Consider the following 461373-nt stretch of genomic DNA (forward strand, 5'->3'; position numbering starts at 1 on the left):
CCGCTCGGGGAGGAAGACGCGGAACGCGGCGGCGAGATCGGGACGCTGGGCGCCCCACGTGTCGTTGGCGCACAGGCCGCCGTGCAGCAGGACCAGCGGTTCGCCGGTGCCCTCGGTCTCGTACCAGGTGCTGACCCCACGAAGGTCCGCGTAGTCACCCATCGCCCAGGCCCTCTCCGGCCGCCGCCACTCCCGGCCAGTCTCCGCCGCGGCCGGGGCCCCCGCAACGCGAGGGGCCGTGGCCTGCGCCCCGCGGGGCCGGCGAGGCATCCTCGCAGGGCCCACGACGGTGCGCGGGCACCAGGTTCACGGCCACCCGGGGCGACTTCGACCGGGGCGCTCTCGCACGGGGCGACCCCGCACCGGGGCGACTCCGGACGCGGTGAGTGCCTACGGGCACCCGGTCCGGCTCCGAGCGCCGCTGCTCACGGCCGCTCGGCACGGGTGAGCCGGCGCAGCGCCCGCACCAGGGCCTCGACGCCCGCCTCGGCCTTCGAGCGGGGGCAGCCGACGTTGAGCCGTACCCGACCCGGGGAGCCGTAGGCCGCGCCGGGCATGACCGCCACCCGCTCCACCTCCACCAGCTCGCGCTGCAACTCCTCGTCGTCGACGCCCAGGGGCCGCACGTCGATCCACGCCAGGTAGCCGGCGTCCGGTGGCTGCCAGCCGAGCCGCGGGAACGCCTCGCGGAGCCGGTCGGCGACCATCGCCAGGTTCCCCGCCAGATAGGTCCGCAGCGCGTCCAGCCAGGGTGCGCCTTCGCGGTACGCCGCGATGTGACCGACCAGCGACAGCACCGCGGGGGAGGAGAGCCCGTCCGCCTCCTTGAGCTCCCGCAGATAGGCGTCGCGCGAGGCCGGGTCGCCGATGATGCCGTAACTGCCGGTCAGCGCCGGGATGTTGAAGGACTTGGACGCCGACGTCACCACGGCCCAGCGGCCGTCTCCCGCGTGCCGGACCCAGGGACGGTGCACCTGCGGGGCGTACGCCAGGTCGGAGTGGATCTCGTCGCTGATCACCGCGACGCCGTGCCGTGCGCAGAGCCGGGCCATCCGGTCCAGGTCGGCGGCCGTCCACACCCGCCCCGTCGGATTGTGCGGCGAACACAGCAGCAGCACGGCCGTGTCGGGCAGTGCCAGCAGCCGCTCCAGCTCCGCCCAGTCGTCCAGCGGACACGCCAGCAGCCGCCGCCCGCTCGCCGACACGGTCTTGGGGAACGCGTCGTACATCGGGGTGTGGGCGACCACCCCGTCGCCCGGCCGTGACCACAGACGCAGCAACCGGGAGACCTGGTAGACGACGGAGGGCGCGTAGACCACCGAACCGGGGTCCACCTCCGTTCCGTGCCGCGAGGCGTACCAGTGCACGATCGCGGAGAGAAAGTCGTCCTGGCGCCAGCGCGAGTAGCCGAGCACCCCGTGGTCCAGACGGCCGCGCAGCGCCGTCAGGACCTCGGGAGCGGTCTCGAAGTCCATGTCGGAGATCGTGAACGGCAGCAGGTCCGGCACGCCGAACCGGTCCTGGACGTAGTCCCACTGCGTGCACCAGGTGCCGCGCCGGTCCACCGGCGTGTCGAAGTCGTACACCGGGGACGGGGGAGGGGACGACGGCGTCGGCCCGGGCCGGGGGGAGTGCGGCGCCACGGTCAGCCCACCGGGATCATCGTGGCGAGGGCGTCCTTCAGGGACTGGACCTGGGGGCCGATGACGACCTGCACGTTGTGCCCGTCGAGCTTGACGACGCCGACGGCTCCCAGCTTCTTCAGCCGTGCCTCGTCGACTTGTTCGGCGTCGGCCACGGTCATGCGCAGGCGGGTGATGCAGTTGTCCAGGGACCGTATGTTGCCGGCGCCGCCGATCGCCTCGAGCACGGCGACCGCGTCGTACTTCCCCGCGACCAGCTCCCTCGGGGCCTGCGTGACCGCGCCGGAGCCGGCGGCCTCGCCGGTGCGGTCCTCGTCCCCGCGCTCGGCCTCCCCGTGCTCCCGGCCGGCCTCCTCCTCGTCCGCCGGCGGGTCTTCGCGCCCGGGTGTCTTCAGGTCGAAGCGGGTGATGGCCCAGCGGAAGAGGAAGTAGTACGCGGCGAACCACACCGCCGCGATCACCGGCACCAGGTACCACTTGGTCGTCGAGCCCTGGAGGACACCGAAGACGAGCCAGTCGATGACGTTGCCGTCCGTGTTGCCGATGAAGACGCCGAGCACGGCCGCCGTGAGGAAGCCCAGGCCCACCAGGACCGCGTGGACGACGTACAGCCAGGGGGCGACGAAGAGGAAGAGGAACTCCAGCGGCTCGGTGATGCCACCGACCACACACGCCACCACGCCCGACACCAGCAGGGCCTTGATCTCCGGGCGCATACGGCGCTTCGCGCAGTGGTACATCGCGAGCGCGGCACCCGGCAGGCCGCCGAGATAGGCCGCCATCTTGCCCTGGGAGAGGAAGTGCGTCGCGTCGGTGACCGCGCCGTTGGGAGCGGCCGAGCAGTCCAGCTGGGCGTAGAACAGGTTGAGGGCGCCGGAGACGTGGTCGCCGCACACGGTTCCCGAACCGCCGACGTCGGTGAAGCGGAACATGGCGACGAGGATGTGGTGCAGGCCGATCGGGCGCAGCAGCACTTCGCCCATGCCGAAGAAGAACGGCCCGAAGACGCCCGTGTGCCCGATGCCGCGTCCCACGGCGTTGATCCAGCCGTTGAAGGTCGGCCAGAGAAGCGGGATGAGCAGACCCAGCACGCTCAGGACCAGGGCCGAGACGATCGGGACGAAGCGCAGTCCGCCGAAGAAGGCGAGCGCGTCGGGCATCCGCTGGGTGCGGAAGCGCCGGTGCAGCAGGCTGACGACGATGCCGACGGCCACGGCGCCGAGCAGTCCCGTGTCGATGGACTGCACGCCCAGCACGTCGGCGATGCCGTAGTGCTCGATCGCCTTCTCGTCCTGGAAGTCGACGCCCTTGGCGGTGAGGTAGAAGTTCACCGCGAGGTTCATGGCCACGAAGCCGACGAAACCGGAGAAGGCGGCCACCCCCTTGTCCTCCCGGGCGAGACCGAGCGGAATGGCCATCGCGAACAGGACGGGCAGGAAGGTGAAGGCGACCAGACCCGTGTTGGCCATCCAGGTGAAGACGAGGTGGAAGCCCTCACCCTTCAGGAAGGCAACGTTGTCAGTGACCGCGTCGCTGGACAGGGAGGAGCCGATGCCCAGCATGATGCCGCAGAACGCGAGCAGGGCCACCGGGAGCATGAACGTCTTGCCGAGCCCCTGGAGGAATTCCCAGAGGGCGGCCTTGGTCTTCTGCATGTGTACGGAACTTTCGTGCCTGGGGGGACGGGCCCGTCCGCTCGCCGTGGCGCAGCGCGACGGGCCGGCGGGCAGTACCGGCGTCGGAGGCAGGCCGAGGGGGCAGCCCCGCCTCGCAGGGGGCGGCCCGCCTCGCGCGCCGCCCGGGACTCGCCCGGTGGCCGCGCCAAGCAGGATCGTTCCGCCGCAGGGATCACATCACAGCAGGTCGGTCGCTGTCCACGGCTTGTCCCGGCCCTCGTCCACGAGCAGTGCGCCGGCGCGTTGCGGAGTGTGCAACGGGTACGAGAGGCGGCGAGGTTGGGGGCCGCTTGGCAGGTGGCCGCGTGGCAGGGGGCCGTGTGGCTGGAGGCCGCGTGGTGCGGGGGATGCCGGGGACGCGAGTGGCGTGAGGCGGGGGACCGCCGGGGAGGATCCCCGCCTGCGCCCGTCCGGCCCCCGTGGAAAGGCAGGTGCCGCGATGCACCGTCTCCTCGCCCGAACACTCGCCTCCACCCGGTACCCGCCGCAGCTCGGCGCCGTACGCGGCCGCTCCGCGGACGCGTGACCGGGTGACGGCGGATCGGGGGTGACGGCGGATTGGGGTTGACGGCGGATCAGGGATGACGGCGGGCCGGGGTCACAAGGTGCGCAGGCCACGGTCGGCGAAGGCGATCAGCCACTCGAAGCTCTCGTCAACGTCGGTGCTCCACTGGAAGCCGGCCCCCGCCTGCAACGTGGCGAAGCCGTGGAAGAGGCTGCGGAGCAGGCGCAGGGCGTGATTCACGTCGCGGTCGTCGATGTCGTAGCCGCGCAGGACCGCGTCGAACGCTGTGAGCAGCCGCTGCCCCGCGAGGACCAGCGGGTCGTCCGGGTCCGACGGCTCCTGGCCGATCGTCGCGGCGTACCGGCCGGGGTGTTCCAGGACGAAACCGCGGAAGGCGCGTGCCGCCGCCGCGAGGGCGTCACGGCCGGCACGGCCCCGGACCGCGTCACCGACGGCGTCGGCGGCCTGGCCGAGAGCGAGGGCCGCGATCCGCCGGTTGAGGTCCTCCTGGCCGCCGACGTGTTTGTACAGGGACGGGGTGCGCACGCCGAGCCGCTCGGCCAGCAGACCCATCGTCAGGCCCTCGAGGCCCACTTCGTCGGCCAGCGCCGCACCGGCCGCGACCACGGCCGCCGGGTCCAGGCCCGCCCTAGGCACGGGTGGCGTCCGAGCGGAGGAAGGCGAGCACGAGCGCGGTCACCTCGTCGGGGAACTGGTCGTGCGGGTAGTGGCCGGCGCCCTCGATCATCTCCAGGCGGCCGAGCCCGGACGGCAGCGCGTCGACCACCGCCGCACCCTCCGCGTGCGGGTCCGCCCAGTCCGGGTCGAGCGTCCCCATCACGACCAGCACGGGGCAGCGCACGTTGCCGAGTTGCGCACCGGCGTCGGTCGGCGCGCTGCGGCCCATGGCCTGCATGGCCTTCATCCGGCCCGGCTCGCGCAGCCGGGACTCGATGAGTCCGATCCGCTCCGCCCAGTCGTCCGGCCGCACGCCCGGGTACGCCACCTCGAGGTACGAACGCCACAGCCGCAGGCTGCCGAACAGGCCCGCGCCGAGCAGCCGCGGCATGCCCCGGCGGAACCGCCGCACCCGCAGGTCTCCCAGCCCCATCGACTGCTTCCGTGTGAACGGCGCCAGCTCGACGACCGCGGAGACCAGCGCGGGCTCCCGGGCCGCGGCGATGGTGGCGGCGCCGCCCGAGACCGAGTGGCCGACCAGTACGGCGGGGCCGCCCAGGTGGCGGATCAGGGCGAGCAGGTCACCGGCGATGGCGGTGCGGCTCCACTCCGGCCAGTCGACGCCGGACTCGCCGCAGCCGCGCAGGTCCACCGAGGCGACCCGGTGGCCCGCCTCGACCAACTGCGGGACCACGGCGCGGTACGCGGCACGGCTGTCCCCCACTCCGTGCGCCAGGACGATCAACGGTCCCGCCCCCGTCACCTCGTACGCGATCGTGCCACCGTCGACGGCAAGGTACTCGGTCATGCCCACTCCCCTGTTCGGCTAACGCCATTAACTAAAAGCTACTGCCATTAGCCAAACCTGTCAACGGGCCCCGAGAGGCCCTCGATCCGCAGGGGCGTGCCGCTGCGCCGCGCGCAGTACGGCCGACTCCACCTCGCGGTGCGGGAGGCCGGTCTCGTCGGCGTAGGCGGCGATGCCGCGGGCGAGGGCGGCGGTGGCGTCGGACCAGACCGCCAGGGCGACCGTCGCGTTCTCGCCCCTGTTGTTGCGATAGCGGTCGTCCGCGGTCTCGACGGCATGCCTGAGCTCGATGAGGCGTCTCGGGATTTCCATGGTCGAAAAGCCTAGGGCGGCCTGATGCGCGGCCCACTGTCTCGCCGAGCGGGAGTGTTCCCGGCGAGGGCACTCGTCTCTGCCCCGGCCGGTGCCCGTGCGGTCCGCCGCGCCGTCGCCGTCGCCGCGCGTCGCTCCGGTCCGGGCCGAGGAGGGGGGTTGACCGTGCGAGCGCGTGCCGGTTACAACGTGGATCATCCGGACGGTAAGCGGTTGCTACAGGAAGAGGACGACGCATGACGCTCTCGCTCACCCATGTCCACGGTGACCGCATCACCGTGGCCCACGGGGCGGCCGGAACCGAGCTGTTCTCCTACGTGTACCGCCCCGAGGCCGAGTGGGAGGCGCCCAAACCGTACCTCCACCCGGTCCGGACCCTGTCCGGCGCCGTCGTCACCGGCTACCGGCCCAACGACCACCGCTGGCACAAGGGGCTCCAGCTGACCGCCTCGCACCTCTCCGGGCAGAACCTGTGGGGCGGCAACACCTATGTGCACGGCGAGGGTTACCTCGCGCTGCCGGAGCGGGTCGGCTCGATGGCCCACGTCTCCTTCGAGGAGGTCGGCGTCGGCGCCGGCCGCGCCGTCATCGCCGAGAGACTGACCTGGCACCCGCACGGCGGCGAACTGTGGGCGGAGGAGGAGCGCCGCGTCGAGGCCGGCGACATCGATCCGGACTCCGGCAGCTGGACGCTCACCTGGACGTCGGCGGTGACCAACCGGCGTGCCGAACCACTGCGGTTCGGCAGCCCGACCACCCACGGACGCCCCGCCGCCGGATACACCGGCCTGTTCTGGCGCGGCCCGCGCGCCTTCCGCGGCGGCCGCGTCCTCACCGCGACGTCGGCCGGGTCCGGCCGGTCCGGCGAGTCCGCCGCGTCGCCGGAGAACGGTCCCATGGGCTCCCAGGCCCCCTGGCTCGCCTACGTCGGCGAACACGACGGACGCGACGGACACGCCACGCTCGTCTTCGAACACGCCCCCTCCAACGACCACGCGGGCGAGAAGGGCGCCCACCCGGCGCACTGGTTCGTGCGCAGCGACCCCTTCGCCGCGGTCGCGCCCTCCTGGGCCTTCCACGAGGAACTGGTCCTGGCGCCCGGCGAGACCCTCGCCCGCACCTACCGGGTGGTGGTCGCCGACGGCGCCTGGGACCGCGCGCGGGTCGCCGCGCACCTGGCGGCCCTCGGATGGTGAGCGCGACGTACGACGGCTTCCCGGCAGCGGTCGGCCTGTCCCGGCTGACCGTGTACGACTGGCCGACGGTCGACGGGCTGCCCGGCGGCGGCACACCCCACCTGCACCTGACATGCAGCGAGGGGTACGTCGTCACGGCGGGCCGGGGCACCGTGCAGACCCTCACCGCCGCGGGCTTCCGGGAGACGCCCCTGGAGCCGGGCACGGTCGCCTGGTTCACACCCGGCACGATCCACCGCCTCGTCAACCACGGCGGCCTGGAGATCACCGTGGTGATGCAGAACAGCGGCCTGCCCGAGGCGGGTGACGCCGTCCTCACCCTGCCCCGGGCCCTGCTCGCCGACCCCGTCGCGTACGCCGACGCGATCCGCATCCCCGCCGACGCGCCCGAGGCCGAGCAGGCGAAGGCCGCGCGCACCCGCCGTGACCTGGCCACCCGGCACTTCCTCGAACTCCGCGAGACCGCGGAGCACGGCGACCCCGAGCCGCTGGAGGAGTTCCGGCAGGCCGCCGCCGCACTGGTGCGGCCCCGGGTGGAGGCGTGGGAGCGGCGCTGGCGCGAGGGGGCGCACGCCGCCGCCGAGGCGACCCGGGCCCAACTCGACGCACTCGGCCGCGGGGACGGCACCCACCTGACCGCCGCCCGGGTGAGCGCGAGCGGACCGGCGGCGCGGGGACGCTTCGGGATGTGCGGCCGGCTGGCCGTCTATCCGGGCATCTGACCTGTGGTCCGGCGCGACGCCGGACACACCGGGGTGGTGTGAGAGGATCCCGGATCCATGGGCGAAACGACGGAAGCGACCTCGACCGGTGTGGTCCTCGCCGGGTACGGCCCGGTCGGGCAGGCGTTCGCCGACCGGCTGGCCCGGGACGGTGCGGCCCTCGCCCGCCGCCACGGCGTACGGCCGCGGGTGGTCGCCGTACGCGCGAGCGCGGCCCAGTGCCTGCCGGGTGCCGACGGGGCGGTGCCGCCCCGCCCGCAGTGGGGTCCCCCGAGACCTCTGGAGGAGACCTTCGACCGCACCGGGGCGCGGGTGTTCGTCCAGGCCGTCCCCTCCTCGGCGGAGCTGCGGGAGCGCGCCGCGGCGGAGGCCGTGACCGCGCTGCGCCGGGGGATCCACGTGGTGACGGCCACCAAGAGCCACCTGCTCACGCACTGGCGGCGACTGGACGAGGCCGCCCGGACCGGCGGCAGCATGATCAGGATCTCCGGCGCCACCGGGGCGGCGCTCCCGGCGGGCGACCTCTCGCGCACGTCCCTGCGCGGTATGGACTGCCGGACGATCCGGGCCTGCCCCAACGGCACCGTCACCTTCGTCCTCGACCGCCTCGCCGAAGGCGACGCGTTGAGCGACGCGATCCGTGCCGCGCGGCGCAGGGGCATCGCGGAGGCGGACCCCTCGGCGGACCTGTCGGGCGAGGACGCCGCCACGAAGGTGCGGCTGCTGGCCGCGCTGGCCTGGGGCTGGGACCCCTCGGAGGTACGGGTGCGAGCGCAGCCGGTCGACGAGAGCACCGGACGGCGGGCCCTTGACGCGGCGTCCCGGTCCCGGCGGCTGCGGGCGGTCGCCGTCGCTTCGGCGGCCGAACCCCGCGTCGTGCACGTCCGGCTGGAGGAGACGGAACCGGGTGATCCGCTGCACGCGCTGACCGGGCCCGAGAAGGCCGTGGTCTTCGGCTGTCCGGACGCGGGTGACGTGACCGTGAGCGGCGGGCGGTCGAGTCCGCTGGGCGCGGCGCTGGCCCTGGTGAAGGACACCGTGGAGGTCACGGCCCCGCGCACCGGCTTCCACTGAGACGCGGGAACGACGGCCACGGGTGCCGGACGCTCACCGCACCGTGATCACGGTCTTGCCGCGGGCGTGTCCCTCCTCGACGTGCCGTACCGCCCGCGCCGTGTCGGCCAGGGCGAAGGTCCGGCCGATGACGGGCGCGACCTGCCCGGCCCCGACGAGCGCGGTGACGGCGAGCAGGTCCTCGTGGACCGGCCCGGCCGGGGCCGCCGGGAGGATCGGACGCAGCCGCCGCCGGGTGACCGCGTCGGCCGCCGCCAGACGCAGCATGGCGCCGATCGCCCCGAACACGCGGCCGGGGGAGCCGCCGCCGTTGGCCACCAGGACGCCCGACGGGGTGAGCACCCGCCGCAGCCGCCCCGGCGGATGGTTGCCCACGTTGTCCAGGACGACGTCGTAGCGCTCGTCCTCGCCGGTGAAGTCCACCCGGGCGTAGTCGAGGACCCGGGTGGCGCCCAGGGAACGCACCAGGTCGGTGTTGCGGGCGCTGCACACCCCGGTGACCTCCGCGTCCAGAGCCGCCGCGATCTGCACGGCGAAGCTGCCCACTCCGCCGCCCGCCCCGTTGACCAGCACCCGCTGCCCGGCCCCGACCCGCCCGACGGTCCGGATGCCGCGCAGGGCGGTGACCGCCCCCATCGGCAGGGCCGCGGCCTGCTCGAAGGTCAGGTCCGCGGGCGCCGGCACCAGCAGGGAGGCGGAGGTGGACGCGTACTCGGCGAAGGCCCCCGGGCAGAAGCCCAGGACCGGATCGCCGGGGCCGAACCCCCGCACACCCGCGCCGACGTCCTCCACCACCCCGGCCGCGTCGATCCCGGCCACCCGGTGCTTCGGGCGCGTGACCCCCATGCCGCCCAGCAGCCGCGCCGCGTACGGGTCGCCGCGCAGCATGTGCCAGTCGTAGGGGTTCACGGCGGCGGCGTGCACGCGCACCAGCACCTGGCCGGCGCCGGGACGAGGCCGGTCGACCTCGCGCAGTCGCAGGCTGTCCGGCGGGCCGAACCGCTCCTGGACCACTGCCTTCATCGCCCAGCCACCATCCCCCCGGGGGACCCTCGGCACCCACCGCGCCACGCGCGGTGAGGGCACCGTAGAGGCGCCGCCCCGCCCCGTCAACGGCCGTGACCCGAGCCCGCCTTGCGCGTCGGCAGGCCCGGGAAGGCGGTCGTGCCCAAGCGCCTCAGGTGACCTCGTACAGCAGATGTGTGGCGTTCGGCGTCGGGTGCGCGCCGCGCTGGACGAGCGCGCGCGGCACCCCGGCGGTGAACAGCGGTGTTCCGGAGCCCAGCACCACGGGAGCCAGGTGCAGTGACAGCACGTCGACCAGCCCGGCGTCGAGCGCCGAGCCGATCAGGGCGCCGCCGCCCATGAGGACGACGTCGGGATCCGCGCCGGCGTGCGCCGAGGCCGTCGCGGCACGCTCGCGCGCGACGGCGACCGCGTCCGGCAGACCGGTCGTGACGAACGTCCAGTCGAGGCCGGTCAGACGGACCGACTCCGGTGGTGCACTCGTCACGACGACGAACGGGGGCCTGCCGACCTCCGCGGCGCCGTATCCGACGGTGTCGTCCCAGCCGCCCGGACCGTCGACCAGGTCGAAGAGCCGGCGCCCGAGGACGACGGCGCCCGTGCGGGCGGTCGTCTCACGCACCATCCGGCGCTCTTCGGGGTCGTCGGAGAACGCCCAGGTGTGCAGGGCCTCGCCGCCGGTGCCCAGACCGTTGCCCGGGCCGGGGTCGGGTCCGGTGACGTAGCCGTCCAGGGAGATGGAGATGTCCGCGATGATGTGGCTCATACGGGGTTGACTCGATCCGCCGCCTCGATTCATCGCTCCGGCCCGAGACGGCCGCCGGCACCGGACCGCCCGGAACGCTCGCCACACCGTTACAACGTTTCACGAGCGTCGTGAGTCTTCCTGTTCAGCCACGCTCAACCCCCGCTTCACATGGAGTTTCCCGCATGCCTCGGTTCAGCATTGTCATTCCCGTGTTCAAGGTGCAGGGGTACCTTCGCGACTGCCTGGACTCCGTCCTGGGACAGTCGTACCGGGACATCGAGGTCATCGCCGTGGACGACCACTCCCCGGACTCCTGCGGCGCGATCATCGACGAGTACGCCGCCCGCGACGACCGGCTCAAGGCCGTTCACCTGCCGGAGAACGTCGGTCTGGGGCGGGCGCGCAACACCGGCCTCCAGCACGCGCGGGGCGACTACGTGCTCTTCCTCGACAGCGACGACTCCTACACCCCCGGCCTGCTCCAGGCGCTGGCCACGCGGCTCGACGCCGTCGGGGAGCTGGACATCCTCGTCTTCGACCACGTGCGTACCTACTGGTGGGGCAGAGGCGGCCGCAGCCAGGCCGCGGACCTCATCGAACGGGCCGGCACGGACGTCTTCCGCCTCCAGGACCGGCCCGAGTACGTCCAGCTGTTCCTGGTGGCCTGGAACAAGGCGTTCCGCCGCGCGTTCTTCCTCGAGCAGGGGTTCCGCTACGCACCCGGCCTGTACGAGGACGCGCCGGTCACCCACATGGCGATGGTCACGGCCGAGCGCATCGGCTGCCTGAACAGGGTCGGTGTCGAGTACCACCAGCGCCGCCAGGGCGCGATCACGAAGACGCCGGGACGCAGGCACTTCGACATCTTCGAGCAGTACGAGGGACTGTTCGCGTTCCTCGCCGCGCGCCCGGAGCTGGCCTGGGCCACACCCATGCTGTTCGAGCGGGCCGTGTTCCACATGCTCTTCACGCTCAAGCGCCCCGAGCGGGTGAGGGCCGCCGACCGCAAGGAGTTCTTCGAGCGGACCGCGGACTTCTACGCGGCGCACGTCCCGGCGGGATTCACGGTGCCCGCGGGGCCCACCGGGGTGTACATGCGGACGCTGGCCGGCCGGCTCTACCCCGCCTACCAGGCCGCTCAACTCGCCGCCCGGGTCAAGGCGGCCGGGCCGAACAAGGTCCTCAAGGCCAAGACCAAAGCCGGCAAACACGCGTACGCGGGCCTGTACGCCCTGCGGCGCAGGCGCTCCCCGGACCCCCGCCTGGCCGTCTACTCCTCGTACGAGGACCGGCTGCCGTCCTGCAACCCCCTCGCCGTCTACGACAAGGCCAAGGAACTCGCCCCCGAGGTGCACGGCGTCTGGGTGGTGCGCAAGGAACTGGCGGGCCGGGTACCCGACGGCATCGACTACGTGGTGCGCGACTCGCGGCGCTACTGGGAGGTGATGGCCCGTGCCCGGTACTTCGTGAACAACGTCGACTTCCCGGACCACATAGTCAAGCGTCCGGGGCAGCTGCACCTCCAGACCCACCACGGAACCCCGCTCAAGCGCATGGGCATGGAGCAGCAGGCCTTTCCCGCGGCCGCCAGGGGGGTGGACTTCCAGCGCCTCCTCGACCGCGTGGACCGCTGGGACCTCAGCGTCTCCTCCAATGAGCACTCCACCAAGCAGTGGGAGCGCGCCTATCCCGGCTCCTACGCGTCCCTCGACGCGGGCTACCCGCGCAACGACCGCTACTACCGGGCCGGCGCCGAGGACGTCGCCGCCGTCCGCGCCCGGCTCGGGATAGCCCCGGGCAGGACCGCCCTGCTGTACGCACCGACCCACCGCGACTACCGGACGAGCTGGACGCCCCCCTTCGACCTGGCCCGTCTGGCCGAGGCCCTGGGCGACGACTTCGTCCTGCTGGTCCGCACCCACCACTCGTACGGCCCGAGCCCGGAGCTGACCGACCTCGCCGAACGGGGCGCCGTCATCGACGTGTCCCGTCACCCGGCCGTCGAGGACCTGTGCCTGGCGGCGGACGCGCTCGTCACCGACTACTCGTCCCTCGCCTTCGACTACGCCAACCTCGACCGGCCCATCGTCGTCTACGCCGACGACTGGGACATCTACTCCCAGGTCCGCGGCGTCACCTTCGACCTCCTCTCCGGCCGCCCGGGCGACACCCCCGGCGCGGTCGCCACCACCGAGGACGAACTCATCGACACCTTCCGCAGCGGCCGTTGGTGCGGTACCGAGGCCGCCACCCTGCGTGCGGCCTTCCGCGAGCGCTTCTGCCCGTACGACGACGGACACGCCGCGGAGCGCGTGGTACGCCGCTTCTTCCTCGGCCAGGACGCGGGACCGGCGACCGTCCCGCTCGCGCACCGAACCCCGGCGCCGGCGCCGGCACCGGCCGCCGGCTGACCGGGACCGTCCGAGCCCCGGAACGGACGCTTCCGGCCGTTTCCGGGGCGGGGCGCGCCGATTGCCGCCCGGCGAGGGCAACCGTCGCGCAGAGTACCTCCCATGACGACACCCGCGGAGTCGCTCCGCTCCCTCGCCCGCACCCGGGCCTCGCTCGACGGTGCGGAAGTCACGTACTGGTGGTCCGGGAGCGTGTACTCCTGGGCGCCCGACGAGCCCTATGAACGCCTCTTCGGCTTCGAGGGGGTCAACGTGGCCCGTCTGGTCCACGACGCCGAGGACGGTCCGGACAGCCACCGGCTGCTCAGCCGCGAGGCCGCCTTCTACCTCGACCCCTCCACCGGCGACATCCTGGAGAGCTGGCGGGACCTGCCGGTGGTGCACATCTGGAACGATCCGGCGAACCAGAAGTGGCGCCCCTTCCCGGTCCCGGCGACCGACCTCGGCGCCCAGGTCTGCTTCAGTCTGGAGATCCCCCTTTCCTACCCCTCGCCCCTGCCGGTGGCCCGGTACCCCCTCCACTCGGCAGGCGACACGTACAAGGCCCTGGAACTCTTCCAGTTCTTCGCCCACCGCGAGGACCTGGCGGGCCCGGCGCCCGGCGTCCCGGCCACCATGTCGTGGACCAGGACGTCCCCCTGGGTCCCGTGGATGGCCCGCGGGCAACGACCGGGCGGGCTCACCTACCACTGCCGGGGCCGCAGGCTCGGCGCGTACACCGAGGTCCCCGAGCGCACCCGCGCGTACATCGCCGACCACCACCCGGAGTTCGCCCGGGCGCCGGAGACGTGGAGCGAGCCGAACGAGACCAGCTGGACGTACTTCCGCAGGCTCCACCCGCCTGCCTGAGCCGCCTGCCGCACGGGTGCGGGCGACGGTCCGCCCGGCGCCGGGCGTCCGCCGCCGGGCTGACACCGGCCGGCCAGCGGCGCGACGGCGGCCCCGCGCGCCACGTGCACACGGGCGGGCGTCTTATGGTGGTCCGATGCGACATGTCCCCAGATGGGTCCTGCTCTCCTCGGGGTGCGCACCCGTGCTGCTGATCGCGGGCTGGGCGGGCGCGGCCCGTTTCGAGGGGGCGTCCTACGACCCCGTCACACAGACGATCAGCGTTCTGGGGTCCTACGGAGCCGCCGGATTCTGGGTGATGACGGCGGCGTTCCTGGCCCTGGGCGTCTGCCACCTGCTGACCGCCTGGGGACTGCGGGCCGCCGCCACCGCCGGACGCATCGCGCTCGGCGGCGGCGGGCTCGCCGCTCTGGTCCTGGTGATGCTTCCCGCGCCCAGCAGCGGAGGCTCGCTGCGCCACGGAGCCGTGGTGGTCGTCGGGTTCACGCTGCTGGCGGTGTGGCCGGTGCTGGCCGTCAACGGCGGGCCGGCCGCGCCCTGGGCACTGCGGCTGACGCCCTCGATCGTCGTGACGGCCCTGATGGCCGCCGGCGGCGTGTGGTTCCTCGTCGAGATGCAACGGCACGGTGACGCCGGCGTCGCGGAACGCGTCGTGACCTCGCTCCAGTCGGTGTGGCCCTTCGTGGTGGCCGCCTCCTGTCTCCGTCACACCCGGCAGCGGGGGTGATGCCGGGCCGTCCGTACGCTCAGCGCCGTGCCAGCGCCAGCAGGCTCAGCCCGAACATCAGGACGCCGAGCGGAAGATGGACCGACGGGACGTGCGCGATGCCGAGCACGACCTGGACCGAGGCGAGGACGAGGAAGCCGGTGGCGTGCCAGACGGGACGCAGCGGGCCGCCGCCCGGCTTCCAGGCCAGTACCGCCGCGAGCACGTACAGCATCGACGCCCCGTACATCACCCGGGCCCCGACGCTGTGCAGGGTCTCTCCGTAGGACGCGGTCAGCAGCAGTCCGGCGGAGACCGCCTGGAGGAAGATGGTCAGTGTCTGCAGGGCGATCGCGGTCTGCAGGAACGAGATGCGGCGCTGAGCGGTCGCCTGTACGGCCATGTGACGGTCCCCTTTTCCGCCCCGTGGGGCAGTTGATCGATAAGCTCTCACCAGCTCGACGACACGGGCGGGGGAAAGGTAAGGCGAGGGGGCGCTCGGGCATGGGCACGGCTGGGACGAGCACCGACGCGACGGTCGGTGAGCGGCGTCAACTGATCAACGTCGCCTACCGGTTGCTCGGTTCGCTGGCCGAGGCCGAGGACGCCGTGCAGGAGGCCTACGCACGCTGGTACGCGCTGCCCCCGAGCCGGCGGCAGGAGGTCGTGTCCCCGGGGGCCTGGCTGACGACCGTGACCGGCCGTATCTGCCTGGACGTGCTCGGCTCGGCGCGCGCCCGGCGGGAACGCTACGTCGGCGCATGGCTGCCCGAGCCGCTCCCCGACCGCGCCGAGCGGGGCCCCGGCTCCGGTGCCGACCCCGCCGACCCCGCCGACCAGATGGTCCTGGACGAATCGGTGGGCATGGCGTTCCTCGTCGTCCTGGAGTCGATGACACCCGCCGAGCGGGTGGCCTTCGTGCTGCACGACGTCTTCCGCTACCCCTTCGCCGAGATCGCCGGCGTTCTCCGGCGCACCCCCGCGGCCTGCAAGCAGCTCGCGGCCTCGGCCCGGCGCCGGGTGCGTGCCGCCCGGGCCCCCGCCCCGGCGCCTGCCGCCCAGGCCGGCCTGGTCCGGCAGGTCAAGGAGGCGTGGGAGGCCAAGGACATCGCGGCCCTGGTCGACCTCCTGGATCCGGCCGCCGTGATGACCGCCGACGGCGGCGGCCTGGCCGGTGCCGCCCTGCGCCCGGTCGAGGGCGGTGAGCGCATCGCCCAGTACATGGCCGGCATCGCCGAGAAGGCCCCCGGCCTCGAACTCCTGGAGCGGTCGGTCAACGGCGCGCCGGGCCTGGTGGCCGAGCGCGCCGGCGCCGTCCTGACCGTGGCCGCCTTCGATCTGGCCGAGGGCCGCGTCGCCCGCATCTGGGTGGTCCGCAACCCGGAGAAGCTGCGGTGGTGGAGCCGCCGGGGGTGACGGCCGCGCCGGGTCAGATGCGCCAGGAACGGAGCGCTTCGGCGATGTCGTAGATGCTCAGCCCGGTCTCGCGGACCTTCCTGATCAGGTCCGACAGGGCTCCGTAGGGCGGGTCGATCCCTTCCCCGGACTGGTCCATGTACTGACCGGTCACGAAGGCCGCGAAGAGGCTGTTGCGGTGGGGGAGCGGTTCCAGGCGCACCACCGTGTGCAGGAGGGCCGCCGCACGCCAGGCGCTGTCGGGGTTGGACGCGGCCAGGGTCGGCATGCGGGTCTTGTGGCGTGCCACCGCCGCGACCAGGGCCGAGTAGTCCGTGACGGACACGTCCTCGTTGTCCAGGGCGGCGTCCTGGACGTCCAGGAGCCAGGGGACATCGATGTACAGGGGCTCGCTCATCAGGCGGCGGTGACTCCCTCGCCGCGCTGCGACGGGGGGATCTCGTCCGGGAACGCCTCGTCGAACTCGGCGCGCAGCCGGTCCGCCCACGAGGCGGCGCCGGCGACGAACCGCTTGCGCTGCATCTCTCGGACACCGAGGTCGTGCATGTACTGCTTGAGGCTCTTGCCCTCCGCCGCTGCGGCAGCGCGCACGCCTTCCATTTCTTCCTCGGTGAAGGTCACGTTGAGTGATGGCATACGGACATGGTACCTACCCGGTACCTGAAGTGCGACCGGCAGGGGCAACCACTCCTGGAACCGGAAAGTCGCGTACCGCTCACTCTGTGTGTCCCACGGCTTGCGGCCGGCCCGTGACGATCTTCTTCGCGAACAGCCGTAAAAGGTCCGGCAATGGCGTACAACCCCTGAAGGGGTGCAAAGGTCTCAACAGGTGGCTTCAGCAAAACCAGGGGGAGGCCAGTCGATTCACGGATCGAGGTGCCATGAAGCGTTCCATGCAAGCCGTGGGGGCGACGTTGACCGCCGTCGGGGCCATCGGGGCCGGGCTGTTGGTGACGGCCCCGGCCGCCGGCGCGGCGACCGCCGTCGCGGCCGCGTCGTACAACGGCGTCTGCGGCTCCGGCTACAAGGTGGTGAACTCCATGCCGATCGGCACGGTCGGCACGGTGTACCTCACCTACAGCTCCACCACGGGCAAGAACTGCACCGTGACCATTCGCAACAAGACGGGCACACCGACGTACATGGTGGCCTACGTGCGCAACGTCGACAGCAGCGAGGACCAGGTCGACGCGGGGGAGTACCGGTCGTACGCCGGGCCGGTGTACGCGTTCGCCCGCGGCGCCTGCGTGGAGTGGGGCGGCGTCGTCGACAACCTGCAGGCCTGGAACTACGGCTCCAACTGCGGTGCGCTCGCGGCCAGGACGCCGCCGCGGGACTGGTTCGCCGGCGACCGCTGAGGCGGCCGCGCCGACCGGCCGGGGGACTCCACCGTAAGGCGGGGTCCCCACCTCTCTCAGACGGGCTTGCGCCACACGGAGACGTGCTTCGCGGAGTCCTGGGTGAACGGGGAACCGTCCCAGTCCCCGACGCGACGCTCCAGCTCCAGGCCGGCGATCCGTGCCATCAGGTCCAGCTCCGCCGGCCAGGCGTACCGGTGCCGGGAGTCGTCGCGGCGGTAGGCGCCGTCGGCGCCGTCCCGGGTGAAGTGGTGCGAGACGAGGACCTGCTGCACCAGGTCGAAGGTGTCGAAGCCGAGATGGCGCTCCGAGACGTCGAACGGCACCGCGACCTGGCCCGGCGGCAGGAACCGCAGCGGTGGCACGCCCAGTTCGACGACGAACCGGCCCCCGGGGCGCAGATGGCGTGCCGCGTTGCGGAAGCACTCGACCTGCTCGTCCTGTGTGAGCAGGTTGGAGATGGTGTTGTAGACGAGGTAGACCAGGGCGAACTCCCCGGGGACGACGGTCGTGGCCATGTCCCCGAGCGTCACCGGCAGGGTCGCCTCGTCGACCTTGCGGCGCAGTACCGCCGCCATGTGCTCGGACAGCTCGATGCCCACGACCGGCACACCGCGTTCCCGCAGCGGGACGCCCACCCGCCCGGTGCCGATGGCGAACTCCAGTGCCCGGCCGTCTCCGGCGAGTTCGGTCAGGAAACCCAGAGTCGGGTCGAGGACGGCGGGCGAGGAGTGCTCGGTCTCCTCGGCGTCGTAGCGGTCGGCGGTCTCACGGGTCCACAGCTCGCTGCTCGTCACGGACCGGCATTCTGCCGGGCGGGCGGTGGCACTGTCGAAGCCTTTTCCACCCGGGCCGCGCACCGCCTCCGGGCGGGGAGTCGTCACCTGTCGCCGCGCAGCCCGAGAAGATACCCGGCGGTCAGCGCGACCGCCCGGTCCGCGTCCGCGGCCAGCCGCACCAGGGCGCCGGTGGCCGTCGTGCCCGGGATGCCGGCCAGCGCCTGGGTCAGCCGGCCGCGGGCGGGCGGCCGCGTGCTCTCGTCGTCGAGACGGCCGACGAGGTCCCTCGCGATCCGGTCCGCCGTCGCGGCCTCACCCGCCAGCACGCTCAGCGCGTCCGCCGCGTCGGTGTCGTTCCTGCCCGCCACGACCATGTCGACGAGCGTCGGGATCGCGTCGTCCACCCCACGGGTCCCCAGTGCCAGTGCCGCATACCCGCGGACCACGGGGTCCGGGGCGTCGAGCGCCGGCCGCAGCTGCGCCGCGGCCTCCTCGCCGGGAAGCTCCGCCAGAGCCTGGACCGCACGCTTCCGCACCGCGGCCACCGGTGAGCCGAGGCCCTGGGCCAGCAGGGCCGTGCCGTCGTCGCCCGACCGTGCCAGCGCCCAGCGCAGGGCCCCGGCGACGTTGGGGTCCGTCTCGTTCAACGCGGCCTCGACCAGGGCCTCCACCGGCACCGCGGCCTCGTGGACCGACGAGAGGGCCGCGCGCTGACGGGCGTCCGCGCTCTTCGAACCGAGTGCCTGCAGGAGCGCGACGACCTGGAGGACGTCCTGCCAGCCTGCCGGGTCCGCCGCGTCGATCCGGCGCAGCCGGGTGAGCAACTCCGTCTCGGCCTCGATGCGTTCACGGGTGCGCCGGACGAGGTCGTCGACGAGGGCCGCGGGCGCGAAACCGGGCTCGTCGAGCGCCCGGCCGATCTCCCGCAGCGACAGCCCCAGCGACCGCAGACTCTCGACGTGGAAGATCCGCCGGATGTCCTCCTGGGAGTACTCCCGGTAGCCGGCACCCGTACGGCCCGAGGGCCGCAGCAGGCCGAGCGACTCGTAGTGCCTGAGCATGCGGGCACTCACCCCGGACCGTCGCGCCACCTCACCGATCAACACCGTCCTATGGTCCCTCGGGATCCGGCCCGCCGAGTGCCACGACGCGTCTGGCCTCCTCGATCGCCGGCTCGAACCCGGCGTCGGGGTCGCGCAGCAGCCGGAGGGTGGCGAGTGCGTGCGCCCGCACGGGCTCGGCCGGCGCCTTCGCCGCGGTCTCCAGAACCGCCACGACCGCCTCACCCAGCGCCACCAGCGCCCGGCTGAGACTCAACCGCGTGGGGCGGTCGCCGCGGCCCAACTGCGTCGCCAGCACCACGGCCAGCGCGGTCTCCTCGCCCCCGGGGACGAGCAGGACCGCGGCCCGCCAGGCGCTGCGCGCCACTTCGTCGTCGGCGTCGGTCAGCACCGCCGCAGTGATCACCGGCCACGCCCGCCGATCCCCGATCTTGGACAGCGTGTGCAGCGCCTGGCTCCGTGCCTGCGGACGGGTCGAGCCCACTTCACGGACCAGCCGCGGGAGCGTCAGGGACACCGGGTGCCGGGTGAGCGCCCAGGTCAGCATGTCGCGAACGAAGAACTCCGGTTCGACCGCCGACCGTTCGACGAGCGCGTCGACGAAGCGCGGGTCCGGTGCCGTGCCGACGGCCAGGGCCGCCCGCAACCGCACGGTCGCCGATCCGTTCTCCAGACCCCGGAGCGCTCGCACCGGGTCCGTGTCCTGCCCCGTCATGGTCATGGGGACCACCTCCTCGGCGAGCAGTGAAGACCTTCTCACCGTGTCAAGGTCAAGGAAGCGGTGGCCGGGGCGCCTCGGCGGGGGAGAAGATGAGCGCCATGACGGGAGAGAGTTCCTCCATCGACAGCACCAGACCCAGCATCGCCCGGGTCTACGACTACCTGCTCGGTGGCAAGGACAACTACGCGGTGGACCGGGAGATCGGTGACGTGTTCAAGCGTGACCTCCCCGGTTCGGTGGCGATCGCGTTCGCCAACCGCGCGGCGCTGACCCGGGCGGTCGGGGAACTCGTCACGACGGCCGGAGTGCGGCAGTTCATCGACCTCGGCAGCGGCCTGCCCACCGCCGACAACGTGCACCAGGTCGCCCAACGGCGCGCGCCGGGAACGAGGGTGGTGTACGTCGACACCGACCCCCAGGTCCTGGTCCACGGGCGTGCGCTGCTGGAGGAGAACGACCGCACCCGGGTCGTGCCCGTCGACGTTCGCGACCCGGAGGCGATCCGGAACCACCCGGACACCCGGGAACTGATCGACTTCGACCGCCCCGTCGCCGTCGTGTTCAGCGCCGTCCTCCACCACGTCAACGACGAGGAGGACCCCGCCGGGATCGTCCGGTACTGGCGTGACCAGGTGCCGTCCGGCAGTCACTTCTTCGTCAGCCACTTCCGCTGCGGCAACAACCCGGAGACGGTGGAGGCCGAGAAGGTCCTCCAGGGCACGTTCGGCCGGGGCAGATGGCGGACCGACGCGGAGATCGAGGCCCTGCTGGACGGCCTGGAGATCCTGGAGCCCGGGATAGTGCCGGCGCCCCGGTGGCGTCCCGAGCCCGCCCGAGGCCCGGCGGGCGGCGGCGGCGAGCGGGAGTTGACCGTCTGGGAACACCTCATCGCCGCCGGGATGGCCCGCAAGGCGTAGCGCGGTGCCGGGCCGCGGTGCGGGGCGGCTCGGACGTCGGTCGCGCGGGCGAAGGGGAGTTCCGGGACATCGCCGAACGATTCACGGCACCCTCTGCGCAATGGCCCGAATCGGCTGTCGTCCGGCCCGCGAGAGCGACTACCGTTGCCTCGGCCCGAGGTTGATCGGCGGTACCGCCCGTGAGCCGGGCGACGCGGGGGAGTGGACGAGGACGTGGGAGAGTACCGCAGGCCCCCCGGGGAGGGCGGACGGGTGACCGCCCGGCCGGCGTCGGCGGTGCTGGCGCCGCCGCTGCGCGTGTGGCTGGGTGTGATCGCGTCCCTGGCCGCGTCGGTGGTCGTCGCCCTCGGTGCGGCGTACGCCCGCGACAGCGAGCCCGGCGCCACGGACCTGCGGATCTGGACGGCGGTGGACGGAGCGGGGGCGCCGTGGCGGCACGTCGCCCTGGCCACGGACTTCGTGGGGGAGCCGGTGGGGGCCGTGCTGCTGGTCGCGGTGCTGGTGACGGGCTGCCTGCTGCTGCGGGACCCGCGCGCGGCGGTGTTCCTCGTGACCGGCACCGGCCTGACCGTGGGGGCGACGACCCTGCTCAAGCCCGTGGTGGGACGTACGATCCACGGCGACAACCTGTCCTACCCGAGCGGACACACCGCCTTTCTCACCGCGATCGCCCTCATGGTGTCGCTGCTCGCGACCGGCCGGCTCGGCCTCGGCCGGGTGGCCGGTGTGACGTGCGTGTTCGCCGCGGGGCTGGTGGCCGGCGCGGTCATGGGCTGGGCGCAGGTCCTCCTGGGCTCGCACTACCCGACCGACACCCTGGGCGGCTGGTGCACCGCGCTCGCGGTGGTGCCGGCGACCGCCTGCCTGGTCGACGCGACGGCCGACCGGCTGGCCGGGCGGAGGGCCTGCCGGCAGTCCGGTCGGCAGGCCGACGGGCAGACCGAGGAGCGAGCCCGGCCGGCCGGTCCGCCGCCGGCCCGGGCCACCGACCGCAGGGCCGACGCCGGCCGTCAGTGATGCCGTCGACGGCATCACTGACGGCCTGTCGCGTCATCGGCCTTCCGCCGCGGCCTCCGCGGCTCACACCGTGCGGCGGAACACCGGTTTCACCGCCCGCCCGCCCATCCACGGTGTGGGGTCGGCGGCGTCCAGGGCCTTGCGGTACACCGCACAGGCCTGTGCCACCACGTCGACGGTCTGATCGATGTCGGCGTCGCTGAGCGCGGCGCTCACCACGAACGACGGGGCCAGCACGCCGCCCGCGAGAAGCCGGCGCAGGAAGAGGGTGCGGTACTCCTGCGACGGCCGCCCGTTCTCGTCGAGGGTGGCGAAGACCAGGTTGCTGGCCCGGCCCCGGACGACGACGTGGTCGCCGACCCCCATGCCGGCCGCCGCCTCGCGGACACCCGCCGCCAGCCGTTCCCCGAGGGCGTGCAGCCGCGCGGTGACGCCCTCCTCGACGTAGGTGGCCTGCACCGCCATGGCCGCCGCCAGAGCGTGCGTCTCCGCGCCGTGGGTGGTGGACAGCAGGAACACCCGCTCACCGGAGTGGCGCAGCCCGCCTCGCTCCATCAGGTCCCGGCGTCCGGCCAGCGCGGAGACCGCGAACCCGTTGCCCAGTGCCTTGCCGAACGTGGAGAGGTCGGGGACGACGCCGTACAGGCTCTGGGCGCCCGCCTCCGACCAGCGGAAGCCGGTGATCATCTCGTCGAAGACGAGTACGCAGCCGTGGCGGTGGGCCAGGTCGCGCAGCCCGGCGAGGTAGCCGGGCGGCGGCTCCGTGTGCGTGGCGGGTTCCAGGACCAGGCAGGCCACCTCGTCCCGGTGCCGGGTGAGCATCTCCTCCGTGGCGGCCAGGTCCCCGTAGGGGAACGCCACGGTGAGTGCGTCCGTCGCGGCCGGCACACCGGCGGACATCGGCGTGGTGCCGATGAACCAGTCGTCGACGGAGAAGAACGGATGGTCGGCGCAGACGGCCACCCGCGGGCGTCCGGTGGCCGCGCGGGCCAGGCGCACGGCGGCGGTGGTGGCGTCGGAGCCGTTCTTGGCGAACTTCACCATCTCGGCCGTCGGCACCGTCGCGAGGAAGTGTTCCGCCGCCTCGACCTCCACCACGGACGGCCGGACGAAGTTGCCACCCCGGTCGAGCTCCCGCCGCACGGCTTCCGTCACGCGGGGGTGCGCGTGGCCGAGGCTGACCGAGCGCAGGCCGGAGCCGTACTCGATGTACCGGTTGCCGTCGACGTCCCACACGTGGGCGCCGCTGCCGTGGCTGATCACCGGCGCCAGGTTCTCCGGGTACTGGTCGTCGCCCTTGGCGTAGGTGTGCGCGCCCCCGGGGACCATGGCGTGCAACCGCTCGTTCGCCTGCCGCGACCGGGGCAGGGTCGGTTCTTCCGCGTTCACCCGGGCCGTCACCCTTCCCTGCGCTCGAGGACCTCGGCGAGGCTCGGAGCCCGCCGGTCCCGCTCGGACACCGAGGTCACCGGCAGCGGCCATTCGATGGCGAGGTCCGGGTCGTCGAAGGCGATCGTCACGTCCTCGGCGGGATCGTGCGGGCGGTCGATCCGGTACGAGACGTCCGAGGGGTCCGTCAGCGACTGGAAGCCGTGCGCGCATCCCGCCGGTACGTAGAGGGTCGTCTGCGTCTCGCCGGACAGCTCGAAGGAGGCCCGGCCCAGGTACGTCGGCGAGTCGGGCCTCAGGTCGACGACCACGTCGAAGACGGCCCCGTGCGAGCACCGCACCAGCTTGGCCTCCCCCGCGCCGGAGCGCAGGTGCATGCCGCGCAGCACGCCGCGGACCGAGCGGGACACGCTGTCCTGGACGAAGGCCGCCGGGTCCAGACCCACCGAGCGGACCACGTCGGCGTCGAAGGTGCGGCAGAAGAAGCCGCGTTCGTCGGCGTGCGGCGTCGGCTCGAACAGGTACGCGCCGGCGATCTCGGGAACTTCTCTCGCCTTCATGGTGTCTCCCGCGGGGCGTGGGTGGTGCGGTGGGCCGGGAACAGCGCCGCGGCCAGGGCGGTGTACTGCTGGTGCACGCGCCGGGCGACGGCCCGGTTCCGCTCGGACAGGGTGCGCCGCACGGGCGCCGAGTTCCGCTCCAGCTCCCGGAACTGTTCGAGCAGCCGGTCGGCGTCGGTCTCGCGGGCCGGGTGGCAGTAGGCGCCCATGCCCATCTCGGCCATGAGGGCGTCGCTCTTGGCCGAGTAGCTGAGCGCGAGGGTCGGGGCGCCGACCTTCAGCGCGCACACGATGTTGTGGTACCGGGTCGCCACCACGGCGTCGGCACACGCCGTCTCCTTCATCAGGTCGGCCAGCGAGGCCGCCTCGGCGACGGTGACCAGCGGGGAGCCCACCGCGTCGACGATGGCGGCGGCCACCGGCCGGTCGAGTTCGTCGCCGGTGAGCAGCCGGACCGGCCGGTCCTCGGCGACGAGTGCGCGCACGAACCGCGTCGTCCCGTCCAGGTAGCGCCGGTGGATCTCCTCGGCCCGGTCGCGTTCGTCGTTGTTGCCGTGGAAGTCCATGACGCCGACGCAGACCGGGCCCGGTGCGCCCGCGGGCTCGTTCGCCGCCGGTGCCGGCAGGGCGAACACCAGGTCCGCGTAGACCTCGTCCCGCGCCGTGTCCACGCCCATCGCCCGCATCGTGTCGCGGGATTGGGTGTCGCGGTAGGACCGGTACGCGGCCAGCCGCGTCGACCAGCGGGTCAGGACACGCGTCGGCCGGTTGCCGATCGGGCCGGCACCGACGCTGACCAGCCCGACCCGGGTGCCGGACAGCCGTCCCGTCGCACAGAGCAGGAAGAGCGAGTACGGAAAGCCCCACGGCCTGAGCGGCAGCGTGGTCTCCAGCACGCCCGTGCCCGGCACGATCACGGCGTCGTGCCGGCGCACCCAGGCGGCGGTGCGCACGACGTCGACGAGTTTGCCCAGCCCCTTCGCCGCGACGGCGCTCACCCGTGACGCGGTCCGGTACTCCCCGCGGTACCAGTTCAGCCGTGTCGCGGGGATTCCGTACCGCGTCGCGACTATCTCGGGACCGCCGCACATGGCGTCCACGACCGCCCCGGGATACGCGGTGCGCAGATGGTCCAGCACGGCCTCGAGCGACCCGTCGTTACCGCTGTTGCCCGATCCGAGCAGACCGAACAGGCCGATGCGCAGCGGCTTCTCGTGGGACGTCATGCCTGCCCCTTCTCGCGGCCGGCGACGAGCGAGTCGACGGAGACGGTGAGCCTGCCCGGGCCGACCGGAGCGCGGTCCTCGACCCGCTCGCCGGCGCCGGGACGGACCCGGCTGGTCAGCCACGCGGCCAGGTGCCGGTGGCACGCGCGCCGGTCGGCCGAGGACAGCGGCGCCCGCCCGATGGCGGAGACGAAACCCCAGACGTACTCCGCGAGCAGGCGGGGTGTCGGGTGCAGCGGCCCGGCCCGGCGCGGGTCGAGGTTGACGCACCGGGACCGCTTGGACGGGTTCGCCCGTTCGGCACGGGTGGGGTGGTCGCGGCGGAAGTACAGCAGCTCCGGCACCTGGTGGAAGGGCCCGTGCAGGGTGATCTCGGCGACGAACGTGCGGTCCGCGTGGTGGTAGCTGTCGTGCGGTTTCACGCGGCGCAGGGTGTCGGCCCGCATCACCCCGTAGAAGTCGTCGCCCCCGGGCTCGAACAGCAGGCTGCGGAAGCGCTCCGGGGCACGCGGCGAGTCGGTGGCGAGACCGTACGCGTAGGGGACCTTCACCTTGCCGTCCCCGTCGATGACCGCCTGGCCGCTGTGCGCGAGGACCACCTCCGGCCGCTCGTCCAGCGCCTCGACGCAGCTGCGCAGCAGGTCCCGGGCGTAGAGGTCGTCGTGCGAGGCCCACTTGAACAGCTCACCGCGGCACTGGGTGAACACGTAGTTGTGGTTCGGGGCGGCGCCGATGTTCCGGGGCAGCCGGATGTACCGGATGCGGGAGTCCCGCGCCGCGTACCGGCGGCAGATGTCCCGGGTGCCGTCGGTCGACGCGTTGTCGGAGATCACCAGTTCGAAGTCCTCGTAGGTCTGCCCGAGGAGGGCGTCCAGCGACTCGGCCAGATACTCCTCGCCGTTGTAGACGGGAAGGCCGATGCTCAGCCGGGGGTGGGGGGTCATGTGGTCCTCACTTCGGGAAGGGAAGGGTCGTGGCGCTCGCGCAGGGCGGCCCGCAGTTGCAGCCACCACACGGCCGAACCGCAGACGGACGCGGCGGCGGCGCCCCAGGCCGAACCGACCGTGCCGCCCGCGACCGCGCCGCCGAGCCCGCCGGCGACGTAACAGGCGGAGGCGAACAACTGACAGCGCAGACTGCGCCGGGCCGCGGCGAGCGCCCGCAGACCCGCCGCCGCGCCGGTGCCGAGCCCGGCGCCCGCGACGCTGAGCGTGACCGGCACGATGAGCTCCGAGGAGGCGCTCCAGACGTCACCGAGCACGAGCCCGCCGAGCCGGTCTGGCACCAGCAGCAGTGCCGCGCCCCAGAGCACGGCGGCGACGGACTGACCGGCGCCGAGCAGGAAGCAGAACCTCCCGAGCCGCTCCGGGGCCTGGCGGAGCACCCGGGCCGACTCCGCCACGGTGACCAGCGACAGGCCCATCAGCACCGCGAGGAACGGGCCGAGCAGGAGCTCCGCGCCGCGGATCACGCCCACCGCGCCGACCCCGACGATCGCGCCGAGCCCGTACGCCCGTATCTGGCTCGCGCCGCTGACACCGACGTTCTCGGCCAGGTACCGGTATCCGAGGTCGCGGTGGTCGCGGTGCCACTCGCGGGCTCCGGCCACCCGGGGCCGGATGCCGGACTGGAGACAGCCGTAGCCGGCGGCCGCCGCGGCGGAGCCGCCCCAGGCGAGGAGGAAGGCCGTCACACTGCCCACGTGGGCCGCCACCACCATCGCCGGAACGAGGGCGACCCCCCACACGACGTCGTTGACGAACGCCTTGCGGCCGGCTCCGGCGGCGAAGAACGAGTACCGCCAGGCGTCCTGCAGCAGCAGCCCCGGCAGCACGACGCCCAGGGCGGCGAACGCGGCCCCCACCTGGCCGCCGATGACGAGCCCGGTGACCAGACTCACCGTGCCGATACCGCTGCCGACGAGGAGCGCGGTACCCGAGGACCGTGCTACCGCCCCGCGCCAGGACGGTTCCGGTACACCGCTGAAGCGGACCACGAGGGGATCGGTGGCCAGCCCGCGGGAGACGTTGAGCACCACGCCGTAGGTCACCCAGGCCAGGCTGAACACGCCGAAGGCGGTCAGACCCAGCGAGCGCGCCACGTAGACGCCCACCACGAAGTTGGACAGGCTGGAGGCCGCCTGGTCGGCCAGCCCCCAGGACAGCCTGCCGACGACGCCCCGCCGGGCGGGCTGCGGCGGTGTGGTGGCCTTCTCCCCCTCGACGGTCATCGGCGTCATGCCTTGATCAGTCCGGCGCCGTGCAGGGCGTCGGCCGCGACGGCTACGGTGTCGAACGGCAGCCCGGAGCGCTGGGCGACGTCCAGCAGGCTGTGCTCGCCGTCGGAGAGGCTGAGCACCCACAGCATGGCCATCTGGGCCTGCTGCGCGTCGCTGCGGCCGCCGAGCGACTCGTACAGCCCCCGCCTGCCCAACTGCGGCTCCCCGTACGGGCTGAGGTTGACGTACCGCCGGTTGCGGTCCAGGAGCCCGAACGCCTCGCGGCACACGGCGAGGGTGTCCGCCATCGCCGCCGGGGAGACGAAGTCCAGGTTGTCCGCCGAGGTGTGGTACTCGGGGTAGCCCGCGTAAGGGGTCCGGGTGAGCGAGCCCACGCCGAGGTCGAACCCGGGCGAGCAGTACTGCCGCTCGTCGTAGCCGTACGGCGTGAACTCGGCCACGCGGTGCGGGCGTTCGGAGGCGGTGAGCACGTGCCGCAGCACCCGGTCGATCTCCGCGTCACCGCGCCGGCTCTGCTTGTACGTCAGCTGCCCCGGGTCGCCCGCGCAGGCCAGCACCAGACCGTGCTTGACCCGCTCCACCCGCTCCCGGTTGCGGGCCAGCCAGGTGATCGCCCCGATGGTGCCGGGCGCGAAGACGAACCGGTAGGTGTAGTACGGCTGCCGCTCCGCGAGCGCCCTGGCCAGGAACACCGCCACCGCGACACCGGCCATGTTGTCGTTGGCCAGCGACGGGTGGCAGACGTGGCAGGAGACGAGCACCTCGTCGGTGACCTGCCCGGGGACCACGTGCTCGGCGTAGGTGAGGTGCCCGTCGGCCAGCGTGGAGTCGACGCGGACCTCGTAGTCGCCCTCGGGAAGCGCGTCCAGGGTCTCCTGAGCCAGGCAGAAACCCCACCGGGGCTGGTAGTAGCTGGTGCGGTACGGCACCAGGGACGGCTGGTCCGGCAGGGTGTGCAGGTGCGGGCGCAGCTCCGCCAGCGGCATGGTCGCCGAAACCGGCACGCTGTACCCGAGCACGTGCAGGTTCGACGCGGCGAAGTCGACGACCCGGCGGCCGGACGCGTCGGCGACGTACGCGTCCCGGATGTTCCACTCCTGCGGCACCGTCCAGTCCAGCACCTGCGTCCCGGTCGGCACCTCGTGCACGTGCAGAGGGATGTACTCGTCGACGATCCGCAGGGTCGCGCGCACACCGTCGCCCGTGATGCTCCGGCACAGCGGGTACAGCCGCTCCACCAGCGCGTACATCTCCTCCCCCGACTCGGTCATCGGCGCCACCGCAGGGTGTCGTCGACGGCACCGGCGCCGGAGGCCTCGCGCAGCACGGCGAGCCGGGTGAAGCGGCGCTCGAAGTCCTCCCGGGTCAGCCCGTGCTTCCGGTAGGCGTCGGCGAGTTCCAGGGCGCCCTGCTTCACCGTCCACTCGCAGTCGAAGCCGGGGACCGCCGCGCGGAACCGGGAGAAGTCCACCCGGTAGGAGCGCGGATCGGCGCCGGTCTCCCCGGTGATCACCACCTTGGAGCCGGACACCGCCGCGGCGACCTCCTCGGCGATCTCGGCGACCGTGACGTTGTTGACCTCGCTGCCGATGTTGAACGCCCGGTCGTGCACCGCCTCGCGCGGCGCCTGAAGGACGGCCGTGAAGGCCCGGGCGATGTCGGCGGCGTGCACCAGCGGCCGCCAGGGGGTGCCGTCGGAGAGCACCAGGACCTCGCCGGACAGCAGCGCGTGACCGACCAGGTTGTTCAGCACGATGTCGGCGCGCAGCCTGGGCGAGTACCCGAACGCGGTGGCGTTGCGCATGTACACCGGGCTGAAGTCGCCGTCGGACAGCGCGTGCAGGTCGTCCTCCACCCGCACCTTGGACTCCGCGTACGGCGTCACCGGCCGCAGCGGCGCGTCCTCGGTCACCAGCTCGCCGCCGCCCGCGGCGCCGTAGACCGAGCACGTGGACGCGTACAGGAAGCGCTGCACCCCCGCGTCGCGGGCCAGCCGGGCGAGCCGTACGGAGGCGTGGTGGTTGATGTCGTACGTCAGCTCCGGCGCCAGCGAGCCCAGCGGGTCGTTGGAGAGCGCGGCCAGGTGGATCACCGCGTCCACCCCCGCCACGTGCTCGGCCGTCACGTCGCGCAGGTCCACCCGCTGCCCCGGCGGGTCGTCGGGCGCCGGTCCCAGGACGCAGTCGGCGAACAGGCCGGCGTCGAGGCCGACGACCTCGTGTCCGGCGGCCTTGAGGACCGGGACCATCACGGTGCCCAGGTAGCCCTGATGACCGGTGAGCAGTACGCGCAAGGTTCAACCCCCCAGGTTGAGAGTGAGTTTGGCGACGTCGAAGGCCTCGGCGTAGCGCGCGTGGCATTCGATGCCGCGGATCCGGGCGAGGCCGAGGAAGGCCTCCCGGTCGTACCAGGGCCGGTGCCGCTGCGAGGGGTAGTGCTCCTGCAGCAGCCGCACCTTCTCCTCGGCGACCTCCGGCGTCAACGGCTGGTACGCCGACGGGCGGCCGAGGTCGCCGTCCCACTTGACGATCTCGTAGCGGAGCACGAGGTGGTCGCGGAACGCCGTGGTCATGAGCTTCGCCAGGCCGCGGTGGTCCTGGTGGGCGTCGTCGGTGCGCGGGGACAGCACGAGATCCGGCTCCGTCCGCCCCCGCAGCTCCTCGACCGCGGACTTCGCCTCCTCCCAGTGCGCCGGCATGCGGCCGTCCGGCAGCTTGAGCACGGTCACCCGCAGGTCCGCACCCGGACAGAAGGCGGTGAGCGCGTCCCGCTCCTCCTGCTCCCGCTCGCCGCCACCGCCGGAGAGCACCAGCGCGTCGACGCGCACCCCCGGCCGCGCCCGGCACACCGTCAGCAGGGTGCCGCCGGCGCCGATGGCGATGTCGTCGCAGTGCGCGCCCACCGCGACGACCCGGTCCGTGCGCCCGGCACCGAGCCGGATCACGCGGACCCCGCCCCGGCGTACGGCGTCGCGCCGTCCCGCTCCCACACGGCCCACGGGCGCTCGCCCCGGGTGTAGGCGGCGTCGAGCGCGGCCCGCTCCTTCACGGTGTCGGTCGGTTTCCAGAAGCCGCGGTGCTGGTGCGCCACCAGCCGCCCGCGCTTGGCCAGTTCGGTGCAGCCGTCGGCCACCAGGTCACCACCCTCGGGGATGTGGTCGAAGACCTCCTGGCGGAGTACGAAGTAGCCGCCGTTCTCCCACAGCGGCAGGTCGCTCACCGCGGTGATGCCCCCCACCAGGCCGTCCTCGCCGAGGTCCACGCAGTGGAACGAGGACTGGGGCGGCACCACCATCATCGAAGCGCCCGCGTCGCGCCGGGCGAAGGAGTCGATCATCTCGGGCAGCGGAGCGTCGGTGAGCACGTCGGCGTAGTTGGCGAGGAACATCTCGTCGCCGTCCAGGTGGTGCCGCACCCGGCGCAGCCGCTCACCGATCGGCGACTCGATGCCGGTCTGCGCGAACGTGATCGTCCAGTCGGCTATGTCGGTGGACAGCAGCTCGGTCCGGCCGCCCCGCAGCACGAAGTCGTTGGACGTCGTCTCCTCGTAGTTGAGGAAGAACTCCTTGATGTGGTGGGCCCCGTATCCGAGGCAGAGAACGAACTCCTTGTGCCCGTAGTGCGCGTAATAGCGCATCACGTGCCAGATCAGCGGCCGCGGCCCGACCATCGCCATGGGCTTGGGCACGTCGTCGGAGGCGCCCTCGCGCATCCGCATCCCGTAACCGCCGCAGAACAGTACGACCTTCATGCTGTGACCTCTCGGGACGCGGCCTCGACGATGCTCAGTTCCGGGATGGGGAAGACCAGCCGGCCGCCCCACTCGTGCACGAAGGAGAGCTGCTCGACCAGCTCGGCCCGCAGGTTCCACGGGAGGACCAGGACGTAGTCCGGCCGGTCGGCGGCGATCCGCTCGGGGGACAGGATCGGAATGCGGGTGCCCGGGGTGAACCTGCCGTGCTTGTAGGGATTGCGGTCGACGGTGTACGCGAGCAGGTCGGGCCGGATGCCGCAGTGGTTGAGCAGGGTGTTGCCCTTGCCCGGCGCCCCGTAGCCGACCACCGTCTCACCGCGCTCGGCCGCCTCGATCAGGAACCGCAGCAGGTCACGGCGGACCTTCGCCACCCGGGCGGAGAACTCCGTGTACCCGGACAGCTCCTGCAGCCCGGCCGCCTTCTCCCGGTCCAGCACCTCGGCCACCCGCCCGCTCGGCTCACCGGCCACCTCGGCGGGCCGGGCCCACAGCCGGATGGAACCCCCGTGCGTGGGCAGCAGCTCGACGTCCACCAGTGCGAGTCCGCCGCTCGCCAGCGCGCGGATCGCGGACGCGACCGTGTAGTACTGGAAGTGCTCGTGGTAGATCGTGTCGTACTGGTTCTCCTCGATCAGCGTCAGCAGGTGCTGCACCTCGATCGAGACCCAGCCGTCGTCGGCGACCAGGGCCCGCAGCCCCCGGGTGAAGCCGACCACGTCGGGAATGTGCGCGTACACGTTGTTGGCCACGACGAGGTCCGCCGGGCCGTGCTCGGCGCGGACGCCCGCGCCGGTCTCCGGGCTCAGGAACTCCGTGAGCGTGGGCACGCCCGCCTCCCGCGCCGCCGCGCCCACGTTGACCGACGGCTCGATGCCGAGGCAGCGGATCCCGCGGTCCACCATGTGCCTCAGCAGGTACCCGTCGTTGCTCGCCACCTCGACCACGAAGGCGTCCGGGCCCAGGCCCAGCCGCTCCACGGCGCCGGAGACGAAGGTGCGCGCGTGCTCCACCCACGAGGTCGAGTAGGAGGAGAAGTACGCGTACTGCGTGAACGTCTCCTCCGGCGTGATCAGTGCGGGAATCTGCGCCAGCCAGCAGTCGGTGCAGACCCGCAGGTGCAGCGGGTACGTCGGCTCCGGCCGGTCCAGTCGGTCCGCCGCGAGGAAGCTCTCGCACGGCGGTGTCGCTCCCAGGTCGACGACGCTCTCCATCGCCGCCGAACCGCAGAGTCGGCATCGTGTCATCTACTGCCCCCATCCCCCCTGCCCGCGGGGGTGTCCCCGCCGCGAGCCAGTGCTGACCGCCCCGCGATCGCGGTGCGGTACCCCTCCTCCAGACGCTCCAGCCCGACCTCCGGGCTGAAACCCCGTTCGTAACGGCGCCGGGCCGCCAGGCCCATCCGCCGGTTCAGGTCCGGCTCGGCCGTGATCCGGCGCAGGCACGCGGCGAGCGAGGCGGCCTCGCCCGGCCGGTGCAGCAACCCGGTCCCCCCGTCCTCGACCAGCTCGACGAAGGCTCCGTGACCGGCGGCGACGGTCGGCACCCCCGCCGCCATCGCCTCCACGACGACCAGGCCGAAGGCCTCCAGCCACGTCGAGGGAGCCACCACGGCCACCGACCGGGCGATCGCCCGCCGGCACTGCTCCGGGTCGTACAGGCCGACGTGGCGCACGTCGTCCCGGCCCGCGGCCCAGGCGGTGACCTCGTCCTCCAGCGGCCCCGCCCCGGCGATGACGAGCGGCACGCCCACGCCGCCGCCCGCGGCGATCTCGTCCCACGCGGCCATCAGCAGCCGTACGCCCTTGGCCTCGGCGAGCCGGCCCAGGTACAGCAGGTGCTCGCCGGGGCCCGAGCGGCGGGCGTCCGGGTCGGGCACGAAGTTGTGCTTCACCGCGAGGCGCCCGGCCGGCATGCCGGCCCGCACCAGGACCTCGCGCTGCGCCGCCGAGATGCAGAAGAACCGCTCCACTCCGGACCACCAGCGCCGCCGGTTGACCGACAGGCTGAGTGCGAGCGGCACCGTCGCCAGCCGCGAGTTCCGGTAGCAGCCGTGCCGCACGGCGGGCAGCGGCGCCGTCCCGACGCACTCGGTGCACGGCCGGCCCTCGCGCTGCAGCGTGCCGGGCGGACAGATCTGCGTGTAGTTGTGCAGCGTGGCGACGGCCGGCACCCCGGCGTCGGCGCAGGCCGCGAGCACCGCGGGCGACAGCAGCGGGAAGACGTTGTGCACGTGCACCACGTCCGGCCGCTCGGCCCGCAGCCGGGCCGCCAGCTCCGAGCGGACCGCCGGGTTCCACGGCACCAGGAGCGGCACCGCGACCTTGCCCGGCAGCGACCGGCCGGCGATGTCGTCGCTGCGCCGCTCGAACACCCCGACCCGGTGGCCGGCCGCGCGCAGCAGCTCGACCTCCTGGTCGACGACGTTGTTCTCGCCGCTCGGCTGCGCCGAGTTGTAGCGGTTGTGCACCACGAGGACGTGCATGATCAGGTCACCTCCGAGGTGCGGGCCCAACGCGGGACGCGGCGCCGGGGGATGTCGGGAGCCGGCGGGGGAGCGGCCGGGGACGCCGGGGCCGCCAGCAGGGAGGCGGCCACCGCCAGGTGCAGCAGATACGGCGAGGCGTCGCCGAGGCCCGCCTCGGTGTACGACGCCAGCCCGCAGTAGCCGATCAGGAAGATCGCGCAGGCCCTCGCCGGGGACGGCGGCCGCAGCAGCGCGACGCCGCCCAGCACGACGAAGACCGTCGCCACCAGGGCGACGCCGATCAGGCCCTGCTCGTGGTAGACGGCCAGCCAGCTGTTGTCGATCGGCAGCCCGTCGAACGACTTGTCGCCCAGCCCCAGGCCGAACACCTTCTCCCCGGTCGTCCGGGGCGCCGCCAGCAGGGCGTCCCAGACCTTGGCGCGGCCGGTGAGGTTGCTGAAGTTCTCCTCGGTCTGCCCCCGAAGGAACCACGCCCGCAGCGCCGAGGCGAACACCACCGCGGCGACCGCGGCGCACAGCACCGCCCAGGAGAAGAACCGGCGGGCGGCGGCGCTGGTCAGGGTGAGCGAGCCGATCGCGAGCGCCAGACCGACGAGCAGACCGAGCGTGGCCGTACGGGTGTGGGTCAGCAACAGCAGCACCAGCGAGGGCACGATGACGAGCGCGGCGCCGCGCCGGTCGGTGCGGCGGCCCAGCAGGAGCAGCACGGTGAGCCCGATGATCACCGCGGCGTACTGACCGATCTGCGGCGGGGTGAGCGGCCACAGAGCGCCGACCAGCCGCCCGCCGTAGAGGTCGGGCATGGCCGCGCCCGGCGAGACGAGCGCCCCCGCGGCCACCGAGCACAGGACCAGGAAGTACAGCCTGATGTGGTGCCGTACGAAGGTCGTGCCGCCGTCCCACCAGCGGCTGAGCAGCCACAGGGTGGCGACGAAGAGAGCCAGCCGGGCGCAGCGGAACAGCGCCCCGAACCCGGACTCCAGGTCGGCGCTGGAGATCAGGCTCGGCACCAGCAGCAGGGTGAGCAGGAGCAAGTAGGCACTGGGGCGCACCCGCAGCCGGGGATTGAGGGCGAGCGCCAGGGTGAACGCGACGGCCAGCGCGCCCATGGTGACCATCTGGATGAGCGAGCGGGGCAGCGGGACGACGGTCTCCGCCCCCGTGGAGCCGAGCGTGTTGAGGACCAGCAGCCCCCAGGCCGTGCCGACCAGCTTCGGTGAACGGTCCGCGTCCATCTCAACCACCCCTCCCCGCACGGAAGGTGCTGCCCGAGTCCTGCCGGTAGGGCGCGCGCCGCCACCCCCGGGAGTCGAGGACCCGGCCGGGGTCGTGGGCGACGAACCGCCACGGCCCCACGTAGACGTTGTCGTGCCAGCGGTTGTGCTGCCGCAGGGTGACGGCCTCGGCCACCCGCTCGCCCTGGTACGGGGACCAGTCCGGATAGGTGCCGTAGTTGGCGAGCAGCGCCATGCGGTCGCAGTTCGCCGTGCACTCGACGGCGGTCTTGTCCAGGACGAAGCGGTTGTGGTGGATGTCCACCCGCTGGGTCTTCCACCGGCAGTCGGCGTACAGGGGCGCCTTCGCGATCGCCGGGCGCGCGCAGCGGTCGACGTCCTTCACCAGCAGGGTGCAGTCGCCGGAGGAGGTGTTGGCGGGGCTGTTGCAGAACCGGTCGGCGTTCTCCCACAAGGTGATCCCGGACCAGTTGTCCTCCAGCACGTTGCGGTAGATCTCGATCTCGTCCGTGCGGGCCGCGATCCTCGGCTCGCCGCCGGACTCGGAGATGTAGACGGTGGCGAACGGGAAGGTGTCGCCGCCCGCGGTGTTCTCGCGGCCCTCGACCCAGTTGTTGCGCCGGATCGTGTTCTCGCGGACGACCGCGTTGTAGCTGGTCTCGTAGATCAGCGCGGCACCCTCGTTGTCCTCCAGCACGTTGTGCTCGATCAGGAAGTCGTTGTTGTTGGTGTCCGCCCACAATCCGGTCCCGCGGTTGTGATGCACCCAGTTGCCCCGGACGTCGGCGCCCCGGACCGCCCAGAACTTGACGCCTCCCGTGCAGCCGCAGCCCGGCCGCTTGCGCTCCCAGTCGCCGGTGTTGTTGTCCACGATCTCGTTGCCTTCGAGCACCAGGTCGCCGATGACGCCGTCGCCCTTGTAGGCGTTGATGCCGTACTGGCCGTTGCCGCGCAGGCAACTGGCGCGGACCCGCTGCCGGTCGCCGGCCATCAGCCCCGCGCCGGAGTTGTACTGGATCGTGGCGTGCTCGATGACCCATCCGTCGGCCGAGTCGTGGTTGACCACGCCCTCGTCGTGCGGCGCGGCGAAGCCCTGCACGGTGAGATGGCCCAGGGTGACGTCGGGTGCCTTCCCGCCGAAGGCGTACTGGTTGGTCTTCTGCCCGTCGAGCACCGCGCCCGGCGCCCCGACGTACCGGTTGCCCGCCTTGGGGACGACCTGGGAGTAGCGGTCGGAAGCGAGCCGGTGCCTGCCCGGGCGGAGCCAGAACGTGGTGTGCGGTGGGCTGGTGCGGGTCTTGGCGGCCAGGTCACCGACGACGTCCGGATCGACCGTCACCGCTCCCTCGGGCGCCTCGGCCGGCCCCGCCGAGGGCTTCGCGCACACCCGGGCCGCGGCCGGCGCACCGGAGGGGGACGGGGAAGCGGACGGCTTCGGCGCCGGGTCGTCCGGCGTGCCGACACAGCCGGTCGCCAGCAGCACCAGCCCCAGTGCCGACGGCGTCGCGGCCGACAGCACCCGGCCCCGCCACGTGTTCCCCATGAGTCCCCCCTTCCTGTTCCTGGTTCCTGTGCCTAGCCGTGAAACCCGAGAACGGTCGTGAACCCCCGTGCTGCGTCGGTGAATCCGGAGCCGACCAGCGTGGTGGCGGGCTCCTTGCGCCCGAAGCCCGGCGAGTACCAGCCCAGCGGCGGGTCGGTCTCCCCGCGATGCGCGCGCCAGGACAGCTCGCCGGGCAGGTCGAGCACCGCCGTGCGCTCCTCGCCGTCCCGGCTCCAGGTGAGCACGGCGCGGCTGCCCGCCAGGTCGGCGGTGATCGCCGGCCCGAGGTGGAACGCCAGGCGCACGGCCCGGCGCGGGCCGCGCACCTCGTCCACCACCCTCAGCTCACGGCTCTCCGCCGTCAGCTCCACCCGGCGGCGGTGCACGGACGGGCCGTACCCGTCGTGCTCGGCGCACCAGTGCGACACCCCCTCCTCGGCCGCCTCCACGGCCAGGACGCGACTGCGGGCGTGCCGGGTCCACAGGAACGGACCGCCGGAGCCCGACTGGTCGGCGCCGTCCAGCTCCAGGGTGTTGTGGCCGAGCGTCGACCGGAAGTACCGCCGCCACTCGGGCTGCCCGTGGTAGCAGAACGTCCCCGGGTCGGCGAGCACCTCGACGCCGTCGTGCCGCACCTCCACGGACAGCGCGTCGGCGTGGGCGTGCGCGGCGATGGACAGGAAGCCGTGCGGACCGCCGTCGCAGCGGCACCAGATGCCCGAAGGACCGCGCAGGACGGTGAGCCCGGCGTCCGCGAAGTGGGCCGGCCTGCGCGCCGGGCGGGTCACGGCCGGCGCGTCGCCCTGTTTCGCGTACGGCAGGATCAGCGTGGCCAGCAGCCCGGTGCGCACGTCGGTGCCGGACACCTCGGGCCACCAGGGAAGCGACCCGAACACGGCGTCGCCGGTGGCCAGCAGCGAGGCCCAGCGGTCGGTGCCCGCCCCGTCCACGACCAGGCCGTGTCCGTCGTCCGCGTCCCCCTGGCGCGGCGGCCGCAGCCGGTCGTCCACCACGGCGGCGAGCGCGTCGGTCATCCGCAGCAGCACGAGCCGGACCGTCGCGGGCACCGGCACACCGGCCGCATCCGCCTCGGCCAGCGCGGCCAGACCGAGTTCCAGCACCAGCCCGTGGTACTCGGTGGCCAGCTCGCGGTTGAGGCCGGAGGGGAACGTGTTGCCGCGCAGGTGCCGCTCCAGCGAGCGCAGCGCGTCGTCCCGCCAGCGTGTGGAGGAGGGGAACCACCCGAAGGCGCAGGCCGCGGCGAACTGCCCGGCGGCCTCGGCGACGACGTGGTTGTTGGCCGACGACCCCCGGCTGGGGAACGCGGCCAGCCACCGCTGGTGGTGCCAGATCTGCCGCAGCGCCACCGGGTTGTCCTCGAACAGGGCGGGCGCGCCCGGCCAGCCGTCGAGCAGCCGGCGGATCCACACCCAGGACAGCAGCCGGATGCCCAGCTCGATGCCGCTGACCCAGTGCACCCCGCGCAGCGGCGCGTTCGACGCCCACCAGGACCGCAGGTGCTCGGCCACCCGCTCGGCGTACCGCTCGTTCCCGGTCACCGCGTAGGCGGCGGCCAGCACGGTCAGGTACTGGTGCCGCGACGGCTCCCAGATCTGCTTGATGTCCCCGGCCGCGTCCTCGTCGCGGTACGGCACGTCGAAGGCGTAGCCCCCCGGCGCGCGGCGCCCGGTCTTCGGGTCGTACCACCAGTCGGGCTCGGCCAGGTCGTCGCGGAGCACGCCGAAGTACTCGGCGCTCCCGGCCATCAGCCGGTCCGCCTCGGCGACGAGGCGCTCGGCCGCGTCCGGCGGCACCGCGGCGATCGTCCCCGCGGGCAGTACGGCGGTGAACCGGGCGCCGGTCACGCGCGGGGCGGCCGGCTGTGCCGAACGCCACCGCCGCCTGCGCACCGCGTCGCCCACCCGGCCGCCGACCTCCCGCGGGCCCATGCGGGACAGCCGCCGCAGGTACCAGCCCGCGCTCAGCGTCATCGCGCCTCCGCCAGGGTCACCGGAGCGCCCGCGGCCAGCGAGGCCCGCACCGCCAGGGTGGCCGCCGTGGTGGCGACCAGGGAGCGGAGCGGCACCGGCATCGGCCCGCCGGTCCGCACCGCCCTGACGAACGCCGCGAGTTCCGCCGACTGGCCCTTGTCCCTGGCCTTGGGCAGCCGCGAACTGACCCACCGCTTGCGGCCGTCGTAGACCGACGTGCGGACGAAGTCGTCGAGCTGGAGCACCTTGCCGTCCGCGACCAGGTCCAGGGTCTCCTTGGGGAAGCCGGACGCGCCGGTGGTGACGTAGCTGATGGTGGCCGTGGACCCGTCCGGATAGCCCAGCACGACCTGAAGGTCCTCGTTGCCCGGCGCGGCGAGCGCGTACACCGAGACCGGGTCGGCGCCGATCAGGCGGCTCGCCGTGTCGATGAAGTGCCCGCCCTCACCGGCGAACCGCGAACCCTCCGTGTCCTGCCGCAGGTACCAGCTGCCGTGGTCGAGCCGGCCGGCGTTGACCAGGTAGCGCAGGCTCGCCGGCCCGGAGCGGGCGCCGAACCGCTGCCCGGCCTGGTGCAGCAGGGGTGCGAACCGGCGGTTGAAGCCCACCTGCAGCCGGTCGTTGCCCGACTCCTCCACCGCCGCGAGCACCCCGGCCAGCTCGTCCTCGGTGAGCGCCAGCGGCTTCTCCACGAACACGGCCTTGCCGGCCAGCAGCGCTTTGCGGGTCAGTTCGGCGTGCGAGCTGTGCCGGGTGACCACGAACACCGCGTCGACGGACGTGTCGCCGAGCACCGCGTCGAGATCGGTCGTCGCCTGCGCGAACCCGAACTTCCGCTGCGCGTTGGCCGCGGACAGCGCCGTCGTGGTGACGACCGTCGACAGCTCGACCCCGTCGCGCTGTGCGAGATGGGGCAGCAGCATCGAGCTCGCGTAGTTCCCCGCGCCGACGAATGCCAGGCGCACCGGCGTCCGGGCACCCCTCACCGGGCCCCGCTGCCCGGGCACGGGGGCGGGCACGGCGGGCACGGTCAGCACCGGGGCCTCGGCCGGAGCCTCCTCCCCGGCGTCCTGCCCGGGGTACCGGAACAGTACGGCCACGGCCTTCAGCTCGCCGTCCTCCAGACGCCGGTACGTCTCGACGGCGTCGTCGAAGGCGGCCGTGTGCGAGATCAGGGGCTCCACGTCGACGCGGCCGCGGGCGGCGAGATCGAGGAAGCACGCCAGGTTGCGCCGCTCGGTCCAGCGCACGTAGCCGATCGGGTAGTCCCGCCCCTCCAGCTCGTACTCCGGGTCGTAGCGCCCGGGGCCGTAGGAGCGGGAGAACCGGACGTCGAGCTCCTTCTCGTAGTACGCGTTCCACGGCAGGTCCAGGCGGCACTTGCCGATGTCGACGACCCGCCCGCGGTCCCGGCACAGCCGAGCGGCCAGCTCGACGGGCTGGTTGCTGCCCCCGCCGGCTGCCAGGTACACCTGGTCCACGCCGTGGCCGCCGGTGAGTTCGGCGACGGCGCCCGCCACGGCCGGGGAGGCGGGATCGCCGCAGGCAGCCGCGCCCAGCCGCTCGGCCAGTTCGCAGCGCGCCGGGTCGGGATCGGCCCCGACGACCCGGACGCCCGAGGCGGTGAGCAGCTGCACCACCAGCTGCCCGATCAGCCCGAGGCCGACCACCAGCGCCACCTCGCCGAGCCGCGACTCGCCCTGGCGGACGCCCTGGAGCGCGATCGAGCCGACGGTGCCGAAGGCCGCGTGCCGCGGCGCGAGGCCGTCCGGCACCGGGGCGTAGAGGTTCTTCGGCACCCAGTTCAGCTCGGCGTGCAACGCGTGCTCGTTGCCGGCGCAGGCCACGAGGTCGCCGGCCTTCACGTCGTCGATCCCGGCGCCGACCTGCTCGACCACCCCGCACAGCGAGTAACCCAGCGGCGTGTAGGAGTCCAGCTTGCCCATCACCTTGCGGTACGTGGCGGGCACCCCGTTGGTGGCCACGCTCTGCACGACCTTGGCCACCTGGTCCGGCCGGGAACGGGCCTTGCCCAGCATCGACATGCCGGCCTCGGACACCTTCATCAGCTCGGTGCCGGTGGAGATCAGCGAATAGGAGGTCCGCACCAGCACACCGCCCGGCTTGCAGCCCGGCACCGGCACGTCGAGCAGCGCCAGCTCGCCGCTCTTGTAGTTCTGCACGACCTGTTTCACTCGAAGTCCTCTTGTCCGTGTGCCGGTTGTCTGTGTGTCCGTCGTCTCTGCGCCGGTCGGCCCTGTGCCGCTCGTCCGGGTGCGGGGCCTGCGCGCCCGGTGCGTCCTACACCGCCGACGGGGAGCCCTGGCCGGCTCCCGAGGTCGCACCGCGGTACCAGTACTCGAGGGTCAGCACGTGCCACAGGTGCTTGGAGAAGTCCCGCTGCCCGGCGGCGTCCTCGGCGACCAGGCGCCGCAGCGCGTCGCGGCGCAGGAACCCGGAACGGACCAGTTCGCCGTCGTTGACCACCTCGCGCACCAGCGGCGCCAGGTCCCGGCTCATCCAGGCCCGCAGCGGCGCGCTGAACAGCCCCTTGGGCCGGTACACGATCTCCCGCGGCAGCACCGAGGTGGCCGCCTCCTTGAGGGCGGCCTTGCCCTGCCGCCCGACGATCTTGCGGTCGCCGGGCACGGCGAACGCCGCCTTCACCACCTCGACGTCCACGAACGGCACCCGCACCTCGGTCGACGCGGCCATGCTGGAGCGGTCCGTGTAGGCGAGGTTCAGGCCCGGCAGGAACATCCGGGCGTCGCCCAGGCACATGCGGTTCACGAAGTCGTCCAGGTCGTTGTCCTCGTAGACGTCCGCGTGCTCCGTCAGCACGTCCTCGACCGTGCCCGCCAGATCCGGGTCGATCAGGCCGAGCAGCTCCTCCCGGTCGTACATGGTGTAGCTGCGCCGGAACGCGGTCTCCTCCGGCAGGCCGGCGAAGGAGAGGAACCGCTTCGCGAAGCGCACCGAGCGCAGTCCCCGGCGGCTCGTCGCGACCGGCAGCCGGTCCACGGCCGCGGACACGCCGCGCCGCAGCGGCCGTGGGACGCGCTGGTAGCGCAGCGCCAGCAGGTTGGCCAGGTGCTTGCGGTACCCGGCGAACAGCTCGTCCGCGCCCATCCCCGAGAGCATCACCTTGACCCCGGCCTCCCTGGCGGCCGAGCAGATCAGGAACGTGTTGATCGCGGCCGGGTCGCCGATCGGCTCGTCCAGGTGGTAGGTCATCCGGGGCAGCAGGTCCAGCACGTCCGGGGCGATCTCGATCTCGTGCAGGTCGACGCCGAACCGCGCGGCCACCTGCCGGGCGTAGCGCAGGTCGTCCGGCATCGCCTCGAACCTGGCGTCCTCGGCGCGGAACCCGATCGTGTAGGCGGAGATCCCGGGCCGGTGCCGGGCCGCCAGCGCGGTCAGGTAGCTGGAGTCCAGCCCGCCGGAGAGGAAGGTCGCCACGGGCACGTCGGAGAGCAGGTGGTGCCGGGTCGACTCCTCGACGACGGCGCCGAGGTCCGGCAGCTCACCGCTGCGGGCCCGCTCCGCGCCCTCGGCGGCGACGTCCCTCAGGTTCCAGTACCGGCCGCGCTCCACCCGTCCGTCGGGCCGGCACCGCAGCCAGCTCCCCGGCGGCAGCTTCTCCGCCTCGCGGAAGGCGCACCGCGAGTCCGGCACCCAGTAGTACAGCAGCGAGGCGACCAGCGCCGCGTGGTCCACCTCCAGCTTCCCGCCGGTCACCGCGGCGAGCGCCTTGAGCTCGGAAGCGAACACCAGGCCCCCGCCGCGCCGGAGGAGGAACAAGGGCTTGATGCCGAGCTGGTCGCGGGCGAGCACCAGTTCACCGGTGCGCTCGTCGAAGACCGCGAACGCGAACATGCCGCGCAGCCTGGGCAGGCAGTCCGTGCCCCAGCGGCGCCAGGCCTCCAGCACCACCTCCGTGTCGGAGGTACCGCGAAAGCGCACCCCGGTGGACTCCAGCTCGCCGCGCAGTTCGGGCGCGTTGTACAGCTCGCCGTTGTACGTGAGGGCGAGCCCGTCCGACTCCATGGGCTGGGCGCCGGTCCCGGACAGGTCGACGATGGCCAGCCGGCGGTGGCCGAGCTGCACCTCGCCGTCGCCGGCGGCGTGGCTGTAGCGGCCCGCGCCGTCCGGCCCGCGGTGGGCGAGGACATCGGTGAGCCGGTCGGTCACGGCCTTTCCGTCCGGCCAGTGGTACGTGCCTGCGATGCCGCACATGTGCTACCGCGCCTCCTGCTCGCTGTCCGGGACCCGCGCGGTCGGCATCGACGGCCGCTCCGTCCTGGTCCGCACCGTTGCGTTGTGCCGCTTGGGCCGTTCGTCGAGGGCGCGTGGGGCGACGCGCGGGCCGTCCCACAGGGTGCCGTCGGTCCGGTCGCGCGGATCGGGGTCGACCAGCACCACCCCGAGCACCGTGATGCGCTGGTCCGCGAGCTGCCGCGCCACCGTGTGCAGCCACGCGGCGCTGCCGTGCCCGGCCCGCACGACGAGCACCGTCCGGGTGCCGAGGTACTGCAGGTCCGTCCACGCGGTGCCGGGAGCGACCGAGCCGACGCCGAGCCGGCGCCCCGGGTGCGGCTCGGCCGCGGCGCGCTCGCCGCTGAGCACGGCCGGCCCCGGGGAGCCGCGGCGGGCGTCCGCGAGCGGCGTGCCGGGCAGGGCGTCGACGACGGCCACGGGACCGTCCGCCTCCAGCGCCCCGGCGACGTCCAGGGCGATGGCGCCGGTCGCCCGCGCGCAGCCCAGTTCCAGCAGTGACACGGGTTCCGCGGAGCGGCGCACGATGCGGGCCAGGGTGGTGGTGAGCCGTTCACGTGCCGTCCGGGTGCGCCGGCGCTGCCACCGTCCGGCCGAGCGGCGGGGGACGTGGCGCAGCTCCGCGAGGACCGAGGCGCCCAGGTTCGCCGCGATGTCCCGGCGCAGCACGGGGCGGTCCGCGACCACCGCGCCGACCGAGGCCAGTACGAGTCCGAGGACCAGCCCGAGCACGAGTCCGATCGCACCGTCGGTGCCCACGGTCCGGGGCAGCGAGTGCCGGACCGCGTGCGGGGCGTCCACGATCTGGGTGCCGGCGACGACCGCGGGTGTGCCGGTGCGCGCCTCCGCCGCGCGCTGGTCGAACTCGGCGATCCGCGAGTCGAGTTCGGCCCGGCGCGCGTAGAGGGACTCGATGCCCGCCGACGCCTTCGGGTCGTCGCCGGGTGAGCGGTCCCCGATCGCCGCGTTGACGTCGGTGAGTTCCTTGCGCATCCGGTCGCGCTGGTCGAGCAGGGCGTCCGCCTCGGCCTCGGCGGACTTCCGCATGCGCCGTACGTGGTCCGCGACGAACGCGTCGGCCAGTGCCCTGGCCCGGGCCACCGCCTCCGCGTCGCTGTCGCCCGTCACGTCGATCTGCATCAGGTTGTTGGTCAGTCCGGTGCCCCGGTAGTCCTGCATGAAGTCTTCCGGGTTCTCCCGGGAGCCGAGGGTGCGCAGGGCCTGCTCGGCGATCCGGGTGGTGGCCAGCAGCTCCACGTCGGTGCGGATCAGCGTTCCGGTGTCGTTGGGCTGGTCCTCCTTGTGCGCGACCAGCACCTTGGTCACCGCGGCGGGCCGCGGCGGCAGCAGGACCGCCACGGCGGCGCCGGCCAGCAGACCGAGCAGGGCCAGGGCGCCCCACAGACGGCGCCGCCTGCGCACCGCCACCACCAGGGAGTGCAGGTCCAGCAGGGGAGCGGAGGCCGACGACCGGTCGGCCGTACTCGTCGTCACGCCGAGCCTCCCGTCGCGTGGTCGGGCACCGCTGCCGCCGCGACGACGGGTTCCGCGGGCCGGCGGACCGGCTCCGCCGGACGGGCCCGGACGGCTTCGGCGACCACGACGCCGACGACCTCGTGCCCGCCGTCCGCACACGCCTCCGCGACCCCGGCGAGTTCCTCGGCGGTCCGCGCGCCCGCGCTCAGCACCACCAGGACACCGGACTCGGTGCCGCGGTCCGGCACCATGGGCCGGGGCACCGACACCTCCACCAGCCGCAGCAGCGGGTCTCCCGCGGCCTCGTCGGCGAGCTGCCCGGCGGCCCGGCGGGCGACCTCGTCGTCGTCCGGCACGACGACCAGCAGCCGTCGGAGCGACGGCGCACGCTCCCGCAGGCGGGCGCACACCCGCCGGTACCTGAGCCGCCGGCCGGCCTCGTCGCCGGACGCCGGCGGCGTCGGCAGGTCCCACCGGGTGTCGACGCCCAGCAGCCGACGCAACCGCGCCCGCGCACCACGGGCCGCGGGCCGGCCCGCGCGCCGCTCGGCGGGTACGTCGACGGTCCCCAGCAGCGCCGCCCCCAGCGCGGCCGCGATCTCCGGTTCGAGGCGCAGCCGCCGGTTCACCCGCGCGGCGGCGAGATGGCCGACGACCGCCAGCACGAAGAAAAGCAGCGCCCCGCCGCCGACCAGCTGTGTCCGCGTCGGCGGAGCCTCGCCGGTCGGCCGGGGGGACGGCCCCATGACGACCATGCTGCCCCTGCCGTGCGCCTGGTCGGCCTCCTCCAGTTTCTCCATGGCGTCCTGCAGCGCGGTGCGCAGCTTCTCCAGCTCCGTACGGGCCTGCACGCTCTCCACGGTCTGTCCCGGGTCGGCGGCCTCGGCCAGGTCGGTGATGCGCTCGTTGGTGCGCTTCACCTGCCGGCGCAGTGCCTCGGGTCCCGTCGCCCCGTCGGGATCGGTGGTGCCGCTCGCGATGCGCGCGGCGTACGTCACGAACTGCCGGGCCACTTCGTCGGAGAGCCGCTGCGCACGCTCCGGGGTGTCGGCGGTCCCGGAGATCTTGATGATGTTGCCGTCCGCCATCTCCGCGCTCACCCGGTCGCGCAGCTCGCTGTCGCTGACGCCGCTCCAGCGGAGGGTGTCGCCCGCCCGGTCGACCACCGACGAACTGGTCGCGATCTCCACCTGGGTGAGCAGTTCGCGCTGCTCCCACTGCCCCGGCAGCAGGACCGAGGCCGACGCCGTGTAGCGCGGCGGGAACAGCCACGAGACGCCGTAGCCGGCGAGCGCGCCCACCACGACGAGGACGGCGAGCAGCCGCCGCCGTCGACGGAGAATCCGCCCGACCGTGACCAGGCGTATCGTGTCATCACTCAATTGCGCGGCCTTCTCCTTGCCTTGTCCGCCGTGCCCGTCGGCCCCGGTACGCGACCGCGGCAGGCGGCGTCGTACGCGGCGAGCAGCGACGCCTGCGAGTTCCGCCAGGAGAGCTGACCGTTGATCCGTTCCTCGCCGATCTTGCCCATCCGGGCCCGCCGGTCCGGGTCGTCCAGCAACTGCGCGACCAGCCGGGCGAACGCGGTCTCGTCGTTGGCGGGCGCGTAGACGGCGGCGTCACCGGCGGAGACCCGCGCCTCCCGGAGGTCGAAGGAGACGATCGGCCGGCCCATCGCCATGTACTCCAGGACCTTGTTCATGGTCGACACGTCGTTGAGCGGATTGCGCGGGTCGGGGGAGAGGCACACGTCTGCCGTGGAGAGGTAGCGCACCAGGTCGGCGTCCGGGATGCGTCCGGTGAACTGCACCCGGTCGGCCAGTCCGAGCGACCGGGACAGCTCCACCATCGCGTCGAACGCGTCACCCGAGCCGACGAACACCGCGTGCCAGTCGGTCCGTCCGAGCTCGTCCCGCAGCCTGGCGAGGGCCCGCAGCGCGTAGTCGACGCCGTCCTGAGGGCCCATGACGCCGAGGTAGCACAGCAGATGGGGCTTGCCGCGCTTCAGCCCCGGCTCGGGCGGCACCGGCTGGAACCGGTCGGTCGCCGGGGCGCTGCGCACCACGAAGACGTCCTCCGGGCGGCGGCCGCCACGGCGTATCGCGACGTCCTTGTAGCTCTCGTTCGTGGCGAGCACGATGTCCGCCGCCCGGTACGTCATCCGTTCCAGGGCGCACACCGCGCGGTACAGCAGGTCCTTGCCGCGGCCGAACCGGGAGAGGTACAGCTCGGGTATCAGGTCGTGCTGGTCGAAGACGAACCGTGAGCCGCGCCGCTTGAGCCACAGGGCCGGCAGGAACAGCAAATCGGGCGGGTTGCAGGCGTGGACCACGTGCACCGGGCCCACCCTGCGGGCCAGCCGGGCCGTGTGCCAGAGCGCCGCCCCGTACTCGCGCAGGTAGCCGGCCGGACCTCCGGTGGCCGCGCGCAACGGGTAGCGGTGGATGCGGACCCCGTCGATCTCCGTCTCCGCCTCCGTGTCCCGCGTGGTCCCGCGGGGACAGACGACGTGGACCTCCCAGCCCGCGTCGCGCAGGGTCGTGCACTCCTGCCACACCCGCCGGTCGAAGGGCACCGACAGGTTCTCCACCAGGATCAGCGCGCGCCGTCCCGGCCGGTCGCCGGCGCCGCCGAGCGGCGTGCCACCGGACGTCGTGTCACCAGGCAAGGCCCACATACCCCGGTTCGGCCCGGCGCGCGTCGGCGTCGGGGAGGTGGATGAGGTCGATCAGCAGCGGGCCGCCGCCCTGGGGCAGCGCCGCCAGCACGGCCGGGTCCCTGGTCCCCACCAGGCACACCTCGGCGTGGTCCAGGACCTCGTCGACGGAGTCCGCGAGCAGCTGTGCGAGGTGCGGCAGCCGGTTCTCGACGTACTCGCGGTTGGCGCCGAGCAGCCGGGACAGGCTCACGTTGGCGTCGTGGATCTTCAGGTCGTACCCCTTGCCGAAGAGCCGCTCCGCCAGCTCGACGAGCGGGCTCTCGCGCAGGTCGTCGGTGCCGGGTTTGAAGGACAGGCCGAACAGCCCCACCCGGCGCTTGCCCGCGCGCTCCACCAGTTCCACCGCGCGCTCCAGGTGCGCGGTGTTGGAGGGCAGCACATGGGACAGGATGGGCACGGACACGTCGGCCCGCTGCGCCGCGTGGACCAGGCTGCGCAGGTCCTTGGGGAGGCAGGAGCCGCCGAAGGCGAAGCCGGGTCGCAGGTAGGCGGGGCTGATGTTCAGCTTGCGGTCGGCCAGGAACACGTCCATCACCTGGTGCGAGTCCACCCCGAGTGCCTGGCACACCGCGCCCAGTTCGTTGGCGAAGCCGATCTTCAGGCCGTGGAAGGCGTTGTCCGCGTACTTGATCGCCTCGGCGGTGGCGACCGGCACCCGGAACACCTCGCCGGGCAGGCTGTCGTACAGCGCCAGCACCGCGTCGCCGCTCGCCGGGTCGAGTTCGCCGACGACGGTCTTCGGCGGGTCGAAGAAGTCGCGCACGCTCGTGCCCTCGCGCAGGAACTCCGGGTTGACCGCGACCCCGAAGTCCACCCCGGCCGTCCCGCCGACGTACTTCTCCAGGATCGGCACCAGCAGGTCGGTGCAGGTGCCCGGGAGCATGGTGCTGCGGAACACCACGGTGTGCCGCCCGCCGCGCTCCGCCAGTGCGGTGCCGATCTCCTCGGTGACCCGCTCCAAGTAGGTCGTGCACAGGCTGCCGTTGGGCTCCGACGGGGTGCCCACGCAGACCAGGGATATCTCACTCTCCATGATCGCTTCACGGACGTCGGTGGTGGCGCGCAGCGCCCCGGTGCCCACGACCTCGGCGATCAGCTCGCCGATGCGCTCCTCGACCACCGGCGCCCTGCCGTCGTTGACCAGGTCGACCTTCACCTGGTTCACGTCCACCCCGACGACCTCGTGCCCCATGCCGGCCAGGCACGCGGCCGACACGCAGCCCACGTAGCCCAGGCCGAAAACACTGACTCTCATGACCCGTTCCTCCCCCCAGGCAGACCTCGACGGCCTGCGATCCGCGCGCCGGTCCGGCGACCGTCGCGCATCAGTACGCCCCCTGCCCGTGCACCACCGCACGCAGCGTCTTCCACAAGATCACCGTGTCCAGGGCCAGTGACCAGTCCTCCACGTACCGAAGGTCCAGGCGGACCGCTTCCTCCCACGGCAGGTCGCTGCGTCCGCTGATCTGCCACAGACCGGTGAGGCCGGGCTTGACCAGCAGCCGCCTTCGGATGTCCGGGCCGTACGCGGCGGACTCCTCCGGCAGCGGCGGCCGCGGACCGACCAGCGACATCGACCCGGTGAGGACGTTGAGGAGCTGCGGCAGTTCGTCGACCGAGTACCGGCGCAGCACCGCACCCACCCGCGTCACCCGCGGATCCCGGCGGAGCTTGAACAGCAGGCCCGCGCCCTCGTTGCGGTCGGCCAGCGCGGCGCGCGCCCGGTCGGCGCCGGCGACCATGGTGCGGAACTTGAGAATGGTGAACTCGCGGCCGTCCTTGCCGACCCTGCGCTGGCGGTAGAACGCGCCGCCCCGGCTGTCCAGCACGACCAGCAGCGCGACGGACACCATCAGGGGCGCGAACAGCGTCAGCAGGATCGCCGCGCCCAGCCGGTCTACCACCGCCTTGACCGCCCGGCGGCCCCCGGTGAACGTCGGCATGCTGACCCGCAGCAGGGGTATGCCGAGCACCGCGTCGACGTGCAGCCGGGGACCGGCCACCTCCATCAGCACGGGGGCCACGACCATTTCGGCGTCGCTGCCCTCCAGGTTCCAGGCGAGCCGCTGCAACCGGTCCGGTGACCAGTGCGGGTCCGGGGTGACCGCGACGACCCGGTAGCCGTCCCGGCGCACGTGGTCGGCGACGTCCGCCAGCGGGCCGACGACCGGCACGCCCTCCAGCTGGTCGCCGTCGCCGAGCTCGGTGCCGTCCGTCGTGCACACCGCGTCCACGCGCCAGCCGAGGTGCGGGAAGCGGCGGGTCCGGGTTATCAGGTCGCGCACGGTGGCCGGGCTGCCGGCGGCGAGCACCGGTCTCAGGCACCGTCCCTCCTTGCGCTGTCGGTGCAGCCACAGCCGCAGCAGATACCGCGCGACCATGGTGACGACCGCGATCGCGGGGACGGCGACGAAGATCCACAATTTGATGTTGCGTGAGGTGAGAGCGATTCCACCGAGCGCCAGGACAACGGTCGCCATGAACAGCGAGCGCCCGAGCCGGCGGAATTCCTCGGCGCCCTGGCCGAGCACGGCCGGGGACCACGAACGGCTGACCGCGAGCGCGCCCAGCACCAGCAGCTCGGTGCCGAAAGCGAGAATTCCCCATTTCTCGTGCCAGTTGGCCGCGTCACGAACTCCGAAGAAATTGCCTATGCCCGCCACCACGAAGGCAGTGGTCACGGTGTCGCTGGTGATCACGGTACGGCGGTACCGCTGCTCCCAGTCGATCGCGGGCCGGCTGATCGCCCCGTCCGCCACCTGCCCGCGCGCAGACGGAAACGCGCTGACCAATCCCCCTTGCCGCACAGAACCCCCCAGGTTCCCAGTGGTTCGACGTGTTCGCCTAGCACTGTTCCTCCCCCTCGGGAGGCCCCCGCCTCCCGCGCCGCGCTGTTCCTCCCCACGGGCGGCCCCCGCCTGCCCGCGCACGACGTACCTGCTCGATCACGCACATGTGAACAACTCACAGTGACAGCAGCAGACCCCCCTGCCCCCGAACTGAAGATCGTTTCCCCCGGTCGCTTCATCCCTGAACAGCTGAAGCACGGTCAATCTAGACCATCGGGGCCACCGTGTAGAGAGGATGTGTGCAATTCATGGTCAAGCTTTGTGAGTTGATCAACGAGCCGGTGAAACCCCAAGGATGCGTTTGCGCCACTTCGCTTTCCTGGGTCACCGGTTCAGTGCTGCTTTTCCGCGTTCCATGCGCACACGCACCGATGGATCAAGCCATCGACGACTGGAATTTCGGTGCGCGAACTCGCCGGATCCGTACGAATGTGCGGGCGTCAGTCGTCGCCGAGCGTCCCCAGCAGGCGCAGCCCGTCCTCCGTGGGACTTCCGGGTGCGGCGGACAGCACCAGCAGCTCCATGCCCGACTCGTCCGGCAGCGCGAAGTTCTCCTGGTGCAGTTCCAGCAGCCCGACCAGCGGGTGCCGGTACGCCTTGCGCCCATGGGTGCGGGCCCGCACGTCCGCGCGAGCCCACAGGCGGCGGAAGCGCTCGCTGCCCATGGCCAGTTCGCCGATGAGCGAGGCCAGGCGAGGGTCGTCGGGATACTTCCCGGCCGCCAGGCGCAGGTGCCCGACCGCGTCGAGGGTGCAGGTCTCCCAGTCGGCGTACAGGCCGCGCTCGGTCTCCTCCAGGAAGATGTGCCGGGCTGTGTTGAGACCCTTGGGCGGCCGGCCGTAGAGGAGCCCGGCGAGGCGGTTCCCGGCGAGCACGTCCAGGCGGTGGTCCATGATCAGGGCGGGTGCGTCGGGGACCAGGTCCAGCACGCGCAGCAGCTCCGGGCGCAGGCGTCCGCCGGGTGACTTCACCCGGCGGCGGCGCTGGCGCGCGAGCCGCTCCAGGTGCCCGCGTTCGGTCTCGTCGAGGCCGAGGACCCGGGCCAGGGCGTCGAGGACCTGTTCGGAGGGCTGAGTGGCGCGGCCCTGCTCCAGGCGCACGTAGTAGTCGACACTCACACCGGACAGGTGCGCGACCTCCTCGCGGCGCAGTCCCTGGACACGGCGGCGGCTGTCGGTGGGGACACCGACCGAGGAGGGGGCGACCCGGGAGCGCCGGGTGCGCAGAAAGCCCGCGAGATCGTCCATGACTCCCAGTATGGCTCCGGCGGCTCGCACGAGGGTGGTCCTGCCGGTACCAGGAAGTCCCGTCCGACGGAAGCGGCGCCCCTGAACAACGCGGCCGCGAGGGCCGAGCATCAGTGGTGACCGATCTCGTGGAAGTCGAAGGGAACAGCCATGAAGACGCTCATCGTGCACGCGCACCCCGAGCCGCACTCGCTGAACGGCTCGCTGAAGGACATCGCGGTGTCCACCCTCGAGTCCGCCGGTCACGAGGTGCGGGTGAGCGACCTGTACGCGATGGACTGGAAGGCCGTGGTGGACGCGGCGGACTACGGGGAGCACGCCACGCACCCGCTGCGGGTGGTGTCGAGCTCCGGCCGGGCGCACGAGGCCGGGGCCCTCACGCCGGACGTGGCGGCCGAGCAGGAGAAGCTGCTGTGGGCCGACACGGTCGTCCTCCAGTTCCCGCTGTGGTGGTACTCGATGCCGGCGATCCTCAAGGGCTGGGTGGACCGCGTGTTCACCCACCGTTTCGCCTACGGCGTCGGCGTGCACGACGAGACCCGGTACGGCGAGCGCTACGGCGAGGGAACCCTGCGAGGCCGGCGGGCGATCCTGTCGGTGACCGTCGGGGGACCGGAGGTCCACTACACCGACCGCGGAGTCAACGGCCCCGTCGAGGACCTGCTGTTCCCGATCCACCACGGCATCCTCTACTACCCGGGCCTGGAGGTGCTGCCGCCGTTCGTGCTGTACGGCGCCGACAGGATCACCGACAGCGCCTTCGCGGACGCCGCCAAGGCATGGAAGGAGCGGCTGCTGTCGCTGGAGACGACCGAGCCGATCGCCTTCCGGCCTCAGAACGGCGGTGACTACGAGATCCCGTCCCTGCGGCTCAGGGAGGGTCTGGAGGCGCCGGGCAGCAGGGGTTTCGGCCTGCACGTGCGCAGCTAGGAGGTGCCGGCCGGCGCCGGACGGCGCGTACCGGATCAGCCCGCGAGCAGGTGGTCCCGGCCGAACATCGACGCCGCGGCCCGCGCGCTCGGCGTACCGGCGTCCAGGTCGGCGCCTGCCGCGCGCAGCACCGCCACCACGTCGTCGGCACCCTTGAACAGGGCGCCGGCGATGGGGGACTGGTCCCGGTCGTTGCGGAGGTCGGGGTCGGCGCCGTGCCGGATCAGGCTCCGCACGGTGTCGGCGTGACCGTGGTAGGCGGCGAGCATGAGCAGGGTGTTGCCCGCCGGGTCGCGTACGTCCACCGGCAGTCCGTGCGTCACGAACTCCACCAGCTGTCCGGTGTCGCCCTCCCGGGCCAGGTCCATCGCGATGGCCACGACGCGCTCCGTCTGCTCGGGAGTCAGCCCGCCGCTGCTGTGCATGTCCATGAAGTCTCCGCGGCACCGCACCGCGCCGGCGCGGACACCACGGGGGTGTCCGCGCCGGCACGGTGCGGCCTGCCGTACGTCTTTCCGACCGGAAGGTCAGAGGTTGCCGGCGGCCAGGGCCTCGATCGCCTTGCGGACGCCCTCGCCGTAGGCCGGGTCGGCCTTGGTGCAGTTGGCGATGTGCCGCGCGACGGTCTGCTCGGAGGCGCCGTCGATCGCGCGGGCCGTGTTCTCGAAGAGGACCTGCTGCTGCTCCGGGCTCATCTGGCGGAACAGGTTGCCGGGCTGCTCGTAGTAGTTGTCGTCGTCCTCGCGGTAGTTGAACCGGTCGGCGACGGCACCCACGGCCAGGGCCGGCTCGCGGTAGGCGGGCTGCTCCTGCCAGCGGCCGTAGGAGTTGGGCTCGATGCCCGGTGTGGCGCCCTGGTTGCCGTCGACGCGCATGCCGCCGTCGCGGTGGTAGGAGTTCACCGGGTTCTTCGGCGCGTTGACGGGGATCTGGTGGTGGTTGACGCCGAGGCGGTAGCGCTGGGCGTCGCCGTAGGAGAAGAGCCGGCCCTGCAGCATCCGGTCGGGGGAGAAGCTGATGCCGGGGACCACGTTGGCCGGGCTGAAGGCGGCCTGCTCGACGTCCGCGAAGTAGTTGTCGGGGTTGCGGTTGAGCTCCCACTCGCCGACCTCGATCAGCGGGTAGTCCTTCTTCGACCAGACCTTGGTGAGGTCGAAGGGGTGGAAGCGGTAGTTCTCCGCGTCGGCCTCCGGCATGACCTGGATGAACAGCTTCCACTTCGGGAAGTCGCCGTTCTCGATCGAGTCGAAGAGGTCGCGCTGGTGGGACTCGCGGTCCTTGCCGACCAGGGTCTCGGCCTCGGCGTCGGTGAGGTTCTTGATGCCCTGCTGCGTGCGGTGGTGGAACTTCACCCAGAACCGCTCGCCCTCGGCGTTGATCAGGCTGTAGGTGTGCGAGCCGAAGCCGTGCATGTGCCGGTAGGTGGCCGGGATGCCGCGGTCCGACATGACGATCGTGACCTGGTGCAGGGCCTCGGGGAGGTTGGTCCAGAAGTCCCAGTTGTTCTCGGCGTTGCGCAGGTTGGTGCGCGGGTCGCGCTTGACCGCGTGGTTGAGGTCCGGGAACTTCAGCGGGTCGCGGAAGAAGAACACCGGGGTGTTGTTGCCGACCAGGTCCCAGTTGCCCTCCTCCGTGTAGAACTTCACGGCGAAACCGCGGATGTCGCGCTCCGCGTCGGCGGCGCCGCGCTCACCGGCGACCGTGGAGAACCGGGTGAAGAGCGGGGTCTTCTTGCCGATCTCGGAGAAGATCTTCGCGCTGGTGTACCGCGTGATGTCGTGGGTCACCGTGAAGGTGCCGAAGGCGCCGGAGCCCTTGGCGTGCATCCGGCGCTCCGGAATGACCTCGCGGTCGAAGTGGGCGAGCTTCTCCAGGAACCACACGTCCTGCAGCAGCATCGGACCGCGCGGACCGGACGTCAGGCTGTTCTGGTTGTCGGGAACCGGCGCGCCGGCAACCGTGGTCAGCGGCTTCTGGTTGTTCTCAGGCAAGGCTTGCTCCTCGGAATGGTTCTTCGCATGCGTTCGAGGCCCGACGGTCCCCGGCCGTCCGGCAGTCCGGGGCGAGCAGCCCCGCGCGTCGATGGGCACCACCCTACATTGGACGGAATCTAAGGCAAGGTGCCATCCAGAGCGATATCGACTCTTGAATTGGCGACCATCCCTGCTAGGGTGCAGCGCATGAGTGATCTCCTGGTGAGGCTTCGCGAACGCGGCTGGCGCCTGACGGCGCAGCGGCGCGTGGTCGCCGAAGTCCTCGACGGGGACCACGTCCACCTCACCGCCGACGAGGTGCACGCCCGCGCCGCCGAGCGACTGCCCGAGATCTCCCGGGCGACGGTGTACAACACCCTGCGGGAGCTGGTGCAGCGCGGCGAGGTCCTCGAGGTGTCCACGGACGGCCGCGCCAAGCGCTACGACCCGAACGCGCACCGTCCCCACCATCACCTGCTCTGCGCGCGCTGCGGCGCGATGCGCGACGTGCGGCCGACGGGCGACCCGCTCGCCGACCTCCCGCCCTCCCAGGCCTTCGGTTTCACGGTCTCCGAGGTCGAAGTGACGTATCGGGGCATTTGCCCCGACTGCGCCGCCTGACGTCGCGACACCCGCGCCCGCAGCGTGGCGTCGTGCCTCGTGGTGCCCCGCGGGCGAGCATGGGGTGACCTGTTTCTCCCTCCGCACCGAGGCGATGCGATGCCCGAACGTGCCCACCACGTCCCCGCCGAAGGCCCTGCGCCGAAGGGAATCCTGCGGCGCCGGCCGGAGCGATGGCTGTTCACCGGGATCTACGGCCTGGTGCTGGCCAGCGCCCTGGTGGCCGCACTCGACGTTCCGGGAGAGGAGGCCGACCCGGGCCAGGACGCGCTGTGGGTCCTGCTCACGGGGCTGACCTCGGCCGCCGCCCACGGGTACGCGCACGTCATCGCCCAGCGCGCGGCCGGCGACGGGAAGGGCGGACCGGGCAGACTGCGGGCGGTGCTCGCCGAGTGGCCCCTGGTCGCCGCCGTACTGCCGACCGTGGCGATGCTGCTGGCGGCCATGGCCGGATGGTGGTCGGAGGACACGGCCGCCGACACGGCCCTGCTGCTGAACACCGTCTGCCTCTTCGGGCTCGGCGTCCTCGCGGCCCGCGCCGCCGGGCTCAGCCGGCTCTCCGCCTGCCGCGCGGGGGCGATGGACATGCTGATCGGTCTCGTCATCATCGTCGCGGACGCGCTGATCGAGTAACGGCCGGTCCGCGCCGCCGCGGGCGGGGGCCGGCCTCCGCGGCGGGGGCACCCTGGACGGCTACGAGTCGGACCGCCGCGTGTTCTCCCGCACCTGGAACGAGACGGTGCCGCGGGACCTGCTCTGAGCGGAACCCGTCCCGGCGGGTTCCGTCGGGGCGGGGGAGGCGGCGCGGCAGCGAGCGGCCGGCCCGCGTCCGGGCGCCGTCCGGGCGCCGGGACGCGGGCCGGCTCGGTGTACGTGCTCCGATGCCCCTCTCCAGCCGCCCGGGCGGCCTCTTGAAGGACCGGCGTCGGCCCGGAGAGAGCGGTCAGCCCGCGTTCTGCGGCTGCCGCTCGCCGTGTCCGGCCGCGGCGGGCGGCCGGAAGCAGGCCACGATGGCCTTGCCGTAGGGGCACGGGCGGGCTTCCCAGCTGTCCGCCAGGGCGTCGACGAGGAACATGCCCCGCCCACCGAGGTTCTCGGTGCTGGGCTGCCGGGGCGTGGGCAGACGGGAGGAGCTGTCGTGGACGGCGACGTGCAGACAGCGGGTGTCCCACGTCATGACCAGTTGTGCGCTGCTGTGGGCGTGGACGTGGGCGTTGGTCACCAACTCCGAGACGGTCAGCAGGACCGCGTCCACCGTCTGCGGGGCGCTGGCGGTCCAGCCGAGCGTCTGGAGACGCTCCCGGGACCAGTCCCGTGCCGTCTTCACGTCGCTGCTCAACGGCAGCGACCGGGCCCAGCCCACCGCCCTGACCGACGCCTTGTCCACTGTGAAGGTCCTTCCCTGGCCGTGCCTCGTCGAGGCTCGTCTACCCCCTGGGGCCGGGTTGACGCGGTGACGGGGGGGCAGCCGAGGGGCCGAGGCCCGCTCACCGGCCGCCGGGCCCTGCGGGGCGGGCATCGCGCGCTGGTTCACCGCTCCTCTTCACCGGCGCGCCGGGGCACGGTGATGGCCAGGAGCGCGGTGTCGTCGTCCACGCCGGTTCCGAGGGCGTCGAGCAGACCGCTCAGCGCCTCGACGGTCGCGGACGCGGTGGTGGGGGCCAGCGCCCGGGCGAAGTCCAGCAGGGCCTCGTCGCCGTAGCGTCCGCCGGACTGGTCGGTGTGGGCCTCGGTGAGTCCGTCGGTGTAGAGGAGCAGGGTGTCACCGGGGGAGAGGTGGACCGGGACGGTGACGATGTGGGCGTCGGGCAGGACCCCGATGAGCTGTCCGCCCGGGGTGGGCAGGTAGTCGGCGCTTCCGTCGGCGCGCATCACCAGCGCCGGCGGGTGCCCTCCGCCGGCCAGGGTGATGCGGAATCCGCCCCGGCCGTCCGCGGTGAGCAGGCCGAAGACGACCGTGCAGAACTGTGGGTCGTCGCCGTTGTACTCGTGGTTGAGCACCGTGTTGAGGTTGCCGAGGACGGCGGCCGGGTCGGGGTCGTACACGGCGGCCGCGCGCAGCGTGTACCGGGCCAGTGAGGTGACCGCCGCCGCGGAGGCCCCCTTGCCGCACACGTCGCCCAGGAACATCCCCCAGATGCCGTGGGAGAGGGGGAAGAGATCGTAGAAGTCGCCTCCGACGCTGTCGGGGGAGGCGATGTGGTAGTGCGCCGCCACGTCCAGGCCGGGCACGTCGTCCAGGACGGGAGGCAGCAGGGTCCGCTGCAGCGTGGTGGCCAGGCTCTGGATCCGTTCGCGTTCGCGGTCGGCCTCCTGCCGGGCCCGCAGCAGTTCGGTCTCGTAGGCCCGGCGGTCGCGGGCGTCGGAGAGGGTGATGCGGATCAGCAGCGGCTGCCCGTCGTCGCCGGTCTTCACGGTGGAGGTGGCGAGCACGGGCAACCGGCTGCCGTCGGCCGCCCTCAGCTCCAGTGCGACGCCGCTGAGCTCTCCCTGCATGCGCAGCAGCGGCGCGACATGCGTCTCGTAGTAGACCTTGCCCCCGACGGTGAGCAGGTCGGCGAACCGTTTGTGCCCGACCACGTCCTCGCGCCGGTAGCCGAGCCAGTCGAGCAACCGCCGGTTGATCTTGGCGATGTCCCCGTCCAGCAGGGTGGACAGATACCCGCACGGTGCGTTCTCGTACAGGTCCTCGGTGCTCTCCTCCAGCAGGGCCGCAAGCGGCACCCGAGCCCCGCCGGGAGCGCCGGGAGCGCCGGGGGCGTCGGCCGCCTCGGAGGCGCCGGGTCCCGCGGTCGCGGGCGCACCGGGCTCGTGGCCGTCGCCCGGCCGGCACGTCACCGGCTTCTCCGCGAGGCGAGGGAGGCGGCCCGTGCCGGCATGTCCGACCCGTCCGCCGGGCCCGCCACGGTCACGTGGTTCATGCTCCGCACGTCCATACGACCATCCTCGCACTTGAGCGGGGGGCGGCCCTCCGGACGCGGCATCCGTCCGGTGTCAGTCGGTGAGCGCCTCTTCGAGCGTGTCGCGGCAGTCGATGAAGGCGTCGACGCCCACGAGGCCGAGGGTCCGCTTCACGGCGTTGCGGGCGGCGGCCACCCGCAGCCAGCCGCCTGCCTCCGTGAGGGCGGTGTGGGCGGCGATGAGGACGTTTATGCCGCTGGAGTCCATGAAGGTGACCTGGTGCATGTCGGCCACGACACGCAGGCCCGGGACGCCGGTCCCGTCGAGGCTCCGGCGCAGCGTGTCACCGGTGTGGTGGTCGATCTCCCCTGCCAGGGTCACCACGCGGACGCCGTCGCGGTCCGTGGTGACGGCCGACAGCTGCTCGGCGTGTTCGGTGCCTGTTGTCTCTGCGTCAGCCATGACGGTGATCCTGGCACACTCGCTGGCATATGCGCAGGGGAGCCCTCACTCCGGCCGGCGCTTCCGTGTGGCGCACACAACAGAAGGGTCCGGTGTGCCGTGCGGATACGGGGGTACGCGCCGTCCGTGCAAGGGGGAACGAATGGCGGTCGTAATGGAATCAGAGCCGGTGGGGCAGGACGACGCGGCGCCGGGCGGCCGGGTCATACGGGCCGGTGCGGCACTGGACGGTGACGGCGGCTGCATCGCGCGGGCCCGCCACCTGGCCGGTACGTTCCTGACCCGGGCGCAGAGCGAGCACGGCGTGCTCGTGTCGCAGCGTGCCATGGACCTGACCCAGCTCGTGGTCAGCGAACTGGTCACCAACGCGCGCAAGTACGCCCCAGGACCCGCCCTGATGGATCTGAGCCTGGACGAGGGCACGGTGGAGGTCGCGGTGTGGGACTCCGACCCGGTGCTGCCGATCGCCCGAGCCGCGGACGCCGGCCGGGTGGGGCAGCACGGCCTGGAGATCGTGATGGCTGTCGCCCAGGGCTTCGAAGCGCGTCGCGAGCCGGTCGGCAAGCGGATCACCGTGCGTCTCGCCCTGGGCGACGACCCCCGTGACGTCGCCGCGGTACGTCCTGCGGCGTCCCGATGACCGGGCACCCCTGACGCTCACCGCCGCGGACGTGCCGCGCGGCCGTCCCGGTGCCGAAACCGCGGGGCCGGTGCAGGGCAGCCCTTTCGGGCCGGCGTCCGGTCACCGGCCCGAGGGCTACCGGTTCACCGTCCGGGGCGGCTGACCCGGCCGGGGTCCCGCACGGTCAGCGGTCCCGGGACAGCGCGAGGAGTTCGGCGAAGGTCCCGCCGGCGTGGACGAGCTCGTCGTACCGGCCCTGCTCGGTGATCCGGCCGTGCTCCATGACGACGATGTGATCGGCGATCTTCGTGTTCTCCAGACGGTGGGTGACCACGATCGTGATGCGCTCGGCGGCGACGGCCTTGATCCGCTCGAAGATCTGGTGCTCGCCGCGCGGATCCATCTGGGACGTCGGCTCGTCCAGGATCAGCAGCCCCGGGCGCCGGTACAGGGCCCGTGCGCACGCCACCCGCTGCCACTGGCCGCCGGAGAGCTCGGTGCCCCCGAAGACGTCGCGGGACAGCAGGGTGTCCAGGCCCGCGGGAAGCCTGTCGACGGCTTCGCGCAGACCGACCGCGTCCACGGCCTCCCACACCGGGGTGTCGTCGTGGGTGCGGGGCTGGCCGAGGGTGACGTTCTCGCGGACCGGCATCGGCCACTGGGCGAAGATCTGCGGCACCAGGCCGACGTGGGCCCACACGGTGGCCGGGTCCACCTCGGCGAGGTCCGCGCCGTTCCAGGTGACCCGGCCCTTGTCCGGCAGGTAGATACCGGTCAGGAGGCGGGTCAGCGTGGACTTGCCCGAGCCGTTCGCCCCGACGACGGCGAGGATCTGGCCCCGCTCGAGGGCCAGACTGACGCCGCTGACGGCCGGCTCTTCCTTGCCGGGGTACCGGTAGGAGACCTCCTCGAGCCGGATCTGCTCGGTGGGCCCGTCGTGCCTGCGGGGCCCGCGACGCGGTGCACGGGCCGCCGCGTCGTCGAGGAAGGCCTGCATGTCGCTCAGGTAGAGGCTGGTGTGGAAGACCGCGGCGCCGTTGACGACGACCTGGGAGAGTGCGGCGAGCGTGGTCTGCACGGCGATGACGGCCGTGGCCGCGACGGCCGGCGCGACCCGGCCCGAGACGGTGAGCCAGGCGAGGACTCCCCAGGTCGCGACCAGGAAGACGCCACCGGCCGCCGCGGACAGCACCGCGATCCGCAGGGTGCGGGGCGCGGCCGCCAGGGTCCGCCGGTCGCACCGGTCGGACAGGGACCGGTACCAGTGGACGAGGTAGTCGGTCATCGAGTTGGCGCGGACCTCGTCGCCGTACTTCGACGTGGTCGCCCACCAGCGCATCATGCCGCGTACGTTGCGGTCGGCGATGTTGGCGTAGTGGACCTCGTAGTCGACGCGGGCGGTCAGGACCGCGCCGGCGCCGGCCGGCAGGACGGCGAGCAGGAGCAGCGGCAGCATCAACGGGTTGAGCACCGACAGCACGCCGCCGGCCGTGACCATCCGGATCACGGCGGACAGGAACCGCTGGGCGTCGGTGACCATCACCTGGGTGCGGATCACGCCCATCTCGGCGGCCTCGTGCCGGTCCGCGAAGCCCTCCTGCGCGTATGCGGACGCCTCCACCCGGCACACGGCCTCGACCAGAGCGCTGTCCGTCTCCGTCGTCAGCCTCGGAGTGATCCGCCGCTCGGCATAGGTGGCCAGCGCCGCCGCACAGCGGCCGAACGCGGCGGCGAGCGCCACGACCACCAGCGCCGGGAAGGCCCCGCGCAGCCGGTCACCGGCGGAGCCGTCGCCGAGGACGGGCTCCATGGCGCGGGCGGTGGCGGTCAGCAGCACGGCGGCCGACGCGCCGGTGACCAACTGGCAGCCGAGCAGCAGGCGCACGGCCCGCCGGTCGGTCCGCCGGCACAGACGGACGATCCGGCCGAGGACGGCCGGGATCTGTGCGCACATCCGCCGGAAGGAGACCTCGGCGAGGGGATTGACCGAGTACCGCCCGCGGTAGGTGATCTCGGCCGGCTGCGGCGGCGGTGGTGGTGGAGAGGCTGCGGCGGACTGCGGTCCGTTCGCTGCGGTCGAGGTCAACGTGTCCCCCTTGGCGGTCGTCGAGCAGGGTCGTCCTGCTCAACGACCGCACCGGGATATCGAACACATGTGTTTCGGTCGCTGCCGGAACCCCGGGAAACCACGCGCGGCGGTGCGTGCCAGGTGCATGGACCCGGGCCCGGCAACGGGTGTGCGTAGCGCGGAGGTTGGCCGAATCGCCGACGACGCGGCCCCGGCCCGGAGCGGCCGCTCGCCGGCCGGTCCGGGCCTCCCCCTCCGGCGTGCCTGCGGTCCTCAGTCCTCGACCCAGCCGTGGCCTTCGCCCGACTTCACGAGCGCGCCGCGGATGGTCAGGATCTGTTCCGCCGTCAGCTGCGGGCTGGCGGTCAGCAGCAGCTCCGTCACCTCACGCCGGTACTCCTCGGGGCTCAGCACGTCGCACATCGGCTGGCCGTCCTCGTCGGACTCCGCGGGCCGGAGCCCTGCGGACCGGGGGCGGCGCTGAGGCTGCCGCTCACCCTCGGCCAGCCGGATGCCCGACGCCTTGAGCCCCCGGTCACCGCTCTCCACCTCGAACTCGACGACCAGGCCCGAGCGCACGCTCTCCTCGGGAATGAGCAGGTCGTTCACGTGCAGGAAGATGTCCTCGCCGCCGTCGTCCGGCGCGATGAACCCATAGCCCCGCGTACTGTCGAAACGAACCACACGACCCGCGACCATACGGACCCCCAACCTCTGCGAACACACGGCCCGAGGCCCTTCCCCGGAACCACGGGCCATGCTAACCACCGGCCCGCACAGCAGCCGGAAGCCGCCCCTGCCCGGCGGCACCGGCCTCACCCAGCCCGCCTGGGGACCACGTGACGGCTTCCGCTCCTGCGGCCAGGACGGCCGACGTCCCGAGCAGCCGGCCGGCCGGGACTCTCTTCCGCGATTCTCGTTCCATGAGGCCCGAACGTAGAAGCGCGGACAGCCGAAGACTCGGGCCGAACGGCAGCACCGGACCCGGACGATCGTCGGGGTTGAGAGCGCCGTGAGGGGCGTCAGACCCGATCGAGGGGACGGTGCGGCTCGCTGGGCAGCTCCGCCGTGATCGTGTCACCGGGGCGCACCGTGCCCCCGTGCTTCACGACGCTCATGACGCCGGCCTTGCGCACGATGTTCCCGGCCTCGTCCCGGCCCACCACCCGCTTCAGGAGCCCGTCCTGGAAGTTGTCGATCTGCAGACAGGGATTGCGCAGGCCGGTCACCTCCAGCACGGCCTCGTCACCGACGCGCAGCAGCGTGCCGGCCGGCAGGCCCAGCAGGTCGATGCCGCGGGTGGTGATGTTCTCGCCCAGGTCACCGGGCGCCACCTCGAACCCCTCCGCGCCGACCTCGGCGAAGAGCTCTTCGTGGATGAGGTGGACCTGGCGCAGGTTCGGCTGGGTGGGGTCCTGTGCGATCCGCGAGCGGTGCTTGACCGTCACACCGGCATGCACGTCCCCCTCGACACCGAGCCCGGCGAGCAGCCTGATGCTGTCCCGGTTCGGCTTGGTGAACGAGTACGTGCCGTTGCTGCTGACCGCCGTAACCATGCTGCTCATCCTGCAACCCCTCCCCGAAGACACTGACCGGCAACGACCCTAACCCGTGCGCCCCGGGCCGGGACGAGGGTGCCGGGCAAGCCGCAGGGCTTCCGCCCTGACCTCGGCGTCCACCTCCGTCGACGTCCCGCCGTCGCAGGCGAGCAGGCGGTACTCGTCGGCCAGCCGATACCGGCACGGCGCCGTTCGCCGTCCTCTCGCGCGGGGCGGTCTGCGGCGGCCGGAGCCGGGCGGGTCGGGTGCGGCCGGTCGGCGCCTCGTCCGTACGCGCGGCGGGCCGGTTGTCCCGGAGCGCTCCGTCCGCGCACCCGGCGCCGCGCGCCGGACCCGTGCCTCGGTCCGACGCCCGTGCAACGGCCGTCACCGACCGGGTGGTTTCGACCGGGTCGGCCCCTTCCCCCGGCGTGTCGCTCGGACACTGGCGGAGTGGCACCGTCCGCCGGTGAGGCGGGGCCGCGGGGCAGGGGGAGGGGGAGCACATGACCGACAGCACCATTTTGATCGCGGTGCCGGAGCAGGCACGCGGCGAGGGCGTGGGCGCGGGCCAGCTGCGCAGGATCCGGGACGGGATCGAGGCGGGCGGGTGCGGTGTCCGCTGGGTGTCCGACGCCGGTGACGCGGACGCCGTGCTGCGCACCGAGGCGGGGCTGGCGGCCGCGCTGGTGGCCTGGGACCTGCCGGCCGGCGGCCGCGGTGACGCCGAGTCCGGTGGCGCCGCCGTCCTGCGTCACATCGGCCGCCGCTTCCACCGTCTGCCGGTGTTCCTCGTCATGGCGGACGAGGGCGTGCGGGACCTGCCGCTGTGGGTGTCGGAGTCGGTCGTGGGATACGTCTGGCCCCTGGAGGACACCCCGTCCTTCATCGCCGGGCGGGTCACCGCCGCCGCACGCGCCTACCAGGAGGCCGTCCTGCCGCCGTTCTTCCGCGCCTTGCGACGCTTCGACGACGCGCACGCCTACTCCTGGCACACACCCGCGCACGCCGGGGGAGTCGCCTTCCTGAAATCGCCCGTGGGGCGGGCCTTCCACGACTACTTCGGTGAGCGGCTGCTGCGCAGCGACCTCTCCATCTCGGTCGAGGCGCTCGGCTCCCTCTTCGAGCACACGGGCCCCATCGGCGAGGCCGAGCGCAACGCCGCCCGGGTCTTCGGCGCGGACCTCACCTACTTCGTCCTCCAGGGCGACTCCACGTGCAATCGCGTGGTGGGGCACTTCAGCGTCGCCCGGGACGAGATCGCCCTGGTGGACCGCAACTGCCACAAGTCCGTGCTGCACGGCCTGGTCCTCTCCGGGGCCCGCCCCGTCTACCTGGTGCCCACCCGCAACGGCTACGGCCTCGCCGGGCCGCTGCCGCCGGCGGAGATCGACGCCGCCTCGGTCACCGCCAGGATCACCGCCAACCCACTGGCCCGCGAGGCGTCGTCCGCGGGCGCGGAGTACGCGGTCTTCACCAACTCGACCTACGACGGCCTGTGTTACGACGCCTTGGCAACGGCACGGGCCTTCGCCGCCAGCACGCCGCGGCTGCACTTCGACGAGGCGTGGTTCGCCTACGCGCGCTTCCACCCGCTGTACGCCGGCCGGTACGGCATGTCCGTCGGCCCGGCCGGCTTCCCCGGACCCGAGCGTCCCACCGTCTTCGCCACGCAGTCCACCCACAAGCTGCTGGCCGCGCTGTCCCAGAGCGCCATGGTGCACGTGCGGCCCGCACCGCGGGCGCCGGTGGAGCATCACCGGTTCAACGAGGCGCTGATGATGCACGGCACCACCTCCCCGCTGTATCCGATGATCGCGTCGCTGGACGTGGCGGCCGCCATGATGGACGGCCCGCAGGGCGAGTGCCTGGTGGACGAGGCGGTGACCGAGGCCGTCCGGTTCCGGCAGGAGACGGTGCGGGTGCGGCGGCGTATCGAAGCCGCGGGGGACCGGCCGCCGTGGTTCTTCGGCGTGTGGCAGCCGGAAACGGTGACGGACCCGGCGAGCGGCGAGCGGCTGCCCTTCGAGGAGGCCCCGGCGGACCTGCTGCGCACCGAGCCGTCCTGCTGGCACCTGGAACCCGGGGCGGCCTGGCACGGGTTTCCGGGGCTGACGCGGGGCTACTGCATGCTCGATCCGGTCAAGGTCACCCTGACCTGCCCGGGAGTCGACGCCACGGGCGACATGGCCGACTGGGGCGTTCCGGCCCGAGTGCTCACCGCATATCTCGCGACCCGGGACATCGTGGTGGAGAAGACGGACAGCTACACCACGCTGGTCCTGTTCTCCATGGGCATCACCAAGGGCAAGTGGGGCACGCTGCTGGACGCCCTGATGGACTTCAAGGCCCTGTACGACGGTGACGCGCCGCTCGACCGGGTGCTGCCCGGCCTGACCGCCGGGCACCCGGGTCGCTACGCGGGCCGCAGTCTGCGCGAGCTGTGCCAGGAGATGCACGGGCAGCTGCGCTCCGTACGCCTGGTCGAGCTGCTCGACCGGGCCTTCCGGCAACTGCCGGTGCCCGTGGTCCCGCCGCAGCCCTGCTACCAGCGCCTGCTGCGCGGCGGCACCGAGCGGGTGCCGCTGGGGCAGGCTTCCGGCCGGGTGGCGGCGGCCATGGTGACCGTCACCCCGCCGGGCATCCCGGTGCTGATGCCCGGCGAGGCGGTGGGCGATCCCGACGGTCCCCTGCTGCGCTACCTGAGTGCACTGGAGTCCTTCGACCGCCGCTTCCCCGGCTTCCACAGCGAGACCCATGGAGTGGAGCGCGACCCGGACAGCGGCGACTACCGGATCGAGTGCCTGCGCCTTGCCTGACCTATCGAAAAGCGATAGATTCCCATCGTGGTTCGATCGAAGGAGTGGCGATGGGAAAACTGACCGTGCTCGCCCTGCGCGCCGTGCTCGCGGCACTGCTCGCCGGCTCGGTGTTCGTGCAGACGGTGATGGCCGTCCTGCTGGCCGCCGACATCGAGGGCAGTGCCCTCTCCGGCCGGCTCGTCCCGATCCTCGTGGTCGTGGTCCTCGGCGTGGTGGCGGCCCAGGTCGTCCTGGTCTGCGTGTGGCGGTTGGTGACGATGGTGCGACGCGGCACCGTCTTCTCCCTCGCCGCCTTCCGCTACGTGCACTGGGTGATCGGAGCCTTCCTGGCAGCCGCCCTGCTGGTGTTCGCGCTCGGGGTCGTCCTGGCGCCGGGCGAGGCCGTCGCCCCCGGTGTCGTACTCCTGTTGTGCGGAGCGGCGCTGGCCGTCTTCGGCGTCGCGCTCGTCGTCCTGGTGATGCGCATGCTGCTCGCCCAGGCCGTCGCGCGGGACATCGAGGCGTCGCGGATGCGGGCCGAGCTGGCCGAGGTGATCTGATGCCGATCGTCGTGGACATCGACGTCATGCTGGCCAGGCGCAAGATGTCCGTGGGCGAGCTGGCGGACCGGGTCGGCATCACCCCCGCCAACCTGGCCGTGCTCAAGAACGGCCGCGCCAAGGCGGTGCGGTTCACCACGCTCGCGGCCCTGTGCGAGGTGCTGGACTGCCAGCCGGGCGACCTGCTGCGCTGGGAGTCCGCCGCGCCGACCGAGGGCGCCCCGTCGGGGGCGGCGTCCGCCACCGGCCCGGGCTCCTAGCCCCCGCGCCGCCCGACTCGCGCCCCGGCCAGGCCGCCGTTCCCGGATCCGTACCGCCGAGGTCGCTTGACCACATCCGGCCTGGCCCGCCTGCGCGGTGTGACCCACCAGTCGGCCGCCAAGCCGGTCAAGGACCTCGCCGCCGACGGCCCGGTCCACGGCGAGCAGTCCCCGGACGACGGCCGCAAGCTCCTGCCGCACCTCACCGGCTCAGCGAGCGGTCGCCCTCCTGACCCGGCTGACGGCGCGCTGCACCGGACACTGACCGCTTCGACGTCGTCCAAACAGGCGCTCGGTGCATTCGCCCGGCACCCGGAGGCGTCGCCGGGCCTCCTCGCGCTCCCACAAGCCGTTGGGCGGCCTGCGCGCGCGGACATCATCCCCTCAGCACCGCAAAGGAAGGGGCTTGTGATGGCCAGTGAGTTTCAGCGGACCAAGCTGCAGGACATGTTCGACGCCTTCGACGTGAACGGCGACGGCTGCCTGGAGGAGGAGGACTTCGAGGCCCTCGCCGCGCGATGGGGCCGTCTGCCGCGCGTGAGGACGGACACGGAGCTGGCGACGCGGGTGGAGAGCGTGCTCCTGGGGTGGTGGCAGCAGCTCGCGGAGGCCGTCGATTCGGACAACGACGGCAGGATCGACTTGGACGACCTCCTCGCCATGGTCGACCGGCTGCCCTCCATGCGGGGTGCGGTCGCCGCCACCGCCGACACGGTCTTCGACGCGGTGGACGAGAATGGCGACGGCCGCATCTCCCGGAGCGAGCACCAGCAGCTGATCGACCTGTGGCACGGACGGGAGACCACGACGGAGGACGTGTTCGACCGGCTCGACCAGGACGCCGACGGGCATCTCGGCCGGTCCGAATTCGCCGAACTGTGGGTCCAGTTCTGGATCAGCGACGACCCGGCCGAGCCCGGCAACTACATGTGCGGACCCGTGGCGGGCCGCTCTCCCCGCTGAGAGCCGAGGACGCGCAGCCCTCCCCACCCGTCGCGGCGCCGTACCGCATGCCTCTGTTCGGGTGGGATCGACTCGGCACGGCGCGTTGTCGCCTCTCCGGGTGAATCCGTGCCGGAGCATGCCACGCATGCTGTCCGGTCTCCTGGCCAGATTGGTCGACCTCCTGCTCGGACGCCAGGGCAGGTCGCTGCACTTGAAGGCTTCGTGTGCCGCCGCGGCCCTCCTGGTGGTCGTGGTCCTCGTGGGTTCGTACTTCGCCGTCCTCGCCGAGCGCGGCGCACCGGGGGCGCAGCTGACCACCTATCCGCGGGCCCTGTGGTGGTCCGTGGAGACCGCGACGACCGTCGGCTACGGCGACCTCTATCCCGTGACCCTGTGGGGACGCATCGTGGCCGTGGTGGTGATGGTCGCCGGGATCACGTCCTTCGGTCTGGTCACCGCAGCACTGGCCACCTGGTTCGTCGGGAGGGAACAGGAACGCCGGGGTCACTTCGTGCGCCACACCGAGAAGGCGGCCGAAGAGGTGTACACGGAGGCGACCCGAGCGCTGCACGAGCGTTTCGACCGGCTGGAGCGGCGGCTCGACGACCACCGCGGCGGCCCGCCCCGGTGAACGGCGCGCGCGGGAGGAGGGCGGGCACGCGGCCGTGAACACGGGACTGTCCTCATCGGCCGTCACAGGGCGCCGCCGCCTCGGACCGGCGGCCCACTGGAGGGAGTGGGCCGCCGACGGCGGTGACCGCGAGGCGTTCAGACCTGGTAGCGGTCGGCGGCGAAGAGGTCGAGGTGGTCGGCGATCCAGTCGGAGGTGCGCCGCAGTCCCTCGTCGAGGGAGACGTGCGGTTCCCAGCCCGCCCAGTTCCGGGCGCGCGTGCGGTCGGAGACGAGGCGCTGCACCTCACTGCCGGCCGGGCGCAGCCGGCTCCGGTCGACGAGGATCTCCGCCTCGCGGCCGGAGGCGCGGACGAGCGCCTTGGCGAGGTCACCGATGGAGATCTCCTGCCCCGTGCCGAGATTGACGCTCCGGCCGAGCGCGCGGTCACAGGCGGCCAGGGCCAGGAAGCCGCGGGCCGTGTCGGTGACGTAGGTGAAGTCACGGGTGGGGGTGAGCGAACCGAGCTTGATCTGCCGCGCCCCGGAGTGCAGTTGGGCGAGGATGGTGGGGATCACGGCGCGGGCGGACTGCCGGGGGCCGTAGGTGTTGAAGGGGCGCACCACCGTCACCGGCAGCTCGAAGGCGTGCCAGTGGGACAGCGCCATCATGTCCGCACCGATCTTCGACGCCGAGTACGGGGACTGCGGCTGGAGCGGGTGCTCCTCACTGATCGGGGCGGTGCGCGCGGTGCCGTACACCTCGCTGGTCGAGGTGTGCACCAGGCGGCGCACCTGGTGCCGACGGCACGCCTCGGCCACGTTCTCGGTGCCGACGACGTTGGTCTGCACGTAGGCGCCGGGGGAGTCGTAGCTGTAGGGGATGCCGATGAGCGCGGCGAGGTGGAACACGGTGTCGCAGCCGGCGACTGCGTCCATGACCCGTCCCGCGTCCCGTACGTCACCGGTGACCGTCTCGACGGGGCTGTGGGGGTCGGCGAGATGACGGGCGAGGTTGCCCTTGTCGCCGTAGGGCTTGTAGTGGGTGAAGGCACGCACACGGGCACCTCGGGAGACGAGCAGATCGACGAGGGTGGAGCCGATGAAGCCCTCCGCGCCGGTGACCAGCACGGTGCGGCCGGTCCAGTCGAAGGCGGACTCGACGGGGGCGGGGGCCGGGGTGTCGGCGTTCATATGGCGATCTCCGTACGGGTTGCGGGAAGGACGGGGCGGGAGGAAGGACGGCCGGCCAGCCGCAGGACGTGGGCGGCCAGCAGGTCGGCGGCTTGCGCGTGCCGGCCGGAGGGTGCGGCCGCGGACATCGCGGCGAGCCGGGAGGGTTCGGCCAGCAGCGGTTCGGCGAGGGCGGCCAGGCGGTCGGCGTCCGTATCGGCGTCGGCCAGCAGCAGTCCGGCACCCACATCGGTGAGAACCCTCGCGTTGTGGGTCTGGTGGTCGCCCGGCGCGTACGGGTACGGCACCAGGATCGCGGGCGTGCGCGTGCTGGCGAGCTCGGCCACGGTGGCGGACCCGGCGCGGCTGACGGCCAGGTCGGCCGCCGCGTACGCGAGGTCCATCCGGTCCAGGTAGGGCACGGCGGTGGCCACCCGGTCCCCGCCCGACTCGGCCAGTTGACGGCGGGTCTCCTCCAGGGCGGCGGGTCCGGTCTTGACCAGCAAGTGGACGTCGGGCCTGTGCCGCCAGCGCCGGGCCAGACCGGCCGCCGCCGCGGTGAGCCTGGCGGCGCCCAGGCTGCCGCCGTTGACGATCAGCAGCCGCCCTTCGACCGGCACCCCGAGCGCCTGCCGAGCCCGGGCGCGCAGCCCCGCCCGGTCCAGCGCCGCCAGTTCCGCGGCGATGGGCATGCCCACGACGTCGGCGTGCCGACTGCCGGTCAGGTGCCGCCGGCTCTCCTCGAAGGCCAGAGTGACCTGGTCGGTGAGCAGCGCGGCGAAGCGGTTGGCACGCCCGGGGACCGCGTTCGACTCGTGAATGACACTGGGCAGCCCGGCCATCCGCGCCCCGACGATCACCGGTGCGCTCGGGTAACCACCCATGCCCACCGCGACCTGCGCCCCCTGTGCGCGCAGAACCGCCCTGGCCTGGCCGCCGGACTTGATCAGCGCGGCGGGCAGCAGGAAGCGCCGGGCGCCGAGCGACGGATCGAACGGGATCATGTCGACGGTGTGCAGCCGGTACCCCGCTTCGGGGATGAGCCGGGTCTCCAGCCCGCGCTCGGTGCCCACGAACGAGATCACGACGTCCGGTACCGCCCGCCGCAGCGCGTCCGCCAGCGCCAGGCCGGGATAGATGTGCCCACCCGTGCCGCCCGCGCCGATCACCACCGACAGCCGGGCCTGAGATGTTCGAGGTGTCCTCATGGCGATCACCCTGCCGACGCGCCTTAAGAACTTTCTAAGACGGGCTTTTGGCAGGCTGTCCCCATGAGCGGTGCTGACCGGTGCGCGAACGCACGCAAGATCCTGGTGGTGGACGACGAGCCGGAGGTGCGGTTCGCCGTCGAGGACGGACTCGCCGTGGAGGGCTACGAGGTGCGCGGGACGGACGACGGTACGTCGGCGCTCGCCGCCGTCGCCGAGTGGGAGCCCGACGCCGTGGTCCTGGACGTGATGATGCCGGGCCTGGACGGACTCGCCGTCTGCCGGCGCCTGCGCGCCCTCGGCGACCGCACGCCGGTGCTGGTGCTCACCGCGCTCGACTCGGTGAGCGAACGGGTGGACGGCCTGGAGGCCGGCGCCGACGACTACCTGGTGAAACCCTTCGCGCTGGACGAGCTGGTGGCACGCGTGCGCGCACTGCTGCGCCGCACCGCCCCGCTCGCCGAACCCGAGTCGCCGCCCGGCTTCGCCGACCTCGTGGTCGACCCGGCCACCCGCAGCGGACGACGCGGGGGACGCGTCATCGAGTTCAGCCGTACCGAGTTCTCCCTGCTGGACCTGCTGCTGCGCCACCCCGGACAGATCCTGCCCCGGGAGACGATCCTGGAACGGGTCTGGGGCCACGACTTCGGCCCCGCCTCCAACTCCCTCGCCGTCTACGTCGGCTACCTGCGCCGCAAACTGGAGGCCGGTGGGGAGCCCCGGCTCGTCCACACGGTGCACGGGGTCGGCTACCGGCTGGACCTGCCGTGAACACGCGACGACGACCTCGCCCGAGGCCGAAACCGAGGCCGAGGCGGACGGGCGGACGCCGGCACGCCCGGTGGCTGCGTCGCCGCCCCCTGCGCACCCGGCTGACCCTCGCCGCCTCGCTGGCCGTGGCCGCCGTCGCCGTCGGACTCTGCGCCGGCAGCTTCCTGGTGATCCGCCACCAGCTCCTCGACCAGCTGGACCTGCACCTGACCCAGTCCGCCAGGCTGGCCACCCAGCAATCACGCCACGAACCGCCCGGCGTGCTGCAAGGAGAGTGCCGCTACCTCGCCGCCCCGGCCTGCGCCCAGACGGTCCCCGCCCGGCCCGCCGACGACCCCGCGAAGCCGTACCTGCTGCCGGTCACCGCCACCACGCGTGACGTCGCCGCCGGCGATCACGGCCCGTACTACAGCGAGTTGCAGCTCGCGGGCCACCGGAGCCGGATGCTGACGACACCACTGGGCGAAGACCGCGCCCTCCAGGTGGCGGTGCGCGCCGACACCGTCGATCGGGGAGTGCGGCAGGCCGCCGTCCTTCTCGGCGGCCTGGGAGCGGCCGGCGTGGCCCTGGCCGGAATCCTCGGTGCCTGGGTCTCCCGCACGGGGCTCGCCCCCGTCAGCCGGCTCACCGCCACGGCCGAGCGCATCGCCACCACCCGCGACGCACGGCACCGCATCGAGCTGCCGCCGGAACGCGCCGGCCGGGACGACGAGATCACCCGTCTCGCGGCATCCTTCAACACCATGCTCGACGCACTGGAGAAGTCCGTCACGGCACAGCGCCGCCTGGTCGCCGACGCCTCGCACGAACTGCGCACCCCGCTGACCGCGCTGCGCACCAACGCCGAGCTGCTCAGTCGCGCCTCCCGGCTCACCGACGCCCAGCGCGAGCGCGCGGCCACCGCACTCGGCCGCCAGATGCGCGAGGTCACCCTCCTGGTCAACGACCTGATCGAGCTGGCCAGGGACGAGGAACCGGACCCGCTGATCGAGGACGTACGGCTCGCGGACATCGTCGCGCACACCGTCGACGCCGCACGCGGCCACTGGCCGGACGTCCCCCTGGTGCTCTCGGTCGACCCCGGGGCGCGCACCGCCGGGGTGCTCGGCGTCCCGGCCCGTCTCTCCCGCCTGCTGTCGAGCCTGCTGGACAACGCCGCCAAGTTCAGCCCACCGGGCCGCCCCGTCGAGGTCACCCTCGTCTCGGGCGCGGCGGAACTGGAGCTGACCGTCCGCGACCACGGCCCGGGCATCTCGGACGAGGACCTCCCCTACGTCTTCGACCGCTTCTACCGCGCCCGCGCCGCCCGGGCCCTGCCCGGATCCGGCCTGGGCCTCGCCATGGCCCGCCAGATCGCCCGCGCCCACGACGCCGACCTCACCGCCGGGCACGCCCCCGGCCCGGGCGCCGTCTTCCGCCTGAGGATCCCGTCCCGCACCACCCCCTCGTGACGCCCGTCCCGTCGAGGGCGAGTTGACCCTCCCCTTACGTCAGGCTTGAGACTCGTGCCGACGAAAGGGCAGGTGGATGAGCTACTCCGTGGGGCAGGTCGCGGCCTTCGCCGGGGTGACCGTGCGGACACTGCATCACTACGACAAGGCGGGACTGCTGTCGCCCGGCGACCGCAGCCGAGCCGGATACCGGCTCTACAGCGAGGCCGACCTGGTCCGTCTCCAGCAGATCCTCTTCTACCGTGAGCTCGGCTTCCCCCTCGACGAGATCGCCGCGATCTTCAAGGATCCACAGGCGGACCACCTGGAGCGGCTCCGGGCCCGGCAGCGGCAGCTGCATGAGGAGATCGCCAGACTCCAGCGGCTGGCCGAAGTCGCGGAACGGGCGATCGAGGTCCAGCGGACCGGGGTGTCCCTGACCCCGCAGGAACGCTTCGAGGTCTTCGGCGAGGTCACCTTCGACCTGAGCTACGCCACCGAGGCGGAGCTGAAGTGGGCGCGATCGGAGGGGCAGCGCGCGTCCATGGCACGCGCGGCCGCGCACACCAAGGAGGACTGGCGCCGGCTCATGGGTGAAGCCGGCGCCTGGCGCGCGGAACTGCTGGAGGCCTTCGACGCGGGGGAGCCGAGCGACGGCGAACGGGCCATGGACCTCGCCGAGGAACACCGCCTGCACGTCGCGCGCTGGTTCACCGCCTGCCCGCCCGACATGCATCGGCGGATCGCCGACGACTTCGTCACCGACCCACGCGCATTCGCACTGGTCGTACCGCCGTCGCAGCAGCGTCCGGGCCTGGCCGCGTACACGCGCGAGGCGGTCCACGCCAACGCGGCCCGCCACCCGGGCAGCACCCCCGTCTTCGAGGAGGACCGATGAGGATCATGATCGCCGCGGCCGGTTCGCGCGGTGACGTCGCCCCCTACACGGGCCTGGGCGCCGAACTGAGCAGAGCCGGACACGACGTCGTCCTCGCCGCCACCGACACCTTCGCCCCGCTCGTTCGCGACGCGGGACTGGAGTTCCGCAGCCTGCCCGCCGACACGGGGACCCGGGGCGGCGGCGCGGGCAGACGCGAACTGATGCGGACGGCCGCCGCGTTCGTCACCGAGCTGGGCCGGGGCTTCGCCGACGCGGTGGACAAGGGCACGGACCTGCTCCTGCTGTCGGCCACCACGGCGCCGCTCGGCTGGCACCTCACCGAGGCCACGGGCACACCGAGCATCGGCGTCTACCTCCAGCCCACCGCGCCGACCGGAGACTTCCCACCCGTCGTCACGGGTTCCCGCTCGCTGGGCCGCCTCGCCAACCGGGCGACGGGACACTTCGCCCTGCGCATGGCCGACCGCGTCTACGAACCGGCGGTCGCACAACTGCGCCGGCACCTGTCGCTTCCCCCGGTCTCCGCTTCCGAGATGCGGCGACGGCAGGAGCGGGCGAACTGGCCCGTCCTGCACGGCTTCAGCACGGCCCTGGTGCCGCGCCCCTCCGACTGGCGCCCAGGACTGCGGGTCACCGGCAACTGGTGGCCCCGTCACGCCGCGACCGAACGACTTCCCACCGAGATCGAGGACTTCCTGAGCGCAGGCCCGAGGCCCGTCCTCGTCGGCTTCGGGAGCATGGCGTCCGGCGACGGTGCACGGCTGAGCGAGATCGCCGTGCGCGCCCTGCGCCGCGCCGGGCTGCGGGGCATCCTCCAGGCCGGCAGCGCCGGGCTCGCCGCCGACGGGGACGACGTACTCACCGTCGGGGACGTGCCGCACGCACTGCTCTTTCCCCGGCTGGCCGCGGTGGTCCACCACGGCGGGGCCGGCACCTCGGCCGCCGCGCTGCGCGCCGCGGTACCCGCGGTCACCGTGCCGGTGACCGCGGACCAGCCGTTCTGGGCGGCGCGACTCGCCGCCGTCGGCGCCGCCACCGACCCCATCCCCTTCCGGTCACTCACCGCGGAACGGCTCGCCGACTCACTCGGCCGGGCCGTGAAGCAGCAGGCGTACAGCCGGGCCGCAGCGCGGGCGGCGCAGCACATGGCGGCCGAGGACGGAGCAGGCCGGGCACTCGGGACGATCCGGCAACTGACCGACGGATGACGCCGATTCCGCACGGTGTCCGCGACCGGGTCCGCCGTGCGGGCCGGTGCGAGGGCGGCCCGTCCCGGACTCAGCTGTAGGGCCCCCACCGGCGTGCCAGGGTGTCGTACACGTACCTGGGCAGGCCCGTGATGGCGCTGGTGCGGAACGGGCGGCCGCCGTCGTCGATGCGCACGGTGCCGGTGCGGCCCTGGGAGGACCAGTCCAGCTCCAGGTACCAACGGCAGTCGCACGCGCTGGTCCCGGCCGTGACCAGGAGCACCTCGGGGTCCTTCGCCGAGACGCGGTAGGGCATGCGCACGGCCGGGATCGGAGTGCCGGCGTCGTTCCCGGCGACCGCGCGGGCGATGGGGCGGTCCCTGTCCAGGTCCACGGCGAAGGACCGGGGAGTGATCGAGCCGCCGCAGCCCTGGTCCATGGCGTAGGCATTGCCCTCGGCGGGCGCCGTACGGCCGACCACGCGCACCCGCAGCGCCTCCAGCACGACGGCCGTGTCGCTGCGCCCCTGCACCGACAGCTGCACCAGGGTCTCGCCGCCGTGCACCGCGCTCTGCGTCGCCGCCCACGGCGCCGCGTCCTGCGGGGCGGGGGGAGGGGGAACCTGGCCGGGCGGCTTGGCGATGACGTAGTCGTGCCCGCAACCGAGCTTCCAGGCGTGGGAACTGACGGACCAGGCGAGCGGAAGTCCGGCGGGCTGTTCGCCGTGGGGCGGGGCGGATGTCGCGCCGGGGGAGGAGGAGGGGGAGGGGTCCGGCTTCGTCCCCGGGGCGGTGGCGGACCCCGAAGGCCGCTCGGAGCTGCCGGGGGCGGGGGTGCCGCTCGGGCTGGGCGAGGCGCTCCGCCGCTCGGCTGCTCCGGACCCCGTGGCACGGGACGCCGTGGGGCGGACGAGCCGCGCGGGGCCGTCGGCGGACGCCGGCCCCTCGTCCGGCAGCACGGACAGGGCCACGAGCGTGGCGAGCGCCGCGCCGACGGAGGCCAGGGCGACCACGAGTCGTCCCCGGCCGCGCCGCAGGCGGCTCGATGGCCCGGGAGCGGGCGCCGGGGACGGTCCGGGCGCCGGGGCCGCTCCGGGCTCCCGTTCCGCATCGTCCCCCGTGCTGCCGGTGACCTTCGGCGCGGTGCCAGGGGCGGCGCCCGGGCCGCCGTCGGCCGCTCGCGCCGTGCCCGGTCCGGGGACCTCCGCCACCGCAGTGCCCGGCTCGTCCGCCGCACCGTCCACGTCGTGCGCGGCTGCGGTGCCGGACGCCCCCGCCCCCGCGGTACGAGGCCGGTGACGGGCCGCCACCGCCCGGAGCCAACGGTGGTGGAGTTCCAGGCGCTGGTCCGGCGTCGCCCCGCACAGGGCCGCGAAGCGTTCCGCGGGCGCGAAGTCGAGCGGCACCGCGTCGCCCGCGCAGTAGCGGTGCAGCGTCGAGGTGTTCATGCCCAGACGGCGGGCCAACGAGCCGTAACTGCGGTCCGTGCGCTCCTTCAGCGCCCGCAGCAGCGCCGCGAACTCGGCCACGTCGTCGATGCCGTCGCCGTCCTCCTGTGCCGACACAGGTCCCACCCGTCCTCGTACGACCTCGTCCGGCCCGGGACGGTATCCCAGGCACCCCATGTACCTGCACGTCAGACGGGCTGGGATGGTTCCATGGCGGCCGACCGGCCGTCCGCTGTTGCGTCGGGCCGCCGTGACCACTGATGCTTTCGGTGCCGCACCGGCCAGGACCGGGCCGACCGGCCGGCCTGCCACGGCCTCCACGTCCACGCGTCATCCACGGGGGAACATCCATGTCCATGCGCATTCCGGTGAGCGCGCTCACCGCGCTCACCGCCGCCGCTCTCGCGGCCGGTACCGTCCTCACGGCTCCGGCCGCCGGCGCCGCACCGAAGGCCGCCGCGCCCAGGTTCCTGTCCGCGTCCCAACTGCCGCCGCACCCGACGTCCTCCTGGACCGCCGGGCCGGTCACCGACGGGTTCCCGGAGGAACTCGGCCTCTGCGTGAGCACGGAGGGCGTGCCCTCCTACGACTACCGCTACCGGCAGTTCCGCACCGACCTGGACACCGGCGCCGTGCAGCTGACCGTCGTGGCGGGTACGGCCGCCCAGGCGAAGGCCCTGGCGAAGCACTACGACGACCTGGTCCGCACCTGCGCCGACCGCATCGAGGAGTCCACGCCCGACGTCGAGGCCGAGGGCCGCGACTACGGCACGCTCGCGGTCGAGGAGGGGGCCCGGGTCCGGGGCCTGCACACCGAGACGTCCTGGGGCGCCACCGACATCTCCCTGTTCTCGGTCGGGAGGGACGGCAGGACCGTCACCGTCGTCGAGTGGGGGCAGATGGGCGACTTCACCGACGCGCCCGTGGCCGCCTTCAAGAAGACCACCACCACAGCCGTCAACAAGCTCTACTGACCGGTCGGCCACCTCGAAGACCGGGGCCGTCCTCCCCCCACGGGGGTGGGGAGGACGGCCCCTCTCGGTCGTCCGCCGTACACGAGGTGCGAACGGAGTGCGCGGACCGGCTTCCGGCCAGGACTACTTCCCGTCGCGCGGCTCCGAGCGGTAGTCGAAGTACGCCCACGCGAAGATGCCGAGCAGTGCCACGACGCCCACGGTCGGGATCAGCACCGCCGGGTGGGCGTGCCGGGTGAGGAACCCGGCCAGTCCCGTTGCGAGTCCGCCGCACAGCATCACCATGCGGCTGGCGAAACGTTGCCCCGGGTCGACGCCGTCACGTTCGCTGAACAGCCCTTCTGCCGCCGCTTTCGCCGGGCGCGTGGCGCCCCTGCGCCTCTTGGACCGGTACTCCAGCCCGTAGCCGATCAGCAGGTAGAGCGCGAAGATCGCGGCGCCCCACGCCCAGCCCGACGGATCGTCCGTCCCGCCCCGCGCCAGGGAGACCTCCAGCCCTGCGTTCATCCCACGACCCCCTCCTGTCGTTCAGGGGCCGCATGCCCTGAGCGCGGGATCTTATGGGTGGTGACTGCGCGCGCGCCGACTTCCGCGGTGCGGGGCAGGCCGGTGCGCGTTTCGCGTGTCGCGGCCCGTGCCGCCGCCCCGGTCGGCGAGGATTCCGTCCGGGTCCGGTCGAGGCGAGGAGAGGACCACGGAGGGTATGCGGCGCAGGAGTCTCCCGCCGGGGTCGCGGCAGTACGCGCAGACCTGGGCGGCGCGGTTGCTGACCTTCTCCGCCGGAGCCGTCAACGCCTGGGGCTTCCTCTCCCTGGGCGGGGTCTTCACCAGTGTGGTCACCGCCAACTCGGCGCTGATCGGGGTCGGTCTGGTCGGCGGGGACCGGGCACTCGGCGGCCTGGCCGCAGTCGCGGTGGTCTGCTACGTGCTCGGCGCGGCGGGAGCCGCCTGGACGGCAGGCCGCGCCCGACCCGGCGGACGCTCGCGGCCGGCCGACTTCATGCTTCTCGAACTCCTCCTGCTGTGGGCGGCCGTGGGGTGGTGGCTCGCCGTGGACGGCGACCCCCCGGGCGGCGGGCGCACGGTGATGCTGGGAACGGTGGCGGCCGCGATGGGCTGCCAGAACGCCGGCGTGCGTGTGTCGATGGGCGCGCACGCGCCGACCGCGTACCTGACGGGGCTGTTGACCGGGGCCGTGAGCGACGCGGTGACGGCCCGGCGCATCCGGTGGAGCGTCCTCGTCACGATGGGGCTCCTGATCCTCGGCGCGGCCGCCGCCACCCTGGTCGAGCGCCTGCTGCCCGCCGCCGCTCCGCTGCTCCCCGCGCTGCTGGTGACGGCGGCATGGCTGGTCGTGCCCGCCCGTACGAGGGCCCGGCAGGAGGCCTGACGCGCCGCGTCTCGCCTGCGTCCCGGTGCGGAGCGGGGAGCCCGGTCGTCAGTCCGGGCGGTCACCCGGAACGCCGTCGGGTACCGGGGCGTCGTGTGCGGCAGCTCCTGACACGCGGGGCGTACCGGCCCGACGCGGAGCGCGGCACCGGACGGCCCGGGCGTGCACGGGCGTCACGCGCGCGCCGCCCACACGAGCCCGCGGCGGACGATCGCCGCCGTCTGCGGTACCCGGAGGTCCGCGACGCGGTGGCCGAGGGTGCAGACGAAAACCCGCCCCGCTCCCCAGCGGCGCGTCCACAGCACGGGGAACTCGACGGGGCCGTCCCACGGGTCCGTGGCCTCCGGGGTCAGCACGGACGTGGCGAGGACCGTGTTGAGGGAGTCCGTCAGCACCCAGTAGTGCTCGGTCTCCACGTCGTAGTCCGCGATACCCTCCGTGATCGCCGCGTCCCGGCCCGGCGCGGCGGCGATCCGTACGGTGAACTCCTGGAAGCCCTCCGGGTGCCACAGGAAGCGGCCCCCGACCATCCGGAGGTAGCGGGGGCTGGCGAGGTTCGTGGCGACCACGCCGCCGTGCCAGCCGGCGAAACCGGTGCCCGCCTCGACGGCGTCGACCAGGTTCGCTTCCTGTTCCGCCGTCAGCCCGCCCTCCGACCAGGAGTGCACGACGAGGTCCGTGGCGGCGAGCACATCCGCGTCCTCGTACACCGCCAGGTCCTCGGCGACCTCGATCTCGAACCCCGCGTGTTCCAGCGCGGGCATCACCTCCTCGGTGCAGCCGACCGGGTCGTGGCCCTCCCATCCGCCGCGGACCACCAGGGCCTTGCGGGTCCTCATGTCCTGCTCCCTCCTCGAAGCATCCTCGACGTGCCCCGCGCGCGCCGCCGTTACGCCCGACACGTTCTCGTCGAGTGACGATCGCCGCGGGGGCGGCGTCGTGCACGGTGCTAGGGAAGGGCGGCAGCCGCCCTGGGAGTGGTGGCCAGCCGCAGGCCGACGCCCACGAGGGCCCAGCCGAGCCGGGTACGGAGGTGCGGGGAGTGCCGGGCCGCCGCGAGGAGACCGTACGTGTCGGCTTCGGCACGCAGTTCGGCGGCGCGGGCGTGGTGCAGGGCGAGGTGGGTCTCGGGGTGCATCGGGCTGTCCCTTTCATTCCGTGGTGAGGGGGAAGGCATGGGTGTGGATGCGTACCTGAGCGGTGTCGGTGTCGTCCTCGTCGGCGGCCCGGTCGCGGTAGGCGTCGACGAGCGCATGCATCTTCTCGACGAGTTCCTGGGTCAGTTCGGGCGTCAGCCGCAGCGTCGCGCTGCTCATGTCCCAGGCACGGTTCCATTCCGCCGGCCACGCCGGGCGGTTGCCGAGCCAGGTCGACAGGTCCCGGGCCTGGGTGGTGGCGACCTCGTGGACGTACAGGTCGGCAGCACCACGCACGTCCGGGCTGGCGTCCGTGAGCAGGGCGTCGTCGAAGCGCAGGCCCGTGTGGACCGCCTTCCACCACCGCTCCCGGCCCTTGCCGCGCTCGGGGGCGTCCTCGATGAAACCGTGGAGGGCGAGCTGCCGCAGGTGGTAACTGGTCGCGCCGCTCGACTCGCTTAGTTTTGCAGCGAGTTGGGACGCGGTGGCGGGGCCGCCGAAGCGCAGGGCGTCCAGCAGCCGCATGCGCAGGGGGTGTGCGAGCCCACGCAGGGACCGGGCATCGAGATTGCGGACGGGTGAGTCCTGGGGCTCGTTCATACCTACAAAGATAGCGTTGCAAAGAAGTCCTTGCAACGGAGTCTTTGCATCAAGTTTTCCGGAGGGGCCGGCGATCCCGGCGAGTGCGCCCTGCGGCCCTCACCGGACGGGGCGGCCGCGCAGGTCGTTGACGGGGTACCGCGCGGGTTCTCCCGTCAGGACCCGTACGGCCTCTTCGGCCACGATGGTGCGAACCGTCCGGATGGCTTCCTCGGAGTAGTAGGCGGCGTGCGGGGTGACGACGACGTCGGGAAGGCCGAAGAGGGGATTGTCCGGCTGCCAGTCGCGTTGCTTGGCCGGTTCCTCCTCGATGTCGTCGAGTGCCGCGCCGGCGATCCATCCCTCGGTCAGTGCCTGGTACAGCGCCGCGTCCTCCACGATGGGCCCGCGCGCGGTGTTCACGAGGACGGCGTTCGGCTTCATCCGGCGGAGTGTCGCGCGGTCGAAGGTGTGGTGGGTCTCCGGGGTGAGCGGCGCCTGCACCACGAGGTGGTCGGCGCCCTCCAGCAGTTCGTCGAAGGAGACCGGCCGGACCCGGCAGGCGCGGATCTCGGAGTCGTCGACGAACGGGTCGTGGGCCCACACGTCGACGCCGAAGGCGTGCGCCCGCTCGGCGACGAGCCGTGCGATGGCACCGAAGGAGAGCAGGCCCAGCACCTGTCCCCGCAGCCTCCGCACGGGCCTGCCCGTCTTCCAGTGCCACTCGCCCTCTCGCGTCGCCCGGTCGTACCGGCAGATCTTGCGGGCCGCCGCGAGCCAGAGAGCCACGGCGTGGTCGGCGACCTCCTCGGCGCACCACTCGTTGGGGGCGTTCGTGACCTGGACGCCGTGCCGGGTCGCGGCCTCGACGTCGACGATGTCCACGCCGGTGCCGTAACGGGCGATCACCCGGCAGTGCGTCAACGCCTCGACGGCGCGGCTGCCGACGCGCGCGTACTGGGTCAGCACGCCACCGGCCTCCCTGCCCGCCTCGATCACCTCGTCCTCGCTCTTGCACTGCGCGGCGACCAGCCGGAGTCCGGCGCCTTCGACGACGGCCCGTTCGATGTCCACGTCGCCGAAGTCGGAGTCGGCGATCAGAATCGTCCGGCCCGGGTCAGTGCGAGTCACGCGGAATCCCCTTGCTGTGGACGAGATCCTGGTAGGCCACGGCCAGTTCGAGGCAGCCGCCGCTGTCCAGCTGCCCGACCGTGGCCCGGTAGATCTCCTGCCACGGTGTCTGGTGCTCCAGTGCCGGAGGCTCGTGCCGGGCCAGCCGCTCGGCGATCTCCTCGTCCGGCAGGAGGACGTCGACGCGTGCCCGGTCCAGGTCGACGCGGATCCGGTCGCCGGTGCGCAGGACGGCGAGGGTGCCGCCGACCGCCGCCTCGGGACTGGCGTTCAGGATGGACGGTGCGTCCGACGTACCGCTCTGGCGGCCGTCACCGAGCGCGGGCAGCGAGGTGAGGCCCCGCCGGCTCAGCGAGGCCGGGAGCTCCATGTTCACGACCTCGGCCGAGCCCGGATACCCGACCGGCCCGGTGTAGCGGACGACGAGGATGCAGTCCTGGTCGATGTCCAGCGCCGGGTCCTCGATGCGGGCGTGGTAGTCCTCGGGACCGTCGAAGACGATCGCGCGGAACTCGAACACCGACGACCCGTCGGGGCCCGGCAGGCGACGGGCCCGGAAGCTGTCGGTGACGACAGACGTCTTCATGATCGCGGAGTCGAAGAGGTTACCGCTCATCACGAGCAGTCCGCCCTGGGCGGTCACGGGATCGGCGAGGGGACGGATGACCGCGGGGTCCGCGGACGGGACCGACTCCAGATTCCCGGCCACGGTGCGGCCCGAGACCGTCATCGCGTCACCGTGCAGGTGTCCCGCCTCCAGCAACGACCGCATGACCGCCGGGACCCCGCCGGCCCGGTGGAAGTCCTCCCCGAGGTACTCGCCCGCGGGGGCGAGGTTCACCAGCACCGGGATGTCGCGTCCCACGCGCTGCCAGTCCTCGTTGGACAGATCCACCCCCGTGTGGCGCGCGATGGCGTTGATGTGGATGGGCGCGTTGGTCGACGCGGCGACGGCCGACGCGACGACGATCGCGTTCTCGAACGCCTGCCGGGTCATGACCTTGCGCGGGGTCAGGTCCTCACGCACCACGTCCACCGCCCGGCGGCCGGTGTCGTAGGCCATCTGGGCCCGCTCCGCCATGGGGGCCGGGATGGCCGCGCAGCCGGGCAGGGACATGCCCAGGGCCTCGGCCAGGCTGTTCATCGACAGCGCCGTGCCCATCGTGTTGCAGTGCCCGATACTGGGCGCCGACGCCGCCACGCGCGTCATGTACTCGTCGTAGTCGATCTCCCCGGCGGCGAGCAGCCGCTTGGACTGCCAGATCACCAGGCCCGAGCCCGTCCGCATCCCGTTGTGGTAGCCGTTGAGCATCGGGCCGCCGGACAGGACGATCGCCGGGAGGTTCACCGTGGCCGCCGCCATCAGGCACGCGGGCGTGGTCTTGTCGCAGCCCGTGGTGAGCACCACGCCGTCCAGCGGATAGCCGTAGAGGACCTCGACCAGTCCGAGGTAGGCGAGGTTGCGGTCCAGCGCGGCGGTGGGGCGTTTGCCCGTCTCCTGCAACGGATGGACCGGGAACTCGAACGGGATCCCGCCACCGTCCCGCACCCCGTCCCTGATCCGGTCGGCCAGCGCGAGGTGGTGCCGGTTGCAGGGGACCAGGTCGTTGCCCGTCTGGGCGATGCCGATGATCGGGCGCTCCGACTGGAGCTCCGCCGCGGTCAAACCGTAGTTCAGGAACCGCTCGAGATACAGCGCCGTCATCTCCGGGTTGTCCGCGTTGTCCCACCAGGCCCGGCTGCGCAGCCGGGCCGGCGGTCCGGCCGTCTGTGACATGCGGGCTCCTCAGCCGTCCTCGCCGCGCACCACGAGGACCGGGCACGGTGCGTGCTGAACGCAGTGCTGCGCCACCGACCCCAGCAGCAGTCCGGCGAAGCCCCCGCGCCCCCGGCTCCCGACCACGAGCAGGGAGGCACCCTGGGCCGCCTTCAGCAGCACCCCGGCCGGCGTGCCGTAACGGGCCTCGGCTCGCACCTCCACCGGGGGCTGCGGTCCCACCGCTTCCTCGACGGTGCGGATCAGTTCCTGCCGGGCCCGGGCCTCCAGAGCGGCCTCGTCGCCGCTCGACGGGGGCAGCCAGCCGAGCGCGCCGTGGAACTGCGGGACCTCCCACGCGGTCACGGCCTCCACCGCGCCCCCCGTGGCCTCCGCCTGACGCACGGCCCAGCGGACGGCCCGTTTCGACGAGTCCGATCCGTCCACTCCGACCACGACGGTGCCGGTTCCCTCACGCTGGTCAACCATGGACGCCTCTCCGCTCGACGGTGGCGTACGGCCTGCGGGCACCGGTGGTCCCGCGGCCGGAGGATCACCCCCAGTAAAACCCGGCCGCGCCGCAGGCGCAGTTCGGCGACGGGCCGGCCGCCGACGCGGGCCCGACGCCGACCGGGCTACCTGGTTTGCGGGGCGCGCGGGCTTGGCCGACGCTGGGTCACAGCACCAGCGCAGGCGGGCTTCCGAGGAGCGAACGGTATGTACGATCCCGACCCGCCGTTCCGGCCGGTTCGCCGCCCGGACGGCTACCTGCCCCTGGAGGACCTCGGCCTGATCGGGGACGGCACCACCGCGGCGCTCGTCGGCCTCGACGGCACCATCCCGTGGATGTGCCTGCCCCGGTTCGACTCCGACCCCGTGTTCTGCGCGCTGCTGGACCACTCCCGGGGCGGCCGTTTCACCGTGGCGCCCGAGAACCTGCGCGAAGCCCGGCAACGCTACGAACCCGACACCGGCGTGCTGCACACGGAACTGCGCAGCGACACGGGCCTGGTACGCGTCACGGACGCGCTCGCCTTGCGCTCCGGAGCCGACCTGAGCGACGACGCGCCGTCCGGCCGCGGGGAACTCGTCCGCTCCGTGCTGGTCCTGGAGGGACGCGTACGCCTCGGGGTGGAGATGGAACCGCGCGGCGGGGCGCAGGCCCACCACCTGTACAGCGGCCTCGAAGTCCGTCCCGCCCGCAACGAGGGCCTGCGCCTCCACCTGCGCTCCAACCGCCCCCTGAGCGGCCTGCGCACCGTGCACGACCTGGAGCGGGGTGACCGGCTCGACCTGGTGCTGTCCTGGGGGCGCTTCCACCGCCACCACCGCTTCGACCCCGACGCCATGCTGCGGCAGACCGCCGAAGCCTGGCGGCGCTGGATGCGCTCCTGCGAGTACGCCGGGCCGCAGGAAGCACTCGTCAGGCGCGCCGCGATCACCCTGAAGCTGTGCGACGACTGGGCCAACGGGTCGCTCGTCGCCGCCCCCACCTCCTCCCTGCCCGCGCCCATCGGAGGCGTCCGCAACTGGGACTACCGCTACGCCTGGATCCGGGACGCCGCCTTCGCGGTCTTCGCGCTACGGCGCATCGGCTTCGGCGGCGAGGCCGACGCCTTCCTCGGCTGGGTCCTCGACGCGTTCGAGCGCAGCCGCCGACCGCTCATCATGTACACCCTGGACGGCGGGCAGGTACCCGAAGAGTTCGAGGACGCCGGGCTGGAGGGTTACCGCGGCTCCGCACCCGTCCGCTGGGGCAACGGCGCCGCCGACCAGCGCCAGCACGACGTGTACGGCGAGATTCTCGACTGCGCCGACCAGTGGCTGCGCCGGGGCGGCGAGATACAGCCCGCGATGTGGGGCAGTCTGGCCGGACTCGCCGACACGGCCGCCCACGCCTGGCGCCGGCCGGACCAGGGCCTGTGGGAGATCCGCAGCGAGGGCCGCCCGTTCACCTACTCCGTCGGCCTGTGCCAGGTGGCCCTGGACCGGGCGGCCCGGATCGCCGAACGCTACGGCCTGCCCGGCAACGTCGGCCAGTGGCACCGGGAGGCCGGCCGGCTGCGCGAACTCATCCTGGAACAGTCCTGGGACGAGGACGCACAGACACTCAGCGTGTACATGGACGGGGGAGGCGTCCTCGACGCCAGCCTGCTGAACCTGCCGCTGCGCCAGGTCGTGCCGGTCGACCACCCGCGGATGGTGGCGACCGCCCGCGCCGTCGCCGAACGCCTCTCGGCCGGTAACGGACTGCTCTACCGGTACCTGCACGACGAACACCCCGACGGTCTCCCCGGCGAGGAGGGTGCCTTCGTCCTGTGCAGCTTCTGGCTGGTGGACAACCTGACCGGCCAGGGCCGTCTCGACGAGGCCGAGGAACTGTACGCGTCGCTGTGCTCGCGGGCGAGCCCCCTGGGGCTGCTGTCGGAGCAGATCGACCCCACCACGGGAGCCTTCATGGGCAACGCGCCCCAGGCCTTCAGCCACATCGGGACCATCGCCAGCGGAGTCAATCTCGCCCGGGCGAGGGGTGCGTCCCGATGACCGTCCGACGACTCGTCGTCTTCGGGGGGACGGGCGACCTCACGGGCCGCTACCTCCTGCCGGCACTGGCCGCCCTGTACGCGGCGGGGCACCTCGACGACCGGTTCGGCCTGCGGGCCGCCAGCCGGGAGGACTGGGACGACGCACGCTACCGCGAGTGGGCCGAGGAGCAACTCGTCCGTCACGGCTCCGAGTTCCCCGACGAGGCGCGGCGTGCCGTCACCGCGTCGGCGGACTACCGAAGGGCCGACGTCACCGATCCGGCGGACGTGGCCGCAGCCGTCGCCGGTGACGACCCGGTGGCCGTCTACCTCGCCCTCCCGCCGGCCCTCTTCCCGGCGACGGTGACCGCGCTGCACCGCGCGGGACTGCCCCCGGGCAGCCGCATCGTCCTGGAGAAGCCCTTCGGCGAGAACCTCGCCGGCGCCGAGGAACTGAACCGGCTGCTCGCCGAACTCGTGCCCGAGAGCGCCGTCTTCCGGGTCGACCACTTCCTGGCCATGACGACCGTCCAGAACGTCCTCGGCAGCCGGCTCGCCAACAGGATGCTCGAACCGATCTGGAACAGCACCCACATCGCCGAGATCGAGATCGTCTGGGACGAGACCCTCGCCCTTGAGGGAAGGGCCGGCTACTACGACCACGTGGGCGCACTCAAGGACATGGTGCAGAACCACCTGCTGCAACTGCTGTGCCTGGTCGCCATGGAACCCCCGCTCACCCTGGGCGAGCGGGACCTGCGCGACCGCAAGGTCGACGTGCTGCGATCGGTGCGGCCGCTGACCGACTACGACGTCGTACAGCGCACCCGCCGGGCCCGCTACGCGGGCGGCCGGCATGCTGACCACGACGTGCCCGCCTACGTCGACGAGGCCGGTGTCGACGCCGGGCGCCGCACCGAGACCTTCGCCGAGATCGTGCTGGAGCTCGACAGCTGGCGCTGGGCGGGCACCCGGTTCCGGTTGCGCAGCGGCAAGGCCCTCGGCCGGGACCGCAAGGAGGTCGCGGTCCGCTTCCGCTCGGTGCCCCACCTGCCCTTCGGCCAGGACCAGGACGTCCGTCCCAACGTGCTGCGCTTCGGACTGGAGCCGGAGAGCCTGAGCATGGACCTGACCGCGACCGGCTCACGTCCCGAAACCCTCACACAGCTCTCGTTGACCGCCCGCATGGACGCCCCCGACCTGCCCGCCTACGGCCGCCTGCTCCTGGACGTCCTCCGGGGTGACCCGGCCCTGTCCCTCCGCGGTGACGAGGCCGAGGAGGCGTGGCGCGTCGTCGAACCGGTCCTGTCCGCCTGGGAGCGGGGCCTGGTGCCGCTGGAGGAGTACCCGGCGGGCTCGGACGGGCCGCCACCCCGCCACGCCACCCCCGAGCGACGGGACGACCTGCTGCACGAGGAGTCCATCCCGCCGGCCGGCTGAGGCGGCGAAGCGGGGACCTACACGTCGACGTCGGCGCGTGCGCTGAAGCTGCGGCGGTAGTGGGCGGGTGAGACGCCGAAGGTGGATCTCATGTGCGCCCGCAGGGAGTTGGCCGAGCCGAAACCGGACCGGTGGGCGACCAGGTCGACGGACAGATCGGTCGTCTCCAGCAGTTGCCTCGCCAGCTCCAGGCGCTGGGCGGTGAGCCACTGCACCGGCGTCATGCCGACCTCGTCGCGGAACCGGCGGCTGAAGGAACGCAGGCTCATCTTGGCGTGCCCGGCGAGCCGCGCCACGGACAACGGTTCCCCGAGGTGTTCCAGAGCCCAGGCGCGCGTGTCGGTGGTGCCGGCCACGGTGGGGTCCGGAATGGGACGGTCGATGTACTGCGCCTGCCCCCCGTCCCGCCAGGGCGGCACGACGCACATCCGGGCGGCCCGGTTCGCGGCGGCGGCTCCGTGGTCCTTGCGGATCATGTGCAGACACAGGTCGACCCCGGCGGCCACACCCGCGGAGGTCAGCACGTCACCGTCGTCGACGAACAGGACCTCCTCGTCGACCTTCACCCGGGGATAGGCGCGACGGAACTCGGGCGTCAGGTTCCAGTGCGTGGTGGCGGGCCGCCCGTCGAGCAGTCCGGCCGCCGCGAGCACGTACGAGCCGGAACAGATGGACACCAGCCGCGCGCCGGGCCGGATGCCCGCGATCGCGGCCGTCACCTCGGGCGGCAGCGGGCCCCCGCGGCCCAGCTCGGGCATGGCGTGCGTGGGCGGGACGATCACGGTGTCCGCCTCCGCGAGAGCCGCGGCACCGGCGGCCGGCTGTACGGCGAAACCCGCGTCGCTCAGGACGGGACCGCCGTCGGCGGTGCAGACGGTGACCTCGTACAGCGCACGGCCCTCGTCGTCCAGCGCGCTGCCGAAGACGCGGGACGGGATGCCCAGCTCGAAGGGCGGGACCCCGGGCAGGGCCAGCACCGCGATCCGGTGCGGCCCGTCCCCGCCGTCCCGCGCTGTCCGGACCGCCGTCCGCCGTGCGTCGCTCACCATGGCCGAATCCTGTCACATAGTGGCCGTACGGCCAACACTGCTCGATGCCCGGACCGGCGATCGTGAACTGCGGCGCCGGGAAGCACCCGGCGCCACTCCGATCGATACGAAGGACGAAGAGACATGCGTGCGGTGGTCGTGGAGCGGTGGGGCGGACCCGAGGAACTCGTCGAGCGTGAGGTCGAGCGCCCGGAACCCGGGCTGAACGAGGTCCTGGTGCGCGTGCACGCGGCCGGCGTGAACCCCGTCGACTGGAAGACCCGCGCCTCCGGCGCCCTCATCGGCTGGGACGCCGTACCGGCGGTCGGCTGGGACGTGTCCGGCACGGTGGAGGCGGTCGGTCCCGGTGTCGGCCTGTTCCGCCCCGGCGACGAGGTCTTCGGGATGCCGAGGTTCCCCCGCCAGGCAGGGGCGTACGCCGAGTACGTCGTGGCGCCGGCCCGGCACCTGGCGCGCAAACCGGCCGCTCTGACGCATACGGAGGCGGCGGCGCTGCCGCTCGCCGGACTGACCGCCTGGCAGGCCCTCGTCGACACCGCGGACGTCCGGCCCGGCGAGCGGGTGCTCGTGCACGCGGCGGCCGGAGGCGTCGGACACCTGGCGGTGCAGATCGCGAAGGCGCGGGGCGCGTACGTCATCGGCACGGCCGGTGCCGCCAAGCACGCCCTGGTGCGGGAGCTGGGCGCGGACGAGACGATCGACTACCGCTCGGTGCGGTTCGAGGACGCCGTGTCCGACGTCGACGTGGTGCTGGACGGGATCGGCGGCGGGACGGCGGAGCGGTCGATCAGCGTCCTGCGCGACGGCGGCCGCCTCATCACGCTGCCCGGTCCCGACGACGTCCCCGCCGCTCCCGACGGAGTGCGGGCGACGTGGATGCTGGTCGAGCCGGACCACCACGGTCTGCGGGAGATCGCCGCGCTCGTCGAACGGGGCGCGGTGCGGCCGGTCGTCGAGACGGTCCTCCCGCTGGCCGAGGCCGCCAAGGCGCACGAGATCGGCGAGCAGGGCCGGACCACCGGCAAGATCGTGCTCACGGTGGCCTGAGGGCCGGGGTGCCGGTCGTCCGTCGGCGGCGGGCGCGATCCGTCACTGATCTGCCGGTGGTGAGCCGATCCGTCGGTGGTGCATGCGATCTGTTGTCGATCTGTCGGTGGCAGGGGCGAGCTGTCGTCGACCTGTCGGCGGCCTGTCGCCGGCCGGTGCGACCTTGGGCGAGTCGGTGCTCCGCCCGGGCACCCCGTCCGTCAGCGCAAGGAGTCTGCCATCGTGACCTCCGCATCCCGGAACCGACCGTGGGACGTTCACCGGCTGCCGTCCGCCGAGGGGAGGAATTTCCTCGTCACCGGGGGCAGTGCGGGCATCGGCTACTTCGTCGCGGAGCAGCTCGCCACCACCGGCGCCCTCGTCGTCATCGGCAGCCGTGACCGTGCCGGAGCCGACAGGGCCATGGCGTCGATCCGCTCGCGCGTTCCGGGCGCGCGGGTGCGGCACCTGCGACTGGACCTCGCCGATCTGTCATCTCTGAAGGGCGCCGTGAGCGCGCTGGACGTCGGCGCTCTCGACGCGGTGGTCCACAACGCGGGCGTCGCGCTCGACGACCCGCCCCGCCGGCGGACCGCCGACGGCCACGAGCTGATGTTCGCCACCAACCATCTCGGCCATTACGCGTTGACCCAGTGGCTGGCACCTCTCCTGGCCGCGGCGCCGGCGGGCCGGATCGTGACGGTGGGGAGCTTCGCGGCGCGGTCCGAACGGCTGGACCTCGACGACCTCCAGTCGGCCCGCGACTACCGGCCCAAGCGCACCTACGGCCGGTCGAAGCTGGCGCAGATGAGCTTCGGCTTCGAACTCGACCGCCGGCTGCGTGCCGTCGGCAGCACGGTGCTCAGTGTGGTGGCCCATCCCGGCGGTGCGCTGGACTCCCTCACCCCGTCCCGTCCGACGGTCAGCGAGACCACCCCCGGCGAGCGGCTGCGCGGCCTGCCCTCCGCGCTCGTGGTGCAGGGCAAGTACGCCGGGGCGTGGCCGCTCGTCCGTGCCGTCCTCGACCCCGCCGTGCGAGGCGGGCAGCTGTGGGGCCCCAGGGTTTTCGGACTGCGCGGCAAACCGCGGCGTGAGCCCGTTCCCGCGCACATGGCCGCCCCGGTCGTCGCGGCGCGCCTGTGGGCCGCCAGCGGGGAACTGGTCGGCGCGGATCCGCACCTCGGCTTCCGGTAGGCGCGGACGGGTCCCGGACGGGCTCGCGGGGGAGGGGCGGCAGGTGTTGCTCCGGGTCTCTGGGAACCCCGGACACCGTGCCGGTCCGGTGCCGTGAGCCGGTGCGTCGATGTGGCTAGGGTGAGCGGCATGAGCGAACACTCGGAACGTTCCGTCGTCGTCGAACGCACCGGCAGCGGCCGCTTCGTGGCCACCAACGCACGCGGCGGATCGATCAGTTTCGGTACGGCCTCGGACGACGACCAGGGGACCGCGTTCACCCCCGTCGAGCTGTTCCTGGCCGCGATCGGCGGCTGCACGGCCGTCGACGTCGACGTCGCCACCGGCCGCCACGCGGAGCCCACCGGGTTCTCCGTGACGGTGAGGGGGGACAAGGTCAGCGACGACCAGGGCAACCGCATGACGAACCTCGAGGTCGTCTTCACCGTGGCCTTCCCGGAGGGTGAGGGAGCGGAGCGCGCGCGGGCGATCCTGCCCCGCGCGGTCAAGGCCTCGCACGACAGCCTCTGCACCGTGAGCAGGACCGTCGAGATCGGCACGCCGGTGACCACCACCGTCACCGACGCCTGACCCTGCGACGCCCGCGAACTCGATCTCACCGCCCCCTTTCGCCCCATACTGGAGTAAATGGGACGAGAGTAAGACGGGACGAGTTCGCGGAGGCGCAGCGATGCAGCACCATGCCGAGGACGACGAGGACCGCACGACGGACAGGGGCCCCACGCGGGAGCCGGAGCCCTACGACGACGTGGTCCACGACGACGGGATCTACGACGGGGACGACGACTGGGCCGAGCCGGTCGAAGAAGACGGAGCGGCGGACGAGGCCGCGTCGGTCGCCGAGGAGCACGGCCCCGACGTCTTCCTGGACGTCCCCCAGCTCAAGGTCGACGAGCTCCACCTCGACGTGGAGGACCTGCGGGCCCGGGTGTCCCTCCAGGCCGAGGTGCTCGACCTGCTCAAGCTGAACGTGGGCGCCGACGTGGCGCTCGGCCAGGTCCACCTCGACATCGCCGGAGTCGAGGCACAGGCCCGGCTCAAGGTGCGGCTGGACAACGTCGCGCAGATCATCAACCGGGTGCTCACCACGCTCGACCGCAATCCGCAGATCCTGGAGGACCTGGCCCGCGGCGTCGGGTCGGCCGTACACGCTGTGGGCCGCGGCGCCGGGACGGCCGTGCGGGACGTCGGAGAGGGGGCGGGTTCGGCGGTCGAGGACGTCGGAGAGGGGGCCGGTTCGGCGGTCGAGGGCATCGGCGGCAGGGCTGGAGACGCCGTGGGAGAGGTCGCGCGGGGAGCGGGCGAGGCCGCTGAGGGGGTCGGGGAGCACGCGGGGAGAGCCGTCGGTGACGTCGGCGGTGCGGCAGGCCGGATCGGCGACGGCGAGGGCGAGGGCGAGGGCGAGGGCGACGCGGCTGCGGAGACGGGGCGGGCTGCCGTGCGCAGCGTACGACGCACGCCCAGGGATGCCGGAGCGAGGGAGGCGAAGCAGGAGACCGGCCGGCGTTCCGCCACCCGGAGACGCCGTGTACCGGACGACGAGTCGGGAGCGACCCGGCCCGTCCGGCGCCGTGCGGACGGGGGGCGCGGAGAGCCGCCGTGAACGGGCGCGTCACCGCCTCGAACCGTGGACGGCCCCGGTGGCGACTCCGCGGGCACCGGCCCGGCCATCAGCTTCGACGCGGTGGTGAGCGGCGACCGTCTGAAGTTCGAGCAGGCACCACGGACCAGGGTGTCCTTCCCCGGCACCGGAGGTCGCGCGTCGGAGTCCCGCTCCGAGCGGACCAACCTTCCGCACCGTGTGACACCGGGGCGGGACTACCGCGACGTGACCGTGAGGTACCGCCTTGCCACGGACGTGCCCGACCACCGGCCGTAGTGCCCGCGGGCGGACGCCCACCCACGGGCTACGGTCCGACGGGAGTGCCGTCGGGGCGGAGGCAGGTGCCGATGGCCTGAGCGTGCAGGTGTTCCAGGGCGTCGAGGACGACGGTGCGCCAGTGCCAGGAGAGCCAGCGGCCCACGTCGGTTCCCGTCTGCTGCAGCGCGGCGAGTTGGGCACGGGTGAAGCCGCTGATGGGGCGTTCGTGGTGGGACGAGATCATGCCCAGCACCTGGCCGTTGCCGTTGGCCAGGGGGACGCTGTGGGCGGCCCGGCTGCCTGTCTGGAGAATGGCGTGCCGGGAGGCCTCGTCGAAGACGGCCGCGGTTCCCACGTCCCGCACCGTGACCTGGCGGCGGGCGGAAGCCGCCTGTGCGCACGAGGTGGTGGGGGCCTCGACGAAGGCGAAGAAGTCGGTGAAGTACTTGTTCAGCCCGGTGTGCCGGGCCAGGTGCAGCCGACCGCTCTCCGCGAGCTGAACATTGCCCATGGGCGTCTGCGTGATCGTCAGCACGCGGTGGAGTGCCGCCTTGAGCACGGCGCCCTGGTTGTCCCGCGCGCTTCCTTCCGGACGGAGCCAGGGCAGGCGGGGAGGGAGGGAACGGGCCCGACCGGGAAACCAGGCCGTCGCTTCCGGGTCCGGAGCCGGGGTGCGGACGACCGCGTCGGCGAGTGTGTGGAGCTTGATGTTGGACTGCTGCGACGCGGTCTTCAGCAGCGCGAACGCCTCGTCGGCGCCCTGCAGACGGTACCGCCCGGCAAGGATGCCCTGGGCGCGGGCGACACCGGCGTGCCCCAACTGCCGGTTGCGTCGGTCGAGCTGCTCCTGCGCCCAGTGCGGACCCCCTCCGGTGCCGGACGGCGGCGTCGGGGTGGCTTCTCCACTCGGGTACTGGGACAGCGGGGCCATGGAAAGAGCTCCAATGCGGTACGGCAGGCGTCACGAGCAACCGCGACCGCCGTCCTCCGGGCCGGCCGCGGGCAGCACCTGCTTCCCAAGCACTGCAACCGACCCTAACCAGAACCGGCTCGTCCGGCGCAACCCAACCGGTTCCCAAATGCGGGTCATCGCGCAGTCATCACCGTCTCGCGATGCGACAAGCCGCCGATGCGACGAGCCGGCCATCGACGAGCCGACCGACGAGCCGACGATGCGTCACGTCGGCGGTCCGCCCGGGGCGACCGTCCTCGGCGCGGCCATCGGCGAGCGGTTGTGCCCCGTGCGGTCGACGCACGTGCTAGCCGGGGGGTGGCTCGTCGGCGAGCCGGTTGTTGCGGTCGATCTCCGACATGTGTGTCTCGGCCCACTCCCGCAGGACGGAGAGCGGTCCTTCGAGGGACAGGCCGAGGCCGGTGAGCCGGTAGTGGACGGCGGGCGGCACGGTGGGCTCCACACGGCGCGCGACCAGGCCGTCACGCGCCAGGCTCTGCAAGGTGACGGACAGCATCTTCTGCGAGATGCCCGGGACACGGCGCCGCAGTTCCGCGAAACGGAGCTCGCCCGGAGCCTCCTCGGCCAGCACCTTGACCGTCATCGACGTCCACTTGGTGCCGATGCGGTCGAGCAGCCGGCGGGTCGGGCAGCGCGGGTCCAGCAGGTCTCCGCGCTCACCGGGACGCCGGTTGCGTCCGCCCCGCCCGGACGTGGTCACCTCGGGCTCACCACCTGAAGGGAAAGTGCCGTCTTGGTAGGAGCACTCTAGTTCCCTACCGTGACCTGGTCACCATTCCTCACCTCCCCTTCCTCACCACACCCCTTGGAGCACTCCATGCCCGAGCTGCGGCGCATTCCCGTCAACGGTGTCGAGCTCAACGTCGCCCTCGCCGGATCGGGCCCGGCCGTTCTGCTGCTGCACGGCTTCCCCCACACCTGGGAGCTGTGGACGGACGTCATGGCCGACCTGTCCGCACGTCACCTCGTCATCGCGCCGGACCTGCGCGGGTTCGGCGCGAGCAGCCCGGCCGCCTCCGGGTACGACGCGGGCACCCTCGCCGAGGACGCCCAGGCGCTGCTGAGCACGCTCGGGGTGTCCTCGGCCGCGGTGGTCGGCATCGACGCGGGCACCGCGCCCGCCTTCCTCCTCGCCCTGCGTCGTCCCGGTCTCGTCCGTCGCCTGGTGGTCATGGAGTCCCTGCTGGGCGGGCTGCCCGGCGCCGAGGACTTCCTCGCCGACGGGCCGCCGTGGTGGTTCGGCTTCCACTCCGCCGGGTCCGGCCTCGCCGAGACCGTGCTGGAGGGCCACGAGGCCGCCTACGTCGACTGGTTTCTGCGCGCGGGCACCCTCGGCGACGGGGTGCGCCCCGCCTTGCGCGACGCCTTCGTCCGCGCGTACACCGGCCGTCAGGCGTTGAGCCGCGCGTTCTCGTACTACCGGGCCCTGCCCGAGAGCGCGGTGCAGATCGAGCGCGCGGTTGCCGCCGCCCGCCTGACGGTGCCGACGATGGCGCTGGGCGCCCGGCCCGTCGGTGCCGCGCTGGAACACCAGCTCCGTCCGGTCACCGACGATCTCACCGGACACGTCATCGAGGACTGCGGCCACATCATCCCCCTGCACCGGCCGCGCGCCCTGCTCACGCTGCTGCGCCCGTTCCTGGCCGCAGAGGCCGACGAGGCCGCGGGGGCCGCAGAGGCCGCGAAGGCGGCATGACCAGGTCCCGGTGGTACCTGCTCCCAGACCCACAGAGTGACTACGCGGGCCCCGGGTCCGCCGCGAAGAAGTCGGCGAGCGCGGAGGCCAGGGGGCCGGGAGCCTCTTCCGCAACGTGGTGACCGGAGTCGATGCCGTGTCCGCGGACGTCCTTTGCCCATCGGCTCCAGATCGCACGAGGATCTCCGTACAGGTCCTCCAAGTCGTCCCGCAGGGACCAGAGCACCAGCGTCGGGCAGGTGATGCGGGCTCCGGCGGCGCGATCGGCTTCCTCGTGACGCCGGTCGATGGTGAGACCCGCGCGGTAGTCCTCGAGCATCGCCCGTACGACCTCTGGTCTGCGGGTGGCTCGGCGCCACTCCTCGTAGTTCTCCTCACCCATGGTTTCGGGGTCGCCGCGGTACCAGCTGTCGGGATCGGCGGTGATGACCCGCTCGGGGATGTCCGGCTGGGCGAAGAAGAACCAGTGCCACCACTGCGTGGCGAACTCGGCGGTGATACGTGACAGATGTTCCGTCAGGGGCAAGCAGTCCGCGAAGGCGACCCGGGAGACGACGTCGGGGCGGTCGAGGGTGAGACGCAGGGCGACGCTGCCTCCACGGTCATGGCCGACGAGGGCGAACCGGCGATGTCCGAGGTGCCGCATCACGGCAACCACGTCGTCGGCGACCGCACGCTTGGAATAGCCGGCGTGGTCCTCCGTGAAGCGTGGCCCCGTGGAGTGTCCGTATCCCCTCAGGTCCGGGCAGACCACGGTGTGACCCGCTCGCACGAGCAGGGGAGCCACCCGGTGCCAGGTGGCCGACGTGCGAGGGTGCCCGTGCAGCAGCACCACCGGCGGTCCCTCCCCGCCGTAGCGGACGAAGACGGTGGCATCGCCGACAGCGATCCGCGCGGTTTCGAACCCTTCGAACATCCGGCCCCCTCAGGACGGCTCGAGATCGCGTCCGACCACTGACGCGGTGCTCTCCCCCTGCCCCGCCCCCGACGGGCCATGTGCGCGCGTCCGTGGCAACCCCGTCGTCGAGTGCGTCCCGCATCGGCATGTCGACGTATCGACCCTTGATGTGTCGGTCGGCCGCTGAAAAAAGAGGAGGGATGGGAACGGCCCGGGCGGGTAGTCACCGGGCGGGCCGGGGGAGGACGCCGAACCTGGGGAGGTCGACGCGTCCTCTCCCGTCGCACGCTGCCGGGAGAAGAACGCTCAGTCGATACAGAACTCGTTGCCCTCGATGTCCAGCATGGGGATGCACGACTCGTTCTCCTCGTCGGCGTACAGCGTCTGCACGTGGGTGGCGCCGAGCGCGACCAGCCGGGCGCACTCGGCTTCGAGTGCGGCGAGGCGCTCGTCCCCCACGAGTCCGGTGCCGACCCGGACGTCGAGATGTACGCGGTTCTTGACGGTCTTGCCTTCGGGCACGCGCTGGAAGTACAGGCGCGGGCCCTCGCCAGAGGGATCACCGCAGGCGAACGACGACCCCTGCTTCTCCGGAGGCTGGGAGCGGTTGAACTCGTCCCAGGTGGCGAATCCCTCCGGTGGCGGCGGTATGACATACCCCAGCACCTCGCACCAGAAGCGAGCGACGCGCTCGGGGTCCGCGCAGTCGAAGGTGACTTGGAACTTCTTGATCGCTGACATCGGCGCACCGTACCGCGTACCGGAGGGATCCTGCCGTTCAATTCCCGGCAGAACACCGGGGCAGCGGGAGGAGTACGGCCGCCCGCCGCCGCCGGGCCCGCCCGGACGGGCGGACCGCGAAGTGATGGGGGGGACGACCATGTCGCGACGCCGCTGTCGCGCGGGAGCAGGGGGGTCAGACGCCGCGCTCGTCGACGATCTTCTTCAGCTGGGTGATGGTGTTCATCGCGTTGGGCCACCCGGCGTAGAACGCGAGGTGGGTGATCGCCTCGGACAGCTCCTCCACACTCAGGCCGTTGTCCAGAGCCACACCCAGGTGGAACTCCACCTGCTCGCTGCGGTACAGGGCGGCCAGCACGCTGACGGTGACCAGACTGCGGTCCCGCGGCGACAGCCCAGGCCGCTTCCACACGTCGGCGAACAGCACTTCGTCGGTGATCTCGACCAGTCTCGGCGCGATGCCGGCCAGTTCCCGGGGCGCGGACTGCTTCGCCATGGTGTGACTCCCTGCGACGGTTGGGCGGACGGATGCGGCGTTGCACACTGTCGGTCACGCGGAACCGCGCGGCACCCGCAGGCGCGCGTTCGGCGTACGCACTCGGTCCCGATCCGATGGTGATACCGCTCCGTCGAGCGGAGGGCCCTTCGACCACGGCCGCCGTCCGGTCGCGGGCACGGCTCGACACTCAGCCGGCGGGGCGGTCCGTGGCCAGGGTGCCGTCCCCGGTGGCGGCGAGGGAGGAGAGCAGGCGCAGCCCCTCTTCGGAAGGGCTTCCGGGTTCGGCCGCGTAGACGGTCATGTGGAGACCGGGGTCGGCGGCGAGGTCGAGCGATTCGTAGGCGAGGACGAGTTCGCCGACGGACGGGTGGTGGAACCGCTTCGTGCCGGTGCCGTGCTGGCGGACGTTGTGAGCACCCCAGCGGGTGCGGAACTCCTCGGACCGGGTGGACAGCTCACCGACGAGGTCGTGCAGGTCCTTGTCGTACGGATTGCGGCCGGCCTGTGCGTGCAGCATCGCGACGGCCATGTCGGCGAACAGTTCCCAGTCCGGATAGAAGCGGCGTGAGGCCGGGGCGAGGAACTGGAAGCGGGCCAGGTTCCGCCGGCTGGCCGCGTCGGCGAGCAGCTCCGCGTAGAAGACGCGGGCGAGGGCGTTCGAGGCAAGGATGTCCAGCCGGCCGTTGCACACGACCGCGGGCCCGGCGGTGATCGCGTCCAGCGTCCACTGCAGGCTGCGGTGGACCTGCTGCCGGCCCTTCGGGTGCCGGCGCCGGGGACGGGTGAGGACATCGGTGCCGTCGGCGGCCTGCGCCAGGTTCAGCAGATGGGCGCGTTCGGCGTCGTCAAGCTGCAGCACGCGGGCGACGGCCTCGAGGACGGCGGGGGAGACACCGGCGAGATGGCCGCGCTCCAGTTTGGCGTAGTACTCCACGCTCATGTCGGCCAGGGCCGCGACCTCGCTCCGGCGCAACCCGGGCACGCGCCGGCGGGAGCCCGAGGGCAGGCCGGCGCGCTCCGGGGTGATCTTCGCGCGCCGCGAGGTGAGGAACTCGCGGACCTCCTCACGGTTGTCCATGTCTTCGACGGTACGACGCGCCCGGCGGGAAAGGCATGCACTGCCAGTACACCCCTCACTGGTAACTCGCTGCGCACGCGAAAGAGCGGTTTCCTGGAAACCGGGCAACCCAGGGGCGTCCGACACGCCACCGGGGAACGGCGCCGCCCGTCCCGGCGGCCGGCCGCGCCGGCCCGCGGCGCCCGGACGGCACGCCCTGAGCGCCCCCGTCAGTGAGTACGACATGCAAGGAGTCACCCCCATGCGCGGTGCAGTGATCCACGCCCCCGGCGACATCCGCTTCGAGACCGTGGACGACGCGAAGATCCTCGAGCCCACCGACGCGGTCATCCGCACCGCGGTCACCTGTGTCTGCGGTTCGGATCTGTGGCCCTACCGGGGTGCGGAGCCGACCGAGCAGCCTCACCCCATGGGGCACGAGTACGTCGGCTTCGTCGAGGAGGTCGGGGCCGAGGTGACCTCGGTGAAGCCCGGGCAGTTCGTCGTCGGTTCGTTCGCCACGTCGGACAACACCTGCGCGAACTGCCGCAACGGCTTCCAGTCCAACTGCCTCGATCGCGAGTTCATGTCGACCTGCCAGGCCGAATACGTCCGCATCCCCAACGCCCAGGGCACCCTGGTCGCCACCGACGACGTGCCGGACGAGGAGTTCTGGCCCGGTCTGCTGGCCGTGTCCGACGTCATGGGCACGGGCTGGTGGGCCGCCGACGCCGCCGAGGTGAAGCCCGGCTCCACGGCCGTGGTCGTCGGCGACGGCGCGGTCGGCCTGTGCGCGGTCGTCGCCGCCAGGGAGCTGGGCGCCGAGCGGATCATCGCCATGTCCCGCCACGAGACCCGCCAGCGGCTCGCGCGGGAGTTCGGTGCCACCGACATCGTCACCGAACGTGGCGAGGCGGGCGTGACCCGGGTCAAGGAGCTGACCGGCGGGATCGGCGCGGACTCCGTTCTGGAGTGTGTCGGCACGGCACAGGCCATGAGCCAGGCGCTGCACTCGGCCCGGCCCGGCGGCAGCGTCGGTTTCGTCGGCGTCCCGCACGAGGTCGCCGTCGACGGTCAGGAGCTGTTCTTCTCGCATGTCGGGCTGCGCGGCGGTCCCGCACCCGTGCGCCGCTACCTCCCCGACCTCATCGACCGCGTCCTGTCCGGCGCGATCGATCCCGGCAAGGTCTTCGACCTCACCCTCCCGCTGGACCAGGTCGCCGAGGGCTACAAGGCCATGGACGAGCGCCGCGCCGTCAAGACCCTGCTCAAGCCCTGACGCACACCCACACCCACACCCACACCCAGACCCCGACCGCAGCGGCGAGCCACCAGCCCCGCCGGGTGGCGGCCACCCGCCCCGGGACCCGGAACACAGCACCCGGAACCCCCGGATTCACGCAAGCGGAGAAACACACCGTGCAGATCACCCGAAGCTCGATCAACACCGTCAAGGGCCCCGCCGACTGGTTCACCGGCGACGTCTACATCGACGCCGTCGCCGCGGCCCCGGAGCCCTCCCGCGTCAGCGCCAACCTCGTGCACTTCATGCCCGGTGCCCGGACGCACTGGCACCGCCACCCCCTGAGCCAGACCGTCTTCGTCACCGAAGGCGTCGGTCTGTGCCAGCGCCGCGGCGGACCGATCGAGGTCATCCGGCCCGGCGACCGTGTCCTGTTCGAAGCCGACGAGGAGCACTGGCACGGCGCCGCACCCCACCGCCTCATGGTCCACGTGGCCATCAACGAGGCGGACGCCGACCACGACGTATGCACTGGCTGATCCCCGTCACCGACGAGGAGTACGCAGCCGCTCCCGCCACCGACTGAGACCCGACGCCGCCCGTCTCAGCAGGGACAGCACTGATCACCGCGTCAACGCCGACACCGTCGACGCACCGGCCCGGCCCGGGCACTCGCCCGGCCCGCGCCGCCAAGAAGGGACTTCATGCAGTACGCACATCTCGGCCGCAGCGGTCTGAAGGTCAGCCGCCTCGCGCTCGGCACCATGAACTTCGGGGACGCCACCGACGAGGCCGCCGCTTTCGCGATCATGGACGCCGCGGTGGACGCGGGCATCAACCTGTTCGACACCGCGGACGTCTACGGCGGCCCGCAGAGCCCTGACATGAAGCAGGGCTACGGTCTGTCCGAGGAGATCATCGGACGCTGGCTCAGCCGGGGCGGCGGACGCCGCGACAAGATCGTGCTCGCCACGAAGCTGTACCAGCCGATGGGCCTCGGCCCGAACGACAAGTACCTGTCCGCCTACAAGATCCGCCGGGCCGCCGAGGCCAGCCTGCGCCGCCTGCGGACCGACCACATCGACCTGTACCAGATGCACCACGTCGACCGGTCGACTCCGTGGGAGGAGATCTGGCAGGCGATGGAACAGCTGGTCCGCGAGGGCAAGGTCACCTACGTGGGCAGCAGCAACTTCGCCGGCTGGCAGATCGCGACCGCCCAGAGCGAGGCCCGCGCCCGCAACTTCCTGGGTCTGGTCTCCGAGCAGAGCCTGTACAACCTCACCGCCCGCACCATCGAACTCGAAGTCGTCCCCGCCCTGCGCCACTACGGGATCGGGCTGATCCCGTGGAGCCCGCTGGGCGGCGGCCTGCTCGGCGGTGTCCTGAAGAAGAGCGACAACGGGCGCCGGGCCTCGGCACGGATGCGGCAGACCGTCGAACGCCACCGGCCCCGACTGGAGGCGTACGAGAAGCTGTGTGCCGACCTCGGCGCGGAGCCCGCGGACGTGGCCCTGGCCTGGCTGCTGCACAACCCGGTCCTCACCTCCGTGCTCACCGGCCCGCGCACCCCCGAGCAACTGACGGCGGGCCTGGGGGCGTTCGACGTGCATCTCCCGGACGACGCCCTGAAGCGGCTCGACGCGATCTGGCCCGGCCCCGGCGGTGAGGCACCCGAGGCCTACGCCTGGTAGTCCGCACCGGTAGCAGTGGCGAGGTCCGCGGCAAGGGCGTGCAACCACACCTCCAGGTCGACCAGGAGGGACAGCGCCGCCGTCGACGTCGCGGACGGAACGGCCGAAGGCAGCGGCGCGATGCGGACCCTGACCCCCCGCGCGGGCAGATCGGCGGCCTCCAGCGAGGCGGTCGCCACCTGCCGCGCTGCCGTCTGCGCCCACTGCCGCGCGCCGGGCGGGAGGCCGGGCGCGCCCTGCGTGGGGGGCAGCCAGTAGGCGGCGGTCAGGACCCGGGAGCCGTAGTTCAGCGCGGCGAGCCAGTCCGGGCCGTCGTCGTCCGCCCGGCGGGCGGGCTCCGTACGGAACTGCGCATAGGCCGCCTCCGCGATGCGCAGGCGGTGCAGGGCGGGCGCCAGGGAGCCGATCGTGGGCCGCTCGGCGGTGCCGGGGAGCACGCCGGCGCCGCGGTCGGCCACCGCCTCGGCGGTGTCCCGCACCACGGGCGCGGTCGCCCGCAGCAGCGCCGCCCCACTGCGCCGCATCTCGCTGCGCGCACCGGCCGGCCACGCCAGGAGCCCGCACACCAGCCCGATCGCGCTGCCGGTCAGCACGTCCACCAGCCGTGCCTCCTCCAGCCGCCAGGTCACCGGAGCGATCTGGGCGAACGCCGTCGACACCACCAGGGTGAACAACCCCTGCGCCCACGCGGGCCCGCCGGCGGGCCCCACCGCGAAGGCGATCACCATCATCGGCACCAGCAGGGCGGCGTAGACCGCGGTCGCGTCACCCGCCCCGATGATGAGCGCGCCCGCGAGCGCCGCGCCGAACAGGGTTCCCGCGGCCGCCGACCGCACGGCCGCCCAGGTGCCGACCGCCGTCGTCCGCGCCAGGGTGAGCACGCTCAGCAGCACCCAGAATCCGTGCGCCAGGTCGAGCGACCCGGCCACCAGACGGGCGAGGGCGAGCCCCAGGGCCGTACGCACAGCGTTCTGGAACAGGACGGAACGAGCAGTCAGGTTGCCGTGGATCCGCGTGAACCACAGGCGCGCCGCCGGCACCCTCGCATACCAGAACTGCTCGTGCGGAAGCCCGGGCACCGCATGGTCGCCGCCCGCCGCGAGGTCCGCCGCGGTGCGCACCGTCACCGCTGACACCGCCACCGTCAGCAGCGTCGACCGGCGCCGCAGGAGCGGGTACGGACGGTCGTCACGGCCCGGCGACCGGCCGTCCCGCTCCTCCAGGAACCGCGCCGTCATCTCCTCGATCAGCTCGGCGCCGCGCCCCGACCTGCCGTCACGCAGCACGCCCGCGGCATCGGAGCAGGCCGCCGCGATGCCGCGTAGCAGGCTCTGCGAGGCCGTGTCGGCGGGAGCCGGCGCCAGTTCACCGAGGGCGGCCAGCTGGTCCAGGAGCCGGCGCGTGGCCGAACCCGCGTGAGCGAGGGCCCGGTCGCTCCGTCCGGCGCCGGTCGGCCGCCCGCCGTGGGGCTGCCGGGAGAAGCGCAGCTCCCGGCCGGTCGTCCGCAGGCGACGGGCCGTGCCGGCGTCCATGGTGTCGGTCCGCAACAGCAGCCTGGCCGCGTGTGCCGCCAGGTCCAGGGCGTCCGCGACCCGCGCGGCGTACGCCGGTCGCGCCGGCGGCGGGAACAGCAGCAGCTCGCCCAGCAGCAGCGCCGTCGCGCCCAGGGCCAGGCCGCCCAGCCGTTCGGGCAGGGTGGCGGGGGAGTACGGCGGGAAGCAGGCCAGGATGTAGCACAGCTGCAACCCGGGGACGACGGCCGCGAGCCGCGGGGCGCACGCCGCACCGAACGTCAGGGCGAGGGTGACGAGGAGCATGCCGACGGCCGCCGCCCACGTGGCCACCGCCAGGGCGGTACCGAGGGCGACCAGAGCGGCGGCCGCCGGCGCGGCGCGCAGCACACTGCCCGCGCAGCGGCGCCCCGAGCCCGGCAGCGGGGACAGGACACCGAATGCGATGGGTGTGAAGAGGGCGTACAGCGCGACGACCGGCCGTTCCATGACGTACGCCGCCGGATAGAACCCGGCGGCCGACGCGAGGGAGACCCGTACCGCGCGCCCGCTCCCGCCGAACGACGCGGCGGGCGACGGCAGCTTCGGCATCGGCGCCCCTCCCTTGCGGTCCACCGGCACCGCTCCTCGACCACGCACTCCGTGGACGCCACATCCTGCCGAGCCTCCCCGCCCGGCGTCCGCCGCCGCACCCTCGGGGCCCCGCACACTCGCCCGACCGGCGCAGCACAGACGAACCCGGCCGCCCGGTCAGGTCACCAGTCGACGTGCGTCTCGATCCAGCGCTCCAGCGCCGCGGTGTCGTCCGCGGGCGGCAGCTCGGGGGCCAGGCCGAGGGGCGAGGCGGCGAGTTGCAGATGGGTGAGGTAACCGTACGGGCCGTTGTCGGCGTGTGGGCCCACGATCACGGCCTGGGTGGCGGTCCGCCAGATCCGGTGAGGCATGGCCGGGCCCGTCACCACGGCCGCGTCGCTGGTGACCGTCCGTTCGGCAACGGCTCCGAGATGGGCGGTGACGGCGTCCGCGGCACGGTCGAGCACCTCGACGCACGCCTCCACCGTGCTCGGACGCTGGACGGTCCAGCCCGGAGCGCGACCCCAGTCGTCCACGAGTTCGCCCAGCCAGGACATGTTGGCGAGGTCCTCGTCGTCGGGGTCGAGGGGATAGAGCTCCCCGAACACGAGGAAGCGTCGCGCTGCCGGATCCCCGAACGGGGTGTTGCCCTCGGTGCACAGTGGGTGTCCGAAGCCCGTGCGGTAGGCGTCGGTGAGGCAATCGTGCTCCCAACTCCAACCCCGTGCGCGCACGGCGGCGTCGAGCGCGTCGAACTCCTCACCTGGCGAGGGTTGTCGAGGCAGGGCGAGGAACTCCGCCACGGCGGCCGGAGACAGGGAGCAGTGGGCCAGAGCGTGCACAGGGGTAGGCATGGGGCCAGGCTAGGAGGTGCCTCCAAGGACTTGACGACGCGGCCGGGCCGGGACAGTGGGCTCGCACGGGCGGCCGACCGGCGTGGCGCCGGTGGCGGCGAGCGACAGCTCCCAGAGCCGGGCGGCCGCCTCGGGGTCGGCGGCGTACGCGCGCACGCCGCCGTCGTCCATGGGGGTACCGGGGGCGGAGACGCGAGCGACGTCGCAGTCCTCCAGGTAGAGCCCGCCGCGGCCGTCGAGGAGCGGTGACGTGGCTGCCCACAGGCCGGTGGCCGCTCCCTGAGCGGGGGTCTTGAAGTCCGCGCCGATCACCTGGCCGTGCTCGTCCACCCACCCGCGCTCGATCTGCTCCTCGAGCGGCATCTCGCGCTGGAGACCAGTGATGATCTTGCCGGGGTGGAGGCTGAACGCCCGGACTCCGTCGCCTTGCCCGAGGGCGTCGAGATGCACGGCGAACAGGGCGTTGGCGGTCTTGGCCTGGCCGTAGGCCAGCCACCGGTCGTAGCCGGTGCGGAAGTGCGGGTCGTGCCAGCGGATGCCGGTCAGGGTGTGTCCGGCGGAGCTGTTCACCACGACACGCGCACCGTCTGCCGCGGCCAGGAGCGGATAGAGCTCGCAGGCGAGGACGAAGTGCCCGAAGTGGTTGGCGGTGAGCTGGCCTTCCCAGCCCGGTCCGACACGCCGCTCCGGGGTGGCCATGACGCCGGCGACGGCCATGAGGAGGTCGAGCCGGTCGATCCGGTCGTGCATGTACGCGGCGGCCGAGCGGACGCTGTCGAGGTCGGCCAGGTCCATGGGGACGACCTCGCTGCCCGCCACCTCCTTTAGAGCGGCGCGGGCGACGTGGGGGCGGCGAGCCGGAACGACGACCCGGGCTCCGGCGGCGGTGAGAGCGCGGGTGGTTTCCAGGCCGAGCCCGGAGTAGCCCCCGGTCACCACGGCGGTCGTGCCGGAAAGGTCATGGCCGGCCATGACGTCCTCGGCGGTGGTGGCAGCGGAGTAGGGCGAGCCGAGGGGCTTCTGATCGGTAGCGGTCATACCGAGGACGCTACGATCTAGAGCGAGGTCCAGATCAAGTTCAGGGGTGAGCGGCGTGGCGACCACCGGAGCTGCCGCGCAGTCGCTGAGCATCGGCGCGGTCGCCGAGCGGACCGGACTGAGCGTGCACGCCCTGCGCTTCTACGAGCGTGAGGGCCTGCTCGTCGGCCCGGTCCGGCGCACGTCGGGCGGCCGACGGCGCTACACCTCCGTCGATGTCGACTGGCTGCTGATCTGCGTCAAGCTCCGCGAATCCGGTATGCCGCTCGCCGACCTCAAGCGCTTCGCCGAGCTGGTACGCCGCGGCCCGGGCAACGAGGCGGAACGCCTGCGCCTGCTCGACGCCCATCGGCAGCGTGTCGACGCACAGATCCGGGCTCTGGAGGAGTGCCGGTCCGTCATCGCCTGGAAGGTCGGCGTCTACGCCGAGCACCTCGCCGACGGCGAAGCCGGCGGCCTCTGGGACCCCACAGCCTGAGGCACCCGCGGACGGCCGCGCCGTGGTGGCGGCTGCCGTCCGCGGTACAACGATGTCCGTCAACCGCCAGCAGGGCCCTGCCGTGCCGGCCACGCTGGCGGTATGACGATGTCACTCACCACGGAGTCAGCGAGAGTCCTCACCGGCATGTACGCCGCCGAGGCGGAGTACCTGGCGGCGGGAGGCCCCGGCGAGGCCTCGTTCGACCTGCTCGCCTCCTTCTTCTCGCCGGATGTCGAGCTGCATCAGGCAGACGCTCTGCCCTACGGAGGTACGTGGCGGGGACACGAAGGCATCAGGCGGTTCTTCCTCGTGATGGGGGAGGTGTGGGAGTCGTTCGACATGGTGGAGCAGAAGTTCCTCGCCACCGGTGAGACCGCTGTCGTGCTCACCCGGATCCGAGCCCGCGCCCGCGCGACCGGCCGCGAACTCGGCTTCCCGCTCCTGCAAGCGATCACGGTCAGGGACGGGAGAATCACCGAAGTCCGTCCGTTCTACTGGGACACCCAGGCCATCGCGGACGCCTGCACCCCGTCGACGCCGCCCGTCTGACGTCGACGGTTGAAATCGCCCGACGTCAGCGGCTCGTTGAGCGGCGACACTTCAGTGTCTCCGGGCGATCCTCCGACAGGGTGGTCCGCACTGCGGTCGCCCACGGTCCTCACCCACGTCCTCGGCCCCGCCCGTGTGGGATCATCCCGTCCATGAGCAGCGACCTGGAAGTGAGTGCTCTGGCCGTCAACGTCACGATTCCGCAGGCGCTCCGCTGGACGGACACCCGGCGGGGTCAGGAGTTCCAACTGACCACACTCAACATCCGGCTCCTCCCGGACGGCCGTCTCGCCGCGAAGGCCTATGGCCGACCAGTCGGCGGTGGCCGGGGCGCATACGTCTCGTTCCCGGTGCCCGACCAGCCGGAGTTGGCGGCATTGATCTCCGAGGCGGCCGGCCGCGCGGGGACGCTGTGGGCCGCCCATCGCGGTCTCGGCTGAGCCGGGTCCGGCGTCGGAAGGCAGTCGCGCCACCGGCCCCGTTTCGAGGCCCGTACGCGCTTCGTACGCGATACGTACGCTTCGCGCTAGGGTTGCGGCAGGAGGTGCTGCATGTCCGAGCTGTTCGACGCCGTCGACGCGCTCATCGCGTCCCGCTCCCCGTTGCCGCCCCCGGCGGAACGCAAGCGGCTGCGCCAGGCGCACGGACTGACGCTGGACGAGGTGGCCACCGCACTGCAGGTGCGGCGGGCGACGGTCAGCGGCTGGGAGGCGGGCAAGACCGAGCCGCGGCCGCCGGAGCGCGACGCATACGCCCGCATGCTCGAGCAGCTCGCCCGGCTGTACCCGGCCGGCGCCCCACTGCCGGCCGAGGACACGGCGGCCCCCGGGACACGCGCCGTTGCGGCCGCTCCCGCGGCTGCGGCGGCCTCGGCGCCTGAACCGGCCCAAGCCCGTACCGGACCCACACATTCACCCGCGCAGCCCGCGCACACCGCATCCGGCCCCGACGGCCCTGCCGCTGCACCGACTCCGGCAGTCCCGGCCAGGCCGCCGACGGCGCGCCGTCCGGCCGAGCGCAGGGCCGCTCCCGCACGCACCCCTGCCGAAGACGCCGATCCGCGTTTCGAGAACGGCCCGCTCGCGGTCGTCGACGTCGACGCGGACGGTCAGGTGCTGGCGCACTGCGTCGCAGGACTGATCCTGGACGTCACCGCGAAGTCGCTTCCGGCGCTGGTGGAGTGGATCCTGCGCGAAGGACGGCTCGGTCAGCCGAAGTTGTCGGGACCGGGCAAGGACGCCGACCCGTTGATCGTGCTGACCGAGGCCGCTTGCGAGCACTACGGCCTGCCCGTCACACTCACCCAGCAGGAGCGTCTGGCCGGGCGGCTGCCGGAGGGCCACAAGGTCATCAAGCAGCTGGCGCGGGCCCACTGGCGGCTGACGAAACGCGGGTTCGGGCCGTGGGTGCGGATCTACCGCCCCGCACCGGGCGCGGAGCGCTCCTGCGTGCAGTTGTGCATCCCCTCGTGGGACGCGCTCGATGCCCGGCACTGGGGACATGCGGGACAACTGCCGCCGGCGGAGCTCGCCCGGCTTCTCGGCACCTATGCCGACCGCGTGATGACGCCACGCGGATCGACCGCCGTGACCGGCCTGGAACTGATGACCGCCCTGCACCCGCCGACCCGCGCGTCCCAGCCGGACGCGACGGGCACGCGGCACTCCGAGCACAACCCCGGCTCGCTGGGCACGGAACCGGTGGACTGCGCGCCGTGCGAAGCCCCCGACGGGCACCCGGTCCTGGCGGACCTGCCGCGCTTCCACCGCCGCACGCCGGCCGAGGTTCTGGTGGAGGAGGCGTACGACTGGGCGCGCCCGCTCACCGACGCCGAATGTCTGCGCCCCCACCTGGTGGGCATCGACGTGAACATGGCCTTCGCCGCCGGTGCGAACGGCCTCACGGTCGGCCTGGGCGCGCCGACGCACGTCAAGAACCCCGTCTTCGATCCGAACCTGCCCGGCTCCTGGCTGGTCGACCTCGGCCACGTCGACCTGTCCCGCGTGAAGCTGGCGAAGCAGTGGACGGACCTGGACGGCGATCTGCTGCCGAGCCCGTTCACCCCGAAGGGCGAGCGCCCGACCGGCCCGGCCTGGTACGCGACACCGACCGTGGCGTACGCGGTGGAGCTGGGCTACGACGTACGCCCCGTCGAGGCGTACCTGCGCTACGACAACGGCCGCTACCTGGACGCCTGGTACAACCGGCTGCGCGATGCCTATCTCGCCACCATGGCCGACCTGGGAGTGGGCGCTGACCTGCCGCCGCACGAGTTTCTCGCGGCGATGGACGGCTACCGGCAGCGTGACCCCGAGCTGGCGGTCGTGGTCTCCGCGATCAAGGCGACGGTGAAGGGCGGCATCGGCAAGCTGCGCGAACGCCCGCGCGGGGAGGGCTGGAAGCCCGGGCAGCCGTGGCGGGCGCTCGCCCGGCCGACGTGGCGCCCCGACATCAGGGCGGCCGTCATCTCCCGTACCCGGATCAACATGCACCGCAAGATCGTCAAGCACGCCGCCTTCACCGGTGAGTACCCGGTGGCCGTCCTCTCGGACTGCGCCGTCTACGCCTCCGACGGGCCCTCCCCGCTGGACTTCCTGCCCTACCGGGACGGCAAGCCGCTGCCCGGCGGCTTCAAACTCGGAGTGAACCCGGGCCTGGTGAAGTGGGAGGGCACGCAGACGGTGCTGTGGGGCGAAGGCGTGCGCGAGCAGTTCGGCGCCCCGGAGCTCAACCTCGCCCGGTACATCAAGGACGGCACGGTCACCGACCAGGACACCGGGGAGTAGGCGGACCGCGATGAGCCTGTTCCACGACGGCCTGGACGCCGCGGTGCAGAAGGCGTTCACCCGCCCGGCACCCAAGACGGCGGGCGCGCAGATGCGCTACCTGGTCAAACAGCTGAAGGGCACCAGGGCGGTCGCCCAGATGCTGCGCATCTCCCAGCGCACCGTCGAGCGCTACGTGAAGGACCAGATCAGGAAGCCCCGGCCGGAGCTCGCCGCGCGCCTGGAGCGTGAGGTGAAGAAGCGGTGGCAGCCGCAGATCCGTGCCAGGGCGCGCCAGAAGGCGGCGAGTACGGAGGGCATCGTCATCGACACCCGTGCCCGGATCGGCTACACCGCGCCCATCGGGACGACGGACGAGGACCGGCTGCGGCACCTGACCGTGGCGCTGCCGCCGCAGTACGCCGCCCGTCTTTTCGACGCGCAGGATCGGGGCGCCGACGACCGGCAGCTCCAGCAGATCGCCGCCGAAGCGCTCAAGGAGGTGTACTTCCAGGACGACGGTCGCCGTGCAGGCCAACTGGAAGAAGTTCGCTTCACGGACATCGAGCACCTGGAGTTCGATCTCTGACCCGGCCCGGCACGACGGGCTCGACAGGCCGGCCTGCCGATCCGAAGCGCGACGGACGTCACCGAAGCAGGGCTGCTGCCACCACCGCCGGCAGGAGCCGGTTCGGCCGTTGGTGAAACGGCGCTTCCGCGGCGCGGGCGTCCCGGTATTTTCCCGGCATGGTTGATCATCACGCGATTCACGTGGAGGGCGTCCGGCTGGCCTATCAGGCCTCGGGACCGTCGGACGCTCCGCCGCTCGTCATGTTGCACGCGCTGGGTGAGGATGCCACGGACTGGGACGTCGTGGCGCCCGTCTTCGCCCGCAGCCGGCGTGTCTACGCTCTCGACCTCCGCGGTCACGGCCGGAGTGACTGGCCGGGGGAGTACTCGCTGCAACGCATGCGGGACGACGTGCTCGGATTCCTGGACGCACTGGCACTTGACCGGGTGGACCTGCTGGGGCACTCGATGGGAGGGGTCGTTGCCTACCTGCTCGCCGAGGACTGTCCGCAGCGTGTGGACCGGCTCGTCCTGGAGGACGTTCCGATCCCGCGGCCGCGGGAACAGACCACTCCGACCAGGCCGGACGGGAAGCTGACGTTCGACTGGGACATGGTGCTGGCTATCAAGCGGCAAATCGACACGCCGGACGAAAAATGGCTGCAGCGCCTCAGCAGGATCACCGCCAAGACCCTTGTCGTGGCCGGCGGGCCACGCAGTCACGTGCCCCAGGACGGCATCGCCGAGCTGGCCCGTCGTGTTCCTGACGGGCGAGTCGTCACCATCGCGGCCGGCCATTTGATCCACTCGTCCCGACCGAAGGAGTTCGCGCAGACCATCATGGAGTTCCTGCTGTCGGAGGAGGAACCCTGCCCCGTACCGGAAGGATGAGACGCGGCAGCCACCGGCTTGCTGCCACCGGACACCGGAGCACTCTCCCATTGCAGGAACGCTGCGCACGTTGGCTCCAGCAGGTCAGGCAGGTCAGGCAGGTCAGGCAGGTCAGGCAGGTCAGGCAGTAATGCCCTCGCGCCGTGTCCGAAGGGGCACCGCGGGTGGCCGATCACACCCAGCCGAAGAGGATGCGGAAAACGCCAGGTTCGGACAGGTGAGCTTGTGCCAAGATCGCGGGATGTTGCGACTCACCGACTTCATCATCGACTGTCCGGACACGATGGAGCTGGCGGCCTTCTACTCCGCGGTGACGGGCCGTCCGGTCAAGGAAGACAGCTCGCCGGACTGGGCAGGCATCCGGTTCGGCGAGATCGAGCTGGCGTTCATCCGGGTGGATGACTACCGCGCTCCCCAGTGGCCCGATACGGAGCACCCCAAGCAGTTCCACATCGACTTCGAAGTGGACGACATCGAGTCCGAAAGCAGGCGCGTCGTCGCCCTCGGCGCGACGCTGAAGCAGGACTTCATCGGCCCCAACGGTTATGGCTGGCAGGTCTTCACGGACCCGATCGGGCACCCCTTCTGCCTGTGCCGCAACAAGGGCGTCATCTGGGGTGATCAGGGACCGGTCTGGCCCGAGCGCGGCTAGCCCGCCTCCTTCGGCGCTCGACTGGGTCGGGCTGGTCGACTCCGACGCTGTTCGTGCTCACCAGCACGCCGCCGGGGCCCGCCAGGCAGAGCCCCGGTGGGCGAGCCGGAAGATCCTGCCCCGGGACGGTCCCGCGGTGGGCCGGCCCGCCGGACTCCAGGACGAGCGCCTACCCGAGGTCGTGAACAGGGCGGACGCTGCCTGAGGCGGCCGAGTCCCGACGGAACAACGCGGTCCACAGGAAGGTCACGCCGAACAGTGGTGATTCGCGCGGCTCGTGCCGCATGCGGCGCAGTTCGACCTCCGTCAGACCGGAGAAGATCCGCCGCAGTGCTTCGGGCGTGTAGGCGAGGCCACCCTGCAGATCGCGCTCGCGGTAGAGGTCCACGTCGGGAAGCTCCGACCCCATGCCCTGCTCGCCGGCGGCGAAGCTGGTGAGCGCGAGGTGCCCGCCCGGGGCCAGAACACGGTCGAGAAGGGCCAGGTAGCTGATGCGGCGGTGCGGCGGCAGGTGGTGGAAGCATCCCGAGTCGACGACCAGGTCGTACGGCTCGGTCAACTCGGTGGTGGACAAGGCGAAGGCGTCACCGCAGAAGAAGCGGACGCCGACTCCCGCCTGTCGAGCCCGGTCCTCGGCCCAGGCTACGGCCGCCGGGGAGAGGTCGACGGCGTCCACCTCGAAGCCGTGCGACGCGAGGTGCAGGGCGTTGCGCCCCGCCCCGCACCCCAGGTCCAGCGCACGACCCGGAGCGATCAGCCCCCGGTCGAGGTACGCGACCAGATTCTCGTCCGGCTTCGCCTCGAAGAACGGGACCGGCCTCGACCGGTCGGCGTAGAAGCGGTCCCAGAAGTCCTTGCCGTCGCCGGTCCCCAAGCGGCCGGCCTCGGATGCGGATGTGAAGAGCCCGTCCAAAAGCGCGAGAAGGTCCTCGACGGTGCGCACGGTCCGGTCCACCCGGCCCCCTTTCGACAAGGTCGATCATAGGAACGAGGAGGGTAAAAGACCAGGTCAAGTGGCCGATCGCGGTAGCTGGAACGGGCTGCTGCGAGCCCCCCGAGGTACCCGACAGGCTCCCCCTTCCGGGCCCCCGCCCCGAGGCCGCCCAGCCGTCCGTCAGGAGTCGGAACGGGTCCGTCCAGGGCTGCGGCAGGGACAGCATTTCGACGAGTTTCCGGCAGCGCGCCCCAGGACGAACGTCGCGCGGTACGGCAAGGAGCAACGCCACGACCGACAAGGTGTTTTGCGTCAGAGCGCGGCCAGAGCGCGGTCGAGGAGCGGGAGCAGGCGGTCCCAGTGAAGCTGCAACGCGGCGGGGTTGAAGGCATCGGTGTCGGCCATGGTGAAACCGTGGACGGTGCCGGGGTAGATCTCCGAGGTGTAGTCGACACCCGCGGCGTCCAGGACCTGGTTGAGTTCGGCGAGAGCCTCGGGTGTCAGGTCGGTTGCGGCGTGGCCGAAATGGACCTGAGCCGTGAGTCGGCGCAGGCTGTCGGGCCCGGCGGCGCCCACGGGGGCATGGAATCCGGCGACGGCGGCCACTCGGCCGGGGTGGGCGACGGCGGTGCGCACCGCCAGGAGACCGCCTATGCAGTAGCCGGTCACCGCGACGGGTCCGGCGCTGACCTCGGGCTGAGCGGTCAGGCAGCCGAGGTAGGCGTCGGCGTCGCGCAGGGTCCGCTCGACGGTATGTCCCTCGATCAGCGGCATCAGCCGGCTCATCAACTCGTTCCGCGTCTCTTCTCCGATGTGCTCGGGAAGTTCGACCACAGGCGCCGGGCCGTGCCGGTAGAAGAAGTTGGGGACGAGTACGTAGTACCCATGGCCGGCCAGTTCGCGGGCCATCTCCCGCACCACGGGCCGGATGCCGAAGCCGTCCGCGTACATCAGCACCCCCGGGTGCTGCTTGCCGTCGTCGGGAAAGGCGGCGAAGGTATCGGCCTGGCCGTCCGGGGTGGGAATCTGCAGCATCTTGGTGGGCATGAACTCTCCTGTCGTGGTTGATGTCTCCTGCGATCAACACGACGGAGGCGGAGCCCGCGCAGCAGCGCAGGGACCTCGGTCGAACGTCGGGCCCGCACCGGCCCGTACGGCACTCAGAGGAGCACCGGGTCACCGATCCGTGTGTGGCGCGAGGCCGTCCCGGTAGTCATCCCCACAACCTAGTCCACCGAACGAAGGCGACGCCACCACCTCAGTGCACCGTGCGACTCGCGAACCCGTATGCCTTGGCCCTCGTCCCGTCTCCCTGTCTCACTTTCCGGCCTGGCGGGCGCAGTGGTGGGCGACGGTGTCGGCGAAGGCGCGGGCCAGTGGGGAGAGCGCGTCCCAGCGTCGGACGGCCCAGCCCGCGGTGAGCGCGGGGAGGGCCGGGATCGGGATCAGTCGCAGGTCGGGGTGGCCGGACCCGGTCCACTCTGGCAGGGTGGGAACGACCGCGTGACCGAGCCCGAGCTCGGCCAGCAGGATCGCGGTGTCCCAGTCGGTGACACTGGTGTCGAAGACGGGCCTGATCCCCGATTCGGCGAGCCGCGAGCCCAGTTGGACACGCGCGGTCGAGTTCTCGGGCAGGCCGATGAGCCGGGCATCCTGCAGGTCGGCGGGCTCGATGAACGACTTGGCGGCGAGCGGGTCGTCGGCCGCGACGGCGAGTGACCAGGGCAGGTGGACGACGGGACGCTGCTCCACGGCGCTGCCTGCCGACCGCAGGGTGATCCAGGCGAGGTCCACCGCACCGGCGGCAAGCGCGTCGAAGCAGCCACGGCTGGACGTCTCGGTCTGGAATTCGAGGCTGGCTCGCGGAAAGCGTCGGCGGAAGTCGACCACGGCAGCGGCCATGAAGTGCCGGACGGTCGTGGCCCCGGTGGTGACGCGTACCGATCCGCCTTCCGCGCGGGCGAGTTCCTCGATCCGGCGCACGGCCTCGTCGATGCGCCCCAGTCCCTCGGTCACCGCCGTATGGAGCAGACGCCCCGCCGAGGTCGGCGCGATCCCGCGCGGGTGGCGTTCGAGCAGACTGAGCCCCATCTTCCGCTCGAGTCGCTTCACATGCTGGCTGACGGCCGACTGCGTGCAGCCCAGGTCACGGGCGGCGGCGCTGAGGGAACCGGTTCGGCAGACCACGGCGAAGACACGGAGATCGTCAAGTGTCACGAGACCTAAGCTTAGGCTGGGGTGTCTGCCAGCAAGGTCGTGGATTGACTTGGATCACGCCAGGTTCGATCATCGTGTTGGGCCCAGGGCGGCAACCCGCTCACTGTCTCTTCCGCAATCCGGATGCGGACGTGACGTGCGCGGGTGCCGACCCGCCACGGCCCCGACCGGCCACCCCGTCCCGGCTGCCCGGTCCCCGGACTCGTCGGTTCCCGGACAGGAGCACACATGAGCACAACCAGGACGACCGTGGCGATTCTCGGCCCGGGCGGCGTCGGCGGTCTGGTGGGCGCGCTGCTCGCCCGTGCCGGACACCGCGTCGTCTGCCTGGCGGGGGAGCAGACCGCCGCCGTGCTGCGCCGGGACGGTCTGCGCGTCGAGAGCAACCGGTACGGGAAGTTCACCGCGGCGGTGGAGTCCGACACCGAGTTGCGCGAGCCGGTGGACGCGGTCTTCGTGACGGTCAAGCAGACCGCGCTCGCCGATGCCCTCGACCGCATCCCGGTCGACGTGCTCGGCACGGCGGTCGTGGTCCCGCTGCTCAACGGCATCGACCATCTCCCCATGCTCCGCGAGCGCTTCCCGGCCGCCCGGGTCGTCGCGGGCACCATCCGGGTGGAGGCCACCCGCACGGCGCCCGGCCGCGTCGCCCACACCAGCCCGTTCGCCGACATCGAACTCGCCGCTCCCGCGGACGACTTCACGGAACTGCTGCGCCAGGCCGGCCTGGGCGTGACGGCCCGGGCGAACGAGAGCGCCATGCTCTGGGACAAGCTGGCCTTCCTCGCCCCGTTCGCGCTGCTGACCACCCGCCACCAGACCGACGTCGGTACCGTGCGCGATCAGCACCGGCCCGAACTGCTCACCGTTCTGGACGAGATCGCGGCCGTGGCCCATGCCGCCGGAGCACCGGTCACCGCGGAGAAGCTGCTCTCCTTCTTCGACCGGGTCCCCGGGACGATGAGGTCCTCGATGCAGCGCGACGCGGAGGCCGGCCGCCCGCTCGAACTCGACGCCATCGGCGGCGCCGTCCTGCGTGCCGGAGCCGTCCACGGCATCGCCCTGCCGGCTGTCACCCGACTGGTCGCCGAGGTGGCACAGTCCGCCGCAAAGCCGGTGGCGTGACCGGGCGGCTTTCCCGCGCGCCGCGCCGACGGGTGCGGGGCGCTGTGTCCACGTGCTGGATCCCGGGTTGTACCACGCTCACCCCTGGCCGTGGCTCAGCCAATGAGCGATGTCGGCGACAGCGGCGGGATCGACATGCTGCGGAGCTCCGTACTCGGCGGGGGTCGACGGTCCGGCGCCGGGGAAGAACAGATGGTTGTCGGCTTCGTAGATCCGGATATCGACATCCGGGCGGTCAGCCAGGCTTGTCCGCCATCGCACCAGGTCGTCCGCGACCGTGACCTGGTAGTCGCGTCCTCCTTGGAGGATGAGCATCGGCTTGCCGAGTGTGGCCGCGATCGCGACCGGGTCGTAGTCACGCAGTTCGAGCCAGTACGGCGCGGACAGGCCGAACGGCAGATCCGCCGAGGGGGTCGAGGGTGTGAGGTCCGCGCTGTCGACAAGAGCGGCTTGCCGTTGGAAGGTCTCGACGACCGCGGGTGGGACCTGGTCGGGAAGCACGGTGGCGAGATGGCTGACGACGCGGACAGCGGCGTGGTGCATCGGCTGCGTGTCGCCGGCCATGATCACCAGACCCGCCACCGCGGGTGCGGCGACGGCGACGGCGGGGGCGACCTTGCCGCCCATGCTGTGGCCGAGGACGAAGACCCGCTCGGGGTCCACCGAGGGATGGCTACCGAGCAGACCGACCGCATCGACGGCGTGCGGTACGTACTCCTGCGTCATCGTCAGGTCCGGTGCCGCGGCCGCGTCGCGGTGGGCGTAGGTCGCCTTGTCGAAGCGCAGCACCGTCGTCCCGCGACTGGCGAGCCCCCAGGCCAGGTCCTTGAGCGGCTTGTTCGGTCCACTGGTCTCATCGCGGTCGAACGGCCCACCACCGGCGAGCAGCACCACGCCGGGGCCGGGGGCCTGTCCGCGCGGAACGCTCACCGTGCCCGACACCGCGCGCGGGCCGGTGCCGACGGTGACCTCGTGCTCGCTGAAGCGGCGGGGCTCGGCGTAGGGCGGTGGCATCCAAGCGGGTTCTGAGCCGGTTATGGACTCGGGTGCAGCGCCGTCAGGCATCCCATCACAACCTTTCTCAAGGGATGCGAACGGTAACATGACGTGAGATCGTTGTGGGATGGATGCATTCGAACTCTTGGCCCACCCGGTGCGGTTGCGAGTGGTTCATGCGATGCGCGGCGGCAGGGAACTGACCACCGCGGAACTGTGCGATCGCATTCGGGACGTCTCGAAGGCCACGGTGTACCGGCACGTCGACCTGCTCGCAGCCGCCGGGGTCCTGGAAGTCGCCCAGGAACGACGTGTGCGTGGCGCGGTCGAGCGCCACTACCGGCTGCGCGGCGACCGCGCCGGGATCAATACGGACACGGTCCATTCGCTCTCGCCCGACGACCATCGCCACGCGTTCGCTGCCGCTCTGGCAGTCCTGACTGCCGAATTCACCGCGTACCTCGACCGCGACACGGCCGACCCGGTAGCCGACTTGGTCGGATACCGGCAGCACGCCGTCTGGCTCAGCTCGGCCGAACTGCGCGAGATGATCGACGGGATGCGGGAGGCGATCGCCCCCCACCTGGCCAACGAGCCGTCACCCGACCGCACGCAGTACCTCATCAGCCCGATCCTCTTCCCCGTCGAAGCGCCACCGACCGGGACCGACGCCGAGGACACCGCGACGGGCCGACCAGAGTCAGGAACCCGGTAGCTGAGCACACCACTTACCCGTCGCCCCATGCAGTCATCCCGCTCTCCATGCGTCACATCCGCGGCTCGGCGTCGACTCCGCGACCACCTGTGAGACGGGCCTGACGCACGGCCGATCAGTGCGCTCGGGCCGCCGGTCGGGGGCGTCGCCGTCAGTGGTTGGCGAAGACTTTGCGCTTGGCTGATTCCGTGTGCCGGAGACCCTTCCTGAGAAGGGCAGAAAGGTATCGCGAACGCAAAGTGTGGCCGAAAGTCAGAGATGTCATGCGACCTCTCCGTCACGGCCGCATTGACCTCGCCTACTCGCGTGACGCACGCTCAAAATGTAGATGGCAACTACAACTGGTTCGCCTTCGGTCTGCTCGCAGTCGCAAAACAGCTGTGCGTGCGGGGCTGCCTGGCGGACCGGACGCAGGAGGTAGCGTATGTGCGGCATCACCGGCTGGGTCTCCTTCGACCGCGATCTCGGCTCCGAGAAGGCGGCGCTGGACGCGATGACCGAGACGATGGCCTGTCGCGGACCCGACGACCGTGGCGTCTGGGCGCAAGGACCCGCCGCGCTCGGCCACCGCAGGCTCGCCATCATCGACCTGCCCGGCGGCCGGCAGCCGATGAGCGTCGACACCCCCCACGGCACGGTGGCGCTCGTCTACTCGGGAGAGACGTACAACTTCACCGAGCTCCGACGGGAACTCACGGACCGCGGACACCGGTTCACCACCGACTCCGACACCGAGGTCGTGCTGCGCGGCTACCTCGAATGGGGTGACACCCTTCCCGAGCGTCTGAACGGCATGTACGCCTTCGCCCTCTGGGACGGTCGCGAGAACAAGCTGGTCATGGTCCGCGACCGCATGGGCATCAAGCCGTTCTACTACCACCCGACGGCTGACGGCGTCCTGTTCGGCTCCGAGCCCAAGGCGATCCTCGCCCATCCACTGGCCCGCCGACGGGTCCGGCTCGACGGGCTGCGGGAACTCTTCACCATGATCAAGACACCCGGTCACGCCGTTTGGGATGGCATGCGCGAGGTCGAACCGGGCACCGTCGTCACGGTCGACCACGCGGGCGTGCACCAGCGTCGCTACTGGGAGTTGGAGACCCGCCCGCACACGGACGGCAGGGACGCCACCGTCGCGTACGTCCGCTCGCTCCTCGACGACATCGTGCGCCGTCAGCTCGTCGCCGACGTGCCCCGTTGCACCCTGCTCTCCGGCGGACTGGACTCCTCCGCGATGACCGCGCTCGCAGCCCGGCAGCTGGGTGAACACGGCGAAAAAGTACGTAGTTTCGCCGTGGACTTCGCGGGTCAGACCGAGAACTTCATCGCCGACGAACTCCGAGGCACCCCCGACACCCCCTTCGTCCACGACGTCGCTCGCGCCTCGGGCACCGACCACCAGGACATAGTGCTGGACGCCCAGGCCCTCGCCGACCCGGAGATCCGCGCCAGGGTCATCCGCGCCCGGGACCTGCCGGCCGGCCTCGGCGACATGGACGCCTCCTTGTACCTGCTCTTCCGGTCGATCCGCGACCACTCCACCGTGGCCCTGTCCGGCGAGTCCGCCGACGAGGTCTTCGGCGGCTACCTGCAGTTCTTCGACGAGGAAGCACGCCGTGCCGACACCTTCCCCTGGCTGGTGTCGATGAGCCGCCACATGGGGGAGGACACAGACGTACTGCGTCCCGGCCTGGCGGCGAAACTGGATCTGCCCGCGTACGTGGCCGACGGCTACCGCGACGCCGTGGCCGGCATCCGGCGCCTGGAAGGCGAGAGCGACTTCGAGTACCGGATGCGCCGGATCTGCCACCTCCACCTGACCCGCTTCGTACGCATCCTGCTCGACCGCAAGGACCGTGCCAGCATGGCCGTCGGCCTGGAGGTCCGCGTACCCTTCTGCGACCACCGGCTCGTCGAATACGTGTACAACACTCCCTGGGCGCTGAAGTCCTTCGACGGCCGGGAGAAGACCCTGCTGCGCGAGGCCACCGCGGACGTGTTGCCGAAGTCCGTGTACGACCGGGTCAAGAGCCCCTACCCGTCCACTCAGGACCCCAAGTACGCGGCAGCCCTCCAGGACCAGGCCAAGGACCTGCTCACCCGTACCGGCCACCCCGTCTTCGACCTCGTCGACCCCGACAGCCTACGGCGAGCCGCCGAGCGGGAGACGCCGATGAGCGGCCAGGCGGACCGGCGCGGCCTGGAACGTGCCCTCGACCTCGCCCTGTGGCTGGACCTCTACCGGCCGGAACTCGTCCTCAGCTGAACGACTCGGCCCCCGGGGGAGCGCCTGCCGACGCGCCTCCCCGGGAGCCATGCCCCGGCAGACCGGCGTATCCGACGGCTCACGTGTTACCTGGATCGCGTTGAGGTTCGCCCGCAACTTCCACGCCGCACATCCGAGCCCGCAACGACGCCTCAGGGGCCTGAGAAGCCGGCTCGGCCTCCTCGGAAATCGGCTTGTGGGCAAGAAGGCTGGCGATCTTCCATGTCAGCTTCTCGTCGGGCTCCTGCACCAGCTGAGCGTCGACCGCGAACCCGGCCAGGTTCAGCACCCGCGCAAGCCGGCCTGGAGGCAGGCGATAGGACTCGAAGGACACGGGCAGACCGCCGTAGGCCTGCGCAGGACGACGGCGCTCACCAGAACCGACATGGCTCACGAGGAGAAGATGGCCACCGGGTGCCAGGGTGCGGTGAAACTCGGCGCACACGAGCGGCAGCAGCTCGGGAGGCGTGTGATGGATGGAGTAGAAGGCCAGGATGCCGCCGAGCACGTCGTCTGCGAACGGCAGGGCGGTGATGGATCCCACGGAGAAGGGCAAGTGCGGGAAAGCGGTGCGCGCCAGCTCGATCATCCTGGGGGACACGTCGATGCCGATCGGGGACACCCCGAGCCCGGCGAGGTGCGCCGTCACTTTGCCCGGGCCGCAGCCCAGGTCCGCGACCGGTCCTCGCTCAGATGCCTGTACGAGTTCGGCGAACGCGGTCAGCACCGAGCGTGACAACGGGTCCAGCTCTGTTGGGGACTTGACGAGGGCGGCGTAGGCGTCGGCCACGGTGTCGTACGACTCCCGGACCTCAGCCAGGTAAGAGGGCTCAGTCACGTGGCGAATCTAGAGGCCTGCACTGACAACGCCACTGGTCGGGCGGGCGCGGGCACCGGCCTACCGGTGCCCGCACCTCAGAGGTGTCAACTGGCCCAGACCTCGGCCTCTTCGGCCGGAACGGTGGTGGCCAGGCCCAGCTCCTTGCGGGCGGCGACCGACTTGTTCGGGTCGATGCCGGTGAACGCCGGGTCGTAGGCGGCGTAGAACGTGTCGGCGTCGGCGGCGTCCGCGGCCTTCTTCCAGTCGCCGGCCGCCTTCGTCAGCGTCGTCCGGAGCGCGCCGACCTCGGCGCCGTCGATGCCGTTCAGCCCCTCGACGTGGGTCTGGAGAGCGTCCGCGACCGCCTTGGCCTGCGCCTTGTAACCGGGCAGGTCGGCCTCGACGGTGTCCTTCTCGGGCTGGTTCGCCCACAGGGCCTCGTACACCGCGTTGGTTCCCTTGAGGTACGTGAGCTGCTCGGGCTTCAGGGACTTCGCGGTGTTCAGCGTGCCGCTCAGCGTGCCCTTGCCGGCGGTGTAGGTACAGCTCACCGAGCGGTCGCCCGTCGCCCAGCTCTGCGCGGTCGGGGTGTAGTAGAAGAGCTCGGCGCCCTTGGGGAGCGCCCAGGTGTCCGGGGCGTACTTCTGCGCCTCGACCGGGCAGCGGGTGTCCGCGACTGCCGAGACCTCGTCGTCGCCGGGGTACTTCTTACCCTCGTCCATCGAGAACTCGCCCACGACCTGACCTTCGTGCGCCTCGTCGCAGGGCACGATCTCGACGGTGTACGCCGTCCCCTCAGCCTTGCCGAACGGGTTGTAGCAGTCACCGGTGTCCAACGAGAACACCGAGCGCTGGCGGGCCACCTTCTTCGCCCCGTCCTTGGCGCTGTCGACGGCGTCGTTGACGTCCGAGCACCCCACCGCGCCAAGCGCAAGCAGGGCGGCAACGGCGGATATGCCGTGAAGGGAACGATAGGGGGCACGGGCAGTCATGACGTGTACATCCTCTTACTGGATCTTTACGACGGGCATGCGGATCGTATGCCATCTCGGTGCCCGATCGTGGCCCGGCGGCTCGGGGGCAGGCCCTCACCTCATCGAGTATCAGACTCGGGACCGGCCGCGAAGGTTGTACGGCACGGAGTCGACTGCATCGGTCCCGCCGACCGGGCACGGGTCCGCGTTGCGCCGGCTGCGACAACGGCTCCGACCGGCTCACCGAGTCCGCCTCGCCCAGGGCCTGGGGCTTCCCGGGCGGCGTCAGGGGCTCCAAGCGACGGCGTCCACCGGCTGTGCCGACGGTGGCGGTAGCCCCGACGTGAGCCGAGCCGCGCAGGCATCCGCCCCGGCCGCGCGCGGACTCGCCGGTCATCCGCGCGCTCCGGCACCCGGGGGCAGGACCTCGGAGGACATCTCACTCAACACGCTACTTGGAAAAACCAAGTGCCCATGGCTACGCTGGCACGCCATGATCGTCAACAGCGGGAACAACGGGTACGAGCTCTCCATAGACCCCGATCGCCTCGACGTGGATCTGGTGCACCGATGGCTGTCGACCGATGCGTTCTGGGCTCTTGGGCGCACCCGGGAAACAGTCGAGGAGCCGATGCGCGGCTCACTCGACTTCGCCGTCTACGAGGTCACCGGTGACCAGGTCGCCTATGCCCGTGTGGTCACCGACCGCGCCACGTTCGCCTGGCTGTGCGATGTCTACGTCGCTCCTGCCCACCGCGGCAAGGGACTGGGGACATGGCTTGCCACGGCAATTCGTGACCACCTCGCCCCCTGTCGACTCAAGCGCGTGCTCCTCTCGACGCGCGACGCGCACGAGGCCTACGCGAGGGCCGGCTTCGTGCCCGTTCCGCAGCCCGAGAGCCTCATGATCTTGAATGAGCCAGAGTGAGGGGTGCAGTCAGTCTGCGGTACCAGATGAAGGCGCAGGCAGCAGGCTGTCGAACACAACCAGATGAGATGGCCTCTAGCCGTCGACCTCGTACCGCCCGATCTCAAGGAAGTGGCGCAGTGCTTCCGGAGTGCCGTCGTCCAGGGCCGCGCTCGCCGCCGCGCGCAGGGCGTCGCCGCTGTCGGGGTTGCCGAGTATGCGGAAGATGGCGACGCGGTCGTCCTCGGCCTGTGCGAGGCGGTAGCCGGTTTCGAGCCAGGCCCGCATCTCTTCGGGGTTGTCGTTGTCGAGGAGTTGGTTGATCTCCTGGGTCACGCGTCGGCCGCTGTCGGGGTTGCCGAGTATGCGGAAGATGGCGACGCGGTCGTCCTCCGCCTGTGCGAGGCGGTAGCCGGTCTCCAACCAGGCCCGCATCTCCTCCACAGTGCCATTGTCGAGGAGTTCGTTGGCCTCACGTGTCACGCGTCGGCCGCTGTCGGGGTCGGCGAGAATCCTGGCGATGGCCACGCGCAGGTCATCGGTGTCCGCCTCGTCGTAGGCGAAGCCCGCGTCCGCCACCACCGCGGCGGTCGACGGCGCCGCGTCGGCGGCGAGGGAGGATGAGGAGAGCAACAGGGCCGGTGCGAGGGCACCGGCGGCCAGAGCGAGCGTCGCGTGAGCCAGCCTCATGAAGTCAACCACCTTGTGTCGTAGCCGCGTCGTGCTGTCGTCGCATCGTCTCAAGACGCGGCGGAACGAATCACTGCAGAAACCATGCAGTCTCAACGGGTTCTTCCTTGCCGACTGTCCGCGCAGCACGGCGCGTGCCGACGCTGCCCGCCTGCGCCTGTCTGGACTGCCTCTCGGTCCGATCCGAAGGAACTACGGCCTCATGACCCCGCTCGCGGGCACCCTGCTGCAGATACCAACGGAACCCTGCACGCTGTCAGTGTGACCGGCGGCACCGGTCACCACATCAGCCAACTCCTGTCGTAACGAGTCGAGTTCCATGCCCAGGTGCTGCAGCGAAGGCCCCGAGTCCCTGGCCAGAACACGAACCAGCCGAGGACATCGTGACCCCGTCCGCCCGCCCCGTCGCCTACTCGTCCGCTGCCCAGGGATCGGAGCGCAATTCCGCGACGCTACGCCGGTTGCGGATCCGCGGCGGCCCATCCGCCGCCGTGCCCACCGCGACCATGGAGACGATTGCCCAGCCCGGGTTGGGGTCAAGCTCTTTGGTGAGCCCTTCCAGGTCGAAGGCCCGGAACTGGTGCGCGGCGAGTCCCATGGCCTGGGCCTGAACAGTCATGTGGGCGATGGCCTGGCCGAGGTCGTAGTCAGCGAACTCGGAGTAGCTCAACTGTGTGCCATCGACGTATCGGCGCGTCAGCGCGACGACGAGCAGGCCCGCATCCGTCGCCCAGGAGGCCGAGCTCGGCGCAAGGTAGGGCAGTACCCGGTCATGCTCCGGATCACCGGGCCTAGCTGTGAAGAAGCCCCACGGCTGGGAGTTCCCTGCCGACGGCGCCCACCGCGCGGCTTCCAGCAGCAGTCCGAGGGCATGGTCGTCGACCAACCCCGACCGGTCGAACCGGTAAGGGCTGAAGCGCTTGGCAAGCAGCGGGTGTATGTCGTCGTACGACGCCTGAGGATGATGCACGTTCCGCTGCAACCGGCGACCGTGGGCGCGTATTCCGGTCAGTGCGAGCACGGACACCGTGCTCCAGGATGCGCTCAATGCGCCGCTGTCATGTTCGATGATGGTGGCGGGGCGTCTGGTCGTTCTGCCCACGTCGTCTCGGGTGGCTGGGCGCCGATTCTTCGAGCCGGACGGGCGCCCGGCGCCGGGGCCGGGCCGGTTGGCTTCGGCCCATGGGGCCGGACAGGGCAGGTTGGGGCGGAGGTTTCTGAACTCCCGGCGGACCTTGACCGGGGTGAGCCGGCCCGCCTGGCTCGGCCGGCTTCTCCCACGGACGGCGGCAGCGTACTTCCCCCACGCCCTTCGTAGTGGTCAGCTCCTTCTTGGCCAGAGCGCAGGATCAGACAGAGGCCGTGTCCACATCCGCCCGAGAACAGCAAGGTCCGCTACCGCGGGCTCACTGCGCTGTACGACCCGGTCAGGGGGCAGCTTCTGCACGCTGCACTTGGCCGACAAAGAGCATTCCAGTGACCCGACCTCAGACTAAAGGTTGTCCCGTAACCACGGCCCATCCCCGCGGGGCGGGGCACTCCGCGCTCCCGGGGCTACCCGAAGATGAGCTCGGCGTCCTTGTCCACGCAGAACCGCAGGACGGTGATCAACTGCCTGACGTCTTCGATGCGCCGTCGGATGACAGGGTCGCTGTCGTCAGACTGCTGCTGGTAGAGAATCGTTTCCAGACGGGGCAGCAAGGCCGCGCATTGAGCTGACGTCAGGTCGGGGCCGTCGTCGTCTGGATGGTTGAGCAGTGGCGCCAGCGTGGTGGAGACACTGCGCCACTGGCGCTCTCCGCCGAACCCGTTCATTTCGGTGAGGGTGAACCCCTCGGCCTGAGCCAACCACTTCCTGAACATGCTGAAGCCGGTGTATGACCAGGAGACGTCCGGACTCGCCACGTCGTCGTCGCCCGGGAAGAGCATCAGTCCCACCTTGTCCCCCTTGGTTGTTCGTAGCTCAGGATCGCCATGAGGAAGGGTGCCGGCAACTGAAATGATCTCCGGATGGCCGGTGTGATCACGGCGTCGGAGCCGTCCTGGATAGCCCCGTTCACCGGGCTGAGACCACGCTGTTTCGGCAAGCTGGTGACGGCTGTGCGCCGCGAGACTGCGGCCAAAGAGCACCGCGGACGCCCCTGGGGGCTGCCGCTGGAGGACCGCATCCTGCTGGTCGTCGCGTATTGGCGCACGAACTTGACGATGCGCCAGCTCGCTCCGCTGTTCGGCATCTCGAAGTCGGCGGCCGACCGGATCATCGTCCACCTCGGGCCCCAGCTCGCGCTCCAGCCGCGCAAGCGTTTCGCGAAGGACACGGTGCTCATCGTGGACGGCACCCTGGTCCCCACCCGGGATCGCACGATCGCCGAGCAGTCGAAGAACTACCGCTACTCCACAGCCCACCAGGTCGTCATCGACGCCGACACCCGGCTGGTCGTCGTGGTCGGCCGTCCTTTGCCCGGCAACCGGCACGACTCCCGCGGCTGGGAGGAATCCGGTGCCAAGGACGCCGTCGGCAAGACCGTGACCATCGCCGACGGCGGCTACCAGGGCACCGGCCTGGTCATCCCGCACCGCAGGTCCAAGAGCGAGGGTCTGCCTGCTTGGAAGGAAGAACACAACCGCTCGCACAAGCGCGTCCGGGCCCGCGTCGAGCACGCCTTCGCCCGCATGAAGAGCTGGAAGATCCTGCGCGACTGCCGCCTCAAGGGCGACGGCATCCACTACGCCACGCTCGGCATCGCTCGCCTGCACAACCTCAACCTCGCTGGATGACAGGTGAGTTCATGCAGCGGTCGACCATGTCAAAACCGACCTCGAGATCAGTTACGGGACAGCCTTTAAAAGGATAACCTGACACATGATCAAGCCACGCCGCTGGCGTCGGGGGCTCTTGGCTGTCAGCCTCCTGCCTGTAACCGCCATGACCGCCTCACAAGCTGCCCTAGTACTCGCGCCAGAGGCTCCTGGTGCAGGGTGTACGTTCGAGTGGGTTGACGCCGCCACGGTGCCCCCGGCGCTGTTGGAACACCTCAGTTCGCCACAGCCGTTCGCCGACTACTTGCGCGAGCACGCCACGGACCCACAACCCACCGCCCGTCCGGGCGAGTCCTCACTCACCAGCGAGCCGGACGACCTCAGCATCGAATGCTCCTCGTCCACCAACACGGATGACGCCAACGCGACCACCGGCCGGGACACGAGCCATGGACGGTGATCCCCGGCACCAGGTGCTCGCCTTCGACCTGCCTCGGTTGCCCTGGACACAGGTGCCGCGCCAGTGTCGGGTGGATTCGCTGGCGAGTCGTGGTGGAAACGCAGCGGCGCCAACGAAGAAGAAGCACGGGGACGTCGGGGGGCCGTCACCGTTCATGCGGTCATCGACGCCCACCGCAGAGAGAGGCCAGGCCAAGTGAACTCCAAGAACACCAGCTAGGTGCCGATCTCAGCGATCAAATCGACGCGATCGCACAGGCCCTGCGCCACCGCCCTCGTCTCATCGACAGCATCCGCCAGCGGGTGACCAGCACAGAGAGAGCGATACGGATGTCTCCTAGCACCAGTCGGCCCACAGCCGTCATCATCGGAGCCAGCGCGACTGGCTTGTTTGCTGCCGCCGCTCTCACCGAGTTCGCCGATGTTGTCATCGTCGAGCGTGACCTTCTGCCAGAGGGCCCGGCGGCACGCCGTGGCACGCCGCAGGCCAGGCATGCACACCTCGTCTGGAGTGGAGGGGTACACGCCATCAACGACCTCCTACCCGGCAGTGTCGAGGAGGTCGTCGCCCGCGGCGGACGTCTGGCTCACATCATGGCCGACATGGTCTCTCGTGCGCCCAACGAGGTCTGGTTCAGGCGCTTCCTTGCAACTCACCACCGCAACCTCGTATGCTCCCGCAACCTGCTGGACAGCGTCCTTCATGGACACGTTCTCGCAGACAAGCGCGTCACCTTACGACAGAACACCATCGCGTTAGGCCTGGAAGGCGATGCCGCTCACATCACCGCAGTCCGGGTCCGCAACGGCGACGAATACTCGACGCTGTCGGCCGACCTGATCATCGACGCTTCGGGGCGCGGATCCCGCACGCCCCCAATGGCTTGACACGATGGGCCTTCGCCGAGCTACTGAACGGCAGGTCGACGCCGGCGTCACCTACGCAACTCGAGTCTTCCGTGCCCCGCATGCAGCCGAGGACATCGCCTTCCCACTCATAAACGTCCAAGCCAACCCAGCCAAGGCACCAGGCCAGGGCGGCATCATCTTGCCCGTCGAGAACGGCCAATGGATCGTCACCCTCGCCGGCACTCGCGGCGGCGAGCCCAGCAGTGATCCCGAAGCCTTCATCGACTTCGCGCTCGGCCTGGGCCACCCCATCATCGGTGAACTTCTCAAGAACGCCGAACCCCTTGGTGACGTCGCCACCACCCACTCCACTGCCAACCATCGTCGCTACTACGAAAAGATCAAGTCGTGGCCTGACGGATTCGTCGTCCTCGGTGATGCCATCGCTAGCTATAACCCCGTGTACGGCCACGGTCTCACTGTTGCGGCACAATGTGCTCTCGCCATGCGCGCCATCCTACGAACCACAGACTTGACGGCTATCGGTACCGCACAACGTATCCAGCGTGCCGCTGCCCGCCCCGTCAGCGCCGCTTGGGACCTCGCAGTGGGGCAGGACGCTCTTTATCCTGGTGCCACTGATATCCCACTTACCAGGGTGGAAAGACTGCTCGCCCGGTACGTTGACCGTGCTGTCGAGACTGGTGCCACCAACCCTCGCGCCATGGGCGCCTTGCTGGACGCAATGAGCCTGGAGAGGCCACCGACCCGACTGTTCTCGCCCGCCATGATCATCCCAATGCTCTTCGGCCCGAAGAAGCCCCAACTGCAAGGGCCACCCCTGAGCGAGGCAGAGCGAAAGGCCGCCGCTTCCTGACCCACTCCCTATGGGAAACGGTGGAGTAGCTCGCGCCCGGTCATGTGCGCAGCCGAATCGAGGTGCTGATCGAGTCACAGCCCCACCCGTGGCTTCGTTGATCGCCAAGACAGCGTTTGTCGACGGTGTTCGGCTTGGCTGGTGATCACCCGGTTGTTCCCAGGCGGGACCAGGTCGGCACCGCCTCAGCGATCACACGTGATGGCCGACGGGAGCGGCGTCCGCTCCGTCCACCGTGTCCCGATTGCGGACAGCTGCTTCACCCTCTCCGGAGGCAACGTCTTCACCCAGCCGCGCTGGTTGCCGATCCACGACCCGAGCCTGTGCACGTTCCCTGCTGGGCACGGCGGGACCTTTGCTTGTCGAAGCGTGAGGAGCCCGTACCCAGGCGCTCGGTAAATGCGTTTGCGCCGCCGGCCGGCTGACCTATCGTGTGGGAGGTCGTGTGCGGCGGGTCCCCTGCCGTACCAGTCGGCGCGTTCGGCGTCGATGTGTACCGCGTGCCCGGCCGGGAGGAGGTGGGAAACATGGACTGGAACTGGACAACGAGTGTTGCGGCCATAGTTGCCCCCGGCCGTGTGCCCCCGTTCGGCGCGCGGTAGGACTCTCCCTCTGCGGCACCTCATGTGGTGTCCGCTGCTCTCGCGATCCCTTGTGTCGCGTCCCGGGTGTAGGACCGCGCGTCTGCTCCTACACCTCCGACACAGAATGTGATCGCCTTGACCAAGCAGTCCTCTTCCGGGGACACCGTGCCCACGCCGGTGCCCCACACCACAGCGAACGCGGCCGAGTTGCCCGATCCGAAGCGGTGGTGGGCCCTAGCCGTCATCGCAGGCGCCCAGCTCATGGTGATTCTCGACGGCACGATCGTGAACATCGCCTTGCCCTCCGTCCAGAACGGACTGGGCATGTCGGACGCGAACCGGCAGTGGGTGATCACCGCGTACTCCTTGGCCTTCGGCGGCCTGCTCCTCCTCGGCGGCCGGATCGCCGACCTGGTCGGCCGCAAACGCACCTTCATGATCGGTCTGGTCGGATTCGCCGCCGCCTCGGCCATCGGCGGTGCGGCCGACGGCCCCGGAACGCTGTTGGCGGCACGGGCCCTTCAAGGGGCCTGCGCGGCCGTCCTGGCCCCCTCTGCGCTGGCGCTGCTGACGACGACGTTCACCGACCCCGCCGAGCGCGGCAGAGCGTTCGGGATCTACGGCGCGCTCGCCGGGGGCGGCAGCGCCGTCGGCCTGCTGGTCGGCGGCCTGCTCACCGAGTACGCGACCTGGCGCTGGTGCCTGTACGTCAACGTCCCCATCGCGCTGGCCGCCCTGGGGGGCGCGCTGGCCCTCTTCAAGGACAGCCCCGGTCAGCGCGGGGTGCGCCTCGACGTCCCCGGCGCGCTGCTCGCCTCCGGCGGGCTCGTGGCGATCGTGTACGGCTCCAGTGACGCCGCATCCGTCGGGTGGGCCGATCCGTTGGTCCTGACCCTGTTCGCAGCCGGCGTGGTCCTGCTCTCCGTCTTCGTCCGGTGGCAGTCCCACGCCGAGCATCCGATGCTGCCGCTGCACATCGTCAGGGACAGAACCCGTGCGGCGGCGCTCGCGACGATGGGCCTGGCCACCGTCGCCATGTTCGGTGCCTTCCTGTTCCTGACCTACTACCTCCAGGACATCCTCGACTACTCACCCGTACGGACCGGCCTGGCGTTCCTTCCGATGTCCGTCACGATCGTCATCGGTGCCACGCAGATCGCCGCCCGGCTCCTGCCCCACACCGCCCCCCGAAACCTGATGGCCCCCGGCATGCTCCTCGCGGCCGTCGGCATGCTGCTCCTGACCCGCCTGAGTGTGAACTCTGCCTACACCACCGGCGTACTGCCCGCGCTGGTGCTGCTCGGCCTGGGCATGGGGCTGACGTTCATGCCGGTCTACGCGACGGCGACCGCCGGGGTCGCTCCGAAGGACGCCGGAGTGACGTCCGCGACCGTCTCCACCTTCCAGCAGATCGGCGGCTCCCTGGGCACCGTCCTGCTGAACACGATCGTGTCGTCCGCCGCGACCCGCTACATCGACGCCGACCCGTCCCGGAGCCGGGATCTGGGGGCGGGAATGGTGCACGGTTTCACCGTCGCGGCCTGGTGGTCGGCGGCCGTCCTGCTCCTTGCGGCGCTGGCCGCGGCCATGGCCAAGATCCCTGAGAAGCCCTGACCAAGAGGTCTCCGAGGTCGATGGACCACTCGATCTGCGCAACCTCACTGCGAAAATCCGCGCCGACGTCGGAGACCGCTACGACAGTGCGGACCAGCTGGCGCAGCTCGGTGCGCGCCGCCGGTAACCGAGGGGGGCGGTCGTCCAGCAGGGGTGCCACCACAGCCGTACGGGCAGGCGCAGCCGGGGCCGTGGGCCGTGCAGGGCTGTGGTGTCGCCGGGGGAGGGGAGTGAGTGCTTGGTAGGGGGCGGTTCCAGGCGGTATGCGCCTGCATCAGGCATTGGGTCATGGGTTCGAAGTTTGTGTGGCGTGGGGGACACCGGCGGGAGCTGGGGCGGGGGCGCCGGTGTCATGCCTGGGGTAGCAGGGGGAAGGAGAATGCGTGACTGAGGGAGGCTGTTGTGGAGCGTGATCGGATCGGACTGGCTGAGGTGCTGGCCGCGGCGGAGGATGCCGCACCGGTGCGCTCCCTCGATGTGGTGGCGCACAATCTGCGCGAACGCTTCGGGGCACGCTATGCGTCGTTCCTGTTCCTCGACGTCGTCGGCCGGCGCCTGCTGAGGGTCCACGAGGAGAAGGCGACACCACAGGAACGCGGCGCCGATCAGGTTCCCCTGGACGGCAGTGCCTACGACGAGGTCCTGCGCACCCAGAAACCGGTGGTGGCACCTGAGGACGGACGTGGCCAGCGGGTGCTTGCCCCGGTCACCAATCGCGGCGACGCCATCGGGGTGCTGGAGCTCTACCTCCCCCTCGTCACCGAGGACCTACTGGAACAGGTGACTGAGGCCGCGCACGCACTGGCATACGTCATCGTCACCGACCGCCGCTTCACCGACCTCTACCACTGGGGCAACCGCACTGCCACGGTCACCCTGGCCGCGGAGATCCAGCGCCAGCTCCTGCCCTCGGCACCCTCCTGCGAGGCTGCCGAGTTCACTCTCGCCGGCGCCCTGGTCCCAGCGTCCGACATCGCCGGCGACACCTACGACTACAGCCTCGACGAGAACACCCTGCACCTGTCCATCACCGACGCCATGGGCCACGACGTCGACGCCTCCCTCATCGCCACTCTCGCGGTCAACGCCTCCCGTGGCGCCCGCCGCGCCGGCACCGATCTTGCCGAACAGGCCCGCCAGGCCCATCAGGCCCTTCTCGACCACGGCCGCAGCACATTCGCCACCGGCCAGCTGCTGCGCATCGCCCTGGACGGTACCGGCGCCCAGCTCGTCAATGCGGGCCACCCCTGGCCCCTGCGGCTGCGCGACGGCGCCGTCGAGGCAGTCGAACTGCATGTGAACCTTCCCTTCGGCGTCGCCGCCCAGGGCGCCTACCGGGTGCAAGACCTCGACCTGCGCCCCGGTGACCGCCTCCTGCTCTACACCGACGGTGTGCAAGAAAGACAGGCGCAGGCTGTCGACCTGCCCGCTCTCCTGCGCGACACCGCTGCCGAGCACCCCCGGGAGACAGTGCGCGCCATGGTCAACGCGGTCACCGAAGCATGCGAAGGCCACGTGAGAGACGACGCCACCGTCCTGTGCCTGGACTGGCACGGCCCCCGCCCTCACGGCCGCAGCGCCGACATCGGCACCTGATCTGTCCGCGTGCCTGAGCCATCGCATCGACGGCACACACGCCAAACCCAGTCTCCCGGGCTTCCTGCTGTGCGGCGCTGTCGCTGCCCGCGAGAGTCCCGGTTGTCCTGGGTGTTGCGGCGGAGACCGATCACGTATCTGCTCAGCGGCCGCAACGGCTTCGACCGGTCTACCAGGGTCGGATCGGGCGGACCCCCGTGCGCCGCCCCGCATTGTTCAGCAGGTGTCCCATTCGTTTCACCGTACGGATGCCGACGACGCGCTCGGTGATGCTCAGGGCGGGCAGTTGGGCGCAGGCCGCTGTCTCGCGCTGCTGGACCGCGCCCATGTCGCGCAGCCAGAAGGTGGCGAGCACGTTGTCGCTTCCGGTGACCGCTGCGAGCAACCGGCATTCGGTCAGCGTCGCGAGGGTGCGGTGCAGACGGTTGACGTCATGGGCCGGGGCGCGGCCGCGGAAGGTGACGGACACGGGCAGGCCGGACACGACGGGAGCCACGTCACAGCGGAACCCCACGATGCCACTGGCGGTGAGGCGGTGCAGGCGCCTGCGCACGGTGGCGGCACTGGTCCCGGTGAGATCGGCCAAGTCCGTGAACCGTGTCCGCCCATCCCGCACCAGCGCGTACAGCAGGGCACGGTCAAGCGTGTTCAGGTCGCCGAGGGACCCGCCCGCCAGGTCGGCCGTCCCGGGCCGGCCGAGTACGGAGAGCTGGGCGGCGTCCAGCGAGCCGAGCCTCCATCGGGAGCCCTCGGTGTACAGGGACGTGGCGAAGACGCACTCGAGGCCGAGGACGTCGGGCAGGGCGGCCAGCTGCTCGTGCACGAAGCGGTGCACGCTTGCGAGGTCGGATGCCAGCACGTCCAGCATGAGGTCGGCGCGGCCAGGGGCAAGCAGTTCGACCGTCGCCGCCTCCGGCAGCTCCGCGATCCGCGCGGCCAGTCGCTCCCGCGCCGCCGGCGCACAACGAAGGAACACGAAGGCAGTGCAGCCGCCGTGCGAGAAGGCCGGTCCGGGCACCGCCGACACCCAAGCCAGCCCCTCCTCGGCGAGGCGCTCCCAGCGGCGGGCGAGGGTCACCGACGTCACGCCCAGCAGGGGCGCCAGATCCGTCCAGGCAGCCCGCGGGCGGACCTGGAGGGCGTGCACGAGAGCGAGATCCAACTCGCTCACCGCGACCGAATCCAACACGCTGACCCCTCTGGCTGCCGGTTCTCTTCCCTTTTCGCGCCTCGTTGGCCCTGCGGTCGCACTCTAGCCACCTCGTCGTATTCCAGCCAGGGACAAGAAGGTGGGGCCATGACGAACGTCATCAGCCGGGGCCGGGGGCTGATCACAGCGATGATCGTGATCGTGGTGTGCAGCGGTGTCGTCCAGGGGTATCTCACTCCACTGCTGCCGGTCGTCGGTGCGCACGTCGGGATCGGCGGCGTGGGGCAGAACAATCTGTACCTGCTGTCGCAGATCGCCTTCACCGTGCTGACGCCGTTGCTGTCCCGCTGGGGCGACATGTGGGGTCACCGGCTGCTGCTGCTGGTGGCCGTGACGGCGGTTGCCGTCGGGTCACTGCTGATCGCGGCGCGACCCACCACGGTCACGCTCGCGGTCGGCATGGTGCTGCAGAGCGCCGTGGTCGGCTTCTTCCCACTGCTCGCGGGCATCCTCCGCTCGCGTTCACCCGAACACGGCCGGGTCGGCATGTCGGTGCTGGTCGGCGCGCTGCTCTTGTCCATCGGCGCCGGAGGCTTCGCGGCCGGCACCCTCAGCGACGAACACGCCCTCGCCGGGCTGTGGACCGCGGTCCCATTCGGCGCCCTCGCGCTGGGCGCCGCGCTTGCCCTGCCGACGAGTACGGCTCCCCGCGCGGGCCGCTTCAACGTGCCCGCCGCGCTGCTGCTCACCGGCGGGCTCGGCGCGCTGATGCTCGTGCTCACCGAAGGCCAGTCCTGGGGCTGGACATCAGGCTCGTCACTGCTGGCGGTCGCAGCGGCGCTGATACTGATCGTCGCCTGGGTGCTGGTCGAACAGCGTTCGGCGCATCCGCTGGTGAACCTCGGGATGCTGCGCGATCCCCGGCTCGCGGCGGTCAGCGCGCACACGTTCTGCATCGCCTTCGGTGCCATCGGGTTCCTCGGCGCCAACGCGGTCTACCTGGGCACCGAACCGGACGGCGACGGATTCGGGCTCGGGCTCGGCGCCCAGGCCATCTCCCTGGTGTCCCTCGCCATGGTCGCCGTCGGCTTCCTGGGCTCCACGCTCACGCCGAGGCTGTCCCGGCTGATCGGTGACCGCGCCGTGCTCGTGGCCGGTGGCTGCGCCGGTGCGGTCGGCTTCCTGAGCCTCGTCCTCTTCCATTCGTCCGTGCCGCAGTACGTGGCGGGTGCGCTGGTGGTCGGGCTCGCCACCGGCATGTTCGAGGCCGCCACCCGGGCCCTGTCGGTCGAGGTGGTCGACGAGGCGGAGACCGCACTGTCCGTCGGCGTCAACGAGATGGCACTCTCGCTCGGCGCGGCGCTCGGCGCGGCCGTGATCGGCGCCCTGTGGTCCTCCCACACCACCGCCCAGGGTACGGTCACCGGCGCGGGTTACCAGTGGGCGTGGACCGCGTGCGCGGTGACCGCGCTCGGTGGGGCGGCGGTCGGCCTGGTTTTCCGGACACCCGCCGACGCCCCGGTGTCCGGAGCCGCCGTCCCGCACACCGGGAGGACGGCATGACCGGCCACGTCCGGCAGTTCCGGGACCGCGCGCTCACCGAGGCCGCCGACGCGGTACGGGCCCACGAACGCGACCTGGTCGCGCTGAGCCACAGCCTGCACGCGGAGCCCGAGACGGCCATGCGCGAGCACAAGTCGGCCGCCAAGATCACCTCCCTCGCCGCGGCCACCGGCTTCACGGTCACCCGCGGGGTAGCCGACCTGCCGACGGCCTTCGTCGCCACCCATGGCAGTGGCGAGCTGGTCGTGGCCCTGTGCGCCGAGTACGACGCGTTGCCCGGCATCGGACACGCCTGCGGGCACAACGTCAACGGCGCCGCCTCCGTCGGCGCCGCCCTCGGTCTCGCCGCCGTCGCCGACGCGCTCGGGATCACCGTGAAGCTCATCGGGACCCCCGCCGAGGAGGACATCGGCGGCAAGGCGCTCCTGCTGGACGCCGGTGTCTTCGACGACGTGGCCGCCGCCTTCATGGTCCACGCCGCACCCGAGGATTCCGTGGGCGCCTCCTCTCTCGCCGTCGGCGCCTGGGACGTCACCTACACGGGCAAGCCTTCCCATGCCGCGCTCGCGCCCTGGGAAGGCGTCAACGCCCTGGACGCGATCACCCTCGCCCACACCGCCGTGGGCCTGCTGCGCCAGCAGCTGCCCCCGGGCGTCCTGGTCCACGACGTCGTCTTCGAGGCCGGCCGCGCGGTCAACGTCATTCCCGAAACGGCGCGCGCCCGCTACGAACTGCGCGCTCGCACCATGGAAGACCTCGTCCACGCCCGCCGCCGGGTCCGGGCATGCCTGGAGGCCGCAGCCCTGGCCACCGGCGCCGAGCTGGAACTCGCCGAGCACGGCGCCGACTTCGCCGACCTGAGGCAGGACGCGTTCCTCACCGCCGCCTACACCCGCGCTGCCCGATCCCTCGGCCGCGACCCCGTAAGCCGCCAGGGCGAGGTCATTGCTTCCACAGACATGGGCAACGTCTCCCACGTCCTGCCCGCACTCCACCCGACCATCGGCTACGACACCGAGGGCGCCCTCCACCACACCGCACCCTTCGCCCGCTACGGCAACTCTCCGGGAGCCGACCGCGCCGTGCTCGATGCCGCGATCGCCCTCGCCCACGTCGGTGTCGACCTGGCAACGGACCCGGCTCAGCGCAGACGCTGCCTCGACCTGCTCGCCGACCGGCGAACAGCGACTGCTTCCCTGGAGTCGGCGCCTGTGCGCACAGGACGAGTTCCGTAACACGGCCGTAGCGGCCGGCGGACAGATGAGCCGGAGGTTACCCGTCCAGGAGCGGCGGCACAGCTCGCTCGGGAGTTCTGCCACGGCGAGCGCGGACAGACGACGCAGCGCTGACAGATCACGCAGGCGTACTGGCTGGGGCGTTAAGAACAAGCGGTCGGCTCGGCCCGGCCTTCATCGCCGCCTTGCTCTGCACGTCCCGCCAGGCTCAATGTCTAATCGCGCATCTGCGGGTAAAGGGCCCAGTCGCGGCGGTCACCTGAGCCCGCACGAGGCCTCCCGCCTACTGGGCCTGCGTCGCGATCTGGATCAGGTTCCCGCAGGTGTCGTCGAAGACGGCGGTGGTGACAGGGCCTGCTTCCAAGGGCTCCTGGGTGAAGCGAACCCCGGCGTCCCGCAGGCGCTCGTACTCCGCCACCACATCGTCGACGGCGAACTGGGCGAGCGGAATACCGTCCCTGACGAGCGCGTCGCGGTAGGGCTTGACGGCCGGGTGGCCTGCGGGCTCCAGGAGGAGCTCGGTACCGCTGGGCGCGTCGGGCGCGACGACGGTCAGCCACCGGTCCTCGCCGCCCAGCGGGACGTCGTGCTTCTTCACGAAGCCGAGGATCTTGGTGTAGAAGTCCAGGGCCTTGGTCTGGTCGTCGACGAAGATGCTGGTCATACGGATCTGCATGGGGCTCTTCTCCTGTCCGGAGGTGTCGGGCACGGGCCATCGTTCGGCTATCTGCCGCAACGGAGCCGTGTTCAGGTCGTGGAACTTGTAGCGGCCCTCCCGCCTGGTCTCGACGAGGCCGGCCGTCTCCAGCACGGCGAGATGCTGGGAGACCGCCTGGCGTGAGATGCCGAGCCGGTGCTTCATGCTCAGCCGCGCGCAGATCTCGAACAGCGTCTGCCCGGACTTTTCCGCGATCACGTCGAGGATGGTGCGGCGGGTGGGGTCGGCCAAGGCTTTGAAAAGGTCGTCGGCCACCGCCACAGAATAGGCAAGTGGTGACTTGCCTATCAAGTCGAGGGCGGCACGCTGCGCAAAAAGTCGTCCGTCAGGACTCGACCGCGAGATACGTCAGGACGACCAGAGCACGCAGGAGGCCGGCGGCGCGGGTGGGACCGGTACGCGGTTTAGCCAGGACCCGCCAGTTCCTGGAGCGAGCCGGCTCGGGTTTCGAAGAGGAGGGAACGCGCCCCGCCCTGCGCTCGCGGGCGTTCTCCGGTCGCCGGATAATTGATACGGGCGGCATGCCTGCGCGCCGCGCCCGGGCGAGCAGGGGCGCCCCCCTTCTGACCCGACCGATTTGGAGACCGCGTCATGCGTTCCCGACGGGACCCGCTGACTCCTCTCGCAGCAGTGACGGCCGGCCTGCTGGCCGGGGCAGTGGGAACGGTGTGTCTGGATGCCGTCCATTACCTCAAGTACCGCCGCTCAGGCGGAACGGACAGCCCGCTCGCCTGGGAATTCGCGTCGGTCGACAGCTGGGAGAAGGCCCCCGATCCGGGACAGGTGGCGAAGCGGGTCATCGAAGGGTTCACCCAGCGTCGGCTCCCAGACAGTTCCGCTTGGCTCACCAGCACCGTCACTCACTGGGCATACGGCTCCATGGTGGGCGCCGCCTACGGCATCGTGGCCGGGTCACTGCCCAGAACTTCTCCCGTCTCCGGCGTGTTGCTGGGGGCCGCAGTGTTCGCCGGTGACTACGTCACCCTGCCGATCGCAGGGCTCTACCAGCCGATCTGGCGGTACGACACAAAGGTCCTGGCCTGGGATCTCGGCGCACACGTCGCCTACGGCACCGGCACCGCCATCACCTTCTGGCTACTGACCCGACTCGGCACCGGATGCTCGACGCAGTCGTCGCTCCGGATGAGGCCGTCCGGCTCGTGCAGATGAGGCCGTCGGAGTCACCGGTATCGATCAGCTCCAGCACCTCAACCCTGTGCCCGATGCCGGTCTCGGCCCGGGGCCAGGAAGCTGCCGGTGCACAGTGCTGGAGGAAGGTGCATCCTGGAACACAACTGTTCTGGCCATTGCGGACCGGTGGTGGCGAAGCGAGCCGGCCACGGAGCCGACCAACGCCGAAGCGTCGGCAGGCAGTGGGCCTCTCGAACCAGGGAGCAGATCATGCCGTCCCTACACTTCCACGTGAACTCCTCGATGAGCCCGGACGAGGTGATGGGCGTCCTGACGAACTTCAGCCCGTCCCGTCTCCAGGAATGGTCGTCCATCGATGCCGAGCACTTCCAGGTGCACGAGCGTGGTGACACCTGGGCGGAGGTGACCGAGGGGAACGAGAAGTCCTGGGAGCGCGCACGCTACGAGTGGGACCCCTCGGCGAAGAGGGTCACGGTCACCACTCGCGACTCGGTGCCCTTCGGCTCGGGAGGCTGGCAGTTCCAGATGACCCCCTCGGAGAACGGCACCCGCGTCGACGTGAGACTCGAACGGCACCCCACCTCCTTGAAGTCGAAGGTGATGTCCTCGGTCATTCCCTTCGCCGGGCCGGTGTTCCGTAAGGCCTTCAGGGAACCTCTGCACACCACGTAGTCTCACGTTCGCTGAAGACGTACCCTTGTCCGATGTCTGCGACGGGAGCCGGCCCATGACCACGGCGAAAGACCTGTTCATGATCGCCATGGGCCCGGACAACTCCGTGGGACAGGGCGATCTGTCCCTCGCACTCGCGGGAGCCGAGCTGATCGATCTCATCGGTGCGGGAGCCGTCGCTCTCGACAGTGACCGCATCGTGCCGAACAGTCCGCCGCCGCTCGACGACCGGTTTCTGGGCGAGGCCGCGGCAGGGCTCACTCGGCAGCTGCCCTACGAGCGGGTCGAGGACTGGCTGTGGCGTCGAGGGCGGGACCTTTCAGCCGCCTACCAGGCTGCCCTGGAGCAGAGCGGTGAGCTGACACCGCAGCGAAACAGCCGACTGCCCATCGGCTCGAAAAGCCTGAAAGCGGCTGACACACCCGCCCGCCGCCGCGCGGCCGACCGCTGGAAAGACAGGGAACCCACCCTGACCGCCCTCGCCGCGGCTGTGGGCATCGGCGACGAGCGGTCCGGTGAGGGAACCGTCCTCGACGACGAAGCCGTGACGAGTGTGGTGGCCGCCGTGCACGACGCGGTGATGGAACTGGAGGCCGTGCGCCAGAGGCGGACCATCGAGAACCAGGCCTTCGCCAACCTCTGGCGCGGGCCATAGAGCGGATCCCGGTGCCGGGAACTCACCGAGGCCGGGAACCCTGGGCCAGGTGGCGCAGGCCCGAGCGGGGCGTCGACGACGTGTTCCCACGCGGTGATCCGGCGTCCGAACACGCGTTGAGCCACGCGACGCGGCATGAAGCGCTCCATGAACCTCACTGTCCGGCCGCGCCCTTCCCCTGGTGACTGCCGCTTGCGCCGCAACCGCCGTCAGCGCAGTGACTGCACGGCGTAGAGGGCACCGAGGGCGGTGGCCAGGGCGCCGAGCAGGAGACGCAGTGCCGTTTCGGGCAGCCGAGGTTGCAGGCGTGCCCCGAGGTAGCCGCCGATCAGTCCGCCGAGGCCGCAGACCAGACCGAGATACCAGTCAGGGGCGATGTCACCGGAGCCCGTCAGGGACAGCAGCGCGAAGGCCGCGGCCCCGGTCACGGAGGTGACGAACGTGGCGGCGAGGGCGGCTGGCGCCACGCGGGCCACGGGCATACCCCGGCCGACCAGTAGGGGGCCGAGGACGGATCCGCCGCCGATCCCGTAGATCCCGCCGACGACCCCGACGACGAGGGCCAGTCCGGTGATGGTCCGGGGCGAGGGTTCCGCAGCGGCGGCCGGCCGGGCGCGTCCTAGGGTGCGCCCGATGAGCCACAGGCCCAGTGGCATCAGCAGAGCGGCGACCAGCAGGCGGAAGACGGTGGCCCCGGGGACGGCGAAGACCCGTATCACGGCGCCGATGACCACCCCGGGCAGAGTACCGATCACCAGGCGTCGCGTCAGCCGGCCGTACAGCAGGCCCTCGCGGTGGTGGCGCAGCAGGGCGCCGGGCCCGGCCACCACGTTGAACAGCAGATTGGTAGGTGTGACCGCCGGGCTGGGTACACCGAGGACGCTCAACTGCACCGGCAGCAGGAACATCGCACCCGACACCCCCACCGGCGCGGTCACCACTGCTATGAGCAGGCCGACCGCCAGCCCGGCCGGCCCGGTCGACCATGTCACGGCAGACCTCCGATTCACATGTCCCATCTGTGTCGCCGCCGTGGTCGCCCTGCCGACCCGCAGGGCTGCTGAGCACTCCGGCGCGAGGGACCATCCTGGCAGCGGGTCGATCGGCTCAGGCATCGGCCGGAGCGCGGAATCGATGGCCGGAATCGGCCTCCCGGAACGTCCTCGCCTCCCGATCAGGCGGGCCATCCTGCGCACCCCCGTCCGACGCAGTCAAGGCTTCCCTGGCAACTCCATAGGCCAAGCAGGGAAGACCTCACACTCTGAGAGGTCGGCCGTCCACCGGAGGCGTTGCCGTCTCAGCCTCGGTGGCGCTCAGGGCACGCAGGAGGGCGCGGGCGACCGCGTCGTTCTGACGGAAGGCCGGCGCGTTGGTGCGGGGGCGGGCGAAGGCGGCGACGGCCCGGCTGTTGGTGGGGGCGCCGAGGGCGATGCGGCGGGGGTGAGGGCTGTCGAGGGACGGGTCGATGAGGTGGCCGTCCGTGGGGGAGACGGCGAGCAGGCCGGAGCGGTGGGTGTGGGTGGGGTCGGCGATGACCTCCTCGGCGAGTGCGCCTTCCCGGTACAGGCGCCGCAGGAGTGGATCCTCGGTGTGGGCCAGGGAGGGGCCCGGCAGGTACGCCTCGATCAGGGCCGTGGCGTGGGTGGTGTGGCCGGGGACGGTGGCGCTGGTCGCGGTGAAGGCGCCGCTGGTCTCGTCGGTGGCGACGCGGATGTCCGCCCCCAGGAAGTGGACGATGCCGGCCCGGGACAGCGCGAGGAGCTGGCGCAGGCGGAAGCCGGGCGGGCCGGAGGCGAGGAAGCTGAAGAAGCCGTGCCACCAGCCGTCGAGGCCGTCGGCGACCGAGCGGGCGGTGAGACGACCGGAGGCGACGAGGCGGGGCAGTTGGCCGTAGGTGGAGAGCAGGGCCAGGAACGCGCCGAGGTCGGCGCTGAACTCCGGGTTCTCGCGGCGGGTGACGTCCTGGGCGATGTGGTCGCGCAGGTGCTCCTGGAAGGCGTCCGGTGCGGGGAAGGCGAGGCCGTCCAGCGGGTGGTCCAGGGCTTCGAAGTCGAGCCTGTCCGCCGGGTCGGGTACGGCCGTGGCGACGAGGGCGGCCATCTCGTCGCCGTACCAGTCCAGGCGGTCGTAGGCGGCGACGAAGTCGGGCCAGGGGAGGGCGGTGCGCTCCGGGTGGGCGTGGAACAGCTCGTGGTAGTGGCCGAAGCCGATCTCCTTGGCCATCAGCGGCCACACGTCGCGCCGCAGGTCCAGCGGGCGGTCCTCGGCGAGCAGGGCGTCGACCGCCTCGGGGCCGAAGTGGCGCGGCAGCGCAGGGCGGGGGCCCCGGAGGCGGTAGCGGGTCTTGGAGTGGTACGGCACTCCGCGCCGCGATCCGACGTGCAGGACGGGCTCGCGGCCGGACGCGAGGTAGGTGAGGGTGCCGTCGGCCTCGGTGCGGTAACTGCCGCCGCGGCCCTCGGTGAGCAGGGTCATCAGGTCGATGAACGCCAGGCCGAAGCCGCGCAGGATGACGTGTTCGCCGGGCCGCAGTGCGGACAGGTCCGCGTCGGCGGAGAACTCGGGCGGGAGGTGGAAGCGGCCGTGCCGGCGGGCGAAGGCGGCGTGGTCACGGTACTCGGCGGCGGGAGTGGAGCCGAGGTGTCCCTGGGCGAGGACGACCAGGTCGGCGGTGAGCGGAGTGGCACGGTCGGCGAGGTGCACCTGCTGCGGGCCGACCGGGGGGCCGGTGACGGCGGTCGCGGTGGCGGGGTGCCACTCGACCGTGACGGCGGGCGGCAGCTGGGCCAGCGCCCTGCGGAACGCCCAGTCCAGGTAGGCGCTCTGGGCGCGGCGGGTGGGGAAGTCGGACCCGTCGAGGTCGCGCAGTTCGGCGAGCACCTCCGGGTCGGAGGGCTCGGCGTACGGGGCGTGTTGCGGGCCCCTGCCGGAGAACTGGGCGGCCCACTCGGCGAGCGAGGGGCCCGGCTGTACCGGGCCGTCGATGGTGGACGACTCGTCGGTGAACATGGTGACGTCCTCGGCCATGGAGTTCATCCGCAGCAGCGCGGGCTGCTCGTGGCGCCAGACGCGGCCCGGGCCAGGCGGGTGCGGATCCACCAGGTGAACGTGCAACTTCCGTGAACCGTCCCACAGTTCGGGTGCGTTGGCGGCGATGCGGTCCAGCAGGCCCGTGGCGCGCGGCCCCGCGCCGACAACGACCAGGACGGCCGGCGAAGGGGTGCTGCTCACCGGTCACCGCCGATCACCGGCCGGGCGTCGGCGGCGGTCGCCGCGCTCAGCCGGTGGCGCACGGCGGTCAGCTGGCCGCGCAGCCGTTGCAGCGGGGTCGGCGGCAGGGCTCGGGAGTTCCCGCGCGCGTAGTACCGCTCGACGTAGAACTGGCCCGCGCTCAGCACCGTGGTGACCGCGATGTACCACAGGGTGGCGACCATCAGCAGCGGGATGACCTGGTAGGTCTGGTTGTAAATCAGCTGCACCGAGTACAGCAGGTCGTGCACGGCCAGCACGCTGACGATACTGGTGCCCTTCAGTGTGCCGATCAGCATGTTCCCGGCCGTGGGCACGATCGAGCGCATCGCCTGCGGCACCACGATCCGGCGCAGGGTGCGGCGTCTGCTCAGCCCCAGTGCCTGGGCGGCCTCCGTCTGCCCGGAGTCCACGGAGAGGATGCCGCCGCGCACCACCTCGGCGGCATAGGCGGTCTCGTGCAGGGTCAGGCCGATGACGGCGGTGAGGGTGGGTCCGAGCAGATTGACCGTCTTGACGGTGACGAACTGCGGGCCGAACGGGATGCCGAGGCCCAGCGTCGGATACAGGGCGCCGATGTTGAACCAGAACAGCAGCTGCACCAGCAGTGGCGTGGACCGGAAGATCCACACGTAGCCCCAACCCAGGGTCCGCAGAACCGGGTTGGCGGAAAGCCGCATCACCGCCAGCACCGTGCCGAGCAGGAAGCCGAGCACCATCACCACGGCCGTCAGCCACAGGGAGAGCAGCAGTCCGTCGAGCACGGCGGCGGTGGTGAAGTACCGGCCCACCACGCTCCATTGGAAGGCGTCGTTGCGGACGACGGAGTTGAGCACCATCGCGAACAGCAGAACCGCGACGGCGGCGGTCAGCCACCGGCCGCCGTGCCGGCGCGGCACGATGCGCGGCATGTCGGGGCCAGGAGTACTCGCCTGTTTCGGGGGTTTCGTCACAGGGGCCGGCGTGACTTCGGAAGGCGTGACCATCGGGAGACTCTCCGGGGGAGGGGATCGCAGGCGTGGGTGGCAGCCCGGTGGCACGCGCAGGGAGCGCAACGGCACAGGGGCGTTGCGTGCGTACGGTGCGGCCGGGGCACGGCGTCGTCACACTCGGCGCGTCCCTCAACGCGGCCGGGGAAGCCACCGCGCGGGGCGGGGCCGATCCGCCGTCGATCGTATGCGCCCGTGGCGTCGCTGTGTCAATAGCGTCCTGGGAGGCGTCGGTCCAGGCGGCCCGGCATCCGGGCGCCGCTTGACGAGCGCTGCGATGTACTGCTCAATTAGTCGCATGAATGCCCAGCAGCGCTTGGTCTCGCGCGATCACATCGACTTCGGTCGGGTGTGGTCCGCAGCGTGTTGCGCCTGACTCGGCAGCGGGCCGTCTGACCGGCCCTTCCCTCCCTCGGTGACCCCGTCGCGGGCCGAGTTCTCTCCTGACGCGCGCTGCCGCAGCTCCGCTTCTCCCGACGCTCGACGTCGTCACGCCTGCACCGGCCCGTCTGCCTGACGGTCTGTGTGCTCATCCCCGCACGCAAGGCGATTTCCTCATGCCTGCGTGTCGCCGCGCCCTGAAAGGCCATCTCCATGCCAGTGGAGTTCCTCGGCATCGCCGCCGCCTACGACGGCTCCGATACCCCCCGGCGCTCCTGCGCCGCGTTCGACAAGGAGTACACGCTCCGGCTCGCCCGGGCGCCGGAGGACCACGGCTGGGACCGGGTGTTGTTCGCCTACGGCTCCGGAGGCGCGGGCAACTCCAACGCCCCGTTCGGCACGCAAGACGTACACCTTGCGGCGGTGGGCGAATGACCTCGGTAGCTCAACCACCGTCATCACCAGTAAATGTGACGGTGCTTCATGTTCCCGTCTCCGATCCGCGAGTGAGACCCCTGCTGCGCGAACTGGGCCACGAGTACTCCGCGCGCTACGGCAAGGACGCCCATGCCGAGATCTCCCGCTACCCCGACGAGGAGTTCACCGAACCGTACGGCGGCCTGCTGCTCCTGCTGCTTGAGCGCGGCGAGCCCGTCGCAGGCGGCGCCTTCCGGCGGTACGACGCGACCACCGCCGAACTGAAGCGGATCTGGACCCACTCCGCCCACCGACGGCGTGGCCTCGCCCGCCGCGTCCTCGCCGAGCTGGAACGCGAGGCGGGCACACGTGGCTACCGGCGGATCCACCTGACCACCGGGCCACGCCAGCCCGAGGCCCGCGGCCTGTACCTGGCCACCGGCTACACCCCGCTGTTCGACACCCGGGCCGACCCGGAAACCATCGGCCCGCTGCCCTTCGAGAAGCATCTGCCGGCCGCAGCAGGCACAGCACGCTCAGCACGTACGGGAAAGGCAGCCGACCTGTGAACCCTCGCCCGATCAGAACCCGCCTGCGCATCGCCGCGACCGTCGCGCTGCTGCCCGTACTGGCGCTGACCGCGTGTGGCTCCGGCGACACCTCCGGCACCACACCGGCGGGCGCTCAGGCATCTTCCGCGCCGACCGACGACCCGGTCGCCGCCGTGCACAAGGTGGACTCCGTCGCCGCCCTGCTGCCCGCCGACGTGCGTGAAGCGGGCACGCTGCGGGTCGGCAGCTCGGTCGGATTCCCGCCTGGGGCGTACTACCCGAACGGGCAGGACAAGCCACCCGCCGGCCAGGACATCGACATCGCCGACGCGGTGGCCAAGGTCCTCGGCGCGAAGCTGGAGCGGCAGGACGCCTCCTTCGAGACGATCCTGCCCGCCCTGGGCAGCGGCAAGTACGACGTCGGGACTGGCAACTTCGGCGTCACCACCGAACGCCTCAAGACCATCGACTTCGTCACCTACATCAACGACGGCCAGGGCTTCGCGGTGAAGACGGGCAACACCTCCGTCGGCGAGAAGGTCACCGACCTCACCCAGCTGTGCGGGCTGACCATCGGCACCGGCGCCGGCACCACCTTCGAAGCGACCCTCACCGCGCAGAAGGGCGTGTGCGCGAAGGCGGGCAAGAAGCCGTACGACGTGAAGGTCTACGCCGAGAACGGCGCGACCCTCACCGCACTCCAGCAGGGCCGTACCGACGTGATCATGTCGACCATCAACGGCCTGCGCTACCAGGCGGCCCAGCCCGCCTCCCGGACCACCTTCCTCGGTGAGTTCCACCGCCTCGACGTCGGCTTCGCCTTCAAGAAGGGCTCCCCGCTCACCAAGGCCTTCCAGGCCGCCGTCAACGAACTGATCAAGGACGGCACGTATGCCCGGATCCTCAAGAAGTGGGGCACCTCCGCCTCCGCGATCGACACGTCGCGGATCAACCCGCCCGAGCACGCCTGAGAGTGGAGCAGGAACGTTCACCATGCCCACGCTGCCATCCACCACCGACACCGCGCCGCCCGGCGCGGCCACCCCGGGCGCCGGCCCCGGGGCCCCGCCGGCCCCGGAAGATCCGGCCTCCCTCAAGGTCGTACCCGCCCGCCACCACGCCCGCTGGGCGGCGGCCGTCGCCGTGATCGTGCTGGTCGCCCAGTTCGTGCACGGTCTGGCCACCAACCCGGTCTGGGAGTGGGGCGTCTTCAGCGACTACGTGCTGTCCGAGACGATCGTGCAGGCGGTGTGGGTGACCCTTCAGCTCACCGCGTACGCCACCGTCCTGGGCTTCCTCCTGGGCACCGTCCTGGCCTTCATGCGGCTGTCACGCAGCCCGGTGCTCCAGACCGTCGCCTGGACCTACATCTGGATCTTCCGGTCCATCCCGATGATCGTCCAGCTGGTGTTCTGGTTCAACCTGAGCGCGCTGTACGAGGAACTGGGCCTCGGTATCCCCTTCGGCCCGGTGTTCTGGTCCGTCGACAGCAACAGCATCATCGGCACCATGGGCGCGGCCGTCATCGGGCTGACCCTTCACCAGGCCGCCTATGCCGCCGAGATCGTGCGCGGCGGTGTCATCGCCGTCGACCACGGGCAGCTGGAGGCGGCCGCCGCGCTGGGCGTTCCCCGGCTGCGGCAGATCCGCCGGATCGTGCTGCCGCAGGCCATGCGCGCCATCCTGCCCACGGCCGGCAACGAGATCATCGGCCTGCTCAAGGGCACCTCGGTGGTCTACGTGATGTCCATCGGCGAGCTGTTCTACCAGGTGCAGGTGATCTACGGCCGCAACGGCCGGGTGATCCCGCTGCTGCTGGTCGCCACCGCCTGGTACGTCGTCCTCACTTCCCTGCTGTCGGTCGCCCAGTACTACGCGGAGCGCCACTACGCCCGGGGCGCCAACCGCACCCCGCCGCCCACCCCGCTCCAGCGTGCACGCCGCTTCGTCCGCACCGTGCGCGGGGCCGCCGCCCAGCGCAACCAGCCCGTCATACCCCTGAAGACCCCTGGAGTTCTGGGAGACAGCCGATGAGCGACGTGACGGTGGCCGTCAAGGACGCGACGCCGACGGTCGACACCGTGATGGTGGACGTCCGCGGCGTCCACAAGAGCTTCGGCCCGCTGGAAGTGCTGCGTGGCGTCGACCTCCAGGTCCGGGCCGGCGAGGTCACCGTGATCCTCGGCCCGTCCGGCTCGGGCAAGTCCACGCTGCTGCGGACCATCAACCACCTGGAGAAGGTCGACCGCGGCTGGATCAGCATCGACGGCGAACTCATCGGGTACCGCCGCTCCGGCGACAGGCTGCACGAGCTGAAGGAGAAGGACGTTCTGAAGCAGCGCACCCACATCGGGTTCGTCTTCCAGAACTTCAACCTCTTCCCGCATCTGACCGTGCTGGAGAACCTGATCGAGGCCCCGGTCTCCGCCCTGCGCCGCCCGCGCAAGGCAGCGCGGGAGACAGCCCGCAGGCTCCTCGACCGGGTGGGCCTCGCCGACAGAGCCGACGCATATCCCCGGCAGCTCTCCGGCGGCCAGCAGCAGCGCGTTGCCATCGCCCGCGCACTCGCCCTCGAACCCAAGGTGCTGCTCTTCGACGAACCCACCTCGGCGCTCGACCCGGAACTGGTCGGCGAAGTCCTCGACGTCATCAAGGACCTGGCCCGCACCGGAACCACCATGATCGTCGTGACCCACGAGATCGGCTTCGCCCGCGAGGTCGCCGACACCGTGGTGTTCATGGACGGCGGAGTCGTCGTGGAGCAGGGCCCGCCCGCGAGCGTCCTGGACACCCCGCAGCACGAGCGCACCCGCGCTTTCCTCTCCAAGGTCCTCTGACCGGCCCTCACCCCGTCTCCGCACGTAAGGAGCACGACCATGTCCACCTCGATCACCCGCCGCACCGCCTCAGCCGCGCTCGGACTCGCCACCGCTCTCGTCCTCGCCGCGTGCAGCAACCCCGACGGCGGCGGCACGACCGAGGTCGCGGCCACGTCGGGCAGCAAGACGAAGATCAACATCAGCCCCGACCAGGACCGCGTCACCACCGACAAGGTCGACTCCATAGCCGCCGAGGTGCCGGAGAACATCCGCGAGAGAGGCACCCTGGAGATCGTCGACTCGTCCGGCTCCGCCGCGCCACTGACCTTCTTCGCCACGGACAACAAGACCGTCATCGGCGTCGAGCCCGACATCGCCTCCCTGGTGGCCGATGTGCTCGGCCTCAAGCTGCACATCAACACGGTCTCCTGGGAGAACATCTTCGTCGGCCTCGACAGTGCCAAGTACGACGTCGGGTTCAGCAACATCACCGTCACCGAGGAGCGCAAGGAGAAGTACGACTTCGCCACCTACCGCGAGGACAACCTGGGCTTCGAGGCGAAGAAGGGCAGCGCCCTGAAGGCCGGCGGGCCGAAGGACGTGGCCGGCAAGACGGTCGCCGTGGGCAGCGGCACCAACCAGGAGAAGCTGCTCATCGAGTGGAGCAGGGAGAACGAGAAGGCCGGCCGCAAGCCGGTGAACATCAAGTACTACCAGAACGAAAGCGACACCTACCTCGCCCTCCGGTCCGGCCGCATCGACCTCTACCTCGGCCCCAACCCCACCGCCGCCTACCACGCGGCCACCACCGGCAAGACCGAGGTCGTCGGCACCTACTCCGGCGCCGGCTCCACCCTCCAAGGCCTCATCGCGGCCACCACCAAGAAGGACAGCGGTCTGGTCAAGCCGCTCGCCGACGCCCTCGACCACGTCATCGACAACGGCACCTACGCGAAGGTACTCGGGCGCTGGGGCCTGTCCGAGGAGGCCGTGACCAAGTCCGAGATCAACCCGCCCGGCCTGCCCAGGACCGACAAGTAGCCGACCCGGGGTGTGCGGGCCGTACGACGCCCGCCCAACCCGATCGTCATGCCCCGCGAACCCCGCCTCTCCCTCGCACTCACCGGGACCTGCAACCGCCCCACCGAGGGGCGCGCTCTGTCCACGGACTTCCAGGAAGGCACCCACTCGTGTCCTCAACACCTCCCTCTTTCCTGCACCTTGCCGTCGCCCTGGACGGCACCGGCTGGCATCCCGCCTCCTGGCGCGAGCCGGTGGCCCGCCCCCGGGACCTGTTCACCGCCGCCTACTGGGCCGACCTGGTCACCGAGGCCGAGCGCGGTCTGCTCGACTTCGTCACCATCGAGGACGGCCTAGGCCCGCAGTCCTCCCACTTCCTGGACCCGGACGAGCGCACCGACCAGGTCCGCGGCCGCCTGGACGCCGTGCTCATCGCCTCCCGTGTGGCACCGCTGACCCGGCACATCGGCCTGGTGCCGACGGCGGTGGCCACCCACACCGAGCCGTTCCACATCTCCAAGGCCATCGCCACCCTCGACTACGTCAGTAACGGCCGCGCCGGCGTGCGCGTGCAGATCACCGCCCGCCCGAACGAGGCCGCGCACTTCGGCCGCCGCACCCTCCCGCACATCAAGGCCTACGACCACCCGGACACCCGGGAGTCGGTCGCCGACCTCTTCGACGAGGCCGCCGACTACGTGGAGGCGGTGCGGCGCCTCTGGGACAGCTGGGAGGACGACGCCGAGATCCGGGACGCCGCCACGGGCCGCTTCATCGACCGCGACAAGCTGCACTACATCGACTTCGAGGGCAGGCACTTCAGTGTCAGGGGGCCCTCCATCACACCCCGCCCACCGCAGGGCCAGCCGATCGTCAGCGCCCTCGCCCACGACACCGTCCCCTACCGGCTCGTGGCCCGCGCCGCCGACATCGGCTACGTCACCCCGCACGGCGCCGACGAGGCCCGCGCGATCGTCGCACGGATCCGTGCCGAACAGGACGCGGCGGGGCGAGCCGCCGAACCCCTCCATGTCTTCGGCGACCTGGTGGTCTTCCTCGACGAAGACCCGGCCGCCGCGCGGGCACGCCGAGAACGGCTCGACGCGCTCGCGGGACAGCCGTACCCGAGCGACGCCCATATCTTCACCGGCACCCCCTCCGAACTCGCCGACCTGCTGGAGGACTTGCACAGCGCCGGGTTGACCGGCTTCCGGCTTCGCCCCGCCGTCGCAGGCCACGACATCCCGGCCATCACCCGTGGCCTGGTCCCCGAACTCCAGCGCCGGGGCGCCTTCCGCCGCGCCTACGAGGCCGACACCCTGCGCGGCCTGCTGGGCCTGGCCCGCCCCGCCAGCCGCTACTCCCCCCGACTCTCGACTTCGCTCGAGGCCGTGGGGACCCCCATCGCAACCGCCTGAGCCGGAGGGACGACCACGACCATGAGCAAGCCGCTGAAGCAGATCCACCTGGCCGCCCACTTCCCCGGCGTCAACAACACGACCGTGTGGAGCGATCCCAGCGCCGGGAGCCACATCGAGTTCAGTTCCTTCGTCCACTTCGCGCAGACCGCCGAACGCGCCAAATTCGACTTCCTGTTCCTCGCCGAGGGGCTCAGGCTCCGCGAACAGGGCGGAAAGATCTACGACCTGGACGTCGTCGGCCGCCCCGACACCTTCACCGTGCTCGCCGCGCTCGCCGCCGTCACCGAGCACCTGGGCCTGACCGGCACCATCAACTCCACCTTCAACGAGCCCTACGAGGTCGCCCGCCAGTTCGCCAGCCTCGACCACCTCTCCGGCGGCCGCTCCGCCTGGAACGTCGTCACCTCCTGGGACGCCTTCACCGGCGAGAACTTCCGCCGCGGCGGCTTCCTGCCGCAGGAGGAGCGCTACTCCCGCGCCAAGGAGTTCCTCGCCACGGCGAACGAACTCTTCGACTCCTGGCACGGCGACGAGATCCTCGCCGACCAGGCCACCGGCACCTTCCTGCGGGACGCCAAGGCCGGAGCCTTCGTGCACACCGGGCAACACTTCGACATTCACGGGCAGTTCAACGTCCCGCGCTCCCCGCAGGGCCGCCCGGTCATCTTTCAAGCCGGCGACTCCGAAGAGGGCCGCGAATTCGCCGCCTCCGAAGCCGACGCGATCTTCAGCCGGCACGCCACCCTCGAAGCGGACCAGGCCTTCTACGCCGACGTCAAGAAGCGCCTCGCCGCATACGGCCGCCGCCCCGATCAGCTGCTGATCCTGCCCGCGGCCACCTTCACCCTCGCCGACACCGACGCCGAGGCGGAGGAGCTGGCCAAGCTGGTGCGCAGGCAGCAGGTCAGCGGCGCCACCGCCCTCAAGCACCTGGAGTTCGTCTGGAACCGGGACCTGTCCTCCTACGACCCGGACGGGCCGCTGCCCGACATCGACCCCGACGTAGGTGACGACCACATCTCCAAGGGCCGCGCCCAGGTCCGCATGTACCGCGACCCGCTGGCGACCGCCCGCGAATGGCGCGAGCTGGCCGCCGCGAACAACTGGTCGATCCGGGACCTGGTCATCGAGACGGGCAACCGGCAGAACTTCATCGGTTCGGCCGAGACGATCGCCCGTACCATCAACGAGTTCGTCCAGGCCGACGCGAGCGACGGCTTCATCCTCGTCCCGCACATCACGCCGACCGGCCTCGACGCGTTCGCCGACAAGGTCGTCCCGCTCCTGCAGGAACAGGGCGTATTCCGCACGGAGTACACGGGCCCGACCCTGCGCGACCACCTCGGCCTGGCCCTCCCGCACTCCGGGCTTCGCTCGAACGCGGACAATCCCGTCGACGACGTCAGCGACGTACGGGCAGCGTCGTGAAGTTCCTCGCCATCACCCTGATCGTGCACCGGCCGGATCCCCTCACCGGCGTGCAGAAGACGACCCATGACCGCTTTCGCGAGGTTGTCGGCAACGCCCTGCTCGCCGAGGAGCTCGGCTTCGACGGCTTCGGCGTGGGGGAGCGGCACGAGCGGCCCTTCCTCTCCTCCTCGCCGACCGTCGTCCTCAGCCACATCGCGGCACTGACCCGACGCATCCGGCTGTTCACCGCCGTGACCACACTCAGCCTCCTGGACCCGGTGCGCGCCTACGAGGACTATGCCACCATCGACCACCTCTCAGCGGGCCGACTGGAGCTGATCATCGGCAAGGGCAACGGCGCCGCCCAGCGCGAGCTGTTCCACGTCACACCCGAGGACCAGTGGGACCGCAACGCCGAGAGCTACGAGGTCTTCCGGCAGATCTGGCGGCAGGACAAGGTGACCGCGGCGACCCGCTTCCGCCCTCCGCTGACGGACGCCGAGGTGTGGCCGAGGCCCTACCAGCGGCCCGTCCGGGTCTGGCACGGCAGCGCCACCAGCAAGAAGTCGGTGGACCTCGCCGCCCGCTACGGCGACCCTCTCTTCTCGGCGAACGTCACCAACCCCATCGAGCCGTACGCCGAGTTGATCAGGTACTACCGCGAGCGCTGGGAATTCCACGGCCACGACCCGGCGAAGCTCGCGGTCGGCGCCGGCACGGCCGGCCTCCTCGTGACCCGCACCTCCCAGGAAGCGATCAACGTGTACCGGCCGATCTTCGAGTCGACGCTGGCGTTCCAGAAGCAGCACGGTCTGCCGGTGGTCTTCGAAACCGTGGAGGACTTCGTCGAGCGCAGCTCCGCCCTGATCGGCAGCCCGCAGCAGATCATCGACAAGGTGCACCGCTACCACGAGCAGTTCGGGCACACGGTGCTGCATCTGCACGCGGACGCGAACGGGTTGACGGATGCCCGGCACCGTACCTCGCTCCAGCTCTTCCAGTCCGATGTCGCCCCGGTACTGCGCCGCGACATCCCGGACCCGCCCTTCGCCTGGGGACCGGTCCCGCCCGTCACCGAGGAGGAACCCGCCCATGCCTGACATCCCCCTCGGCGTCCTCGACCTGGTGCCGATACCGTCCGGCTCGACGGCCGCCGACGCCCTGCACAACTCCATCGACCTGGCACGGCACGCCGAACGCTTCGGGTACGCCCGGTACTGGTTCGCCGAGCACCACCTCAACCCGGGCGTCGCGGGCACGTCCCCCGCGGTCGTCCTGGCGCTGACCGCCTCCGCCACCTCCACGATCCGGCTCGGCGCCGGCGCCGTACAGCTCGGCCACCGCACCGCGCTCAGCACGGTCGAGGAGTTCGGCCTGATCGACGCCCTGCATCCCGGCCGCCTCGACCTCGGCCTTGGCCGCTCGGGCGGTCGCCCGCCGGGACAGCCCGCCCATGCCCCTGCGAGCGCTACGCCCGTCGTGGACGGCCGGGCCCCGAACGGACTCCTGATCCCGCCCCGCTTCTCCTTCGAACGCCTCCTCGGCTCACCCCGCATCGCCTTGCAGCGCAAGCTGCTCCTGCTGCCCGGCGCCGAGTCGCAGGACTACGCCGAGCAGATCGACGACATCCTCGCCCTGCTGACCGGCACCTACCGGTCCCCGGAGGGCGTCGAGGCGCACGTCGTGCCGGGCGAGGGTGCCGACGTCGAGGTATGGATCCTGGGCAGCAGCGGCGGCCAGAGCGCCGAGGCCGCGGGCGCGCGGGGGCTGCGGTTCGCAGCGAACTACCACGTCAGTCCCGCCACCGTGCTGGAGGCCGTGGACGGCTACCGGGCCTTCTTCCAGCCCTCCGACTTCCTCGACACGCCGTACGTCAGCGTCTCGGCCGACGTGGTCGTGGCGGAGGACGAGGAGACAGCCCGCGAGCTCGCCACCGGCTACGCGGCCTGGGTCCGCAGCATCCGCACCGCCGAGGGCGCCATCGCGTACCCGACGCCGGAGCAGGCCCGGGCCTTCGAGTGGCGTGACGAGGACCGGGAACTGGTGCGGGACCGCGTGGACACGCAGTTCGTCGGCTCACCCAGGTGGCCGACCGCCTGGTACAGCTCCAAGAGGCCACGGGAGCAGACGAGTTGCTCATCACGACGATCACTCATGACCACGCTGCCCGGGTGAGGTCGTACGAGCTGCTCGCGCAGGAGTGGAGCCGCAGGTGAGCGGGAGCCCCGGTACGCGGAAGAGCGCCGCCGGGCTCGTGCCCCTCAGCCCCGCATGAGCGGGGACGGCGCACTCCTTGCCACTCCCGATGGGGAAGGACCATGTGCGGGACGCCGAGTCCTGGTCGGGCGCCGGTTCTGTCACACGGGGCGACGGCAGCACGGACAGAGGCGCGACATGGCACGGGCCCGCGCCATGGACTCGGACGGCCGCAGCCAGCCGCAGGTCGGCATGTCACGCATCCGGGGCCATCCGGCTGACGCGGCGGCGCGGCACCTGGTGACCGAAGTCTGATCGGGCCCCTTCACGAAAGGGCTGTGCAGCCGCGTGCGTTGCGCACGAACAGCCGGTGCAGATCGCGGACGGCCCGGGGGACCCGGCCGGAAGGGCGGCTCTGCAGGACCAGCAGCACATCGGTCGCGTCGTGCGCGAGCGGCCGCACCGTGATCGTGCCCCGCCGCTCCAGCGGGTCGCCGATGACGCTGAAGTCGGGCAGCACCGTCGCCCCCAGACCCTCGGCGACCATCAGCTTGCCCATCTCGGCGCCGTCCGTGGAGTACGAGAAGGACGGCGTACGGCCGTCGAGCAGCCGGTGCAGGAAACGGTGCATGACGTAGCCGGACCGCATCACGATCAGCGGCTCGGCCAGGAGGCTGTCCGCGTCCACCGTCTTCAGGGCGGCCAACGCACTGTCCGGGCGCACGCACACCACCGGCCGGCCGCGCAGCAACTCGGTGGTCTCGAAGCCGGGCGGCAGGTCGTCGCCCTCGAGGTAGTTCACCAGCCCCAGATCGAAAGCACCCTCCAGGAGCCCGCGATGGATCTCGGACTGCTGCGCGCCCACCAGCTCGACCTGGGTGCGCGGGTGCGCGGCCCGGAACTCCCGCACGGTCGGGATCACCAGGGGAACGGTGGCCGTGTTGACCGTGCCGAGCCGGACCATGCGGCTGATGCGATGCTGGTCACCGGCCGCGCTGCGCAGCCGGTCGACCGCGTCCAGTACGCCCATGATGTGCGGCAGCAGCTCCCGGCCCTCGTCGCTGACCTTCGCCCCGGACCGCTTGCGCTTCAGCAGGTCCACGCCCAGCTCGCGCTCCAGGTTGCGTACGGTCTCGCTGAGCGCCGGCTGGGACAGGTGCAGTTCCTCCGCGGCCCGCCGCAGTGAACCCGACCGGGTGACGGCCGCGAGGTATTCGAGCTGTTCTATACGCACGACAGCGAGGCTGCCCATCGCCGCCGACCGGGTTCAAGGGAACCCCTGTCACAACCTCGTGAATTCCTGCTCTCAGGATCTGGAATCAGCCCCGGGCATTCTTGACCGGCCGGACTCCCCGCTGCTTTGATCGATGACATGAAGCGACAGGACCTCACGCGGCGACGCCATGTCGACCTTGCGCGTGTCTCCAGCTCTCGCTGTCGGGCCTGAGCGCACCCGGGGGAAACCCTCACACTCGCGCTGATCCTTCTTCGTGAATTCCACTGCAAGCCCTTGTCGCAGTGATTTCTGCCTTGCCCGGGAACGTCGTCCCCGCACCTCCGGCTCCCGGTCACTGAACACCTTTCCCTGTCACGCATGCGCCCCTTTTCGCGTGCGTACTCATGCCAGGAGTTCCCCCATGCCCGCAACCCCCGGCCCCGACCCCGCCCGTTTCGCCTACTGGGTGCCGAACGTCAGCGGCGGCCTGGTCACCAGCACCATCGAGCAGCGCACCGACTGGAGCTACGACTACAACCGCGAACTGGCCGTCCTCGCCGAGAACAACGGCTTCGACTACGCCCTCAGCCAGGTCCGCTACATGGCCAGTTACGGCGCCGAGTACCAGCACGAGTCGACCAGCATCAGCCTCGCCCTGCTGCTTGCCACCGAGCGGCTGAAGGTCATCGCCGCCGTCCACCCCGGCCTCTGGCACCCGGGCGTCCTCGCCAAGCTCGGCGCCACCGCCGACCACCTGTCGGGCGGCCGCTTCGCCGTCAACGTCGTCAGCGGCTGGTTCAAGGGCGAGTTCACCGCCCTCGGCGAGCCTTGGCTGGAGCACGACGAACGCTACCGGCGCGCGGAGGAGTTCATCACCGCCCTGCGGACGATCTGGACCGAGGACCACGCCGAACTCGCCGGTGACTTCTACCGGGTGCGCGACTTCTCCCTCAAGCCCAAGCCGCTGAACACCCCCGAGCGTCCGCACCCGGAGATCTTCCAGGGCGGCAACTCCACCGCCGCCCGCGCCATGGCGGGCCGCGTCTCCGACTGGTACTTCAGCAACGGCAAGGACTTCGACGGCGTCACCGAGCAGATCGCCGACGTCCGCGCCTCCGCCGCCCGAGCGGGCCGTACGCCACCGAAATTCGGACTCAACGGCTTCCTCATCGCCCGCGACACCGAGGCCGAGGCCCGCGACACGCTCCGCGAGATCATCGCCAAGGCCGACGCCCCTGCCGTGCACGGCTTCCAAGACGCCGTCCAGCAGGCCGGGCGGTCCACCGCCGACGGCAAGGGCATGTGGCAGGACTCGGACTTCGAGGACCTCGTCCAGTACAACGACGGCTTCCGTACGGGTCTGATCGGCACCCCTGAGCAGATCGCCGAGCGGATCGTCGCCTACAAGCGCCTCGGCGTCGACCTCTTCCTCCTCGGCTTCCTGCACTACCTGGAGGAGGTCGAGTACTTCGGCAAGCGGGTGCTGCCCCTCGTACGCGAACTGGAAGCCCGGCAGCCCGAGTCCGATCCCGTCACCGTCCGCGCCTGACCACCCGTGACCGGCACCGACAGCAAGAGAGGTACCCCCATGAGCACCGCGTCACCGGCCGACTGGAAGACCGCCCCCGCCCCGACCGACGCCGCCGGCTGGATCGCCCGCGCCGCCGACGTCGCCGCCGTCCTCGCCTCCGACGCCGCCGCCCGGGACAAGACGGCCGCCACCCCGTACGCCGAGGTCCGGCTGCTGAAGGAGTCCGGCCTGGTGACCCTGCTCGGCCCCGTCGAGCACGGCGGCGGTGGCCAGGAGTGGCCCACCGCCTACCGTGTCGTCCGCGAGGTCGCCAAGGCGGACGGTTCCATCGGCCAGCTGCTCGGCTACCACTACCTGTGGAACTGGGCCGCCCGGCTGGTCGGCACCCGCGAGCAGTGGGAGCACGTAGAGGCCGAGGCCGCCCGCAACCAGTGGTTCTTCGGCGGCGCGGTCAACCCGCGCGACGACGACGTGGTGGTGAGGGACGAGGGCGACACGCTCACCTTCACCGGCCGAAAGTCCTTCTCCACCGGCAGCAAGGTCTCCGACGTCACCGTGCTGGAAGGCGTCCTGGCCGGCACCGACGACCACGTCTTCGCCATCGTCCCGTCCGACAGCCAGGGCCTGACCTTCCACGACGACTGGGACAACATCGGCCAGCGCCTCACCGAGAGCGGCGGCGTCACCCTCGACGCCGTACGGGTCCCCTGGTCGGCCGCGGCGGGCTACGTCGACAAGCGGTTCCAGCCACGCGTCTACAACACCCTCAACGTGCCCACCATCCAGCTCGTCTTCGTCAACTTCTACCTCGGCATCGCCGCCGGCGCACTGGAGACCGCCGCCGCCTACACCCGGACCAAGTCACGGCCCTGGCTGCACGGAGGCCACGAACACGCCGTCGACGAGCCGTACGTCATCGACATCTACGGCGACCTCACCGCCAAGCTGTGGGCCGTCGAGGCCCTGGCCGACGCCGTGGCCACCGAGGGCCAGAGGCTGCACGACGACCCGGACGCTGTCACCGAGCAGGACCGGGGCGAGTTCGAGGTCCGGGTCGCCGCGGTGAAGGCCCGCGCCACCGACGTGGCCCTGGACATCACCCATCGCATCTTCGAGGTGACCGGCGCGCGTGCCACCGCCTCCGCCGAGGGCCTCGACCGCTTCTGGCGCAACGTCCGCACCCATTCGCTCCACGACCCGGTCGCCTACAAACGCCGCGAGATCGGCCGCCACGTCCTCACCGGCGAACTGCCGCAGCCCACCTGGTACTCCTGAAAGGTCCTCTTCCTCATGGCCATCATCCTCTCCGTCTCCGGCAGTCCGTCCGCCACCTCCCGCACCGCCCGGCTGCTGCGCCACCTGGACGACCGGCTCACAGCGCAGGGGCACGAGGTGATCCCGCTCGACGTCCGGACCCTGCCCGCCGACGCCCTGCTCGGCGCGGACTTCCGGCACCCGGAGATCATCCAGGCCGCCGCCCTGGTCGAGCGGGCCGACGGCGTCGTGGTCGGTACCCCCGTCTACAAGGTCGCCTACTCCGGGCTGCTGAAGTCACTGCTGGACCTGCTCCCGCAGTACGCGCTGGCCGGCAAGACGGTACTGCCGCTGGCCACGGGCGGCTCCACCGCCCACGTCCTGGCCATCGACTACGCCCTGCGCCCCGTGCTGAGTTCCATGGGCGCCGCGCACATCGTCCCGGGCTGGTTCACCCTCGACAAGGATCTCACCGTGGGCGTCGACGGCTCGCTGAACGTCGCGCCGGCCTCCGCCGAGGCGCTGGCCCAGGTCACGGACCAGTTCTCGCTCGCCCTGGGCGGCCGTACAACAGTGCTGGCGGCCACCGGATGAGCGCCCCGGCCGTGATCGGCGGCGACGGCGAAGCCCTCGCCGTCGCCGCTGATCTGGCCGCGGACTTCCGCCGGGCCGTCGCGGAGCGGGACGCGGTACGCCGGCTGCCGCACGCGGAGCTGGAACGGCTCTCCGCCTCCGGGCTGCTCGGGGTGAACGTGCCGGCCGAGTTCGGCGGCGCGGACGTCCGCGCGGAGACGCTCGCCGAGGTCTTCCGGCTGCTGGCCGCCGCCGACGCCAGCATCGCGCAGATCCCGCAGAGCCACTTCGTCTACGTCAACGTGCTGCGCCGGCAGGGGACGCACGAGCAGCAGAAGTTCTTCTTCGGCGAGGTGCTGCGCGGCAAGCGATTCGGCAACGCCCAGTCCGAGGCGGGCACGAAGCACGTACAGGACATCCGTACCAGGCTCGCGCCACGCCCGGACGGGTCGTACGTCCTCGACGGCGTGAAGCACTACTCCACGGGCGCGCTGTTCGCCCACTGGATCCCCGTCCTCGCCCGCGCCGTCGACGACACCCTGCACGTGGCGTACGTACCGCGCGACGCGCCCGGTCTCACGGTCCTGGACGACTGGGACGGCATGGGACAGCGCACCACCGCCAGCGGAACCGTCCGCCTGGAGTCGGTGCCTGTCCCCGCCGACCGCGTCGTGCCGCACCACCTCACCTTCCAGGGCCCCCAACTTCACGGGACAGTCGCCCAGTTGCTGCATGCTGCCATCGACGCGGGCATCGCCTCCGGCGCGCTCGCGGAGGCCGCGGACTTCGTCCGCACGAAGAGCCGGCCGTGGTTCGAGAGCGGGTTCGAGACGGCCGCGGAGGACCCGCTGCTCGTCCAGCGGTTCGGCGAGCTCGACCTCCGGGTCAGGGCGGCACAGGCACTGCTGCGCGAGGCCGCCCGGACGGTCGACGCCGCCCGGGACGACCTGACCGACCACTCCGCCGCCGAGGCGTCGATCGCGGTCGCCGCGGCCAAGGTGACTGCGGCGGAGGCCGCCGTGGAGGTCGGCAGCGCTCTCTTCGAGGTCGCCGGTACCCGCGCCGCCCTCGACTCCCTGGGCCTGCACCGCCACTGGCGCGACGCCCGCACTCACACCCTTCACGATCCGCCCCGCTGGAAGGTCCAGCACATCGGCCGCTACCTCCTCAACGGCACCCGGCCGCCCCGGCACGGACTGCTGTAGACCGACGCCCCCTCGAACGGAGACCCCCACGTGTCCCTCACCTTCCACTGGTTCCTGCCCACCAACGGTGACAGCCGCCACGTCGTCGGCGGCGGCCACGGCACCCCCGCCGGCGAGTCCGGCCGCGACCGGCCGCCGTCCGTCGCCTACCTGAGCCAGATCGCCCGCGCCGCCGAGGGCCTCGGTTTCGTCGGCGCGCTCACCCCCACCGGTGCCTGGTGCGAGGACGCGTGGCTCACCACCGCGATGGTCAGCCAGAACACGGAGCGGCTGAAGTTCCTGGTCGCCTTCCGGCCCGGCTTCGTCTCACCCACGCTCGCCGCGCAGATGGCCTCCACCTTCCAGCGGCAGACCGGCGGACGGCTGCTGCTCAACGTCGTCACCGGCGGCGAGAGTCACGAACAGCGCGCCTACGGCGACTTCCTCGACAAGGACGACCGGTACCGGCGCACCGGCGAGTTCCTCCAGATCGTGCGGGAGCTGTGGGAGGGCAAGACCGTCGATCTGGTCGGCGAGCACCTCCGGGTCGAGGACGCCACGCTCGCCCGGGTACCCGACCCGGTCCCGGAGGTGTACTTCGGCGGCTCCTCACCGATCGCCGGTGAGATCGCCGCCCGCCACGCGGACGTCTACCTCACCTGGGGCGAGCCGCCGGCCGCCGTCGCCGAGAAGATCGAGTGGATCCGGAGGCTGGCAGCCGAGCAGGGACGCACCGTCCGGTTCGGCATCCGGCTGCATGTCATCACACGCGACACGTCCGAGCAGGCCTGGGCGGAGGCGAACCGGCTCGTCGACGGCTTCGATCCCGAGGCCGTCAAGGCCGTCCAGGCGGGCCTGGCCCGCAGTGAGTCCGAGGGGCAGCAGCGCATGCTTGCCCTGCACGGCGGCAGGCGGGACGCCCTGGAGATCCACCCGAACCTCTGGGCCGGCATCGGGCTGGTACGGGGCGGCGCGGGCACCGCGCTGGTCGGCAGTCACGAGGAGGTCGCCGAGCGGATCAAGGAGTACGCGGCCCTGGGCATCGAGGAGTTCGTGCTCTCCGGCTACCCGCACCTGGAGGAGGCCTACTGGTTCGGGGAGGGCGTCCTGCCGAAGCTCACGGCACAGGGACTGTGGACCCACCCCTTCCGCACCGCGGCGGATGCGGGGCCCACCGCCCACGTCCCCTTCGTCGGCGCCGGAAACCCACGACGCCCCGCGTGACCGCTCACGGCTCCGAGACGGTGACCGGTCCCCTGGGACGGGGGACCGGCGGCCCGGCGACGGCCGCCGACGCACCCGGTGGCCCGGCCGCCGACTGCCGCAGCGCGACGCCCACGCGCTTCTCTACGCAGCAGCGGCCGCTGGCCCTCAGTCGCCCACCAGGTGGAGTTCGAAGCACGCGGCTGCAGCACAGCGCTCGGCCAGCCCGCGAATCTTCTGCAAGATGTCTCGCTCTGCCTTTTCCGCCGTCAGGTCGCAGGTGGCGTCGATCTCGGAGATGAACTGCGGCATGTCTGCCGACGTAAGGATTCGGGTGCGGTACGGATCCACGCGGTTGAGCATGGGCAATCTGCTGTTCACGCACAGATCGGAGAACAGGTCCGCCCCGTCCTGGGCAAAGTCCACCGTGGTCAGCCGACGACTCTTGGGGCTCGAACCGCCCTGTGCCACCTGCATCAGCATCACATCGACACCCACTCCGCAGGCCCTTCCCTCATCCTGGACACGCACCAAAGGCTGCGGAGGGTGCTCCAGGGTTCCGTCCACCGCCGTGATCACATCCAGGCTGTCACACCAGATCGTCTGACTCACGGTCGGGGTTTACGGAACAGCCTTCAAGGGTGTTGCACAGGGCCGTGATCACACAGGCTGAAGCGGGCTGCTGACCTGCTGGGTTCGCGCGGCGCGGGCGAGGTTGTGCATGCGGGAGGTGGCCTGGACGGCGTGGGGGAGACCATCACCGCGTTGCCGGCAGTCGCGGAGCATCTCTCACGGACCACCTTCGCGTCCGCCGGGCGGTGCTCCGCTACCTCGCGGCTTCGACCAGGGCACACTCGTGTCCTCCCGGGCAGCGTGAAAGGACTCTGCTCATGACGAAGCTCCGCCCTCGCCAGCATGACACTGTCGATGCCGTGCAGGCCGTCCTTGACTTTGCCTGGGGCCGGCACCGTCCCGGAGCACGGGCAGCGCTCCAGGTCGGTGACGCGGTAAGAGGCGAAGGTCGGTGACGCGGTACGAGACGAAGAGCGTCCTCACGCCGCCCTTTTGTCCCGGCGCACTCGGTAGCGGAGGTGCGTGACGTCCCGGTCCTCGAGCCGCCGGACGAGTTCGAGCTCGGTGTGCTCACCCCCGAGGTGCTCGAACAGCCGCCGACCGTCTCCGAGGAGGACCGGCACCAGGTGGATCTCCATCTCGTCCAGCTGCCCGACTCCCAGCAGCGCCTGCGCCGCCCCCGCACCGTGCACCATGACGGGCCGGTCCCCGGCGGCGGCGCGCGCCAGCCGGGCGCACTCGTCGACGTCGGTGACGAACCGCGCGTGGCCGGGTGGCTCGTCCCCGTCGTCCACGTGGTGGGTGAGGACGAAGATGGGCACACCGTCGTGATGGTCGCCCTGCCAGCGCCGGGCGAGCTCGAAGGTCCGCCGGCCGGAGATCAGCGCGCCGGTCGCCAGCGCCTCGCGGTAGACCTGGCCGCTCGGCCCGTCGGACTCCCGGTCGTCGAGCCAGTCGAAGAGCCGTCCGCCGTCCCGCCCCAGCTCCAGACCTGGCCGGTCGTCCGGCCCGGCGATGAACCCGTCGAGCGACATCGACATGTACAGCCGAATCGGGTGGGGCATCGTGGACTCCCTCGCTCCGCCACGCCTCCGGCCCCGCGGCCCCTGCTCGGCCGACGGAGGTGCGTGTACAGGGGAGACTGCCGACGACCGGCGAACTCATCGCACCGGCACGCCGGGGAGGGTGGCACCAAAGGGCGAGGACTCGCTCAGCGCCCCGAGAGCGCCGTCGCCACGGGCACCGCGAGCAGCAGACTTAGCCCGACCAGCGGGAGCCGGTCCAGCCACAGGACGGCGGCGAACTCGCGCAGGGTCGCGGAGAGCCAGTACGTCGGCGAGGTCGGCGCGCCGATGACGTCGACGGGGACGCCGGCGCGGCGGGCCAGCAGGGTGGTGCGGTAGACGTGGAAGCCGCTGGTGACCACCGTGGCCCGGTGGCCGGGACCGGCGTGTTCCATGAGGGCCCCGCTGAAGCGCAGGTTCTGGCTGGTGTCGACGGAGCGGTCCTCCCGCACGATTCGATCTCGGGACACTCCGCGGGCGTGCAGGTAGTCGGCCATGGCGTCCGCCTCGGAGACGACCTCGTCGTCGCCCTGCCCGCCCGAGACGACGAACGTCACAGGATCCGTGTCCGGTGCGTCGGGCGCGTCCACCGCGAGGGCGCGCTCCAGCCTGCGCCGCAGCAACGGACCGGGCCGGTCGCCGTCGAGCCCGGCGCCCAGGACGACGACATGAGTGGTCCCCGGAGGCGGCGTGCTGCGCCCTCGGACGATCACGTACCCGGTGAAGACGAGGAAGAGCAGCGAGAGGTACCCCGCGGCCGCGTTCACCGCGACCATGAGTCCACCCGCCACCTCGCCGCCGACCGCGTACAGGACGGCGTCGAGGCCGAGCACCGCCAGCACCGCGCAGCCGGCGGCACCGGTGGCGAGCAACGGCGTCTGCGGTCCGTAGCGCCGGACCAGGAGGACGGCGTCGACCAGCAGGAGCAGGCCCAGCGCGAGCGCCCCGAGCAGGGCGAGGACGGCGAGCACGGTGGCGACGGCGTGGTGGCTCTGCGCGCTGCGGGCGGACACACCCAGTCCGGCAGACGTCACCGCGAGGCAGAACAGGACCGCGGTGGAGAACCGGTGCGGTGCCAGTACGGCATGCACGAGGCCGCCCGCGGCGAACACCGCCGCGGCAAGGTACTCCGGGTACTCCAGCACGTCCCGCACACTCCGCTCTGCCACCAGCGGGGCCCTGGGCCGGTCCCCGCCCGCCTGTCGCCGCCTGCGCGTTCCCGGGCGCGCGCAGCGCGGCGGACCTGGTGCGGACGGCCGCCCGACATCCTCGCAGACCGGCCGCGACGCGCCGTAGGCGGGCGCACGGTGCCGCCATCTACGGAGACCAGCTTGACTTCATCGCCCCCTGCCGTGTCTTCGAGGGCCTGCTCGCGCGAGCCGATGAGCAGGGGTGGGGTGGTCCCTGGACGTCGCCAAGGCCGAGCGACGGTGCACAGAACTAGGCCGACAGGCGGGCCAGGGGTTCATCGCCGGACGGTCCGCTCTCGCGGCAGGTTCTCCGCGGACGGAGTCGACCGACGCCGCGCCTGCGGCGGGCGGCGTGCGGTGCCTGCGTGAGTCAGTCCGCCAGCCGGGCGCGGGCCAGAGTGTGCGCGCGTTCCAGCGCGTCCTCAGCAGGGCAGGGGATGTCCGGCAGTACGCCGGTGCCCTCCCAGTTCGTTCCGGAGACGGGGTTGATGGCCCGGCCGACGGGGATGGAGGCTTCGAGATGCGGGTGCACCGTCCAGCCGTCTCGAGGGTGAGCGCCGCCCCGGGTGCGCTCGCCGACGACGACCGCGCGGCCGAGCTGCTGCAGGTCGTACGCCAGTTCCTCGGCAGCGGAGAAAGTGTGGCTGCTGGTCAGCACGTACACGGGCTTGCTCCCGCCGAAGCGTGAACCGGGGACGTGCGGCTGACTCCAGGACTGCTCAGTGCGTTCGCCGTCGCGCCAGAACATGGAGTTGAGGTGAGTGCGCTTGTCCAGCAGGTGGCTGCAGACAAAGGCCACCGTGTCCGGGTCGCCGCCGCGGTTGGTCCGAAGATCCAGGATCATCGCCCTGGCCCGGGAGGCCAACGAGAGTGCCGCGCTCACCGGTTCCGCGGCCCACTCCAGGGGGAAAAGCATCGGTGCCAGCACCAGGACGGCTACCCCTCCGTCGAGCAGTTCCACCCGGGGTACACCGCCCAGCGAGGTGTCGAAGTCCCGGCGGATGGACTCCAGGACCGCCGCCCCGCGCTTCTCGGGTATCTCGTCGGCGTGGTACTGAAGGCTCAGATGCCGGTCGCCGTTGACGGACTGCAGGTCCGCGGTGACCAGGCTGGCGAGCTCCTCGGCGCCGTCGACGGCGTAGGCGCCTTCGGCGTAGCGCCGCCGCAGTAGATCGGCGATTTGTCCGGCCGTCTCGGGAAAGACGTAGTGCTCGGTGAGGAGCCGGGCGGTTTCGTCAATGACGGGGCCGGGCTGAAGCGTCGTCACAGTCGTCATGGCCCGCAGTAGACCACCACGTTCGAGACACAGTCCATATGACCACTTCTCCAGGGTCTCCGGTAACGCTCGCGGAGTTTGTCGTGGATCTTCCATGGCCCGCCTCGGCTCGCGAGGACAGACGTCCGGCCGCGGTACGGGGCGCAAGCGGGGTGAGAGGTCCTCCGCCCATGGTCACAGAGAACCGTCCGGACGATCGCGATACGTCCCAGCCACAGGCCGCTGCCCCTGAAACATGATCAAGACAAGACGATCTTTGCGTCCCTGGTCTGATCACGGCGCCGGGCCGCTCGGCACCGAGCTGAGCCGGTGAGCCCGCCCGTCGCGAGGCATGGCAGGGCGTGCCAATGGTGTGAAGATTGCGTGCCGTATCCTCAGATCTTACATTCACTCAAGTGCACAGTGGGGCGACGTGACACCGGAAGACAAGACGAACTTGCTGGTCGAGAGCCTGACCTCGCATCGGGACGAGTTCCTCGGGCAGTGGGGCACCGTAGTCGGCGAGGCGCTTCAGGGCAGGCTGAGCGTTGCCGAGATGCGTCGCGAACTGGGCGAGCTGTACGAAACCATCGTGCGAGGCGTCGCGGCCGGCGGTCTGGACTTCCGGAACGAGGCCTTCGCGGAGACCCGCAGCCTGCTGATCGAACTGTCCCGCAACCGAGCCCGGCAGGGGTTCACCCCGACCGAGACCGCGATGAGCGTCTTCGCTCTCAAGCAGGTACTGGAGCCGGCCCTCACCCACGACGAGCACGGGAGTCAGGTCTATCTGCAGTTCGCCAAGCTCCTGGACGGTCTCGGTCTCCTGACGACCGAGGCTTACGTGCGAACCCGCGAGGAGATCATTTCCTCGCAGGCGGAGCAGCTCCTCGAGTTGTCGACGCCGGTGGTACAGCTCTGGCACGGCGTGGTGGGCGTGCCGCTGGTGGGCACGCTCGACTCGGCGCGCACCCAGGTGGTCATGGAGAAGCTCCTGCAGACCCTGGTCGACACCGACTCCACTCACGCGATCATCGACATCACCGGTGTCCCCACCGTTGACACGCAGGTCGCCCAGCACCTCCTGAAGACGGTGGTCGCCGCCCGCATGATGGGCGCGCAGTGCATCATCTCGGGGATCCGGCCGCAGATCGCCCAGACCATCGTGGCCCTGGGCATCGAGTTCGGTGACATCCCGACCAATGCCTCCCTGGCGGAGGCCCTGCGTCAGGCCGTGAAGGAAGTGGCGCAGGACGCCGAGGACAACGTGCGGGGTCTGCTGTGACCGACCGGGTACCGATCCTCAAGATCGGCGAAATCCTTCTGGTGTCCATCCAGGTCGATCTTGAGGATCAGATGGTGATGGACCTCCAGGAGGATCTGTCGCAGCGCATCGTCTCCACCGGCGCCAAGGGCGTCGTCATCGACATCTCCGCCCTGGAGATCGTCGACTCGTTCGTCGGGCGCATGCTCGCCACGAACGCGTCCATCTCGCGGATGCTCGGTGCCGAGACCGTCGTCGTGGGTATGCGCCCCGCCGTGGCGATGACGCTCGTGGAACTCGGACTGTCCTTGCAGGGTGTCCGTACCGCGCTCAACCTGGAGCGCGGACTGAAGCTGCTGCGGCGTATCAGCGCCCCGGCTCCCGGCCGCGGATGAAGGACTACGTGAGCGGGAACGCGTCGGTCGAGAGCGTTCCTGTGGCGACCAGCAAGGATGTCGTCCAAGCCCGACAGGCGGTGCGCATTCTCGCCCAGAGCCGTGGCCTCTCCCTGGTCCATCAGACGAAGCTCGTCACCGCCACGAGCGAGCTGGCGCGGAACATGGTGGTGTACGGCGGAGGAGGCGTCGTCCGAACGGCTGCCGTGAGTGACGACAATGGCCGCAGCGGAGTCTTCGTCGAGTTCAAGGACGAGGGGCCGGGCATCCCGGACGTCGAGCAGGCACTGACCGACGGCTGGTCCTCCGGCACGGGTATGGGGCTCGGCCTCAGCGGAGCCCAGCGGCTCGTGGACGAGTTCGACATACACACCGGGCCTCAGGGCACCGCCGTCAGCATTGTGAAGTGGAACCGGTGACCTTCACTGTCGTCGCCGAGGCCGGTGAGGTCCACTGGCTCCGCGCGGACGTCGCCCTGGCGCCCGCCGCGCGTCGCCACGCGGGGAATCTCGCCCGTGATCTGGGTATGCCCCAGGCACAGGTCGCCCGCGTGGAACTGTGCGTGACGGAAATGGCGACGAACATGCTGAAGTACGCGCACGACGGCTCTCTGGTCCTACGGGTCGTCCGCGCTCGGGACCGCGCCGCGGTCGAGTGCCTCTCTCTCGACAGCGGCCCCGGCATCCGCAACGTGCAGGAGGCGTTGCGGGACGGAATCTCCGCTTCCGGCAGTCTCGGTATCGGGCTGGGAACCATCGCCCGTATGGCGGACGTCTCCGGTGTCCACTCCCTGCCGGGCCGGGGAACCGTCGTCCACGCGAGGTTCTGGGCCGAGGGCGAGAACGGGGCGCCCGCGGCCGGACCGCTGGACACGGGCGGGCTGACGCGCCCGCTGGGCGGGGAGCAGGCATGCGGCGACACCTGGGCGGTGCGCACCGCGGAAGGTCCTGACGCGCTGCTGCTGATGATGTGCGACGGACTCGGCCACGGGCCGCTCGCGGCCCAGGCCAGTGACCGTGCCAGAGGCGCGTTCCGCGCCAGCAGCCACACGGATCCCGCCCGCGTCCTGGAGGACATCCATCAGGCGCTGCGGAACTCGCGCGGCGCGGCGGTGGCGGTCGCGCTGGTCGAACCTGCGGCCCAGCGGGTACGCGTCAGCGGAGCCGGCAACATCACGGCTCTGGCCGCGACGTCCAGCGGGCGTACCGGGCTGCCGTCGCTTCCGGGCATCGCCGGGGTGCAGCTGCCGAGACCACGTACGTTCGAAGCGGCCCTGCCGCCCGGGGCCGCCCTCATCATGCACTCCGACGGTCTCAGCGACCGCTGGAAGCCGGCCGACTTCCCCGGTCTGCTGGCGCACGACTCCTCCGTCGTTGCCGCGCAGATCTTCAGCCAGGCCGCGGTACGCAGGGACGATGCCGGGATCGTCGTGGCCGTGCACAGACAGCCATGACCGTGGATCCGTCGGCCCGTGAGGTCTTCTCGCTCCCCCTGCACGAGGGGAGCGACGTGGTCACCCTGCGTCGCCGTACGCAGTCGGCGTGCCGTGCCCTGGAACTGACCGGCAGTCCCCTGGTGCGCATGTCGACCGTCGTCAGCGAGGTGGGGGAGCACCTCTTGGGCGTGTCCGCCCTGACCGCCCGGCTCTACGTCAGCGAGCGGGCCGGCGCGGCGGTCTTGTCCCTCCGGTTCAGCTGGCGGGGCGAGCGTCGGCCTCCCGCCTCCCTGCTCGCCGCCGCGGCCCGCCTGCTGGACGACTGCCGCACCTCACGTACCGACGACGGCGGCGCACTCGTACTGGAACAGCATGGTGCCGCGCTGACACAACCCCTCGGCGCGCTGGCAGACGGCATCCGCGACAAGCTCATCGCCACCGACGGCGGCACGGACCTCATCGAGGCGCTCCGCTCGCAGAACCGCCAACTGCTGGCAGCACTGGAGGAGTCGCAGCACCAGCAGGACGAGCTGCAGAGACTGAACACCGAACTGGAGGAGACCAACAGCGGCGTACTGGCGCTCTACTCCGAACTGGCGGGTGAGCTGGAGGAGACCAACAGCGGAGTCGTCGCGCTCTACGCGGAACTCGAGGACAAGACTCGGCAGCTCGAACAGGCCAACGAGTCCAAGACCCGGTTCTGGGCCAACGTCAGCCACGAGTTGCGCTCACCCGTCAACGCGGTCATTGCGCTGACCCGGCTGCTGCTCGCCCCCGAGGCCGAGCCGCTCTCCAGCGAGCAGCGGCAGCAGGTGACACTGGTGCACGCCTCCGGCAACACCCTCCTGGCACTCGTGGACGAACTGCTCGACGTCGCCAAGGCGGAAGCGGGCCGTCTGGAGCCCCACCCGGTCGACACGAACCTGCGCGCTCTCCTCCACCAGTTGCGCGGCACGCTGCAGAGCGTGACGCAGCCCGGGGTTGTCTTGCGCATACCCGACCGTGCGCAGCGCGGGACGCTGGTCACCGACGAGGTCATGCTCACCAGGGTGCTGCGCAACGTGTTGTCCAACGCCCTGAAGTTCACCACGGCGGGGTCGGTGACCCTCGACGTCGACGAGGAGAGCACGAACGCCGGACGCCGGTTCGTCTTCCGTGTCCAGGACACCGGCGTGGGTATCCCTGCCGAGGAACGCGAGCGCGTGTTCGAGGAGTTTTACCAGGTCAAAGGCCTGCACCAGAGGGGAAGGACCGGCACGGGACTCGGGCTGCCCTACGCCCGCAGGCTCACCGAGGCACTGGGCGGGACACTGACCCTCGACAGCGAGGTGGGACAGGGCACCGTCGTCGTCGTCGATGTTCCCGCCGTCCTCCCGCCGTCGGTGAACGCCGGGGACGCCCCGCGGACGGTTCCGGCCGGGCAGCGGTCGCCCGGGGAGGCGGGCTCGGGGGCGGACGGCGAGGCCGCTGCCGAAGTGGCGCAGCTGTCCGTGGTGGTCGTCGACGACGACGAGGCGTTCCTCGCCGGATTCCGGACACTCCTCGGCCGACTCGTGGCCTCCGCCACCTGCGTCACCGACAGCGCCACGGCGGTCGACACCGTCCGGCGCGCACAACCTGACGCTGTCTTCCTCGACCTGGACATGCCCGTACTCGACGGCTACGAGGTACGGCGCCTGCTGGCGGCCGACGCGTCCACGGCCCACATCCCCGTGATCGTACTGACCGCCGCCGACCCCGAGGACGTGCGCGCCTCTCGACTCGAACCAGTCCGGGCCGTCCTCAGCAAGAGCCGCGTGACACCGGCGAACGTCACCGCGGTCCTGGTCAGGCACAGCGATCCGGCTGAGACCCAGCCGTCGGTCCCCTACCTCACCACCCTTGCCATGCCCGAGGAAAACAGATGACCCAGCACCTCGACGACCAGGTCCCCGCCCACATCCTCGTGGTGGACGACGACCCGACCAACCGGTACGTGCTGGCCACCACGCTGGGCCGGGCCGGTCACCGGGTCACCACGGCGGAGGACGGAACCCGCGCGCTCGAACTGCTCCGGCAGCCCGGGCAGCTGCCGGAGATCGCCATCGTCGACGTACGACTGCCCGACATGACCGGATTCGAGGTCTGCGAGGACATCAAGCAGACCCCGGCCACCGCGGGAATCCCGGTGATCAACATCTCGGCGTCGGCCATCACCGTCGACGACCGGACCCGGGGTCTGTACCGCGGAGCCGACGCCTACCTCGTCGAGCCCATCGCGCCGGGCGAACTGCTGGCCACCGTGACGGCGACCTTGCGCTACGCCCGCGCACGGCGCCGCGCGGAGAATCTCGCCCACCGACTGCACCGCCTCAACCGCGTGACCCTTGCCCTCTACGGCGCCACGAGCGCACGCGAGCTGATCAAGGCGACGGTGGAGGGGGCCGCGTCGATCCTGCATTGCCACGTGGCCGCGTTCCTCACCACGCCGCAGGGCGGCGTGATGGGCGCACACGCCGAGGACCGGCAGGACGACGAGTCGCCCCTCGAGGCACAGGTGTACTCCCTCACCACCTCCGGCGACCAGCCGGAGACGTGGACGGGTCTCGTCGACGGTGTCCCCGACTCGGTTCGTCTGCCGGCGCCGTTGGCGGAGCCCGAGCTGCGTCACACCGTCGTGGGCCGGGCCAAGGCGGATCGTCCACCCGTCCTGATCGTCGTCCCCGCGGACGCCGTCGAATTCTCCGACGACGACCAGCTGCTCCAGCAACTGGCCCACGCCAGCGCCCTGGCCCTGGAGGCCATGCGCAGCTACAGCGAGGAGCACGCGCTGGCCCTGACACTGCAGCGCAGCTTCCTGCCCGAGAACCTGCCGGAGACGGCACGGGCGGATCTGGCCGTGCGCTATCTCCCCGCCAGCGAACGCGCGGAGATCGGCGGAGACTTCTACGAGGCGATCAGTACCACCATGGGCCTGGTCGTGGCGGTCGGGGACGTGGCGGGGCACTCCCTCGACGCCGCCATGGTGATGGGCCAGGTGCGGCACGCCCTGCGCGCCTACGCGATCGAGGGACACCCGCCGCACGTCATCGTCTCGCGCCTCGACCATCTGCTGACGTCCGTGCAGCCCGGCACCTCCGTCACCCTCTGCGTCGTTCTGATCGAGTACGACTCGGACGTGATCCACGTGGCCAACGCGGGCCACCTCCCGCCCCTCCTGCGTTCCCCCGACGGCTCCAGCGTGTTCCTGGAGGAGCACGGCCCCTTGCTCGGCCTCGGTTTGAAGCATCCCCCGGCGCATCGGGTCGCCGCCGAGCCCGGCAGTCTCGTGCTGCTGGTCACCGACGGATTGATCGAACGCCGCCACGTACATCTCCAACAGTCCCTCGACTCCCTGGCGCGCGTGCTGGCCGAAGCCCCGCAGCACCCCGAGGACGTGTGCGCCGACCTCCTGGACCGTCTCCCGCCGGACGGCAGCGACGACATCGCCATCCTGGCGGTACGCCTCAACGCCCCGCAGACCTCACCGCAGCCCGCCCCGCGGGGAAAGTGAGCCCTGTCGGAGGAGCGTGCCGGTGGGCCGTAGCGACGGCAGACGGGAAGCTCCCTGCCTCCGCGGTCAGGCAGCCGCGGGCCTGGGCGGGGGCTCATGAGTCGGCCGAACCCCCCGACCCGTCCCCGGTGACATCGGCCGCGGGCAGTCGGCACAAATCCCTTCTGCCTCCCGCGAACTCGCGCTCCGTTGACACCGCCGGGGAGCTTTCCCTACCGTGTCAGCTCAGACTTACATCGATGTAAGTGCCCGCATCCCGGGTACCGGCCCCAGCCACTGGAACGAGCCCTTCTGACCCGAGGAGCTGTCCATGCGTGCCACCCCCACACCCGGCACATCCGGCCGGAGCCCGGCCCGGCGCCGTACGGTCTCCGTGCTGACCGCTCTCCTCGCCGTCCTGGCCGGCCTGCTGTCCGTGTCGGCGACCGCCGCAGCGGACACCGACGGGGCGCCCGGGCGAGCCCTCGCCGCGGGCAGCTTCCGCAATCCGCTCAACAGCGGACCCGACCCGTTCATGACCCACTGGAAAGGCGCCTACTACCTCACCACCACCCAGGGCGGGAGCATCAGAATGTGGCGCTCCTCCTCCTTGGGCACGCTGCTGACCGCCGACCCGGTCACGGTCTGGACCGACACCGACCCGTCCCGCAACCGGAACATCTGGGCACCGGAGTTCTACCGCTTCGGCGAGCGCTGGTACCTCTACTACACGGCCGACGACGGCGTCGACGACCATCACCGGCTGTACGTCCTGGAGTCCGAACGGGACGATCCCACCGGTCCCTACCACTTCAAGGCCAAGCTCTCCCCGCCCAACCACGCGAACGACTTCGCGATCGACGCGGGCATCCTCCAACTAGGAGACCGGCTCTACCTCGCCTACAGCGGCATCAACCCGTACCAGCACAACGGGCTCAACATCGCCCCGATGTCCAACCCCTACACCGTCTCCGGCGATGCGGTCGCCCTCAACGCCGCGGGCGGCTGCCCCGAGGTACGGGAGGGACCCGAGTTCCTGTACCGCAACGGCCGGGTCTGGATGACGTACTCCACCTGCGACACGGGCAAGCCGGACTACCAGGTCTGGATGATGTCGATGCCGCTGAGCGCCGATCCGCTGGTGCCGGGGAACTGGCGGCAGCACCAGGGCGCGGTGTTCTCCCGCGCCGACGACCGGGGCGTCTTCGGGCCGGGCCACCACGCCTTCTTCACGTCCCCCGACGGGACCGAGGACTGGATCGTCTACCACGCCAAGACGACGTCGGTGAACACCTACGGCGATCGCACCACGCGGGCACAGAAGTTCACGTGGAAGCCCGACGGCAGCCCCGACTTCGGTCGTCCCCTGGCGATCGGCGCCACCCAGGACCTGCCCTCCGGCGACCCGGGCTCCGGCAACTACTGGATCAACGACGACGGCCGTTCCAGCGGCCCCGGCGGCGTCACCTACACCGGTGCCTGGAACTCCGGCACCGGCTGTGCCACCCAGTGCTTCTGGGGTGACGACCACTGGAGCGACCGGGCCGGGAACACGGCCACGTTCTCCTTCACGGGCACCCGGATCGCCCTGCTCTCGGTCAAGGACACGGGCAACGGCTACGCAGCCGTCAGCGTGGACGGAGGGCCCGAGCAACGGGTGGACTTCCACCAGTCGACTCGTGTCGGCGAAGCGGTGCAGTACGTCAGCCCACGGCTCGCGAACGGCAACCATTCCCTGCGGATCCGGGTCACGGGCGAACACAACTCCCAGTCCGGCGCGTCCTTCGTGAGCATCGACCGCGCGGAGGTCTACACGAACTGACCGACCGCCGCGTCGAGCCCAGGGGGACGCGGCCAGTGCGTCGCGCCGACGGCCCGCCGGATCCCGGTGGCCACAAGCCCGCCGGGAGCGGGGACCGGCTAGGGCCTGTCTGTCCCGCAAAAGAACCCCGGGAGACGGCGGTGCGCTACCCCATGACCGCGCGAGCCGCGTCCAAAAACGCCAGCCTCGACCTCAACCGGACGGTATGGGAAGGCTTGCCCGACGGTGAAAGCGTGCGGGACTACCTGGAGGACACCTGGCCATGCGCCGGCTCGCTCCGTTGCTTGGAGTGTCGAAGTCGGCGGCGGACCGGATCACGGACCGCTTCGGGCCGCTGCTTGCTCTTCAGCCCCGCCAGCGGTTCACCAAGGGCGCCGTGCTCATCGTGGACGGCACCCAGGTCCCCACATGCGCCGAGTAGATCCGAAAGCCCACTCGCCGTCCTCGTACCCGACACAAGCGGTGCGGAGATTGTCGGGTGGGCGGGGCCGGTGGCGCCGCACGATGGGAGCATGCATGACACGACCTTGGCATCCCGTTTCCTCCGCGACGGCTTTGTGAAGCTGGAAGGCGCCGTCGCGCCGCGCGTGGCGGCAGACTGCGCGCGTCTGCTGTGGCGCGAGACGGGCTGCGACCCGGACGACCCGTCGACGTGGACGCAGCCCGTGCACTGGGTGGGCGGCATGGCGCAGGGGCCGTTCGCCGCCGCACCCAACTCCCCGTCCCTGCAGCACGCGTACGACCTGCTCGTCGGTGCTGGACGCTGGGAGCCGCGCTACTCGCTGGGCACCTTTCCGCTGCGCTTCCCGCATGAGGAGGAGCCGGACGACGCGGGCTGGCACATCGAGGGGAGCTACCTTCCAGAGGGCGAGAGCTGGTACTTCACGAATCTGCGCTCCCGCGGCCGAGCCCTGTTGATGCTGTTCCTGTTCAGCGAGGTCGGTGAGGAGGACGCCCCGACCCGGATCCGGGTCGGCTCACACCTCGACGTGCCGAAGGTGCTGGAGAAGTACGGGGAGGAAGGGGCGAGCGGGCTGACCCTCGCGCCCGACCTGGTGGCGGCGTCCGACCATCGGCCACTCGCCCTCGCCACCGGGTCCCCGGGCGATGTCTTCCTCTGCCATCCGTTCCTGGTCCACGCAGCGCAACCGCACCACGGGGTGCGGCCGCGCTTCATGGCCCAGCCGCCGCTGATGCCGGCTGCGCCCTACGAACTGGAGCGGACCGACGGCGCCTACTCGCTCGTGGAGATTGCGATCCGCCGAGGTCTGGGGCTGGATACCCCTGGTCCGGACGGGGACGGCACCGGCCACCACAGCGCCGGGTGAAGGTGCTTCACGACGATCCTCAGTCTGTTCAGCGGGAACTCACGGGTCGGTCCGCGCAAAGTCCGCGCAACGCAGCGCGGCCTTCTCGTCGAGTGCGAAGCGCTCGGCGCGATGCAGTGCGGGCAAGCCCGTGGACCGCCGCGTCGGCAGCGCCTTGAATCTCGGTCTGCTCCGGTACGGGTTTCGGCTGGGGCCGGTGCCTGAGCGGACGTGAAGCTGCGCATGCAGCCCTGCGGCACAGCCCGCCGGGCATCCGTCGCAGACAGGGCGCAGTCTTCGGATCCAGACGCCTCACGACTGGCACACCCACACGCCGTCCTTGCCGCGTTCGAGGACGCGCAGCTTGCACTTTCCGGGGTGGTTGCAGCAGACGCCGCCGGGGCAGCACTCGTCGCAGCAGTCATCGCCGCAGGCCGCCTTGTTCTCCGGGCAGCAGCGCGTCCGGGACGACGTGGCTTTGCTGGTCTTGCAGCAGCCCTGTCCTGTACATACTTCGTCAGGCGCCTTGCAGCGCCGGTTCGACGGTCCGCACACCTGATCGCGGGGGACACATCCCTCGTCGTGGGTGCATTCCTCGTGTGCCTTGCAGCGCCGGTTCGACCGGTAGCAGATCTGGTCCTTAGGAACGCATCCCTCGTCGGTGCACACTTCGTTCATCTTGCAGCACCCGAACGGCGAGCAGGTCGGCCTGGGCCAGCAGCGTTCGACGGTTCCGTTGGAGCACACCTCGATGTCCGGCCAGTACGAGATGCCGTCGCAACACCTCATCCCGGGCTGCAGGCAGCTGACGTTCCGACCTCCGTCCGTACGCACGGGTCCGATGCACCGCTCGGTGCCCTCGAAGCAGCAGTACTCCTTTCCGTCCACGAAGAAGGAATCGCATCTAGGCAGGGGCGGTGAGTTGCACGACTGCCGGCACATCGGCTCGCATTCGTATCGCAGCCCGCCTCCCTCGCCGCTCATGCAGTCGGCCATGCATTCGGATTCACAGTCCGCGAGCCGGACCCCGATTTCCATGCTGGTACCGCCCGCCCCAGCTCGGTAGTGTTTCGTGGTTCGGTACAGCGCACTCTCCGCCGTAGTCACCGGTACGAACATCGCGCACCTCGCTCTCCCGGCCGCGCTACCGGTCGTAATAGGGAGACAATTTGGTGATCAGGTGGGGGAACATCTCATCGATGTTCACCCGGACGAAGAACTTCTCCGTGACGTCGGTTCTCCGGTCGGTGAACGAGAAGATGACGTCCAGCACTCTGCTCACCCCGCTGAGACGGGACGGGCGGGTTTCGATGGCGGTCAGCGTGGCACCGGCGGCGTGAGCCTCGGCGCACTTCGCGTAGATGCTGGGATAGCGCACCGCCAGGTAGTTGACTGCGCGGTGCTCGTCGGAGGAGCCCGCGTTGTCGGCAATCTGGATCACCCGCTCGAAGAGTTCGACGGCCGTCTCCCGGAACTGTTCCTCGCCGATGTTTTCCGGTTTCGGCAAGGACTCGATGAACGTGGTGGGGCTGATGGTGTAGATCTGTTCGAAGGCCACCAAGGGCAGCATCAGACCATTGCAGTAGTCGGGCGAAGCCAGCGGGCCTCGGAGCCCGATGATGACATGGAGGTCCGTCGACCGAGGAGCCTCGTGGAGTGCTTCGACGAGCTGTGGCAAGTCCCCCGGATCGCGTGGGCGCAGCAAGTACGTGTCGAGCCCTTGGATCGTCACCACATAACACAACTGCCGGGTGAGATAACGGTTTTGCGGTTGGGCCAGTACGGTATGCAGCGCTTGCCGGTCGGTCAGGTCGGCGGTTTCGGCGCGGCCCGTTGCCTGGGCGAACTCCTTCTCCACTCCCAGGCTCGGCATGCGCGGTTCGATCCGGCCCACCGCGTACACGAATGACGGGTACATCGTCTCGCCGCGGCTCGCCGCCTCGGACATGACGGCGCCGTGGCCGCACGTGGTGCATGGGCGGGGAACTTCGTCTTCCGCCACTGCCGGAGGGTCGGGGATCGTGTCGAGCGACGGTGAGTCCTCGTTCTGCGGGGGCAGCTTGTTCTCCTCCATGAGGTCTCTGCTCCTTTCTGGCCGTGTACTGGCGTACGCGACGTCGTGTTGTTATCGCCGCCGGTTGCTCCTGCCGGAGAACACCATCCAGCGGTTGAGCGCCGCGGCCCGCCGCTCGCACCTCCGGCAGGGCCGGATGCCCGCGGCGCCGGTGATCCGCTTGGCCACGTCGCCCAGTCCGATGTCCTCGTCGGTGACGAACCCTGGGAGGCGGACACGCGACGGCTGCGGCGGAGTGTTCGTCTGTGGGGTCGGCTCTCCGTCCGGGTCGGCGTCCGGCCCGCGGGACCTGCGCTCCTGGGGCATGGAATGTGCCTCTCTGATCGTGCATAGAGTTCATCCGTAGTGCGCCGCACGCACCGTCTCGTACGCCCTCCAGGCGTCCAGCAGGGGCGGCACCACAGAGGTGCGGCGTGCTGAGGACCGGGTCACGGCGGACACGAGGTCGGCAGGTGTCGCCTGGGGGAACTCCGACCACAGCAGAGCAATGGCTCCCGTCACCAAGGCCGTCGCGGCGCTGGTTCCGCCGAAAGGACGCAAGCCCCCGCCGGCCTTGAGGCTGTTGATGCCCGTACCCGTGGCGCCGACGCCGCTTCGGCCGAACGTGAGCCCGAGATTCGAAGCCCCAGAGGGATGGCCCTCGAGGTCGTATGCGACGACGGGAATGACCGACCGGTGGCGGGTGAGGGCCGAGCCGCCGACCGCCCCGTGGTTGCCCGCAGCAGCTACCACGATCACGCCGCGATGCGCCGCGTAGTCCAGCGCCCGTTGGAGTGCGTTGTCGGCGTCGTCGCTGTGTGGGGTCAGCGTCAGGCTCAAATTCAGGACGCGGACGCCGGCATCGGCCACTTCCATGATCGCGGAGGCGAGGTCCCCGGGGAGGGCGGTGTCGCCGTAGGGCGGCGGCCGGGAAGGGAAGATGGGGCGCACCACCAGTGTGGCGTCAGGGCAGATGGCTGGTGCGCCCGAACCGCGGCGCGCCACCAGGACGCCGGCCACGGACGTCGCGTGACGCGACCCAGGGTCGAACGACGGCGGCGCGGATCCCCTGTGCCGGACGAGAACCTCCAAGTTCGCGTCCGCTAGATCTGGGTGATCGGAAGTCACGTGGCCGTCGATCAGCCCGATCCGCGGGGAGTGCAGGCCGGAGGTCCGCGCCATAAGAGCGGGAAGCGCGACCAGTCCCAGTGGATCCACGTCGATGCCGCGGCCCTCTCGGCCGATGCCGCTCACCATCGCGGTCTGGCTCACGGATCGAAGTCGCCGACGTTCGTCCTCCCGAGCCCGCTGTCCGAGCCGGCAGGCCCGGTACTCGCGAGGTTCCCGGAGGACCGCAGCCAGACCTCCCCGTAGATCTCTTCGTGGCCGGCGTCGTGGATTCCGCCCTCGGTGTCCGCCACTTCCCTCGGGAGGTCGACGGTGATGGCTCTGTCGAGCAGTGTCATCCCCTGGTGGCCCGGCCGGTTGTCGGGGCGGCGGCCCGGGACGTTGTTCGGAATGAAGGTGGGCCCAGAAGTGGGGTTCGAGGCTGTGATGTCATCGTCCCCCAGGGTGGTTATGTCGTCTTCCTCTCGAAGACGCATGAACTCCGTGAAGGTGTCACCCATCTCCGCAGAGTCGAATGATGCCGTGTACGCGATGGTGAAGTGGTAGTCCGGGTCATTTTCGTTGGACCCGCCATGTATCTTGAGGGAGTCTTTTACGAGCTCCACCATATTGATCATCTGCTTCTTTTCTGGCCCGCACGTCAGAATCCGGCAATGACAGAGAAGATCCCCCGGGATGCCGTGCCGGGCAGAAGGCAGCGGGCGACTGTCAGACACGCTTCGGAAAGTCCGTCTGCGCGCTCGTACGTAACCAGCGAAACACCCCTGCCTATGGGTTGCAACCGGGTGCTCGCCGCCTCAACAGACCACGCCTCCGAGCACGGCACACCTTTAGGAGAATCCTCAACTTCCGGACAGACGGCGCCTGGACGGACCGCCCGACCTTCCGCCGCGTCCGAGGCCTACCGCAGCATTCTTCCTGGAACTCCGTGCTCCGAAGCAAGCCGGCAACAGCGACCAGCCCCAGCGCGATCGGTGCGATCCGTCGATCTGACGTCCGCGGAGGACGCTTCTGCGATGTCGTCCCCACGCGCCGGCGAATGCCACATACGCCGCCCGCCTGGCTGCAGTCGGCTGGCACGGCCCCTCAGCCAACCACCCGGTGGGGAGGGGCAGGTGAGCTACGGCGGTCCATCCGAGGGGCAGGCGCGCCCGACATCGCCTCCCGTACGTCGCGGAGGGGACCCGAGAGGCCGGGTCGTTTGCAACGTACCGAGAGATGCGACCGACACGAAGAGCTGCGGGCAACGGGGTCGGGCTGCACGCGGCGAGTTCGTCGGTCACTTGCTGGTTGGGACAGTGGGCTGTCGCATGCAACAGGGCGGCGCCTCCGTCTCGTCGGCCATCGGATTCCCATGCAACCTCGGCTCTGCATCCGCCGACCCGTGCTTCCCGGCCTGGCGTCGACGGGAAGCGGTATTCCGGGCACAACCCCAGCAGTCTGGGCCGGAACCCGGTCGACTGCGCGCCCCGCGAGGCCCCCGACGGGCATCCGCTTCGGGCCCATCTGCCGCGTTTCCACCGTCGATCTGTCGCGGGTGACGGTGGGCAAGGTGTGGGTGGAGTTGGATGCCTCGCTGTTGCCCGGCCCGTTCACGCCGAAGGGCGGCCGTCCTGAGGGGCCTGCATGGTACGCGGCGCCGACTGTTGCGTACGCGGTCGAGCTCGACTACGAGGTACGCCCGGCCGAGGCGTGGGTCCTCTACGAGACCGGCCGTTACCTGGACGGCTGGTACCAGCGGCTGCGGGATGCCTACCTCGCCGCGATGGCCGACCTCGGCGTCGGCGCCGGCCTGGCGTCGGCCGATTTCCTGACCGCGATGAACTCCTGCAGGGAGCGCGACCCGGAGCCGGCGATCGTCGTCTCGGCGATCAAGGCGACGGTCAAGGGCGGCCTGGGGCTACCTCCGTGAGCGTCCCTCGCGGCGAGGGTTGGAGGCTCGGACGGCCGTGGCGCGCCCTGTCCCGCCCACGTGGCGTCCGGACATCCGCGCGGCGGTCATCTCCCGTACCCGGATCAACCTGCACCGGAAGATCGTCAAGCACGCGGTCTTCACCGGCCAGTACCCCCTCGCGATCCAGTCCGACTGCGTCGTCGCCGCAGGTCTGGGCCAGGGCCCGGCAGCAGGCAGTAACCACCGGCGGCATTGTCATCGACACCCGCGCCCGCCTGGGCTGCACCGCACCGGTCGGGTCGGCGGACCAGGACCGCGTGCGTCATCTGGCCGTCGCCCTGCCCCCGCAGCACGCCGCCCGCCTCTTTGACGCCCGTCAGGCTGGTGCCACCGACCAGCAACTGCAGGTCGTCGCGGCCGAAGTGCTCAAGGAGGTGTACGTCCAGGACGGGGGCCGCCGCGCCGGCTCCCTGGGGGAGGTCCGGTTCACGGACATCGGGCACCTGGAGTTCGACCTGTAGCGGCGGCACCCTGAACGAGCGCGAGCGTGTTGCTGTGACTGGGCGCTTGAGGTGGCCGGTGAGCGTTCCAGTGGGCCCGGGTGCGTGCTTCAGGTGGCCCGCGGAGCTGCGTTCGGCCGTTCGGGACAAGCGTGAGTTCCTTCTCGGCGGGGGGCCTGGGGGGAGACCGGCCGCTCGAAGAAGGTCTCCAGTGCAACGGTCGCCTGGGTTCCGCTGACTCCGTCGATGGCGTAGATCCGGCGCAGTACGTCCTGCAGCTGTTCTGTGGTCGTGGTTCTGACTTTCACCAGCACCGAGGCGCTGCCGGCGATGATGTGCGCCTCCAGGATTTCGGGAAGTGCGGCGAAGTCCTTCGCCGAATCACCCATCCAGGTGGTCGAGTCGACCATCACGTAGGCCAGTACGCCGCCGCCCACCGCTGCGGGGTCCACCTCGGCCGCGGTGCGCCGGATGACGCCGCGCTCCCGCAGCTTGCGCACGCGCTCATGCGCCGCGCCGGCGGACAGGCCCACGGCCTGGCCCAGTGCGGCGTAGGGCTGGGTGGCGTCCTGCTGTAGCTGTACGAGCAGGGCACGATCGATGTGATCCACAACTCTCCATTCGGGGAAGGCTCGCACGGACTATAACTGATCTTGCAATCTCGCTGGGGAGCCGAAGCCCATTCGGTAGCGGCTCGGTGCATCTGTGCGCACATCTATGGGGAGGGGATCCATGACCAGCGAGCGCCCTGCGCTGTACGAGATGCTTGACGACCGGTTCCGTACCGGGCGGTGCATGAACGGTGATGACGGCTTGGAGGTGCTGTACACCGGCTGCCGCTGGGCCGAGGGGCCGGTCTATCTTCCTGCTTGGCGGCAGGTGATCTGGAGCGACATCCCCAATGACCGGATGCTGCGCTGGGACGAGGAGACCGGTGCCGTCAGTGTCTTCCGCCGTTCCGCAGGGCACAGCAACGGCAACACCCTTGACCGCCAGGGCCGGCTGATCACCTGTGAGCAGGGCAACCGCCGGGTGACGCGGACCGAGCACGATGGCAGCGTCACGGTGTTGGCTGATCGCTGGCAGGGCAAGCGGCTGAACAGCCCGAACGACGCAGCGGTGAAGTCGGACGGCTCCGTCTGGTTCTCGGATCCGGACTTCGGCATCACCAGCGACTACGAGGGATACCGCGCCGAGAGCGAGATCGGCGCCAACAACGTCTACCGGATCGACCCGGACAGCGGTGAAGTACGTTTGGTCGCCGACTGCTTCGCGGCGCCGAACGGCCTGGTTTTCTCGGCCGACGAGCAACAGCTCTTCGTCTCCGACACCCGGGCCGGCTGCATCCGGGTCTTCGACGTACGGGACAACGGCACACTCTCCGACGGCAAGGTCTTCGCCGACGCCGCATCCCGCCACAACGCCCGTTTCGACAACCTCCGCTTCGATGACGGCGGACGGCTCTGGGCAGCCGCGATGGACGACGGGGTGCACTGCTACGACCCCGACGGCACGCTGATCGGGCGGCTCAACTTCCCCGAGACGGTGGCCAACATCTCCTGGGGCGGAGCCAAGCGCAACCGTCTCTTCATCGCCGCGCAGACCAGCCTCTACTCGGTGGTCACGGGTGTCACGGGCACGCATCCGGCCGGCCCGGGACACCAGCCCTGGCCGGTCCCGAGGTCCCGGTGACCTCCGTCCGGGCGGTGAGTACCGTTCGGATGCCTAGGTAGATGAGGTAGGCGGCGCTCAGGAGCTTGTTGGTGTCGTACACCACGGGGAAGCGGACTGCGATCGCCGACAGGCCGATGGCCGCGGTGAGCAGGTGCACGCACAGCCCGGTCTGAGCTCCCAGCGCCGCCGCCCGCCCCTTGGCCGGATGCTCGGTGGTCGAGCGGGCCACCATCAGGAAGTCCGGCTTGGGGACGGCGCCCGGGCGGTTCAGCGGCAGTCCCCCGGGCCAGCCCCCGCCCGCCGGGGGGAGGGGCGGCCGGCCCGTGGGGCGGGCGGTACGGGTGAGGGAGGTGTGGACGCGTTCGCCCAGTACGGTGGTCCTGGGTCCGGCGGGTGTCGTCACACCAGTGGACCTCCAGCGCGCGGGTGGCGGTGACGAAGGCGGAGTTATAGCCCTGGAAGGTGCCGTCGTGCTCGCCGGGGCGCCACACGCCGTACTCGGGGCGCCTCAGCGTCAGAGTCATGGGCATCCCGTACCCGTTGAGGGACTTGGACAGGCAGATGATGTCGGGGACGATTCCGGCCGTCTCGAAGGAGAAGAACGAGCCGGTGCGCCCCGTAGCCCGTCTGGATGCCGTCGACCACCAGCAGGGTGCCGTGCGCCCGTGCCTCGGACGTGCTGCCTAGGCAAGGCCGCCGTTGCTCATCAGCAGCTGGCCGTTGATCCATTCGCCTTCCTTGGAACACAGGAAGTCCACGAGGTGCGCGGTGTCCTGCGGAGTGCCCAGACGGCCGAGAGGGGTGGCGCGGACGCAGTGCTCCCGGATGTCCTCAGACATCCAGCCGGTGTCGACCGGTCCGGGGTTGATCGCGTTGGCGGTCACGCCGAGGTGGGCGAGTTCGCGGGCAGCGGCCAGGGTGATGCGGTCCAGGGCTCCCTTGCTTGCTCCGTAGGGCAGGTTGCCGACGGTGTGATCGCTGGTGAGGCTGACGATCCGCCCGGTTCCCGGAGCCGCGCCGAAGCGTCGTCCGAACTCGCGGATCAGGAGCCAGGTGGCGCGCGCGTTGACGGCGAAATGCCGGTCAAAACTGTCGACGGTGGTGTCGAGCAGACCGGAGTCGACGGACTCGCAGTGGCACATCACCAGCGCGGTGACCGTGCCCAGCCGTTGCTCGGCTTCGTCGAAGATGCGTTCAGGGGCGTCCGGGTCGGCGAGATCCGCCTCGATCGCCGCGGTGGCTGCACCGTGTTCCGCCAGGGCCAGGGTGATCGCCTCCCTCGCGCCGGGCTCCTTGCCCCACGTCATGCGATCGTCGTACGGGGCCCAGTAGGTGAAGGCGATGTTCCAGCCTGATGCGGCCAACCGACGTGCGATTCCGGCGCCGATCCCCACCGTGCGGCCCACGCCGGTGACCAGGGCCAGCGGACGGCCGGCTGGAGGAGCCTGTTCGCGGGTGGGCTGGTCATGATTCGAGCTCGTCGTCACGGTCTGGCATCGTTCACCAGCAGCGCCAGAGCGTCAATCGCTTTTGGCGCGAGGCCGAAGCGGATGGCAGCGCGTGCACGTTCGAGACTTTCTAGGCGTTGGTGATCTGGGCGGTCGTCGCGTCGCCGGGGTCCGGCCGGGGCTTTCCTCGGCAGACGGGAACTGCGCGTGCTGGTCGGCAACCCGTGCCTTCAGGTCTGCGACGGCCCCCATGGGATTCCGAGCCTGCGGCTGCGGGGCGTTGACCGTGATGTGCGACCCCGACCGCGACCGGGCGGGTGACGGTGCCCCTCACACTCTCCTGTCACGTGGTCGGTGGTGCGCGGTGCGGCTCTTACGGCGTGGTGGACGGCAGTAGTGGCTGTCCCCCGACCAGGGCGCGGGCGGCGGCGAGTTCCTCGCGTGCGGCTTGCTCGGCGGTCTCCAGGTAGGTGTAGGCGTCGTCGCCCACCGGGACGCGCAACGGGGTGGGCACGTCGGCGGCGACGATGGAGAGGATCCGGGCGGCGAAGTCCTGGGGCCGTCCGGTGGCGGGGTCGTCTGCCATGCCGCGCACGGCGTCCAGGGTTTCGGCGGTGACCGTGGTGTACTCAGGCAGCCGGCGGCCCGACTCGGCGAGTGAGGTCCCGTAACGGGTGGCGAAACCGCCGGGCTCCACCACGGTGACGCGCACGCCCTGGCCGCTCACTTCCGCGGCCAGCGCCTGACTCATACCCTCCAGGGCGTGCTTCCCGGCGACGTACGCGCCCAGCCCGGGGAACGCCATCCGGCCCGCCAGGGAGGAGACGTTGACGATGTGTCCGCGGCCCTGGGCGCGCATGAGCGGCAGGACCAGGCGGACCAGCCGCCAGGGACCCACGACCAGGGTCTCCAGCTGGTCGCGCAGCTCGGCGTCGGAGACTTCCTCGACCGCGCCGAACAGGCCGGCGCCCGCGTTGTTCACGAGGACGTCGACTCCGCCCAGACGGTCGGCGGCGGTGCGGACGGCATCCTTGCACTGGGCGGCGTTGCGTAGTTCTAGGGGGAGGGGGACGATCCGTCCGGGCCAGGCAGCGGCCAGGTCGTCGAGGGCGGGGGTGTCGCGTGCGGTGACCGCCACTTGGTGCCCTGCCCGCGCTGCTGCCTCGGCCAGCGCCCGGCCGAGTCCCGAGGAGCATCCCGTTACCAGCCAACGTCGTCCCATCGCTGCCTCCTGCACGCCCTGGCTTTCATGGCGCCGGTCCCGGCCCGGCCCGCTCCCATGGTTGGCGCAGGAGTGCCGACGGTCATCTCCTCATGCGGGGGCGCTCCGGTGCATGCCGGGGGCGTTCGACGGCGGGCGGAGGCCAACACCCCGGGGCTGCCGCGCTTTCTGGCGGCTCTCAGTATGGCGTGGCTGAGGCGGTGGAGTGGCGGCTCGTCAAGGGCGGCAGGGGGTGTGGTCAAAGGACTGAACCCTGTTGTTGAGCGGGACTTTCCAGTTGGGGAAGTCCCGCGATCTTTGGCGGCAGCTCCATGGGCACAAGGCCGCGGGTACCTCGCCTTCCGACGCAAGCCCTACCGGGTGCGACGCTTAACCGAGGGATGCACCAGCGTCCCCTATTTGCACCCCGAGCTGTTTTCGAGCACGCCCCGGTTACCTACGGCACGGTCCGCGCCTACAACGCCACCATGCGAGGGGCTCCGGCCGAGGCGCCGCCCCGGCCGCCGACGGTGAGGCAGGTGACAGGCTGGCTCACCCGTCACCCCGCTACCTTGACCGAGGAAGAGCGGGATGGCCTGAAGGAGGTCCTGGGCTTCCCCGAACTGGACAAGGCGGCGGAACATGTCCGCGACTTCGGCGAGATGCTCGCCGACCGGCTCGGCTCCACACTCCCCACCTGGATCGGCGCAGTGGATGCCAGCCAGCTCCCCGGTCTCACAGGCTTTGCACTCCACCTGCTTCGAGATCTCGACGCCGTAACGGCCGGGCTCACTCTCGACTGGAGCTCCGGCAGCATCGATGGCGCGGTCAACCGCATCAAGAAGATCAAGCGGCAGCTCTACGGGCGAGCCGGATGGGAATACTCCGCAAGATGGTCCTGCTCCAGGAACACTTCGAGACGCTCCCGAGGCCTGCGCGAAGCAGGAGCCTTGGCTGTTACAGGGGTCCATGCGGGTGCCCAGCCGTGGCAGTATGACCGCATGGTGATCCGAAAGGGCGATGCCGCGTAGGTGTTCCAAGGCCGTCCGTGCAGAGCGGTGGCGGCCACGATGGCAGTGTCGGGTCCTGAAGGTCCGCGGTGTCTCCGCGCAGACTCGTGCAGCGATCCGCCGGGTCGAAGACCAGCACATGTGGCCCAACACGGTCGCCAATGCACTCGCCCGCTTCGAGTGGGCCTTCAAGCAGCCGGGACGCCATCTGAACGCCTCCGAGGCCGTTTCGCCCGGGACAGAGGTGGAAGATGCCCGGGACAACCTGGAGTGGGCGATGCGGCTCCTTCCTCCCGGAGCCAGAAGAGACTTGGGGCGACTAATCACGCGCATCGATGAGGAGTTCGAGCGCCGCACCTTGCCCGAGCCCAACAACATCAAGTGGGCAATGGAGGGCTGGTGGTGGACCAGGATGCGTGAACGCTGACGAACCCCGGATCCGCGCGCCCGTTAATCGAACGACATCGTCACCCTCCGCGACCGCTCCCCAAGATCTGTGCCAGAACCCAAAACTCATCGACAAGCGACGTCACTACTGCGGTTCTGGCTCACTTTCCGTGGAGGGCTGACTGAACGTAATGTCGACCTTCTATGACCAGCGGTGAGAGGCTGACGTGAGCAAGTACTACGACTTGGGCGACCGAACCTTGTGGAACCCGTCCAACGGGGCGTCGCGGCTGTTCATGAGCCAGGTCACTGCCCATCAAGCCGAAGTGGGGCTGCCGTCCGGCATCGGCCCCATGGAAGCTGACGAGTGTCAGATTGACCCCGTCGCATTCGCAGCGTTCGTCGATGCCCTGCTCGCCTGGCATAGCGAAACCAGGCACGCCGTCACGGCGACCATGTCCGAAGGGTTCGTTGCCACGGTGCTGGCCCTGGCTGAGATAGCGAACATCGAGGTGAGCTGGCAGGGGGCCAAGCGCGTCGAGATTCTCTATCTCAAGACGGCTTCCGATCTCCATGCAAAGGAGTGGACAGGCGCACTGGAGCAGAAGTCACGGGAGCTTGTCCGACACATGGCGCCCTGAGCGCCCCATCGCCCGACGGCAGGTTCAGGCCGACCGCACCCCCCGCCCCCGGGCGGCCCGCCAGTCGCTCCGCTCCACCAGAGTAGGAAGCCGATCCGCCGCGTAGTCATCCCGGATCTGCTCAACCCGACGATGCACCACTCCCACCGACACGCTCGTCCGGCGCTTCTGCAGCATCTCGACGACTTGGTCGTACCACCACGCCCACAACTGCTCCATGAACGTCTCCTGTGCGCGACAGGTTCGTAGGTAACTTGTTGGTCCGGGCAGCCGCCCGCTGCCTCCCGCAGCGCTGCCACCTCCCTCTCGTCGGTGGTCAGGTTCCAGCGCAGTTTTGTGGCGACCCACTCGGCGATTCACCGGCAAAGCGCCTCGGCGCCGGCGGCATCCACTGCGCCGGGTCCTGGTCCGCCCTGGACCGGTTCGACCGGGCCGTGGCAGTCATCAGCGACGCCTGTGCGCCCTGGCCGTTGGCGCCGTGGATGCTGAGCGTCAGCGGTGGATTCTCTGTCCTGCTTCGGTGAGGGCAAGCGTGAGGCACCCCAGCCACTCGCCGGATCGCGGGTACTCCCAGTTCTCGGCGTCCGCCAGGATTGCGGGAAGGTCCTGCCACGGGATGGCGGGGCCGGGCTACTGACCGAGGGACCCGTCCGGTGCTGTCCAGGGCACGAGCCGGCACACTTCGATCCATCCTTTGTCGACGAGGCGAAGGACGATCGGGACAAGAGCCAAGGCGGGACCCGAGGCCAGCGGCTCGTCGAGGTCGCCCCGGACACCGGGGAGAATGTCGATCTCGGTGGCGTTGATCATGAAGACGCGTTCGGCGGAGGAGAGCTGGTCTGGCGCGGGATGGATCACGCGCAGAGTGTCGCAGCCCTCCTCGGGAAGCCGCCCTGACGTAGCGGGCTCTGCACAGGTCCGTCTCCCGGTGATCGGCTGATCGATCACTTGGCCGACATCGAAAGAGAGATCATCATGTGGGGATGTCTGACAACCAGCCCTCTGTAGCACCGGTGGTGGTGCGGCTTCCTCAGTACACGAAGACGGACCAGGACGAGATCCTCGGTGACCGCGATGACCCCTTCGGTGTTGCCGCGGCCGGTTTGACCTGGCTGCCCAAAAAAGAGCACTTCGTTATCAGACACGGCGACCGGCTTGTGGCACACGCCGGTCTCCTCCGGCTGCCTGTTGCGATCGGCGATGCCGAGACAGAGGTGGTAGGCGTCGGTGGAGTGGCCGTCGCACCCGACATGCAGGGCCAGGGATTGGCCCGGCGCGTGGTCACAGCGGCACTTGAGTACGCTCGCACGATGGGTCCCCAGCACGCGCTCCCGTTCTGCAGGCATCCCCTTGTACCGCTGTACCAGCGCCTCGGATGGCACCCCCTCGACAAGGAGGTGCTTGTCGAACAACCCGAAGCCCGCTTGGTGCCCATGCCACTGCGGACCATGGTGACGCCCCTTCGCGACAACGCACGCTGGCCTTCAGGGCCAGTGCGTCTGTTCTCCCTCCCGATGTGACCGGACCTGCCCACTGGAGGTTCTGTACGGCCGATCTTGGTCTGTGGGAGGATGCCGTCCGTGACTTACATCCGAAGGGATCGTGCCTCGTAGAACACCAGCTTCGCTTCGGCCGCGGGAACGCGGCTGCGGTAGGCCGTGGGTGCGGTATCGCGATGTCCCAGGTCTGTCGGGAGCGGCGAATGCTGCTGTCCGTGTGCTCGAACGGGAGCGATTGTCTCCGGGCGTCGTGTCGGTGGCGCTGAGCGTGTGGTCCGTGCGCGTCCACGGCACGAGGCGCCGGTGGAGGCAATGGGAGGCGGAGTTTACCTGCCCCTGCTGTGGCGAGGGTTGGGCCCGGGACAAGCTGCAAGACGCTCTGTGCATGCTTCCGCCAAGGGCCGCCGGCGAACTCCGGGTGCAGGTCGAGCGCCTGGACGCGGTGCTCCTTGGGCGAACGCATCACGAGCCGACAGAAGACCCCGGGCTCGCGTGGTGGCATCGCAGATGCTGACCGTGCCCGTGTCACTCACTGGTTCGCTGGCTGTCGCGTGACTGGCCGGGGGGAACTGACAGAACAGTGCTTTACCGTCTGACTCCAGATTCGGCCATGGCTGGTAGACGCGATCCTCAACGCCTCCGCCTGAGCGGCAACAGCGACATCACCTACGAAGGCTGACCCGCCCACCCGCCCACCTGCGCCCGTGGACCGGCCCGCCGGGCGTCTGCCCGGCGGCCGGCCCTGTGTGCCCGCACCCTTACCCGCCCGCGACGGGGAGGGGTTACGCGGCGAGTTCCCAGGTCATTCGCTGGTCCGGCAGCCGTCCACTGCGTCCCGCAGCGCCGCCACCTCGGTCTCGTCGGCCCTCAGGCTCCAGCGGAGCTTCGGGGCGATCCGTTCGGCGATGTACCGGCAGTGCGCCGCGGCGGCCGGCGGCATCCATTGGGCCGGCTCCCGGTCTTGTTGCGCGTCGGCCAAAACCCCCGCGCTCATGCTGGGAGCGGACGCTCGACGAGCCAGCGGCCGCAAAGCTCCGACCATGTCCCGGCGACGTGGCTGCCGTCGGCCGCTGAGGTGCACTGCCGCTACACCCCCGGGTGGGCGGGCACCAAGCTGGCTGGAACCTGTCGGCCGACGAAGCCGAGGCAGCGGCCGTTCGCGAGGTCGCGACCAGCTGCCCGGAGACGACTGTCACGTACGAGCCGGTGTCTTAGGAGGCGAGGCCACTGCCCTTGCGGTCTGCAGATGCGGTTCGCTGGTGTCAGTGCCACAGCCCTGCGGTCAGTCTGGTGCCGACGTGGGGAGGTGGGCCCCAGGCCTGTCGTGTGTGAGGATCAGGCGGCTTGCCCGTACTCCTTCGTCTGGAGGTCGTCATGGTCCTCTGGCTGCCGGTGCGCTGCCTTTTCGCGCAGGCGCAGGAGACTCCAAGTCAGGATGCCGGCGAGGGTGAGGTACCAGGGCAGGGGCCACAGGAGCGGCCACCGGATGGCTGAGGAGTGCAGCAGAGTCTCGGTCGTGGCGCCGCCCATGCCGGCGGCAAGGCTCCAGCACAGCAGCCAGCCGGCCCGCCGCACGGATCGGCCCGCGCGGTCGGCGGCGGCGTGCTGGCGACTGAGGGACGGGCAGGCTCTGCGTCTTGCAGGGGTGCTCATGGGAAGGGGGGCCTTTGAGGCGGAGGCGGTTGCCACGGGCTGGGGGACCACGCATGCAGGGCGCGGCAAGTGTGCACGGTCCGATCCCGGCCTTGCAGCACGGCCAGACGCTCAACCATGGCTCTAAGACAACTTCCCGGCCCCGGTGGTGAGCCGTGACGGACGCGGAGTCTCTGGTAGCCGGGTCCGGTGGGAAGAGTAGGCCAGGTCTGAACCTGTCCAAAAAGCGATCTCCGTCGGCCACTTGCTTCCACCAAGTGACGGTTTCGCTCGATTCACGCCAGGTTTCCCAGCTAGATCGATAACAGGACCGCCTCCTCCCTGCGTCTGGCGTCGGTTTCACCCCTCTTTAGGCATGAATGATGCACAGAAGCGGTGGGGCTTATTCCGGCCGGAATGCATATGCGATTCGGGGGGATGACGGGCTGTTTTGTGTGGTTCCTGTGACAGGTTGTGAGTCCTCGGTGACCGTCGGGGTTGCCGTGTCTGTCTTCCTGTGGGGGGAAGTTGATGCACTCGCGTGCCACGAGCGCGCCGTTTCGGCGTGCCCGCAGAACGCACAGAACCGCTCTCGTCACGGCGATCACCACGGCAGCCGTGGTGATCGCCGCGGCACCCGGCCTGGCGGCGACGCCGAAGCCAGAGCTGCCGGAGCCGGAGAGCCCGTGGACGAAGCCGACGAAGGTGGAGGCTCCCGCGACGCCCGCCGGCAAGACGAAGGCGCCGGCGTCGCAGGCGGAGGCCAAGCCGTCCGCCGAGGTGGCCGCCTGGCGGGCGGCGCAGAAGGCCCGTGCCGCGGGCGAGGAGCCCGCCAAGACCTCGGCCTCCCGCCCGTCGGCTGCCGCGGACGCCACCGCGACCACCGACTACCTGCCCGAGGGGCAGGGCGAGGTGCCCTGGCACCGGATCCTCGACACCCGGCTGGACGACGCGCTGGTGGCGCGGGTGAACGTCTCCAACGGCAACCTGATGCTCGCCGCGACCGACTTCGACATCGCCGGCGTCGGCCAGAAACTCCAGCTGACCCGCACCTACAACTCCCTCGAGGCTCCGTGGGGGAAGGTCTCACAACGCTGGTGGCAGGCCTACGAGCGCTACCTGCAGGTCAACGACGGCGAGGTGGACGTCTTCGACGCCACCGGCAACCTGCTGCGCTTCGCCGCCAAGGCCGACGGCATCTACACCACGCCGGCCGGCTACTCCAAGGACCTGAAGAAGAACGCGGACGGCACCTACACCCTCACCGACCGCAAGTCCGGCACCAAGGACACCTACAGCGAGTACGGCACCCTGCTCAAGGTCACGGACAAGAACAAGGGCACGATCACCGTCGACCAGCACGACGAGGGCAGTGAGCACAAGGGCTTCAAGCTCACCGAGACCCGCTCCGGCCGCTGGATCGACCTGGTCAAGACCTACCCGAACCAGTGGCAGGCCAAGGACCACACCGGCCGCACCGCTGTCCTCGACCTCGACGAGTCGGGCAACCTCGCCAAGGTCACCGACACTGCCGGCAAGGCCACCACCTACGCCTACGACTCCTCCCGCCGCGTGACGAAGGTGACCACCCCGGAGGGGACGGTCACCCTCTTCACCTACGACGGCCACAACCGCGTCACTTCCATGCAGCGCGCCACCGAGTCGACGTCGAGCGGCCACACGGGCCCGACCTGGCGCTACGACTACAGCGCCGCCACCCCCTCGGAGGCGGGCACCACCACCGTCACCGACCCGGACGGCGACGCCACGAAGTACGTCCACACCGCGGACGGCGAGGTCACCAAGGTCACCGACCCGCTCGGCCACTCCCGCCACTCCACGTACCAGAACCACCTCACCCAGACCGCGATCGACGCGATGGGCACCGGCACTGACGGCACCGGCGGCAACACCACGACCTACGGCTGGGACGGCCGCAACAACGCTGTCTCCCAGAAGCTGCCGCTCGGCGCCACAGCGTCCGTGTCCGCGTACCAGACGGTCGCAGGGACGGACCTGCCCAACGACTTCACCAGCGCCGACGGCCGCAAGGACTCGTTCAAGTACGACACCAACGGCAACACCATGTCGGTGACCACGTCGGGCACCGCCGGCGCGACCCGCGAGTACACGTACAACGAGGCCGATCCGAAGTGCGGCGGGTTCGAAGGCCAGCGCTGCACAGCGAAGGACGGCAACGGCAAGGTCACGTCGTTCGAGTACGACGACGAGGGCAACTTGTGGAAGGTCAAGCCGCCGGCGCCGCTCGGTGAGACGACGTACACGTACGACGCGCTGGGCCGGGTGGAGACGGTCAAGGACGGCCGCAGCATCACCACCGTCTACGTCTACGACACCCGCGACCGCGTCCGCGAGGTCTCCTCCACCAACTTCACCGTCACCTACACCTACGACGGCGATGGCAACGTCACCACCCGCAAGGACGCCTCCGGCAACACCACCTGGAAGTACGACAAGCTCAACCGCGAGCAGCTCCGCACCCTGCAGAACGGCGCCCAGACCGCGCTGGCCTACACCCCGGGCGGTGACGTCGACTTCTACACCGACCCGACCGGGGAGACGGACTACACCTGGGACAAGGGCGGACGTCTCGACTACCTGATCGCGCCGGACGGCAAGAAGACCGACTTCGACTACGACAACAACGACAAGCGTACGAAGACGGTCTACCCCGGCGGCACCACCCAGTCGGTGACGATCGACAAGAACGGCCGTCCCGAGAAGATCAAGACCACGTCGGGCACCCAGACCTTCGTCGACCTGACCTACAGCTACAAGAACACCGCGGGCAAGGACACCACCAAGATCCGCACCCGCACCGACAACGCCACGAAGTACACCGCCACGTACACCTACGACTCCCAGGACCGCCTCTCCTACGCCCTGGAAGCCGACTCCGCGGGCACGCGGAAAGCGTCGTGGCTGTACTGCTGGGACAAGGCCGGCAACCTCACCAGCCAGGACGGCAGCAAGAACGCCTGCCCTGGCGGCACCACGTACACGTACAACGACGCCAGTGAGCTGACCGGCAAGAACGGCTCCACGACCGGCTGGTCCTACGACAAGCTCGGCAACGAGATCGCCGGAGCCGGCGTCACTGTCCGCACGGGCGAGTCCTGGACCGACTACAGCCAGCTGGCCGGCATCACCACGGGCGGCAAGACCTACGACTTGGTCCACGCCGGCACCAGCAACGCGGAGCGCACCAAACTCGGCTCGACATGGTTCCACCACACCGCCCTCGGTCTGGCCTCCACGACTACGAACGGCGTGGACACCGGATTCATCCGCGAGCCGGCGGGCACGCTGAACTCCATGACGACTGGGGGGAAGTCCTACTACTACCTCACCGACGCCACCGGCAACGTCCTCGGTCTCGTCGACGACGCGGGCAAGCGCACCCACACCTACGCCTACGGCCCCACCGGCCTCCTGCGGACCACCCCGAGCGAGACCGTGACCCAGCCCTACCGGTACGCAGGCGCGTACGCCGACCCGACCGGCCTGTACAAGATGGGCCACCGCTACTACGACCCCACTCTCGGCCGCTTCAGCCAGCCCGACCCGTCGGGACAGGAAACCAACCCCTACCTCTACGCCGCGGGTGACCCCATCAACCTCATCGACGTCACCGGGCTGGGCTTCTTGGACGGACTCAAGCGCGTTACGAAAACCTCCATGGAGTACGCCGTAGGCGGCGCTGTAACCGGTTGCATCACCACCGCAGTCGAAGGATGTGTGGCCGGCGGCGTTGTCGGCGGATTCGGAGGTGCCATAGGCGGCCTGGCCGTAGGTGCCTACAAGGAAGCAACCGGGTGAATGTCACCCGCTGCAGTAGAGAAGGTGCAAAATGCGAGCGCTGGTAATCGGGGTTGTACTCCTTGTACTGACTCTCCCCTTCGCGCCAGACGGTGTGAACATCGACAGTCTGTCAGGAGTAGCTCTGCTCGCTGTCTGGGCTGCTGCCTGCGCAATAGTCGCCCTCTTGATCGAGCGCCTTCTGCGTAGCGCTACTAAGCGACGAAACAGGCCAACCACGTAGAGGCCGGTCGCGATCCTGCGGCAGCGCTGTCCCTCCGACCCCGCGCAGCCCAGGTTGACGACGAAAGCGCGCCGCCCCCAATCGGGGCGGCGCGCTTTCGCCGTGTGGCGGACAGATCCCGGCGTCCGGAGCTGTCGGCCGGCGGGTGCTGGCGGTGCGTCCGTGGTCCGGCGGTGCGGGGGAGCGGGACCGCGGTATGCGCTGCCGGCACAGGAGCGGTGTCACGTGCGGTATCGCCCCGAGCCGCGGATGCCTCCGCGGCGGTTCAGTCGCTCCCTCGCTACACGGGAAGGGTTCCTGTCTCCGTTCCCGCCATGCCCGCCTGTGGTTTCCCTGACCGGGGATGGTGCCGGCGCGTGTTCGCGGGTTCTCGTGTTCGAGCAGTTGCGCCACGGCGTGTCCCGCAGGGTCAAAACCGCCAGGCCACCACACCACACTGGTTCCAACTACCGTGTCCCGGCTCAGCAGCATAAGATCGCCCCACGAGCTGCGGGTCCGGGTCGGCGTTCGCACTTCTTGTGTCTCGCGTCGTCACTGGGGCACCTCGGCCACAACTGGATCCGGCACACTGAGGCGTTATGCCGATACATCCCGACGCCGACTACGTGCACCAGGCAGAAAGCGAGTGGCAGCACCTTCGCACACAGGCGAGCGAGCTGCCGTATCCCTGGGCCCCCGCGTGCCGGGAGCTGATTGAGGCCGCGTACGCCGAACCGGAACTACGCAGGTTGTACCCGTTCACCAGCCACTGGGTCCTGCGTTTCTCGACCACCACACGCCCTGAGCTGACCCTGACAGGACCGTGCCTGATGGCCGAAAACGACGGCACCTACGGGGTGGGCACTGGCTTCCTGACTCCGAACCTCGGACTGGTCACCACACCAGGCGAGGCCATGGCGCTGGCCGTACGCCACCTTCTGTCCGGGCCCACTCCCGCAACCGGCTGAGCGCACTACTTGGCGAACGGTGCAGATAGGCCACTCAGTCTCATCTGCTGTGACTGAGCGGGCCTGTTGACCCTGGAAGGGGTCTGCTGGAGCCCGCCTGAGGCTGGGGCGAAGCCGGTCACTAGGCTTCGGCTGACCAGTGATCTCGGGTTCACGTGCGGGTGCTGCGGGACCCGCCGCCCTGAGCTGCCAATGAACTACACGGCCGCGACCCCGGGCGTGTGGGAGTCGTCGCCGTTCTGACAGGACCGACATCATCGATGTTGAGCAGCCCTTCGGGCTCCGGACGGAGAGCTGCTCCACATCGACGTTCTTGACGAGGCCGCACGAGGCCGCCCACGACGAACGGCCGCCGCCCCTGACCTCAGCTGCGATGCGCCGGCGCGGGGCACGAGGGCCCTGCCTGCAACATCTCGTGCGTCATCTCCTGCACGAACTCCTGCAGCTTCTCTTGCGCGACCTTCTGGCCTGCCGCGCATTCCCGCTGGTCACCGCATGGTTTCGGGCGTGGTCGGGGGGCTGACATCCCCCGGAGCCTCCCTCAGTCGCCCGCGATCAGGAAGAAGGGGAGAGGGCGGGCTGGGGCAGAGGTCGGTCGGCGGGGGACCGGGAGGTCTTGAGGGTGTTGCGCGTCGGTCGGCCTCCGCGCTGCCCGGGCGCTGGAGCGTCCGGGACGGGGTGGGCAGCACGATGCGGGCCGCGGGGACGTGGAAGTCGACTGAGCAGTGTGCGGGAAGAGCACAGGCTCCCAGCCCGGTCGGGGCGGAGAGCCTGTACATGTTGCGGTCGGGTCGGTGTTCGACCGTGCTTCCCCTGGTGGGCCTTGCGAAAGTAGCGCGGGCTCAGTAGACGCCGTGATCACACCAGCCATGCGACTCGGATTGTTGTACGTGTTCGACGCCCAGATCGCGGACCCTTCCCCGTGTTCGACTCCCAGATCTGGTGTCCGTCCACGCGGATGAGGACGAAGCTGCCGTCCTCCTGGGAAACGGCGGCTGCTCAACCATCCAGACGACGGCGACCTTGCACCCGCTCAGTGCGCGGCCATGCTGCCGCGGCTAGAAGCGATCGTCGGCGAGCGGCCACAAGTCGCCGACAATCCCGTCTTCCAACGGCGCATCGATGACACCCGCCAGCTGATCCCCTGAAGTACTGCGTGGACAAGGGCGTCCCGCTCGACTTCTGCTGACTACCGGACCCACCAGTTCCCGCCCCGACCGGCCGGTAGTTACGGAACAACCCTTAGGTACGCGTACTCACGCGCGAGCCGACGATGTCAGGGACGCTGAAGCCATGCGCTCGTATAGGACTGCTGCCGCCGTAGGCGTCGCCGTTGCCGCACTCGTTCTCACAGGCTGCGGAGACGACCTCTTCTCGAACATGAACGGGACCCAGGAGGCGAACTCAGCTCACCCCTCTGCCGCAGACACCCACTCGGCGTCGGCCGATTCACCGCCCCACTACGGCGACAACAGTGCGGCTCGACGGCCCGGGACGATGGCACGCGAAGACAGGCAGGTAGCTACCAGCAAAGCCAAGGATGTCAAAGTTGTCTTAAAGACGCAACAGCAACGTGGGCAGATCTCCCCTCAACAGTTGGTGCCCGTCCTTGAGGACATCGCTGCCCCATGGCGAGTTGAAGTCAAAGGACGTACGACGGGCACATCCGGAACCGTCACGGCCGATGGAAGTGTTTTCGGTCTCTACATAGGCGACTCCGCCTGTGTCTCTGGCGCCGTGAGCAGTTCACGTATCTGGGTCGATGTCAACGGACACTATCCAGAGACAGGATGCATCGAGCCCTCCGCTTCGCATTGAAATCCGTGACTCTTACTCAGGTCAAACGGCGGTCTTCACACGCACGTCACTCGGGCAAACGCCGACGGTCAGGCTAACGGGCTCGTGCACGGTAAGCGGCAAAGCTTTAAGACGTCGTTGCATTTGGCGCGGGTAGTGTGCGTGCGTGAAGATCATGGAGCGCCTGGTCCCGGACGGGTTATGGGAGTTGTTCTCGCGGGTGGTGCCGATGGCCCCGGTGCGGCCGCAAGGTGGTGGCCGGCGGCGATATGGGGACCGGGAATACTGGCCGCGATCCTCTTCGTGGCCACGTCTGGCTGCACTTGGCGGCAGACCCCAGAGGTGTTCGGGCCGTCGTAGTCGACGGTGTATCGGCGGTTCGCCGAATGGAGCGAGGGCCGTGTCTGGGCGAAGCTTCACCGCCTGGTGCTGGACGAACTCGGTGCGAGGGGCGATCTGGACTGGTCGCGGTGCGCGATCGACTCGGTGAACGTACGGGCGATGAAAGGGGGACCTCACGGGCCCGAATCCTGTAGATCGGGGCAAGAAAGGCTCGAAGATCCATTTAGTCACAGAGAGGACTGGTCTGCCCCTCTCGATCGGCATCTCGGCCGCGAACACCCACGACAGCTTGGGGCTGCAGCCCTTGGTGCGCGGGATCCCGCCAATCCGATCCCGCCGTGGACCGCGTCGGCGCAGACCTGCCAAGCTCCACGCCGACAAGGGCTACGACTACGACCACCTGCGGAAATGTCTCCGCACCCGCAACATCGTGCCCCGCATCGCCCGCAGGGGCATCGAGTCCTCAGCTCGGCTGGGGCGGCACCGCTGGACCGTCGAACGCACTGTGGAGCTGGCTGGGCGGCTGTGCCGCCGCCTGCACCGCCGCTACGAACGCAAACACGAGCACTTCCTCGCCTTCGCCGGTATCGCCGCAACTCTCATCTGCTACCGCCGAGTCACCGAGTGAAGCGACGGTTGGCCGCCGGTTAGCGCCATTCCGGCGGGATGTTGGCCAGTTGACCCAGCAGATCCCAGTCGGCCGGCTTCAGCTGCGGCTTGTGCCACTGGGCACCGTGACCGACCCAGTGGCCGCGCAGCTCGCGGACTTGCGTCACGGTGTCATCACCGATGCCGGACTCGTTGTAGCAGCACTCGCAGATGACGTATCGAGGGAACCCGTGCTCGTAGAGAGCCTCCCCGTCATCCAGCCCACAGATACGGCAAGCGGTCTCAACCGTGTTCTCCACCCGCACAGACTATCGATCCCACCAAATACAACGACGTCTAAGGCCGGTGTTACTGATGGGCGTGTCCCTTCGTGCGAATGCGCGGCCCGGGGAGTGAGCCAGCCAGCGCACAGCGGGTGTGCTCAGGGGCGGGGATCGGTGGCACTCGGGCCGTGGGGCAGCCCGGCACACGGCCGGGCGGCGAGATCTTGCGCCCGCCCCCGGGGCTTCCGGTCGAAGCCCTCGCCAGGCTGCCCTGGCCGCACTGGCTCGACAGCAGCCTCGACGGAATCGTCTCGCTCACCCCGCACAGTGCGGAGCCCGCCCTCCGAGAGGCCCTCACCTCCGTGGAACGCCGCACCTTCCTCACCCTCTCCGGCGCCGGACTGACCGGCCTCTCCGGCTAGTGGGCCGCCTCCTCCCGCCCAGCCGCCGCGCACGCAGGAACGGTCGGACCGACTGATACGGCCAGAGACCTCGTCGACGCCCTGCGTACCTCCGCCGACCGCCTCACCGCAGCCGGGCCGGCCCACGAACAGCACACCACGAGACTCCTGGACGCCCACCTCGGCACCGTCACCGACCTGCTGGAGACCGGCCGCCACCAGCCGGCCACCCAGCAGCGGCCGCACACCCTGGCCGCTGACCTCGCCCACAATCTCGCCGGCGTTCCGGAAGGGTAAAGGTCCTGGGCCGGCCACCCTTGTACTTCGGGTAGAGGGAGTCGAAGCCGTCCGCGTTGACGTTATGGATCACGTCCCGGACCCGGTCCGCACTGGTGAAGTCCACCTCTGCCGATCTTCACCACGGGCATGCCCTGGGTCGATAGCAGGACCACCTGCGCGCGTCGCCAGGTCACCACCGAGCCGGAACCGCGGCGAATAATCCCACAGCAGCCGTCGGCCTTCGCCGTCATCGATCTCGCGTAAGCGCACCCGTTTTGCCACGCGCAGACGTTTGCGGCTGCCCGCCTTCAAGCCCTCATGCCGGGCGGGTGCCCTGCTCTTGCAGGACCGCTTCCAGCCGGGTGATGTCCTCGGTGTCCTTCCGGCGGCGGGGCCGACCGGGAACCCAGACCGGCATCATCTGCTTGATCTCGATCTGGGCGCGGGGACTGATGATCCGGCATCGCAGAGCGCCGATGCGGCCAACAGCGGCATCGAGCATGCCCTGCGGCCACATCTCTCCGGCCCAGGGACCACCGGCGACCACAACGCGCCCGAACCGGTCCTTGGCCAACAGAGCGAAGCTGCTCTCCACGCCTTGCTTGTAGAAATCGAGCTGCTGGTCGGCAGGCGGCCCGGACAGAGGTTCATAGCCGGAACGCAGCAGACCAGCGGTCAGAACCGAGGCATCCTTCGCCCAGGCGAACCAGTCGATGTCCACATGGTCACGCGTGACCTCGCCGATGAAGAAGTCCACGGCCCAGCCTCCGCGGAGCCACACCTCCACACCGAGGGCGTTGGCGATCTCCACCGTCTCGTCGATCAGATGGAGCTGCCGAGCACCGCGTTTCCTGTCCACAGCCGTCCAGGCTACGCGGCAACCCCAGCCGCAGCAGTTCGATTTCCGGCTGCGAGCGCGGGCGAACGTTGCTTGATGCGGCACTAGTGGTCAGGTTCCCCGTCGGTGCAGCCTCTCATTGGCCGCCCGTCTCCAGTCTTCCTCGGCTAATTCAGGTGGGTGACTTGTTGCGGCTGAGCGTGTACGGATTGCCTCATGGATTGCCCATAGCGGTCGCTGTGCCGGTGGGTCAGGTCGGGCTCGCGCTGCCGCGGCCATACCTGCAGGAGAAAGGCCTCCACCCGGTCTGTGACGTGGGCGTCGTGCGCTCGGTCACGGCCGCGGGCATGAACGCGGGCTCGGTAAGGACCGGGCCCGAACGGCGTCAGCACGGGCAGTTCGGGAAGGGCATCCATCATGGCGGTGACTCTCATGTCACCTGTGAGGGATTCGATGCTGGGGTCCACCACCTCGTCCCACGCCTCGGCATGGCGCTTCGGCCCCTGGCAGACCGTCCACAAATGGCATGTGTTGGCGTACTCCTCGAAGTGCTCACCCCCGTACAAGTGAACGTGCCCAGTCGAGTGCCGTGTCGGGCGGAGCAGATGGCCAGGCAGTGTCGCGCTGTGTGCCCTGACGGGAGATGGGTGCGCCAGAAATTCGCGTGCCGAGGCTACGAGCTTTTGGCATGATCGCCCGGTTGTCCTACTGTGCCTGGTTCTGGAGGAACACCACGGCTGTCAACTACGAACTCGCTCCGGCCTGGCTGCAGTGGTCTGCCGTCGATCCCGACCGCATCGCCTTCGCCTGGGACGAAGCAGAGGCATCCGAGATCACCGCGGTGATCGCCTCGATGGTGCCTCCTGACGATGCTGGGTGGGAAGAGAAACATCGCTTCACCACCGAGGTCACGGTGCTCCTGGCCACCCGATACGGCCGATGGACCTGTGGATGGCATTGGGCGGTCGGCGAGGGCGGCGGCGGTGGCGTCGTCACCCACTGGTGCTGTACCTCCCACTCCATAGGTGGGCCTGCGGCAACGGCTGCCAAGGTGGTCGCGTCGCTGCTGGAGTGGCGCGGCTGGCTGGAGGAGTTGGCGGAGCGGTTCGAGCAGTCGGTTCCACCCAACGGAGCGAATGCCGAGGATCGCAGTTGGCATCTGGAACGGGCGGCCACCCGACTCGTGACCGTGGTCATGGACCGCACGAGTGCCGAATGCGGCTGGTACGGACTCTGTCATACGGTACTGACCTGGTTCCTCTCCTCCACGGGCATGGGGGCGCAAGGCGCGAAAGACGCGGTCGACACCGCGATCGGCGGACGGTTCAAGAGCTGGACCGCGCCGTCGCGGACCCTCATCGACACAGTGGGAGAGGACCTTGCCGCAAATCTGACCGGAGTGCAGTCCTACCGTGAACGCTGACGCCTTGACCGCTTGGGTCCAGATCAGGAACCAGATCGACTGGACTTCCGCGGCCGGTGAGGTGCCGACCTCTGTTGAGCCCATCGTGGACGGCCTCACCACCTGGTGCAGGGAAGGGGGCCGCTCCGCAGACCTCGCTCGAGGCCAGCGATTGCTCACGGCGCTGGCTCAGTCGCGCACAGACGCTTCTCATAGGCTCCCTCTCACCTGCACGCTTCTGGCCGGATGGCAGCAGCTGGTCCTCGGCATGCCTGGGGTGCAGTTCCGACAAGGTGATGCCTTCGCCAAGGGTGGCCGGGAACGCTACGCCCTGACGTCGCACACCAAGCGCGACTTTGAGCACTGTCTGCGCGACAGCGGCGACCCGCGAGTCCCCCCTGGCCTCCCGCGCGGCCAGGGCTTACCTGGACGTGGCCTTCTTTCACCCCTTCCCGGATGGCAACGCCCGCCTCGCCATGCTCACCCTGGCCTACGTCCTGGAGCTGGAGGGAGTCCGATTGGACCAGGTCGGCCCCTTGCAGACCACGCGCTACGCGGACGATGACGCCGGGGCGGCAGACCTGGCCACTCTGGTCTTCGTCCTCACCCGCTCGACCCACCAACGGGCCACCAGATTCCCTCGCTGAGGCAGCAGCCCTCCTCCAGTTCTCCTGATCAGGCCTACCGCAAGGTGAGCACGTGCATCTGTACCCGGCTGAGCAGGTTCATGTGTAGGCCGCCAGCATGTCCTGTGGTCGGCCGACGGAACCTGGGAGCGACTGCTCCGGCACGTCCAGGCCGTCGCCGATGCTGCGGGGAACATCAACAATGTCGACTCCACCTCGATCCGGGTCCACCAGCACGCCGCAGGTGCCCCGACCACTCCGCTGTCAGCACCTCCAGGGCTCTCAAAAGGGTTCCATCAGTGCTCAGTTCACGGCGCGTACCCGTGCGCCTGCGCCTGGTCCTGGCGGTGGCGGCGCGGCAGGTGAAGCCCTTGGACGTTCCCGCGGCGGGCTGACGACGAAGATTCATCTGGCGGCGGACGGCAAATGCCGCCCGCTGTCCCTGGTCCTCACAGCCGGGCAACGGGCGGACTGCACGCAGTTCGAGGCGGTAATGGACAAGATGCGTGTGCCTCGGCTGGGTGCGGGCCGGCCACGGAAGCGGCCGGACAGCGTTGGTGCGGACAAGGCGTACAGCAAAAGCCTGATCCATTCCTATCTGCGCCGCCGCGGCATCCGACACGTGATCCGAGAGAAGAGCGACTCCAGAACCGCCCGCTGGCGCCGAGGCTCCGACGGCGGGCGATGACCCGGCTTCGACAAGGCCCGGTACAAGGCGAGGAACACCGTCGAGCGGGCGATCAACAAGAGCAAGCAGTTTCGAGCCGTTGCCACGCGCTATGACAAGCGCCGTACGTCTTCCTCGGCACCGTGGCGGCCGCACTTTCATCTGGCTTCGCTGATGACCAAATGCTTCACTGAAGCGGGTCGTTGCGAGTCCGCATGATCTTGTTGATCATGCGGCGGGCCGTGTCATCCAGGGCATCGATGCCTACCTCGCCGTGATCGGCGGCATCCCTGCCGGAGGGAAACAGAGGGACCGCCACTACGTACTCGACCACAGCCCGGTACGTAGTGGCGTCCATACTGCCGTCGAGTGCCGCCAGCCGCAGGGCCAGGAGTTCCTCCCCCTCATGGCACCCGGCCCAGCCGGCACACACGCGCCTGACAACTGGGCAAGGTGCGATGGGTCGTCGAGCGCGCCTTCGCCTGGCTGCACCATTTCAAACGGCTCCGCACCCGTTACGAGCGACGCGCCGATCTCCATCAGGGCCTGCTCGAACTGGCCTGCAGCCTCATTTGTCTGCGCCGCCTGCGAACCTCTTACTGAACGATCAGTTGGTGACGCTGAACCATCCTGGCCGCACCTCGGTCAGAAGCGGGTGCAGGGACCGCGCCGCGGTCCGCAGGTCCTGATCTGTGACGTCAAGAGGCTCCGGCAGGCTCAGCCCGTACCAGCGCAGCCGCCAGAGGTCGAAGATTTCGCTCCCGTCGGCTGCGAAGTCCACATCGACCTCGGTGCCGCTGTCGCTGACAGCTGCCGTTCCGGCGCAGGCTGCCGAGTACTCCTCGGCGCTGAAGATTAAGGGCGTGCAGTATGACGCTCCGGGCCGGGACTCCAACAAGTGCTCGGGCGGGAACACGAAGAACGAGTACCTGACGATCAAGAACTACTCGAAGACGGCGACCGTGAACCTGAAGGGCTACAAGGTCAAGGACGCCACCGGGAACACGTTCACTCAAGAACAGCCACACCCTGCAGCCCGGCGACTACGTCAGCCTGCGCGGCGGTCGCGGCACCGACTCGGACGCCAAGAACGTCGTCTACCGGCAAAACTGCAACTTCATCTGGAACAACGACAAGGACACCATCTACTTCTACAAGCCGGGCGGCTCCCGAGCCGACGTCTACGCCTACACCAAGAAGGCCAACGACCGCGACGGCAACGGATACATCACCTACCACGGCTGACCCTCCCACCCACGGGACAGGACCGGCCGTCGGGCGTCTGCCCGGCGGCCGGTCCTGCGTCGTCCTCGCCCGTCTGGGGCTCGGTGCCGGGCGGGCCGCCCTGACGCGCCGGCACTATCAGCCGGTGCGTGCGGGGGAGGGGCGGACTGATGGTTGCTGATGGCCGTAGGTTCAGCGCGCTTCCTTCACGAGCGTCCTCGAGGAAGCTGGCGCCCGCGGGCGAGCGGACCGGTGGGTGGTTCGCGACTGAAGCGTCTCTGGGTCGTTAGTGCTGGCGATGACTGTGGCGAAATAGAGGGGTGGTCTGGCAATGGCTGGGAGCGGTCGTGGCGTGGAGTCGCCCGAGCTGCGTGCTGCGTACGAGGTGTGTGAGGCCGAGGCCCGGCAGTTCGCCGTGGAGTTGTGGGCGGCGGCTGAGACGCTGCCCGTGGAGACGAGGCCGTCCTTGTACGCGATTGCCAGTTGGTCCGCGTACACGGACCGGATCATCGATGAGGGTCCGCTGGAGGGCCGTGAGGAGCGGCTCGCGCAGTGGTCGGCCGACACTCTGGCCGATCTGCGCGCCGGGCACAGCTCGCATCCGCTGCGCCGGGCCCTGGTGGACACGGTGCATAGGTGGGGTCTGGATGAGGCCCTAATCGAGGAGCACCTCGACTCGGCGCGCGCCGATTGTGCGGCTGCTCCGGTGTTCGAGACCTTCAAGGATCAGCGGCGCTATCTGCGGGGGTGTTCGGGGGCCCTGGCGGAGCTGTGGGTGCCCCTGCTGGAGCCGCGTGGGCCGGAGGCGTTCCGGCTGATGTCGGTGCTGGGCGAGGCGTGCCAGGTGGCGGATCTGTTCGAGGATCTGCCGGATGATCTTGCGGCCGGCCGCTGCTACCTGCCCCGGCAGGACCTGCGCGGACTGGGGTTGGACGTCGATGACCTTCGACGTGGTGAGCCGGAGGAGGCATTGAATGCGTTCGTGGACGCGCAGCTTGCGCACTGGCGTGGGCTGCTTGAGGAGACTGTCCTGGCCCCCTCGACCGTGGGAGCCCAGTACCAGATCTTCGTGCATACGTTGCTGCTCGGCGCGCAGATGCACTTTGACGAGGTGACGCTGTTGCGGTCCCGGGTGCTGACGGAGGGGCTGGAGTCGTTGGTGACGGGGGACGGCCGGATGTCCCGCCGTGCGGCTCTGCCGGGCCCGGGGCCGACACCCGGGCACATCGCGGTGATCGCGGACGGCAATCGGCGCTGGGCCGAGGCGCGCGGTCTGTCGGTGGACCAGGGGCACCGCGCGGGTATCCGCGCGGTGTTGAGACTGGTCAATGCGGCGCAGCGGACGGGCATCCGGCATGTGACCGTGTACATGTTCTCCACGGAGAACTGGTATCGCTCGCAGGGCGAAGTGGCGGACCTGTTCGATGCGTTCGCCGACTGGTTCGCCCGGGGGGCGCAGACGGTGCACGAGCTGGGTGTGAAGGTGCGCTGGAGCGGGCGCCGGGACCGGCTCGAGGAGTCGCTCGCGTCCTCGTTCAAGCTGCTGGAGAGCATGACGGCGAACAATGACAAGCTCACCCTCACCATCTGCCTGGACTACGGCGGCCGGGAGGAACTGGCCTCCGCCGCTCGCGCGTTGGCCGCCGAGGCGGTGGCGGGAACGATCCGCCCCGAGCAGATCGGGATGGCCGAGGTGGCCCGGCATCTGTACGTGCCGGAGATGCCCGACGTCGACCTGCTGATCCGCACCTGCGAACAGCGGATCAGCAACTTCCTGCCCTGGCATCTCGCCTACGCGGAGCTCGTGTTCGACCCTGCGCCCTGGCCCGACTTCGACCTGGCCCGGCTTCGGGATGCCGTGGACAGCTACGCGGGCCGCGAGCGCCGTTTCGGAGGGGACGCCGAGCTGCCTGCTCAGGCCGGCAACCTGGAGCCGGCCCGGAATGGATGAACGGTCCGGGCCGGCGCCCCCGTCAGCCCTTGGGCGGGGTGTACAGACCCTCTGCGGTGATGTGCGCCAGCACCGTGTCCAGGGTGAAGGAGGACTTGCCGAAGGTGTGCGTGAACCGGTCCAGCAGTTCCTGCGTGGGCCGCAGCGGCACCTCGGCGACCTTGACCCTCATCGGCTTGCCCGGCGCCACGCTCTGTGTCGTCAGCCGGCCTTCGGCCAGGCCGGGCCGGAACACCGGGGCGTGCCGGATCTCGGCACCGTTGGCCACGTACGTGCCCGACACCTCCCCGTTGTGGAGGAAGCCCTCCAGCTCCTCCACGTGGAAGCTGGCCCTGGGGGTACGGAAGACGACCCCGCCGTCCAGCCGTCCGGCACCGCTGGCCCGCTGCAGGTCGGCCAGGGACGGATAGCCCTCACTGGGCCGCAGCGGGAACCGGATCGCCGTGCCGTGGGCGTCCTTGACCAGCCGGGCCGGAGCCACCGGCTTCACCACCACCTCTTCGCGATCCAGCACCGCCTGGCCTTGCGGGGTCCAGCGGACCTCGACCCAGCCGTCCGAGACCGTGCCCAGCCTCCCGGCTGCGGCCTCATCCGGCGCTCCGGCCTCGGATGCTGCGGCGTCGGGCACCGCACTGGTGAACGAGGCCAGCAGGGGCAGTGCCAGGCCCGCTCCCACCACCGATCGTCGCTTCGCGCTCATTGAACCGTCCTCTCTCGGACCGCAGGGTCACGGCCCACAAAGATCAACGGACGACACGGGGCCCGGCAGACGGGCACGCCCGGGAATCACCCGAAAGTAGGGTGCGACTAGGCGGTTTCGTTTGGATCAGCGAGCGGACCAGGCGGTGGGGGTCCGAGCCCAGACGGCCTGAACATGTATGTAGAGACCACCAGGGCTGGAGATGCCATGGTCACCGAGGCTCGATTCTGCGCGGCGGACTGGCAAGACCATTGACAGAGGTCTGATGGATTGCCTGGACGGGCCCGCCGAGGAGCGTTCGGTCTCGCTTGGAGAAGTCACGAGACAGGGGCACGAGCGTATACGAGGCACGGAGGCCGTGCCCTCGTGCAGGCTCCCTGCCTATAGGTCTCCTAAACCTCGATGGCGCACGCTCAAACTTCGTTGACACAGGACACGTTCCGTACGTTTTTCGGACTGCGACCTCTTTGCGTGTCCTCTCTCTGGACCGGTCGTTCAGCCAGGGTGGATTGATCACGGGCGAGCGCCCCTGATGAAAGGTGGACCCTGATGAAGAAGCTGAAGGCTACGGCTGCGCTGTGCGGCGCCATCGCCGCTGTCAGTATTGGCGCGCCGGCGTTCGCCGACGACGATGCTCCTGCCTCACCGTCAGCCGCCGCGCTGGTGGAGAGCTTCGGGGGGGTGGGCAGGGTAGACGGCACCCTGCTCTCAAGCTCCCCGTCGGCCTTCACCGCGCTGGGCGGCCTGGGCGGGGTGGCCCCCGCCCTGGGTACCGACGCGGAGAAGGGGGCGGAACTGGGGAAGTACGCGTTCCTGAACGACGTCGTAGACAGTGGCGAAGGGCCCGTGGCGAGGCCGGACAACGATCCGGGGCGCGAGAAGGCGGAGAAGGAGGCCCGGGAGAACGCAAATAACCCGGCAATTGGGTCGGCAGACGCGAACCTTGCCGCCTGGTTCAAGAAGCGTGATGGGAAGACGGCGAAGGATCTCACGGACTCGCAGTACCTGGGCCTCAACCCCATCATGCCGGGCTACTAGCCCGGCCCGGTACGCGGCCGGGCCCACAGCGTCTTCACGCAGGGCTCGCGTGTTGGTGAAGGTGTCTACGTGAGGCTGGTTCATTCGGCGGCGTTGAGTGGAAGCACCCGCTACGAAAAGCGACGCTTGGGTGTGCCGCGTCTTGTAGACAGCCGACCTGAGGAGATCCGATGCCTGACCAGATCGTGCATGTGACCGATGCGTCGTTCGAGGGGGAAGTGCTCAAGTCGGACCGGCCCGTGCTGGTGGATTTCTGGGCGGTGTGGTGTGGCCCGTGCAAGGTGATCGCTCCGCTTCTCGAAGAGGTGGCCGGGGACTACGGCGGCAGGCTCAAGGTGGCAAAGATCAACGTGGACGAGAACCAGGCGACGTCGGCGACGTACGGCGTCCGAAGTATCCCCACCCTCATGCTGTTCAAGGACGGTGCCGGGGCGGGGACCAAGGTCGGTGCGATGTCGAAGTCCCAGCTCACCGCGTTTGTCGACGCCCACCTCTAACCGTTGCAGGTCGCGTGTCCGGCTGCTTCCGATCAGACCGCTGAAAACGCCGTAGTGGTCCCATTTCCTTGGCAATCGGTCCCTGTTCAGGCTCAGAGGGCAGCCCCCATTCCGCTGGTCACCGAGTCGAACACCTCCGCACGCACCTGCCCCGGCGATCAGATCGGCCCGTGCACCGCGTGCCGCCGGAGCACACCCACACGTACGGGGTCGGGGCCCGCTCGCCGCTGTGCGAGTACTGCGACGCCAAGGCTGCTACTCCTTGTCTTTCACGTGGGGCTCGACGTTCGGCTCGCCACCTTCTGGAGTCGTTGCAGTGTCCGAGCCCTCGACGGTGGCCGTCGACTCGTCATCCGCAGAGGTGCCCGTGGCGATAGGCGAGGAGGTCGGCACCGGCAGGCCGAAACCGCCGGGACGGAGCGGGCGAGGGAGGGAAGGACCGCCTGTTGGTTTTCGTGCAGGGGCCTCGGTAATCAACGAACTCGTTCGATCACTCCAGGGGTGCATGAGAGCGCCCGCGGTGCCGACGGGGATCGTCTGCGACGGGCCAGCATGGGCATGGGCTGGGGGCCTGGCCTAGGAGGTCGAGGACGGCTTGCGGCCCGTGGGCGGCTCGGGCGGCACGCCGTCCTCGTCGAGGTCCCAGGCCATCTCGCCGGCCACGGTGCGACGGGGGCCGGGGGCTTCGACGGCGCCGCGAACCAGGAGCAGGCCGTGGTGGAAGATCGTGTGCGCGCACCGCTCGTGGGAGTCCTCGAAGAAGGCCAGGTAGACGAGGCCGGAGCCGTCTTCGAGGCGGACGAAGGCGGTGCGTTTCCCGGATGCGATCGGCGGGGTCTGGGTGGACGCTCGGACCCCGGCGACAAGGGACCCGCTGGCCGGGGATGCATCGCGCGCAGGTGCTTGGCGTTGGTGGCGCCGATCTCGCGCAGCAGCCGGTTGTGGTCCTCCGTCAGGTGCCGTGAGCCGACCGGAAGATGGACAATTCGCGCACGAAGGCCTATGTCAAGGCTCTCGTGCGGGGTGCCACGGAGCAGGAAGCGGTCACCGCGGGCGAGCGCGGGCCGCGCGGCACCGGCGGCGCGCCCGACGGTCCCTGCTCTCTTCGTGACCCGGGCGGCGCTCGGCGCCGCCCCTCACCCCTGCCTGTGGGCGGCGCCTCAGCTGGCGGGGCCGAACTGCCGAACAAGGGCCTGCTTGTCGACCTTGCCGACGGGGGTGAGCGGCAGGCAGGCCAGGAAATGGACCCGGTCCGGGACCAGATGGTCCTGGCCGAGCTCGGACCGTACGTGGGCGCGAAGGTGCTGTTCGTCGAGCGGTCCGTCGGCCGCGGTGACGGCGGCGTGGATGCGGTCGCCGTCGACCTGGGGGTCGGGGACGGCGCAGACCGCTGCGGCCCGCACTCCGGGGCAGGTGAGCAGGGCCTCCTCGATGATCCGGGGGTAGACATGGGTGCCGGTCGCGTGATGGGTGATGAGTTCCTTCACGCGACCGTCGAGGGTGAGGTAGCCGTCCGCGCTGATCCGGCCCAGGTCTCCGGTGCGCAGCCATCCCCGCTCGACGGGGTCCCCGCACCGCGCCGGGCTCAGGTAGCCCTCCATCATCGCGGGGCCGGTGACCCAGACCTCGCCGCTCTCACCGGTGGGTACCGCCGCTCCGCTCGGGTCCCGGACGGCGATGCGGGCGCAGCCCGCCGCACGGCCCACGGAGTACCGGATGTCCGGATCGTCGCTGAGGTGGTCCTCGGGTGACAGCAGAGTGATCAGGCCCGCCTCCGTTGCGCCGTAGGCCTGGCGGATGACGGGCCCGAACCGCTCCAGAGCCTGCTCCACCCGCCTGCGGTCGCTGGGCGCCGCCCCGTAGGTGACGGAGCGAAGGGTGGAGAGGTCCGCGTCGGCGCAGCCCGGCGCGTCGAGCAGCTGGGACATCTGTGGCGGGGTGAACACCATATGGGTGATGGCTTCGGCCGGCACCAGGCGCAGGAGGGCGGCGGCATCGAAGCCTTCGTGCAGTACGAGTGTGCCGCCGCTCGTCAGCGTGGGCAGGCAGATGTACCAGCTGAGGTGGGACATGTCGCCGAAGACCAGGGACCGCCGGGGCTCCTCTTGCGGAGCGGGGTCCTCGCCCGCGGCGGTCAGGGAGTCGATGAGGGCGTGGGTGTGCACGACGCCCTTGGGAACTCCGGTCGTTCCGCCCGTGCCCAGCAGGAGACGCACGGCGGACGCCGGCGCCTGGGGCACGGGCGGACCGCCGTCATCAGGGAACCGGAAGGTGTCCGGGGTGGAGTGGTCCATGGCCTCGGCCTGGACACCGGGGACGCTGGAGGCAAGCGCTTTTGCCGCGGCAGCTTCCCGCACGTCGAAGAGGAGCCGCACCGCCCCGGTCTCGCGCAGGAAGGTCTCCTGACCGGCCCTGGCCGCGTCCCTCGGAATGTGGGCGACCGGCCGGCCCGCCATGTGGCACGCGAGGTGGGCAATGAGTGCCTGCGGCTGGTTGCGCGAGAGCACCGCGACCGCGCCCTGCTCCGCGCCCAACTGCGTGGCGAGGTGGGCGGTCCTTCTGGCCAGCGTCCCGAACGAGATCCGCTGTCCGTGGTGGACGAGCGCCTCACGATCCGCCCAGTCAGTGGCGGCGGCCTGCAGCAACTTCACGGCATAGTTCACCAGAGCCCCCTTCCCGCCCACGTCCTCTCTTCTGTCTGGCTCGGGAAATGTCCACCGAAGGGATCACAGTGCCGTCAACGGCTCTGCGGGACCATCACCTCAAAGGGGCGTTGCTGCAGGGTGGTCGGCCAGATGATGAGAAGGCCAACGACCGCGACGGCAACGGCTCCATCACGATCAACCAACGCACCCACGATGTCCGGCCGCTGGGGTCCGAGGAGCGGCCCGTAAAACACCGCGGCTTCATCCATCGGATGGAGCGCTACTACACCGCCCACGCCCGGGCCCTGCTGCACATGAGACCAGTGAGGGCCGCACCACTCGGGTGCGGCCCTCACTGCCTGGCCCGGCGGGTCAGGCGCGATCCGGTGTGCCGAGAGCGCGGCCGAGTTTCGACACCACAGCGGCGAGCGCGATCAGGGCGGGCGGGCGCGGGTGCGGGGCGTCGGGGCCGACTATTTCAAGGGGGGCAGCGTGTGCGACGAGGTGTGGATCAACCGGTGACCCGCCGGCGCACCATGTGCACACGGCCGCGGCGAGATCTTCGACGGCCTGGACTACTGCGGTTGCGTCGAATTGGTCCGGGGCCTCGGCCAACAGTCGTCCGGCAAAGTGGTACAGGCCCGGCAGGTGTCTCCAGGCGGCGGCGGCCCGCTGGGCCGGCGAAGGCAGTCGGTCACTGCCGACGCTGGGCGGGGTGGGGGCGAGTGCGGCCGAGGCGAGGTCGTCGACGAGGGGCCGGGGGCCCGGACGGGTACTGAGCCGGATGGTGGCGGTCATGGTCCGGGTGGCGTCCGGTGCCGGGACGGCGTGCACAGGACGCCGTCGGGCCCGGCCGGTGCCGGGATGGTCACGCGCAGGGTGATGCGAGCGGACTCGATGCTGTAGAGGGGCCATCCGTGGAGGTCGGCCAGGGCGATGTGCCGGGCGCTGCGCATCGTGCCGGCGGCGGCCGCCATCTGAACGACAGGCTGCGGCTGTCCGTCGTCGCCGGCCGTGAGCAGCGTCCGGGCCGCGCTCGCCAGTCCGGCGCCGACCGCGGCGACGTGCCCGTCCAGCACGGTGCGGCAGGCCTGGGCGAGCAGCGCGGCAAGGGGCCCGGCCTGGGCCGGGCCGTCCACTCCTTCCGTGGGGAGCACGGGCGCCCGGCCGGTGCCGACGTCGTCCGCACGTCTCACGAACTGCTCTTCACGTCGGCGACCTCGGTGATCGGCTGCGTTTCGGGGTCGATGAGGTGTGTCCAGAACTGGCGGGCCGCCTTGTTGTAGGCCCGAGCGGCCGGGTTCCACACGGCCGGTTGGATCTGCGACGTGCTGGGTGGGCGGCTCACGCGCCAGTTGGCCTGGTCAATACTCCAGTTGAAGTATGCGAAATCTTGGTTGACGTCCTTCATGGCGTTGTCCGGGATCCGTTCTCCGAGCTGCAAAGCTTCTTTGGCGGCATTCCATGCGTCTTGTGCGCGTTGACGGGCCGTGATCATCTCGTCGAGGGGGTTCTTCGGGAAGTCATAGAGATCCCTGAGCTGATTCGCCGGCTCGTCAAGTGCTGTCAGCGATCGCGTGCACGCCTCGAACTCTTCGCTGCTCATCCTGCTGCCGGCGCGGAAGTCGACCGGCACCGTGCCGCGTACCAGCGCGTCCCACACCTCGTTGGCGGCTTCGGCAACAGCATCCTGTGCGGTCCGGGAGGTGGGGCCTTGCACGGACGGAGACCACATTTTCCGAATGTCCGCAGCGGTCTTGTTGTAGCGGTCGAGAGTTTCGGTGACGGACTCCGGCTGCTCGTAGGTGTGCGCGATGCAGCCTTGGAGAACGGCACCTTCGAGCTGGTGAAGCCGCTCAGGCAGACCTTTCAGACCTGGCGCAGCGCTGGTGAGTGCAGCGCGGGCGGTCTTGAATCGGTCGCGCAGTTGCTCGACGGTGGGCGGTCCGAATTCGGCGACCTGTGCGCCGGGCAGGAGGGCCTGCCACACGTTGCTGGCGGCGGCGATGAAGGCCCGCCGCAGAGCAGCCATCTCCTCCGGCTCGGTGTGCCGGTCGATCCAGGTCAGTTTCTGGCATCGGGTGTTCCAGCTCTGGTGGAGCGGGGGGATCTTCTCCGGCAGCCCGTCGCGGAAGGCGCTCACGGCGTCCGTGACAGCCTCCTTCAACTCCCACAGCTGCTGCAGCCACTCCCGTACCCCCACAGCTTTGCCCTTGGAGCCGTCCTGGGCGACGGTGTCGATCAACTCGGTGGCGGCTGCGCGGAACGGCTCTGCCCGCTCCAGTACCAGGTACCAGACACTGTCGCGGTCGCTGACCGCCGCGTCCAGCAACTGGGACAGGCGGCTGCTTGCCAGCAGGTCGCGCTGCTTGAGGGTGGACTCGATGGTCATGACAGCATTCTTGTCCGACTGATGGACAATGCGCCCCTTCAGCTTGGGCATCCTGGCCGCCGTCGGCGATTCACCGCTCGCGGTGAGAGCCTCGGCAGGCCCGGCTTCGATGTCCTGGCTGATCAGGTGCAGACTCATGCTGATCTTGGCGCTGTCGATGCTGATGGACGGCGGATTGATCAGCGACAGCAGTGGCACGGTGGCGTGCACGGTACGCACCTGCGGGCCGTCTTCCGTGGCCTCGGTGTGCTGGTAGGCGAAACGGAACGGCTTCGCGGTGCCGTTCCTCTCAAATCCCAGGTTCTTGACCAGTTCGACTGCTTCCCGCGCGGCCAGGCCCTGCCCGTGGACCACCGCCTCGTACGCCGCGCCAAGCAGCGCGCTGACCGGGACGTCGTCGTCGCTCATCGCTGGTCCCCCGCAGCTCCTGCGGGGACGATGTGATACCGGCCGTTGACCTCGAGCCGCTCCACCGGCCGGTTGCTCACGGTGAACCTGACCTCGTGCACGTGCGTGGCGTCGGCGAGTGCCTGCCGGTCCACGGCGATACGGATGTCTTCCCTGGCCTGGCCGGAAGAGGGAGCGGACGGAGCGACCTGCTCAGTCACGAAGGAGAGGGTGAAGGAAACATCGTCAATGGCCATCTGCGGCTGGATTCCCACACAGTCGCTGTCCGGCTCCTGGGCCGCGCGCACCGCCTGGTCGGCTTCGGCCACGGCCTGCTGCAGACCCTGCATCAGGCCACGCATCGTCAACTCACTCATATCACTCCCTGGTTGGCAAAGCCCCGGACCGTGCCCTCCTCGGCGATGAACAGCGCCCCCGGCAATCGCGAGCCATCCGAACGCGGGGGTAGGCGAGGAGCGGGACCGGGCATGGCAGACAAAAACCCTCATGCGCGACGCGGGGTCCGGATACTGTCTGCAGCCGGGGACGGCACTGGAACCGGGACGATTCAGTGCCGCACCCGGATGTCCGCAGACGAATCCGTGAGGATCCGGCGTCACAGACCGTCAGATCGTCTATGCGCTCTTCTGCTGGACGGTGACGGCCTTGTCGGTCAGCATCGACAAGATCTTCTCCATGCCGCCCGGCATCGGTCCTTGCTCAGCCTCCACATGGACCGACATCGACGCACTCCGGCTGACCGTGTCCGAACTCGAACTGCTCGAGTCGTAGCTGGCCTTGACCGAGGCCGAGATACCCCAGAAGCCGCCACTCGCCGACGCCTCGCCTCCGATGGTCTGCTCGCTCTTTTTGGTCGAGACCGAATCGATCTTCACATTGAAGTCGAGCGTCACCTTGGACAGCTGCAGATAGGGGATCGGCACGACCGCGAGGAGGGGCACCTCGACCTGCGTCACCATCTTCTTCTGCTTGGAGGTGGTGTCGGCTGCCTCGGGCTCCAACGAGGTGTAGGAGAACGCCACCGTTCTGGCGCGCTTGTTCTCGTCGAAGCCGACGTTGTTGATGAACTGCGCGGTCTCGTTCGCGGCCAGCGCGCTGGACCGGATGACCCCCTGCAGCGGTCCGCCGATGATCTGCTCGAACGGCAGCGACAGCTCCGCCCCCAGATCGACCGGCTTGGAGTCCCCCGGGCCCGGCGCGAGCGGCACATCCTGCATGAGCGGGACGTCCGGTACGGACGGCCTGGAGTCCGCGCGGCCGGACCCGCCGGGAGCCGCCTTCCTGGCCGGCGCCTTCGCCGCCGTCGTCTTCTTCCTCGTCGGGCTCGTCTTCTTCGTCTCCGCCATCGGCCACTCCCTCAACCAGGTTCTGGATCTTGAAGTGATCTTCTGCCGGTCCCATTGCACTCATTCACCGACACGCCAGAGCCCTTCGAAAGTCGTACGGGCGCACATCAGGACAAACAGATGCATCGACATGCAACGGCGGGAACGCGGGCGCGAGTACGCGTCAACGATCGACGGGCGAGAAGGGCTCGGCTACAAAGAAGCCGCTTTCACCGCATGATTCCCGACTTCATGACGCAAGGCGGGGACTTCACCCGCGGCAACGGCAACGGCAACGACAACGGCAACGGCAGCAAGAGCATCTACGGCGCGACGTTCGAGGACGAGAACTTCAAACTGAAACACTTAGGCCCGAAGATTCTGTCGATGGCCAACAACGGATAAAACATGAACGGCTCCCAATTCTTCATCACTATGGTGCCGTGCCCCTGGCTGGACGGGAGGCATGTAGTTTTGGAGAAGTCGTACATGCCGAGAGCCTGGCCGTCGTCAAGGAGGTTGGCAGATTTGGCTCCAAGGGCGGTAGAACTTCGAAGAAGCTCAGGATCGACCAGTGAAGAGTGCTGATCCTGGACCGGTGTTGGTGTGTTCCGCGTCGGCTGTCCATCGCCAAGAGGTGAGAGGGGCCAGTACCCCTCGCCCGCTACCGTCGCGCACATACGCCGAGCATTCGAGCGAGGTGTCAGCAACGTCGGCCCAAGGCCCACCGGCAAGGTCGCGGTCAGGGTACGCCTGCCCGCTGTGTTCGCCAATGCGTCCGACACCGAGTGCGAGAGGTTGCGGAGCCTGTTGCGGGGCCGATGGCGGCCAGCACGGCGAGTGCTGGAACGTCCAAGAACGCAGCCGTTGCACCAGTCGGGCCGGGAGCTGTGGGCTCTCGTCGGTGGCGTCACGGCATGCGGCGCGTGCCGGCCGGATACGGAGCTGAGCTACTTCGACGGGTGATCGTGTATCCGCTCGACGAGCCACGCGGCTGGCGCGTGCGATCCGCAACTCTTGTCAGGGGGCGCGACTCGATCTCCATTCGGGTGCGAGGCCGTCGCTCGTCCGTATGTATCGGCTGCGGCAACGATCATTTGACAGAAGTCTGCTCGTAGCTTGGGACTGGGGCGCAGCCGACCGGCCGCGCCTGTCGTTGAAAGAGTCAGGGGCTTCATGAACGACCACGAAGACGCCGACAAGCATGCTGAGTTCAATGAAGAGGACATCCGTACGGTCAGCGTCCAGGGCGAGGTCAGCAGGGAGGAAGCCGTCAAGGCGCTGGTCGCCGCCCAGGGCGACCCAGTTGCGGCCTTGATCGACCTCGGCCGCTGAGCACTAGTAGGGTCACGCTGGTCAGACGACGAGACACGGCGGCACACCACTAGCCGGCGGGTGCCGCCGTGTCTCGGACTGTGCCAGCAGCCCAGCTCTGGCGGAGCCTGCACGACCGCCGCCGCAGCCGGCCGCCCGCAATTCACCAGGGCTGGCACTTGCACATCCACTGGTGCGAGGGCCCGACCTGAGCACGGTACTTGGTCGCCGGGGCCAACTAGGGCCTGTTGCGAAAGTACTGGTCAGTGCACGAGCAGGTCGATCACGCCCGTCAGGTCCTCTTCGCCGCTGGCCTCGGCTAGGCGGCGGCGCATCAGCTGGAAGTAGGGGTTGAGCAGTTCCGGGCTGACTCCCTGCTGCTCGGCGGTGCTCAGGAAGGTCGGCGTGCCGGCGACCTGCATGGCGAGGTTGGAGACGACGCCCTTGGTGTAGTCGCCGGAGCGTAGCTGGTCGGCGGTCTGGTGAACTGCCGGGGCTATCGCGACGAGCCAGTCGGCGAGCAGCGGGGCGAGCGCCGCGGGGTCGATGTCCTCCTTGCGGATTAGGGCGAAGGCGTGCGCGGCCCCGGCGAACATCCCGTACATGGCACTGAGCAGGGCCACGTCGTGCAGGGCCGCGAAGCCCGCGTCCTCGCCGACGTAGGTGGTGCCGGCCGGGATGGCCAGGGTCTGCTGGTGCCGCTCGAACAGCTCCCGCGAGCCGCTGTAGAAGACGTAGCCGCCGGCTTCCGGGACGCCGATCATCGGAGGGACGGCCATGATCCCGCCGTCCAGGTAACGGGCGCCGCGCTCGCGGGCCCACTCGGCACGGGCGCGGGCCTGGGCTGGTGTGCTGGTGGTCAGGTTGACCAGGTCCCTGTCGGATAGGTCGGTGCCGGCCAGCACCTCGTCGACCGACGTGTCGTCCAACAGACAGACGACGACCAGGGTGTTCGCCGCGACCGCCTCAGCGGCGCTGTCGGCGGCCCGTGCCCCCGCGGCGGTGAGTGCCGCGGCGCGGGCCGGGGTGCGGTTCCAGACGGTGAGTGGGTGTCCGGCGGCAAGCCAGGTATGGGCCAGCGCGGTGCCCATCGCGCCGAGGCCCAGCAGCGTGACGGAAGTCTTCTCAACAGTGTTCTGTGTCATGCCGATTAGGCTGGTCGCAGACTCGGAGGTGATCAAGTACCCACTTGGTAGTGGGTGGTTACCCCGGGGTGAGCGAGCAGGTCAGAGGGGTGGGGCATGACGACGCTGAACCGGCCAGGTGCACCAGACGGACACGTCTGCGGGATCGACGCCGCGATGGAGGTGATCGGCGGCAAGTGGAAGGTCCTGATCCTCTGGGCGCTCCACGAGCACCCCGACCGCCGCTTCGGCGAGCTACGTCGACTGCTTCCCGGCATCACCGAGAAGGTGCTGGCCTCCCACTTGCGTGAGCTGGAAGCGGACGGCGTCGTGCACCGCGTCTCCTACGACGAGGTGCCGCCCCGCGTCGAGTACTCGCTCACCGAGGACGGCATGCGCCTCAACGACGCACTCCAGCCACTGGCCGCCTGGGGCCGCGAGCGGCCGACCACTCGAGGGCTGGAAGAGAGGGCACGCTAGGGTCCGTGGTGCACGTTCTGGTCACAGCCACTCGTTGCTGGCCGCGACCAGCACGGTGGCCTCGTAGCGGACGGCGAGTTCGTCGTATCGAGTGGCCACCGCCCGGTTGCGTTTGAGCCGGTTGATCCCGCGCTCGACCGCATGCCGAGCCTTGTAGTCCTGCGGGTCGAACTGCGGCGGCCGACCGCCTCGGGAGCCGAGCTTCTGCCGGTTACGCGCGTGGTCGGCCTTGTCCGGGATGGTGCCGCGGATCCCACGTCGGCGCAGATAGGCGCGATTCTCGCGGGAGGTGTACGCCTTGTCGGCCCTCACCCGATCAGGGCGGACGCGCGGTTGCCCCGGCCCTCTGCGGGGCACGCGAACCTTCTCCAGCACAAGCTCGAACTGCGGCGAGTCACCCCGCTGCCCGGTCGTAACCACGGTCGCCGTGGGCTTCTGCCCTTGCTCTACGGCCAAGTGAAGCTTGGTCGTGAACCCGCCACGCGACCTCCCCAGTTTGTGATCACGAGGCTCGGTAAAGATGCCGCCCGGCGGCTCCTTCTGAACGTCGCCCTCCTTGCGGGCCCCGGCCGCATGCTGATGGGCCCGGCACACCGTGGAGTCGACGCTCAGGTCCCACGTGATCGCACCCGTCGCGTCGGCCAGGGACTGGAGCGGCGTGAGGATGCAGTGCCAGGTGCCGTCCCGCTGCCACCGACGGAACAGGTCATACACCCGGCCCCACGGCCCGTACTCGACAGGCAAGTCCCGCCATGGAACACCGGTCCGGGCCCGGAACCGTATGCCGTCGGGTGGTCGCCGCCGGGACCAGACGGGCGGCCTCCCCGCCTTCACCCCCTTCGGCAGCAACGGCTCCAGCACTGTCCACTGCGCATCGCTGAGATCACCCCGGCCCATGAAATGTGATCATTCACGGCTCAAGATCCACTTTCGACACACGGCCTAGTAGCTCCACACCGAAGTTGAACGGACGATCAACGCGCACAAGACCGTCCGGGCAGTGCCACCGGATATGAGAAGCGCGCCCACGTCTTCCACGGCACGGTCACCGGTGCCGCGCTACGACTATGGCTTCGCTGAGGCAACGCAGAATTCGTTGCCCTCCGGGTCGGCCATCACAACGTGGTGTCCGTCGAACTCCTCCAGGACCCTTCCGCCCGCCTTCACCAAGCGCCCGGACTCTGCCTTGACCCGCGCCCACCGCTCCTGGGGGCTGCCGTGCCCAGGCACCCGGACGTCGATGTGGAGCCGGTTCTTTGCCGTCTTGGGCTCCGGGACTTTGAGGATGGACAGGCGGGGGCCGATGCCATCGGGATCGCAGAGCCACGCGCCATCGTCCTCGGTGTCGCCTTCCGGGAGGTCGAACTGCGCAAGCCACTCCGCGCGTGTTGTGAAGGGAGCGGGCGGTGGCTCGTCGACGTAGCCCAGCGCCGTCTTCCAGAACGCGGCAAGGAGCTGTGCATTCGCGCAATCAAGCGTCAGATCGATTTCGGCTGCCATGGCAGGACCGTACTGGGCGCCACTGACAGATGCTTCGTGACCGACGGAGCGGCCATCGCCGGTCCTCCGTGCTCAGCGGGACAGGACCCAGGGCTGTCATGGCAGCAGTATCACGGCCATGCCCGGTCTCAGGACGGCTGCTGCCCTTTCGTCGGCGCGTACTGGGCGATCCTCGCTCCACCCAGGGCACCCTTCTTCTCACTTCGCTAGAACTCTCGTCTTCTGCGACGACGAAGTCGCCCTGATCCGCCGTGACCGGGCTGGCTCCGTCCACTACACCCCGCCAGGTGGCAACGTCAGGGACGGGGAGGACCTCCGCCAGGCCCTAGCACGTGAACTCGCCGAGGACCTCGACCCGGACATCGGCCAGGCCGACGGCGGAGACCTCTTGTGGGTCGTCGACCAGCGTGTCACCCGTCCGGGCCCCACTCCGCCGCCGCGCAAGCTTCACCTGATCTACCGCCTCCACATCACGCCCGGCGTCCGCGCGGGCCTCGCCGAGCAGGAATGGGACGAACTGACGGCAGTCACGAGGCCGGCGCGAGCGAGTGGGTCGACTACCGCGCCGTCGCCGGCCTGCCCCTCTTCCCGCCTATCGGCTGCGCCCTGGCGGCCCTGCCCGACCCCCGCGCCACCGTCCGCGACGCCGCTCTGGACGCTGTCACCGACGAGAACTACACCTGGCTGTAGGGCTCCTGCCCGGCGCCCTGCCATCCCGGCGACGAGGTCGGGGTTTCCGGCCCTTGCACGATCCCGGCCACCGGGTGACTGGCGCTGCTCATCGACGGTCGTCAGCGCCGCGAAACGTCACCTGGGCGGGGTGGTCGGCCTACCACTGCTCGCCTCGGCCCCCCCGACCGTCCCTGTGGAATGTGGTCGCCCTCGACCAGCGCTTGCCTCTCAGCACCTGAGCGACCCGGGCTTTTGCGTGAGTCACTTGCAAGCGCCTGGCCGCGGGGATCGGAGGCTTGTGATGCCACGGCGAATCAACCCCTTTGACTACACTGTTCCGTGTTGGGGTCCTGATGGACCTTCCACGCAGGGCGTGAGCACCAGGTTGCGTCGATGGCGGTCCACCCACCGGAGTCGCCGCCGATGTTGTACATCGATGCTGGTGGTGAGTGACGGCGCGCAGGTGGTGGCGCGGCAACCGACGAAACCGGAGATGAGGACGTCGAGTCCCGTAGCCCGACAGCGGCCCCTCGGCAACCGTTTCGGCTCAACGGGGGCCATCTCTGTAGGTCCCGAGCGGGGCCGTCGGGTGCAGCGTGGGGGAGCGTCGTGGGGCGTGGGGGTCGAAGGGCAGCGAAGGGCTTCGGCGACTTCCTGATCGACACGGTGGGAGAAGCCGTCGCTGAGATGATCCTCAGCCTGCTCGCCTGCATCCTGCTGGGCTGCCTGGCCCTGATCGTTTACCTGAGCTGGTCCGCGAGTCCACGCTTGACCATCGCGGGGGCCGGGCTGCTCAGTTGTATCCTCACCCACGGCGTCTGGCAGACCTTCCGCAGGCCTGCGAAGGCCCTCAGTCGGGGCCTTGCCGCCCTGACCGCTGCCGTCTTCACCGGAGCCGCCGCGACAGCTCTGTTCCTGCTGCTCTACGTCCCGGGTTGTGGCTGCCTGCGAGGCCCTCGTCCCCACTGCCGGTGTCACCGCCGTGATCAATCGCCTGCTTCGTGTACCTAGCAGGCCTCGAGCCCGGACCCAACCAAGGTCCGGGGCTCGCTCGCGTACCCGCAGGGGGTCGGAGGCCGAGACGGCTACCCTGCCAGCGAGAGGCACGCAGTGCTCCCGACGTCAGACCTGCGTGGGAACGTGGCATGCGAACAAACACGTGACACAAGGGGGATTGATGGCGGCGGGAAATGACGGCTGGGTCGGCATGGGCCATGACTGGACGGACGTGGCCGATATCCGCCGTCGTCTTGACGGAGGCGCGGATCCGGAGTGGTGGTGCGGGAGACGCCCCCTGCACCGCGCGGCGGTGGCCGGGTCCCCGGAGGTCGTCGCCGAGCTGGCCGGCCGGGTCGAGGACGTGGATGCGACGGAGAACGGCGTGACGGCACTGTGGGAGGCCGTCGTCGATCGGAAACCGGACAACGCCCGGGCACTCGCCGCTGCCGGAGCCGACCCGTGGCGTCCCTCGCTCGGAGGCTGGTCACCGGGAAGGCTGGGCCTGGCCGGCCCGACACCGGACCTGTTCCCCGTTCCGGAAGGCGAGTGCCTGACCGACGCGGAGCGTGCGGTGGTGCAGGAAGCCCGTCGGCTCACTGCAGCACTGGGCACCTTCTACTACTACGGCCTCGGGATGGCCTGCGTCGCCGGCATCGACGCAGTCGAGGCGATGCGCCGTCTGCAGACGGCGCCGGTGGCGGACGATGTCATCGACGTACTGCTGGAAGACCCGTGTGGCTACGACGCCGAGGAGAGCCTGCGGATCGTCGGCGTCACGTCGGTGCCGGGTGGCTGCGTGGTCACCCAGCCCTGGGGGTACGCACCGCAGATGCCGGGCGTGCTGACCCGCTTGTCCACCGGCACCCTCTGCTACGGCCTGTACGCCAATCCCAAGAGCGGCAGTCAGGGCAGCATCGCCCGGCACGGAACGATCGAGGGCGCTGACCTGCACCCCGGCGGGGGACCGATCGAGAGCGACACCACCGCAGAGGTGCTGGCCTCCTACCTCTACCAGTACAACGCCGTCGCCTACGCCTGTGCCTTCGCAGGACTGCGCCCCGCCGACAGGCGCGCCGTGGTCGGACCGCCCGATGCGTGGGTCGAGCTACCCCGCCGCGATTACTGGAGCCGCTGAACCAGAGGAGATCTGTCGTGACTGTGGGAGAGAGCTGAGTCGCGGTCGTCGACCTGTGTATACGGTGTTGGCGGTTGGGGCAGGAGCGGTTGCGCTGGGCGTCGCGGTGGTTCCTGGCAGCTGGTGTTCTGCTGGCAATGGAGGCACAGGGCTGGATCTACTGGCGCAGGACCAGGGGCCTTCGGGCTCAGGCCATCAAGCGTCCTGTGGAACAAGGCGCAAGAACGTTGGGCCGTCAGAACGTGGCGATCGGGTTGACCGGGCTGCCGGACGTGCCGGCCTCCCGGGCTCGACAAGGACCGCTACAGGAAGCGCAACACCGTCGAGCGCGCGATCAACAAGCTGAAGCAGTTCAGAGCTGTTGCAACCCGCCACGACAAGCGGGGATACGTCTTCCTCGGCACCGTCACCGCCGCGGCACTCCTGATCTGGCTACGCTCGTGACCGGAGGCATGTCCGACTGCCACCCGCACCGTCCCATGTGGACCAAGAGTCGACGTAGTAGGGCCAAAACAGGTTGCGACCGGGCACATGATCGGCTTGGGTGCGTGCTCGTGACTGCATTGAACGATCTCGTATGTCCGGACCGCTATCCACGCTCCTCTCGGTATGACCCCGCCTGGTTGCTCGATCTCGACATGGGGCCGAACCCGCTCTGGCTGCTGGAAGACCTCGCCCACGATCTTGACCTGCGCCCGGGCATGCGGATTCTCGACCTCGGCTCCGGCAAGGGCGCCACGTCGGTGTTCCTGGCCCGCGAGTACGGAGCCAAGGTCGTCGCGGCCGACCTATGGATCGCCCCCGAACAGGCGGCAGCGGTCTTCGCCGAGGCGGGTGTCGGTGACCAGGTGGAGGCCGTGCGAGCGGAGGCGCACGCCCTGCCGTTCGAGGAGCAGAGCTTCGACGCGATCGTCAGCGTGGACGCCTTCGAGTACTTCGGTACGGCGGACAACTTCCTGCCCTACCTGCTGCGCTTCCTCCGGCCCGGAGGACAGCTGGGCATGGCGACCCCCGCCATGACACAGGAGGTCCGTGAACTTGGGGTGATCCCGCCCCACATCAAGAAGGTGGTCGGCTGGGAAGCGATCGCCTGGCACACGGCGGAGTGGTGGCGCTTCCAGTGGGACATCACCGAGTTGGTCAAGGTCACATCCGCGCGGCTGCAGCAGAACGCCTGGCAGGACTGGCTGCTGTGGGCCCGGGCCGGCGCTGAACATCATCCTGACGGCCAGAGGGCGAACCAGCACATTATCGACATGCTCACCGCAGACCGCGGGGAATTCCTCTCCTTTGCTCTGGTGACCGCACATAAGAACTGAGCAGACGCCACGTCGACGGTCCGTATCTCCGGTCGTGATCGGAGAGACAGAACCTAGCGCCGGAGTCCCGAGCAGGTGCAGGGAGAGGAACGAACAGCGCCCGTCACGACTACGTGTCTGGTACCAGCTGTACGGGACGTACCCCCAGACGGCGTGTCCCGGTTCGGTGAGTGAGTCGTCGTTGGCCCGGACGGACTTCGACGGGGGATGGGGAGCTGCGCAGCAGGGCGGGGCGGGTCTCGGTATCAGGGGCTGCTGAGGTGGCCGGGTGGGCCGAGGGGCCGTGCGGGTGGAGGTAGCAGCGCAGCCGGACGCCCGGCTGGCCTGGGCGTGTGTCTCCCCACGGAGGTCGTGGCTCTTCTACGGAGGTCGTGGCCCACTGGGCGGCCAGGGCCGGGTGGCAGGTGAAGGCGGTTTCGTTTTCGGCTGCTGCGAGGCCGATTTCTCCAAGCCGGGCGGGTGTCAGGGCCGGCGTCCACGCGTGCACCATGAAGGCCAACGACCGCGACGGCTACCTCACCCACCAGGGCTGACCCGCCCCGCCTTTGCTCGCGTGATCAGCCGCCGAGGGGGCCGGGGCCGGGGCCAGCCGGCCGTCAGGCTCCGGGTTGCGTCAGGGCTTCAGCTTGCCCTTGGACTTCTCCTTGGCGTCCCGGGCCTCACCCCGTGCCTGGAGCGCGGCGCCCTTGGCCGCGGTGGTGTCGTCGCCGACCGCGTGCGCCGTCTTCCTGACCGCCTTGCCGACGATCTTCTCGGTCTTCGCCTTGGCCTTCTGTCCTGCGCTCACGATGTTCCTCCCGTAGGCGGCGTTCGACTGTGCCGTCCGCTTGCCCGGACCCGCGCCGCCGAAACGGCCCGCGCCCTGCCGGGCAGGCCGCCCGCTCAGCACTCCCCGCGCCACTTGGCGCCGGTGATGGTGACTCCGTCCGCGAAGTCGAGCTTGTAGGTGCCGGGACCCGGGTTGTAGTGCAGGCACTGCCCGTAGGTCGCGCCCTGGTAGGTCCAGGTCAGCTGGATGTGGTCGGCGTCGGGGTAGGGGATGCCGTTGTTGAACACCGAGCGCCCGCTGACGCTGCCGGTCCAGCTGTGCTGGGACTTCACCAGGAGCTGGCCGGTCTGGCCCTCCCCGGCGTAGATGCAGAAGAACTCCTTGCCGCAGCCGGGCGGATCGGCCTCGGCGGACGCCGTGGGCGCCAGGGCGACGACACCCGTGAGGGCGGCGGAGGCGAGCAGGGGAAGCAGCAGAGGCTTGCGCACGATGGACTCCGATCAGGGCACGGCAGAAGAAGTGACAGGCGCGCTGTTGCACGCACCCTCGAGTGCGGCAGCCGACGGCCCGCTCACCTCACCTTTTGTACCGGCTGGACTCTTCGGAGGAATCTCTTCCGCGCCCCGGAACCGGCCATGTTCGCCCACCGCCCGACACTGCCGCCGCAGCACGTCCCTGCCGTCCCCCGAGGAAACCCCGCCGTGATCCGCCTGTTCGACGATGGCCGTATAACGGCCCGCATACTCCCTGTGATTCGGGGAACGGACCGCGGCCGCCCGGCGGTCGCATGCCACTTTGAGGGAGCCGGGTGGCTGTCGTGGCCCCCGTGCCTTCACATCCACAGGGGGAAACGATGTCCTTGCCGCGCATCGACGCCAGACGCCGACGCACGCGTATGCGTTCCGGCTGCCCGCGGGCCGCGCGCTCCTTCACCGCAGTGCTCGCCGCCCTCGCCCTCGGTGCCGTCGCGGCGCCCGTGATGGCGGCCCCGGTACCCGCCCCGGGCGGTGGTTCCCACTGGGGCGACCACGGCCGCGCCGCGATGCCCCCGGTCCGCGCCGGCACCACCCGGCCGCCCCGCACGGCCCCCTCCGCTGCTCCGTCGGCCGACGAACGGGCCTGGCGGCAGCGAGAGTCGGACCGGCTGCGCCACGGCGGCCGGCGCTCCGTCGCCCCGCCCTCCCTCACCGCCGCCGCGGGCTTCGTCCCGCGCGGCCAGGGCGAGGTCCCCTGGCACCGCGTCTTCGGCTTCCGGATGACCGACGCCCTGACCGGCCGGATCGACTACTCCACCGGCAACCTGATGCTCGCCGCCACCGACTTCGACGTCGCCGGCGTCGGGCAGAAACTGCAACTCAACCGCACCTTCAACGCGTTCACCGCACCCGAGGGCCAGGTCAGCCGGCCGTGGTGGCTCAACTGGGAGCGCAACCTCGACGTGTCCGGCACGGACTCGGTGATCGCCTACGACGACACCGGCGCGACCCTGGAGTTCACCCGGAACGCCGACGGCACCTTCACCACCCCCACCGGCTGGTCGAAGGACCTGCGCAAGAACGCCGACGGCGCCTATACCCTCACCGACCGGGGCTCCGGCACGGCCGCCGCCTACGACGCCAACGGGCGCCTGACGAAGACCACCGACCGCAACGGCGGCGTCCTCGCCGTCACCGCCCACCTCGACCCGCAGTCCGGCGCCCCGGCGGGCTTCAGGCTCACCGAGACACGCTCGGGGCGCTGGATCGACCTCACGCGCGCCAACAGCACCCGCTGGAGCGCCAAGGACAACACCGGCCGTACAGTCACCTACGACTTGAGCGCCGACCACGGCGACATCCTGCGCACCACAGACACCACCGGCCACACCACGGCCTACGCCTACGACGGCGACGGCCGGGTGACCAAGGTGACCAGCTCCGAAGGACGCTCGACCGCCTTCACCTACGACTCCGCCGACCGCGTCACCTCCATGCGCCGCTACGCCGAGAACGGCGACAGCGGGAGCGGCCCCACCTACACCTACGCCTACAGCGCGGCCGAGCAGGGCACCACCACGGTCACCGACCCGCTCGGCCACAAGACGACCTACGAACACAACGCCGACGGCGAGATGGTCAAGGTCACCGACGCTCTCGGGCACCCCCGCTCCTCGACCTACCAGAACCACCTGCTCCAGACCGCCACCGACGCCATGGGCACCGGCAGCGGCGGTTCCGGCGGCAACGTCACCGCCTACGGCTGGGACACCCGCAACAACCCCACCTCGGCGAAGCTGCCCACCGGAGCGACCAGCACCGGCCAGTGGCAGACCGTGGCCGGCGCCGAACGCCCCAGCAGCAGCACCGGCGCCGACGGAGAAAAGACCTCCTACACCTACGACGCGGCCGGCAACACCGCCTCCGTCGCCACCACCGGCACCGGCGGCGGCACCCGCACCTTCGCCTACAACGAGACCACCCCCCGCTGCGGAGGCTTCCAGGGCCAGATCTGCACGGCCACCGACGCCAACGGCAAGAAAACGGAGTTCCACTACGACGAGGCGGGCAACCTGGACACCGCCACCCCGCCCGCCCCGCTTGGCCGCACCACCTACACCTACGACGCCCTCGGGCGCACGGCGACCGCGACCGACGGACGCGGCGTCAAGGTGAGCTACACCTACGACCGTCGCGACCGCGTCACCGCGGTGACGACCACCGGCTCCGCGGACGTCACCTACACCTACGACGGCGACGGGAACCTCACCACCCGCACCGACGCCACCGGCACCCAGCGCTACCAGTTCGACGCCCTGAGCCGGGAGACGATCCGCACCCTCCAGGACGGCTCGCAGACCGTCCTCGCCTACACCGCCGACGGCAACGTCGACACCTACCGCGACCCGGGCGGCACCACCACCTACCAGTGGGACGCCGCCGACCGGCTCACCCAGCTGACCGGCCCACAGGGCAAGAAGACCACCTACGCCTACGACAACAACGACCGGCGTACCCGGACCACCTACCCCGGCGGCACCGCCCAGACCCAGACGCTGGACGCCTCCGGCCGCCCGTCGGACATCCGGGTCCTCACCCCCTCCGGCATCATCTCCGACCACCTCGCATACACCTACGCCTACGCCGCCGGCGGCCAGACGAAGGACGGCACGAAGGTCCGCACCCGCACCGACACCCTGACCAGGACCCGCACCGACTACACCTACGACGGCACCGGACGGCTCTCGCTGGCCAAGGAGACCGATCCGGAAGGCCGCGAGACCCCCTGGCAGTACTGCTTCGACGCGGCGGGCAACCTCACCTCGCAAGGGGACCGGATCGGCTGCCCGGCACCCACCGCCTACACCTACAACGACGCCTCCCAGCTGACCGCCCGCAACGGCGTCACCACCGGCTGGTCCTACGACAAGGCGGGCAACGAGACCGCCGGCGCCCCCACCGAGCAGGCCGCCCGCAGCGCAGAGCAGTACACCGACTACGGCCAGCTCAAGTCCCTGACCACCGGCGGCACCTCCTACGCCGCCCAGTACGCCAGCACCGACAGCAGCGAGCGCACCCGGCTGGGCGACACCGTCTTCCACAACGGCCCGCTCGGGCTGTCCGGCCAGACCCGCGCGGGCAAGGACACCGAGTTCGTTCGCGAGCCCGGAGGCACCCTCAACTCCGCCTCCACCGGCGGCGCGAGCTACTACTACCTGACCGACGCCCTCGGCTCGGTCATCGGACTGGTCGACGAGTCGGGCAAGCGGGTCAACACCTATGCCTACACGCCCACCGGCCTGCCCCGCGCCGGCACCACCGAGACCGTGCCCCAGCCCTACCGCTTCGCCGGCGGCCAGCAGGACCCCACCGGCCTCTACCACCTCGGCAACCGCTACTACGATCCGCAACTCGCCCGCTTCACCCAGCCCGACCCCTCCGGCCAGGAAAAGAACCCCTACCTCTACGCCGAGGGCGACCCCGCCAACCGCATCGACCCCGGCGGCCTGCTGTCCGGCACCGCCAACGGCGAGGCGTGCTTCTACGTCTGCCTCGGCGTGGGCGGCACCGTCAACAGCGACGGCTCCTTCCACCTCAACCTCTCCACCGGCTTCGGCTCGCCGGGCGTCAGCGGCGGGGTCGAGGTGGGCAGCGGCAGCGCGAGCAAGGGATTCAGCGTGCCTGCCACCTGCTCGGCGGGTCCGGTCAGCGGCACCGTCGACCTCAGGAGCGGGCAGGGGTCCGCGTCGGTGAGCCCGAAGTGGAGCAGCCCCAAGTGTTCGGTCCGCGCCTCGTACACCTTCTGACCCCGGGCGGCCACATCCCCGGAGGTGGCCGCCGCCCGGAATGGATGAGGATGCGGCGGGCCCCGATGGGACCGCCTCCGCCCCCTCGTGTGTGGAGGGTGGTGGGGTGTGGTCTATTCCTGGTGGATTTCGGTGTTGCCGTTGATGGTGTGCAGGGTCAGGCGGTGCCGGGTTTCCTCCGGGCCGGCGGCTGGGGTGTCCGTGCTGGAGTGGCCGTTGGTGGTGCCGGCCCGGGTCGTGTACGGCGGGGCGTCTGCCGGCAGGGTCACCCGTACGGAGCCGTTGCGGGTGTCGCCGTCGAGTGTGTCGGGTGAGGTCGCGCACCGCAGGTCGATGTCGCCGTTGACGGTTTCGGCGCGTACGGCGCGGGCGCTGAGGCCGCTGGCGCGTACGGAGCCGTTGCGCGTTTGCAGGCGCTGGGGTGCTCCGTTCGCGCCGGAGTCCTGCACGGTGACGTCGCCGTTGACGGTGCTCAGGCTCAGTCCGCCCCGGACGTCGCTCACGTCGATCCCTGCGTTGCGGGCCCGCACGGTGAGCACGATCCCGGCGGGCACCCGGACCAGCGGCATGCCGGCGCAGTTGGCCCGTGCCCGGTCGTCACCTTCGTCGCAGGGCAGGTCCAGGGTGTGGGAGGACCCGTCACTGTCCCAGCGGGTGAGAGTCGTGTCGTCCACCGTCACGCTGTCGCCGTCTGTGCCGGCCACCCGTACCCCGCCGGGGGTGGTGATGACCAGCCGGTCGCCGTCCGCGACCTCCGCGGCCCGCAGCCCTGCAGCGAGGTCGCCGGCCCGGGCCTCGGACGGCGGCCGGTCGCCGCCGTGGTGGTCGCACGCGGTCAGCGCGAGCAGCGGGATCAGCGCGTACCCGGCCCGGACCGCGCGGCCGGGCCTGGTCCATGAGGAGGTCATGGCCTGCGTATGCCCCCGGCAAAGGGGTTCACCGGCCCGCCGGCGGGTGTACGGGCCGCGGCGCGGGCCGCAGGCCGGGGCCGCGCCGTGGACGGGGACCGCCGGCGCCAACGGCCTGAGTGCCGGCCAGGGACCGCCCGCCCGCGTCGAGCGACCGGTTCGATGGGAAGCTGCCGGGCTCGTGGCTGGTGGACCTCTCTCGTGTCGACCTGGAGCGGGTGAAGGTGGGCAAGGGGTGGGTGGAGCTGGACGCCTCGCTGTTGCCCAGCCCCCGTTCACGCCGAAGGGCGGGCGTCCTGAGGGTCCGGCCTGGTAGGCGACGCCCACCGTCGCCTGCGCGGCGGAGCTCGGCTGCGAAGTACACCCGATCGAGGCGTGAAGGCGGCGAGGGCGGCCGGGTCGCGGGGCGTGGACAACTTCCACAGGCCCGTGGCGGGGGCAGAGACGCTTCCTGAGCCTTCGCTGCTCCCGCCCGCGCTCGTCCCGCTCTCGTCCTTCCGCGCTCGTCCCGCTCTCGTCCTTGCTGACCGGCTTGCAGCGGCTCGGGGCCTGCTGCTCCGCGAGCGACTCCACGATCCGCGCGTCGTGCGCCCGCAGGGCGGTTATCCAGGGGCAGGGGAGTGTGAGGGATGTTCGTTTGGGCTGTCACCTGCGTGGACGGTTCGAGGTCGAGGACCATGTGTCGCTAGGAGAGCGGTGGTTGTGTTGGGTGTGTGGAACGGATCTTTGTGGGGGAGCGGGCTGTCTCTGCGGTAACGGCTCAGGAGAGACGGGTAGTTGCCGGTTCCCGGTCCTGCGATCTGCACGAGGAAGGTTCGGCGTATCTGGCGTCGTTGCGGGCCCGGGGATGCTCACCGAACACCGAGCGTGCCTATGCCGGTCGTGTTGCGCTGTACCTGAACTGCTGCAGGATGCTCCGTCCTGTATGGGCGGAGCCGGGTTTCCTGGGGCGGGCCGGGTTGCAGCAGTGGCTGGTAGAGGTGCCGCTACCGCCCCGCAGTGCCCGGGCCCGGCCCGGGCCGACCGGGTACCGGTCGCAGGGACGGCGCACGCGGTCATGACGGTCGTGGGAGAGTTCCTGCGGTTCGGCGCCGCGCACGACTGGGTCCCGGCGGCGACCGCCGGGCTGCTGTCGGAGCCGAAGCTGCTGCGCTCCGTCCCGCCCGGCTACGACTGCGGTGAGTCGGGGCAGCTGCGCCAGGTGCGGGCGGCCGCATTCCGCTTCAAGATCACCGAGCCGGACTTCGAGGAGTTCAGCCCGGAGCAGATCCGCCGGATGCTCGCGCTCGCTCCCAGGGCACGGGAGCGGTTTACGGCCGGTCTGCCGGCCTGTACGGGCCTGCGGATCGGGGAAGCGCTGGGTCTGCACCGTGCCGACATGCACTTGCTGGCCTCTTCCTGTGCGGCAGGGTGCGGGATCGAGGGCCCGCACGTCCCCGCACGCCGCCGTGCAGACAATCCGAACCGTGCCCTGGCGTGCCCTGGCGAAGTCGCGCTTCAGCCGCTACGTGCCCGTCACCGCGGACCTGGTCGCGCTCTGTACCGACTACCGGTACGAACGTGACCAGGTGCCGCAGGCCGCGGACTCGCCGATGGTGTTCGTGAACCTGTTCCGCCCGCCGCTGGGTCGGCCCATGTTGTACCCGAGTACCAGGGAGGCTTCCGGCCGGCTCGCTCGCGCGGCCGGCCGCGCGTGTCGCCCCCACATGCTGCGCCATTCGGCGGCGACGCGGTGGCTGCGTGACGGTGTCGACGGGGACGTGGTGCAGCGGCTCTTGGGCCATGCGTCCCCGCTGTCGGTGGAGAACCACCGCCACGTCGACGCCGCTGAGGCGCGTGCCGCGGTGGAACACGTGAACTGGCCGCGGGAGCGCTCAGGACTGCCCTTTCCCTGGCACCGGCCCTGCCCGGCGCGGCCGACGCTTTCCCGGCCCAGGACGACGCGGGATGGGCGGGATGGCTGCAGGAGCGCACCAACCCGGGCTGGCGGCCCACGCAGTGGCAGCAACAGGTGTGGCTGTTCACCGGAGATCGGAAAGAGCCGCGTACGTCGGTGTCGCTGCGCAGGACCGCGGCATCCCAGACGCTGGTGTCACCGGCGAACAGCTTCTGCCCGCTGTGCAAACGCGCGCAGAAGCAGTCGTCTGTGCCCGACGAAGAGTCCGCACGGACTGTCGTGCCGGTCCGCACGAGGGTGTACTTCGGCGCGGAAAAGGAACCGTGCCCGGTGGCACGGGACGGGCAGCGATGCGTGCGCCCCGCCCGCTGCCGGGGCCTGTGCCCCCTTCACCACGCGCAGTTCAACACCCACACCCTGCGGGGCAAAACCGGTGACGGGCGCGCTCTGGCCTCCCCTGCAGCGATGTCCTGCCGTGCCCGGTACCGGCCTGTCCGCTGCCGGCCGTCTACACCCGGGGCCTGTGCCGTCACCGCACTCACAAGTTCCGGGAGCACCGCCGCACCGGCCCCGACACTCCACTCGCTGACTGCGCGCCCCGACGGACCCCCTATCCCGCGCCCCACCAGTTCAGCCTCCTGCCCCTGCCCGAGCCACTGCGCCAGGAGGTGCTGTACGGGCTGCAACAGGCCGATCCATGGCTGCACACCTTCGAGCCGGCCCAGGTGCGCCGGATGATGCGTGACCTGCCCGGCGTCACGACTCTGGCCAGCGAGGTGTCCGACCAGCAGATGTGCCCGCGCTCCACCGTCGCGGTCCGTCGGATGCTGGGCCGTGTGCGCACCGCGGTCCGCGCTGGCTTCACGGAGCACACCGGCACCGCACCGGCCGAGAACGACCTGCTGGACCTGCGGGCCCTTGGGCAGCGTTCCCGCACACCGCCTGGTATCCGCCGCCACAAGACCGTCGACCTGCGCACCATCACACAGCAGTGGCTGCGCGCCCTGCTGCGCACCCGGACCATCCAGCACCGCCCCGACCCTGACCGATTCGCCCGGACCTGTGGGAAGCCGAACCGGCCTCGCAGGCACTGACGCAGCGCCCGGGCACGCAGGACCCCGCACAGCTGCGCTACGACGATGTCACCGCAGTGGTGGAGGCCTTCCGTGCCGCGCTCAAGCACAACGGGGAGCCCGCCGGGTGGGACTACCGGAGGTCCATCGCCAGCCACTTCTCCGCCCTGATCGACTACGGCCGCCACTCCGGGACCGTGAGCGATCTGTCCGCCGCCTTCGTCCGCGACCCCGCCGCCCACCGCATCATCCAGGAAGAAGCAGGCGAGGACGAGATCGCCAAGACCCCAGCCGGTGACCCGTCAGCTCGACGCCCACCTGCACCTGCTCGGACAGGGACGGGCCCGCGAGCAGCGCACCCTCGCCCCTGCCGACCTGCAGCTGATGTACCGAACCCGGTACGTCCTGCTCAGGCACACCGGGCGACGCCCCGACGAGATCGTGCCCCTGCCCCGCGAGTGTCTGGAAACCCGGCAGGACCAGACCTGCCTGGTCTGGGACAACCACAAGGCCCGACGCCGCCGCAGGCGCTTGCCCATCACCGCCCCCACCGCCCAGGCCCTCCGCGCCTCGTGCAAGCGCCGCGACCAGCTTCAGGTGAGCCTGCCGCCCGCCGGCGCCGACTACCTTCTCCCCGCCCTGACACCTCTGGCGACCCGCCGGCACCTGCACACCAGCTACCTCAGCGAGACTCCGCGCCACTGGGCGGACTCCATTCCCGTCCTGCACGCACAGGGCGCCGACTCCGCGGGAGCCCCGCTGCCCTCCGACCGCTCGCTGATCTACGCCTACGCCTTCCGCCACTCCCACGCCCAGCGCCACACCGACGCCGGAACCCCCCTCGACGTGCTGCGCGAACTCATGGACCACAAGTCGGCCCGGACCACCCAGCGCTACTACAACCCTCGGGAATTGCATCAGGCGGGCGAGAACCCGCAGGCCGCCTGGTCACGGCGAGGGGGTGAAGGACTCCGATGGTACTACGAGCTAGCGTCCTGACCAGGCACGTTGCCGAGGTGATCCCTTCTGATGCATGATCTGCCCTCCAGAAGGGATGGTCTGGAGTGGTGCATCAGCGCAAGGTGACCCTGGCCGGGTCGGCTCATCTGGAGCTCCTCTCCGGGGTGGTCCAGATGCGTCCCGAGGACGCGATGTTCGACGCGATGCTGCGGGGCTGGCGTGCTCAGCAGAAGTCGCGGGGACTGAAGGACGAGACGGTTGACGACCGGGAACGGCTCATACGCCGGTTCCTGGAGTTCGCGAACGACTACCCGTGGTAGTGGACGCCGGGCCACGTGGACGAGTGGTCGGTCTCGTTGACGGGCGAGAGGCACCTGGCGCCGTCCACGATCCGCGACTACCAGGGCATTGTGCGGCTGTTCAGCGAGTACCTCACCGACAGTGTCGGTACGGCTGGGGGCCGGCCTGTGAGGAAGCCTTCGGCACCTTCCCGGTGGCGGTCTGCCACGAGTGGAACACCATCACCCACCTCAACGACTACGAGGGCGATCCGGAGACAAGGCCGTTCACCCGTGCATAACTGCAACTCTTCCCCGACTATGCCGACAACCAGGTCGAACGCGCGGTGCGGGCCAAGCCCAAGGGTGCCCTGGCGGCCTACCGCGACGCCACGCTGTTCAAAGTGATCCACGGGTGGGGCCTGCGCCGGACCGAGACCTCCAAGCTCGACCTGGCCGACTTCGGACGCAACCCGCAGGCTCGCCAGTTCGGCCGGTACGGCACGCTCAACGTCCGCTACGGCAAGGCCAAGAAGGGCCAGCAGCCGCGACGGCGGAACGTATTGTCGGTGATGGACTGGGCCGTCGAGGCGGTCGCCGACTACGTCGAAAACGTCCGGCCGCGCTTCGGATTCCCTGATCACCCGGCTTTGTGGATCACCGAGCGCGGGGGCCGCCTGCGGCCCGGCTCGATCAACGACCGGTTCGAGGCATATCGCGATGCCCTCAAGCTGCCGAAAGAGCTGGTTCCGCACTCCTTGAGGCACTCGTATGTCACGCACTTGACGGAGGACGGGGTGGACCGGCGCTTCATCCAGCAGCAGGTCGGCCACGAGTGCGACAGCTCCCTGGCCATCTACACCCACGTCAGCGACGACTTCATGAACACTTCCCGGCACAAGGCACTGGCCCCGGCATTCGCCGGAGCCTGACAGGAGGGAACCGGCGATGGCCGCCAAGCTCGACTACCACTGGCACCTGCGCAAGGTCATGGCGGACCGCGGGATGTTCTCCACCACCGACCTCATCCCGCCGCTCGCCGAGCGCGGCATCACCCTGTCCTCCAGCCAGGTCTACCGGCTCGTCGTCGAGCGGCCCGAGCGACTGAGCCTGAAGATCCTCATGGCCCTGCTCGACATCCTGGACTGCACCATGGACGACCTCATCGAGCCCATCGCGGCGGCCGGGGCCGTGAAGAAGCCGAAGAAGGCCGCCGCCGGCGGCACGGCGCCCGACTCGGAGGGACTCGGCGGACTGCGGCCAAAGCGGGCCCGCATCAAGGGTGTTGACCGGGCATGACCACCGCTGACCATCCCGACCGCGCCGTCGCGGATCCGATCGGCCTGGTCACGGAGCTGATCGCCGGCATCGAGAGGGAACTCGACCCCGACACCATCCGGGCCGTGGTCACCACGGTCGCGGGCGGCCGCGCGAAGTCGCGTCGCCTCGCACAGGCCCTGGCGGGGCGGCCCGCCGTCCTGACCGACGGCAGGTCTCCGGCGCCCCGGGCCATAGGTGACCTGCTCATCAAGCTCCGCAAGGCCGGCGCCTCGGCGATCTCGCCGGCGGTCTGCGCCGAGTGCGGCAAGCTCCTGCGCACTTTCCAGCGTCGCGGACAGGACTGGTACTGCTCGGTCTGCGGCCAGGAGACCACCGAGTGCGCCGCCTGCGGAAACACCCGGCGCATCTCCTCGCGGGACCGCACGGGCCAGCCGCGCTGTTCGATGTGTCCCGACATCGACGACCGTAATCCGGTCACGATCATCTACGAGGTGATCACCACGATCGACCGGGACGCCGACCGCGACGTCATCGCCGAGGCGGTACGCCGGTCTGCACCCCGCCCCTCCTACCAGCAGAAACTGGCCTGGGCCCTGGAGGAGAATCCCAGGCTGCTGACCGGGGAGGGCCACCTCGCGCCCCTTCGCGCCATCCCGCGGTTCATCGACCTGCTGCACGCCGCCGATGTCGCCGGGATCATCCAACCCGCCTGTCCCCGCTGCCACCGCGTCGTCCGCATCGACAAGCCGCTCGACGGACAGCGGGTGTGCCGCAACTGCATCGCCAAGTCCCGCATCGAAGAATGCGTACGCTGCGGCGCCCGGCGCGAGCCCGGCACCCGCGACGCCCAGGGACGCCCGCTGTGTCCGACCTGCCTGATCACGGACCCGGTCAACCGGAAGACCTGCACCACCTGCGGCGAACTGCGCATGGTGAGTACCCGTACTCCCGCCGGTCCGGTCTGCCCCAACTGCCGTCCCCTGCCGACGCTGGTGTGCTCCATCTGTGGCCGTCGGCGCCTTGCACGCTCTCGAAGCTGACGGGCCTGCCCCGCTGCGGTGGATGCGACAAACGCCAAGCTCAGTGCGCCGTCTGCGGACGGCTGCGAGGTATCCACTCCGGCACCGCCGACGCCCCGGTCTGCGGCCCGTGCACCCCGCCCGACGCCGAACTCTGACGCCCGTGTCCCACCTGCGGGGAAGCGGAACGACTGCAAGCCCCTGGCCCCTGCCCTCGGTGCACTCTCACACAGCGGCTCGACGAGCTCCTCACCAACGACTCGGGGACCATAACCCCGAAACTACGGGCTCTCCATGACGCCCTGGCCAGCACCGAACGGGTCGGCACCGCGATGCGCTGGCTCTCCGGCGGCATCGTCTCCACCGTCCTGTCAGACCTCGGCTCCGGACGCCGGCCCCTGACACACGAGGCCCTGGACGAGCTGCCGCAGGGCAAGGTCGTCGAACACATCCGCAGTGTCCTCGTGGCCGCCGACGCCCTGCCGCAACGGGACGAGCAGATGGTCCGCCTCCAACGCTACGTGAAGGATCTCGTCACCTCCCACGCGACCGCCGAGGGACGCAAGATCCTGCATCCATACGCGACTTGGCACCTCCTTCGCCGTCTTCGCCGACGCCGCCGCGGCAAGGACACCACACACACCCAACTCGTCGTCGCCCGCCAGCACCTGCGGGCCGCCATCTATCTCCTCAACTGGCTTGAGGACCAGAACCTGACTCTTGCCGTCTGCCGCCAGAGCGACCTTGAACGCTGGCTGACCAGTGACGACGTCCGCCACCGTCGAGAAGCAGGACACTTCGTGCGCTGGGCCCTCTCCCAGAAGATCGCCCGTGACCTCAGCTTCCCGGCCGTGAAATGGAACGGCCCCTCCCAGGCCATGGACGACGAGGCCCGCTGGGCCACCGCCCGCCGCCTCCTGCACGACGACACCCTCAAGCCCGAAGACCGCCTCGCCGGCCTGCTGTTGCTCCTCTACGCCCAGCGGCCCGCGGCGATCTCGCGACTCACCGCCGCCCACATCCAGGCAGCGGACGAAGCCGTCCGCATCCGCCTCGGTGCCGTCCCGGTCGAGCTCCCCGCACCCGTCGCTGAACTGGCCCTCCAACAGGTCGCGGTTCGCCGCAGCCATGCCGTTCTCGGCCTAACAGACTCTCCATGGCTGTTTCCCGGACGTCAGCCCGGCCGTCCGATCAGTGCCTGGGCCTTGGGCGAACGGATCCGCAAACTCGGCATCCGCCTCGCCGAGACCCGCTCAACCGCGCTACTCCAGCTCGCCACCGAACTGCCCGCCGCGGTCCTCGCCCGCACCCTCGGCATCGACATCACCGTCGCTGTCAAATGGCAGCGAGCCGCCGCCGGAGACTGGAGCGCCTACGCGGCCGACGTCGCCACCCGCAGCATGAAGGAGAACAAGTGAACCGCCACCACCACACTCCGTCCCCTACCGCACGACTGGCCTTCCGGCAGATGACCGAAGACGACCTCGACGACATGGCCGCGCTCCTCGGGGACCCGCACGTAATGCGCTACTACCCTAGTCCCAAATCCCGAGAGGAGGCCCTGGCCTGGATCGACTGGAATCAACGGCTCTACCAACAAGAAGGATTCGGACTCTGGCTGGTCACTCTCCGGACCACCGGAGAGTTCGTCGGCGACTGCGGCCTGACGCCCCAGGAAATCGAGGGAGTCACCGACCTGGAGGTCGGCTATCACGTCCGGGCCGACCTCCAAGGAAACGGCTATGCCACCGAGGCTGCGGCAGCCTGCCGTGACTACGCCCGCGACATCCTCGACGCGCAGCGTCTCATCGCGATCATCCGACCGGACAACCAAGCATCGCAACGCGTCGCCGAAAAGATTGGCCTTCCGTTCGAGCGCGATGCCATCTCCCGCTCAGGACTGCCTGTCCGCATCCACGCCACACCCCTGTGACGGCCACCAACCCGCACTCATTCGGACAGTTCCAATACCCGACTCCACCATTAACCGCCTCCCTGCAGAGAAAACGCGAAGCCTCTCCAAACTCAGCGCCCACTCGTCGACAACCAGGGCCTGCCACGCCCCGCCACGCCTGCCGTCTACGAAGTGCGCTCGGTGGCCGTCCCCTACGGAGGCTGCACCGAGCCGAGCAACGTCAAAGCCGGCGGCTCCTGCCCGATCCGCTTCCAGTGCGCAAGCCGCGGCTTCTACCGCCCCGACCCCTCCCACCTGTCCGCCAGCGAACAGCACACCAACGAACTGCGCCCCGACCGCGAAACGGCCCAAGCCATGGACGCCGCCGACTTCGTCATCACCGCACTGACCACCCAGAACACCGCCTTCGAACAGGTCACCGACCAAATGCGGCGCAGCCTGGCGCCCCTGCCCGCAGCCGAGCGAGCCGAGATCGAGAAAGCCGCCGCCGTCCCGCGCAGAGCCCGCGCCGGATCCAGCCACACCCTCCTGCCACTCACCGCCAACGACAACACCCCCCACGACCCGAGGTGAACCGCTCGGGAATCCCGCCACCCTCGCCCAGGCCCGCCACACCGCCAGCCTCGACAAACGACAACGCACCCTGACCGCCCTGGCTGCTCTTGAACACGACGGGACGAAGATCACCTTCACCGCCGTCGCCCGCGCCGCCAGTGTCTCCACACGGCTGACCTACAGCCCGGGTATCCGGGAACACATCGAGGCCGCCAGGCGACGCCGGCACATCCCCGCCGCCCCCCGCCAGGCCGGCGAACCGTCCACCTCACCAGCAGCACTACGCATGGAACTCGACCTGGCCCGCCAAGAGATCCGGCAGCTACGGGCCGACAGGGATCGGCTCAGCACCGCCGTACGCCACCAGCTCGGCCGGCAACTCGACACCCTCGCCGCAGGGGACCTGACTGCCCGCGTCGACGACCTCACCGAGTCCAGCCAGCAGCTCACCGACCAGCTCCGACAAGTGACCACCGAGAACACCGCTCCGAAAGAACGTCTCACTGCTGCGGAAGCCGATCTCACCGCCGCTCGCACAAGCCTGCGCCGGATGACCCGCACCGAGAACATGACCCGGTAATCGACCACCGCGACGCGCGTCGTGCCGGTTGTTCGTCCGTACGGCTACGCCCAGCGCATCCCGATCGCGGAAAGCTGCCCCATCCGCTCCGGCGTCAGCGTGGCGGCCCTGCTCCGCTGGTTCCCGATCCACGCCCCGAGCCGGAGCTCCCTCTCCTCCTGGTCCTCGCCGCCGCCGAAGGTGATCGTCTCGACGTGCTTGCGCGGCACCTTCAGGTGGCCCTCACGCTCGTAGAACTGGGTCGCGGCGGCGAGGTGCATCGCCCACTTCTCGGCCTGGCTGGTGCGCGGCTTCGGCTTCTCCTTCTCGGTCGCGGGCTCGATCCCGAGGACTTGTGACAAATCCACGAAGGATCACCGCATGAGTGATGCGTTGAGCTGCTGATCTAGTGATCGTCGCAGGATCCCGAGCCGTCGTGGCGGGTTGATATGAGCTGGGGTTTCCGTCCAGGTTCAAGAGCCCAAGAGCCCTCTGAAGTGCGGGTTCAGTGATCGTTTCGGAATCTGGTGATCGTCGCAGGATTCGCTATTGCCGAGTGGATCAGGCGGAGCGAGTCTGTGCTGGTCAGGGGGGTGTGGTGGTGTTGGGGAGTGAGGTGGGCCAAGAGCGCGGCTGCGGCGTGGTCGGTGGTGACAGGCTGGCCTCGTGCAAGGAGGTTGATCTCTGTGTATCCGTGATCAGGAGGAGGACCTGGCAAGGTGCCCGTCGGACCGCTTCCCGGTGGGTGTCACTGCCAGCTCCTGGGCTGTGGACATGACGTCAGCGAGGTCCGAGCGACCGGCCGGTGAACTCCTGGGCGATCTCGCCCGGTTGCATCTGGGCGCCTGGGTGCTTGGGCGGTCGGCGACGCGGCGGGCCTGGACGAGGCATGGACCGACGGCATCCTGCGCGACCTGGGATCCCGGTACGGGGCTACGAGTTCTGTACGAGTGGGGCTGCGCCGCCCGACCGCACGAGCACCCGCCCGCAACACCGTGCTGTCTTTCACCGTTTCCACGGCATGACAGAGGGCCGACCTGGTCACAGGTCGGCCCTCAGGGTTGGGCCGGGTGCTGCCACGCACGCCGGTGCCCGAAGGTTCTGTCCCGATCGGTAGGGAGGAGTCCGCAGCCGCCGGGGGAGTTGGAACCTGTCATTTGGAGCGTCGCATCCCTACCTGTAGGGGTGCAAGCGCGCCGTGCCGAAGCTGGGTCGCAGGCGCATCAACCGTACGGAGCTCCGTACACGTAGCAAGAACATTGCAGGTCAGCGGGGCTGATCCGCGTGGATTGCTTACGGAGCCTGCCAACAGAACTGCCAAGGGGCCCGTAGACGCATCAACTGCTGGGGTCCCTGCAGGCGGTAGGGCACCATGGCACGTAGACCCCCTTGGACGTGCCACCGTCCAGGTGTGGTGAGGAGTCCGCAGCCGCCGGCGGCAACACCCACGAGTGCAGCCGCCTGATCACAACAGGGAGTTCGCATGAGCCGCAAACGCCATGCTGCGGGGGGCTGTACGCCCGCCCCGCACCGTCTCACCGGAACTGAGACTGCCGTCATCATCGTCATCGTCCTGACCAGCGTCGCACTCGTGTGGGGCGGCATGGATCCGGGCGCCGTCCTCCGACTGCTCGCCGGTGCCGGTCTGATCGCGGTGGGGGCGGTGGTGACGTTGCGCTTCGGCCGCCGGGTCCCGCTGTCCCTGCCGATAGTTTGAGGGGGCGTCATGGGACGTCCTGAGAAGCCGATCGCCACGCTCAACCTGGGTCTCCTGGCTCTCGCCGGGTGGCTGCGAGAGATCCGTACCAACGCCCAGCTCACGTATGCCGAGCTTGCGGCGAGGACCGGCAACGCGTACTCGGCCACGACGCTGCAGCGCGCTGCGAGCGGTGAACGCGTTCCGCGCCTGCCGGTGGTGGAGGCCTATGCCGTGGCCTGCGGCCAATCGTTGGAGCAGGCCCGTCGCCGCTGGCGCCACGCGCGTGCCGTGGAGCACAGCGCTATGCACGTGCTCGGCAGTGCTCCCCGACCCCGGCTGGTCGAGAATGCGGCGGAACTACGTGCCGCTCTGCGCGAGATGTACCACCGGGCCGGTGCGATGCCGCTGCGCGAGATGGAACGCCGGGCTGGCCTGGGGCGTCTGCCGCGCAGCACGATGCGCCGCATGCTCGACGGCACCACCATGCTCAGCAAGGACCAGATGCTGGCCTTCCTCACGGTCTGTGACGTGCCCGAGCGTGAGCACCAGGACTGGCTGGACGCTCTGTCCCGGGTGTGGGACAAGAGGCACTCCTGGTACGACAACGAACTCTTCAAGAACCTGAACGAGCCCGCCGAGCAGTTCATCCGGGACGAGCAGAACCGCCGGATCGAACGCAAGCCCCCGTCAGGCCGGGGCCGCTCGACGAGCAACGCGGGCGCGCACCGCTCGCAGTTCGCTCGAGGCCGCCCTGCCAACAAGAACGGACAGCGGCTGAAGCGCGGTGCCACGACTACCGGGTAAGAGCGATTGAGACCGTAGCGGGGCGGCCTCGGCGCAGGTGATCGCCGGGACCGCGCCAGGCCGGCTGGCGAAGGAACGGCCGCTCAGGCCAGAAGCGGTGGCCAGGTGGTTGAGTCTCGCGGGTGGTGAAGGTGCGCTATTTTCGGGCCGCATGGAAGACACCGCCCCACTGCGTCAGGCCGTCCTCGCCTGGCTTGAGCAGGCACGGGACCTGCCCTCGATACCCCAGGCGATCACCGACGTAGCGCTGTCGACGCAGCCGGAGTTCGATGCCGTGGTCAACGCGGTGGTGGGCGCCGCGCCGAAATCCGAACACCGCGACCTGTACGGCAAGGCCGATGGTGACCGGGTGCCCCGATGGTCCACGCTCCTGGGCGGATCAGGGCTCGGGGACGCGACCCGTCTGGTTGCCCAGGGGGCGACGGTGCCGGTGGAAGACGTTGCGGACAGCTTCGTCGCCTTCTGTACGGCGCCCGCGCCGGCAGTGGAGGACTGGCTGTTGCTGAGCGGCGAACTCCCCGAGGGGACACGGGTCCCGCTGGGCCGGTACACCCTGCAGACTTTCACCGCCGACGAGCTGAGGCAGTTAGGTCCGATGCCGGCCCTCCACGGCCTTCAGCCGGGCGGACTCGACCTGGGTCTCCTGGCCGGCGCACCGTTCGTCCACGCCCCCGATCCGGACCGTGCCTCGGACCGCAGCGGCCTACCCTGGTTCGATTTCACCGGCCCGCGGCCGGAAGCCCGGCACTGGAGAGCGCTGCTGCCACTGATCCTGTGGAGCCCCGAACTCCTCCATGTCGACGCGGTGTTCGACGTCGAGCGCGACCGCGAGTTCGGGCTGCACCCAAACCACGTGCCCACCACCCTCCAGATCTACGAGGACCACGACGGCGGGTACGAGGAAGTCGAAGTCCGCGAGACGGGCAGCTTCGACGTCACGTGGCAACAACTTCCGCGCCTGCAAGCCTTCTGCGCCGCCGTGACCGCAAAGATCGACGCCGTCATGGACGGCACCACCAGCAGCCGAAGGCTGCCCAGGAGGCGCGCCCTGCGCTTGGAGCGCGCAGCCCGGCACCTGCTGCAGGCCTACCAGCGCACCCACAGCGACTACGGCGTGTGGGAGCAGGAGGCCGACGAGCTGCACTTGGACTACGTCATCGCGCTGGAAGCCCTGATGGCCAGCCCTAACGACCAGCATGAGGGCATCAGCGAAAAGATCCGGTCCCGTGCAGCTGCCCTGTTCCTCACCCCGTCCCTGCGCGAGCAGGTCGAGACAAGCGTGCAGGAGGCGTACAGCGCGCGTTCCAAGTACGTGCACGGAGACGTCCTCAAGGACCAGGACGAGGGCAAGAAGCTGGCCGCTCTGCGTGACCTCAGGCTGATCGTGCGGCAGGTCATCCTGCGCTGGCTCGTCCTCACCCCCTGCGACACTGAAGACCTCGCACCCCTCCTCGACGCCGCTGCCGCCGGCACCGGCCGCGAAGGCGCCGTCGACGAACCCCTGGACGCCTTCTTCCGCGCAACGCCGCCGCAGGACCGCCTCCGACCCTGAGCCGGACCACGGCGACGGCCGTGAGCAGTGCGACGCGGCCGCCCATTCCTCGGCAGGCGACCGGCAGCAGTGCGAGGGCGGGGAGCCGCGTGGGCGCTCCGCGTGTTGGGCCAGTACCCGGTTCCCCCGTTGGCCCGGGCGAGGCTGGCTGGCACCGGCTCGCAGGAGTCAGGTGGTGTTGAATTCCGCTACCGCCGCCGTGGCTCGCTGGTCTGCCTCTGCTTGCAGGGTCTCCCAGTCGGCGGCCACCTGGCGTGTTCCTGTCGCCAAGACCGCGGCCCGTACGGCGGTGCGGACATCGCCGGGACCCACCCGCAGCCCGGCTCCCCTAAGGCCCTGGATTTCCGACAGCGCCTGCGCGGCGGCCTGGTCGAGGTCGGGGGCTGCCCCGGCAGACGTGCCCGCGGCATCCCGGCACAGCACGATGACGTCGATGCGGTTGGGCTCCGCCGCTGCGGTCTTGGAGAGACTGGTCGCCACTTCGGCGATCACGGCGCGGGTGGTGGTAACGGTGAAGCCGGCGTCGGACAGCGACCGCATCAGAGCGCACCAGCCCGTGGTCTGCGACTGGTGGAAGCTGAACAGGAGGCAGCCGCCGGGCTTGAGAACGCGCCGGCACTCGCGCCAGACACGGGCTGCGGTGGCTTGGAATCCGTCAGGGGCGGCGTTCTGTACTTCCTGGACGGCCCGGGTGCTGGGCATGTCCGGGTAGCCCTGGTAGGGGCGCATGGCGCTGAGCCACGCGTGGAAGAAGTCGGCCAGTTCCGAGTAGTGGACGTTGTCGACGTAGGGGGGGTCGGTGACGATGAGGTCCACGCTGTTGTCGGGGAGATCCGTTCGCGAGGCGTCGCCGGTGGTGGTGTAGGCCGTTGCGGGATTCCGCACGAACTGCTGCCACGTCGTGCTCAGGGGGCGGGCGACGGGCAGCGAGGACTGGTCGACGGCGAGGATCCGGCCGGCCTCGGCCCTGAAGTCCAGCGGGGTGCTCTTGTACTGGGCCGCTTTGTGCAGCCGGGTGAGCACCCCGGAGAACCCGGCCGATCCCCCCTGGGCGCCCCAGGGGTCTCCTTCGACGCTGCACCGCTCCGGTCGCAGTACGTGGTTGTGGAAGACCGAGCGGACCGGGCCGGTACCCTCCCCCTTGTAAGAGCAGAACAGGTTGTGGTGTTCGACGGTTCTGCCGAACGATGCGATGAGCGCCTCGCGTTCCGCGGACGCCCCGGGCAGATCGCGCAGCGCCGCGCCGATCAGTCCCAGGCTGTAGCGCTGGCGCTCGTTGAAGAACCGCTCCCAGGAGTCGTACCCCCAGCGCAGCGCCTGGATGGTGCTGACGCCTTCCTCCAGCGCGCCGAGCGGGCGTACGAGCTCATCGGGAGACGTGTCGGCGAGGGACTTCGCCGCCTTGTCGTACAGGCAGAGGTCGAAGTCGTCGATCGCCCGGTACTCACGCTGGCCGTCGGCGCGCAGCACCAGCTTCGCGTACATGCGCCGCTCCGGTACGGCGCCGTTCAGCGCGGCAATGACAGGGGTGCGGTGACCGTGACGGCACGTCATGAACCGTCCATGGGCGGCCCCTTGGAACGAGAAGGCCATGCCGCAGGCGGGACAGTGCCCCCTCTCGTCCTTGCTCAGGTCGGTGACGCAGACGCCCCGGCAGCCCGGGCATACGGCCTGGGCGCGCGGGAATCGGCGCGGGTATGCATGGCGGGCGAACACTCGGGTGGTGAAGAGCTCCACGTCCTCGCCGCACTCCGGGCAGTACGCGAGGGCGACCCAGAAGTAGTGCAGGACCGGCTCGTTGGAGGCGGTGCGGTGCAATTCCTGGACGGGACGGGCGCATTTCCTGACGATCTGCCCGAAGAGGTCCGCGAGCACCTCTAGATCCCATGGTTGCAGCGCCTGCCGCTGGGTGAGCGTCGCGACGGGGTTGATGTCGCGGCCGACGACGGCGGCCCCGAGTTTGGCCGCCTCGACGAGGGTGGTGCCCGATCCGGCGAAGGGGTCGTAGACGACGAGCCCCCGCAGCCTGGCCGCGGCGTCCGCAACAGAGTCGTCCGGCCCGGACACCGCAGCCAACAGTAAGTGGCGTGCGACGCTGCCCAGGCGCCTCGCCCACCACTTGTGCACGTAGGTCGCGGGCCGGTGCACCTCCTTGCGCCACGACTCGTGCTCGGCGATCCGGCTCCACTCCACTGGCGCCGGCCCGGCCTCGAGAAGTGACACCGGGGGAAGGCCCGCCCCTGGCTTCTCGTTCATGTGTACGCCCCCGGTGGTCCGAACCCGGATCCACCGCCCTCGGATTGGGCAGGAGCAGGTGACGGCCTGTCAACGTGCGTTACTGTAACGGCAGGTAGTGGGGGGATACCAGGTGGGTGATGGCACGCGTGACGTATCTGGACTGTCTCGTCCCTCCCGACGCAGACCCGGCCGACTTCTTCGAGCGCGTGCAGGCCCTTCGCATGACGGACCGCGGCCGCACCGTCGATCTCGGTCCACTGGACCGCGCCACCCTGACCCTGCTGTCCCGCGCCTTATCGAGCGACCAACACAGCGTGTACCTGGGACTCCCGCGCGGGCGGCACGACCTGGCCGTGCTGATCGGGATCTACCTCCAGCTCATACGGCGCGGCGCAGAGCTGACCGGCGGATCGCCCTGTCCGGTCCCTGACGGACCGGTGGTCGTCGTCGGATTGCGCACCAACGTCACCGTACGGCTGGCACAGCTCGCGATCGGCCGACAGAACCTCTCGCAAGCCCTGCGCATGCAGAGAATCCGCGGTGACGGGCGGGTTGTTGACCTCCAAGGAAGGATCACCAGCGCTGTCGACTCGCCCTCGGGACTGTTCTACCTCAACACCGCGCTCGGCAGGCCCTCGCTGGGGACCAGCGTCGGCACCGTCGTCATCGACCGCACCAGCATGGCCAACGACCAGTCCTGGGAGCGCGCGTTGGCCTGGGCGAGCGAGCACGACGCCGCTCGCGTCGTAGGCGTCGCCGACCTGGGCACCCAGCCGGGCAGCAGCAGGGCCTGGACCCAATGGCCGTGGACTCCCGCGCTGCGCACCGACGTGCGGCACACCCTCGGACACCGCTCCGCATACGGCCCCCTGACCAGCAACGCCCTCCTTGCCCATCGCCCGGCAGCCGCACCAAGCGTGGCGGTATACCGCCACGAGCAGCTCGCCGAGCTGTACCGGACCGTCGTGGCGGGTGTGGTTGCAGCACGGCGTATCCACACGTCGGAGCCCTGGCCGCAGCCGATCGCCGACGCCGTGCGCCTGCTCAACCTGCTGTGGTGCAGCTGGGGTTCGATCGGAAAGCAAGACGCCTGGCAGGTGCTGATGGGGCGCGGCAGCGGCGCACGGGCGCTGGCCCGGTCGGTGTCCCGCGGGACATTGGAGGGCCGGGCCGGGCCGTGGGGGCTGTTCCGCGAAACCCAATGGCCCGACCTCCGGCGCAGCGTGCTGGACCTGTATGAACTGCTCTACGACGACAACCCTCGCCGGGACCTGCTGCTTGCGCTGATCGCCTGGGCACGGGCCGACCGGGCAGACGTCCCCGTTCTCGTCCGCACCCGCTCCCGCTCTGCCGCCGCCGCTGTCGCCGAGGAGCTGGCCGACACGCTCGGCGGTGACGCCGACTCCCTGCTGCTCGCTCCCCGGTCCGGGCCCGCCGCCAGCAGGGGAGCCGGAACGCTGCATGTGATGCCCTATACGGAACGCCTGCCCTGGGACGCCTCGCCGAGGCTCGAGCTCCACCTCGGTGTCCCCGCGGCCTCACGCACCGGCGTGCTGTTCTCCGGTGCTGCCGATGAACACCTTGCCGTTGTAGAGCAGAGCGAGTACACCTGGCTGGAGCGTTCAGCCGGCCGCGCGCTGCACGGCTGGCACGAGCAGATACGCCAGACCGCCGCGGTGCTGAGGCTGGGCGAGGTACCAGAGCCAGCGACGCCCGCGCTGCCCGTCGCGTACGGCCCCGTCGACCTCTCCAGACCGTCCACCGCACCAGAAGAGCCGCCCCAGCACGACAGCCGGCTCGCCCTTGACCTCTCGGCGCTCTTCGAGGACTACGACGCCCCGGCCAGGGCCATCGGCACCTCGGCGGACCCCGGCCGCGGTGCCACAGCGGTGGCGGCCGCGGACGACCCGGTGCCGGCCACGGCCGTGCTCACCGAACCCGAAGGGGCAGTGCTCTGGCTGCGCAGCGACGAGCAGGTCGACGTCCTCATCGGCCAGCGCTACGCCAGGGTGCCCGTGACCGCACTCACCCCCGGCAGTCGGCTCCTGCGCGCACGCGGCGACGGGCAGTCCAGACTCCACGACCGGCTCGTCATGGTGATGCACGACAGCGCCGAAGTGACCGCCATGGACACGATGATCGGCTTCTTCCGCCAGGCCATCACCACCGTGCACGAGCAACGAGGGTCGTGGCCAAACGTGCTCACCGCCCTGAAGAACCTCGGGAGCGAGGTCTCGTCATGGCAGGCGGTGAGCAAATGGGCCGACGGCAGCGTCATCGCCCCGGAGGACCCGCAAGACATCCACCGGGTTGCCCTGCTGGCCCGGGACACCCGCCTGACCGCAGGAGGCACCTGGCAGCGCCTGGCCCGCATGGCGGAGGAACTACGCCGCTTACACCGGGCGCTGGGCCACACCGCGGCGGCGGCGATGACCGAGGCCGCACGGGGCACGGAAGGCCCCGCGCTGCGCCAGCTGAAGACACTGTGCTCCGGGATCGACGTCTCAGAGGTCCTCGAGGAGTTCGACCTGGTCGTCGTCCGCAGGGTCGGCGGCCAGAAGAGCGTGTCCACAACCGTCCTGGGCCGCGTGCCAGGCCCCCGCAGCGCAAGCAGCTCACCACAGGAGGCGCCGTGAACGATGCCCGCAACAACCCGCTGGCGCCGCACCCCGACAGCGCTGCGGACAACCAGCGGGAGACGGTGCTGATTGACCACCTGACGCAGGTCCTCGCCGACAGGCTCGCCGACCGCAGCGGCGCCCCGCACAAACCCCCGTGGACACCACGCGACCACGTCGTCGTCGGCGTGCTGCCCGCCGTCGCGGTCCCGCCGCAGCAACCCCCGGCACCAGACGAGGCGACGGCCGACCCGGGCCGCCGGCCCGTTGAATCCCTGCGCAGCACACAGGCGCCCCCGGTCCTGGCACTCGACTTCCGGGTGCGCACCGCCCCCGGCCGCAGGACCGCACAACTCGCCGTCCACTGCCGATTCGCCCTGTACCTGGAGGACATCGCCAGCTACGCCGAGCACATGGAGTACCTGCGCGGCGACGAAGACGCCTCCGGCACACAGGCCCGGCCGGGAGAACTGCTGGGCGTCTGGCGCCGCCACGACGTCCACGTGCCCGACCTGGTCATCGAAGTGCCGCTCGGGGAAGGCGACCTCGATCCGCACCCGCTCAGCGAGGCCCAGCAGGTGCTGGACCGGGCGGTCCGCCGCGCGGTGGACGCGCACTTCGCCCGCCCCGAGGCCCGTCGCCCGCTCACCGCGGGGCCGCAGAGCCGCCAGGGGCGGCGCAGGCGCAACGTGCTCCCCGCGGAGGCCATGGCCGACGAGGAGGCATTCCACCACCACGTCGCGGCACTACTGGACCGCGACGCGGCCCCCTGCGCACCCCAGCTGGTGCTGTCCGCGCACGCACAGGCCCTGGACGGCGGCGACCACCTCATACGCGTCTCCCTGCACAACCAAAGCGACACGGCGCAGAGCGACTGGCAGGACCTCTCCGTTTACGACTGCCGCTTCGCGGTTCTGCCCGGGGACGGCATCAGCATCGTGCCCCAGCGCTTCCACCTCGCCCCCCGCGACTACCGCCTGGAGGAACTGGCGGAGGTGATCGGTCGCGGCACCGGCTGCGCAGCCGTTCCCCACGGCAGCGGCCTGCGGACCGAAACCCTGCCCGTTCACGTCCAACGCACCGTCGTGCCCCGCCAAGCCGGGGTGCGACACCCGCGATGGCGTGAGCTCGCCGACGACCCGACCCCGATCCTGGACTCCGTCGAGGTCGCAATGGCCCGCTACGCCCGGGAGTTCGCCGCCGCCTGCCGTGCCGCCCAGCAGCTGCCGCACCACAAGGCCATCGAAGCCGACTGCGCCCAGTTCGACGACGAGGCCAGGCGGTTCGGCCTCGGCCGCGAGTGCCTGGACCTGGACCCGGACCTCAAGCACGCCTTCCAGCTCGCCAACGAGGTCTTCGCCCGCGTCAACGACGGCCGCCCATACGACAGTTGGCGGCTCTTCCAACTGGTCTACATCGTCTCCCACTTGCCGGCTCTCGCCGTGCGCGAGCATCCGCAGCGGGCGGACCTGCGCGCTGAACTCGACCACACCGACGTGCTGTGGTTCCCCGCGGGCGGAGGGAAGACCGAGGCGTATCTGGGGCTGATCCTCACGGCCCTGTTCTACGACCGGCTGCGAGGCAAGCACGCAGGGGTCACCGCCTGGCTGCGCTTCCCGCTGCGCATGCTCAGCGTGCAACAACTCGACCGCACCCTGCGCATGCTGATCGCCGCCGAGGAACTCCGCGTCGAACGCCGGATCGGATCCCCCCACGACGACCCGTTCGCGCTCGGCTACCTCGCCGGCGGGACGGGCAGCCCCAACGACCTCCACTGGGATGGGGGCTGGTGGCGCGGCTGGGAGACCGAGGCCGCCGCCACCCGGGCGGGGACCTTCGCCGAAGACCACCTGCGCGACCGGCTCGTAATCACCTGCCCCTACTGCGAGCGCGACAGCGTACGGCTGCGCCTGGACACCGACGCGGTCCGCCTGCATCACGAGTGCACCGCCTGCCAGCGGATCCTGCCCCTGCACGTGAGCGACGTCGAGGTCTACCGCACCCTGCCGGCGATCGTCATCTCCACCGTCGACAAGCTCACCGGGCACAGCTGGTTCCCCGAGTTCACCGCCTTCCAGCACGGACCGAGGCACCACTGCGCCGAGCACGGCTACTTCTCCTTCCCGCGTTTCGGAGTCTGCTCGGCCGGGCCGGACCACTGCACCGCGCCGAAGGGCGGCTACCCGGCGGCCCGCCCGATCAAGGACCCGGTACCGGCACTGACGGTGCAGGACGAGATGCACCTGCTCAAGGAGGAGCTCGGCGCGTTCAACGCGCACTACGAAGGCCTGATCGCCGAACTCCAGTCAGGAGCAGGCAGCGGCCTGCCCAGCAAAGTACTGGGCGCCTCCGCCACCATCGAGCAGTACCAGGACCAGCTCCGCCAGCTCTACGGCCGCCGTCCCCGCGCCTTCCCCGCACCGGGATGGACACTCGGCGAGAGCTTCTACACCACGACCCGGCCCGACTTCCGGCGCGTTCACATCGGAGTGCTCCCGCACAAGCGCCGCAAAGCCGACGTCGCCGCGATCGTCCAGGGCGAGCTCCTCACCGAGATCGCCCGGCTCCAGGAGGAGCCCAAGGCCCTGCGCGAGCGCCTCGCCCTGCACGGGCTGCCCGACTCGGACCTCCCACGGCTCCTCTTCCCCTACGAGGTCTCCTTGGCCTACGTGAACAGCAAGCAGCACGGCACCCAGCTCGACGAGGAGCTCGGCCAGCTCTCCGACGACCTGCAGCACGCCGGACTCGACCGCGTCGAGCACGCGGTGCTCACCGGCGAAGTCCCGGTCCCCGACCTCGCCGCGGCCATCGCCCGCGTCCAACGCGAGCACCTGGACACCCCGCGAGGAGAGCGGCTGCGCGCCCTGGTCGGCACCAGCGTGCTCAGCCACGGGGTGGACCTCGAGCGCCTCAACCTGCTGGTCCTGGCCGGCATGCCGCCGACCGCCGCCGACTACATCCAGGTCACCGCCCGGGCCGGGCGAACCCACGCAGGCCTCGTCGTCACCGTCTACGACCCCATCTCGCGCCGCGAACGCTCCATGTTCTCCAACTTCCTGAGCTACCACCGCCTGCTCGACCGCATGGTCACCCCCGTGCCCGTCAACAAGTACGCCTACTTCGCAGCACGACGCACCCTGCCCGGCATCGTGCTGGCGCTGCTCCACGACGCCGCCCGTGACCCCACGCTGAAGCCACCACCGGAAGGAGCCGACTACTCCAAAGACTTCAAGCGCTGGTGGAGCGCCCAACGACCACTCCTCGACCCCTGGCTGGAACGACGCATCCCAGCCTGCTACCGCGAGCGCGTGGAGGGCGTCAACGGGCGCGGACTGGAGAACGACCTCGTTGAACGAATCATGGACACCTGGCGGCAGGAGGAACGGCCCAACCTCAACAAGGGCGCAGAGGAAAGGCGCACCGCCTACCTGTTCCTCCAACAGCCGCTCACCAGCTTCCGCGACATCGACAAGAGCACATCGTTCCAGTCACTGACCAGCAGCCAGGACGCCTTCAAAGCGCTCGCCACCAACACCGCCGACAGCAAGGGGGGCGAGGATGAACCGCAGCCGTAGCCAGGCCATGACCGCCTTCCTGCCCGGCGCCGTCTTCCGCCACGAACAGCGGCTGCGAGGCAGAGTCCAGGCAGTCGACGGGGACGTGGTCAAAAAACTCAACGAAGACGTCATCTACGACGAGATCTCCCGCTACCTGGAGCGCTGGAGCGAAGACGCCAGAGCCGCCCTGCCCGTGCCACAGGGCCGGCTGCGGCAGAACTTCGTCCTGGTCAGCCCCGACCTCGTCCGCTTCGAGGTGTTCCCGCTCGTCCTCGAATGCGTCCGCCGCTCCTGCCGTCGCGTGCGCACCTACGTGAAGGCCCAGCAACTCGCGGCCGACCCCCGGTGCCGCACCTGCAGCGCACCGCTGCGGCAACTCCCGTACTTCAGTGCGCACAACTGCGGACGCATCCGTCCCATGTACGTGCCCAAGTGCCGTGTTCCCGCGCATGGCTACGACCACATCGTGTTTGAGAACACGGGAAGCTTCGTCACTGCCCTCTGGCGCTGCGTCGGCCCAGGCTGCGGCGGCGTGAAGCTCCAGGGCACCTCGCAGTCCCCCTGCGGTTGCGAATGGAAGGACGCCGCCGGCCGAGCCATGATGCGGGCAAGGACGTTCAACGACACCCGCGCTTACCAGGTCCACGCCCTCCAACTCGTCAACATCGACAACTCCGAGTTCCGGCAGTACCAGCGCCACCCCCAGCGCGGCCGGATCGCGGCCGCCCACTATCTCAACCTGATCGACTCCACGGCCCAGGGCCTCGGCGACGCCGCCCAGACCGTCACGGTGCCGCGCCTGTCCCCGCAGGAATGGCAGCAAAAAGAACAACAACTGCGCCAGATCCACATGGGGGAGGAGGCAATCGAGCAGATCAGAAGAATGATGGGCCCCGAGGAGAGCGGCCTGGCTGCTCTGCCCAGTACGGACGCCGACAACGCGCGGTGGGAACTGCTCGGTGCAGACCGCCCCTTCGTGGAACGCGCAGCCGTCTTCGACCCCGCCCAGATCCAGCGCATCACCCTCGACGACCAGTGTGCACGCTTCGCCGAGCTCCAAGACCGGCTGGCCCAGCAGACCACGGAACGCGCCCGCGAGCAGGCCCGCACCCTGGGGATCGCAGAGATCGCCGTCACCTGGGAGTTCCCCGTAGCCCGAGTCGCCTTCGGCTACACCAGAGAAGAGCACGAGCCCGAGCGAGGCGTCCTGACCGGCTTCCACAACAAGTACCACCACGACGGAAAGTACCCGGTCTACGTCGCAGCATCGGACACCGAAGCCCTCCTGGTCACCTTCTCCGCACGTTCCGTCCTGTCGTTCCTGAACGCCAAAGGACTCACCGCCGGGGCGGCCGAAGACGAATCGGCGGCCCGCCAGCGGCTGCTGGAACTGTTCACGGACCAGGACGACCCGGAAGCCGCCCGCGCGGCAGCAACCGTGCACACGGTCATCCACACCCTCGGCCACCTCCTGCTTCGCTCCCTGGACGACGGCCAGGTAGGACTGGCCGAGAACACGCTCGCCGAATGGGTCGTCACGAAGGCACTCACCGTCGCCATCTACGCCGACAACGTCCGCGAGTTCACCCTCGGATCACTGTGGACCCTGCTCAGCAACCGCGTCCTCAGCTGGCTGGAGAGCACCGCCGACTCCGTGCTCAGCTGTGAGAACGACCCGCTGTGCCATCAGTCCTCACCACGATGCTGCGAACGCTGCGTCTACCTCACGTTCGGTTGCCAGCTGTTCAACGACGACCTCGACCGGGGCCTCGCCGCTGAATTCCTCCGCCACACCGCCGCCTCGAGCCACACATGACCGACGACCTGCGACCGCTGGTCCCGCTCGCCCAGCTACTGGAGCGACTCGCGGGCAGCTACGCGGCAGCCGCCGAATGGACTCGGGAGATCGCCAGAGCCGACACCCTTGACGCCCTCCGCGTCCACGGGGTCGCAGACGATCACGCTACCGCCGTACGCCAGCTCGCCGCCGAGTGCGGACTACTGGGCTCAGGCCGGCACGCAGGGCTCGTCCCTGCCCGCCTCTCCCAGCTCCAGGTGCTCCTGGACGTCCTGGACGGCCTTGATCCACCGCCCGCAGCACCACCATCCGAGCGCCCCCTGGTGTTCACCACCCCCCGAGCCGCCGCCCACCTGGTAGCGCCCCCCGTCCGACGCCTGGACCTCCTAGTCCAGGACGTCATCGCCGGAGCCAACAGCGAACTCCACATCGGCGGCCCCTTCTGGAACCGCCGCGGCTGCGACCTACTGCGCGAGGTCCTGCTGCCCGCCGTCGCCGAGCGTCAGGTCGCCGTCCACTTCTACGCCCACGACCCGAGCAGCCGGGCCCAACCCCTGAACGACCTCGTCAAAGACTGCGCCGACTACGGAAGAACGTCCTTGTACTGGTGGACCGGGGCTAACCCCGGCATCATGCACGCCAAGTTCGTGGTCGCCGACCGCGCCACCGGCTACTTCGGCAGCGCGAACCTGTCCTCCCTCGGTCTTCAAGAGCACTTCGAGATCGGCATGGAACTGGGAAGCACCCAGGCATCCTCACTGGTGGACCTGTGCACCCGGCTGCGCCAGGAAGGCTTCTTCGCCCAGGTCACCGAGGGGCCGGGACGCGCCCCGGACCCGCCCGTGTTCATAGAGGCCGCCGACGGGAAACGTCGCTTCGGCCAGTTGCGATCCTGGCACACCACCAGGGACGGCCGCCGTGAAGCGGACGTTCTGTGCCGCCTCTCGGACGACGCCCCGCGGCCGACCAGGGTCCGCGTCGATGAGAGCCGCATCCGGCTCTTTCCCGGGGTCGATTACGCCAATGTGCCGACAGACGGCGCTCGTGCGGGCGACGGCGAAACCGGATCCACTGGGTAGTTCATGCCACGAGGCGAACGGCCCGCTGCCCGCCATGTTTCAGGGGCGAGCGGGGCCGTTGCGGCGTCGATCTCCTCCAGCGCGATCCGCAAGCAGCTGCAGCGCTTTCGGATGGCGGTGACGGTGGCGGCGGTGGAGGCCGGCCCGGCTTCATGGCTGGTTTGAGGCTGGTTGCCAGGGGCCGAGCTGGGCTGTCGCTGCTTTGAGCTCTTTCTCGGTGATGTTCTCGCTGCCGCTGTGGATCGCGATGACGGCGGCGGTGGAGATGACGTAGGTGAGGGCTTTGAAGTAGCCGCTGGTGAGCTGGTGCAGTTGGGCGGCGTGCTTGCTGAGGGCGTTTTCCTCGAGCCGATACAGCCTCAAGTCGGCCTCGAAGCTAGCCAGTACGCGCCGGAACATCTCCTGTTCCTCGGCCTTGGGGCCCAGGGGCAGGGGGTGCAGCCAGGTCACGGGCAGCAGCGCGGTGGGGGAGGGCGAGACGGGATCCGCAGGGCGGCCCGCCTGTTCGAGCCGTACCCGGTTCTCCGCGCTGACCCGGGTCAGGTCCTGGGCCAGGATGCGGGCCTGGTGCAGGAGGTGGCTGGCGCCGGTGCCGCAGAAGATGAGCGAGATGCCCAGCTTGTCGCGCAGGTAGTCGAAGTAGGGCAGCACGTTGGCCAGTTGTTGTGGCGAGGACCGGTCGATGTCGTCGACGAGCAGGCCCGGCGCCAGACCGGTGTCGATCTCCACCATGCGTGCCTGCCACAGCGCGGCCTCCTCCTCCTGCCCCTCCGGCCGGCCCCACCCGCCGAGAGCCGCCCCACCCGCGGCCGGTGCCGCACCGCCACTGAGGACAGCGAAGTCCTCCGCGCCCACCAGCCACCGGAACGACACCGCCCGGGGCGCCTCGGCGCCGTCCCGAGGCACCAGCGTGACCAGCGGTCCCTGCCACTCCGCCACCTCCCATTCGCGCCTGTGCCAGCGCACCAGCGCCCCGATGGACAGCGACCCCGCAGACCGGCCCTCGTCTGCTCCCGGCATGTGCCCCCTCCTGGTCGTTCAGGCCGTCCAGGCCACGGCGTCGGGCAGCAGCGGATACGCGGCATCGAACAGCAGCCGCCGCTGCCAAAGCATCCGGTAGGCGAGGTCCAGCCCGGTCATCTCGTCCAGCCCGCTGGCCGCCACCCCCGCCCGCAGACCGGTCGGCGCCCTGAACGCCTCCAGCAGCGCCCGCCCCAGGCCCTCCTCGTCGCCCACGGCAAACCGGTAACCGGCCAGCCAGCCCAGGTTCCGCGCGCGCAGCCCCGACGGTTCACGCACCTGCCGCACCCGCCACCCGGCCGCCTGCGCCACCTCCTGAAGCACCTCGAGTCTCACCGCGGGCAGGCTCTCCTGTCGGGGCGGCTTCAGCACCAGCACCTCACGCTCGCCCTCGGCCGTGCGCGCCACGAAGTCGGGGCGCCAGCGGCGAAGGCGTTCTCCGGCCCGCCACCGCAGTTCCACCGGGCCGGCGCTGAACGCCGCCCAGGCCGGCTCGAAGTCCAGCTCTATCGCCAGCCGCCACTGCCGCAGGCTGCCGCACACCACGGTCTGCTCCCGGGTCGCCACCGGCCAGTAGGTGATGATGCCCTTGCGGCCCCGGTAGGGCACCGGTTCGCTCACCGGCCCGAACTCCTCCAGTGCCACGCCCCGAAGCCCGGCCGCGCTGCGCAGGCGCACCGGCCCGTAGGGCTCGCGGTACAAAACCACGACACCCTGCCCCGCCTTCGGCACGGCCTCGCCTTCCATCAGGCCGCCGGGACCCTCCGCCGCGTTCACGCTGCCCACCCCTTGCCGTGCCGCCGCAGGGTCCCGCATACCTGTCCGGTCGGCAGCCCCTTTGGGCCCAGTCCCTGACCTGCACCGGCCGCCCCACGAAACCCGCCCGCCGTCGACTGCCCCCGCACCGGCACGGGTTGGCAGGAGCCGGACAGCCAAGCTCCCGTCACCTGTTCACCCGCCCCTGCCTTTTTCGGTGATGACTGCTGCCGTAGCCCGGCATGCCCATGCTGCTCCGCTCCGCGCTGCGAGGACTTTCCCGCCTGCCGGATACACCTGAAAGGGTGAACAAGTCGGCGACAACGAAGGACGCCGGGCGCTGCCCGGTCGCCATCCCGCGCGGCGGCTCGGCTGCTGAACTCGCCTGCCAAGAAGCCGACTTCGGCCCGCTGGACGACTTCTGCCCGATCAGGAGTGCCCGGGCAGCTCCCACCGCACCTCGTCACCGTCGTGATGGAGGCGCCAGGTGGTCACGAGACGGGCGCGGACCAACTGGTCGAGGAGGTCCTCCAACTGCTGAGGCGGCTGCCCGCACTGGCGGGCGAGAGCATCGAGCTCACCCCCGCCCGCCCCAGCGGTGCTGTGGGCGGCCAGTGCCAGTGCGGCCAGCCGTAGAGCGGAGGGCAGGGCGGGCGAGAGGATCAGCGGGGCGGGGCGCAGCGCCCATTGGGCGGCGCGGACGCGCGCGGTGCGTCCGGGATCTTGGTGGAGGACGGGGGCATCGAGCAACTGCGCCTGGATGGGAGAGCATCTGCGTCTGAAGCGGTGCAGCCAGCCGGCGTGTTCCAGCTCCAGCCACAGCTCTGCGCGGCCGTGCAGCCGCATGCCGCGCAGGAAGCCGTGGGGCAGGCGGATCTGCCCCTGGCGGTCAGCGCGCAGTGCGCACTGCAGGGCGAGCAGCCGGGCCGCGGGGGAGGAGAAACGCGGCAGTGCTGTGGCCAGGTAGGTGAGCATTTCGCGTACGCGTTGCTGCTCTGCCGGGCCGAATGGCGGTGCGATGCGCGCAGAGCGCGACGTACTGGAGTGCGTCGGGGTGCGGTCGGCGCGGAGCAGGGTGGGCGGTACGACGGCGGTGCGGCTCATCGCCGCCGCGCAGGCGGCGCAGGCATCGGCCAGTCGCCAGGTACGGCCGCCGCGGTCGCAGGTCAGGGCGAGCAGAACGGGCCCCGCACAGCCGCGGTGGCGGGGGTGCCAGCGGCAGCCCAGCGCCCGGCACTGGCAGGTGCGCAGATACCCGGGCAACGTGTCGGCGCGGGCATGGCGGGCCAGATGAGTGAGGGCGGCCGAGCGGGCGGAGACGGCCTGCAGGACGGGGCTGTGCGTGCAGCGGGGGCAGGCCAGGGCCGGTCCGCCCGTCTGCGGGCGCAGGCGCACTGTCCAGATGCGCTGCACCGTGGCGTGTGTGCTGGCAAGCCGCATCGGCTCGTTGTCCCTCCGCTCTGGTCTGCGCCGGCGTCGCGCGGTGGTCTCCCGGTGCGCACGCGGGAGCCGCCCGCACCGTAGTGCAGATTCCTGCACTCGCGCAGAAGTGGGGGCCCGGTGCGCTCACCTGCACTGATAGTGCAGAAATCCGCACTGACAGGGCAGGTGTCTGCACCGTCGGATGGTGGAGTGACGATCTTGCCCCCCGACCCGGACCGCGACGCCCTGCGTGTGACGCTGGCGCGGTTGAGGAATGAGCGCGGGTGGACCTTCGACGAACTCGCCGGCCGCAGCGGCCTGGCCCGGCGCACGCTGATCGACCTCGAACACGGCCGAGCCGCCGGCACCGTCACCACCTGGCATGCCCTCGCGCACGCCTTTGACGTCCCCATCGAGCAGCTGCTCGGCTCGCTCTGTGAAGGCCACACCCCGCCCGGATCCAAGGGCGCCTGACTCCGGTCCCGCCAGGCCTGCAGCGCGGCATAAATCACCCGAACCGGCGAGCACGCGTAGAACGCACACTCGCAGAACCGCGTCGCCGTTCGATACCGCTGGGCCGGCCGGGGGACTGTCGGCCCGCCTGCCCCGCCTCCGGCAGGGGGCGCCTGGCACGGTCCTCGCCATGCGCCCCAACACCGCCCCCGCCGGCTGCCACTGGGACGGCAGCCCCCGCACCGCACCGGTGCGCCGTCCGCTGCGGGTGGCCACCACCAGCCCCAGCCGCCTGCTGCGCACCGGCCAGAGCCGCCGCTGCCCCCAATGCGGCAACCGCATCGACCTCTACCCACGTACGGACGGGCGGCCCATCGCCCTGCATCCCGCCGAACTCGCCACTGCCCAGGTCCCCGCCCCCTGCCGCTGGCACCTGAGTTCCGGCATCGCCCACCCGCATGACGACGGCCGTACCTGGTGCCGCATTCCGCACGCCGTGCTCTGCCCGCAGCGCACCCCCATCTGCCGGATCAGCCGGCCCCTTGAGTCGGCGCGCCGCCAACTCGCTGTACGGACCCGCCGCCTGATCGACACCGGCGCCTTCACGCCCACGGCTTTTCCCACCACAACAGCGCCCACCGGCACCGGCTCCCCCGACCACCCGGTCGTACGGATGCTGCTGTGCCTCTACCTCGCCGACGGCCCCGTGGAGGCCGTCCGCTGCGTAGCCCAGACGAACCACCGCCGCCGCTGCCCCCGCCCCGTCCTCGACCCGGACGGCCCGGCCGGATCCTGGAGCCTGCTGCCTGTCGGCCCCCGGCGCGGCGAGCTTGCTCTGCCCGAACAGACGATGGCCGTCTACGACCTCAGCCGGCTGCCTCACGCCGAACAACGACGCTGGCGCATCCAGCGCTGCTCCGCGCACGCCGTCCCCCACGGCACCGCCGATCTGGCACTGGCCGGATGGCAGGTCTTTGATCCCCTTCTGCACGCCGAGCACCTGCGTACCGATCTGCCCTGTCCACCGGCACATGACAGCAGAGAGCGGTGACGATGCCGCACCACGCCCTGGAAGTCGTCCTGACCCGCCCTCTGAGCTCAGCCGAACTCCGCGAAGCCGTCCGCGTGCTGCCGTTCGCCATCAACCACGACACAACCCGCCTCATGACCCTCGTACGCGCCAAAACCCCCCACCGCGCCGCGCACCGGCTGCGCCAACGCCTCGCCGCACGGCTTCCCGTGGACGTGATCACCACCCACTACCCGGATGCCGCAGGACAGGTCCTGCTCAACGTCGCCTTCCCACCCGCCGTCCATGCTGCGATCCGCCAGGCTGCCCATGAAGCGGGGCAGAGCCCGGAAATCTTCGTGAAGCTGGCCCTGCACCGCGCGCTGGCCCAGCACGCCAGCGACGAGGCCCACCGGCTCGACCGGGCCGTGCAGCAACTGCTGGCCCACACCACGGCCGCACACCTCCTGGCAGCCGTCGGCCACGCCCTGACCCGCACCCCCGGAGCAGCCCCCGCATGAACCCGACCGACGAACAGACGGCAGCGGCCGACGCCTTCCACGCCGGCCAGCACCTCGCCCTGCAGGCCGGCGCCGGCACGGGCAAGACCACCACCCTGGCCCTGCTCGCCCACGCCACCACACGCCGCGGCCGCTACCTCGCCTACAACCGGGCCATCGCCCAGGACGCCCGCAGTCGTTTCCCCGACACCGTCCAGTGCAAAACCGCCCACGCCCTGGCCTACGCGGCCGTCGGCCACCGCTACACCCACCGCCTGAACGCACCCCGCCGCCCCGCCTGGCAGACCGGACAGATGCTCGGCATCAACAAAGCCGTCCGCATCGGCGACCGCGAGGTGACGCAACGAGCCCTCTCCAACGCCACCCTGCGCACCGTCGCCCGCTTCTGCCACACCGCCGACGAAGCCATCACCCCCCATCACGTGCCCCGGCTGCGCGGCCTGGACGACACCGACCTCCACACCCAACTCGCCGCCCACATCGTGCCGTTCGCCCACAAGGCGTGGGCCGACCTGCAACACCCCGACGACGGCGCCGTCCGCTTCGACCACGACCACTACCTGAAGATCTGGGCCCTCACCCGGCCGCGCATCTACGCCGACTTCCTGCTGCTGGACGAGGCCCAGGACACCAACCCCGTCGTCGAACAGATCTTCCTCGCCCAGCGCGACCACGCCCAGCTGGTCATGGTCGGCGACTCCGCCCAGGCCATCTACCACTGGCGCGGCGCCAAGGACATCATGACCGGCTTCGACGGCACCCAGCTCGCCCTGTCCCAGTCCTTCCGCTTCGGCCCCGACCTCGCCGCCGAAGCAAACCGTTGGCTGCACCTGGCCGACGCGCCGATCCGCCTCACCGGCACCCCCGCCGTGCCCACCGAACTCGGCCTCGTCACACAGCCGGACGCCGTCCTGTGCCGCACCAACGTGGGCGCCATGGCCCAGGTCATGACCCACATGGCAGTCGGACACCGGGTCGCCCTGGCCGGGGGAGGAGACAGCCTGCAGGCCCTGGCCCTCGCGGCCCGCGACCTCAAGGAAGGCCGCCGCACCCACCATCCCGAACTGCTCCTCTTCCCCTGCTGGGGCGATCTGCAGGACTACGCCGCCCACGACCCCGCCGGCCGCGACCTCCAGCCCCTGGTCAACCTCGTCGACACCCACGGCGCCGACGCCATCCTCGCCGCCATCACCCAACTCGCCCCCGAACCGCACGCACACGTCACCGTCTCCACCGCCCACAAGGCCAAGGGACGCGAATGGCCCAGCGTCCTCATCGCCGAGGACTTCGCCCGCTCCCCGAACGACACCGCCGACGACCCGGCAGGAAGCACACCGGCGCCCGTCCCCGACCCCGTCGACGACGCCGAGGCCCGTCTCGCCTACGTCGCCGTCACCCGCACCCGCCGACGCCTTGACCTGGGGGGCCTCTCCTGGATCTACGACCACCCGGACGGCACCCCACCGAGCCAGGACCGCCCTGATGATCACCGGACGGGGTCACGATGAGGTGACCTGCCGCCAGGAACCTGCCCGTAAGCAGCTGAAACCGTGCGAGGAGATACACCCCGCCCCAGCCGGGGCGCTATCGGAGGCTTCTCCTGAGTGCAGTGACGGCTGTTCCCGAGGTCCGCCGCCCCTGCGCGGTGTGGCCTGCGCTCTGGCTGAATTCTCTGCAGGTGAAGGGGTGTTCGGCGGCCACGGTCTGTCGTTCGCCGAGCATTCCCTGGACCAGGCAGTGGCCGATGCGCTGGAGCAGCTGTTCGAGCCACTCTCTGGAGGCGAGGAGGCTATAGGCCGTGCCGCTTGGACGGTCCCACGTCAGGTACTGCACCTGGAGGTGCCCGTCGGCGTCGTACCAGCAGGGACGGTCAGGGTCGCGTCGCAGTCCGCTGTCTCTCAGGAGCGGGTCATTGAGCAGCGTCACGGAGACGGGCGCGTCAAGGGAGCAGTCGGAGCTCTGCGCACTCCAGCTGTAGGTCTGGTCGGTCGGGATGGCGGTGACGGGTTGTCCGGCGGGGTCCGTGGCGCGGTCGATCCGGACCCGCGGCTGTGCGGCGAGGGCGCGTTCGAGCCAGTCGTCCTTGTCGTCGACCGGGCCGTCCGCCCACTGCTCTGCCAGGTCGACGAGCGACTCAGCCTGCCTCTCTTCCCTCTTCTTCCGCCACATGGCGAGAGCGTCGACGGTCTCGACGTCGGCAGCCGGTCCAGGGACTTTCTCCGGCGAGGCCAGGTCGTCGTCATCGGCCGAGACGTCGAGGGCGTCCTGGGCGGTTTCATGTTCTTCATGCTGAAATGTGCTCACGTGCCAGGAGTCCGGTTCGGGGTCGGTCCAAGGACCGGGCACGGTGGGGAAGTCGGCGAGGAGGAGACTGTGGCGGTCGGGGCCATCAGGCATCATCCGATGCGTGAGGGCACGGCCTTCAAGCCAGGTGAGCAGACTGGTGAACTGATCGTCGGACACGATCCAGCTGTGGATGCGGTGCCACTGCTCAGCTTGGCCGTGGGTGGCGCTCCATCCTCGGCCGTCGTGGTCATCGGTGGCCTGCTCGTGGAGCACGACCCATTTCCTGCCCTGGCCGTCGGTTCGTACACCCAGTTCACCGAGGTCAGGCAGGTTGCCAGGATGGCTGATCCACTCTTCGATACCGTCGGCGTCAGGCAGCGCCGGGACGGGCGGTGCCAGAGGATGCGAAGGGTCGGCGGGCGCAAAGGTGGCGTTGTCGGCCTCGTTGCTGCCGCTTTCTTCGTCAGCACCGGCGAACGGGTGCCGGGCCGGGGGAAGGGAGGGATCGATGTCGAGCAACGACAGTCGTGCCGCTCCGGGGTATTCGGCCGGGTCGTGCTCACCGCTCCGATGGGGGTGCCGGTGGTTCGCCAGCCGCTCCACCAACTCGTGGAGAGCCATCCACTGGTACTTCTTGCCGATCCGTTCGCCCTTGTGGGACTGACGGGAGCCGGACATGCGTCCCCGGGAATTGTCGAACTCCGCAAAGAGCGCGGGCGACCAGCCCAAGCTGGCGACACGGGCGAGCACCCACCTGGCGGCCCACTCCGCGTCCACTTGGGCATCGGCGAGGCGTTCGTCCACAGCCGGCGGCACCCGACAGTCCTGCAGCAGCGCGTACTGGTCCTGGTCGAGGACTTGCCTCGCCTTCCACCCGGTGAGGAGCTGCTCGACGGCGGCCGGTGTGCTCAGAGCTGGCCGGACGGACTCCGGGAGACTTTCCGCGAAGGCCGGGATGCGGGCCGGGTCCACCACGACAGGATCATCGCGGCGCTGCCACGAGGGCCTCCGGGGATAGTCGGATGCGAGCGGCAACATGCTGAAGTGGTGGACGGCCGGGCGGACCTCGTAGTCCGCGAAGTCTCCCAGCGATGACAGGGACGAGCGAACCGATCCCCACAGTGACTCGTTCTGCTCCCGCCGGGGGAAGAGGACGTCGAGGTCCTCCTTCGCAGGAGCCCGCCCGACCTCGGGACAGGCGTGCGGATGCCTGACCATGCCTGCTTCTTCGCCGGTGATGGCTCCAGTGCCGTGCGCCATGGTGACGACGCGGGTGGCCGCGTCGCACAGCAGCGCGTTCCGTGAGGCGTGCGCGGGCGAGGCGATGTCACCGTAGAGGTACTCGATGAGTCGCCGCGCGACCTGCCCAAGGAGGCCGTGCTGCTCCTCGCCCTCGCCGCGCCGGGCCACCACCCCGTAGGCCACCCACACCAGGCGCTCGAAGAGGTAGGGATCGTCGACCTTCTCGACATCCTCGTGCAGGAATCTGTCCAGGAGGGTCACCAGAACGTCCCCGTGGCCCAGGAGTAGCTGCACGAGGGCTTTGGTCGCCCGGTCCCGCAGGAACCGGTTGGAGGACGTGAGGGTCCACACCAGCGTCGTCGCCGCCAGCCGGACGACTTCCTCATCCGTGGCGCCAGGCGCTGTCACAGGCCGGCGTGTGCGATCCCCGAGCCGAGGCCGGGCCGGACAGGATGCGGGGAGCAGAGTATGCGGGGTGGGGTACTGCTCGGCCCAGCGCAGCAGCCGGTGCAGCGCCGTGACGTCCCACAGCATCGCGTAGGTCTCGACGCCCCACCACGCGTCGCGTTCGGGCCGCGGCCTTTTCACCAGCACCCGGTGGAGACGGTCGGCGTTCAGCAGATGCCCCGGCTCCGCGGTGACCGCCAAAACGGCCTCCAGTACGTCGGCAGTGCGCCCGTGCCGGGCGGCCGTCTCGTTGAGGAGCGCGATGGTGCGTTCGTTGACGCTTCGTGTGCTGCGCAGGGGAAGCGTTTCCAAGAAGCTCCGGGCCAGCCGGTAGCCCTGCGTGTCCGCGCGGCGGCCGGGCCCGGCGGTGTCCGTGGCCGGAGGGGGAGGGCACGCCAGCAGGTCGATGAGTTCCGTGCCGGCCTGTTCGGGCAGGAGAATCGATGCAGCTTCCTGATAGTTCGGGGCGGCCTGGCGCAGCCAGCTCCGCAAAGGGGAGTCGGCGTCCAGCGGCCGGCCCTCACGCAGCGAGTCGATCTCGTCCTGGTGGGCAGCGAAGACGGACCGCACCACGCGATCGTCGCCCAACGCCTGGTAGGGGAAACCGATGCCGATGCTTTCCGCGGCCTTGTAGGTCCGCTCGTTGGACACGATGCCCTGAGCGAGGAGTTGTCCGAGCATGGTGTCCGGCCACGCCGTGGCCGCTGGAGCGTAGGCGTCGACAAGGGTGCGGGCTTCATCACGCGGAAGCACGGAAAGCCGTGCGGCGGCCATGCGTGAGGCAAGGGCGTCCACCGCGCGATGCACGGGCCGCTCGAGAGGGTCCAGTCCGAGCCGGCTGCAGATGGTCTCTGCCCGGTGATCGACATAGGCGTCGAACACCGCGCTGCGGTCACGCGGATGGCCGCCCGAGCCGGCCGCGCCCCGGTGCTGGCTCTTGCTCAGGCTGTCCGCATACAGCTTCACGAACAGCGGGTTGGTGAAGACCGAGGCAAGCAGGGGGGTGTTGGGAAGAGCAGCTGAATTGCCCCGAAGGTAGCTTTCGAGACCTTCCATCTCCCGTCCGGCGAAGCCGGAATGCACCGAAGCCGGCCCGTCGAAACGGTCAGGAACCACCAAAGACCTGAAGGTCGAGCGGCAGGACACCACCAATGCGATGTGCCGGTACCCGGCCAGATGCCCCTGGAGAGCGAGCAGTTCGCTCTTCCAGTTCCCGGCATCGTCGGAGTCGTTGAGGGCGTCAATGATCAACAGGAAGCGGCAGCCGCTGGCCGCGTCGGCGGCGTCCATCGCCTGGAGGAAGTCCCGCTCGGGAAGGGGGCCCAGTCCGCGCTTCTGCGCGATCTCACTCAACGTGTTGTGCCCGCTGAGCTCCTGCCCGAAGACCACCAGCGCCGGCCGGCCATCGTTCACGGCCCTTCGCGCGGCGTCGACCAGCAGGTGCGTCTTGCCCTGCCCGGCTTCCCCCAGCAGCAGCCACGCTCTCTTCTGCGCTGCCTGCGCAGGGACACTCTGCATCAGGTCCTCCACCCGCGCGCAGGCGCTGCGGGCACGAGCCAGAGCGCCCTCACACAACGCCGCCACACTCTGCGAAGCCGTCACCGGCCCGCCCCTGCCCGGCTGTGCCACAGGTGCCGCGGAAGCCTCAGCGGTTTCGGGCGGTTCCTCCGCGAACCGGTCGGCCAGGCCCCTGAATTCGCCCAGCCGCTCCAGCATGTCCTCAGCCACCGCAGCTGCCTGCTCAGCTGGGAAACCGGACGCCGCGGATACCGTGGACAGGTCGTGGACCAAGGTTTGCGCGCCCTCCCGCAACGGAAGCGTCCACGACTGCACCCACTGCGACAGCGCCTGGTGCGCCGGGCTGCTGTCCGGCGCGGGATAGTGGCTGCGCCACCGCGTCATCTCGGCGAGGAGAGTCTCAACGGCGGCCTGCAGGTCCCGGGCCCGCTGGACGCCCTGCCGCAAGAATTCCTGCGGCAGGGCGCACGCGTCCGCCACCTGAGCGAGCGGCAACGCCACATGATGTTCGGGTGTGTACCGCGACTCGGCCAGACGCTCAGCAAGCGTGACCTGTTCCCGGAACCACTCGCTGCCCAGCGCGCGCCTTTCGAAGAAGAACCACTGACGTCCCTCATTTCCAGGCCGGGTCAGCCGTTCCAGCAGCTCACCTCCGCCGACGTAGCAGATGTCGACGTCGGCGAGACCGGGCAACTGCTCCTTCCACTGGGCGACGTTTTTGTTCCACCGCTCCCTTGCGCCGGTGCGCGGCCTTCCACGCGGGGTGACGGGGGTGGGGTCGGAAAGGTCGAAGGGCGTCAGGAACTCAAGTCGGACGATCTTCCGGTTCGCGATGTTCTCGCCGACCGTCGCGGCGCTCTTCTTCGCCTGGGGGATCAGGTCTTCGATGCTGTGGACGAACTTGACCTGGTATCCGTGCGCGGCACTGCCGTCGGGCGCATGGTCGTACCATTCGACACCGCCGTCCGGGGCGGCCGTCTTGATCGTCTCCCAGCCCGGAGGTGCCGGCTTTCGGAGCTGGAAGCACAGTTCTTCAAAGGCGCGGTGCTGGCTTCCGTCCCACTCCCGGATGCTCTGCCAGTTGTGTGCCCTGCTGTCGTTTCCCGTCACTGCCGTCCTCAGACCGTTCTGCCGCCCCATGGCGCGCACGAAATTCCAGCGTAGATGGCCGAACTGACAGGCGAGGGTGTGCCAGTGCTGGGGGCCAGCGAGGTACGGGCCCGCCGCTGTGGCCGAACTCGCAGATGCCGTCAGTGGTTCGAGGCCGAGTTCGGACTAACGTCGTCGTCCCGTGCGCGGTCTGGTCCTGGCTGTGGTGGGGCGGCGGCCGATGGTGCGACCGCGGCTGAACCCGAGGCGGTCGCTGAATTCGCCGGCCTTTGCGAGTTCGACCTCGTATCGCGGCTCGAAGTGGTCGTCCGTGACGCTCAGATCGCTGATCCGGTGGTGGAAGAGGGACTTGATGCCGGGACGGGAGCGCCCCCCGGTGCGGTCGTAGACGTACAGATACTCCTGTGCGACCCCGTCCTCGCGCCTTTTGAAGCGCAGGGCATAGGGCTCGACCAGGCGCTGCCGCCCCTCGTACGTCAGGAGCATCAGTTTCCGCTCGGCACCAGCCTCCATGATCGGTGTGCGTAGGTGCGCCGGATAGAAGGCGGCTTGAGCGTTGTGGCCGGTGCGGAAGTCGGCGAAGAGCACGTCCAGTTCGCTTTTCCAGCGTGCCACCGTGCTGGTGAACTCAGGCAGACTGTCGCGGGCGCAGGTGATCGTCGTGTCCCACAGGGACTGCATGCCGTCGAAGGGAATGGCAGCGAGCAGGTTCAGGGCCGCGGCGGGGCTGGGGGAGAAGATGGTCTTCCGGAGGAACGTGCGCACCAGGCTGCGCCGGTCGACAGGGATCTCCCTGTTGACGAACGTCGAGTAGGTGAGGTCGAACAGGTCGCGGATGGAGCGGCGCTGCAGAAGACACTTGAGTTTGTCCGCGAGCGCCTCTTCCAAGCTGATCACCGTCAGGTCCGCAGTGCAGGCCGCCTGGTCGCTGTAGGGGTGAATGAGCGTGCGCGATTGCGTGGGCAGCTGAAGGCGGGTGAACTCAGTGACGTCCAGGTGCAGGCTCACCGGCATGCTGCTGGTCGTCCCGTAGAAGTCGGTGAAGAGCAACTGGTACGTGTAGACCGTCTGCTCGCGGTTGATCCTGTCCCTGCTGAGCTGTTCAGTGCGATCGAGATGGAACTGGACTCCCGTCCTGACCTGCGCCATTCGCCCGATCTCGTTGAGCGCTTCACGGAAGTCCTGGGCGTCGATGGGGCCGGGGGAGGCGAAATCGAGATCCTCGGAGAAGCGCGTAGCTCCGAAATACCCCTTCCGTAGAGCGTTTCCGCCCTTGAGGACGAGACGGTCGGCGAGACGGCTCTCTCCATAGAGCCCGGCAAGGAACCAGCCGAAGACGTAGTCCCGCTGAACATGGGACGGGTCGACTCCGAGCTCCGCGCTTTTCGCGTCGATCTCGTCACGGCTGATCATGGAACGTCTCTCTCAGTTACGTGCTAACGGCGCAGATTCCTCAGGCGACGCACAGGCGTGACCACGATACCGGCCCTCGGCCTGGGCGATTGACGGCGAGCGCTTTCGCAGATGCGATGCCTGCCGGCGTCGGTGGGCCGCCCAACTCACACGGCCTTGCAGCCAGAAGGCGGTGTCTCGCTGCCGGGGCCTGTTCAACCTGACCGGATGACGTGCACGCCGCTGTGCCGCATTCGCTCCCGAGCCCTGCTCAACAGGGCGACGAGGGAGGACGATTCCAGGGACGCCGCCGAGTCATTCAGAGGACCGAGTTGAGATACAGCGCGGATCCCTCACGCTGACCGAAATAGTTGACTGGGCCGTCTACAAAGCAAGTCAGCGGCTAGGGAAACGCCCCCCGAATAGGAGACTGAGATAGGTGAACGCGGTGGCCTGATCGTCCTTTTGATGAGCGTCGAGCGCCTTCCTGGCGCGGATCGCTCCCGTCCTGAGCTTGGAGAGCGCCTCTCGGCGAGTCGCATCGCTGGAGCACGCGGCGAAGCGTCCGGCTTTGTTCTTGGGGTCGTTCATCCCGGCGAGTTGATGGCCATCCAGCTTCTCCAGGAGCCCGCATATGTCCCAGACCGCGATGAAGTTCGGCTCATCCGCCATGTACTGGGCGGCACGCATCTCCAGGTAGAAGGAGGAGACCGGCACCCTGTTGTAGTACTTCCAGGCCTTGACCAGCCGAGCGAGCTTCTTGGCGCCGCCAACCGCAACAGGCCGCTGGTTGACCTCGTTCACGTACGCCAGGTGAGCCGTGGGGGCGGTGTCCATCCACCCGCCGGCGGCTCCGGGGATGTCGTAGACCGACGTGTCACCGCCACGGAACGTGAGAAAAGCCGGAAGGACCTCCCAGGTCTCCGCGCCCCCAGTGAATCGGACCTGGACCGTAGGCCGCCGTATGACGACCTCGGTGGAGGGGAAACTCGCCTGCAGAGCCGACTTCACCCAGCCCAAGGCGGTGTCCGAACTGTTCGGGCGACCTGCCTTGATGCTGGCCAGAAGATCGACATCGCAGTATCCCCGGACCCCCGTCCCATGAGTGAACGATCCCGTCTCCCTGAACAGCGACACCCCGAAGGCCGCGGCCTGCAGCGAGGTCTCCACACTGCGCCGATGGCGCGCCTTGGCCTCGCGTTCACCCACGGTGGGCGTCAACTGCTGCAAGAAGAGGTCGAACCCCTGATTCACGGAGAGTGCCATGTCTGCTCGCTAGCGCCCTTCGGACCGGTTGGTGGACGTGTCGACCATGTAGGACTGTCCGCCGTCGTCGATATTCGCTTTGCCCCGCAGGTAGGCGCGCCGACTGGGAGGTTCGGCGGTTTTGTTCTGTTCGTCGCGTCGCGCAGTGATTTCAGCCAGCGCGCTCCTAGCCTCCTCCACGGTCCATGCCGGGAGGTCGATCTCACGGGCCTGGCGAGCGGCGGTCTGGATCTCGAGGTAGGCGTTTGCTGCGGCGGCGGCCTGGTTCATCCGGTGCGATGCGTTGATGGTGGTCAAGATCGCCCCCAGGACAGCAGCAGCGAGGGCAACCAGCCCGGCGATCACGCGCCCGGCGGCCGTCACCAGGGCCGTGGCACCGGCGATGGCTGCCAGACCGCTTGCCGGGACACCCAGCCATAGATTGATGAGGCGCCAGCGTTTGGCTTGCTCGAACTGAGACTGCGCACTGTACTTCGCACTCTCCTCAAGGCGTTCCAGCTCGTCTGAGATGGCCTGGCGACGTTCGGCTTCGGTCGGCTGGGCGGTTTCCGGCATGCAGGAACGCTACCGGTACGCACTGACACCACCGCGCCCACCGCGTGCATTCAGCGCACGGACTCTCAATGAGGTCCCGTGCTGCCATGCGTCGCGGGCCAAAGGCCCGGGCGGAGAACAACTGCGTCGACGAAGACTCGTCTTCCCCAGACCAACCGCTGCCGGTGACGGAGCCAGCAAGACGGCCCCCCGGCCCAGTTGGCCGATTGATCCCGCAACGGTGCCGGGCCGGCGTTGCCGTCACGTAGATGATGGCCGGGCGGGACGATCGGGTCGGCATGGTGCCGGATGCGGGCGGCCGTCAGCAGCCAATGCCTGCTGCTGTGCATCGGGGCCGACCAGCTTGTCCGGATGGAGCGAGGCATTCAGTGCGTCCGGGGCGATGACCAGGACTGAGGCTGCGGTGGCGCGACCGGTCTTTGCCGCACGGCGCCGTCGCGTGGTTGAGGTAGTAGGGCGCATTCTGTCGGATCCCGTAGCTGGACGCCGCGGGAACGCAGTGGGTAAACCGCCGAGGCGGCACATCGCCTGTCGTGGCTGTCTCACGGCTCGGCCGGCCGCGCCGTGGCGCCCAGGGTGCGGCCGGCCGCACGCTCACACGGCCATGGACGCGGCTTGTCGCCCTCGGCGCGGGGTTCGGCGCCCGGCGCGACGGCTTCCGGCCGGACCGGTCCACCTGTTGCGCCGTTTCGACCACTGTGCCGGGGCACCGCATCCGGCCGCGCCGGAGGTCGCCGGGGTGGTTCGCGGAGTGGCGTTCTCACCCGCCTCGGCCCCGGTGTTCCGGGGTGTGCGTGTTTGCCGGGGACGCGCGAGACGGCGGACTCCCACACTCGCTACCGCCTGCCCGCGGGCGCCGCAGGCGGTCCGTGACGACGCGGCGGACTCCCCGGGTGCGGGTAGCTCAGCCGCGTTCGCAGGACGGCGCGCGTCCGTGTGTCGGGCGGCTCGACTTGTTCGACGGCTAAGAGGCGGTGATCACGCAGCCCAGGGCGAACGGGTACGTCCGACCGACCGAGGGCTCTGCTTCGCCCCCGCATGCCTCCGAACGGGGGTAGATCAATGGTCCTCGGCGACCGGGAGGTGGTCGAAGCGGTGCGCGGACCTGGGCCAGCCGGATGCTGCGACCTTGCTCCAAAGTTGGCCAGGAATGTGACGCGTATCTGGCCAAGTTGGGGGTCTGGTTGCGACGTGCTGGCGTCCCGTCGCCGACTCAGGAATCGAGGGGATATTTCCGGTTTCAACGCCGGTCGTATCAAGGGCTGCGTACGGACCGGAAGCGAAGCAACGGGCCCTCCTCCTTCTCCGGGGTGTAGATGCCGACCCCCAAGACGATCTGCGATGGGTCCGCCTTACCGTCCTTGACGGAGCCGTCCTCCCCTTCGTGAATGGGGTACAGGAGCACTGCCCCCAGGAGATGCAACGCCCCGTCGGCCCGACCCACTGCGGCCTCGACCGCCGACTCGTGCGACGGCTTCGTGATCCTGCCGAAGCTGTCCCCCCGGTCGGTCCGACGTGCTTGGCGGAAGAGGGACAGCGATTCAAAGCCGAGAACCGACGCCGTGCATCCGTCACCAGCGGGTTGCGGTACGACCAGCAGCCACTGGCCCCCGGGCTCCCGCCCCAGCTGCTCCAGGTAGGCGAGGTGTGGGCGCAACTGCGTCCCGGTGCCCTCCAGTTCGGAGAAGACATGCATCAGGCGGGCGTGCGGGACCAGGCCGGTGCGGGCGCGGAGGGAGGTGGATCGACCGCTGAGCACGCGGGGCTCCGCCAGAACGTCCAGCAGCGGCCGCCACTGCTGGACGTTGCGGGCTTTCACCGCCGCGTCCACGGGGTGGGCGAGCGGCTCGATCCACCGGCCGGGCGAGCGGATCTCGACCAGTTCGGCGTTGAAGAGACCGTTTCGTCGTTGCTCCGGATCCACCGAGCCCAGGTGCTGCGCGAGCAGCGGAGGCACTTGGGCGGGCGTGAGCTGCGGCCTGCCGTCGACTTCGATGGCGTAGCGCGCCAGATCCTCCTGGAACGAGCGCTGGTCGCGGAAGATTGCTGCGAAGGCGTGGAAAAGGCCTCCATCGGCATCGTTCGGGACCCGCGCGAAGTAGAGCCGCATCAGGTCCCGGTAGCCGATACGGAAGCCAGCCCAGCGTCCCATCCCGGCCAGAACCACCGCGCTATCGGTGCGGGGCCCCTGGTAGATGACGGTCAGACCCTCGACGGTGCCGCCGTGGGAGAGCCGTGAGCCGCAGACGAGGATCTTCCAGATGTGCCGCCGCGTGAAATCCAGCTCGTACCCGCCGTGTTCGTCGTGTGTGGATCCGCTCTCGATCACGACGGCGTTGCCGTCGGAGTCGATCCGCGACCACGCAGCAACGACGTACGGGACGAGCTCGTCGAAAGACTCGGGGACGGGCAGCCCGCCGGCTCGCTCGCAGGAAACGGGCTCGACGTCCCTTTCGTAGAGCTCGCGGAGCCGTCCCAGACCGTCGGCCCGGTCGTAGGAGCCCTCGTACCAGAGGCGGCGCAAGCGCGCTGCCTGTTCCCGCTTCCGGATGACCTGATCCGAAGAGTTAACGATCATGGTGTGGTGGCGATAATCGGTTCTTACTTCGCCCCCGCCACGCGCGGCTCGGTACAGCTTCACCGCGCCGGTCAGCACGAACATGTCCATAGCCTGTCGTTCGCCCTGGTCATCGTCCTTGTCACGGAGCACGAGGTTGCGGACGTGCGCCTTCTCCGGAGAGTTGGCGAAGGTCCGCTGCTCCTCCGGGACGTCCGAGTCGATGTCGTGGAAGTCCTCCACACTCACGTAGCCGGCGGGGCGCGGCAGGGAAACGATGAAGTCCCTCGGGAACAGGTCCTCCGAGGCGGCTGGGTCCATGAGGGTGCCGACGAAGGGTGACGTGGCGTAGGCGACGTACTGCGCCCTGGGCAAGAGGCCCAGCAGTTCCGCCATGGCGGTCTGGACGGACGTGAGGCCCACCTTCCCCGTTCCGGTCGCCTTCCTGTGGGTGTTCACGACGTCCGGATCCCACTCGGTGCCGTCGTCGATGATCAGTGTTGGGGTCTCCGTCAGCGGCGTTTGGATGCTCTGCAGGTCCTTGACCAGTTTGGACAGGATGGTTTTGTTCTTTTTCACGACCATGAGCCGTACGGCCGTGGCGTGCAGGTTCTCAGGATCGTTCAGCGGCAGCTGCGGCATCCGCTTCTCGAACTCGAGCGCGGTGAGGCTCTGGCGCAGGCCTGCGTAGTCGTTGTCGCGCGTCGTCAGACGGACGATGTCGAACGAACCTTCCGAGGCGGGACGTCGACCGTGCCGCAGGAACCCGTCCGCCTTGAACCAGTCGGGATCGTCCCCGTACTCGGAGTCCTCGGACTCGTCTGCGCCGCGCAGGATGTTCTCCCGCCCCACCAGATCGCGGTCGAGGGTCCGCTGCCGCTGGTAGCGCAGCGTGTTGCTCGGTCCCGTCAGCACGATGACCAGGCGGTAGCCCGCGTCGACCGCCTTGGCCACGGTGCCGGTGATGTGGGCGCTCGCGCCGGACCCCACGGGCGTGATCACCAAGCCCTTAGCTTGGTAGGCCTCAGCCGCGCTCGGGTCGGCCAGCTTCTCCACCACCTGGTCCGTCGCCTCGTCCAGGTCTGCCATGCTCGGGTCCGCCCACCCCCGCCGCCTCAGGAGGTCGACGTACGCGGGCCAGTACCGCCTCCGATCGGGCCGTGCCTCCGGGTCGTACCACCGGGCGAACGGCGAGCGGATCACCACGGGCCTGTGGCCGTCCTGGAGTCCGGCCTCGGAGAGTAGCTTCCTGATGCGCCGCGCCAGCTGATCGCGCTCCTGCTCGACCTGGGCCAGCTCTTGCTCGCGCTGGTGCAGCCGGTGGCGCAGGGAGTCCAGCTCGGCCGCGGTACTGTCCGTGTCCGCGAAGGCCCGGCTGTCCTCCAGCTCGCGCAGGCGCTCCTCCAGCTCGCGCCTGCTGCGCTCAAGGAGCCGGATGCGGCTCGCCGGATCCATACGGCTCTCTTCGTCCTTGCGGAACAACGCCCACACCCGGGCGGTCTCCTCCTCGGACAGCGGCGGCCGAGGGGGCTCGCCCGCGTCGTGGAGGAGATTCCTCACGAAGTCCTCCTGCGCGGGCCGCTCGCCACTGAGTGTGCGGCTTACGGAGCTGGCGGCGCGCGCTTCCTTGTCCGCGTACCTCCGCAGGGGCATCTCGAGTCTCTGAAACAACTCACGCAGAACAAGGACGAGTTCCCGGCGCTCAGGGCCCGCATCCGGGTGAAGCGGGCCGAGGGCGCCAGCCCCACTTCGATGTCTACTGGTCGTCACTGACCCAGTGTCGGCCACCACTTGGCCCTGTCAGACTGTTGCGCACGAATTGGCAACGCGTTGCGCATCATTGGCAACCGTTGCCTGCTGCGCATCACCCTCCGCGCACCTCAAGCTCGCAGCATGACCCAGACGGCTCCAGAAGCTCCCCAGCGCAAGACCTCCCGCCTACGCCGCGCCGCCGCGGTCGTGATCCTCGGCTTCATCGGCGGAATCGCCACGGGCCTGGGGAGCACCGCAGGAGCGGAGCTCCCGAACTGGCTCCAACTGCTGCTCAGCGCAGCGCCGTGGTGACGACTGGTCAGAGGCCAGCTGCACGTCAAAGGTGGCCAAGTAGGAGTCAAAGTCACAGATGTCCCGCCTTCCGTCCTGCCGCGCCCGCCAGGTCGCCGCTGTCCACAGGCAGCCTCAGGCAGGCTCCCCACACCATGAACGCCAGCTCGCCGGGCCCCGCCCGCACCAACAGGAAGGCGCCGCGCTGCGAGCGCCATGATGCCTTCCTCCATCCGGAGGAGCAGTTCGAGTTGGCCGCGCGGTTCCCGGCCGGCCACCAGGCGCAGATGGCATTCCTCCTGGCCACCTACACCCGCAACGCGTCCGTGGTCGCCGCGCTCTTGGGCACCCGCGCACGTACGGTGCACCGTCACTGCCGCGGGTGGTCGCTGCCTCCCGGGCCCCGGCTGCGCCGGGCCCTGCGCCGCCGTGTCCTGGACCTCGTGTGCCCGCGGTGTCTGTCCGACCGCGCGGTCGAAGAGGCACGTCAGGCGAGGCGGGACGCCCGGCGCGCGGCCCGCCGGATTCCGCGTGAACAAGACGGTCCGTATCGCTGACCTGCAGGCCTGAGGAGAGACCCGTAGCAAGGGCCCGCGCGAGCAGGGTGATGAAGCTTCTGTGCATCACTGAAAGCAATTCGCTGATATTTATGCGTAATTTGCATCGACTCGGATACAATGAGGGCGTGGGATTGACCTTGGAAGAGTCGTTGCGGCTGACGGTGGCCGCGTTGATGCAGGTGACGGGTGACTCGCAGCGGTCGGTCGCGGCAGTGCTGGGGCTGACGCAGACGCAGGTGTCGCGCCGGCAGTCGGGTGCCGTTTCGTGGAGCCTGCGCGACGTGGATGTCCTGGCCGAGCACTACGGCATCGGCGCCCTGGACCTGCTTGCGGGTCCGACCAGAGCATGCGAGGCGCTGCCCGCCGACTGGCACCGTTCCGTCCGGGCCGAGACGAAGGGGGCGAGCCGGTGAGTGACTTCGACGCGATCGACTCGCTCCTCGACGCCGTCGGCCCGCAGGCCGAACTCCCGCCCTGCCAGGTACGCCGCGAGCTGCTGACTCTCACTTCCAGGTCACAGGCGATTCTCATTCCGATGTCATGTAAGAGATCTCCGTCGCCCACTAGTTGTAGGGGCGTCATGGGACCACTGCAGACACAAGATGAGAACTGTTGATGTAGGAACCTGAGAATCGCCTGTTCAGTTCACTGAGAATCACAATACGAAGACGGCTGTGACCTGCTGTTTCTTCCTCACGGCGTATCGAGATGGTCTTCAAACGCCTCCACGCTGGCGGCGCTGGCGTGTGCTGTACCTGGGGGCAGTAGACGTTGAGTCGCTCCGGCTCGCGCGGGCGCTATAGGTCCAGCGACGGCCCCGGCTGTGAGGTCGCCCCGTTGTTGCGGTGACCGCATGCCGGTGACCTGCTCCAGGCAGACGTGGCATTGCAGGGTGTCCGCGGCCGATCGGCCAGAGAGGCCCAGTTGGTTGCACTGTTCCGTGAGGTGAGGGGTCTTGGGCGCGTCGCGCGCCTGGGGTTTGCACGCTGGTGTATGCAGACCTGAAGGTCGGCGGCTGCAGGCGCCGAGCGGGGAGCATGGGATCGGGGGTGGCTCGTGGCCAGCGGGGCTTTCGAGGAACTGCAGACCGGCGAGTTCGGGCCGGCCACGTTTGATCTGTTGCGGCGGCTGGTTCACCAGGTGCGCCAGGCCTCCGGCTTTCCGCCCCCTGAGGGATACACCGTCTGGAGCGATGACGCGGCCTACGACGTGATCCGTGCGATGCTGTCCCAGGAGGGAGCGGGACAACGGTTCGTGACCGTCTGCTTCGCCCAGGCTGCCGACGAGGCCTCCCTGGAGCGGCTGTTCCTCACGTCGATCAAGAACTTCCTTATCGATGAGGCGAAGAAGACGCCGCGGGGCAAGCTCCGGCGCCGCATCGCCCGCTTGATGAGCGAGGACACGGCCTACCGGAAGAGCAGCGGCTCGCCGCCGCGCTGGGCGCTGGCCGAGCATGCCGAAGGAGCTGTGTGGCAGGGAGATCTCGACGATCTCATCGCACAGGCGGCACAGGTGAGGGGTGTCGGCATCACCCGCTGGAACCATTCCGGCCCCACACCCAAGCAGACGGTCCACGCCCTGAAGACCGTCCTCTCGTCCGTGCTCCAGTACGCCCAGGGAGCGGTGCGGGAGGAAGACCTCGCCAAGGTTCTCGAGGCCCGGTTCGATCTCCTGGCGCCGGCCCGCTTCACCGCGCTGTACGCCGATGAAGGGACCGTGGCCGAACTCGTCGAGCAGCACGCGGCCACCACCGCACCGGACCCCACCGGGGTCGACGCAGTGGCCGAGGACATCTGGCAGCGCCTTTCACCCAACGAACGCCTGCTGCTGCCCTACCTCGACGAGGACGCACATCATGCGGCGCAGTTGCTGGAAATCCGGCAAACCCATGCGGCTGCTGTCCTGGCGAACCTCAAGACAGCGCTCCGCACCGCCCTGTCCGCGGACAGCGACCCCCACGCCGTCATGACCGGCCTGCTGTCGCGCTGCGGCGACGCTCCTTCGTGAACAGCCCCAGTTACGTCGTCTGGATCCAGTGAGAAGAGAATGCGCTGATGGACCACAGCCGAGGAGACGGGGGAGACGGTATGAGCTCTGTCCACACCACTGCCTACCAACGGCTGGTCGCCGCCGCGGCGGGCCTGAAGGTGCCCGACGCCGTACGCCAAGTGGCCACCGCACCACCCCAGGACCCGCAACCGGGCCAGATCTGGCGCGCGGTCTGGGACGACACCATCCAGCTTCTGCTGATCACAGCGGCCGGCGACGATGACACCCTGCACGCCGTGCCAGCCTCCTTCGAACGGTACACCGACCCCGACACCCTGCTCCTGCCCGCCCAGGCGACCACCTTGGAACAGCCACTGGCACTGTGGTGGGGTCTGGAAGCCACCCTTCCGTGGTGTGTGCTGGACCGGCAGGTCAGCGAGCTGACCAGTCGCCCTCCCGCCCTCACATCCCGCACGCTCGCCGACGCTGTGCCCGGCACCCAGTGGGGGAGTGGCACAGCCCCGTCCGCGGCGACCACCGAGTACCGAGGAGTCCTGACCGACCAGCTCGCCTTCCTTGCCTCGGCACAGTGGGCCCCCCAAGGATCGGGGGATCTCGACCAACTGTTCCGGGACCGCGGCATCACCGCCGCGCAGCTCGGGGCCGCACTGAAACTTCCGCCGCCCCAGGCGCTCGCCGTCTGGAGAGGGCAGCTGGCCCTGACCGCCGACCAGGCCGCCACACTTGCCGAACACGTCGAGCGGCCGGCCAGCCAGCTGCTCGCGGCCAACCCCGCCCTGCCGCCCGCCGTCGTACACGAACTGAACCGTCCCCTGCGCCGCAAGCAGGTGAAGACGCTCGCCGCTCAGCACGATGAGACCGAACGCGACGCCCGGCTGCGCGCCGCCTACGGCATCTACACGCTCGCAGCACGCGACGACGACCGCACACAGCCGAACTGGACGGCACGCACGGACCGCTACTTCGAACTGCGTCTGGGCGAATAGGGGGCACGCCGCGTGGTCAACTACGTGCTCGCCGGCGCCGCCCGGACCCAGGCCGCCGCGATGATCCAGGAACTCGAAGCGGCCCGTCCTGGCGCGGCCGAGCGTCTGGCACACGGCGCCCTCGCGGAGCTGAGAACCTGGCCCGAGCTGACCGTCCTGGAGGTCGAGGAGAATCTGACGGAGCAAGGGTGCAGCGTCGCCGGCGCATACGACTTCGGCCCGCCGCCGCACCTGTCCGTCGCCAGGTCCGCCAGCCGTGCACGGCGGGACTTCACCGCCCTGCACGAACTGGGCCACCACCTGCAGAAGAACAGCTTCGCCCTCATGGAGCCCTTCGGCACGGAACCCGACGGTGGCCTCCTGTTGGAGGATGCGGCATGCGACGCGTTCGCCGCCGAGATCCTGCTCCCCGAACCCCTCGTCAGCCAGCATCTGGACACCAAGGGACCCACCGCCTCGGCGATCACCCGGCTGTGGCAGGCGAGCAACGCCTCCCGCACGGCCGTCTGCGTTCGAGCCGTCCAGCGTCTCCCCGCCCCCGGCCACATCCTCCTCCTCGACACCACAGGACACCTCGCCTTCGCCGCATCCCACGGCCTCCCGCCCCTGCGACGCGGCAGTTTGCAAGGCGACATAGCCGTCATCGACCGCGCGCTGACCGGTTCTGGCCACGCACGTGGGCTGACCCAGGTTTGCTACCGCGACGGCATCCTCGGACGGCAGCTCCACACCGACACCGCGTCCATGGACGGCTACCTCGTCGCCGTCCTGGTCACCGACTCCGCCCCCTGGCGTACCTTCACCCCACCCACCCGTGACACCGGCCCCCAGTCACGCGACGACATCTGCGCGAACTGCGACGAGGAATACCGCTCCTTCGACCCCGCCTGCCGGCGCTGCCACATCCCCCCGTGCCCCGACTGCGGCCGCTGCGCCTGCCCGCCCCGCGTCACCGAGCGCCTCTGCCCAGGCTGCTTCACCCTGCATCCGCCCTCGATGTTCCCCTCGGGCAGCGACCGCTGTCTCAACTGCGCCTGCCGCCTCGCCAACGCCGTCTGCACCACGTTCACCCCTACCCGCGAGTTACGTCGTCCGTCCCAGGCGAAGCACCCCACCAGGGGTGATCACGGAACCCGGGCGCCGGCCGCGGGCGCCGTCGGAACTTCGCCGGCAGGACCAGAACGATGGCTATTCAGATCACCGCGGTGCGCCTGTCGACCGGCGGCACCACGCACGAACACATCACCCACCTGTGGTGGACCGAGCAGGCGTCCGGCAAGACCGGCGACAACACGCGGGCGCAGCTCGTCGACTGGATCGAGAACCAGGCCGGCAAGGCCTTCACCAGCGACCGAGCCGGGCACCGCACGGAAGTCGCCGTGGTGACGCCCGCCCGGGGCGAGAAGTACCTGCGGACCCGCGCCGACGGCGTGTGGACCAACAACCTCCTCGCCCTGCCGCGGCGCTGATCCGCTACAGCAACACGGCCGTCCGGCGCGCCGCCCCTGCGGTGGCCCGCCGGACGCTCGCCCCGCCCGGGGCACCTCCGGGCGAACACACGACCCCCTCACCTAGGAGGACCCATGTCTCAGGACAGCCACGGGCCCGCGCCCGTCACGATCATCGTCAACGCCCGACCGCACACCTGGGAAGCGAAGGAGATCACCTTCGAGCAGGTCGTCGACCTGGCCTATCCCGGCCAGCCGCCGAACGACCAGGACACCTACACCGTCCGCTACAGCCGAGGCCACGACGGCCACGGAACGGGCAGCCTCACCGCCGGCCACAGCGTCAGAGTGAAGAAGGGGATGGTCTTCGATGCCTACCGCACTTCTCGCTCGTGACCCCGACCTGTCCCGCCTCCTCGACGACGGCTACGACGTCGTCGTCCACGCGGGCCACATCATCGTCCGGCACATCCCGTACATCACCGAGAACCGCACCGTCGAACACGGCTTCCTCGCCTACCCCGTGACCATCAGCGGGGACCGGCTGGTCTCCGGAACCGACCACCGCATCTGGTTCAGCGGCTCCGTGCCCTGTGACGAGCACGGCCGCCCCCTGGCTTTCGCTAATCCCGAGACCCGGGTGATCGCCGAGGGCATGCAGGCGCACTTCATGCTCTCCAGCAAACCCAGCCCCGACGGCTACCCCGACGAGTACACGAAGATCACCACGTACGCGAGGATCATCGCCGACCAGGCGCAGGCACTCGACTCCTCGGCCACCCCAACTCCCGGCGCGGCATGGCAGGAGATCGAGGACGATAGCCCCTTCGCCTACCGTGACACCGCCACCTCCCGTGCCGGTATCGCGGCAGTCCACCGCCACTTCCGAGGCCACCGCATTGTGATCGTTGGCCTCGGCGGCAGCGGAAGCTACATCCTCGACCAGGTCGCCAAGACCGAGGTCGACTCGATCCTCCTCATCGACGGCGACACCTTCGACAACCACAACGCCTTCCGGGCCCCCGGCGCCCCCACCCTCGACACCTTGCGTGAACGCCCGCCCAAGGCCACCTGCTTCGCTTCGATCTACGCCAACATGCACCGAGGCGTGTCCGCCTGCGAGCAGTACCTCGACGAGGACAACCTCGACCTGCTCACCGGAGCCACGTTCGTGTTCCTCGCCTCCGACGCCGCCGCCGGCAAGCCGGCGATCATCGACTGGCTCGAAGCCCACGACGTACCGTTCATCGACGTCGGCATGGGTATCGAAGAGATCGACGGCCGCCTTAGCGGACTCCTGCGCGTCACCACTAGCCTCCCGGGCCGCCGAGATGCAGCCCGCCGCCGCATTCCCCAGCCGGCGCCCGAACGCGACGCCTATGCGCGCAACATCCAGACCGCGGATCTCAACGCGCTCAACGCCGTCCTGGCCGTCATCCGCTGGAAACGCGCCATCGGCATCTACGCCGATGCCACCAGCGAGAGCCACACCACGTACTCACTGATCACCAACGAGATCGCCAACGAGGACCTGCCGTGACCGCACAAGACACCCTGCGCCCGGTCTTCACCGAGACCTTTCCCCCAACGATGGACTCGGGGGTTCTCTACGTCTCGATCCCCTACCGCACCTGCGGTCACCTCTGCTGTTGCGGCTGCGGCCACGAGGTCGTCACACCCCTCTCCCCAGCCCAGTGGTCCATCACCTACGACGGTGAGAACGTGTCTCTCACCCCCTCGATCGGCAGCTGGGCTCTCCCCTGCCGGTCGCACTACTGGATCCCTAGCGGCCGTGTCCGATGGAGTCGGCGCTACTCGGCGGCAGAAATCGCTCAGAACAGGGATCGTGACCGTCGTCTGCTCGCCCGCGATTCAGAAGAGCACAGGCCAGGGGTGCTGGCCAGGCTGCGTCGCCAGCTGCAGTTGTGGCGTTGCTAGGCCAACGAGCGGGCCACGCAACGCGCGGGCACCGCCCTGTCGAGCACCGATAGAGATTCTCTGTGGAGTCCCGGATGCCGCGGAACGTGCGGGGACCGGGCAGGAGGCTGGATGAAGACGGTGTGCGACCGATGCCCATCCGGCATGGTCCGACGCACCCTCATCATCCTCAACGGGGCCGTGCACCGCAGACCGCCTCGACGCGGCTAGTGACCTGAGTCGGAGATTCGTCGGCAGTAGGCGGCGACTTTGTCGAGGATCTCGTCGGCGGTCTTCGTCCAGACGAAGGGTCTGGGGTGTTCGTTCCAGTCGGCGAGCCAGGACCGGATGTCCCGCTCCAGGGCCTGGACGGAGCGGTGGACGCCGCGCTTGAGCTTCTTCTGCGTGAGTTCGGCTAACCACCGCTCGACCAGGTTCAGCCAGGACGCGCTGGTCGGGGTGAAGTGCAGGTGGAACCGGGGGTGGGCCAGCAGCCACTTCTTGATGTCGGGTGTCTTGTGGGTCGCGTAGTTGTCGAGGATCAGGTGGACCTGGAGGCCGGCCGGTACTTCCTTGTCGAGTTTGGTGAGGAACTTCTTGAACTCGGCGGCCCGGTGGCGGCGGTGAAGCGAGCCGATGACCTTGCCGGTCGCTACTTCCAGGGCGGCGAACAGGGTGGTGGTGCCAGCCCGGACGTAGTCGTGACTGCGGCGTTCGGGAACGCCGGGCATCATCGGCAGCACCGGCTGTGAGCGGTCCAGGGCCTGGATCTGTGACTTCTCGTCCACACAGAGGACCAGGGCCTTCTCCGGCGGGTCGAGGTAGAGGCCGACGACGTCGCGGACCTTGTCGATGAACAGCGGGTCGGCGGAGAGCTTGAACGTCTGTGAGCGGTGCGGGGCCAGGGCGAACGCCCGCCAGATCCGCGAGATCGTCGACTGCGACATCCCCGTGGCGGCCGCCATCGACCTGGTCGACCAGTGGGTGGCGTTCTTCGGGGTTTCCTCCAGCGTCTTGACGATGACCCGTTCGACGTCCGCGTCGGTGATCCTGCGCGGGACGCCCGGGCGCGGGTCGTCGCACAAACCGTCCAGACCTCGTTCGAGGAAGCGGCGCCGCCAGGTGCGGACCGTGTCCGGAGTGACCCGCAGCCGACGGGACACCTCCATGATCGAGTGCCCCTCGGCGCACTCCAGCACGATCCGCGACCGCTGGGCCAGAGCCTGGGCCGTCGTGCGACGACGCACCCAGCCCTCCAGCGCGGCCCGCTGGGCATCAGTCACCGACAACGGCGGAATCTTCGGACCCGGACGACTCATGCCCAACCAACGACGAATCTCCGACTCAGGTCACTAGGCAGTTTCGGCCGGATCAAATGTGGACCAGTCGATCCTGCCGATGACCCAGGCGGGCACGGACCACACCCCGTGGTTGCCTGGAAGACCAGTCGCGGAGACCGACAGCTGGTACGCGTCGGGGCCTTGGTACCCGTCCCTGCTGCTGCCCCACCAGGAGCTCGGGTCATACGTGCACGCCACCTCGACCTCCCCGGTCAGATCGCAATCTTCTCCGGACGGGTCGGTGCGCCAGAGAGCCGCCGTCAGTGTCCAATCACCGCCGTCACGCTTTATGTCCACGTCGACCCGGGCCGGCACTCCGTGGATTTTCGCGCTCAGGTCGGAGCTCCCCTTCCAGGGGAAGTCGGTGTCAAGGTCGAGGCCAGGAACGCTGGTCAGTGCCTCCGCCAGGGCGCTGAGTGCGTCATCGTCATCATCAAACGTCCGCTCGATGAGCAGGGCGGTGGCGTCCGCCTCTGCCGCCACCGCGGTGATCGCGCCGTCCGTAAAGCGGAAGCTGAGCTGTGCCCGGACCAGGATGTTGTCGTAGTGAAGGACCGAGACTTCTGGATCGCCGCCGTTGAGCAACGTCTGGACTGTTGCCTCACCCTCCGCCAGGAAGAACGCCGTGGCGTAGGCGACATCGTGCTTGGCGGACCCGAGATCGTCAGGCCGGGTGCGGCCCGGGTTTTCCTCCGGACCGGCGGCGGCGCCATCGGTGTCATCCGGCACTCCGTGCTCGACGCTGACGTCGTAAAGTCCGGCGAGAGCGACGAGCTTGCTCACGCTGGCTCCGTAGGTGCTGAGCCTCGTGCCGTCACTGTCCCTCTCGTGGGCGATAGCGGATTCCAGCCCCAGGATGGGGCCGATGTCAAATTCCGCATCCTCGTCCTCGCCGTCGAGGTGGCCGACGGGCAGTCGGCTGAGGAGGTAGCGCATGATGGAGGACTGGGCGTGCCCGTCATCAACGGTTACATCGAACAGCGTCGGCCGCAGTTCCTCCCTTCTCAGGATCAGCGGCACCGGCTTGTTCCATGCCGTGAAGGCCCGTTTCACGTCACCGTCCGAGGAGACGATCACGATCTGGTCGGAGGAGGCGCGGTCCAGCACATCGCGCAGCCAGGCGCTGTCACTCGCGCCGGTCTTGACGTCGCCCTTGAGCTTGGCCGGCTCGTGCTGGAGCACCTGATCCTTCAACGCCGCGGCAGCGCTGGCTCCCGACAGGTTGATGATCTTTACGTGCGGTATCGCGCTCAAGTTGGCCAGCACGGTATCGATCACAGAGTCGCAGCTGCTGTAGTACGCCGCAGGTGTGTCCACTTGCAAGCCGGCCCGTTTCATGCCCTCGCGCTCTTGCCGTAGGGCGTTTTTGACGGCTTGCCAGTCGCGGGCCACATGCTCGGCCCACTCCCACGACACCGGCTCGGGTACCCAGGTCTCGATGCCGATTGCCGCGAGGCGGCCGGCGAGCCGTTTGAGGTGCTCGAAGTCGGGACGGGCCTTGCCGTAGGCGTTGGCATCGAAGACGACGGCCTTGAGTTGTTGCCTTGCCCGCAAAGGGAGTTGAGCATTATCCGTAGGACCTGATGAGGAAGCACGCGACATGCATCGCATTCTTCCAGGCCAGACCCCCATCACATACGATGAGCCAGTCCGGCGGATGCAGCAGACGAAGGTGAGCCAGCACCTCAAGGCCGGATCGGCACGGCCGGCGATGCTGTGTCACCGACGCGCCCGCGGCGCAGGCGGCGATGGGGGAGTCGGGCTCAGGACACCGCCGGCCCAGGTCGAGGGATACCCTCCCGTGAGCAGGCGCCGTGCGGTGCAACGAGCCCGCCCGTGGCGGGGTTCGGATCTGGGGCGTTCTTGCGGGCCGCCGCATCGAGGGCGTCGGAAGACCTTGCTTCCGCCTGACATCTGGACGGCTCACCGCACGTCCGTGGCCTCTACTTCACCCACCCTCATGTGATGACCATCACATGAGGGTGGGTGAAGTTTTTTGCCGTTGCGGCCTCCTGCAGGGGCTGAGGAGAGAAGGTCTTCTCGTTAACCCGTAAGGAGTTCGTGCGTGCCCAGCAAGTCTTCAAACAGGAGGTGCCTGCTCGCCTTCCTGGAGCCGGTGATCGACGCTTCAGCCGGACTGCTTGCGGCTATCTGGTCGTCTTCCCAGTGGGGGATCGATCCGATGGACGGCGGGAAGCTGGAGGACTGGCCGACGCTGCGTCTGCGCATCCCAAGGCTGGTGAAGGGCCATGAGGCTGCCCATACGGCACAGCCACAAAGTGATCGTTTCCTCGTCGGCGCGCCTCCACCTTCCGAGGCTCTCCTGGGAAGGATGCGGGAACAAGCTGCCGAAGTTTGCAAACCGGAGGCTGCTGCCCTCCCTGCTGCGGGACATCCGGCATCGGTCATCGCGAGGCTCTGTGAACCGCCAGCACTGCCCATCCGCCATCCCGGCCAGACTATGGGGCACGACAGGCCGACGCCTTCGATGGTCACATTCCGGGTCTTGAGCCCCGCACCGGGCGAGGGGCTTGCCACGCTGTTCATCGGTGGCTACGGCTCCCCGCCTCTTCCGCCTGTGACCGTCTATCGCGATGGCACCGTCGACACTCGACGGGCCACGCTCTACCTGCCGGACCGCACCGGAGAGTCGACTTCGGAGCTGATCCCGCAGTCTGACCGATCGGCCCTGCAATCCCGCGCTGTCCAGGCGCTGGAAGCGCGGCAGGCGGCGTTGGCCGGATACGACTACCTCGTGGAAGCCTTTGCAGCAGACGTACTGGGGCTGGCGCGCAGCGCCCGCTGGCGAGAAGCCGTGTCCACGGCCCTGCTCGGAGACTGGGCCGAACCGCTGTTCTTGGGGCAGCGTCTCGATGACGCCGCGGTGACCCGACTGCGCGTGGAGGCTCGCATCACCCATCGACATTTGGTGCCCCTTTGGCGTCGCCGGACCCGGCACGGCCGGGTACTGCTGCTGGACACTCCACTGGGCGATGGCCTCAGCCTGCATGATCTTGCATCCGGAATCGCCGACACCGAGGCCCCTCTCCTCGAACACGACCCGGAAGACGCACGGCTCGCCGCCCTCATCCGAGCCCTGCAGCCAGCCGAACGGGCTGCTGCCCTGGCCTGGGCGGATCCCAATGTGCGGAGTTGGACTGAAGCCGCTCAGCAAGCTGGCGCTGACGATCCGATTGCCTTCGGGGAGCGGGTGCGGCGCAAGTGTCGTCGTCTCGCAGCCGAACTTGCCCGCCGCCGCTCCCTGACCGTCCACGCCGGCGGTGAGTCGGCATGACCATGCTGTTCTCTGTACTGCCTGAGTTCCTCGGCACCCTTGCCGCATCCTCGGTCATCGCCGCAGGCACCCGAGTTGTCCATCATCTTCGGGCACGACGTTGCAGGGCAAAGGGTGCCCACGAGTCGGACCGCCCGACACCTTGATGGCACCTCCCGCATCGGGTGCTCACACTTCACACAAACGGCGGCGACGGTCCGGCGCTTCGCGCAGGCCGCTGGTCCTTGGCGGCCAGACTTCCTCGGTGAAGGTGGGCGCGCAGCTACCGTGATTCGATGACTACGCGGGCGGCACGCGCCCCGTGAGGTTCTCCCAGTCGTTAAGAGCCTCCTCCAGCTTGGAGTCTGCGGCCTTGCGATGCGGGTCCTGGCGATTGCGCTGCCGTACCTGGGTGAGCCGGTCGTGCGCTGCTTCCTGTGCACGGGTGTCTGCCCTGGCTTCTTCCAACGCCTCTTCAGCCGTCGCGAGTTGGTGAGGAAGCCGGGCGCGAAAGCTGTTCTCTTCCGCGACGGCGTTTTGGATGGCCACGGTGAAGTCGCGCACTGCCTCCTCGTCGAACCGCTGCTGGCCGTCCGTTGCAGGAAGAAGGTGAGGGTACTTCGCACGGTGCACCCGCCCGGTGGCATCGGTGAGGTAAATCGAGTGGTTGGTCTTGCCCGGGTCGAAGCGGGCATCGAGGCCGGCCAGCTCGATCGATCGCGTCCCCGGCCCGGACGTCACCATCAGGACGTGCCGGAACAGGACGAGTTCACCGAGGCCGCCCAGTCGCTCACCGGCGCCGGGACTGCGCAGTCGTGCAAGCTGCTGCTCCAGCTGACGCAGCCTCCGCTCGTACGCGCTCTGCGCCGAAGTGAGACTAGCTAACGCAGCAGACTCGGTCTCGGCCGCCCTGCGGGAGACCTCCCGCGCCCTCTGGCGTGCACTGGCCAACGCTTCACGGTCGCTCTCGTACTTCAAGCTGAACGCGAAGGCCCACCCGCCAGGAAACCGGTGCCGCCTCCACAACACCCACAGGCCCAGGCCAATGACAACAACCACAACCCACTGCACCGCGCTCATGCCCTCTCCTCTCCACTGCCGACTGTCTGTCTTACTGCCGTTGAGCTGACTGCGGCGGCGGATTGGGGCAAGAGGTCAGCAACACCACATCCCTCTGGGCACTTTCACTTCGCACGTCCCGGACAACTCACCTTCCCCGGTGACGGTCTCAATGAATTGGGGAGAGGCGAACAAGCGTGCGGCGGGAATCAGGTGGAGCAGACCGCCATGCCGAAAATCGGAGGCGAAGACGTCGTTCCTGCTAGCGCAGGGACGAGGTGAAGGTCGGCTCTCTCCGGCGCTCCTCGTACGGGGCACCCCCGCTCGCGCGGGCTCCATACCAGTCCGGCGCCCGCGACGTAGTAGATCGCGGAGAGTCACCTCGCTCGCATGGGCAACAGTAGTTCGGCGACGGCACGGATCCGCGGCGCTTGTTGGACCTGCCTTGCGCAGCACTCGACGGTCCCTGGGAACAGCGGGGCGAGACGCCTCAGCCGACACGCCCATACTGGGACCGCAGACGGCTCACCAGACCGGCGATCTCCGCCGGCGTGAACACCGTGACATCCGGCAGGTCGGTTTCCGCGATGGCGATATGCCACCGGCCACGGTCATCCCGGGCCACCTTGACCGGAGGCTCCGCGAACCAGTCCGTGCTGATCCCACGCCTCACCACGACGCCGATGAGCGCCGGATACGACGGCATGAGCCCCAGCAGAGACCCGGGAGTCATCAGCAGGTCGGCCAGCGCCTCGATGGCGTCATCGCCTCGCACTCCTTCCGAGTTGAATCTGAACTGGCCGGCACCAGCGTCCGTCAAGGTCACCGCCAGATACTTGCAGTCCTCAAAGCGTTCCCACGGCGGAATCCTCCAGGAGAAGGTCATAACCCTCATCCTCCCTGCCGAGTGCGGGAGTTGCCGGGGCATCCGCTCTCTTCTCGCGGCACGGAGACGTGTTTCAGCCACGGGCCGGAGCGCGCCTGCGATCCGGGGCTGAGCAGCGTTAGCATCCGCGAGCCGAAGACCCGGGGGAGGCGACGCGGATGCTGTGGACCTTTTTGAACAAGCCCTGGTTGGCTCCAGTGGTCCAGAAGGTGCAGCTCTTCAGAAGTCCGAGCCGGGACGAAGTCTACGAGCGGTGCGTCGAGGCGGCCGTCGATGCCCCTCCGCGCGCACACAAGCTCGGCATACGGCCTGGCGCCTCACGTCGTCACGTCTTCAACGACATGCACACCCCGGAGTACCGTGCCGCGGTCTACACCAAGGTCGACGGCGCGCTGCAGAAGACCGCGTACGACAAAGCCGCAGTCGGCTTCGAGCGCGTCCGGGCCCGGCAGCAGGCAGCTGCCGATCAGACCGAGTGGCCCTGGAAGGTCGTCTGCAGCGTGCTGCTGGGCGCAGGGTTCATCGTGCTCACCACCTGGGGCGTGCTGGCCCTGCTGATCGCTCTGATCAGCGGATCCTTGCTGACCTTCATTCTGTTCTGGAGGGGCACCGCTGTCTGGTTCAACCTCCGCTACTGCCTGATCGCCGGATCGCTCGCCATCTCTCGCGTTGGGGCCCGCGTCGAACTCGGCTACCGCGCCGTGCTCTGGGGCGAGACCCTGCACGACGACGGCGTCGTTCCCGTCATGGACGCCATGATCCGCAATCTCCTGGGCGACGATCCCGACTCCCTGTTCGTCCCACAGGGAACCTCCACCGGCCTGCGTGCACCGCGAGCGCCCGGCTTCGCCATCCCCACTGAGGCCATGGAACAGCTACAGCGAAAGCTCAGCCACCTCGATGAAGGCACCATCGCCGTCTGCGGTCCCCGCGGCGTCGGCAAGTCCACCCTGCTCGAAAACGCGGCAGATCAGGCCGATTTCGGCTTCGTAGCCCAAGCTCCGGCCACCTACGCCCCGCACGACTTCCTCATCTCGCTCTCCGTGCGCCTGTGCCAGAAGTACATGGACTACGAAAACTACCCGGTACCGGAGTTCGCCCGACTGTCCCCGTTCCACCGCCTGCTTCAAAGCACCCGCCGCCGCCTCACAGCGCTGGTCCGCTGGTCCTCGTTCGCGCTGCCCGCGGGGGCATTGCTGGTCCTCGGTGCCTCATCGGCGGCCCGCTCCCTGTACGACCAGTATAAGAACTCGGCCACCGACGCCGCAGACACTGCCGTCCACGCCGTCCACGCCTGGCTCCGCGAGGTCTGGAACGGCGACGCGGTCGTGACGAGCGTCCTGGTCATCGTGGCCGGCATCGCCTGGTGGCTCTCTCGCCACGACCCCTGGATTCCCCGATTCCTAGGGAGACTGTGGAGCAGACTGGGCGCCAAGCTCGGGATCCTGCTGGCCCTCGCCAGCCTGGGCAGTGCCTTCTTCGATCCGCAGATCCGCCAGCTCGCCCAGCACGTCCACCTCAGCACCATCCTCGTCACCGCGCTCCTGGCCGGCGGATGGTTCTGCTCCTGGACGGCCAGCAACCTCGCCCAATTCCGCACAGCCCACATGGAGATCGGCTACTGGACCATCTACGCCAGCGACGCCTACCGGCTCCTCGCTGCCGGTCTGGGCACATACCTGGTGTACATCTTGGTGCGCACCCCTTCGACCTACGCGCTGCTCGCCGACACAGAGAACCCGAGCCGACTCGCCGGAATGGTCGCCGGCGCCCTTCTCGCCCGCGCTGCCGGATGGAAGCCCCGACCGGCCAAACCTCACCTCGTCACCCGCTGCGAGAACCACCTCTACCGACTGCAGACCATCCAGACGACGACTAACACCCTCTCCAACGGCACTGCCCAGATCATGTCACTCGGCGGCTCGCACGCGACGTCCATCTCCACAGTGCCACCGAACTTCCCCGCCCTGGTCGAAGAATTCCGTGACTTGCTCACCGAAATCGCCGACACGCTCGCCCGCCGCAAAAAGCGGGTCCTCATCGGCATCGACGAAGTCGACCGGCTCGGCTCCGACGCCCAGGCCCTCGCCTTCCTCGCGGAGATCAAGGCCATCCTGGGCGTGCGCCACGTCTACTACCTGATCTCCGTCGCCGAAGACGTCGGCGCCGCTTTCGTCCGCCGCGGCCTGCCCCACCGCGACGTCACCGACAGCTCGCTCGACGACATCATCCACGTCGAGGCCTGCACCCTCAAAGAAGCCAAGACCATCCTCGACAGGCGCTCCCAGGACCACACCGTCCACACCGCGCTTCTGGCACACAGCCTCTCCGGCGGACTCCTGCGCGATCTGCTCCGCTACGGCCTGCAGATCGAAGAGATTCAGGTCAAGACCCGCACCCACGAACTCGCCCACATCGCCCGCGAGCTCATCCTCGAAGAACTCTCCGAAACCCTCGCCGGCTTTCGGACCCTGCTCGGCAAGCAACAGTGGACTCATGACACCAGCGGCATTCTCAGCGACCTCCGCACGCTCTGCGGGCACCTCAAGACCTCAGAGTGCGAGTGCACCGACGGCCCGCTGCGACAAGCGCTCGGGGAATTCGCCCACCAGCCCGCGGACGCCAGGCCCCTCTCTGCTGACATCGCGGACGGCGCCCGCCAGCTCATCGAGGAAGCCGCCGCATACAGCTACTTCTCGCTCACCCTCCTCGAAATCCTCACCGCTCCCGGTCTCGACCGCCGCACCGAAGAAGCCAAGGCGGAGGGCCCCTACGGAGCGCTCGAACGGCTCGCTGAAGCACGTCTGGAACTGACGATCTCACCGCACAGCGCCCGTACCCTCATCACCCGCATCCGCAAGGCCTGGTCCCTCAACGACAGCCCGACCATCGACATCTTCGGGTCCGTCCTGCGCCGATGGTCCTGCCCTCTGCACGGATCGGACTCCTTCGGCCGGCGCAGAACGCGACCAAGCCGCGCTCCCCGCCTCGCCGACCCGTCGGACAGGCATTGACCAGGACGGCGCGCAGCCGTCGCGCGCCAAGAGGCAGCCGCCACACGCGTGGGTGACGTGCGCTGTGGGGTCCCAGCTGGTGTGTCGCATCTGCGAGACAGCCCCACACGCCGGTCCGTAAGCGTTCCGGCGGACCGCAGACGCAGGGTCATCACCGACTTGTGCGCCGCACGAAGAGACTGATACGCCAGACCGGATGATTCCAGAGTCGAAGGAAGCGGCCGCCGCTCGGTCCAAGGCCGCGCATCGATACCGCCTACGTGCGCAGGAGCATGTCGTTGGCAGAGATCGACGAGACACCCACACGCCCAGGAGACAGGGCGAGGGCTGTGGTGTCGTTGAAACCCCTGCCACAGCCCTACGCGTGTCGCAGATCTGGGCCGGACGATGAGGCAGGAACCTGTCGGTGCGGGGTCTCCCGCCGTGAATTCCCCGGTTGCGCGGGCTCGACGGTCTGGGCGCCGATGATGGTGCCACGAAGGACGCATCATCCCGCTCGCGCCGGCCACGCCTCATCGTCGAGACCATAGAGCGCGCTTCGGCGACCGTACCGACGGGTCACTCCTGCTCACGCGCGCGCTACCCGTACGTCCAACTGGTGCGCAGCACGCCAGCCCAGTCATCCCCGCTTGCGCGGGATCGACTCGGTGGTGAAGTCATCCAAGACGATCACGGTCGAGTCACTCCCGCTCGGGCGGGCGCTGCCCGGGGGCGGGCCGGACGATGGAAGTAGTCTGGGAGTCATCCCCGCTCGCGCGGGCGTCACATGATCGACCTTGAAGAACGCGTGAACCGCGTGGAGTCATCCCCGCTCGCGCGGGCGTTACCCTCTCTGACCTGGTCATTCTAGCGCAGTTTGCCCGTCTTCTGCGTTGGATTGGGTATAGAGAACGATGATGCGACCGAAGATCTCGTACTGCTTCCGGGGCATGCTGCAGAAGTCACCAGCCAGCCGATGACCTTGTTGCTCCCCCCCCGGAAGCGACGGCCCGCCGCCTCCGCGCCCGGATAGGTCACGAAGTCGTTCCCGTCTGGAGGTCTGCTGGCAGAGAGCCGGTGCGGACGTGGGTCCCTCATACCCGTCGGCCTGAGGGACCCACGTGCCGTTTCATTACTCCTTGACCGGGGTCGCCTTCAGCAGGGGCAGCCACTGTGATGGCAGCGCTTGCTCGGCCCGGAAGATGTCGGCGAGTTCGGCAGGGCTGAGCACTGTGATCGTGCGTGCTCGGGCGGTGCGCCACGAGCGGATGAGGCGGTCGAAGACTTCCAGGACCGTTGGCGGGCGTACGAGGTAGGTCTCGTCGTCGGCGAGCATGCGCGCGGCGGCCATGATCTTCGGCTTGGGGGACATGAGGAGCGCGATGGAGCCGCTGGGCGCAGAGGTCCTTCGCTCTGCCTCCGTGTACCTGAGGTGTCCTTGGGTTTGGCGGACATTGTCGGGGCCGATCTCACCGGTGGGTGTGGCTTCGCTCTTGGCCTCCCAGGTGACCCAGCGGGCGTCGTCGAAGATCCAGACGGCATCAGGGGCTGCGGGGTTGGCGTCGTCGTCGTTGCCGTAGCTCTCCGAGGCGCCGGCGAAGGTGCCGAGGTGGACGAGTCCGGCTTCGTAGGCGCGGTACTCGGTGCCTGCGAGGCCGGCCCGCGCTTCGGTGAGGGCGCGTTCGAAGGGCTCGGGGCGGTGCAGTTCGGTACGGGCGATGACGGCGAGCATCGCGGCTTCATCAACGGGGTCGAGGTCGCCGAGGATGGGCGCGTGGGCACGGTCGCTCGGCGAGGCAATGTGGGCGAGGAAACTGCTGGTCTGCGCCTTGCGCTGGAGCTCGCGGTAGTAGCGGGCCCCGGTGGCGCGGTGCGTCGAGTCTCCGCTCTGCTGCGCGAGCCGCTCGGCGATGCTGTATCCGAGGTAGTTCCACAGCGCGGCATAGCGCTGGGGTGTCCGCTCGCCCCTGAGCTGGTCCAGGACGCGCTGTACGGCGGTGAGGGCCCAGTCCAATTGGTTGTTCCAGATCGCCTCCCAGGCCGCGACCTCGTGCCGGGCCGCGTTGTGCAGCTCACGGGAGCTGGGGGCGACGGTACGGGTGTACTGCTCGCGCTGGGAGGAGATATGGGTGTCGACCGCAGCCCAGTCCTGATCATGCCTGCGGAAGACGGCGAGGTTGTCGAGCATCTCGCTGGAGGTGGTGCCCAAGCTGTTCGTCCGTCCGAACTCGACCTCGGCGTGGACTTCCGGGTGCAGCGCCCCCTGGACGTCTGGACCGGACAGGTACGACGTCAGGGACCGGCCGAGCACCATGACGGCCGCCCAGTCCTTGTTGTTACGGGTGGCCCGGCCCGAGCCCTGCACGATACGCGCGCGGATGCGCTCCTGAAGCACCTCCAGAGCGCCGAGTGATTCGTGCAGGAAGCGTTCCTGCAAGTCTCCTCGGGCGGGCAGGCCTGCGAGTACGACGAGCCGGCAGTCGTCTCCGGGGAGGTCTATGCCGTCGTAGCGGTTGGTGAGGAGCAGAGCCGCCTGGTCCATCGCGGTGAAGGCAGTGAGGTCGTCTTCGACATCGTTGGCCTTCACGACGGGGTATGTCTCGGGCAGGCACTCCTTGGCGAAGGCCTCGGCGGTACGGCTGTCGGGGGTGAGGATGACCGCTCGTCCCGCGCTGCTGACAACCCCGGAGACGAAGGCGGGTACCCGCGCGGGCGCCGTAGACAGATCGTCGGTCAGTTCGGGGAACATGAAGAACCGTCGCCCGGTGCCCCGGGTCTCCCAGCCCTTGGGGACGGGGATACGGTCGATCTTCCTTCGCCCGAAGGCACGCTCGAGCTCGCCGCCGTCTCCGAGGGTCGCACTCATGTATACGCGGCGGGCAGGGCTGCTGAAGGCCTCGTGCTGCGCCGTGGGCGCGATGAGCGGGCGGATGAGGATCTGTCCGTACGAGACGTAGATCAGGCACCGGTCGAGGCGCCCTTGGAGGAACTTCCAGGCATGGAAGGCGTCCGTACTCAGCTTCGAGCCGTGGGCTGCTGCCGCGACGGCTGCTTCGAGGGGGAGGGACTGCTCGGCCACACCGATGGGGGAGGCGAGGTACACGTACGCCGAGGGGTCTTCTGTCTTCGGAGCGCGCAGCCGGGTGTCGACGAGTGGATCCAGTGCGGGCTTCAGCACGGAGAGAACGTCGAGGTACGCACTCTCCTCGGTCTTGCGGGAGATGGCGAGACTCCACGGACTGGCCACGTACCCCTCGGCCGCGTGAGCGTCGTCCAGGACGAGCATGCCAGCGTTGTCGAGAGCCGGATTCGAGTTGAATACGTGGCTGTAGACGCTGACGGCGACGGCTTCCCCTGCCTCGTACTGCGCCTGGTGGGCTGGATTCCATGTTTTCACGCGATTGACGAGCAGTACGTTCGGAATCCCATACTCGTCGAACTTCGCTGCCGTTTGCCGCGCCAATTGCCGCGTGGGACAGAGGTAGGCGACACGTTCACCGTATTTGCGGCGACGGTACTCGCTGATCAGTCCTCCGACAAGAGTTTTACCCGCCCCGGTCGGCAGCTCAATTGCTACGTCTGACGTGTCTGACTTCATTTCGTGCCAGTCTCGAAGGACATCCTGTTGGTGTCCCCACACGAATTCGGGCCCACGGTTCGTGAGGGCAAGAATCCGATACAGGTCGACCGGGTCTTCCGGCATGGCCGCCTCGGCGGACTTGAGCTTGAAGGCCACTGCACTCCGTTCCCCCCGCTGAGCTGACAAGAGCTCAGCATCCATCCCCGTTGCTCGACTTCTCAAAGTACTGCAGCATGCCCGGCCGCTGGCAACAACTGGATGCGGGGGTAGTGATGCATGTCCACGCGTCCGAAGGAGACCCCCGACTCGGGCCTGTCCGTGGAACCAGACGAACGATCTCCAGGCCACGCCACGGGCTGTCGCATGCACGCTCCCGGGGGCGGTGTCCGCCGTTCCACGGTCAGGAACTGGTAGTCATGCGGCAGGCGGGACATACCTTGGGGCTTCGGGGCCCGTAGCGGTGGATGGGGGCAGAACACAGCATGCAGGGCCCTACCTCCCAGGGCGGGCACCTCAGTTCCGCTGCGACGACGAGGCGCTCGCGCGGTGACAGGCGCAGGGCAACAGGCCTCGAGGGCTGCAGGAGGGCATCGGCGGGAGCGTGGCCGAATGTGCAGCCCGATGGCCGAGGTCCTGTCGCGGGGCGGCCGCGGGCTGCTGGTGTGGGGGCCTTCCTCCCCGTAGCGGCAGGAAATGTCGAGTTCCTGCTCCCGGTAGGTGACCGGCTCGTCGTCGACCGGGCCGGGCTCGGATGTGTCGCCGGCCTCTGCGGTGATCTCGCGCCAACGGTCGACGTCGCGCGCAAGGGCCCACAGGTAGGAGGTGCGCCTCGCGTCCTGCGGGTCGCGGGAGCGCACTGGCAGGTGCTCGCCGTCAGCGCTGGTGACGACGAGTTCGTCCAGTGCGGTGGCACGTTCCTGAGGAATGCACAGGGCGGGTAGGAACCAGCCGCTGTGCCACATCCGGCAGGTGCCACCTGCGGTGGGGCAGGGGCGCTCGCTGCTGGGAGTGCATTTCCAGATCTGCAGGTGTCGGACCCCGCCGCGGATGATGAGGGCAAGCGGGGAGACGATGCGCTGCCAGGGCACGTCATCGACACGCGTCCACGGGGCACGGTCAATCAGGGCGGAAGAGTCGTCGGACGTCACCCACAGCGGCGCTATGTTGCGCTCGCGGGCCTTGGCGGAGCGCCGCCGTACTGTGTTCGCGGTGATGGGGGAGTACTGGGCCTCCCACCCGACGCGCGCGCCCGCTCCCGTCACCAGCACATCGGTGACGACCCGCCCGTCGGATGACCGGGCCTCGGTCTCCACATCCAGCCCGTGCCGCGCTGCCGTGCGAGCGATCCGCTCCTTCATCGCCTTGTGCTTGTCGCTCTCCTGCGGTGTCGCCGCATGGGTGAGGGGCAGATGCGCCGCCACCCACGTCACTTGCCCGTGGCTGCGCCGGCGCCGCACGAACATCCACGGTGATTTGCCGGCCAGAGCGCACTGGCAATCCTCGCCCCTGTAGTCTTTTAGGCATTGCAGCAGGCTCCTGGAGCGCTGATCGACGGGCTGGGTGATCTCCTCCAGCAGTCCGGCATAGCCCGGGTTGCCGAGATCCTCGTACGTCAGATTGATCTCGATGCCGTGCCCGGTGTGGAACACCCCGTTGGCCATGGGAACGACAGTAGGTCCCGGTGCAGGGTGTGGGAAGAGGGACCGCGAGGGGGGCGTAGGCGCCGCACCACGTGGAGCCGCCGGGCCGCAGATTGCATGCCCGCCGCCTGGCAGCAAAGGCATTTCCGCTCGCGCGGGCTCTACCAGCTGCATCCCAATGAGTGACGTCCCACTGGATGGGTGGCGACTCCCTCATGCGCGGGCGGTATCTGTTCAACGGCAACGAGCAAGAGCAGTACGACAGATTGTTCTCGCCCCTATGGGCTCGCTGACCGGTGACCACCACCTGGCAGATCTGGCAGCACGGGTCACTCCTGCTCACGCGGGGCCTCCACCCGATCACTCAGCATTTTTCCAACTGCACATCGCGCTTCAAGGTCGGCGCTCACCCCGCGGGTGATGCTGTCGAGGCTGTAACAGGTTACGCAGGCCTCGCTGACCTGGGAGGATCTGCTCATGGCGGACAGCACGTTTGGGCCGGCCGGGGCGAACGCGGACCTTGAGTGTCAGATCTACGTTGCCGCTCCCAGCCGCGATCGGTTGATGGAGCGGTTGGCAGCGGTATTGAAAGTGTCGCTCGGACCAGATCGCGTGATCTCGTACGGATGTGTCGAGGTGGAGTGGGATCATAACGACTACGAAGGCACCAACGCTGACGTGGAGTTCCTGGACTGGTACTCGCTCCTTGTGTGCCAACCTCGTCGTGCCGCCTCAACAACTGCTGTCGCGTCGGACACGGCAACGGTCCTGGAAGCGGTCCGGGAGACCGGTTACCGGGCCGTCCCCGTTTGCGACTGCGAAGATCTACTGCAGAAACCGGGCACTGAACATCGGCCGACCTGACGAATGGTTGGTTCGATGCCGCCGGCAGAGCATGAAGAGAGTTCCTGGTAGACGGGTTCACAACCAAGATGCCAGCCCGCCAGGAGCTCTCAGCTTGCTCGGGCCCTGCTCTGTGCGCTCGTCGTGTACCAGGGGCGCGAGGGGGCCCCTCGCGCTGGCACTACTGGATGTAAGCGGAGCCTGGCTCCAGCGGCACCGAGTCACCCCCGCTCGCGCGGGCACTACGTTCTGCGTAAGCAGGAGGATGAGCTGCGGCGCGAGTCATTCCCGCTTGTGCGGACACCAAGTATTCCACCACATGGTGAAGGAGGCCGAGGCCGTATCACCCCCGCTCACACGGGCGTTACATCTCACCGGGCCGAGTGGTGATAGGCATGGCTCCCGGTCGAAGGGCCTCTGGAGAAACGCGTGGCCGTTCGACCAGGGCGGTCGGGTCACTCCCACTCGTGCGTAACGCGGCGCCGTGAAACCTGCGCACCGTCATGACCGCGTCACTCCCGCTTGCGCGGGCGTAATGAGAGCGAGACGAGACCGCTGGAGCCACTCCCGCTCACGCGTGCTCTACTGAACGATCCATGCCCGCCCGGACATCGTCGAATCACTCCCGCTCACGCGGACTTGCGGGCAGGTATCCACCGTTGAGCCGCAGTGGAGAGAGTCACCCCCGCTCCGTGGCCGGTCAGGGTTTATGCGCCGGGTTACTCCCGCTCGCGCGGGCTTCCGATGGTACATCTGCAGAACACAGTGATCGAGTCATTCCTGCTTGTCCGGGCTCCGCCGATGGAAGTGCAAGGCGATGGTCGTCAGCGTCGGGTCACTCCCGCTCGCGCAGGCTGTGCAGAAACGTGCGGGGTCGTTCGGTCAGCGCGGTCGGAGCATTCCTGCTCGCGCAGGCTTCACGGCGCCGGTGTTGCCAGCGGACTCGACCTCTGAGATCACTACAGCCCGGCGTGTGCCAGAATCCCTGCGTTGAACACAAAGGAACAGAGAACCGAGTTGCTCCCGCTCGCGCGGGCGCTACGTCCACGAGCGCCGGGACGCCCGGACCAGGCCCTGCCAGCCAAAAGCTCCAGGGGAGTCACCCCCGCTCACGCAGGCACAACCTGGTGTTCAGCCCGTTCAGTAGGTACGCGTACGAGTCACTTCCGCTCGCGCGGGCTCCACATCGCAGCGATCGGCACCACTGACGACGGACGCGGGTCATCCCCGCTCGTGCGGGCGTTCCACTACGTGATCATCCATAGCAGCCAGGACGGCGAGTCATCCCCGCTCGCGCAGGCGTTACCCTCTCTGGCCTGGGCACTCTAGCGTATTTTGCTTGCATTCTGCATGGGTTGGGTAGGGGAAGGATGATGCGACCGAAGACCTCGTACTGCCTCCGGGGCGTGCTTCGGAAGTCGCCTGCCCCCCCCCGCTCAACGGGCTCGGCAACGCTGCGGTCACCGTCCTGGACAGGAAGTCTGGATCATCCCCGCTATCGCTGGCTTACCTCATCGTCCAAACGCGCGGGTTCTTCAGGCCGTTGGCCACCCGGATCGACACCAGCGTTGGGTCACTCCCGCTCCTGCAGGCGGCACGAGACGGCGGACAACATGCTCACCTCCCGGGCCGAGTCACTCCTACTCGCGCAGGCGCTACTTCGGGCTCCGTCCGATCCGGTTCGCCACCCTCGAGTCACTCCCGCTCGCGTGGGCTCCACGCCCAAGACACTCGTCGTCGACCGAGGCAAAGTCGAGTCACTCCCGCTTGCGCGGGCGTTACGGCGTATCGAAACGGGTGTTGAGCGAGAGCCGGGAGTCATCCCCGCTCGCGCGGGCGTCACTGGCATCCGGCGGTGCAGATCAGCTGGCCGGGCGAGTCATCCCCGCTCGCGCGGGCGTCACCCTCTCTGACCTGGGCAACCTAGCGCATTTGCCCGTCTTTTACTTGGGTCTGGGTAGAGGAATGGTGATGCGACCGACGATCTCGTACTGCTTCCAGGCATACTGCAGAAGTCGCCAGCCAGCCGATGACCTTGTTGCTGGCCCCCGGAAGCGACAGCCCGCCGCCTCGCGGCCGGATAGATCACGAGGTTTCCCACGGCCAACGCGGCAAAGACGCTGGACGCGGTGCTCCCGCTCGCGCGGGCGTTCCGCTCTTCCGTGACGCAGGCGAGCGATCTCCAGGCCACGGTAGGGGCTGCCGCATGTATGTGTCCGGCCGCGGTGTCCGCCGTCCGTTCCGGGAGAGTGGCAACCCGATGGCGCCCCGGGGTGCCGCCGCTCGTGCGGACGCTGCGTCTTCTGCTTGTTCGTCTTCTTACTGATGGTCGTGTCGCTCCCGCTCACGCGGGCGCTACCTGATCATCGACGTCACCGACCCGAAACCTGCCGAGTCACTCCCGCTCGCGCAGACGCTACTTCACCAAGGCCGCGCGGATCATCGTGCCCGTCGAGTCATCCCCGCTCGCGCGGGCGCTACCGGTGGCGAATCGTGGGCCGGGACGCGGTCGTCGAGTCATTCACGTTTCCGCGGACTGCACTGGCCTGGTTTATGAGTCGCTGGCTGAGCAACTCTGATACGTACGGACTGTACTACTTACGTTTAAAGTCTGCAGCCACGGAAGGCCAATTCAACTCCGCTCACGCAGGCTCCACCCCATTGTGGAAACGCACTGGAGTACGTCGCCGAGTCCCCCCGCTCGCGCGGGCGCTGCTGGTCGGCGCTGTGGGCCACCGCGAGCAGCGGCGGGTCACTCCCGCTCGCGCGGGCGCTGCCCTCTCCGGCCCGGCCGTTCTGGCATGGTATGCCTGTCATTTGCTTCTGACTGGCTGGGAGATGATGGCACACGGGACTGGATGCACGGCAGCAATCTCTGCTTTCTGGCGTTCGTGGTCTCGTGAGCAGCACAGGGTGGCAGCGTTGGGGGATGGGAGTTGTTGAGGATGCCCGGTACGACGGTGTTGACCGTCGTCCGTGGGGGAAGTTCGACCGCACGACGCTGAGGGTGTACTCGCTGCTGTTCCACCTGATCGATGTGGGGGCGGTGGCCGGGGTGCTGTGGGACCGGTTTGTGACCCCGAGCCAGCGTCGGGTCGTCAGCGCATGCCTCAACATGCCGCAGGAGCAGGCGCGTTCGGTGGTGTGTTTCCTGGCTGCCATGCACGACATCGGGAAGCTGATCCCGTATTTCCAGGCTCTCGAGCCTGCGGCGTATGTGCGGCTGGGGGAGGACCTGCTGGCAGACACGGGCCCGGTGGTGTATGTGCCGCACGCGCGTGCGTCGATGCATGTGGGGCTGCAGCTGCTGAGCGAACTGGGATTCGCCGTTGGCGGTAACGACAGTCCCGCCGTACGTGCAGCGCAGTGTCTGGGCGGGCATCATGGCCGGTTCCTGCAGCTCGACGTGGACGGGGCGGCGTCCGCCCGGCGGGTGGAGGCCACGTTGGGCGGGCCCGTGTGGCAGGATCTGCGTCGCCGCTACGCCCGGCTGCTGTGGCACCTGTTCGGCGTCGATGAGGCTCCGGAGCGGCTGTCGGTGGAGGCGGCCGTGCTGATCACGGGACTGACGATGGTTGCCGACCGGGTTGCGAGCCAGCGCCGGTACTGGGTGCCCAACGCGGACACGCCGTCCTTCGGCGCCGCCGAGCATTACACCCGCGCCCGCCGGCAGGCCGAGGAAGAAGTCGAGCGGCTCGGCCTCGCACGCTTCGCACTGGACCGGATCCCGTTCACCACCGCGCACCCGGGACTGGAGGAACCCAACGCTCTGCAGTGTTCCGTGATGGAGGAATTGCCGCGCCTGGTCGCCGAGCGGGGGAGCGGCATCGCGGTCGTCACGGACGCGATGGGCACGGGCAAGAGCGTGGCCGCGCTGGAGATGGCGCGGATCTTCAACGAGCACTGCGGTACCCAGGGCGTGACGTGGCTGCTGCCGGCGACGGCCGCCGCCGACCAGGCCTACGAAGTCCTGGACCAGTACGTGCGCGCCCACCAGCCCGAGTACGCGCCGGTGACGCTGGTGCACCACCACAGCGACCTCAACGAGGCATACACCGGCCGCCGCCTGTCCCCGGCGGACTCCACCGTCGTGGACGGGCCGCCCGACGACCCGTTCACCGACGACCAGGACGAACCCCCTGCCGACGACGAGAGCGAGTACGGTCCGGACGCCGCGGGGCCCGACCGGTGGCTGCGCGGACGGGACAACGCGCTGCTGGCCCAGTACACCGTCTCCACCACCGACCAGGCGCAGATGGCCGTCCTGCCCGTCCGCCACAGTGCGCTGCGCATGCTGGCCCTGTCGGGCAAGACCGTCGTGGTCGACGAAGCCCACGCACTGGACCCGTTCAGCCAGCTCCAGCTGCTGCGCCTGCTGCAGTGGCTGGGAGCCCTGAACTGCCCGGTCGTCCTGCTGTCGGCGACGATGCCCGCATCGACCGCCACCGACCTGGTGCGGGCCTACCTGTCGGGCGCCGGCCGTACCGGTCTGCACGGTGCCTCGTTCGCCTCCGGCTACCCCGGGTGGCTGTTCGCGGATGCGGCGACCGCCGCCGTCCACCGCATGCCCGAGCAGGCCCAGGACGAGCAGCGGGCCGCCCAGCGCAGGAGCGCACGCATCCACGTCCGCCCGGTCACCTACCGGCCCCTCGGGCCGGCAGGCCGTACGGTCGAAGCGGGGGAGCGCCTGGCGGTGATCGCCGACGTGCTCCAGCGGGTCATCCGCCACGGCGGGTGCGCGGCCGTGGTGTGCGCGACGGTCGGCGACGCGCAGGACACCTACCAGTACCTGCGCCGCATCTGGAGCGGCCCGCCTGACGACCTGGTCCTCGTCCATGCCCGGGTGAGGGGGCGGCGACGGCAGAGCACACTGGGAGACCTCCGCCACCGGCTGGGGCCGACGGGCCCGCGCCCGGCCCGGCGCGTCTTCGTCACCACCAGTCTCCTCGACGTGAGCCTGGACATCGACGTCGACCTGATGGTCAGCGACCTCGCCTCTGTGGCACGCCTGCTGCAGCGTCTGGGCCGTCTGGGCCGCTTCACACGCCTGTGGACCGGACAGGGGCGTCGGCCCGTCTGGTGGGACGGGGAGAACAGTCCGACGCTGACGGTGCTGCACCCGGTCAACTCCCGTGGCGCGACCGCCCTGCCGCCCGGCTGGGACACGGTCGAGCCCGCTGTCGCCCTCCATGAAACCGCCCGGCTCCTGCCGGCCCTGGAGAAACAACCGCTCGTCGTCCCCGACGACGTCCAGGCTCACGTCGAACAGGTCCACGGCGTCACCTCCGGTTTCGCAGCCCAGACGACGCGCCTGCAACAGATGGCCGCAGCCCACCAGGCCCGCACCAGCCGCCAGGAGCAGCTCAGCGCAGTCCACCTGGTACCCCCGCCCAAACGGGTCTCTTCCCTGGCCGACCTGCACCGCCAGCACCTCACCACCGCCCAGGCCGCCACCCGGCCAGGTGTCCTGCCCCGCCGGCTGCTGCCCTGTTACCGAAGTGCCGAGGGCACGCTGACGCTCGACGCAGCAGGCCTGCTTCCACTCCCGGACCCAGAACACCTCGGCCCGCGCCACCTGCGCAGCATCCTCGAACACTCACTGCCCGTCCCGGCCGCCTGGGTCGCCCGCGCTTCCGCCCGGCACCAGCCGCCCGCCAGCTGGAAGCAGCACCCCCTGCTCGCCGACATCGTGCTGCTGCCCACCGACTCCGTAACCCTTGAGAGTGAACATCAATTCGGCCAGCACTGGCTCCGCATGGACGAAGAACTCGGCCTCCAACACCGCAAACAGCAGTAATCACGATGCGTGAAGCCCAGCGCCAAAAGCATTACGCCATTACTTGATCGTCGTACTTTCTCACTGGTCGTGAGAGACGGCAGCGGCATGATTCGCTGTACCCGCGAGCCGTCGAACCCTCGACCGCACCTCGCGCATCCTTCCCCTCGCCCCACAAGGGCGCGGTGACGACTCCTTGCCCAGCCGTGCCTACGCGCGGCACGTGCGGCTGCGCATGCCCAGCCGGACCCAACCACCGGCCCAAAACACCGCCCTGGCCCCGGCACATCCCATCGCCCCAGGCATTCGCCGCACCTTCCGCTTCGGCCCCCTTTTTCGAAAGACACGCTCTTGTCTGCGTTACCTCCGCCCACCACCTCGTTCAGCGCGGCCGACCACCCCTGGATCGACGTCCGCACCGGCGGCCAGTACGACCAAGTGGGCCTGCGATCCCTGTTCCTGGACGCCCACCGCATCGACGATCTCGCTCTGCCTCAGCCCCCGGCGGCGTCAGCCCTCCTGCGGATCGCGGCCGTCATCACGGCCCGCATCACCGGTCTCGACGACCCCGAACTCACCGCCTCCCAGTGGAACACGCTTCGCCGCAGCCGCCTGGCCGAGGGCCGCTTCGACCCGGACGCCGTCCACACCTACTTCGACCAGCACGGCTGGGACGTCTTCGACCCCGTGCGGCCCTGGCTGCAGACCCCCTCACTGCGCACCGAGTGCGACCACAGCACCGGCATCAACGCCTTCGTGCCAGGGCGGCCCGCCGGCCACAACTTTGCCTGGTTCAGCCCGCACGGCCACCACACCGCCGAGCCCGTTCCCACCGCCGAAGCCCTGCACATCCTGCTCATCCACCACTACTACGGGCGTGCCGGCACCGGCACCCCCCGCACCCTCGAGGGCACCACCAGCGGCAAGCAGACCAGCGGACCCCTGCGCTCCAGCGTGTCCTTCCACCCGCTGGGCCGCACCCTGCACGAGACGCTCCTGGCCGGTGTGCCCGCCTTCACCGGTGACGACCAGCCGCCAGACGCGGACGCCTGTCCCTGGGAAGAGGCCGCGCCACCCGGCCCTCACGCCACACACCACCCCTTGGTGACCTGGCCGGGCCAGCAGCTGACCGGTCTGAGCCGGCACGCGATCCTGCTCGTGCCCGGCGACGACGGCACCACTGTCACCGACGCCTACGTCACCTGGGCTACCCAGGATCCCAAGCCCATCAGCACCGACCCCTACCTCGCCTACCGCATCATCCCCGAACGCAAGAACGTCGCCCAGCGCCGCACCCTCTACCGCGCCGACGCGTCCCGCGCGTGGTGGCGTGACCTCGAGACACTGCTCCTGGCCCCGGACGAACACGGCACACACACCCGGCCGGCCATCTTCGACACCCTCAACGACCTCCCCGAACCTGTGCGACGCAGCCTGCGCATCCGCGTCCACGGATTCGACCAGGACGGCAAAGCCACAGACCGGCAGTGGTACACCGCCATCACACCGCCTCTGCTGAACTGGACGCAGGAACACGACCCGGTCAAAGCCCAGCGCATCGCCGAGTTCTGCCGACAAGCCGAACAGACCGCACAGCAGCTGGCGACCGTCGCCAAACACGCCTGGGACACCGCCACCCACAGCCGCACCACTCAACCCCCCTGGGCGAACAGAGCACTGACCCGGTACTGGCCGAAGGCCGAGACAGCGTTCTGGCGGCTCCTGGAGGAACCCGACACCGCAGCCGCCACCGCCTTCGCCGACGCAGCCGCGGCCGCCCTGCGCGAGATCACCGAAGCCGCCCGGGCCCGCCACACCTCCGCGGCCCACGCCGTCGCCCACGCCGTCCGGGACCTCTACCGCCAGCCCGTCCCACCCCGGAAAGCCGCCTGATGCCCACCGCAGCCGAACACCATGCCTCCTGCGACGCATTCGTCGCCCACATCCACCTCCTGTGCGCCGAACCCGGCGTCCGCGTCCGCCTCAGCCGGGGGAGAGGCCGCCCCGTCGAGGAATGCGCCCCCATGGACCGCTACCTGGCCCGGCGCACCGCGCACCGCCAAGGACGCCGCGCCTACTACACCGTCGCAAGCCTCATCGCGATGGCCGGACCCCAGTCCCACACCCCCGGCGTCCGCCCCAACCCCGACGCCGGCCTCCTCAACCCCGAGGACGGCCCCGACGGCCTGCTCGTCGCCCCCGTCGAACCCGCCTCACCACCAAAGCCGGACCCGGCCGCCTGGTACGCCCGGCCGAACCTCGGCGCCACCCTCGCCACCGCCGTACGCCGGGCAGGCCACGGAGCCGAGCGCACCGAGAGCCTCCTCCATGTCCTGACCCGCCTCAGCGACGACCAGCTCCACCGCCGACTGCCCGCACCCGTCACACGGCTGCTGCAGGACGGCATCACCCCCGACTGGGCAGTCCTCCTGAACGACCTGGTGCAACGCCCCTACCGCCGTGACAAGGTCGGACTGCGCTGGCGCGACGCTTTCTACCTCGCCACTCCCGAACCCCAACGCACCTGAAGCACGAAGAGGCAGCAGCCGGCTCCGGCCAGCCCCTCCAGGGCCTGCCGAGGTCCCCGGCGCCCGCCAAACCCCACACCGGCGCCACGGCGCACGACTGGCCGGCCACCAGTACGGCGCCGGCCCCCCTCGTCCCTCTTGTTCCGGCAGCCCCGTCCCGTGGGCTGCACCAGCGGCATGCCCGCCGCCCCACCGCGAAAGAGCCCCTTCATGCACACCCCCGCACGCTTCCTCGACCTGCACATCCTGCAGCCCGTGACTGCGGCGAACCTGAACCGCGACGCCGACAACGACCCCAAGACCATCTCTTACGGGAACACGACCCGGGCCTTCGTCTCCCCCCAGGCGTGGAAGCGGCCCATCCGCCTCAACGTCGAGCAGGACCTGGGCGAGCACGCCGCCCGCACCCGCATGGTGCCGCCCCTCGTCGCCCGGAAACTGCAGGAAGCCCAGTGGCCCGACGACCTCGCCGCGTTCGCGGCGGCCCAGATCGTCCACTCGGCCAAGAAGGACGGCCTGCAGCACAACGACCAGGAGGGCTACCGCACCCAGGCCATGCTCTACCTCCCCAAGGACGTCATCGACGACCTCGTCGCCCTGTGCGAAAAGCACCGCACCGCACTCGAAGAAGCACTCGCCGCCCACAGGCCCAAGAAGCAGATCGCACCGGTCCTGCCCGCCAAAGACCTCGCCGCGCACCTGACCCGCCGCACCGCGAGCATCAACCTGTTCGGCCGGATGCTCGCCGAAATCCCCGCCGGCCACGTCGAAGCAGCCGTGCAGATGGCCCCCGCCTTCTCCGTGCACCAAAGCGACCCGCAGCCCGACTTCTTCACCGCAGTCGAAGACCTCCCCCAGGACGGGGACTCCGGCAGCGCCCACCTCCAGACTGCCTTCCTGACCACCAGCCTCTTCTACCGTTTCGCCACCATCAACATCACCGACCTCCGCGCGAACCTCGGATCCGGCGCTACCGCCGGCACGGTCAAGGATCTCGTCGAACTCTTCGTCCAGCACTTCATCCTCAGCATGCCCAGCGGCAAGAAGACCGCCACCGCACCGCACACCGTGCCCGACCTCGTCCACTACGCCGTCCGCGACCGCCGCTCCGTCTCCTACGGCGCCGCCTTCGAACAGCCCGTCACCGCCCCCGCCCAGGGCGGCTACACCGCCCCCGCCCGCCAGGCGCTCGCCGACTACGCCGCCACCATGAGCCGCCTGCTCGGCACCCGCCACCTCGTCGCCCACGGACACACGGGCACCCCGGCCAAGCCCGTCAAGGACCTTGGCGCCCGCCACACATCCTTCGACGACCTCGCCGCCGCCTGCGCCGCCGCCGCGACCGCCGATCTCACCCCCGCGGGCCGGCCGTGACCGGCCTGATCCTGCGCCTGGCAGGCCTGCTGCAGTCCTCAGGCGAACGCGGCGTCTTCCACTACCGCGACACCTGCGCCTTCCCCACCCGCTCCTCACTCATCGGCATGTTCGCCGCCGCCCAGGGCCGCCCCCGAGAGCACGCCCTCGACCCCTACCCCCACCTGAAGGCACCCGGTGACCCCACCGCCCCCAGCCACCGCGACCTGACCCTCACCCTCCGCATCGACCAGCCCGGCACCCCCTACCGCGACTACCACACCGTCGGCGGCGGCCGCCCCCGAGAGCAGGGCCTTCACACCGGCGAAGGCACCCGGCGAAAGGTCACCGCCGCCACCCTCGTCTCCCACCGCGACTACCTCACCGACGCCGTCTTCACCGTCGCCGTCACCGGCCCCGCCCTCCTCATCGGCCACATCGCCGAAACCCTCGAGCGGCCCCGCTTCGGACTGTTCCTCGGCCGACGCGCCTGCCTTCCCGACGAACCCCTCGTCCTCAACCCCGCCAGCCCCAACCCCGTCCAGGAACTCCGCACCCGCGTCCCCCTCACCCGCAGCCGGCCGCCCGGCCCCGCCGACACCCACCTGCCCACCACCTTCGTCTGGGAACACCCGCCCCCCGGAACCGACCCCGCCACACCGCCCGACCGGGAAAGCACCAGCGAACCCGTCAACCTCACCAGCCACGCCCGGCGCCACCTGCCACGCCCCCTGTGGATGACCACCGAAGCCCTGCCCGCCCACCTCTACACAGGACCCCGACCCATCCACGCCCTCACAACGTACAAGCACGGAGCACCCGCGTGACCAGCCTCTCCCGCCTCATCCTCGACCCCCGCCATCCCGCGGTCAGAGCAGACCTCGCCGACGTCGACAGCCTCCACAAGACCCTCATGCGCCTGATCCCCGACCACATCGGCCCCACCCCCCGAGCCAGGGCAGGCCTCCTGTTCCGCACCGAACCCGGACCCGACCCCGTCCTCCTCGTCCAAACTGCCAACCCGCCCGACCTCACCGCCCTGCCCACCCACTACGGCACCGCCCGCACCCTCGACCTCACCCCCCTGCTGAACTCCCTCACCCCCGGCCGCACGATGCGCTACCGCATCACCGCCGCACCCACCGTCGCCCGCTCCGCAGGCAACCCCACCCCCCACCCCGTCACCGGGAAACGCCGCGGCAAGATCACCCACCTCACCGGCGACGACGCCCTCGCCTGGTGGCAGCGCCGCGCCACCGCCGCCGGACTCGAACCCGTCACCATCACCTCCCTCCCACGCCCCTTCCCCCGCACCCGCGTGACGCGCTCGGCCCCCTACTTCACACTCACCCAGTTCGACGGCCTCGCCCGCATCACCGACACCACCCCCCTCACCGACGCCCTGAAGCACGGCATCGGCCGGGCCAAAAGCTACGGAGCCGGCCTCCTCTCCCTCGCCCCCGCCTGACCTTCCCAGACCAGAAGGCGCACCCTCCAGATGCCACACCCGCCCGACCACCAAGCCCTGCGCGCCGCCGCCATCCACCGCCTCTACACCCTCGAGCAGTCGGAGCGGCTCACCCGCGCCCGGATCGCCGGCGTCGCCGACGCATTCGGCGTCGATCCCCGCACCGTCGACCGCTGGCTCGCCAACGCCCGAGCCAACAACGGCACCTACCAGCCCCCCAGCCGCACCACCTTCGTCCTCACCCCGCACATGCTCGACGCGGTGACCCGCTGGCGCGGCAACGCCACCGCCGCATGGAAAGAACTACAAGCTGAAGGCCACCCCGTGCCCTCGCTGGCCACCTTCCACCGCGCCACGAACAAAGCCCTCACCCCCGGCATGCGGGCCGGCCTCCGCGCCGGCGAGAAAGCCCGCCGGCGCTTCGACGTCGCCGGTGAACGCGAACGCCACCACCGCAACTACGCCTGGGAAACCGACCACGTAGAAGCCAGCGTCAAAGTCCGCGTCGAAGGCCACATCCGCAAACCCTGGATCACCTTCTTCGTCGACTGCGCCACCTCGGCCATCTGCGGCCTCGCCATCAGCCCACAACGCCCCAGCCGCGAAGGCGTCCTCGTCGCCATCCGCGACGCCATCCTCATCGACGAACATCACGGCCCGTTCGGCGGCGTCCCCACCTACCTGCGCGTCGACGGCGGCAAAGAGTTCCTGTGCGCCACGGTTACCGAAGCACTCGGCGTCCTGGGAACCGAAATCATCGCCCTGCCACCCTTCACCCCCGAAGGCAAAGGCAACGTCGAAGCCGTCAACGGAGCCATCAAGAAGACCCTGTTCGCCGGCATGCCCGGCTACACCCACGCCCCCACCCTCCGCGGCGGCAAATCCGTCGACCCCGACCAGCCACTGCTCCACTTCGAAGCGTTCGTCGAACACGTCCTTACCTGGGTCCACCACTGGAACCACGAGAACACCCTCAAAAGCCTGGACGGCCGGACTCCCCGCCAGGCCTGGGACGCCGACCCCGCACTCATCGACACCGTCAGGGCCGAAGACCTCCACACCTACACCCTCGAACGCCACGGCAAACCCCTGACCATCAACAACAGCGGCGTCCGCTGGCGCAACCGCAACTACATCGCCGACTGGATGCACGGACGCGTCGGCGAGAAAGTCGACCTGCGCTACCTCCCGCACCACGACCACCGCGTCGAGCTCTACGACCCCCACACCGGCCGCCACCTCGGCCCCGCCACCATGACCGCACAAGCCACCCCGGAACAGGCCCTCAGCCTCAAACAAGCCCGGCGCCGCGAGGCCGACCGTCTGCGCGCCCAACTGAAAAGAGCCGAGAAGAACCGCAACGAACGCTACGCCGCCGCAACCCGCCCCGCCCCACCCGTCCCCCTGGACACGATGCCCGAAGAAGAAGCCCTCGAGCACCTGCGAACCCTCGACGGCTTCACCCCGGCCGCAGAAGCCCTGCCCGACCTCATCAAACTGCCCGAACCCGACGCCGCACTGACCCGGCCACTCGACCCCCGCACCACACCGCCATCCACCCCGCCCACACCACCCGAGGACCAGCCGTGAGCGCCCCCGCCACCTCGCCCCGCCCCAGCCAGCTCCCACCACCCAGCCAGGACCACTACCTCGGCCTCACCGGAGCCAACGCCATGGCCACCAAAGCCGTAGCCGAAACCGAAACCCGCATCCTCAAAGCCATCAAGCACAACGCCCTGGTCTGCATCCACGGACACGTCGGCCTCGGCAAAACCTTCGCCGTCCACACCGTCCTACGCCGCCACGCCCCCGAAACCACCGTACGGCTGCGCTACAACAACGGCGCCAACATGAACGAAATCCGCACCCAACTATGGCGCCGCCTCGACCTTCCCGGACCACCCCCGCAATCCGTCGGCCCCTGCGACCAGCAGATCCACGACGCACTCGAAGCAGAACCACGCGTCCTGCTCATCGACGAAGTACAAGGCCTCGGAACCAAAGCCCTGGAGTACTTCCGCACCCTGTGGGGCGACGACGCACGCCGCGCCCCCATCATCCTCGTCGGCAGCGGCAACGCCCGGCAGAAGATCCTCAACAACCCCGCCCTGCACTCCCGCATCCTCGACTGGTACCAGTTCAGCCCCCTCACCCCCACCGAAGTCCAGGCCGTCATCCCCGCCTACCAGCGCATCTGGGCCGACGCGCAGCCCGAACTGATCCTCTACACCGACGACATGGCAGGCCACGGATCATTCAGGAACTGGGCACGAATCACCCTCCTCCTCCACGACGCCCTTGAAAACAACCCCGGCCTGACCCTCAGCAAGGACCTCATCCGCTGGGTACTCAGCCGCATCGATCCCACCACTCGCCACACTCCGCAACGCGGGTGACCGCGCTGGCTCTCGGCCGCCACTGGCCGCCGTACCGCCCGAGCCGTGCCGAGCGCGGTTCACCTATGCCGATCCACGAACCGCCACACATGTACGGGAAGTACATGTCCTGTCTCCCCGCAGAGCGTCAGAGGAGCCCGGCTGAGGCCAGGGGCGCTGGGCACATGCGGTCGACCTCGTCGTAGATCCGGGCGCGCAGCTGCGCTCACTCCTCGGTGAGCTGCAGACTTCCGTAGCGCGTCTCGTAGAGGGCCGGGCGTTGTGCGGGATGTGCGGTCCGCTTGGACACCTCCGCCTGACCATGCCAGCACGAGGACGACGTCTGGCTGACGGAAGCGGCTACCCCGCCACGTACAGCAGGGGAGCAATGCAGAACCCGCCAACCGATGTGAAGGACAGCGCCCCAGGCCGGGTGGGGGAGCTCGCGCTCCGGGCGGTGTCGGCGTCGATGACGATCATGTGCTGCTCACGAACGGCACGGGGCTTCTTCTGAGTGGCGTGGCGTCGGTATGCCTCTGCATCCGACGCGCTGTCCGACTCGTGTACCACCGCAGCTCGTGCCGAATCCGCTCTCCTGGGTCGAGGTCGTGCAGCAGGGCGGCCGCGAGGACTTCGCCGCTCACCAGGCCGGGGATCTGCCGTTGCTGGGACACGGCGGCTTCCAACGTAGGGATGGTCTCCGCGCCCTCGTCCACCCTGGTCCTGGTTGACGCCGCCCTCGGCGAGGCCGGGCTCGAATTCAGCTGTCCCAGGGAACAGTGCGGGGCGTGTCGAAGCAGCCCCGGCGTCAGGTGTCGCGTTCCAGGAGGATCAGGGGGGTGCCGGCTCTGGCTGTGCGGCGCAGGGCTGTGCCGGGCTGCAGTGCTTTCGCAGCGAGTTGGTAGCCATCGGATCCGTCGTCGCAGGAGGTGAGCCCGTGGCGGGTGGCGAAGACGAGGGGTTCGTTCTGTGCTGCGATGGTGTACCCGCGTCTGCGGTACCAGCGCATGATGGGGAAGGCCCCGACGCGGATCTTGGCGAGAGCCAGGTGGGTTCCGTTGGCGCGCGCGGTGTTCTCGGCCTCCTGGAGCAGGACGGTCCCGACGCCCTGGGTGCGGTGGGATTCTGCGACGGCGAGGAGTTCGATCTCGACGAGGGAGTGGATCAGGCTGTTGCGGTGGGGCGACGGTTGTTGCTGAAGCCACCGGATCGGGGGCGTGGCGTACAGCATTCCTGAAACGGCCTCGCCGGTCCGGGCGACCCAGCACTGTCCCTGCCCGTACGGGAGCGGCACGCAGCCGCCGTGGTGGTCGATGGCTGCGGCCAGGGGAGAAAGGGGACCGTCCGCCGGCAGGGGGCTGTCCTGGAGGGCGAGTGCGCCCAGGGCTGCTGCCGCTTGCCCCTCTCCTCGGGCTGCGAGAGCAACTGCGGCGCGGCGGGTGCGGGCCTGGTCGGTCATGGGGGCACCTTATGACGGGGCGCGGCGCGGCCGTGTTCGACTGCTGGTTCATGCAAGTGCCGCCAGGACGGGAGCGGTGGCCCGCTTTGGAGCTTCTCCTGGCTGACCGTGGCCGCGCCTCGTGCCCCTCGCATCGATTGGACCCAAAGACCGACCAGGCGGGCGGTAGAAGCCGCCTGGCTGTCAGGCCGCAGACCGACGGTCCCACCAGACATCTGGCGGACCAAAGACGTCGGCAGAACTCTCACACGCCGATTCACCTGTGCCGTGCCGTGCCTGACGGTGTGCAAGTTATCTATTGGGACTGACATTCTCAGTGGGTAATGGCTGGAATCTTCAGAGTGGTGGAGTCGGTGCGCCTGCCACACTCTGTCCGTGAATCCCACGGCGGCCATGCGCCTGCTTCTTTCTCCGATCACCTGTACGAAAGCAGTACGCTTGATGCGAAAATCCGGGTGGTCCCTGTCCTTCGACGTGGCATGGCGGACCGCTCGAATCGCCTCCCATCCCGACGAGCTGGTCTACCGCGAGGCCGGCCACCGTACACACCTGGCATCGGGCACGACGTCAGCTCATGTGTCACCGCCCCCTCGCGAACCACAGTAACCACTTCACAATCACCGTTCGCACGAACTCGAAGAGCGTTCGAATAGAGCCTCGGGGCTGCAGGGAAGTGGCCTATTTAGGAGTCCCTTTCGCGCCATGGGTGCTGGAAGCGGTGCGGACGCCACCGTCTCGGAGGTAAGAAGAGCACGCGTATTCCAGTTCTTGGTCGTCGCTTTCCGGGGGGAAGCCATGAATGACGCCGCAGACCTCTCTCTTATCGCTGGCAGTGCACTGCCAGCGGCCTTCACCTTCCTGTTCCAGCGGCTGCAGACGGCCCTGGAACGCCGTCGCTCAGCGCGGACAGAGCAGCCGGAACACGCCCCGGACGTTCCCACGGAACTGGTCGGCAGACTCCAACTGCCGCTCAGGATCGACGAGGACGAACTCGCTGACCACGCCCCGGTGCTGGAGGCCCTGGCACTCGGACTGCGACGCTACGACCGGGACCCCCACCTGGTCACCGCACACGATGCCGACCTGATGCAGGCGCTCGGAAAGGTGCGTGAAGGACTGGAGCACGTTTACGGCCAGCGGTTCACCTTCCAGGGGGAGACGCGACAGAGCAGCGGCCCCCTCAGTGTCCAGCACTACGACACCGTGACCGGCGAGGTGATCGGCATGGAAGCAGGGCAGGCGATCCTCGGCGCCGCCACGAGCACGATCAGGGCCGGAAGTGTCGAAGCCGGGGGCAGGGTCGTCGGGATGAAAGCCCCGATCATCGACGGCCGCAGCTGACGGACTGCCCTTGCTTGTCTCCCCTCTGCTCTCTCCCGAGGAGGAACCCAGCGCATGACCCAGCCCGTCTTCGACGACTCACCTGCAGGGCCCGCCGAGGACCTACCGCAGTCCGTGGACGAGAAGGACGCACGACAGCCCCCGACGGATTCCGGCACCTTCAGCACACGGGTGCCCTCACCTTCTCCCGCCCCGGACCCGGCTGCCGCCACTCATCCCGCGGCGTACCCGGCACACACCACGGCAGAATGGTCGAAAGTCAGTCCGGTGCGTACAGAGGACACCGACAGTACCCCCGGCGCCGGCGAGGGAGACGACGCGAGCGGGGAGGAGCCAACGACGGACACACAGCCAGCCACCCCCGGTGAGCCGACGGCCGTCATCCTTCCCGCCACCGCCGACGCCACCACACCCCCCAGCGCTGCGGACAGCTCCGACGAGGCACCCGCCTCCCCAGGCGGGGCCTACGCCGACGTTCACGCCGACACCAACCACGGCACCATGATCGGACAGTTCTTCGAGGCAGTGGAACGCCTCAGCGGTGCCCCCCTGCCCCCTCAATGGGTGGACCAGGAACTCGCCGACTACGTATCGGTGAAGAACGAGGAGGAACTCGCCCGCCGGCTGCAGGACGACCGCGTCGTCGTACTTTTCGCAGATCACTTCGGCAGCGGCCGGTGGACGACCGCGCTGCGTCTGCTGACGACGCTTCCCAGCCAGCCCCGCACCTTGAGGCGGATCCGCCGTGAGCCCGGCGACGCCTTCAGCACCGAAGGCATCAGAGGTCACAAACGCACCGGCTGGATCCTGGACCTCCGAGATCCGGACGACAGCATCCCTGCCACTTGCGACTTCGGCCTCGAACTCCGCCACACCGCGGACCTGGACGCGGATGACTCCCATCTCGTCGTGCTCATCAGCACCCGTCTGTGGCACCAGATCGGACACGGAGCCGGCCACCTTGCACGCACCCCAACCCCTCCGGCCCAGACCACACTGTTCGCCGCCCTCCTGCAGTCCGCCGGCATCGAGCACGCGAAGGACTTCGCCGCCGACCACCGCCTGACCGAACAACTGGCCAACCTACGACCAGGACAGGTCAAAGAGCACGCCCAGACGCTCATCCGCGCCGCACACCACTACCGCAGCGCCACCGGCAGAGGAACCGACCCAGAAAGCCCAGGTTTCGAAGCGGTCGTCGCAGCCGCCGCCAACGCCACCTCCGGATGGATGGGCGTGCTCGCCACCTGGCACTCCCACCCACAGAGAACCAGCTACGACCGCAACTACCTGCTCCTGACCGCCGTCTACGGCGGAGAACCCATCGACAGCGTCCACACCAAGATCGCTTCTCTCTCACAGGCCTTCGACGAGAAGGAGCCGGCCGGAGCACGGCCCAAGGGCCAGCAGGGACCGGGCCTGATCCAGCTGGCACGGCAGATCGAGGCCGATCCGCTCCCCGACGGCCGTCTGCGCTTTCCCGGGCCAGGATTCGCCGAGGCCGTCGTCCGCTACTTCTGGCGTGACCGGCCCGAACTCATCACCCCATTCACCCGGTGGACAGCGAAACTCTGTCTTGACATCGGAAAGAAACAAGGCACGCAACTCGCCGAACGCATGATCCCCTGGGCGCTGCACGACCTCCAAGCCTCCCGCTCCACCAAACTGCTGCGCCAGGTGGCCGACGACTGGGCACAGGAAGACGCCCTGGCCCCCCACGCACACGACCTCATCGTCGCCGCCATACTCGACCCACAGACTGCACAACTAGTCAAGAACGCTGCCGACCGCTGGACCGGCCAGTCGGACACCAGCCCACCGCTCCTGCGGACCCTCGCCCACGTCTTCCAAACCCTCACCCCCGCACAACCCGCACGCATGCTCCGCCGACTGGGCACCCTCGCCTCCTCCCAGAAACCAGGGGTCGCGGACGCCGTCGGTGAAGCTCTCAACACCCTGTTCAGCAGCGAAAAACTCCGCCCCCAGGTCCGCCAGACACTCGACTCCTGGTTCACCAGCACCGACCAGGCCCTGCAGCATGCCGCGGCCAGCGCCTTCGTACACCTCGCCGCACAACGCGACCCGGCCGGCCTCCCGGCCCTGCTGCATACATCGGATGCCGAAGCAGCCCCCTGGGTCGTCCGCGGCTGGAGGACCACGCTCGAGGCCGAAAAGCCCAGCCCCGCCGCACACCACGCCTGTGCCGTCTGGCTCGACGCGGCCACGACACGACCGGACACCACGGAACGCATCCTCTCCACGCTGATCCGGTCCGTTCACGGCGTCACCGGCCACGATCTGCGGGGCCAGCGCTACCTCAATCTCGTCCGCATGGCCGAACGATGGCTCATCCGGAACGACACCACCCACCACCACGACCGCGAGCACATCCACACCATGCTCATGCACCGCACCAAGCAGGCAGACCCTCACTACAGCCAGCACGACAGAGAGGACGCCTCGACGGGTGACTAGGATCCGGCTCTGGCCGGGACGGCAGGGCACGCTGACAGCAACATTCACGGCTGCCAGCACAGAGGCCGATTTCCGCTTCGACGTGCACGCCGAAGGACGCTGGCAGGCCACACGCCGAGGCCATCACGACCCCGCCGCATCCGCGACCTGCCATGTCATCGACGAAACGAAACGGCTGGCAGCCGAACACTCGGTCCTCGCCGCAGCAGAACTGCAGCATCGACTCAACGCACTCCTCGGCCGGCCAAGACAACTGCGCGAGACCACCGTGAACCTCAACTGGGCACACGTACTGGTCCACGTCGACCCAGAGACTCAGCACGTGGCCCACACCCGCCTTCGCCTGCGCGCCCGAGCACAAACGCAGTGGGAACTCAAGCAGATGACGATGGCCCAAGCCGAAACCTACCGAGACCAACTGCGCGAAGACCCCAACCTGCTCGTGGCGCAGCTCCTCCTCCACTCACCCCAAGCGGTCACCCAGCAAACCCTGGAAATACTCCCCCAGATCGCCAGTTCCGTAGCCGCCTACGCCCCCGGTGCCAGGTGGGTGCAGACAGCGCTCCTACTCGACAAGTGGTTCGCGGACCTGCCGACCGACGCCAAGAGATTCATCATCGACCGCCTCAGTACCACCCTCACCGAATTCGGTGGCGAAGCCATCGCACAACAACTGAGAGATGCCCACGCCACGTCGGTACCGGCTGAACACCCCACTCAAGGGGAGGGCTCAGACCGCAGTCCGGCCGGCCTCAACGGCTACGATCACCACAGCGGATGACGAACGAGACACGATGCTCCCGCCCTGCCAATCGGCCACCTATATGCCACCGGGACGTCAGCGGCGCGCGGGCGAGGCCATGTGCGCTGGACGCATGCGGTCGAGCTCGTCGTAGATCCGGGCGCGCAGCTGGGCCCGCGGCTCGGTAAGCTGCAGACGTCCATAGCGCGTCTCGTACCTGGCCAGGCGGGCCCGGATGTGCCGGTAGAGGTCGGGGTGACGGCGGACAAGCTCGTTGTAGGCCTGATCCCCGGCCTTCTTCAGGAGTTCGTAGCTGGGGTCACGGCGCTCGGCCAGGGACATCCCGTCGTTGAGCGAGGTGATCAGCCGCACAGATTCCGAGCGGCGCTGCAGCAGGGCGGCGAACATACGCCGCCGGTCGTGAAGCCGCCGAAGCTGTGCGTCACTTCGCGGCCGGCTGGTGAGGGCGAGATCGTGCAGGTGCTTGGTGTGGGCATTGTTAGCACTCGGGGCCATCTCCACCAAGGTCTCGGTGAGTTGGTCGCGCCACCGGTTGAGCAGCAGCGGGTGGCACAGTGCGTCCTCGCGTGCGTCCTGTTGCGCGGCGTCGGCAACGATGCGCCGCCGGAAGGCCGGTCCGTCGAGCTCAAGCAGCTCGTGCACCACGTCGTTGACGGGGGCGGCGAGCCATCCGTTGTCGATGCAGCGCGTGATCTTTTCCGGGATAGAGCGGATGTGGACGGTGGCCGAGGGCGCGAGTCCCTTGTCTGTCGCGAGGCGGCGTACGAGGGCCTCCTTCTCGTCCGGGAGGTAGCGGCCCAGCCACGCCCGGGCCAGGCGCCGGGAGTCGTCGGTGGGTGCGGGAAAGGGAAGGATCCCTGCGGCGGTGAGCTCCGCGATGCGCTGGTTCTTGAGGCGTCGCTCCGTATCGCGCAGCCGGTCCCGCACTGCCCGCTCCTGAGCGGCCAGGTCCTCGATCTCCTCGGGGCGGCCGCCGGACAGGACGCGGACCTCGCGCCGGAGCTGCCGGTCGTGCATCGCGTAGGTGAGGGCGTCGATACTCTGCTCGATGCGGTCGGGGCCGAAGAGCAGCTCGTCCAGGCCGGTGCGCTGCAAGCCGCATGCGTGGGCGGTGACCACCTTGGCCAGGTCGAGGAAGCTTACGTTCACCAGGTCCGCGAGTTCGTGCAGGGGGAGCCGCCACGGCTGCGGGTGCGGGGCAGGGGTGGCTGTGAGGCCGGGACCGGAGAGCGGGGGAGCGGCCTGGTGGCGGACAGGCCGCTCGTGCGGTTCGGTGAGGTCCAGGGCGAAGCGCATCTTCACATAGCGGATGGTGCGGCCGCGGTGCAGCACGGTTGTGGGGCGGTCCCACAGGGTCCGGCACGGGGCGCGCCTGGCAGCCCCGCAGGTTGGGCACGCGATCGTCGTGACCTCGCTGGAACGCAGATTCCACAGGGCCCGCCGCGTCGGGGAGGTGTCGAGTGCAGCGTCGGCCCGCGCGGAGTCGTCAAAGCTGGAGCACATGTGCCGGAGGCTGCCAGGCACAGCTCGCCTTCTGACCGGGCCACGCCGCGCAGGCGTCGTGCAGGCCCCGGAAGCCAGTCTTCGCGTTCCAATCGTGTACTCACGTTCGCATTGTTGCCGCACTATCGGGTGAACTCGTGCCGGGGAGTCTCCCTAACGGGCCCTGGTGCGCACCTTGACATGCATGCCGTTCGCGACCGTGCTGGGCGCCCGCCCGTCCGCACGTCGGGGCCTCTGCTCGCCTGACTCGGGCGTCGCGGCGTCTTCGGTCTGGTGACTGGCACCGGGCCCCGAAGCAGTGGACAGGAACCCCGGCAACCCGGCCGTGCCAAGATCCCGTCAGGGCCAGCCAATCTGCCCACTACAGGTGCCATCGACGCAAGCCGCTTCCCGGGCAGACGGGAGCCAACGGTCGGCGCGCCGGGACCTCCCATACCGGCCCCGAGGACGGAGCTGCTCAGCGGCGGTGTACTGCGCGGGCGGCGGCAAGTTCGGCCTGTACGCGCCGCACCCGACCCCTGGGGAAGACCTCCAGGCCCAGCCAGGTGCCCGCTTCCACGTCGTTGCCGGACACGAGCCACACCGGCACGCCGTCGATCAAGGCGCGCAAGCACATGTCGGAGGTGCCGCCGCCACCGGCATTAAAATGATCATGAAATGCGATCACGAGGCCCGGCCGCTCGTGCAGCAGCATCCGCGTGTTCCGCTCCGGTCCCGCCATCCGCCAGTCGTGCGGGCGCTCACGCCGCACTGCAGCCCAGTCGACCGGGTGACACCGGTGGCGGTCTGCCCCCAGTCCGTGACGGCGGCACCAGCGGCACGCAGCAGCATCCGCTCCGGTCGCCGAGCCCTCGATAACCACGAGCCTGTCGCCATAGCGTCTTGAGAGCCGGCCCAGGACTGTCGCTACGGCAGAAGGCCACGGCCAGCGGCGGCTCCCGCACATCAGCACCCGGCCCTCCATCAGCTCCGGCACACCTCTCACCCGCCCTTCTGGGCCAGCGTTGCATGTGGCACTGACAGCAGACCGCAGATCTGGCTGTGCCCAGGACAGGAAGACGCGAACGGGGCGGTGAAAAGCGAGGCCGCACAGAAGCGCAGCTGCTGCGCGGTGGACGGCCGGAGCCGGAAGATCTGCATGGAGCTGCCCCCGCCCACCGTTGAGTCGCAGGCGCGCGCGAAGAGGCGCGCTGAGGCGCAGCGCAAGACCGAGGAAGCCGAAGCCCGCAAGGCCGGAAAGACGTTTGGCGACGTAACCGCAGCAGTGGCGGCAGCGCCCGCGGTGGACCTGGTTGAGGATGGCGGGGACGGCACATCGGTGGTCGCCGAGGCGCGGCTGCTTCGCGTGTTGGCCGACTGAGGAAGACGCTCCCGCTTCCTGCGCTGGGACGCAGGTACACGGCCTGCACGGTGTTCTACAAGTCCCTGGCTGTCGTAGCGGGGGCAGAGCCGTTCACAGACACAGTCTGTTGCGCAGGGCGAGGCTGTTACTCACTTTCGGGTGAACGGGCCGCGGCGGCTGGGGTGGCGTGATCTGGCGTGGGGGGGTCTTGGGCCAGTGCCTGCAAGGCTCGTCTACCGAAGAGCTCCTCAATCTGGTGGATTCAGTACATAGATGGATATGGCAGGTGAGTGTCATGGTGACGTGAGTGATTGGTAACGCCTTCACGCCTTCTCCATGAACCGGTCGTCCGGTCGACAGTGTGTGGCTGCGCGGCCGACCGGCCGCCACCGCACCACGCACAACCTGGCCTCGTGGCCTCTGGGCCTGCCTGGTCGTGTTGTGCCTGTACCCAGCAGGGGGAACCTGTGTCGAAGTCCATCACTGCCCGCCGCCTGACCGCCGCCGCCCTCGTCGTCGGCGTCCTGACCGCCGCACTCGCGGTGCCGGCCACGGCCGCCGACCACGACCACCGGGCGAAGCGGCCGAACGTGGAGATCAGCCACGTCCAGTACGACTCTCCGGGCCGTGACACCCGCTCCAACCGCTCGCTGAACAAGGAATGGGTGGAGATCACCAACAACACCCGCCGCGCGGTCAACCTGGACGGCTGGACCCTGAAGGACGAGGACGGCCACACCTACACCTTCCGCCACTACCGCCTGGACGGCCGCGCCACGGTCCGCGTCCACACCGGCCAGGGCCGCGACACCCGCCACGACGTCTACCAGGACCGCCGCAACTACGTGTGGGACAACCGCTCCGACACGGCCACTCTTCGCAACGACCACCGCCGCTTCATCGACAGCCAGTCCTGGGGACACCACCGCCACGGCGGCCGTCACTGACACACCGCCTGAGCCGATAGCCGGGCCGGGCCGGGTCGGCAAACGGCCCGGCCCGGACATCGGGCACAGCACTGTCCCCGCGCGGCGCGCCACCCCCTGCCAGGGGTGGCGCGGCGCCGGCCTGGGGCTCTACGCGCTGCCCATGCCGGCTGAGTTGGGTGGCAGGCGGTACAGGGCGATGTCCAGGTCCCGGGGTGTCCAGGCGTGGGCGGGGGAGGGGGCCTGACTGAGGAGGTCGTCGAGGGCGGCGATGTAGCGGCTGTACCGGCCAGAAGCGTGGGTGAGCGAGATGCCCAGGGAGCTCAGGGCGGTGTGGGCGCGGCGGTCGTAGACAGCCATACGGTGGGGTGCGGCCGCGGTGAGGACGGTGGAGGCCAGTGCGTCGCCGCGAGTGAAGCCGGGAAGGCCGGCCAGCGCGGCCCGGCCCGCACGGGCGGCCTCGCTGCGGCTGAGAGCGGGGGTGCGCACGGCGGCCGTGGCGGCCGCGGTCGCCTGCCGTACGGCCGTGTCCGCGGTGGTCATCAGCGCGCGGGCCCAGGGAGTGTCGGCGCGCAGGCGTTTGAACAGCAGCAGCGCTCCGATGTCGGCCTTGCCGATGCTGCCTTCGCTCTGGGCCCGCTGGGCAACCTGGTGGAGGATCTCGTCGTAGTGGATGCCGGACGACCGCGCATGCATCTCGCGTGCAGTGATCAGCCGCTGCCAGTCGTCACTGCAGATGTCACCGGTCCGGTCCGTCACGGCCTGCTGGTTCCTATCGGTCTGTGAGCGTCCGGGGTACGGCGAGGGGCCCCGGCTGCCGGGGTGTCTGTCCGACAGCCGCCTGTCGGTGCGCAGCGGGCAGTTGGTCAGCCGTGGTAGGTGATGTAGCCGTTGCCGTCGCGGTCGTTGGCCTTCTTGGTGTAGGCATGGACGTCGGCGCGGGCACCGCCCGGCTTGTAGAAGTAGATGGTGTCCTTGTCGTTGTTCCAGATGAAGTTGCAGTTCTGCCGGTAGACGACGTTCTTCCCGTCGGAGTCGGTGCCGCGACCGCCGCGGAGGCTGACGTAGTCGCCGGGCTGCAGGGTGTGGCTGTTCTTGAAGGTGAAGGTGTTCCCGGCGGCGTCCTTGACCTTGTAGCCCTTCAGGTTCACGGTCGCCGTCTTCGAGTAGTTCTTGATCGTCAGGTACTCGTTCTTGGTGTTGCCGCCCGAGCACTTGTTGGAGTCCCGGCCCGGAGCGTCGTACTGCACGCCCTTGATCTTCAGGGCCGAGGAGTACTCGGCGGCCTGCGCCGGAACGGCGGCGGCGAGGCCGAGTGCGGCGGCGGCCGCGGTGGCAGCGGAAGCAGTCAGGGCGTAGCGGATGCGCATGAGGATTTCCCCCTCAGTGGTGCGAATGGAGCGCCCGGAGCCTACCGGAAGTGATCACGTCATGGAGGTAGAGTGAAGAACTTGTGACCATGGCTGCCGGTTGTCAGTAGGTCCCTGCGCCTGGTCACCCTGCGGGGCCCGGGGCAACTCCCCGGCTGGCTTGCCGTCAGGTGCTGCAACGAACGAACCCCGTCAGGGTGAATCCGAGGTCGTGGCAGAACCGGCCTACTCGGTAGCGCGTCGTGCGGGGCATGGAAGCGATCAACGACGTGCATGTGTCGCAGCCGGGTCTGGTCGTGGTCGATGTCGCCGCGGCCGACGACGAGACCGCGTTCGCGTTCCACACGGCGCTGGCCGCCCGGTGGGCGACCACCGGGGTGGAGCGCACGACACGGGATGCGGGCCAGCCAGGTGTCCGTCTGCGCTGCTACCTCGACCTGCGCCAGCCCGTCAACGCATCCGGCCAGGCGCCGACGCCCCACTGAACAAGCCTCCCTGCCCGGTCACTCGCCTTCCCGCGCCGGGTTCCGGGCACAGCACGACCCGCTGTCGTGGGGAGCCGGACCGCAAACGCCGGTATGACGAGTGCACCCACACGGGCGGCGTACTCGGCAAACGCCTGACAGCGCCCCCTCAGGGGCCGTTATGAACGGTGCATGCTCAAGTCTGTGCTGCGCGGCCTGGCTGCCGCTGCTCTCGCCGTCCTGCCCCTGACTGTCTCAACGCCCGCCCAAGCGGTTGAGACGCTTCCGCTGTCCGAGGCCATCGTGCGTCTGCCGGTGGCGGTCGAGTCCCGCGACGGCTACGACCGGGACGCCTTCAAGCACTGGAACGCCGGCGCGAACCCGTCCGACGGCTGCAACACCCGCGCCGAGGTATTGATCGCGGAGGCGGTGGAACCGCCGACGGTGGGTCCGAAGTGCCGCCTGACAGGCGGCCGCTGGTGGTCATACTACGACCAGGTGTGGGTAACCTCGGCCTCCAGCCTGGACATCGACCACATCGGCCCGCTCGCCGAGGCATGGGACAGCGGCGCCTCCATCTGGTCGGCGCAGCGCCGGGAGGCGTACGCCAACGACCTCGGCGCGGCCGCCAGTCTGGTCGCGGTCACGGCCCGCTCGAACCGGTCTAAGTCGGACCAGGACCCGGCCCAGTGGCTGCCGCCGGCGGCCGAGGTGCACTGCCGCTACGTCGCCGAGTGGGTGGGCACGAAGCTCCGCTGGACGCTGTCGGCGGACGAGGCCGAGGTGGCGGCGCTGCGCGAGGTGGCGGACGGCTGCCCGGAGCAGACCGTGACATACGAGCTGGCCCCGTGACCGGGGTGAGGCAGGACGTGGTCCTGCTCACCGAGGACTGGCACAGCGGCGCCTCGACATGGTCGACGCAGCGCCCAGAGGCGTACGCCAACGACCCCGGAGACGCCACCAGTCTCGCCGCTGCCACCGCCCGCTCCCACCAGTCCAAGTCCGACCGGAACCAGGCCGAGCAGCTGCCGCCGGCGGGTGAAGCGCACTGCCGCTACCTCGCCGAGTGGGAAGACATGAAGCTCCGCTGGGGCCTGTCGGCGGACGAGGCTGAGGCGGCGGCGCTGCGCGAGGTGGCGGACGGCTGCCCGGAGCAGACCGTGACGCGCGAGACAAACCCATAACCACGGGATGCCGGCGCACGCGAACGAGGAGAGGATTCATGGCCACAGCACGAAGGACACGACGGCGGATCGCCACGGTCACGGCCGCGCTCACGACCACCGCAGGGCTGCTGTTGGTAACGGCGGCGCCGGCGAGTGCCGAAGTGAAGTCCACCTGCGGCACCTACATCTGCGTCGCCACCGCATACCAGGGCCGGGACTACGTCCAGGACATCACCGTCACCACGAGGGACGGCCTGCCGGGGACGCTGCGTGCGTTTGTCGGCGACTACCGGGGGAGCAAGGCGAACGCCTCGCGGTGGCGGTTCGTCGTCAACCGGGAGATCAGGGCGTACCCGAGGCTAGCCGTTTGCGGCGAACTCGATCGCGGTGGCAGGGTCATCGAGAACCACTGCGTGATGATCCCCTGAAGCCGGGCCGGCCCCGCGCCACCACGCCACGAGTCCTGAGCGGACCTGCAGGTCGACCCAGGTCCTGCTGTAGGGAGTCGGTGAAGAAGGAAGCCATTTCGCAGGCGCTGCGGAGGTGCAGAAGTCTCTGCGTAGTCGTCCTTGTGGACGTCCATGTGCGATGCACGGGCTGTCCTGACGCGCGGTGGCTGAATGGCCGAGTCTGTCCCCGTTTTGTGTTCACCCGGACTGTGTTTTCGGCATCCGACGGGGCTCGGCGATCGGAACGGGGTCCGCGCTGCGCGGGCAGGCCGCGGTGCTCGCCGCAGCCTGCCCGTATCCGCGCCGCCCAGGCCCTCAGGCTGAACCGGCAGCGATGCCGAGACTCAGTAGTCCCAGACCGTCGGCACGAAACGGAAGGCGTTGCCGGCCGTCGCCACGTGGCAGACGGACGGGAACGGCAGGTGGCTGGCCATCAGGTGCTCGCCGCTCGCCGCCATCTCCTTCAGTAGACGCATCCGGACCCGGGCCGACTCCTCGGGGTCGTGTTCAAAGCCGTTGTACCAGCCGGGCTGGTCGAACCCGCACTGGAACACAGCGTCACCGGCGAACGTCAGCCGCTGTCCACCCGACTCCAGGCGGACGATGCTGTGACCGGGAGTGTGACCCCCGGTGCGCTCGATCAGTACGCCGGGCGCGACCTCGAACTCGGTCTCGAAGGGGTGCAACTGGCCGCGGTAGACATCCAGGAACCGTGCGGCGGTCGTGACGAGCGTCTCGGGCACCGGCGCCGGCATGGCGGTGCGGGAGAAGTCGGGCGCCTGCCAGAACTCGGCTTCGGCCGCGGCCAGGTGGACTCGGAGGTCCTTGCGCAGCCGGCCCCTCAGACCCTCGACGAGCAGTCCCCCGATGTGGTCCATGTGCAAGTGGGTGAGCACCACGTCGGTCACGGATGCGGGATCGATCCCGGCAGCGTCCAGCCTCATGGCCAACTGCCCGGCCCGGGGGAAGCCCGGGAACTCCGTACCCAGCCCGGAGTCGATGAGGATGGTCCGGTCCCCACTGCGGACCACGGACACGTTCAGTGGGTAGTCGATCACCTCGGGCGGCAGGAAGTTGTCACGGAGCCAGGCCGACAGCTCGGCCTTGGCGGCGTTGGTGGCCAGCGTCGCAGGGTTGATCGCCAGTACCCCGTCACTGATCACTGTGACATCGATGTCGCCGACCTTCAGCGCGTAGCGAGACGGAACTGCCTCGTCCCTCATCGGTGCGTGCGGGTGTGCGACGTTGATCTGGTTCATGTGCTCGTCCTTTGGAAGGCCTCGACAGAAGTCATCGACGAAGTGACGAGATCACTCCGTCCTACTCTCTCCAAGACAATTCAAGGTCAGCGCCTGTGACGACCCATCACATAATCCACACATTCGTGTGAAGCTCACCCCAGCAGCCTCACATCATGAGGACGTAGGTCTCGTGAGCAGGACGTCAGGAAGCGGCGCGGCCCTCGGGCGCAACAGGGCGGCCAGCCGCCGTCCGATCTTGCGGATCAGGGCCAGTGGCCTGCCCTTGCAGCAGCTCCGGCCCGGCGATCCCTCGTCTCGTCAGCCCAGAGATATGCGCGACGGGACAGCCCGTGTCCGTGCGACGGTCGGGTGGCAACGCACCGGTCGAGGCCGGCTGTTCGACCACGACCAGCACCGTTCCGTGCTCGGCCTGGAGCTTTGCCACGCAGTGACGCCTCGATCGCCCCGGCCCTCTCCTCATCACCACGCACCACATACAGGTCGAGATACGTCCAGGAATCGATCCGGCGTTCAAACTGCGGGCGGCTCAGATGAGTGCCGCGCGGACGGCCTTCAGGTACTGATCGACGTCGTACCGCGGCGTGAGAGATGGCCGGATGCCGTCCGGTCATCGCGTCGCAGGTCCTCGAGTCCCGCGTCCGTGGCGGTGGTGTCGGCGAACATGGTCACGTGGTGACCTCGTCCCATGCAGCTACGCGGTGGACTCGACGCACATGGTGCCGATCATCCCAGTGACGTTGATGTATTCCGCCCGGTGCTGACGGAGCTCCACGTCAAGGTCGGTCGTGGCCAGGACGTCGATGTTCTTGTGGGGTGCGATGACGATATCGTCGCAGGTGGGAGAGAGGTCTGGGTGGAACTCCGCGCCCCAGCGGCCCTCCTCGAACCTACGGTTCTCGAACAGCACCTGATGGATGCCAGCCAGGCGCTTATGCCATGGGGGGAGAACACCGGGTGGTCCAGTTCGCGCACCCCGGGCCAGCAGTCGCTTCAGGTTGTGGAAGGTGCCGATCCTGTCGAACCCCGCCTGGTAGAACGGTATTCCTTCCCGCTCCTGGTGGAATACCTCGTTCGTCGTGTCGATGAGGGGCAGCCCAGTCCCGGCCCCGCTTCGTACGGTGTGCTCATCGGTTTGCAGGCCAACTCGTCCGAGCCGGAAGGATCGTCCAGTCGCCTCTCGGCTGGAGTCGGTGGGGCGTGTACACGTTTTCGGCGCCTGATTCCTCTACCTGGTGAAAGCACTTCGAGCCTCGGGAGGCCAACGCCGTGACAGGACAGTGGAGTTGGGTGATAGTGGGCACCGGGGCGGCTGCTGCGGGCGCGGCTGTACGGACCTGCGGATACCTGCTCAGGGAGCAGGTGCGTGCCCGGGCGATGGTCCGGATGGCACGTGAGCTGTCCGTCCGCGGGGGGAGGGCCGAGGTGAGCGACCAGGACGGCACGGCATGGAGCGTCCGCCTGGACGAGCAGGATCCTCAATGACAGCCCCGCCCGAGGAGGAGTTCGACGCCCTGTTCCGTACGTGGTACCGGCCCCTTCTGGCGCAGGCGATCTTCGTCTCCGGAGGGCGCCGCACTCTGGCCGACGACGCGGTCCAGGAGGCCTTCCTGCAATGTTGGCAGCGCTGGAACGCCCCGCACTTGGAACCGGTCAGGGCCTGGCCTGCATGGCTACGCACCACCGTCGTGCGGGAGGTGCTGCGACTGCAGAAGGAAGCCGGCTCGATCGGTTTCGATACAGAGCACCACGACCGGGCTGCGGCGGAGGTGGACTTGGCGTCCTGGATGGATGCGCGCGGCGCCTACCGCACGGTGCTGGAGCGCATCGTGTCCCTCAGCGACAAACAGCGCGAAGTCATGGGCCGCTGCGCGATTGCCGGACAGCCGCTGGGGGATGCCGCGAAGGAGATGCGAATCCAGGTCGCGACCGCGCGCGTGCATCTGCACCGCGCCCGCCAGGCGCTGGAAGATGTACGAAGCCAGCTGCAGGAGCTGGGCGTGATCGACACGGGCGAGGGGAGGCAGTGATGACCGGCCACCACGACGAGGATGAAGTTGCCGCACTGCCTGCGGGGGCCGTCCGTCGCGGGCGGGAGGCGGCGAGGGCCGACCACCACGACAGGGACGACATTGCCGCGCTGCGCGAAACCCTCATGGCCAGTGAAGGACCGATCGGATCGCTCGTGGCCACGGCCCAGGACGTCGAGTCCGCGCTGGCCAGAGTCAAGCGGCGGACCAAAACACAGCCCACCCCCCAGCCGCCCCTTCGCACTACGTCGTCCGCCGCCGACCGTAGTGACGCGCGAGCGATGTTCCTCCAACTGCGCGCGATGCAAGGCGGCAGCCCGGAGTACGCCGAGCTGCGCAACCGGCTGGTCCGGATGCATCTGCCGCTCGTGGAGCACCTCGCACGCCGCTTCGGTAACCGCGGTGAGCCGCTGGACGACCTCGCCCAGGTCGCCACCATCGGTCTGATCAAGTCGGTCGACCGCTTCGACCCGGAGCGTGGCGTGGAGTTCTCCACGTACGCGACCCCGACGGTGGTCGGTGAGATCAAACGCCACTTCCGTGACAAGGGCTGGGCAGTGCGTGTACCCAGGCGCCTTCAGGAACTGCGCCTTGCGCTCACCACGGCCACTGCGGAGCTGTCGCAGGAACAAGGCCGACCGCCCACGGTCCACGAGCTGGCCACGAAGCTGTTGATCTCGGAGGAGGAAGTCCTGGAGGGCCTGGAGTCCGCGAACGCGTACTCCACACTGTCGTTGGACATCCCCGACACCGACGACGAGTCCCCGGCGATCGCGGACACCCTGGGAGCCGAGGAAGAGGCACTCGAGGGCGTCGAGTACCGCGAGTCCCTCAAGCCGTTGCTGGAAAGCCTCCCGCCGCGCGAGAAGCGGATCCTGCTGCTGCGCTTCTTCGGCAACATGACCCAATCGCAGATCGCGCAGGAGGTCGGCATCTCCCAGATGCACGTCTCCCGGCTACTGGCGCGCACACTGGCCCAGCTGCGAGAGAGGCTCCTTGCGGAGGAGTGAACTTCCCTATACAGAACCTTCCGTGCCTGCGTTACCCGCTCCCGGCAGTGCCTTGGGACGCACTGCCGGGCGGCGAAGGCCGCGGGTGCGCGAGGCACCCTGGCAGGGCGCCGGCCCACACCTGGTTTCGGGTCGGTGATGGTCGTTTGTGTGGAACCGTCGCTGGGCTACGTGTGGGTGGATGGCTGCTATGGGGGCGGGGGAGGAGACGGACATGAGCTCTGGAGAGACAGACGGATTACATGAGGGGGAGCAGTGCCGGCCCTCGAGGGAAGAGACAAGCGGCAGCGCCGCGCCGCCGCGATCAGGCAGGCGAACGGGCGATGAGGACGGTCAGGGATCCACACGGCCGGAGGGTGATGCGGTCGCAGCGGAAACCGGGGACAGCGGCCCGCAGCCGGAGGGAGGGTTCTGGCACAAGCAGAACAGGACGCTCGAGATCGTCGGCGCCGTTGTTACGGCGGTCGCTGGGGTAGCCGGACTGATCTTTCTCTTCTGGCCCGATGCGCAGCCCAAACCTGCGCCCGAGCCGGCGCCGGCGGTCGAACTGGTCGACTCGGACGTCGACCGGGAGCAGAACGTCGCTGCCGATGTGGTCTTCGACGGACAAGTCACCGAACAGGCTCGGGTGCCCGCGTCCGTCGTCAGCGCGACGCTGAGGAACAGTGCAGACAACCCCGTTCTGATCACCCGTGCTGAAGTGAACCTTGTTTCCGCTGCTGAGGTGTTCTGCCGTTACGGGGCCGGGCCGACTGACATCACTGCGCAGTACGACATCAAGATCCCGGCCGAAGCCCGCGAGGGAGCCGTAATCCACCGGAAAATGAAGTACACCCTGTCGCCGCATGCTCAGGAGCGGGTTGCGTTCACGGTGGGGCCCGAGCGGTACGGAGAGGGGTCGATGCCCTGGATCTACACCTTCACCATCTCCCTGTACATGGACGACGGTGCCACGGTCACGGTGCCCGAGGTCACCTACCTGGCTCCGACCGACAGAGCCACGGCGTTTCTCGCCATGGCGGATCAGGCCACGGGTCCGCCGCAGCCGGGCGGGCCGGGGCTGATGGACCCCTCCTGCATCTCCAAACAAGCTCGCCTTGTAGCGCAGTTGGTCAAGTCCGCGCCACGCCCGTCGCCGGAATTGCGGGAATTCAGCGCAGACCTGGCACGCGTTGCTGCTCGGTGAGAGGGTCTCGTGCCCGTTGAGGCCGTGGCAGGGTTTATCGGCTGCCCGGTGGCTTCGGCCACGGGCTCCCTGTGGCGGCTGCGTCCAGCAGGTCGCCCAGACGCAGCCAGGCGGTGGGGCCGGAGTGGGTGGCGGGGCAGGCCGCGAAGCGGTCCCATGCCTCCTGGTCACTTCCCAGAGCCTCGCGTACGGCCGTGACCACCGCGGCGTGCGCGGTTGCGTGGTAGTCGCCCCGGGCGCGCAGCGCCGTCCAGGCAGGCAGGGCGCGCACGAGTGCCGGATCGGCCTCCGCTCTGCCCAGGACCAGCTGGGTCCAGGCCTCACGCCAGGACGGCCCACCGCCAAGACGGGTGCGCCGGCGCTCGGTGAGACGGAGCAGCACCGTGTCGGGACAGCCATGGCGGCGCAGCACGTTATCGAAGTCGTCACGCGACCGGTATCCGCTGGCGGCGCAGGACAGCAGGGCCTTTTCCACGAGGGAGTCGTCGCCGGCGTGCCGAGTCAGATAGTCGCTCAGTGCCTGCGTCTGGAGACGGGCCAGGTCGCGCACGGTCACCTCGTCGGGAGCGCCGAGCGCGGTCCGGCGACGTTCCACGCCGGTCGCGGGGGCAGGGTCTGCGAGCACGCGTTCGATCGTGTTCAGGCTCTCCTGGATCTCGCTGCGCTCGTCGTGACGCGGCTGGAGGCCGGGGTGACGGTAGCTCAGCCGCTCGTGCGCGTCGCGGACGAGGGGGCCGACCCCGGCCCTGACGTCTTCGGTGGTGATGGTCGGAAGGCGCAGCACCATGTCGCGGACCCAGGTCACCTCGCGCGCGGTGATTCCCCGATAGCGGTCCATAGGCTCCCAGTAGGGCAGGGCACAGGCGGCGGTCTCGGCGAACTGCGTGGCGAGATCGGTGAGCAGGGCGGCGGACGCCTGCCACTGGACAGGGCGGTAGCCGTCCTTGGCCTGCGTGGGGCTGAGGATGTGGCGCCATGTTCCCACCGCGGCACGTTGCGCCCAGGTGATCGGTGCGTGGCACCCCATGTCGAGCAATGTGCTGCTCTTTCGGCGCAGGGCATGATGGAAGAGCGTCTGCTCGTCGTCCGTCACTGCAGACAGGTCCGTGGCGAAGTGTTCCAGGACCTGCTGCTCGTCCGATCCGGCGCGGAGCATGCGGCAGCCCCGGGCCAGTAGCACTTCGAAGGAGAAGCGGTCGAGGTCGGCCCTGGCGAGCTCGGCCAGCAGCGCGGGTTCGACCGCCCAGGGCAGACTACCGAGCAGCTCGTCGCGGATCAGCCCCTCGGCGCCGGCATCGGCAGCCCACGCTATGAGCTCTCGGTGACAGTGCGGATGGCGGTTGAGTACCTGACGCCACATGCTGCGCCACGCGTCGTACGCCTGTTTGTACTGCTTCCACGTGCCGTCTGTGTCGGATCCCTCGCCGATCTTGTCCGGATCGGGCTCGGTGGGAAGCGTGTCCCGGGCAGCCTCGAACACCAGAGGGTGCAGCGGTCCTTGCTGCAGCACGGTCTGGGCCGCAGTCGGCTCCTGAAGCAGCTGTGGAGTCATGGGCAGCGGTGCACCGCTGCGTGCACGCAGCTCCGCGGCAACCGTGGCGGCGAGGCGTGCATCCGCGCGCGGCGTCCCGAGCATGCCCAATTGCTCACTCGTGCACCGTCTGAGGGCCTGCTCCCGCAGTGAGGCCGTGCACGACGGGTGCTCGAGGGCAGTCGCGACCAGTGCGGGCCGCTGGCCGACGCCAGACGCTTCCCCCTCGGCCCCCAGACCTGCCTCCACGGTGGTCTCCAGAAGCCACAAGGGTGCCTCCTGCGCGTACGGGCCCGACAGCAAAGCCTCCACCAGGGCTGACTGTGCATGCCCGGGCTGCGCCGTTCGGGCCTGTTGTGCCGCCAGTTGCACCACCGGGTCGTTTGGGCTGCGGCCAGCCATTGCCGTGCGGAGAAAGTCCACGGGGAGCACAGGGCTCAGATCTTGGCCGGTCACGGTTCTTCTCCATCACTGCGTGCAGGGCTGTTGAGTCGGAATGCTGCCGTACAGCACTGACACCGAACGCTCTGATTCAGGGCGGCAGGGCCGCGGCCCTGCCGCCCTGCGGTCAGAGGCTATCGGCGGTTGCGACCGTGTGCTCCTCGTTGGCGTGTCTGGCCGCCGATTGCCCTGGCAGCGCGGGCTGCCAGCTTTGCTGGGTACGCGATGCGCAAGCGGCAGCGGCCGAGGACATGGCCGGCAGCCCGAGGTCCACCCGACGACGTGGACGAATCGCGTCTGGGGATCGTGGGTGAGGGGGGCGGTGCCGGCGGGAACGGGCGAGGACGGGCCGAGCCGACAGGATCCGGGCGTTCTCCTGGTACGTCCTGGCGAAGCAGCCGGCTTCTTCCGTCAGCACGGTGTAGCTCTTCATGACGGTGACCGGGTCGTCGACACCGGCCTTCGAATCCACAAAATGAGTCATACCCCCTCTTTTCGGTGACGCCCCCGCCGCTGTGACGGGCGGTCGATACTCACCGCGACGCTTGGCGGTTCAGGACGAGGCTCCGATAGAATTTCTTGGACTACGGACATGGCGGAGCGGTACTTCCCGACGAAGGCGGACATGGTGCCTGACATCGCGCCGTTGCGGGGGCGACGCGGCGAGCTGGCGGAACTGGAAGCGCTGGTGGGCGGCGCCCGCGGTGGCCGCAGCGGGGCGCTGGTCGTCTCCGGTGAGGCCGGTGTCGGCAAGACGGCGCTCCTGGACCACCTCACGGCACGGACCGCGGCACACGTGCGCACCGAGCGGATCGTCGCCTCCCAGTCCGAGATGGAACTCGCCTACGCCGGCCTCCAACAGCTCTGCGGGCACATGATGGGTTCGGCCGCCCGGCTGCCGACTCCGCAGCAGGAGGCAATCGAGGTGGCGTTCGGGCTGCGCACCGCCGCCGCGCCGAGCCCGTTCTTCGTGGGACTGGCCCTGCTGGGGCTACTCACCGAGACTGCCCAAGAGCAGGCACTGCTGTGCGTCGTCGACGACGCACAGTGGCTCGACCAGGCGTCCGCGCGTGCCCTCGCCTTCGCCGCCCGGCGCTTGGACGCGGAGGGCATCGTCCTGGTGCTCGCCATGCGTCAGGCCGATCCGGTGTTCGCGGGCCTGCCCCACATGGTCGTCGAAGGGCTCGGCCACGAGGACGCGTGCGAGCTGCTGCGCCTGGCCGCACCCGGTGGTCTCGACCGGCGGGTGCGCGACCAGTTGATCGCGGAGGCTCGTGGCAATCCGCTTGCCCTGCGCGAACTGCCCCGGGCACTGAACCCGGCCCAGATCGCCGGCGGTTTCACCCTGACGGGCTCCCTGCCGCTGGAGAGCCGCATCGAGCAGAGCCTGGTCGTGCAGCTCGCCCCGCTGCCCCCGCCGACGCGCCTCCTGTTGTTGCTGGCGGCCGCCGAACCCACTGGTGACCCGGGGCTGCTGTGGCGTGCGAGCGCAGTACTGGGACTGGGGCCGGAAGCCTTCGACACGGCCAAGGCTGCCGAGGCGCTCATCATCGGCACCCGCGTCGGCTTCCGCCATCCGCTGGTGCGGTCGGCCGTGTACCGGGCGGCGTCACCGGGCGACCGACGTCGCGTCCACGCCGCTCTGGCCGACGTCACCAACGCCGAACACGACCCGGACCGCCGGGCCTGGCATCGGGCCAGCGCGACCCTGCAACCGGACGAGGAGGTCGCCGCCGATCTGGAGAAGTCCGCGGTCCGCGCACGAACGCGCGGCGGCGCGGCAGCTGCCGGCGCGTTCCTTGAGAGGGCAGCGGAGCTCACACCCTCGCCGTTCCACCGCGGGCAGCGGCTGATCGCGGCGGCCGAGGCCAAGCACGACGCGGGCGCGTCGGACGCGGCCCTGCGCCTGCTCGAGTCCGCCCGCGTCCTTCCCCTCACTGCGCTCCAGGAGGCGCTCGTGGTGCGGCTGCGCGCGCGGGCCGGATACGCGCTACGGCGTGACCGCAGCGGAGCGCAGAACCTCCTCGACGCGGCACGGGGGCTCGAAGGGCTCGCCCCGGTCCTCGCCCGCGACACCTACATCGAAGCGCTCGCGGCGGCGACTTACGGCGGCAGGCTCGGTGATGCCGAGCAGGTGGCCGCCGTCGCGCACGCGATCCTCGGCGCCACGCCCGCCGCCGAGGAGACCGACCGGGCACGGGACCTGATCCTGCGCGGACAGGCGCTCCTGGCCACCGAAGGGCAGACGGTGGCGCTCCCCACCCTGCGACGGGCCCAGCGTGCGTTCCTCGAGCAGGCGCCGGACTTCCTCGAACTGCACTGGATGTGGTTCGCCTCTCGCGCCGCCCAGGACCTGTGGGATCCCGACGGGCTGCGTGCGCTCGCCGACCGGCAGGTCGAGCTCGCTCGCGCCGAAGGCGTCGTCACCGTGCTGCCGATTGCCCTGAGCCTGCTGATGCTCGTACAGATGACCGACGGCGACCTGGACGGGGCGGAAGCCTCCTGCGACGAGATCGACGCCATCAAGGAAGTCACGGGCAACCCGTTGCCGCCGTACGGGCGACTCCTCCTCGCCGCGTACCGGGGGCAGGCCGACGAGGCGGAGCGCTTGGCCGAGCGGATTCGGGCCGACGGGCTCGCGCGCGGTGAGGGATACGCGCAGAGCGCGGCCAACTTCTCCGAGGCGGTCCTCTACAACGGCCTGGGACGCTTCGCCGAGGCGGTGGCCTGCGGCCGGCGCGAGCTGCCGTACACCCATGAACTGAACCTCGCGATGCGCACGCTGCTCGAACTGGTGGAAGCGGCCACGCACACCGGTGAGCACGCCCTCGCCGAGCAGGCACTCGAACAGTTGGCCCGCGTTACACGGCCGGTGGGCACCAGCTACGCGCTGGCCGTACTGGCGATGGCCGAGGCGCAACTGCGTGCGGGGGACAAGGCCGAGAACCTGTATCTGGACGCGATCGCGCGCTTCGAGCACGAGCGGATCCCGATCTGGGAGGGGCGGTGCCGCCTGCTGTACGGCGAGGCACTCAACCGCCAGGGGCGGACCGCCGAGGCGCGCGAGCAGCTCCGCACCGCCCACAAGGAACTGACAGCCTGCGGAGTGAACGGATTTGCCCAGCGTGCCGCGGACGAGCTGCGCGCCTGTGGCGAGACCCTGCGGGTCCACGCACGGGGATCGGCGGCGCGGCTCACCGAACAGGAACTGAATGTGGCGCGCCTGGCCCGTGAGGGGCTGACGAACCGCGAGATCGGCACCCGCCTGTTCATCAGCGCACACACCGTCGAGTACCACCTGCGCAAAGTCTTCGTGAAGCTCGGCATCAAGCGGCGGACCGAGCTGAAGCCTGCCCTCGCCGGACTCACACCGACCGCGTCGAGCGCATGAACGCCCACGAGCCGGTGTCCTCTCCCGGTTCCGGACGCGGGCGACGTCCGCGCCATGCCTTCCGGAAGGGCCGTCCGGTGCGCAACGACATCCATGAAGCCTTCCCCGACCTCGCCCACCTGTCTTCACTTACCGCCACGTCAAACGCCCTTGTTAGGACCTCTTATTACAGCGCTGCTCGTGGGTGGTCGGGCCATCGTGACAGCGGGGATGCCGTCGCCCGTTACCTCTCGGAAGTGCTGTCGCCGCCAGAACGGGGCGCGTGTCCATGAGGACGTGAGCACTGCTGACGCGGCGCTCTTTCCCGTGTCATGCATGGACCGCTGCGCCCCGTTGAAGGCGCTCAGACGGTCTGCCGTGGAGGCAGGAACGCGCCTGCAGTCTCCGGGTCCGGCCAAGGCGTTACGGTCTCGCCGGCGACGAGCCAACCGCGGACACCGCCGCGCTTGAGTCGCAGCTCGTAGAGGAACGGTGCAGCGGACTCGCTCATGCGGCGGTAGAGAAGCACAGTGGCGTCGTCGCCCTGCTCCTCCAGGTGCAGAATGCGGTACTCCGTGGACAGGGCCCTTTCCCCGTTACTGCCACGAGCCGCGAACTCGGCGAAGACATCCTCGCGCGGTGCCGCGACGATCGAGCCGTCCTTGCTCGGGAACAGGATGGCCATATCGGCAGCGTAGAGCTTGTCCATTTCGTCCATCCGATAGTTGCTTCCATCCTCCACGACGTAGCGGATGAATTCCTCGATCTCCTTGTTGACCGTGCCCATAGTTTCCTCCAGGAAGCTTCTGGCGTGCCGAGTCCGGGCAATCAAATTGCCCTAAGGCCGGCGGTGCGAGTGTTTGCCTGTTGTGCGACGCGAACGTAGACGAGTGAGCCCACTCAGTCGTCGGCGGTCGATGGTTGTTAGCCCGACCCCCACAGGGCGGGTATCACTGGCGCGACCACATCTTTACGTGCGACCACCCAGACCCTTGTTCGGCGCCTATCGAACAAGCTACCTTGTTCATTCGGCATTTGTCGAACGTTGCGCCTGTGGCAAAAGCCACAACGTGGAATTTCTTAATTCGGCCTTCTTGGAGAGGCTAGGAGGACGACCGACCAGTTCCGATTTCGATCATCGTGAATTCCGATCATGAACCCCCAGGGGTGCACCCACGCCCTGCGGGCGCGCTTGCCGGGGCATGGAGCGAAGTTCCTGGAGGACTCGGCCTGGTGGCGACCGGACTCCCCGCGGCCGGCCGATATGAACCGATGGCAATGACGGCGCCGTGCGTACAGTTCCGTCACCTCGTAGTCGCGCGCATACGGATCACGCGCCGCGGAACAGGCGACCGAACTTGCGCATTTCCTCCGCGAAGATCACGGGCTGCTCGAAAGCTGCGAAGTGACCCCCCTTGCTGGCCTGGTTCCAGTACACGAGCTTGGAAAAGGCCCTTTCGGCCCACGCGCGAGGCGGCGTATAGAATTCCTTGGGGAACAATGTGACGCCCATCGGGATGTCAATTTCTACGGCATTCATGGTGACGTCAGAATTCTCCCAGTAGAAGCGTGCAGCCGATTCAGCGGAATTCGTCAGCCAGTAGAGGGTGATGTCGTCCAGCATTTCATCCAGAGTCCAGATGGACTCGGGGTTCTTGTTGCTGTCGCTCCACACTCCGAACTTCTCGTAGATCCAGGCAGCCTGACCCACGGGCGAATCCGCCAGCGAGTAGGAAACTGTCTGCGGCCTGGTCATCATTTCAAGCTGATAACCGATCTCGTTCTGCTGCTGCCGGTTCAGCTGATCCATCGCGACCTGTTCCTCGGGAGTCAGGTGATCGAGGTCGAGATCGGGCGGCACGATCTGCGGGAAGTTCAGGTGGATGCCCAACAGCCCCTTGGGCCGCAGCACACCCAACTGGGCGTTGACTGCCGCTCCCCAGTCGCCGCCCTGGGAGAGGTAGTGATCGTATCCGAGGCGCGGCATGATCTCAGCCCATGCCTTGGCCGTCCTCGCACGCCCCCAGCCCAGATCGTCGGGCTGGTCGGAGAACCCGAACCCCGGCAGAGAGGGAACGACCACGTGGAAGGCGTCGCGTCGTGATCCACCGAATTCGGTGGGATGTGTCAGACGCCGGATCACGTTACGGAATTCCAGAACGGATCCCGGCCAGCCGTGGGTCAGCATGATGGGCATCGCCTCGGCGTGCGGTGACTTGGCGTGCAGCAGGTGGATGCTGACCCCGTCGATAACCGTGCGGTACTGACCGAAGCTGTTGAGCAACGACTCCACCCTGCGCCAGTCGTAGTGCCGCTTCCAGTACTCCACGAGGTGCTTGACGCGCCGCAGAGGGGCTCCCTGCGACCAGTCGTCCACCAACTCTTCCGCCGGCCACCGTGTCATTTCCAGCCGCTGCCTCAGATCGCGCAGCATGCTCTCGGGCACGTGAAGCCTCATGGGAACAACGGCATCATTCGGCGGGCTCGGCAGGTACAGCTCCGCAGCTGTAGTGCCTGATTTTGGGGCTGCCTGGACGGCTCCGGGGGTGATCACTGAAGCTGCGGACCCCGCCCCCAGGGCGCCCATGGCGTACAGCAGTCGCCGACGGCTCAGAACACTTTCTCTATTCGGCATCAGCTTCTTGCTCCTGTCGGTACGTTCTGGCGACCGCGGTACTCCGGCGGCCTGCATGACCAGAACAAGCGCTGGGCACCCCGGTCTGGATCCCACACACCGGGCCCCTTATGGACCTGCGGTCGGTTTGCGCTCTGGGACTCACGGATCGTGAGTGCGAGTCGCCAACTCGACTTGCAGGAAGCCCTGTACAAGCACCTGCACGTGCCGTCTTGTCGTCCAGGTAACGACGAGGGTGCATACCTGACGCATCGGCCTCGGGCGTTCGGAAGGCTTCGGACCGTATTCAAAGGAGGCAGTCGTGGCGCGGGCGACGAGCGCCCGCCCGGCAACCCGATGCCTGGAACGTCCGCGCAAGCAGTTCTACAGAGACTAATGTTCGCTATCCATCGAACATATCTGGAAACGTACCACGGCCATCGTCCGTGCGGCATCTGCCAGCCGTGGCATCAGTCACAGCGTGAGCGCCCTGCGGAATGGATGGAGATCGGCAGCGCTTCTCCGTGCTGCACCTCCGTCATGCGGACGGGTGTGATCTGCTCCCGGGCCGGCCATCGCGCGAGGCATGCCGGTTCGGAGCGCGTCGAACGCTCATGTAGATTGTTCGACGTGTTTCGAACGCTTCGCATCGTGTGAGGGTGGCGGTGCGCCACCTCGGCCTGGCCTGGTCCCGGGCCGAGTGCCTGTCGGCACTCCAGCGACGGCGGAGCCGCAGAGAGGACGGTCAGTGACGGCTGGAGGAGCAATGCGATGAGTGATGTCTCCCGCCGCGGACGCGGATTCTCCCTCGTCTGAGGAACTACGGGATGAGCGGCGCGCGGAGGCGCGCCCTGGGCATCGAGTAGTCCTCCTGGCGGCGGTGCTCTTTCGGCGCGCACGTACAGGGCATGCGGCCCAGTCGGCGGGCGACGTGCACCCGCTGCGCGTGCGACCGAGACGGCTCCTGACTTCACCGCGTGATCAAGCAGGACGGGGCGGATGAGTGACAGCCGGAAGCGGTTTGTCATTAATCAACCGGAATCATCCACTGTCATAGTGTGCTCAGTAACACACCGCAACATCCAACATTGTGTATAACCCTCCGATTTTGTGATGTCTGATGCCGGGCGCATCGTGCCCGGTGCGAGTCCTGGAAGGCGAATCGATGACCAACACTCTCCGGCGAACTGAACCGGCCACGCGGCGCAGTGTGCTCAGGGGCGCGGCCGCCGTGCCTGCTGCGGCGGGACTGCTCGGCACGACGATGGCGGGGACCGCCGGCGCTGCTGAACGGGAAACCTTGCCGGACTTCGCACCGGTACCTGCCGGCGCCCTGGGTCCGGCGATGAATGCGCAGGGGTACCACGTCGGCAAGATCCAGGGCAACCTCTACTGGGTCACTGACAGCTTCTACACCTCGATGTTCCTCACCACACGCAAGGGCGTGGTACTCGTCGACGCGCCACCGACGATCGGACACAACCTTCTGCGCGCCATCGGTGAAGTCACCAAGGCCAACGGCAGGCCGAGCAAGGTGACGCATCTGGTGTACTCCCACTCCCACGCCGACCACATCGGAGCGTCCGCCATCCTGGGTCCCGATGTGGTGCGCATCGGTCACGAGGAGACCCGCGCGCTGCTCAAGTACCAGTCAGATCCAAATCGCCCCGTGCCGAAGGAGACGTTCCGCGACAGGTACGTGCTCGAGGTGGGGGGCGAGACGCTGAAGCTCGCCTATCACGGTCCGAACCATTCACCCGACAACATCTATGTCTACGCGCCCGAGTACAAAACGCTCCTGCTGGTGGACGTGTTCTACCCCGGCTGGGTGCCGTTCGAGAACCTCGCGATGTCCGAGAGCATCCCCGCCTGGGTGGACGCGCATGACGTGGCGATGAACTACCGCTGGCAGACATTGGTCGGCGGGCACCTGGGGCGCCTCGGTACCCGAGCGGACGCATATCTCCAAAAGCGGTATATATCAGACCTCGATGCGTCCGTGCGCACCGCTCTGGCCACCGTGGACCCCACGCCGTACATGACGAAGTACGGCCCCAGCGGCAATGCCTGGGCCATCTTCAAAACATACCTCGACGCCGTTGCCCGAGAGGCCGCCGAACCCGTGTCCGACAAGTACACCGGCATACTGGCAGGCGCCGACGTGTACACCCTGGGGCACGCCGCGACGCTGATGGAATCCCACCGCATCAACGGGGGCATCCTCGGCCCCTTCGGTATCCGCCCCTGAAGAGCCCCGACGCCTGCTGCCCGTCGTAGCGGTGACCGGCAGGCAGCAGGCACGGAGACGTGGCAAGCACACTGTTGAAATGCGATACACTTTTCACAGTGTTCTTGCTGTGATGTAGGTACCCTGCGGCAGCAGTCTGGAACACGCTTCAGCACCTGCCGATGGAGCCGAGCAGGTGCGTAGCTGCTCCGGACGCCACTCGGTCCCCCGCGAGCCGGCGTCCGGAGCGGTCAGTCAGGGTGTTTACCGGGCGCGGTAGAGCCCACGGCCAGCCCGGCGGATACGGGAGTTGCCGACGAGACGGTCGAGGGTGCTGCGAACCGCGTTGATGCTCCCGCTGTCACTATCGCGGCCCAGTGCCGCCGCGACATCACGAGCGCGCACGTCGGCGTCGCCGACGCCCGCGAAGTACTCCAGGATCTGCTCAGTGAGCCTGCCGTAGTTCCGCTGCTGGCCGTCTTCGGTGCGGGGCGAGCGCGAGGTCCTCTTCGCCGTCTGCGGCCGCCGTGCCGGCTGCTCGACGCGCGACTCGGTCCGGGACCCGGCGGTGTCGGCGTCCTTGACGGGGACGTCAGCGTCCGCCGGCGCAGCCTCGGCTGCCCGGGGGCGTTCTGTGCGCGGGAGAGCGGCGGCAGGCTCGGCGGAGCCCGTGCTTGCCGGGGTGAGCATGAGGACCTCGAGAGCGCTGAGGGCACGCTGAACGGAGCCGAGGTGGGCCACGACTGCGGCCAGTTCCCGCTCGAGTGCCTGCTTCTGGACCTCTAGGCGGGCCAGGTCCTCCTGGAGGCTCTCTGCGGTGATCTCAACATTGTGTGCCGCGCGAGTTCCCGAGACCATGTGTTCCTCTCATTCTCATCCGTACGTGCACATCATAAGCGGGAGCCCGCTCCTCACAAAGATGTACCAATTGTTGCCACTGTCCCCCAGGGAGTGCAACGGGGGGTCGAGGGGAAGTCTGTCAGGCCCGAGCGAGCTCTCTCGATGTGCGGAAACCCCTGTGTCACACATACGGGCAGTGCCCGGTCTCACAAGCCAGATACTTCGTCACCGAGGAGGCTCAGCCATGGACTGGCGTGAGAAGGCGAGTTGCCGACACGAGGATCCTGATCTCTTCTTCCCTGTAGGCAACATCAACAGTGGCTCGTCGCTGGTACAGGTTGATGAGGCGAAGGCCGTGTGCCATCGGTGCCCCGTGATGGAGACATGCCTGAACTGGGCGATCGGGGTCCCGCCAATGGAGGGGATCTGGGGCGGCACTACGGAGAGCGAGCGCCGTGCCATCAGGCGCCAACTGGCACGCCGGACGACCCGGACCACCGTGAAGGCCGTCGCGTGACCGGTTCCGGGGTGCTGGGGACGGAACCGCGACACGGTTATGTCACATATTCACACGGTGTCTGGTCGTATGGAAGACAGACGTCCGCAATCCCAGCCGTTGGAGTGCCACCGTGAATGAGTCGGGTGAAAGGGTCGCCCAGTGGACGAAAGAGCGGCTGGGCCACCGCGGCAGTGCCCGGGGAGCACTGCGGAAGGCTTTCCCAGGGCATTGGTCGTTCCTGCTGGGAGAGATCTGCCTCTACAGCTTCGTCGTCCTCGTCCTCACGGGCGTGTACCTGACCTTCTACTTCCACCCGTCGTCCGAGCAGCTGATCTATGAGGGCAGCTACGTGCCGCTGCAGGGGCAGCTGGTCTCGGAGGCGTTCGACTCGACCATGCACATCTCCTTCGACGTGCGTGGCGGCCTCCTCATCCGGCAAGCCCACCACTGGGCGGCCTTGGTATTTGTTGCCGCCGTGTTCACACACATGATGCGGGTCTTTTTCACCGGCGCCTTCCGAAAACCGCGTGAGCTCAACTGGGTCCTGGGGTTCTCCCTGCTGATCCTGGCCATGTTCGGGGGACTCACCGGATACGATCTGCCGGGCGACCTTCTGTCCGGCACCGGGCTGGTCGTCGTGAACGGAACGATCCTCTCCATACCCATCGTCGGCACCTACCTGTCGATGTTCCTCTTCGGCGGAGAGTTCCCGGGAAACGATCTCGTGGCCCGCTTCCACACCATCCATGTCCTGCTGATCCCGGCCCTCATGACGGCGCTGATCCTCGCCCACATCGTCCTGTCCCTCCGCCACAGGCACGCCCAGTACCCCGGGCCGGGACGCACCAACGACAACGTCGTCGGCATACCCGCCCGGGTGTATGCGGTGAAGGCGGCGGGATACTTCTTCCTGGTCACCGGTGTGATCTTCTTCCTCGCAGCCATCGCACAGATCAATCCCGTCTGGGAGTACGGCCCCTACCGGCCCGACCAGGTCTCGGCCGGATCACAGCCCGACTGGTACATGGGCGTGGCCGACGGACTCCTGCGGGTCATGCCCGGATGGGAGATCAGCGCCTGGGGTCACACGCTCGCCCTCGACAACCTTGTTCCGCTACTGGTGGGCGTCGGACTCTTCGCCGTAATGGGCGCGTATCCCTTCCTCGAGGCGTGGGTGACCGGCGACAACCGGGAACAGCACCTCCTCGACCGACCGCGCAACAGGCCCGCGCGCACCGCACTTGGGGCCGCCTGGCTGAGCGTGTACATGGTGTCGCTGATCGGGGCGGCCAACGACCTGATCGCAACGCGTTTCCACGTCTCTGTCAATGCTGTGACGTGGGGGGTCCGCATCGGCTTGTTCGCCGTACCGCTCGTCGTCTACTTCGTTGCGAAACGCTGGGCCCTCGGCCTGCAGCGACGCGACCGCGACAAGGTTCTGCACGGCCGGGAGACAGGCATCATCAAACGCCTCCCGCACGGAGAGTACGTCGAGGTGCACGAGCCGCTCGGCCCCGAAGAGCTGCATGCGCTGACCGCGCACGAGCAGTATGCGCCACTTGCTCCGCCGACCAAGGACCACGACAACGCAAGGCTCACCCGCGTACAGCGGCTACGGAGCCGGCTCAGCCGCGGTCTCTACGGAGAGACTTCGCAGATTCGGAAGCCGACTGAGAAGGAATACAAGGAAATTACTCATCCGTAGATGTCACACGGCGACCGGGTTCCCTGTCACAGAAGCGGAGGAGGAACGTAATTTCTCTGCTCCGAAGAGGCCCGGATCACAAGCGGATCCCTCCATGGCCGCGCACCAGTAAATTCCCGGAAAGGTCTTCGAAATGAACTCGCGTTCTGTTTACCGCCGTCTCCGCACACCACTCACTCTTACGGCCGCAGCGACGGTCGCAGGCGCTCTTCTCGCCACGTCGGTCGCTCCGGCGAGCGCCGGCAAGGGAGCACCGTCCCAGCACCGCAAGCCGACCGTGGTCCTCGTCCACGGCGCATTCGCCGATTCGACCAGTTGGAACGGCGTCATCAAGAAGCTGAAGCGGCACGGATACCCGGTTGTAGCCGCGGCCAACCCGCTGCGCGGACTGAGCAGTGACTCCGCCTACGTCAAGGAACTCCTGGCCGGCATCGACGGGCCCGTGGTGCTCGCCGGACACTCGTACGGCGGATCGGTCATCAGCAACGCCGCCCGCGGCGCCGACAACGTGAAGGCGCTGGTCTACATCGCGGCCTTCCTGCCCGACAAGGGAGAGAGCGCGCTCGCTCTCTCCGGGAAGTTCCCGGGCAGCACCCTCGGCGAGGCCCTCAAGCCGGTACCGATCACCCAGCCCGACGGCTCCCAGGGCGTCGATCTCTACATCGACCAGAGCAAGTTCAACCACCAGTTCGCGGCGGACGTCCCGAAGAACACAGCCGATCTGATGGCTGTCACTCAGCGCCCCGTGACCAGTGCCGCATTGGAGGAGGAGGCCGGCGAGCCCGCCTGGAAGACCATCCCCTCGTGGGTCCTGGTGACCACACAGGATCTCAACATCCCGCCGAAGGTCCAGAAGTTCATGGCGGACCGAGCCAAGGCCCACACGGAGAAGGCCGTCGCCTCGCACGCGGTGAGCGTCTCGCAGCCGGACAAGGTCGCCGACATCATCCAGGACGCCGCCCGGACGGTCCGCTGACCGTCGGCCCCACGGCAGAAACCGGGGCGGGATGGCGCGACACGCCATCCCGCCCCGGTTTCTGCCCGGCACGTGGCATGCAACTCCGTGCATAGATCGAGCGGTGGAAGTCGTCCGGTGCCTGTCGGGCCCGCGCTCATGACGGCCACGTAGACGCATCACGGGGGCAGTCCTGGTCGGTGGGCAGCGTCCTCGGGCAACGGACGGCGTTGCGCAATCCCGTGCGTTGACGCTCGAGACCGGACGTTCACACAGCCGTAGAACTCCTCCCCGTTCACGACGGCTGGCGCCGTAGGGCTTCCTGCTTCATCGCCGACCGCTCCCCGGAGCACTCCGTTGAGGTCTTGTGCCGGCTCCACTGGCCGACACTGGGCAGGCTTTTCGCAGCGCTCACGTCCCTGCCGTGGGTTCGTGGCGCAGCCGCCTGTCCGGTTGTGAAGGCTCAGGACGTCGTGCCCTGCCAGGTGCAGCAGCGGGAGCACAGTCTGGATGCGAGAAGCGGTCGACGGCGACCACTTCTCGCCCCTGCCAGGATGCCGTACTCCAAAGAGCGGCACTCACTCCCGCTCGCCTCCGAGGTGGCTCGGGCAAGCGTGTGGTTCTCGACCATGGTGCGAGCAGAGCGTTCCTCCTCCAGCGCGGCCCCGGCCCTCGCTCAGTGGGCAGCAACAGGCCGCCTTGCCCAATGAGTTGCATCCCCACCGGCCTGACTCGGGCCGTCACCCCGGCGACCAGCCCTCTCCCACGGAGCTCGTCCCGCTCACAGTGGCCTGGTCGGCCTTGATGTAGCCCATCATGTCAGCCATCAACCGCCGCTAACGGCCCGTCGAGAGTTGCACCACGTACAGACCAGCGCGCCAGACCCCCGGCGACCGGAGATCTGGCGTGCGCGTGAGCGTCAGTGGGTCAGGCGGCGGGAGATAGCTGCTGCTCCTGGCGCACTGCGGAGATGTCGAGCACCAGCGTCACCTTGTCGCTGATGAGGACACCGCCCGTTTCCAGGGCTGCGTTCCACGTGAGTCCCCAGTCGGACCGTTGCAGGGTGGCCCTGCCCTCGAAACCGACCCGGTGCTGGCCGTAGGTGTCCTGGCCGGCACCGCCGAAGGTGATCTCGAGGTTGACGGGCAGTTCGATGTCCTTGATCTTGAGGTTGCCGACCAGGCGGAACATGTCGTTTCCGACCGGCACGATCCCGGTGGAGCGGAAGGTCATCAGAGGAAAGACCGCGGAGTCGAAGAAATCCGGGCCGGTGAGATGCGTGTCCCGCTCCCGGATGCCGGTGTCCAGGCTCTGCGTCTGGATACTCGCGTAGGCCTCTGACCGTTCCGGCCGGGAGCCGTCGAGTTTGAGGAGTCCCTCGAATGCGTCGAACTTTCCCCGCACGTTTGAGATCATGGCGTGCCGGACGGAGAAGCCGATCGTGCTGTGGACCGGGTCGATGGTGTAGAGGCCGGTCAGCGGCGTGTACCGGCCGGTCTCGGAGAGGCTGTTCTGCGTGCGGTTCCTGAGCATGACCAGACGCTTCCTTCGGGGGCGGAGTGATGTGGCGGGGGAGGGCGGCGCCGTCGGGAGAAGACAGGGGCGGCCCCAGAGAGGGGCCGCCCCGTCCGGACGGCCTGCTGCCTGCCGCTCTACCGCTGCTGCTGCGCGGACCAGTCGGCGATCCGGGTCTCGGCGATCTGCGCGTCGGGGCCGGGCAGGAGTGTGGTCTCCTGGAGCTGGGCACCGAAGTACGGGGCCTTCGGGTCCGCCACGACCTTGCGGGGGTCGTTCTTGGCGGCGAGGGCCTTGCGGACCAGCTCGTCCAGCTGGAACGCCTCGGGGCCGGCCACCTCCACCACGCCGCCCACGGGCGTGCCCACGGCTGTGCGGCCCACGGCGGCGGCGACGTCGTCGGAGTAGATGGGCTGGATCTTGACGGGGGCCAGGCGCACGGTGTCGCCCTCGGTCGCGGCGTCCGAGATGCCCTTCATGAACTCGAAGAACTGCGTCGCGTGGACGATGGAGAACGGGATCCCGGACTCCTTGATCAGCTCCTCCTGCACCTGCTTGGCACGGAAGTAGCCGCTCTCCTGGAGCCGCTCGGTGCCGACCACGGAGAGCGCGACATGGTGGGTCACACCCGCTTCCGCCTCGGCCTTGAGGAGGTTGCTGGTCGACGTGCGGAAGAACTCCATCACGTCGTCGTCCGCGAACGAGGGGGAGTTCGAGACGTCGACCACGACGGAGGCGCCCTGCAGGACCTCGGCCAGGCCCTCACCGGTCAGGCAGTTGACGCCGGTGTTGGGAGCGGCCGGCACCGCCTCGTGGCCGTGCTCGTTCAGCTTGGCGACCAGCTTCGAGCCGATCAGGCCGGTCCCGCCGATGACTACAACCTTCATGATTCGGATCCTCTCCGAGTTCTCTCTGCGCGGCGAAGTTGCGTGAAGCGGTGTTCCGCCGCATCGGCCAATTTTGTTCTTCACTGGGAAAGACAGAATGGTGACTTCATTTGTGACACTGCACCCGGATGGATTCGGAACCCTCCGGACCTTCCGTGCCGGGATAGCTGCGGTCTATTCCACGAGCTTGCCGTCGGCCGAGACGTCTTCCATCAGACGGGAGATCTCGTCCGGAACAGGGCCGATGCTCTCGTGGGTGATTCCCGACGTGGGGGACCACACCAGGTTCACCTGCAGCGCGGGATCCATCTGCGGGTAGTCGCTTCGGTTGTGGCACCCGCGGGTCTCCCGGCGTTCGAGCGCCGCTTCGAGCGTGGCCCGCGCCGCGAGAGCAGCGGACTTGAGATCGAAGGCGTGGGCCAGGTCCTGGAAGCCGGCGATGTCAGGGTGGACGCCGACATCTTCCATCCGCTTCTCGATCGCGGTGAGTTCCGACAGCCCGGCGCGCAGCCCGTCCTCGTTGCGTACGACGCCCGCGTGCTCGGTCATGGTGTTGCGGATCGCGCGCTGGAGGGCGCGCACGTTCTCCGGCCCGTCCGCCGCGAGCAGCTCGTCGATCTCCGCCCGTGCCGCGGCCACCGCGGCCGCAGAGCGTGGCTGCGCAGTGAGCCCCTGGGAGTAGGCGGCGGCCGCTTGGCCCGTGATGCGGCCGAAGACCAGCAGCTCGATGAGGCTGTTGCCGCCCAGGCGGTTGGCACCGTGCAGGCCGCTGGACGCCTCGCCGATGGCGTACAGACCGCGTACGTCGGTGCTGTGGTCGTCGTGCCTGACCCACACGCCGCCCATCGAATAGTGGGCCGTGGGCGCGATCTCGATCGGCTCGCGGGTGATGTCCAGCATCTGCAGGTCGAGCAGCGTCTGGTAGACCCGGGGCAACCGGTTCATGATCGTCTGCCGGGGCAGGTGAGAGACGTCGAGCCAGACGCCGCCCTTGGGCGTACCGCGCCCTTCCTTGATCTCCGTGTAGGAGGCCAGGGCCACCCGGTCGCGGGTGGACAGTTCCATGCGCTCGGGGTCGTAGCGGTTCATGAACCGCTCGCCGAGGACGTTGCGCAGGATGCCGCCCTCCCCTCGAGCGGCTTCGCTGACGAGGGTCCCTGCCGCGTTCTCCGGCTCGATGATGCCCGACGGGTGGAACTGGACCAGTTCCGGGTCGCGCAGCCGGGCACCGGCTTCCACCGCCAGCCGGAACGAGTCGCCGGTGTTCTCGTCGCGCCGGGAGGACGTACGCCGCCAGATACGGGTGTGGCCGCCCGCCGCCAGAATGACGGCGTCGGCATGGATGAGATAGCGCTGTCCGTCCGTGAGGTCGAAACCGTAGGCCCCGAACACGGCACCGTCGTGCACCAGGAGCCGGGTGATGTAGACGCTGTCGAGCATGGGAATCCCGAGCTGAGTCGCCCGCCGGATCAGGGTGCGCTGGATCTCCAGGCCGGTGTAGTCGCCGGCGAAGGCGGTGCGGCGGAACTTGTGCGCGCCGAAGAAGCGCTGCGAGATGCGGCCGTCGTCCTCCCTGGCGAAGGCCATGCCGTAGCGCTCCAGGTCATCGATCCCCAGGGCGGCGCCCTGGGTGACGATCTCGACGGTGCGCGGATCGGCCAGGAGGTAGCTCTCCTTGAGCGTGTCCGCGGCGTGCTGCTGCCAGCTGTCCTCGGGGTCCATGGTGGCCAGGGCCGCGTTGATGCCCCCGGCGGCCAGGGCCGTGTGCGTGTCCTCCTTCGGGCGCTTGCCGACGGCGAGGACATCCATCCCGGCCTCGGCGAGTTCGATGGAGGCCCGCAGGCCGGCCCCGCCCGTACCGATCACCAGCACCCCGGTGGAAAGACGTCGTTCGGTGATAGCCACGATTGCTCCGATCGCTTGGGTCGTCACCGACTACGACCGGCTGGTCCCGGTGTTTGTGACACGGGCCGGATCAGGGCAGCAGGCTGCCGAGGGGGACCTCGGGGTCGGCAAGAAGAGCGTCGTCGATGTCGGTCCGGGACTGCACCAGAGCCCGGATGGGATCGACGACGTCCCACACGTTGACGTTCATGCCGGCGAGCACACGACGGCCCGACATCCAGAAGGCGACGAAGCGCCGCTGGTCCAGATCGCCACGGAAGACCACACGGTCGTACCCGTCGGCCTCCGTGTAACCCGTGTACTCCATCCCCAGGTCGTACTGGTCCGTGTAGAAGTACGGCAGCCTGTCGTACACGGCGTCCTGGCCGAGCATGCTCCGCGCTGCTGTCTCCGGCTGATTCAGAGCATTGGCCCAGTGCTCGACGCGCACATGACGGTCGAGGAACGGGTGGTAGGCATTGGCGACGTCACCCGCCGCGTAGATCCCGGGCACCGACGACCGCAGGTGCGCGTCGGTGACGATGCCGTTGCGCACCTCCAGGCCTGCCTGCTCGGCAAGTTGCACGTTGGGGGTGATGCCGACTCCCACAACGACGGCGTCCGCGTCCAGACGAGTACCGTCGGACAGCAGCACCCCGTCCGCGCGGCCTCCTGCCCCGGTGATGCGCTCAACCTCCACACGCGAGCGCAGACGGACGCCGTGATCCGTGTGGAGCTGGGCGAACACCTCGGCCGCCTCTCGGCCCAGCACCTTCATCAGGGGCAGATCTCCATGCCCGAGCACCGTCACCTGTGCCCCCGCCATCCGTGCGGCGGCCGCCGTCTCGAGCCCAATCCAGCCGTCGCCGATCACCACAATCCGTGCGCCCGCGGTGAAGGCGGCCTTGAGCCGTTCGCTGTCACCCACCCGCCGCAGGTACAGCACGTTCCCGAGATCCGCACCCGGAACCCGCAGGCGGCGAGGAGACGAGCCGGTGGCCAGCAAGAGCCCGCCGTAGGACACACAGCGGCAGTTGTCGAGCTCCACCTCCTTGGCCAGAGGGTCGACGGCCCGCACGCTGGTGCCCAGGAACAGGTCCACCGCGTTCTTCGCATACCACTCCTCAGGGTGCACGAAGATCGAATCGCGCTCTTCCTTGCCCAGCAGGTAGCCCTTGGACAGCGGCGGGCGGACGTAGGGCGGCTCCTTCTCGTCGCTGATGACGAGAAGTGGGCCGGTATGGCCGTGCTCCCGCAGTGCCTCAGCCGCCTTTCCTGCGGCGAGTCCGCCCCCGACGATCACGAAAGTGTTCACAGATGACACGGTGTTCCTCTTCTCGGATGTCGCATTACGAGGCACGTGGCCCTCGGCCAACTGACCGGGCATCTGTGCCTCCTGTGACATCCGGCCGGGCCTCGGCGATCGCCGGGGTGTCACACCAGCAAGATCTCCTCGGTCTTAACGGCTGGCCGGGAGTGCCGCGCCCGAGGGCGAAGGAGGACAGGATGACGTACGTCATTGCGCAGCCCTGCGTCGATGTCAAGGACAGAGCATGCGTCACGGAATGCCCCGTGGACTGCATCTACGAGGGCGAGCGGACGCTCTACATCGACCCGTCCGAGTGCGTCGACTGCCACGCGTGTGAGCCGGTGTGCCCGGTGGAGGCGATCTTCTACGAAGACGAGCTCCCTGAGCAGTGGGCGCACTACCGCTCTGTGAACGCCGAGTACTTCCAGGCCGCCCGGGAGCCGGACACGCCCCGGGGCACCGGAGGCGACCACCGTTTCGTCGCTGAGCTGCCCCCGCAGGGCTCGCGGAGAAAGAAGGAAACCGCCGTGTTCACCATCCGGAAGGAAGAGGCCGCCGATGCCGATCTCTGGTTTCCCAGCTGACACCCGGTCCGCCGCTCGGGCGCCAGCCGGAGCATGCGACGGTGCGGTCAGGGAGCGAGAGTGACGGTCGACGGCGTTCCCTCACCAGCCATTCTGGCGTAGGGACACAGCGAGTCCGCCTTCTCGATGAGGGGCGTGGCGACCTCCGGAGCGACACCGGGCCACTTGACCACCAGATCGACACGGAGCAGGTATCCGCCGTCTCCCGGATCCCGGCCGAACGCCACTGTCGCCTCGACACAGATCGCGGATGGATCGAGCGCCTCCTGCCGCGCGACCAGGCTCAGGGCCCCGTGGAAGCAGGCCGCGAAGCCGGCGGCGAAGAGCTGCTCGGGATTGGTTCCGTGCCCGTCGCCGCCGAGCGCGGCTGGCATCCGCAGGTTGAGGTCGAGAACTCCGTCGTCCGACCGCGCTCGTCCGGAGGCCCGTCCATGGGCGGCCACCCCACCACTGACCGTCACGGTCGTCGTGTAGATGGCGGAGAAGGACTCGCCGTCGAAGTCCTTGTCCGTGGACAGGTCCGGCAGTCTGATGTGTTCGGTCACCTCGTGACTCCCCAGGCAGGAGTCTTGACTTGCCGGCCACAACCGCTCACACCGCAGAGGGCGGGACCTGCCGCGCCGCTCATGGCTGTCATCACGTCGTCTGTCCTTCTGGTCTTCAGGAAACCGCAGATTCGGATAACCAGATGACCGACGAGTGGCCGTCCTTGTGACACACCGTGCCCCGAGCCGCCTCCTGAGTCTTCGAAGGCCGTGCTCAACCTGTCAGCGACGCGACGTACGGCGTCAGCTTGGCCGGGTTCATCACCCACATGATCCGGTCGATGCCCTCTGCCGAGACATCGACGGACAGCAGAGCCACGGGCTCCTCCCCAAACTGCACCAGGACCGCCGGCCGGCCGTTGGCCTCGACCCAGCGGACCTGTGCCTGCGGCCAGAAACGGGGGGCGAAGGCGGCCAGGTACCTGGCGACACGGGCACGCCCGAAGACGGGGATCCTCGATGCTCCACGCACTCCTCCGCCGTCGGAGTAACTGACGACATCCGCAGCGAGGACATCCTCCAGAGCCTCGAGATCCCCGGTCCGCGCCGCGGTGAGGAACACCTCCAGCAGGCGCTGGTGGGCGGACCGGCTCACCCTCTCACCGCGCTCGGCGGCCAGATGCTTACGGGCCCGGCTCACCAGCTGGCGGGTATTGGCTTGACTCGTCTCCAGCATCTCGGCGATCTGCCCGTAGGGATAGTCGAACGCCTCTCGCAGAACGTAGGCGGCCCGCTCCACAGGGTTCAGCTTCTCCAAGAGTTGGAGAACGGCCAGTTCGACCGCCTCGGCGCGTTCCGCGCCCATCTGCGGATCCGCGCTCGTATCGACAGGCTCGGGAAGCCAGGGACCGACATATGCCTCACGCCGTACCCGGGCGGACTGGGCCGTATTGATCGCGAGCCGCGTGGTCATGGTGGCCAGGAAAGCCGCAGGCTCGACGACCTGGGTGCGATCAGCGTTCTGCCATCGCATCCAGGCCTCCTGGAGGATGTCCTCAGCCTCCACCGTGCTGCCCAGCACGCGATAGGCGATGCCGAAGAGCTGTGGACGCGACGCAACGAAGTCCTTCGTCGCCTTCTCCAGTGCGTCCACATCGTCCCCAGCGTGCATTGGCATCCCTTCCGGCCCGCAGAAAACCCATGCTACAACCGGCACAGACGGGACGCGCGGGCGACTCGAAGGAACACACGGTACCCGAACAGCGTGGTACTCGATGTCACACACGAGGGAGATCCGGCAGGGGCGGGAGACGGGAGCATGGCGGGTCAGAAGCGAGGCCCCGGGCGCACGAGTGTCACCGCGAGGACAGCCGGATCACGCCGCAGGGGCAGCGGAGCGAAGCCGTGACCGGCCAGGTCGCTGAGCAGATCTGCGCGAGCAGCAGGCCACATCCAGAAGGTCTCCGTGTGCCGACTGAGCAAACCCTCCGACCCCCGCACCCAGTAGTGGCATCGGGTACGGATGCGGTCCCCGACGGCCGACATGGCCATGTGCCCCCCGTAGACGTGCTGCCCGACCGTCTGGAGGGGAAAGACACGCACGGTGTCCGAATCGGGAACGCGAGCGGGCGGAAGCTGGAAGACCAGTGAACCACCGGGTACGAGCGCCCGGGCGACGGCCGGCCACAGCGCTCGCCGTGCCTCTGGCGCGAGACAGGCGATGGTGTTGTGGCAGATCGCCACATCCGCGACCTCGTGCAGTGCCGTCTCCTCAAGGGACCGAGGATGCACGGTGACACGCTCCCTCGGCGCCCGTGGCAGTGCAGCCAGCCGCGTCATCAACGGCGCACGCATAGCCCGAGAGGGCTCGATAGCATGCACATCGACCCGGGACTCGCCCAGGCACATCATGGTGACCCGCCCGGTTCCGGCTCCGATGTCGAGTACTCCGACACGCGCGTCTGCCGCATCGCGGCCGTAGAGCTCCCGGACGAGGGCCTCGTCCTGCTCCGCCTGGAGCACATCGTAGAACTCCGCGGTGACCGCATAGTCGTCCGGCGGTGGGCGGCGGGCCGGCGCTCTCGAAATGACGGAGTACATGCCCAGCAGGACCGGTCACCCGACGGATGTGTGACAGCCGTCCGGCACCCGACCGTATCCAGGGCGAGGACCCGCCCGTGTCACAGATCCACCTGCCACCCGGTCGTAGTGGGCGGACCGTAACGACGCGTCACCCAGGGTGGAGAAGGTAGATCATGCAGGTCACTCGCCTCCGGAAACCGCTCTCGTCACCACGCCCCGACGAGACGCGTTCCCTGCCACCGCGCAAGGTGTCCACGGCCGCCGAGGCGGTGGGCCTGAACACGCTTCCGCGGCCCGTCGCCGTGGTCGTGGGAGCCGGCGGCGTGCTGGGCGCGGCGCACGTCGGCATCGGGCACGCCTTGGAGGAGCGTGGGTTCGTCCCGGACATGATCATCGGGACTTCAGTAGGAGCGCTGAACGGCGCCATCGCGGCCTCGCGCCCCGACGGGGCGGCGTCGTGGCTGGAACACGTGTGGAGGGAACTGCGCCGCCGGGACGTGTACCGGCTCGCCCATCCGTCCTCCCGGGCCGGCATCTTCACCGACCTGGGGCTGCGCCGACTGATCGTCCGTGCCGGACTTCCCTCGCGCATCGAGCAGCTGGCGGTTCCCTTCACCGCAGTGGCCACGGATCTGGTAGCCGGTACACCGGTGCTGCTCGACCACGGCGACCTCGAATCCGCCCTCCTGGCCAGCACGGCCATCCCCGGGATCCTGCCGCCGGTCGAACGAGGGGGCAGAATGCTCGTCGACGGCGGAGTGACCGCCTACGTCCCCGTGCTGGCGGCCCTCGAGTCGGGCGCATCCAGCGTGGTCGTGGTACCGACCGGGCCGGAGAGCTCGCCACTGCCCCCCAACGTCCCGCCCCTGCGGCCCGGCGCGATCGCCGCCCGGGCAGGGGTTCTGCTGTTGCACCACCAGATCGAACGCGACCTGCGCGAAGTGGCGCGGAGCATCCCGACCGTAGTGCTGCCGACCGGCACCCACGACTGGCCCGCCCCCTGGGATTTCGGCCACTCGCAGCGGCTGATCAGCACCGCGTCCCAGACTGCCGGGCACTTCATCGACGCGCTGCACGTCACCGGACCGGGCCTGTATCGGATCGGGGACGCTGACGGGTCCGTTCCCGGCACACGGATCACTCAGAACGCTTGGAAGACAAGAACACAAGAGAAGACCTGAACACAACAGGTCCAGACCCAGAGGAGATTGGTCTGTGAGCACCGTCGCGTTCCTCAACATCGGCATGCACGGGCACGTCAACCCGACCCTGCCGGTCGTCTCCGAACTCGTCAGACGCGGCCACACGGTCACATATCATACCTGGCCGGCGTTCCGTGAGGCGATTGAGGCCACCGGTGCCGCCGTACACCTCTACCCCGGTGGTGCCCCTCCGCTGCCCGAACCGGTCACCCCGCTCGCGCTGCTGGAGGCGCTCGCCGGCACCGCCGTACGCATGCTGCCCGCCGTCCTCGACGACCTACGCGGCATCGGCCCCGATCTGATCGTCCACGACAGCGCCTGCCCCTGGGGCGCGGTCGCCGCGCGTGAACTCGGGATCCCGGCGGCGTCCTCGTTCACCACGTTTGCCTACAACCGGCACGTCCCCAGCCCCACGAGCGCCTCGTGGGACCTGCTCACCGCGGCGCGGGCCCGACCTCGCAGCCTCCAGGGCTACGTCCGGTCACGCCACGAACTGCACCGACGGTTCGACACCCACGACATACCGCTGGTCGACCTCTCAGGCATCCGTCAGCCGCTCAACCTGGTCTACACTTCACGCGAATTCCAGCCGGACGTGCAGGAATTCGACGGGTCCTACCGGTTCGTCGGCCCCAGCCTGGGCGCCCGGCCGCACGACCCGACCTTCCCGTTCGAGCGGCTGCGGGACCCCGTGCTGTACGCGTCCCTGGGCACTGTGTTCGACGCCGACCCCCGCCTGCTGCGCTGCTTCGCCACCGCGCTCGCTCCACTGGGCGGCACTGTGGTCCTCTCCACCGGCAGAACTGACCCTGGGGCGCTGGAGCCGCTGCCGAAGAACGTCATCGCGCGTCCTTTCGTGCCGCAGACAGAGGTGCTGGAGCGCACAGCCCTGCTCGTCACACACGGCGGGATGAACAGTGTGAACGAGGCCCTGTACGCCGGAGTCCCGATGCTGGTGATCCCGCAGGGTGCCGACCAGCCGCTGGTGGCCCGGCGCGTCACCGACCTCGGAGCAGGCCTGTCGATGCACCCCCGGGACGTCTTGGAGAACACGGTCCGGTCGCTCGCCCGGCGGCTGCTGGACGAACCCCGGTTCCGGAAGGCCGCGCACACCATGCGGGACGCGCAGCACCGGGCGGGCGGGTTCCGGCGAGCCGCAGACGAACTGGAGCGGTACCTGCGTACAGCGGGTCCGCTCCGGCCGGCCGCCGACCGGGCACAGCAAGGGTGACACCATGTCACCCGCCGTCGTCGCACTGCTTCTGCTCGCCGGACTGTCGGAAGCCGCCGGGCGCATCATGCCGCTCTTGGTGTGCCGGCCCGGAGTGTCCCCCAGGAACGTCGTCGGACTGATGCTGACCGGCGCCATCGTCGAGGGGGCCGTGCTCGCACTGTGGCCGCTGACCGCGTGGACCGTAGCCGAACTGCTGCTGACCTCACCGCCTGCGGACGGCACACTGGAGTGGACCCCCGGCCTGCTCGCACCCCTGCTGCTCGCCGCAGTCCTCGCCTTTCCGCTGCTCGGCCCCCTGCTCCATCTGCTGCTCTTTGCCGGAGTCGGCGCCACACTCACCGGCCCGCTGGCCGCCACGACCGGGCTGGGCTGGTGGACCGCCGCCGGCTGCGTGGCCGCAGCCGGAGTAGCACTCGGCATCACGGTGGAGGGCGTCCGCCGACTGGTCGTACGCCTCAGCGCGACCGCTGCCCCGGAGGCGCTCGCATGAACCACTTCCTGCTCTGGGCCAGCCTGCTGGGACCGGCTCTGCTCGCCGAGGGACTGCTCGCCCGATACGAGGTGCTGGCCTACGGTGCCGGCTGGCGCAACCCCGTCACCACGCTCCCCAAGGGCGTGCCCTACGCCCGTGGCGCGGCACCCGACGATCCCCCGAAGGCATACCTGGTCTACCTGGACGGCATCGGAAAGCGGCGCGTGCGCGACAGCCGCGACGGCGGCCAACTGGTCAAGGCCGTAATCGCCGCAGCACCCGAACTGCGGGTCCTGGGCCAGGTCCAGCCCTACTCGCCGCTCGCCGACCCGCTTGCCGACCGCCCCGTATGGGCATGGCTGCGCCGCCATGTCGGGCTGCTGCTCTTCCTGCACAACGTCATGCAGATCTTCGTCGCTGCCGACCGGCGGTACCGCCCCCTGTACAACCGGGCCGTCGGCTCACAGATCGCCACGCAGCTCCGGTTGGCCGGATACCGCCCGGGCAGCGGCACCCCTGTGGTGTTGCTCAGCTACAGCGGCGGCGCACAGGTCGCCACCGGCGCAGTCGACGAGCTGCGCACACGGCTGGCCGCCCCGCTCATGCTCATCATGTTCGGTGCGTTCCACAACGGGGCCAACGACCTCTCCTGCGCCGAGCACGTGCATCAACTGACCAGTGCATACGACCGTGTCGAGCGGGTCGGCACCTGGATGTTCCCCCAGCGCTGGCCGCTGCTGCGCCGCAGTGCCTGGAACCGCGCCGCCTGTGACGGCAAGATCACCGTTCACCGGCTCGACCCGGCCACGCACGTCGGACCGCGCAGTTACATCAGCCCCACCGCTCTGCTGCCGGACGGCCGCAGCCATCTCGACCGCACCACGGATACCGTGATCGCGATCGTGCGCTCCCGGCGTGCTGCGACCGCGATGACACAGGACCCGGCACCCTGAGCGGCGACGGCCACATACATCCGAAACCGCCGAAGGCGGTGCGGGGCGACGTTTCGCTCGTCGCCCCGCACCGCCCGTGCCTCCCCGCAGCCGCAGCTCAGGTCCGGGAACCGGGCGAGAGGTCGCCCTCGAAGGCCGCGGCCTCCAGGATCGCCTTGACGGCGGTCAGATACCGGGCGGCGTCCGCACCATCCACCAGACGGTGGTCGTACGACAGGGACAGGTACACCATGTCGCGGACACCCAGGCCCACGGTGTCCTCGTCGGTCATGACGGCCGCCGGCCGCTTGACGGTGGCACCGATACCCAGGATGGCAGCCTGGCCCGGCGGCACGATCACCGTGTCGAACAGAGCGCCACGTGAGCCGGTGTTGGAGATCGTGAAGGTCGCGCCCGACACGTCGTCCGGGGTGAGGTGGCCACTGCGGGCCCGGCCGGCCAGTTCGGCGGTCGCGTGCGCGATGCCCGCAGTGCTCAGGTCGCCCGCGTCCTTGATGACCGGAGTCATCAACCCCCTGTCGGTGTCCACCGCAATGCCGATGTTCTCGCGGTCGAAGTAGGTGATCGTGCCCTCGCCCTCGTTGATGCGGGCGTTGACCACGGGATGCGCCTTGAGGGCCTGGGCAGCCGCCTTGACGAAGAACGGCATGGGCGAGAGCTTGACGCCCTCGCGGGCAAAGAAGTCCTCCTTGGCCTGGTTGCGTAGACGCAACAGCACGGTGACGTCGACCTCGACGACGGAGGTCAGCTGAGCCTGCTCCAGCAGCGCCTGCTTGAGGTTGTCTCCGATGATCCGGCGGATACGGGTCATCGCGACGGTCTGTCCCCGCAACGCCAACGTGCCGGCAACCGGAATCGCGGGTACGGCAGCCACCGCGGGAGCGGACGCCGCAGGCACCGGAGCCGGAGCGGGCACGGCCTCCTCGACCACGACAGGCGGCGCGGCGGCCTGAACCGGTGCGGGAGCTGGAGTCGGCTCCGGCGGAGGAACCGAAGCCGGCGTAGAGGCCGCCGCAGGAGCAGGAGCAGGAGCAGGAGCAGGAGCAGGAGCAGGAGCAGGTTCCGGTGCCTGGGCCGTGTCCGGCGCGCCGATGACGCCGAGAACGGCGCCGATCTCGACGGTCTCGTCCTCAGGGACGCTGATGGAAACGAGGATGCCAGCGGCGGGGGAGGGGATTTCGGTGTCGACCTTGTCGGTGGAGATCTCCAGGAGGGGTTCGTCGACTTCCACGCTGTCGCCGACCTGCTTGAGCCAGCGGGTGACCGTGCCCTCGGTGACACTCTCACCGAGGGCTGGCAGGGTTACGGAAAACGCCATGATGTTGGTTGCTCCTCACACGTCCACAGGGCGTCACGGCACCCCTTGTCGTCGTATCCGGTCCGCATCGGGCGGGTCCGGTTCATGCCTGCCATCCGTAGCGTTCGCGGGCCTCGGCAATGGTCTGCGGGGAGACCTCGCCGGCCCGGGCGAGCTGGTCCAGAGCGGCGATCACGATCGACTCCGCGTCCACCCGGAAGTACCGGCGTACGGCGTCCCGGGTGTCCGACAGGCCGAAGCCGTCCGTTCCAAGGGAGGCGTAGTCCTGCTCGACCCACTGACTGATCTGGTCGGGCACCTGACGCATCCAGTCGCTGACCGCCAGTACCGGGCCCCGCGCACCCGACAGTGCGCGCGTCACGTACGGGGTGCGCTCCGAGCCGTTCAGCCGCTCACGGTCCGCGCATAGGGCGTCGCGGCGCAGCTCCGTCCAAGACGTCACCGACCAGACGTCGGCGTGCACGTTCCACTGCGACCGCAGGAGTTCCTGGGCCTCCAGCGCCCAGTGGATCGCCGTGCCGGAGGACAGCAGCTGGATCCGCGGCCCGGCGTCAGGGAACTCGGCCTGCCGGAAGCGGTAGATGCCCCGCACGATGCCCTCTTCGATGTTCGGCACGGGCGGCATGGCGGGCTGTCGCTTCGGCTCGTTGTACACCGTCAGGTAGTAAAAGACGTTTTCGGGCTGCTCGCCGTACATGCGACGCAGCCCGTCCTTGACGATGACCGCGATCTCGTATGCGAAGGCCGGGTCGTAGCTGATCGCCGCCGGGTTCGTGGAGGCCAGCAGATGGGAGTGACCGTCGGCGTGCTGCAGCCCCTCACCGGTCATCGTTGTACGGCCCGCGGTCGCCCCGATGACGAAGCCGCGCCCCATCTGGTCGGCGAGCGCCCAGAACTGGTCGCCGGTCCTCTGAAAGCCGAACATGGCGTAGAAGATGTAGAACGGGATCATCGGCTCGCCGTGCGTGGCGTACGAGGTCGCCGCCGCGGTGAACTCGGCCATTGAACCGGCTTCGGTGATGCCCTCGTCGATGAGCTGGCCGTTCTTGGACTCCCGGTAGTACAGCAGCTGGTCGGCGTCGACCGGCTCGTAGGTCTGCCCGTCCGGCGAGTAGATCCCGGCCGTCGGGAACAGGGACTCCATGCCGAACGTGCGGGCCTCGTCGGGAATGATCGGTACCCAGCGCGGCCCCGTCTCCTTGCCCTTCATCAGGTCCCGGACCAGGCGGACGAGGGCCATCGTCGTGGCCACCTCCTGATTGCCGAAACCCTTCTCCAACGCTTCGAAGGGCTTGGCGGGCGGCTGTTCCAGCCGGCCCGCGACCACGCGGCGCACCGGGGCGGGACCGCCCAGGGCGGCACGCCGCGCGCGAAGGTAGCGCACCTCCGGCGCGTTCTCGCCCGGGTGCCAGTACGGCACCACGTCGCCACTCAACGCGCTGTCCGGAATAGGAAGTTCAAGCAGATCACGCATCTGTCGGAACTGCGCCAGAGTGAGCTTCTTCATCTGGTGGTTGGCGTTGCGCGACTCGAAATCCGGCCCCAGCGTGTGTCCCTTGACGGTCTGGGCGAGGATGACGGTCGGCGCTCCCTGGTGCTCGACGGCGGCCCGGTAGGCGGCGTACACCTTGAGCGGCTCGTGCCCGCCGCGTGACTTCTCGAACAACTCGGTCAGCTGCGCGTCGCTCAACCCGGCCGCAATGCCGGACAGCGCGTCGCCGGTGAAGAAGTCCTTGCGGATGTAGGCGGCGTCCCGCGCGGCGTATGTCTGCATCTGCGCGTCCGGCACCTCGCCCAGGCGGTGAACCAGCGCACCGGTGGCGTCCTGCGCGATCACTGGGTCCCAGGCCTCGCCCCACAGGGACTTCACCACGTTCCAGCCCGCCCCCCGGAACCGCGCCTCCAGTTCCTGCACAATCTTCGAGTTCGACCGGACGGGACCGTCCAGGCGCTGGAGGTTGCAGTTGACGACGAAGGTGAGGTTGTCCAGCCCTTCGCGGGCGGCGAGCGCCAGCGCGGCCATCGACTCGGGCTCGTCCATCTCACCGTCTCCGAGGAAGGCCCACACCCGCGAACCCGAGGTGTCCTTGATGCCCCGGGCGTGCAGATACCGGTTAAAGCGGGCCTGGTAGATGGCGGCAAGCGGCCCGAGTCCCATGGATACGGTCGGAAATTCCCAGAGCCACGGCAGCCGCCGCGGGTGGGGGTAGGACGGCAGACCGTGACCGTCCGCCTCGCGTCGGAAGGCATCCAGCTGAGCCTCGCTCAGACGCCCTTCGAGGAACACACGGGCGTAGATCCCCGGCGACGCGTGCCCCTGCACATACAGCTGATCGCCAGAGCCGTCGCTGTCCTTGCCCTTGAAGAAGTGGTTGAAGCCGATCTCGTAGAGCCACGCGGCCGATGCATACGTGGATATATGACCGCCGAGCCCCAGACGCGAGCCGCGCGTGACCATCGCGGCCGCGTTCCAACGGTTCAGGGCGGTGATCCTGGACTCCATGTCGAGGTCGCCGTCGAAGGACGGCTGGGCCGTCACCGGGATCGTGTTGATGTAGTCCGAGGAGAGCAGTCCGGGCAGTCGGACCCCGGACCTGGCTGCGTACTCGTGGGCCCTTCGCAGCAGGTAACCCGCCCGATCCGGACCCGCGTTGCGCACCACGGCGTCCAGCGATGCCTGCCATTCGGCGGTCTCTTCGGCGTCGCGGTCGGGTAGCTGGTCGAGTTCACTTGTCGGTGCGGACTCAGCGGGCTGGGCCGGATCGCTCATGACGGCCTTCCTGTCACGGTGTCGGGAGGAAAGGGGCCGGACGCAGGACTGGACGGGGCGTTGGTGTCCGCGGCCGAGGGTCGGGGGTGGGATGGGGGCCGGCATAGCCAGGAGGAGTCACCGCTGGGCGAGCCACTGGTCGAGGGTGCCGTGACCCACGTGCGCGTCGGCACCCGGGAGCAAAGTCCGCTCCCCGAGCACCGCGCCGAAGAACGGGGCGTGCGGGTCGGTGACCACGCCCCGCGGATCGCCATGCGCCGCTTGCACTTTCGCGGTGAGTTCGTCCAGGCGGTACTGGTCGGGCCCGGCGACCTCGCGGGTGCCGAACAGCGGTACGCCCACGGCGGCATGGGAGACCGCGGCGGCGACGTCGTCCGTGGACACAGGGCGTACCAGCGCGGGCGCCACGTGTACGCCGTCTGCGTGCTTGGTCGAGCGCGACAGTGCGTCCACGGACTCGAAGAACGGCGTGGCCCGTACGACGGAGTGGGGTATCGGGGAGTTCCGCACCTGCTGTTCCTGCAGCGCCTTCGCACGGAAGTAGCCGCCCTGGACCCGGTCGGCGCCCACCACGGACAGGGCCACGAAGTGCTCCGCGCCCGCCGCGGCGGCGGCCCGCAGCAGGTTTGCTGTCGCGGTGTCGAAGAACTCGACACTCGCCCGTTCGCTGCGGGACGGCGCGTCGGTGACGTCCACGACCACCTCGACACCTCGCAGGGCGTCGGCGAGACCCTGCCCGGTGGTGACGTCGACGCCCTCGGAACGGGCCACGGGGACGGCCTCCACACCGTGGTCCCGGAGCCTGGCGACCGTCCTGGAGCCGATTAGCCCGCTGGCTCCTGCAACTACGACTCTCATCTGGGGTCTCTTCCGTCGGGGGGCCGATGACCCCGCTGATGCCTGCGTGGCGGTGATGGCGGGATCCACCGCTCATCACAGGTACGACCGGGCTCCCGGCGTTGTTGTGACATTGCGGACGGGGATCCGCCGGTGTCACAGATCCGCCCGGTGTCCGGTCATCACGGAAAGACCGTTGTGACATCCACGGAAGGTGCGACACAGTGTCCGAGAACCACGCAGCTCACACCCACGGAGCCGGCGAGCACGAGGAGGGGGCGAGCTGGATGACCGCGGCCAGGATGCTGCAGGACGCCTCCCCGATCAGCGTTCCCGAAGGCGCCTCGGCGATGACCATCGAGGTCGAGTGGGAGCCGGGCGACCCGGGTACCCCTCCGCACCGCCACTCCGGTCCGGCGTTCGGCTACGTCATCGAGGGCGCGGTCCGCTTCGAGCTGGAGGGCGAGCCCGAGCGCGTCGTCGAAGCCGGAGGCACGTTCTGGGAGCCCGGCGGCGACGTCATCCACTACCAGGACGGCAACGCGCTGACGGACGCGCGGACCCGGTTCGTGGTGACCATGATGTGTGCGCCCGGCAAGCCCATGCTGGAGCTGGTCAGCGAGGAGGAGCTGGCGCAGCGCACACACCTGCGCGCCCCCCGGCCCGCCGCCTGACGCGCGAGGCTGCCCGTACAGGCTGCGTGAGGCGCGAAGGTCATGAGTGCCATTGACACCGTGTACGGGATGCTGAGCGTCCTGTTCGCCGCCGCCGCGGTCCATGGCCTGCGGCGGACCGTGCTGTCCAAGGGCTCGGCGTGGCGCGAGCGCCTCGACCACCTTCTGCACACCGCCATGGCCCTGGCCATGGCGGTGATGCCGTGGAGCTGGGGACGTGTCCTCCCGGAGCCGCCGCAAACAGCCTTCTTCGCGGCGGCCGCCCTGTGGTTCCTGCTGTCCGCGCGGGACTTCCGACCGGGCACGATCGCCAGACGGCTGCCCCACGCGGCCGGCATGGCAGCGATGGCGTGGATGTCCCACTCCATGGCGGCTTCGTCGCACGAGACACTCGCCGGCGGGCTCTCGGCGGCACACCACGCCGCCGGTTCGGGCCACCACGCCGAGGAGACGACGGCCGGTGACGCCGTCGCCGCGACGCTGGCCCTGTTCCTGCTGGCGTACGCGCTGTGGTCACTGACCCGGGACATGCCGGCGCTGCGCACCCCGAGGCCCCCCGGGATGCACGGCACCGGTGCCTCGGGGACACGGCATTTCCACGCCCGCTTCTGGGAGGGATCGATGGCCCTGGGGACAGCCGTCATGCTGCTGATGCCGCACTGAAACCGCCCGGCAGGGCCGTCACAGGGAGCCTATGACGGCCTTGCCGCGCATCAGGAAGTCGGACAGATAGCCGTCGTGAGGTACCCCCGGTGCCATCCAGTAGGTCGGATACCCGCCGAGATACACGTTGGCGATGGTGGGTTCCGCCAGCAGCTTGTCGACCAGCGTGCCGTCACTGGTCAGGGCCGACAGGACCAGCGTGTCACGCAGCGGAGCGATGCCGTCCGCCCGGCTCCACGGAGCCACCCACACACAGGGGAAGGGCAGTTCGGTCCGCAGCTGTACGGCATCCGCACGGGAGACCAGGTGGACGGCCGGCCGGAGCACAGCGCTGCCGTCCCCGAGGTCCTCGGCGATTCCCTCCCCACCCAGCAGCGCCTGCGTCCCCTCGGCCACGGCACGCAGGTGGGAGCTGAGGGCACGGGCCCGCTCCAGCGGCTGCACGGGAAGTACCGCACGCTCGTCCTGCGGAGGCAGGCCGGGCAGCGCGGACAGACGGGCCGCGAGGGCCTCGGCCAGCGGCACGGGGTCGCCCTCGACAAGCACCGCGGTGGCGTTGACGCACGCGGTGCCGCCCTCGTCGGCGACCGAAGCGACGATCACGTCCAGATACTCGCGCCAGTCCGTGTCCGCGGTGACCAGGATCTTGGTCCGGCCCGGCCCCTGCGGAAGGACTCGCGGGTCGTGCGCGTACCGGGCCACGACGTCGTCGCCGCCGTACACCACGGCGCGGTCGGCACCGCGTACCAGGGCATCGGCGCCGGCGTGGTCGGTGGGCAGCAGCACGAGCCGGTCGTCGGGCATACCGGCCCCGCGCAGGGCCGCGACCAGCCGGTGCGGGGTGAACGGCTCCCGCCGGGACGGGCGGACGGCGACACGGTAGCCCAGCGCCAGCGCCTCCAGCCACAGCCGGTGGACGCCAGGGTGGTTACCGGATGCGTTCACGGCGAACACGTCCCCGCGCCGCGCCCAGACGGCGCCGCCCTGGTGGACGGCCGCATCGCGCCGATCGGTGACAGCACCCACCGGCCTGCCCTGCTCGGCGGACGAACGGGCCCGGCGCACGAATCGCGCCGTCCCCTCTGTCGAGGCCCGCACCACCGGCAGCGGGGTGCCCGAGGTGCGGCTCACGAGTGACTCGTACTCCCGCACGCCCAGGCCGCCTGCCGTGTCCGAGGCGAACGCGTGGGCCGCCGCGGCCAGCATCGCGTCGAGGCCGGCGGCCGGAACCGGCTTGGCCCTGCGCAGGGCGGCCAGAGCCCGTGTGACGAACACCGGGGGCACCAGACTCAGCCGTGCCACCTCGGTGCCCGTCACATCCGTCACCGCCTGAGGAACGCGGGTCCGGTAGGCGCCCCGGGGACCCAGCGCGTCCAGGTGCGGCACACAGCCGTCCGGCGGGCCCGCCATCAGTACACGCCCTCAATCACCGCTTCGCCCCCAACCTTCGGCACCGGGGCGACGTCCGCGACGGCGTCGCCCGCGTGCCCCTCGACCGGCCGGACCCGCAGCGCGAGGTCCCGCTCGGCGTTGTTGGGTACGAGCATCGACTTGCTGACATGGCTGACCACGACCTGCCCCCGCTCGCCGACCTCCACCTTCTCCCCGGTGACCGGGTCCAGGACCGACAGGAAGACGTACGGCGAGACCGGGTCGAAGACACAAGGGTCGGACGCCGACAGGCCGACCCGCTCGATCAGCGCGGTGAGCATCATCGTGTTGCCGTACATGCCGATCAGCCGCACGTCCGGGAAGACCTCGGTGCTCAGCAGATCGCGGGTGTCGGGATCCATGTGCGTACCGCCCCAGACGATCGCGTCGACCTTGCTGTTGATCACCTCCACCAGGTCGTCCTCGCGGGCAAACCGCTCCAGAAGCGGGGTGGTGGCCGCGAGGACGCCGATGTCCTGGGTGAGCAGGATGCGCCGGCACTGCTCGACGAGGTGGTCGGTGTAGGCCTCGGCCTCGTCGGCCCGGCCCGCAGCGACGAGTCCCCTCACCCACCGGGGGTCCATGTCGATGCTCAGTCCCGGGGCGCCGAGACCGGCTGCCGCGCGCTGCAGCACGTCGCCCACCAGGTGCGGGCCGGTGGGCGCGACGGTCAGCCAGTGGGCACCGACGGGCAGACCGTGCGCCCTCAGCCGGCGGTCCACCTGCTCGGAGCTGTGCCGCATCCAGTCCTCGAGCTGAACTACTCGTTTGGGGGCGCCGGTCGTTCCACCGCTGTCGAATACGTTGAGGACACGGGCCCCGGGCCCGTAGCCCCGGGGGACCAGGTCCGTCACCCGCACGTTCCGCAGCTCGTCCGTCAGGTCGGGGAAGAGCGCCAGGTCGTCCACCCCGCGGACGTCCTGACGCGGGTCGAAGCCGAGCCGTCCGGCCCGGCTCAGCCAGTACGGGGAACCGGTCTCGGGGTCGAAGTGCCACCGCATGGCGGCCCTGACGAACTCGTCGGGATCCACCCCGTCCGAGGGGCCGGCATCCAGGACGGCTGGAAGGTCGTGCGGCACGATGAAATCCCTTCTGCAAGCGGCCGGGTCAGTCCACGAAGTACGAGTCGTGCTTGTCGAAGAACCTCGAGCGTTCCTCGTCCGAGGCGTGGGCCAGCTGCGACACCTGTTCGAAGTACTCCTCGCGGGGCGCGCCGGGAGTGAAGAGCAGCAGCATCTCGGCCGGGGCGTCGGAGTCGTTGCGGAACGCATGCAGCCCGCCCTGCGGTACATGCAGGAAGTCGCCCTTGCCCGCGTCGACCCACCGCTCGCCGTCGTAGAGGCGGACGGTGCCCTCCAGGATGTAGAAGGACTCCGAGATGGTCTTGTGGAAGTGGGTCCTGGGGCCGCCGGCCTTCGCACTCATCTCGACCCGGTAGAGGCCGAACTCGCCGCGGGTGGTGGTCGTGGTCGCCAGGTAGCGGATTGCGTCCTTGCCCGTCTCACCCACGTCCGGCCCGGTGCCCGCAGGCCGGAAACCGGCGCTGACCTCGCCGTCGTCGCCCCGGTAGACCTGTTCCGGATAGGACATGGCTAGCCTTCCTTTCCTGCGGGCGACTCACCGGTCCGGGTCTCCGGACGCTCGGACTCCCCCCAGTGGGTGTGGAACGTGCCGGAGCGGTCGACGCGCCCGTAGGTATGCGCACCGAAGAAGTCGCGCTGCCCCTGGATGAGTGCGGTCGGCAGGCGCTCTGCCCGCAGGGTGTCGTACGAGGCCAGGGCCGCTGAGAAGGCCGGGACGGGGATGCCACGACGGGTGGCGGACGCGATGGTCTCGCGCCACGGCACCTGCGCCTGGGCAATCTCCTCGGCGAAGCCCTTCTCGACGAGCAGGCTGCTCATGGCCGGGTCGGCGGTGTACGCGGCGCGGACACGGTCGAGGAACGCGGCACGGATGATGCAGCCGTCACGCCAGATCCGGGCGACCGTCGCGAGGTCGATGTCCCAGCCGTACTCGGCGGCCGCGCTCTGGATCATCGTCCAGCCCTGGTCGTAGGCGATGACCTTCGACGCGTACAGGGCACTCTCGACCCGGGAGGCGAACCTGGCCGCCTCCGTACCACTCAGCGGTACCGTGACGCCGCCCGGCAGTCCGCGGTAGGCCGCGCGCAGGGCGCGGCGTTCGGAAGCGGCCCGGGCGAAGGTGGCCTGTGCGATGGCCGTCACCGGCGCGGCCAGGTCCAGCGCTGTCTGCACGGTCCAGCGGCCGGTGCCCTTCTGGCCCGCCGCGTCGGCGACCACGTCCACGAACGGACCGCCGGTGTGCGCGTCGGTGTGAGCGAGGACCTCCGCGCTGATCTGGACCAGGTAGGAGTCGAGCCGTCCGCTGTTCCAGGTGCGGAAAACGTCCGCGATCTCGCCGGGGGAGTAGCCGGCGACCTGTCGCAGCAGGTCGTAGGCCTCGGCGAGCAACTGCATGTCGGCGTATTCGATGCCGTTGTGCACCATCTTCACGAAGTGCCCGGCGCCGTCGCTGCCGATGTGCGCACAGCACGGCTCGCCGTCGACCTTCGCGCTGATGTCCTCCAGCATCGGACCGAGGACGGCATACGCCTCCGCGGAGCCGCCGACCATGATCGACGGGCCGTTGAGCGCGCCTTCTTCGCCACCGGAGATTCCGGTGCCGACGAAGTGGATACCGCGCTCCTTGAGGGCGGCCTCACGACGGCGAGTGTCCGCGAAGTGGGCGTTGCCCCCGTCGATGATCATGTCTCCCGGTTCCAGGAGAGGGGCGAACTCCTCGATGACGGCGTCGGTGGCCGCCCCCGCCTGCACCATGATCATCAGCCGGCGGGGCCGCTCCAGTGCCGCGACGAACTCCTCGGCGGTCCGCGCGGGGACGAAGGCCCCCTCGTGACCGAACTCCTCGGTGAGCGCCCGGGTACGGAACGCAGAACGATTGTGGACAGCGACGGTGTAGCCGTGGCGGGCGAAGTTGCGGGCCAGGTTGCGGCCCATCACGCCGAGCCCGGTCACGCCGATGTGTGCGGTTGCCTGCATGGTGGTGCGGATCCTTGGGTTGTGGAGAGAGGTGAGGGAGGGCCGTCCTCGGACCGGACCGTCTGGTGCGACCTGCCGTTCGCCCGCCGACCGGCGGGGCGCGTGCCCTACATGTGGCTGCTCCCTCGGCTCGCTGCCGTCACACCGACCTGGAACCGGTCGCCAGTCACAGATTCCGCAACGGGACCTGGCCATCCCAACGTAATTCGATGTTCATGATGCATCGAACAATGTACAGGCCTCTGGCATCGGTTCCTGCCCACGCAACGGTGGCATGTCACACACGGTGTTGCGAGTCCGTCTCCTCGCCGGAGGCCGGGGTGACGTGGAGACGGACCGTCTGTGTCCGGGCGGGCCGGACGGCTTCGTCAGCCGAACTGACCGGGCTGGTAGCTGCCGGCGGGCTGCTGGTTGATCACGTTGATGCGGTTGTATGCGTTGATGATGGCGATGAGCGAGAGGAGCGCGATGAGCTGGTCCTCGTCGTAGTACTTGGCCGCGTTCGCCCAGGCCTCGTCCGTGACACCGCCGGCCGCATCTGCGATACGGGTGCCCTGCTCGGACAGTTCCAGCGCGGCACGCTCAGCGTCGGTGAAGACCGTGGCCTCCCGCCATGCAGCGACCAGGTTCAGCCGCTGCTGCGTCTCACCGGCCGCAGCGGCGTCCTTGGTGTGCATGTCGGTGCAGAAGCCGCAGCCGTTGATCTGGCTGGCGCGGATCTTCACGAGTTCCTGCGTCGCCGTGGGCACGCCCGAATCCGAGGCGACCTTGGCCGCCGAGTTGATGTGCTTCAGCACCTTGCCCGCGAAGGGGTTGCCGAAGAAGTTGAGACGCGGTTCCATGACGTCCTCCTGGCCGAGTAGTGGTTACCTCCTCCTGACCGAGCAGACGGCGGATGTGTGACAGCGGGCAGGGCTGAGCGCGGCCTCTCCGGCAGGCCAGCCTCGATCAGCACGTCGAGGTGCTGACCGAGGCGGGCACCACACGGACCGAGCGGGCAGGCGCCCAGTGCCCAGTGCTGCTTCAGCCTCAGGGGCGCGCATCTTCTCCAAGGACCGACAGCAGCCGGAGATTCACGTGGCTCTCCGTGCCGGGTACCGCGGTGAAGACCAGCAGCCGCTGCGCCTGATCGGGGTCGACCAACGTCTGACAGTGCAGTTCGAGCAAGCCGACCTGCGGGTGCTGGAAACGCTTCGGAGCACAGGAGGAACCCAACACCGGATGCCCGTCCCACAGGGCCGCGAACTCGGCACTGGCGGTCCGCAGCTCCTCGACGAGTTCCCCCGCGCGTGAGTCCCTGCCGTCACGCGCGTACGCGCCATGCAGATCCGCGACCAGGAGACGGCTGTGCTCCGCACGGTCGCTCTCGGGGCGGATCAGCCGTGATGCGGGCTGGGTGAACCAGCGGTAGTGCAGGCTGCGGTTCCAGCCGGTGAAAGCCCGCTCGTCCCCCAGCAGAGCCACCGCCGTCCGGGTCTGCCTGAGCGTTTCGCCGAGGTGGTTGACCACTTGTGCGGGGGTGTCCTCCAGCCGCTCGAGGATGCGCATCATGCCGGGATTGATGTGGTCGGCGCGCCGGCTCCTGCGTGGAGCAACGTGCCCGCCGAGCCGGAACAGGTGATCCCGCTCCTCCAGGGAGAGGCGCATGCCGCGTGCGATCGCGGCCAGCATCTGTTCGGACGGATGCGGCCCTCTCGGTTGCTCCAGCCTGCTGTAGTAGTCCGCCGACATGTCGCACAGCGCCGCCACCTCCTCGCGGCGCAGGCCTCCGGTGCGCCGTCGGCGTCCCCGGGGCAGGCCGACGTCCTCCGGCTGGAGGGCGTCGCGACGGGCTCTGAGGAACGCCGCCAGTGCGGCACGGTCTCCTGTGTCCACTGTCCGAAGTCCTTTTCGTCCTGGCCGTATCAGACGGCAGGGAACGCGACGCCCGTGAGCCGTTCGGAGACCTGCCAGAGCCGGGCCGCGGTCGCCTCGCTGCGGGCTGATCTGTAGATCGCGAGCCGGGTGGGGCCTCCAGTGAACTGGCCCAGACCGTCGGGGCCGTACAACTGCCCGCCGCCTGCTCCCGGACTCGTGGCCGCGTGGAGGATCGGAAGCAGTCCCTTGTCCACGGACTGCACGAACAAGCCCCAGCGCGCGAGCCGTTTCACGACAGCCTCGTGCGGCGCGGGCCGGGCCCTGCCCAGGCTGGGCCCGGAGGCGTAGAGGTTGGTCAGCGTCGTGCCGGGATGCGCGGCGTTGCTGACGATGCCCCATTCGCCCGCCGTGCTGCGTCGGTCCAGTTCCAGTGCGAACAGCAGATTGGCCAGTTTGGAGAGACTGTACGCGCGCACCGGAGAGTACCGACGGCTGCTCTGGAGGTCGTCCCAGACCGGCTTGCCGCTGCGCGCGGCGCTGCTGGTCACAGTGGTCACACGGGCTTCTCCGGCCCGCAGCAGTGGCAACAGCCGTCCCGTGAGCGCCATGTGCCCCAGATGGTTGGTGCCGAACTGCAGCTCATACCCGTCCGCCGTCGTATGCCTGGTCGGCGGGGCCATCACCCCGGCATTGTTGACCAGGAGATGGATGGCCCTTCCCTCAGCCTCCAGCGCGGCGGCCAGTTTCTCAACAGAGGCCAGGGAAGCCAGGTCGAGGGCACGGGTGGTGACCTTGGCGGCCGGCTCCGCCGCACGGATACGGGCGACAGCCGCGGCACCCTTGGCCTCGTTGCGCACCGGAAGGATCAGTTCGGCGCCGGCGGCCGCGAGCCGCGTGGCAAGCCCCAGGCCGACCCCGTCGCTTGCTCCGGTGACGACGGCGAGTTTTCCTCGCATACCCGTCACGGTCACTTCCTTCATCACAGACTCCTGATTGTGCGGTCGGCTGCTCGGACCATCAGGGTTGCTGCACCGGACGCCCTGATCCATGTGACGTCGGACCATGGTTCAAGGCCGCCACCCACTTACATCACAGTGTGACAAAGTGTTGCCTCTCGCTGTACGGTCAAGTGCGACGCTCCGCCACATGGTTGCATGATGCTTCCGTGGTTCTTCCTCCACGAAGGAACTCGTCCCCATGCCCGCAGTTCTCATCCATGGCGTACCCGACACCCACCATCTGTGGGACCCCGTTCGTCAGTATTTGTCCCGGAGTGATGTCGAGGCATGGGACCTGCCCGGCTTCGGCGCGCCGAGACCGGCCGGATTCGGCTCCAGCAAGGAGGAGTACGTCGACTGGCTCGTCGAGCGGCTGGAGCGAATCGGTGAGCCGGTCGACCTGGTCGGCCACGACTGGGGATGCATTCTCACCGCCCGTGTGGCCTCGGTGCGGCCGGATCTGGTCCGCACCTGGGCCGGAGGGAACGGCCCCGTCAGCTCCGAGTACGTCTGGCATCCGCTCGCCAGGATCTGGCAGGACCCGGTTGAAGGCGGTCGATACATGGATCGACTGGAGGCAGCGTCCTTCGCACGCGATCTGACGGAAGGCTTCGACGTGCCCGCCGGACCGGCGGCCAGGACAGCTGTCCGGGTCGATGCCCCGATGAAGGACAGCATCCTCAAGCTCTACCGTTCCGCCCTGACTGTGGGGGCGGAGTGGGAACCTGGACTCTCCCAGGTGTCGGCGCCGTGCATGGTGTTCTGGGGTGCGCTCGATCCAGCGTGCCAGGTCGAGTTCGGCCGGAAGCTGGGTGACGCTCTGCATGCGACCAAGGTCATCGAACTGGACTGCAACCACTGGACCGTGCTCCAGCGGCCGGCCGAGGTGGCGGCGGCTCTGGAAGCGCACTGGGATGCGTCCGTCCGCGCTTGAGTCATGCGGCCGTGCACCGGACCGGAGGGTGCGGCTCAGCCGAAGGCGGACCGGACGACGTGACGGGTCTGCGGGATGCTGACCAGTTCGGCTCTGATCTCGGCGAGGGTCTGGGCGGCCAGGGCCTGGTGCCACGCCTGCTCAGCGCGCCGCATCGCCGCGTTCACAGCGCATGTTCCCGTGGGCGGCGGTGACAGTGCGCCGATCCGTCCGCAGGACCGGATCTCGGCACAGTTGAAGGCACGCGCCGTGCCCTCGATGGCTTCCACCACGTCGAGCAACGTGATGTCCTCGAGCGGTTTGGCCAGCCTGAAGCCTCCCCGTGGCCCCGGGACGGAGCTCAGAAGTCCGGCACGCGTCAACTGCTGCAACTGCTTGTTGAGGTAAGAGGCGGAAAGGTCGTGCGCTGCAGCGAGTTGCGCGCTGCCTGCGGGCCCCCCGCCGATCATGTCCAGGTTGAGAAGCGTGTGCAGGGCCCACTCGACCCCTTTGGCCATTCGCATATTACGGACACTACATGTCCGGGTTTCAGAGCGTTCCACCGGCGGCGCAGCACAGAAATCTTGACGTTGAAGATCCTGGATATCTACTATCCAGAAATTGCGTCCGGTCAGGCGATCGCCACTTCGACCAGCGACCCGGTTCATCGTCGGGCGCCCAGCGTGCTGTTCATCACTCGGTTCTTGAGGGAGACGTATATGAAGGACATCGTGATCATCGGCGGAGGCTTCGCCGGCGTGTGGAGCGCAGCGGGCGCCGTGCGAGCCGCCCGCGAGGCCGGTGAGGCCGGTGAGCAAGTGCGGGTGACGCTGGTGAACGGTGGTGACGACCTCGTCGTCCGTCCCCGTCTGTACGAGGACGCTCCGGAGACGATGCGCGTGCCGCTGGACCGCGTCCTCGGTCCGATCGGTGTGCGCCGGGTGGCGGCGACGGTGACCGGCATAGACACGGAAGCGCACACCGTCCGAGCCATCGACCGGACGGGTGAGAACCTCGACCTGCCATACGAACGGCTCGTTCTGGCCAGCGGCAGTCAGCTGGTACGTCCCGACTTCCCCGGCTCTCAAGAGGTCTTCGACGTCGACACCCTGCCCGCGGCGGCACGGCTCGATGCCCATCTGCGGCGGTTGCCCGAACGCACCTCCTCACCGGGCCAGTACACGGCCGTCGTGGTCGGAGCCGGGTTCACCGGTCTGGAGATCGCCACCGCCCTGGTCGAGCGCCTGCGTACCGTCTCCGACACCCAGAGCGATCCTGCGGAGGGCGTCCGCGTCGTGCTCGTCGACCGGGCCGACGTCGTCGGTCCTGAGCTCGGTCCCGGTCCCCGTCCGCAGATTGACAGCGTCATCGACGAGCTGAAGATCGAACGGCGACTGGGGCGGACCGTGGCATCGGTCACGACGGAGGGCGTCACACTGTCGGACGGTGAAGTGATCCCGGCAGCGACCGTCGTATGGACGGCGGGCATGGCTGCCAGCCCGCTTACGTCGCAGATCCCCGGCGAGCGTGACCGGTGGGGCCGGCTGACCGTGGACGAGTACCTGCGGGTCACCGGCGTCGACGACGTCTACGCCGCCGGCGACACGGCACGCGGCCCGGCAGACGAGGGCCGAAGCACGGTCCAGAGCTGCCAGCATGCCCTGCCGATGGGGAAGTACGCGGGACACAACGTCGTGGCCGAACTGCTCGGCAGCACTCTGATTCCGTTCACCCCGGACCCCTACTCCAACTGTCTGGACCTCGGCCCTGCCGGCGCCCTGACCACGGCCGGCTGGGACCGCCAGGTGGTGGCGACCGGCCCCGAGGCGAAGACGCTCAAGGAGAACATCAACACACTGTGGATCTATCCGCCGGTCGACGACCGTGAACTGATCCTTGCCCAGGCGGGCCGCTTCTCCAAGGGCTGACCACCAGCAAGGTTTCAGAGCCCCCTTCAGGCGCCGTTCACGCGTCCGGAGGGGGCCTTCTGCATGATGGCTCAAATAGTGTGAATACCTTGGTGGTAAGTACACGCACAGTGTCTTCGGCTGGTACGGTCGCCCGTGCCGTGAGGACCTCGGTTTGCCAACAATGTAGGGAGTAGGCGATCTTGGACGTCTATGAAGCGGTCACCAGCCGACGAGCAGTACGCGGTTTCACCGACCGTGAAGTTCCGAGGGAGGCACTCCAGCGCGTCGTGTCCGCCGCCGCCTGGACGCCGTCCGCGTCGAACCTCCAGCCATGGCACGCCTATGTGATGACAGGCGAGCCCTTGTCCGAACTGAAGAAGCACGTGCGCGAGCGCATAGCCGCAGGCGAACCGTGGGACGAGCCGGAGTACGTGCAGTATCCGGCCACCCTGAAGTCCCCGTATCGTGAGCGGCGCTCCGAGTTCGGCGCCCAGCGCTACGGCTCACTCGGGATCGCGCGCGAGGACTGGGAGGCCCGCCAGAGGGCCGCCACCGCGAACTGGGAGTGCTTTGGTGCCCCTGTCGCCCTGTTCTGCTACATCGACCGCGATCTCGGACCTGCCCAGTGGTCCGACGTCGGGATGTTCCTGCAGACCGTCATGCTGCTGCTGCGCGCCGAAGGGCTGCACAGTTGTGCGCAGATGGCGTGGGCGAAGTACCGCACGTCCGTCGCGGAGATCCTTTCGCCTCCGGACGACCTCCTCCTCTTCTGCGGAATGTCCATCGGATACGAGGACCTGACGATCAGCCACCCACGTACGGGCCGGGCGCGGCTTGAAGAGACGGTCTCCTTCGTCGGCTCGTGACCTGCGCGCGGAGCCCGTGACCTGGGCGGAATGCTGAGGACGGCCCAGTGCTTGAACCACCGCGGTCGGACCTCGACCGATGGTGAGTCCGGCGTCGTACGCCTGGCGGTGCGAGGCGGCGATGTCTTCCGCTCACCTATGGCTTCCCCGCCGCGTTCCGCCCAGGCATCGGAGCTGTTGCTGCGAGTCCGGAAACCCGGAAATGCCATCCTGCTGCACAGCAGGCTGAGTACAGGCTTGTGCCTGCGGTACCGGCAGGCACGAGACGAGTGATGCACTACGAATGCATGCGCTCCCTACCGTCCGCACCGGGAGCCGAATGACGCAGTTTGTGCAGGCTGTCCTTTACCACCCTGATACGCGTATCCACCTCGTGGAGGGCGTCGCTCAGCATGCCCAGGCGGGCCTCGAGCAGGGCAGCCTCGGCGGCCAGGGAGACGCTGGCGCCAGCCGGGTCTGCGTAGACATCGCCGTGATCGCGTGCCGTTGACATGTCTGTTTCCCTTCCTCGCTGAACAGGTGCGCGTAGGCGCCACGCACACCACCGAGGAACTGACAGGGCAGCCGTGGGATCTGTGACAGATTCCGCCGAAGCGACGACCGGCAGGCTGCAGCCAGCCGGTGGAGCAGCGCTCTTGCCCTCACTCAGCCGGCTGGGAGTGGAGGCCGCCGGAGCGCGCCAAGGCAAGGCATGGTTCGTGGCGGCCGAGGTGGGCGCCGTCCCGCGTGAGGTCCGCGATCAGCTTCAGCCCGTGCTGGCTCGCAGGAGGAGACCCTGGCTGGTGACCGGCCTCGGCCAGGGGATCGGATGTCGAGCGGAGCGGCTACGGCACCGGCCCGAGGAATAGCACAGAGCTGCGCAAGCTCATGAGCCCGGGGCGACGAAGAGGTGTAAGGCAGGCTCACCCCGCGCCGGAACAGCGATGTCACAACATCTCCGTCCGCCCGGTCTAGCTGTCGAGCCGACAGAGGAGGCGAGTGCGACGTGAACCCATCCTGTGACGAGTTTCCTCACTGGAGCGATGGCACTCTGGCAATTCCGAATGTCGGATGGAGGAGACAATGCATGCTGCCGTCGTGCCTAGGGGGAACTCTGTAGACCGCAGCGCATTTGAACCAGACCGTATGAATGACTGCCGCTCGGGCCGTGTGACGCGATGCCGGGGCGAGAGGAGGGAAGCCGCATGGACCATTCCGATGATGCGGTGCCGATTTCCGAGTTGCTCGATGAGCGGAAGCACCTGCTGGATGTCGCGTACTGGATGCTGGGCAGCAGTAGTGCGGCCGAGAGCGTGATCGACGAGACCTACCGGCAGTGGTACCAGCTGTCCGATGCCGAGCGGGCGGGCATCGTCGCTCCGCGAGCATGGCTGGCGAAGGCGGCCGGCGGCATCTGCCTGGCACGGTTGGCCATGCCGGAGCGCTCGGCCTCTGCGGGAGGCGGCCGGACGGCCGGGACCGCGGAGCCGAGCGCACTGGAGGAGGAGATCAGTGAGGTACTGCTCAATGCGCTGGACTCCCTCTCCCCGCAAGAGCGGGCGGCGTTCGTGCTCAACGGCGTCTTCGGTATGGAACCGGGCACAGTTGCCGACGTCGTGGGGCAGTCGGAGCCCGAGGTTGCCGAACTGACCCTGCGGGCTCGGGACAGTCTGCGTGCCCGCCGTGCGCGGCCCACGACCGCCGCGGAACACGACGCAGTGGCCGTTAGGATACGCCGGGCTTGTGTGACGCAGGACGAGGTGCTCCTGGCGTCACTGATGGCGCCCGATGTAACGGCGTTCTTCGACGGCGGTGGCAAGATCCGGGCAATGATCAAGCCGGTACACGGCACGGAGCGGGTCGCCCGCTGCCTCCTGGGGTTGCTGGACTCTGGCTCACGTACAACCCTACGGTCCCAGTCGGTCAACGGACGGACCGGTCTCGTGATGCGCTACGACCAACAAGTGGTCGCCGTCATCAGTCTTGACATCGCTGCTCACCGAGTCGTACAGGTATGGGTCGTCCTCAACCCCGACAAGCTCCGTTCCTGGAACCAGCCCTCTACTGCAAACCCGTGAACCGCACGCGTTGCCAGTGGCTCGACCGCCCGACGGATTTCCTCCCGGCGGGCGGTCCGACTGCTCCGCCCGCGTGGCCGTGCACGTGTCTCAGACTGTGGCGGCTGGCACGGGGTGGGAACACGAGCCGGCGAACCCGGCAGCTCCGTTCGGACTCAGGCTGCTGCGGGCGCGCCTACCGGCAGCGCGGGATCTGCCGCCGCCCTCGGACGTCCTGACGGCCTCAGGTATGAGAACGGCCTCCAGCCGGGCGGTGTTTCCTGTCCGGGCCGCCGACAGGAAGGCGTCGAGGAGCTGCCGGTGCTCCTCCGCTCCGACGGTCGCCTGCTGATCCGCACAAAGATGCTTGCGGGCTCTGCTCACGATCTTCCGGACGTTGACCAGGCTCACCTGGAGGATCTCTGCGATGTCGGCGTATGCGTAGTCGAACGCCTCACGCAGGACGTAAGCAGCCCGTTCCACGGGCGTCAGCTTCTGCAGTACCAGGAGCAGTGCGATCGCCAGGTCTTCCTCACGTTCCGCACCCAGTTCGAGATCGTTGCTCGTGTCGACGGGTTCGGGCAGCCACGGACCGATGTAGCTTTCCCGGCGGACCCGGGCCGACTGCGCCACGTTGAGGGCCAGCCGGGTCGTGGTGCTGGACAGGAACGCTACCGGACTGTTGACCGCTGAACGGTCGGTCTTCTGCCACCGTAGCCAGACTTCCTGTACCACGTCCTCGGCTTCGACCACACTGCCGAGCACGCGGTACGCGATGCCGAAGAGCCGCGGACGGAGCTCCACGAAGACAGAAACGGCCTCGTCCAAGGTGCTGTCCGCAGGGGACGTCTCGAGGTGCATGTCCTGCTGTCTCCGTTCCTCCGAGTGCTGCCGCTCAGCGGTGTGAGCACACGCAGACACCTCGGTCGGTGCTCTGCCGAAAGGTGGGATAGATGGGGGTCTGCCACTGAACGCCACGGTTGTGATGACCGCTTCCGCTTCATTGACCTGCCAGCGTGGGGTTCTGTGACAGGTTTGACCCACAAGATTCCTGACATGTCGCCGGGGTGACCGCTTCGATGTCACAACTTCAACCGTGATTCGGTCTTGAGGCTGGCCGGGACGTACCGGCTGGAAACCGGCCCTTTGGAGATACAGGAATGAGAGATAGTGCCCGGATAGTCCGTATTGGGGTCGCTGATGTAGAGCGAGCTGCCTCCATGCACACCAGGTGCTCCACATACACCTTGTGGCGCCGCTACCACCGGCCCATGAGGGATCCCAGCTTGTACCTGCACACACTGTTGGGCCGCCCGGGTTCGGTCCATCTGGCCGTGCGGGACACCTCCAGCCGTTTCATCGCCATGGCGCACCTGATGCCGGATGGGGACCACGCTGAGGCGGCACTCCTCGTGGAGGACGCCTGGCAGAACAGCGGGTTCGGTACCCAGTTGCTGCACCGTCTTGGCAGGGACGCCATACGTGCCGACCTGCGCGAGCTCTACGGCCTGGTCCTGTCGGGCGACCCGCGGATACCGGCCATTCTGCGCCACGCAGCGGTGCCGGTGCGCTGTGTCCAGGAGCTCGGCGTGACGACTGTCTGGGCGAGGACCCGCGACATCGCCACCGCAGTCCGACCGCGGAAGCCTTGATATGAGGAGCGTGTTCTCAGTCGGCGACGTGAGGTTCCCCGGCCCTCGTGGACTCGGCTCCACCCTGCTCCTGATTTCGGAGGACGAGGTAGAGGCGTCCGCTGTCCGGCGCATGCTGCCGAGCGAGCTCGCCGATGTCTGGATCTGGTGCAGAACGACTGCCGAGGCGGCGCCTCTCCTGGCCCTGCGCCGTGCGCCGATGTGCGTGCTCGTGGGCCGCTCCCACTCAGGAGTAAAGCCGGCAGAGGTCGCCGCCAGGGTTCGGCAACTCGCCTCAGACGTTCCGGTGGTGGTCGTCGCCCACGACGCCGTATCGGCCATGCCGCCTGCTGCGGTCTGGAGACCAGGCCCCGGCCGCCCGGACCCGGCACGTGCCGACCGCAGGACACTCGGCCAGACCGTCCGGCTGGCGATGGAGCGACAGCACATGGAGCGGTTCCGAGTGGAGACCGGCTCGGTTCTTTCCTATGACAGCATCTCGCTGGAGCGCGGTCTGCTGCCCGCGCCGACGCTTCGGGACGACGGCTTCACTGCGGTCTCACGCTACGAGCCGGGCCGGTCCCACGCTCTCCTCAGCGGCGACTTCTACGACGTGGTCCAGACGGAGGACTCGAGGGTCCACGTCATTCTGGGCGACGTTTCCGGGCACGGACCCGCGGAGGCAGCCCTGGCCGTGCAGCTGCGGGTCGCCTGGCGGACGGCCGTCCTGTGCGGAACGACGCAGCTCGCACAGTTGGAAGTCCTCGAAAGGATCCTGACCGCAGAACGGTCGGACGACGACACGTACGCAACGGTTGTTTCGCTCGTGTTCCCGCCCGAAGCAACGTCGGCCACCGTGGTCAACGCAGGGCATCCCGGTATGCTCCACCGGCGGTCAGGACAAGTCCGATGGGTCGAACCGCCCCGGACCGGGATGGCCCTGGGGCTCTTCCCGGGGCTGGGGGACTGGTCGGTGACTGAGATGGAACTCGCGCCGCACGACAGCGTCGTCCTGTTCACCGATGGCCTCTTCGAAGGAAGGACCGAACGCTCCGCGAGGCTCGGCGAGGAGGGCCTCCTTCGACTCGCCACCCGGCACGCCCACCTGGGCTCACAGGAATTCGTCGACGCGCTGGTGGCCTGCGCCACGTCGATGGCGGCACCGTACGGAGGGCTGGTCGACGACGTGGCCGTCCTCCACCTGGGATGGAACCAGAACCCCTCACTGTCCTGACAGCCGGGCTGACCTGTGCTCGTTGCGGTACGCGCGCGGCGAGATGCCGGTGACCCGTCTGAAAGCGGAGCTGAGAGCGCTCTCCGATCCGTAACCGACGGCTCGCGCGATCGCGGCCAGTGTGTCGGTACCCCCGCGCAGGCGCTTGGAAGCCAGTTCGATGCGCCAATGAGTGAGGTAGTCCAGTGGCCCTTGGCCGACCGTGTCCTTGAACCGCGCCGCCAGGGTCGAACGGGAGACCGCGCCTGTCCGCGCCAACTCTGCAACGGTCCAGGGATGGCCGGGCGCGGTGTGCATCGACGTCAGAGCCGTGGCCACGACCGGGTCCGCGAGCCCGGCCGGCCAACCGGACAAGGCCTGCGGCGCGCGGGCGAAGTACAGGCGCAGTACGTGGACGAGCATGACAACCGCAAGATGCTGTGCCACCAGCGTCGACGCCATGGGGCGCTGCCGCAGCTCCTGGTCGATCTGTCCGAGCGCCCACTGGAGGGTGCCGGCTTCCTCGGAGCCGGCCGGTATGTGGATGACCGGGGGAAGCGTGTCGAGCAGGAGAGCATGCGCCCGGTCACCGAACGAGAAACGACCACCGACGAGGAGGACGTCCTCCCCCTCTCCGGTACGCGCGACGCCGTTCTCGGCGGCCGCAAACACCTGGCCAGCATCCACCGGCACCGCCTCGGCGTCGCTCGACAGCGTGAACGCGCGCGCCTGAGTGAGAAGGTAGCAATCTCCCTCGGCCAGCTGAACCGGCTCACCGGCGCCCTCCACGTCGAGGCGGCAGGAACCGCGGCGGACTGCGTTGAACTTCACGCCATCCGGAGCCTCGAAGTGCACCGCCCACCTGCCGCCGGCCACCAGGCTCGACGACAGGTGGCTTCGCGTGTCGAGAAGTGAGAGGACGTCTTCCAGCGGATCCATCAACACTCCGTTCTGGATGGTTGAGCAAGTTTTCTGGACTGTTCATTATAGAGACTCCGAAAGTGTCTTCGTATCTTGGTTGCGTGAGCATTGCCCGCCCAACAGAAAAGAACCGATCGTGAACCACGCGACTCGCCTCACCACTCCCTTCCATTCCCACGCCACCGCCACCGAGGTCCTCGACGGAGTAGACCTGGCCGGCCGGCGCATGATCGTCACCGGCGGTGCTTCCGGAATCGGTGTCGAGACGGTCCGGGCCCTGGCCGCCGCCGGTGCGGAGGTCACCGTCGCCACCCGCGATCCCGCGACGGCCGAACCCCTCGTCCGGGACTTCGCCGCCATGCCCGGGCCGGGCGCGGTGCGGGCGGAGGCGCTCGACCTCGCAGACCTCTCCTCGGTGGCCGCCTTCACCCGGGGATGGCAGGGGCCGCTCGATGTCCTCGTGGCCAACGCCGGCATCATGGCCCTCCCGCAACGGCACGTGACCGCCGAGGGCTGGGAACTCCAGCTGGCGACCAACTATCTCGGCCACTTCGCACTCGCCCTGGGACTGCACACCAACCTGCGCGCGGCCGGCGCCGCCCGCATCGTCGTCGTAAGCTCAGGCGCGCACCGCAACGCGGCGTTCGACTTCGAGGACCCGCACTTCGTACGTCGGCCGTACGACCGCTGGGCGGCCTACGCGCAGTCCAAGACCGCCGATGTCCTGTTCACCGTGGGCGCACGCCGGTGGGCCGCCGACGGCATTACCGCCAACGCACTCAACCCCGGCTGGATCAGCACCAACCTCCAGCGTCACATCGATGACGAGACCATGAAGGCCCTGGGTGCGATGGACGACGACGGGAACATCATCGAGCAGCCCTACTACAAAACACCCGCCCAGGGCGCCGCGACCTCCGCGCTGCTGGCCGGGTCACCCCTGGTCAACGGTGTCACCGGGCGCTACTTCGAAGACAATCAGCAGGCGGAAACGGTCGCCACCGACGACGAGCAGCACGTGGGCGGTGTAGCCCCCCATGCTCTCGACCCGCAGGCCGCGGACCGTTTGTGGGAATACGCCAGCGAGACCATCGGTCAGTGACCAGGCACGGGCCGGTCCTCGCCGACCGGCCGGCGCATGCCCGTCCCGCACCGAACCGTAGAGGTCGTCTGAGGAGGGCGTTGCCCCCGTCAGACAGGTTCGACCCCGCCTGACGGGCTCTCCAGCCTGCCAGGGCCGACACGCCCTGAGGGGCTCGCAAGCCCCGGTAAGGGGCCATGTGATGACTACCACGTCACAACCGACATGCCTACATTGTCAACACTGTGACGGACCATCAGCAACCGTCGTGGCAACGGGGGCAGCAGACGCTGATGCGTGAGTGAGTGACTTCCCTGACCGGTAGGTCACGGAGGTGCTGATGCCTGCGGCCGCCTCGCCGCCGTGGGCTCGGCACCGTTCTCGGCACTCGTGGCACGCAAGCAGCTGTGATCTGCGGTGGCCATCCATGTTCGCGAGGCCCTACGGAGGAAGAGTGCGCAACACATCGATGAGGTTCCGGTTGGCGGCAGTGGCGCTCGTAGCCGCGTCCGCCGCGGTCCCGGGAGCGGCTGTGCCCGCTATGGCCGGTGAAGCCTCGGTCGCGGCCGACGGCCCTTCGGCCGCGGTCTGGGGGTTTCCCGGCGAAGGCAGCGACTGGAAGCCGGTGACCTATGGGGGCGGGGCGATCACCAGTAGGTCCACCCCGGGCGAGGCACGCGACGAGCGCGGCAACATCCTGCACGCCTGGCGCGGCGCCAGCAACGACTACATCTACATTGCGTTGAACAACGGCCCCTCCTACCGGCTGCCCGCGGGGGCCGGCACGTTCGCGCAGACCTGGACACCGCCGAAGGTGATCTGGACCGACGACGGGGGCCGCGGGAACTTCAGAGTCTTCCACACCGGTACGGAAGGCCACGTCTACCAGCACCGCGTCCAGCTCGACTCGAGCTACCAGCTGCCCGGCGACCTGCCCGACCCGACCAAGATCCCCAACGACACCCGAACAAGCGCCACCCTGCCCGTGGGGGCGGCCGCGCTGCCCAACAACTCGTTCATGCTCGCTTGGAACAGCCAGTCCAACGACGCCATCTGGACGACGTACTACAACGGTGAGGCCGCCACCTACACCTCGCCCCGCGTGATTCCGGGTGCGCTGAGCAAGGACGCGCCGGCGCTGGCCGCCCAGGTGGACACCGGAAACGACCCCGCACCCTGGAACCAGATCGTGCTGGCCTTCACCGGCACCGACAACAACATCTACATGTCGCGGCAGAGGTACGGGACATCCACGTGGACGAACCCGTTCAAGGTGTACGCCTCGGGCACCTCCGGCTACACCAGAAGCGGTCCGTCCGTCGCGCTTTCCCGCAACGGCTACGGCGTGATCAGCCTGACCGAGGACCGCGACAACACGATCGGCAGCTACATCATTTCGCGGGACGGTGGGTGGAGCGGGTACTACGAAGAGAACTCCTTCGCCAACACGTACGGCAAGACCCCGCTGGCCGTGATCGCCGGAACCTATCTCTACTACGTCATCAACGGCACGGGCGGGGGACAGAACGGCGTCCTGTGGAAGGAGGTCTACGACTTCGCGGCCATGCCCAAGCCCCCGGCTCCGCAGTGGTGATGGGGCCAGGGGACCGACTTCAGGCAGCCGGACGGAGCGCGTAGCAAAGCAGCCGCCCGACTACGAGGACGTGAGCCTTGACGGACGCGGGCGCAGACGACCTCAATCGCCTTCTGGCGAGAACGAGAGGACGCGGCCGCGCTGTCAGCTCCCCAGCACCGCACGGAGCCTCACCCTCCAGTGGCCCCTCCCCAGCGACTCACTGCCTCGAAGACACACCAGTCTCCGACAACGGTCGCCGGGCGTAGGGGCCACCCCCGTTTCCCCCCGCGCAGACACGGATACAACGATGACGCTACATATCGAGGTCACGTGAAACACAGCCGAACAGCGACGAGTCTTCTGCCCGGCCTGCTGTTGTCCCTCCTGACTCCGGCATTCACTCCCGCGGCGTCGGCGCTTGCCCCCGCGGCACCCATGACCGCTCCCGCGCAGGCCGCGCCAACGGCTGGACCCGGAGCCAGCGGACCGGACCTGAGCCAGACGAACCGCACCGTCCCCCGCGCCGGCCTGCCCGACTGGTCGCGGACGGGATATCGCGGCGGCCTGGAGCTTCCGGGCAGCGGGGACCTGACCAGCGATGCCTCCTGCCGCATCACCAGGGACGAACTCGCCTCCACCTACAAGGTGATCGGGGACGACGGCGTCGACGACACCGCCGGGCTGCAGAAGGCGATCGACGACGTCAAGAGCAGATGCTCCCCGAACGCGAACTTCCACCGGCTCTCACTCATCGAGTTGCCGTACGGGCGGGTCGACATATCCCGCCAGATCTACGTCGACGCCAACTTCCTGACCATCAAGGGCATGGGCTCCGACGACGGGGGCACGAAGGTGGTGTTCCGCCCCGACCTCAGCACACGCTACGACCAGACGGTCAACGGCCGCTGGGACCAGGAAAGCATGACGGCCGGCAACGCACCCGACATGGGCAACGGCGGCTGGATATGGCCGGGACGAGGGATGTTCCGGGTCCAGACCCGGGATGTGGCGGCACGGTACCAGGACGAATGGGAGGTGCTCCCGCCGCTTCCCGGTCGTAAGGACCTCTTCGAGGGCAGCGTCAACCAGCACTGGGTCTCCGGCTTCAAGCTGGCCTCACTGCCCGACGCTCCGGGCTTCTCGGGCCGCCGCGGCGCCAACGTGGTGCGGCTGGACCCGAAGGCCGACACGGACAAGTTCAAACTGGGCGGCTACGTCTGGGTGGGGGCGGCCAACAGCAAGAAGTTCTACGCACAGCAGGGCATCACCGACCCGAGCATGATCGAGGCGCTCCACATGCGTCAGCAGATGTTCCGGGTCACCCACATCGACGCCACCACCAAGACGATCACGCTGGACGAGCCGCTTGAATGGGACCTGCCGGTCAACTCCGAATCGGACGGCTCCGAACCGCTGAACGGCAGCGGCAATCCGTACCCCAGCAAGATCACCCCGCTGAAGACCGTCGAAGGAGTGGGGTTCGAGGACTTCGCCTTCACTCAGGACATGAACGGCCTGCCCAAGATCGGCGGCCAGGAGACCTACTCTCTGAGTCCCGACCAGGCCAAGAACAACTATGGCAACATGGCCCCGGAGTACGCGATGCACGGCATCGTGTTCAAGTGGGCCGCCAACAGCTGGGCGCGAGGGCTCAGGGCCACGATGACCGGCTCGCACCCGATCGTCACCGAGGTGGCGCGCAACCTGCAGATCGAGCGCAACAGCTTCGACGGTGCATGGAACAAGGGCAAGGGCGGCAACGGCTACTTGCGCGGCAGCCGGGTCTGGGACTCGCTGTGGGCCTACAACCTCAGCCGCAACCTGCGCCACTTCACCTTCCAGTGGTCGGCCAGCGGCAACGTCGCCTTCCGTAACGACCTCGACTCGGACCTGAACCTGCACGGCGGTTGGGAACACAGCAACCTGTTCGAGCAGAACACGGTACGCATTCCCTACGACCACCGTTCGGCGAGCTGCCAGACCAACTGCGGCGGGGAAGGCGGCGAGATCGACGACGGGACCTGGTACCCGGTCTGGTGGGCGGCCGGCCCCAAGGCCGGCAAATGGGCTGGTTCCTCCGGTCCGCAGAACGTCTTCTACAACAACACGTTGATCAAGCAGACCACCCCGAACGGGCCCTTCGAGCCGTACGCGCCGTACGGCACGCGGCCCGGTGTCGCGTTCCAGTTCGGCTCCGACAGCACGCACCCCGGCGAGTTCCAGCCTCTGAGCCAGGACGGCCAGGCGATTGCCGACTGGACCGGCCGGGAGACGCTGGACTTCCAGGGCCAGGGAGTGGCAACCCTCGACCTCGGTAAACAGCACTCGTTGTTCCTGCGCGACACCGGCGGCGAGATCGACCCCCGTGAACAGAACCGCCGCAAGGTGATCACTTGGAACATGCAGGGCGCAGGCACCACCAACGACGTCGGCGAGTACGAATCCAAGTACGACGCGGGAGTACTCGGCATGATGGAGCGATACCAGGCCAACATCGTGCTTCTGCAAGAAGCAGGCTCTCCGCCCGGAGGCGAAACAGGCGACAGATGGCTGGGACAGGAGCACGACATCCAGCAGACGCAGTTCAGCCGAGGGCTCGACTACGTGGGCAATCACATATACCCCCCGGTCCGGCAGTACCGCATCAGCGGGACGCGCAGCCGACCGGCGGCATATCTGTACTGGCTGCACACGGACACCTCCACCGTTGGGGTCAACCGCGTCAACCTGGCCATCGCAACCTCCAGGCCGGTCGACCAGGACGACGTCTATGTGGTGCAGGGAACCGCCGACAGGTACGGTGCCACGAGCCGTCCCGCGCTCGGCGTCCGCGTCGACGGCGTCGTCTACTTCACGGTGCACGGGTGGTCGGGGACCGGCAACGACGCCCCCGAACTGCTGGCCAACATCCGGACCCGGATGGCCACCGCAGGCCCCAATAACACGCCGCTGCCCTGGGTGGCGCTCGGCGACTACAATCGCCTCCCACATCCTGGCGCCCGGAACTCCCTGTACGACCGACTCGCCCAGGACGCACCTGGACAGTGGCAGGTGATGGCCCCGTCCCTCGGGCAGCCGACCCATCCAACCATGCCGGACCCTGAACCCTATGTTCCGGACCCCTTGGATCCAGAGCCCACGGAGCCGCTGACCACCACGCCGAGAGTCCTCGACTACGCAGTCGCCCCGTCCGGCGCCAACGCACCCCAGGCCACCGGCATAGCCCGGGTCGACGAAGAAGTCAGGTCGGACCACTATCCCGTCCTGTTCGAGATCGGCAACCTGCCGGAACCACCGAGCGACAGGCTGCGACCGGTGAAGAAGCTGCCGGCACGGGCTGTGCTCCGCAACGCCAAGACCACGAACGTGGCCACCTACGGCGGCTACACCTCCCAGGTCACCGACGAGCCCCTCAACCGGGCCGATGTACCGATGCAGACCTTCAGCCTGGATGCGGTACCCGAGTTCCCCGGCTACTACCGCCTGGTCGCCGTCGACGGCAACAGCTACCTGGGACAGCCGGACGGTGACCGCGACGCGCGGATCGTACTGAACCCGAACGAAGAGACCGACCAGCTCTGGCGCCCCGTTGACCAGGGCGACGGCACATGGATCCTGGAGAACATGGTCAGCCACCAGTTGCTCACCTCTCTGAACAGCGGTGAGGCTCTGATGGCTCGCGACTTCGACAACTCGGGCTCCCAGCGTTGGTTCCTCCAGGACCCCGCCACCGAGGCGACGAGAGTCGACGAGATCCTCCTCAAGGAGTCCACCCCACCCCTGATGATGACTGTGGCGGACGGCCGCACCGAAGAGGGTACCTCGGTGGACGTGCGCTACGACACCGAGGAGGGAAACGAAGGGTTCATCACGATCTACGCGGACAAAACCGGCGATGACCACTGCTACTACCTGGCCTACGGCGGCAAGTACGTCAACGCGACGGCGACTCAGACACTGCCGCAGGACGGCAACAGGGTCACGCTGAATACCTTCCGCCCCAACGACGACGGCTATCTGTGGTGTGCCACGTTCAACGAGACGACGATGTTCTTGAGTAACCACACCGCACCCGACGAGCGTCTGTACCTGGACGCTCACGGCGAGAACCAGCCGTTGACACTCCACACATACACCCCCGGGCTCCCAGTGGATCTCTGGGCCTTCGATCCAGTCACACAGTGACGGACAGGCCACGGCCGGCGTGACGACGGCAGCCGCCAGGCCATCATGTACTGGCTCTGCCCCACCGGTCACATGAAGTGACTGCGCGCCCGACTCCCAAGGGAGCCGGGCGCGCACACTTTCGCACGCCGTGTGAAGGCGGTGTCACAGCAGGCGGTTCTGACCGGTCAGTGGTGTGAAGCCGAGAAGAACTGAGGACACCGTGCGTGAGATCCTTATCGTGGGCGGCGGCTACGCGGGCTTCTACACCGCGTGGGGCCTGGAGAAGAAGCTGCGCCGGGGCGAGGCGCACGTCACCGTCGTCGACCCGCGTCCATACATGACATACCAGCCGTTTCTGCCGGAGGTCGTGGCGGGCTCCGTGGAAGCCCGCCACGCCGCAGTGTCCCTCCGTCGGCACCTGCACCGCACCCGCCTGATCGGGGGATCGGTCACAGAGATCCGTAACCGTGACCGCACAGTCACGGTACGCCCGGAGAGCGGGCCGGACTACCAACTGACCTACGACATCCTCGTCATCACGGCAGGCGCGATCACCCGCACCTTTCCCATCCCGGGCATCAGCGACCAGGCCTTCGGCCTGAAGCACGTCGAGGAGGCGGTGGCCATCCGTGACCGGCTGCTGACTTCGTTCGACCGGGCGGCGACCCTGCCTAAGGGACCCGAACGCAAGAGGCTCCTGACCGCCACCTTCGTAGGCGGGGGCTTCTCGGGTGTTGAGGGCTTCGGCGAAGCGTTGTCCCTGGCGGCCGCACTGCTGAAGCACTACCCGGAGGTCAGTGCCCAGGAACTCGACTTCCACCTGGTCGAGGCACGGGGCCAAATCCTTCCCGAGGTCACCGACCAGCCGGGCGAGTGGGTGGTCCAGTCCCTGCAGAAGCGAGGTGCGCAGGTGCACCTCAACACCCAGCTCATCTCTGCCCAGGACGGACATGTCGTGCTCTCAGATGGGACGGAGTACGACTCCGGCCTGATCGTGTGGGCCGCAGGCAACGCGGCGAACCCCGTGGTGCACAACCACACGGATCTCCCAGTGGACGAACGGGGACTGCTCGTCGTACGGCCCGACCTGCGCGTCGGAACGGAGACGGACGCGGTGCCGGACGTCTGGGCCGCCGGCGACGACGCATCCGTGCCCGACCTTGCCGCAGGTCAGCCGGGAGCGCGGACGGTCCCCAACGCCCAGCACGCGGTACGACAGGGCAAACGCCTTGCGAAGAACATCCTGGCGTCACTGCGCGGAAGGCCCACCAAGGACTACGTTCACCACAGCCTGGGAGTGGTGGCCACCCTGGGCCTGGGCAGGGGCATCTTCCAGTATCGGCGTCTTGTCATCAAGGGCTTCCCAGCCTGGCTCATGCACCGCGGCTATCACGTGCTCGCCGTTCCGTCGTGGGAACGCAAGGTACGCGTGTTCGCAGTATGGGCCACCGCCGCCCTCTACGGCCGGGACGTTGTCTCCCTGGTCTCGGTGCAGCACCCTCGGGAGGCATTCCTGACCAAGGGCGACCCACACCGAGGCGAACAGCCGACCAGCGCTCCCGTCCGATGAACCGGTTCCCTTCGTATACCGCAGAGTTCCGGTGTCGGCCGTCCGGAACCCTGTTCGGCGCTCCAAGGAACCATCATGAGTGAAGACGCATCCTTGATCACACGCTGGAGCGCGCTCGACCGGCTCCACCGCCGGATCGACGCCACCGTCGAACGGCGCCTTCACCAGCGGCTCGGTCTGGGCGTCAGCGAGTTTCGCGCACTGACGGCTCTGGACAGCGGCGAGGCCGAGGCCCGGACGCTGCAACTCCGGGACCTGGCCACGCAGGTCGGCCTGAGCCAATCCGCAACAAGCCGTCTGGTGATCCGGTTGCGGGATCGGGGCCTCATCACCACGAGCACTCCCGCGCACGACCACCGCAGCGTCGAACTCCGGCTTACCACCGTCGCACAGAAGGTGCTTCGGGTCGGTACGCCGGTGCTCACCGACGCCGTTTGTGACGCGGTGCAAGACCTTGCCGAGAAGGACACCGACCGCGCCCTGCTGCGCTACCTCAAGGAGGGCCCCGGCCATGGGGGCGACGCGCAGAGGTGAATTCGACCTTGCCGCAAGACGCCGTCAGCACGTCATCCCCGAGCCGAAGCCCAGCTCCCGGGGCAGGTACTCTCACTGGATGCCGGTGTGCAGGACGAAAGGAATCCCGCACAGCGCCTGCCGGTCCGGCACCCGCGGCCGGCCCTCGACCCCCTTCGGACCCAGCTTCGGCAACAACGCCGCGGGCCACGGAGATCGTAATGACCGCCGAGGAACTGTCAGAGCTGGAGGCTGCGGTTCAGCCCGGCGCCGTCAGCGGCGCCAGCTACACGCCGCAGCAACTGGCCTCACCCGGACCGCTGAGCCAGCGGCCTGGGCGACCGCCGTCCCGGCGTCCGCCAGTATGGATCCAGCCGCACCGGCCGGCCTGCACAGCAAGGTGAACCCGCTCCAGGCCGGGGCGCCACTGGGTGACCAGGCCAGGGCACCCGGTTCGAGGCGTGGGGCCGCCTGTGATGCCAACTCCTTATTCGGACTCACCAGGACGGCCCACTCCACGGTCAACTCGGTCCGTGGGGTTCTGACCAGTGCTTGCGATGTGGGGGTCTCTCGCCGCGCGCCCTTCGAAATTTCACGCGTGCCCCTCTTCGGCCGCGCCCTTCCCGCGGTGGCCGTTGAGGAAGGCGGCGACGGCGGCGTCCAGGTCGCTGTCGCACGCGGTCACGGCGTACCCGGCCCGGTCCCAGAGCCCCGACGCCATCAGGGGCGCGATCAGCGTCAGCACCATGTGCATCGGATCGCCGGGAGCGATACGCCCTTGCTCTTGATGCGCCTTGATCACCTGTGCTGCGCTGCGCATGTTCGGCATGAGGGCCTCCATCGCGTCGCGCAGTTCGGGGTGGCGCGATACGTCGGTGAGGAGGCTGAGAATCGCGGCACCGTACTGCTCAACCGACTCGGCGTAGGCACGAGCCATGGCGACGAGGTCGGCGACCACGTCGTCCGTGACCGTTAGCCGGGCGAATGACGAACGAGCCAGCGCGTGCGTGAGAGCCCTGTTGAGCAGGGCTGCCTTGCCACCGTAGCGGCGGAACAGTGTTGCCTCGTTCACTCCGGATCTTCGCGCGATCTCCTGAGTGGTGCAGGCCGAGTACCCGCGCTCGGCGAAGACGCTGACGGTGGTCTCGAACAGCCTGTCCACGTCGATCTGCTTGGGCATATGTCTCCAGGTCGCCGCCTCTGCGGGGATTCTAGCCCCCGTCTATTGCAAGTGTTCGCTTGCAATAGACGGGGCTGCGTGTCTAGCGTGCAGATGCGATGCGTCACAGGACTGACTGAAGGGGCTTCATGACTCATCTGCGACTGGGGCAACGGGCCAACCGCGGACTGCCTCCCCACAATCGCCGACACGGCTTCCTGAAACGGACCAAGCTGAGACTGCAGTTCACGGGATGGTTGCAGTACATCCCCACGGCTGCGGCCGGGGTCCTCCTTCTGGCCGCTGCGCTCGCGGGAAGCTGGATCGGAATCTGGCAGGTCCTGCTGGTCCGGCTGCCGTTGGGCATCGGCATCCTGTTGCTCTGCGCACTCTTGGTCGATCTGGTCACCGTCAAGCTGGGAGTGCGGCCCTTCGAACCGGTGCCCCGTCGCCTTGACGAACTCGACACCTTCGGTGTCATGCACAAACGGCGGTCCTGCCGGTCCTTCCAGAACCGCGACCTGACCGTGTCGGACCGGGAGGAGCTGATGCGCGCGGTCCACCGGCACACTCGACCGACGCATCTGATCGGCACCCGGCCGATCCGGCTGGAATATGTCGCCGCTCCTCTCAAGGTGTGGCCGACCGTAGGGGCACGCGAGTTCATTGTCGCCGTCGCTCCGCGCACCTACGACCGCCTGTCGGTCATCGACGTGGGCAGAAGCCTGCACAAGGTGGTTCTGCACGCCACCCGGATGGGCGTGGCAACGTGCTGGATCGGAGCAGGCGCCGACCAGACCAGCGTCGTCTCCCATCTGGGAGGCCGATTCGATCCTGCGGAGGAGCACGTCATCTGCGTCTGCGCCGTGGGCTACCGATCGAGATTCAAACCGATTGTGGTCCGAGCCATCGAGTTGGTACAACATCGGCGGTTGCCTTTGGCGTCGCTCTTCTTCGCTTCCCCCAGCTTCGACACGCCACTCAAGGTTGACCGACCACCCTTCTCGCCCTTCAGGCGGTGCTACGAGGCGTGCCGGTGGTCGCCCTCCTCCCTCAACACCCAGACCACCCGATGCATCGGGACAACGGATGACAGTGGCCGAGCCATGGCACGGTTCGACTTCTGCACCACCACAGCATCCCGCTACTACGCCCCCCTGGGTCTGGGTATCTGGTGTGCGAACTGGGAAGTCGGCTGCGAAGCCCTCGGGCTGCCCGGGCACCTGCGGGTACTCACATCGGACGAACAAGGGGAGCTCGACACTCCGAAACCGCCCGGTTATGGCGTGAGTTGGATCGCTGACCCGCTCGGAGCCTCTACTGCGTGACACTTTCCCAAGTGGGGCGAGCGCCCGAGGTCGGAGCACGCCTGCGCCAACGCGTACGCCACGCCACATCATGTGCGTCCATCCACCCACCATGCCCAGGAACAGCCGAACCTCAGACCTAACGGAGGCCTACTAGGGCCCCCGTCTTCAAAGATCATCCAGCTGGCAGAGCATGGTGTCGTGGTACGTCGTCATGAACTTACTGATCAGGAGTGGGAGTTACTCGCTCCGCCGATACCCCGAGCCGCGATGCGGCCCCGCGTGGAGGACCGGCAGATCGTCACGGGCCCTGCAGCAGATCCAAGCCCACGCCGGCGCGGTCGGCGACGTCGACTGGCTGGTCCAGATTGACTCCACCATCGTCCGCGCCCACCAGCACGCGCCGCCACCGGCCGCAAAGGGGGGCATCGGCAGGACAAACCGGACGATCACGTCCTCGGCCGGTCCCGAGGCGGCATGACGACCAAGATTCACCTTGCCTGCGACGGCAAGGACCGTCCGCTCGCGATTCTGGCGACTCCCGGCCAACGCCACGACAGTGTCTGGGCACGCCCTCTGCTGGAACGGATCCGTGCTCCCGGCACCGGCCCGGGCCGACCTCGGTACAGGCCCGGCCAGGTCATCGCAGACAAGGCTTACAGCTCCCGAGGCTTCCGTGTCTACCTGCGAAGACGCGGCATTGCGCACATCATCTCCGAGAAGACCGACCAGCGACGGCACCGGCTGAGGCGCGGAGGCCACGGCGGCCGACCGCCAGGGTTCGAGCGGGAAACCTACCCGCGGCGCAACATGATCGAGCGCTGCTTCAACCGGCTCAAGGGCTTCCGCGGGATCGCCACCAGATACGAGAAGACCGCACTTCCTACGAAGCGGCGGTCACTCTCGCATCGTTCCTGTGGGCAAGATCCGTTTGAAGACGGACCCTAGTAGTGGGGACATACGCCCGGCGGTGAGCTGGCCCCGGTAATCTCGCGGTTGTCTCGTGGCCTGCGCAGTGTGATGCATGTGAGCCGACTGGCAAGATGCTTCCCACCATACTGGCGTCCTGCACTGCCGTTCATGTCACACCGAGAGTCGGAGGCTGGTCACCGCAGACAACCTCCATGAACTCCAGCCGGTCGGACAAGCTCGCCCCGCGGACCACTTCGGCGCCCTGAAGGCGCGCTGTGCCGCACATGGACCGAGGCTGGAAAGGTACGCGTGGATTGCATGTGTTGACACCGTTCGAAGTTGGCGTAATCCCGACCTCGCGTGACACTGTTGAGGATCAGTTTCGGGGGCCCGCCAGGTACAGCCGATAACATCGAGCCGTGAGGCATGACCGTGGGCCCCGGGGCTTTACACCGGACAGAGCGACCACACAGCCGTCGAATCGATCAAGGTGATCACCATGGCAACCGAGAGTGTCCAGTACCCGAGCCTGATCGTGCCGGTCGGACATGTCGAACCCGCACCGCGCCGTATCCGGGGCATGATTGGCGGCCGTGTCGTCTTTGACACCCGACGGGCGCTGTACGTGTGGGAGTGGCAGGCCTACCCGCAGTACAGCATTCCGGTCGAGGATCTGGTGGACGGTGTGCTTCACGATGACGAGCACACGGAGCAACTCGGTGCCGGCCCTGCACACCGGCACACCCTCCAGGTCGGCTCGGAGATCCGCCCGGGTGCGGCCTGGGTCTGGGGTGAAGGCGCTCCGCGGTCTCTGCACGACACCGTACGCTTTGAGTGGGAGGCAGTGGGCTCCTGGCTCGAGGAGGCCGAGCCGATCTTCGTCCACCCCAGGAGCCCCTATTCTCGCGTGGACGCCGTGCGCTCGGACAGCAGCGTCCGCGTGGAGGTAGACGGTGTCGTGCTGGCCGAGGCCCCCGGGTGCGTGAAGCTGTTCGAGACTGGGCTCCCGACCCGCTACTACCTCGATCGCACGCACATCAACTGGAGCCGGCTGCGGCACTCGGGCACGGTGACCCGATGCCCGTACAAGGGGACGACAAGCAGCTACTGGTCCTTCGACAGCGACATTGCCACTCACGAGGATGTCGCCTGGACCTATGACTTTCCGACCATCCACGCCAACCGCATCGCCGGGATGACTGCGTTCTACAACGAGCACGTCGACCTGTACATCGACGGCTCCCTGCTGCCGAAATCAGCCGACCCCACCCGGGCGGTCTCCTCCGAGTAAAACAAGAGCGGTGTGCCCGGGCAGATACGGGGATCTTCAGAACATGTCCCAGACCGTCGCTGATATCCGTCAGTTTCGCTCGGTGCGTCACGCTTCGACCTCTGGCCCGGTCTTATTGGGTGCAAGCCCTTCTCCATGACCGACTCCGAGGACACACACCATGAGCGACATCACCCTCGAACCCGCCGCACAGGAATTCGCCAACGCGACCGCCAAGCCGCCGCTGCTGTACGAACTCGGCGTCGACGGTGCCCGCAAGCTGCTGGACGACGTCCAGGCACAGCCCGTCGAAAAGCTCGACGTGGACGAGAAGTGGTCCACCGTCCCCGCCCAAGTCGGTGAGGTGAGGGTGCGCATCATCAAGCCGGTCGGCAGCACGGGCGCACTGCCCGTGATCCTCTACATGCACGGCGGCGGCTGGATCCTCGGCAACGCCGGTACCCACGACCGCCTGGTGCGCGAGCTGGCCGTGGGCGCGCAGGCCGCCCTGGTCTTCGTCGAGTACGCCCGCTCCCCGGAGGCGAAGTACCCCGTCGCCATCGAGCAGGCGTACGCCACCGCTCAGTGGATCACAGCCAAGGGCGAGGAAGAGGGCCTCGACGGCTCCCGCATGGTCGTCGCTGGGGACTCCGTCGGTGGCAACATGAGTGCTGCCCTCACCCACATGGCCAAGCAGCGCGGTGACGTGACCTTCCTGCACCAGTCTCTGTACTACCCCGTCACCGATGCGGCTCAGGACACTGAGAGCTACAAGACCTTCGCTCACGGCCCCCACCTGACCGCCAAGGCGATGGAGTGGTTCTGGGACGCCTACACCACCGATCCGGCCGAACGCGCTCAGATCACCGCGTCTCCTCTGCGGGCGACCCTCGAAGACCTCCAGGGTCTGCCCCCGGCGTTCGTCGTCGTCGACCAGAACGACGTCCTGCGCGATGAGGGCGAGGCTTACGCCAGCAAGCTGGTCCAGGCCGGCGTGCCGACCGTCAGTGTGCGCTACAACGCCAGCCTGCACGACTTCATGATGCTGAACCCGGTGCGAGGTACCCAGGCCTCAAGCGCGGCAATCGAGCAAGCCGTCCACGTGCTGCGCAAGGCGCTGGGAACCGACTGATCCACCTCGGTGCGGCACCCCGGGAAGCCCCGTACACAGGCCGGGACTTCACTTCCCGGACAGCAAAGCACGCGATACGCCAGAACAGCGAATCGGAGATCCGTTCCCGGTACTGCCGCACGTCGGAACCGTGAAATTCGGCATGCAGCACCCCGTTCGATGACGCGCGTATTTCGCTAGTAAATGAAAGGTCTCTGCCATGAATGCGCAGAATCCCACCATCGTTCTCGTCCATGGTGCGTTCGCCGACTCCTCCAGCTGGAATGGCGTCGTCGAGAAACTGCAGTCCCACGACTATCCGGTCGTAGCCGCGAGCAACCCGCTGCGCGGACTTGCCGACGACGCCGAGTACGTCAGGCAACTGGTGGTCTCAATCGGCGGCCCCGTCGTGCTCGTCGGCCACTCCTACGGCGGCTCGGTCATCAGCAGCGCCGCTAAGGGGCTCACCAACGTCAAGGCGCTGGTCTTCGTCGCGGCCTTCCTGCCCGACGAGGGCGAGAGCGCGATCGCACTCTCCGGAAAGTTCCCAGGAAGCACCCTCGGTGAGGCGCTCCGTCCAGTACCGGTCACACTGCCCAACGGCAGTCAGGTCGCGGATCTCTACATCGAAACGAGCAAGTTCCACCAGCAGTTCGCCGCCGACGTACCCATGGGAACAGCCGCGATCATGGCCGCCACGCAGCGGCCCGTGACCGACGCCGCGCTGGCGGAAGGCGGCGCTGCCCCGGCATGGAGGGACGTCCCGTCGTGGGCCCTCGTGGCCACCGAAGACCGGAACATCCCGCCTCGGACGCAGACCTTCATGGCCGAGCGGGCGGACGCCACTGTGATCAACGTTCCCGCCTCTCACGCGGTCAGTGTCTCCCGTCCCCAGGACGTCGCGCGCCTGATCAACGAGGCGGCCCAGGCCACCGTCTGAGCGGCCGGCACCCGCGCCGCGTCGGCGGGGCGGGTGCCCACTCGGATTCTCACTCGACCGCCCGACGTACGTCATAAGCCACGAGGCTGCCAGCGGGTTCAAGCTCGCCAAGGGGGCCGCGCTGTCAAGACATCGGTTGGGTGCAGGAACAACGGATGATGGGGATGCCCAATTTCAGGCATCAGACTGCCTCAGACAGCCGGGTCATCTTGTTGTACTCACGCCCGAATGGTGTGGTGGTGCCGCCTCGGCTCAGACACAGTTTGTCCGGCCGAGCGCGCCCCTCCTTCTCTTGGACAGCGTGTGTACATACGGATCGCAACTTGGGACGACCTACACAGGTAGGAGCCACTGCGCGATGTCTCATCCGGCAAGCCGGGCCCAAGGACGGAAACTGGTCACTGACTCTGGAGTACACCATGGACACGGAGAAACAGGCCGCTCGTGGGCTGGTCGACATAGAAGCCTTTCTCTATCGGGAGGCTCAACTCAGGGCGGCTCGTCAACGCGTGGCGGACTTCACCGCGAGAGCGGATGGACTGACCTTCGAACAGAGGCGACGCATCGAACTGTGGTATCTCGAGGAGCAGCAGTATGTGGCCCACATGGTGACGGAACACATCGCCGACAGCCTTAACGCTGCCGAGGAGGTACACCGCATCCGGTTCGGGCGATGGCTGCGCGGAACGTTGATCGGCATGATCCTGATTACTGTGGCGGCGTGCGTGTGTACGGCCGTCGTGGTGGGGACGGTGCGCTGATCCCCGATCCCGCGGCGAACGCTGCCGACGGCGCTCGACGGCGGGTGTCCCCTCGCCGCCGCGTCCTGAACGATTCGGCAGACTCCACGCGGTCACGGTACTTGCTGCCTGAGCGGGATGGCGTACGGCTATGTGGTGTAGGGATTCGCGGCGGCTCAGTGCGCGGGTTCCACTCCTCAGACCTTGCCCGTAACTGCTGGTCATGGGAGACCCACCTGATCGCTTGGGCTGGTTCAGCTGACGACGTGAACTGTTCCGCGAGTGTCTCGTGGCCCTCATTCGTCGGCCGCCAAGCGTTGTCAGTGCCTCGGGGTACGGTGCGAGCTTTCGGCCGGACGGAGAGCGAGAGTGACTCGCGGCCATGGGGGATGGACGGGTCCTCGGCATCCAGCCCCCGGGGGCTGGACTGGTGTCCTCACCCCCCAACTCTGCCCACCTGCGCGTGCCATTTGAAGCACCGGACGCGGGGACGACCTTGTCGTGTGGTGTGATCGCGGCGTAGGAGCCTCCCTGGACAACGCCGTTTCACCGGTCCGAGCCCGTGGCAGTGCCGCAACTTGATCACCTCGGCTCGGCGCTCGCTACGGCCCTCGACGCCGAGTGGGGCGAGCACACCGACGCCCGCACCACTTGGCGCAGAAAGGCACCGGGAGAAGGCGGTGACCACGCAGGTCAGCGACATGAATCGCGCCACCCCGGATGCGCGGGCCGGAAGCTTCTTTTCCAGCCTGTTGGAAATGCCGCGTCCCATGGCCCACTGAACCCTTTCAAACTTCACCTCGCGCTTCAGGGCGCGGCGCTCACCATGTTGGTGGCTGCCGAGGCTGTGACGGGCTATTCAGGGATCGCCGTCCTGAGAGGATTCACTCATGGAGGACAGTACGTTTGGGCCAGCCAGGGCGAACGTAGACCTTGAGTGCCAGATCTACGTCGCCGCTCCCAGCCGTGATCGGTTGATGGAGCGGCTGGCAGCGGTTCTGAACGTGTCGCTCGGACCAGATCGCGTGATCTCGTACGGGTGCGTCGAGGTGGAGTGGGAGCATAACGACTACGAAGGCACTGGCGCTCACATGGAGTTCCTGGACTGGCACTCGCTCCTTGGGTGCCGACCTCGTCGCGGCGTCTCAGCGACTGCTGTTGTGGCGGACACGGCAGCGGTTCTGGAAGCGGTCCGGGAGGCCGGCTACCGGGCCGTCCCTGTTTGCGACTACGAAGAGCTTCTACCTGAGCCGGGCACTGAACCTCGTCCAACCTGATGGGTGGTTGGATCGGCGTCCCCCGGCGGCGGCATGAAGGAAGCTTCTGGTAGACGGATTCACGATCAAGATCACCAGTCCGGCAGGAGTTCTCGTGCTTCTGTACCCGTCCGCCATCGGCCTGTCCAACTGTGCCCTGGAGCACCTCTCTTTTCGCAGGTCACCGCCTTCGCATCGGTTCCCGCTGGCGACGCCTTACTTGCGGTTGGCAGGCCCTGTTCGTCCTCGCTCACCTGCGCTGCGGCGACACTTACGTCCGCCTCGCGGCAAGTTTCCGGGTTGAGATCGCGACGGTCTACGGGTACATACGCGAGGCCGTAGACCTCCTGGGCGCCCTCGCGCCCACGCTTGAGTAGGCCATGCAGACCGTGCGGAAGAAGGCGCACGTGATCCTCGACGGTAGCGTGTTGCCGATCGACCGCATCGCCGCCGCCCGGCCGTACTACTCGGGGAAGAGAAGCACCACGGCATGAACGTGCAAGTCATCGTCGATCCTGCCGGGCGTTTGATTTGGGCATCGGACTCGCTGCCGGGAGCCATGCACGACCTGACCGCGGCCTGGCCCGTGGTATTCCCGCTGCTCTCGTCGCTGATGGCGTCAAGTGCTGGGCGGACAAGGCCTACCAAGATGCGGGTGCTGCCTTCCGCGTCCCGTTTAGGGGTAAGAACCTTCGCGGCTGGCGCTGGCGTCACAACCGGAACCACTCCAAGATCCGCAGCCTCGGCGAACGTGCCATGGCGATCCTCAAGTGCTGGCGACTCCTGTGGAAGCTCCGCTAGAGCACCGCCCGAATCACCGCGGTCGTCCGAGCCGTCGTCATCCGCGAACTCGTCAGCTGATCAAGATGGAAAAGGCACTGTTGTCACGGAGGCATACGTCCAGGCGTCTCCAGGCTAGGCCTCCTGGAACTGTGCGACCTGGTCAATCACCTGGGCGCCCTTTCGCTCCGTTCACTCGATCACATCCGGTTCCTCGACGCTACGTGAGCCAAGGCGCCGACCGCCGCATCGTCTCTCGGCGAGCGATCGCCGTCGCCACGGATCACTCAGGACGGCAGCTGTGAAGTTGTCGGGCTGCTCGGCTTCGCCTGGTAGTGGCATGACGCCGATGGCGGCGGACGGGTACTCATGGCCTTGCCCGATATGCTGATGGTTCGAGACGCAGTCGGCGCTGTTTCTGGTCTACTCATGGATTGGTTACCGTCCCTCTTCCCAGGGACACGAGCGTTTGCAGTGTCGACCGACTGGTCGTGACGTCGCTATTGAGGTTGGTTCCTCTCGACGCAGCCTCTTGAAGGCCGGCTGACACCAGGTTCGCGCGAAGAGACAGTCCAGCGCGCCCTTGGCAATCCGTGGGCGAGTCCGTAGTCGCACTAGGGGATGGCTCTGGCGGAGGTACGGACACGTATGTGAAGCAAAGACGCGGCCTCGCAGGTCTGAACCTTGCTCCGGTGCGTCACCGCACTGCGCTGCGCGCCGGATCCAAGCGGGCGCGGTCAACCCAAGTCAGCCAGGCCGACGCGCACAGTTTCGAAGACGTGCGAGGACGGTGCCTCGGGTACTCGTGGTATGGCCGCCAAAGATCAAGTGAGGGAAAGGGCACCTGATGGCCGACGCCCCCGGTCTACTGATGGGGCCGCCCTCGTCACAGCGCACGTGCACGACATCAGTAGGGTGCTCCAGCGTGCATCACGGCGCTGATCGGGATTGATGGCGCTTCCGGCGGCGCATCGAGGAAGGACGGACGGCGGAGCAGAGAGTGCTCGGCACAGGTCTATCGGTAGTCAGTCGGGCGGTGGCATGCGGCGACTGTAGGCTCGCCCTTGTTGGCCCCCAGCCTGCGACCCTCCGCGTTCACCAGTTGCGGAGTACGGGGAGAAACGCGCTTGCGCGGCTGACCTGCCTCCGACACTGACGTGCTGAAGCTCGGACATCTACCCTGCGGAGACACCAGCAGTCGGACGTGCTGCCGCCTCCGTCCGCGCCGTACGCGGACGGAGGCGGCAGCGTACGAGGAGCGGGCAGCGGGGACTTGGCCCGGCTCCTCGAGTCGGTGCGGTCTCAGGAGGAGGCTCAACCCATCTCTTCCAGGGCCTTGCCCTTGGTCTCCTTCACGAACTTGAGCACGAAGGGGATGGAGAGGGCGGCGAAGATCGTGTAGATCACGTAGGTGCCGGAGAGGTTCCAGTCGGCCAGCGACGGGAAGCTCGCGGTGATGGCCCAGTTGGCGATCCACTGCGCGGAGGCGGCCACGCCCAGGGCGGCGGCGCGGATCCGGTTGGGGAACATCTCGCCGAGGAAGACCCAGACGACCACACCCCACGACAGGGCGAAGAAGAGCACGAAGACGTGGGCGGCGATCAGGGCGACCCAGCCCTGGGTGGCCGGGAGCTTGCCGTCGACCAGGTCGAAGGAGAAGGCCCAGGCTTCCAGTGCCAGTCCGATCACCATGCCGACGGAGCCGATCAGGGCGAGCGGCTTGCGGCCGACGCGGTCCACGAAGATCATCGCGATCACGGTGCCGATGATGTTGATGATCGACGTCGTGAACGAGTAGAAGAACGAGTCGGCGGGGTTGACGCCGACCGACTGCCACAGCGTCGAGGAGTAGTAGAACGCGACGTTGATGCCGACGAACTGCTGGAAGACCGACAGGCCGATGCCGATCCAGACGATCGGCTTGAAGAAGAAGCTGCCGCCGAGGAGGTCCTTGAAGGAGGACTTCTCCTCGCTGTGCATGGCGTGCTCGATCTCGGTGACGCGGGCGTCGAAGTCCACGTCCTTGCCCTCGACCTCTTCGAGGATCTTCTTGGCGCGCTCGTGCTTGCCCACCGAGATCAGGAAGCGGGGGGACTCGGGGATGGCGAAGGACAGCAGGCCGTACAGGACGGCCGGGATCACCATGACGCCGAGCATGACCTGCCAGGCCTCAAGGCCCATCAGCTCGCCGCGCTGGTCGCCGCCGGCGGCGTTCAGCAGGCCCCAGTTGACCAGCTGGGAGACGGCGATGCCGATGACGATCGCGGCCTGCTGGAAGGAGCCGAGCCGGCCGCGGTAGGCGGGCGGGGAGACCTCGGCGATGTAGGCGGGGCCGATCACCGAGGCCATGCCGATGGCGAAGCCGCCGATGATGCGCCACATGGCGAGGTCCCACAGCGCGAAGGGCAGTGCGGAGCCGACGGCGCTGACGGTGAAGAGGACCGCCGCGATCTGCATGCAGCGGATGCGGCCGATGCGGTCGGCGATGCGGCCGGCGGTCGCGGCGCCGATGGCGCAGCCGATCAGTGCGACGGCGATGACCTGGGCCAGCACCGCGGAGCCGACGTCGTAGCGGTCCCGGATGGCCTCGACGGCGCCGTTGATCACGGAACTGTCGTAGCCGAACAGGAAACCGCCCATCGCGGCCGCAGCCGCGATGAAGATGACGTGCCCGAGATGATCGGGGTGAGCCGTCCTGGCTCCTGGACTGGGTGCCTGCGATGTGCTGGCCACGTGTACTCCTTCGACTGCCGGCAACGCTGCCGGGGCGGTTCGCCTTCGACTGATGGGAACGGAAGGCCAAGGCAAGATCTCAACGAGAGCGCGGTGGTGTATCGGCTCCTCATGGAGACACGCGCGGCCAGCCAAGCTGTCGGCCTCTTGAGCCGATGTGCTGCCTGGGCATGACCCGACTCAAGCCCTTGAAATGGGGTTCTCACGCATAAGACCGTTTTCGAACACCTGGTGTGACACGGTCTTCCGACGACAAGAGGAGGATGAGACCCGTAGATGCCGCGATGGAGTCAATCAGCGAGATCAACGCGACGAGATGGCAACTACAGTGCCTCGTGTTCGGCAGGCTGAACGATGGCAGGCGTCCCGGGACAGGCCGTGCCCGATTCCACGGGGGTGAGCTGTGGCAAGGGAGCGCCCTTGCCACGCTGCTGACCGACCGCCCCCTTCATCGGGCAGCCCCAACCAGGGGAGGGTCACGCAGAGAGGGGACCGGTGGAGGCCTCTTCCGGTTCTACCAACAGGGCGGGCACTGTGACGATGGTGGTCTGCCTGGTCAGCAGGCGGTGCACAGGGCAGCGTCCGGCAGCAGCCAGCAGCTGTTCGCGCTGGGTCGGTTCCAGATCGCCGGTCAGACCGATGTTCTTGATGATGCGTCCCTGCGCGCCGAAGCGCACGGCCACGTCGATGCGGTCGAGTGGCCAGCCGTGCCGGTCCGCCAGGGCCCGTACGGCCATGGAAGTGCAGGACCCGAGCGCGGCCAGGATCAGTTCTCCGGGGGTGGGACCCAGGTCGGCGCTCAGAGGTTCGGGTTCGTCGGCAGTCAGCGTGTGGGTGCCGATCGCGATGGAACGAGTGAGCCGCTTGCCATCGGCAACGGTCACGAGACGTGTGGTCATGGGCCTTCCTCTCTCTGGCAAGGTGAGGGAGGGCTGTTTGGCACCGTCCCTTCCTGAGCAGTGACCGGTCGGCGCGCATCGGTGTGACAGTTGACTCCCGGGCGTCAGGCCAAAACTCTTGCTCGTCGTGGCTGCGTCCCGCGCCCGGACTGGCCCGTTCTCGGGCTTCTTGGGCCCCGTGGCGTAGTGCGGCGCCACGGGATGCCCTACGGCATCACTACGTACTAGCCCACGGGTTCTCAGTGGTTCGGTCGCCGCGTATCGGCGCGAGGTTGGTCTTAGCAGCACTCCCAAGCTGCTGTCCCACCCAGCGGAGGAGCCGACCGTGGACACGTACCTGATGGAGACCAGGGACTCGTCGGTGGCGAGCGGTGCGGCGGCCCCGCTCATCGATGATCTGGAGGACGCGGCGTCCCTGTTCTTGCAGGACCGGCCGGCGCTGCTCAAGATCGCCTATCGCATTCTCGGCAACGCGAGCGAAGCCGAGGACGTGGTCCAAGAGGTGTGGCTGCGCCTGCAGCGCACCGACCGTGCAGTGGTGCATAGCCCGTCGGCGCTACTGCGAACGATTACCGTCCGGATGGCGATCAACGCGGGCCAGTCGGCTCGACGGCGCCGGGAGTGCTCCGCCACCCCGTGGCTGCCGGAATCGCCGGACCCCGAGAGCACACCGGAGGCGGTGGCCGAGCGGCAGGACGCGGTGGAGCGGGCCAGCGTCCTCATGCTGGAGACGCTGACACCTCGGCAGCGTGCTGCGTTCGTCCTCAGGGAAGGGTTCGGCTACCCGTACGATCAGATCGCCGGGCTCCTGTGCCTCAGCGTTGTCAACGCGCGGCAGCAGGTCGCACGTGCACAGCAGCGTCTCGGCGCAGGGCGTCGGCGTCAGCCAGTGGACTCCGTCACGCACCGCCGGTTCGTACAGGCGTTGCTCGCCGCTGCACAGGCAGGTGACCTGAACCGTCTGGAACGCTTCCTCGTCAGCGACACCGGCGGACGGCCCGGAAGCCCGCCTACGTGACAACCGTGCTGGACGCACTCGTGTCACAGACAGAGCGCCTGTCCTGTCTGTTTGGCGGAGCCGGGACTCCCGGCGGGTACGAGGAGGAACCGCATGCAGGTGGCCGTAGCCGGAGGGACCGGCGTGGTCGGGAATCATGTCGTCGCCAAACTGCGGAATGCAGGGCATCAGCCCGTGATTCTCGCCCGCTCACACGGCGTGGATCTGACCACGGGTGTCGGGCTGGGGGAGAAGGTATCGGGCTGTGACGCTGTGATCGATGTCGTGAACATCGTCACGACACGTAGAAAGGCCGCCGTCAACTTCTTCTCCCGGACCACGAGCAACCTGCTTGAGGCCGCCCGGTCGAACAAAATACGGCATATGATCACGCTATCGATCGTTGGTAGCGAAGAGGTCGATTTCGGGTACTACTTCGGCAAGCGTGCGCAGGAGGGGCTGCTCCGCAGCGGAGGCGTTCCTTGGACACTGCTTCGGGCCACCCAGTTCTTCGAGTTCCCCCAACCCCTGCTGGACAACCGGTCCCCGGTGGTCCTGATGCCCAGGATGCTGTGCCGGCCTGTCGCGGCCCAGGATGTCGCTGAACAGCTTGTTGAACACGTGACCCGCACTCCCTCGGGAAGGACACGGGACCTTGCGGGACCCGAACAGCTGAACATGGTGGACATGGCACGCCGTATCGCGCGCGTTCAAGGTCGGCACCGACTCGTTGTGCCTCTGTCATTGCCGGGCGAGGTGGGCAGAGCCATGTCGGGAGGGGGCTTGCTGCCACGTGGCGACTACGCCCAGGGCCGACGGACGTTCAGCGATTACCTTGCGACCCTGGGACGGTCAACCGGGCAGTGATCCTGTTCGTTCTGCCTTTGACGTAGGGCAGCGCCCGATGGCATCCAGTAGGCCGTGAGTGGGTGTGGACGTCGGGCGTGGCCGTACCTTTCAAACGCACGACTGCCTTGACCACGCCGGTGATGCCGTTGCTGCGGCTGTCCGACGCTGCAACCTGTACCAGTTAGAGTGCCGTGCGCAGGAGGCGGCGAGAGGCGATGCCGAGCTTGGCATACACCTTCCGCAGGTGCCATTCCACCGTGTGAGTACTGAGGAACAACTGGGCGCCGATCTCGGAGTTGGTGAGCCCGTCCCGGGCCAGATGCGCAATCTGGGTTTCCTGTGCGGTGAGGGTTGGGGCGGCGACGCTGGTGCGCGGTGTCACCGACTCGCCAGTGGCTTGCAGTTCCCGGACCGTGCGCTCCGTGAAGGCGTTGGCTCCGAACCGTGTGAACAGAGCATGCGCCTCACGCAGTTGTTTCCGGGCGTCAACGCGTCGGTTCTCCCGGCGCAGCCACTCTCCGTACAACAGATGGGCCCGGGCCAGTTCCGCTCCGACTCGGGTACGTTTGAGCCGCTCGACCGCCTCGCGGTACAGGTCATCGGCTTGGTTCCCGTGGCTGAGCAGCGCGCGGGAACGTGCCTGGACACCCAGCGACCAGTCCGTGGCCGCCGCGTCCGTCGTCCGGGCCAGCCGGACCATTGCAGCCTCGGCCGCCTCCTGTCGGCCGCTGCGCACTGCTGCCTCCACCAGTTCGACCAGCCCCCAGTTGGCCGCGACCAGGTCCTGCGGATACGCACTTGCCTGCTCAGCCGCAGCAAACGCCTCCTCGTAGCGGCCCATAGAGTTGTGGAGCACGGCTTTGGCCCGCTGTGCGATGGCCACACCGATGCCCTCGCCGCGGTCAACGGCTTCGTCCGTACTGGTCGCGATCAGTGAGGACGCCTCGGCCGCGTGCCCCTGCCAGGCGGCGAGGGTCATCGTGCCATAGGGCACGAAGCCGCTGCCGGCGGCTTCCTGGACCCTGCTGACCTCCGCGATGAGCAGCTCCGCCGCGTTCAGTTCTCCGGCGCACGTGTGGACGACCACCCGCGAGTTGAGCGCGAGCGGCAGCTCGGCTAGCGCGCCGACGTCGCGAGCCGTCCCCACATGACGAGTCGCCAGGTCCGTCCAGCCCTCGTCGTCCCACACCTCGGCCGCCAGCGCCGACGCCAGCCACGACCAGCGCAGAATCTCCTCCGAGTCGGTCTCCCGGCGGAGCGCGCGCACCGCGTCACGGGATACGGCGACCGCCTCGCGGTATCCACTGGTGAACCGAGTGGCCAGGGCCTCCAGGAGCAGATCGGCGTTGCGCGGCGGCCTCGTACCGGACGGTGACGTCTTCTGCGCCGCCGCTGCCACCTCGTGCACCGTCGTACCAGTGGCGAGGCGCCCGGCGAACATGGCGGCTGACACGGTGTCCAGGAAGGTATCGCGGGCCAGGCCGACGTCCAGCGGCACCAGGCGTCGCGCAGCATCCAGCAGAAGGGGGAGGGCCTCGTTGCCGCGGCTTCCGGTGAAGGCGATCTGCGCTTGGAGAAGGTCCACGCTGGCGTGACCCAGTTCGTCCAGGGCTCCGCTCCTGGCGAGGGCGAGCAGATCGCGTGCCGCGGCGGGCGCACCGGCGCGAAGCTTTGCCCGGGCCGCAGCGAGGGCACGTGTCGCTTTGCGCCGCGGCTGTGGGCTCAATACGGCTGCATGGGCGAGGAACGCCGCAGCTGCGGCGGTGCCGCCCCGTGCGAGTGCCCGCTCGGCCGATGTCTCCAGCTCAGCGGCGATCGTCTCGTCGGGGCGCACCGTTGCCCGCGCCAGATGCCATGCGCGGCGGTCGGGGTCAACGACGGGATCGGTTACTTCCGCAAGGACACGGTGGGTCTCCCGCAGGTCCGCGAGCCCGGCAGACCGGTAGACAGCGGAGCGCAGGAGCGGATGCCGAAAGCGCACCAGAGCGGCGATGTCGAGCAGTCCCGCCTTCACTGCGGGATCGGCCGCGCCGGGATCGATGTGCAGTTGCTCCGCTGCGCGCCACAGCAGGTGCACGTCGCCGATCGGCTCGGCGGCGGCGGTCAGCAGCAGTCGCTGTGTCGCCGACGGCAGTGCGCGGACCCGCTGCATATAACTCCGCTCGATGCTGCCGGTCACCGGTCCGGGGGCAGACCGCCCGAGCCCGTCGGCTGGTTCCGTCTCGCCACGGCCGTGGGGGAGTTCCAGCAGCGCCAAGGGGTTGCCGCGCGCTTCGGCGAGGATGCGGTCGCGGATGCGCTCGTCTGTCGGACCTCCAGCCGCCGAATCCAGCAGTGCCTGGGCATCGACGTCGTTCAGGCCGCCGAGTGTTAGTTGCGGCAGCCCGGCGAACTCGTCCCGTCCCCGGTGTTCACGGGAGGCGAAGACCAGCGCCAGCGGTTCGGCGAGCATCCGTCGCGCCACGAACGCCAGCGTCTGGGCGGATACTCGGTCGAGCCACTGTGCGTCGTCTACCAGGCAGAACAGCGGCCTCTCGTTGGCCACCTCGGTCAGCAGGCCGAGCACAGCCAGACCGACCAAGAACCGGTCCGGCGGAGGGCCTGCGCTCAGTCCGAAGGCCGTAGCCAGCGCTTCTCGCTGTGGTGGCGGAAGGGAAGGGGCACGTCCGAGGAAGGGAGCACACAGCTGGTGCAGCCCCGCGAAGGGAAGCTCCATCTCCGACTCGGCGCCCGCCCCGCGGGCGACGCGATGCCTGATGGCGCGTGCTGCCAGGTGATCGAGCAGCGCCGACTTGCCGATGCCAGCCTCACCGCGCAGGACGAGTACGGCGCTCCGCCCGGCCTCCACCCCCAAGACGAGCTCTTCGAGGGCATCGCACTCGTGGTGTCTGCCGCGTAGCCGCTCTCTACCGTCTCCGCTCACTTGCTCCCCCTCGGGCACGGGGGGAGCATAACAACACCGTGGGCGGATGGACCCGCGGAGTGAAGTAGGAGGACAGATTCCTTTTGGGGGCCCTCACCTGCATGTTTCCTTCGTTTGGCCCATGCGGGAGCGGCTCTCGTGCGGGCCGGAGACGGCTGTCCGACTACGTGGTGCACCCCCCCACGGGGAAAAGGGCCAGGGCGTGCGCCACAAGCTGACGGGCTTGTGGCGGGTGGTCCGATCCCCTTTTGACTCCCGGAGACCGGGCTTGGCAGTCGCGTATTGCCGACAGGGTGCCCGCGACAGGGTTTCCTGGAGTAGACAGGGTATATCAGAATTATTCGGAACCAAGGCGGACACTGTGACTGGAAACGTGCCGCTGCGCGGTCGGCGACACGAGCTGGCGGAGCTGGATGCGCTGGTCAACCGCGCCCGCGCTGGCCATAGCGAGGCGCTGACCGTTTCCGGCGAGGCCGGCGTCGGCAAGACCGCCCTCCTCGATCACCTCACTGCGAGCGCTGCGCCGCACGTCCGCGTGGAACGCACGGTCGCCTCCCAGTCCGAGATGGAACTCGCCTACGCCGGCCTCCAGCAGCTCTGCGGGCCCATGCTGGGATCGGCCGTGCGGTTGCCGGCTCCGCAGCAAGAGGCGATCGAAGTAGCGTTCGGGTTGCGCAGCGCTCCCGCACCGAGTCCCTTCCTCGTCGGACTCGCAGTGCTCGGACTGCTCACCGAGGCCGCAGAGGAGCGAGGCTTGCTGTGCGTCATCGACGACGCACAGTGGCTCGACCAGGCATCGGCCCGCGCGATCGCGTTCGCCGCCCGGCGCATGGATGCGGAGGGCATCGCCCTGGTGCTCGCCATGCGTCGGACCGACGAGGCGTTCGCCAGTCTTCCGCACATGATCGTCGAAGGACTTGACTACGAGGATGCGAGCGCTCTGTTGCGTCTTGCGGTCCCCGGCGGCCTCGACCGGCGGGTGCGTGAACGGCTTCTGGCAGAGGCGCGCGGCAACCCGCTGGCCCTGCGGGAACTGCCTCGGGCTCTGAGCCCGGCCGAGATCGCCGGCGGCTTCGCTCTCACCGGCTCTCTGCCGCTGGAGAGCCGGATTGAGCAGAGCCTGATCGTGCAGCTCGCACCGCTACCCGCACCGGCGCGTCTGCTGCTGTTGCTGGCCGCAGCCGACCCCACTGGCGACCCTGGCTTGCTGTGGCAGGCAAGTGAGCTGTTGGGACTGGGGCAGGAAGCCTTTGATGCCGCCAGGGACACTGAGGCGCTCGTCGTTGACACACGCGTCGGCTTCCGCCATCCGCTGGTGCGGTCGGCCGTGTATCGGGCTGCGTCACCGGAGGACCGGCGGCGCGTCCATGCCGCGCTGGCGGACGTCACCGATCTCAGTCAGGACCCGGACCGCCGGGCCTGGCACCGCGCCAGCGCGACGCTGCACCCGGACGAGGGGGTCGCCTCCGATCTGGAACGGTCTGCGGAACGTGCCAGGACCCGTGGCGGCGCGGCGGCGGCGGCCGCGTTCCTGGAACGAGCCGCGGAGCTGACGCCTGAGCCGGCGCGTCGGGTACAGCGGCTGATCGCCGCCGCGGAGGCCAAACACGATGCGGGCGCTCCTGAGGCGGTGCTGAGCTTGCTCGACACGGCCCATGACCTCCCGCTGACCGCTGCGCAGGAGGCGGTGACTGCCCGCCTGCGTGCCCGCGCCGGGTATGCGCTGCGGCGCGACAGCAGCGGTCCGCAACTTCTCCTGGCCGCAGCGCAGGGCCTGGAGAGGCATGATCCGGTGCTGGCCCGCGACACCTACCTGGAAGCACTGGCGGCGGCGGTCTACGGAGGCAGGCTTGGCGACGCCGAACAGGTGGCTGTCGTCTCGAACGCGATCCTGGAAGCGACCGTCAGCGAGGGACCCGGCAATGCGCGGGACCTGATCCTGCGCGGTCAGGCGCTGCTAGCCGCCAAGGGACAGGAGGCCGCGATCGAAACCCTGCGTCGGGCGCAGAACGCGCTCCTGGAACAGGCCCCCGACTCGCTCGGACTGCACTGGTTGTGGTTCGCCTCGCGAGCGGCACAGGACCTCTGGGACGCTGATGCGCTGCGTGCTCTGGCCAACCGGCAGGTCAGACTCGCTCGTGCCGACGGTGTCGTCACTGTCCTTCCGATCGCTCTGAGCCTGCTGATGCTGGCGCAGACGGTCGACGGGGACCTCGACGCGGCCGAGGCTTCCTGCGACGAGATCGACGCGATCAAGGACGTTACGGGCAATCCGCTGCCGCCGTACGGACGGCTGTTCCTAGCCGCCTACCGGGGGAGGGCGAGTGAGGCGGCGCGCTGGGCTGAGCGCATCCGAGCGGACGCGTATGCACGCGGCGAGGGGTACGGACTGAGCGCGGTCAACTTCTCAGAGGCCATCCTCCACAACGGCCTGGGCGCCTTCACCGAGGCGGTGGTCTCCGCCAGCCGCGAGCTGCCCTACACGCACGAACTCAACCATGCGATGCGCACGCTGCTCGAACTGGTGGAGGCGGCCACCCACACCGGCGACCGGGCTCTCGCCGAGCACGCAGTGGACAAGCTGGCCGGCGTGACGCGTCCGGTCGGAAACACCTGGGCGACCGCCGTGCTGGCCATGGCAGAGGCGCAGCTGCATGAGGGCGACGAGGCCGAAAGGCGTTACCGGGACGCGATCGAAGGATTCGAGGCGGAACGCATTCCGATCATGGTGGGCCGCTGCCGCCTACTGTACGGAGAGGAGCTTAACCGCCAGAACCGGCATGTCGAGGCACGTGAGCAGCTCAGAGCAGCGCACGAACTGTTGACCGGTTTGGGTTTGGACGGCTTCGCCCAGCGGGCTGCGGACGAACTGCGAGTAAGCGGTGAGACCCCGCAGGTCCGCGTGAGGGGATCAGCTGTGCAACTCACCAATCAGGAGCTCAATGTTGCGCGCCTGGCGCGGGAAGGGCTGACGAACCGGGACATTGGCGCCCGGCTGTTCATCAGCGTGCACACCGCGGAGTACCACCTGCGCAAAGTATTCGCGAAGCTCGGCATCAAGCGGCGCACCGAGTTGAAGACCGCACTCGCCGAACTCGACCAATCGCCTACGGACATCTGAGACTCGGGGTTCCTTGAGCGCGGTGTGCCCGCGGCTGCCTCGGGCGCGAGGCAGTAAGCATGCCAGCTCAGTACTTGCACACCGTGTGTTGGTCACGGCGGTGCGCCCTTCAGGTTCGGACTGGACTCGGCGAGAGCCCCGGGGGCCAGGATCTGCCGCAGGCGTGCACGGCGCGGCCAGGGCGAATTGACCAGTCAGGCCCATGGGCGGCGGCGCGGTCCTCGTCCTGCTCCGCGTCCGGGGCCACAGCACCGGAGAGGAAAGCGTCCACCTCCGGCAACGGGACCACGAAGGGCCGGGGCGGCCGCTCATCGCAGCATGCGCACCGCTGCGCCTTTCAGTCTCCCCGCCAAATCTGTCACAGACAGGACGGCTACCCAGTCAAACGGTATGAAACAGATATAAGCCACTCCGTGCTGATGGTCACAAGCCGCAGCCGGCAGACGCGCGGAGCCGAAAGGACCAGAAACATGCTGCTTGAGATGGACCGTCCCGGGCTCCAGCCCACCTCCGGCCCCGTACTCACCACCGGGGAGAAGAGCACGACCGCCTGCGGTTCTCCGAGAAGGGACGACCCAACGCTGGGCAACCCCGGGGCTTGGGTGTCCTCCGCCTTCCGACAGCCGGTCAAATGGATGGTGGGCGTTCCGTTCAACGCCTCCAACTCCCGGGTGATCTGGATGTACTACATCGTGGATGAGGCCCGCGACAGTCTCCACGCGGTGCGCGCGGCACTGGAACGTGCCAACAGTATTCAGGAGAGGCAGGTGCGTGGCGGGGCGTCCGTGATGGCTGAGCACGTCGAGGTGCAGAAGATCCTGCAGGACGCCATAGGGCGCCTGAGTCTGGTCGACGAATGACCCGCCGGAAAAGCAGGGGCGTCCAGTCGAGGGACAGGGGCCTTGGCCGGCCAGTCTCAACACCGCCCGCTCGGCATTGGCGGAAACAGCGGGGTGGAGCCACGCACCGACAGGTGGTGGTGCATTGCGTATCCCCGGTGCCACCCTTGGTGGGAATCTCGGCGCAGAAGCCCCAGCCGTTGTGCGGCTGGCGCTGCTCTTCTCCACCTGTGCGGTGATCGTGTGTCCTCAGCACCCGCGCCCGCGAGGTCCTTTGGCGAAGCAGGTGAGACGTGGCTCCGCGAGTCTCCCGGTGAAGGCGAGCGATGCGCGTGCGGCAGCCCACTGATGGAGTGGGCTGCAGAGAGAAATGAGCGATGCTCGCCCGTCGCAGGCAGTGGAGAGCTTTAAGTTCGACCCTTCCCGAACTTGCGATAGCATGGCTCCTATGCCCGACCACTCCTCCCCTGCTGACAGCGAGATCATCCTGCCGCGCTTGTTGGGAGTGCTCAGCGACCCGACTCGGCTGGGGATTGTCCGTATCCTGTCAGACGGCGCTGAACGAGGGTGGGGGCAGTTCAGTGCACCCGTCGCCAAGTCAACGCTCAGCCACCACCTCAAGATGTTGCGCGAGGCGGGCGTCACTCAGACCCGTCAAGAGGGCACTCGCTGCTATGTGAAGCTGCGGGGGGATGCCCTCGATGCCCGATTCCCTGGGCTACTGCCGGCCCTGCTGTCGGCTGCGGTCGCAGACCGTATCGGCGAACACGTGAGCGAACGGGATGATCACGGTTAGTCACCATCATGAACGTGGTGGAGCGTGCGGACGACACGTGATCGTGCTCTTTTTCCGGCACACATGTGGGAGAAGGCGATGAGGACCTCGCTCCTGGCCCTCTGGTAGTGACGACGAGGGAGGTCGCTGGCGTAACGTGCAGCCGGTCTGGTCCAGGCAACGTGAGTGCAGGACAGAGTGGCAAAACGTCACGTCAGTCAGGTGCAGTGCCCGGGCTGCCGAAGAGACCCTCAAGAAAGGCATCCGGGTCCAACCGCCTCATCTCCGTACCGGCCGGCACGATCTGGTAGGTCCGGTCCAACCACTCCGCCAGCGGCGGTGCGGGCATCTCGAACAAGGCGGTGACGTCGTAGGAGCTGAGCTGCAGCCAAGCCGACTCCTGTTCGCCCAGATACGACGGCCACACCTGAACATCGCCGATGCCGCTCATCGATCGGAGTCCTTGGTCCAAAAGATCGCGGCCCACCTGCCAGGTCACCTTGGGTCCGTCCTCGTCGATGAAGAAGGTGATGCTGACGAGGAGGGGAGCATCAGGAGTGAACTTGAATTCGGCCCGGATGGCCTCCCACGCCTGGCTGCCCACCATTCGGTGGAGCTTCAAGGACAGGCAGATACCCTGTGCAACCGTGGTCTGCGTCTGCACACGCTGATCATTACCACTCATGAGGCTGTGCTTCCTTCCTTGAGGACTGGCGACAGCACCACCCTCGCGCACGACATGATGCAGACACATCAGTACTTCGACAGTGAGAAGTGGCAGGTCAGACCGCAAGACACCGCAACGGGACTCTGCTTGTAGGGCAAGGAGCCCTGGGCATGGGACGACGTTAGGTCGGGCGACTGCTTTCAGCACTGCTATCTGGAGGACGCGTCACACCCTGTGTTAAGAGACTGAGCTTGACTCGATGGTCGCGCACAGCACCGTGTCGCTCACCGTCCAGACACTGTGTCGAAGAGACGGGCACGCTATCTTTGCTCTGGGAAGTTGGTATTGCGCACCTTGGGCCGTCCGCCATCGAGAGCCGCGAGTGCTGTGGCCAGCTTGCCTCGGCTGGTGATACCCAGACGCGGATAGATCCGGTAGAGGTGGGCTCCGACCGTGCGGTGGGAGATAAACAGACGCTGACCGATCTCCCGGTTGCTCAGTCCCTTCGCAGCCAGTATGGCGATCTGCATCTCCTGGGGAGACAACTGTTCACCGGAACTTGCAGGCCGTCGGACGCTTGACTCGCCAGCAGCACGCAACTGCTCACGGGCCGTCTCAGCCCAGGGTTGCGCACCGACCCGGTCGAACTCGTCACGGGCGAGCCGCAAAGGTTCGCGGGCATCCACGTTGCGTCGCTGACGACGCAGTCGAAGCCCCTGGTGCAGATGCAACCGAGCCCGCGCCAGCGACCAGCTGGCTGGCATCGTCTCAAGTGCCGAGGCGTACCGCTTCTCCGCCGTGTCCTCCGGCGCCAACACCGCACTGGTATAGGCATGAGCCACGAGCATCATTTCCGAAGGCAATCGGCTTGCCAGCTCCGGTAGTTCAGCGAGCAGGTTCCGGGCGTGCTCGACGGTTCCGGCGGCAACTGCGGCGTCGGCGAGATCCGGTGCCAGCAACCAGCGGCTCACTGAGTGGTAGTGCGGGTCGGCTGGATCGAAAGCCCGCACAAGAAGTTCGTACGCCTCGGACGCGCGACCATCGAAGAGAGCGAGCAGACTGTCGACCTGCTGTGCCATCACGGTGACGAAGGGAGCACCGGGGAAGAGGTTGTGGGAGCGCAACTCGCGGACTGCGGAGTCCGCCGTTTCCCTGTTACCACGCAATGCCGCCACCAGACCTGCAGTTGCCTTCAGGCCCAGCCAGACGAGCCACTCTCCGGTCTCCTCCGCCAGGCCGAGGCCCTCGTCGGATTCCTCGCGGGCACGGTCCAACTGACCGAGATAGACGCGGGGCCAACTGCCGGCCAGAGCGCGGGCGAGGAGCCCGAGCCTGCCTTGTGACCGCCACACGGCAGCAGTCACCGACAGATATCGGGCGGCGCGACTCATGTCGCCTACGACCATGGCTCCGCTGCCGAGGAAGTGCAGGATCCGACCATCCCGAAGGTCCGGGCTGATCTCTCCGAGCCGAGCGATCACATCGGCACCGTGTTGGTAGGGCTGGGTGTATGCCCGGACGGCCAGCACATGCGGAGCGTCCGGGTCGGGGTTCCACCGGTCCAGTTCCGCGGCGGCCTCGGCGCGCACCTGTGCGTCACCGTCCTGGAAGAAGCACCGTGCGGCGGCACGCCATAGCAGGTCCTCTGCGACGTTTTTGGCATCCGCGTCCATCGCTCCGGCCGCGGCATCGACCATGTCCCTGATACGTCGGTGGGGCTCGTCCGCTTCGAAGCCTGCTCTGTCGGACACAACCAGGAGGCGCGCTCGCTCAACCGGTCCGAGTACGTCCATGTCAGCGCGGTTCAGGAATTCCTGTGTGGCAATCCGGTCGTTGATCCCACCGGCCAGTTCAGCCGCCCGCACCAAGATGCCTGTTCGCTGGCGCGGATCACGTACGAGGTCCGCCGCCTGTCGCAGGGCAGGAATGGCCGACGCCATCTTGCCCCGTGCCAGTGCCGCGTCGGCACTTTGCTCCAGTCGCTCAGCCAGTTCCTCGTCCGGGCCAATTGCGGCTGCGGCCTGATGAACGAGCTGGCGGTCCGGCATGTCGTCCAGCACCGCCGCAAGAGCAGCGTGTGTGGTGAGCCGGTCAGCGATCGGAGCGCGGGTGTAGACCGCCGAGCGCATCAGCGGATGTCGCCACTCCGGCGTGCGACCTGCCAAAACAATCAAGCCTGCATCGATCGCCTCCTGCAGAGCATCCAGGGTGACCGGGGCGTTGCACATGCGGCCAGAAACGTCCAGTAGACGGTTCAAGGGAGTCGTCGGCTCGGCGGCCAACGTCAGCAACAGCGCACGGCACTCGCGGCTCGCGGAGTCGGTACGCGCCGCGAAGGCGGCCTCCAGACGTTGCGTCAGAGGCAGTTCGTCCACTGGTCCTGAGATGTGCTGCACCGCTTTGGGCAGTTCGACCAGCGCCAGCGGGTTGCCCGCAGCGCGGTCCAGAACCAGCGAGCGTAGCGGGTTCGGCAAATCTGGGGCCTCGGAGTCGAGCAATGCGACGGAGGCTTCCGCGTCAAGGGGGGACAGACAGAGATCCGGGTGAACGCCCAGACTGTACTCCTCGGGGGAGTGGACCCGGGCAGCAGTGATGAGAAGTATTTGCAGGTCACCGGTTCGCCGCGCGATGAACCTGAGTACATCCCGACTAGAGGAATCGACCCATTGCAGGTCGTCGATGAGGAGGAGGAGCGGCTGCCGGTCGGCTACTTCTGCCAGGAGTTCCAGTGCGGCGAGGCCGACTTTGTAGAGGGGTGGTTCGTTCTCCGCGGCACCGAAAGCACCGTTGAGCGTCTGCTGGTGCAGTGCTGAGAGGCTCTTGGGCCCTCGCATGATCGGTTGCAGCAACATCTGCAGTGCAGCGAACGGCAACCACTGTTCGGTCTCTACCCCAGAAGCAGACAGCACCCGGAACCCACGTTGGGTGGCATCTTCACCGACTGTGCTCAGTAGAGCCGACTTGCCGACACCAGCTGCCCCATGAACAAGCACCGCTGTTCCACAACCGACCGCCGCCTTGTCCAAAAGCGTACTCATGGTGCGTCGTTCCAGGTCTCGGCCGATCACGAGACATCTCCTGATACGGGCATGTATCGCCTGACACAGTCCACCCATCGTGGCTGTTCAGCGCAGAGGCATGGGGTGCCGATGAACATGCGAACAGGGTTCTTGGAGACGCGGAGAGGCTCCCGCGTCCTGAGGTAGTCATGGCCACCCATGCTCAACTTCTCCCGGTATCAGATCACAACGCCGGCGGAGGGAGACGAGATGGTGGGGATTCTCCTGGCCCCGCACGCTACCACAGCTGCATCAGTCAAACGACTCTCAAATGACTAGCTGTGACCAGTTGCGCCCGTATGACAGCCCCGAAGATGAAGCGCTCCGCGTGCAAGGAAGCCCGACTTGTGAAGCCACGGAGATCAAGCGGATCAGGGTGGGGAACGCCGAACTGTGCCGGACGAACGAGACCTGCAAGGCGGCCTCGGCGTCCTTCGCGCCGGAGCCCGTCCGGTCGCCGAAGCGCTAGTGGCGTGCATCGAGGAGCGTCGGCAGGTGTCCGAATGCGATCCGATCTGCAGTAATACGACCAGCCGTCACGACATGGAGAACGACTCAGGCGCACCTACCAGGCCACCCAGAACCGCCTCCCGGTCGGAGAGCCCGTTCGGAGCACCGATCCGCCGGCGCGCAACAGCCGCATTCACACCAACACCTTCAGCGTCTAGGGAACACGGAAGGTCTGGCGGCAGCTGCACTGCGTCTGCCCGCTGCCCGTCGCTGGCTAATGCGTGTCCTCGGTCTCCAGAGCGTCCGACGGGGTCTTAAGACCCGCACGATCAACCACACGATGGCTACGAAGAGCCCACTGACCTGCTGGGGGCGTGACTTCACCGCGCTCCGTCGGAAGGTGCGGTGGGTCGCCGACATCACCTACATGGCGACTGGGCCCAGGTCCGCTTGCGACGCCTTCATCGATCTAGGCTCCCGGGTCTCCGTCGGCTGGTTCGCTGCCGTCAGCAAACGGCCCCAGCTCGTCCTTCACGACCTCGACGTCGCCATGTCGAGCGGTGGCCAGGCACACCAACGGAGCCCGGCCTCGCTCAACACTCGGACGCGGGCCATGCACGTTCTCGCGTCAGTCACCACCCACCTCCCTGAGGCGGGCATCGATGCCTTGATCGGCACCTCGGCGATGCACGCCCCAACGCCCTCACGCAGTTCCGGACCAGCTTCGCCAAAATGCAGCCGATCAATCCTTGCAGGCCCTGGCACGGCTTCACCGACGTTCGAATCTGCCACTGCAGATCGGTTGACTGGTTCTCTAATCAGCACCTCACCGGTACCGGAGCTGTCCCGCCCCACGAGCAGAGCGTCCACCGATTCCGGATGGCCTCGGCGCGTCCAAATCGGTCGACGCTCGTGGCATCAGATGAGTTCCAGACCTCCATCAACGGTGATGACCTGGCCGGTAGCATGCCGCCCTGCCGGCTCAGCCATCCGGAGGATCCAGTGGGCCATCTCATCAGCCGTCGCAATGCGATGGGTAGGGATGCGGTCGCGCTCGTAGGCGTACATGTCGTTGGCGGCCTCTGGGGTGAGACCGGCATGCAGCATGACGTCGGTCCGGGTGGGACCCGGGGCAACAGAGTTGACACGGACGCCTTCGCCGGCGAGTTCCAGGGCCCAGCTTCTCGTCATCTGTTCGATAGCCGCCTTGGTGGCCGAGTAGTGGGCGCCTCCGGCCATGGGCCGATGGCCGTAGGTGCTGGAAAGGTTGATGATCGTGCCGAACGTCCTGCGCAGGTGCGGCAAGGCTTCGTGGGCCAGGAGGCTCGGAGCGACAACGTTCAGTGCCAGAAGGTCGAGGATCACTTCCTTGTCCGTCTCGGCCAGAGGCATGACTGCCGTCGCGCCGGCATTGTTGACCAAGTAGTCGAGACGCCCCCATCGCTGCACAGCAGCATCGATGACGCTCGCAGGTGCCCCGTCCCCACAGACATCGATGGCCAGGACTTCAATGTTGTCGCTGGCTGCAGCTGTCTCCTTCAACGGCTCCTCTCGGCGCCCCACCCCGAGTACATGTGCGCCCGCATTGGCGAAGGCGACGGCCGTAGCCCGCCCGATACCGGACCCTGCGCCGGTCACAATCGCTACCTGCCCGGCGAAGGCGGGATTGATCGAGTTCTCGGTCACGAACACTCCTTGTTCGAAGTTCGTTGTACATAGAACACTATGTGTAGTCCGTAGGCTCGCGTCAAATGCACACGTGCATGTGTGGCGGCGAAGCACAAGGTGCACTGGCCGGGCAAGCTCGACCTTGACTACACAAGCCAGACAGGGTGGGCTGGCGACATGTGACACCTACAGGCACTCTGATGAACACGCACAGCCTTATGAAGACTGGCGGGGGAGACTGCGTAGTGCCAGACCAGGCCAGACCGCCGTTGCGACCACCTCAGCACTCATCGTGGCCACTTCCGCTCCCGCTGGCGGCCCCTTCGTGGCACGCAGCGTAGGGCCCTCGGCGGCGCGCGGTTGAGCCGCAGGCTGGCCGCGCGAGCGTCGGCGGCTCCGCCCCTTCCCCGCGGGTGTGCGTGCCGGTCGGGGAGGTTGCTTCCAGCCTCAGTAGAGAACCGGGGGCGGGTCGGCCTCTCCGAGTTTGTCGAAGACATAGCGAACTGATTGCCGGCGTGCGGCCTCGTGAGCTTGGTCGCATGACCATCCGCAGTGCCGTCTGTGGCCGCCTCGCCCACGGGCTGGCGCGGGTGTCATCGGGCAACGTGAGCAGGTGCAGACAGGCCAGGGTCCCAAAGTCCGAAGCGGAGATCGATGGCCGTGACGAACTGGGCAGAAGGTTGCGAAGGCGCGGCAGCGAAGCGGGTTTGACTAGGCGGAACTTTCGTTGCTGTAGGTAACCAGACGCTTCCTACGGGTGCTGGGCTGAGCCGTTCCATTCGCCGCGTGGCCTGCTCTCACGCAGCGTGCCGGGCTGATCTGAGAATCTGACGGGACAATCCAGGAGCCGGGGACGACGAGGACTGGCTCTGCCCTTGGGGGACAAGCACCCGTGTGAGACTCTCAAGATCACCTGTGTTGGCCGCGATCTGGAACGTATCGACCAGGCGGCGGTGCGCCTCAGCAGGGACTGGCCGTTGGCGACCAACTTTGACGAGGCGGGTCTGCGCACGGCGGACCAGTTGCCGCGCATTCGTGACACTGATGCGAAGCAACTCCGCAAGATCGGCATAGCCGTAGCCGAACCCCTTCCGGAGCACGTAGGCAGCCAATCCATCCGGCGTGAGCCTCGCCATGAGTAGAGCCAGGGCTTCCTCGATCGACACCGTCTGCTCGGCGCGCAGGACGGGATCCTGGACAGTCAGATCGACGAGGTTGACCAACTGCGACTCGCTCGGGATCTCGTGGCGGTGCCGCGCGGACTGGATGACATTGAGAGCCAGACGGGTCGTCGTCGTCGTGAGGAACGCGGCCGGACTCTCAATCCGTGCGCGGTCTGCGCGTTGCCAGCGCAGCCATGTTTCCTGAACTGCGTCTTCGGCTCTCGCGACGTCGCCGAGAATCTGATGGGCGATGCGGAACAATCGTGTCCGCTGGGCCAGGAAGATGTCGAGGGCTAGGTCCAAGTGGTCCTGGGGCGACCACCGGGGCTCAGGGACTCCGGCCGTCGTCGTCTCCATGCTGGGCGCGGACATCGGGAACTCCTCGTGGTGGACGGCGCCCGTCGAGGGCGATGGCACCACCCTCGGTCCGTGGCTGTGTTCACCGCGCCCTGGAAGTCCGTGGTGTCGTCCGTGGGGTCCCGCGCCGGTTCAGCCGGATTGCACCATGCCCACGTTCCTCGTGTCCGTGGTTGCAGCACTCGCGAGCGCACCCGGTAGCGCACGACGAGAGTTGATCCCGAGCTTCGTGTACACCTTCCGCAGGTGCCACTCCACGGTGTGAGGGCTGATGAATAGCTCCGCACCGATTTTTGGGTTCGTCATGCCGCTGGCGGCGAGAACCGCAATCTGAGACTCCTGCGGGGTCAGGGCGGTCGCAAGCTCGGTTCTCCGTATCCGTACATGCTCGCCAGTGGCGAGCAGTTCCCGGCGAGCACGTTCGGCAAACGCGTTTGCTCCCATCCCTTCAAACATTTCGTGGGCCGTACGAAGGTGCTCTCGCGCCAGGGAGCGGCGGCGGCCTCGGCGCAGCCATTCTCCGTACAGGAGGTGAGTACGTGCTACCTCTACGGCTACCCGGCCGCGGGTGAGCTCATCGATTGCGAGCCGGTACAGGTCGTCAGCTGCGTCATCTTCGGTGAGGAGGGCCTGACTGCGTGCGGTGACGCCCCCCGCCCATCCAGAATCGGTAGCGCGGGTGAATTCGACCAGCCGGGCGAGCGACGCCTGGGCCTGGCCGTGCTCGCCGCAGCGGGTTGCGGCCTCGATGTGTTCGACCAGCGACAGGCCGGCGAAGTTGAAGCCGTCGTGCTCAATACCCGAGCGAGCAGCCGCCAGAGCGTCGTCGTAGCGTGCCAGTCCGTTGAACAGCACGCCTTGGATGTAACTCGTCGCACCCAGGAGGGATACCTCGCCACGTTGCGCGGCGCTGGCCCTGGCGTCCTCGATGAAGCCGGCGGCGATCTCCTCGTCGCCTCGCCAGGCGGCAAGGACCAGCGTGGCGTACTTGTGCGGGGCATGGCCGGTCGCGGCCGCGATCGCGTCGGCCTCATCAATCATGCGAGCTGCACCAGCGAAGTCGCCGGTGTGGATGTGTACCCCGCTGGCGTAGATCAGTGCCGGTGGCAGCGTGCCGAGTGCTCCGATGTCGCGGGCAAGACGTACCGCACGAGTCGACAGCGTGTCCCACGCTGTCAGGTCCCAGGCGTAGTGAATGATCGCTTCCAAGGCGACCGGAGCCAGGAGAAGCCAACGCATCGTAGCCTCCCGGGTGGCGAAGTTCTCGCGTGCGAAAAGCTCCAACGCGCGGCGCAGGGCTGGGCCGCCCGTCTCGTAATCGCCCGCGAGGAGTGTAGCCACGCCATCCAGCAGGAGGTCGGCGGCTTCGGATCCCGAAGGCGGTGCTCCTGAACTGCGGGCCGCGATCGCTGCAGCACGGGCGCCTGTCGGCCCGTGAACCCTGCCAGCGAATATGGTTGCGCTGATTGCTTCTAGGTAGGTTTCGCGCGCCAATGACGACCTGGCAGCAGCAAACTTAGCAGCGGCATCGAGCAATAGAGGCGCTGCCTCGTCGCTGCGGCTGCGGGCAAAGAGGATCCTGGCACGCAGGCGCGCCAGGCGGGCGCGATCCAGCGGACTGAGCGGACACAATTCCGCCAGCGTCGCCTGCTCCGTGGCCCGGTCCGGAGAGGCAGCCGAGAAATGTGCTTCCGCGGCTGCGAGAGCTCGGCGCCCCCGCAGCCAAAGGTCCGGTGTCAACTCCGCTGCCCGCTGCAGTAGCACTGCTTCGGCGGCCACGCCGCCGCGCTGGCGAGCTCGGCCAGCCGCTTGCTCCAGCCCGATTGCAACCTCTTCATCGGCCTCATCGACAGCCTGCGCGGCATGCCAAGCGCGCCGGTCGGGGTCCAGGGACGGGTCCGTGGCTTCGGCAAGCGCCCGGTGCACCATTCGACGTTCTTCGGGTTCGGCCTGGTGGTAGACCGCCGAACGCACCAGAGGGTGTCGAAACCGAACGGACTCGCCGAACTCGATCAGACCGGCTGCTTTAGCGGGTGCGGCGTTGGGAGTGACCTGCAGAGAGGCTGCTGCGTGGAACAGCAGACGGGGGTCACCGACTGGTTCCGCCGCGGCGATCAGCAGCAGAGTCCGGGTCGACGCCGGCAGCGAGGCCAAACGGCTGGCAAAGTCCCGTTCGACACGGCTCGACACCGTCCCCTCGACAGTCGGGGAACCCGGATGCAGGCCGTACGCCAACTCGGCGGCGCTACGGCCGCGGGAGAACTCGAGCAACGCGAGGGGGTTGCCGTGCATCTCGGCGACGAACCGATCACGGACCCGCTTCTCCAGCCGTCCACCGACGGCAGTCATAAGAAGTTCTTCGGCTGCGTCGGCGTCGAGGCCGCCGATCAGCAGTTCCGGCAGGCCGGCGAGTGCGGCTTGCCCCTCAGGGTCCCGGACTGCGAACGCCATCGCGACCGCCTCAGCCAGTAGTCGCCGAGCCACGAACTCCAGCGTCTGCAAAGACACCCGGTCGAGCCATTGGGCGTCGTCGACCACGACGAGCACCGGTCGGGCTTCCGAGGCCCGGGTGAGCAGAGTCAGCACCGCGAGGCCGACGAGGAAGCGGTCGGGCGGCTCTCCGGCCGCCATCCCGAATGCTACGCGGAGGGCATCACGCTGGGGGGCGGGCAACGTGTCGATGTCGGCCAGAAACGGAGCGCACAACTGATGCAGACTGGCATAGGGCAGTTCCATGTCTGCTTCGATGCCCTGTGCTCTCGTCACGGTCACCCGCGACGCCTGCTGGGCCACATAGTCCAGCAGCACCGACTTTCCGATGCCTGCTTCGCCGCGGATCACGCATACACGAGACTCCCCCTTGCGCAGGCCGGCCAGCAAGTCGTCGAGCGCCGCGCACTCGAACTGTCGGCCAACCAGGATGGGAAGCATGTTGGCGGCCATATGACATTGCTCCTAAGGTCTGTCGCCAATGGTTTCCGATCAGGGACCACGGCAGGGCTACTGCCATGAAACGTCCGATACGCAGTGGGTTTCGGCCAGCCGTCTGCTACCCCGGCCCACCCCGAGGCAGTAGAGGGCTGGATAACCAGACAGACCTCAACGAGATCGTGTGGCTGGACACGTCCGATCGGGCCGGATCCTGGGTCAGACCTTGCCGCGCGGGCGAAGAGCGATGCGACCGGTGAGACTGAGTGGCCGGCACCAGGCGTCTCCACGTCATGCAGGCCCATCCGCATGCGGCCGGAGATCGAGAAAAGGGCTTTGCACCGGCTGGTCCAGCGGAGGCCGGACCCGCAAGGTTCACTTGGCCTGCGACCTCCTGGTGCATCCGTTCGGCTCTACTGTCGCCTGGGGGCACACTGATGCCGTCATGCGGATCGCCATTGGCTGCAAGGGGCATAGCTCCAGGGCGATACGCAGTTGACTGTGCCGACGGAACGTCCGACACAGCATGCCGACACGGTTCAACCGAGCATGTAGCCGGCCCCGGCGCGGCAGCCTGGACCAGTTCCCCTCGGCCTTCGACAGGCAGGTATACAAGTGGCACAGCATCGCCGAACGCTGCTTCGACAGTCTCCAGCGACGCGGCACCGTCATCCGCTACGACAAGGTCACCGAGGTCGACCAAGCAGCCGTCATCCTCGAACCACTCCCGGTACTGGCGGTGCATGCGGCAACTCCTAGAGATCCCAGGGGCCTCCCAGGATGTGGGGACTTTCCCTAGACGATACTAAGAGGTCACAACATGTGCTGTTAAAGATGTGGTCACTTGCTCGAGTGTGAGTGGGCACACGCTCGTGGATGGTGATCGTCGCTCTCGAACCCAAACCGTGCAGGTACCACGGGCCTTCCATGTTGTGATGGACATCACATGCAGGAGAGTGCTTCGAAACTGTCACAGACGGCGTCGCTGTCCGGTCAAGCACTGCCTATCGGCCGTCTGCCGTCTCAGCCGTCGGGTCAGGATTATCCCTACATGTCAGTGCACTTCAGTGAATCGGAGGGACGCTTGGTGGCCGAGCGTGTTGAGCTGGCTGATGAGGCGGCTTGCCTGCCAGGCTCCGCCGATCCGTTGGACGAGGTAGTCGCCTTCGAGTTCGCAGTAGCCGAAGTCAACGGGGAGTATGCGCCCCGCAGATGCCGGCCTCGTGTGGCTGACGCTCGTCTGGTCCTGCTTCCTGATGCGGCGGACGGTGACGGGTGCGTAGCAAGGAATGGGGGAGGCGCCCTTGCTACGGGCCACCGCGGCGAATCAGCCCGAGTCCTTCATCGGGCTGCGAATTACTCGCACAGAATTTGCCGAGAGTCAATCTTCCTGCGGACTCGTGGGTGCGCGGAAATATCATGGACCATGAGGTCGGACGGGGATGCTGGAGAAAATGCTCATATGCGCGCCGATCTCGGTGAGAGCGTCACAGTAGCATTGGCCTGGAATCGCGGGCCATTATTCGTGCAACCGGGACCGCCAATGGCCTGTCGGCATCCGCCGCTAGTAGCGCCTCCTGGAGGATGGCAGGAGACCCAGAGGTGTTCACTGCCAAGGGGAGGCCGGATCGCACTAGATCTATATCTACGCCGAGGACAGTTGAAGCCTCCGGCTTCGTATTGTCGGTCTCTTCGACCAGAGCGTGGCGGCGATTGTCTACTACCGCTACCCAAAGGGAACCGTATGGGCGACGATACAGGCCCTAGTTTGGGCCCTCGGCTCGCTCGCTTGTCTTGCGCCGGGCACTCGAAAATGCGGTACCCCAAGAGCGCGACGGGGAGTCGAGTAATCCACTGACCAGAAGACCGGATGCCCTAAATCATCGGAGAGATCATGTCATTTCTTGGACACCAACTCGCCACATCAGTCCTCGTGGTGGGAGCCGGCAGGGCAGGTCTACGCGCAGCCATTGAGATCGCCGAGACAGGTATGTCGGTCATCGCGGTAGGCAGTCGAGCGGACGACCGCGCTCGAACAGCTATGGAACCGGCCGGTATCGAGGAGATGCTAGCCACCACTGATTTCGCAGGGGGTTGGCAGCAACGTGTGGCGGACCTGTTGCAGGACAATCACTTGCCAGCCGACACGAGCAGCGTTCATAGTACAGCTCGAAAAGCTCTGCAGGCAGTATATGATTTGGAGCGCTATGTAATGCGATTCGACTGTCAATGCCACAGTCGGAACAATTCGCGCTACGTCGTTGAGTCCACTCATGTCCGCAATAATGTATTCGATGGCGACTACAATGGACGTGAGGTGCAAAGAATACTGCGAGAGCGTGCTGATAGGCTCGCTATTCCAATTTTGCCGGACGTGTACATTACCCGGCTATTGGTCGATGATGGGACAGTTTTCGGCGCCTACGGAATCGACCTTATCGATGGCTCTCGTTACATCATTCGCGCCGACGCTGTGATTATCGCGACAGGAGGACATACGCGTATCTGGCAACGTACGTCCTCGCGTCGTGGTGAGAACACTGGCGATTCTTTCCGCCTTGCCGTTGAAGCAGGTGCCCGGTTGCGTAGCGCCGAACTGATCCAGTTCCATCCTTTTGGACTGATCAAGCCGGAAAATGCGGCTGGCGCGCTTGTCAGTGACACTGTACGCAGTGAAGGGGGAATTCTACTCAACAACCTCGGTGAACGTTTCATGGCACGTTATGATCCCGAGCGAATGGAACTCTCTAACCGAGACAACGTCTCGCTGGCGGCCTACAGCGAGATCAAGGAAGGTCGCGGCACCCAGGATGGAGGTGTCTGGCTCGACCTGTCTCACCTGCCCCGAGAGACCGTCATAACCCGGTTGCCGCGTGTGCACCAGACGCTGTTGGACCTACAAATGCTCGATGTCACCCGCGATCCGATCGAAGTGGCACCGACTGCTCACTACTCCACGGGCGGAGTCTGGGTTCGGCCTGAGGATCACAGCACAGACGTCAATGGGCTATTTGCGATAGGAGAGGCCGCCAGCGGTCTCCACGGTGCGAATCGCTGGGAGCAAGATTCGCTGGTCGAACTACTGCGGCACAGCAAAATTGCTGGCAGGGCCGCGGCGGAGTACTCGGCCAAGCTCACAGGCCAGCAACGGTCGCTAGCAGCGATTCGCGCAGCAGAAACTGACGTGAACCGACTTCTTGCTGCTGACGGGGACGAGAACGTCCGCTCTCTGCAAAGGTCAGTTCGCCGCCTGATGACAGAGCACGCGGGCATCCTGCGCAGCGAAGCAGGGCTCGTTGCCGGGATCGCCGCACTTGATGAGATCGAGACCCGCATGGTGGACGTGGGTGTGCACATCGACATCAGCGGATTCCAGGACCTTGCGTACGCCTTCAACCTCAGATCTACCGTTCTCGCCGCTCGAGCGACGTTTGAGTCCGCGCTAGAACGGCGGGAGACTCGAGGCTGTCATATCCGCTCAGACTACCCGGATCCCAACCCGGCCCTGGCAGTCAACTTGGTGTGGTCGCCAGACACCGGGGTGCGCCGCGAACCGGTTCAGGCTGACGTCATCAAATTGACGCGTGATGTGTCGCCCGACAGCGGGCTGACTGAGTAGGGGACACGTGTCACACATGGCCTCGAGCTGGACAAACCCGGGTGCGACTGAGGACGTTGCGGGCTGAATGCGTGTGCGGGCGGAGACGTTCACACGGCTGCGGTTGGAGCAGTTCCAGCGGCTGCTGAAGACGATCGATGACACAGCGGTGTTTTCAGCTGGATGAACGGGACTTGTGTGGCCGTGTACCACCGCACGGACCTGACTACGCGGCAGCTCGGGCCGCTGTTGGGAATCTCGTCCCCGACGCGGTGTGCCGGGCAATCCAGCGGCTCGATCTGCTGCTCGCGCTGGACGGTCGCCCGACCAGGCGATGCGGCCCACTGACTGTGGGCCGCGGACGGCACCCTCATCCCGGTCCACGAAAGGAACGTCTGCAGTACGGTGACCGCTTGGGCGACGGAACGGGTCCGGTGAGCGCCGAATGCTGCTCGATCGATACCCGCCAGCAATCGCCATGCGGTGGGAGTGGACGCGACCGGGCAACATCTCGGTCTGGTCCCACAGCAGAGCCAGGTCAGCGATCGCCTCCCCACCGTCGGCCAGCATCACTGCCAATTCACTGGGATCCCGCCGGCGACGTAACTTGTGCCGTGCAGCCGTATGTGGTGCGGCACGTTTCTGAAGGCGTGGTCAGGCCAGCAGCTGATACGGCGAGCCTGGGACGCGACCCGTTAGTGTTCACGCAGAGAGTGTTTTGTTGCTGGGTGACAGGAGCCTTAGACAAGCCTCATCGTTCCAGCTCAGAAGGAGCTTCCGCGTTTCCGCTCAAGATCTGACGCTTCCGAAGGTGAAAAGCGGAGGTTAGCACAACGGGCGCAGTACTCCTCCTGAGAAGGCCCTTGGGATGAGTACTGCGATCCCTTTCAGCAGGCGGAACCCGGAGGAGGCTGGGGGCCGCCGCCACCAAGAGGCGCCCAGGACGAGATTACGTCGTTCATGCTGGAGGCACCTACATAAGTGCCGGCGAGATTGGCAAGGCTACCGCCGGGTGGCACTGCAACACCGCGGCCCGTGTAGTTGTTGTGCTCGTAGAAGCAGATCGTCGCAGCACCGTTGTTGCGGATGGACGAGATGCTGTCCTGCAGCCCGGGGCTGACTTGCTTCAGTACGTCGCTCACGTAGCCGGGAACGTTTGTTGTGCAGTTCCTCCCGTAGGCGTCTTTGCAGACAGTGATACCGGTGGCCGCTGCTCCCGCGGTGGAGGCAGATGCAGTACCGGCAAGAGCACCCATCGTGCCAATCGTCAGCACGAGACTTGCGGTGGCGCTGGCAAGTCTTATCTTGCGTACACTCATAAGGGGTTCCTCTGCGCTGAGTTCAACCGTGTGTAGTCGTTTGTCGAGCGTCTGTTTGTGTGCCTATGCCGAGGTACTCTAGAGGGCCCCTCGTCTGACGACGGGTCGTCAACCTTTTGACCGGGCGGGGACTTGGGATGTGACAGGGACGCCTCTACGAGGTCTGCATGCAGGGAAGTGGCCGTACCGCCTGCTCTGGCGACGCAGTTCTTCGCCCGGACGCGCTGCTGGCCGGGACTCGGTTGTCTCTCTTCCGCCGCAGATCAGGTGTGTGGGCGAACCGAGTCCGGTCCGACAGTGGAGCGGCGGACCGGGTGCCATCCGGGGCTGTGGCGGCGGCGGTTGACCGCCGTCGGGCATGGCGTGTTGAGGCCGTGTGCGGCCGCTCCTGCGAGTACGCGTCCAATACGTTCGTTGCCACTCCGCGGACGCCGATGCCGCGGGGTTCGAGTGCCTGACGGCTGTGGGCATTGGCGGCGGAGATCCCGATCGAGAGCGGAAGACACCGTTGTGTTTGTCACGGCCGGTTGGATTGGCTGCGACAACTACCTACTTCAGCGCGCGGATGCTGATCGAGCCGACGCGCACGACTCCGGTCCAGCTCACTCAGGGCAAGGAGTCCGTCAGGGAGAGGACGGTAGGGTTTGTCCAGACCCGGGCCCGGGGACCGACATGGTCGCGTCCACCTTCGTACTGCCCAGGAAGTGGTCACGCAATGCACGGGGATGCGGGCTGCTGGACGAACGCTCAGCCGAATTCGCGGCGCTCTGGTCCTTTGCAGACAACACGCTTTGTCGGCTCGGTGGACACCTGAGAACACCACACCTCAGCGCCTGTCTAGCCGCGGCAAGGCGTTCGAACCAATAGCGGAGCCCCTCGTCGGCCGCCCCATCTCAGAACTTGATCGCTACAACCGGCCCATCACGGGATGATCCGGCTCCTGGGCCACTCTGCATCCGGCTTGTCCGTGTGCGTCCTCATCGCTGAAGCAGCCTTGCGCGCTCTGTCGGACCCGCTGTGGCATCGCCCGGCGTGTGACGGTTGACGTCACGGCGGTGTGCACCAGCAGTCCGGAAGGATCGGCCGCAGTGGCCAGTATGCGTGTCCCGCAGCGCGCGGACGGAACGCACGCTGGCGCATCAGCTGTCCACTCTCGGGACGAGATGACCGCAGCCGGGCCCGGGGGCGTGCCGGGTTGCGGGCGGACTACGTGCTTCAAATTCTACTTGGCCTCAGTGCCGGACTCCGGCGCCACCGACGGTTCGGACGCGCTAATCGTGGTGTAGTAGACAGAGGAGCCCTGCTTGGTGCGCTGTGCCTGCTGCTTGGCCACGAGGCCTTCGAGTGTGTTGCGTACCACGGTGGTCTGGGCGGCGCGTTCGGGGTAGGCCTGGTTCAGCGCGGCAGAGATCTGTGCGGCGGACCGCGGCTCGTTCTGCGCGGTGAGGTGGCGCCGGACGAGTTCGACGAGGGTGGGAGCGGAGCTCTTCACGGCTGTGGTCCTGGGCGCAGCGTTGGCGGCAGGTGTCTTCTTGGCCCGCGTGCGTTTGCCCTCGGCCGGCTCAGCGGCCGCCTTCTTGCGAGGCGTAGGCACGATGTTGCTCTGGGCAGGTGATGCGGGCATGGCTCCGGCCAGCGCCTGCTGGATGTTCATCAGTACGTTGTGGTCGTGCTGTAGGACTGTGAGCTGTTCCTGCAGTGCGGCAATTTCCGTCCCGACGCGTTCCTGTTCCTTGGCATTGCGCTCGAGATCGGCGGTCACCTGGGCGGCGTACTGCGAGGCCACTTCGGTGGTGGTCGGGGTCTCAGACATGGCGCTGGTTCTCCTTGGCTAGGCGAGGCGTGCGCTGGGAGGCGGCTGCTGCGGGACAGTGGATGCCGGGCTGCGCCTGACACGAAGACAGCAGCCGTCGTGCGTTACCTGGGTCTAGAGATAATACGGGCCGGGAGATGAGGATAGGTCTTGTCTTCTGTCCTGCTCTGGCTCACTGCCTGTCCGAAGGTGGTGAGTTGCGTGGAGGGCTGCCCTGACCCGGCGAGGACGCTGGTGGTCGCTGCGGGAATCGCCACAGCACTTGATCGGTGTCCCGGTGGTAGTGCCAGGACATCAGTGCGTGGACGGACACCAGCCGGTCGAGTAACTCCTTGGTCTGCTGTGGGTAGTGCCCGCATAGACGGGAGATGTTGGCCAGGTCTTCCGTGCCGTCGAGAGAGCTGGCGGAATGCGAGGCGAGGACGACCGCGGTCAGCTGCAGTGCCGCGGGCGCAGATGCTGGCAGGACCAGCGGTGTCGGGTGCAGCGCCCAGTGTGCGGCACGGCGTCGCACGCAGCGACCGGGCACCTGGTCCAGCACGGTGGTATCCAGCAGGCGTGCGCTCATGGTCCCCGACTGCATGCCGGACGCTTGCAACCATCCGGCCTGGGTCAGCTCCAGCCACAGCTCCCAGCGTCGTTGCAGACGCATGCTGCGCAGCAGCCCGTCTGGCAAGGTGACATGCCCCCGGCTGTTCGAGCGCAGGGCGCACTGCAGAGCGAGCATGCGAGCTGCGGGCGAGGTGAACTGGGGGAGTGCGGCGGACAGATAAGTGAGCATCTCCCGTACCCGCGTCCGTTCGTCGGGCCCTGGCGTGACACCGTGCCGGGCAGGCCGTACGGCGTGGCCGATCGAACGGCGCCGGGGTGATCCGAGCAAGGTGTCCGGCACGAGGGCGGTACCGCTGGTCGCTGCCGCGCAGGCGGCGCAGGTGTCGGCCAGTCGCCAGGAGCGCCCGCCGGCGCGACGGGTGAGTGCCAGGAGTACCGGACCGCTGCAGCCACGGCTGCGGGGGTGCCAGGAGCAGCCCAGAGCCCGGCACTGGCACGTGCGCAGGTGTCCGGGCAGCGCGTCGGCGAGGGCGTGGCTGGCCAGATGTGTCAGGGCCGTGGACCGGGCTGAGGATGCATCCACCGGGTGTGTGTGGGCTTGGCACTGGAGGCAGAACAGCCTCGGTCCTCCCGCCTGCGGGCGCAGCTCGACTGTCCAGACGCGCCGCACCGCGGTTTGTGCACCGGCCAGCCTCATCGGCTCGTCGTCCTCCCGTTAACACAATTGATGGCGCAGGTGTCTTGGCAACAGGTGCCAGAACGTCCGCACGATAGTGCAGATTCCCGCACCGCGAGTGTCACCCGCATGAGCTCAGATAGTGCAGAAACCCGCACTGACAGGGCAGTGTTCTGCACCGTCGGATGGTGGAGTGACGATCTTGCCGCCCGACCCCGACTTCAGCGCACTGCGCGAGGAATTCGCACGCCTGCGGGGCGAACGCGGCTGGACCTTCGACGAACTCGCCAGCCGCAGTGGCCTGGCTCGCCGCACCCTCATCGACCTCGAGCACGGCCGCACTCCGGGCAACCTCACCACCTGGCACGTCCTCGCCCACATCTTCGACGTGCCCATCGAGCACCTGCTCGCGGTCCTCTGCACCAACCACACACCACCGGGCGACAAGGGCACCTGACAGGCCAGCCGTATCCTGCACCCCGCGCCGCGGCGAACCACCCGAAAGGACGAGACGATGGCGCATCTATGTGCGATCTCTCGTGTCTTCGTTCGCACATGCTGGGCCCTTCGCGGGATCCCCGGCAGCCACTGCGTGGACTGAGGCGCGCCGTCTGGCACGGTCCGCGCATGCGTTCCCAACCCATCTGCCCCCACCATCACGGGGACGGCAGCGCTCGTCTCCCGTACACGCGGCCACCCCTGTGGGTATTCGCCGCCAGCCCACGCCAGCCCCAAGGGGCCAGACAGACCCGACGCTGCAACGCCTGCGGCAACCGAATCGAGCACCACCCGCCCGCCGACCGCCAGCTCGTCGTTCTGTACCCCGCAGAACCAGCCGCAGACACATTCCCTGAAGACTGCCGCTGGCACTCCAGAGGCGTCGCCCACCCTCACGGTGACGGCATGGCAGTGCCTGGTGCTGTCACAACACCGCCCCGCCAGCCAATTTCCCCCCACCGAGCAGCCACCCCACAGGACGAGCCCCGTCTGGACTCCCTGCGCCTCGGGCACACACCGCAAACCCATCACGTGATCGACATCAGCCTGTTCGCCCCCAGACCTCGCTCAGCACAGCACGTCCGACTCTGTCCACCTGGTCGTCCGCACCCTGATGAACCACCACTCGGCCAGCGCCTCGGCAGGAGACTTCTGCTGCGCCGCCCAGCCCTCTCGCGGCGCCTGACCGGCCACACTCCCCAACAGGTGGTGGAACAAGCACCGCACCGAGCGCTGGCCCAGCACGACCGAAACGAAACCGACCGTCTCAGCCGAACGCTGTCCCACCATCTGCGGAACGACACCCGCCGGTCTTCTGGCAGCCTTCGGACAAGTCCTGGCCCGCACTCCCGGAGCAGCACCATGGTGAACGCCACCCACGAACAGACTGCCGCAGCCGACGCCTTCTGCAACGGCGACCACCTGTCCCTGCAAGCTGGCGCAGGAACCGGCAAGACCAGCACCCTGAACCTTCTCGCCCGCACCACCAGCCGCCGAGGCCGCTACCTCGCCTACAACCGCGCCATCGCCCAGGACGCTGCCGCCCGCTTCCCCGCACACGTCCGTTGCAAGACCGCCCACGCCCTGGCCTACGCCGCCCTCGGTCATCGCTACTCCCGCCGCCTGAACGCGCCCCGCCGCCCCGCCTGGCAGACCGGCCAAGCCCTCGGCATCACCAAAGCCCTTCACATCGCAGACCGCGAACTCACCCAAAGAACCCTCTCCAACGCCGCGCTGCGCACCGTCACCCGCTTCTGCCACACCGCCGACGAGACCATCACCCGCCACCACGTACCGCACCTGCGCGGCCTGGAAGACCCCGACCATCACACCGAACTCGCCCACCACATCGTGCCGTTCGCCCGCAAAGCATGGGCCGACCTGCAACACCCCGACGACGGCGCCGTCCGCTTCGACCACGACCACTACCTGAAAATCTGGGCACTCACCCGGCCTCGGCTCGACACCGACTTCCTCCTGCTGGACGAAGCGCAGGACACCAATCCGGTCGTCGAAGACATCTTCCTCGCCCAGCGCGACCACGCCCAGCTCGTCATGGTCGGTGACTCTGCACAGGCCATCTACCACTGGCGCGGAGCCAAGGACATCATGACCGGCTTCGACGGCACCCGCCTGGCCTTGTCGCAGTCCTTCCGTTTCGGCCCCGCCCTTGCCGCAGAGGCCAACCGCTGGCTCCACCTCGCCGACGCTCCGCTCCGCCTCACCGGCACCCCCGACATCCCCACAGAACTCGGGACCGTCACCCAGCCAGATGCCGTTTTGTGCCGCACCAACGTCGGTGCCATGGCGCAGGTGATGGCACTCATGGCCGCCGGCAGCCGAGTAGCTCTGGCCGGCGGAGGAGAGAGTCTGCAGACCCTTGCCCTGGCAGCCCGGGACCTCAAGGAAGGCCGGCGTACCCACCACCCGGAGCTGACCCTCTTCACTCACTGGGGCGAACTCCAGGACTACGCAGCCTATGACCCGGCGGGACGTGATCTGCAGCCGCTGGTCAACCTCGTCGACAGCCACGGCACAGATGCCATTCTCGACGCCGTAGCTCGGCTCGTCTCCGAGCCACAGGCGCAGGCGACTGTCTCCACCGCACACAAAGCAAAGGGACGGGAGTGGTCCCGCGTACTCATTGCCGACGACTTCGCCCCAGGGGGCAACGGCCCAGCCGACAGCGATGACGGAGCTCCGACGCCTCCTGAACCGATCGACGAGGCAGAAGCCCGTCTGGCGTACGTGGCCGTCACACGGGCACGGCAGTGTCTCGACCTCGGCGGGCTGTCATGGGTCCGTGACCACCCCGACGGTGCTGCGGCGCAGGACGCGTCATGAATGCCCGCGTACGTGTGAAGGTGCGGACGGGGCGACCGTCATCGCCAAGTCAGTGCGTGTGCGCGTTCAGCCGTGCCCAGACGGTCTTTCCGGGTGCTGCCTCGGCGTAACCCCATTGGCTGGTCAGGGCGTCCACGACGAGCAGGCCCCGGCCTGCGACGGCCATACCCCGAGGCGGGTGGGGCAGTGGGGGAGCCGGACTGGGGTCGGAGACAGCGCACAGCACCGTGCCCGCAGTCCGGGCGATACCCAGCCATGCCTTGGCTTCCCGCGGAGCGCTCGACCGCAGCGCATGCCGAACCGCGTTGGTGGTCAGCTCGTTGACCACGAGAGTCAGGTCTTCGGCCACAGCCCCGATGCCCCACGCCACGGCGGTGTCGCGGACGAAGCAGCGGATGCTTTTCAGACTACTCGGGTCCCGCGTGAATGCCCGAGCGGCAAAGTCGGATGTGCTGATGCCCAGGGCAAGTCCCCAGTCCGGTGCCGTGGGTGGCGTCAGCGGTGAACGGGAGTGGCAGCTCATGCTCCGAAGTGGCAAGAGCGCCTCCGAATTCGGCCCTTGGCTCGGCGCTGTCGCCGCGTGAGCTGTCACTGTTCATCCCCCCGGAAGACGTCCAGTTGTAAGGGCCGCGGTCCTCTGCCCTGACTGATAAGTATCCGCGTCGGCCCACTCCGGATGCAATTGCATCCGTGACTTGCATCCAAATGAGGAGAGGAGGGAAAGCATGTCCCCAGCAACCAGAGCAGCGTCACCCAAAAATGAAAGAAGTCGGAAACGATCGAAAGAGGTCGGACATGGCCCGTGTCTTCAACGGTGTCCCGGCGGACTCTCTTCCAGGAGTGGCATGGGTCAAGAGCCGTCACAGCACAGCAGACGGCAACTGCGTCGAAGTGGCGGTACTGATAGGAGGTGAGGTGGCACTGCGCAACTCCCGGCACCCTGACGGACCGGCGCTGGTCTACACGAGGGCAGAGATCGCGGCCTTCATCGCGGGGGTGAAGGATGGTGAGTTCGACCCGATCGCCAGTTAACGCCAGCCTGAGACAGCCCAATTGACGCGCCTGTCGCCTCGTCTCCTGGAAGACTGACGCTCGTCGTCCGGCCACTACAGGAGACATCATGCCCGTGCCCGCCCCTCCGGTCGATGCACCGACCCTGGAGTACTACCTCGACCATTCCGCGCGCAGCCCCGTCGCGCTGCGGCTGGTCCTCGGGTACTACCTGCGTCACCTGCGCAAGGCGGCACACATCGACGCGGAGCCGGCGGGCAGGTCCATCAGATGCTCGGAAGCCAAGATCTCCCGGATGGAACGAGCCCAGGTCACTTGCAAGCACGACGACGTGATGGATCTGCTCACCCTCTACGGTGTCGATGACAAGCGCGTCCGCGCCTGCTTCGCCGAGATCGTACGCATCTCCCGCCAGGCCGGCTGGTGGCACCGATTCGACGGAGTCCTGCCGGACTGGTGCGGCAAGCTGATCGGACTGCAGGAGGCAGCCTCTGTCATCCGCACCTACGAAGTGCAGCTTATTCCCGGGCTGCTGCAGACACCCGCCTACACAGAAGCCCTAGTACACCAGGCCTACCCCGCCGCTCCTGCGGAAGAGGTCAAAGACCGGCTGGAACTCAAGGCCCTGCGCCAGAACGTCCTGATCCGCCAGGACCCGCCCCGCCTTTGGGCCGTCCTCGACGAAGCCGTGCTGCGCCGGCCCATGGGCGGCGATCTGGTCATGCGAGAGCAACTGCGCTATCTGATCAGCATGTCTCGCCTCAGCCATGTCACGATACAGATCGCGCCCTTCAACCGGCCGGGGTGCATCGCCGGAGGCTTCCCGATTACGCACCTGCGCTTCGACCTTCCAGCTTTGCCCGACGTCGTCTACCTGGAGCAACTGCAGGACGCCGAGTACTTGGACAAACCAGACGAGACTCAGCATTACCGAAGCGTCCTGGACGGCTTGGCCCAGGCCGCTCTGTCCCCGCAGGAGAGTGTGGAGCTCCTGGACAGCATGATCAGCTGAACCCGGCCAGTCCGCACCTCAGGGCACCACGGCCACCGCTCCGTGCTCGGCCCACCTCAGACTGCCGCCACCCGCAGCACGGTCACCGCCCGGCCGCCACTGGTGCACATCCACCAGCCCCGGAGTCATCTGCTGCAAGCCGTCGAAGAATGCGTTGACGTCCTCCCGCGGGCGCACGCGTCCCCACCGGCCCGCAGCCGCTTCCCGCAGCAATGCACCAGCCTTCCGACGCACCTCGGCATCCTCACTCACGAGATGGCTTGCTGCGATGAAACTTCCCGATGCCAGTATTCTCGCTGCCTGCTGCAGCACGGTCGAAGGACCAGCGCCTTCGGGAACGTTGTGCAGTCCTGAGACAAGAAGTACGGCCACCGGCGACGAAAAGTCGATCATCTCGCGCACCGCTGCACTTTTCAGCAGAGCAAGTGATTCAGCCGGAGCAGCCCGCATGACCAGCGTGTACCGGTCCTCCCACAAAGCGCGGCCATGAACCAGAGCCAGCGGATCGTGATCGGCATAGACGGTGCGCGCACCCGCCTGGATGCGCCGCGCAACGTGGTGCACTCCCACAGAGGTCGGCAGTCCGGCGCCGAAAACCACGTACTGGCGCACCTGGTGATCATGGGCCAGATGGCTGGTTGCCCTCAAGAGGAACCGATGCGCAGCCTGAGCGACCCTAGGTGCTTCAGGAACGATCTGCGTCAGCCGCTCGCACGCCTCACGGTCGGCGCCGTAGTGGTCCTTGCCGCCCAACAGGTAGTTGGTCATCCGGGCAAGGTTCGGTGATTTGGAGTCGATTACGTCCAGCCGCGGCGTCTGCCCGCGCTCCAAGGTGGCACCCCGCCCCGTGTTGGTACCCGCAGCACGCTGCGTGCTGCGGGTACCAATGGTAAGGAGGCCGCTTTCACCGCGGGTAGGTCTTCGCCGAATCAGCACGCGCGGGTCGAAGCGCGCTGCAGGATTCCCTTCCGGAACCCTCTCACCGGCGCGTGCGACCGGCCGGCGGATGCGCGGCCGCGGCGGAGGCCGTCAGCTTCCCGGGCAAGGCCCGCTGAGCCATCCGCAACCGGGTCGCGACCACCGGCGGCTCGACCCCCATCAGTTCCGCCGCCTGCGCCTCACTCAAATGCATCCGGCATCGCAGGACGACCGCATCCGCCTGCGCGGGCGGCAGCACCTGGTGCACCGGATCCGGCCCCGTGACACCTGCATCACCGTTGCGCAGCACGGAGGAGATCAGGGCGTCCAGCAGCCGCCACGCCACCGCAGCAGGCCGCGGGCTGCTGATGACCGTCGGCCAGATCGTGGCAAGGTTGCCCAGGAGTGCCCTGACCACCTGCTGGCTCATCAACGGGTCCCGGACCCGCTCCCGCGTGTAGTGCAGGTACCGCTCCTGATGCAGGAGGCAGAAGGCGGTGTACTCCAGCGGCAGAACCAGCTCGATAGACGGCGCAGTGGCCTCCATCGCGCCGTCTGCCTGCACCAGCCGGTCCGTCCGACGCAAACGCATGAACATGGCATCCCACTTCCTGCAACACACAGGGCATCAGGCGGATTCGGACGGGTCAGCAGACTGCGACTGCGGATCCTTGGGCGGATCCATGCAGAGCAAAAAGGTGTAGTGGACCGCCTGCCACAGCGGCCGCACGTCGGCGGGCCAGCCGCCCAGCGCGGTCACCAGCGCCGACGTCTGCTCCCAGCCCGGAACCAAGACGCCCTCGAGGATGTCGTCGATCTCCTGGACACTCAGCGCGCCGTGTGAAGCGCTGCGGACCACGCCGACACGGGGACGTCCTGCCGCCAGGTGCAGACCGCGCAGTGCGGCGTGCAGCCGGTCCACCGCATCAGTGATCGCGTACTGCGTTGGCGGCACCTTTCCGTGTGCACTTTCGAACAGCACGCTCAGCTCGGCCGGGTCGCCTCCGAACAACGCGGTCAGCGCACCCACCACGGCCCAGGTCGGGGTTCGCTCTCCGGAAAGGATGCGCGAGACATATGAGGGAGACAAGGACGTCCGCTCGCCCACGTCCCTGATCGTCAGGCCACTGGATCGGTGGAGATGTGACAGCGCTGAGGCCAGCTTCGCCGACGCCCGCTCGGCCACCTTGGACAGCTGACCGTCCGTTGCGGCGTTCGGGCCCTCCACCATCGGGGCAAGAGGCTGCTGCACCTCAGCACGCTCGGCAGCCCGCCTCCTCAGGCGTTCTCGCACCCGGTTCTCCGGCCACCGTGTTCGGGCCGTGGTCGCACTCAGCTGCGCCGCCTCGGCTACCTGATCCCAACTCGAGCCCTGGGACCGTGCGTCCTGAACGGCGGCCGCCGTGTAGTAGTCCACTTCCCGGGCCACGCTGCTGGCACAACGCAGCAGCTCCTGAAGAGGCCGCCCGTCGTACTCGGCTTCGAGGAGAGCGGCCGACAATGCCTGCAGATCCTCTGCAATGCGCCGGCCCATGGGGAGTGCCGTGGGCGCCCTGTGCTGGCCTGTCTTGCCAGACCGGTCGCGCTGCGCCTTGCTCCGGCAGCCGACGCTGCAGTACTCCCGTTTGCGGCCCGGACCGATCGTCTGGGCGAACCGCTCCTGGCAGTAGCGACAGATGCCATAGCGGGGACTTGAACCCGCCATCCTTCCTCCCACGTGCTGTGACCGTTTCTCTCCCGTCCGCGCGGGGTTCTGCGCAAGCTGAAGAGGAATGAACTCTTCCCGTCTCTGTCCCGGCGGCAGGCGCCGGGACGGCGGGTGGCGCGCTGTGCAGCGCGCCACCACGATCAAGCACGGCTCAGACCAGTCGAATTCGCTGGTAGCGGAGCTGCGAGCGGCGCATCATCACCGAGAGGCCAGCCACCAGCGCTGTGGTGGCGGACCCCATCCACTCGACTCGGATCAGGAGGACGGGGAGCACGGCCACCGCCAGGAACGCGCTCGCCTGCACCGTGACAGTCCAGGCACTCATGCCACGGGTTTCAGGCTGGGAACGACGCGGAATGCTAGCGTCGTCGCGAGTTGCCGCCCTGGTTGCGGCAGCGGCGAAGTACGGGACAAGCACAGGTGGTTACCTGCCTTTCTTGATCTCGTTGAGGAGGGGCCCCGGAGTCGGTAGCGAGCCTGCCCGGGGTTCCCTCGTGTCAACGGACGGTAGTCCCTCCGTCACAGGTGGCGCCATATAAACGGTTCATCGCGCAAAGTTCGAATCTCCTTGCGGTGAGCAATTGCAGTCTGCGGCCTGCGAAGGTGCCGAACGTCGTCGACTACTGTCCGACCTTGATCGATCTCGACCGCGAATGCTAAACCCCTGCTGCCCTGCATAAATGCGGCTGCTCCATGCACGTGGACCATCCAGCTCCCCTGGTCGTACGCCGGGGCGCGCTCCGTCAGCGCGAGGTCTGAGGACGTTTCGCGCCCAGGCCTCACCTATACGTTCGCGCAAATTTGCATATCCCGCCCTCGCGCGAGTGAATCCAGTCCTTCCAGAGAACTGCCGCAACCAGGGTGTGTCGTGGCGGCTATGGAAGAGATCAACGACGCTTACGCGTTCGAGACCGGGCTGCTCGTGATCGACGTCAGCTTTCAAACGGTTCGACTTTGTTGGTGACCGCGATGCGCGCCCCGATGCTGTCGAGCCTGTTGGCGTTCGCTCGCTGTCCAGGTGCCGGCGCCAGAGCATGGCTTGACCATAGGCCCCGGGTGGTGGCTGACTAGCGTCCAGAGCCTGCACTGTCATTCCTGCTGCCGCCTCAGAGCTTCTCGCACGGTGGCGATGGCGATGCGTTCCTGCTCCAGGCGAAGGTGTGGCCCATAGGTAGCGTTCCGCAGGTCCTGGTCGAGGTGTGCTTCCTCGGGGGTGAGGCGTGTCAGGTTGCTGTGTGCCTGTGTCTTCTCCTGGCTCCAGTGGGCTTCGTGGGCGAGGAGGGTGGTGCGGTCCATGAGGAGTGACGTGGTGTGCGGGAAGTGTCCCCGGACCTGGTCGAGGATGGCGAAGCCGTGGGTGTCGATGTCGCCCCAGTAGTAGAGGGCGACGTTGTCCAGCCAGGGGAGGTGACGCAGCAGGGCCGCGGCGTATCCGGAGCCGAGGATGGCGACGGCGTTGGCAACCGGCGGCAGTGAGAGGTAGGTGATCTCGTTCTCTAGGACGAAGACGGTGCGCACTGCGGGGGACCAGCGCGCCAGTTCATCGGCTCGGACGGTGAGTTCGCTGAAGGGCAGAGGAGAGGCACCAAGGTAGCGCAGGCGGATGTAGACGGGCTTGGTGCGGAAGCCGTAGCGGGTGGCGAGATCGCTTTTCGGGGCGTCCGCGTCAATACGGTCCTCGGGAAGAGTGTGGTCGAGGAGCTCGGCGAGGATCGCCTTGTGACTCTCGATGAACTTGGTGTCCACGCCGGGGACGTCGATCTCGCGCAGGTAGACCTGCTTGGTTGTGTGGTCACGTATCCAGCAGACCGTACGCACCAGCTGATGCCAGACCTCAGCGTGGGGGAGGACCTTCATGGGGTGGTCGGCCATCCAGCCGACGAGTCCGGGGCCGTGGAGTGCGGTGCGCTCACACAGACGGTGGAAGTGGTCGACCTGGGCGGTGACGCCCAGCAGCGCCCACAGGGCGGGGCGGGTCTCGACCCAGGCGCGGGCCGGCACAGTCTGGGCGGGAAGGCCGTTGCGGCCGCCGATGCTCTTGGTCTGCAAGCGCAGATGAGGGTGAAGACTGGGGGCCCAGGACTGCGACCAGGCGAGTGCCTTCTCGTAGTGGTGCAGAGCGTCGGATGCGGTCGGGCCCTTGAGTGACACCGCGATGGATTCGAAGGGGTAGCCGTGGGCGGCGTCGGTGAGGTAGCGGCCGCTAGCCCACTTGCGGCGCAGGGTCTCGACGACATCCTCGGGGCGGCTCCAGGCGTCTGGTGTCATGACTGCTCCGCCGGCCGCTGGTGGGCCTGCCGGGCCGCCTGCTTGTGGGCGCGGAACTCCTCGATGGTGAGGTTGACCAGGCGGGAGCGGTTCCCGTCGGGTTTGTCGACGTAACCGACGCGGGTGACGTGGGGCTCGATGACGTGCAGCTTCTGGAGCGGGGTGATCACGAGAAGTTGCAGGCCCAGCCGTTGGAACAGGTCAAGGGCGAAGTGGGCCGAGGAATCGTCTCCGCGTCCGAAGGCCTCGTCGATGGTGACGAAGTGGAAGGTCTTGGCCTTGGCGGCAGTGGGGTCGATGCGGAACTGGTAGGCGAGGGAGGCCGCGAGGACGGTGTAGGCGAGCTTCTCCTTCTGGCCGCCTGACTTGCCGCCGGAGTCGGGGTGGACTTCGTGCTCGGTTCCGGTGTCGCGGTCGAGTTCGCTGGCGGAGAAGGCGAACCAGCGTCGCACATCGGTGACCCTGGCGGTCCACCCGGCGTCGGCGCGGGTGTGGTCGGCGCGTCCCTTGAACCGGTCGAGGAGCGCTTTCACCTCGAGGAACTTCTCCTCGGTGTAGGCGTCGCCGGGGTCGTGGGAGAGCGCTTCGCTGCTGCAGGCCCGCAGGTCGTGCTGGAACTCGCGGATTTCCCTGCTCAGCGTGGGGGCGGCGTTCAGCCGGATGTAGCGGCCCGGGTTGTAGTCGATGCTGGCCAGCGAGTCGTTGATCACGTCGATGCGTTCGCGGATCTGCTGCTCCTGCGCGGTGAGCCGGCCCTGGAAGGAGGCAATGTCGCGGATGACATTGGTCCGCAGGTAGAGGAGGAACTGCTCCTCGAAACGCGGCAGGTCCTCGTCAATGAGGTGGCCGTGCAGCGATCTGTAGCCGGCGGCGGACTCGATGGAGTTGTCCAGGTCGGTGGTGTGGGCCGGGTACTTGCCGCGGAAGGCGGTCATCAGTTCGGTTGCCTGGTTGCTTGCCTGGCGCAGGGTGTCGTTGCGCCGGCCGATCGTGCGCCGCAGTTGTGCTTCGGCTTCGCGCTCGGCAGTCTCCAGTTCTTCCAGGCGTCTGTCGTCGCTGGTGATCGCTGGCAGGAATTTGCCCAGGGCCGTCTCGTGGTCCGCCAGGGCGTCGAGGTCGCACTCTTCCAGCAGACTCGTGGTCTTCTCCAGCAGTGTGGTGGTGCCCTCGGTGTCGCGGCGCAGGGCTCCCAGGTCTTCCTGGCCCTGGCCGAAGGCCTCTTCGCTCTGCTTGATGTCGTTCCTGGCCTGCTGGAGCTGCTCGGTGAGCGTGTCCAGGCCTGCTGCGGCCTCAAGGGCGCGCTTTTGCTGCTCGAGCTGTTCGATGTCGGCGACGGTGGCTGGCCAGTCGAGCTCCGTGTAGGTGGTGACGCTGGCCAGAAGGGTGAGGGCGCCGTTCATTCCGGCGCGGTCCCTGCGCCGTTCTTCGAGCGCGCGGGCGGCGGCGGTGAGAGCGGCACTCTCGCGGGTGAGGCGGTCGGCGTCGGCGAGGAGGGTGTCGAGCTTGGCCTGGTTGCTCCAGCCCAGTACCCAGTTGCGCCGGTCGTCGATGCGGTGGGTGTCGTTCTTCTCGTGGCGGCCTCCACCGGCCTTGACCAGGCCCTGCCGGGTGACGGCGGGCCGGGTAGCGCGAGTGAAGGTGTCCAGGTCTTCGGCGCACAGGTAGTCGGCGTGCGAACGCAGTCGTGTGGCGAGCCAGTCATGGGCCCAGCTGTCGGTCTTGAGGTCGAGCTTGCCGGCCAGCAGGGTGGGGTCGTCGGGCAGAGCGGCGGGTGGTGTGTGGGCCGGGACCTGGAAATAGACGAGCCTGAGGCTCAGGTGACGGCCGTTGACCCAGGACGAGACCGCGTCGTAGTAGGTGTGCGGGACCAGCAGGGACAGGGCGAGCCCGCGCAGGACGCGTTCGGCGGCACCAGCCCAGTTCGCCTCGTCGTCGCGGACCTGGATCAGTTCGCCAGCGAACGGCAGTACATCGTCACTGACGCCTGCGGCTGCGGCGAGTTCGCGGCGCAGGGCCAGCAGCTTGGCAGGGATGCTGGAGCGTTGTTGCTGCAGACTGGTGATCTCGCGCCGCATCGCCTCGGTCGCGGCGGTGTTGTCACGGCGTGCGACGGCGAGGCCGTCGAGTTCCTCACGGTCCTGCTGTTCCTGTTCCCCTGCCAGGGCGCGGGCGGAGTTGATCTGCTCCGTGCGCTCGCGGAAGGAGACGGAGTCGGTGACCGGGTCCATGCCTGCTTGCGAGAGCCAGCCGTTGTACTCGGTGGCGCGGTTGCGGCGCCGCTGGCGTTCGCGGCCCAGTTCGTCGATGCGTCCGGTCAGCGCGACGAGCTGCTCGCCGCCGATGCCGTCGATGCGGCGCTGCAGGCCGTCGGCCGCGCCGCGCAACTGTTCCAGTCGCCGCGCGCGGGCGGACTGCTGCTCTTCCAGTTCGGTCGTGCGCGTACGCAGATCGGCGTGGCGTGCGGTCAGAAGCTGGTGGCGGTGCCGGGCGAAGAATGCGGTGACGGCGTTGTGGCGTTCCTCCAGGACGGTGAGGTCCTCCTGGACGGTGTCGTACCGCGCGCACGCCTCCACGATCGGTGTCAGGCCCTCGATCATCTGGCGGGCCCGGACCACTTCGTTGTGGCTGGCGGTGAGGGCCTCGAAGTGGGCGACGATCTTGTCGACGGCTGCCTGTGCGTCGAATGGCTCCAGCATCCGCTCGCGGACGAACTCGTCCAGGCTGCCCACGGCCTTCATCGACACCGTCTGGTGGAACAGGTCCAGGGCCTGCTGGCCGGGGATGCCCAGACCGCGGCGCAGTGCTTTGCCGTACTGGGTGTAGGTGCTGCCGTGGATGGTGGCGCCACGCTGTTTGAGCTGTCGGCGTAGGTCGGTGATGTCGGTGCCGAAGCCGGTGAAGTCGGTGTCGATGGACAGCGGGGTATCGGCAGTGAGGTAGAACCGCTCCGGCTGCCCGGTGCTGGTCGGGGAGGTCCAGTAGAAGACCTGCGCGAGCGTGAGGTGGATGCTCAGGACGTCGTTGGTGAAGACACCCAGGATCACGCTGTAGGAGGTGTGGTCGCGCAGCCCTACGGGGCGGGTGCTGCCCGTTGCTTCGACTCGTTCGTTGCGGTAGTGGCCCAGGACGTAGGAACGCAGATCGCGTTCCTTGGCGTCGGCGCCCGCCGCCTTGTTGTAGTCGATCTTGTGGGCAGGCAGGAGCAGTGTCGTGATCGCGTCCACCAGGGTGGACTTGCCCGACCCCACGCCGCCGGTGAGCAGCGCGCTGTGTCCGTCGACCGTGAACGTGCGGGTGGTGCGGTGGAAGGTGCCCCAGTTCAACACCTCAAGGCGAGCGAGCCGGAATCCGGGGCCGGCGCTCGCGGTGTGGGCGGGGCCGGGTGAAGGCTGGCGGGGGAGGGGCGCCGCCGGGCCGGTGGGGAGAGTCATACGTCGTCCTTGGCTGCGGGGGAGGCGGCGCTTCGATAGGTGGCGAGGAGATCGTTGAAGTCGTTCAGAACTTGGGCGTCAACCAGGGCCTTGAGGTGCCGCCGCACCTCGTAGGCTGCCGTGGTCTGCTTCGTCGGACGCAGCACCTTGAGGTCGACGAGCTTCTTGATATGGGCGTCGATCTGGTCGATGAGCTGTGCTTCGTTGCCGCGTGGGGGCAGGAAGCCGCGGACCATCTCGACCAGGTCCTCGCGGGTCAGCACCACGCGCGGGTCGTCGGAGCCGGCGTCGCTGTCGGCCAGCCGCCCGCGCAGCAGGACGAGCATCAGGCTGACGGGGAAGGAGAGCCGGTGGCGGGTGACCAGTCTCGGCACGGCGGTCCCGTCGTCCCGGTCCTCGATGTCCTGCTGCCGTACGTAGGCGTAGCCCTCGGCGCGGTCGACGACGACGTCGAGGCCTATGACCCCGAGGTAGTCTCCGATCGCGGCCTGCTGGGCGAGGATCTGCTCCCATACCAGCGGGGCGTCGCCCTGGTAGAGCACGCCCGCCTTCAGCAGGTGGACCACGGGGGTGGTGAGGGCATCGCTCATCGTGGTTCGGCCTTCCCGGCGGCGGTGCCGCCGTCGTTGCGTACGAAGGTCACGTGCGGCACTTCGGCCCGGGAGCGGCCTGGTGCCGCCACGCGCGGGTAGACCAGGACGTCGGTGCGCTCGGGGTCCACGCTCACGTCCAGGTCGGGATGCTGGATGCGGAAATAGCCGAGCAGCTCGGCCAGCCCCAGGGCCAGCGGGTGGTCGTCGACGACGGTGGCCAGGGCCGCCTGGCCGTTCGGGCTCGCGGTGACGGCGTCCAGGACGTGGCCGGTCAGCACCTCGGTGTCGACGTGGACGCCGGCGAACAATTCCGTCAGGTCCGCGCCGGTGTCGTCAGACGGTTCCTGCGCGGTGGTGTCCAGTTCGACGCGTTCGACCGGCATGTACAGCCGGCGCTCCATCGGCAGTGCGATGCCCGCCCTGGGCATGTCCAGCTCCATGCCAGGCAGGTTTGCAGTGTCGCCCAGGGCGGTGACGTGGCGTTGGAGGGAACGCACCAGCGTCAGTACGCGCTGGTCCTCCGCCCGGCTTCGGTCGGCGAGGAACCGGCGTAGCTGCTCGGTCAGTTGCCGGACGGTGTCCTGAGTGTTCTCGGCCGCCTCCAGCCAAGCGAACGGGATCTTCAGCAGTCTCCGGTCGGTTCTGCCTTCCAACTGTGGCAGCTGGGTGACCTGCTGCAGCAGTTCCCGCAGCTCCTGCTGGCGGCGAGGGGAGAGGAGGTAGTCGAAGAACGCCTGGAAGCTCTGCCCCTGGTCGGACTGGGCGATCTCGTCGCGCTCCAGCAGGAAGGCGGCCAGCTGCTCGCCCTTCCCGCCTTCGGTGGTGGCCACTTGCCGGCGCAGCCTCCGGTCCAGGTCCCGCAGGTTCGCCTCCACCTCGCGGAAGTCTCTCAGGAGCTCGACCGCGGTGCTCTCCACCTGCTGGTAGCGGTCCAGCAGCGCGAGCGGGGAGAGGAGTTCCACCTCTCCGGTCAGCAGCCGGGCGATCTGCGCGTCGAGCGCGTCACGTTCCCGGCGCAGCTCGTCGATGCGTGCCTGCGGGTCGGTCTGCGTGCCGAAGGCCATCTGCCGCAAAAGCGTGACGACGGTATTCAGGCGGGATTCTGTCCCGATGAACGAGCGTGCCGGCAGGTCACGCACCCACGCCGTGGCCTTCTCCAGGGCGGTGGTCGCATCGAAATGCGCCTCGTCCTCACCGGGTGGGTAGTACTTGCGCAGCCAGCCGCTCTTGGTCCACTCCGCCAGGTAGGCGGCCGCGGTCCGCGGAAAGGAGCCGGGATCGCGCTCGTTGAGGACGTAGAGCTGGTCGTCCAGCCGGGATTCCAGCACACTCTCGGGCACGCCCCGCGCGTTCTCCTCGACGAACACCGTGCCGCAGAAGGACAGCACCAGGGCGGCGTTGTCCCCTCGCAGCAGCACCCATGCCGGGTGGCTGGTAAGTGCCGTGACTTGATCGAATTGCATGCAACCCCCGATCGCATCCTGCAGCTACCGCGCCCATTTGAATGAGCGGACGCAGAGGCCCTAGGGACGAGAAATGACAAAAGCCGGAAGATAAAGCAATTACGCAAAACCAGTGGAGCGGCCGCGGTATCGGGCGGCAGTGACGCGTGGATCAGGCGGCGACGCGGTGCTGGGCGAGCTTGTCCAGCATGACCTGGTTGGCTTCCCAGCCGTCCGGGAACTTGGCGCGCACGGACAGGTGCACCGGATCGGTCGAGGGGTGGCTGTCCAGGAGGTCGGCGATGCCCTCGCGGGCGACCACGATGCACGCCTGCCGGTGGCGGGAGGCGAGCACGCACAGCCGCCCGGCCTCGAGGTGGAAGGCGGTGGCGTCGCGGCGTCCGGACAACGGGTGCACGACGATGACGACTTCGAACTCGCGGCCCTGCAGCCGGTTCGCGGTGTCCACGGCCACGCCCGGGGCGCCGGGGTTGCCTGTGCGGGCGAGGGCGGCCCGGACCAGGTCGGCCTGGTCACGGTGGGCGACGCCGATGGCGATGTCGCCCGGGCCCAGGGAGCGGCCGTTCTGGTGGCGCTCGCAGGTGGCGACCGCTCCGCGTTCCAGCAGCCGGCCGGCGAGGTCGGCGGCGGTCTGGATGGTCTGGGTGTCGGTGCGCGGGACGTGGCGGCGGGGCAGCTCGTGCAGGGCCCAGCCGCTGGTGAACGCCTGCACGAGGGTCTCGTCCAGGTCGGTTCGGGCGAGCCCGGCGGTGCGGAACTCCAGGGATCTGGTGTTTCTCTCGGTTCCGGCGGTGAAGCGGTTGAACGGGTAGAACGCCTGGGCGATGGTGGGGGCGGCCGAGGGCGGCAGGCGCCAGGAGACCGGCAGCCGGTGCACGGGGATGTTCCGGTTGTGCTCCAGCATCACGCTGACACCGTTCTGCGTCGGGTCGTGCGGCAACCCGATCCAGCGCTCGGTGCCGACGATCGTGAACGGGTCCAGCTGACCGGGGTCGCCGACGAACAGCCCCTTCTCGAAGCGTTCGACGATCTGCAGCAGCATGTCCGAACGCATCTGGTAAGCCTCGTCCAGGATCGCCCAGCCGAATGTGGTGTCGCGGACGGTGGCCCACTTGGCGGCGGTGGCGACGATGATCCGGCAGCCGGACAGGTCGGCCAGGGTGCGGCCGACGGTGGTGTTCGTCAGGGTGCCCAGGGCCGGGGGAGGGGTGTAGCCGGTGGCGCTCAGTCGCCCGACGGCGCTGCCAGGGTGTTCCCTGGCCAGGCGTGCGACCAGGTCGTCGACCTGGTTGTTGGTCTGGGCGACGATGATAGGGCGTTCGCCGCCGTCGGTGAGTTCCTGGGCGGCGCGGGCCACCAGGGTGCTCTTGCCGGCGCCGGGTGGGGAGTCGACGACCACGGCCTGGTGACGCCCGTCGGCCATGTCCGCGAGGACCGCCTGGGTGGCAGCGGCGGCCGCCGCTGCCGGGTCGGGTGTCGTGCTGGCATCAGTCGTCATTGCCCCACTCCTCTGCGGCGGCGTCCTCGGGTACGGCGGGGTCGGCATCGGCCCCGCCGGCGGCACTGTGCGTCCATGGGGTGGCGTCGGAGGCCGGGAACTGCGGTGTCGGGCGCCATCCGGGATCGGGCAGGTAGGCGAGACGCTGGCCCGGTTCCGGCACGCTGCCCTGCTTCGGGGTACGGCCGCGTCCCATTCCGCCGGTGACCTCCACCAGGACCCGTGTGAAGTTGCCGTCCGGGGCGACGGAGACGATCACGGCCTTGTGGCCGGCCGGCAGAGACGGGCTGATCAGTTTCGTGTCGGCGGCCAGCCGCACGGGGTCTTCGGTGCGGACGGTGATGCGCGGTCGCGGTACTCGCCTGTTCTTGTCCGTGGTGACCGTCCGGCCGGGGTCGGCTTCCACGACCGTCCCGGCGAACGCCTCCCCGGCACTGCGCCGGTCGGCCAGTACGAAGCGATCGTCGAAGGCCATGTCGGACTCGAAGTCGGCCAGCGCGCGCTCCAGCCAGCCCAGCCGCCGGGCCGCACCGATCGCGTTGTCCCGTCTGCGCTGGGGGAGACCGCCGGAGTCACGGTAGTCGGAGTAGTCCGTGAAGGCCCTGCAGTCGCCTTCGAAGCGCTTGGCGGTCCGCGGTGCCTCGGGCACGGAGCGCAGCAGCGACATCGCGTCCCACACCATGCGCCAGGTGGGCTGGATCTGGCCCGCGATCAGCTCCCGCAGCTCGGCTTCGGCAGCGGTCAGCATGCGAGGATCGCCGAGTGCGCGCGCCGTGTCGAATCTCCTGATCGCCGGGGCCAGGTCGCGATTGTCGAACGCGGGGGAGGTCGCCGGGCCCGCCGGCGGGCACACGTCCGGGTTCTCCGCCTCGGCCATGGCCTGCTCGACACTCAAGCCAGGCGGGGGAGCGATCCAGGCCATGAGGGAGGCGAGATTCTGGTTCTCCAGCGTGCTCTGGCCGGTCGCCCAGTGCTCGGAGAGCAAGCCGGTGATGGGCAGCAGCGTGGAGGTGCCGGCCTGCTCGGCCCTGTCGGCCAGGAAGGTCAGCCACATGCCGAACTCCGGTACGACGTCGGGCACCGCGTAGGGGCCGGATGTTTCACGGAAGCGGCACATGCGGCCCAGGTCGGCCAGAGCCTTGATGCCGCCGGGGTTGGGCACCAGGATCTGCGGCGCGTCGGTGTACCGGGAGCGCTCGCCTTCCCCGCGGCGGTCCTGGCGGAAGGAATCGATGTAGTCCATCACGATCCGGCCGAGGCCCGCGGCGAACTCGAACCGCTGGTCCCGGTTGCGGGGCTGGGCCACGACGAGCAGGGTCCCGTTCCTCTTGGCGGAGCCGGCCATCGCGGCCAGGGGAGCACCGGCCTCTCCGGCCATGGCCAGCGGGACGATCACCAGCGGCCGGGCGGACAGGTGCCGGTGCCGGAACTCGGTCAGGGGCACCGCCTGCATCGACTCCATCGCCTGCACACGCGCCAGCGCCGACAGCGTGCTCATGCCGCACCCCCGAGGTCTTCCAGTTCTGCGCGCAGCCGGGCGGCGTGCCGCAGGGCCGCGGCCATCTCCACCTGATCCTCGCTCGGCGTCAGCTCCCCGCGGGCGAGCCCCATGACCATGGTCGTGGTGTCGATGCCGCCGAACTGCTCGCGCACGACCGGCCCGAGGACATCCAGTGAGGCCTCCGCGCGGGCGCGGGAGCGGCAGTAGAAGGCCATCTCGCAGTGGTTGAGACAGTCCGGGCGGTAGGTCACGAGGACCTGGTCCAGAGCCTCGGTCAGCTCCTTGGCCGGGCGCCGGGGGCGGTCGTCCGCATCCGGCGCCAGGTCGAACGTGAGGTCCTCGGGCAGCAGGTCCACCAGGTCCCCGATGCGTTCGATCCGGGACAGCTGCCGGATCAGGGCCGCCACCTGCTTGCGTGCGTCGACGAACGCTCCGGTCGGGCGGTTGGTGAAGTCCTTCGGCGCGACCAGCACGATCGTGTCGGAGACGGCCTCCGCACCGATACCGGCCCGCCCGAGCAGGTCACGCAGCGCGATGATGTACGCACACGCCTGCGTGGTCGCTGCCCGGACCTGCGCGGAGTCCGCCTGCTCGTCGATGATCGGAAAGCTCTTGATCTCCACGACGTGAAAACGTCCGTCGATACGGAAGGCCACCAGGTCCGGCTCCAGGAACGCGGTGTGCCCGCCGATCTGCAGGCGCAGCATCGGGTGGTCGAACAAGGTGCCCTCGCTCTCGCCGCGGGCTGCCCGCAGCAGGACCTCCTCGGTGCGTTCGTGGCGCTGCTTGGACCGGCCGTCGCCACCGACGTCGTTCAGGTCCTCGTAGCCCACCTCTGGCAGCGTCAGCCCCAAGGTCTCGCGCAGGACGCGCAGGAGCTCCGCGCAGCCGTGCTCCTTCACCATCGCCTCGAAGGCGTTGCCGCGGGCGAGAGCGAAGGAGGACTGCCCGAAGGACGGAGGATGGCCGATGTGTGTGGCGATCGCGGCCTTGTCGGATCCGGAGGCGTCCAACAGGGCGCGCAGCGTGCAGCGCGGGTTGTTCTCCAGGGCCGCCAGCGACCGGGCGTTGTAGTCCAGGCGCTTCGCGGAGCCGCGCAGTGCGGTGAGTCGGTCGTCGACTGGTTCTTTCACGGTCTCGTAGATCCTTGCGGAGAAGAAAAGGATGCAGGGAAGAGAGGAGAATCAGGCGCGGGCCGACCGCAGGTGCGTCACACCCCGCAGGGGCGCGCCGAACAACTGTTCGTCGTCTTCGAGGGACTTGCGGGCCCGCCGCGCGGCCGCCACCCGAGTGGCACGGTCGGCGTCTGTATGCACTTCCAGCTCGGCCACGGCCGCACCGATCACCCGCTGCGCATCCAGAGCACCCTCGTGGCCGGAGGCGGTTTTCGGCATGGCGTCGGGGATGTTGGCGGCGAAGCGCCACAGCAGTCGCTGGGCTTGGGGAGTAGGACCGTCTGCCGTGGACTCGGAGGAGGTCTGCACCGCTTCGGCGATGCCGATCGCGCTGGTGAGGAAGTCCACGCGCGGTGACAGCGGGCCGATGATGCGCTGCTCCAGCGTCCAGGTGCTGATGCTGATCAGTGCCCGCACCGGTGTCAGCAGATCGTGCGCCAGTGCGGGGCACAGGTAGTACGGCCGGGCTCCCGGACTGGAGCGGTAGGAACGCTCCTCGTCCCGGCGCAGGCTGGACAGCTTGGACGCGGACAACTCGCCCGGGAAGAACGCCTCGTGGACCCCCACGATCAGCTTGGGCGCGGCCGGGGCCCGGAGAAGCATGAGGGCACGGTGGACGTGTTCACGTGCCGGGAGCTGCGATCCCCGGGCGGCGGGAGCTGCCTGCGGTGCGGAGGGAGGCGGGGCGGCTGCCGGTCCATCGGTGTCGAGGAGGGCGTCCCAGGCCCGCTCGGCGCGGCGCAGCTGCATCCGCAGCTCGCCGGCGCGTTCGGTGTCACCGGCAGCGGTGGCATCGCGGATTGCGCGGCGCAGGGCGGCGATGCTCTTTTCCAGGGCGTCCAGCGGATCACTCATGCACCAGACGCTACCAGAGTTCCAGAGTTTTCCAGACTTCTTCCAGTGATTCGAGGTACAGTCGAGGTCCTCGAACCTCCGGCCGCGGCGACGCAACCCGCGACGCCCCGCAGGCCGTTCCTCTGGAGGCACCCGTGACGGGACGCGTATTCCACACTTCCGACTGGCACCTGGGCCGCCAGATCGGCCGACACCGGCGGGACAGCGAAGTCGATGCCGTCCTGGACGAGATCATCGCCATCGCCGAGGACTACACGCCCGACCTGATCGTCCACAGCGGCGACCTTTTCGACAGCCCCCGCCCCGGCCTGGACGACATGCGCCGCGCGGCCCAGACGCTGCGCCGCCTCAGCACGATCGCACCCGTGGTCGTCGTCGCTGGCAACCACGACACCACGCACGTCCTGACCTTCCTGGAATACATCCTCAACGACATGGGCGCCCGCGAAGGAGACCAGACCCGGATCCGCTTCGCGACCGACGCCCGCCCCGACGGACTGCTCATCGCTGAATACCCCACCAGAAACGGGGAGCTCACCCTGCGCATCGGCGCACTGCCCTACCTGCATCCCAACCGCTTCACCTACAACTTCGCCGACCCCGCCCTGACCACCGCCGCATACACCGAGCGCCTGCGCACCGTCCAAGCCGACGTCTACCGCCGCCTGGCCGCCGGCCGCGGCCCCCGGGACGTCCTCGTCTACGCCGCCCACCTGTTCGTGGAAGGTGCCACCCCGTCCTACTCGGAACGGCGGATCTCCCTGAACGCCGAATACGCGGCTGCAGCCGCAGACCTGCCCGAAGTCGCCTACGGCGCCCTCGGCCACATCCACAAACCCCAGCCCGTCGGCCGTTCAGGATTCCCCGCCTACTACGCCGGCAGCCCACTGCAGATGGACTTCGGAGAGACCGGCGACACCAAGGGCGTCGTCCTCGCCGAGATCGGCCCCGGCACCACCCCCCGCATCGAACTCGAGCCGCTGACCGCAGGCCGCCGCCTGGTCCGCCTCGAAGGAACCCTGGAACAGATCGCCCACCGCGCGGCCCGCGTGGGCGACGCCTGGGTGAAAGCGGTGGTGAACGTCGAATCCTTCGACCCCTCCTTGCCAGACACCCTCGCCAAGATGCTGCCTCAGGCGACGCTCGTTGACATCGACGAGCGCCGCGCCGGCACAACCCATCGCGTACTGGACCGGCAGACATCCGCCACCGAACTGCCCGACATCGACGACCTGCTGCACGACTACCTCGCCGACCGCGGCACCGGCGGCCCGGCCCTCGACCGCGCCATGAACACCTTCGCCCACCTGCGAGCCGAACCCGACCCCGACGACCCCACACCCTGTTGCGAGCAGACCCTGCTGACCGCAGCCATCGCCGGACAGCCCCTCGACACCCTCGACACCCTCGACCGCTCCAACCTGCTCACCAGCCCCGACACCGACGTGGAGACGACGCGATGAAGCCGATGACACTCGCCCTCACCGGCTTCCGCAGCTACCCCGCCCAGGAGACCGTCAACTTCACCGGCAAGAGCCTGGTTGCGGTCCTCGGTGACACCGGCGCCGGCAAAAGCAGCCTCCTCGACGCCATCACCTTCGCCCTCTTCCGTAAGAGCTCCTGGGACGCCAAAGAACCCCGGCAGCTCATCGCCGACGGTGCACAGGCCATGAGCGTCGAACTCACCTTCCTGCACGACGGGCAGAACTGGCGTGTCCACCGCACCATGCACGCCACCAACCCCAACGCCGGCCGGCACCACCTGAAGAACCTGGACACCGGAGAGGAGACCGACGGCGCCGCCCCTGTCGACAACCGCATCAAAGCGGTACTGCAGATGAGCTACGACACCTTCCTGCGCGTCGGGCTGCTCCCACAGGGCAAGTTCGACCAGCTCCTCACCGCCGCTCCCAGGCAACGCAGCGAACGGCTCCGTGAACTGTTCGGCGCCGAGTCACTCGAGACGATTCGGAACCTGGCCGCCCGCCACGGCCACACGCTCGACAAACTGCTGGGCGAAGCCCGGGCCAAACGAGCCCCGATGCCAGCCAACCCCGAGGAGACGGCCGCCACGGCCGGTGCGGCCGCCGCTGCAGCCGCAGCACGGGCCGAACGCCTGCACGCCGCCGTCACTCGCATCACCGCACTACAAGAGGAAGCCTCGCAGGCCCGGGAGACCGCGACAGCCCTCGCCAACGCCTCCCAGACCCTGACGACGCGAGAGATGGCCGACACCTCCACCGTCCTCGACAGCCTCGAATCCGAGGCCGCCGACCTCGCTGCTCGGCACGACAACCTCAACCGGCGTGCCGAACAGGCCGAGGCCAGGGACGAGGAAGCGACCAGGGCTATCACCACAGCAGAAACACAAGGAGAAGGCCGCGACACCCTCGCCCAGGCCACGATGCTCCTGAAAACTCTCGCGGAAACCGCCGAAGAGCACCGCGCCGAACGCGACCGGCTGACCTCCCTCACCGCCCAGCTGGACAGTGAACGCGACGCCATCACCCAGGCCGAGACAGAACTGACCGAATGCACCGCCCGCGCCGAAGCGACGGCGGAGGCAGCCCGCGCCGCCGCCGAGAGCAGCAAGCAAGTCCGCGCGCACGCCGCCGCCTCTCGCACCGCGTGGGACGCGGCCCTCGCGGCGGCACGACACGTCGCCGCCGCCGCATGCGCCCACACCACCGCGGTGCGCCGACAGGGGGCCGCCCGCGAAGACCTCGTCCCGGCGGAGACGAGGGTGGCCAATGCCTACGAAGACCTCACCGCGGTCGAGGCACACCTGGAAGCGCTCCGGCTGAAGAAGAAGGCCACCGCGATCGCCGCCGAGCTGCACCCGGGAGACGACTGTCCCGTGTGCCGTCGGCAACTCCCGGACGACTTCCACCCCGAGCAGACCGACACGGACGACCTGACCGAGGCGAACACGCAACGGGAGCAGGCAAAGAAGGCACACGACACAGCCCTTGCTCTGCGCGCCGAAGCCCGTGCCACCGCAGCCGCTGCCGACGAAACAGTCCTCGAACGCCACCACGAGCGCGACGAGGCTCAGAGAACGGCGCAGGAGACCATCGAGAATGCAGTGCGGGCTCTGCGGATCCTTGCGGCCCAGGCCGCCGAGGCAGGCGCTACCTTCGACGCCTCAGCCTCAACGCAGCTGGCCGCAGCCACCGCGGCCCTGGCCGACGCCACCACCGACGCCGCCGCGCACCACGAACAGGACACCGCGACGGCCCTCGACACCATTACCGCCTGCGAACACGCCGCCACCGTCCGCGCGGAACAGATGAGGGACGAAACCCACCGCCACACCGCTCGCACCGAAGCAGACCGGAAAGCACTGGCGGAACGAACAAAGGCCCACCAGCGCGACCTTCAGGAGGCATCCGCGGCTCACAAGCGCCACAGCCGGGCCGTGGCAAGGACCGCCGCCGACATCGCCATGCTGCCTGCACGTATCCGGGCGATGCTGCCTCCGGACCCGACCGCCATCACCACCGGACAGACGAATGCCGCCGCCACAGCCGTCACCACCAGGCAAAGTGAGCTCCAAGCGCTGCTCCACCAGAAGGAAGCAGCCCACGCCGAGAAGACTGCGGTGCTCGCCGACCAGCGAGCCCTCGACCACGACACCCGAGCCCGCCTAGAAGGCCCCCTGGACAGACTCCGCGGCAACCTGGACGCGTGGGCTCAGGCCGCAGCCCAGGCCTGTGCACAGCTCCATGAGAGCGACCGGCCAGCACTACCAGTAGCTCCGGCACAGCAAATGATCGCCGACGTGCGCCGGTACGCCGCCGCCCTCGCGGCGACGACCTCGACACTCGGCAACCAACTCGCCGAGCAAGCTGCCGCGGCGACACAATGCGCGGCCGCCGCCGAAAGCCGTCTCGGCAAGGAAGCAACCGCACTCGCCGACGCCGACGGGTTCGACCCCTCGGCCGCCCTCACCACGCCCCAGTCGCTCCACCCTCTCGTCGCCGCAGCCGCACAGGCGACCAAGGAAGCCGAGGACCAGAGCCTCGCACAGCAAGCAGCACACGACCTGATCAAGCCGGCCGCCGACCTGGACTTCGCCATCGCCGCAGGTGAAGCCCGCCACGAAGCCCTCGAGGTACTACGCCGCGAACTGGTCGACGCCAAATTCCTGGGCTACCTCACCACGCTGCGGACCCGCGCATTGCTCGGCGTTGCCAGCGACCTGCTCGGACAGATGTCTGACGGCAGGTTCGGTTTCACAGACGACTTCGAGATCGTCAGCCGCAGTTCCGGAGTCGCCCACCACCCCAACCGCCTGTCAGGAGGGGAGAAGTTCATGGCATCCCTGGCCCTCGCCCTGGCCCTCGCCGAACTGCACTCCCGCAGCGGGCCCGCCCTCGGCTCCCTCTTCCTCGACGAAGGCTTCGCCGCGCTCGACACCACCGCTCTGGACCTGGCACTGGACGTCCTGCGCGCACAGGCCGGCGGCGACCGTCTGGTGATGGTGATCAGCCACCTGCACGCTGTCGCCGAGGCCGTCGATGACGTGCTGTGGGTGGAGCGGACCCATACGGGATCGTCCGCCCGCTGGCTCACACCCGCCGAGCGCGACGACATGGCACAGGCTGACCTCGGAAGCGGCCTGCAGTCGATGACACGGTAACCGCCGCAAGGGAGCACTACCAACGCCATCCCGGGCACCTACTTGTCCGACCGGCGTCCATGGCTCCCGGCGACCTCAACGCTTGCCCTGGGCAGGCCCTCATCACTGAGCTGGCCATCGCCGCCACCGTCTGAAGGAAGGCCGCGACGCGCGGCAGGCCACGGCCTGCTAAACACCAGGCCCGCGCAGGCGTCCGGAAAACTGGCAGGACGCCTGCGCGGGCCGCATTGAGCGGCCGATCATGTTTTGGAATCGGCTGTCAGGTATTGCCCCTCACATCTTGGTTCGTCAAGTGTTCGGGGACGGATTGTCCCGAGCGGATCAAATCGATCCGGCTCAAGACTTTTTCCCTCAGATCCGCTGGCACATCGTCGTGGCCGCAGGTGCGATTGACCAGCCGCTTCACTCGTTGTTCCAGTCCATACTTATCTAGGCAGGACGAGCATTCTTCGAAATGCTCGATGAACTTCTCCATGTCCTCATCGGGCATTTCCCCGTCGAGGAACTCGTAAAGATGGTCGAGGAACTCGGTGCAGTTCTTTCCGGAGCTCTCGGTCTCCTCCGGTTCCTGAAGGGTAGGTGTCTGTTCCACTGCATCGCCATGTAGGTGCGCTCGAAGTTGTGTGTAACGGTCTTCGGTTTGGGTGGGGTCCGCCCACAGTTCATTGACTGCTGAGGCAGCCGCGCCAAGGCGTTCGTCGATCGTCATCCGCACTCACCGCTCTCGGCCTCTCCGAGTAGTTGTCTCAGCGCGGCACGGGCGTGATGCAAGTGGCTCTTGACTGTGCCGGTGTCGATCTTCATGATGCTGGCGATTTCACTCAGCGGCAGGTCGTATTGAATTTGGAGCGCGATGGCGGTGGCCTGCTGGGTTGGCAGCTTGCGTACCGCGTCCAGGATGGCGAGCCGCTCCTCGCGTAACGCGATCGGATCCCTCAAGTTCGGCTGCTCGGGAATCTCGCTTGGGTCCGTCCACATGCCGTGCTTCCATCGGGCTTCTTGAGCATCGCTCAGCCGCTGGGGCGCGACCCTGAACAGCCAAGCTCGCTTGTTCTCACAAGCACGGACAGTCTCCCAGTACCGGAAAGCGCTGAGCATGGTTTCCTGTGCCGCATCGTCGATCACGCTGTGATCGCCTTCCAACCAAAACAAGAATCGACGGACCTGGGGCTCCCACTGGGCGAAGAACTGAGCGAACTCCTCCTCGGGTACAGGTTGCACGCGGTGCCCCTTTCTCCCTGTCCGCGCTTTTACGCACGGGGCCCGCCCTCGGCTGCTTCCCCATCGATCACAGTGCGACGTTTTCCGCGAGGTCCGTCCGAATCCTCGAGCCTGACGTGGCTGCCTGGCAGTCGTTCCAGCAGAACTTCCAGGGTTGCCCTGCGCTCCCGCTCCAGTCCTGCTCCTCCCCGCGAGCGAGCGATCTCGTGCAGGACGTCCCAGAGGTTGGAACGTCCTCCTCGGGGGCGTGTGAGCAGGCCCACCAGCATCACTAGCGCTGAGCTCCCTATCCCCACCAGGTGCATCACTGTCACCGGCCGACTCCAACTGTCTTATGCCGCCGTCAATTACAGCGGCTTCACCCACTACAGGGCTACGGCTGCAGAAAGGTTGAACGATGCGGTCAAAAATCTTGTGGGATGGAGAAAGCAGCAGTGGTTAGTCCTCCGCAGGGACACACGCTGGTGGTGTAGCTGAACCACCGGGGCGTTCGGGACGCGCTCGCTCGGTCAGTGGGCTGGTGCACCCGCGCGGGGCAGACGGGCAGCGTCCCGCGATCCCGAGTCCGGCGCCATCCTCGAACAGGTTGCCTGTTGAGCGCCGAAAATATCCACAGCCTTCCGCTCCCGCCTCTGGGCGAGGTGGCGTCCGGCAGTTGGGCCCCGTCGTTCCGTGACAGCGGGACTCCCACCGTTCCTGCACGCCTTGATGGCGCTCCCCGGTACCATCACCGCCCACCATCATGCGACACCGGGGGGACCATGCGCCGCACCACCCTGCTCGCCCTCGCCGCCTGCCTCACGCTGGTCGGCTGCTCCGGCTCGTCCGACGACGATCCGCCGGCCAAGGCCACCGCGACCGTCACGGCGACTGCCACCGTCGAACCCTCGTCGGCGCCATCGCTCAGCCAAGCCGAAACCGCGAGCCTGTGCAGTGCCGCCATCGCCGAGGCCGCGCCGAGCTGGGAGGACTGGAACTACAGCCCCGGCGGTTGGCAGGATGATCCGCGGACGCCTGAGGTGTGCCAGGGCCTGGCGGACGAGGAGAACCCACCGTCGGGGAATCGGGCGTTCATGTCCGCGCTGATCACCGGACTGGAGATGGCAGATGACCCGCGCGCTGATCAGTAGCTGAAGCGGTCGCAGTACGGCCCCGCGCCGAAGGCGGAGCGGGGCCTTCGTCATGCGGGAGGGGCGTCGAAGCCAGGGCAGAAGTGAGCGACTGCCCCCTTCGTGACGACGCTGCGCACCTCGGTGTTCGCAAGGTGAGGTAGGGGAGGGGCGCCCGGCGTGCCGCCGGTGGTCGCGATGGTTGCCTCACCTCTGCGAGTGCGTCGGCAACTCCCAATAGTCAGGTGGCACGGTCGCCCATGGCGCGGGCTCCTCGCCTGGGCCTTATAGATCGGGGTGCAGCGAGAACAACAGCGTCGACTTCAGCCGCTGCATCGCTTCGACCGCCCCCGCTGCTGGCGCGGACGCCACCGCACCATGCTGTCGCCGACGTGGACGTAGGCGGATGGGTTGTGCCCCCTTCCAGGAGCCAGACGGGTGGGGCCGGTCGCTCTTCGACGCTGCGTCGCTGTTGAGTCTCGGGCCCGTTCCCCATCGGCGATCCACCGGCGGGTGCATTCCAGGTCGAGCAACTGCACGCGGTGCGCGAAATCGATGCCGTTCCGCGGCACGGTGAGTCCTGAGGCAGTCGACCGCTACCACCTCACGCTGTCCGCAGCAGGACGCCCGACGATGCACGGCAGGTGGGGCAGCGAGAGGGTGGCACGCCGAAAGTTCGTGGCTTGGGCCGTACGTACGGTGCGTTGCCGGACGCCCGCGTCGTCCTCGTCGATGCCCAGGAGAGCGGAGTAGTGCTGGCCCGCTGGCCGGACGGAACCTGGCCCGGTTGCGAATCCGCGTGGCTGGATGGCAAGACGGTCGTTCCGGCCGATCTGGCGGATATATGAGGCCATCCTCATACGTGCGGACGTCTCGGATGCGCGTGCTGGCTGCAACCTGTCCACGGCCGTTTGTTCTTCGGTGGGGGTGGGTGTGCTGACGATCAATGTGGCGGTGCTGTTGGCGGTCATCATCGTGGTCCGGCTGCGCCGTCGGACTCAGGCGCGTAGCCGCAACGACGAGAAGCTGACCGTGGTGATCGTTCTGGTTTTCGGCGTCCTCGTGGCGCCGACCGCGTTCGGGCAGGGCGTGCTGGACTTCGTGGGGCAGTTGGTCTCCGGCATCAACGACGCCGGTCGCTGACCGTGTCCCCGCACACGCTGCTCGCGCTTCCGGGCTGGCAGGAGCATCCTGGAGGCGTGAGCCGTGCGCCCATTGTCGTGCACCGGCCCTCGATCTCCGGGGGGCGACGGGTCGGCGTGCACCGTTACGGCCGGGACGAGATCCTCGGCACGGCCTACAGCGATCACGACCTGGTGGTGTTCCTCGAAGGTGCCGGCATCGAGGACGCAGAAGCTGTTCTGGATGACCGGCGGTGGGTGGAGTGGCGCGGCGGCCCGGCTCACGATTTCCGTGCCGCCTGACTCAGCCGTCTCATTCGAGCCATGAGACGTGCAATTGCACACCGGCGCATCGGCGGCGGCGTAGCGTTGCTGGTGTAGAGGGATGACGGGCGCGGGGGAGCGGGCGTATGGATGTCGATTGGGGTGCCTACCCGTACGGTGCTCACTACGCCGCCTACCTGGGCCACCTCATGCACTGCACTGAATGCGGCCCCACACGCTGCGCGGTGGGCGCGAACCTGTGCGCCCGCTACCTCGCCTCCCCGGACACGCCCACGGCACCCCCTTCAGGCCCCGTGCCCGGCGCTGGCGCGGAAGAGCCGCGCTGACCCCTCCCGGATTGGCCCGCCAGGCATCCGGGACTGAGCGGACATGCGCACACGGAGCGAGCGGGCGCGGAAGTCCTTGGACGCCCTGGACGCTGCCGGACCGGTACTCACCACGTCCCGGCGGCCAGCCCCGGTCCACCGCGTTCGCGCCCATGCGCGCCTGCACGAGGTTCCGCCTGTTCGGCGGCTGGCCCAGGTCCTTGCCACCCCATTGAGGACACCCGTCGCCCACCGGGCTGCGTCGTCTCACCCCCGCGCCCCCATCAATTCGAATGAGTTATATCGAATGGCTAAATCCAGGGCTAACAACCTGTTAGATTGATGGCTGGAGGTGAGGCGCATGGCAGCGTCGCAGGAGGAGCTGTTCGGTCTGGTGGATGCGTTGCTGGAGGAGGAGCCGTCGTTGCCACCTCCGGCGGAGCGGGCACGCCTTAGGGAGGCGGCGGGGGTGACGCAGGCGCGGCTGGCGACGGCGTTGCGGTCGACGGCGCAGACGGTGAAGAACTGGGAGAACGGGCGCAGTGAGCCGCGGCCGCCGCGTCTGGAGGCGTATCAGCGGCTGCTGGCGGGGTGGGCCGCGAAGTACCCGAACCCTGCCGGCCTTGCTCCCGCAGCGTCGGCCGGGCAGGGGGCATCTGCTGCGCCGCCCGTCGCCGCAGCACCGGCCGCCCCGGCAGCAGCTGCCCCGGCGGGCCCTGCCGGACAGGCACCCGCCGCCCCGGCAGAGCGGCCCGCACCGCCGGCGCAATCGTCTTCCGCTGCGGCGGCCGGGGCCGGCACCGCCGCTCCTGAGACTCCTGCTGCTCCCGCGCGTCCGTCTTCCCGCCGTGCGGGCCGGTCCCGCACGGCGGGGGCGGTGGCCGGGGTGGGTGTGGAGGTGGATCCGCGGTTTGCGCATGGCCCGTTGCTGGTCCTGGACGGTGAGGGGACCGCGTACGGGGTCGGCGGCCTGGTTGTGGACTGCCCGGCCACCACGGTCCCGCAGTTGGTCAAGTGGGCGCTGGAACAGCCCGTGGGCGCGCCCGCCCTCAACCGCTACGGCCGCCCCTCCGACCCGCTGGTGGTGCTCACTGCCGAGGCGGCGGTGCGTCTGGGGCTGCCGGAGCGGCTGGAGGGGCACGAGCAGCGGGCCGGGCTGCGGCTGCCGGACGACCATCCGGTGGTCAGGCAGGTGGCCAGGGCGAAGTGGAAGCTGACCCGGCGGGGGTTCGGCCCGTGGGCCCGTGTCTACCGTCCCGCGAAGGCCGGCCAGCGGCAGTGCGTGCAGCTGGCGGTCCTGTCCTGGGGGGCGCTGGACGCCCGCTCCTGGCCCGGCGTCGAGGCCATGGAGCCGCCGGAGATCGCCCGGGTGCTGGGCACGTATGCGGCCCGGGTGATCACGCCGCGCGGGGGGACGGCCGTCAACGGCCTGGAGCTGATGACCGCGCTGCGCCCGCCGACCCGGCCCGTGCGCGAGGCCGCGTCCGGCGCGTGGAGCTCCGGCCACAACCCCGGCTCTCTAGGCACCGAGCCCATCGACCCGGCCCCGCCGGAGGCCCCGATCGAGCATCCGGTGGCGCAGGGCTGGGATCGGGGTTTCCTGGATGAGGAGGTGTTCCAGTGGGTGCGGGACCTCGACCTCCTGCTGGCGGGGGAGGCCGCGCAGCCGTTCGCGCTGGGCCTGGACGTGAACGCCGCGTTCCTGGCCGCCACTTCCCGTCTCCAGGTCGGCCTGTGCCCGCCCGTGCACGAGACGCGTCCGGTGTTCGACAAGAAGGTCCCCGGGTGCTGGCTGGCGGACCTCTCCCACATCGAGCTGGACCCCCGCCTGCCCAACCCCTTCACCCCCTCCGGCCGGCGGCCGACCGGCCCGGCCTGGTACGAGACCCACACCCTGGCCTACGCCCAGGAACTAGGCCACAACGTCGACCCCCTGGAAGGATTCCTGCGCCGCGAAGCGGGCGCGTACCTGGACCCGTGGCACGACCGGCTCAAGACGGCACTGCTGGCCACCATGGACGACCTCGGCGTGCGCATGGGCATGGACGACACCAAGTTCCTGACCGCGATGGACCAGCTGCGCCACCAGGACCCGGGCGCCCTCGCGGTCCTGGCCGCCGTCAAGGCCACCGCCAAGGGCGGCATCGGCAAACTCCGCGTGCGGGCCAAGGGCCTCCACTACGTCAAGGGGGAGCGCTGGCCGCAGCTGGAACGCCCGACCTGGCGCCCCGACATCCGCGCCGCCGTCATCAGCAAGGCCCGCGTCAACATGCACCGCAAGATGCGCCACATGGCCACCGCCGGCCTGTACCCGATCGCGGTCCTCTCCGACTGCGTCGTCTACCCCAGCCCCGGCCGCAGCCCGCTGGACGTCCTGCCGTACACGACCAGCGGCAAGCCGCTGCCTGGCTCGTTCCGCCTCGGCGTCCAGCCCGGCCTGGTCAAACTCGAAGGCGTCCAGACCATGGCCTGGGCCGTCGACCTCATCGAACAGGGCCACAACCCCGCACAGCTCATCAAGGGCACCGACGCCGTCTGGGACGAAGGAGAGTAACCGTGGCACGCACCATCCGCCCCCAGACCGCAGGCCAGGACGACGCCCTGATCGACCAGGCACTGGAGAGAGCCGGCCGTCACGCCTTCACCGCCGACCCGCCCAAGACCCTCAAGGGCCAGATCAACTACCTGCTGCGCCAGCTCGGTTCGGCCCGCGCCGTCGCCGCCGAACTCGGGGTGACCGCCGATACGGTCAACCGCTACCGCCGCGGCGCCCGCAAACACCCGCCCCGCCGCATCCAGGACCGCATCAACGACGCCGTCCGCTCCCGCTGGCAGCCGCGCGTGCGTGAACGCGCGCGGCGCCGCGCCGCCGCACAGAGCGGCATGACCGTCGAGTTCCGCGCCACCTTCGGCTACAAGGCGCCCATCGGCACCACCGACGAATCCCGCGAGCGCCTGCTGACCGTGCACCTGCCGCCCGCGTGGGCAGGGCGCCTCCTGGACGCGCAGGCCGGCCGCTCCGGCGAGAGCCCCAACGAGGTCCTGGCCGCCGCCGCCGGCGAGCTCTACTTCCGCGACGGCGGCACCCGTGCGGGGAACCTGGACGTGGAGCTGACCGGTATCGACTACATCGCCGCCAAGTTCTGACGCCCTCCACTGAGGGCCGCTGGCACCGTGGATGCGGATGGGCAGGTTCCATGGCACTGAAACCGCCGGGGCCTGCCTGGTGCGGGTGGGCACCCCGCTGGACGCCGTGGCGGTTCTTCGCGTCCAGGCGCGCGAAGAAACGTGCCTGGACGCGGATGTGATTGTCAGTGGGTGCGTGTAAAGTCCGGCGGCTCATGGCCGGACCCCTCCAGTGGTGGATTTATGCACGTGTGAATCCCCGACAAAAATGCCTAAAGCGGAACGACCGCCAGTGCGGGGCATCCCTCGATCGGGTGTGTGACTTCAGTCACGCACACATGGGAAAAAACGGGTACTACCAGCGCCGTTTCCTGCGTATGGCCCCGGATGTGTGCTGATCAACATGTGGCTACCTGTCGCATGAGCGCAGCAAGGCAAGGCATAGTGGGGACATCGCCCCGATCGAGTGTGACAGGCATCACAAAAGCCGGGTTTCGCTTGCATGCGCGGCGGTATCCGCATTCGGAAATAAGGAGAGCCCCACCCGGCGCCCGCGAAGCATCCTGGGTGAGGCCCTCCCGTGCACACCGCGTGCAGTGCGGCCGGCCGATGAGCCGGTCAGGCCCCGGTCCTCAGACCGGGGCTTTCCGCATTACCAGGGCCAGTTCCGCGCGACCTCGTAGGCCACGTGGACCAGGAGTCCCAGCCACCGGGAGGCCCGCTTGGGCTGCTCCCGCCTGCTGCAACAACGGCAGTGCCCCTCCGACTTGTCCAGCTCAGCCATCGGGACCGATCACCCCATTCCCTTGGAGACTGCGGATTTCGCAGCTCCGCGGAGGCCACATCTGTCGTGGACCCCGCGCGGGGAAGTCCACGCGTACGCATGGGCCCTGGGGTTACGAGGTGGTGCGACTTTACCCGAGTGCAACGGATCCCGTTTCCCGGCAACTACCGCCTACCAGACGGCAATATGACACTCCGTGCCATACCAAGCAGTCGCATAGACGCTCACCCGCGAACCTCAAGCCCTGCTCAAGTCCCCGAGCTGCCAAGCTCTGTGACGGCACGTCCGGTACGCCGTGCCAGTTCCCCGCCCCGGCGTGCGGAAGCTCACACACGAAGCACACGCTGCCGGTGAGCACGCGCCCCCTGCACCCCCACGAGCCCCCGAACACCGGCACAGCGCCCCAACCACGGCACCCCACGAAGGGAGCTGACAGCAAGTGATCCACCCTGGACTGGGCTGCCTGCGGAGAACCCGAGACTGCGCGTCCGTCCCGTCCGCGACATCCGCGCCGCGCTCAGCGTCGCGGCCCGTACGTACCGGCTACGCAGCCCTGCAACCGCCTTACGCCACCACAAACCGGTGGCTATGCTGCTACCATGTCTGTCACCACGATGACCCTGCGCGTCCCCGACGACCTCGCCCCCTCGATCCGGGCCGCCGCCTCCGAGGCCGGCCTCTCCGTGAACGCCTACGTCGTCCGCGCCGCCCGCCGCGCCGCCACCCTCGACGCAGCGAAGCAACTCGCCACGCTCGGTCTCGGCGACGACCTGGCCGGCGAGGGCGACACCCTGTGAACCGAGGCGAAATCTGGGCACTCCCCGACGGCCGCAACATCCTGATCATCAGCCTCACCGGCCTCGAAGAGGCATACGGAGCCGTCCTCGCGATCGTGCTGCACGACAGCGGCCGCTACCCGGACACCGCCATGTCCGTCGTCATCGGCGACCCCCTCCCGTGCACCGCCGTCGCCGTCAACATCGTCCAGCTGCGCACCGAGCGGTTCGACGGAGCCAAGCTCCTCGGCCCCGTCGACACCGCGGCCATGGCCCGCGTGGATGCCGCCCTGCGCGCCGTCCAGGACCTGTAACTCTCACCCTCGCGACTGGGGTGAAAGCCCCGAAGCCAGTTGCCATGGCTTCGGGGCGCTGTGCGAGACGCCCGGACGGGTCACCCCGAGGCAGGCAGCACGTGGCGGTCGACGTGGCGGTGCTCTGCCTCGACGCCGTACTCGCCGCCCCACGCCTCCCACACGCAGCGACCGACGCCCTCGGCAACCGCGACGGACCGGTGCCGGCCTCCCTGGCACGCCACCGTCAGCCGGACCAGACGCCCGACAGGCACCTCGTCGGCCAGGACCCGGAGCTGGGACAGAGGTCCGTGCGATCAGCCCCCGGGCACCGGACGTGGCGAGCACGTGCTCATATACCTCTGCGTCCAGCCCGGTGAGGTAGCGCATGGCGGGTCGGAGGCCGGGTTGCGCAGCGCCCGGCGCAAGCCGACGTACAGGCCGTCGGTCACCAGCTGGTGGGCGCCCTCGTGACGGACACCGATCGAACGGATGACAGCGATGACGGGACCCAGTCCGTCCAGGAATGTGGTCTGCATGCCCACCACGATTTCGGCCCGGCACCCTCACCGGTAGGGCTTGCCCGTTGCCTCTATGGAGAGGCAACGGGCAACACCGCCGAAGACCGCCGCACACCGCCGCCGTCACTCCCGACAGGCCCCGGACGGGCCGCAGCAGGAACCTGAGCCCGTCTCGGACGGCCCTTCTTATCCATGGCGCCCGGCGACCACGCCTGCACGGCTCTGAGAGCTGTGTCAGAAGCGCTGTGTGCTGTGGGTGTCGTCGTAGGGACGTTCGCCGTGCCGGTTCAGGCCTTCGTCGTCCACGAAGCCGATGCCCTGGCCCCGGTGGAGTCCGGGGTGGTCCTTGAAGAGAACGCACGGGTTGGTCCCCAGCTCGCCGAGGGCCCACCGGCATTCTCCCGGCTGATGAATCTGTCGGGCGCCCGGGACGCCGGCTTGCCAGGACATCCACATGTCCTGATCACACACACCGTCCTCGCTGAAGCCGATCTCGGCGGCGTGCGCGCCGTCGTGAGCGGGCATCAGGGTGCACTCCAGCGTTGAGCGAACCTCGGGAGTGATCATCTCGGCGTAACACGCCACGTAGTGCTCGTTGCGTCCGCGCGGGCAGCGCTCGGCAGGGTGCGGCGGCTCAATGGCCAACTCTTCCCAGAACAGGGTCATCCCCGGGGTTTCCTGCACGTACGTGGCCTCGCGGGGCAAGACCCTCAGCGTCGCCAGACACAAATCTCGGTCGGGAGCCACCCTGCTGTCGATGCTCTGCGTCGTCATACCAAGATCAACGACGCACCCCCCTCGGACTGCATTGACCTCATTGAGTGACACCCGCCCGCGTCAGCACGCAATCCATGCCGGAAGATGCTCGAACGCACAAGGGGAGGGAAACCGGATGACGAACGACTTCGACGCACAGCTGTCCCGGACACTGAGCGCGGCCACGGAGAACATCAGACAGGCAGTGGCTGCGGCTCTTGCACCGGCGCCGAAGGTACAGCTCCCTCCGCACCTACTGGAGGGCCTCGCCCGGGCCATTGCACCCCTGCAGCCGGTGCTGGACCGCCTGGACAGGGTGATGCCGGAGAACTGGCAGGGGCAGAGCCTGCCCTACAAAGACATGATCCTCCTGATGCAGGAGGGCGTCCCCTTGGCCTGGGTACCGCCCGCCGGCGTCATCAAGCAGCTGCTCGCTGCTGAGGACGCCACAGAACGCGCAAAGGTCATCGACGACTGCCGGCCAGAGATCCTGGACGCCTGCACCGCGACGCTTGAGGCAGTCACCGACATCCGGATCACTACACAGAGAGCCTTGCTTGCAGAGTGCGTGCACATGATCAAGCACGGCACGTTCAACGGGGCACAGGCACTGGCCGCGAACGTCTGGGACACCCTCTTCCGCGGCTTGGCCTTCGGCAACCCGGCCTGGCTCACCGACAAGGGATGGTGGAGCTACAAGAAGATCCAACAGCGCATCCCCACCTTCGACGTCGACAAAGACGGCAC

General features: G+C 69.3%; 391 protein-coding genes and 26 pseudogenes (2 of these 417 running past the window's edge). 218 read left to right on the plus strand and 199 right to left on the minus strand.

What is annotated here, in order from left to right; genetic code table 11:
• From ACIBCJ_RS03490 to ACIBCJ_RS03515, 6 genes are all read right to left on the minus strand, one after another.
• Positions 1-162 carry the 5' portion of an alpha/beta hydrolase gene (locus ACIBCJ_RS03490; protein ID WP_362505855.1) on the minus strand. The gene continues 630 nt to the left of window position 1, outside the view, so only the first 162 of its 792 coding nucleotides appear in the window; the start codon lies at positions 160-162; its stop codon lies beyond the left edge, outside the window.
• 263 nt (positions 163-425) lie between these two features.
• The gene (locus tag ACIBCJ_RS03495; RefSeq protein ID WP_365978628.1) at positions 426-1586 is read right to left on the minus strand and encodes a MalY/PatB family protein; all 1161 of its coding nucleotides are present in this window, start codon (positions 1584-1586) and stop codon (positions 426-428) included.
• 59 nt (positions 1587-1645) lie between these two features.
• The gene (gene malX / locus ACIBCJ_RS03500) at positions 1646-3298 is read right to left on the minus strand and encodes a maltose/glucose-specific PTS transporter subunit IIBC (protein ID WP_365978627.1); all 1653 of its coding nucleotides are present in this window, start codon (positions 3296-3298) and stop codon (positions 1646-1648) included.
• 619 nt (positions 3299-3917) lie between these two features.
• A complete protein-coding gene (locus ACIBCJ_RS03505) occupies positions 3918-4451 on the minus strand; it encodes a TetR/AcrR family transcriptional regulator (RefSeq protein ID WP_365978917.1) in 534 nt (177 codons plus the stop codon).
• Between the two features lie 22 nt (positions 4452-4473).
• Positions 4474-5310 carry an alpha/beta hydrolase gene (locus ACIBCJ_RS03510; protein WP_362098238.1) on the minus strand — a complete coding sequence of 279 codons (837 nt, stop codon included), beginning with the start codon at positions 5308-5310 and terminating at the stop codon, positions 4474-4476.
• A 60-nt stretch (positions 5311-5370) separates the two neighbouring features.
• Entirely contained in the window at positions 5371-5622 is a 252-nt protein-coding gene (locus tag ACIBCJ_RS03515) for a hypothetical protein (RefSeq protein WP_362098241.1), read from the minus strand.
• A gap of 236 nt (positions 5623-5858) precedes the next feature.
• On the opposite strand from ACIBCJ_RS03515, the gene ACIBCJ_RS03520 reads away from it, so the two are divergent.
• Genes ACIBCJ_RS03520 through ACIBCJ_RS03530 form a run of 3 tightly spaced genes read left to right on the plus strand, consistent with a single transcriptional unit; the run spans position 5859 to position 8614 of the window.
• A complete protein-coding gene (locus ACIBCJ_RS03520) occupies positions 5859-6818 on the plus strand; it encodes a PmoA family protein (protein ID WP_365978626.1) in 960 nt (319 codons plus the stop codon).
• Positions 6812-7540 (plus strand): cupin domain-containing protein, encoded by a 729-nt coding sequence (locus ACIBCJ_RS03525; RefSeq protein WP_365978625.1) that lies wholly within the window; start codon positions 6812-6814, stop codon positions 7538-7540. The genes ACIBCJ_RS03520 and ACIBCJ_RS03525 overlap by 7 nt, the downstream gene beginning before the upstream one ends.
• A gap of 57 nt (positions 7541-7597) precedes the next feature.
• A complete protein-coding gene (locus ACIBCJ_RS03530; protein WP_365978624.1) occupies positions 7598-8614 on the plus strand; it encodes a homoserine dehydrogenase in 1017 nt (338 codons plus the stop codon).
• Positions 8615-8647: 33 nt separating this feature from the next.
• On the opposite strand, the gene ACIBCJ_RS03535 is transcribed toward ACIBCJ_RS03530, so the two are convergent.
• Positions 8648-9637 (minus strand): NAD(P)-dependent alcohol dehydrogenase, encoded by a 990-nt coding sequence (locus ACIBCJ_RS03535; RefSeq protein WP_365978623.1) that lies wholly within the window; start codon positions 9635-9637, stop codon positions 8648-8650.
• Positions 9638-9791: 154 nt separating this feature from the next.
• Complete coding sequence (locus ACIBCJ_RS03540) at positions 9792-10406, minus strand: dihydrofolate reductase family protein (protein ID WP_365978622.1); 615 nt, start codon at positions 10404-10406, stop codon at positions 9792-9794.
• A 164-nt stretch (positions 10407-10570) separates the two neighbouring features.
• Here ACIBCJ_RS03540 and ACIBCJ_RS03545 point away from each other — a divergent pair, with 164 nt between their 5' ends.
• From ACIBCJ_RS03545 to ACIBCJ_RS03555, 3 genes are all read left to right on the plus strand, one after another.
• Positions 10571-12799: a bifunctional glycosyltransferase family 2 protein/CDP-glycerol:glycerophosphate glycerophosphotransferase gene (locus ACIBCJ_RS03545; RefSeq protein ID WP_365978621.1), complete on the plus strand. Its 2229-nt coding sequence runs from the start codon at positions 10571-10573 to the stop codon at positions 12797-12799.
• A gap of 102 nt (positions 12800-12901) precedes the next feature.
• The gene (locus ACIBCJ_RS03550; RefSeq protein ID WP_365978620.1) at positions 12902-13648 is read left to right on the plus strand and encodes a DUF1838 family protein; all 747 of its coding nucleotides are present in this window, start codon (positions 12902-12904) and stop codon (positions 13646-13648) included.
• 136 nt (positions 13649-13784) lie between these two features.
• The gene (locus ACIBCJ_RS03555; RefSeq protein ID WP_365978619.1) at positions 13785-14375 is read left to right on the plus strand and encodes a DUF998 domain-containing protein; all 591 of its coding nucleotides are present in this window, start codon (positions 13785-13787) and stop codon (positions 14373-14375) included.
• 19 nt (positions 14376-14394) lie between these two features.
• On the opposite strand, the gene ACIBCJ_RS03560 is transcribed toward ACIBCJ_RS03555, so the two are convergent.
• Positions 14395-14757 (minus strand): hypothetical protein, encoded by a 363-nt coding sequence (locus tag ACIBCJ_RS03560; RefSeq protein ID WP_133884671.1) that lies wholly within the window; start codon positions 14755-14757, stop codon positions 14395-14397.
• Positions 14758-14858: 101 nt separating this feature from the next.
• On the opposite strand from ACIBCJ_RS03560, the gene sigJ reads away from it, so the two are divergent.
• Positions 14859-15770 carry an RNA polymerase sigma factor SigJ gene (gene sigJ, locus ACIBCJ_RS03565; protein WP_365978618.1) on the plus strand — a complete coding sequence of 304 codons (912 nt, stop codon included), beginning with the start codon at positions 14859-14861 and terminating at the stop codon, positions 15768-15770.
• Between the two features lie 13 nt (positions 15771-15783).
• On the opposite strand, the gene ACIBCJ_RS03570 is transcribed toward sigJ, so the two are convergent.
• Together ACIBCJ_RS03570 and ACIBCJ_RS03575 are read right to left on the minus strand one after the other, a co-directional pair.
• Complete coding sequence (locus tag ACIBCJ_RS03570; protein ID WP_133884669.1) at positions 15784-16167, minus strand: toxin Doc; 384 nt, start codon at positions 16165-16167, stop codon at positions 15784-15786.
• Positions 16167-16406, minus strand: coding sequence for a hypothetical protein (locus tag ACIBCJ_RS03575; RefSeq protein WP_164457822.1), 240 nt, complete (start codon positions 16404-16406; stop codon positions 16167-16169). The genes ACIBCJ_RS03570 and ACIBCJ_RS03575 overlap by 1 nt, the downstream gene beginning before the upstream one ends.
• Positions 16407-16663: 257 nt before the next feature.
• Between ACIBCJ_RS03575 and ACIBCJ_RS03580 the strand changes: the two genes are divergently transcribed.
• A complete protein-coding gene (locus tag ACIBCJ_RS03580) occupies positions 16664-17128 on the plus strand; it encodes a spore-associated protein A (RefSeq protein WP_365978916.1) in 465 nt (154 codons plus the stop codon).
• A gap of 56 nt (positions 17129-17184) precedes the next feature.
• On the opposite strand, the gene ACIBCJ_RS03585 is transcribed toward ACIBCJ_RS03580, so the two are convergent.
• The 3 genes from ACIBCJ_RS03585 to ACIBCJ_RS03595 all read right to left on the minus strand — a co-directional run bounded on the left by ACIBCJ_RS03585 (position 17185) and on the right by ACIBCJ_RS03595 (position 19689).
• Positions 17185-17925 carry a class I SAM-dependent methyltransferase gene (locus ACIBCJ_RS03585; RefSeq protein ID WP_362098274.1) on the minus strand — a complete coding sequence of 247 codons (741 nt, stop codon included), beginning with the start codon at positions 17923-17925 and terminating at the stop codon, positions 17185-17187.
• Positions 17926-18008: 83 nt separating this feature from the next.
• Positions 18009-19013, minus strand: a complete 1005-nt coding sequence (locus ACIBCJ_RS03590) for a MerR family transcriptional regulator (RefSeq protein ID WP_362098277.1) — start codon at positions 19011-19013, stop codon at positions 18009-18011.
• A gap of 4 nt (positions 19014-19017) precedes the next feature.
• Entirely contained in the window at positions 19018-19689 is a 672-nt protein-coding gene (locus ACIBCJ_RS03595; protein ID WP_365978915.1) for a HEAT repeat domain-containing protein, read from the minus strand.
• A gap of 98 nt (positions 19690-19787) precedes the next feature.
• On the opposite strand from ACIBCJ_RS03595, the gene ACIBCJ_RS03600 reads away from it, so the two are divergent.
• Together ACIBCJ_RS03600 and ACIBCJ_RS03605 are read left to right on the plus strand one after the other, a co-directional pair.
• Positions 19788-20606: an SAM-dependent methyltransferase gene (locus tag ACIBCJ_RS03600; protein WP_365978617.1), complete on the plus strand. Its 819-nt coding sequence runs from the start codon at positions 19788-19790 to the stop codon at positions 20604-20606.
• Positions 20607-20858: 252 nt separating this feature from the next.
• A complete protein-coding gene (locus ACIBCJ_RS03605; protein ID WP_365978616.1) occupies positions 20859-21623 on the plus strand; it encodes a phosphatase PAP2 family protein in 765 nt (254 codons plus the stop codon).
• Positions 21624-21686: 63 nt separating this feature from the next.
• On the opposite strand, the gene ACIBCJ_RS03610 is transcribed toward ACIBCJ_RS03605, so the two are convergent.
• From ACIBCJ_RS03610 to ACIBCJ_RS03715, 22 genes are all read right to left on the minus strand, one after another.
• Entirely contained in the window at positions 21687-23012 is a 1326-nt protein-coding gene (locus ACIBCJ_RS03610; RefSeq protein WP_365978615.1) for a glutamate-1-semialdehyde 2,1-aminomutase, read from the minus strand.
• Between the two features lie 8 nt (positions 23013-23020).
• Entirely contained in the window at positions 23021-23572 is a 552-nt protein-coding gene (rfbC, locus tag ACIBCJ_RS03615) for a dTDP-4-dehydrorhamnose 3,5-epimerase (protein WP_362098289.1), read from the minus strand.
• Positions 23569-24798: a polysaccharide pyruvyl transferase family protein gene (locus ACIBCJ_RS03620; RefSeq protein WP_365978614.1), complete on the minus strand. Its 1230-nt coding sequence runs from the start codon at positions 24796-24798 to the stop codon at positions 23569-23571. The genes rfbC and ACIBCJ_RS03620 overlap by 4 nt, the downstream gene beginning before the upstream one ends.
• Positions 24795-25742, minus strand: coding sequence for a glycosyltransferase family 2 protein (locus ACIBCJ_RS03625; RefSeq protein ID WP_365978613.1), 948 nt, complete (start codon positions 25740-25742; stop codon positions 24795-24797). The genes ACIBCJ_RS03620 and ACIBCJ_RS03625 overlap by 4 nt, the downstream gene beginning before the upstream one ends.
• Positions 25739-27037 (minus strand): hypothetical protein, encoded by a 1299-nt coding sequence (locus tag ACIBCJ_RS03630; RefSeq protein ID WP_362098298.1) that lies wholly within the window; start codon positions 27035-27037, stop codon positions 25739-25741. Before ACIBCJ_RS03630 ends, ACIBCJ_RS03625 begins: the two co-directional genes overlap by 4 nt.
• On the minus strand, positions 27034-28308 hold the full coding sequence (locus ACIBCJ_RS03635) for a DUF4910 domain-containing protein (protein WP_362098301.1): 1275 nt from the start codon (positions 28306-28308) through the stop codon (positions 27034-27036). Before ACIBCJ_RS03635 ends, ACIBCJ_RS03630 begins: the two co-directional genes overlap by 4 nt.
• The gene (locus tag ACIBCJ_RS03640; protein WP_365978612.1) at positions 28305-29330 is read right to left on the minus strand and encodes an NAD-dependent epimerase/dehydratase family protein; all 1026 of its coding nucleotides are present in this window, start codon (positions 29328-29330) and stop codon (positions 28305-28307) included. Before ACIBCJ_RS03640 ends, ACIBCJ_RS03635 begins: the two co-directional genes overlap by 4 nt.
• Positions 29331-29333: 3 nt before the next feature.
• Positions 29334-29981, minus strand: a complete 648-nt coding sequence (locus tag ACIBCJ_RS03645; protein WP_362098306.1) for a PIG-L family deacetylase — start codon at positions 29979-29981, stop codon at positions 29334-29336.
• A complete protein-coding gene (locus ACIBCJ_RS03650; RefSeq protein ID WP_362098309.1) occupies positions 29978-30787 on the minus strand; it encodes a glucose-1-phosphate cytidylyltransferase in 810 nt (269 codons plus the stop codon). The genes ACIBCJ_RS03645 and ACIBCJ_RS03650 overlap by 4 nt, the downstream gene beginning before the upstream one ends.
• Positions 30784-32034: a class I SAM-dependent methyltransferase gene (locus tag ACIBCJ_RS03655; RefSeq protein WP_365978611.1), complete on the minus strand. Its 1251-nt coding sequence runs from the start codon at positions 32032-32034 to the stop codon at positions 30784-30786. Before ACIBCJ_RS03655 ends, ACIBCJ_RS03650 begins: the two co-directional genes overlap by 4 nt.
• Complete coding sequence (locus tag ACIBCJ_RS03660; RefSeq protein ID WP_362098315.1) at positions 32031-33272, minus strand: glycosyltransferase; 1242 nt, start codon at positions 33270-33272, stop codon at positions 32031-32033. Before ACIBCJ_RS03660 ends, ACIBCJ_RS03655 begins: the two co-directional genes overlap by 4 nt.
• A gap of 2 nt (positions 33273-33274) precedes the next feature.
• Complete coding sequence (locus tag ACIBCJ_RS03665; RefSeq protein ID WP_362098318.1) at positions 33275-34510, minus strand: O-antigen ligase domain-containing protein; 1236 nt, start codon at positions 34508-34510, stop codon at positions 33275-33277.
• Between the two features lies 1 nt (position 34511).
• A complete protein-coding gene (locus tag ACIBCJ_RS03670; protein ID WP_365978610.1) occupies positions 34512-36053 on the minus strand; it encodes a right-handed parallel beta-helix repeat-containing protein in 1542 nt (513 codons plus the stop codon).
• A 32-nt stretch (positions 36054-36085) separates the two neighbouring features.
• Complete coding sequence (locus ACIBCJ_RS03675; RefSeq protein ID WP_365978609.1) at positions 36086-38044, minus strand: alginate lyase family protein; 1959 nt, start codon at positions 38042-38044, stop codon at positions 36086-36088.
• Positions 38041-40239 carry a bi-domain-containing oxidoreductase gene (locus ACIBCJ_RS03680; protein ID WP_365978608.1) on the minus strand — a complete coding sequence of 733 codons (2199 nt, stop codon included), beginning with the start codon at positions 40237-40239 and terminating at the stop codon, positions 38041-38043. Before ACIBCJ_RS03680 ends, ACIBCJ_RS03675 begins: the two co-directional genes overlap by 4 nt.
• Before the next feature lie 106 nt (positions 40240-40345).
• Positions 40346-42280, minus strand: a complete 1935-nt coding sequence (gene asnB / locus ACIBCJ_RS03685; RefSeq protein WP_362098330.1) for an asparagine synthase (glutamine-hydrolyzing) — start codon at positions 42278-42280, stop codon at positions 40346-40348.
• A 3-nt stretch (positions 42281-42283) separates the two neighbouring features.
• Positions 42284-43813, minus strand: a complete 1530-nt coding sequence (locus tag ACIBCJ_RS03690; RefSeq protein WP_365978607.1) for a Wzz/FepE/Etk N-terminal domain-containing protein — start codon at positions 43811-43813, stop codon at positions 42284-42286.
• Positions 43810-45177, minus strand: a complete 1368-nt coding sequence (locus ACIBCJ_RS03695; RefSeq protein ID WP_365978606.1) for a Wzz/FepE/Etk N-terminal domain-containing protein — start codon at positions 45175-45177, stop codon at positions 43810-43812. The genes ACIBCJ_RS03690 and ACIBCJ_RS03695 overlap by 4 nt, the downstream gene beginning before the upstream one ends.
• A complete protein-coding gene (locus tag ACIBCJ_RS03700) occupies positions 45174-46463 on the minus strand; it encodes a glycosyltransferase family 4 protein (protein WP_399281720.1) in 1290 nt (429 codons plus the stop codon). The genes ACIBCJ_RS03695 and ACIBCJ_RS03700 overlap by 4 nt, the downstream gene beginning before the upstream one ends.
• Positions 46453-47769, minus strand: coding sequence for a nucleotide sugar dehydrogenase (locus tag ACIBCJ_RS03705; protein ID WP_362098341.1), 1317 nt, complete (start codon positions 47767-47769; stop codon positions 46453-46455). The genes ACIBCJ_RS03700 and ACIBCJ_RS03705 overlap by 11 nt, the downstream gene beginning before the upstream one ends.
• A gap of 70 nt (positions 47770-47839) precedes the next feature.
• Entirely contained in the window at positions 47840-49321 is a 1482-nt protein-coding gene (locus ACIBCJ_RS03710; RefSeq protein WP_393526996.1) for a sugar transferase, read from the minus strand.
• A gap of 482 nt (positions 49322-49803) precedes the next feature.
• On the minus strand, positions 49804-50610 hold the full coding sequence (locus ACIBCJ_RS03715; protein WP_362098347.1) for a helix-turn-helix transcriptional regulator: 807 nt from the start codon (positions 50608-50610) through the stop codon (positions 49804-49806).
• Positions 50611-50760: 150 nt separating this feature from the next.
• On the opposite strand from ACIBCJ_RS03715, the gene ACIBCJ_RS03720 reads away from it, so the two are divergent.
• On the plus strand, positions 50761-51540 hold the full coding sequence (locus tag ACIBCJ_RS03720) for an NAD(P)H-dependent oxidoreductase (RefSeq protein WP_362098350.1): 780 nt from the start codon (positions 50761-50763) through the stop codon (positions 51538-51540).
• Between the two features lie 35 nt (positions 51541-51575).
• Here ACIBCJ_RS03720 and ACIBCJ_RS03725 read toward each other — a convergent pair whose 3' ends face one another.
• Positions 51576-51971 carry an ankyrin repeat domain-containing protein gene (locus tag ACIBCJ_RS03725; RefSeq protein WP_133884643.1) on the minus strand — a complete coding sequence of 132 codons (396 nt, stop codon included), beginning with the start codon at positions 51969-51971 and terminating at the stop codon, positions 51576-51578.
• Between the two features lie 96 nt (positions 51972-52067).
• Positions 52068-53531, minus strand: coding sequence for a catalase (locus ACIBCJ_RS03730; protein ID WP_362098355.1), 1464 nt, complete (start codon positions 53529-53531; stop codon positions 52068-52070).
• Between the two features lie 189 nt (positions 53532-53720).
• Between ACIBCJ_RS03730 and ACIBCJ_RS03735 the strand changes: the two genes are divergently transcribed.
• Positions 53721-54134 (plus strand): Fur family transcriptional regulator, encoded by a 414-nt coding sequence (locus ACIBCJ_RS03735; protein ID WP_362514613.1) that lies wholly within the window; start codon positions 53721-53723, stop codon positions 54132-54134.
• Positions 54135-54233: 99 nt separating this feature from the next.
• On the plus strand, positions 54234-54767 hold the full coding sequence (locus ACIBCJ_RS03740) for a hypothetical protein (RefSeq protein ID WP_362098361.1): 534 nt from the start codon (positions 54234-54236) through the stop codon (positions 54765-54767).
• Positions 54768-55077: 310 nt separating this feature from the next.
• On the opposite strand, the gene ACIBCJ_RS03745 is transcribed toward ACIBCJ_RS03740, so the two are convergent.
• From ACIBCJ_RS03745 to ACIBCJ_RS03755, 3 genes are all read right to left on the minus strand, one after another.
• Positions 55078-55521 carry an ATP-binding protein gene (locus ACIBCJ_RS03745; protein ID WP_362098371.1) on the minus strand — a complete coding sequence of 148 codons (444 nt, stop codon included), beginning with the start codon at positions 55519-55521 and terminating at the stop codon, positions 55078-55080.
• A 143-nt stretch (positions 55522-55664) separates the two neighbouring features.
• Positions 55665-56858 carry a SpoIIE family protein phosphatase gene (locus ACIBCJ_RS03750; RefSeq protein ID WP_362098734.1) on the minus strand — a complete coding sequence of 398 codons (1194 nt, stop codon included), beginning with the start codon at positions 56856-56858 and terminating at the stop codon, positions 55665-55667.
• Between the two features lie 270 nt (positions 56859-57128).
• Complete coding sequence (locus ACIBCJ_RS03755; RefSeq protein ID WP_362098374.1) at positions 57129-57497, minus strand: STAS domain-containing protein; 369 nt, start codon at positions 57495-57497, stop codon at positions 57129-57131.
• 142 nt (positions 57498-57639) lie between these two features.
• On the opposite strand from ACIBCJ_RS03755, the gene ACIBCJ_RS03760 reads away from it, so the two are divergent.
• Complete coding sequence (locus tag ACIBCJ_RS03760) at positions 57640-58137, plus strand: ATP-binding protein (RefSeq protein WP_362509346.1); 498 nt, start codon at positions 57640-57642, stop codon at positions 58135-58137.
• 166 nt (positions 58138-58303) lie between these two features.
• Here ACIBCJ_RS03760 and ACIBCJ_RS03765 read toward each other — a convergent pair whose 3' ends face one another.
• From ACIBCJ_RS03765 to ACIBCJ_RS03775, 3 genes are all read right to left on the minus strand, one after another.
• Positions 58304-60205, minus strand: coding sequence for an ATP-binding cassette domain-containing protein (locus ACIBCJ_RS03765; RefSeq protein ID WP_365978603.1), 1902 nt, complete (start codon positions 60203-60205; stop codon positions 58304-58306).
• 255 nt (positions 60206-60460) lie between these two features.
• Positions 60461-60886 (minus strand): cold shock domain-containing protein, encoded by a 426-nt coding sequence (locus ACIBCJ_RS03770; protein WP_362098381.1) that lies wholly within the window; start codon positions 60884-60886, stop codon positions 60461-60463.
• Positions 60887-61209: 323 nt separating this feature from the next.
• Positions 61210-61752: an MOSC domain-containing protein gene (locus tag ACIBCJ_RS03775; RefSeq protein ID WP_362509352.1), complete on the minus strand. Its 543-nt coding sequence runs from the start codon at positions 61750-61752 to the stop codon at positions 61210-61212.
• A 479-nt stretch (positions 61753-62231) separates the two neighbouring features.
• Between ACIBCJ_RS03775 and ACIBCJ_RS03780 the strand changes: the two genes are divergently transcribed.
• The 5 genes from ACIBCJ_RS03780 (at position 62232) to ACIBCJ_RS03800 (ending at position 66922) form a co-directional block, all read left to right on the plus strand.
• Entirely contained in the window at positions 62232-64544 is a 2313-nt protein-coding gene (locus ACIBCJ_RS03780; protein WP_365978602.1) for an Orn/Lys/Arg decarboxylase N-terminal domain-containing protein, read from the plus strand.
• A 50-nt stretch (positions 64545-64594) separates the two neighbouring features.
• Positions 64595-65086: a DUF2975 domain-containing protein gene (locus ACIBCJ_RS03785; RefSeq protein WP_362098389.1), complete on the plus strand. Its 492-nt coding sequence runs from the start codon at positions 64595-64597 to the stop codon at positions 65084-65086.
• Positions 65086-65346 carry a helix-turn-helix transcriptional regulator gene (locus ACIBCJ_RS03790; protein ID WP_362098392.1) on the plus strand — a complete coding sequence of 87 codons (261 nt, stop codon included), beginning with the start codon at positions 65086-65088 and terminating at the stop codon, positions 65344-65346. The genes ACIBCJ_RS03785 and ACIBCJ_RS03790 overlap by 1 nt, the downstream gene beginning before the upstream one ends.
• A 411-nt stretch (positions 65347-65757) precedes the next feature.
• A complete protein-coding gene (locus tag ACIBCJ_RS03795; protein WP_362098395.1) occupies positions 65758-66309 on the plus strand; it encodes an EF-hand domain-containing protein in 552 nt (183 codons plus the stop codon).
• A gap of 118 nt (positions 66310-66427) precedes the next feature.
• The gene (locus tag ACIBCJ_RS03800; protein ID WP_362098399.1) at positions 66428-66922 is read left to right on the plus strand and encodes a potassium channel family protein; all 495 of its coding nucleotides are present in this window, start codon (positions 66428-66430) and stop codon (positions 66920-66922) included.
• A gap of 137 nt (positions 66923-67059) precedes the next feature.
• Here ACIBCJ_RS03800 and ACIBCJ_RS03805 read toward each other — a convergent pair whose 3' ends face one another.
• Positions 67060-68094, minus strand: a complete 1035-nt coding sequence (locus tag ACIBCJ_RS03805) for a GDP-mannose 4,6-dehydratase (protein WP_362509364.1) — start codon at positions 68092-68094, stop codon at positions 67060-67062.
• Positions 68091-69281 (minus strand): UDP-N-acetylglucosamine--N-acetylmuramyl-(pentapeptide) pyrophosphoryl-undecaprenol N-acetylglucosamine transferase, encoded by a 1191-nt coding sequence (locus tag ACIBCJ_RS03810; protein WP_365978601.1) that lies wholly within the window; start codon positions 69279-69281, stop codon positions 68091-68093. Before ACIBCJ_RS03810 ends, ACIBCJ_RS03805 begins: the two co-directional genes overlap by 4 nt.
• Positions 69282-69344: 63 nt before the next feature.
• Here ACIBCJ_RS03810 and ACIBCJ_RS03815 point away from each other — a divergent pair, with 63 nt between their 5' ends.
• From ACIBCJ_RS03815 to ACIBCJ_RS03830, 4 genes are all read left to right on the plus strand, one after another.
• Complete coding sequence (locus ACIBCJ_RS03815) at positions 69345-70052, plus strand: response regulator transcription factor (RefSeq protein ID WP_365978600.1); 708 nt, start codon at positions 69345-69347, stop codon at positions 70050-70052.
• Positions 70049-71503 carry a sensor histidine kinase gene (locus tag ACIBCJ_RS03820; protein WP_399281729.1) on the plus strand — a complete coding sequence of 485 codons (1455 nt, stop codon included), beginning with the start codon at positions 70049-70051 and terminating at the stop codon, positions 71501-71503. The genes ACIBCJ_RS03815 and ACIBCJ_RS03820 overlap by 4 nt, the downstream gene beginning before the upstream one ends.
• Before the next feature lie 76 nt (positions 71504-71579).
• A complete protein-coding gene (locus ACIBCJ_RS03825; RefSeq protein WP_365978599.1) occupies positions 71580-72380 on the plus strand; it encodes a MerR family transcriptional regulator in 801 nt (266 codons plus the stop codon).
• On the plus strand, positions 72377-73591 hold the full coding sequence (locus tag ACIBCJ_RS03830) for a glycosyltransferase (protein WP_365978598.1): 1215 nt from the start codon (positions 72377-72379) through the stop codon (positions 73589-73591). The genes ACIBCJ_RS03825 and ACIBCJ_RS03830 overlap by 4 nt, the downstream gene beginning before the upstream one ends.
• A 70-nt stretch (positions 73592-73661) precedes the next feature.
• Here ACIBCJ_RS03830 and ACIBCJ_RS03835 read toward each other — a convergent pair whose 3' ends face one another.
• On the minus strand, positions 73662-75134 hold the full coding sequence (locus ACIBCJ_RS03835; protein ID WP_399281732.1) for a helix-turn-helix domain-containing protein: 1473 nt from the start codon (positions 75132-75134) through the stop codon (positions 73662-73664).
• A gap of 233 nt (positions 75135-75367) precedes the next feature.
• Between ACIBCJ_RS03835 and ACIBCJ_RS03840 the strand changes: the two genes are divergently transcribed.
• Positions 75368-75991, plus strand: a complete 624-nt coding sequence (locus ACIBCJ_RS03840; protein WP_362509382.1) for a hypothetical protein — start codon at positions 75368-75370, stop codon at positions 75989-75991.
• Positions 75992-76114: 123 nt separating this feature from the next.
• Here the strand turns inward: ACIBCJ_RS03840 and ACIBCJ_RS03845 are convergent, their stop codons facing one another.
• Complete coding sequence (locus tag ACIBCJ_RS03845; RefSeq protein ID WP_365978596.1) at positions 76115-76498, minus strand: hypothetical protein; 384 nt, start codon at positions 76496-76498, stop codon at positions 76115-76117.
• 196 nt (positions 76499-76694) lie between these two features.
• Here ACIBCJ_RS03845 and ACIBCJ_RS03850 point away from each other — a divergent pair, with 196 nt between their 5' ends.
• Entirely contained in the window at positions 76695-77381 is a 687-nt protein-coding gene (locus ACIBCJ_RS03850) for a YoaK family protein (RefSeq protein WP_362509388.1), read from the plus strand.
• Between the two features lie 173 nt (positions 77382-77554).
• Here the strand turns inward: ACIBCJ_RS03850 and ACIBCJ_RS03855 are convergent, their stop codons facing one another.
• The 6 genes from ACIBCJ_RS03855 to ACIBCJ_RS03880 form a co-directional block, all read right to left on the minus strand.
• Entirely contained in the window at positions 77555-78220 is a 666-nt protein-coding gene (locus ACIBCJ_RS03855) for a ThuA domain-containing protein (RefSeq protein WP_365978595.1), read from the minus strand.
• Between the two features lie 110 nt (positions 78221-78330).
• Entirely contained in the window at positions 78331-78519 is a 189-nt protein-coding gene (locus tag ACIBCJ_RS03860) for a hypothetical protein (protein ID WP_362098433.1), read from the minus strand.
• A gap of 13 nt (positions 78520-78532) precedes the next feature.
• Positions 78533-79117 carry a helix-turn-helix domain-containing protein gene (locus ACIBCJ_RS03865; RefSeq protein WP_365978594.1) on the minus strand — a complete coding sequence of 195 codons (585 nt, stop codon included), beginning with the start codon at positions 79115-79117 and terminating at the stop codon, positions 78533-78535.
• 99 nt (positions 79118-79216) lie between these two features.
• A complete protein-coding gene (locus ACIBCJ_RS03870; RefSeq protein ID WP_365978593.1) occupies positions 79217-80227 on the minus strand; it encodes a C-terminal binding protein in 1011 nt (336 codons plus the stop codon).
• Positions 80214-82004: an IlvD/Edd family dehydratase gene (locus ACIBCJ_RS03875; RefSeq protein ID WP_365978592.1), complete on the minus strand. Its 1791-nt coding sequence runs from the start codon at positions 82002-82004 to the stop codon at positions 80214-80216. The genes ACIBCJ_RS03870 and ACIBCJ_RS03875 overlap by 14 nt, the downstream gene beginning before the upstream one ends.
• A gap of 9 nt (positions 82005-82013) precedes the next feature.
• Positions 82014-82472, minus strand: a complete 459-nt coding sequence (locus tag ACIBCJ_RS03880; RefSeq protein ID WP_365978591.1) for a universal stress protein — start codon at positions 82470-82472, stop codon at positions 82014-82016.
• A 228-nt stretch (positions 82473-82700) separates the two neighbouring features.
• On the opposite strand from ACIBCJ_RS03880, the gene ACIBCJ_RS03885 reads away from it, so the two are divergent.
• Together ACIBCJ_RS03885 and ACIBCJ_RS03890 are read left to right on the plus strand one after the other, a co-directional pair.
• A complete protein-coding gene (locus ACIBCJ_RS03885) occupies positions 82701-84527 on the plus strand; it encodes a glycoside hydrolase family 15 protein (protein ID WP_365978590.1) in 1827 nt (608 codons plus the stop codon).
• Entirely contained in the window at positions 84524-85948 is a 1425-nt protein-coding gene (locus tag ACIBCJ_RS03890) for a glucose-6-phosphate dehydrogenase (RefSeq protein WP_365978589.1), read from the plus strand. The genes ACIBCJ_RS03885 and ACIBCJ_RS03890 overlap by 4 nt, the downstream gene beginning before the upstream one ends.
• Positions 85949-85965: 17 nt before the next feature.
• On the opposite strand, the gene ACIBCJ_RS03895 is transcribed toward ACIBCJ_RS03890, so the two are convergent.
• Positions 85966-86997: a helix-turn-helix domain-containing protein gene (locus ACIBCJ_RS03895; protein ID WP_365978588.1), complete on the minus strand. Its 1032-nt coding sequence runs from the start codon at positions 86995-86997 to the stop codon at positions 85966-85968.
• Between the two features lie 123 nt (positions 86998-87120).
• On the opposite strand from ACIBCJ_RS03895, the gene ACIBCJ_RS03900 reads away from it, so the two are divergent.
• The 5 genes from ACIBCJ_RS03900 to ACIBCJ_RS03920 all read left to right on the plus strand — a co-directional run bounded on the left by ACIBCJ_RS03900 (position 87121) and on the right by ACIBCJ_RS03920 (position 91096).
• On the plus strand, positions 87121-88044 hold the full coding sequence (locus tag ACIBCJ_RS03900) for an NADP-dependent oxidoreductase (RefSeq protein WP_365978587.1): 924 nt from the start codon (positions 87121-87123) through the stop codon (positions 88042-88044).
• Between the two features lie 222 nt (positions 88045-88266).
• On the plus strand, positions 88267-89217 hold the full coding sequence (locus ACIBCJ_RS03905; protein ID WP_365978586.1) for an SDR family NAD(P)-dependent oxidoreductase: 951 nt from the start codon (positions 88267-88269) through the stop codon (positions 89215-89217).
• 129 nt (positions 89218-89346) lie between these two features.
• Complete coding sequence (locus tag ACIBCJ_RS03910) at positions 89347-89787, plus strand: OsmC family protein (protein WP_362509420.1); 441 nt, start codon at positions 89347-89349, stop codon at positions 89785-89787.
• A 100-nt stretch (positions 89788-89887) separates the two neighbouring features.
• Positions 89888-90820, plus strand: coding sequence for a hypothetical protein (locus tag ACIBCJ_RS03915; protein ID WP_365978584.1), 933 nt, complete (start codon positions 89888-89890; stop codon positions 90818-90820).
• A 24-nt stretch (positions 90821-90844) separates the two neighbouring features.
• On the plus strand, positions 90845-91096 hold the full coding sequence (locus tag ACIBCJ_RS03920; protein WP_362098469.1) for a hypothetical protein: 252 nt from the start codon (positions 90845-90847) through the stop codon (positions 91094-91096).
• A gap of 28 nt (positions 91097-91124) precedes the next feature.
• Here the strand turns inward: ACIBCJ_RS03920 and ACIBCJ_RS03925 are convergent, their stop codons facing one another.
• Together ACIBCJ_RS03925 and ACIBCJ_RS03930 are read right to left on the minus strand one after the other, a co-directional pair.
• Positions 91125-92009, minus strand: coding sequence for a GAF and ANTAR domain-containing protein (locus ACIBCJ_RS03925; protein WP_362098472.1), 885 nt, complete (start codon positions 92007-92009; stop codon positions 91125-91127).
• A 328-nt stretch (positions 92010-92337) separates the two neighbouring features.
• Complete coding sequence (locus tag ACIBCJ_RS03930) at positions 92338-92751, minus strand: helix-turn-helix domain-containing protein (protein WP_365978583.1); 414 nt, start codon at positions 92749-92751, stop codon at positions 92338-92340.
• Between the two features lie 117 nt (positions 92752-92868).
• Between ACIBCJ_RS03930 and ACIBCJ_RS03935 the strand changes: the two genes are divergently transcribed.
• Positions 92869-93747, plus strand: coding sequence for an alpha/beta hydrolase (locus tag ACIBCJ_RS03935; protein WP_362509426.1), 879 nt, complete (start codon positions 92869-92871; stop codon positions 93745-93747).
• 40 nt (positions 93748-93787) lie between these two features.
• Here ACIBCJ_RS03935 and ACIBCJ_RS03940 read toward each other — a convergent pair whose 3' ends face one another.
• From ACIBCJ_RS03940 to ACIBCJ_RS03955, 4 genes are all read right to left on the minus strand, one after another.
• On the minus strand, positions 93788-94663 hold the full coding sequence (locus ACIBCJ_RS03940; protein ID WP_365978582.1) for an alpha/beta hydrolase: 876 nt from the start codon (positions 94661-94663) through the stop codon (positions 93788-93790).
• Between the two features lie 288 nt (positions 94664-94951).
• Positions 94952-95386, minus strand: a complete 435-nt coding sequence (locus ACIBCJ_RS03945; RefSeq protein WP_365978581.1) for a VOC family protein — start codon at positions 95384-95386, stop codon at positions 94952-94954.
• Between the two features lie 175 nt (positions 95387-95561).
• A complete protein-coding gene (locus ACIBCJ_RS03950) occupies positions 95562-95882 on the minus strand; it encodes a carboxymuconolactone decarboxylase family protein (protein WP_365978580.1) in 321 nt (106 codons plus the stop codon).
• Positions 95883-96072: 190 nt separating this feature from the next.
• On the minus strand, positions 96073-96963 hold the full coding sequence (locus tag ACIBCJ_RS03955; protein ID WP_365978579.1) for a helix-turn-helix transcriptional regulator: 891 nt from the start codon (positions 96961-96963) through the stop codon (positions 96073-96075).
• Positions 96964-97204: 241 nt separating this feature from the next.
• On the opposite strand from ACIBCJ_RS03955, the gene ACIBCJ_RS03960 reads away from it, so the two are divergent.
• The 3 genes and pseudogenes from ACIBCJ_RS03960 (at position 97205) to ACIBCJ_RS03970 (ending at position 99879) form a co-directional block, all read left to right on the plus strand.
• Positions 97205-98221, plus strand: a complete 1017-nt coding sequence (locus ACIBCJ_RS03960) for a zinc-dependent alcohol dehydrogenase family protein (RefSeq protein ID WP_365978578.1) — start codon at positions 97205-97207, stop codon at positions 98219-98221.
• Positions 98222-98361: 140 nt separating this feature from the next.
• Positions 98362-98771, plus strand: a pseudogene (locus tag ACIBCJ_RS03965) (cupin domain-containing protein).
• Positions 98772-98889: 118 nt separating this feature from the next.
• On the plus strand, positions 98890-99879 hold the full coding sequence (locus ACIBCJ_RS03970) for an aldo/keto reductase (RefSeq protein ID WP_365978577.1): 990 nt from the start codon (positions 98890-98892) through the stop codon (positions 99877-99879).
• On the opposite strand, the gene ACIBCJ_RS03975 is transcribed toward ACIBCJ_RS03970, so the two are convergent.
• From ACIBCJ_RS03975 to ACIBCJ_RS03985, 3 genes are all read right to left on the minus strand, one after another.
• On the minus strand, positions 99867-101981 hold the full coding sequence (locus ACIBCJ_RS03975; RefSeq protein ID WP_365978575.1) for an FUSC family protein: 2115 nt from the start codon (positions 101979-101981) through the stop codon (positions 99867-99869). The two genes, ACIBCJ_RS03970 and ACIBCJ_RS03975, sit on opposite strands and share 13 nt — an antisense overlap.
• A 164-nt stretch (positions 101982-102145) precedes the next feature.
• On the minus strand, positions 102146-102817 hold the full coding sequence (locus ACIBCJ_RS03980; protein WP_365978574.1) for a hypothetical protein: 672 nt from the start codon (positions 102815-102817) through the stop codon (positions 102146-102148).
• A gap of 9 nt (positions 102818-102826) precedes the next feature.
• Positions 102827-103855, minus strand: coding sequence for an SDR family NAD(P)-dependent oxidoreductase (locus ACIBCJ_RS03985; protein ID WP_365978573.1), 1029 nt, complete (start codon positions 103853-103855; stop codon positions 102827-102829).
• A gap of 55 nt (positions 103856-103910) precedes the next feature.
• Between ACIBCJ_RS03985 and ACIBCJ_RS03990 the strand changes: the two genes are divergently transcribed.
• The 7 genes from ACIBCJ_RS03990 (at position 103911) to ACIBCJ_RS04020 (ending at position 109763) form a co-directional block, all read left to right on the plus strand.
• A complete protein-coding gene (locus ACIBCJ_RS03990; protein WP_362098509.1) occupies positions 103911-104333 on the plus strand; it encodes a MerR family transcriptional regulator in 423 nt (140 codons plus the stop codon).
• A 102-nt stretch (positions 104334-104435) separates the two neighbouring features.
• A complete protein-coding gene (locus ACIBCJ_RS03995; protein WP_365978572.1) occupies positions 104436-104885 on the plus strand; it encodes a nuclear transport factor 2 family protein in 450 nt (149 codons plus the stop codon).
• 152 nt (positions 104886-105037) lie between these two features.
• Positions 105038-105325 (plus strand): hypothetical protein, encoded by a 288-nt coding sequence (locus ACIBCJ_RS04000; protein WP_133884604.1) that lies wholly within the window; start codon positions 105038-105040, stop codon positions 105323-105325.
• A gap of 111 nt (positions 105326-105436) precedes the next feature.
• Entirely contained in the window at positions 105437-107671 is a 2235-nt protein-coding gene (gene tap / locus ACIBCJ_RS04005) for a telomere-associated protein Tap (protein WP_365978571.1), read from the plus strand.
• Positions 107672-107681: 10 nt separating this feature from the next.
• On the plus strand, positions 107682-108239 hold the full coding sequence (tpg, locus tag ACIBCJ_RS04010; protein WP_365978570.1) for a telomere-protecting terminal protein Tpg: 558 nt from the start codon (positions 107682-107684) through the stop codon (positions 108237-108239).
• A 158-nt stretch (positions 108240-108397) separates the two neighbouring features.
• A complete protein-coding gene (locus ACIBCJ_RS04015) occupies positions 108398-109111 on the plus strand; it encodes an alpha/beta hydrolase (RefSeq protein WP_365978569.1) in 714 nt (237 codons plus the stop codon).
• Positions 109112-109352: 241 nt separating this feature from the next.
• Positions 109353-109763 carry a VOC family protein gene (locus ACIBCJ_RS04020; protein ID WP_362098526.1) on the plus strand — a complete coding sequence of 137 codons (411 nt, stop codon included), beginning with the start codon at positions 109353-109355 and terminating at the stop codon, positions 109761-109763.
• Positions 109764-109932: 169 nt separating this feature from the next.
• Here the strand turns inward: ACIBCJ_RS04020 and ACIBCJ_RS04025 are convergent, their stop codons facing one another.
• The 3 genes from ACIBCJ_RS04025 to ACIBCJ_RS04035 form a co-directional block, all read right to left on the minus strand.
• A complete protein-coding gene (locus tag ACIBCJ_RS04025) occupies positions 109933-110718 on the minus strand; it encodes a class I SAM-dependent methyltransferase (RefSeq protein ID WP_362509466.1) in 786 nt (261 codons plus the stop codon).
• A 291-nt stretch (positions 110719-111009) separates the two neighbouring features.
• Positions 111010-111744, minus strand: coding sequence for a dienelactone hydrolase family protein (locus tag ACIBCJ_RS04030; protein WP_362509469.1), 735 nt, complete (start codon positions 111742-111744; stop codon positions 111010-111012).
• 270 nt (positions 111745-112014) lie between these two features.
• The gene (locus ACIBCJ_RS04035) at positions 112015-112914 is read right to left on the minus strand and encodes a LysR family transcriptional regulator (protein WP_365978568.1); all 900 of its coding nucleotides are present in this window, start codon (positions 112912-112914) and stop codon (positions 112015-112017) included.
• A 228-nt stretch (positions 112915-113142) separates the two neighbouring features.
• Between ACIBCJ_RS04035 and ACIBCJ_RS04040 the strand changes: the two genes are divergently transcribed.
• Positions 113143-114039 (plus strand): 2-dehydropantoate 2-reductase, encoded by an 897-nt coding sequence (locus ACIBCJ_RS04040; RefSeq protein WP_365978567.1) that lies wholly within the window; start codon positions 113143-113145, stop codon positions 114037-114039.
• A gap of 78 nt (positions 114040-114117) precedes the next feature.
• Here ACIBCJ_RS04040 and ACIBCJ_RS04045 read toward each other — a convergent pair whose 3' ends face one another.
• Positions 114118-115053, minus strand: a complete 936-nt coding sequence (locus tag ACIBCJ_RS04045) for an alpha/beta fold hydrolase (protein WP_365978566.1) — start codon at positions 115051-115053, stop codon at positions 114118-114120.
• Between the two features lie 109 nt (positions 115054-115162).
• On the opposite strand from ACIBCJ_RS04045, the gene ACIBCJ_RS04050 reads away from it, so the two are divergent.
• Both ACIBCJ_RS04050 and asnB (ACIBCJ_RS04055) read left to right on the plus strand, forming a co-directional pair.
• The gene (locus ACIBCJ_RS04050; protein WP_365978565.1) at positions 115163-115750 is read left to right on the plus strand and encodes a helix-turn-helix domain-containing protein; all 588 of its coding nucleotides are present in this window, start codon (positions 115163-115165) and stop codon (positions 115748-115750) included.
• A gap of 424 nt (positions 115751-116174) precedes the next feature.
• Positions 116175-118016: an asparagine synthase (glutamine-hydrolyzing) gene (gene asnB, locus ACIBCJ_RS04055; RefSeq protein WP_365978564.1), complete on the plus strand. Its 1842-nt coding sequence runs from the start codon at positions 116175-116177 to the stop codon at positions 118014-118016.
• Positions 118017-118095: 79 nt separating this feature from the next.
• Here asnB (ACIBCJ_RS04055) and ACIBCJ_RS04060 read toward each other — a convergent pair whose 3' ends face one another.
• A complete protein-coding gene (locus ACIBCJ_RS04060; RefSeq protein ID WP_362098551.1) occupies positions 118096-118854 on the minus strand; it encodes a class I SAM-dependent methyltransferase in 759 nt (252 codons plus the stop codon).
• Between the two features lie 86 nt (positions 118855-118940).
• Entirely contained in the window at positions 118941-119828 is an 888-nt protein-coding gene (locus ACIBCJ_RS04065; RefSeq protein ID WP_365978563.1) for a septum formation family protein, read from the minus strand.
• 475 nt (positions 119829-120303) lie between these two features.
• On the opposite strand from ACIBCJ_RS04065, the gene ACIBCJ_RS04070 reads away from it, so the two are divergent.
• Positions 120304-120738: a GNAT family N-acetyltransferase gene (locus ACIBCJ_RS04070; protein ID WP_365978562.1), complete on the plus strand. Its 435-nt coding sequence runs from the start codon at positions 120304-120306 to the stop codon at positions 120736-120738.
• A gap of 75 nt (positions 120739-120813) precedes the next feature.
• On the opposite strand, the gene ACIBCJ_RS04075 is transcribed toward ACIBCJ_RS04070, so the two are convergent.
• The 4 genes and pseudogenes from ACIBCJ_RS04075 to ACIBCJ_RS04090 all read right to left on the minus strand — a co-directional run bounded on the left by ACIBCJ_RS04075 (position 120814) and on the right by ACIBCJ_RS04090 (position 123336).
• On the minus strand, positions 120814-121407 hold the full coding sequence (locus ACIBCJ_RS04075; protein ID WP_365978561.1) for an ALF repeat-containing protein: 594 nt from the start codon (positions 121405-121407) through the stop codon (positions 120814-120816).
• Between the two features lie 409 nt (positions 121408-121816).
• A complete protein-coding gene (locus ACIBCJ_RS04080; protein WP_365978914.1) occupies positions 121817-122377 on the minus strand; it encodes a nitroreductase family protein in 561 nt (186 codons plus the stop codon).
• 87 nt (positions 122378-122464) lie between these two features.
• Positions 122465-122696: pseudogene (locus tag ACIBCJ_RS04085) on the minus strand (transposase); the annotation flags it as partial.
• Positions 122697-122961: 265 nt separating this feature from the next.
• Positions 122962-123336 (minus strand): hypothetical protein, encoded by a 375-nt coding sequence (locus ACIBCJ_RS04090; RefSeq protein WP_399281862.1) that lies wholly within the window; start codon positions 123334-123336, stop codon positions 122962-122964.
• Between the two features lie 81 nt (positions 123337-123417).
• Between ACIBCJ_RS04090 and ACIBCJ_RS04095 the strand changes: the two genes are divergently transcribed.
• The 4 genes and pseudogenes from ACIBCJ_RS04095 (at position 123418) to ACIBCJ_RS04110 (ending at position 130146) form a co-directional block, all read left to right on the plus strand.
• Entirely contained in the window at positions 123418-124185 is a 768-nt protein-coding gene (locus ACIBCJ_RS04095; RefSeq protein ID WP_365978559.1) for a transposase, read from the plus strand.
• Positions 124186-124956: 771 nt separating this feature from the next.
• Positions 124957-126352 (plus strand): annotated as a pseudogene (locus ACIBCJ_RS04100) (NAD(P)/FAD-dependent oxidoreductase).
• Positions 126353-127071: 719 nt separating this feature from the next.
• Complete coding sequence (locus ACIBCJ_RS04105) at positions 127072-128550, plus strand: MFS transporter (RefSeq protein ID WP_399281748.1); 1479 nt, start codon at positions 127072-127074, stop codon at positions 128548-128550.
• A gap of 402 nt (positions 128551-128952) precedes the next feature.
• Positions 128953-130146, plus strand: a complete 1194-nt coding sequence (locus ACIBCJ_RS04110; RefSeq protein WP_365978558.1) for a PP2C family protein-serine/threonine phosphatase — start codon at positions 128953-128955, stop codon at positions 130144-130146.
• A gap of 169 nt (positions 130147-130315) precedes the next feature.
• Here ACIBCJ_RS04110 and ACIBCJ_RS04115 read toward each other — a convergent pair whose 3' ends face one another.
• Entirely contained in the window at positions 130316-131335 is a 1020-nt protein-coding gene (locus ACIBCJ_RS04115; protein ID WP_365978557.1) for an Lrp/AsnC family transcriptional regulator, read from the minus strand.
• A gap of 108 nt (positions 131336-131443) precedes the next feature.
• Between ACIBCJ_RS04115 and ACIBCJ_RS04120 the strand changes: the two genes are divergently transcribed.
• Both ACIBCJ_RS04120 and ACIBCJ_RS04125 read left to right on the plus strand, forming a co-directional pair.
• Positions 131444-132859 carry an MFS transporter gene (locus ACIBCJ_RS04120; protein ID WP_365978556.1) on the plus strand — a complete coding sequence of 472 codons (1416 nt, stop codon included), beginning with the start codon at positions 131444-131446 and terminating at the stop codon, positions 132857-132859.
• Complete coding sequence (locus ACIBCJ_RS04125; RefSeq protein WP_365978555.1) at positions 132856-134094, plus strand: amidohydrolase; 1239 nt, start codon at positions 132856-132858, stop codon at positions 134092-134094. The genes ACIBCJ_RS04120 and ACIBCJ_RS04125 overlap by 4 nt, the downstream gene beginning before the upstream one ends.
• A 283-nt stretch (positions 134095-134377) precedes the next feature.
• Here ACIBCJ_RS04125 and ACIBCJ_RS04130 read toward each other — a convergent pair whose 3' ends face one another.
• On the minus strand, positions 134378-134770 hold the full coding sequence (locus tag ACIBCJ_RS04130; protein WP_365978912.1) for a VOC family protein: 393 nt from the start codon (positions 134768-134770) through the stop codon (positions 134378-134380).
• Positions 134771-134773: 3 nt separating this feature from the next.
• A pseudogene (locus ACIBCJ_RS04135) lies at positions 134774-135067 on the minus strand (ArsR/SmtB family transcription factor); the annotation flags it as partial.
• 375 nt (positions 135068-135442) lie between these two features.
• On the opposite strand from ACIBCJ_RS04135, the gene ACIBCJ_RS04140 reads away from it, so the two are divergent.
• From ACIBCJ_RS04140 to ACIBCJ_RS04150, 3 genes are all read left to right on the plus strand, one after another.
• Positions 135443-135982, plus strand: a complete 540-nt coding sequence (locus ACIBCJ_RS04140) for a hypothetical protein (RefSeq protein ID WP_365978554.1) — start codon at positions 135443-135445, stop codon at positions 135980-135982.
• 231 nt (positions 135983-136213) lie between these two features.
• Positions 136214-136636 carry a hypothetical protein gene (locus ACIBCJ_RS04145; protein WP_365978553.1) on the plus strand — a complete coding sequence of 141 codons (423 nt, stop codon included), beginning with the start codon at positions 136214-136216 and terminating at the stop codon, positions 136634-136636.
• A 55-nt stretch (positions 136637-136691) separates the two neighbouring features.
• Positions 136692-137291, plus strand: a complete 600-nt coding sequence (locus ACIBCJ_RS04150; protein WP_365978552.1) for a GPP34 family phosphoprotein — start codon at positions 136692-136694, stop codon at positions 137289-137291.
• A 209-nt stretch (positions 137292-137500) separates the two neighbouring features.
• On the opposite strand, the gene ACIBCJ_RS04155 is transcribed toward ACIBCJ_RS04150, so the two are convergent.
• From ACIBCJ_RS04155 to ACIBCJ_RS04165, 3 genes are all read right to left on the minus strand, one after another.
• The gene (locus ACIBCJ_RS04155; protein WP_365978551.1) at positions 137501-138283 is read right to left on the minus strand and encodes a sulfite exporter TauE/SafE family protein; all 783 of its coding nucleotides are present in this window, start codon (positions 138281-138283) and stop codon (positions 137501-137503) included.
• 262 nt (positions 138284-138545) lie between these two features.
• A complete protein-coding gene (locus tag ACIBCJ_RS04160; RefSeq protein ID WP_365978550.1) occupies positions 138546-140522 on the minus strand; it encodes an FAD/NAD(P)-binding protein in 1977 nt (658 codons plus the stop codon).
• Entirely contained in the window at positions 140519-141526 is a 1008-nt protein-coding gene (locus tag ACIBCJ_RS04165; protein ID WP_365978549.1) for an amino acid ABC transporter permease, read from the minus strand. Before ACIBCJ_RS04165 ends, ACIBCJ_RS04160 begins: the two co-directional genes overlap by 4 nt.
• Positions 141527-142123: 597 nt before the next feature.
• Between ACIBCJ_RS04165 and ACIBCJ_RS04170 the strand changes: the two are divergent.
• The 10 genes and pseudogenes from ACIBCJ_RS04170 to ACIBCJ_RS04215 all read left to right on the plus strand — a co-directional run.
• Positions 142124-142279 (plus strand): annotated as a pseudogene (locus ACIBCJ_RS04170) (alkanesulfonate monooxygenase); the annotation flags it as partial.
• 62 nt (positions 142280-142341) lie between these two features.
• Positions 142342-142896, plus strand: coding sequence for a GNAT family N-acetyltransferase (locus ACIBCJ_RS04175; RefSeq protein WP_365978548.1), 555 nt, complete (start codon positions 142342-142344; stop codon positions 142894-142896).
• The gene (locus ACIBCJ_RS04180) at positions 142893-143849 is read left to right on the plus strand and encodes an ABC transporter substrate-binding protein (protein ID WP_362098592.1); all 957 of its coding nucleotides are present in this window, start codon (positions 142893-142895) and stop codon (positions 143847-143849) included. The genes ACIBCJ_RS04175 and ACIBCJ_RS04180 overlap by 4 nt, the downstream gene beginning before the upstream one ends.
• A 31-nt stretch (positions 143850-143880) precedes the next feature.
• Complete coding sequence (locus ACIBCJ_RS04185; RefSeq protein WP_365978911.1) at positions 143881-144912, plus strand: amino acid ABC transporter permease; 1032 nt, start codon at positions 143881-143883, stop codon at positions 144910-144912.
• The gene (locus tag ACIBCJ_RS04190; RefSeq protein WP_362098595.1) at positions 144909-145715 is read left to right on the plus strand and encodes an amino acid ABC transporter ATP-binding protein; all 807 of its coding nucleotides are present in this window, start codon (positions 144909-144911) and stop codon (positions 145713-145715) included. Before ACIBCJ_RS04185 ends, ACIBCJ_RS04190 begins: the two co-directional genes overlap by 4 nt.
• Positions 145716-145754: 39 nt before the next feature.
• Positions 145755-146738, plus strand: coding sequence for an ABC transporter substrate-binding protein (locus ACIBCJ_RS04195; protein WP_365978547.1), 984 nt, complete (start codon positions 145755-145757; stop codon positions 146736-146738).
• Positions 146739-146887: 149 nt separating this feature from the next.
• Positions 146888-148135 carry an LLM class flavin-dependent oxidoreductase gene (locus ACIBCJ_RS04200; protein WP_365978546.1) on the plus strand — a complete coding sequence of 416 codons (1248 nt, stop codon included), beginning with the start codon at positions 146888-146890 and terminating at the stop codon, positions 148133-148135.
• Between the two features lie 21 nt (positions 148136-148156).
• The gene (locus ACIBCJ_RS04205) at positions 148157-149566 is read left to right on the plus strand and encodes an NtaA/DmoA family FMN-dependent monooxygenase (protein WP_365978545.1); all 1410 of its coding nucleotides are present in this window, start codon (positions 148157-148159) and stop codon (positions 149564-149566) included.
• Positions 149563-150648 carry an LLM class flavin-dependent oxidoreductase gene (locus ACIBCJ_RS04210; RefSeq protein WP_365978544.1) on the plus strand — a complete coding sequence of 362 codons (1086 nt, stop codon included), beginning with the start codon at positions 149563-149565 and terminating at the stop codon, positions 150646-150648. The genes ACIBCJ_RS04205 and ACIBCJ_RS04210 overlap by 4 nt, the downstream gene beginning before the upstream one ends.
• Positions 150641-151764 (plus strand): annotated as a pseudogene (locus tag ACIBCJ_RS04215) (LLM class flavin-dependent oxidoreductase). Before ACIBCJ_RS04210 ends, ACIBCJ_RS04215 begins: the two are co-directional and overlap by 8 nt.
• A 305-nt stretch (positions 151765-152069) precedes the next feature.
• On the opposite strand, the gene ACIBCJ_RS04220 reads toward ACIBCJ_RS04215, so the two are convergent.
• Complete coding sequence (locus ACIBCJ_RS04220; RefSeq protein WP_365978543.1) at positions 152070-152978, minus strand: LysR family transcriptional regulator; 909 nt, start codon at positions 152976-152978, stop codon at positions 152070-152072.
• Positions 152979-153116: 138 nt separating this feature from the next.
• On the opposite strand from ACIBCJ_RS04220, the gene ACIBCJ_RS04225 reads away from it, so the two are divergent.
• From ACIBCJ_RS04225 to ACIBCJ_RS04250, 6 genes are all read left to right on the plus strand, one after another.
• Positions 153117-153191 carry a putative leader peptide gene (locus ACIBCJ_RS04225; protein WP_362098752.1) on the plus strand — a complete coding sequence of 25 codons (75 nt, stop codon included), beginning with the start codon at positions 153117-153119 and terminating at the stop codon, positions 153189-153191.
• Positions 153192-153381: 190 nt separating this feature from the next.
• The gene (gene sfnG / locus ACIBCJ_RS04230; protein WP_362511544.1) at positions 153382-154509 is read left to right on the plus strand and encodes a dimethylsulfone monooxygenase SfnG; all 1128 of its coding nucleotides are present in this window, start codon (positions 153382-153384) and stop codon (positions 154507-154509) included.
• 39 nt (positions 154510-154548) lie between these two features.
• A complete protein-coding gene (locus tag ACIBCJ_RS04235) occupies positions 154549-155766 on the plus strand; it encodes an acyl-CoA dehydrogenase family protein (RefSeq protein ID WP_362511547.1) in 1218 nt (405 codons plus the stop codon).
• A 15-nt stretch (positions 155767-155781) separates the two neighbouring features.
• The gene (ssuE, locus tag ACIBCJ_RS04240; protein ID WP_365978542.1) at positions 155782-156339 is read left to right on the plus strand and encodes an NADPH-dependent FMN reductase; all 558 of its coding nucleotides are present in this window, start codon (positions 155782-155784) and stop codon (positions 156337-156339) included.
• The gene (locus tag ACIBCJ_RS04245) at positions 156336-157523 is read left to right on the plus strand and encodes an SfnB family sulfur acquisition oxidoreductase (protein WP_365978541.1); all 1188 of its coding nucleotides are present in this window, start codon (positions 156336-156338) and stop codon (positions 157521-157523) included. The genes ssuE and ACIBCJ_RS04245 overlap by 4 nt, the downstream gene beginning before the upstream one ends.
• Before the next feature lie 30 nt (positions 157524-157553).
• Entirely contained in the window at positions 157554-158726 is a 1173-nt protein-coding gene (locus ACIBCJ_RS04250; protein WP_362511553.1) for an LLM class flavin-dependent oxidoreductase, read from the plus strand.
• Positions 158727-158873: 147 nt separating this feature from the next.
• Here ACIBCJ_RS04250 and ACIBCJ_RS04255 read toward each other — a convergent pair whose 3' ends face one another.
• The 4 genes from ACIBCJ_RS04255 to ACIBCJ_RS04270 form a co-directional block, all read right to left on the minus strand.
• Positions 158874-159317, minus strand: a complete 444-nt coding sequence (locus ACIBCJ_RS04255) for a hypothetical protein (protein WP_365978540.1) — start codon at positions 159315-159317, stop codon at positions 158874-158876.
• A gap of 440 nt (positions 159318-159757) precedes the next feature.
• The gene (locus tag ACIBCJ_RS04260; protein WP_365978539.1) at positions 159758-160342 is read right to left on the minus strand and encodes a dihydrofolate reductase family protein; all 585 of its coding nucleotides are present in this window, start codon (positions 160340-160342) and stop codon (positions 159758-159760) included.
• 146 nt (positions 160343-160488) lie between these two features.
• Positions 160489-161511 carry a YdcF family protein gene (locus ACIBCJ_RS04265; protein WP_365978538.1) on the minus strand — a complete coding sequence of 341 codons (1023 nt, stop codon included), beginning with the start codon at positions 161509-161511 and terminating at the stop codon, positions 160489-160491.
• A gap of 391 nt (positions 161512-161902) precedes the next feature.
• On the minus strand, positions 161903-162808 hold the full coding sequence (locus tag ACIBCJ_RS04270) for a S41 family peptidase (protein WP_365978537.1): 906 nt from the start codon (positions 162806-162808) through the stop codon (positions 161903-161905).
• Between the two features lie 412 nt (positions 162809-163220).
• On the opposite strand from ACIBCJ_RS04270, the gene ACIBCJ_RS04275 reads away from it, so the two are divergent.
• The 9 genes and pseudogenes from ACIBCJ_RS04275 (at position 163221) to ACIBCJ_RS04315 (ending at position 172539) form a co-directional block, all read left to right on the plus strand.
• Complete coding sequence (locus ACIBCJ_RS04275; RefSeq protein WP_365978536.1) at positions 163221-164069, plus strand: STAS domain-containing protein; 849 nt, start codon at positions 163221-163223, stop codon at positions 164067-164069.
• Entirely contained in the window at positions 164066-164443 is a 378-nt protein-coding gene (locus ACIBCJ_RS04280; RefSeq protein WP_362098642.1) for an STAS domain-containing protein, read from the plus strand. Before ACIBCJ_RS04275 ends, ACIBCJ_RS04280 begins: the two co-directional genes overlap by 4 nt.
• Entirely contained in the window at positions 164440-164862 is a 423-nt protein-coding gene (locus ACIBCJ_RS04285; RefSeq protein WP_365978535.1) for an anti-sigma regulatory factor, read from the plus strand. The genes ACIBCJ_RS04280 and ACIBCJ_RS04285 overlap by 4 nt, the downstream gene beginning before the upstream one ends.
• Positions 164859-165896, plus strand: coding sequence for an ATP-binding SpoIIE family protein phosphatase (locus ACIBCJ_RS04290; RefSeq protein ID WP_365978534.1), 1038 nt, complete (start codon positions 164859-164861; stop codon positions 165894-165896). The genes ACIBCJ_RS04285 and ACIBCJ_RS04290 overlap by 4 nt, the downstream gene beginning before the upstream one ends.
• Positions 165893-167785, plus strand: coding sequence for an ATP-binding protein (locus tag ACIBCJ_RS04295; protein WP_365978533.1), 1893 nt, complete (start codon positions 165893-165895; stop codon positions 167783-167785). The genes ACIBCJ_RS04290 and ACIBCJ_RS04295 overlap by 4 nt, the downstream gene beginning before the upstream one ends.
• Complete coding sequence (locus tag ACIBCJ_RS04300; protein WP_365978532.1) at positions 167782-169410, plus strand: fused response regulator/phosphatase; 1629 nt, start codon at positions 167782-167784, stop codon at positions 169408-169410. The genes ACIBCJ_RS04295 and ACIBCJ_RS04300 overlap by 4 nt, the downstream gene beginning before the upstream one ends.
• A 310-nt stretch (positions 169411-169720) precedes the next feature.
• Complete coding sequence (locus ACIBCJ_RS04305) at positions 169721-171211, plus strand: family 43 glycosylhydrolase (protein ID WP_365978531.1); 1491 nt, start codon at positions 169721-169723, stop codon at positions 171209-171211.
• Between the two features lie 253 nt (positions 171212-171464).
• Positions 171465-171620 (plus strand): annotated as a pseudogene (locus ACIBCJ_RS04310) (IS5/IS1182 family transposase); the annotation flags it as partial.
• 103 nt (positions 171621-171723) lie between these two features.
• Positions 171724-172539, plus strand: a complete 816-nt coding sequence (locus tag ACIBCJ_RS04315) for a phytanoyl-CoA dioxygenase family protein (RefSeq protein WP_365978530.1) — start codon at positions 171724-171726, stop codon at positions 172537-172539.
• Positions 172540-173662: 1123 nt separating this feature from the next.
• Here the strand turns inward: ACIBCJ_RS04315 and ACIBCJ_RS04320 are convergent.
• From ACIBCJ_RS04320 to ACIBCJ_RS04335, 4 genes are read right to left on the minus strand one after another with little or no spacing between them, the layout of a single operon-like run.
• Positions 173663-174592, minus strand: coding sequence for a hypothetical protein (locus tag ACIBCJ_RS04320; RefSeq protein WP_365978529.1), 930 nt, complete (start codon positions 174590-174592; stop codon positions 173663-173665).
• A 51-nt stretch (positions 174593-174643) separates the two neighbouring features.
• Positions 174644-174898, minus strand: a complete 255-nt coding sequence (locus ACIBCJ_RS04325) for a hypothetical protein (protein ID WP_362098669.1) — start codon at positions 174896-174898, stop codon at positions 174644-174646.
• Between the two features lie 30 nt (positions 174899-174928).
• Positions 174929-175843, minus strand: a complete 915-nt coding sequence (locus ACIBCJ_RS04330; protein ID WP_365978528.1) for a S8 family serine peptidase — start codon at positions 175841-175843, stop codon at positions 174929-174931.
• Entirely contained in the window at positions 175840-176307 is a 468-nt protein-coding gene (locus ACIBCJ_RS04335; protein ID WP_362511590.1) for a hypothetical protein, read from the minus strand. Before ACIBCJ_RS04335 ends, ACIBCJ_RS04330 begins: the two co-directional genes overlap by 4 nt.
• A gap of 754 nt (positions 176308-177061) precedes the next feature.
• On the opposite strand from ACIBCJ_RS04335, the pseudogene ACIBCJ_RS04340 reads away from it, so the two are divergent.
• Positions 177062-177819: pseudogene (locus ACIBCJ_RS04340) on the plus strand (transcriptional regulator); the annotation flags it as partial.
• Positions 177797-178114 (plus strand): annotated as a pseudogene (gene tpg / locus ACIBCJ_RS04345) (telomere-protecting terminal protein Tpg); the annotation flags it as partial. The pseudogenes ACIBCJ_RS04340 and tpg (ACIBCJ_RS04345), both read left to right, overlap by 23 nt.
• Before the next feature lie 89 nt (positions 178115-178203).
• Here tpg (ACIBCJ_RS04345) and ACIBCJ_RS04350 read toward each other — a convergent pair.
• Positions 178204-178704 carry an Lrp/AsnC family transcriptional regulator gene (locus ACIBCJ_RS04350; RefSeq protein ID WP_365978526.1) on the minus strand — a complete coding sequence of 167 codons (501 nt, stop codon included), beginning with the start codon at positions 178702-178704 and terminating at the stop codon, positions 178204-178206.
• 121 nt (positions 178705-178825) lie between these two features.
• Here ACIBCJ_RS04350 and ACIBCJ_RS04355 point away from each other — a divergent pair, with 121 nt between their 5' ends.
• The gene (locus ACIBCJ_RS04355; protein WP_365978525.1) at positions 178826-179785 is read left to right on the plus strand and encodes an SMP-30/gluconolactonase/LRE family protein; all 960 of its coding nucleotides are present in this window, start codon (positions 178826-178828) and stop codon (positions 179783-179785) included.
• Here the strand turns inward: ACIBCJ_RS04355 and ACIBCJ_RS04360 are convergent.
• From ACIBCJ_RS04360 to ACIBCJ_RS04375, 4 genes and pseudogenes are all read right to left on the minus strand, one after another.
• Complete coding sequence (locus ACIBCJ_RS04360; RefSeq protein WP_365978524.1) at positions 179724-180170, minus strand: LysE family transporter; 447 nt, start codon at positions 180168-180170, stop codon at positions 179724-179726. The two genes, ACIBCJ_RS04355 and ACIBCJ_RS04360, sit on opposite strands and share 62 nt — an antisense overlap.
• Positions 180171-180418: pseudogene (locus ACIBCJ_RS04365) on the minus strand (aminotransferase class III-fold pyridoxal phosphate-dependent enzyme); the annotation flags it as partial.
• Between the two features lie 32 nt (positions 180419-180450).
• Complete coding sequence (locus tag ACIBCJ_RS04370) at positions 180451-181254, minus strand: SDR family oxidoreductase (RefSeq protein WP_365978523.1); 804 nt, start codon at positions 181252-181254, stop codon at positions 180451-180453.
• A gap of 334 nt (positions 181255-181588) precedes the next feature.
• The gene (locus ACIBCJ_RS04375; protein WP_365978522.1) at positions 181589-182437 is read right to left on the minus strand and encodes an SDR family oxidoreductase; all 849 of its coding nucleotides are present in this window, start codon (positions 182435-182437) and stop codon (positions 181589-181591) included.
• A gap of 551 nt (positions 182438-182988) precedes the next feature.
• On the opposite strand from ACIBCJ_RS04375, the gene ACIBCJ_RS04380 reads away from it, so the two are divergent.
• The 3 genes from ACIBCJ_RS04380 (at position 182989) to ACIBCJ_RS04390 (ending at position 184454) form a co-directional block, all read left to right on the plus strand.
• Positions 182989-183447 carry a hypothetical protein gene (locus ACIBCJ_RS04380; protein ID WP_365978521.1) on the plus strand — a complete coding sequence of 153 codons (459 nt, stop codon included), beginning with the start codon at positions 182989-182991 and terminating at the stop codon, positions 183445-183447.
• Positions 183448-183565: 118 nt separating this feature from the next.
• The gene (locus tag ACIBCJ_RS04385) at positions 183566-183853 is read left to right on the plus strand and encodes a hypothetical protein (protein WP_365978520.1); all 288 of its coding nucleotides are present in this window, start codon (positions 183566-183568) and stop codon (positions 183851-183853) included.
• Positions 183854-184040: 187 nt separating this feature from the next.
• Complete coding sequence (locus ACIBCJ_RS04390; protein ID WP_365978519.1) at positions 184041-184454, plus strand: DUF6086 family protein; 414 nt, start codon at positions 184041-184043, stop codon at positions 184452-184454.
• 24 nt (positions 184455-184478) lie between these two features.
• Here ACIBCJ_RS04390 and ACIBCJ_RS04395 read toward each other — a convergent pair whose 3' ends face one another.
• The 3 genes and pseudogenes from ACIBCJ_RS04395 to ACIBCJ_RS04405 form a co-directional block, all read right to left on the minus strand.
• The gene (locus ACIBCJ_RS04395; RefSeq protein WP_365978934.1) at positions 184479-184673 is read right to left on the minus strand and encodes a hypothetical protein; all 195 of its coding nucleotides are present in this window, start codon (positions 184671-184673) and stop codon (positions 184479-184481) included.
• Positions 184674-184687: 14 nt separating this feature from the next.
• Positions 184688-184929, minus strand: a pseudogene (locus ACIBCJ_RS04400) (HNH endonuclease); the annotation flags it as partial.
• A gap of 155 nt (positions 184930-185084) precedes the next feature.
• Positions 185085-185312, minus strand: a complete 228-nt coding sequence (locus ACIBCJ_RS04405) for a hypothetical protein (RefSeq protein ID WP_362098696.1) — start codon at positions 185310-185312, stop codon at positions 185085-185087.
• Between the two features lie 125 nt (positions 185313-185437).
• Between ACIBCJ_RS04405 and ACIBCJ_RS04410 the strand changes: the two genes are divergently transcribed.
• Positions 185438-185974, plus strand: a complete 537-nt coding sequence (locus ACIBCJ_RS04410) for a GNAT family N-acetyltransferase (protein WP_365978518.1) — start codon at positions 185438-185440, stop codon at positions 185972-185974.
• Between the two features lie 781 nt (positions 185975-186755).
• Here the strand turns inward: ACIBCJ_RS04410 and ACIBCJ_RS04415 are convergent.
• Both ACIBCJ_RS04415 and ACIBCJ_RS04420 read right to left on the minus strand, forming a co-directional pair.
• Positions 186756-186947 (minus strand): hypothetical protein, encoded by a 192-nt coding sequence (locus ACIBCJ_RS04415; protein WP_365978517.1) that lies wholly within the window; start codon positions 186945-186947, stop codon positions 186756-186758.
• Positions 186948-187288: 341 nt separating this feature from the next.
• Complete coding sequence (locus ACIBCJ_RS04420) at positions 187289-187606, minus strand: hypothetical protein (RefSeq protein WP_365978516.1); 318 nt, start codon at positions 187604-187606, stop codon at positions 187289-187291.
• A 597-nt stretch (positions 187607-188203) separates the two neighbouring features.
• On the opposite strand from ACIBCJ_RS04420, the gene ACIBCJ_RS04425 reads away from it, so the two are divergent.
• The 3 genes and pseudogenes from ACIBCJ_RS04425 to ACIBCJ_RS04435 all read left to right on the plus strand — a co-directional run bounded on the left by ACIBCJ_RS04425 (position 188204) and on the right by ACIBCJ_RS04435 (position 195362).
• Positions 188204-191425 carry an RHS repeat-associated core domain-containing protein gene (locus tag ACIBCJ_RS04425; RefSeq protein ID WP_365978515.1) on the plus strand — a complete coding sequence of 1074 codons (3222 nt, stop codon included), beginning with the start codon at positions 188204-188206 and terminating at the stop codon, positions 191423-191425.
• An 801-nt stretch (positions 191426-192226) separates the two neighbouring features.
• Positions 192227-192595, plus strand: a complete 369-nt coding sequence (locus tag ACIBCJ_RS04430) for a DUF6193 family natural product biosynthesis protein (protein WP_365978514.1) — start codon at positions 192227-192229, stop codon at positions 192593-192595.
• A gap of 1972 nt (positions 192596-194567) precedes the next feature.
• Positions 194568-195362, plus strand: a pseudogene (locus ACIBCJ_RS04435) (IS5 family transposase).
• Between the two features lie 19 nt (positions 195363-195381).
• Here ACIBCJ_RS04435 and ACIBCJ_RS04440 read toward each other — a convergent pair.
• Positions 195382-195648 carry a hypothetical protein gene (locus tag ACIBCJ_RS04440; RefSeq protein ID WP_365978513.1) on the minus strand — a complete coding sequence of 89 codons (267 nt, stop codon included), beginning with the start codon at positions 195646-195648 and terminating at the stop codon, positions 195382-195384.
• Between the two features lie 146 nt (positions 195649-195794).
• On the opposite strand from ACIBCJ_RS04440, the gene ACIBCJ_RS04445 reads away from it, so the two are divergent.
• Positions 195795-196028, plus strand: a complete 234-nt coding sequence (locus ACIBCJ_RS04445) for a hypothetical protein (protein ID WP_365978512.1) — start codon at positions 195795-195797, stop codon at positions 196026-196028.
• A gap of 256 nt (positions 196029-196284) precedes the next feature.
• Here ACIBCJ_RS04445 and ACIBCJ_RS04450 read toward each other — a convergent pair.
• Together ACIBCJ_RS04450 and ACIBCJ_RS04455 are read right to left on the minus strand one after the other, a co-directional pair.
• A pseudogene (locus tag ACIBCJ_RS04450) lies at positions 196285-196568 on the minus strand (helix-turn-helix domain-containing protein); the annotation flags it as partial.
• 34 nt (positions 196569-196602) lie between these two features.
• Positions 196603-197145 (minus strand): nucleotidyltransferase domain-containing protein, encoded by a 543-nt coding sequence (locus ACIBCJ_RS04455; RefSeq protein ID WP_365978511.1) that lies wholly within the window; start codon positions 197143-197145, stop codon positions 196603-196605.
• 667 nt (positions 197146-197812) lie between these two features.
• Here ACIBCJ_RS04455 and ACIBCJ_RS04460 point away from each other — a divergent pair.
• From ACIBCJ_RS04460 to ACIBCJ_RS04475, 4 genes and pseudogenes are all read left to right on the plus strand, one after another.
• Positions 197813-198547 (plus strand): hypothetical protein, encoded by a 735-nt coding sequence (locus ACIBCJ_RS04460; RefSeq protein WP_365978510.1) that lies wholly within the window; start codon positions 197813-197815, stop codon positions 198545-198547.
• Positions 198548-198882: 335 nt separating this feature from the next.
• Positions 198883-199173 carry a Fic family protein gene (locus ACIBCJ_RS04465; protein ID WP_365978509.1) on the plus strand — a complete coding sequence of 97 codons (291 nt, stop codon included), beginning with the start codon at positions 198883-198885 and terminating at the stop codon, positions 199171-199173.
• Positions 199174-199266: 93 nt separating this feature from the next.
• Positions 199267-199411, plus strand: a pseudogene (locus ACIBCJ_RS04470) (IS5/IS1182 family transposase); the annotation flags it as partial.
• A 102-nt stretch (positions 199412-199513) separates the two neighbouring features.
• A pseudogene (locus tag ACIBCJ_RS04475) lies at positions 199514-200013 on the plus strand (IS5 family transposase); the annotation flags it as partial.
• Here ACIBCJ_RS04475 and ACIBCJ_RS04480 read toward each other — a convergent pair.
• The gene (locus ACIBCJ_RS04480; protein WP_365978508.1) at positions 200007-200252 is read right to left on the minus strand and encodes a DUF6283 family protein; all 246 of its coding nucleotides are present in this window, start codon (positions 200250-200252) and stop codon (positions 200007-200009) included. The pseudogene ACIBCJ_RS04475 and the gene ACIBCJ_RS04480 sit on opposite strands and share 7 nt — an antisense overlap.
• Before the next feature lie 11 nt (positions 200253-200263).
• On the opposite strand from ACIBCJ_RS04480, the pseudogene ACIBCJ_RS04485 reads away from it, so the two are divergent.
• Positions 200264-200422 (plus strand): annotated as a pseudogene (locus tag ACIBCJ_RS04485) (transposase); the annotation flags it as partial.
• A gap of 4 nt (positions 200423-200426) precedes the next feature.
• On the opposite strand, the gene ACIBCJ_RS04490 reads toward ACIBCJ_RS04485, so the two are convergent.
• Complete coding sequence (locus ACIBCJ_RS04490) at positions 200427-200735, minus strand: DUF6896 domain-containing protein (RefSeq protein WP_365978507.1); 309 nt, start codon at positions 200733-200735, stop codon at positions 200427-200429.
• Here ACIBCJ_RS04490 and ACIBCJ_RS04495 point away from each other — a divergent pair.
• Together ACIBCJ_RS04495 and uppS are read left to right on the plus strand one after the other, a co-directional pair.
• Positions 200617-201064: pseudogene (locus tag ACIBCJ_RS04495) on the plus strand (lamin tail domain-containing protein). The gene ACIBCJ_RS04490 and the pseudogene ACIBCJ_RS04495 overlap by 119 nt on opposite strands.
• A 331-nt stretch (positions 201065-201395) precedes the next feature.
• Positions 201396-202994, plus strand: coding sequence for a polyprenyl diphosphate synthase (gene uppS / locus ACIBCJ_RS04500; RefSeq protein WP_365978506.1), 1599 nt, complete (start codon positions 201396-201398; stop codon positions 202992-202994).
• A gap of 22 nt (positions 202995-203016) precedes the next feature.
• Here the strand turns inward: uppS and ACIBCJ_RS04505 are convergent, their stop codons facing one another.
• Positions 203017-203694: a hypothetical protein gene (locus ACIBCJ_RS04505; protein WP_365978505.1), complete on the minus strand. Its 678-nt coding sequence runs from the start codon at positions 203692-203694 to the stop codon at positions 203017-203019.
• Positions 203695-204243: 549 nt separating this feature from the next.
• Between ACIBCJ_RS04505 and ACIBCJ_RS04510 the strand changes: the two genes are divergently transcribed.
• Both ACIBCJ_RS04510 and trxA read left to right on the plus strand, forming a co-directional pair.
• Positions 204244-204732, plus strand: coding sequence for a hypothetical protein (locus ACIBCJ_RS04510; RefSeq protein ID WP_362103471.1), 489 nt, complete (start codon positions 204244-204246; stop codon positions 204730-204732).
• 170 nt (positions 204733-204902) lie between these two features.
• Positions 204903-205229: a thioredoxin TrxA gene (gene trxA / locus ACIBCJ_RS04515; RefSeq protein ID WP_362103472.1), complete on the plus strand. Its 327-nt coding sequence runs from the start codon at positions 204903-204905 to the stop codon at positions 205227-205229.
• A 1160-nt stretch (positions 205230-206389) separates the two neighbouring features.
• Here the strand turns inward: trxA and ACIBCJ_RS04520 are convergent.
• The 6 genes from ACIBCJ_RS04520 to ACIBCJ_RS04545 all read right to left on the minus strand — a co-directional run bounded on the left by ACIBCJ_RS04520 (position 206390) and on the right by ACIBCJ_RS04545 (position 212020).
• On the minus strand, positions 206390-207892 hold the full coding sequence (locus ACIBCJ_RS04520; protein WP_365978504.1) for a long-chain fatty acid--CoA ligase: 1503 nt from the start codon (positions 207890-207892) through the stop codon (positions 206390-206392).
• A 74-nt stretch (positions 207893-207966) separates the two neighbouring features.
• Positions 207967-208143 (minus strand): hypothetical protein, encoded by a 177-nt coding sequence (locus ACIBCJ_RS04525; protein ID WP_365978503.1) that lies wholly within the window; start codon positions 208141-208143, stop codon positions 207967-207969.
• A 525-nt stretch (positions 208144-208668) separates the two neighbouring features.
• Positions 208669-209070, minus strand: a complete 402-nt coding sequence (locus tag ACIBCJ_RS04530) for a hypothetical protein (RefSeq protein ID WP_365978502.1) — start codon at positions 209068-209070, stop codon at positions 208669-208671.
• Entirely contained in the window at positions 209067-210674 is a 1608-nt protein-coding gene (locus ACIBCJ_RS04535) for a DUF2589 domain-containing protein (protein ID WP_365978501.1), read from the minus strand. The genes ACIBCJ_RS04530 and ACIBCJ_RS04535 overlap by 4 nt, the downstream gene beginning before the upstream one ends.
• A complete protein-coding gene (locus ACIBCJ_RS04540; RefSeq protein ID WP_365978500.1) occupies positions 210671-211030 on the minus strand; it encodes a hypothetical protein in 360 nt (119 codons plus the stop codon). The genes ACIBCJ_RS04535 and ACIBCJ_RS04540 overlap by 4 nt, the downstream gene beginning before the upstream one ends.
• 258 nt (positions 211031-211288) lie before the next feature.
• Positions 211289-212020: a DUF2589 domain-containing protein gene (locus tag ACIBCJ_RS04545; protein WP_365978499.1), complete on the minus strand. Its 732-nt coding sequence runs from the start codon at positions 212018-212020 to the stop codon at positions 211289-211291.
• A gap of 175 nt (positions 212021-212195) precedes the next feature.
• On the opposite strand from ACIBCJ_RS04545, the pseudogene ACIBCJ_RS04550 reads away from it, so the two are divergent.
• Positions 212196-212577: pseudogene (locus ACIBCJ_RS04550) on the plus strand (peptidylprolyl isomerase); the annotation flags it as partial.
• Positions 212578-213175: 598 nt separating this feature from the next.
• Entirely contained in the window at positions 213176-213334 is a 159-nt protein-coding gene (locus ACIBCJ_RS04555) for a hypothetical protein (protein ID WP_365978498.1), read from the plus strand.
• 242 nt (positions 213335-213576) lie between these two features.
• Here ACIBCJ_RS04555 and ACIBCJ_RS04560 read toward each other — a convergent pair whose 3' ends face one another.
• A complete protein-coding gene (locus tag ACIBCJ_RS04560) occupies positions 213577-214458 on the minus strand; it encodes an NAD(P)-binding domain-containing protein (RefSeq protein WP_365978497.1) in 882 nt (293 codons plus the stop codon).
• 96 nt (positions 214459-214554) lie between these two features.
• Here ACIBCJ_RS04560 and ACIBCJ_RS04565 point away from each other — a divergent pair, with 96 nt between their 5' ends.
• Positions 214555-214917 carry a helix-turn-helix domain-containing protein gene (locus tag ACIBCJ_RS04565; RefSeq protein WP_362514283.1) on the plus strand — a complete coding sequence of 121 codons (363 nt, stop codon included), beginning with the start codon at positions 214555-214557 and terminating at the stop codon, positions 214915-214917.
• Positions 214918-214938: 21 nt separating this feature from the next.
• Here ACIBCJ_RS04565 and ACIBCJ_RS04570 read toward each other — a convergent pair whose 3' ends face one another.
• Both ACIBCJ_RS04570 and ACIBCJ_RS04575 read right to left on the minus strand, forming a co-directional pair.
• Positions 214939-215814 carry an IS5 family transposase gene (locus ACIBCJ_RS04570; protein ID WP_365978496.1) on the minus strand — a complete coding sequence of 292 codons (876 nt, stop codon included), beginning with the start codon at positions 215812-215814 and terminating at the stop codon, positions 214939-214941.
• Positions 215815-215982: 168 nt separating this feature from the next.
• Entirely contained in the window at positions 215983-216417 is a 435-nt protein-coding gene (locus tag ACIBCJ_RS04575; RefSeq protein ID WP_365978495.1) for a VOC family protein, read from the minus strand.
• A gap of 118 nt (positions 216418-216535) precedes the next feature.
• On the opposite strand from ACIBCJ_RS04575, the pseudogene ACIBCJ_RS04580 reads away from it, so the two are divergent.
• From ACIBCJ_RS04580 to ACIBCJ_RS04600, 5 genes and pseudogenes are all read left to right on the plus strand, one after another.
• Positions 216536-216874 (plus strand): annotated as a pseudogene (locus ACIBCJ_RS04580) (NUDIX hydrolase); the annotation flags it as partial.
• Between the two features lie 50 nt (positions 216875-216924).
• Positions 216925-217107, plus strand: a complete 183-nt coding sequence (locus ACIBCJ_RS04585; protein WP_365978933.1) for a hypothetical protein — start codon at positions 216925-216927, stop codon at positions 217105-217107.
• 1159 nt (positions 217108-218266) lie between these two features.
• Positions 218267-219223 carry an ankyrin repeat domain-containing protein gene (locus tag ACIBCJ_RS04590; protein ID WP_365978494.1) on the plus strand — a complete coding sequence of 319 codons (957 nt, stop codon included), beginning with the start codon at positions 218267-218269 and terminating at the stop codon, positions 219221-219223.
• A 276-nt stretch (positions 219224-219499) separates the two neighbouring features.
• Positions 219500-219667, plus strand: a pseudogene (locus ACIBCJ_RS04595) (IS5/IS1182 family transposase); the annotation flags it as partial.
• A 194-nt stretch (positions 219668-219861) separates the two neighbouring features.
• Entirely contained in the window at positions 219862-220542 is a 681-nt protein-coding gene (locus tag ACIBCJ_RS04600) for an SAM-dependent methyltransferase (RefSeq protein ID WP_399281772.1), read from the plus strand.
• A 109-nt stretch (positions 220543-220651) separates the two neighbouring features.
• On the opposite strand, the gene ACIBCJ_RS04605 is transcribed toward ACIBCJ_RS04600, so the two are convergent.
• From ACIBCJ_RS04605 to ACIBCJ_RS04615, 3 genes are all read right to left on the minus strand, one after another.
• A complete protein-coding gene (locus ACIBCJ_RS04605) occupies positions 220652-221032 on the minus strand; it encodes a DUF6207 family protein (RefSeq protein WP_365978910.1) in 381 nt (126 codons plus the stop codon).
• Between the two features lie 123 nt (positions 221033-221155).
• Positions 221156-221329: a hypothetical protein gene (locus tag ACIBCJ_RS04610; RefSeq protein ID WP_362103486.1), complete on the minus strand. Its 174-nt coding sequence runs from the start codon at positions 221327-221329 to the stop codon at positions 221156-221158.
• 95 nt (positions 221330-221424) lie between these two features.
• Positions 221425-221799: a hypothetical protein gene (locus ACIBCJ_RS04615; RefSeq protein ID WP_362103487.1), complete on the minus strand. Its 375-nt coding sequence runs from the start codon at positions 221797-221799 to the stop codon at positions 221425-221427.
• 365 nt (positions 221800-222164) lie between these two features.
• Between ACIBCJ_RS04615 and ACIBCJ_RS04620 the strand changes: the two genes are divergently transcribed.
• Positions 222165-225593, plus strand: coding sequence for an RHS repeat-associated core domain-containing protein (locus tag ACIBCJ_RS04620; RefSeq protein ID WP_365978492.1), 3429 nt, complete (start codon positions 222165-222167; stop codon positions 225591-225593).
• A gap of 113 nt (positions 225594-225706) precedes the next feature.
• Here ACIBCJ_RS04620 and ACIBCJ_RS04625 read toward each other — a convergent pair whose 3' ends face one another.
• Positions 225707-226501, minus strand: coding sequence for a DUF4097 family beta strand repeat-containing protein (locus ACIBCJ_RS04625; protein WP_365981015.1), 795 nt, complete (start codon positions 226499-226501; stop codon positions 225707-225709).
• 100 nt (positions 226502-226601) lie between these two features.
• Between ACIBCJ_RS04625 and ACIBCJ_RS04630 the strand changes: the two are divergent.
• From ACIBCJ_RS04630 to ACIBCJ_RS04690, 13 genes and pseudogenes are all read left to right on the plus strand, one after another.
• Positions 226602-226877: pseudogene (locus tag ACIBCJ_RS04630) on the plus strand (transcriptional regulator); the annotation flags it as partial.
• Between the two features lie 690 nt (positions 226878-227567).
• Positions 227568-228065: a hypothetical protein gene (locus tag ACIBCJ_RS04635; protein WP_365981101.1), complete on the plus strand. Its 498-nt coding sequence runs from the start codon at positions 227568-227570 to the stop codon at positions 228063-228065.
• Entirely contained in the window at positions 228010-228987 is a 978-nt protein-coding gene (locus tag ACIBCJ_RS04640) for a tyrosine-type recombinase/integrase (RefSeq protein ID WP_399281866.1), read from the plus strand. The genes ACIBCJ_RS04635 and ACIBCJ_RS04640 overlap by 56 nt, the downstream gene beginning before the upstream one ends.
• Positions 228988-229066: 79 nt before the next feature.
• A complete protein-coding gene (locus tag ACIBCJ_RS04645; RefSeq protein ID WP_365981013.1) occupies positions 229067-229492 on the plus strand; it encodes a hypothetical protein in 426 nt (141 codons plus the stop codon).
• A gap of 273 nt (positions 229493-229765) precedes the next feature.
• Entirely contained in the window at positions 229766-230470 is a 705-nt protein-coding gene (locus tag ACIBCJ_RS04650) for a tyrosine-type recombinase/integrase (RefSeq protein WP_365981012.1), read from the plus strand.
• A gap of 65 nt (positions 230471-230535) precedes the next feature.
• Entirely contained in the window at positions 230536-230751 is a 216-nt protein-coding gene (locus tag ACIBCJ_RS04655) for a hypothetical protein (RefSeq protein ID WP_399281777.1), read from the plus strand.
• 305 nt (positions 230752-231056) lie between these two features.
• Positions 231057-231641, plus strand: a complete 585-nt coding sequence (locus tag ACIBCJ_RS04660) for a tyrosine-type recombinase/integrase (RefSeq protein ID WP_365981010.1) — start codon at positions 231057-231059, stop codon at positions 231639-231641.
• A 16-nt stretch (positions 231642-231657) separates the two neighbouring features.
• Positions 231658-232008, plus strand: coding sequence for a helix-turn-helix transcriptional regulator (locus ACIBCJ_RS04665; protein WP_365981009.1), 351 nt, complete (start codon positions 231658-231660; stop codon positions 232006-232008).
• Entirely contained in the window at positions 232005-233030 is a 1026-nt protein-coding gene (locus ACIBCJ_RS04670; RefSeq protein WP_365981008.1) for a hypothetical protein, read from the plus strand. The genes ACIBCJ_RS04665 and ACIBCJ_RS04670 overlap by 4 nt, the downstream gene beginning before the upstream one ends.
• Positions 233031-233341: 311 nt before the next feature.
• Positions 233342-234427, plus strand: a complete 1086-nt coding sequence (locus ACIBCJ_RS04675; RefSeq protein ID WP_365981007.1) for a hypothetical protein — start codon at positions 233342-233344, stop codon at positions 234425-234427.
• On the plus strand, positions 234424-234942 hold the full coding sequence (locus ACIBCJ_RS04680; protein ID WP_365981006.1) for a GNAT family N-acetyltransferase: 519 nt from the start codon (positions 234424-234426) through the stop codon (positions 234940-234942). The genes ACIBCJ_RS04675 and ACIBCJ_RS04680 overlap by 4 nt, the downstream gene beginning before the upstream one ends.
• A 162-nt stretch (positions 234943-235104) precedes the next feature.
• On the plus strand, positions 235105-235497 hold the full coding sequence (locus tag ACIBCJ_RS04685) for a hypothetical protein (RefSeq protein ID WP_365981005.1): 393 nt from the start codon (positions 235105-235107) through the stop codon (positions 235495-235497).
• A gap of 268 nt (positions 235498-235765) precedes the next feature.
• A complete protein-coding gene (locus ACIBCJ_RS04690; protein ID WP_365981004.1) occupies positions 235766-236059 on the plus strand; it encodes a hypothetical protein in 294 nt (97 codons plus the stop codon).
• A gap of 44 nt (positions 236060-236103) precedes the next feature.
• On the opposite strand, the gene ACIBCJ_RS04695 is transcribed toward ACIBCJ_RS04690, so the two are convergent.
• Positions 236104-236406, minus strand: coding sequence for a helicase associated domain-containing protein (locus ACIBCJ_RS04695; RefSeq protein WP_399281781.1), 303 nt, complete (start codon positions 236404-236406; stop codon positions 236104-236106).
• Between the two features lie 1115 nt (positions 236407-237521).
• On the opposite strand from ACIBCJ_RS04695, the gene ACIBCJ_RS04700 reads away from it, so the two are divergent.
• The 3 genes from ACIBCJ_RS04700 (at position 237522) to ACIBCJ_RS04710 (ending at position 240093) form a co-directional block, all read left to right on the plus strand.
• Positions 237522-237755, plus strand: a complete 234-nt coding sequence (locus ACIBCJ_RS04700; protein ID WP_365981003.1) for a hypothetical protein — start codon at positions 237522-237524, stop codon at positions 237753-237755.
• Between the two features lie 9 nt (positions 237756-237764).
• On the plus strand, positions 237765-238541 hold the full coding sequence (locus ACIBCJ_RS04705; protein ID WP_365981002.1) for a helix-turn-helix transcriptional regulator: 777 nt from the start codon (positions 237765-237767) through the stop codon (positions 238539-238541).
• A 151-nt stretch (positions 238542-238692) separates the two neighbouring features.
• Positions 238693-240093 carry a hypothetical protein gene (locus ACIBCJ_RS04710; protein ID WP_399281784.1) on the plus strand — a complete coding sequence of 467 codons (1401 nt, stop codon included), beginning with the start codon at positions 238693-238695 and terminating at the stop codon, positions 240091-240093.
• A gap of 168 nt (positions 240094-240261) precedes the next feature.
• Here the strand turns inward: ACIBCJ_RS04710 and ACIBCJ_RS04715 are convergent, their stop codons facing one another.
• Positions 240262-242316: a DNA methyltransferase gene (locus ACIBCJ_RS04715; protein ID WP_365981000.1), complete on the minus strand. Its 2055-nt coding sequence runs from the start codon at positions 242314-242316 to the stop codon at positions 240262-240264.
• Between the two features lie 152 nt (positions 242317-242468).
• On the opposite strand from ACIBCJ_RS04715, the gene ACIBCJ_RS04720 reads away from it, so the two are divergent.
• Genes ACIBCJ_RS04720 through ACIBCJ_RS04735 form a run of 4 tightly spaced genes read left to right on the plus strand, consistent with a single transcriptional unit; the run spans position 242469 to position 251383 of the window.
• Positions 242469-244967 (plus strand): hypothetical protein, encoded by a 2499-nt coding sequence (locus tag ACIBCJ_RS04720; RefSeq protein WP_365980999.1) that lies wholly within the window; start codon positions 242469-242471, stop codon positions 244965-244967.
• Positions 244964-248524, plus strand: a complete 3561-nt coding sequence (locus ACIBCJ_RS04725; RefSeq protein ID WP_365980998.1) for a helicase-related protein — start codon at positions 244964-244966, stop codon at positions 248522-248524. The genes ACIBCJ_RS04720 and ACIBCJ_RS04725 overlap by 4 nt, the downstream gene beginning before the upstream one ends.
• A complete protein-coding gene (locus tag ACIBCJ_RS04730) occupies positions 248508-250322 on the plus strand; it encodes a hypothetical protein (protein WP_365980997.1) in 1815 nt (604 codons plus the stop codon). Before ACIBCJ_RS04725 ends, ACIBCJ_RS04730 begins: the two co-directional genes overlap by 17 nt.
• The gene (locus ACIBCJ_RS04735; RefSeq protein ID WP_365980996.1) at positions 250319-251383 is read left to right on the plus strand and encodes a phospholipase D-like domain-containing protein; all 1065 of its coding nucleotides are present in this window, start codon (positions 250319-250321) and stop codon (positions 251381-251383) included. Before ACIBCJ_RS04730 ends, ACIBCJ_RS04735 begins: the two co-directional genes overlap by 4 nt.
• Positions 251384-251533: 150 nt before the next feature.
• On the opposite strand, the gene ACIBCJ_RS04740 is transcribed toward ACIBCJ_RS04735, so the two are convergent.
• The 3 genes from ACIBCJ_RS04740 to ACIBCJ_RS04750 form a co-directional block, all read right to left on the minus strand.
• Positions 251534-252403 carry a hypothetical protein gene (locus ACIBCJ_RS04740; protein WP_365980995.1) on the minus strand — a complete coding sequence of 290 codons (870 nt, stop codon included), beginning with the start codon at positions 252401-252403 and terminating at the stop codon, positions 251534-251536.
• Between the two features lie 18 nt (positions 252404-252421).
• Positions 252422-253180 (minus strand): TnsA-like heteromeric transposase endonuclease subunit, encoded by a 759-nt coding sequence (locus ACIBCJ_RS04745; RefSeq protein ID WP_365980994.1) that lies wholly within the window; start codon positions 253178-253180, stop codon positions 252422-252424.
• 408 nt (positions 253181-253588) lie between these two features.
• Complete coding sequence (locus ACIBCJ_RS04750; protein ID WP_365980993.1) at positions 253589-254599, minus strand: hypothetical protein; 1011 nt, start codon at positions 254597-254599, stop codon at positions 253589-253591.
• 192 nt (positions 254600-254791) lie between these two features.
• Between ACIBCJ_RS04750 and ACIBCJ_RS04755 the strand changes: the two genes are divergently transcribed.
• The 4 genes from ACIBCJ_RS04755 to ACIBCJ_RS04770 all read left to right on the plus strand — a co-directional run bounded on the left by ACIBCJ_RS04755 (position 254792) and on the right by ACIBCJ_RS04770 (position 258072).
• Positions 254792-255055 (plus strand): helix-turn-helix transcriptional regulator, encoded by a 264-nt coding sequence (locus ACIBCJ_RS04755; RefSeq protein ID WP_014043978.1) that lies wholly within the window; start codon positions 254792-254794, stop codon positions 255053-255055.
• 169 nt (positions 255056-255224) lie between these two features.
• Entirely contained in the window at positions 255225-256085 is an 861-nt protein-coding gene (locus tag ACIBCJ_RS04760) for a DUF6083 domain-containing protein (RefSeq protein WP_365980992.1), read from the plus strand.
• The gene (locus ACIBCJ_RS04765; protein ID WP_365980991.1) at positions 256082-256564 is read left to right on the plus strand and encodes a hypothetical protein; all 483 of its coding nucleotides are present in this window, start codon (positions 256082-256084) and stop codon (positions 256562-256564) included. The genes ACIBCJ_RS04760 and ACIBCJ_RS04765 overlap by 4 nt, the downstream gene beginning before the upstream one ends.
• Positions 256561-258072, plus strand: a complete 1512-nt coding sequence (locus ACIBCJ_RS04770) for a UvrD-helicase domain-containing protein (RefSeq protein ID WP_365980990.1) — start codon at positions 256561-256563, stop codon at positions 258070-258072. The genes ACIBCJ_RS04765 and ACIBCJ_RS04770 overlap by 4 nt, the downstream gene beginning before the upstream one ends.
• Positions 258073-258148: 76 nt before the next feature.
• Here the strand turns inward: ACIBCJ_RS04770 and ACIBCJ_RS04775 are convergent, their stop codons facing one another.
• The 5 genes from ACIBCJ_RS04775 to ACIBCJ_RS04795 all read right to left on the minus strand — a co-directional run bounded on the left by ACIBCJ_RS04775 (position 258149) and on the right by ACIBCJ_RS04795 (position 270707).
• Positions 258149-263197 (minus strand): hypothetical protein, encoded by a 5049-nt coding sequence (locus ACIBCJ_RS04775; protein WP_365981095.1) that lies wholly within the window; start codon positions 263195-263197, stop codon positions 258149-258151.
• A 135-nt stretch (positions 263198-263332) separates the two neighbouring features.
• On the minus strand, positions 263333-264580 hold the full coding sequence (locus ACIBCJ_RS04780; RefSeq protein ID WP_365980989.1) for a nucleotidyl transferase AbiEii/AbiGii toxin family protein: 1248 nt from the start codon (positions 264578-264580) through the stop codon (positions 263333-263335).
• A 375-nt stretch (positions 264581-264955) separates the two neighbouring features.
• Positions 264956-265825 carry a nucleotidyltransferase gene (locus tag ACIBCJ_RS04785; RefSeq protein WP_365980988.1) on the minus strand — a complete coding sequence of 290 codons (870 nt, stop codon included), beginning with the start codon at positions 265823-265825 and terminating at the stop codon, positions 264956-264958.
• A 9-nt stretch (positions 265826-265834) separates the two neighbouring features.
• Positions 265835-266380 carry an SLATT domain-containing protein gene (locus ACIBCJ_RS04790; RefSeq protein WP_365980987.1) on the minus strand — a complete coding sequence of 182 codons (546 nt, stop codon included), beginning with the start codon at positions 266378-266380 and terminating at the stop codon, positions 265835-265837.
• Positions 266381-267635: 1255 nt separating this feature from the next.
• Complete coding sequence (locus tag ACIBCJ_RS04795) at positions 267636-270707, minus strand: Z1 domain-containing protein (RefSeq protein WP_365980986.1); 3072 nt, start codon at positions 270705-270707, stop codon at positions 267636-267638.
• Positions 270708-270830: 123 nt separating this feature from the next.
• Here ACIBCJ_RS04795 and ACIBCJ_RS04800 point away from each other — a divergent pair, with 123 nt between their 5' ends.
• The 9 genes from ACIBCJ_RS04800 (at position 270831) to ACIBCJ_RS04840 (ending at position 277922) form a co-directional block, all read left to right on the plus strand.
• Positions 270831-271001 carry a hypothetical protein gene (locus ACIBCJ_RS04800; RefSeq protein ID WP_365980985.1) on the plus strand — a complete coding sequence of 57 codons (171 nt, stop codon included), beginning with the start codon at positions 270831-270833 and terminating at the stop codon, positions 270999-271001.
• A gap of 134 nt (positions 271002-271135) precedes the next feature.
• Entirely contained in the window at positions 271136-271537 is a 402-nt protein-coding gene (locus ACIBCJ_RS04805) for a hypothetical protein (protein ID WP_365980984.1), read from the plus strand.
• A gap of 128 nt (positions 271538-271665) precedes the next feature.
• Positions 271666-271953 carry a helix-turn-helix domain-containing protein gene (locus tag ACIBCJ_RS04810; protein WP_365980983.1) on the plus strand — a complete coding sequence of 96 codons (288 nt, stop codon included), beginning with the start codon at positions 271666-271668 and terminating at the stop codon, positions 271951-271953.
• Between the two features lie 643 nt (positions 271954-272596).
• Positions 272597-273547 (plus strand): hypothetical protein, encoded by a 951-nt coding sequence (locus ACIBCJ_RS04815; RefSeq protein ID WP_365980982.1) that lies wholly within the window; start codon positions 272597-272599, stop codon positions 273545-273547.
• A gap of 80 nt (positions 273548-273627) precedes the next feature.
• Complete coding sequence (locus tag ACIBCJ_RS04820; protein ID WP_365980981.1) at positions 273628-274536, plus strand: hypothetical protein; 909 nt, start codon at positions 273628-273630, stop codon at positions 274534-274536.
• 1184 nt (positions 274537-275720) lie between these two features.
• On the plus strand, positions 275721-276005 hold the full coding sequence (locus tag ACIBCJ_RS04825; protein ID WP_163038170.1) for a DUF3892 domain-containing protein: 285 nt from the start codon (positions 275721-275723) through the stop codon (positions 276003-276005).
• 114 nt (positions 276006-276119) lie between these two features.
• Positions 276120-276380: a multiubiquitin domain-containing protein gene (locus tag ACIBCJ_RS04830; protein WP_145887661.1), complete on the plus strand. Its 261-nt coding sequence runs from the start codon at positions 276120-276122 to the stop codon at positions 276378-276380.
• Positions 276355-277524 (plus strand): ThiF family adenylyltransferase, encoded by a 1170-nt coding sequence (locus tag ACIBCJ_RS04835; RefSeq protein WP_365980980.1) that lies wholly within the window; start codon positions 276355-276357, stop codon positions 277522-277524. Before ACIBCJ_RS04830 ends, ACIBCJ_RS04835 begins: the two co-directional genes overlap by 26 nt.
• 50 nt (positions 277525-277574) lie before the next feature.
• Positions 277575-277922, plus strand: a complete 348-nt coding sequence (locus ACIBCJ_RS04840) for a DUF6527 family protein (protein WP_365981094.1) — start codon at positions 277575-277577, stop codon at positions 277920-277922.
• A gap of 206 nt (positions 277923-278128) precedes the next feature.
• Here ACIBCJ_RS04840 and ACIBCJ_RS04845 read toward each other — a convergent pair whose 3' ends face one another.
• Positions 278129-279220 (minus strand): IS630 family transposase, encoded by a 1092-nt coding sequence (locus ACIBCJ_RS04845; protein WP_365980979.1) that lies wholly within the window; start codon positions 279218-279220, stop codon positions 278129-278131.
• A 33-nt stretch (positions 279221-279253) separates the two neighbouring features.
• A complete protein-coding gene (locus ACIBCJ_RS04850) occupies positions 279254-280843 on the minus strand; it encodes a hypothetical protein (RefSeq protein WP_365980978.1) in 1590 nt (529 codons plus the stop codon).
• A 463-nt stretch (positions 280844-281306) separates the two neighbouring features.
• Between ACIBCJ_RS04850 and ACIBCJ_RS04855 the strand changes: the two genes are divergently transcribed.
• Positions 281307-282536, plus strand: a complete 1230-nt coding sequence (locus tag ACIBCJ_RS04855) for a hypothetical protein (RefSeq protein WP_365980977.1) — start codon at positions 281307-281309, stop codon at positions 282534-282536.
• A gap of 279 nt (positions 282537-282815) precedes the next feature.
• On the opposite strand, the gene ACIBCJ_RS04860 is transcribed toward ACIBCJ_RS04855, so the two are convergent.
• Together ACIBCJ_RS04860 and ACIBCJ_RS04865 are read right to left on the minus strand one after the other, a co-directional pair.
• Positions 282816-283595 carry a hypothetical protein gene (locus ACIBCJ_RS04860; RefSeq protein ID WP_365980976.1) on the minus strand — a complete coding sequence of 260 codons (780 nt, stop codon included), beginning with the start codon at positions 283593-283595 and terminating at the stop codon, positions 282816-282818.
• A gap of 469 nt (positions 283596-284064) precedes the next feature.
• Positions 284065-284460 carry a hypothetical protein gene (locus ACIBCJ_RS04865; RefSeq protein WP_365980975.1) on the minus strand — a complete coding sequence of 132 codons (396 nt, stop codon included), beginning with the start codon at positions 284458-284460 and terminating at the stop codon, positions 284065-284067.
• Between the two features lie 158 nt (positions 284461-284618).
• Here ACIBCJ_RS04865 and ACIBCJ_RS04870 point away from each other — a divergent pair, with 158 nt between their 5' ends.
• Positions 284619-287474, plus strand: a complete 2856-nt coding sequence (locus ACIBCJ_RS04870) for a P-loop NTPase fold protein (RefSeq protein WP_365980974.1) — start codon at positions 284619-284621, stop codon at positions 287472-287474.
• Between the two features lie 1111 nt (positions 287475-288585).
• Here the strand turns inward: ACIBCJ_RS04870 and ACIBCJ_RS04875 are convergent.
• From ACIBCJ_RS04875 to ACIBCJ_RS04885, 3 genes and pseudogenes are all read right to left on the minus strand, one after another.
• Positions 288586-290739 carry a helicase C-terminal domain-containing protein gene (locus tag ACIBCJ_RS04875; RefSeq protein ID WP_365981093.1) on the minus strand — a complete coding sequence of 718 codons (2154 nt, stop codon included), beginning with the start codon at positions 290737-290739 and terminating at the stop codon, positions 288586-288588.
• Positions 290740-290760: 21 nt separating this feature from the next.
• Positions 290761-291234 (minus strand): annotated as a pseudogene (locus tag ACIBCJ_RS04880) (DEAD/DEAH box helicase); the annotation flags it as partial.
• A 17-nt stretch (positions 291235-291251) separates the two neighbouring features.
• A complete protein-coding gene (locus tag ACIBCJ_RS04885) occupies positions 291252-292694 on the minus strand; it encodes a hypothetical protein (RefSeq protein WP_365980973.1) in 1443 nt (480 codons plus the stop codon).
• A 456-nt stretch (positions 292695-293150) separates the two neighbouring features.
• Between ACIBCJ_RS04885 and ACIBCJ_RS04890 the strand changes: the two genes are divergently transcribed.
• From ACIBCJ_RS04890 to ACIBCJ_RS04930, 9 genes are all read left to right on the plus strand, one after another.
• Positions 293151-293537 (plus strand): hypothetical protein, encoded by a 387-nt coding sequence (locus ACIBCJ_RS04890; protein ID WP_365980972.1) that lies wholly within the window; start codon positions 293151-293153, stop codon positions 293535-293537.
• A gap of 2908 nt (positions 293538-296445) precedes the next feature.
• Positions 296446-299313, plus strand: coding sequence for a CRISPR-associated endonuclease Cas3'' (locus ACIBCJ_RS04895; RefSeq protein WP_365980971.1), 2868 nt, complete (start codon positions 296446-296448; stop codon positions 299311-299313).
• A 330-nt stretch (positions 299314-299643) separates the two neighbouring features.
• Positions 299644-301185, plus strand: a complete 1542-nt coding sequence (gene casA, locus ACIBCJ_RS04900) for a type I-E CRISPR-associated protein Cse1/CasA (RefSeq protein WP_365980970.1) — start codon at positions 299644-299646, stop codon at positions 301183-301185.
• Positions 301185-301820: a type I-E CRISPR-associated protein Cse2/CasB gene (gene casB, locus ACIBCJ_RS04905; RefSeq protein WP_365980969.1), complete on the plus strand. Its 636-nt coding sequence runs from the start codon at positions 301185-301187 to the stop codon at positions 301818-301820. Before casA ends, casB begins: the two co-directional genes overlap by 1 nt.
• A gap of 210 nt (positions 301821-302030) precedes the next feature.
• Positions 302031-303194, plus strand: coding sequence for a type I-E CRISPR-associated protein Cas7/Cse4/CasC (gene cas7e / locus ACIBCJ_RS04910; RefSeq protein WP_365980968.1), 1164 nt, complete (start codon positions 302031-302033; stop codon positions 303192-303194).
• Positions 303191-304000, plus strand: a complete 810-nt coding sequence (gene cas5e, locus ACIBCJ_RS04915; protein WP_365980967.1) for a type I-E CRISPR-associated protein Cas5/CasD — start codon at positions 303191-303193, stop codon at positions 303998-304000. The genes cas7e and cas5e overlap by 4 nt, the downstream gene beginning before the upstream one ends.
• On the plus strand, positions 303997-304641 hold the full coding sequence (gene cas6e / locus ACIBCJ_RS04920; protein ID WP_365980966.1) for a type I-E CRISPR-associated protein Cas6/Cse3/CasE: 645 nt from the start codon (positions 303997-303999) through the stop codon (positions 304639-304641). Before cas5e ends, cas6e begins: the two co-directional genes overlap by 4 nt.
• A 30-nt stretch (positions 304642-304671) precedes the next feature.
• Entirely contained in the window at positions 304672-306231 is a 1560-nt protein-coding gene (locus ACIBCJ_RS04925; RefSeq protein WP_365980965.1) for a Mu transposase C-terminal domain-containing protein, read from the plus strand.
• Positions 306228-307037 carry an ATP-binding protein gene (locus tag ACIBCJ_RS04930; protein WP_365980964.1) on the plus strand — a complete coding sequence of 270 codons (810 nt, stop codon included), beginning with the start codon at positions 306228-306230 and terminating at the stop codon, positions 307035-307037. The genes ACIBCJ_RS04925 and ACIBCJ_RS04930 overlap by 4 nt, the downstream gene beginning before the upstream one ends.
• A gap of 787 nt (positions 307038-307824) precedes the next feature.
• On the opposite strand, the gene ACIBCJ_RS04935 is transcribed toward ACIBCJ_RS04930, so the two are convergent.
• Positions 307825-308475: a GNAT family N-acetyltransferase gene (locus ACIBCJ_RS04935; protein ID WP_365980963.1), complete on the minus strand. Its 651-nt coding sequence runs from the start codon at positions 308473-308475 to the stop codon at positions 307825-307827.
• 702 nt (positions 308476-309177) lie between these two features.
• Between ACIBCJ_RS04935 and ACIBCJ_RS04940 the strand changes: the two genes are divergently transcribed.
• The 3 genes from ACIBCJ_RS04940 (at position 309178) to ACIBCJ_RS04950 (ending at position 313072) form a co-directional block, all read left to right on the plus strand.
• Complete coding sequence (locus tag ACIBCJ_RS04940) at positions 309178-309816, plus strand: hypothetical protein (RefSeq protein WP_365980962.1); 639 nt, start codon at positions 309178-309180, stop codon at positions 309814-309816.
• Positions 309817-310380: 564 nt separating this feature from the next.
• Positions 310381-312291 carry a hypothetical protein gene (locus tag ACIBCJ_RS04945; RefSeq protein ID WP_365980961.1) on the plus strand — a complete coding sequence of 637 codons (1911 nt, stop codon included), beginning with the start codon at positions 310381-310383 and terminating at the stop codon, positions 312289-312291.
• The gene (locus ACIBCJ_RS04950) at positions 312284-313072 is read left to right on the plus strand and encodes a hypothetical protein (protein ID WP_365980960.1); all 789 of its coding nucleotides are present in this window, start codon (positions 312284-312286) and stop codon (positions 313070-313072) included. The genes ACIBCJ_RS04945 and ACIBCJ_RS04950 overlap by 8 nt, the downstream gene beginning before the upstream one ends.
• 57 nt (positions 313073-313129) lie before the next feature.
• Here ACIBCJ_RS04950 and ACIBCJ_RS04955 read toward each other — a convergent pair whose 3' ends face one another.
• From ACIBCJ_RS04955 to ACIBCJ_RS04965, 3 genes and pseudogenes are all read right to left on the minus strand, one after another.
• Entirely contained in the window at positions 313130-314386 is a 1257-nt protein-coding gene (locus ACIBCJ_RS04955) for a hypothetical protein (protein WP_393518034.1), read from the minus strand.
• Between the two features lie 628 nt (positions 314387-315014).
• Positions 315015-315251 carry a hypothetical protein gene (locus ACIBCJ_RS04960; RefSeq protein ID WP_365981100.1) on the minus strand — a complete coding sequence of 79 codons (237 nt, stop codon included), beginning with the start codon at positions 315249-315251 and terminating at the stop codon, positions 315015-315017.
• A 99-nt stretch (positions 315252-315350) separates the two neighbouring features.
• A pseudogene (locus tag ACIBCJ_RS04965) lies at positions 315351-315521 on the minus strand (SLOG family protein); the annotation flags it as partial.
• Positions 315522-315695: 174 nt separating this feature from the next.
• Here ACIBCJ_RS04965 and ACIBCJ_RS04970 point away from each other — a divergent pair.
• Both ACIBCJ_RS04970 and ACIBCJ_RS04975 read left to right on the plus strand, forming a co-directional pair.
• Entirely contained in the window at positions 315696-315917 is a 222-nt protein-coding gene (locus ACIBCJ_RS04970; protein ID WP_365980958.1) for a hypothetical protein, read from the plus strand.
• 461 nt (positions 315918-316378) lie between these two features.
• Positions 316379-316846: a lamin tail domain-containing protein gene (locus ACIBCJ_RS04975; RefSeq protein WP_365981092.1), complete on the plus strand. Its 468-nt coding sequence runs from the start codon at positions 316379-316381 to the stop codon at positions 316844-316846.
• A 129-nt stretch (positions 316847-316975) separates the two neighbouring features.
• Here ACIBCJ_RS04975 and ACIBCJ_RS04980 read toward each other — a convergent pair whose 3' ends face one another.
• Together ACIBCJ_RS04980 and ACIBCJ_RS04985 are read right to left on the minus strand one after the other, a co-directional pair.
• Entirely contained in the window at positions 316976-317584 is a 609-nt protein-coding gene (locus ACIBCJ_RS04980; protein WP_365980957.1) for a hypothetical protein, read from the minus strand.
• Between the two features lie 107 nt (positions 317585-317691).
• Positions 317692-318195, minus strand: a complete 504-nt coding sequence (locus tag ACIBCJ_RS04985) for a lamin tail domain-containing protein (RefSeq protein WP_365980956.1) — start codon at positions 318193-318195, stop codon at positions 317692-317694.
• Between the two features lie 251 nt (positions 318196-318446).
• On the opposite strand from ACIBCJ_RS04985, the gene ACIBCJ_RS04990 reads away from it, so the two are divergent.
• From ACIBCJ_RS04990 to ACIBCJ_RS05005, 4 genes are all read left to right on the plus strand, one after another.
• Positions 318447-318680, plus strand: coding sequence for a DUF6207 family protein (locus ACIBCJ_RS04990; protein WP_365980955.1), 234 nt, complete (start codon positions 318447-318449; stop codon positions 318678-318680).
• Between the two features lie 171 nt (positions 318681-318851).
• Positions 318852-319511, plus strand: a complete 660-nt coding sequence (locus tag ACIBCJ_RS04995) for an HNH endonuclease family protein (protein ID WP_365980954.1) — start codon at positions 318852-318854, stop codon at positions 319509-319511.
• Entirely contained in the window at positions 319508-319843 is a 336-nt protein-coding gene (locus ACIBCJ_RS05000; protein ID WP_365980953.1) for a hypothetical protein, read from the plus strand. Before ACIBCJ_RS04995 ends, ACIBCJ_RS05000 begins: the two co-directional genes overlap by 4 nt.
• Positions 319844-319881: 38 nt before the next feature.
• Positions 319882-320253, plus strand: coding sequence for a hypothetical protein (locus tag ACIBCJ_RS05005; RefSeq protein ID WP_365980952.1), 372 nt, complete (start codon positions 319882-319884; stop codon positions 320251-320253).
• Between the two features lie 365 nt (positions 320254-320618).
• On the opposite strand, the gene ACIBCJ_RS05010 is transcribed toward ACIBCJ_RS05005, so the two are convergent.
• Together ACIBCJ_RS05010 and ACIBCJ_RS05015 are read right to left on the minus strand one after the other, a co-directional pair.
• Positions 320619-321533, minus strand: coding sequence for an MBL fold metallo-hydrolase (locus ACIBCJ_RS05010; protein WP_365980951.1), 915 nt, complete (start codon positions 321531-321533; stop codon positions 320619-320621).
• A gap of 694 nt (positions 321534-322227) precedes the next feature.
• Positions 322228-322674: an isochorismatase family protein gene (locus ACIBCJ_RS05015; protein ID WP_399281869.1), complete on the minus strand. Its 447-nt coding sequence runs from the start codon at positions 322672-322674 to the stop codon at positions 322228-322230.
• Between the two features lie 340 nt (positions 322675-323014).
• Between ACIBCJ_RS05015 and ACIBCJ_RS05020 the strand changes: the two genes are divergently transcribed.
• The 3 genes from ACIBCJ_RS05020 (at position 323015) to ACIBCJ_RS05030 (ending at position 325759) form a co-directional block, all read left to right on the plus strand.
• Entirely contained in the window at positions 323015-323563 is a 549-nt protein-coding gene (locus ACIBCJ_RS05020; protein ID WP_319125948.1) for a sigma-70 family RNA polymerase sigma factor, read from the plus strand.
• Complete coding sequence (locus tag ACIBCJ_RS05025; protein ID WP_365980950.1) at positions 323563-324573, plus strand: RNA polymerase sigma factor SigF; 1011 nt, start codon at positions 323563-323565, stop codon at positions 324571-324573. Before ACIBCJ_RS05020 ends, ACIBCJ_RS05025 begins: the two co-directional genes overlap by 1 nt.
• A gap of 214 nt (positions 324574-324787) precedes the next feature.
• Complete coding sequence (locus ACIBCJ_RS05030) at positions 324788-325759, plus strand: hypothetical protein (RefSeq protein WP_365980949.1); 972 nt, start codon at positions 324788-324790, stop codon at positions 325757-325759.
• Between the two features lie 34 nt (positions 325760-325793).
• On the opposite strand, the gene ACIBCJ_RS05035 is transcribed toward ACIBCJ_RS05030, so the two are convergent.
• Together ACIBCJ_RS05035 and ACIBCJ_RS05040 are read right to left on the minus strand one after the other, a co-directional pair.
• Entirely contained in the window at positions 325794-327746 is a 1953-nt protein-coding gene (locus ACIBCJ_RS05035) for a hypothetical protein (RefSeq protein ID WP_365980948.1), read from the minus strand.
• A 112-nt stretch (positions 327747-327858) separates the two neighbouring features.
• Positions 327859-328215 (minus strand): hypothetical protein, encoded by a 357-nt coding sequence (locus ACIBCJ_RS05040; protein ID WP_365980947.1) that lies wholly within the window; start codon positions 328213-328215, stop codon positions 327859-327861.
• Between the two features lie 108 nt (positions 328216-328323).
• Here ACIBCJ_RS05040 and ACIBCJ_RS05045 point away from each other — a divergent pair, with 108 nt between their 5' ends.
• Positions 328324-331122 (plus strand): AAA family ATPase, encoded by a 2799-nt coding sequence (locus tag ACIBCJ_RS05045; RefSeq protein WP_365980946.1) that lies wholly within the window; start codon positions 328324-328326, stop codon positions 331120-331122.
• 343 nt (positions 331123-331465) lie between these two features.
• Here ACIBCJ_RS05045 and ACIBCJ_RS05050 read toward each other — a convergent pair whose 3' ends face one another.
• Both ACIBCJ_RS05050 and ACIBCJ_RS05055 read right to left on the minus strand, forming a co-directional pair.
• A complete protein-coding gene (locus ACIBCJ_RS05050) occupies positions 331466-331888 on the minus strand; it encodes a hypothetical protein (protein ID WP_222515089.1) in 423 nt (140 codons plus the stop codon).
• Between the two features lie 543 nt (positions 331889-332431).
• Positions 332432-333736, minus strand: coding sequence for an epoxide hydrolase family protein (locus ACIBCJ_RS05055; protein ID WP_399281805.1), 1305 nt, complete (start codon positions 333734-333736; stop codon positions 332432-332434).
• 1144 nt (positions 333737-334880) lie between these two features.
• On the opposite strand from ACIBCJ_RS05055, the gene ACIBCJ_RS05060 reads away from it, so the two are divergent.
• On the plus strand, positions 334881-335963 hold the full coding sequence (locus ACIBCJ_RS05060; protein WP_365980945.1) for an MBL fold metallo-hydrolase: 1083 nt from the start codon (positions 334881-334883) through the stop codon (positions 335961-335963).
• Positions 335964-336206: 243 nt separating this feature from the next.
• On the opposite strand, the gene ACIBCJ_RS05065 is transcribed toward ACIBCJ_RS05060, so the two are convergent.
• Positions 336207-336800 carry a hypothetical protein gene (locus ACIBCJ_RS05065; protein WP_365980944.1) on the minus strand — a complete coding sequence of 198 codons (594 nt, stop codon included), beginning with the start codon at positions 336798-336800 and terminating at the stop codon, positions 336207-336209.
• Positions 336801-337026: 226 nt separating this feature from the next.
• On the opposite strand from ACIBCJ_RS05065, the gene ACIBCJ_RS05070 reads away from it, so the two are divergent.
• From ACIBCJ_RS05070 to ACIBCJ_RS05080, 3 genes are all read left to right on the plus strand, one after another.
• Complete coding sequence (locus tag ACIBCJ_RS05070) at positions 337027-337299, plus strand: WhiB family transcriptional regulator (RefSeq protein ID WP_365980943.1); 273 nt, start codon at positions 337027-337029, stop codon at positions 337297-337299.
• Between the two features lie 112 nt (positions 337300-337411).
• The gene (locus ACIBCJ_RS05075) at positions 337412-338986 is read left to right on the plus strand and encodes a cytochrome bc complex cytochrome b subunit (protein WP_365980942.1); all 1575 of its coding nucleotides are present in this window, start codon (positions 337412-337414) and stop codon (positions 338984-338986) included.
• A gap of 133 nt (positions 338987-339119) precedes the next feature.
• Positions 339120-339962 (plus strand): alpha/beta hydrolase, encoded by an 843-nt coding sequence (locus tag ACIBCJ_RS05080; protein WP_365980941.1) that lies wholly within the window; start codon positions 339120-339122, stop codon positions 339960-339962.
• Between the two features lie 906 nt (positions 339963-340868).
• On the opposite strand, the gene ACIBCJ_RS05085 is transcribed toward ACIBCJ_RS05080, so the two are convergent.
• The 4 genes from ACIBCJ_RS05085 to ACIBCJ_RS05100 form a co-directional block, all read right to left on the minus strand.
• Positions 340869-341474 (minus strand): YceI family protein, encoded by a 606-nt coding sequence (locus ACIBCJ_RS05085; RefSeq protein WP_365980940.1) that lies wholly within the window; start codon positions 341472-341474, stop codon positions 340869-340871.
• 119 nt (positions 341475-341593) lie between these two features.
• Positions 341594-342343: an SDR family oxidoreductase gene (locus ACIBCJ_RS05090; RefSeq protein WP_186779663.1), complete on the minus strand. Its 750-nt coding sequence runs from the start codon at positions 342341-342343 to the stop codon at positions 341594-341596.
• 174 nt (positions 342344-342517) lie between these two features.
• Positions 342518-344248: an FAD-dependent oxidoreductase gene (locus ACIBCJ_RS05095; protein ID WP_365980939.1), complete on the minus strand. Its 1731-nt coding sequence runs from the start codon at positions 344246-344248 to the stop codon at positions 342518-342520.
• Between the two features lie 70 nt (positions 344249-344318).
• The gene (locus ACIBCJ_RS05100; RefSeq protein ID WP_365981090.1) at positions 344319-345551 is read right to left on the minus strand and encodes an FAD-dependent oxidoreductase; all 1233 of its coding nucleotides are present in this window, start codon (positions 345549-345551) and stop codon (positions 344319-344321) included.
• Between the two features lie 182 nt (positions 345552-345733).
• On the opposite strand from ACIBCJ_RS05100, the gene fdxA reads away from it, so the two are divergent.
• Entirely contained in the window at positions 345734-346120 is a 387-nt protein-coding gene (gene fdxA, locus ACIBCJ_RS05105; protein ID WP_365980938.1) for a ferredoxin, read from the plus strand.
• A gap of 47 nt (positions 346121-346167) precedes the next feature.
• Here the strand turns inward: fdxA and ACIBCJ_RS05110 are convergent, their stop codons facing one another.
• The 3 genes from ACIBCJ_RS05110 to ACIBCJ_RS05120 all read right to left on the minus strand — a co-directional run bounded on the left by ACIBCJ_RS05110 (position 346168) and on the right by ACIBCJ_RS05120 (position 348705).
• Positions 346168-346665, minus strand: coding sequence for an Ohr family peroxiredoxin (locus tag ACIBCJ_RS05110; RefSeq protein WP_186779659.1), 498 nt, complete (start codon positions 346663-346665; stop codon positions 346168-346170).
• A 214-nt stretch (positions 346666-346879) separates the two neighbouring features.
• Positions 346880-347776, minus strand: a complete 897-nt coding sequence (locus ACIBCJ_RS05115) for an RNA polymerase sigma-70 factor (RefSeq protein WP_365980937.1) — start codon at positions 347774-347776, stop codon at positions 346880-346882.
• Positions 347777-347931: 155 nt separating this feature from the next.
• Positions 347932-348705, minus strand: a complete 774-nt coding sequence (locus ACIBCJ_RS05120) for a class I SAM-dependent methyltransferase (protein ID WP_365980936.1) — start codon at positions 348703-348705, stop codon at positions 347932-347934.
• Between the two features lie 155 nt (positions 348706-348860).
• On the opposite strand from ACIBCJ_RS05120, the gene ACIBCJ_RS05125 reads away from it, so the two are divergent.
• From ACIBCJ_RS05125 to ACIBCJ_RS05140, 4 genes are read left to right on the plus strand one after another with little or no spacing between them, the layout of a single operon-like run.
• Positions 348861-349868 carry a patatin-like phospholipase family protein gene (locus ACIBCJ_RS05125; protein WP_365980935.1) on the plus strand — a complete coding sequence of 336 codons (1008 nt, stop codon included), beginning with the start codon at positions 348861-348863 and terminating at the stop codon, positions 349866-349868.
• Positions 349869-349902: 34 nt separating this feature from the next.
• Positions 349903-351120, plus strand: a complete 1218-nt coding sequence (locus ACIBCJ_RS05130; RefSeq protein WP_365980934.1) for a macrolide family glycosyltransferase — start codon at positions 349903-349905, stop codon at positions 351118-351120.
• 4 nt (positions 351121-351124) lie between these two features.
• Positions 351125-351613, plus strand: a complete 489-nt coding sequence (locus ACIBCJ_RS05135; RefSeq protein ID WP_365980933.1) for a hypothetical protein — start codon at positions 351125-351127, stop codon at positions 351611-351613.
• A complete protein-coding gene (locus tag ACIBCJ_RS05140; RefSeq protein WP_365980932.1) occupies positions 351610-352548 on the plus strand; it encodes a hypothetical protein in 939 nt (312 codons plus the stop codon). Before ACIBCJ_RS05135 ends, ACIBCJ_RS05140 begins: the two co-directional genes overlap by 4 nt.
• 97 nt (positions 352549-352645) lie before the next feature.
• Here the strand turns inward: ACIBCJ_RS05140 and ACIBCJ_RS05145 are convergent, their stop codons facing one another.
• From ACIBCJ_RS05145 to ACIBCJ_RS05155, 3 genes are all read right to left on the minus strand, one after another.
• Positions 352646-353866 (minus strand): 2-oxo acid dehydrogenase subunit E2, encoded by a 1221-nt coding sequence (locus ACIBCJ_RS05145; RefSeq protein ID WP_365980931.1) that lies wholly within the window; start codon positions 353864-353866, stop codon positions 352646-352648.
• 82 nt (positions 353867-353948) lie between these two features.
• Positions 353949-356636, minus strand: coding sequence for a pyruvate dehydrogenase (acetyl-transferring), homodimeric type (gene aceE / locus ACIBCJ_RS05150; RefSeq protein ID WP_365980930.1), 2688 nt, complete (start codon positions 356634-356636; stop codon positions 353949-353951).
• 117 nt (positions 356637-356753) lie between these two features.
• Positions 356754-357494, minus strand: a complete 741-nt coding sequence (locus ACIBCJ_RS05155) for an SDR family oxidoreductase (protein WP_365980929.1) — start codon at positions 357492-357494, stop codon at positions 356754-356756.
• 203 nt (positions 357495-357697) lie between these two features.
• Between ACIBCJ_RS05155 and ACIBCJ_RS05160 the strand changes: the two genes are divergently transcribed.
• Together ACIBCJ_RS05160 and ACIBCJ_RS05165 are read left to right on the plus strand one after the other, a co-directional pair.
• Positions 357698-358147: a cupin domain-containing protein gene (locus ACIBCJ_RS05160; protein WP_186779650.1), complete on the plus strand. Its 450-nt coding sequence runs from the start codon at positions 357698-357700 to the stop codon at positions 358145-358147.
• Between the two features lie 42 nt (positions 358148-358189).
• Positions 358190-358810, plus strand: a complete 621-nt coding sequence (locus ACIBCJ_RS05165) for a DUF5134 domain-containing protein (protein ID WP_365980928.1) — start codon at positions 358190-358192, stop codon at positions 358808-358810.
• Between the two features lie 18 nt (positions 358811-358828).
• Here the strand turns inward: ACIBCJ_RS05165 and ACIBCJ_RS05170 are convergent, their stop codons facing one another.
• The 7 genes from ACIBCJ_RS05170 to ACIBCJ_RS05200 all read right to left on the minus strand — a co-directional run bounded on the left by ACIBCJ_RS05170 (position 358829) and on the right by ACIBCJ_RS05200 (position 366137).
• Complete coding sequence (locus ACIBCJ_RS05170; protein WP_365980927.1) at positions 358829-360220, minus strand: aldehyde dehydrogenase family protein; 1392 nt, start codon at positions 360218-360220, stop codon at positions 358829-358831.
• A complete protein-coding gene (locus ACIBCJ_RS05175) occupies positions 360220-361320 on the minus strand; it encodes a phenazine antibiotic biosynthesis protein (RefSeq protein ID WP_186779647.1) in 1101 nt (366 codons plus the stop codon). The genes ACIBCJ_RS05170 and ACIBCJ_RS05175 overlap by 1 nt, the downstream gene beginning before the upstream one ends.
• Positions 361321-361348: 28 nt before the next feature.
• On the minus strand, positions 361349-361831 hold the full coding sequence (locus tag ACIBCJ_RS05180; RefSeq protein WP_365980926.1) for a cupin domain-containing protein: 483 nt from the start codon (positions 361829-361831) through the stop codon (positions 361349-361351).
• 2 nt (positions 361832-361833) lie between these two features.
• On the minus strand, positions 361834-363300 hold the full coding sequence (gndA, locus tag ACIBCJ_RS05185) for an NADP-dependent phosphogluconate dehydrogenase (protein WP_365980925.1): 1467 nt from the start codon (positions 363298-363300) through the stop codon (positions 361834-361836).
• Positions 363301-363668: 368 nt separating this feature from the next.
• On the minus strand, positions 363669-364142 hold the full coding sequence (locus ACIBCJ_RS05190; protein ID WP_365980924.1) for a carboxymuconolactone decarboxylase family protein: 474 nt from the start codon (positions 364140-364142) through the stop codon (positions 363669-363671).
• A gap of 187 nt (positions 364143-364329) precedes the next feature.
• Positions 364330-365175, minus strand: a complete 846-nt coding sequence (locus ACIBCJ_RS05195; protein ID WP_365980923.1) for a helix-turn-helix transcriptional regulator — start codon at positions 365173-365175, stop codon at positions 364330-364332.
• 29 nt (positions 365176-365204) lie between these two features.
• Positions 365205-366137, minus strand: coding sequence for an SDR family oxidoreductase (locus tag ACIBCJ_RS05200; RefSeq protein ID WP_365980922.1), 933 nt, complete (start codon positions 366135-366137; stop codon positions 365205-365207).
• Positions 366138-366354: 217 nt separating this feature from the next.
• On the opposite strand from ACIBCJ_RS05200, the gene ACIBCJ_RS05205 reads away from it, so the two are divergent.
• A complete protein-coding gene (locus ACIBCJ_RS05205; protein WP_365980921.1) occupies positions 366355-367089 on the plus strand; it encodes an alpha/beta hydrolase in 735 nt (244 codons plus the stop codon).
• Between the two features lie 35 nt (positions 367090-367124).
• On the opposite strand, the gene ACIBCJ_RS05210 is transcribed toward ACIBCJ_RS05205, so the two are convergent.
• Complete coding sequence (locus ACIBCJ_RS05210; protein WP_365980920.1) at positions 367125-367592, minus strand: Rrf2 family transcriptional regulator; 468 nt, start codon at positions 367590-367592, stop codon at positions 367125-367127.
• 195 nt (positions 367593-367787) lie between these two features.
• Between ACIBCJ_RS05210 and ACIBCJ_RS05215 the strand changes: the two genes are divergently transcribed.
• Together ACIBCJ_RS05215 and ACIBCJ_RS05220 are read left to right on the plus strand one after the other, a co-directional pair.
• Positions 367788-368996, plus strand: coding sequence for an NAD(P)/FAD-dependent oxidoreductase (locus tag ACIBCJ_RS05215; protein ID WP_393530164.1), 1209 nt, complete (start codon positions 367788-367790; stop codon positions 368994-368996).
• A gap of 182 nt (positions 368997-369178) precedes the next feature.
• Positions 369179-369844 carry a nitroreductase gene (locus tag ACIBCJ_RS05220; RefSeq protein ID WP_365980918.1) on the plus strand — a complete coding sequence of 222 codons (666 nt, stop codon included), beginning with the start codon at positions 369179-369181 and terminating at the stop codon, positions 369842-369844.
• Between the two features lie 277 nt (positions 369845-370121).
• Here the strand turns inward: ACIBCJ_RS05220 and ACIBCJ_RS05225 are convergent, their stop codons facing one another.
• Positions 370122-370337, minus strand: coding sequence for a hypothetical protein (locus ACIBCJ_RS05225; protein WP_365980917.1), 216 nt, complete (start codon positions 370335-370337; stop codon positions 370122-370124).
• Between the two features lie 691 nt (positions 370338-371028).
• Here ACIBCJ_RS05225 and ACIBCJ_RS05230 point away from each other — a divergent pair.
• Positions 371029-371901: an RNA polymerase subunit sigma gene (locus ACIBCJ_RS05230; protein WP_365980916.1), complete on the plus strand. Its 873-nt coding sequence runs from the start codon at positions 371029-371031 to the stop codon at positions 371899-371901.
• A 90-nt stretch (positions 371902-371991) separates the two neighbouring features.
• Here ACIBCJ_RS05230 and ACIBCJ_RS05235 read toward each other — a convergent pair whose 3' ends face one another.
• Positions 371992-372741 carry a sigma-70 family RNA polymerase sigma factor gene (locus ACIBCJ_RS05235; RefSeq protein ID WP_365980915.1) on the minus strand — a complete coding sequence of 250 codons (750 nt, stop codon included), beginning with the start codon at positions 372739-372741 and terminating at the stop codon, positions 371992-371994.
• Between the two features lie 410 nt (positions 372742-373151).
• Between ACIBCJ_RS05235 and ACIBCJ_RS05240 the strand changes: the two genes are divergently transcribed.
• Positions 373152-373532, plus strand: coding sequence for an N-acetyltransferase (locus ACIBCJ_RS05240; RefSeq protein ID WP_365980914.1), 381 nt, complete (start codon positions 373152-373154; stop codon positions 373530-373532).
• Between the two features lies 1 nt (position 373533).
• Positions 373534-374745 (plus strand): PP2C family protein-serine/threonine phosphatase, encoded by a 1212-nt coding sequence (locus tag ACIBCJ_RS05245; protein WP_365980913.1) that lies wholly within the window; start codon positions 373534-373536, stop codon positions 374743-374745.
• Here ACIBCJ_RS05245 and ACIBCJ_RS05250 read toward each other — a convergent pair.
• Positions 374734-375663 carry an AraC family transcriptional regulator gene (locus tag ACIBCJ_RS05250; RefSeq protein ID WP_365980912.1) on the minus strand — a complete coding sequence of 310 codons (930 nt, stop codon included), beginning with the start codon at positions 375661-375663 and terminating at the stop codon, positions 374734-374736. The genes ACIBCJ_RS05245 and ACIBCJ_RS05250 overlap by 12 nt on opposite strands.
• Positions 375664-375871: 208 nt before the next feature.
• Between ACIBCJ_RS05250 and ACIBCJ_RS05255 the strand changes: the two genes are divergently transcribed.
• The 5 genes from ACIBCJ_RS05255 (at position 375872) to ACIBCJ_RS05275 (ending at position 384573) form a co-directional block, all read left to right on the plus strand.
• Positions 375872-376747, plus strand: a complete 876-nt coding sequence (locus ACIBCJ_RS05255; protein ID WP_365981089.1) for an SDR family NAD(P)-dependent oxidoreductase — start codon at positions 375872-375874, stop codon at positions 376745-376747.
• A gap of 520 nt (positions 376748-377267) precedes the next feature.
• The gene (locus tag ACIBCJ_RS05260) at positions 377268-378320 is read left to right on the plus strand and encodes a hypothetical protein (RefSeq protein ID WP_365980911.1); all 1053 of its coding nucleotides are present in this window, start codon (positions 377268-377270) and stop codon (positions 378318-378320) included.
• Between the two features lie 417 nt (positions 378321-378737).
• The gene (locus ACIBCJ_RS05265; RefSeq protein ID WP_365980910.1) at positions 378738-382487 is read left to right on the plus strand and encodes an RICIN domain-containing protein; all 3750 of its coding nucleotides are present in this window, start codon (positions 378738-378740) and stop codon (positions 382485-382487) included.
• Between the two features lie 202 nt (positions 382488-382689).
• Positions 382690-384039: an FAD-dependent oxidoreductase gene (locus ACIBCJ_RS05270; protein ID WP_365980909.1), complete on the plus strand. Its 1350-nt coding sequence runs from the start codon at positions 382690-382692 to the stop codon at positions 384037-384039.
• 75 nt (positions 384040-384114) lie between these two features.
• The gene (locus ACIBCJ_RS05275) at positions 384115-384573 is read left to right on the plus strand and encodes a MarR family winged helix-turn-helix transcriptional regulator (RefSeq protein ID WP_365980908.1); all 459 of its coding nucleotides are present in this window, start codon (positions 384115-384117) and stop codon (positions 384571-384573) included.
• Between the two features lie 571 nt (positions 384574-385144).
• Here the strand turns inward: ACIBCJ_RS05275 and ACIBCJ_RS05280 are convergent.
• The gene (locus tag ACIBCJ_RS05280) at positions 385145-385732 is read right to left on the minus strand and encodes a TetR/AcrR family transcriptional regulator (RefSeq protein ID WP_365980907.1); all 588 of its coding nucleotides are present in this window, start codon (positions 385730-385732) and stop codon (positions 385145-385147) included.
• A 128-nt stretch (positions 385733-385860) separates the two neighbouring features.
• Here ACIBCJ_RS05280 and ACIBCJ_RS05285 point away from each other — a divergent pair, with 128 nt between their 5' ends.
• The 8 genes and pseudogenes from ACIBCJ_RS05285 to ACIBCJ_RS05320 all read left to right on the plus strand — a co-directional run bounded on the left by ACIBCJ_RS05285 (position 385861) and on the right by ACIBCJ_RS05320 (position 394048).
• Entirely contained in the window at positions 385861-387039 is a 1179-nt protein-coding gene (locus ACIBCJ_RS05285) for a nitroreductase family protein (RefSeq protein ID WP_365980906.1), read from the plus strand.
• A gap of 162 nt (positions 387040-387201) precedes the next feature.
• A pseudogene (locus ACIBCJ_RS05290) lies at positions 387202-387953 on the plus strand (IS5 family transposase).
• A gap of 476 nt (positions 387954-388429) precedes the next feature.
• A complete protein-coding gene (locus tag ACIBCJ_RS05295) occupies positions 388430-389221 on the plus strand; it encodes a DUF427 domain-containing protein (RefSeq protein WP_365980905.1) in 792 nt (263 codons plus the stop codon).
• Positions 389222-389381: 160 nt separating this feature from the next.
• A complete protein-coding gene (locus ACIBCJ_RS05300; protein WP_365980904.1) occupies positions 389382-390332 on the plus strand; it encodes an alpha/beta hydrolase in 951 nt (316 codons plus the stop codon).
• A 199-nt stretch (positions 390333-390531) separates the two neighbouring features.
• A complete protein-coding gene (locus ACIBCJ_RS05305; RefSeq protein ID WP_365980903.1) occupies positions 390532-391251 on the plus strand; it encodes an alpha/beta hydrolase in 720 nt (239 codons plus the stop codon).
• Between the two features lie 419 nt (positions 391252-391670).
• On the plus strand, positions 391671-392012 hold the full coding sequence (locus tag ACIBCJ_RS05310) for a hypothetical protein (protein WP_365980902.1): 342 nt from the start codon (positions 391671-391673) through the stop codon (positions 392010-392012).
• Positions 392013-392881: 869 nt separating this feature from the next.
• Complete coding sequence (locus tag ACIBCJ_RS05315) at positions 392882-393268, plus strand: hypothetical protein (RefSeq protein ID WP_399281826.1); 387 nt, start codon at positions 392882-392884, stop codon at positions 393266-393268.
• Between the two features lie 94 nt (positions 393269-393362).
• Positions 393363-394048: pseudogene (locus ACIBCJ_RS05320) on the plus strand (transposase family protein).
• Positions 394049-395341: 1293 nt separating this feature from the next.
• Here the strand turns inward: ACIBCJ_RS05320 and ACIBCJ_RS05325 are convergent.
• Both ACIBCJ_RS05325 and ACIBCJ_RS05330 read right to left on the minus strand, forming a co-directional pair.
• On the minus strand, positions 395342-396760 hold the full coding sequence (locus tag ACIBCJ_RS05325; RefSeq protein ID WP_365980901.1) for a sugar porter family MFS transporter: 1419 nt from the start codon (positions 396758-396760) through the stop codon (positions 395342-395344).
• A gap of 476 nt (positions 396761-397236) precedes the next feature.
• Complete coding sequence (locus ACIBCJ_RS05330; RefSeq protein WP_186780184.1) at positions 397237-397659, minus strand: OsmC family protein; 423 nt, start codon at positions 397657-397659, stop codon at positions 397237-397239.
• 325 nt (positions 397660-397984) lie between these two features.
• Here ACIBCJ_RS05330 and ACIBCJ_RS05335 point away from each other — a divergent pair, with 325 nt between their 5' ends.
• Together ACIBCJ_RS05335 and ACIBCJ_RS05340 are read left to right on the plus strand one after the other, a co-directional pair.
• A complete protein-coding gene (locus ACIBCJ_RS05335) occupies positions 397985-398677 on the plus strand; it encodes a sigma-70 family RNA polymerase sigma factor (protein ID WP_365980900.1) in 693 nt (230 codons plus the stop codon).
• A 93-nt stretch (positions 398678-398770) separates the two neighbouring features.
• Positions 398771-399523 (plus strand): NAD(P)H-binding protein, encoded by a 753-nt coding sequence (locus ACIBCJ_RS05340; RefSeq protein WP_365980899.1) that lies wholly within the window; start codon positions 398771-398773, stop codon positions 399521-399523.
• A gap of 163 nt (positions 399524-399686) precedes the next feature.
• Here ACIBCJ_RS05340 and ACIBCJ_RS05345 read toward each other — a convergent pair whose 3' ends face one another.
• On the minus strand, positions 399687-402428 hold the full coding sequence (locus ACIBCJ_RS05345) for an AAA family ATPase (RefSeq protein WP_365981088.1): 2742 nt from the start codon (positions 402426-402428) through the stop codon (positions 399687-399689).
• 361 nt (positions 402429-402789) lie between these two features.
• Here ACIBCJ_RS05345 and ACIBCJ_RS05350 point away from each other — a divergent pair, with 361 nt between their 5' ends.
• The 3 genes from ACIBCJ_RS05350 to ACIBCJ_RS05360 all read left to right on the plus strand — a co-directional run bounded on the left by ACIBCJ_RS05350 (position 402790) and on the right by ACIBCJ_RS05360 (position 407184).
• The gene (locus ACIBCJ_RS05350) at positions 402790-405549 is read left to right on the plus strand and encodes an AAA family ATPase (protein ID WP_365980898.1); all 2760 of its coding nucleotides are present in this window, start codon (positions 402790-402792) and stop codon (positions 405547-405549) included.
• 470 nt (positions 405550-406019) lie between these two features.
• Complete coding sequence (locus tag ACIBCJ_RS05355) at positions 406020-406409, plus strand: hypothetical protein (RefSeq protein WP_365980897.1); 390 nt, start codon at positions 406020-406022, stop codon at positions 406407-406409.
• Between the two features lie 427 nt (positions 406410-406836).
• Positions 406837-407184 (plus strand): metalloregulator ArsR/SmtB family transcription factor, encoded by a 348-nt coding sequence (locus tag ACIBCJ_RS05360; RefSeq protein WP_365980896.1) that lies wholly within the window; start codon positions 406837-406839, stop codon positions 407182-407184.
• A 193-nt stretch (positions 407185-407377) separates the two neighbouring features.
• Here the strand turns inward: ACIBCJ_RS05360 and ACIBCJ_RS05365 are convergent, their stop codons facing one another.
• The 5 genes from ACIBCJ_RS05365 to ACIBCJ_RS05385 form a co-directional block, all read right to left on the minus strand.
• A complete protein-coding gene (locus ACIBCJ_RS05365) occupies positions 407378-407827 on the minus strand; it encodes an SsgA family sporulation/cell division regulator (protein ID WP_315902947.1) in 450 nt (149 codons plus the stop codon).
• Positions 407828-408150: 323 nt separating this feature from the next.
• Positions 408151-410898 (minus strand): AAA family ATPase, encoded by a 2748-nt coding sequence (locus tag ACIBCJ_RS05370; RefSeq protein WP_365980895.1) that lies wholly within the window; start codon positions 410896-410898, stop codon positions 408151-408153.
• Positions 410899-412257: 1359 nt separating this feature from the next.
• Entirely contained in the window at positions 412258-413025 is a 768-nt protein-coding gene (locus tag ACIBCJ_RS05375; RefSeq protein ID WP_315902945.1) for an SDR family oxidoreductase, read from the minus strand.
• A gap of 779 nt (positions 413026-413804) precedes the next feature.
• Positions 413805-414542, minus strand: coding sequence for a sigma-70 family RNA polymerase sigma factor (locus ACIBCJ_RS05380; protein ID WP_365980894.1), 738 nt, complete (start codon positions 414540-414542; stop codon positions 413805-413807).
• 117 nt (positions 414543-414659) lie between these two features.
• On the minus strand, positions 414660-417470 hold the full coding sequence (locus ACIBCJ_RS05385; protein ID WP_365980893.1) for an AAA family ATPase: 2811 nt from the start codon (positions 417468-417470) through the stop codon (positions 414660-414662).
• 1879 nt (positions 417471-419349) lie between these two features.
• Between ACIBCJ_RS05385 and ACIBCJ_RS05390 the strand changes: the two genes are divergently transcribed.
• Entirely contained in the window at positions 419350-421074 is a 1725-nt protein-coding gene (locus tag ACIBCJ_RS05390) for an FAD-binding protein (protein ID WP_365980892.1), read from the plus strand.
• Between the two features lie 866 nt (positions 421075-421940).
• Here the strand turns inward: ACIBCJ_RS05390 and ACIBCJ_RS05395 are convergent.
• The 3 genes from ACIBCJ_RS05395 to ACIBCJ_RS05405 all read right to left on the minus strand — a co-directional run bounded on the left by ACIBCJ_RS05395 (position 421941) and on the right by ACIBCJ_RS05405 (position 425320).
• Positions 421941-422372, minus strand: coding sequence for a peptidase inhibitor family I36 protein (locus ACIBCJ_RS05395; protein ID WP_365980891.1), 432 nt, complete (start codon positions 422370-422372; stop codon positions 421941-421943).
• A gap of 1222 nt (positions 422373-423594) precedes the next feature.
• Entirely contained in the window at positions 423595-424185 is a 591-nt protein-coding gene (locus ACIBCJ_RS05400) for a hypothetical protein (RefSeq protein ID WP_365980890.1), read from the minus strand.
• Positions 424186-424357: 172 nt separating this feature from the next.
• Positions 424358-425320 carry a hypothetical protein gene (locus ACIBCJ_RS05405; protein ID WP_393530152.1) on the minus strand — a complete coding sequence of 321 codons (963 nt, stop codon included), beginning with the start codon at positions 425318-425320 and terminating at the stop codon, positions 424358-424360.
• A gap of 286 nt (positions 425321-425606) precedes the next feature.
• Here ACIBCJ_RS05405 and ACIBCJ_RS05410 point away from each other — a divergent pair, with 286 nt between their 5' ends.
• From ACIBCJ_RS05410 to ACIBCJ_RS05420, 3 genes and pseudogenes are all read left to right on the plus strand, one after another.
• The gene (locus ACIBCJ_RS05410; protein ID WP_365980888.1) at positions 425607-425870 is read left to right on the plus strand and encodes a helix-turn-helix transcriptional regulator; all 264 of its coding nucleotides are present in this window, start codon (positions 425607-425609) and stop codon (positions 425868-425870) included.
• 170 nt (positions 425871-426040) lie between these two features.
• Positions 426041-426436: pseudogene (locus ACIBCJ_RS05415) on the plus strand (DUF6083 domain-containing protein); the annotation flags it as partial.
• Positions 426437-426775: 339 nt separating this feature from the next.
• Positions 426776-428254 (plus strand): UvrD-helicase domain-containing protein, encoded by a 1479-nt coding sequence (locus ACIBCJ_RS05420; protein ID WP_365981087.1) that lies wholly within the window; start codon positions 426776-426778, stop codon positions 428252-428254.
• Between the two features lie 49 nt (positions 428255-428303).
• Here the strand turns inward: ACIBCJ_RS05420 and ACIBCJ_RS05425 are convergent, their stop codons facing one another.
• Positions 428304-428777 carry an ATP-binding protein gene (locus ACIBCJ_RS05425; protein ID WP_365980887.1) on the minus strand — a complete coding sequence of 158 codons (474 nt, stop codon included), beginning with the start codon at positions 428775-428777 and terminating at the stop codon, positions 428304-428306.
• 272 nt (positions 428778-429049) lie between these two features.
• Between ACIBCJ_RS05425 and ACIBCJ_RS05430 the strand changes: the two genes are divergently transcribed.
• Entirely contained in the window at positions 429050-429286 is a 237-nt protein-coding gene (locus tag ACIBCJ_RS05430) for a DUF397 domain-containing protein (RefSeq protein ID WP_365980886.1), read from the plus strand.
• An 88-nt stretch (positions 429287-429374) separates the two neighbouring features.
• Positions 429375-430277 (plus strand): helix-turn-helix transcriptional regulator, encoded by a 903-nt coding sequence (locus ACIBCJ_RS05435; RefSeq protein WP_365980885.1) that lies wholly within the window; start codon positions 429375-429377, stop codon positions 430275-430277.
• Between the two features lie 18 nt (positions 430278-430295).
• Here ACIBCJ_RS05435 and ACIBCJ_RS05440 read toward each other — a convergent pair whose 3' ends face one another.
• The 12 genes from ACIBCJ_RS05440 to ACIBCJ_RS05495 all read right to left on the minus strand — a co-directional run bounded on the left by ACIBCJ_RS05440 (position 430296) and on the right by ACIBCJ_RS05495 (position 445687).
• Positions 430296-431213, minus strand: coding sequence for an SAM-dependent methyltransferase (locus ACIBCJ_RS05440; RefSeq protein WP_365980884.1), 918 nt, complete (start codon positions 431211-431213; stop codon positions 430296-430298).
• 43 nt (positions 431214-431256) lie between these two features.
• The gene (locus ACIBCJ_RS05445) at positions 431257-431793 is read right to left on the minus strand and encodes a hypothetical protein (protein WP_365980883.1); all 537 of its coding nucleotides are present in this window, start codon (positions 431791-431793) and stop codon (positions 431257-431259) included.
• A gap of 30 nt (positions 431794-431823) precedes the next feature.
• The gene (locus ACIBCJ_RS05450; protein ID WP_365980882.1) at positions 431824-432729 is read right to left on the minus strand and encodes a helix-turn-helix transcriptional regulator; all 906 of its coding nucleotides are present in this window, start codon (positions 432727-432729) and stop codon (positions 431824-431826) included.
• Positions 432730-433054: 325 nt separating this feature from the next.
• Positions 433055-433228: a hypothetical protein gene (locus ACIBCJ_RS05455; RefSeq protein WP_365980881.1), complete on the minus strand. Its 174-nt coding sequence runs from the start codon at positions 433226-433228 to the stop codon at positions 433055-433057.
• 764 nt (positions 433229-433992) lie between these two features.
• A complete protein-coding gene (locus ACIBCJ_RS05460) occupies positions 433993-435171 on the minus strand; it encodes a Wadjet anti-phage system protein JetD domain-containing protein (RefSeq protein WP_365980880.1) in 1179 nt (392 codons plus the stop codon).
• On the minus strand, positions 435168-438602 hold the full coding sequence (locus tag ACIBCJ_RS05465; RefSeq protein ID WP_365980879.1) for an SbcC/MukB-like Walker B domain-containing protein: 3435 nt from the start codon (positions 438600-438602) through the stop codon (positions 435168-435170). Before ACIBCJ_RS05465 ends, ACIBCJ_RS05460 begins: the two co-directional genes overlap by 4 nt.
• Positions 438599-439192, minus strand: coding sequence for a DUF4194 domain-containing protein (locus tag ACIBCJ_RS05470; RefSeq protein WP_365980878.1), 594 nt, complete (start codon positions 439190-439192; stop codon positions 438599-438601). Before ACIBCJ_RS05470 ends, ACIBCJ_RS05465 begins: the two co-directional genes overlap by 4 nt.
• Positions 439189-440658: a DUF3375 domain-containing protein gene (locus ACIBCJ_RS05475; protein WP_365980877.1), complete on the minus strand. Its 1470-nt coding sequence runs from the start codon at positions 440656-440658 to the stop codon at positions 439189-439191. Before ACIBCJ_RS05475 ends, ACIBCJ_RS05470 begins: the two co-directional genes overlap by 4 nt.
• Positions 440659-440809: 151 nt before the next feature.
• Entirely contained in the window at positions 440810-442156 is a 1347-nt protein-coding gene (locus ACIBCJ_RS05480; protein WP_365980876.1) for an AAA domain-containing protein, read from the minus strand.
• Complete coding sequence (locus tag ACIBCJ_RS05485; RefSeq protein WP_365980875.1) at positions 442146-443654, minus strand: hypothetical protein; 1509 nt, start codon at positions 443652-443654, stop codon at positions 442146-442148. The genes ACIBCJ_RS05480 and ACIBCJ_RS05485 overlap by 11 nt, the downstream gene beginning before the upstream one ends.
• The gene (locus tag ACIBCJ_RS05490) at positions 443651-444790 is read right to left on the minus strand and encodes a hypothetical protein (protein ID WP_365980874.1); all 1140 of its coding nucleotides are present in this window, start codon (positions 444788-444790) and stop codon (positions 443651-443653) included. The genes ACIBCJ_RS05485 and ACIBCJ_RS05490 overlap by 4 nt, the downstream gene beginning before the upstream one ends.
• 51 nt (positions 444791-444841) lie before the next feature.
• Positions 444842-445687, minus strand: coding sequence for a hypothetical protein (locus ACIBCJ_RS05495; protein ID WP_365980873.1), 846 nt, complete (start codon positions 445685-445687; stop codon positions 444842-444844).
• A 134-nt stretch (positions 445688-445821) separates the two neighbouring features.
• Here ACIBCJ_RS05495 and ACIBCJ_RS05500 point away from each other — a divergent pair, with 134 nt between their 5' ends.
• Together ACIBCJ_RS05500 and ACIBCJ_RS05505 are read left to right on the plus strand one after the other, a co-directional pair.
• Positions 445822-447150 (plus strand): exonuclease SbcCD subunit D, encoded by a 1329-nt coding sequence (locus ACIBCJ_RS05500; protein WP_365980872.1) that lies wholly within the window; start codon positions 445822-445824, stop codon positions 447148-447150.
• Positions 447147-450329 carry an AAA family ATPase gene (locus ACIBCJ_RS05505; RefSeq protein WP_365980871.1) on the plus strand — a complete coding sequence of 1061 codons (3183 nt, stop codon included), beginning with the start codon at positions 447147-447149 and terminating at the stop codon, positions 450327-450329. The genes ACIBCJ_RS05500 and ACIBCJ_RS05505 overlap by 4 nt, the downstream gene beginning before the upstream one ends.
• 259 nt (positions 450330-450588) lie before the next feature.
• Here the strand turns inward: ACIBCJ_RS05505 and rsrA are convergent, their stop codons facing one another.
• Positions 450589-450921: a mycothiol system anti-sigma-R factor gene (gene rsrA / locus ACIBCJ_RS05510; protein ID WP_365981086.1), complete on the minus strand. Its 333-nt coding sequence runs from the start codon at positions 450919-450921 to the stop codon at positions 450589-450591.
• A gap of 113 nt (positions 450922-451034) precedes the next feature.
• A complete protein-coding gene (locus ACIBCJ_RS05515; RefSeq protein WP_365980870.1) occupies positions 451035-451550 on the minus strand; it encodes a sigma-70 family RNA polymerase sigma factor in 516 nt (171 codons plus the stop codon).
• A 761-nt stretch (positions 451551-452311) separates the two neighbouring features.
• On the opposite strand from ACIBCJ_RS05515, the gene ACIBCJ_RS05520 reads away from it, so the two are divergent.
• From ACIBCJ_RS05520 to ACIBCJ_RS05550, 7 genes are all read left to right on the plus strand, one after another.
• Entirely contained in the window at positions 452312-452680 is a 369-nt protein-coding gene (locus ACIBCJ_RS05520) for a hypothetical protein (protein ID WP_365980869.1), read from the plus strand.
• A 912-nt stretch (positions 452681-453592) separates the two neighbouring features.
• Entirely contained in the window at positions 453593-453802 is a 210-nt protein-coding gene (locus ACIBCJ_RS05525; RefSeq protein ID WP_365980868.1) for a hypothetical protein, read from the plus strand.
• Between the two features lie 56 nt (positions 453803-453858).
• The gene (locus tag ACIBCJ_RS05530) at positions 453859-454083 is read left to right on the plus strand and encodes a hypothetical protein (protein WP_365980867.1); all 225 of its coding nucleotides are present in this window, start codon (positions 453859-453861) and stop codon (positions 454081-454083) included.
• A 648-nt stretch (positions 454084-454731) separates the two neighbouring features.
• Entirely contained in the window at positions 454732-456924 is a 2193-nt protein-coding gene (gene tap / locus ACIBCJ_RS05535; RefSeq protein WP_365980866.1) for a telomere-associated protein Tap, read from the plus strand.
• Positions 456925-456926: 2 nt separating this feature from the next.
• Positions 456927-457517 (plus strand): telomere-protecting terminal protein Tpg, encoded by a 591-nt coding sequence (gene tpg / locus ACIBCJ_RS05540; RefSeq protein WP_365980865.1) that lies wholly within the window; start codon positions 456927-456929, stop codon positions 457515-457517.
• 1362 nt (positions 457518-458879) lie between these two features.
• Positions 458880-459077 carry a toxin-antitoxin system HicB family antitoxin gene (locus ACIBCJ_RS05545; RefSeq protein ID WP_224228317.1) on the plus strand — a complete coding sequence of 66 codons (198 nt, stop codon included), beginning with the start codon at positions 458880-458882 and terminating at the stop codon, positions 459075-459077.
• On the plus strand, positions 459074-459370 hold the full coding sequence (locus ACIBCJ_RS05550) for a hypothetical protein (RefSeq protein ID WP_365980864.1): 297 nt from the start codon (positions 459074-459076) through the stop codon (positions 459368-459370). The genes ACIBCJ_RS05545 and ACIBCJ_RS05550 overlap by 4 nt, the downstream gene beginning before the upstream one ends.
• A gap of 80 nt (positions 459371-459450) precedes the next feature.
• Here the strand turns inward: ACIBCJ_RS05550 and ACIBCJ_RS05555 are convergent, their stop codons facing one another.
• From ACIBCJ_RS05555 to ACIBCJ_RS05565, 3 genes are all read right to left on the minus strand, one after another.
• The gene (locus ACIBCJ_RS05555) at positions 459451-459624 is read right to left on the minus strand and encodes a hypothetical protein (RefSeq protein WP_399281841.1); all 174 of its coding nucleotides are present in this window, start codon (positions 459622-459624) and stop codon (positions 459451-459453) included.
• 42 nt (positions 459625-459666) lie between these two features.
• On the minus strand, positions 459667-459888 hold the full coding sequence (locus tag ACIBCJ_RS05560) for a hypothetical protein (RefSeq protein ID WP_365980863.1): 222 nt from the start codon (positions 459886-459888) through the stop codon (positions 459667-459669).
• A gap of 216 nt (positions 459889-460104) precedes the next feature.
• A complete protein-coding gene (locus ACIBCJ_RS05565; protein ID WP_365980862.1) occupies positions 460105-460644 on the minus strand; it encodes a hypothetical protein in 540 nt (179 codons plus the stop codon).
• Between the two features lie 118 nt (positions 460645-460762).
• Between ACIBCJ_RS05565 and ACIBCJ_RS05570 the strand changes: the two genes are divergently transcribed.
• Positions 460763-461373, plus strand: partial view of a hypothetical protein gene (locus ACIBCJ_RS05570; protein WP_365980861.1) — the 5' portion only. 226 nt of this gene lie beyond the right edge of the window; 611 of the gene's 837 nt are visible here — the first part of the coding sequence; the start codon lies at positions 460763-460765; the stop codon falls past the right edge of the window.

It is taken from the genome of Streptomyces sp. NPDC051136 (assembly GCF_044455745.1).
In the GTDB taxonomy this organism is placed as follows: domain Bacteria; phylum Actinomycetota; class Actinomycetes; order Streptomycetales; family Streptomycetaceae; genus Streptomyces.

What these genes read in the sequence shown, in the direction of transcription:
- malX (WP_365978627.1), bottom strand. Translation starts at nt 3,298, where the DNA reads ATGCAGAAGACCAAGGCCGCCCTCTGGGAATTCCTCCAGGGGCTCGGC.
- ACIBCJ_RS03510 (WP_362098238.1), bottom strand. Translation starts at nt 5,310, where the DNA reads ATGACCGAGTACCTTGCCGTCGACGGTGGCACGATCGCGTACGAGGTG.
- ACIBCJ_RS03515 (WP_362098241.1), bottom strand. Translation starts at nt 5,622, where the DNA reads ATGGAAATCCCGAGACGCCTCATCGAGCTCAGGCATGCCGTCGAGACC.
- ACIBCJ_RS03520 (WP_365978626.1), top strand. Translation starts at nt 5,859, where the DNA reads ATGACGCTCTCGCTCACCCATGTCCACGGTGACCGCATCACCGTGGCC.
- ACIBCJ_RS03525 (WP_365978625.1), top strand. Translation starts at nt 6,812, where the DNA reads ATGGTGAGCGCGACGTACGACGGCTTCCCGGCAGCGGTCGGCCTGTCC.
- ACIBCJ_RS03530 (WP_365978624.1), top strand. Translation starts at nt 7,598, where the DNA reads ATGGGCGAAACGACGGAAGCGACCTCGACCGGTGTGGTCCTCGCCGGG.
- ACIBCJ_RS03535 (WP_365978623.1), bottom strand. Translation starts at nt 9,637, where the DNA reads ATGAAGGCAGTGGTCCAGGAGCGGTTCGGCCCGCCGGACAGCCTGCGA.
- ACIBCJ_RS03540 (WP_365978622.1), bottom strand. Translation starts at nt 10,406, where the DNA reads ATGAGCCACATCATCGCGGACATCTCCATCTCCCTGGACGGCTACGTC.
- ACIBCJ_RS03545 (WP_365978621.1), top strand. Translation starts at nt 10,571, where the DNA reads ATGCCTCGGTTCAGCATTGTCATTCCCGTGTTCAAGGTGCAGGGGTAC.
- ACIBCJ_RS03550 (WP_365978620.1), top strand. Translation starts at nt 12,902, where the DNA reads ATGACGACACCCGCGGAGTCGCTCCGCTCCCTCGCCCGCACCCGGGCC.
- ACIBCJ_RS03555 (WP_365978619.1), top strand. Translation starts at nt 13,785, where the DNA reads ATGCGACATGTCCCCAGATGGGTCCTGCTCTCCTCGGGGTGCGCACCC.
- ACIBCJ_RS03560 (WP_133884671.1), bottom strand. Translation starts at nt 14,757, where the DNA reads ATGGCCGTACAGGCGACCGCTCAGCGCCGCATCTCGTTCCTGCAGACC.
- sigJ (WP_365978618.1), top strand. Translation starts at nt 14,859, where the DNA reads ATGGGCACGGCTGGGACGAGCACCGACGCGACGGTCGGTGAGCGGCGT.
- ACIBCJ_RS03570 (WP_133884669.1), bottom strand. Translation starts at nt 16,167, where the DNA reads ATGAGCGAGCCCCTGTACATCGATGTCCCCTGGCTCCTGGACGTCCAG.
- ACIBCJ_RS03575 (WP_164457822.1), bottom strand. Translation starts at nt 16,406, where the DNA reads ATGCCATCACTCAACGTGACCTTCACCGAGGAAGAAATGGAAGGCGTG.
- ACIBCJ_RS03580 (WP_365978916.1), top strand. Translation starts at nt 16,664, where the DNA reads ATGCAAGCCGTGGGGGCGACGTTGACCGCCGTCGGGGCCATCGGGGCC.
- ACIBCJ_RS03595 (WP_365978915.1), bottom strand. Translation starts at nt 19,689, where the DNA reads ATGACCATGACGGGGCAGGACACGGACCCGGTGCGAGCGCTCCGGGGT.
- ACIBCJ_RS03600 (WP_365978617.1), top strand. Translation starts at nt 19,788, where the DNA reads ATGACGGGAGAGAGTTCCTCCATCGACAGCACCAGACCCAGCATCGCC.
- rfbC (WP_362098289.1), bottom strand. Translation starts at nt 23,572, where the DNA reads ATGAAGGCGAGAGAAGTTCCCGAGATCGCCGGCGCGTACCTGTTCGAG.
- ACIBCJ_RS03620 (WP_365978614.1), bottom strand. Translation starts at nt 24,798, where the DNA reads ATGACGTCCCACGAGAAGCCGCTGCGCATCGGCCTGTTCGGTCTGCTC.
- ACIBCJ_RS03625 (WP_365978613.1), bottom strand. Translation starts at nt 25,742, where the DNA reads ATGACCCCCCACCCCCGGCTGAGCATCGGCCTTCCCGTCTACAACGGC.
- ACIBCJ_RS03630 (WP_362098298.1), bottom strand. Translation starts at nt 27,037, where the DNA reads ATGACGCCGATGACCGTCGAGGGGGAGAAGGCCACCACACCGCCGCAG.
- ACIBCJ_RS03635 (WP_362098301.1), bottom strand. Translation starts at nt 28,308, where the DNA reads ATGACCGAGTCGGGGGAGGAGATGTACGCGCTGGTGGAGCGGCTGTAC.
- ACIBCJ_RS03650 (WP_362098309.1), bottom strand. Translation starts at nt 30,787, where the DNA reads ATGAAGGTCGTACTGTTCTGCGGCGGTTACGGGATGCGGATGCGCGAG.
- ACIBCJ_RS03655 (WP_365978611.1), bottom strand. Translation starts at nt 32,034, where the DNA reads ATGACACGATGCCGACTCTGCGGTTCGGCGGCGATGGAGAGCGTCGTC.
- ACIBCJ_RS03660 (WP_362098315.1), bottom strand. Translation starts at nt 33,272, where the DNA reads ATGCACGTCCTCGTGGTGCACAACCGCTACAACTCGGCGCAGCCGAGC.
- ACIBCJ_RS03665 (WP_362098318.1), bottom strand. Translation starts at nt 34,510, where the DNA reads ATGGACGCGGACCGTTCACCGAAGCTGGTCGGCACGGCCTGGGGGCTG.
- ACIBCJ_RS03670 (WP_365978610.1), bottom strand. Translation starts at nt 36,053, where the DNA reads ATGGGGAACACGTGGCGGGGCCGGGTGCTGTCGGCCGCGACGCCGTCG.
- ACIBCJ_RS03675 (WP_365978609.1), bottom strand. Translation starts at nt 38,044, where the DNA reads ATGACGCTGAGCGCGGGCTGGTACCTGCGGCGGCTGTCCCGCATGGGC.
- asnB (WP_362098330.1), bottom strand. Translation starts at nt 42,280, where the DNA reads ATGTGCGGCATCGCAGGCACGTACCACTGGCCGGACGGAAAGGCCGTG.
- ACIBCJ_RS03705 (WP_362098341.1), bottom strand. Translation starts at nt 47,769, where the DNA reads ATGAGAGTCAGTGTTTTCGGCCTGGGCTACGTGGGCTGCGTGTCGGCC.
- ACIBCJ_RS03715 (WP_362098347.1), bottom strand. Translation starts at nt 50,610, where the DNA reads ATGGACGATCTCGCGGGCTTTCTGCGCACCCGGCGCTCCCGGGTCGCC.
- ACIBCJ_RS03720 (WP_362098350.1), top strand. Translation starts at nt 50,761, where the DNA reads ATGAAGACGCTCATCGTGCACGCGCACCCCGAGCCGCACTCGCTGAAC.
- ACIBCJ_RS03725 (WP_133884643.1), bottom strand. Translation starts at nt 51,971, where the DNA reads ATGGACATGCACAGCAGCGGCGGGCTGACTCCCGAGCAGACGGAGCGC.
- ACIBCJ_RS03735 (WP_362514613.1), top strand. Translation starts at nt 53,721, where the DNA reads ATGAGTGATCTCCTGGTGAGGCTTCGCGAACGCGGCTGGCGCCTGACG.
- ACIBCJ_RS03740 (WP_362098361.1), top strand. Translation starts at nt 54,234, where the DNA reads ATGCCCGAACGTGCCCACCACGTCCCCGCCGAAGGCCCTGCGCCGAAG.
- ACIBCJ_RS03755 (WP_362098374.1), bottom strand. Translation starts at nt 57,497, where the DNA reads ATGGCTGACGCAGAGACAACAGGCACCGAACACGCCGAGCAGCTGTCG.
- ACIBCJ_RS03760 (WP_362509346.1), top strand. Translation starts at nt 57,640, where the DNA reads ATGGCGGTCGTAATGGAATCAGAGCCGGTGGGGCAGGACGACGCGGCG.
- ACIBCJ_RS03770 (WP_362098381.1), bottom strand. Translation starts at nt 60,886, where the DNA reads ATGGTCGCGGGTCGTGTGGTTCGTTTCGACAGTACGCGGGGCTATGGG.
- ACIBCJ_RS03775 (WP_362509352.1), bottom strand. Translation starts at nt 61,752, where the DNA reads ATGAGCAGCATGGTTACGGCGGTCAGCAGCAACGGCACGTACTCGTTC.
- ACIBCJ_RS03780 (WP_365978602.1), top strand. Translation starts at nt 62,232, where the DNA reads ATGACCGACAGCACCATTTTGATCGCGGTGCCGGAGCAGGCACGCGGC.
- ACIBCJ_RS03785 (WP_362098389.1), top strand. Translation starts at nt 64,595, where the DNA reads ATGGGAAAACTGACCGTGCTCGCCCTGCGCGCCGTGCTCGCGGCACTG.
- ACIBCJ_RS03790 (WP_362098392.1), top strand. Translation starts at nt 65,086, where the DNA reads ATGCCGATCGTCGTGGACATCGACGTCATGCTGGCCAGGCGCAAGATG.
- ACIBCJ_RS03795 (WP_362098395.1), top strand. Translation starts at nt 65,758, where the DNA reads ATGGCCAGTGAGTTTCAGCGGACCAAGCTGCAGGACATGTTCGACGCC.
- ACIBCJ_RS03800 (WP_362098399.1), top strand. Translation starts at nt 66,428, where the DNA reads ATGCCACGCATGCTGTCCGGTCTCCTGGCCAGATTGGTCGACCTCCTG.
- ACIBCJ_RS03805 (WP_362509364.1), bottom strand. Translation starts at nt 68,094, where the DNA reads ATGAACGCCGACACCCCGGCCCCCGCCCCCGTCGAGTCCGCCTTCGAC.
- ACIBCJ_RS03810 (WP_365978601.1), bottom strand. Translation starts at nt 69,281, where the DNA reads ATGAGGACACCTCGAACATCTCAGGCCCGGCTGTCGGTGGTGATCGGC.
- ACIBCJ_RS03815 (WP_365978600.1), top strand. Translation starts at nt 69,345, where the DNA reads ATGAGCGGTGCTGACCGGTGCGCGAACGCACGCAAGATCCTGGTGGTG.
- ACIBCJ_RS03825 (WP_365978599.1), top strand. Translation starts at nt 71,580, where the DNA reads ATGAGCTACTCCGTGGGGCAGGTCGCGGCCTTCGCCGGGGTGACCGTG.
- ACIBCJ_RS03830 (WP_365978598.1), top strand. Translation starts at nt 72,377, where the DNA reads ATGAGGATCATGATCGCCGCGGCCGGTTCGCGCGGTGACGTCGCCCCC.
- ACIBCJ_RS03840 (WP_362509382.1), top strand. Translation starts at nt 75,368, where the DNA reads ATGTCCATGCGCATTCCGGTGAGCGCGCTCACCGCGCTCACCGCCGCC.
- ACIBCJ_RS03845 (WP_365978596.1), bottom strand. Translation starts at nt 76,498, where the DNA reads ATGAACGCAGGGCTGGAGGTCTCCCTGGCGCGGGGCGGGACGGACGAT.
- ACIBCJ_RS03850 (WP_362509388.1), top strand. Translation starts at nt 76,695, where the DNA reads ATGCGGCGCAGGAGTCTCCCGCCGGGGTCGCGGCAGTACGCGCAGACC.
- ACIBCJ_RS03855 (WP_365978595.1), bottom strand. Translation starts at nt 78,220, where the DNA reads ATGAGGACCCGCAAGGCCCTGGTGGTCCGCGGCGGATGGGAGGGCCAC.
- ACIBCJ_RS03860 (WP_362098433.1), bottom strand. Translation starts at nt 78,519, where the DNA reads ATGCACCCCGAGACCCACCTCGCCCTGCACCACGCCCGCGCCGCCGAA.
- ACIBCJ_RS03865 (WP_365978594.1), bottom strand. Translation starts at nt 79,117, where the DNA reads ATGAACGAGCCCCAGGACTCACCCGTCCGCAATCTCGATGCCCGGTCC.
- ACIBCJ_RS03875 (WP_365978592.1), bottom strand. Translation starts at nt 82,004, where the DNA reads ATGTCACAGACGGCCGGACCGCCGGCCCGGCTGCGCAGCCGGGCCTGG.
- ACIBCJ_RS03880 (WP_365978591.1), bottom strand. Translation starts at nt 82,472, where the DNA reads ATGGTTGACCAGCGTGAGGGAACCGGCACCGTCGTGGTCGGAGTGGAC.
- ACIBCJ_RS03885 (WP_365978590.1), top strand. Translation starts at nt 82,701, where the DNA reads ATGTACGATCCCGACCCGCCGTTCCGGCCGGTTCGCCGCCCGGACGGC.
- ACIBCJ_RS03890 (WP_365978589.1), top strand. Translation starts at nt 84,524, where the DNA reads ATGACCGTCCGACGACTCGTCGTCTTCGGGGGGACGGGCGACCTCACG.
- ACIBCJ_RS03895 (WP_365978588.1), bottom strand. Translation starts at nt 86,997, where the DNA reads ATGGTGAGCGACGCACGGCGGACGGCGGTCCGGACAGCGCGGGACGGC.
- ACIBCJ_RS03900 (WP_365978587.1), top strand. Translation starts at nt 87,121, where the DNA reads ATGCGTGCGGTGGTCGTGGAGCGGTGGGGCGGACCCGAGGAACTCGTC.
- ACIBCJ_RS03910 (WP_362509420.1), top strand. Translation starts at nt 89,347, where the DNA reads ATGAGCGAACACTCGGAACGTTCCGTCGTCGTCGAACGCACCGGCAGC.
- ACIBCJ_RS03915 (WP_365978584.1), top strand. Translation starts at nt 89,888, where the DNA reads ATGCAGCACCATGCCGAGGACGACGAGGACCGCACGACGGACAGGGGC.
- ACIBCJ_RS03925 (WP_362098472.1), bottom strand. Translation starts at nt 92,009, where the DNA reads ATGGCCCCGCTGTCCCAGTACCCGAGTGGAGAAGCCACCCCGACGCCG.
- ACIBCJ_RS03935 (WP_362509426.1), top strand. Translation starts at nt 92,869, where the DNA reads ATGCCCGAGCTGCGGCGCATTCCCGTCAACGGTGTCGAGCTCAACGTC.
- ACIBCJ_RS03940 (WP_365978582.1), bottom strand. Translation starts at nt 94,663, where the DNA reads ATGTTCGAAGGGTTCGAAACCGCGCGGATCGCTGTCGGCGATGCCACC.
- ACIBCJ_RS03945 (WP_365978581.1), bottom strand. Translation starts at nt 95,386, where the DNA reads ATGTCAGCGATCAAGAAGTTCCAAGTCACCTTCGACTGCGCGGACCCC.
- ACIBCJ_RS03950 (WP_365978580.1), bottom strand. Translation starts at nt 95,882, where the DNA reads ATGGCGAAGCAGTCCGCGCCCCGGGAACTGGCCGGCATCGCGCCGAGA.
- ACIBCJ_RS03955 (WP_365978579.1), bottom strand. Translation starts at nt 96,963, where the DNA reads ATGGACAACCGTGAGGAGGTCCGCGAGTTCCTCACCTCGCGGCGCGCG.
- ACIBCJ_RS03960 (WP_365978578.1), top strand. Translation starts at nt 97,205, where the DNA reads ATGCGCGGTGCAGTGATCCACGCCCCCGGCGACATCCGCTTCGAGACC.
- ACIBCJ_RS03970 (WP_365978577.1), top strand. Translation starts at nt 98,890, where the DNA reads ATGCAGTACGCACATCTCGGCCGCAGCGGTCTGAAGGTCAGCCGCCTC.
- ACIBCJ_RS03975 (WP_365978575.1), bottom strand. Translation starts at nt 101,981, where the DNA reads ATGCCGAAGCTGCCGTCGCCCGCCGCGTCGTTCGGCGGGAGCGGGCGC.
- ACIBCJ_RS03980 (WP_365978574.1), bottom strand. Translation starts at nt 102,817, where the DNA reads ATGCCTACCCCTGTGCACGCTCTGGCCCACTGCTCCCTGTCTCCGGCC.
- ACIBCJ_RS03985 (WP_365978573.1), bottom strand. Translation starts at nt 103,855, where the DNA reads ATGACCGCTACCGATCAGAAGCCCCTCGGCTCGCCCTACTCCGCTGCC.
- ACIBCJ_RS03995 (WP_365978572.1), top strand. Translation starts at nt 104,436, where the DNA reads ATGACGATGTCACTCACCACGGAGTCAGCGAGAGTCCTCACCGGCATG.
- ACIBCJ_RS04000 (WP_133884604.1), top strand. Translation starts at nt 105,038, where the DNA reads ATGAGCAGCGACCTGGAAGTGAGTGCTCTGGCCGTCAACGTCACGATT.
- tap (WP_365978571.1), top strand. Translation starts at nt 105,437, where the DNA reads ATGTCCGAGCTGTTCGACGCCGTCGACGCGCTCATCGCGTCCCGCTCC.
- tpg (WP_365978570.1), top strand. Translation starts at nt 107,682, where the DNA reads ATGAGCCTGTTCCACGACGGCCTGGACGCCGCGGTGCAGAAGGCGTTC.
- ACIBCJ_RS04015 (WP_365978569.1), top strand. Translation starts at nt 108,398, where the DNA reads ATGGTTGATCATCACGCGATTCACGTGGAGGGCGTCCGGCTGGCCTAT.
- ACIBCJ_RS04020 (WP_362098526.1), top strand. Translation starts at nt 109,353, where the DNA reads ATGTTGCGACTCACCGACTTCATCATCGACTGTCCGGACACGATGGAG.
- ACIBCJ_RS04030 (WP_362509469.1), bottom strand. Translation starts at nt 111,744, where the DNA reads ATGCCCACCAAGATGCTGCAGATTCCCACCCCGGACGGCCAGGCCGAT.
- ACIBCJ_RS04040 (WP_365978567.1), top strand. Translation starts at nt 113,143, where the DNA reads ATGAGCACAACCAGGACGACCGTGGCGATTCTCGGCCCGGGCGGCGTC.
- ACIBCJ_RS04045 (WP_365978566.1), bottom strand. Translation starts at nt 115,053, where the DNA reads ATGCCACCGCCCTACGCCGAGCCCCGCCGCTTCAGCGAGCACGAGGTC.
- ACIBCJ_RS04050 (WP_365978565.1), top strand. Translation starts at nt 115,163, where the DNA reads ATGGATGCATTCGAACTCTTGGCCCACCCGGTGCGGTTGCGAGTGGTT.
- asnB (WP_365978564.1), top strand. Translation starts at nt 116,175, where the DNA reads ATGTGCGGCATCACCGGCTGGGTCTCCTTCGACCGCGATCTCGGCTCC.
- ACIBCJ_RS04065 (WP_365978563.1), bottom strand. Translation starts at nt 119,828, where the DNA reads ATGACTGCCCGTGCCCCCTATCGTTCCCTTCACGGCATATCCGCCGTT.
- ACIBCJ_RS04070 (WP_365978562.1), top strand. Translation starts at nt 120,304, where the DNA reads ATGATCGTCAACAGCGGGAACAACGGGTACGAGCTCTCCATAGACCCC.
- ACIBCJ_RS04075 (WP_365978561.1), bottom strand. Translation starts at nt 121,407, where the DNA reads ATGAGGCTGGCTCACGCGACGCTCGCTCTGGCCGCCGGTGCCCTCGCA.
- ACIBCJ_RS04090 (WP_399281862.1), bottom strand. Translation starts at nt 123,336, where the DNA reads ATGCTCTTCCCGGGCGACGACGACGTGGCGAGTCCGGACGTCTCCTGG.
- ACIBCJ_RS04095 (WP_365978559.1), top strand. Translation starts at nt 123,418, where the DNA reads ATGGCCGGTGTGATCACGGCGTCGGAGCCGTCCTGGATAGCCCCGTTC.
- ACIBCJ_RS04120 (WP_365978556.1), top strand. Translation starts at nt 131,444, where the DNA reads ATGACGAACGTCATCAGCCGGGGCCGGGGGCTGATCACAGCGATGATC.
- ACIBCJ_RS04125 (WP_365978555.1), top strand. Translation starts at nt 132,856, where the DNA reads ATGACCGGCCACGTCCGGCAGTTCCGGGACCGCGCGCTCACCGAGGCC.
- ACIBCJ_RS04130 (WP_365978912.1), bottom strand. Translation starts at nt 134,770, where the DNA reads ATGCAGATCCGTATGACCAGCATCTTCGTCGACGACCAGACCAAGGCC.
- ACIBCJ_RS04145 (WP_365978553.1), top strand. Translation starts at nt 136,214, where the DNA reads ATGCCGTCCCTACACTTCCACGTGAACTCCTCGATGAGCCCGGACGAG.
- ACIBCJ_RS04150 (WP_365978552.1), top strand. Translation starts at nt 136,692, where the DNA reads ATGACCACGGCGAAAGACCTGTTCATGATCGCCATGGGCCCGGACAAC.
- ACIBCJ_RS04165 (WP_365978549.1), bottom strand. Translation starts at nt 141,526, where the DNA reads ATGGTCACGCCTTCCGAAGTCACGCCGGCCCCTGTGACGAAACCCCCG.
- ACIBCJ_RS04175 (WP_365978548.1), top strand. Translation starts at nt 142,342, where the DNA reads ATGACCTCGGTAGCTCAACCACCGTCATCACCAGTAAATGTGACGGTG.
- ACIBCJ_RS04190 (WP_362098595.1), top strand. Translation starts at nt 144,909, where the DNA reads ATGAGCGACGTGACGGTGGCCGTCAAGGACGCGACGCCGACGGTCGAC.
- ACIBCJ_RS04195 (WP_365978547.1), top strand. Translation starts at nt 145,755, where the DNA reads ATGTCCACCTCGATCACCCGCCGCACCGCCTCAGCCGCGCTCGGACTC.
- ACIBCJ_RS04205 (WP_365978545.1), top strand. Translation starts at nt 148,157, where the DNA reads ATGAGCAAGCCGCTGAAGCAGATCCACCTGGCCGCCCACTTCCCCGGC.
- sfnG (WP_362511544.1), top strand. Translation starts at nt 153,382, where the DNA reads ATGCCCGCAACCCCCGGCCCCGACCCCGCCCGTTTCGCCTACTGGGTG.
- ACIBCJ_RS04235 (WP_362511547.1), top strand. Translation starts at nt 154,549, where the DNA reads ATGAGCACCGCGTCACCGGCCGACTGGAAGACCGCCCCCGCCCCGACC.
- ssuE (WP_365978542.1), top strand. Translation starts at nt 155,782, where the DNA reads ATGGCCATCATCCTCTCCGTCTCCGGCAGTCCGTCCGCCACCTCCCGC.
- ACIBCJ_RS04245 (WP_365978541.1), top strand. Translation starts at nt 156,336, where the DNA reads ATGAGCGCCCCGGCCGTGATCGGCGGCGACGGCGAAGCCCTCGCCGTC.
- ACIBCJ_RS04260 (WP_365978539.1), bottom strand. Translation starts at nt 160,342, where the DNA reads ATGCCCCACCCGATTCGGCTGTACATGTCGATGTCGCTCGACGGGTTC.
- ACIBCJ_RS04270 (WP_365978537.1), bottom strand. Translation starts at nt 162,808, where the DNA reads ATGACGACTGTGACGACGCTTCAGCCCGGCCCCGTCATTGACGAAACC.
- ACIBCJ_RS04285 (WP_365978535.1), top strand. Translation starts at nt 164,440, where the DNA reads ATGAAGGACTACGTGAGCGGGAACGCGTCGGTCGAGAGCGTTCCTGTG.
- ACIBCJ_RS04295 (WP_365978533.1), top strand. Translation starts at nt 165,893, where the DNA reads ATGACCGTGGATCCGTCGGCCCGTGAGGTCTTCTCGCTCCCCCTGCAC.
- ACIBCJ_RS04300 (WP_365978532.1), top strand. Translation starts at nt 167,782, where the DNA reads ATGACCCAGCACCTCGACGACCAGGTCCCCGCCCACATCCTCGTGGTG.
- ACIBCJ_RS04305 (WP_365978531.1), top strand. Translation starts at nt 169,721, where the DNA reads ATGCGTGCCACCCCCACACCCGGCACATCCGGCCGGAGCCCGGCCCGG.
- ACIBCJ_RS04315 (WP_365978530.1), top strand. Translation starts at nt 171,724, where the DNA reads ATGCATGACACGACCTTGGCATCCCGTTTCCTCCGCGACGGCTTTGTG.
- ACIBCJ_RS04320 (WP_365978529.1), bottom strand. Translation starts at nt 174,592, where the DNA reads ATGGAGGAGAACAAGCTGCCCCCGCAGAACGAGGACTCACCGTCGCTC.
- ACIBCJ_RS04325 (WP_362098669.1), bottom strand. Translation starts at nt 174,898, where the DNA reads ATGCCCCAGGAGCGCAGGTCCCGCGGGCCGGACGCCGACCCGGACGGA.
- ACIBCJ_RS04335 (WP_362511590.1), bottom strand. Translation starts at nt 176,307, where the DNA reads ATGGTGGAGCTCGTAAAAGACTCCCTCAAGATACATGGCGGGTCCAAC.
- ACIBCJ_RS04355 (WP_365978525.1), top strand. Translation starts at nt 178,826, where the DNA reads ATGACCAGCGAGCGCCCTGCGCTGTACGAGATGCTTGACGACCGGTTC.
- ACIBCJ_RS04375 (WP_365978522.1), bottom strand. Translation starts at nt 182,437, where the DNA reads ATGGGACGACGTTGGCTGGTAACGGGATGCTCCTCGGGACTCGGCCGG.
- ACIBCJ_RS04385 (WP_365978520.1), top strand. Translation starts at nt 183,566, where the DNA reads ATGTGGCCCAACACGGTCGCCAATGCACTCGCCCGCTTCGAGTGGGCC.
- ACIBCJ_RS04395 (WP_365978934.1), bottom strand. Translation starts at nt 184,673, where the DNA reads ATGGAGCAGTTGTGGGCGTGGTGGTACGACCAAGTCGTCGAGATGCTG.
- ACIBCJ_RS04410 (WP_365978518.1), top strand. Translation starts at nt 185,438, where the DNA reads ATGTCTGACAACCAGCCCTCTGTAGCACCGGTGGTGGTGCGGCTTCCT.
- ACIBCJ_RS04415 (WP_365978517.1), bottom strand. Translation starts at nt 186,947, where the DNA reads ATGAGCGCGGGGGTTTTGGCCGACGCGCAACAAGACCGGGAGCCGGCC.
- ACIBCJ_RS04420 (WP_365978516.1), bottom strand. Translation starts at nt 187,606, where the DNA reads ATGAGCACCCCTGCAAGACGCAGAGCCTGCCCGTCCCTCAGTCGCCAG.
- ACIBCJ_RS04430 (WP_365978514.1), top strand. Translation starts at nt 192,227, where the DNA reads ATGCCGATACATCCCGACGCCGACTACGTGCACCAGGCAGAAAGCGAG.
- ACIBCJ_RS04460 (WP_365978510.1), top strand. Translation starts at nt 197,813, where the DNA reads ATGATCGCCCGGTTGTCCTACTGTGCCTGGTTCTGGAGGAACACCACG.
- ACIBCJ_RS04505 (WP_365978505.1), bottom strand. Translation starts at nt 203,694, where the DNA reads ATGAGCGCGAAGCGACGATCGGTGGTGGGAGCGGGCCTGGCACTGCCC.
- ACIBCJ_RS04510 (WP_362103471.1), top strand. Translation starts at nt 204,244, where the DNA reads ATGAAGAAGCTGAAGGCTACGGCTGCGCTGTGCGGCGCCATCGCCGCT.
- trxA (WP_362103472.1), top strand. Translation starts at nt 204,903, where the DNA reads ATGCCTGACCAGATCGTGCATGTGACCGATGCGTCGTTCGAGGGGGAA.
- ACIBCJ_RS04525 (WP_365978503.1), bottom strand. Translation starts at nt 208,143, where the DNA reads ATGGATGAAGCCGCGGTGTTTTACGGGCCGCTCCTCGGACCCCAGCGG.
- ACIBCJ_RS04535 (WP_365978501.1), bottom strand. Translation starts at nt 210,674, where the DNA reads ATGAGCGACGACGACGTCCCGGTCAGCGCGCTGCTTGGCGCGGCGTAC.
- ACIBCJ_RS04540 (WP_365978500.1), bottom strand. Translation starts at nt 211,030, where the DNA reads ATGAGTGAGTTGACGATGCGTGGCCTGATGCAGGGTCTGCAGCAGGCC.
- ACIBCJ_RS04545 (WP_365978499.1), bottom strand. Translation starts at nt 212,020, where the DNA reads ATGGCGGAGACGAAGAAGACGAGCCCGACGAGGAAGAAGACGACGGCG.
- ACIBCJ_RS04555 (WP_365978498.1), top strand. Translation starts at nt 213,176, where the DNA reads ATGAACGACCACGAAGACGCCGACAAGCATGCTGAGTTCAATGAAGAG.
- ACIBCJ_RS04560 (WP_365978497.1), bottom strand. Translation starts at nt 214,458, where the DNA reads ATGACACAGAACACTGTTGAGAAGACTTCCGTCACGCTGCTGGGCCTC.
- ACIBCJ_RS04565 (WP_362514283.1), top strand. Translation starts at nt 214,555, where the DNA reads ATGACGACGCTGAACCGGCCAGGTGCACCAGACGGACACGTCTGCGGG.
- ACIBCJ_RS04570 (WP_365978496.1), bottom strand. Translation starts at nt 215,814, where the DNA reads ATGGGCCGGGGTGATCTCAGCGATGCGCAGTGGACAGTGCTGGAGCCG.
- ACIBCJ_RS04575 (WP_365978495.1), bottom strand. Translation starts at nt 216,417, where the DNA reads ATGGCAGCCGAAATCGATCTGACGCTTGATTGCGCGAATGCACAGCTC.
- ACIBCJ_RS04585 (WP_365978933.1), top strand. Translation starts at nt 216,925, where the DNA reads ATGGGACGAACTGACGGCAGTCACGAGGCCGGCGCGAGCGAGTGGGTC.
- ACIBCJ_RS04590 (WP_365978494.1), top strand. Translation starts at nt 218,267, where the DNA reads ATGGCGGCGGGAAATGACGGCTGGGTCGGCATGGGCCATGACTGGACG.
- ACIBCJ_RS04600 (WP_399281772.1), top strand. Translation starts at nt 219,862, where the DNA reads ATGGGGCCGAACCCGCTCTGGCTGCTGGAAGACCTCGCCCACGATCTT.
- ACIBCJ_RS04605 (WP_365978910.1), bottom strand. Translation starts at nt 221,032, where the DNA reads ATGGTGCACGCGTGGACGCCGGCCCTGACACCCGCCCGGCTTGGAGAA.
- ACIBCJ_RS04620 (WP_365978492.1), top strand. Translation starts at nt 222,165, where the DNA reads ATGTCCTTGCCGCGCATCGACGCCAGACGCCGACGCACGCGTATGCGT.
- ACIBCJ_RS04625 (WP_365981015.1), bottom strand. Translation starts at nt 226,501, where the DNA reads ATGACCTCCTCATGGACCAGGCCCGGCCGCGCGGTCCGGGCCGGGTAC.
- ACIBCJ_RS04665 (WP_365981009.1), top strand. Translation starts at nt 231,658, where the DNA reads ATGGCCGCCAAGCTCGACTACCACTGGCACCTGCGCAAGGTCATGGCG.
- ACIBCJ_RS04670 (WP_365981008.1), top strand. Translation starts at nt 232,005, where the DNA reads ATGACCACCGCTGACCATCCCGACCGCGCCGTCGCGGATCCGATCGGC.
- ACIBCJ_RS04675 (WP_365981007.1), top strand. Translation starts at nt 233,342, where the DNA reads ATGCGCTGGCTCTCCGGCGGCATCGTCTCCACCGTCCTGTCAGACCTC.
- ACIBCJ_RS04690 (WP_365981004.1), top strand. Translation starts at nt 235,766, where the DNA reads ATGGAACTCGACCTGGCCCGCCAAGAGATCCGGCAGCTACGGGCCGAC.
- ACIBCJ_RS04700 (WP_365981003.1), top strand. Translation starts at nt 237,522, where the DNA reads ATGAGCCGCAAACGCCATGCTGCGGGGGGCTGTACGCCCGCCCCGCAC.
- ACIBCJ_RS04705 (WP_365981002.1), top strand. Translation starts at nt 237,765, where the DNA reads ATGGGACGTCCTGAGAAGCCGATCGCCACGCTCAACCTGGGTCTCCTG.
- ACIBCJ_RS04710 (WP_399281784.1), top strand. Translation starts at nt 238,693, where the DNA reads ATGGAAGACACCGCCCCACTGCGTCAGGCCGTCCTCGCCTGGCTTGAG.
- ACIBCJ_RS04720 (WP_365980999.1), top strand. Translation starts at nt 242,469, where the DNA reads ATGGCACGCGTGACGTATCTGGACTGTCTCGTCCCTCCCGACGCAGAC.
- ACIBCJ_RS04730 (WP_365980997.1), top strand. Translation starts at nt 248,508, where the DNA reads ATGAACCGCAGCCGTAGCCAGGCCATGACCGCCTTCCTGCCCGGCGCC.
- ACIBCJ_RS04735 (WP_365980996.1), top strand. Translation starts at nt 250,319, where the DNA reads ATGACCGACGACCTGCGACCGCTGGTCCCGCTCGCCCAGCTACTGGAG.
- ACIBCJ_RS04740 (WP_365980995.1), bottom strand. Translation starts at nt 252,403, where the DNA reads ATGCCGGGAGCAGACGAGGGCCGGTCTGCGGGGTCGCTGTCCATCGGG.
- ACIBCJ_RS04750 (WP_365980993.1), bottom strand. Translation starts at nt 254,599, where the DNA reads ATGCGGCTTGCCAGCACACACGCCACGGTGCAGCGCATCTGGACAGTG.
- ACIBCJ_RS04760 (WP_365980992.1), top strand. Translation starts at nt 255,225, where the DNA reads ATGCGCCCCAACACCGCCCCCGCCGGCTGCCACTGGGACGGCAGCCCC.
- ACIBCJ_RS04770 (WP_365980990.1), top strand. Translation starts at nt 256,561, where the DNA reads ATGAACCCGACCGACGAACAGACGGCAGCGGCCGACGCCTTCCACGCC.
- ACIBCJ_RS04775 (WP_365981095.1), bottom strand. Translation starts at nt 263,197, where the DNA reads ATGGGGCGGCAGAACGGTCTGAGGACGGCAGTGACGGGAAACGACAGC.
- ACIBCJ_RS04780 (WP_365980989.1), bottom strand. Translation starts at nt 264,580, where the DNA reads ATGATCAGCCGTGACGAGATCGACGCGAAAAGCGCGGAGCTCGGAGTC.
- ACIBCJ_RS04785 (WP_365980988.1), bottom strand. Translation starts at nt 265,825, where the DNA reads ATGGCACTCTCCGTGAATCAGGGGTTCGACCTCTTCTTGCAGCAGTTG.
- ACIBCJ_RS04790 (WP_365980987.1), bottom strand. Translation starts at nt 266,380, where the DNA reads ATGCCGGAAACCGCCCAGCCGACCGAAGCCGAACGTCGCCAGGCCATC.
- ACIBCJ_RS04800 (WP_365980985.1), top strand. Translation starts at nt 270,831, where the DNA reads ATGACCCAGACGGCTCCAGAAGCTCCCCAGCGCAAGACCTCCCGCCTA.
- ACIBCJ_RS04805 (WP_365980984.1), top strand. Translation starts at nt 271,136, where the DNA reads ATGAACGCCAGCTCGCCGGGCCCCGCCCGCACCAACAGGAAGGCGCCG.
- ACIBCJ_RS04820 (WP_365980981.1), top strand. Translation starts at nt 273,628, where the DNA reads ATGAGCTCTGTCCACACCACTGCCTACCAACGGCTGGTCGCCGCCGCG.
- ACIBCJ_RS04825 (WP_163038170.1), top strand. Translation starts at nt 275,721, where the DNA reads ATGGCTATTCAGATCACCGCGGTGCGCCTGTCGACCGGCGGCACCACG.
- ACIBCJ_RS04830 (WP_145887661.1), top strand. Translation starts at nt 276,120, where the DNA reads ATGTCTCAGGACAGCCACGGGCCCGCGCCCGTCACGATCATCGTCAAC.
- ACIBCJ_RS04835 (WP_365980980.1), top strand. Translation starts at nt 276,355, where the DNA reads ATGCCTACCGCACTTCTCGCTCGTGACCCCGACCTGTCCCGCCTCCTC.
- ACIBCJ_RS04840 (WP_365981094.1), top strand. Translation starts at nt 277,575, where the DNA reads ATGGACTCGGGGGTTCTCTACGTCTCGATCCCCTACCGCACCTGCGGT.
- ACIBCJ_RS04845 (WP_365980979.1), bottom strand. Translation starts at nt 279,220, where the DNA reads ATGAGTCGTCCGGGTCCGAAGATTCCGCCGTTGTCGGTGACTGATGCC.
- ACIBCJ_RS04850 (WP_365980978.1), bottom strand. Translation starts at nt 280,843, where the DNA reads ATGTCGCGTGCTTCCTCATCAGGTCCTACGGATAATGCTCAACTCCCT.
- ACIBCJ_RS04860 (WP_365980976.1), bottom strand. Translation starts at nt 283,595, where the DNA reads ATGAGCGCGGTGCAGTGGGTTGTGGTTGTTGTCATTGGCCTGGGCCTG.
- ACIBCJ_RS04865 (WP_365980975.1), bottom strand. Translation starts at nt 284,460, where the DNA reads ATGACCTTCTCCTGGAGGATTCCGCCGTGGGAACGCTTTGAGGACTGC.
- ACIBCJ_RS04870 (WP_365980974.1), top strand. Translation starts at nt 284,619, where the DNA reads ATGCTGTGGACCTTTTTGAACAAGCCCTGGTTGGCTCCAGTGGTCCAG.
- ACIBCJ_RS04875 (WP_365981093.1), bottom strand. Translation starts at nt 290,739, where the DNA reads ATGCTCGTCCTGGACGACGCTCACGCGGCCGAGGGGTACGTGGCCAGT.
- ACIBCJ_RS04885 (WP_365980973.1), bottom strand. Translation starts at nt 292,694, where the DNA reads ATGGCCAACGGGGTGTTCCACACCGGGCACGGCATCGAGATCAATCTG.
- ACIBCJ_RS04890 (WP_365980972.1), top strand. Translation starts at nt 293,151, where the DNA reads ATGGCGGACAGCACGTTTGGGCCGGCCGGGGCGAACGCGGACCTTGAG.
- ACIBCJ_RS04895 (WP_365980971.1), top strand. Translation starts at nt 296,446, where the DNA reads ATGGGAGTTGTTGAGGATGCCCGGTACGACGGTGTTGACCGTCGTCCG.
- casB (WP_365980969.1), top strand. Translation starts at nt 301,185, where the DNA reads ATGCCCACCGCAGCCGAACACCATGCCTCCTGCGACGCATTCGTCGCC.
- cas7e (WP_365980968.1), top strand. Translation starts at nt 302,031, where the DNA reads ATGCACACCCCCGCACGCTTCCTCGACCTGCACATCCTGCAGCCCGTG.
- ACIBCJ_RS04925 (WP_365980965.1), top strand. Translation starts at nt 304,672, where the DNA reads ATGCCACACCCGCCCGACCACCAAGCCCTGCGCGCCGCCGCCATCCAC.
- ACIBCJ_RS04935 (WP_365980963.1), bottom strand. Translation starts at nt 308,475, where the DNA reads ATGACCGACCAGGCCCGCACCCGCCGCGCCGCAGTTGCTCTCGCAGCC.
- ACIBCJ_RS04940 (WP_365980962.1), top strand. Translation starts at nt 309,178, where the DNA reads ATGGGTGCTGGAAGCGGTGCGGACGCCACCGTCTCGGAGGTAAGAAGA.
- ACIBCJ_RS04960 (WP_365981100.1), bottom strand. Translation starts at nt 315,251, where the DNA reads ATGCTGCTGCACGAGCGGCCGGGCCTCGTGATCGCATTTCATGATCAT.
- ACIBCJ_RS04970 (WP_365980958.1), top strand. Translation starts at nt 315,696, where the DNA reads ATGGAGCTGCCCCCGCCCACCGTTGAGTCGCAGGCGCGCGCGAAGAGG.
- ACIBCJ_RS04985 (WP_365980956.1), bottom strand. Translation starts at nt 318,195, where the DNA reads ATGCGCATCCGCTACGCCCTGACTGCTTCCGCTGCCACCGCGGCCGCC.
- ACIBCJ_RS04990 (WP_365980955.1), top strand. Translation starts at nt 318,447, where the DNA reads ATGGAAGCGATCAACGACGTGCATGTGTCGCAGCCGGGTCTGGTCGTG.
- ACIBCJ_RS04995 (WP_365980954.1), top strand. Translation starts at nt 318,852, where the DNA reads ATGCTCAAGTCTGTGCTGCGCGGCCTGGCTGCCGCTGCTCTCGCCGTC.
- ACIBCJ_RS05005 (WP_365980952.1), top strand. Translation starts at nt 319,882, where the DNA reads ATGGCCACAGCACGAAGGACACGACGGCGGATCGCCACGGTCACGGCC.
- ACIBCJ_RS05010 (WP_365980951.1), bottom strand. Translation starts at nt 321,533, where the DNA reads ATGAACCAGATCAACGTCGCACACCCGCACGCACCGATGAGGGACGAG.
- ACIBCJ_RS05020 (WP_319125948.1), top strand. Translation starts at nt 323,015, where the DNA reads ATGACAGCCCCGCCCGAGGAGGAGTTCGACGCCCTGTTCCGTACGTGG.
- ACIBCJ_RS05025 (WP_365980950.1), top strand. Translation starts at nt 323,563, where the DNA reads ATGACCGGCCACCACGACGAGGATGAAGTTGCCGCACTGCCTGCGGGG.
- ACIBCJ_RS05030 (WP_365980949.1), top strand. Translation starts at nt 324,788, where the DNA reads ATGAGCTCTGGAGAGACAGACGGATTACATGAGGGGGAGCAGTGCCGG.
- ACIBCJ_RS05040 (WP_365980947.1), bottom strand. Translation starts at nt 328,215, where the DNA reads ATGACTCATTTTGTGGATTCGAAGGCCGGTGTCGACGACCCGGTCACC.
- ACIBCJ_RS05045 (WP_365980946.1), top strand. Translation starts at nt 328,324, where the DNA reads ATGGCGGAGCGGTACTTCCCGACGAAGGCGGACATGGTGCCTGACATC.
- ACIBCJ_RS05050 (WP_222515089.1), bottom strand. Translation starts at nt 331,888, where the DNA reads ATGGGCACGGTCAACAAGGAGATCGAGGAATTCATCCGCTACGTCGTG.
- ACIBCJ_RS05055 (WP_399281805.1), bottom strand. Translation starts at nt 333,736, where the DNA reads ATGCCGAATAGAGAAAGTGTTCTGAGCCGTCGGCGACTGCTGTACGCC.
- ACIBCJ_RS05060 (WP_365980945.1), top strand. Translation starts at nt 334,881, where the DNA reads ATGACCAACACTCTCCGGCGAACTGAACCGGCCACGCGGCGCAGTGTG.
- ACIBCJ_RS05065 (WP_365980944.1), bottom strand. Translation starts at nt 336,800, where the DNA reads ATGGTCTCGGGAACTCGCGCGGCACACAATGTTGAGATCACCGCAGAG.
- ACIBCJ_RS05070 (WP_365980943.1), top strand. Translation starts at nt 337,027, where the DNA reads ATGGACTGGCGTGAGAAGGCGAGTTGCCGACACGAGGATCCTGATCTC.
- ACIBCJ_RS05080 (WP_365980941.1), top strand. Translation starts at nt 339,120, where the DNA reads ATGAACTCGCGTTCTGTTTACCGCCGTCTCCGCACACCACTCACTCTT.
- ACIBCJ_RS05085 (WP_365980940.1), bottom strand. Translation starts at nt 341,474, where the DNA reads ATGCTCAGGAACCGCACGCAGAACAGCCTCTCCGAGACCGGCCGGTAC.
- ACIBCJ_RS05090 (WP_186779663.1), bottom strand. Translation starts at nt 342,343, where the DNA reads ATGAAGGTTGTAGTCATCGGCGGGACCGGCCTGATCGGCTCGAAGCTG.
- fdxA (WP_365980938.1), top strand. Translation starts at nt 345,734, where the DNA reads ATGACGTACGTCATTGCGCAGCCCTGCGTCGATGTCAAGGACAGAGCA.
- ACIBCJ_RS05115 (WP_365980937.1), bottom strand. Translation starts at nt 347,776, where the DNA reads ATGCACGCTGGGGACGATGTGGACGCACTGGAGAAGGCGACGAAGGAC.
- ACIBCJ_RS05120 (WP_365980936.1), bottom strand. Translation starts at nt 348,705, where the DNA reads ATGTACTCCGTCATTTCGAGAGCGCCGGCCCGCCGCCCACCGCCGGAC.
- ACIBCJ_RS05125 (WP_365980935.1), top strand. Translation starts at nt 348,861, where the DNA reads ATGCAGGTCACTCGCCTCCGGAAACCGCTCTCGTCACCACGCCCCGAC.
- ACIBCJ_RS05135 (WP_365980933.1), top strand. Translation starts at nt 351,125, where the DNA reads ATGTCACCCGCCGTCGTCGCACTGCTTCTGCTCGCCGGACTGTCGGAA.
- ACIBCJ_RS05140 (WP_365980932.1), top strand. Translation starts at nt 351,610, where the DNA reads ATGAACCACTTCCTGCTCTGGGCCAGCCTGCTGGGACCGGCTCTGCTC.
- ACIBCJ_RS05145 (WP_365980931.1), bottom strand. Translation starts at nt 353,866, where the DNA reads ATGGCGTTTTCCGTAACCCTGCCAGCCCTCGGTGAGAGTGTCACCGAG.
- aceE (WP_365980930.1), bottom strand. Translation starts at nt 356,636, where the DNA reads ATGAGCGATCCGGCCCAGCCCGCTGAGTCCGCACCGACAAGTGAACTC.
- ACIBCJ_RS05155 (WP_365980929.1), bottom strand. Translation starts at nt 357,494, where the DNA reads ATGAGAGTCGTAGTTGCAGGAGCCAGCGGGCTAATCGGCTCCAGGACG.
- ACIBCJ_RS05165 (WP_365980928.1), top strand. Translation starts at nt 358,190, where the DNA reads ATGAGTGCCATTGACACCGTGTACGGGATGCTGAGCGTCCTGTTCGCC.
- ACIBCJ_RS05170 (WP_365980927.1), bottom strand. Translation starts at nt 360,220, where the DNA reads ATGGCGGGCCCGCCGGACGGCTGTGTGCCGCACCTGGACGCGCTGGGT.
- ACIBCJ_RS05180 (WP_365980926.1), bottom strand. Translation starts at nt 361,831, where the DNA reads ATGTCCTATCCGGAACAGGTCTACCGGGGCGACGACGGCGAGGTCAGC.
- gndA (WP_365980925.1), bottom strand. Translation starts at nt 363,300, where the DNA reads ATGCAGGCAACCGCACACATCGGCGTGACCGGGCTCGGCGTGATGGGC.
- ACIBCJ_RS05190 (WP_365980924.1), bottom strand. Translation starts at nt 364,142, where the DNA reads ATGGAACCGCGTCTCAACTTCTTCGGCAACCCCTTCGCGGGCAAGGTG.
- ACIBCJ_RS05200 (WP_365980922.1), bottom strand. Translation starts at nt 366,137, where the DNA reads ATGAAGGAAGTGACCGTGACGGGTATGCGAGGAAAACTCGCCGTCGTC.
- ACIBCJ_RS05205 (WP_365980921.1), top strand. Translation starts at nt 366,355, where the DNA reads ATGCCCGCAGTTCTCATCCATGGCGTACCCGACACCCACCATCTGTGG.
- ACIBCJ_RS05210 (WP_365980920.1), bottom strand. Translation starts at nt 367,592, where the DNA reads ATGCGAATGGCCAAAGGGGTCGAGTGGGCCCTGCACACGCTTCTCAAC.
- ACIBCJ_RS05215 (WP_393530164.1), top strand. Translation starts at nt 367,788, where the DNA reads ATGAAGGACATCGTGATCATCGGCGGAGGCTTCGCCGGCGTGTGGAGC.
- ACIBCJ_RS05225 (WP_365980917.1), bottom strand. Translation starts at nt 370,337, where the DNA reads ATGTCAACGGCACGCGATCACGGCGATGTCTACGCAGACCCGGCTGGC.
- ACIBCJ_RS05230 (WP_365980916.1), top strand. Translation starts at nt 371,029, where the DNA reads ATGGACCATTCCGATGATGCGGTGCCGATTTCCGAGTTGCTCGATGAG.
- ACIBCJ_RS05235 (WP_365980915.1), bottom strand. Translation starts at nt 372,741, where the DNA reads ATGCACCTCGAGACGTCCCCTGCGGACAGCACCTTGGACGAGGCCGTT.
- ACIBCJ_RS05240 (WP_365980914.1), top strand. Translation starts at nt 373,152, where the DNA reads ATGAGGGATCCCAGCTTGTACCTGCACACACTGTTGGGCCGCCCGGGT.
- ACIBCJ_RS05245 (WP_365980913.1), top strand. Translation starts at nt 373,534, where the DNA reads ATGAGGAGCGTGTTCTCAGTCGGCGACGTGAGGTTCCCCGGCCCTCGT.
- ACIBCJ_RS05250 (WP_365980912.1), bottom strand. Translation starts at nt 375,663, where the DNA reads ATGGATCCGCTGGAAGACGTCCTCTCACTTCTCGACACGCGAAGCCAC.
- ACIBCJ_RS05255 (WP_365981089.1), top strand. Translation starts at nt 375,872, where the DNA reads ATGATCGTCACCGGCGGTGCTTCCGGAATCGGTGTCGAGACGGTCCGG.
- ACIBCJ_RS05260 (WP_365980911.1), top strand. Translation starts at nt 377,268, where the DNA reads ATGGCCGGTGAAGCCTCGGTCGCGGCCGACGGCCCTTCGGCCGCGGTC.
- ACIBCJ_RS05265 (WP_365980910.1), top strand. Translation starts at nt 378,738, where the DNA reads ATGACCGCTCCCGCGCAGGCCGCGCCAACGGCTGGACCCGGAGCCAGC.
- ACIBCJ_RS05275 (WP_365980908.1), top strand. Translation starts at nt 384,115, where the DNA reads ATGAGTGAAGACGCATCCTTGATCACACGCTGGAGCGCGCTCGACCGG.
- ACIBCJ_RS05280 (WP_365980907.1), bottom strand. Translation starts at nt 385,732, where the DNA reads ATGCCCAAGCAGATCGACGTGGACAGGCTGTTCGAGACCACCGTCAGC.
- ACIBCJ_RS05285 (WP_365980906.1), top strand. Translation starts at nt 385,861, where the DNA reads ATGACTCATCTGCGACTGGGGCAACGGGCCAACCGCGGACTGCCTCCC.
- ACIBCJ_RS05295 (WP_365980905.1), top strand. Translation starts at nt 388,430, where the DNA reads ATGGCAACCGAGAGTGTCCAGTACCCGAGCCTGATCGTGCCGGTCGGA.
- ACIBCJ_RS05300 (WP_365980904.1), top strand. Translation starts at nt 389,382, where the DNA reads ATGAGCGACATCACCCTCGAACCCGCCGCACAGGAATTCGCCAACGCG.
- ACIBCJ_RS05305 (WP_365980903.1), top strand. Translation starts at nt 390,532, where the DNA reads ATGAATGCGCAGAATCCCACCATCGTTCTCGTCCATGGTGCGTTCGCC.
- ACIBCJ_RS05310 (WP_365980902.1), top strand. Translation starts at nt 391,671, where the DNA reads ATGGACACGGAGAAACAGGCCGCTCGTGGGCTGGTCGACATAGAAGCC.
- ACIBCJ_RS05315 (WP_399281826.1), top strand. Translation starts at nt 392,882, where the DNA reads ATGGAGGACAGTACGTTTGGGCCAGCCAGGGCGAACGTAGACCTTGAG.
- ACIBCJ_RS05330 (WP_186780184.1), bottom strand. Translation starts at nt 397,659, where the DNA reads ATGACCACACGTCTCGTGACCGTTGCCGATGGCAAGCGGCTCACTCGT.
- ACIBCJ_RS05340 (WP_365980899.1), top strand. Translation starts at nt 398,771, where the DNA reads ATGCAGGTGGCCGTAGCCGGAGGGACCGGCGTGGTCGGGAATCATGTC.
- ACIBCJ_RS05355 (WP_365980897.1), top strand. Translation starts at nt 406,020, where the DNA reads ATGCTGCTTGAGATGGACCGTCCCGGGCTCCAGCCCACCTCCGGCCCC.
- ACIBCJ_RS05360 (WP_365980896.1), top strand. Translation starts at nt 406,837, where the DNA reads ATGCCCGACCACTCCTCCCCTGCTGACAGCGAGATCATCCTGCCGCGC.
- ACIBCJ_RS05380 (WP_365980894.1), bottom strand. Translation starts at nt 414,542, where the DNA reads ATGTCCGCGCCCAGCATGGAGACGACGACGGCCGGAGTCCCTGAGCCC.
- ACIBCJ_RS05385 (WP_365980893.1), bottom strand. Translation starts at nt 417,470, where the DNA reads ATGGCCGCCAACATGCTTCCCATCCTGGTTGGCCGACAGTTCGAGTGC.
- ACIBCJ_RS05390 (WP_365980892.1), top strand. Translation starts at nt 419,350, where the DNA reads ATGTCATTTCTTGGACACCAACTCGCCACATCAGTCCTCGTGGTGGGA.
- ACIBCJ_RS05395 (WP_365980891.1), bottom strand. Translation starts at nt 422,372, where the DNA reads ATGAGTGTACGCAAGATAAGACTTGCCAGCGCCACCGCAAGTCTCGTG.
- ACIBCJ_RS05400 (WP_365980890.1), bottom strand. Translation starts at nt 424,185, where the DNA reads ATGTCTGAGACCCCGACCACCACCGAAGTGGCCTCGCAGTACGCCGCC.
- ACIBCJ_RS05425 (WP_365980887.1), bottom strand. Translation starts at nt 428,777, where the DNA reads ATGAGCTGCCACTCCCGTTCACCGCTGACGCCACCCACGGCACCGGAC.
- ACIBCJ_RS05430 (WP_365980886.1), top strand. Translation starts at nt 429,050, where the DNA reads ATGGCCCGTGTCTTCAACGGTGTCCCGGCGGACTCTCTTCCAGGAGTG.
- ACIBCJ_RS05435 (WP_365980885.1), top strand. Translation starts at nt 429,375, where the DNA reads ATGCCCGTGCCCGCCCCTCCGGTCGATGCACCGACCCTGGAGTACTAC.
- ACIBCJ_RS05445 (WP_365980883.1), bottom strand. Translation starts at nt 431,793, where the DNA reads ATGTTCATGCGTTTGCGTCGGACGGACCGGCTGGTGCAGGCAGACGGC.
- ACIBCJ_RS05450 (WP_365980882.1), bottom strand. Translation starts at nt 432,729, where the DNA reads ATGGGCCGGCGCATTGCAGAGGATCTGCAGGCATTGTCGGCCGCTCTC.
- ACIBCJ_RS05455 (WP_365980881.1), bottom strand. Translation starts at nt 433,228, where the DNA reads ATGAGTGCCTGGACTGTCACGGTGCAGGCGAGCGCGTTCCTGGCGGTG.
- ACIBCJ_RS05460 (WP_365980880.1), bottom strand. Translation starts at nt 435,171, where the DNA reads ATGACACCAGACGCCTGGAGCCGCCCCGAGGATGTCGTCGAGACCCTG.
- ACIBCJ_RS05465 (WP_365980879.1), bottom strand. Translation starts at nt 438,602, where the DNA reads ATGACTCTCCCCACCGGCCCGGCGGCGCCCCTCCCCCGCCAGCCTTCA.
- ACIBCJ_RS05470 (WP_365980878.1), bottom strand. Translation starts at nt 439,192, where the DNA reads ATGAGCGATGCCCTCACCACCCCCGTGGTCCACCTGCTGAAGGCGGGC.
- ACIBCJ_RS05475 (WP_365980877.1), bottom strand. Translation starts at nt 440,658, where the DNA reads ATGCAATTCGATCAAGTCACGGCACTTACCAGCCACCCGGCATGGGTG.
- ACIBCJ_RS05480 (WP_365980876.1), bottom strand. Translation starts at nt 442,156, where the DNA reads ATGACGACTGATGCCAGCACGACACCCGACCCGGCAGCGGCGGCCGCC.
- ACIBCJ_RS05485 (WP_365980875.1), bottom strand. Translation starts at nt 443,654, where the DNA reads ATGAGCACGCTGTCGGCGCTGGCGCGTGTGCAGGCGATGGAGTCGATG.
- ACIBCJ_RS05495 (WP_365980873.1), bottom strand. Translation starts at nt 445,687, where the DNA reads ATGAGTGATCCGCTGGACGCCCTGGAAAAGAGCATCGCCGCCCTGCGC.
- ACIBCJ_RS05505 (WP_365980871.1), top strand. Translation starts at nt 447,147, where the DNA reads ATGAAGCCGATGACACTCGCCCTCACCGGCTTCCGCAGCTACCCCGCC.
- ACIBCJ_RS05520 (WP_365980869.1), top strand. Translation starts at nt 452,312, where the DNA reads ATGCGCCGCACCACCCTGCTCGCCCTCGCCGCCTGCCTCACGCTGGTC.
- tap (WP_365980866.1), top strand. Translation starts at nt 454,732, where the DNA reads ATGGCAGCGTCGCAGGAGGAGCTGTTCGGTCTGGTGGATGCGTTGCTG.
- ACIBCJ_RS05545 (WP_224228317.1), top strand. Translation starts at nt 458,880, where the DNA reads ATGTCTGTCACCACGATGACCCTGCGCGTCCCCGACGACCTCGCCCCC.
- ACIBCJ_RS05560 (WP_365980863.1), bottom strand. Translation starts at nt 459,888, where the DNA reads ATGCAGACCACATTCCTGGACGGACTGGGTCCCGTCATCGCTGTCATC.
- ACIBCJ_RS05565 (WP_365980862.1), bottom strand. Translation starts at nt 460,644, where the DNA reads ATGACGACGCAGAGCATCGACAGCAGGGTGGCTCCCGACCGAGATTTG.